The sequence below is a fragment of the Rhizobium sp. Root274 genome (assembly GCF_001429245.1).
Classification (GTDB): domain Bacteria; phylum Pseudomonadota; class Alphaproteobacteria; order Rhizobiales; family Rhizobiaceae; genus Allorhizobium.
In genome coordinates this window covers 162,799-606,244 of record NZ_LMJE01000001.1, presented here as the reverse complement: position 1 = coordinate 606,244, position 443,446 = coordinate 162,799, and the positions used below count along the sequence as shown (strand labels likewise).

Genomic DNA, 443,446 nt, shown 5'->3' with positions numbered 1-443,446 from the left:
CCCATGTCGCGATCCCGCTGCCAGGTGGCCAGGACTTCCGCAACCTGACGCCGGAAATCCTGAGCACCCTGCCGGACGCCACCCGCGCCCTCGTCGCCAATGCCTATTCCGACGCCTTCGTGCCGCTCTTCCTCACGGCCTCGGGCATGATGGTCATCGGCCTGATCGCAGCTTTGCTCCTGCCCAATATCCGCCTTCCGACGGCCGGCCAGCAAAAGGCCTGACAGGCCGGGCTTGAGACTGACGACGAAATGAAGAAGGCCCCGCTCATTCCGTGAGCGGGGCCTTCTGGCTTTTGAGAGAATTAAGGTGAAACGCTCAAGCCGCGCGGCGCGTCGCCATGCCTGCCTTGTGCACCTTGAAGCGCGAGATCAGTGCCTTCAGATGTGCGGTCTCGTCCGCCAGACGGTTGGTGCTGGCCGCAGCCTCTTCCACCATGGCGGCATTCTGCTGGGTCATCTGGTCCATCTGGTTCACCGCCGTGTTGATCTCGTGCAACCCGGTCGACTGTTCCTGGGCAGCCGTCGCAATCGAGGTGACCTGGCCGGCAATGCCGATGACCCGCGTCTGGATCTCGCGCAGTGCGTCGCCGGTCGTGGTGACGAGACGAACGCCGGTCTGCACTTCTTCGCCCGACTTGTTAATCAGCGCCTTGATGTCCTTGGCAGCCGTCGCCGAGCGCTGGGCCAGTTCGCGGACTTCCTGGGCCACGACCGCAAAGCCCTTGCCGGCTTCACCGGCACGCGCGGCTTCGACACCGGCATTGAGCGCCAGAAGGTTGGTCTGGAAGGCGATCTCGTCGATCACGTTGATGATCTGCGTGATCTCGTTCGAGGCCTGCTCGATTCGGCTCATGGCGGCGGTCGCGTCTTCCACCACGCCGGAGGAGCGCTCGGCGAACTGGCGGGCATCGGCCACCATGCGGCTCGATTCCTGTGCCCGTTCGGTCGAGGTCTTCACCGCAACCGTAATTTCCTCGAGAGCAGACGAGGTCTCTTCCAGCGAAGCGGCCTGGGTTTCGGTGCGCTTGGAGAGATCGTTCGAAGCGTCGCGGATTTCGTCTGCCCCGCCATTGATCGCATCCGACGACTGGCGCACTTCTTCCATCAGCCGGCGTAGGCTGGTCATGGTTTCGTTCACATTGCTCTGCAGCTCGGCAAACACGCCCTGATAATGACCTTCCATGCTTTCGGTCAGATCACCCTGCGACAGCGCCGAGATCACACGACCAGTTTCCGCAATGCCCTTGTCGACCGATTCCACCAGCGTGTTGACATTGGTCGCGAAGGCATCGAGGTCGGGATTATCGTAGCGCTTGGTGATCCGGCGCGAGAAATCGCCGGCGACAGCGGCATTGACCACGGTCGCGATGTTCGACTGCAGGTCGGCATTCTTTTCCTGCAGCGCCGCTTCCTGCGCCGCCAGCTGGCGGATCTTGATCGCATTCTGCTTGAAGATGTCGACCGCCTTCGCCATCAGGCCGATTTCGCTTCTATGGTCGAGGCCGGGAATTTCGGTGTCGAGCTTGTTGTCAGCAAGCGACCCCATGGCCTGGGTAATTGCGCCGATCGGACGGGTGATGCCACGGGCAATGACGAAGGCGATGGTAGCGGCGAGCAGAATGCCGATGGCACCCAGCGCCATGCCGGTGACCACGCCGCGTTCCATCGTCGACTGGATCTCCGGACCGAGCGTGTCCTGTGTCTTCTTGAACTCGCCCTTCATCTGTTCCAGCGTGCTGGACAGCGTTTCCCCGGTCGGGTTCATCGTGTTGTCGATCAAGTCGTTGCGGGCGAGAATGACGTCGTCGATTTTCTCGAGCCCGGCTTCATATTCGGTGTAGTCGCCCAGAACCTCCTCGATCGACTTGCGATCGCCATCGGTCTTTACCACCTGCATCGCCTGCTGCAGGCTGGCAACGGCGGCCTTGGCGGCCTCGATCGCCTTGTCATGCGAAGACTTGTCGTTCTTCAGCAGGAACTTGTTGGTGCCGAGGCGCATCGTTGCAATGGCATATTTTGCGTCCTCGATGATCGCAGCCGAAGCGAGATCGCCGTCATCCTCCAGGCGCTTGGCAATAACGCCGAGTTCGTCCGACATCTCCGGACCGAGAACGTTGAACACGTCGTCGACTATCGTGTCGCGCTGGCTCTGCAGCTCGACCACCTGCGCAAAGGCCTTGCCATAGGTATCCACCAGCGGCGGCAGGCTCGCGGTCTGCGTCTTCACGGCCGGATCTGTTGTCAGCGCTGTCAAGGCATCGATATTTGCCTTCGTCTGCTCCAGTCCTGTTACCACCGCTTCCTGCGCCTCAGGCTTCGGCTCGGCGCGATATTTGCGGAAGTTCAGGCGCGTCTGCAGCATGCTCGCCTGGACCGCGCTGGCGCCATTGGTCTGCTTGGCCGCACTGCGATAGTCGCCGAACATGGATTTGTTGGTAATATTGGCAAAAATGCCGCTCGCGGCGATGGCGCACAGGACCAGCAGCACCAGGCCGAAGCCCAGATAGATTTTCTGGCCGATCTTCATGTTGTTGAGCATGGAATGCAAAGCCCCCTAAGGTTGAATCAGTGAACCTATGTTTAAGGATGAGCTTTAACAAAGGCTGAAGCTATCCACTGGGCTTCCGCACATACGTGACTTTTTTTGTTCATCCTTGAGTTGAATGAGTGATTATTCATACGAGTTTTCGAAGAGCGGCAGCCGGATGCATACGCATGCACCGCGCCCGGAAGCGGCCTCCTGACCGTCCATCGCCGTCTGTTCGCAACGATTGACATCCCCGATCTCGATCGTCCCGCCTTGCGCTTCCGTCAGGGCTCTCACAATCGCGAGCCCAAGGCCGGCACCGCCCGTTTTGCGGGCCCGAGACGGCTCGCCGCGCGTGAAGGGTTCAAGCAGCAGGAGCCGGTCCTCAGGAGCAATCCCCGGACCCTCGTCGCTGACACAAATTACTGCCCATCGTCCGTCCCGGCCGAGCGAGACTTTGGCGCGCTCTCCGTATTTGACGCCATTGTCGACGAGATTGCCGACCATCCGCCGCAGCGCCAGCCTGTCGGCCAGAACAGGAACCTCTCCTGCGGGCAGGCTGTGCAGATCCACCGGCGTTCCGCTTCGCTTGAGATCGCCGATATCCGACTTGAGGAAGTCGACGAGGTCGATCAGTTCCTCATCAAGGCTTCCCTCGGAGCCGCGCGCACTGAGCAGCGCATCGTCCAGGAGCCGGATCATGTCCTCGATGTCCTTGACGGCGCGGCTGCGGTCGCGCTCGTCGGGGATTGCCTCCACCCGCAGCCTCAGCCGCGTCGCGAATGAGCGCACGTCGTGCTGCACGCCGGAGATCAGCGCCAGGCGGGTCTTCATCAGGGTCTGCAAGCGGTCCTGCAATCGCCCGAAGGCCTGGATCAGCCGGCGTACATCCGGATTTCGGCCGCTCGTCGGGGGCAGCGGTACCGGCGGTCCGCCGGGCTCCATACGGTCAGCAGCCCGCGCCAGCGTCACCAGAGGCTGGATCTCCCTCTGCACCAGAAGAAGCACAGCCAGTGCCAGCAGTGTGCCGAGAAGCCCGGCCCCGAGCCCGACCGGCAGCCCGTAAAGCGTGAGCCCCGGCGGCATGCGCGCCTCGGCGCTCAACACTGTGCCGTCCTCCAGACGGATCTCGAAGGCGAGCGGCAAGGGATTGCGCCGGAGAAACTGCAACAGCCTCGGACGATTGCCCTCGGGCTCGGAAACTTGGATCGAAAGCAGCGCCGGCCCGAGAGCCGCATGATAGGCAGAAAGATCAGGCCGCCCCGTCACGTCGCGTCCGACCCCCGTCAGTCCGCCGGCCTCGGGGGCCGCCTGCAGCGACAGCGCGAGTTGCGGCCCTTCCATCGCCGTGATCAGTCTGGCGCGTCCCGCTCCATCCGCCTGTGATAGAAGCTCGGTCAGCGCCGCAAGCCGCTCGGGCGTCGGGTTTGGCTCGATGTCCGCATTGCCGCGATAATAGCTTGCAAGCACCAGCAGCCACAGAACCAGAAGCGCGCTGAACGCAATCGCCATCAGCCGTGCCGAAAGTCCGAGCCTTTCCATCACGGCGCCTGCCGAACGGTCGCCGTCATCAGATAGCCGCCATTGCGCACGGTGGTGATGAGGCGGCTCTGCGGATCGAGCGTTTCCAGCTTTCGCCGCAGCCGCGACACCAGGATGTCCACCGTCCGGTCCAGCGGGTCGGATTGCCGGCCGTGGGCATAGTCGAGGATCTGGTCACGCGACAGAACGCGGCGCGGATGCTCGACGAAACAGGCGAGCAGGTCGAATTCCGCGCTGGTCAGCCCCGCCGGCTCGCCCTCGTGGGTGACGATGCGTGCGTCGAGGTCGAGGATGAAGCGGTCGAAGGCGAAGCGCCGAACCTTTGGCTGGCGCATCTGCTCGTTGAGCCTGGCCCGGCGGAGGAGCGCCCGCACCCGCGCCAGAAGTTCGCGTGGCCCGAACGGCTTGCTGAGATAGTCGTCGGCGCCGAGTTCCAGCCCCACCACGCGGTCGGTCTCGTCGCTCTTCGCCGTTAGCATCAGGATCGGCACGGTCGAGGTGGCGCGCAGTCGCCGGCAGATCGACAGTCCGTCTTCGCCCGGCAGCATGAGATCGAGCACGACGAGATCCGGCATTCCACGCGAAAGGGCCACATCCATGGCCGCGCCGCTTTCGGCCGGGATTACCGCAAAGCCTTCGCGCTCCAGCAGCGCCCCGACCAGTTCGCGGATATCGGGGTCGTCATCGACGAGCAGAATGGTCGGAGCAGGGTGTGACATGGGCAAAGCATGCTGGCGGGCCGGGCTGAAATCAAGCCACCGCGATGCGCTGATACAAATTGCTACATTCGGTTTATCTGCGGGCAAAATAGCGGCCGCATCCTCATCCTCGACGACGCGGCGCCTGTCCCCCACAGCCGGGCGCTCCCCGCACCCGCCGCGTCGTGCAACAGAAACGAGGACTGATCCGATGACCAAGACCGCCCTTCTGCTTTCCGCCCTGATGAGCCTCGCCTTCGTCTCCGAAGCCGCCGCCTGGAGCCGCAATCGCACCGTCACCAGCCCCTATGGCACGTCGCATTTGTCCGCTTCCGGCAGTTGCGCCTCCGGTGTCTGCACCCGCAGTGCCGTGCGAACGGGACCGCAGGGCAACTCGCTGAGCGCCAACACCACCGTCACCTGTGACGCCAGCCGCCAGAACTGCAGCCGCACCAAGGTCTACAGCGGTTCGAACGGTGGCTCTGCCACTGTCACGGGCAGCGTGTCCCGCTGAACGCTGCCCGAAGGCCGGACGGCACTCTCCCCAAGTTTGTCGTCCGGTCTTTCTTCCATTCAATCCTGGAGCCACCCATGTCCCGACAGTTTTTCGCCCTGTTCGCGCTCTTCTTGGCCTTTGCCGCCTCCGCCCAAGCCCAGCAGGGCCTCACCCTCACGCCGGAGGGCCGGGCAAAACTCATGGAGGCCGCGCGTCTCTGCCGGCCGGATATCGAGCGCTTCTGCGCCAATGTGAAGCGCGGCGAAGGCCGGATCTATCTCTGCCTCATCGACCACCGCGCCGAGTTGCAGCCGCAATGCCGCACGACGATCGAGGCGGCGCGGCAACCGTAAAACCCGCACGGGAGCAGCCCCGACATAAGCTTCGCGCCAGCCGCGCCTGAAAGGGTGCCGACAAAGATCTCAGTCTGAATCGGTGCCGCATGTCCAAGCTTTCCCGCTCTTCCTCCGCAAGGCCGCAGTCTTCGATCGCGCGGCGCGCGCTGGCGCTCGGTCTCGGCACGGCGCTGACGGCCTCCCTGTCCGGCTGTATCCTCGTCCAGGATACCAGCCGCATGAACATCGACGTCTTCCAGGATGAAGTCGCGCCCGTATGGTATGACCCGGCCCGCACGCCGCCTGCCGCCGACCAGACCGCCCCGCGCAAGCGCGATCTCTACCAGACCCAGTTCCACCAGACCTATGGCCTGCCGGTCTCCAATCCGCTGCACAAGGTCATGTATGGCGTGATGTCGGATGATGGCCACACGCTGCCGGCCATTCCGGTCGACCGGGTGGATTCGAGCCTGTTGCGCAACGAGGTCTCCTACGAGACGGCGGAAGCGCCCGGCACCATCGTCGTCGATACCAAGGCGCATTATCTCTATTTCGTCAAACCGGGGGGCAAGGCGATCCGTTACGGCGTCGGCCTTGGCAAGGATGGGTTTGCCTGGTCGGGCAGGGGCGTCATCCAGCGCAAGGCGAAATGGCCGCACTGGACACCCTCAGACGAGATGGTCGACCGCCAGCCAGGCCTGAAAATGGTCTCGGCCGAACGTGGCGGCCTCGTCGCCGGCCTCAACAATCCGCTCGGCGCCCGCGCGCTCTACATCTTCCAGAACGGCAAGGACACGCTTTACCGCGTCCACGGAACGCCGGACTGGCAGTCCGTCGGCAAGGCCACGTCCTCCGGCTGCGTGCGCATGTTCAATCAGGATGTCATCGATCTCTTCGACCGCGTGCCTGATCGCACGCCGATTGTTGTCATTTAGCGACACTCATTTGCGACGTACCCCTCTCTCCAAAACGTGAAGGGGCCAAGCGGTTGCGTTAACCGCTCCTTTCCTGTTTGCATCGCACCATCGCGGAACAAAGCGCCGCCTCCGGCGTCTTATTTCCGCCGCTTTGCCACAGGAAATCGTTGATCATATGTCCCCCGCACATCCACTGACGCGCCGCTCTCTGCTGTCTCTGACAGGACTCGGCGCCGCAAGCCTGCTTGCCAGTTGCTCCACCTCGCGGCCGTTGCCTCCGGGGCTTCGCCTCGACGGCCCGGTCCTGCCGGCCGCCCCTGCCGGCCGCACGCCCGAACTCGACGCCATGTATGGCGAGATCTATGACGGCGGCTTTGTCATCCCGGCCGTCCCCTATTGGAAGATTCCGTCGCGCTTCTATCGCCAGCAGGTCATGGACCCCACGGGCGAAGCCCCGGGCACGGTCGTCGTCGACACCCCCGGCCGCTTCCTCTATCTCGTCGAGCCCGGTGGTACAGCCATGCGCTACGGCGTCGGCATTGGCCGCGAAGGCTTTGCCTGGAGCGGCGCCGGCGTCATCCAGTGGCGCCAGAAATGGCCGAAATGGACCCCGCCGGACGAAATGATCGCCCGGCAGCCGGAACTGGAGCAGTATTCGTCGCGCAATGGTGGCATGCAGCCGGGCCTCATGAACCCGCTCGGCGCCCGTGCGCTCTACATCTTCAAGGATGGCCAGGACACGCTCTACCGCCTGCACGGCAATCCGGAATGGAACTCCATCGGCAAGGCCGTGTCATCGGGCTGCGTCCGCCTGCTCAACCACGATATCATCGATCTCTACGAGCGCGTGCCGACCAAGGCCAAGATCGTGGTCCGGCAGTAGTCGGAGCCGTTCCCGGCACGCGCCTGCTCAGTTGAACTTTTCGAGCACAAGACCCCGCCATCATTGGCGGGGTCTTGTCGTTTGCGGGGGAGGGCGACACGCATGCCCCGTGTCTCAGGTCGAACAAGGATTATCGCGCGGAAAACGCGGCGAAGTCTGCCAGGAAGCCGGACACGCTCTCCCGGTTTGCCGGTTCGCAAAGCTTGCGCTGAATGTCGTCGGGCGCCATTTTCATCAGAGGGAACCTGAGAAACAGCTCCTGGCAAAACCTTGCGCTGACCGTGGAAAGTACGATCCGCAGTTGATCGAGCATGTCGTCGCCGCGATGGGACGCATGCATCAAGGCGACCGGCTTGTTGATGATCTCGTCACGCGACACCAGCCAGTCGATCGCATTCTTCAAGCCGCCCGGGATCGACCTGACATATTCGGGGCTCGCGATAATGAGGCCGTCGTTTTCGGCGGATCATGTCGACAAACGCCAGAACCGGATCCGGAAGCCGCGCGGTTTCGAGATCGGACGAAAACACGGGGAGCGCTGCAAGACCGGAAAACACGGTCAGGTCATGCGCGGGCCGGGCGATCTCTGCCACAGCCTGAAGCATCGCAGTATTGGTCGAACTGCCGCGCGCACTGCCGGAGATGGCGAGAATTTTCATGTGCCACGACTACCCCACGCCCCGTGACGGAGCAAGGGCGAGTTGACCGTAAGGTGAGCCGCAGCCGGCAAGGCCGTCTGCTAGGCCGGTTCGACACGATTGCTCGACGGTGGAACGGGAGCAGCCGGATCGGCGTGGCGATCGGTGTCCGAGATCCGGCTGCGCGCCGCCTCGACCTGCGCGCGGATCTCGTCGCGATCCACCGGAATGCAGGCACAGGCTTCCCCTGCCTGGGCGAGTGCTTCGATCTGGGCAGAAAGGGCCGCCCGTTCAGCATCCAGCATGTCGGCGACGGCGAGATCAGCGAGCCGGATCGCCATACGCGCCAGGATCGCCGGATGGTCGGCCCCCGCCTGGCGGATCGGTCGAAAGCCGGCATCCATCAGCCGCCTGAGATCGGTTCGGCTGACGATCAGTCTCAGATCGTCGTCATCGTCGCGATATTCGGTCGGCTGCACCGCCCGGCCGATCTGGCCTTCGATGATGGCGCTGATCCGGTCGATGACGGCAAGCGCAGTGAACGGGTCGTTGATCCCCGGCGAAAGCGCGCGCACGGCAATTTCGGTGAGCTGCCGGATGCCGAATTCCAGATCCTGCGCCGGCGTGCGTTCGGAGCCGATGGTGAAGGCAGCCCGGATGGCTGAAAGCGTGTCGTCCTCCGGCGCTTCCGACGCAAAGACGGTCACGTGATCGCCCTTCGCCAGCAGATATTGCCCCGCCCGCACATGCACAGTCATGCGAATGTCCTCACGCACCGCCAGATCGAGCAGCAGGGCATAACCGACCACCTGCACATGCCCGACCGTCCCGATCGCCAGTGAATGGCGGGGGCCGGCAAAGCGGGCGCCCAGCGGTTCCCGCTTCGGCGTGTCCTTCGGCGGCAGGACGCTGTCCATCGTCGCCAGCATGTCCGAATAGAGCGCCTGCACCATATTGTCGGCGATGATCGAGCGGGCCACCTTGTGGATATAGAACAACAGCGCCAGCAGGCAGAGCACGGTGAGCGCGCTGCCGGTGGTGATCGCGAGATGGGGCACACCCTCTTCACCCAACTTGTCGGTGACGCTGCGCAGCACCAGGATCAGATAGAGGATGGTGCCGATGAACAGCCCGAGCACGGTCTGGATCTGCCGGTCCGCCATGAACCGCGAGATCAGCCGTGGCCCGAGCTGGTTGGCGGCGAGCGTCAGGATGACGAAAGTGACCGAGATGACCAGCGAAGTCATGGTCATCAGCCCGGAGAGAAGGCTGCTCAGCAATTGCCGCCCGGTTTCGGCATCCCCGCTATAGAGCCACCAGAGGTTCCCGTCGCCGGAGCTGACGAAGTGGTTGCCGTAAAGGATCAGAATGACCGCCACGATCGCCGATCCCAGCGTGAGGATTAGGGGCAACAGCCAGAGCTTGCCTTTGATCAGGGCGAGGAAATTGCGCGTCTTGTCCATTGTTCCACAACGCGCCAGTCTTCCATTCGATCCGGCAGCGGCTGGAGACGGGCGCGGCGGTCGTCGGCCCGTCAGGACCGGCAGCGGAACGGGCTGAACGAGCTTGCGGCCCCCGCATTCATCGTCGCGATCGTCAGTCCGTTGGCGATCTCCACATCCTTGTCCGTCTGCGGGCAGGCATCGACGGCGGCGAGGCAGCCGCTGTCGATGTATTCGCGATTGCGCTCCAGGAACGAGGCCGACACGCCGTCGCGCCCCACATGATCGAGGATCTCGGTCAGCGCCTGCCGGTAGACCTCGCACTTTTTGATCTGCCAGGCCGAACGCGTGCCCTCCGTTTCACCGGCCTCGTCTTCCGCACGCGCGTCGGCGAAAACGGCGGCGCTACAGACCAGCGCCAACAGAAGGCGCAGAGTTGTCTCCGCGCGCGCCGTTTTCCGGCTCATCGCACCACCTCGGCTGCAATCACCCGTCCGATCTCGGCAATGGCCGCATCGCGTGTGGCCATCGAAGCCTCCGTCTCCGTCACGTAGATCGCCGCCACCACCGGCAGGCGTCCGGGCGGCCACATCACCGCGACAATGCCGCGCGTCCCGTGTCCACCGGCGCCGGTGCGATCGGCGATCCGCCAATCCTTCGGCACGCCGGCGCGCAACAGCCCGTCCGCCACGGCATTGGCTTCCATCCAGGCTGTCAGCCGGCCTCGCGCATCGGCGCTCAGCGTGTCGCCCAGCAAAAGGTCACCGATCGTGGTGACCATCGCCTGCGCCGTCGTCGTGTCGCGCGGATCGCCCGGTTTTGCCTCGTTGAGTGTGGGCTCCGTACGGTCGAGACGCGTGACCATGTCCCCGGCAGAGCGCAGGAAGGCGGTCACCCGCTTCGGTCCGCCCAGCGCCTCCAGCACCAGATTGGCGGCGGTGTTGTCGCTGGTGGCAAGCGTGACGGCGCAGAGCTCGGCCGCCGTCATGGCCGTTCCCACCTTCTTGCCTGTTACCGGCGAATAGGTCTGCAGATCCTTCGCGTCGATCGTCATCGAGCGCCCCTGAACGGCCTCTCCGGCATCGAGCAGGGCGGCACAGGCCAGTGCCTTGAAGGTGCTGGCCATGGCAAAGCGCTCGTCGGCGCGGTAGGCCCAGTGCCGATCGGTTTGTGTGTCTACCACCATCAGCCCCAGACGCCCGCCGAGCTGACGTTCCATATGGCGCGCCGCAGCCGTGACAGGGTCGTCGGCGGAGGACGCTGCAGGCGGCCGTAGCAGCAGAGCCGGCAGAGCGATGGCAAGAGCAAGGGGCAGGGCAAGGTTCAGGCGAAGGGGCAGCTTCATCGGCAATCTCCACAGCAGTGACCTTCGCCTGTGCAGACCAAAGCCGACCGCGAGCGGGCAAGATTGTGGCTGTCCACAACCTCCTATGGCCGAGTACCGGAAATCAGGTGGCGTCTAGCACCTCGAGCTGCGTCTTCAGCCGCTTTAGGCTGTCGCGCAGGCTTTCGATTTCGGAGATATCGCAGCCGGTCTGGCCGCCGATGGCGCGGAGCACGCCGACGGCCCGCGCCTTCAGCGCCCGGCCTTCTGCGGTGAGCGTGATGAACACCTGCCGCTCGTCTGCCACATCTCGGCGGCGCGAGACATAGCCCACCTGCTCCAGGCGCTTCAGAAGCGGCGACAGCGTGCCCGAATCCAGCCCCACCTTTTCGCCCAGCCCTTTCACCGGAAGATCGTCCTCCTCCCACAGCGCCATCATCACGATATACTGCGGATAGGTGAGGCCGAGCGGCGAGAGCAGCGGCTTGTAGGCGCGCGTAAACGCATGCGCCGCCCCGTAAAGGGCAAAGCACAATTGCTTGTCGAGCGTCAGCTCTTTTTCCAGGTCGAGATCGCTGTTCATCTCACAGGAACCTCCAGAGGGGCATAATGGTTTCACCATGGCGAAAAGCCTTTCGAGATGCAATGTGCAAAAATCAATTGCGCGCAACTCAATTGTGCTCTATGTAAGATCCATCGAAACCCAGACAAGGAGAACACCCATGGCAATCCTCTACACCGCACATGCCCATGCAACCGGCGGCCGCTCCGGCCACGGAGTTACCGACAACGGCGTTCTCGATGTCACGCTGACCACCCCGAAGGAACTCGGCGGCGATGGCGCGACCGGCACCAATCCCGAGCAGCTCTTTGCCGTCGGCTATTCGGCCTGCTTCCTCGGCGCTCTGAAGTTCGTCGCCGGCAAGGAAAAAGTGAAGATCCCTGAGGACGCGAAGGTCCACGCCGATGTCGGCATCGGCCCGCGCGAAGACGGCGGCGGCTTTGGCATCGAAGTGAAGCTTACCGTCGAAGTTCCCGGCCTTGATCGCGAACTGGTCGAGCGCCTGGCCGCAGCCGCACACATCGTCTGCCCCTACAGCCACGCCATGCGCACCTCGACCGAAGTGCCTGTTTCGGTTCGCTGATCCGACCGTCGACAGAAGAGATGATCCACCGCGAAAGGCCGGCACTCAGCCGGCCTTTTTTGCGTGGGGCAGGGGACAGGGGCGGCGACACGGGCATCTGCTCCGGCGCCTCAATACATCGACGCCTGATAGTCCTGCTCCAGACCCTCGTCGAGCTTGCGCATCTCGTCCGCATCCTTGGGTGCGCTGTCAATGTCGTCCAGAATGAACTTCATCAGCGACGGCAACTCGCTGCGCTCCTGCCGAGCCGCCGGGTCCCACAATTGCGAGCGGCGAAACGCCTTGGCGCAATGCAGGAACACCTCGTCGATCTGAACCACGATCGCAAGCTTGGGCAGCTTTCCATTCACCGGCATGCGGTTGAGGAGGGCAGGATCGGTGCTGAGCCTTGCCCGGCCGTTCAGCCGAAGCGTATCGTCGAAGCCGGGAATGACGAAGAGCAGCCCGACCGCCGGATTGGCGATGATGTTGGACAATGTATCGAGCCGGTTGTTGCCCGGCCGGTCAGGAATGGCAATGGTCTGCGCATCGAGGATTTCGACGAAACCCGGAGGATCGCCGCGCGGGCTGACATCTGCCTTGCCCTTAGGAGTTTGCGTGCCGATGCACAGGAACGGCGAGCGCCGGATAAAGGCCTGCGCGTGAACACCGAGCCTGCTCTGACATTTCCTTAGGGCCAGATCATGCGTTGGCTCGAACAGAGCCCGAAGCTGCGTCTCGTCCCCGATCACGTGTTCCGGATGACACTGATAACCGTCTGACATTGAAAATTCCTCCCTCGTTCCCTGATTCTGAGGTACGTACCTCATAAGAGGTTGTACCATACCGGAGCTCTCGCTTCAACAGATCGGCACATCAAGGCTTGCAGCGGAGACGGGCTTGCATATAGTTGCATCGTGCAACGAAAGAGCCGCGTGATGACGATCCAGCCCATCCTGATCGACGATATCCGTGCGCAGTCGCGGAAACTCGTCCGCACCCTCGGTTTCATGGGCGGTGCCTTTGCCGGCACCGATCTGCCGCCATCATCCGTACACGCGCTGATCGAGGTCGGGCAGCAGCCGGGCATCACCGCCGCTGCGCTCTGTGATCTGCTCCGGCTCGACAAGTCCAGCGTCAGCCGGCTGTTGCGCAAGCTCGTGCTCTCAGGTGATCTGCGCGAGACGCCGGATGCCGCCGATCAGCGCGTCAAGCGGCTGACACTGACGCAAAAAGGCAGTGAGCGTGTTGCCGCCATCCACGCTTTTGCCCGCAGCCAGGTGGCGGGCGCGCTCGACCGGCTGCAGCCGGAGCGCCACCAGACCGTGCTCGATGGCCTGCAGCTCTATGCGCAGGCGCTGGCGCCGGAGACGGGCGCCGCCGCAGCCCCCGTCGAGATCGTGACCGGTTACCACTCGGGCCTGATCGCCGGGATCACGCAGATGCATATCGACTACTACGCCCGCACCGCCGGCTTCGGTCGAGCCTTCGAAGCGGTGGTGGCCGGCGGGCTGGCCGATTTCTGCAACCGTCTCAATCATCCGGGCAACCAGGTCTGGACCGTCACGCGCGCCGGCCGCATCCTCGGCTCGATTGCCATCGATGGCGAGGATCTCGGTCACGATCCGGACAAAAGTCGCACAGAGGGGAGGGGCCCCTCGATTGCCCATCTGCGCTGGTTCATCCTTGATGACAGCCTGCGCGGCGCAGGTCTCGGCCGCAGGCTGATGGCAAAGGCGCTCGCCTTCGTCGACGCGCAGGGTTTCGCGCGCACGGATCTCTGGACCTTCGACGGCCTCGCCGCCGCCCGCCACCTTTATGAGTCGCATGGCTTCGCCCTTGCCGAGCAGCGGCCGGGTGATCAATGGGGGATTGAAGTTCTGGAGCAGAGGTTCACGCGGCAGCGTCCCGAGCCTCTATCGACCGAACGGGCCTAACTTAGGCGCTTACAGGCTGACCTCGAGAAGCCCCGTTCGCAGCGCCTGCGGATCGCTCGTCAGGCCCGCTTCGATCTCGCCATGCACCCGCTTCCAGATCGGCACGGCGCCCGAAAGCGCCTGCGCCCCTTCGAGCGTCAGCCGCAGCAGCTTGCCGCGCCTGTCCTTCGGATCCGGCTCCACCGCCACCCAGCCGCGCGCCGAAAGCGGCTTCAGCGCTGCCGTCAACGTGGTGCGATCCATGGCCAGGAGCTTCGCAACAGGACCCATGCCCGGCGGCTCCGGCCGGTTCAGCGCCATCATCAGGGAGAATTGCTGGTTGGTCACCCCCGCCGGCTTCAGCGCCAGATCGAAACGACGCGCCAGCGCGCGCGCCGCACGCTGCGCATGCAGGCAAAGGCAGGTGTCCTTCACATGAAGGGTGGTGGAATAGGGAATCACAGGCAGGTTTGACATGGATTAAATATGTTGATATCAACGTAAATGTCAAGAGGAGGATCAGAACAATGGAATATGCTGTTAAAGCGCAGGCTCCATCCCGCATCGTCTCGCGCGAGGAGTGGCTGGAGGCTCGCAAGGCCTTGTTGCTGGCTGAAAAGGAACTAACCCGCCAGCGTGACCGGGTGAATGCCGCGCGCCTTGAGCTTCCCTGGGTCCGGGTGGAGAAGGACTACCGGTTCCAGACACCCTCGGGCGCAAAGACCTTGGCCGATCTCTTCGAGGGTCGCAGCCAGCTGATGATCAACCATTTCATGTTCGGTCCCGACTGGGATGCCGGCTGCCCTGGCTGCTCCTTCTTCGCCGATCACATCGACGGCATGCTGCCGCATCTCAACAATCACGACGTCACCTTCATGACCGTCTCGCGCGCGCCCCTCGACAAGATCGAGGCTTACAAGCGCCGCATGAGCTGGCACTTCCCCTGGGTGTCGTCCAACGGCAGCGATTTCAACTTCGACTTCCACGTTTCCTTCACCAAGGAGCAGCTGGCCTCCGGCTCGGTCACCTACAATTTCCGCCAGACGCCGAGCGAACAGGCGCATGACGAACTGCCCGGTCTCTCGGCCTTCTACAAGGATGAGCAGGGCCAGATCTTCCACACCTATTCGCAATATGCCCGCGGTGGCGAGGAAGCCTTGGGCACGCTGATGATCCTCGACCACGCCCCGTTCGGCCGAAACGAGACGGGCACGCTGAGCTTCGTCAAGCGCAAGGACGAGTATGTCGAGAAGCCGGCCGCGGCGGCCGGTTGTTGCCACTGAGGGGAGGGGGCACTCATGGAATTTCCAAAACCCACAGAGCATCACAAGGTGCTCGAACGCCTCGTCGGCGAATGGCTCTATGTCGCCTCGACCGGCCATGAAGACTACGATCCGGAAGATCCCCTCAAGCGATGGACCGAAAAGGTCCGCTCCGTCGGCGGCTTCTGGATCATTTCCGAAGGCGAAGGCAATATGGGCGACGGCGGGCAGTCCTCGATGATCATGACGCTCGGCTACGACCCGCGACTGGGCCATTACGTCGGCAGCTGGATCGGCTCGATGATGGACAAGCTCTGGATCTACAAGGGTTGGCTGGAGGACGACGGCCAGACCCTGGTGCTGGAGGCTGAAGGTCCGAGCTTCGACGATCCCTCTCGTACCGACATCTTCCGTGATGTCATCCATTTCATCGATGACGACACCAGGACCTTTTCCGGCAGCGTCCGCCAGCCGGACGGCAGCTTCAAGACCTTCATGACAAGCACATCCCGGCGCATCGCCTGACGCTGGCAATAAGATAGAGAGGGTAACCGCATGCATGGCACATTCATCTGGCACGAGCTGATCACCCCCGATCCGGCGGCAGCAAAGTCCTTCTACGGCCCGCTGTTCGGCTGGGAGCCGACCGATATCCACATGGGGGACTACACCTATACCACTCTCGCAATCCCGGGCTTCCCTTCCGGCGTTGCTGGCATGATGGCGCTGAGCGAGGAGATGAAGGGGCACGGCATGCCGCCTCACTGGACCGGCTATATCGCTGTCGATGACGTCGACCAAATGGCCGCCGATTCTGCCGCGAACGGCGGCACCATCTGCCGTCCTGCGGAAGACATTCCCGATGTCGGCCGTTTCGCCGTCGTCGCCGACCCGCAGGGCGCCGTCGTCTGCATCATGACGCCGAAAATGCCGGAGGGTGGAACCGGCAATTGGCCCACCCCCGGCAGCGCCGGAACGGTCGGCTGGAACGAGCTCATGGCCGGTGACTGGGAGAAGGTCTGGGATTTCTACGTCGCGAGATACGGCTGGGCAAAAGATATGGCCGTCGACATGGACGCGCTTGGCATCTACCAGACCTTCAAGCGCGGTGATCGTGCGATTGGCGGCATGATGACCAAGCGGCCTGAAATGCCCGTCCCTTACTGGGGCTACTACTTCATCGTGCCCGCCATCGACGCGGCGATCGACCAGGTCAAAGCACTCGGCGGCCAGCTGCTGATGGGCCCGCATCAGGTCCCCGGCGGCTCCTGGATTGCTGCCTGCCAGGATCCGCAAGGTGCCTATTTCAACCTGACGGCCGCCGCGCGGTGATCCGCATCATCAAGCCTTGCCGATCACGCAACCGTGGTCGGCAGCCTTGATCCACGGCATGTCCTGCGCACGTATCTGTTCGGTATAAATCAAACAACCGGGCAGGACGCCGACATGCTTTTGCGACGCCAGTTCCTCGCCATGTCCTCCGCCGCCGCCGCCGCCTTTGCAAGCCGGGCGGGCGCGGCCACTGATCCCTGGGCAGCATTCCGTCTCGGTCAGGCCCTGGTCCTTGTTCGCCACGCTTCGGCCCCGGGAATAGGTGATCCGCCGGGCTTCAGGTTGGGCGCCTGCGACACGCAACGAAACCTGTCCGATGCCGGCCGGGCGCAGGCGCGCCGGATGGGAGATCTCTTTCGTGCGAACGGTGTAACCGCGGCGCGGGTCTATTCCAGCCAGTGGTGCCGGTGTCTCGACACGGCGGAAGGACTGGCGCTCGGGCCGGTTGCCGAGCAGCCGCTCCTCAATTCTTTTTTCGGTACCCCGGAAGACGGGAGCGAACAGACGATGAAGCTCAGCGCCTGGCTGGCCGGTCTGTCCGGCCCGGTCCCCGTCATTCTCGTCACCCATCAGGTGAACATCACCGGTCTTGCCGATATCGTGCCGCAAAGCGGAGAGCTGGTCTTCGTCACGCTCGATCCGGCGGGCGCTGCAACGGTCCTCGGAAGACAACAGACGGCCTGAAAATCAGGCATAAACATGCACCAGAACGGCGGGAGCAAAAGCATCCGCCCGTCTGGTGATATCACGTACAAGGGGAGAGACGGGCGCGCCGGATGGCGTCGCGTCTTCGGGAAGATCGGCTCAGCCGCGCTTGACGGAGGCCTTCTTGACGGCGCGCTTCTTCGGCGCCGGTGCCTTTTCGGCTTCCAGCGCTTCGCGCTCGAGGCGCAGCGCCTTCAGCGTCTCGGTCTTTTTCTCGCGCGCCACGGCTTCGGCTTCGATCAGCGAGCGTGCGACGCTGTCGGTGGTCGCGGCCTTGTCCTGCGGCGAAACCTTTTCAGGCTTGAAAAACGTGTCTTTGGTGGCAGTCATGTCCGGTCCTTCCTGCAGCGATGTGCGTGTCGACCCAGAAGCGTCAATGGCTCGACGATGTGCCCCGACGGGACAGAGTGGGGACGGAATGCGGGGGTGGGCGATCCGCGCGCCCCAGGGGCGCACGGATAGATTGGGCAGTCTTTAGCGAGCAGCGCCGCCGCGGACGACAGCCTTCTTCGGCGCCGGCAGCAGGCCTTCGCGCTGCATCTTCTTGCGCGCCAGCTTGCGCTGACGGCGAACGGCTTCAGCCTTTTCGCGAACGCGCTTTTCCGACGGCTTTTCGAATGCGCTGCGCGCCTTCATTTCGCGGAACAGGCCTTCGCGCTGCATCTTCTTCTTCAGCACGCGGAGTGCCTGGTCGACATTGTTGTCACGAACGAGAACTTGCACGGTCGTTTCCTTTCCGGGCTTGGGGCCCGATGATCTCGAGTTTCGGATGAGGGGTGCGTCAGAGAAACGCGCCAAGCCCCGGCGAAGATCCCGATCGGATCGGGACGAATGGGCTGCCGTATAACCTGCGGGCAGGTAATCGACAAAACAAAAAAGGCCGGGCAACACCCGACCTTTCCTCGTCACTCTACCCGCAAGCCGACAAAACGACGAAGAGCGGGGCGAGCGACAAATTATTAAGCGGCGCGCAGGTTGTCGGCCGAGCTCTTGCCCGAACGCTTGTCCTGGACCAGATCGTAAGAGATCTTCTGGCCTTCGACGAGGTCGCGCATGCCGGCGCGCTGAACTGCGGATATGTGGACGAACACGTCGGCAGAGCCTTCATCCGGCTGGATGAAACCAAAACCCTTGGTGCTGTTGAACCACTTTACGGTACCTGTGTTCATAACGATTTCCTTTCAATCGTTGGGCTTGCCGGAGAGACATTCGACCGGCGGTATATCGACGTTGAAGGAAATCTGGCGTGCGCTTGAGGCGCGTAGACAAAGTCACTCGCAATCTTCGATGGCGACAATATAAGGGCTGAAGCCCTGCGTGACAAGCAAAAATCCGATTTTTCCGGTCGCAGCACCCGGCGCGCGGCCTCTGGAGACGCCCGAATGCCTGAGGCATAGGGCATTCCGCCGGACGGGTCGACAGAAATTCCCCTGTATGGGAGTGTCGTCCGGTCGCGCAGTCATCCGCGATTTCGTCTCTCCTTCGCGCCAAACGCGTGGATTATCAACCCTTCCCGGAGCAGAACGCCGTGTCATTCTGGCGCGAGTCTCTTCCAAAAAGAGTACAACGATTCTTCATCGACACCTGCTATGAAACCTGTCGCGCTGAAAGCAGACGGCCTTGGCCGCAGGCAATCCGTGCAGGACCATCTCTCACCAACGGACACATCCGATGAACAAGTTCCTTGCCACCGCGGCAATCCTCCTCCTCACCGCTGGTACCTCGCTCGCCGGCGCCTTCAACTTCCCTTCCGATGATCCGGTCGCGACCGTCGACATTCCGGAGAGCTGGAAGCCGAGCGAAACCGACTATGGTTACGAGGCCACCTCGCCGGATGGCGGCACCTATATCTCCTTCGATGCCGCCGGCGCCGAAGACACCGAAGAGGTGATCAAGGGCGTCTTCACATTCCTCGAGGAAAACGGCGTAACCGCCGATCCGGCCAGCCAGACCGAAAGCAAGGGCGACCAGAACGGCATGCCCTATCAGACGTTGTCCTGGAAGGGCACCGACAAGGACGGCCCGGTCACCATCGGCGTCGGCATTGTCGGCATTTCCGAAGACAGCCTCGCTATCGTCACCTATTGGGCATCGACGGAAACCGAGGAAAAGAACAACCCGGACGTCAACAAGATGCTCGAGTCGATTCGCGCCGCCGAGTGATCTGATCCGACTGTCGGTCGCGACAGGGTGCCGCAGCCACAGTTTTGTGTGCTGCGGCGCAACATCTTCGTTTTTGAGGATCGTGGGGCCTAAATTGACGTTCTCAGGCCAGTTATCTCGACGATTGTCACCAGATTTGCTTCGAACTGGTCACGAGAGGCTGTCCTTTGCCAGAATGGCGGCTTTTCCTTGGGGCTTACCGCCGGCCCCATTCAGCCGCGCCACCGCCGGCTGCAGAGTTCCGTGGCGACAAGCCCCGGCAGACCTGATAGGGGAACGCATCCGCCGGTGAACCGTTCGCCGTCGGACACTCTTGTCCATGATGAAAGCCACTCGACCATGACCATTGCTACGGGCCTCTCCTCGGGAAGCCCTATGCCCCTTGCCGAAGGCCAGGGCGCATCCGTTGCCCCCACCTCCAAGGCCATCGCAGCTTCGGAGGTCCGCTCATGAGCGCCGCCTTCGACTACTCCAAAGACCAGCCGCCGGAACCCGATGCTCCCGATGCCAAGATATGGCTGAAGATCGTCAATGCCTATCGCAAGCCTCGCCTTGCGCGCAGCACGTTCGAACTCGCCGTCACCGTGGTCCCCTTCGCCCTTCTGTGGGTCGGCGCGCTCGTCAGCTATCATTATGCCTTCTGGCCGGGCCTCGTGCTCGTCGTTCCCGCCGCAGGCTTCCTGCTGCGCCTCTTCATCATCCAGCACGATTGCGGCCACGGCGCCTTCTTCGCCCGTCGCAGCGTCGATGACTGGACCGGCCGCATCTTAGGCGTGCTCACCTTCACCCCTTACGATTACTGGCGCCGGGCGCATGCCGAGCACCACGCCACGGCCGGCAATCTCGAAGAACGCGGCGTCGGCGACATCACCACGCTGACGGTTGCTGAATACAAGGCGCTGACAGCCTGGGGTCGCTTCGGCTACCGCCTGTATCGTCACCCGATCATCCTCTTCGGCGTGGGCCCGGCCTGGGTCTTCCTCCTGAAGCAGCGCCTGCCGATCGGCATGATGAAGGACGGTGCTTTGCCCTGGATCTCGACCATGGCGACCAATCTCGGCATGGCGCTCTTCGCCGCCCTGATGATCTGGGCCGTCGGCCTCTGGCCCTTCCTCGTCGTGCATCTGCCGATCGTGCTTCTGGCCGGTGCTGCCGGCATCTGGCTCTTCTATGTCCAGCACCAGTTCGAAGACACCCATTGGTCTGCCCCGCCGGAATGGCAGTTCCAGCACGCAGCCCTGCACGGCGCCTCGCATTACGACCTGCCCTGGGGCCTGCGCTGGCTGACAGGCCATATCGGCGTGCACCATGTGCATCACCTGTCGAGCAAGATCCCCTTCTACCGTCTGCCGGAAGTCCTGCGCGACCACCCCGAATTGAAGACCATCAGCCGCATCACGCTGAAGGAAAGCCTCGCCTGCGTGAAGCTTGTCCTCTGGGACGAAAAGCTCGGCCGCCTCGTGTCGTTCCGGGAGGCAAACCGGCTGACGGTGGTTGCCTGAGGTGATAAGCCGGAATTGAAATGAAGCGAGGGGTGGGCGAGAGCCTGCCCCTTTTTAGATCTGCGATGAGCGCTGAAGCTTGGCTCTCGCCTCTGCGGCTTATCCAGCCTGCTTTGAACCGCGCTGCCGACCGATCTGCAACAAGGCGATGCTGGCCACAACGAGAACGATTGCAGAGATCTCAAGCAACCCGATAGTTTCTCCGGCGGCCCAGCCGATCAGAAGGGCGATATTTGGCGTAACATAGGTCGCGCCCGAAGCTGCGACCGCGCCCAGTTCCTGCAGCAGATGGTAATAGATCAGGAAGGCCATGCCTGTTCCAAGCACGCCCAGCCCCACGGCAACGCCTGCAAAGGCATGCCGGTTAAGCAAGATGTCGCCCATGCCGGTCCGATCGGTGACGGCGAGCAGCACTAGGAGGGCAAGTCCGGTCTGCCATGTCGCAAGCGCAAGCGGCGGGAGATTGTGGGGCGACAGGAAGCGGCGAACATAAACATAGGAGAGACCGAGGGTAGTGGTGGCGGCTAGCATCCAGAACACGCCTGTGATGTCGATCTCCCCATGCGCCCCCTCCCACGGACGCGCAATCAGCACTATGCCGGCAAAACCCACCAGCACGCCGGACAGCATCAGTGCATTGGGCCGCTCCGTGCGAAGGAACAGAAGCGTGGCGATAGTCGTGAAGAGCGAAATCGACCCACCGAGAACACCTGCGACGCCGGAGGGGAGCCGCGCCGTACCCTCTGCGATCGCCAGATAATAGAATGCCGTTGCCAGCACTGCCATCACGAGGAAATGCGGCAGATGCCGCAGCTGTTCGCGGTGGATCACCCGCTTTCGCCAAGCGGCGAATGCCAGCGGCAGGAAGCCGAAGAACACGCGCAGAAGCGTGATCAGCGCCGGGGTAATGAACTCCGCCGCCCATTTCATGTAAATGAAGTTCGATCCCCAAAAGAGGCCCAGCAGGGCGAAGGCCAGATAGGTCAGCCGCATGACGTTTCCTGTTTGATACTGTGAAGGCTCCACAGATCCATGCGGATCTGTTCTCGCCGATGTTTCAAGCCGGCGAGATGCTCTCGTGCTCGTCTTCTCTCGGCTTGATGACCGCTAGCATGATGCCGCCAGCGGCAATGATCGCCGATCCCACAATCACACCCAGGGTCGGTTGTTCGCCAAAAAACAAAAAGCCGATTAGCCCTGCAAAGATCAGCCAAGTGTAATCGACCGGGCCGACGATCGACAGCGATGCGAGGCGGTAGCCCTGGACGATGCAATATTGTGCCGTCACCGCGAGTGGTCCGAGAAGGACACATGAGAGCGCGGTTTCGAAAGACAGAGGGACCCATTGCAGGAAAGCGGGCACGCCCATCAGTAGCACGCCGAACGCGTTGACATGGAGAAGTACCGTCATCGCCCGATCAGAATGCGAGAGCATCTTGATCATCAGCCTCTCGACAGCCAGCAGCGCCGCCCCGAGAACTCCGATCCCTGCCGGAAAGAGGTAAGCCAGACGAAATTCGCTGAACGCGCCCCGCGAGGCCATGACGACCGCAGCGCCTGAGCAGCAGATGGCGACAGCGCCGATGTGCTGCGGGTAAAGCCGTTCCTTCAAGATCACCACCCCGAGCGGAATGACGAACACGACGTAGAGCAGGCCGATGGCGGTCGCGTCGACGATCGGCATATTGGCCGAGGCATAGATCAGCGCGCCGCCACCCGAAGCGCCGAAGACGGCCCGCGTGAAATGCGACAACGGCCTGGGGCTTCGATAGGCCGACAGCGTGTCCCGCCGGATCGCGACGACCATCAGCAGAGTGGCCAGTCCGCCGATATAGCGCAGGAACAGGATCTGCAGGGCGCTGGCGCTTCCGTCCGCGAATTTGGCCGAAGCGAAAATCAAGGAAAATAAGGCAGTCCCGATGGTGGCCCATGCAGTCGCTTTGACGTTCCTGTAAACTGTGTGTGCAGACATTGCTTCACCTTCAGAGGTTTCTGCCTTGCCTTGTGCGAAATCTTGCGGTTGGGTTCAAACGACAATAATTCGGGGAGCATGAGGAAAGCTAATGCAGACCAGAAGCCGTGTCTCATTGAACGCCATCCGGGTTTTCGGCACGGTCGCTCGCACCGGCAGCCTGATTGCGGCTGGAGACGAACTCGGTGTGACAGCAGGCGCAGTCAGCCATCAAATCAAGAAGCTGGAAGACGAGCTTGGCGTGCAGTTTTTCCGGCGCGGCCACAACTCCGTCTCCCTGACCGAGGTGGGGACGCGGTTTTACCAGGAAGTCGCTCCAGCGATTGCGCTCATCGAACGGTCCGCCGATGCCCTGCATCGGGATGAAAACGAAATCAGCGTGCTCGCCTCGATGTCATTTGCGCTGCGCTGGCTCATTCCGTCGCTGGACCGTTTTCGCGCAATCTGCCCCGATGCGCGCGTGCTGGTGGAGACCAGCGCCTACCAGACCTTTCCCGCCATTCCGGCGGCGGATGTCAGCATCCGCTATGTCCGCGCCGGAGAGGAGATTGACGGGTGGCAGCCCCTCTGTGGTGACGTGAGCCGGCCCGTCGTCTCTCCGACCCTCTTGGCAAAGCGCGGCGATGGCCGGCCGCTCGCCCTGTCGACGGTTCCCGCCCTTCGCTGTGCGGCACGCAATTGGGATTGGAAGCTCTGGTGTGAAACGACCGGAATCTCCATCGCCGACCTCACCTTCGTCCATGAGTTCGACACCGACGACGCGGCCCTGCATGCCTGCGTCGCCGGTCTCGGCATGGTCCTGGCGCCACCGATCCTTACGGCCAGGGAAACGCAGTCGGGCGCCCTGGTGGCCGTCCCCGGATGCCCGCCGGTCGAAATCGGAACCTACTGCTACCAGCGCCGGTCGGAAACGCGCATGGTCCGACAGTTCTGCGCCTGGATGGCAGCCGAGGTGCAAAATTACGGATAGCCGTCATCCCGCCGATGACGTCGCCACGCCCTCCTACGGACTCTGCCACCCCGCAATCCATTGCCGCCTGAGCGCATCGCCCTCGCCACGGAAACCCTGTCCCGTCGGCGCGCAGGTCAGCGTCCGGTCGATGCGGAAATTGCGGATCGCCTGGCGCAGTTCGCACCAGCCGACCATCACCGCCGCCTCCGAATAATAGATGAGCGCAATCGGCCGGATGGTTCTTTGGGTCACGCGCGCCTGCTCGTCGCGATAGTCGATCGCAAGCTTTTCCTCGTCGCGGATCGCCCGGCGCACAAGGCCGAGATCGACGGCGTCTGCCGAGGGGATCGCGCTTCCCCACGCATGCAGCGCGCGCGACGAGAGTGCCTCTCGCAAGGGGGCAGGCACGGCCGCCGCGATCTTGTCCAGCACGCGCGATGACGCTTCGCCGAGTTCCCTGTCACCGGTGCGCTTGTTGAGCGCCATGCCGAGCACGATCGCCTCGGTCTCTTCCGCTGAAAACATCAGCGGCGGCAAGTGGAAGCCGGGGCGCAGGATATAGCCGATGCCGCGTTCGCCCTCGATCGGCACCCGCATCGCCTGAAGTGCTGCAATGTCGCGGTAGATCGAGCGCTCGCTCACCTCCAGCCGCTCCGCCATCTGAAGCGCGGTTATCGGGTGGCCTGCAAGTCTCAGGATCTGGATGATTTCGAACAGCCGGGAGGCCTTGCGCATGGGGTACCCTCGTCACTCCTGACACAACTCTGTCAGTTGACACTCGATATAGCACGACCCAACACGCTGAAAAACCGGCGCGAACCTCGGTCACTGACCCACCGCACACGACAGGCAACTGACATGACCTATACCGAAAACCTCTGGCTCTTCACCCTGCTTCTGACCGGCATCATCGTCGTGCCCGGCATGGATATGCTCTTTGTGCTCGCCAATGCGCTGACCGGCGGCCGCCGCGCCGGCTTGGCCGCGACCTTTGGCATGATGGCCGGCGGTGCCTGCCACACGGTTTTCGGCACGGTCGCCGTGGCGGCGCTCTCGACGCTGATCCCGACCCTGACCCCCGTCATGCTGATCCTCGGCGCCGCCTATATGATCTGGATCGGCATCAGCCTTGCCCGCAGCAGCATCACCGTGGATCACGTGGAAGGCGAAGCGCGCCGCGCCACGATCAAGATCTTCGGCCAAGGACTCGTCACCTGCCTGCTCAACCCGAAAGCCTGGACCTTTATCCTCGCCGTCTATCCGCAATTCATGAAACCGGTCTATGGCCCGTTCTGGTCCCAGGCCCTCGTCATGGGCGCCCTTACCATGGCCATCCAACTAATCGTCTATGGCGGCCTGGCGCTCGCCGCCGCCCGTGGCCGCGAAGCACTGGTCTCAAATCCCGGCCTCACCATCGCCATCGGCCGTGCTGCTGGCTGGCTGCTGGTCGCGGTTGCCGCCTATATGCTGGTCAGGAGCTGGCAGGGCTGGTGATGGGGGAGGTTGTTCCTGCGGAGGCTCGACCTTTGCGCGAGCTCGGTCAATCGAAGCTGCCAGCTCGGAACACCTCGCGAAAGCGGCGAAATTCCTTCATTTCCAGTTCGGAGATTTCTGGATTGTCACTGACGGCTTCCCAGTCGGCGCGACTAAAGCCACGCCCCTCGCGAAAGCCATCCGCTGTGCCTCTCCGATTGCGCATCCACAATCCCCGGAAAGTTTTGCGAGTGAAGGCCACGCAGGCCTTCGCATCAGCCACCAGTTTACGGCAAATTCCGCAAGCCGGCATCCTGCCTTTTCAGGGCTTTCCAACGCTCACTCCCGGGCAGGCAACAGGATGACCGCCGCCCCGATCAGGCAGATCGCCGCGCCCGTGAGGTCGAATCTGTCAGGCCGCTGTCCCTCGACCAGCCACAGCCAAACCAGCGAGGCGGCGATATAGACCCCGCCATAGGCCGCATAGGCGCGGCCCGCAGTCTCGGATGGCACCAGCGTCAGAAGCCATGCAAAAAGGGCAAGCGACAAAATTCCCGGCGCCAGCCAGAACGGCGAACGGTCGAGCTTCAGCCAGGCCCAGAAGGCAAAACAGCCGGCGATTTCGGCAAGGGCGGCGAGGGGGTAGATCAACAGGGTCATTGCCCGATCCTGCCATGCTGGCGGCGCGGGCGAAAGGGTCAGCCTCAGGCCGAGCGGCCCTGCAGATTGAGGATCTGGCAGACGCGCGGCACCATCTCCGCCTCCTTGGGGAAGCAGACGAAGAAGCCCTGTACGCTGTCGAAGCCGAGCTGCACCGCCGTTTCCATCTGCGCCTCGCTTTCGACGCCGGCGGCGGTCACGATCAGGCCGAGATCATGGCCGAGCGAAATCACGTTTTTGACGATGGCCTTGTCGATCGGATTGGTGAGCGCACTGCGCATCAGGCCGTGATCGATCTTCAACCGCCGGAACGGATGCTGGCGAAGGGCGGCAAGCCCCGCATGGGTGGCGCCGAAATTGTCGAGCGCCAGCGAGAATCCGCAATAATGCAGCGCCTCGAGCGCAAGCCCCACCTGCTTGGCCTGTGGACCGTAAAAGGCCGGTTCCGGCACTTCGATTTCCAGCATGTCGGGCGTTAGGCGATGCGCATCCATCATCTCCGACAGCCACAGGGCAAAATCGCCGGAGCAAAGGTCGAAGGCGGTGGTATTGACGGCGATGCGCCCGAAGTCATGCCCCTCGGCACGCCACTGCGCCGCCTGCGACAGGGTCTTTTCCAGAACGAAGTCGCGGATCGACAGGGAGAGCGCCGGATCGCGGAAGATCGCCCGGAATTCCTGCGCCGCCGCCAACATGTTCGGCCGGGTGCGCCAGCGCAACAGCGTCTCCAGGCTGTCCACCTCGCGATGGTCCACCGAATAGACCGGCTGATAGATCAATTCGAAGTGGCCGCGATCCAGCGCCCGCTTCGCATTGTTCACCAGAACGAGTTGATCCAGACTGCTGTCCACGCTCCACCTCACCTGCACCGACGACAACCGGTGCAATTTCATCCACCGAGATTACCGCAAGAAGAGTTGCGCGGAGGTGAACAAAACTGAAAACATGAGGATGAGCTTTCATCTTTCACTTTTTGGCGCTTGGCCATCCGCTGTGCCGGGATGGCACAACTGCCTCCTGAACGCAGCCCTCAGCGCCTGAGGCTCCCCAAGATCCCGCGCACCAGCGCCCGTCCGACGGAGGTCGCGACCGAGCGTGCCGCACTCTTCATCGCCGCCTCGATCACCGTCTCGCGCTGATAGCCGCCGGCGCGTTTCGTCGGGCGGTCCCCGTCGCTCTCCTTCGCCTCGTCGCCGAAGCCCGGCAGCGTCCAGCGGCCGGCCGCACTATCATCGGCCTTGGCGCCCGTCTCGGCCTCACGCTTGGCAGCTTCCGCCTCCGCCGCCTTCTTCGCCCGCGCCGTCAGGATCTCATAGGCCGATTCCGCATCGAGATCGGCATCATAGTGTCCGGCAACCGGCGAAAGGTTCATCACCTTCTGCCGGGCGGCATCATCGATCGGCCCGACCTTGCCCGAAGGCGGGCGGATCAGCGTGCGCTCGACCATCGAGGGAATGCCCTTGGCTTCCAGCGTCGAGACCAGCGCCTCGCCGATGCCAAGCTGGGTGATGGCGGTTGCGCAATCAAAGGCCGGGTTCGGCCGGAACGTATCCGCTGCCGTCTTCACCGCCTTCTGTTCGCGCGGTGTGTAGGCCCTGAGCGCATGCTGCACGCGGTTGCCAAGCTGCGCCAGCACCGTTTCCGGTACATCGAGCGGGTTCTGCGTGACGAAATAGACGCCGACGCCCTTGGAGCGAATGAGCCGCACCACCTGCTCGACCCGCTCGATCAAGACCTTCGGCGCGTCGTTGAAGAGAAGGTGGGCCTCGTCGAAGAAGAAGACGAGCTTCGGCTTGTCGAGATCGCCCACCTCCGGCAGTTCCTCGAACAGCTCCGAGAGCAGCCAGAGCAGGAAGGTCGCGTAGAGACGCGGGTTCATCATCAGCCGGTCGGCAGCAAGAATAGAGATAGCCCCGCGCCCGTCATTGGTCGTGCGCATGATGTCGGTAACCTTCAGCGCCGGCTCGCCGAAGAAATTCTCCGCACCCTGCTGCTCAAGGATCAACAATCCGCGCTGCAGCGTGGCAATCGAGGCCTTGGAGATCAGGCCGAACTGGCTCGAAAGCTCGGTGGCATGATCCGCCATATAGGTCAAAAGCGCCTGCAGATCCTTCATGTCGAGAAGCGGCAAGCCGCCCTGGTCGGCAATCTTGAAGGCGATGTTAAGCGCGCCTTCCTGCGCCTCGGTCGCGTTCATCAGCCGTGAGAGCAGAAGCGGCCCCATCTCGGCAACCGTGGTGCGCACCCGGTGGCCCTTCTCGCCATAGAGATCCCAGAAAATGACAGGAAATTCCGAAGGCGCATAATCGGTGAAGCCGATCTGCTGGGCGCGTTGGGTGATCCAGTCCTTCGGCTCGCCCATGGCCGCAATGCCGGAAAGATCGCCCTTGATGTCGGAGGCAAAGACCGGCACGCCGGCCTCCGAAAAACTCTCCGCGAGCACCTGCAGCGTCACCGTCTTGCCGGTGCCGGTGGCGCCTGTGATGATGCCGTGGCGGTTGCCGTATTTCAGCGCCAGATATTCCGCCTTGTTCAGGCTGTCGTCCGGATTGCGGCTGGTGCCGAGATAAAGCGAACCTTCTTGCAGCATGCGAATGCGTCTCCCATCGCTCGTGCGGATATGTCATCGACACTTGAGCTTGCTCTTATAAGGATTGTGTGGAACATCGACAACGGTCAGGCGTCTCATTGCGAAACATGAGCAGGCTGGGCGAATGCAAGCGCGAGGTAGAAGACGGCGCCGCAGGTGACGAAGCAGAGGCGCGCGCGTCGTGGCCATCCGAAGCCAAGCCTGAAGCCGGTCCTGCCGCAGTTTCGCGCAGCGGTCTGGTGCTGGCAAACGGCCGATGCTGCATCTTGCCAATGGCGTAGAGGCGCATAGGGGCTGCGCCGGCCGCGAAGTGAATGGCGACCAGGCGAAAAGGGCAGGGTATGAACTCCCCGGCATTTTTCCACCGGGCCGTCGTGCAGCGCTTGAGTTCAACAGAAACTTCTATTACGTTGACGTTAACGTCAAATTTCCCGCAGGAGGATACCCCATGAGCGAACTCGTCACCCGCATCGCCGACAATGTCGGCATTTCCCCGGACAAGGCTGAAACGGCACTCGGCATGATGCTCGGCTTCCTGCAGCGCGAAGCAGCCGACGGCCCGGTCGCCCGCATGATCGAAGCCATCCCGGGTGCGGCCGAACTGGTTGCCAAGCACAATGGCGAAGGTGCAGGCGGCGGCGGTCTGCTCGGCGGCCTGATGAGCGCCATCGGCGGCGGCGGCATCATGGGCCTCGGCCAGCAGCTGATGTCTCAAGGCCTCGGCATGGGCGAAATCTCCACCCTCGCCAAGGAAACCATGGCGGTTGCCCGCGAATATGCCGGCGCCGACGTGGTGGATGAAGTCGTGGCCTCGGTTCCGGGGCTCAGCCAGTTCGTCTGATCGATCCGTCCAGTCGAGTTTCAAAGCCGTCGGGGCAACCCGGCGGCTTTTTGTTGGCCTCAGAGCCGGCCACAAGCTCAATGGCTGCCGTTCAATCTCTGGTCGGACCGCCGCCATTTCCGGCATGATCCGCCGCGACGACTACCCCTCACAGACCAAACCGGATCACGTAAGTCGTGCCGCCGTCCACCGTCCTCGTGATCTCGCCGCCCACCTGCTGCACGAAGGCGTCGACCAGGCCGGTACCGGAGCGGCGGGTGGTGGTCTGCGCCATGCCGACCCCGTCGTCCGAAACGGTGATTTCGCCCTCCTCCTCGCCGACAGCTTTCAGCGCGAGGCGGATGGTACCGCTGTCGCGATCGACAAAGGCATGTTTGACCGCATTGGTGACGAGCTCCAGCACGGCAAGCGCCAGCGGCGAGGCCCGGTCCGCCGGCACGAGAATGCCTTCCGGCAGCACATAATCGAAGCGGATGCCGCGCTCTTCCGGCAACAGCGTGCCCGGATCACAGGCCCGGCGCAGAAGTATGCCGAGGTCGATCCTCTCACCATGGCTCGATCGGTAGAGTAGGTCGTGCACCTCCGCCAGCGCCCGCACGCGCATCTGCAGGTCCTGCGCGTCCACTTTGCCCTTTTGCCGCTGATGCAGGTTGATCAGGCTGCTGACCATGGCGAGATTGTTCTTCACCCGATGGTTCATTTCGCGCACCAGTTCGGAGCGCTGCTGGGCCCGGGTTTCGGCCTCTGCCAGTCTGAGCGCCCGCACCTCCGCATCGATCTGCGCAAGAATGCTGCGCCGCGCCAAACCACTCGCCACCAGCGTGAAGGCGCTGATCGCCAGCATCAGCAGCCAGACGGGCAGGGAACTCATGGCCGTTGCCATGAAGATCCGCTCGGTCGGCACGCCGAAATTGGCCACCAGCGATAGGTTCTCCAGACGGCTGAAGGCATAAATGCGTTTCACGCCGTCCGACACAGCGAGAGCCTCATAGACACCTTCATTGGCATCCTTAATGTTCTCCAAGGCCGGCGAACCCTCCGGCAGCCACACCGGGTCGGACGGGATCTGCCGCACCAGAAGCTTGCCGTCCTCGCGCAGTAGCGAGGCCGCTTCCCCGTCGGAGGCGGCGATGGTGCGCAGGAAGGTCCGGCTGCTCTCTGCCGGCATGGAGGAGACGATCGCGCCGCGAAAGCCGGGAGTGATAAAGGCGCTCGCCACGATCACTGCATCCCGATCGCCTGGTTCCAGCTTGATCCGGTCGATGAACAGCCCGGCGCCGTCGCGCACTGCGTCGAGATAGTCTCGCTGGCCAAAGCGCACATTAACGGGGAAGCTGCGGCTCGAGGCGATCACCTCGCCGTCGAGCGCGATGACGGCGAGGCCGTAAGACAGGGCCCGGTCCGAATCCAGGGCCGTGAGAAAGCGGTGAAACGATTCAGACCGCAAAAACTCTGTGTTCTCGCCCTCGACGCGGCTCAGCGCCGCCCGGTGCTTGATCAGCTGCGTTTCGACGAGACGCTGCGAATATTGTCGCACCAGACCGACGGTACCGACCGCATGTTCGGTCGCCGCGTTCCACTGTTCTCTGAACGAGAGCGAGGTCCAGATCAGGCAGCCGATCAGGGGCAGCAGGACGCCGCCGATCTGGATTGCCCGGAACCAGCGCAAGACGAGGTTTGGACCCAAGGTCAATGACGTTTCTCTCCGAATGCCGACCCACCCTTACCTGCTTCGTTTTAGAGCATGCCGAAACACGTTGCGCAATAAGTCCATGCACCTGCCCACACTGATCTCCGCTGCGGGCGCAAGTGCCAGGCGGCGGAACGAAGCGGCCCTCCGCCTCGTTGACTGAACAAGACCATAAGCACCCAACGGAGGAAGACCCATGAGCAATCACGAGACGAGCGACAACGCGATGAACCATCGTGAAAACGGTGTGCGCAAGCTTCAGGATACGGCCGGCGAAAGCGGTCACGAAGCCGGCGCCGGCGAGGAAGGCTATCGCGAAGCCCATGCCAAGCGGCCCGACAGCAATGCCGATCTGCTTGGCGGGCAGGGCGACGAGAACCTCTCGGTGCTCGGGCAAGACCCTGAACGAGCCGAAGAGGGGCTGGATGCCCAGATCGACATGACCAATCATGATGCCGTACGTGAAGCCGCTCGCCTTGGCGGCACCGACACCTACCTCGTCGATGCCGATATGGAAGACATCGATCAGCGTCAGGGCGAAGACGGCGAAGACGGCCGCCCGTCGCCCATGGCGAATGCCGACAATCCGGAACGCTGAGCAATAATCATGGCCAGCCCCTCCCTGATGCCTACCTGGGGGAGGGGTTGGCTGCGCAACCTCACCTTGACCGATGAGCGAGCCGTGCGCACATCGTCCGCAACCGCGATGCGCCGGCATCGCTGATCGCCCCCCAAAGCCGCTAGAAAGCCCGGCGACGGGAGTGCGGCCACAGAAATATCCGCTGCTGTCGGCATCTCCTGGGGGTTGTAATTTAGGAAGCTTTAATCAAAGCATGGTGTGATGCCCCAAAGGTCTTTTCGGGGAAAAATCCATGCTTACCGACTATTTGCACGCCTCCCGCGTCGCCGACGACATGCGCGCGCTCTCCAATTCGCAAGCCATGATCTGGTTCAAGCCGGACGGCACAATCCTCGATGCCAACGAGAACTTCTGCAAGGCGCTCGGCTATGACCTTTCGGAGATCGTCGGCAAGCATCACCGCATCTTCTGCGAAGACGCGATCCGCAGCTCGCCGGATTATCAGCGCTTCTGGTCGGAGCTTGCCGCCGGTCGCTTTCAAAGCGGCCAATTCCGTCGCCAGAGCAAGGCAGGCGATGATGTCTGGATCGAGGCCACCTACAATCCGGTCTTCCAGGGTGGGCGGGTCGTGCGGATCCTGAAGATGGCCTCCGATATCACCGCGACCAAGATCGCCTCGCTGCACGAGGGCAATCGCCTGCGCGCCATCGATCAGTCTCAGGCCATCATCGAATTCGAAATCGACGGTACCATTGTTCAGGCAAACGACAATTTCCTGAATGCCATGGGCTATTCCAGCCAGGAGATCGTCGGCCAGCATCACCGCATGTTCTGCGAGCCGGCTTACGCAGCCACCAGTGAATATGCCCAGTTCTGGGAGCGCCTGCGCGGCGGCGAATTCATCTCGTCGAATTTCGTCCGCTACGGCAAGGGTGGCCGCGAGGTCTGGATCCAGGCGGCTTATACCCCGGTCTTCAATTCCCGCGGCAAGGTCTACAAGGTGATAAAGGTCGCAACCGACATCACCCCGCGCATGAAGGCAGTCAAGATCATCGGCGCCGCCATCAAGCGGCTGGCGGAAGGTGATCTGACCGTGCGCATCAACGAGGCGCTCGACGCCGTGCTCGAAAAGACCCGCCTCGACGTCAACACGGCCGCCCAGGCGCTTGACGAAACCGTAGCCGCGATCGTCCAGTCGGCCCAGTCCGTCGCCGACAATGCGGCCGTTATCCAGGACGTCTCCAACGGCATCGCGACCAATGGCGAGCGCCAGGCCGCGACCGTGGAAGAGACCGCCGCCGCCCTGGAACAGATCAACTCGACCGTCAAGGACACCAGCAACCGCACGGTCGCCACCACCCGGCTCGTCGGCGAAACCCGCTCCAATGCGGAAGCCTCCGGCACCGTGGTCAAGCAGGCAACGGCCGCCATGGACGACATCGCCAATGCGTCCAAGGAAATCGAGAACATTATCGGCGTGATCGATGAGATCGCCTTCCAGACCAACCTGCTCGCGCTCAACGCCGGCGTCGAAGCCGCCCGCGCCGGCGAAGCCGGCAAGGGCTTTGCCGTCGTTGCCCAGGAAGTCCGCGAACTGGCCCAGCGCTCGGCCAGCGCCGCCAAGGACATTAAGGGCCTGATTGCAAAGTCTGCCGAGGCGGTACGTCAGGGCGTCACCCTCGTCGACAAGACCGGCAACGCACTGGATTCGATCGTGGAACAGGTTCAGGAAATCGATGCCAATGTCGAGGCGATCTCGGTGTCCGCCCGCGAACAGGCAACGGGCATCGGTGAGATCAACGCTTCGATCAACATGCTGGACAAGGTGACCCAGCAAAGCGCCGCAACGGTCGAGGAAGCCAGCGCAGCCGCGACCTCGCTCGCCGAAGGCGCAGAGAAGCTTTATGGTCTCATCGCCCGCTTCAAGACCTCGCAGACGTCCGGCAAAAGTTCGGCACATTCCGTACATCGCGCTGCCTGATCAAAGTGTCGTGCCGGATGGGGCCTGATGGCTCCACCGGCCTTCCTTGCTACGGGGGCACCTTTTTCGCCCTCGCGCATTATCTCCTCGACCCCGCCGGCCAAAATTCCGCGCCGCGCGCAATCCGAGGAGATATCCCCGTGACCAGCCCCATTGACCTCTCCGGCATGTCCGAGACTGAACTGACAGACCTCATTGAGGCCGCAAACATGGAGCGCAACCGTCGCCGCGTCGAAAGCGCGCGCGAGCGCATGCCCGATGAAAATGGCAGCATGGGTCAGGACGTGAACGACCCCAACCATGGTGCGATCACCACGCCCACTCCACACGCCGTGCGCGATCATGCGCCCGATGACGATGCAGACCAGGGTTACCGCGACGGCGAACGTGCTGGTGAAAGCGTCGAAGACGCCGCACGCCGGGTCGTCTGATTAACGGCAGGCCCGCCTGCAATTGGGCGGGCCGCTCATCTCTTCTGTTGCTGCCGCTGCCATCCGTCTCGTCCCCGGCAATCTTTCGCACATGGTTGTGACCGACGGTCATCGAAACTATTTTGATGCAGTCGTCGTCGCTGTGATCGTGACAATCATACCAAAGCCGGATGCCACGAACCTATCGCATGGGTCCGTCTCTTCAGACTTTGGTGTAAGCCACGACATGGACCGCCGTGAGGACACCGAGATGAGCAAGGCCACCGCGTCAAGCTTTTTCCGCACCATTCCTGCCTTCGAGAAATTCGAAGGCGTGATCGATGACGGCAATTACCATCCGCTGCCCGATGGCTGGATGCTCGCCGTCGCCGATATCGTCGATTCCACCGGCGCCATTGCTGCCGGTCGCTACAAGTCGGTCAATCTCGCCGGCGTCGCCGTCATCTCCGCCATCCTCAATGCCACGGGTGAGCACGATCTGCCCTTCATCTTTGGCGGCGATGGCGCGCTGGTCGCCGTTCCCCCGGAAGATGGCGAGACCGCGCGCACCGCACTTGCCGCAGTGCGCCGCTGGGTGGAGGAGGAATATGACCTCGAGATGCGCACCGCTCTGGTCCCGGTCGCAGATATCCGCGCCCATGGCCAGGATGTCCGCCTGGCGCGCTTTGCCGTCAGCGAAGGCGTAACCTATGCCATGTTCTCCGGCGGCGGCAGTCATTGGGCCGAGGCGGAAATGAAGGCCGGCCGCTACCTGGTCGATCCGGCGCCGCCCGGAACCCAGCCCAATCTCTCCGGTCTCTCCTGCCGCTGGCAGCCGATCGCTGCCCGCAACGGCGCCATCGCCTCGATCATCGCCCAGCCGGCCGCGGCCGACCAGGACCGCGACTTCCGCCGCCTCGTCGCGGAGATCGTCACCATTGCCTCTGCCGATGCACAGATGGGCCATCCCGTGGCCGATGGAGGCCCGAGCCTTGGCCTGACGCTGGAAGCGCTCAACCTCGAAGCCCGCGCCACGGCACCTCCGGGCCGTCGCCTGCAGCGCAAGCTCTATATTCTCCTGCAATATTACCTGACGGCATTTCTCCACCGAACCCACCTCAAGTTCGGCCGGTTCGATGCCCATGACTATGTCCGCGACGTGCGCATGAACACCGATTTCCGCAAGTTCGACGACGGGCTGAAGATGACGGTCGACACCGACCCGGCACGACTCGCGCGCATCCGCAACTTGCTGGAGACGGCCGCTGCCGCCGGCATCTGCCGCTACGGCCTGCATCTCCAGGAATCGGCCCTGATGACCTGCTTCGTGCCGACGCCGCTGGAGCGGGGGCATATGCATTTCATTGATGGCGCTGCCGGCGGTTATGCTGTCGCCGCCAGCCAGTTGAAGCTGTCGGTGTCCGGCGATCCCTTGGACGCCGATCCGTCTCCTGCCAGGATGGCATAAAGCCCGAAAGGCGTCGGCGCCCCTTCCGTCACCTGTCCGTTTGCCCGCTCGCGACATTGCCACCGCCCACCGCGCAGGCTAGAGAGCCTGCGTGTTGATCGATCTCGCCAGCTATCTCGGCCTGTTTTCCGCAGCCTTCCTCGCCGCGACGCTTGTGCCGGCGCAGTCTGAGGCGCTGCTTGTTGGTCTGATCGCCACCAAGCGCCATCCGCTTTTCGCGCTTCTCTTGGTGGCGACGATCGGCAATGTGGCAGGCTCCCTCGTCAACTATATCCTCGGCCGTTTCATCGAACGCTTTCGCAGAAAAAGCTGGTTCCCTGTTTCGCCGGCCTCGCTCGACAAGGCTTCCGGCTGGTATCGTCGCTTCGGCCTGTGGTCACTGCTTTTATCTTGGATGCCCGTGATCGGCGATCCCATCACGCTCGTCGCCGGTGTGCTGCGCGCCCCGTTTTTGCCTTTCCTGGTGCTGGTGACGCTCGCTAAGTTCGGCCGCTATGCACTTCTCGCCGCCGTCACGCTGCGGGTCATCGGCTGAGCCGCAGCTGCCTCCATGACGCAATCAAAGAATCTGCTAAAATTCGAATGGATCTCTTGACGCGATGCTCACGCCTGCCTGCGACAGTTCCCCTAACGACGGCTTGACACCCGTGCCCATCTGATACGCCCGGAGGAACACCATGAAGACGCAGCGTCTCGCCATTCTGGCCACGCTTACTGTTGCCCTGTCGACGGCACCTGTCGTGCCCTTCGCCGGTGATGGCGGCATTGCTGTTCCCGCCGCATTCGCCAAGGGCGGCAATGGTGGTGGCAATGGTGGTGGAAATGGCGGCGGCAACGGTGGCGGCAATGGCGGAGGCAATGGTGGGGGCAATGGCGGTAGCAAGGATCGCGGATCCGAAACCCGTGAAGCCAAGAGCACCGACCGCGGTCAATCCGGCAGCAGCCAGGGCACGAGCCGCAAGAGCAATATCCTGACCGAAGCCCTGGATACGCTGACAGGCAAGAGCCAGAAGGCGGCCAAAAGCCAAAAGACGACGACCAAGACCCAGCTCTCCCAAACGCGCGGCAAGCGCCCGGCATCCGCCCCGCTCGTCGAGGAGCCGGTCGAAGCCGTGACCACGCTCGCCTCCGTTCCGCAAGTGAAACCCGAGCTTGGCCCCGCCAAGTCCGACCTCGCCGGCCTCAACTCGCTGAACCGCAACTACCACGCCTATATGAACTCGACCGATCCGCGCATGGCTGCCATCCGCGATTACGCCATGGCCTATGCCGCCTCTGAACTGGCCGGCGGCGTCGATACCGTGCCGACGGACGTCGCGCTCGACGACGAGGCCCTGCGCGCTGCCTTGCAGGCCGCCGCTAAGCCCGGAACCGTGATCGACGATGCAACGCTTGCCTGGGCCAAGGACCTGCTCGGTGTCGGTCCGGCGGTCGGCAAGATCGACCAGATCCGCGAAGAACTCGCCGCCGTCACTCCCTTCGATCCGACCGTCGACCCGGTCGACCCGGGAACGGACCCCGATACGGTTACCGACCCCGGCACAGTGACTGATCCGGGAACCGATGTCGGAACCGACACCGGCACCGATCCGGGCACGGATGGCGCCACGGACACGAGCACCGACGTGGTCATCGACCCGACCTTGCCGCCCGATGGCACGACCGATGGCACAACGGGCGACACCACTAACGAGGCCGCCCTTCTGCCGCCGGAGCAGCCCACCGAGACCACCCTGACCCCGTAAACTTCGGGCGGGAAAAGCCAGCCGCGAGCATCGGGTCCGGCCCCGGTCCTCGACGCCCCGTGGGCGGCTTGAGGCTACAGATCATGAGAAGCACCACCGCCGTCAGGCGGTGATCTTCACGCCTGCTTCCAGCGCAGCCGCGATCAGCGCCTTGCGGCCGTCTTCTTCCTTGGCCTTGCCCTGGGCAACGGCGCCCAGCACCAAGAGCGCCTTGTCCAGCGCCTCGCCATCCTCTTCCGGCCAGTCCTCGATCAGCGCCCAGGATGCCCCGAGCGAATTCTCGACCACGACGTCCTCGCCGTCTTCGCCGATCGCATGCAGGATCACGGGTTTGCTCCAGGTGGCGCGCATCGGTCGTCTCTCTCGTCTTTGCCGGCATCCGGCAGGGCAGGGGCATCGACACCCGAAACAGCGGGCGTCGGACCGGCAGGCGTGCGGCGGGCCATGTCTGGCCACCACCGGCACCTGCGCCGGGTTCGCCCCTCTATACGGCCTTGCAGGCCGCCCCGCCACTCCTGCAAAGCCGCCATCCGCAGGAGAAACGCCGTTCCCGCCACGCGCTTGACGAAACGACCCCTCTCAATCTAGATAAATCCCATCGCGAAAAGCGACCGCTTACCTTGATCCGCCAGTGATATGATCATGGCGCGAGTAAGCAGGTGGACGAATACACGTCCATGCGGTCAAGCACACGTCGAACCACGATCCGTGGTTCGATCAGCGACTCCCTGAAACCTGTCCCGAGACATCTCGGGCCTGAACGACGTTCTGACCGCACGCCTGCGCGTGGCCGTCTGACGTCCGGAGCCAACGCTATGACCAGACCTTTTATTCTTATCCTGATGACTGTCGTGCTCGATGCCCTCGGCATCGGACTGATCTTCCCGATCCTGCCTTCGCTGCTGAGAGACGTGACCCATGTCGGCGACGTCACCCCCTATATCGGCCTCATGATGGCGCTTTATGCCGCTATGCAGTTCCTCTTCGCACCCGTTCTGGGCGCGCTCAGCGATAGCCTCGGCCGTCGCCCGGTGCTGCTGATCTCGCTCGCCGGTTCCATGCTCAACTATCTGTTCCTGGCCTTTGCACCCAGCCTGTGGCTGCTCTTTCTTGGCCGGGCTCTGGCGGGTCTCACCAGCGCCAACACCTCCGTGGCCGCCGCTTACATCACCGACCTGACCGCGCAGGACGAGCGCGCCCGGCGCTTCGGCCTGATGAACGCCATGTTCGGCATCGGCTTCATCATCGGCCCCGTGCTCGGCGGACTGCTCGGCGATCACTGGGTCAGGCTTCCCTTCCTGGCCGCAGCCGTCCTGACGGGCGCCAACCTCCTGCTGTGCCTCTTTGTCCTGCCGGAGACCCGCAAGCCAGGCCACCAGGCCATCGATCCTGGCGCCCTCAACCCGCTCCGTCCCTTCCGCTGGCTCTTCGCCATGAAAGATGTGCTGCCACTGGTGCTGATCTTCTTTCTGTTCAGCGGTCTCGGCGAAGCCTATGGCACCTGCTGGGCGCTGTGGGGCAATGATGTCTTTCACTGGAACGGTCTATGGATCGGCCTATCCCTCGGGGCATACGGCACCTGCCAGACGCTCGCCCAGGCCTTTCTTCCCGGCCCCGCAACACAGCGCCTCGGCGAACGACCGGCGATCCTTGCCGGCATCGCAAGCGCCTGTGCGGCCCTTGGCCTTTTCGCCGTCGCATCGGAGGGCTGGGTCGTATTTGCTTCTATGCCCATTCTGGCCCTCGGCGGAATAGGCGTGCCGGCGCTGCAGTCGCTTGCCACCCGCCAGGTGAGCGAGGCAGGTCAAGGCAAGTTCCAGGGCCTGCTGCAATCGACTGTCAGCCTCGCCTCGGTCCTTGCCCCGCTCGGTTTCTCCAACCTCTATCTGCTGGCAAGACCGATCTGGCCCGGCGCCATCTGGCTCTCAGTTGCCATGCTCTACGGCCTCGGCGCGCTCCTGATCCTGCGTCTGCGGTTCAATAAGCCGCAGGAGCAGATGTGAACGTGTGACCCGACGCGCTTCCTTCGGCGTCACTGTCCCGGCGCCGAAGGGGCTTTTCCGTCCCGCCTCAGTCCCCCGTCTGCCGTCGCGCCTCCAGCCGGCGCCGGTCGCGCTCCACCGTGTCGGAACCGAGCTTGGTCAGCCGGAACTGCCGCTTCTGGAATTCGCCACGGATCTCGACGAAACCCTGTACCTCGGCCTCGTACAGCGTCTTCAGGCTGGTGCCCTTGGGCGGCGCCTGCCAGTCCCGGCCTTGCGCCGCATGCAAAAGGACCATGATCTTGATCACAAGATTTCTCCGGAATATTGCCGGGCAAGCCGGGAGTAAGACGATGATGCCGGTCTCTGCCATGTTTCGGCGCAAGGTGACAAGGGCGGGGCTGCAACCCTGCTTGACCTGTTTGGAAATGCGATTGCGACCGACCTCCCGAAAGCCTTCGGATCACACCAGCCCGGCCGTCTTCGCAGCCGCGGCAAGCCTCTGCAGCCGCTTGACTTTTCCGCCGATGAGGCACATCTATCAGCGTGAGGCGTGGCCCCAAAACCCGCCAGACAAGAGGACAGAAAGATGAACCCCGACAGTCGAAGTTCGACGTCACATATCCGGCCGATGGCCCGTCTCTAGTCCTTGGCGAATGCAAGGGCGGCGGCGGCCTGATCGGTCGCCGAAGGAGATGCCCATGCTGCGCTCGTTTTCCCGCGAAGCCGATCACCTCGTGCCCTTCGATCCGGCGCCCGTCGAGGCCCCTGTCGAATCCTCAGTCGTCGCCAGCGACGTGCCGTCGGATGTGCTCACTGTCGACGCCCCGGCCGTCAAGGCCAAGGCCCCCGTCTGGTTCGACCTCGTCAATCCGGAATATGGCGAGACGAGAAAGGTCGAGGCGAGCCTTGCCATCGCCGTCCCGACCCGTGACGAGATGGAGGAGATCGAGCTTTCCGCCCGGCTCTACCAGGAAGACGGTGCCGAATTCATGACCATGACGGCGCTGGCCGGTCTCGATGGCGATGACCCGGTCAAGACCCCGGTCACCTTCATCCTGAAGGGCGACACGCTGGTCACCGTGCGGTATGCCGATCCCAAACCCTTTGCCGCTTTCCTCGCCCGGGCAAAACGTGGCAACGGCCTCGTCTGCTCGACCGGCGAAACGGTCATGCTCGGCCTGCTCGAAGCCATCATCGACCGCATGGCAGATGTGCTGGAGCGCTGCGGCAACGAGATCGACGGCGTCTCCCGCGAAGTATTTCGCACCCGCAAGGCCAATGGCAAACCGGCGGAAAAACAGGCTGACAAGCAAAAGTCATCGCGTGACCTCGAAGGCCTGATCGAGCAGATCGGCCGCAAGGGCGATCTGTTGACCGCGACACGCGAAAGCCTCGTCTCGATCTCCCGCCTCGTTGCCTATCATGCCGCGCTCGAAGTGCCCGGCCGCAAGGCCGCCAAGGATACCCGTCAGCGCATCAAGCTCCTGCAGCGCGATGCGACCTCGCTCGGCGACCACGCGCAGTTCCTGCAGGGCAAGATCAACTTCCTGCTCGATGCGACGCTCGGCCTGATCAATCTGGAGCAGAACCAGATCATCAAGATCTTCACCGTCGCCTCGGTCGCCTTTCTGCCGCCAACGCTGGTCGCCTCGATCTACGGCATGAACTTTCAGTCCATGCCCGAACTCAGCTGGGAAATCGGCTACCCGATGGCACTCGCCTTCATGGTGCTCTCGGCGCTCCTGCCCTTCCTCTATTTCCGCCGGCGCGGCTGGCTGTAACCGCGGTTAGACAAAAGCGCCGCCGCGGTTCGGGCGGCGCTTCACCGTCAGGCCTCGACGATGACGAGGTCTGCCTGTCCCTCTACCTCCAGCCTGAGCCGCCCGCGCTCGGTGCTGCTCAGCCGGATCGGCCCGCCTTTTTCGGAAAGCCGGCGGCGCAAAAGGATCAGTCGTGTCTCCAGATTGTCCTTGATGTCAGGCAGCATCAGGCTGCCCTCGCGGCGGATTTCGCGGTTCAGGAATTCCCGTTTGCCGGTCTTCAGATATTCTTCCACCAGATGCTTCAGCAGCCTGCCCGGGACGCCGCGGATCAGGTAATCATCGTCGAGAAAGAGTGACCCGTCCCGCGGATAGAAGCGCAGCTGGAAGTGGGTCGCAACAGGCCTGCCAACGGGCACGGTGGCGGGCCTTGTTTCCCTTTGCTCCGGCCGTTCGCGCTCCTGTTCGGCCAGTAGCAGCGCCTGGGCCAGCTGCGTGGCGATCAGATCCAGTGCCTGCTCGTCTCGATGGCGAAAGGCGAAGCGTTCTTCGGATTCTGCAAAGAGAAGTCCCACCAGCCGCCCATGCACCACCATCGGCAGCGCAATCTGGCTGAAGGGCCGGTCAAGCGCCGGCAGCGGTATGCTGGCCACGCCCTCGAGACCGGCCATCGAGCGCACGGCGTCGACATAGCGCCGCCCGCGACTGAGATCGGTAATCCGCACGATCTGCCGGGTCGCTGCCGCGATCCCGATCACGCCGTCGCCGAAGTCGACTTCCGCACCGAAGCCGAAACTGTCATAGCCGGAACTGGCAATCGTGATCATCCGCCGGCCGCTGTCGTCGGGCACCAGCACCATGGCATGGCGAATGCTGAACATCCGGGCAAGTCCGTCGAGCGTGCTGTCGAGCAGGCTCTCCGTGTCGCTGGCTGCAGCCAGTATCCGCGAAAGCCGCGCCGTCGGCTCGATGAGGTCGGGTCGTTCGATGATGGGTGCTGCTTCGAGCGGGTAGGGCGTCGGCACCTCGCGGCAGTCCTTGACCCGGTAGATGTCGGCAGCCTTCAGTCGCATGATGCCCGCCATGCCGTGTTCGAGAATGGCGAGATGGGCGGCGAGACGGTCAAAGAGCGGGCCCTCAGTCTCCGAGCGCTCGAATTCCAGGTCGAGGATGTGTTGGGCGCCCGTCATCCCGTCGACCACCATGACGGTCGCAAGTCCGTTGGCCGCGACATTGGTCGTCGTCTTGGAAAAGAACTGGTTGGACAGTGCCACATGGCGGTCACCGACGATATGCACATGGCTCAGATAGGAGATGTTCGGCGTGCCCTCGGCATCTGTCGTCGCGATGACGGATGGGATCACCCCTTCAAAGCTGTCCCTAAGCGATGTGAGCGCGATCATGCGCCGCCCTCGGCCATTGGCTCCAGTCTGCGGCCGGCACCAGGACCCGGCGTCTGGTCAAAGATATCCGTCGGCCGGAAGGATATGTGCACGAGATCGCGGTCGCTGAGGGTGCTCGACAATTGCAGCCGCGTGACGCCGAGCCGGTTCATCAGCGAGAGCTGCTCCTGCACGTAATGCCGACCCCAGGCAGATGCCGCCTCGTCGGCAGGGCCGCTCTCGGTGATGATCCCCTTGATCTGGCAGGAGCGGTAGGTGTCCGGCTGCACGAAGGTGGTGGCGATCGCTCGCCCGTGCCTTGCCTCAGCCACCGTCCGTGGCCACTGGCTCTGCGACACCAACACATGGACAAGGCCCGTTGCACGGTCGTGTCGTGCGCCGGATCCGCGTCCGATCATTGGCCGATGGCTCTCATCCCGCGTTGCCACCAGGATCATCACCTGACCCTCGATCAATTGCGCCACCTCGGATGCAAGCAAGACCGCGTCTCCCTCAAAACCAGCGCAGGATATGATCTTAGGATAGTCTTAGCAATCACGCCTTTTGCTTAGGATGGATTTAGGAAGCCCCTCGTTCAGGCCTGGTTTATCCCGCTGCCATTCGCGCCGGGCAAGTGTTCGGCGGCCAACGAGAGGGGCATTTATCATGACGCATACGCATACTTCCATCACCGCAATACCGGACCTGAACGGTCGCTACGATCTCTACGGTGCCGTTCACAAGGGCCTGCGCAAGGCGGGGGCCGAGCTTTTGGTTCGCCTCGGCGCTACCGACTTCGATCAGGCCGACGATACCGAGGAAGTCCTCGCACTGCTGCGCACCTATCTGATGCTGGCTGCCTCCCATGTCAGCCATGAAGACGAGCATATCCACGGCCCGCTTGCCGCTCGCGGCGTGGCGACCGACACCGTCGATCACCAGCACGACGATCACCGCGAGGCCTTTGGCCAGTTGGAAGCGCTCGCCCGTGGGCTCGAAACCGCATGGCCGATGCATCGTCGCGCCACCGGCCGCAGGCTTTACCTGGCATTCGCCGCCTATCTGGCCGAGGATCTCGCTCATATGCACGAGGAAGAAACGGTAACGGCACCCGCTTTGTGGAACCGCTTCACCGACGACGAGCTCTCGGCGATCGAACTGAGGATCGTCTCCTCGCTCTCGCCGGAAAAGAATATGGCCTTCATGCGCATCATGATCCCGGCGATGAACCCGCTCGAGCGGGCGCTGATGCTCGGCGCCATGCAGAAGGGCGCGCCGCCGGAAATCTTCGATGCCGTGATCGAATTTGCCGTGCGCCCGTCCCTTAACCCAAAAGCCTTCGGCGATCTCGCCGGCCGGCTGAAACTCGCCGCCTAAGGAGAAACCCATGAATAGGCTCGCTCTTGCTTTTTTTCTCCTCGCCCCGGTGCCAACTGTTCTGGCCGCCCAGGACGCAACTGCGCCGACCGGGGTCTATGTCACGGATCCTGCCCATACCAGCCTCACGTGGAAGATCAGCCATTTTGGCCTCTCCCACTATACCGCCCGCTTCACCGGGATCGAGGCGCGGCTTGCCTGGAACGCCGAGGAGCCGGAGAGTTCGGTGCTGAAGGTCAGCATCGATCCAATGTCCGTGAAGACTGACTTTCCGTTCCCGGACGTCGAGGATTTCGACAGCAAGATCGGTAGCGGCGCAGATTTCCTCGCGGCGAAGCCGATTGCCTTCGAAACCCGCTCGATAACCGTAACGGGAGAGGGACAGGCGACCGTCACCGGTGACCTGACCTTCCGGGGCGAAACCCACCCGGCAAGCCTCGACGTCCATTTCAATGGCTCGGTCGCCGAACACCCGATGGACAAGCAGCCCCGCCTCGGCTTTTCCGCCACCGGCGTGGTTCACCGGACGGATTGGGGACTTGGATTTTCTGTCCCTGCACTGGGGGAAGATGTGGACATTCTGATCGAGGCAGAATTCGTGCCGCCGAAGCCTTGATCCGGCGCCCAGCCAACACTTCCTGCAGGGTTTACGATCCATCCTGCAGGAGTGTGTCTTATCCCTTGACCGCCACCACGAACAACCGTGGAAACGCCAGCAGCCGCCGTCCGTCCGCCATCGGCGGATAGGCGGCGTCGATGCGTTTGAGATAGGCGTCGCGAAAGGCCTCCCGCGCGTCGGGCGCAACCGCCGCCAGATAGGGCCGAAGCCCCGTGCCCTCGACCCAGTCGACGATCGCCTTCGCATCCGCCATCGGGTGATAGTAGATCGTGTGCCAGACATCGACGCGCGATGAGAGCCCTTGCAGCCTCTGCAGATAGTTGGCCGGGGCGGGCAGGCGTGCCCGACGGATGCGCCCGCCGGCAAAGGCCGGCGCCCAGGGGCCCTCCGCACCCGTCTGCTCCATCGCCAGATGGCTCGGTTCGCCCAGATTATCCGGCATCTGGACCGCGAGCACGCCGCCGGGCGACAGATGCTCCATCAGTGTCGCCAGGAGATCGAGATGATCGGGAAGCCACTGAAACACCGCATTGGCATAGAGAAGATCGACCGGCGCTTCCGGGCGCCACGTCGCAAGATCCGCCTTGATGAAGGGGATCTCCGGCAACCGTGCCCGCGCCTTCGCCAGCATGTCGTCGTCACTGTCGAGCCCGCGCACCGCCTTTGCCCCGAAGCGCTCCACCAGCAACTCCGTCGAATTGCCCGGCCCGCAGCCGAGATCGATGACGCAGGTCGCCTGGTCCAGCGGCACACGGGCGAGCAGATCCCGCGCCGGCCGCGTCCGCTCGTCCTCGAACTTGAGATATTGCTGTGCCGACCATGCAAGCTGCGTCATGCCAAAAGCCCTTGAAGCGTTGAAAACACGCCGTCCGGCGCAAGCTCCGGATATTCGTCAGGCGCGCCTGCGCGATTGATCCAGTGACAGGTGAAGCCAAAGGCTTTAGCCCCGGCAATATCCCATCGATTGGAGGATTGAAAGGCAATGTCCCGGGCCTCAAGCCCCAGCGATTGCGTCGCAAGGGCATAGGCCGCCGGTGCCGTCTTGTAGATCGCCAGCACATCGACGGAAAACACCGCGTCGATCAGCGCGCCGATGCCGGCCGCAGCCATCGCCTCGTCGAGCATGGCCGGCGTCCCGTTCGACAGGATCGCGATGCGCGCCCCTTGCTGCCTGAGCGTCGAAAGCACGGCCGGCACTTCGGCAAAACAATCCAGCCGCCGATAGGCATCGAGAAGATCGCCCTTGACGCTCCGATCGATCTTCGGAAACCGCGCAAAGCAGACATCGAGCGCCTCTTCCGTCAGCGCGGCAAAATCGCGGTAGCGCCCGGCAAGGCTCCTGACCCAGGTATATTCCAGCTGTTTGGCGCGCCAGAGATCGGAAAAGGCTTGGTGGTCGGGTCCGAGCGCCTGCTGATGACGCCGAACGGCGGAATGCACGTCGAACAGCGTGCCATAGGCGTCGAAGACATAGGCGGCATAACCTGCCCCGTGGCGGGCGTCTCGATCAGCGGCAGCAGTCATGGCGATCTCCTCTATAACCGAGGGTAGGGCGCACCAAACCTGCAATCAAGCCAGACGTCTTTTGCCGCTATTCGCCTCGGCAAAGGCCCGCCGTGCCGTCTCGATCTCGTCCCGGTATTTTTCCGCCCAGATCCACACCCCGCAAAAGGCTTCCGACAGGCTGTGTCCGATCGGGGTCAGCGTATAATCGACATGCGGCGGGATGACCGGATGCACGGTGCGCTTCACCAGCCCGTCCTCCTCCATCCGCCGCACCGTCTGGGTCAGCATCTTCTGGCTGATGCCGGAAACGATCCGCCCGATCTGGGTGAAGCGCAGCGTACCATGCTCCTCCAGCGCCTCCAGGATCAGCATGGTCCAGCGGTCCGCCACCTTGCCGATGATGTCCTGCACCAGCGCTTCCACCGCCGGATCGACGCTCTCAGACATCGCTCCTGCCGCATGTTCGGCTCTGTTTTCCCGCGCTGATCCCTTTGTCACCAGACACTCTCCTTCGGGTATGTATAAATCTTTTCGGTGCCTACTTCGTATTGGAGAGTATGGGGTCTATTGGAGGGATGCACAACAGCAAAGAGGATTTCCCCCATGCAGATGACAGGCAACACCATCCTCATCACCGGCGGCGGCTCGGGCATCGGCGCCGCACTCGCCCACCGTTTCCACGACCTCGGCAATACCGTCGTCATCGCCGGCCGTCGGCTTGAAAGCCTTGAAGCGACCATCGGCGAGCGGGCCAATATGCACGCGCTCGTCCTCGACATCGAGGATCCGGCCGCCATCACCGCCTTTGCCGAAACACTCGTCAGCCGCTTCCCCGACATCAACGTTCTCATCAACAATGCCGGCATCATGCGCTTCGAACCGCTCGACCGTGCCCGCGATCTGACCGACGCCGAAGCGACGATCACCACCAACCTGCTGGGGCCGATCCGCCTCACCAATGCCCTGATCGAGCATCTTCAGGCGCAACCGAACGCGGCCATCGTCAACGTCTCCTCGGGCCTGGCCTTCGTGCCGCTGGTCGCTACCCCCACCTATTCCGCCACCAAGGCCGCGATCCACAGCTATACGCAAAGCCTGCGCGATGCGCTTTCGGGCAAGGTCGAGGTCATCGAACTCGCCCCGCCGGCCGTCCAGACCGAACTCACTCCTGGCCAGTCGAACCGCGAGGGCTATCTGCCGCTTGAGGATTTCATCGAGGAGTTGATGACCTTGTTCGCAAAGGACCCGACGCCAGCCGAAATCCTCGTCCAGCGCGTCCGTTTCCAGCGCGACGCCGAAGCCGAAAACCGCTTCGACCAGACCTTTGCGGCGATCAACGAATTCGCCCGCAAGGCGCGTGAGGGGAAGTAGAAAACAGGAAGGCACGGCAGAAGGATGGGGCACTTGTCCCCATCACCCCTAGGCCTCGCTTCGGTAGACCGCCAACATGGCCGTTGCGACGAAAGCCACGGCAACGGCCGTGATCGAATGCGGGAAGCCGTAGCGCGCAATGCACACGATGGCGAAGAAACCGCCGATCCGCGCCGCCCCGATTACCAGGTCCCGTGGCGCATGCGATCCCTCCCAGTCGAAGATGGCACGCGCGGTGACCAGTCCGCCGCTCACCGGATAAAGCGTCCAGGGCAGGGTCAGCGCCAGATCTGCCTCCTCGTTCTTCAGCCAGCCGATGACGAGCGCCAGCCCCAGCGCGATCAGCACAAGCCGAACAAGGGCCAGGATGAAGTTCACTTGCGCCCCCCGGCCATCATCAGCGCCAGCGAGGCAACCCCGGACAACGCCAGCCACAACCCACCCAGGAAAAGCATCTTCAAGGCTGTCCACCCGTCCCAGACGATCCAAGTGACAATGCTGGTGACGAACAGCACGGTGGTCATGAGCAGCGTCACCATGGTCCAGATGAACCCGTTCGCGCCGGAAACTTGCTGCTTCAGGCCCTGATATTCCATGGCACCGGCAATGAGGTGAAGGGCCGCGACAACGGCCATGTAGATGTAAAGCAGGATCAAAGCTGGCTCCTGAAGGGCGAAGGATGCGTCGGGCGACGCAGAGGATGGAACATCGGGATAACGCTGGGCCTGTCGAGGATCAAGAGGGCGGTGGGGTCCCTATCCCTTCGTATTCGATCTCTCCTTCAGAGCCGCATGGATGCGAAACTGCCAGTCAGGTCACTATCCCCCCAGCACCATGTCGATCTCGCTCAGCGACCGGTCCACATGGCCCTCGAACACCAGCGTTTCCTCTTCCGTGATGATCAGGATGTCGGGGGCGCCGCGCACCCGCACATGCTGCGACTGCGCCAGTCCCTCGTCGAGCCCCCGGGTCAACAGGTCCATGAAGCGCGTGCCGGGCCCGGTGATGGCGATCGGCATCGTCTCCTCGGCCAGGCTCAGCATGCGCGACAGTCCCTGGCCAAGCGCCAGCCCGGCCTGGCGAAAGGCATATTCGGAGGCGCGGTGGCCCTGGCGGGCGCGGGTCGCAATCTTCTCCATCTCAGACAGCGGCACGAAGCTTGCGGGGATTGTGTCCGGCGGCACTTCGAAGGCGGTTCGCAGGATTCCGTAAAAACCGGCCGAGGCCTCGATACAGCCATAGGCGCCGCAGCGACAACGCTTGCCGTCGTCGGAATGCAGCATATGGCCGAAGTTCGGTGCCCGAACGTCCAGATGCCCCTGCGGGTCGCGCAGCGCCACCCCAAGCCCGATCGAATGGCCGAGCGACAGCGTGGCGAGCGACTGCACCGGCTGCTGGCGCGATTTTTCCAGCCTGAGCACCAGGGCATGGGTAACAAGCAGGCTCTCGTTGAAGAGGTGGATTCGGGCCGTGCCAAAATCCGAAAGCGCCTGTTCGAAATCGAGCGCCTCATAGCCGAAGATCGGCGACCACAGGAGTTTTGCCCCCTCGCGGTCGGCCAATCCCTTGCTGCTGATCGAGATGCTGGCGATATCGGAGATTGCGAGCCGCGATCGGTTGACCAGACGGTCGAGGGCGGCCCGGAAGGCGGCGAGAAAGGCGGCGGGAGACTGTGTCCCCTGGTCGCGCGCTTCCTCGAATCGGTCGATCATCGTGCCGCGATAGTCGGCGAGAGAATACTGTACGGCATGGGAAGAGATGCGCACCGCAATCACGTGAGCGGCTGCCCGACGCCTGGCAAACAGCACCCGGGGCCGACCGCGATGGCCAGCCGTCGGCAGTTCTCGACGCTCGATCAGGGTCTGCTTCTCAAGCTCGGCAGTGATTGCCGAGACGGTCGCCGAGGACAGGCCGGTAGCACTCGAAAGATCGGTATGGGCAAGCGGGCCTTCGCGCCTCAGCACCTGCAGCACAAGGCCGCTGTTTTGCTGACGCACAGCTTCGGTGCTGGCCCTCGGGCTCGCCCTTTGGCCGTCTTTCATGGGCACTGCGCCCGATTTCGTCTGGTCCACCGCATGCTCCTCCCAAAGCATTTGGTCACTGTGTTGGCAAGCCTCCTCCGGCCCGTGTTGACAGCGTGAGAATCTTCTGCCAGTTATTTTCTCGACTGTCGAGAAAAACCATTGGACGGGGGTCCATGGGGTAAGGGCAGTTTTTCAGCGGGTCGTTCGGTGGGGAGGTCTTCCGTCGGTCCGCTATCACCTCGGGAGGTTTAAAAATGAAATCCGTTTATAAGCTGATGGCAGCGACTGCCGTCATCGTGAGCCTGCATTCCGTCGCCAGCGCCGAAGGCCTGACGGTCGGCGTCTCCTGGTCGAACTTCCAGGAAGAGCGTTGGAAGACCGACGAAGCCGCGATCAAGGCAGCCCTTGAAGCCGCTGGCAACAAGTACATCTCGGCCGACGCCCAGACGTCTGCCGCCAAGCAGCTCACCGACATCGAAAGCCTGATCGCCCAGGGCGCAAACGCCCTGATCGTTCTGGCCCAGGATTCGGAAGCCATCGGCCCGGCCATCGAAAAGGCCACCGCTGAAGGTATCCCGGTCGTCGGTTACGACCGTCTGATCGAGAACCCGGATGCCTACTACATCACCTTCGACAACAAGGAAGTGGGCCGCATGCAGGCTCGCGAAGTGTTCAAGGTGAAGCCGGAAGGCAACTACGTCTTCATCAAGGGCGCCTCGACCGACCCGAACTCCGACTTCCTCTACTCCGGTCAGATGGAAGTGCTGAAGGAAGCCATCGACGGCGGCAAGATCAAGAACGTCGGTGAAGCCTACACGGACGGCTGGAAGCCGGAAGCTGCCCAGAAGAACATGGAGCAGTTCCTGACCGCCAACAACAACAAGGTCGATGCCGTCGTATCGTCCAACGACGGCATGGCCGGCGGTGTTGTGGCAGCGCTCGAAGCCCAGGGTCTCGCCGGTTCCGTTCCGGTCTCCGGCCAGGACGGCGACAAGGCTGCTCTGAACCGCGTGGCTCTCGGCACCCAGACCGTGTCTGTCTGGAAGGACAGCCGCGAACTCGGCAAGAAGGCCGGCGAAATCGCCAACGAACTGGCCGCTGGCAAGTCGATGGACGAAATCGAAGGCACCGTGAAGTTCTCCGGCGGCCCGAAGGGCGTCGAAATGAACTCCTACTTCATCGCTCCGCTGCCGATCACCAAGGAAAACCTGAACACCGTCATCGACGCTGGCTGGATCTCCAAGGAAGAAGCATGCCAGGGCGTTGCCGCTGGTTCGGTTGCTGCCTGCAACTGATCCAAACGTGACTGACCACAGAGCTTGAGCCGGGACGCCGCAGCCTTTGCGCTGCGGCGTTTCGACTGGTCGGGAGCATCGCGCGACGACGGGGACTGCAGCTTTAAGGGGCCGCCTTTCCCGCCGTATTTCGCCGAAGAACACAAGATGCCTCGATCCGCATGGCGGGCCTGACCGTCCGCTGCCACGACGCCGAAGCGTCCGGCAAAATCGCAAGCCGAAAAACGACTGGGGAGATACTTGTATGGCGGATCAAAGCCTTGCCACGCCTGCGCCCGCAGCCCGGGCATCCAATATGTCAGCGGTAAAACGCTTCTTTCAAGCCACCGAGATCGACACCCGCCTGCTCGGCATGGTGATCGCGCTCGCGATCATCTGGATCGGCTTCGACTTCCTGTCGAACGGCCTGTTCCTGACCTCGCGCAACCTGTGGAACCTCTCGGTCCAGGCGGCGTCCGTTTCGGTCATGGCAACCGGCATGGTGCTGGTCATCGTCACCCGCAATATCGACCTTTCGGTCGGCTCCATCCTGGGCTTTGTCGGCATGATCATGGGCGTCCTGCAGGCCCGCATCCTGCCGCCGATCATCGGTTTCGAACATCCGCTGATGTGGGTGATCGCGCTGGCCAGCGGTATCGCCGTCGGCACCGCCATCGGCGCCTTCCAGGGTGCCATCATCGCCTTCCTCGGCGTTCCTGCTTTCATCGTCACGCTCGGCGGCTTGCTCGTCTGGCGCGGCGCGGCGTGGATGGTCACCTCGGGCGCGACTGTCGCTCCCATGGACACCACCTACCGCCTGATGGGTGGTGGCGCGGATGGTTCGATCGGCGTCACCGCCAGCTGGATCGTCGGTGCGGTTGCCTGTGTCATGATCGTCTTGTCGATCCTCAACACCCGCAAGCAGCGTCGCCGCTTCGGCTTCCCGCTGCGCCCGCTTTGGGCTGAGTATTTCCTCGTCGCCTCGGGCTGCCTGGCCATTCTCGTCGCCGTCTGGGTCGCCAACAGCTATTACATGCCGGTCAACCTCGCCAAGAAATATGCCGCCGCCAACGGCATTGACTGGCCGGAAGGCGGCTTGCAGATCGGGCTCGGCATCGCCATCCCGGTTCTGATCGCCATCGGCATTGCCATGGTCATGGCCTTCATCACCAACCGCACGCGCTTCGGCCGCTACGTCTTCGCCATCGGCGGAAATCCGGAAGCGGCCGAACTCGCCGGCATCAAGGTGAAGTGGGTCACCGTCAAGATGTTCGCGCTGATGGGAGCCCTTTGCGCCATCGCCGCCGCCATCTCGACCGCCCGTCTCAATGCTGCGACCAATGCGCAGGGCACGCTCGACGAGCTCTACACCATCGCCGCAGCCGTCATCGGCGGCACCTCGCTTGCCGGTGGTGTTGGTACCATTGCCGGCGCCATGCTCGGCGCCGTCGTCATGCAATCTCTGAACTCGGGCATGGTCCTGCTCGGTCTCGACACGCCGCTGCAAAGCATCGTCATCGGCATCGTGCTCGTGATCGCGGTCTGGCTCGATACCGTCTACCGCGCCCGTGCGAAGTAAGGGGAGTTGAAACTCATGTCGGAAAACCGCACCCCACTCGTGGAAATGCGCAACATTTCCATTTCCTTCGGCGGCATCCATGCCGTGGACGATGCCTCGGTCGACCTCTTCCCCGGTGAAGTCGTCGCCCTGCTCGGCCACAATGGCGCCGGCAAGTCGACCCTGATCAAGATCCTGTCGGGCGCCTACAAGCGCGACAACGGCGATATCCTGATCAACGGCGACTTCGCCGATATCGGCAACCCGCGCGATGCCAAGAAATACGGCATCGAGACGATCTACCAGACGCTCGCCGTCGCCGACAATGTCGACGCCGCCGCCAACCTCTATCTCGGCCGCGAACTGCGCACCCCCTGGGGCACGCTGGACGACGTCGCGATGGAAGCCAAGGCCCGCGAAGTCATGGGTCGCCTGAACCCCAACTTCCAGCGCTTCAAGGAGCCGGTCAAAGCCCTCTCCGGCGGTCAGCGCCAGTCGGTGGCGATTGCCCGCGCCATCCTGTTCGACGCCCGCATCCTGATCATGGACGAGCCGACAGCAGCCTTGGGCCCGCAGGAAACCGCCCAGGTCGGCGACTTGATCGTCCAGCTGAAAAAGGAAGGCATCGGCATCTTCCTGATCAGTCACGACATCCACGACGTCTTCGACCTCGCGGATCGCGTCTTCGTCATGAAGAACGGCCGCGTCGTGGGCCATGCCCGCACGGAGGATGTCACCAAGGATGAAGTCTTGGGCATGATCATCCTCGGCAAGTGCCCTCCGGGCGCAGTGCCGGGACCAGGTGCCATGCAGACGGCGTGAGCCGAGAGGCCGTGAAATGAGACAGGCGAGGGGGCGGAAGCTCCCTCGTTTGCGTTTGGGGTGGCTCAGTAGCCGGCTTCCCGCTGATGCCAGGAGGCTAGAATGTAGACTAGGTCTGCTTCTGCTGCATAGCGATAAAGAGCGACATAACTCCTCTCGCCAAAGGGGATGACCAGTTCTCGCATGTGAGACCGGCCCTCAACGGGACGCCCGATCAACGGAGACGCCTCAAGTTTGAACAGGGACTGCTCCACAATACGACCGGCCCTCTCGGCTACCTCCGGCGAATGCCGATGGAGAAATACGCGGCACCGTTGGACACCACTCGCCGCCCGCTTCGTGATGATCAGTCGTGGCACTCCGGCGGTGCCTTCTCGTCCGGAGTTCCCCAGCTTCTGAGCTAGGCTCGCGCCTCTTCACCCGTCAGGTGGAGCCCCCCGGCCTGATAATCCTGCCACGACTCCTCGGCCTCGGCCAGAAACCCGGCGCGCCCATCCTCCCGCTCTAGATAGTCCCGCACCGCTTCCTGAAGCAGCTGATCTTCCGAGCGTTGCTTGCGGCTCGCCAGCGCGCTCAGCTGTGCCTGAAGGGCATCGTCAAGGAGGAAAGGGCGGTGCATTCGGGTCACCTATGGTCGTGGTGTCTCGGATTCAGTATACGGCAAGCTCATCACGCTGTCGACGCGCGGCACTGCGTTCAGCCCGTCACCCCCGTCATCTCCAGCGACGCCGCAATATCCGCCATCGGCCGCATCAGTCGGAACGGATCGTCGCGCGACGGCAGAAACCCGCGCCGCAGCCAGAACAAACGCGCCTCTTCATCGATGGCATTGACCATCAGCGCCCGCCCGCCGACGAGTGCTGCCCCCTACACGCAGCGGGTAAGGGCATGCTTCAACAGTCCCGTCCCGAGCCCAAACCCGGCATAGGCCTGATCGACCGCGAGCTGTCCGAGCAGCAGGCAGGGGACGGGATCTGGCGCCTGGCCGGTTCGGACGGATCGTGGCAGGACGGCAGGTATGACAGCGGTGGGTGCAAGCCCGTAATAGCCGACAACCCGGCTCTGATCATGCACGACGACAACGGCTGTAAAACCTTTCTGCTGATTACTCAGGGCTCGGTCTTTCAGCCAACGGTCGAGAAACGGCTTGCCACAGGAGAATGAAGAAATATCGCGGCCGGCATTGAGCGGCTCTGGAGCGGAGACCACCATCGATCACGGTCTCGGCTTGTATCCTGTCTCCCAGGGCGCGGGACGTTTGGACAGTTCCACGATCTCCGGCACGGCTTCGGCCGGCGCTGCAAGTATCTCCATGAAGTTCGCAAACCCGACTTCGCTCATCCGGATCAGGTGTTGCTCCATCACTGCGACCTCAGCGGCCCGCACGGCGGCCTCTCGCACGAAATCCGTCCGGGACCGGCCTTTCAGCGCCGCTGCGCGGTCGATCATCGCCACGTCGGCCTCCGGAAGGCGCATGGAAATCGGATAGTCTTTGCGGTCCTGGGCGCGGGACATCGGCAGTCTCCTTTACCGAATGATTATCGCAGATGTAGTGCGTTTGGCAATACAGAACCTTGGGCAAGTCGCCGCCCCACCAGAGCGGCTGCCTACTGCCCAGCCCAGCCTCCAATGGAACAATCCGCCCTTGGCGATGTTCGCCCTAAAGCCGCCAGCGGAGCGCACCCTTGTATGCCCCGCGCTTGCAGCCATCACCACGGAGCAGCCGCCATGTCCTACACCCGCTTTGCCGCGATGATCGCCACCTCCACCATCGTCATGTTCGCGCTGATGTATCTCAACACCTTCGCGCTCGACCACGTGACCTATAGCCAGACGCGAACGTGGATGGCGCTGCTGATGGGCGCGGTGATGGCGATGATCATGATGGGTTTCATGGCTTCGATGTACAAGAACCAGCGTCTCAACGCCGCCATCATCGCCGGCAGTGTCGTCGTCTTCGCCGGCGCGCTCTGGCTCGTGCGCAGCCAGGAAACGGTCTATGATGTGAGCTACATGAAGGCGATGATCCCGCACCATTCGATCGCCATCATGACCAGCGAGCGGGCCCATATCCGCGACCCGCGCGTGCGCAAGCTCGCCGATGGCATTATCGAGGCGCAGGTGCGGGAGATTGCGGAGATGAAGGCGCTGATCGCCGATCTCGAAGCCAATCCGCCAGCCGAGGATGCGCGGGATCTGCCGCCTCAGATCCCGGTCCAGTCCGCCGCCAATCGCTGATCACAGCCGAAATCACAAACCCTGACATGCAAGAGACCGGGGCAGACACGGCCCCGGTCTCTCTTGTTTGGTCGTTTGGTGGAAGGCTCAGAACTCTTCCCAGCTTTCGGCCACCTGAGCGCTGCCACCCATGCCGACGGCGCTGGCGACCTTGGCCATCATCCGGCGGGCAGGGGATGCGACCGGCTTCTGCTCAGCTCGCACTGCTTGAGGCCGGCTCGGCTGGGCAACGCTCACAGTGGTCGCCTGACCAAGCCGGAACCCGGCAATGATCTCGCGCATCCGCGTCACTTCGCTAGCCAGAGAAGCGCTGGCGGCCGTGGATTCCTCCACCATCGCGGCATTCTGCTGGGTCACCTGGTCCATCTGGTTGACGGCCGTGTTGACTTCCGCCAAGCCCACCGACTGCTCCTTTGCGGACGTGGCAATCGCATCCAATTGGGCGTTGATCGTCACAACCTGGGTCTCGATCACCTTCAGCGCCTCGCCGGTCTCCTGCACCAGCTTGACGCCGGTCGAAACCTCGTCGGTCGAGTTGCGGATCAGATCCTTGATCTCTTTTGCCGCCTGAGCGGAGCGCTGAGCCAGTTCGCGCACCTCCTGGGCAACGACGGCAAAACCCTTGCCCGCTTCACCCGCGCGCGCCGCTTCGACACCAGCGTTCAAGGCGAGCAGGTTGGTCTGGAAGGCGATTTCGTCGATGACCCCGATGATGTTGGAGATCTGGCTCGACGATTGCTCGATCCGCTGCATGGCGTTGACCGCATTCGACACCACTTCACCGGAGCGGCGGGCCGACTGGTTCGCCTGGATCGCCACATTGCGTGCCTCCTCCGTGCGCTTCGACGAGTTCGACACATTGGTGGTGATCTGGTCGAGGGCTGCGGCGGTTTCCTCGAGCGAGGCTGCCTGTTGTTCGGTGCGCTTGGAAAGGTCGGATGCGCTCTGGCTGATCTCGCGGGCGCCGTCGTCGATCGAGCCGGTCGCCTGCGAAACCGAGCGAAGGCTATCGCCGAGCTGCGTGACGGCGGCGTTGAAGTCGGCACGCAGGCTTTCGAAGTCGCTGGCAAATGGCTGGCTCAGCTGGAAGGTCAGATCGCCATGCGAGAGATGCTTCAGGCCTTCGGCAAGACCCGAGGTTGCCTGCGCCATCTGCTCGGCCCGGATCCGGTCGGCCTCGGCCGTGCGTGCGCGCTCGGCCTCGCTGGCGGAACGGTTGGCAATAGCCTCCTGCTCCAGCGCCCTGGTCTTCAGGCCATTGTCCTTGAAGATCTGCACGGCCTTGGCCATGCCGCCGATCTCGTCGCGCCGGTCGGTGCCGTCTACGGTTGCGGAAAGGTCGCCATTGGCAAGCACCGTCATCGTCTGCGACATTGCCTGGATCGGCCGGACCAGCCAGGCGCGCACGGCCAGGAAGCCGAGCACCAGCACCAGCAGCAGACCGCCTATGACAGCCGTGAGCGTGGTGGTGATTGTCGTGCTTACCATGCCCGAGAGGTCGTCGCTGACCTTGTCCGCACTGTCCATGATCTCGGAGGACGCCGCCACAAGCTTCGGCGACACCGCAACGATGGCGGGCTGGCAGCCTTTCAGGAAGATTTCTTGTGAGGCCAGGTTTTCCTGCGCGGTGGTTGAGGTGCGTGCGGCCTCGATGCTCGCGTTGCAGGCGGCGAATGCCGCCAAAGTTTCTGCCTTCAGGGGTTCCAAGGCCGAGCGACGCGCCGGAAGCGCGGTCGTGACCGTATCCATGAAGGACGCGAAATTGGTCTCGGCCTCCTTAATCGCCTTCTCCGCCTCCTGGTTGTCCTCAACGGACTGGGCCATCATCAGTTCGCCGATAGAGGCGCGTGCGGTCTGAAGGCTGCGGTTGGCCCGCGCCATATAGAGAGCGGCAGTCGATTCCTGCTCTAGCAAGGTGCTGTAACTGACATCTATTTTGGACATTGTCTGGCCGGAATAGATCGCCGTGCCGAGCGAGAATAGGCCGAAACCGGCCATGATGGTGAGAAATTTTCCTGTGATGGAGATGTGTTTCACGGGGGTGCCCCTGTCCGAAGAATGGTGAAGATGTGGAGGGAGGCCAAAGAGCAGCTCATCTGCCCGGGAGCGTCGTGTGCGGTCAGCGATAGAGACGATATCGCAACGTCGGCCCGCCACGCGTACATCCGTAGCGCGCGCCGGCGTCCCGGTTTCGTTCACCGGTTTCGCAACTGCAACTTAGGGGGCGCTACATAAAAGAGAGTTAATAAAGCTCGGCCAAAAATGCCCAATTTTAAAACAAGACATTGTCATATAAAGATAAATTTAGTTAACGCCAGCTCTCCCTTCTCCCCGTGACAGGCGATGGAGGCTGACCGCAAAATGCAACGAGGCCGCGAAAGCGGCCTCGTGAAATGGTTTACCGGGCAGGGCGCCCCTGGATGTCCGTTGACCGGCTGCCGGCAGCAATTATGCCGCCCGGCGCAGTGGCGGCGGGGTGCTCGTCGTCTGTCCGCCAATCTCGAAACGTCCGATCAGCTGGAACAGCGCCTCTGCCTCCTTGGCCAGCGAATGGCTGGCAGCGGTCGATTCCTCCACCATGGCGGCATTCTGCTGTGTGCCCTGGTCCATGATGGCCACGGCGGTGTTGATCTCCTTGAGTCCTGTCGACTGGTCGCCGGAGGCTTCCACGATGGCGGACACATTGACGCTTACCGCCTGCACCCGCGCCACGATGTCCTCCAGCGCCTGCCCGGTTGCCACCACCAGATCGACACCGTTCTTCACCTGGTCGCCGGATTTGCCGATCAGCGCGCGGATTTCCTTTGCCGCACTGCCGGAGCGCTGGGCGAGCTCGCGCACTTCCTGCGCCACGACGGCAAACCCCTTGCCGGCTTCGCCCGCACGGGCGGCCTCCACCCCGGCATTAAGCGCCAGGAGGTTCGTCTGGAAGGCGATCTCATCGATGACGCTGATAATCGTGGTGATCTCCTTCGACGAGCCCTCGATCTCCTGCATGGCGGACACGGCCCGCTCGACGATCGCGCCGGAGCGTTCGGCCGCCGCCCGCGTCTCGTGCACCTGCCGTCCGGCCTCCTGGGCACGATGGCTGGTTTCGCCGATGGTCGTGGTGATCTGTTCGAGTGCCGCCGCCGTCTCTTCCACCGAAGCCGCCTGACGTTCGGTTCGCTTGGACAGGTCGTCTGCAGCGGAATGGATTTGCCCGGAACCTGCGGCGATCGCCTGGGCGTTTTCCCCGACCCGTCGCATCGCCACCTCGAGTTTTTCCACTGCGGTGTTGAAGTCGATCCGGACGGGATCGAGCCTCGGCGCGAAGGCCTGCGCGATGCGGTGAGTCAGTTTGCCATCCGACAGGCGTCCCAGCGCGTCGCCGATGCTCTCGACGGCGAAGCGCACCTCGGCGGCCTCCTGCGCGGCAAGTGCCTCGCGCTCCAGCCGTTCGCATTCGGCGGTGGCGCGGTTTTTCTCTGCCTCCCGTTCCAGCCGTACCCGCTCGCGTGCATTGTCGCGGAACACGCCGACGGTGGAGGCCATGACCCCGATCTCGTCGCGCCGGCCTTCGCCGTAGATCGCCACGTCGAGCTCGCCATGGGCCAACTGGTCCATGGCCTTCGTGATTGAGCTGACGGGCCGGATGACGCCGGCGATCACCGTGAAGATCGAGAAGCCGGCCACACCGGCCGCCACGGTCGAAAGCCCGATCATCAGGCTCGTCATCAGGTTTTTCAGGGCATTGCCCGTTGCGAGATTTTCCTTGGCCACGCGAATCTGCAGATCGATCAGCCGGGAGATTTCAGTGCCCAGCGGATCGATGGTCGGGTAGAGCGTCGTTTCGACGAAGGTGGTCAGTGCCGCCATGTCGGATGCCGCGAGAATGGCCTGCAGGGTCTTCACGCCCACATCGGCCTGCTGTCGCGTCCGCGCGAATTCGCTGGCGATCCTGGCCTCCTCCTCGGTCAGTGTCGTCGCCATATAGGCCGCCCACTTGTCGTCGATGATCGTCAGAGCCTGCTTCACGCTCTCGCTGCCCTGGCCGAAGGTCAGGGCACCCGACCGCACCTTGTGGGCCGTATCGACGATGCTGACGGCGTAGGCGTCGGCGACGGATTTGAGCTGCTCCATGGGCAGAACGCGATCCGATACGATCGTGTTCGCCAGCAGCGACTGCTGGTGCATGGCATAGAAGGAGAAGGCGGAGATGATCACGATCGTTGCGGTGAGCAGCGAAATGCAGGCAAGAAGTTTGAGACGAATGGTCATGACGTCCTCGGACAGAGGTTAGCACTGCGGACCCGCACGTGCTGAACCATGGTCTTCCATCCGGGCCCGTCCGGCGACGGGAAAATCCGCTGGCATTCCACGCGATCCGCAGAGAGGCCTTTGGAAAAAAAAGTTAGTCAGTTCTCATTTAACAAGTGCTAAGATTCGGCGCCAAATGCCCGGAAATGGCAAAAAATTGCCCAGTTCCGCGACAAAAGTGTCGTCTTTCGTGCAGGCTGCCAAAGATATTGCCGATCGCCACAGCTCCTGTCGGCCTCCGCGCTCGCGCGCAGGCTCACAGCTTGATTAACGCCCCCACGGTGCCGCCGACCAGCAGCACGATCCCGATCAGAAAGGTCAGGGCCGCCCCCGGACCACGCTTCTTCGCATCGGCATAATATTCCGCCGCATAAAGCGCCCGCGCCGCCGTCCACCCGAGCCCCAGCAGTCCGGCGAACACGTCCGAAACGTAAAAGCCGAAGATCCACAGCGACGGCAAAAACAGCACCAGTTGCTCGACGGTATTCTGCTGCACGCGAAAGATCCGCTCGAAGTCTGCATTGCCCGTCGTCTTCGGTGCCTCGATCCCGAATTTCCCCCGTGCCTGGCCCACCTTTAGCAGGAACCAGCAATAGGTGGTGAGGGCGGCAAAGGTCGCAAGGATGGTGAAGCGCATGGATTTTTCTCGCGGGCGGGAGGAGGGGCAGGCGCGGGGCGTTAACGATGGATTGGTAGGCGGCGTGGGATCATAAGGCAAGCAAGCATGATTACCGTCGCCGGACGTTCGTGAACGCGGGCCACCTTGTCGCCCGAAGCCTTTTCCGCCATCATTCCAAAATATGCTTCGCCACCACCGGAAAGCACAGACGAGACACAGAGACGTTATGAACACCGAGAATTTCAAGTTTGGCCGCGCCTATGACCTGCATGAGCTGGTTGCCGACGGGATCATCCATGGCATCGGTGTCGTCTTCGCGCTGGTCGGCGCAACCGCGCTGATCTTCTACGCCACCGTCTATTCCGATTATGCCAATATTGCCGCGAGCTGGATCTATGGCCTCGGCCTGATCATCGCGCTCGGCGTCTCCTTCACCTACAATATGTGGCCGCATTCGAAGGTGAAGTGGTGGCTGCGCCGCTTCGACCATTCGGCGATCTTCATCTTGATCGCCTCCACCTACACGCCCTTTCTGGTTCAGGGCGCCGATCGCCCGCTGATCCTGGCGCTTCTTCTCGGCATCTGGGCCACCGCGATCACCGGCATCTGGCTGAAATTCCGTTATCCCGGCCGCTACGACAAGCTCGCGATCCTGCTTTATCTCGCCATGGGCTGGAGCGGCGCGCTCGCCATGGGCCCGCTGTCGGAAATCATCCCCGGCGTCACCCTGACGCTGATCATCATCGGCGGCTGCATCTATTCCGCCGGTGTCGTCTTCCATGTCTGGGAGCGCCTCCGCTTCCAGAACGCCATCTGGCACGCCTTTGTCGTCACCGCCGCCATCGTGCACTATTCGGCGGTGTTCACGGCGATCAGCCTAGGCTGAACCTCGTCAGGCCTTCTTCGCCTTGATTGCAGACTTAGAGCCGAGCCTCAGGAAGGCGGCGGTCCCGACCCAGTAGAGAAGGCCGATAAAAACGAGCATTCCGGCAAGCAGGCCGAAAAGCTCCGGCGAAAGATTGTTGGTCATCTCCTCCAGGCCGGCCCCCGGCAACAGCATGAAGCCGACGGTGAGAACGGCGGAGAGTGCAATCTGCAGCAAAGTCAAAACCGCGCCGATCCGGAAGCATTCGCGCCATTCCGCCGGCCGCCCCGTCTGCTTGGCGAAATAGGTGCCCGCCCACATTCCGGCCCCCATGACCACGATATGGCTGAGGCTTGAAGGCCGGTCATGCATGTATCCGTAGGTCGTGAGAACCATCACAGTCGCAGTCAGGCCGACCGTGATCGCCAGCGAGACGAGCAGATAGCGCGTCGCCATGGGGAAAAGAAAAGCAGGCATGGAAATATCTCCGAAGAACAACTGATGATGAAACAAGGCTGAGTGTAAAGCAGGTCCGCAAAAACTGCGAAACGGTTTTGCAGACGCAATTGCATGCGGTCAAGTTTTCGCGCATGGAAGGCGAAGCCGTTCTGGCCTGATCGGCACGAGCCAGCTTTCCCGCAAAGGAGAGCCGCCCGATAGCTTTCCCCACCCGAACATCCGGCGCCGCCGGCCCACATGCACGAGCCCCTATGACCGATTTCATCCTCCGCGACGCCACCGAAGACGACCTCCCGGCGCTGCTTGCCATCTACAATCACGCGGTGGCCGAGACGACGGCGATCTGGAACGAGACCCTCGTCGACCTCGCCAACCGCCGCGCCTGGTTCGAGCTGCGTCAATCGCGAGGCTTTCCGATCCTCGTTGCCGAAGCTGAAGGCCGGATCGCCGGCTACGCCTCCTATGGCGACTGGCGCCCGTTCGACGGCTTCCGCCAGTCGGTCGAACATTCTGTCTATGTCGAGAAGGATTTTTACGGCCGCGGCATCGGCAAAGCCCTGATGACAGCGCTTATAGAGCGGGCGAGGGCAGGGGACATCCACGTCATGGTCGCCGCCATCGAAGCCGGTAACACCGGCTCGATCGCCCTCCACAAAAGCCTCGGCTTCCGCCTCGTCGGCACCCACCATGAAGTCGGCAAGAAATTCGGCCGCTGGCTGGACCTGACGATGATGGAGCTGAAGCTGGGGGAGTGACGCTCCAACCTCCCCCTCGAGGCTCCCACCTCCCCCTTGAGGGGGAGGTCGCCGCAAAGCAGCGGGTGGGGGTGATCACGGCACCGGACGGGAGCGGCATCACCCCACCCGGCAGATGACGCTCCCCCTCAAGGGGAGGGTAGACAGCGACCGACCGCCCAAAATAACGAAAACCCTCTTTACAACCGTCCGTCCCTCGGGATTGATCCTGTTCATTGGCAGGAGAACCCCATGACCTTCGAAACCTGGATCGCCTTCGCCGCCGCCTCTGCGGTGCTTCTCGTCATCCCCGGCCCGACCATCCTTTTGGTCATGTCCTATGCGCTGGGACAGGGCTGGCGCAGCGCCTTGCCCGTCTCGATCGGCGTTGCGCTCGGTGATTTCACCGCCATGACGCTTTCGATGCTGGGCGTCGGCGCAATCCTTGCCGCCTCTGCCACGGTCTTCACGACGCTGAAACTTCTCGGCGCCGGTTATCTGATCTATCTCGGCATCAAGCTCTTCCGGGCCGGCGGCACGCTGGACGTCGCACCCCGCACGGATGCCGCAAGTGCGGCACGAATGATCGGCCACGCCTGGCTGGTGACCGCGCTCAACCCGAAGAGCATCACCTTCTTCGTCGCCTTCCTGCCGCAGTTCCTCAACAAACACGCCGATTTCTTCACCCAGATGGTGATCTTCGAAACGACCTTTCTGGTCCTTGCTTTCCTCAATGCGGTCGGCTACGCGCTTGTCGCCTCCAGGGCCCGCACGCTCGTGCGCAGCCCGCGCACCATCGGCCTGTTCAACAAGGCCGGTGGCACGCTGTTGATCGGCGCCGGCATTGCCACGGCCTCGATGCGATCCTCGACCTGAGGCGTCACGGCGCCAGACGTTCGCCCCAGTCCGGGTCTCGTTCGCCACAGTCCAAGCGGGACGGGCGGCGAGTGGCTAAAGAAGAGCGGAACTCTCCGCTTTATCCTCGCCCTGAAAGCCGCCATGTCCTTGCCCGTCTCCTCGACCCCGCATTCCCCAGCCGCTGTCGAAACAGCCGGTCAGGCGGCATCCCGCGGCATGGCCCGGCTCTATGCCGTGCTGGCCGGCCTTTACCTTGCCCAGGGCATCCCGACCTATCTGCTGCTTGTGGCGCTGCCGCCGCTGATGCGCGAAGCCGGCGCCTCGCGCACGGCAATCGGCCTCTTCTCGCTGTTGATGCTGCCGCTGGTGCTGAAATTCGCGGTGGCCCCCTTTGTCGATCGCCACAAGCTTCTGCCGAAGCTCGGCCATCGCCGCGGCTGGATCGTGCCCACCCAGGCGCTGGTCTCGCTCGCCATCGCTGCCATGGCCTTGTTCTCGCCGTCCGATGCCTTGCCGCTTTTCGGCCTCGGCCTCTTCATCACGCTTTTGTCCTCGCTGCAGGATATCGCGACAGACGGTTATGCCGTGCGTCATCTGAAGGGCGGCGCGCGCGCCGTCGGCAATGCCGTGCAGGCCGGCGCCGTGGCACTCGGCGTCATCATCGGCGGCACGCTGGTTCTGGTACTCGTCCAGCAGATCGGCTGGGTCCCGACCATTCTCATCGTTGCGGCTCTGTCGCTCCTGCCGCTCATCGCCACCCTCTACATGGCCGAAGACAATGAGGGGGCTGAAATCGATCTCACGCGGGCGAAGCCCAGCCTCGCCGCCTTCTTCCGCCGTCCCCAGGCCTGGCTCATCCTCGGCTTTGCGCTGAGCTACCGCGCCAGCGAAGGCCTGGTGCGCGGCATGGAGGGCGCCTATCTCGTCGATATCAAGGTGCCGACCGCCTGGATCGGCTATCTCTCCGGCACGGCTGCGGCAACCGCCGGGCTTGCGGGCGCCGTGCTCGCCGCTGTGGTCATCCGCCGGCTCGGCCTGTCATCGACGCTGCTCCTGCTCGGCGGTCTGCGCAGCCTTTGCTTCCTCGCCTTCTCGCTCAATGCCTTCGGCCTTGCCCCCGGCATGGCGGTGGCACTCGCCGCCTCCGGTTTCCAGACGCTGATCCGCTACATGGAGCTGGTGGCAATCTATTCCTTCTTCATGAAATCCGCCTCCGACGACCAGCCCGGCACCGATTTCACTTTGCTCGCCTGCGCCGAACTGGTGATCTATATTATCGGCACATCGCTTGCCGGCATCATCGCCGACCGCGTCGGCTATGCCTGGCTCTTCTCGCTGGCAACGGTGATTTCCATCTTCGGCATCGCGCTCTCGCTCACCATGCTACGGCGGCTCAGGCAGCCGGCCGAACCTGCCGCTTGAGGTCCGATGGCCGGATCTGGTAGCGGGTCCGGAACGACCGATTGAAATAGGAGAGGTCGTTGAAGCCGCATTGATAGGCGACTTCGGCAATCGACAGCCGCTCGCCAGAGGCCATCATGACAGCCTTTGCCCGCTCCAAGCGCCGTTCCAGCACATGCCGGGAAAAGGTCGTGCCCTCGCGCGAAAACAGCTTCTGGATGGCCCGCGGAGTAATCCCCTCGGCCTGCGCCACATCATTGATCGAAAAGCTGCCATCGGCCAATCGCTCCTCGATCAGGGCGCGTACCCGCGCCATGCGATCCTCCGGCGCCGGTTTGTGCACCGTCCCGCCGAGCGCCTGCGAAAGCAGCGGCAGGAAATCGTAGAAATGGCTGACCATCATGGCTGCGTCCTCGGCCGTCTGCTGCTCGCGTTGCAGGAGATAGCCGGCATAGCTGGTCAGCATGTGCAGGGGCAGGCAGGCGGCAGGCACGGTCTTCAGCATCAGAACGTCGAGTGAGGCCCGGTGCCGGTCAACGGCCTGTTCCGGCAGATGCGCGCAGTCGAGGCGCCCGCCTTCGGCAAGGGTGATGCGCAATCCGGTCTGCGCCGGAATAAAGACCACGTCGCCGCTCACCGCCTCGATCCGCGATCGCCCATGCTCCACGGTCATCGACTGGCCGACGGAACGCAACAGCACCACGCCCCGGTCGCCGCTGCCTTCGCAACTGACGGCAACCGGCGTCTTCGGGAAGTAGAGGGTCGCCAGCGACAGCGACGGATCGTGCCAGTAAAGCCCCGTCGACCCGCTGAAATCGCCACCCGCAAGCCCGACGCTGAGGCCACCCATCATGTCGATCAGAATGCTGCCGCACAGCGCCCGCGCCTCGGCATCGGAAAGGGCTGCGGACCCGAATTTCAAGGGGCGGATCAAGCTCATGCCAACTCAACTTTCCTCGGGGAACTTCGCGCTGGTCCAAGCCACGTTCGCCTCCATTCAAGCGGGTGCCACCGTTATGTTTTAAACATGACCGCATCAGTAATGTTTTACCTCGCTCCGCTCAAGCCTTGGGCGCAGCGAAATTGCGAGTGATGAGGGGATCTATGAAATTCTTTGGGCAGCAGGGGCATGGACTGGGCGGGACCTCAGCCATGGCACCCTCGACAATGGCACGCTCGACCGCGGCACTGACGGCGCTCACCGTTGCGGCATTTCTCGGGGCAGCCGATGCGGGCCTTGCCCAGGATGCAGCCGGTGATGATGCGGTAAAAGCCGCCGAAGCCTCCGGCGAAACCGTGCTCGGCGACATCGTCGTCACCGGCAGCCGCGCCCCGGAAAAGATCTCCGAGATCGCCCGTACCATCAAGGTGGTCAACGAAGCCGAGATCAAGGCCGCCGCCCTGCAGGGCAAGAACCTGCAGCAGATCCTTGCCGAAACCGTGCCGAGCTTTGATGCCGCAAGCGAAGGCGCCCGCACCACCTATGGCCAGAACCTGCGCGGCCGCACGGCCCTCGTGCTGATCGACGGCGTTTCGCTCAACTCCGCCCGTGGCCTCAGCCGCCAGTTTGATTCCATCGACCCGTTCAACATCGCCCGCGTCGAGGTGCTGTCAGGCGCCACCGCCCTCTATGGCGGCAATGCCACCGGCGGCATCATCAACATCATCACCAAGAACGGCAGGGACGCCGGCGACGGCCTTCATGCCGAAACCCAGGTCGGCGTGGGCGGCGGCTTCCAGGGCAGCCAGGATTTCGATCGCAACGCCGCCGGCGCCGTCACCTATAACAGCGGCAACTGGGACGCCCGTCTCTCCGTCTCCGGCAACCGCACCGGCGCTTATTACGATGGCTTCGGCGAGATGGTCACGCCCGACATCACCCAGTCCTCGACCGCCTTCAACGAGCGCATCGACGTGATGGGCTCGGTCGGTGTCCAGATCGACGAGGATCGCCGGCTTGATGCGACCATGCAGTATTTCGACAGCGCCCAGGACAGCGATTACGGCCTCTATTACGGGCCCTATCTGTCGGGCCTCTCCAATCCGAGCCTGTTCGAGGCCCGTTCCGGTTACGAGTCCGACGTCGAGCCGCAGACCCGCCGCAAGATGCTGACCATGAACTACACTGACGCCGATTTCCTCGGCCAGCAATTGCTGTTGCAGGGGGCGGTGCGCACGGAAGATGTCGTCTTCAATCCCTTCCCCTCGACGGGAACGCAAGCCGGCACCTATTTCGGCGCCAGCCAGCAGACGACCGATTATTACAGCTTCAAGGCCGCCATGGTCTCGGAACTGTCGGACACCGTGAAGCTGACCTATGGCGTGGATGCCGACCGCGACAGTTTCTCGGCCACTCAGTCGATCTTCGACCTCACCACGGTGGTCATGTCCGGTGGTCTGGATTTCGACACGATCGGCGTTACCGGCCTCTACCCCGACATTGATGTCTCGACGGTTGCCGGCTTTGCCGAAGCCGCCTGGGAGGCGACCGACCGGCTGACGGTGAGCGGCGGCCTGCGTTACCAGTATGCCAAGACGGAGGTCAGCGACTTCGTCGGTGCGGCCCAACAGGTGGCGATCCTCAACGGCGCCGCCACCTCGGCCGATGCCATCCCGGGCGGGGAGGTCGATTATGACGCGCTGCTGTTCAATGCCGGCGCCACCTACGACGTCACCCCGGACCAGCAGGTCTATGCGAACTTCTCGCAAGGCTTCGAATTGCCGGATCCCGCCAAATACTATGGTGTCGGCACCTATACCCTGACCAATGGCCATTATGTGCTGTCCAACAGCGTCAACGTCGAAAACTCGGCGCTGGAAGCGATCAAGACCGATAGTTTCGAAGTCGGCTTCCGCCATGACGACGGCACGTTCAATTTCTCAACCGCCGCCTATTACTCCACCTCCGACCGCTCGATCAGCCTCAATCGCACGACGCTGACGATCGAGATGAACGACGAGAAGCGTCGGGTCTACGGCATCGAGGCCGAGGCCGGTTACAAGTTCGACAACGGCTTCGATGTCGGCCTGCTCGGCCACTGGGTGAAGTCGGAAAAGAAGGGGGATGACGGCTGGTATCAGGAATCGGTCGGCACGGCGAGCACGTCGAAGGCCGGCGGTCACATCGGCTGGGGCAACGAGGCCTTTTCCGTCCGCCTCACCGGCGAACACATCTTCAGCCTGGAAGATGATGCCGGTTACGAGATCGAAGGCTACAATCTCTTCAATCTCGGCGGTCGCTACACCTTCGCCGAACAGGCAACGACCATCAATTTCGGCATCCAGAACCTGTTCGACACCGATTACACCACCGTCTGGGGCTCGCGCGCCAAGGCGCTCTATGGTGCCCTCGTCGACGAATCCGTCTTCGACTATCACGGCCGTGGCCGCACCTTCGCGGTCTCCGTCACCAAGGTGTTCTGATAACGAGAGACGGCGCGGGGAGCACCCGCGCCGTCATCACATGGAACCGCCCCATCAGAAGCGGTTTGCCTGAAGCACCTTACAGCAGCGCCAGCAAAGCCTTGGCCGCTGCTTCCGAAGAGGCCGGGTTCTGGCCGGTGACCAGCTTGCCGTCGGTCACGACATGCACGCCCCAGTCGGGACCCTTCTCGTAAAGCCCGCCATGGCCCTTCAGCATGTCTTCGACCAGGAAGGGCACGACCTCTGTCAGGCCAACAGCCTCTTCCTCGGAATTGGTGAAGCCGGTCACCTTGCGGCCGGCGACCAGCAGACGCCCCTCCGAATTCTTCACATGGCGCAACACGCCCGGCGCGTGGCAGACGGCGGCGACGGGTAGGCCCTTTTCGGCAAAGGTCTCGATCAGCCGGATGCTGTCGGCGTCCTCGGCGAGATCCCAGAGCGGACCATGGCCACCCGGATAGAAGACGGCATCGAAGCCTTCCAGGTCAATGTTGGCAAGCGGCGTGGTCGAGGCGAGCAGTTGCTGCGCCGTCTGGTCGGCCTTGAAGCGTTCGGTCGCTTCCGTCTGTGCATCCGGCTCGTCGCTCTTCGGATCGAGCGGTGGCTGGCCGCCCTTGGGCGAGGCAAGCGTGATCTCGGCACCGGCATCTTTCAGCACATAATAGGGGGCGGCGAATTCCTCCAGCCAGAAGCCGGTCTTCTTGCCGGTGTCGCCCAGCTGGTCGTGCGAGGTGAGAACCATGAGGATCTTCATGAGGTTGGCGTCCTTTCTTGAGAGTTCATAAATTGGTTGAATGTCAGGCGTCGGGGCCGACGCGGATCACCCGCTTGCCGAAGGCCTCGCCGCGCAGGAGGCCGATAAAGGCGCGTGGCGCTTCTTCGAGCCCGTCGATCATCTCCTCGCGATACTTGATCCGGCCGTCTTCGACCCAACCGCCCATCTCCTTGGCAAATTCCGGATAAAGATGGCCGAAGTCGTCAAAGACGATGAAACCACGCAGAGTGATGCGCTTCTTCAGGAACATGCCCATCAGCCAGCCGAGCCGGTCAGGCCCATCGGGAAGTGAGGTCGCGTTGTATTGCGAGATCAGGCCGCAGAGCGGTATGCGGGCTGCCGTGTTCAGCCGCGGGGCGACCGCATCAAACACCTTGCCGCCGACATTTTCGAAATAGATGTCGATGCCCTCGGGTGTGGCGAGCGCCAGCTGTCCGGCAAAACCGTCGGCCTTGTAGTCGACGCAGGCATCGAAGCCGAGCACGTCGACTGCATGGCTGCACTTCTCGACGCCGCCGGCAATGCCGACGACCCGAAGGCCGAGGATCTTGCCGATCTGCCCGACCGTCGCGCCCACAGGCCCCGTCGCCCCACCGACCACCAGCGTTTCGCCCGCCTTCGGCTTGCCGATCTGTGTCAGCCCCGCCCAGGCGGTCAGTCCCGGCATGCCCATGACACCGAGGGCCCAGGACGGGTGGGGCGGATTGGCGCCAAGCTTGGTCACGCCCTTTCCATCCGACAGCGCATAATCCTGCCAGCCGGAGAAACCGACCACCCAGTCGCCTTCGCTGAAGCCATCGAGCTTGGACGTGACGACCCGCGAAACCGTGCCGCCGACCATGGTCTGGCCAATCTCGACGGGAGCTGCATAGGACGGCGCATCGCTCATCCGCCCGCGCATATAAGGATCGAGCGACAGGAAGACCGTGCGAAGCAGCATCTGCCCGTTGCCCACGTCCGGCACTGCATCCGTCTCCAGCCGCAGCGTCCCCTCGGTCGGTTCCCCTTGAGGGCGCTCGGCAAGAACGAAACGGCGATTGGTCGAGGTCGATTGCGGCATGAATGTCTCCTGAGGTTTAAGGCTGATCCGGCCCGGCAAGCCCTTGATCGCAGAGGCTGACCGCTTGCACACGGCTGGCGCGCCATCTGCGGCGAATGCCGGATCATGACGAGCACGGGGGTGCCGGCACCCGACCGGCTCTCGCGACAACAACAGATCGCGGCGACAGAAGTTCCATCGGGTCATTGCCTTATCACGATGAAATCATCGTGACGCAGAGGTGCGGGAGGATGACATCGACAGCAGCCCCTCATCCGCCCTTCGTGCACTGTCTCCCACAAGCGGGAAGAAAGCCTCGACGTCGCCCCGCACTCCCCCTCTCCCCCGCCTGCGGGGAGAGGGCAGGGTGAGGGGCAAAACCACACCCCCCAGCGCCCCCCGTCACCTTATCGTCGCATGCACCATTTCGCCCCGGATCGTGATCGAAGGCTGAGCACCCGGCGTGTTGGCCAATGCGCTGTCGACATAGGAGGCCACCGCCTCGACGCCATAGGAGATCGCGGTCGGCACCAGGAAGCGGATGGAGGCATCGAGCATCTTGCCGGACACCAGCACCGCCTCGTTGCGCAACACCTTCTCGAAGGTCAGCCGTGCCCGAAGTGCCGCTCCTTCGACCGCGACCCGCGTGGCATGGCCGGCCAGCGCAAAGTCGCCGGCATCGCTGTCGACCTCGATGACGGAAAAATCCCCGTCGAGCCGCATGCGGGCCGCATTCTGCCGGATCGACACCATGGCTTCGGGCGCAAGCGTGGCGTTGAGCGTCAGGGTGCAGTCATCCCAGTCGTTCCAGCCGAAGAAGCCGCCGCGATCGCCCATGTCGACGCTGAGCGTATCGCCGTCCCGCGTCATCCGGGCCTGGCCGGCGCAATCGCCGGCAAACCAGCCGGACCGCCAGATCGCGCCCCAGCCGTGTCGCGTGCCGGAAAGCACCGCCTCGCGCGCGCCTTTTCCCTTTGTCGAGATCGAAATGTCGCTCGCCGCCCCCGTCACCGAAAGCCGGGTGACGCCGGTAAGGTCGACAGGACCGGAAATCGCGTCGCTCGCCCGGATCATCTGCACACTGCCGTCGATGATGGCGAGCCCGACGAGACCGCCGAGGATGGAAAGAATGATGGTTCTCTTGCGCATGGGAAGGCTCCTTTTGGCTGGGGCGCCGCCTGTCGGCAGACCCGTTTTCGATGCCTCCATCTGCTCGCGCCTCTCCCTCTGTTGCGACCTCGATCACGATCCGGGTCGACCGCGATCGCGCTTTCGGTCATGGTCGCGACAAGACCAATGACCCCGATACCGAAACAACCGCATGCTCTTCGTCCCGCTCTCTTTTCTTGTCGCCCTGTTCCTCGCCGTCTTCCTGGTGCGCCTGTTGCGCGAGGGGCGCGACGCCTGGGGCACGCAGGGACTCTTCCTCGCCCTGATCATCCTGCACATCGTCCAGAGCCTGCTGGTCGGTCTGCGTTGGGGCTATGGCATGGTGCAGGTCCTCGCCGTCCTGCCGGTCATGGCGAGCCTCATTCCGGCACTCTCCTATCTCGCTTTCCGTGATCTCGCGCGCGAACGTCAGGGCATTGCGCGAGGCGACTGGCCGCATCTTCTGCCGTCGCTCCTCGTCGCCGCAATCCTGGTCATGAGCCGCCTGCCGGCCGGTCTCGGCATTCCCCCTGCCTTGCGCATCCCCGTCGATCTCGTGCTCATCGCCAGCTTCTTCGGCTATGGTCTGGCACTGCTCTGGCTCGCCCGGCTCGGGCCCGATGGCCTCGTCGCCTCCCGCCTGGACGGCACGCTGCGCTCCTATCGCGCCCTGCAACTGACGGGCCTCGCGCTGATCACCTCGGCCCTCACCGACATCAGCATCAGCCTTGATATGCTCTGGTCCGGTGGTCGCTACTCGCCGATGGTCGTCTCGGCCGCAACGACGCTGATCCTGTTCCTGCTCGGCCTCGGCGCCGTCACAGCCGGCGAAGAGGAGGCGGGCGAGGGGGACACCGAGGAGGTAAGCGGCGAAACGAGAGGCGGCGCCGCTGAAGACCATGACGGAAGAGGAGAGGCAGGCGAACCAGCAGACGATGCGGCCGGGCGCACGAGGCTGGAGATGGCAACAGATAAGCTGACGACCCCCATGTCCGGTGCCAATCCCGCGCTGGGCGTTGCCAAACCGTCCAACGACGATCACCGCCGCATCGCCGCCGATCTCGACCGCCTGATGACCGAGCGACGCCTCTGGGCCAATCCGGATCTCAACCTGGCCCGTCTCGCTCGCCGCCTTGGCTTGCCCGCCCGCGCCGTGTCGGAAGCCGTCAACCGCGTCCAGAGGATCAGCGTCTCGCACTACGTCAACAATTTCCGCGTCGCCGAAGCCTGCCGGCTGCTCACGACAACGGAGATGCCGATTACCCGCATCCTCTTCGAGGCGGGCTTTCTCACCAAATCGAATTTCAACCGGGAATTCCTGCGTGTGACCGGCCTCAGCCCCACCGACTGGCGCCGGCGCGACCGAGCCGGGACGGCCGCTGCCTGAGCCGCCGGGCGAGATCCGTCAGACGGCCGGCATCTCGCGCCAGGCGACATCCGTCATGATGAAGCCCTCTTTCGGGCCCGTCGGCACGGTCAGCAGCGAGACCGAAAGGTCCTGCTCCGGCACGCTATAGCTGATGGTCCCCGCAAGCAGCCGCACGGCTTCCTTCATGATCTCCACCGTCGCCGTCTCGCCGGGGCAGCGATGCCCGCGGCTGGCAGATCCTGCCCCTTGCGGAATGAAGCTGTAATCCGTCTCGTGGTGCCTCAGACCCCGTGTCGGGCGAAAGGCATCCGGCTCGCGAAACACCGCCTCGTCATGACAATTGCCGTAGAGATCGAGCAGCAGCCATTGTCCGCGCCGGATTCTGTGCCCGTTCCAGGTAAAGGGTGCGCGGGCAACGGCCCCGACAAAGGGAAAGAAAGGCGAAATCCGCCGCACTTCCTCGACGAAACCGGACAGCCGCTCGGGATCCGGCTCCGCCAGGATCTCGCGCCACTGCGGATGCCGCTCCAGGCGCAGGGCGGCAAATACGATGTAACGCCCGATCGCCACGATCGGCCGAAGCAGGTTGATCAGCTCGACCGCCGCCACCCTGGGCGACAGCAATTCGCCATGCGCGTCGCGATAGCCGGCGAGCATGGCCAGCGGCGAATCCGGCATCGGCACCAGCCGTCCCCGCCTGATGTCGCGAAACTTCGCCCTCAGACGCCGTTCCAGTGACGAGCGGCGCACCAGCGTCGACAAGGTGCGTGGCCGCACATGCCCGGCATTCTCCACCATCTCGGCCATCAGCGCCGCATCGGCCTCCACCTCATCGGCGTCGAGCGGCGCCTGGGTCCAGGCAAGGGCGGTGCGAAAGAGAATGATGTCCATTTCCGAGCCCAGCTGCACTGCGCCCCAGCGCATCCAGTCCGGCACCCGCTCCAGAAAACAGCGGCGGAAGATCGCCACAAGCCGCTCCAGCCCGCCCTTGTCCTCCATCAGCATGCGCACGAACATCGCCTTGCGGTGCCGATGCGCCGGCCCGTCCAGCTGCTGTACGCTGCCCTTGTCCTGCAACAGGCGAAGCACCGTCTGCGGCATGGCGCCAACCCGGGTCAGCCGCGCATCGTCATAAACGAGCTTCGCCGCTGCCGGACCGGTCAGACAGATGACATCGCGCAGCATCAGCCGGGTGCGGAAAATCGAAGTATTGAGATCGGTAAAGCGGCGCGGCAGGAAACCGTAGCCCTCACGCAGCAGGGAGAGCGTTTCGTCAAACGTGGGGCTTCGTGGGATGGGCTTCGCAGCGGGTTTAAGGTCCAACGCTTGCGCTTCGCGCGGTCGTTCCCTCGTCTGCAAGTTCATCTGTCGCCCCTCCCGACGGTAAACCGTCGCACCCGTCCTCAACGCGACCCAAACGTCCGAAACGCGCATTTGTTCCGGGGCCAGCGGGGAAAACATCGGGCGAAGGCAGATGGCAATGCCACAGCCCCACGATTGATTAGGGGTACGGCTTTCGCTTCGATAGGATTGTAAGGGCGGCCGCTCGATGACAGCGAGTGTCGGCCTGTCCGGCGAGTTCTCTCGCCAATCCCCAAGCGCTCCGCGTTGAGGGGGGCGAAAAGCATTTCTCATAGGAAGTGAGGGGAGTTTACCGAGAATTGGCGAGGATCACCTCAAGGAACGCATCGCCATACCGCTCCAGCTTCGACTGCCCGATGCCGGAAATGCCGAGCATCTCGTCCTCGTCCATCGGCCGTTCGGTGGCAAGCGCAATCAGCGTCGTGTCGGGGAAGACGACGTAAGGCGGCACGCCCTGATCCCGGGCGATCTCCATGCGTTTGGCGCGCAGGGCCTCGAACAGCTCCTGATCCGCCTGATCGAGCCCCGCCTTGGCATGGGCGGTGCGCGATGCGCTGGCCCCCCGGGCCGCCTTGCCCGTCGTTGGCCGGTCTTTCCGGAAACGCACATCCACTTCACGCTTGAACACGGCCCGCGCCGTCTCTTCGAGCTTCAGAGCGCCAAAGGCCGTATGGTCGACCCGCACATAGCCTGCGGCAAGCAACTGGCGAAACACCGATTGCCAGGTCTTTGCAGCAATCTCCTTGCCCGCCCCGAAGATCGGCATGTCGGCATGCCCGAAGCGGACGGTCTTGTCGTTCTCGGTGCCCATTAGCACATCGATCAGATGGCCGGTGCCAAACCGCTCGCCGGTACGATAGACCGCGGCAAGCGCCTTGATCGCGGCTTCCGTGCCTTCCCAGGTCTCGACCGGTTTCAGGCAGGTATCGCAATTGCCGCAGTTGCCGGAATGCGCTTCGCCAAAATGCTTGAGGATCGCCTGCCGCCGGCAGCCCGGCGTCTCACAGATGGCGAGGAGCGCATTGAGCTTCGCCCGCTCGACCCTCTTGATCTCGTCGGCGGCCCCGCCTTCGTCGATCATCCGCCCGCGCTGGATGACATCGGCCATGCCATAGGCCATCCACACATCCGACGGCAGCCCGTCACGCCCCGCGCGTCCGGTCTCCTGGTAATAGGCCTCGACCGAACCCGGCAGATCGAGATGCGCGACATAACGCACATTCGGCTTGTCGATGCCCATGCCGAAGGCGACGGTGGCCACGAGGCAGAGTTCTTCTTCTTTCAGAAACGCATCCTGATTGGCATCCCGCACCGCCCGGTCCATGCCGGCATGATAGGCAAGCGCTCTAATCCCTTGCGTTTCCAGCCACTCGGCGGTCTCTTCCACCTTGGCGCGCGACAGGCAATAGACGATGCCGCTCGATCCCTTATGGCGCGAGAGAAAGCGCAAGAGCTGCTGGCGCGGCTGGTCGCGCTCTACGATCTCGTAGGCGATGTTTGGCCGGTCGAAGGAGGTGGTGAACACCTCCGCCTCGTGTAAGCCCAGCCGCTCGATGATGTCGTCCCGCGTATGCGGATCGGCGGTCGCCGTGAGCGCCATACGCGGCACGCCCGGATAGAGGTCGGTGAGCTTGCCGAGTTCGCGGTATTCCGGCCGGAAATCATGCCCCCATTGCGACACGCAATGCGCCTCGTCGATGGCAAAGAGCGCAATCTCCACGCCCTGCATCATCTCGCGAAACCCCGGCGTCACCGTACGCTCGGGCGTCACATAGAGAAAATCGAGTTCGCCGCGATCGAGCGCCCGGCGGATCTCGACATATTCGTCCTTCGACAGCGTCGAATTGAGCGCCGCCGCCCGCACGCCCAGACCTTTGAGCGCCTGCACCTGATCACGCATCAACGCGATCAGCGGCGAGACAACGACGCCAACCCCCGGCCGGCACAGCGCCGGCACCTGGAAACACAGCGACTTGCCGGCTCCGGTCGGAAACAGCACAACCGCATCACCACCCGACACGACATGGCTCACCACCTCCGCCTGGCGCCCGCGAAAGGCCGGATAGCCATAGATGCGTTTGAGCACGGAAAGCGGGCTCTCTTGGGCCTGCGCGGAGAAGAGCGGATCGGTAACGGGCTGAGTCGACATGGTCAGAGGTGTAGCCGATGGGGGAGGGGCTGGCCACAGGCGAGCTTGCCTCTTTCGACGATTTGGTTTAATATCGGATCAGTCGATCCAATATCGGATCAAATGACTTGCGCTGAAATCGGGTCGCCATGGCGAGGTTGCAACTCCAGAGCGCTCTTCGCAATCCCCTGAACGCTGTGTTCGGGGTGGATGCGAATGTCGTGGTACTGAGGGAGCTCGCCCGCCACGGCGGCGCCTTGGCCGCATCTGAGATCGTTGACCGCTCGGGCGCTTCCAAAAGCAGCATCCGCCTCGGTTTGCTGGCGCTGGAGCAGCTTGGGCTCGTGGTGTCCGAGGGCACACGGACGACCCGGCTGCACCGATTTAACCGCGATCACTATTTTGCGCCAACAATCGAAGCTTTGTTCGAAGCCGAGACGCAGCGTTTTCAAAATATTCTGGACGCCGTCCGGCAAGCTGCCGGATCCCTGCCAGAAGTCGCAAGTCTCTGCCTGTTTGGCAGTGCGGCCACCGGCGTGGATCGTGTCGAAAGCGACCTCGATATCCTGCTTGTCGTTGCCGGACCAGACGTTGGCAAACCGGCCGAAATGCTTCGCGAGAGGCTGAGACCGGCCGCCAGCTCTCTCGGCTTCAACCCGAGTGTCACCGGTCTCTCCATCGATGACGTCGGGAGACTGCAGCGTGACCATGATCCCTGGTGGCAGGAGGCAATCGGTCAGTTCGTCGTTCTGGCGGGAGATCACCCGGAGGTCCTGACCGGTAAAGCGAGGAGGCGGGCTGGTGGTTAGAACCGGACCCTCCAAAAAGAAGGATGCGGCCTATGTCTCGGCGCGAGTGAAGATCGCGAGGGGCTTCCTCAAGGAGGCACGCAACAGCGCTGCCTTGGCTGATCCGGGTGATTTCGGCAATGCGACCATGTCGACGATTATTCATTGTGCCATCGCCTATGCCGATTCACTGACGGCGAAGTTCAAGGGCGAGATCAATCAGGGAGATCATCAGAGCGTCATAAAGCTTCTGCGCGCGAGCTTGGGCAGGGAACTCCCGGACAAGCAGGAGGCAAACCTGCGCGGCCTTTTGGAGCAGAAGGACGAGGTGCAGTATGGCGCGCGGCTGATGTCCCGTGCCGAGGCCGATCGTTCGCTGGAGCGGCTGGAGCAGTTTGCCGCCTGGGCGGAAGAACTTCTCCTGCGCTGATCTCCAAACCCTGTGCACATCCCCGCCGAGGCACTCCGGCGGCCTTGCAACCCCGCCCGCCGACTGCTCCTGATCAGGCTCTCCCAAGCCTCCAAGGATCTCCACCGCATGTCCACGCCCCTCAAACTCTACCTCGCCGGCCCCGAAGTCTTTCTGCCCGATGCCCGCGCCATTCTCGATGCCAAGGCAGTCCTCACGCGCTCTTACGGCTATGAGCCCATCTGCCCTGGAGATCTCGCCATCCCGCCGGCTCCGACCAAGCACCAGTTCGGGTTGAACATCTCCGAAGTCGACGAGGGCTTCATGAATCGCGCCAATGGCGTCATCGCCAATCTCACCCCCTTCCGCGGCATCGCCGCCGATCCCGGCACGGTCTTCGAACTCGGCTATATGTGCGGCGCCGGCAAACTGGTCGCCTGCTACACCAATGTCACTGAGAGCCACTTCAAACGTACCGCCGACTTCTATTCCGGCGAAATCCACATGGCCGAAGACGGCCGCAAACGGGCGCCCGACGGCACCATGCTGGAGGATTTCGAGATGATCGAAAACCTCATGCTCCACGGCGGCGTCGAACGCCGTGGCGGTCCGGTCGCCGTGCATGCAGCCGCACCCGATGCGCTCTGGAGCGATTTGACGGGTTTCGAGGCCTGCCTGAAGGCGTTGGCAGCAAGAGGATGATGGCCGAGGGGCTGTGGAAAGCGCTGGCTGTCCCTAGAAGGTCCAGGGGTTGATCAGTTCGATCCCGCAGTCCTGGAAATCGGCGACATTGCGGGTGGCAAGCGCTGCGCCTTTGGTCCTCGCGATCGCCGCGATCATGCCGTCCGGCACGCTCATGCTCCGGCCACGACGCCGGGCGTCGCTCATGATCACGCCATAGATCAGGGCGGCCTCTTCATCGAAACCATGGATGCGGCCGGCAAATCGGTCTCGCCAGTCTTCAAGCGCTCGCTCCAGTCGCGGTGCGCGCTCATCGTCCCGGATCTTTGCAATTCCGTAGGCGATTTCTCCGATGACCACGCTCGACAGGGCCAATTCTGCATCGTGCCGGATCAGCCGAAATCACGGCTTCACTCGGCTGCTTTTTCAATGTCTCCGAAACAACACTGGTGTCGAGGAATATCAAAGCTCCGGGCCCTCATGCGCGCGGCGATCGGCACGAATGACGTCGTTCAGATCCAAATCGAGCCCGACCTCGGCGCCAATCCGCCGATAGAAATCGGCCGCCGGTTCCCGCCCGGTCCTCTGCGTCTCATAGGCTTCGAGCGCCCGCTCGACGATATCGGCAATCGACCGGTTCTCCCGCCGCGCCAGCCGATGCGCGAGATCACGCGCCCGGGCGCTGCGAACGGACAATTGCGGTTCTGCCATGGCACAAGCTCCTCTGAAGGGAGCATGCCACCTTTGAGCCACGCCATCAAAATGGCAGGAGATGGCCAGCCATCAATGGCGAAAAGTGAGGCGTGATGCTCTTGCCTCGCAGGCGAAGACATGCCGTCCAATCATCCGAACACTGATCCCGCCACCTTCACATTCTGCCTGAAGACACGCGCGAAACCCATCTGAAATCAGGGCTTTGTCCTGGGAAGCCGAGACGCCGCAGCAGGCATGCCGACGGCCTGTGCAGCCGGCGCAACACCCGCAATCGCCGGCGCGCCCCAGACGCTGATCGGCTGCCCGTCTTTGGTCAGCACTTGGCTGTCATAGACGGCAAGTGCCATGTCGAACTGGCGTGTATCGGTGCAGCGGTTGATCAGCCCGCCGATATAGGTGATGCAGTCGGCGGTCGATCCCTGCACGGACCCGGTTGCCCAGTCCTTGACGATGCCGTCGGGGCCGACGAGGAAATAGGAAAGCCGGTTGCGGGTCGAGACCGTCTGTCGCCCGGCCAGTCCGACGAAATCGCTCCCCGTTTCCGTCCGCGCCCCCGGCGCCATATGTCGATAAATCACCAGACCGTTCGCAAGCGGGGTTGAACCGATTACCGGACCAAAGCTCGCGCCCTCGCTGCCGGCAAGCTGTTCCAACGGCGATTGCCCGAGACCTGCCACCTGCTGATAGGGCTTGCCCAGCGCATAACTCGTATACGAACGATTGGCCGCGACCTCCGCCTTTTCGGCAACCGCTGTGCAACCGGCAAGGCCGACCAGCACCATCATGACAAAACCGGCCCGCATCCGCATAAGTCCGTCCCTTACTCGCCCATCGTTCAGAGACGATAGAAGCGTGAAATGGCCGGATGGGCAAGGGGAGGGGCGCTCCGTTATCCCACCCTTTGGCAATCCCCGCCCCATGAGAATCCGGGGCTTGCATCTTGCCGCCGGCGATGCTCCGTGGCGCCAGGAGAATCGCACATGCATCGAAACCACTCTGAAGGCGCCCTGGGGCACCGTTTTCACCGCCTGCTTCTCTCCAGCGGCCTTGCCAATCTCGCCGATGGCATCGGCGTCGTCGCCTGGCCCTGGCTCGCCTCGCTGATCACCCGCGATCCCCTGGCCATCGCGCTGGTCAGCATGGCGCAGAAGCTGCCCTGGTTCCTCTTTGCGCTGCCCTCGGGCGTCATCACCGATCGTTTTGATCGCCGCCGCCTGGTCATCGCAATGGATGCCCTGCGTTTCATCACCCTGATGGCGCTCTCGCTCGCCATGCTGGCCCCCGGCATGCTGCCGCAAACCCCGGTCCAGGAATTCCCTCTGGATCTGCTTTATGGCCTTCTGCTGCTCGGCGCCCTCATCGTCGGCTTCGCCGAAGTCCTGCGCGACAATTCCGCCGTCACCCTGCTGCCGTCGATCGTTCCCCATGACCGGCTGGAAAGCGCCAATGGCCGCATGGGCAGCCTGGAAACCGTGATGAACATGATGATCGGCCCGCCGCTCGCCGGTCTGATCATTGGCCTCGCACTGCCGCTCGCCTTCGGGCTTTACGGCCTCGCCTTCGCCTTTGCCGGCCTGCTGATCCTCTCCATCCCCGGCACGTTTCGCACCGAGTGCCCGGAACCGCGCCATTGGATCGCCGAGATCCGTGAGGGCGCGGCCTATCTCTTTGTTCGCCCGCTGCTGCGTGATCTCGCCCTCGGGCTCGGTGTGCTGAACGCCATCGACATCATGCTGCTGACGGGGCAGGTGCTATATGCCCAGGAGGTCATGGGCCTCAATTCGGCTGAATACGGCCTGCTGCTCACGGGTCTTGCCGTCGGTGGCCTGTCGGGCGGTCTCTTGGGCGAGCGCATCATCCGCCGCTTCGGCGCCTCCGCCTGCCTGCGCGCCACCATCGCCGGCTGCATCCTCTGGTCCCTGGTTGCCCTGCTCTTGCCGGTGCCGGCGCTCGTTTGGGCCGTCTTGATGCTGTCTAGCGTGATCGGCATGGTCTGGAACATCATCACGGTCTCGCTGCGCCAGCGCATGATCCCGCCGCATCTGCTCGGCCGGATCAACAGCGTCTACCGCTTCTTCGGGCTTGGCACCATGCCGCTCGGCGTGCTGATGGCAGGCCTGAGCGTCACGCTCGCCGAAGAGATCATGCCGCGCCACCAGGCCCTCGGCATGCCCTTCGCGCTCGGCGCCGTCCTCAGCGTTCTGCTCCTCATCGGCATCTGGACCCGCGTCTCGCCAAAGGCGCTGGCGGCATTTGACGGACGGTGAGAACCTCCCACCTCCCCCTTGAGGGGAGAGGTCGCCGCAAAGCGGCGGGTGGGGTTGCACCGGCATTGAATGCACCGCCGCATGTCACCCGACGCCAATCGGGCCGCCGCCCATCACCCCATCCCGTAGGTCCGCTCCGACCCTCCCCCTCAGGGGCAGGGTGGTCGCCTCACTTCTTCTTCGCCGGCTGCGCCGTCGGATCCTCGAACCTTATGCCGCAATTGTTCTTGAGCGAGGCCGTCTCGATCGCCTTCATCTCGCCTTTCAGCCGCGAGACTTCCGCCGCCGACGCCCCGTCGCCCTTGGCAAAGAACAGCGCCGGCCAGAAGATCACGAGCCCGACGCCGACGGCGACCGCGTCATTGTCCGCCTTCTTCTGCTGCACGCCGCTTGCGGCAATCGCCCGGGCCGAAACGGCGGTTGCCTCCTCGCGCAGCCGGTCGCAGGACAGGCTTTCATAGAGCGTCGACGACACGTAGGCCGCCTCGATATCCTTGGGCTTGCTGGCACAGGAAGAGAGCGCCGCGGCAAGCGCCACGGTGACTGCAATTGTCTTGTTCATGATGACCCCCAGTTGTGAACGCGTAAGGGGTGTCGCGTGTCTCGATCTGCGTCAAAGCCAAAGATTGCAGATTTCTGAAAAAGGGCAGGGTGTCCACAACCAAAAGTGGGCTGGTTTGGCGGCTTGCATCGCAAGCGCGCTCGAGGGCATGACGCGAGCCCCGACTGTCCACCTCCCCCTTGAGGGGGGAGGTCGCCGCGAAGCGGCGGGKGGGGGAAATCCTGCGCCGCCGCCCGTCGCCCCACCCCGGAGCTCCACTCCGACCCTCCCCCACAAAGGGGAGGGTGATGCCCTTACTCCATCGCCTCGAACACCATCGAATGCCCGTTGATGCAGTAGCGCAAGCCCGTAGGCTTCGGGCCGTCGGGAAACACATGGCCCAGATGCCCGCCGCAATTGGCGCAGCGGATTTCGGTGCGCACCATGCCGAACGCGGTGTCGCGGTGTTCGGTCACGGCGTCAGGCTTGACCGGTTCAAAATAGCTCGGCCAGCCGCAGCCGGCGTCGAACTTGGTGTCCGAGACGAAGAGCGGCTCGTCGCAGGCCGCGCAGCGATAGAGGCCTTTCTGGAAATTATCCCAATAGGGGCCGGTAAAGGGGCGCTCGGTGCCATGTTCGCGCAGGATGCGATATTGTTCCGGTGTCAGCTGCTCGCGCCATTCGGCATCGGACTTTGCAATCTTCGGGGCAGTTGTGGAAGCGGTCATGATGATCTCCTTGGGCGGCCGGGCGAAAGACAAGCACAGCCCGCCCGGCGTTGCACTATAGATAGGGTGCCCGATGTCGAGCGGCAATTGTCCCTTCCTGCCGTTTGTCGCCGGCGGGCCCGCGCCCTTTCACGATAAACTGAAATACATCGGCTGCTTTTCACTGAAACGTGGGTTGACGCGTCCGTGAAGGCGAAGTGTTCCGTTTTTGCTTGAGACGAAGGTTGGCATGTCCTAACACGGTCGCACCTTGTATCGACTGATGATCGAACACCGATCCGACGCCCACGGGGATGTGGAATGCCTGAGACGACGAGCGATCTGACCTGGATCGCGATGCTCTTGCCCTTCGCGGCAGCCCTTTTGGCGCCCTGGCTCACGGCGCGCCTCGGTGCCGCCGCTGCCTGGGTTCTCGCCGTGGCTCCCGCGCTCGCTTTCCTCCATTTCCTCGGCTTCCTGCCGGAGATCGCAGCGGGCGAGCGGGTGACCGGCGGATTTGCCTGGGTGCCCAGCCTCAATCTCTCCTTCTCCTGGCTGCTTGATGGTCTGTCGCTCACCTTCGCGCTTTTGATCACCGGCATCGGCGCGCTGATCGTGCTTTATGCCGGTGGCTATATGAAGGGCCATCCACAGCAGGGCCGCTTCTTCAGCTATATCCTGCTCTTCATGGGTGCCATGCTCGGGGTCGTCGTCTCCGACAGTTTCCTGATGCTCTTCGTCTTCTGGGAGCTGACCTCGATCACCTCCTTCCTGCTGATCGGCTTCGACCACACCCGGGAAGCCTCGCGCCGCGCCGCCCTCCAGGCGCTTGTGGTGACCGGCGGCGGCGGCCTTGTCCTGCTGGCGGGCCTCATCTTCGTCTGGAACATCACCGGCATCAGCCAGCTCTCGCTGCTCTTGTCGACCGGCGACATCCTGCGCGAAAGCCCCTTTTATATGGCGGCCCTTCTGCTCGTGCTCGGCGGCGCCTTCACCAAGTCGGCCCAGTTCCCCTTCCACTTCTGGCTACCCAATGCCATGGAAGCGCCGACCCCGGTCTCGGCCTATCTGCATTCCGCCACCATGGTGAAGGCCGGCGTCTATCTCCTGATGCGCCTCAACCCGGTCATGGGCGGCACGCCCGCCTGGGAGATCTTGCTTCCCTTCTTCGGTGGCATCACCCTGCTGGTCGGGTCTGTGCTCGCGGTGCGCCAGACCGATCTGAAGCTGATGCTCGCCTATACCACGGTCGCCTCGCTCGGCCTGCTGGTCATGCTCACCGGCTTCGATACCCCTTATGCGGTTGAAGCGGCGGTGCTTTATCTCGTCGCCCATTCGCTGTTCAAGGGCGGCCTCTTCATGGTCGCCGGCATCATCGATCATGAAACCGGCACCCGCGACATCCGCCTGCTCGGCGGGCTTCGCAAACTGATGCCGATCACCTTTGCCGCAGCCATCCTCGGCGGCATCTCCATGGCCGGCCTTCCGCCTCTCTTCGGCTTCCTCGCCAAAGAAGAGATCTATGCGGCGCTCGCCGGCGCTTCGCCCCGCGCCATTCTCTTCACGGCTGTCGCCGTCATCGGCAATGCGCTGATGTTCGTCATCGCCTTTGCCGTCGGCTTGAAACCCTTCGTCGGTGAAGAACGCAAGACGCCGAAACATGCCCATGAGGGGCCGATCTTCCTCTGGCTCGGTCCGCTCACGCTCGCCCTCCTGTCGCTCGCCGGCGCCATCCTCTCAAGCGTCGCCCACCGCTACATTACCTCGCCCATGGCAAGCGCCATCGATGGCGAGCCGCAGGCGGTGACCATCAGCCTCATCCCCCATATCGGCGTGCCGCTTGCGCTCTCGGTTCTGACGATTGTGCTGGGTGTCGTCCTCTATCTCGGCCTCGAGCGCCTGCGCGCCGCCGTCGACCGGCTGGTGGTCGGCCTCGGCTTCAGCCCCGACCGCGGCTTCGACCATTTCGTCGCCGGCCTTGTCGCGCTCTCGGTGCGGGTCACCCGCGTCATCCACAATGGCCGGCTGGAAGTCTATATCACCACCACCTTCATCCTGGTCGCGCTCGTTCTTCTGGTCACGCCTGTCGTCTATGGCGAACTGCCGGCGGTCCCCGCCTGGCCGTCCGATCTCGGCCTTGCCGAAGCCGCCTTCCTCGCCATCGCGGTGATCGGGGTTGCCGCCGTGCTGTCGGCCCGCGATCGCCTCACCGCCATCGTCTGCCTCGGCATCCAGGGCTTTGCGCTCGCCGTTCTCTTCCTGCTCTTCGGCGCGCCGGATCTCTCCTTCACCCAGTTCATGGTCGAGACGCTTTCCGTCGTCATCCTCGCCTTGGTCATGACGCGGCTCAGGCTCTCGCTCACCGATCACCGCCCGCTCATTGCCCGCCTGCTGGATGGTGCGGCCGCCATCGCCTGCGGCATCGGCTTTGCGCTCCTGTTGATCCGCGCCACATCCGCCCCCTTCGATGCCACCCTGACGGAATTCTTCGCCACCTATTCCAAGGCGATCGCCCACGGCGCCAATGTCGTCAACGTCATCATCGTCGATTTCCGCGGCGTGGATACGCTCGGCGAAATCTCTGTCGTCATGATCACCGGCCTCGCCATTTTGGCGCTCATCCGCATCCGCGTTGCCCCGGCGGTCCCAACCGCCTCCGTCGTCTCCCCACCGGCCGGCTCATTTGGTGCCGTGAAGGGCAAGAAGAAGGGGAGGGGCAAGTGATGGTGGCCTCTGTTCTTGTTCGGCCTTCAGCCCGCCGCTCCGCGTCGCTTCCTGCAGATCTCTGCTGGCCTCCGGCCCACCCCCCTCTGTCGGCTGCGCCGACATCTCCCCCACACGGGGGGAGAGTGGTGGCTGGCTTCCTGCCCGCCAATTTTGATGCGGCCGATGCTGCACGCCATCAGCGGAAATCGCCGACCCTGGCCGCCTTCCGCTCTCCCCCCATGTGGGGAAGATGCCCGGCAGGGCAGAGGGGGGTAAGCCTTGGCCGCAGCTTTACACCTGGGGAGGCCCCGCGATGAACACGCTCATCTTCCGCACCTTTGCGCCCTTCCTGACCGCGCTGATGCTGCTCTTCTCGATCTTCGTCCTCTTGCGCGGCCACAACGAGCCCGGCGGCGGTTTCATCGGCGGCCTGATCGGCGCCTCTGCCTTTGCCATCTACGGCATCGCTTTCGGCGTCCAGGCCGTGCGCCGCGCGCTCTGGTTCCACCCGATGTCGATCGCCGGCTGCGGCCTTCTGATCTCCACGCTCTCAGGCTTCATCTCGGCGCCTCTCGGGCTGCCTTTCATGACCGGTGTGTGGATCTACCCGACGCTCTTTGGCGTCGAAGTGCCGCTCGCCACCGTCGTCTCCTTCGATGTCGGCGTCTATCTCGTCGTCGTCGGCACCTTCACCTCGATCGCGTTGGCGCTGGAAGAAAGGGATGACGCCTGATGGAACCCGTCTTCGCCCTCGTCGTCGGCATCTTCTTCGCCGCCGCCTTTTATCTGATGATGTCCAAACACATCATCCGCGTCCTGCTCGGCATCGTGCTGCTCGGCAATGCCGTCAACATGCTGATCTTCACCGCCGGTCGCCTGACGCCATCAATCCCGCCGATCATCCCCGCCGGTGAGACGGTGCTGCCGGCCGGCACCGCGAACCCATTGCCCCAGGCGCTGATCCTGACCGCCATCGTCATTTCCTTCTCCTTCTTCTGCTTCCTCCTGGTCTTGACCTGGCGCGCCTATCAGGACCTCGGCACCGATGACACCGACGAGATGCGCGTCGCCGAACCCGTCAACGATCCTGCCCCGCCGATGGGGTATTGAGGATGGGGATGACCGAGATTTCCATGGCTGGCATTGCTCGCCAAAAGCCCCTCTGGCCTGCCGGCCATCTCCCCCACAAGGGGGGAGAAGCCTCGCGGCAAGCCGTCCGCGCAGCCTTGAGAGGGCGCCGCCGGGTTAAGCCCTCCCCCTCGTGGGGAGGGTTTGGGAGGGGCCTTGTTTTGCCTGCCGCCGCCACCCGCATTCCGCCCATCGCATTGCCTGGAGGTCCCGCCTGATGGCCAGCCCCGCCACCACCGCCGTCGACCTCACCGCCGCCCTCGTCGCCGCGCCGGTGGAGAGCGCCCAATGGCTGGCGATCCTGCCGATCGGTCTTTGCCTCGGCGTCGGCGCGCTATTGATGATGATCCGCCACCGGACCGATTGGCATGCGCCGGTGGCGCTTGCCGGTCTCGCCCTCCTGGTGCTGGTCGACATGCTGCTGCTCTCCAGGGTGCTGACCGACGGCCCGCTCACCATGATGATGGGCCGCTGGCGCCCGCCCTTCGGCATCGCCATCACGGTCGATCTGACCGGCGCGCTTCTCGCGCTCGCCGCCGCCATCGTTGCTTTTGCCTGCGCGCTTTACGCCAATGTCGATATCTCGACCAGCGGCCGACGTTACGGTTTCTATCCGCTCCTGATGGTGCTGATGGCCGGCGTCTCCGGCGCCTTCCTGACCGGCGACCTTTTCAACCTCTATGTCTGGTTCGAAGTCCTGCTGATCTCGTCCTTCGGGCTTCTGATCCTCGGCTCGGAACGTCCGCAGATCGACGGCGCCCTGAAATATGCGGTCCTGAACCTGATCGCCACGACCCTCTTCCTGATCGCCACCGCCTATCTCTATGCGATCTTCGGCACGCTCAACATGGCCGATATTGCCCGCAAGGCGCCGGCCCTGTCCGCGACTGCTCCCTTGATGACGCTTGCGGCACTCTTCGTTCTGGCTTTCTCGATGAAGGCCGCAGCCTTCCCGGTCAATTTCTGGCTGCCGGCCTCCTATCACACGCCGCGTGTCGTCGTGTCGGCCCTGTTTGCCGGACTGCTCACCAAGGTCGGCGTCTATGCGCTTCTCCGCGTCATGGTCATGCTGCTGCCGATCGAGCGCGAGGGCTTGAGCTTTGCCATTGCCGTCATGGCGGCACTCACCATGATCCTCGGCGCCATGGGCGCGCTTGCCCAGAATGACATCCGCCGCACCCTCGGCTTCATCGTCATCGCCGGCATCGGCAACATCATGGCCGGTATCGCGATCGGCGGCAGCGTCGCGGTGGGCGCTGCGATCTTCTACGCGCTCCATTCGATCCTGCTGATGACGGCCCTTTACCTCGTCTCCGGCGAAATAAGACGCCTCGGCGGCAGCTTCGGCCTCGACCGGCTGAGCGGCTTGTGGATTTCGGCGCCCGTCTTTGCCGCTGTGTGCCTCGCCCTGTTCTTTGCGGCAAGCGGCCTGCCACCCTTTTCCGGCTTCTGGCCGAAGGCAATCCTGGTCAAGGCCTCGCTCGATATCGGCGCCTGGTGGCTGGCGGCAAGCGTGCTCGTTTCCGGCTTCCTGATGACAATGGCTTTCGGCCGCGTCTTCCTCTTTGCCTTCTGGCGTCCGGCAGTCGAGACGGCAAGCAACGCGCCTGCGATGCTCGGTGGCCCGCCGCCGGTGTCCATGCCGTCGCTGTCGCTCGCCCGCACCGAAAACCGCTGGCGGCTTGCACCCATCGTGCTGCTCTCGGCCTTCGTCGTCGGCTTCGGCCTCTTCCCCGAACGCCTGATCATTGCCACCCAGCAGGCGGCCTCTGATCTTGCCGATCCCTCGGCCTATATCCGCTCCGTCTTCCCTGAAGGAGATGTCCGATGACCGCGACCGCAATCGCCATTCTGATGGCCGTCGTCTGGGCCATCGTCTCGGGCAGCTTCTCGCTGCACAATCTCATCTTCGGCTTCGTCCTGTCGCTGCTCACGCTCTCGCTGCTGCGCGGCCATCGCCCGGGATCGGGCGAGACCAGCCGCACGTTGCGCATCCTGTCGCTGCTCTGGCTCTTCCTGGTCGAACTCGCCAAATCCGCCTGGCGCGTCGCGGTCATGGCCACGCGGCCGAGGCTTGATCTCCATCCCGGCATTTTCGCTTATCCGCTGCGCGTTCAGGGCGATTTCCAGATCAGCCTGCTTGCCAATCTGATCACGCTGACACCAGGCACGCTTTCGGTCGACGTGTCGGCCGACCGCAGCACGCTCTACATCCACGCCGTCGATTGCACCGATGTCGAGGCCGCCCGCCGCGATATCGCCGATGGTTTCGAGGCGAAGATCATGGAGGCCTTCCCGCAATGACGCCGGAACTGATCGTCGAAACCGCCGGACGCTTCGCACTCGTCGTCCTCGTGCTTGCCACCCTGCTCACCGTCTGGCGCGCCGTGGTCGGCCCGACGCTGCCGGATCGGGTCGTCGCGCTCGACATGCTCGTCGGCATTGTCATCGGTTTCATCGCCGTAACTGCGCTCAGAACCGGCTATACGCTCTATGTCGACATCGCCATTGCGCTCGGCCTTGTCGGTTTCCTCGCCACCGTCGCCTTTGCCCGCTTCATCCTGGTCCGGGGCAATGTGAGCGAAGCCGCAGCACAAGGCGCATCCGCGACCGGCAAGGTCTCGGCGGAGGGAAAACCGGCGGGCAAGAAGCCGGCCAAGGCCGCCCGCGCATCGGCCGGCGCAAAGAAGGAGGGCAGGTGATGTCCGAACCGCTCCAGATCGTCCTCGCTCTCGCTATCGCCGCCTTGATCGTCATCGGCGCGCTCTTCTCGCTGGTCGCCGCCATCGGCCTCGTCCGCTTTCCGGACGTCTATACCCGCATGCACTCCGCCTCCAAGGCCGGCACCGTCGGCTCCGGCCTGCTTCTGCTCGCCGTCGGCATCCATTCGGGCGATCTCGCAACCTTCGGCCGCGCCATGGCCGGCATCGTCTTCTTCATCCTGACGGCGCCTGTCGCTGCCCATCTGCTCGCCCGTGCTGCCCACAAGGCCGGATACAAGTTGTCAGATGTATCGGTGCGTGATGATATGAGTAAATAGACATTCATCCGTGATCAGAAGTTACGTCAATTGACTTTTTACAATCGTGGCGCGGTGGCTGGCGAGAAATTGCAGCACAGAGCAATAAAGCTGCTTTGTACCCATGATATTTAGTAGAAATAACAGGTGGACATTTGTCGGCAGGGTGCTAATCCAGTGCTCAGTGAGCTGATCTGTTGTCTTTCTGGCTCCATTCACGCATTTTCGGCTTACCTATTGTAGGCGGTCAAGTATTGGCGACGATATGCTGATGGTGTTTCGAATCGGGATTGCACCGCAATTCTGGGGCTTGATCCGGTCATATGTGGGGGCTGAGAGTGTTCTGTACCTGTTCTGGTTGGGGCCGGTAGGTACAAAGTTGATATCTTTGACACGCGTATCGGCGGACGCGCGTGATCCTTGAACAGGAGAATGACATGAGTGAAGTAGAACAAGGCCCTGGATCGCAGCTTTTGGTCGAACTGACGGCGGACATCGTCTCGGCCTATGTCAGCAACCACGTGGTACCAGTTACCGACCTGACCAATCTGATTGCAGATGTGCACATGGCGCTGAGCAACACCTCCTCGCCGACGCCGGCGCCGGTGGTGGTCGAGAAGCCAAAGCCCCCGGTTCCGATCCGCAAGTCGATCGAGGACGACTATCTGATCTGCCTGGAAGACGGCCAGAAGTTCAAGTCGCTGAAGCGCCACTTGATGACCCATTACAACATGACTCCGGAAGAATACCGCGAGAAGTGGGGCCTGCCGGCCGATTATCCGATGGTCGCCCCTGCCTATGCCGAAGCGCGCTCGCGCCTCGCCAAGGAAATGGGCCTCGGCCAGCGCCGCAAGCGCGGCAAGTAAGATTTCCGCCTTTCGAGGTGGTGCATGGATCGGCCGGACCCTGGGGTTCGGCCTTTTTTGTGGACGAAGGGCGGAAAATATTCCTTTTTATCGACGGATGAGGCGAAGCTTTCTTCCATCCCTCAATTCATGGGGTTTATTTCGCCGAAATCTCTGCTAATTATATAGGAAGAAAATCCTATACGGAGATCGCTATGCCTATCGAGTCCCTGATCTCGCAGACCGTCAGCCTCCGGCCAGTAAACGGACACGACCTTGCGGCGGACGCCGAAGCCGCCGGAATAGAACCACATGATGCCAAGCCAAGACGCCTCTCTACACACACGGGCGAGGTCACACGCCCAAACGCGGATTTCGACGAAGTCGATGCCGCAGACGCCCTCACGGACCGTCCGCTCACGCCTGAGCGCCGCTTGCTCTGCATGATCGTCCGCCAGCTCACCCAGGAATTGCTGCAGGCCATCGGCCTCGACAGCGACAGCGGCGGGCGCCGCCGCAGTGCCGGCCATGTCCGCCAGGTCGCCATGTATGTCTGCCACGTCGCCTATTCCATGCCCATGGGCGAGGTGGCGCAAGCCTTCGGCCGCGACCGCTCCACCGTCGGCCATGCCTGCCGCATGGTCGAAGACCGCCGCGACGATGCCGCCTATGACGGTTTCGTCACCATTGTCGAGCGCATGGCAAGCGCCGTCTATCTGCTGGCAGGACGCCGCCCATGACCCGCAACCACGCAAACACCCCGAGCGACCATCTGAACAGCCAAGGAAACAGCAACGCGGGCCGTTCCGCGGTCGCAAGCCTGCCTGCCTCATCGCAAGGGCAGAAGCCGAAGCCGCTTGCCGCCCCACTCGCCAGCGCCGTCGACCGCCACCAGCAAAAGCGCATCCGCCTGTTCCTGCGCCGGGCGCTTGCAGGCCCGGTCCTGCTGCCCTCGCCATCTGAGGTGCAGGAGCAGCCGCAGCCGCAGTCACCCCCGCCCGTCGACGTCGACGCGCAACTGCTCGACCGCCTCGTCGCCGAGGGACTGCTGACCCGCGACGGCGATCAGCTCTGCGCCACATCGGAGACCGCTGCCTATCTCCGACGCGCGCTGTGCGACGAGACGGGCGACCCCTTCGCCGATCAGCACCGCACGCTGGAGCCGCAGGTGCTGGTCACGCCGGAAGGCCGCCAGCCGGCGCGCCGCAATCTGGCCGAGTCCCCGCTCTTCCCGCTGTTGCGGCTGAAGGAAAAGGATGGTCGGCCCTTCCTCAACCAGGAGGCCATGGCCGCTGGCGAAAGGCTTGCTGCCGATTTCGACCATGGCAACCTGCAGCCGCGTATCACGGCCAGCTGGCAGCCACGCCTGTCGACAAAGGTGAAAGGTGCGGCCCCCGCAGGCCCCGACTTGGCCGACAGCCGCATCGCCGCCCGCAACCGGGTCAACCGCGCCATCGAGGCCATGGGCCCTGAGCTCTCGGGCGTCGCCCTCGACATCTGCTGCTTCGGCAAGGGCTTGGAACTGGTCGAGCGCGAACGCCAATGGCCGGCCCGCTCGGCGAAGCTGATGCTGCGCACAGCCCTCTTGGCACTCGCCCGCCACTACGCCCCGCCGCCGCCAAAATCCCGCCCGCGCCACTGGGGCGACGAGGGCTTTCGCCCGGAGATGGGGTGAGGGGGAGGAAGGGATCAGAAAAGTCTGGTGTCGAGGTGAGCCGGTCACACCATCCGTCGCGCCGCCTCTTCGCGAATGCGCTGAATCATCGAGCGCAACCCGTTGGCGCGCTGGGCGGTCAGATGCTCGAGCAGTCCGATCTGCTTGAAGAGGTCAAGCGCATCGAAGGCAACGACCTCAGAGGCCTTCTTGCCGGAATAGGCTTCGAGCACGATGGCGACGAGCCCGCGCACGATGAACGCGTCGCTGTCGCCGCGAAAAGTCATGACCGGATCGGCGCCGTCGCCGGCGGTAACCGACAGCCACACCTGGCTCGCGCAACCCTGCACCTTGTTCTCCGCTGTCTTCTCGGCCTCGGGAAGATCGGGCAGCGCCTTGCCGAGCTCGATGACATAACGCATCCGGTCCTCCCAGTCGTCGAGAAAGCCGAAGTCGTCGATCATCGCTGCAAGTGTGGTCATTCGCGCACCCGTTTGTTCCGTCCGCCCCATATAGGCCAGCCCGGAGCGGAAATGAACCGTCTGGGTGTGGAAAGATCACCGGCGTGTCCGGTCGGTGTCAGGGTCATCGAGGCCCGGATCGGAATCAAGATCAGGCATCGGACCATGCATCCGTCCGTGGCGGATCGTCACGATGTCGATCCATGGATGCTCGTAAATATAGTCGAGGATGTAGTCACCGAAAACAAGGCTGCGCCCGCCCGCGTGTGTCAGGCCGTGCAGCCGGTTGCCCGCTTCCGGAAACGCGAGCAGCGTGACGCGGGCCTGTTTCACAGCATGGGCAAACTTCCGCGCAGCGGCAGGGTTGCGTTTGCGCAGATAGGCACTCTCCTGTCGGACATAAGCGGCTGCATCACGCGCTAGCCGGATGTGGATCATGCAACATTGCCGGCGATGATCTGGTCCATCTCGGCAATGACGTCGTCAAAATCCTCATATTCACCAGCAGCGATCTGCGCGCGCCCCTCGATCGCATTCAGTATATCGCCACCTTCTTGCAAGAGATAAGCGCGGACGGCCCTGACAATGATCTGGCTGCGGGAACGTTCTGTCGCCTCCGCAATGGTCTCGACCTGAGCAAGCACATCGGATGGCATATGAAGCGTGACGGATTCGGTTGGCTTGGTCGTCATGATCAGGCAACTCCAGATCGGGCTGAATGACAGTGTAAAACGTTGTCTTGCAGTCTGCAATGCGTCTGCGACCGCCCCTGCCCAACCGAAAAAAAGGCCGCGAGACGAAATCTCGCGGCCCGGCAAATGCCGATAGTTTTCAGTTCAGGGACAGGCAGACAGGCATCCCGGCCCGAAATCGGGAAAGGGATGCAAGGGGGAGGGGCGTTGGGCGCCCCGCAATTCGTCGGGTGGGAAACCGGGTCGTCTCCTCGGCGGGATCCGGTTTCGGCTCAAACTCAGGGCTTGGGCGGCGTATAGGGCTTCGGCAGGTGTTTTGGCCGGGCGTCGGGAACGACGGTTCCCGTCACGATGGCTTCCCGCACTGGGTCTTCCGTCTCGGCAACCGCATGGACGGGCGTTTCCACTTGAGGCTTAACGATCTCCACCACGCCCTTTTTCGGCAAAGGCATCTCCTCGGCCACCTTGGCCGAACCGTCATCGCTGAACTGCTTGTCGAGCAGCTGATAGGCAACAAGCGCCCCCTCGCGGGCCCGCTGGCCGAGCGCCTGGAAGGTCTGCTTGCCCTTTTCGCAGACATCCGGCTTCTCGACGCAGATCGAGGAGACATAGGCATAGGCGTCGGTCGCCGCCGCAAACGCGTCCCCGATCTGAAGCGTCGCGCCGCCCTGTCCTTCTTCCCGGGGCGGACTGCCGAGATAGGACAGCGCAACAAGCGCCACCGAGCAATAGAAAGTTCCCTTGATCAGAAACCACATGATCGTCACCGATATCCCTGTTGCCGGTCGTTGCCGGACTTTCGTCGGGTTGTCCCGAACTAATGGGCTGGACCCTAGCCCCCGATTCGCCAAAATCGCTTTTCGAAAACCCCGCGCTTTCGAGACGAATTTGATTAAAATGCGTTCGATCGCCGGTTGTTCGCCCTTTCCCGTCAAAGTTTATCGGCCGTCGTTAAGCATAAGTGTGGCGAGCGCCCGACAATCCACCGTTTCTTCGAGGGGTTCGCTGCCCCAAGCGTTAACGCTGTCGTGAAAAATTGAACGAAATCAGCGCTTACGCTCCATTAACCATAGAATGGAAAGGACCAGATCCCTGTCCCGTTTCGGGTCGGATCGGCCCGATCGGCGCCTTTCCGAGCCCCAGCCTTATCTATTCCTTAAGCGCGTGGCGCCTATTGTCCGGCAGTGAAATGAGATGAACCCATCGCGGATTTCTGGCGTGGTTGTATTGCGTAAAATGTCGGATGCTTGGACGATGGCGATGGACGCGCTGATGCTGCGCGTGCTTGCGCGCCATGCCGGAACGCGTGCGACCGACGCTGCCGAACTCCGCCTCCTGCGTCGCCTGACGGCAGGCTTTGCCGCAGCACTCATGCTCTTCCCCGCCGGCCTCACGCTTATCTTCGGCGCCGCCGCCGGCCTGCCGATCGGCGTGTCGCTGGCCTTCAGCCTCTATCTCATCTCTGCCGTCGCACTGGTGGCCGGCACCCGCTTCGGCGCTGGTCGTGCAGATGCCCGCGAGGCGGATGCCGAACCGATGATCGACCCCTGGGACTATTGCCCCGGGCTCTTCCTAACGCTCGATACCGCCGGTGTCGTGCGCGCCTCCGGTGGCCGTGACCGCGATCTCTTCCTGTCCTTCCTGCGCGAACCGCTCGCCCGGCCTTTCGTCGAGCAGGTCCATGTTTCCGACCGTTTGGCCTTTGCCCGTGCGCTGGATGACCTGCGCCTCGGCGCCGATATCGTCGTCATTGATCTCCGCCTCGATCGTCCGGTGCTTGGCCTCGATCAGGCCCAGTTCCTCAATGTCCGCCTCGACATGACCGCCGTGCGCGGGCCCGATGGCCAGCTCTCTGCAGTGCGCGCCCAGATGCTTGACATCGAAGGCGAAATGCAGATGCGCGATGCCGTGCGCGTCAAGGAACACGAAGCCCATGCCGCCCACGAGCTGAAGAGCCGCTTCCTCGCCGCCGTCAGCCACGAGATGCGCACGCCGCTCAACGCCATTCTCGGCTTTTCCGACATCCTCGCCGGCGAATATTTCGGCAAGCTCGAAAACGACCGCCAGCGCGAATATGTCCAGCTGATCCGCCAGTCGGGCGTCCATCTGCTCTCGGTGGTCAACACCATGCTCGACATGTCGAAGATCGAGGCCGGCCGCTACGAGCTGATGCTGGAAAGCTTCGACGTCGCCGAGACGCTGACGGAATGTGAGCGCATGCTCTCGCTGCAGGCCTCGGCCAAGGGCGTCAAGCTCTCAAGCCGCCTGCCGCGCGGTCTGGGCGACATCACCGCCGACAGCCGGGCGCTTCGCCAGATCGTCATCAACCTGATCGGCAATGCCATCAAGTTCACCCCCGCCGGCGGCGCCGTCACGCTGGATGCCATGCGCCGGGGTTCCGATTTCGTCGTCTCGATCAGCGACACCGGCTGCGGCATCGCGCCGGAAAAGATGGCGCTCCTCGGCCGTCCCTTCACCCAGATCCAGGACGACCTCAATCGCAATCACGAAGGCTCAGGCCTGGGGCTTTCGCTGGTCAAGGGCTTGACTGCGCTGCATGGCGGCACCTTTATGATCGAGAGCCATCGCGGCGAGGGCACGGTCGTGACCGTGACGCTGCCGGCCGACGGTTCCGGCACCGTAGCCGCCGACGACAACAACATGGTCGAATTCCCGCCGCGCCTGTCGCAGCCGGTTTTGACGAACGAGGAAAGCGGGAAAGCAGCGACGCATGACAAAGCGGAAGCGAAAATCGCCTGAGAAGAAAAAGCCGGCGCGTCACGCGCTGTCGCTGCTTCTCGCCGGCGGCACCGCGCTTGCGCGGCTCGCCGGGCGCTATCCGCGCTCGGTGGCTGGCGTCACCCTGTTTTCGCTCGTCTTCGGCACGGTCGCCGCCAATGCCCTCTGGTATCAGCCCGGCCAGCATCCGTCGCCCTTCCTGCGCACCCGCGACGCCGCCGATTTTACCGCTCTTGCCGGCATGCCCAAAAGCCCGCTGCTAAAAGCCCATGATCCGGCCAATGTCACCACCTTCAAGATCGAGCGGGAAGGGGAGGCGTCGACCGAAGAAACGGCCGAAGCCGCGCCTGCCGATGGCGCCACCCGCATGGCTGCCGATCCGCAGGCGACACCCGCAGCACTGCCTGCCGCCGCCAGCGAAACCGCCGATATCATCCGGAAGGTCCAGGCCGAACTCCTGCGCCGTGGCCTCTATCAGGGCGAACCCGACGGTGTGGTCGGCCCGCGCACCGAAACCGCCATCGCCGTCTTCCAGAAGACCGTCGGCATGGAGGCAAACGGGCTCGTCAGCCCGGAACTGCTCGCAGCCCTTGCGCTCGACCGCAATGTCACCGCCGCCGTGCCCGCCCAGCGTCCGGCGCCGGAGATCGCAAGCCCCGCCGAAGATCCCGTCGCCGCTGCCATCCGCTCGGCCGAAACCCGTGTCGTCACCGCCCCGCGCCGGCCCGTCACGGCTCCCGGCACGATGGCCGAACCCGCAAGACTTCCGGCAACGGCTCTCGTGCCGCCGCAGGATGTGAAGCCCGCCGCCGACCAGCCGCCGCCGATCCAGCAGGCGAGCTTCGATCCCGGCCTCGTCATGGAAATCCAGCGCGGCCTGTCGAACATGGCCTACAAGGACGTCACCATCGATGGCGTGCCCGGTGAACAGACCCGCGCCGCCATCCGCCGCTTCGAGCGCCATTACCAGCTGCCCGAAACCGGCGAGCCGAGTGCTGCCGTCCTGAAGAAGCTGAAGTCCATCGGCGCGCTCTGAGCCCCTTTTTCTGCATCTTTCGTCTAAGCGAAATGTAGGGGCTGCTGAAGCAAGGACTCGTTAAGCATGAGGCCCGCATACTTCGCCGATTGGAGGAGGAGCTGGCCATGCATGCTGCAATGAATGCTGCAACACCGATGACTGTCGATCCGAACCCGCAAGCCGGGCAAGGGACGGCCACGTCTGCGCCGCAAACCCCGTCGGACATTCCATCCGAACCCGCGTCGCATGCGGATGCCGCAGCCGACGCCGCTCGCCTGCGCGGCATCATCGAGCGTCTGGCCAATGAAGCCTCGACGCTCGGTGTCGATCTCGTTGATATCGCCGGCGCCATCCAGGATGTGGCCGGTGTATCCAAGCGCCATGCCGCCACCTTTGACCAGATCACCCGCACCGCGCTTTCGATCGCCGAAACCAATCGCGATGTCGCGACCTCGCTGCGCGAAACCGACCAGACAGCCGGTGAAGCCCGGCGCATGCTGAGCGACAGCGCAACGAGGCTGACAGGGGCCGTCGGCAAGATCGACACCATGGTCGAGGCTTCGGAAGAAATCGGCACCGAGATCGGCACATTCTCCCGCTCGCTTGCCGAAGTCGACAAGGTCGCCGAGGAGATCGGTACGATCGCCCGCCAGACCAATCTTTTGGCGCTCAATGCCGCGATCGAGGCGGCCCGTGCCGGCGAGGCCGGCAAGGGCTTTGCCGTCGTTGCAGCCGAAGTCCGGGCGCTGGCGCTCCAGACCTCCCAGGCGACGGGTGCGATCCAGCAGACGCTGGGCGAGCTCCGCCAGAAGATCATCCGCCTCACCGAAGCCGGTCGGGGAGCGACGGAAAGTGCGCGTGACGTGCGCCAAACCTCCCAGGCGATGCATGCCTCCTTCGGCGCCATGGAAGGGGTCATCACCCGCATTCTCGACGGCTCCTCCACCATGGCCGGCACCACCGACCGCGTCGACCGCCAGTGTTCGGAATTCGTCGCCACGCTCGACACCATGGCCGGCGAGGTGCGCCAGTCCGACCACCACTTGCAACAGACCGCGGGCCGCGTCGACAAGGTCGTGGCACTTTCCGAAACCCTGATCCAGCTGACCGCGAGCGCCGGCATCGAGACCGCCGACAGCCGCTGGATCGACACCGCCGTTTCCGTCGCCCGGCAGATCTCCGACACCTTCCAGCAGGCGGTCGACAGCGGCCGCATCCGCATGGCCGATCTCTTCGACCGCAACTATCGCCCGATCCCGGGCACCGACCCGGTGCAGATGATGACGGCCTTCACCGAGTTTACCGACCAGGTTCTGCCGGCCATCCAGGAACCGGTCACACAGATCTCCGATCGCATCGGCTTCTGCGCGGCCATTGATGAAAACGGCTATCTGCCGACCCACAACAAGAAGTTCGCCCAGGCCCAGCGCCCCGGCGACACCGTGTGGAACACCGCCAACTGCCGCAACCGCCGCATCTTCAACGATCGCGTCGGCCTGGCCGCCGGCCGCTCGAAGGCGCCCTTCCTCGTCCAGACCTACCGCCGCGACATGGGCGGCGGCCAGTTCGTGCTGATGAAGGACATCTCCGCCCCGATCTTCGTCGCCGGACGCCACTGGGGCGGCCTGCGCCTGGCAGTGAAAGTGTAGGAGGGGAGGGGCAGTCAGCCAGCGCTGCTGCCTCTCGTAAGCGACCGCGCACCCGCCTTCTTGCCGGCGCACGCGCCCCAAACTTCCCTCACTCCCGAATCAGTGATACCCGTTCGACCTCATACCCGCGCGGCGCGGCCGCCTTGTCCCGAGGTCCAGCAACCCTTGTTTCGTGTCCCCTTCCTCGTTGCGATCGCGCTTCTCACTGCCTTTGGCGGGGCGATCCTGTCGGCACAGTCGATGCTGACCGCCTCGGTCGGCTTCGGGGCGATCGAGGTCGGCGGCTGGCGGGCTTTCCCGGCGGCCCAGACGGTCGATGCCGACCCCTATGCCAAGGCGCATCGGGCAAAGGCCGGGCGGCTGCTCTATGGCTCGGCCGAGGGGCTGCAATTCACCGCCTTGCGCGATTCCAAGGGTCTGGCACTCACCGGCACCTGTTCCTACCGTCTCTCCGGACGAACGCCGGTGGCACGCCTCTGGACGCTTTACGCGGCCGACAGTGCCGGTGTGCCGCTCTCCGCCGGCGCCGATCTGCCGGTCGCGAAGAACTCCCAGCGCATCCTGCGCCAGCGCGACGGCACTTTCGAGATCGCCATTTCCCGCAGCGCCCAGCCCGGCAACTGGCTGGCGCTCCCCGATACCGGCGCCTTCCAGCTGGTGCTGACGCTTCTCGATACGCCGGCTGCCGCCTCGACGGGGCTGTCCGGCCTCGACATGCCGGTGGTCGAGCAGACGGGATGCGGCCAATGAAAAAGATCCTGTACGCACTGGTCACGGGCATGTTCGGCGCCGTCCTGCTGCACATCGTCATCATTCTCGGCGTACCGCATTTCACCGGCCAGGACGCCTATACGCGGGTGACCAAGGAGGGCGCGCCTTTCGTCTTCCACGCCCTTGGAGAACGTCCCGACAAGACCGGTCTTGCCAGCCTCGACCCCTATCTCAAGGTTGCCGTCTGTCATTTCGATATCACCCGCCAGCCGCTGTCCCTGGTGGCCGCCGGCGACGGCGTCGATTTCTGGTCCGTCGCGATCTTCGACGAGAATGGCAACGAGGTCTATTCGATGAATGACCGCACCTCGGTTGCCGGCGATCTCGACATGCTGGTCGCAACCCCGGTGCAGGTGGCGCAACTGCGCAAGACGCCGATTGCAGCGCTCGCCGAAACCATTTTGGTCGAACATCGCGGCACCGTCGGCTATGTCGTCTTGCGAGCGCTCGCCGCGCAGAAAAGTGCCGAACCGGAAGCCAAGGCCTTCCTGTCCGACGCCGAATGCCTGCCGTTTACCGGCCGCTGAGCGGACGGGTCATTCAGAGATATCGCTCCGGTGGCGGACTATAGCAAATTCGTGGGAAGCATGGGGACGTCGCGCTGTCATCGGCCGTGCGGACACGACCCCAATATCCGGCGCGGAGCCGGTAGGCCGGCCGTAAGAAGTTTTCGGCCGCAGTCTATCGGCACAGACTTTATCGTTCCGCCCTTCTCAACCGCGGTCTTGAGGCGGACCAGTCTAATGCCCGCTCAAAACGGCCGGCGATCGCCGCCGTTCGGTGCGGGAAGCGCCGGAAGCGTCGGCAGTTCGACGCGCGGCCAGATCGCCTGGGTGTCGAGCCGTTCGTGGCGGATGCCAGTGAAGAAGAGGATCTCCGCCTTGGTGCCGATGGCGGGGTGAGCGATCGGCGCTTGGCTGCGCCGCGCCGCGTCCTGCCGGTCCTTGATCCTGATGATGTCTGCCATGCTCGTCTCCTTTTCCATGAAAAAAGATCGAGAGGGATGAAGGAGTATCTCACCCTGCCCCTTTGAGGGGGCCGGCACATTCCCGTTCATGTCGCCTGGTTTTCGCCATGCACCGGGGTCATCTGCGCCTTTCTCCGACGCCTGTCCCGTATCGCGGATCCGCCCGCGAAACCGGGCCACGCATATGCCTAATATCGGAAACATCTAACGAATCGCCGTCCTTGACCATCCGTTAGGCCACAAGAAGCCATAGGTTAGTTAACAGCTTGCTAACGAAATCGTTCTAAAGTGACACGCATCTGTATTGCGTTGGAGTGCTTAGTCGTGAGCGAACAGTTCAGGGAGCTTGAGAGGCCGGCCGGCGCGCGGAACAAGGATGTCGTTCTGATGGCCACGGTCACGAGTTTCCAGGCGCTCTCCTTTCCCGGCAAGTCCGAACTCCGACAATTTGCCGAGCTTTTCCAGCCGCTCTATGCGCATTCCTCGATGGAAGCCCGGCGCGATGCCGTGGCCGCCCTGTCGCAGAGCCCCAACCTGCCGCTCTCCATCGCCGCCTTCATCGCCAGCCAGCCGATCGCCATTGCCGCCCCCTTTCTCGCCTCCTCGCCGGCTCTCACCGATGACATGCTGATCATGATCGCCCGCACCCAAGGCGCCGATCATGCCCGCGCCATCGTCAAGCGCGAGCGGCTGTCGCCGACGGTGATCGACGCCCTGGTCAGCCTGCGCCACGCGCTGCCGCCACGCCCCGAACGGGCGACAGGAAAGGCCGCGGGCCTTGAGGCACAGCCCGAAGCCGCTGCCGTTCAGACAGCGACCCGCAGCCCCTCCAGCTTCGAACAGACCATGGCCGATCTCGCCATGACGGATCTGCCCGGCGCCATCGCTGCCAACCAGACCGCCTCTGCCCGTGAGCCGGACGAGGCAGAGACCCGCAGCGCCCGCGAAGAACTCCTGCGCCAGACGATCAAGCGGCTCGCCTACCAGCAGAAACCGGCAGCCGACGACCGCCTCGGCCGCCGGCAGGTCGGGCCGGTCCAGACGGCGCTTCTCGTCCGCTTTGCCCGGATGCTCGACGGTGGCGCCTTCGCCACCACGCTGTCGGATCTTCTGACCTCCAGCCGCTGGCTCGCCGAACGCATCCTGCTCGACATCTCCGGCCGCCAGCTCGCAACGACCCTGGCGGGCGTCGCCATGGCCGAGGACGAGAGCATCTTTATCCTCGAACATATCTATCCCCATCTCGCCCGCAGCGAAGCCGGCGAAACCCGCGCCCGCGCGCTGCTCGCCTCGATCGACCCGGACCAGGCCGAAGCCCGCATCGACAGCTGGCTGCGCGCCGACCGCTACACCTTCGGCGAGACGGAACAGCCGGCGCCGGAGCGCGGGGCCGAAAGCCTGAACGCAGAAGATCTGGCCAGATCCGCCCGCACCGCCGCCACCCGCAAACCCGTCGGCGACGACCATGCCCGCCAGGTGCTGCGCGCCCGCAAGCGGTAGACCAAGCGATAGAGGGCGTGGCGGCAAGGCCTAATTTCAGGACGAAAGGCGCGGCCAGGTTAAGCCCCCCCTCCCCCCTTGTGGGGAGGGTTTTCGAGGGGCCTTTCAAGCGCCTCAAGCAGAGGCTGAAGGACTGACAATCTCCAGATAATCGCCGATCGCATCCTTCTCGATCTCGACCAGCCAGAGATCGCCATCGAATTTTTGCTCGCGCGCGATCAGCGCCTCAACGATCTCCGGCTCGACCCGAGACAGCCGCGCCTCGAACAACCGGTCGTCCCGGTCCTCAACCTCGATGAAAGCCTGCGGCGCCGGCCCATAAAGCGTCTCCAGCCCGTCGCGGAACCGCTGCCGCACAAAGATCGCGCCCGAAGCATCGGACCCCTTGATGACGACGGCAGCATAACCGCCATCGGCAAAGACGCGGCGGGTGAGGGCGGAAACGAAGATGTCGGAGCGAAGGCGCATGGGGGTGTTCTAGGAGATGCGGCGCTCAGGGGGAAGGGCTGTCTTCCCCGTAAGGCGTGTTACCGCAAAACCCCCGTCGCCAGCGCCCGCTGAATCCCGCGCACATCCGTGCCCTTCTTCAGCGTCTTGGTCACCGGATCATGCGATCCCGAGACCCAGATCTTCAGCTCGCTGTCGAGATCGAAGGTCCCGGCTGTCTCGACCGAAAACCGCGTGATCGCCCGGTAAGGCACGGAGGTATAATCGACCTTCGAGCCGGTAATGCCCTGCACGTCGATCAGGATCAGCCGCTTGTCGGTGAAAACGAAGACATCACGGATGACCTTGAAGGCAAGCCCGACCTGCTCGCCATCGATCAACACGCCATCCAGCCGCTTGGCGAGATCGCCCGGATCGACGCTCGATCCATGGCCCAGCAACGCATCGAACAGTCCCATGATCATCCTCCATCTGTATCGATGGGGAGATGGGAAGGAGCGGGGAAGGCGTCAAGCCGGCAGAGCATGATCCGGCATCAGGTCTTGCTTTCCAGCACCTGCACGCGGCGGCCCACGTCGCCGATGCTGGCTTCAATGCGGGACAGCGCGTTATCGATGGTGGTCTGCATATTGGCCAGCGACCCGCCAAGCTCCATCTTAATCATCAGCTCGATGTCGTCACGGAGCTCGGTTTCCCGGCGCTCGACGCGCCGGGTGAGATCATAAGTGCCGTTGAGAAGCCGCATCATGTCCGCCATCTCCTTGCGAAGCTGGCGCATCTCCTCGATCTGCAGCTTGGATTGCTGCGCAAGAAAATCGAGACTGATGTTATCCGTGCTCATCGTCATCCGGCTCCGGTCGGACCGATTTTAGCGCGTTGCGCGCAAAAGCACAATTCTGACGCAACCTTCAGGCTGCAAGCGTCACCCCACCCGCTCGTAAAACGCCTCGAGCGTCGCCACCTCCACGCCGAGCTTGGTCAGCGACGCATGCACGCTCATATGGCGCTCGTCATGCAGGATGAACCAGTCGTCAAAACCGAAGCGGGTCTTCGAGCCGTCGGCCGCGGGCACGTCGCGGGAATATTGCCAGCGGAAGGCCGAACCCGCCTGCTCGCCTTCGGCCACGCCGTCGATCAGCGTCTCGCGCCCCTCGTAGCGGTTTTCGCTGCGCTTGAGGATCGTCCAGGTGAGCGTATCGGAATGGCCGTCGTCGAAGAAATAATCTTCGGTGAGTGACAGCACATTGGCGGCTGGGTCGAAGCGGCCGCGCGCATCGATGGTGAAACGGTTCTGGAAACCGCCGAGCCGCCCGATGGTCACGCCAAAGCCGCGCAACGTGCCGGAAAAGAAGTTCTCCAGGATGAACCTGGGCTCTCTGTCTGCAAAGTCCTCGAGTTTCAAGGTGTCTCTCCTGGAGTTGATGTGCCGGGGGAAACACGGTGGCAGCCGCTCGGGTTCCAGAGGGGACACTGCCCCCATCTTCTCCCCATTCTCCCCCTTACCATCAGCCGCAGTCCGCGCTATCTGGTCATCCGACAACCCAATCTCTAGGAGGAAACCCATGGGCAAGCGCATCGTGTTCACCGGCGGCAGCGGCAAGGCGGGGCGCCACGTCGTGCCCTATCTTCTGGACAAGGGCCACAAGGTGCTGAATGTCGACCAGACCCTGCTCGATCATCCCGGCGTCCATACGCTGTTGACCGACGTCACCGATCCCGGCGAAGTCTTCAACGCGCTATCCTGCCACTTCGGCTATGAGGGATATGAGGAAGGCGGCGGCCCGAAGAAGGTCGATGCGGTCGTGCATTTCGCCGCCGTCCCGCGCATCCTGATGAAGCCCGACAACGCCACCTTCGCCGCCAACACGATCTCGACCTACAATGTCATCGAGGCCGCCGCCAAACTCGGCATCCGGAAGGTGATCATCGCGTCTTCGGAAACCACCTATGGCGTCTGCTTTGCCGAAGGCGACAAGGATTACCACGCGTTTCCGCTCACCGAAGACTACGACACCGACCCGATGGACTCATACGGCCTCTCCAAGGTCGTCAACGAAAAGACGGCGCGTGCCTTCGCCATGCGCTACGGCATCGACGTCTATGCGCTGCGGATCGGCAACGTCATCTCGCCGGAAGATTACGCCGCTTTCCCCGGCTATCTCGCCGATCCGCCGGTGCGCAAGCGCAATGCCTGGTCCTATATCGACGCCCGCGATCTCGGCCAGATCGTCGATCTCTGCGTCAAGAAGGATGGCCTCGGTTTCCAGGTCTTCAATGCGGTGAACGACACGATCACGGCGACGATCCCGACCCGTGAATTCCTGGCGAAATACGCGCCGAACACGCCGATCACCGGCGATCTCGATGGCTTCGAGGCTCCGTTGTCGAACAGGAAGATCCGCGAAGTCCTCGGCTTCAAGGAAGAGCACGACTGGCGCAAATATGTGAAGGTCTGATCCCGAAGAGCAGTCGCACTCCTTTCTCCCCCTCGTGGGGGAGATGGCCGGCAGGCCGGAGGAATGCTCATGGTAAGGGCGGCTTCTGGTCTGCGTCGCGGGCGAACCGCACCTCGTCAAGACCGGCAGCCGTGCATCTCGCTCCCTCTATCCACAGCGCATCACCCCCTGAGCCAGAAAAAGTCGACCGCCGCTCTTTTCTTCCATGCAGACATGAGCAAGAACGAAAGAAACCCCTGGATGTATACGGGGGTTTACACAAACCGACCGCCGCGCGCGGCCGGGGCTCACGAGCAAGCGAATTCCGGAGCGGCAGCATGGCGCAGCAAAAGCGCATTGATATCGCCAACCTCGCCGAGACCGCCATTCGCGGCCATCGCTTCGTGTCTTTCGATGTCGCGATGAACGGCCATGTCATCTCCACCATCGACGCGCCGCTCTTGAGCGGCCGCATCCTCTGGTCCCAGGCCGCCATCCACGGCTTCGGCGATTTCGACCTCACCGAACAGCATCTGATCGAAGACCAGGTGGGCAGCGCGATCATGCCTGAGCCATCGCGCCGCGGTCATTGAGCGTCAGAGTCCAGAGCCTCAGCTTCTCCAGTGCTGCAGGCCCCAGCCGGCCGCAAGCGCCACGCAGAGGGCAGCAATCAGCGCGATGGTGAAGGCAAACGCGAAAAGCCCCGTCGCTTTCCCCAGTCCGACACCGAGATCGAGCCTGAACCAGCGCACCTGCGCCTGTCCATACCACAGGAGCGCGCCGCCCAGCCCAGCCAGCCCCGCCGTCTGGCTGTCGCCACCGGGGACCAGCATCAGGTCGATCGCAAGGCCAAGCAGAAAGGCGAAGGGGGCGGCCACGTAACACTGGCTGAAAAAGGGAGGCCGCAGCGTGTTGCGGGTGATCCGGATACCCTTCGACACCAGAAGCGTCACCGCCATGGCAAGCGGGAAGATGCCGAAGATCACGCCCCGCGCCAACAGAAGATTGGTATCCGACTGCGTCAGGGCCGCTTCCGCCGCCGTCTCGGCTGCCCCTTTCGGCATCAGCGTCGACACTGCCTGCGCCAGCAACAGAGTAATCAGCAGGAAAAGCGGCGGGCTTATCACGTCGTCATACTGATCCTCCAGCCGGTCGGCGAGTTCGAGATCGGCGTACCGCATCATCGACAATGGCGAGGTCACAGCCCGCCACAGCGTCAGCGGGTAAAAAACCAGCCAGGAAACCAGCTCATAAAGCAACTCTTCCAGCGATTTCAGAACCTTCATAAAATCCAAGACCGGCTCCTTCTGGTCTGTTCAGCCCCGACGATGCCAGCGGCGAGATCGTCACGCAAGTCGCCCTTCCACCTCCCTCGCAAGGGGGGAGGTCGCGCGGCGCGCGCGGGTGGGGTGACATCCGGTGAGCTTATCCCAAAGGTCACACCACCCCGGAGCTGCGCTCCGAACCTTCCCCCTCAAGGGGAGGGTGGACGGCAGCCCTTGAGAATCGCGTCCCCTCCTGCCACTGTCCGGCCGCATCAAGAACTGCGGGGCGCCGATGACCGTCTTTTCCAAAACGCCGATCCTCGGCGCGCTTCTGGCCCAGGTCGTCGCCATGCCGCTGGTGGCGATCGCAACGGCGCTTGTCTCTGCCCGTGTCGACCACACTCTCCTGATCCTCGGCGCGGTCCTGCTTCAGGGGCTGCTTGCCGCCCTGATCTGCCGCTTGCTGGGCCTCGCGGTCTGGTGGCTGGTCATTGCCTTTCTCTTTCCGCTGGCGCTTTCCGGCGCACTTCTTGCCGGCAATCTGCCCGCCTGGCCCTTCGGTCTCGCCTTCCTCGTGCTGGCGCTGGTCTTTTCCAACACCGCGCGCGGCCGCGTGCCGCTCTATCTCACCAACAATGAAACCGCAGGCGTGCTGAAGGACCTGATGACGGAGCGTAAGGCGACCCGCTTCCTCGATCTCGGCTGCGGCCTCGGCGGCGTCGTGCGCGCGCTCGATGGCGACGGCCGCCAGGCCCGCGGCATCGAAAACGCCCCCGCCGTCTTCCTCGCCGCCCGCCTTCTGTCGCGCCTGTCGCGATCGGGCGACATCCGCCGCGGTGACCTCTGGCGCGCCGATGTCTCGAAGGAAGACGTGGTCTACGCCTTCCTCTCGCCTGAACCCATGGCCGCCCTCTGGCAAAAACTGTCGACGGAGATGAAACCCGGCAGCCTTTTCATCTCCAACAGCTTCCCCGTGCCCGACCGCGAGCCCGACGAAACCTGGACCCTCTCCGATGGGCGCAAGACGGTGCTTTATCTTTATGGAATGGGGCGGAAGGCGGAGGCCTGAGGTGGAGGTTGAGGTGGAGGCCCGAGATGGAACGGCCCCTCCCGAACAAACCCTCTGCCCATCATCCTATCCGATAGCACTGCCCCTCACCCCCCTGCCGGGACCTTCTCCCTGCATGCGGGGAGAAGATGCCCGAACGGCGGATGAGGGGCCCAAGCTGTTAGATTGAAATCGAGAAGGAGCAAGCCCCATGAAATGCCTGCGCATCTATGCCACGCCCGACGGTCACTCCCATTTCGACGAGGTCGAACTTCCGACGAGCAAACTTGCCGTCCACCCCGATGCCGTACCTTTCGACGTCACGGCAAGCTATCCCGCCTCGCGCGTCCGCTTCATCCATATTCCGGCCGGCATGCGTGAGGTCTCCTGGCATACGGTGCCCGAACCGGTTATGACCGTCAGGCTCGACGGCGCGGTCGATTACGAGACCAGCGACGGCGAGCGCCGCCATGTCGGACCCGGCAGTTTCGTGCTGGTCGAGGACACCCATGGCAAGGGCCATCTCTCGCGCCATTCGCCCGAGGCGCAGACGGTGCTCTGGATTTCCCTACCGCAGGGGCTCGTGCTTTAGGCCGACGAACGAGGGCGGCGCCTGATGGCGCCTTCTGCAAGGTGGCAGCCAATACCGGGCGCAGAACCTGAAAGGACACCTTGTCCTCCGTCTTTAATCCGTTGATCCTTACTTAAGGGTAGTCGAATAATCTTTTGTCAAATTGAGACAAAGGAAACGCGTTATGGCATCCATTCAGCGGAAAATGACGGTGACAAGCTTTGCGATCTTCCTGCTCGCGGGCGGCATAACCGGGGTTGGCATGTTGTCCACCCGGGTTCTGGTCGACAACGGCGCTGATCTGGGCCGGTCGTCGGAGATTTTGCGCAATCACATGCAGGCCGACATGATGCACGATGCCTTGCGGGCAGATGTACTGGCAGCGATCCTGTCGTCCGATCCGGCTGCCGGCGTGGCGCATGATGCCGTCATGGCCGATATGGAAGAGCACCGGAGCTCATTCCTCGAGGTCGTCAAGACGAACAAGACGCTGGTCAGCGATCCCACGACGAAAAAGGTGCTGGACGATCTGGATGCGCCGCTGAAAAGCTATATCGACGGCGCCGCCAGCATCGTCGAGATCGCTGGCCGCGATCAAGCTGCAGCGCTTGCGGCCCTGCCGGTCTTTCTCCAACAGTTCTCCGTCCTCGAAGGCGCGATGGAACAGGCGGGTGACCAGATCGCCACGGTGTCCAAGGCCGCTGTTGAGCGCAGCGTCACCCTCGAGGAGATCATCGACACCCTGCTCAAGGCCGTCTTCGTCATCGCCGCCGTGTTTTGCCTCGGTCTTGCCGTCCTCACCCGCAAGGCTGTCACCGGGCCCATCCTCGCCCTCTCCACCGACATGAAGCGGCTGGCCGCCGGCGATACCAGCTTTGACTGCACCGGCATAGGCCGCACCGATGAGATCGGCGCCATGGCGGCCTCGGTCGAGACCTTCCGCCAGGCGGCGATCGACAAGCAGGCCATGGAGCAGGGGGCGGACGCACAGCGCCGCCAGATGGAGCTCGACCGCATCTCCGCCCAGGAACGCGCCGAGGCCGATGCAGCAGAGCGGCTGAAAATCGCGACGGCCGGTCTCGCCGACGGCCTGCGGCGGCTCGCAGCCGGTGATCTCTCCTTCCAGCTCGACCAGCCCTTCGCGCCGGATTTCGAAGCCTTGCGACAGGATTTCAACCTCTCGGTCAAGCAGCTCGGCGACACGCTGAGCGCCATCTCCGCTGGCGTCGGCGCGATCGACGACGGCTCCCGCGAAATCGCCTCCGGCGCCGGCGATCTCGCCCGCCGCACGGAACAGCAGGCCGCAGCGCTTGAACAGACCGCGGCCGCCCTCGACGAAATCACCACCAATGTCGGCAATTCCAGCAAGCGCACGATCGAGGCGAGGGCGGTCGCGACGGAGACCAATCGCAGTGCCGCGCAATCGGCAGCCGTGGTCGCAGAGGCCGAGGAAGCCATGCAGCGCATCGAGACCTCGTCCCGGCAAATCTCCAACATCATCGGCGTCATCGATGAAATCGCCTTCCAGACCAATCTCCTCGCGCTCAATGCCGGCGTGGAAGCAGCCCGTGCCGGCGAGGCCGGAAAGGGGTTTGCGGTGGTTGCCCAGGAGGTGCGTGAACTGGCCCAGCGTTCGGCCCAGGCCGCCAAGGAAATCAAGGGCCTGATCCACACGTCGTCGACAGAGGTCGAGGGCGGGGTGCGGCTGGTGCGCGAAACCGGCACGGCGCTGAAGGGGATCGGTGAACGGATCGCGCTGATCAACGAACACATGGAAGCGATCGCCACCTCGGCGCGCGAACAGTCGACGGGTTTGTCGGAGGTCAATGTCGCGGTCAATTCCATGGATCAGACAACCCAGAAGAATGCCGCCATGGTCGAACAAACCACCGCCGCCTCGGCCGCCCTGTCCAGCGAAGCGAGCAAACTCCGCAACCTCGTCGGCCAGTTCAAGTTTCATGCCGTGAGCGAGGCCCGCACCCATGCCCAGCCTTCGGCAGGCCATGTGAAGCGGGTGGCGTGAGGCGGGCTACTTCCCTTCTCCCCGTTTGCGGGGAGAAGGTGCCCGAAGGGCGGATGAGGGGCAGACAGTCGTGGCAAATCCGGCCGCATCCCGCTCGCCCACGAAAGGGACGAGTGAGCGGGCGAAGCCCTTTCCTCACGCAGCCGTCCTGAATTTCCGCAGCAACCCCGCCACCGCCGAAAACACCACGATCAGCGCGCCGTAACCGAGCACGGTGGCTGTCAGCCCGAAGACGCCGACGGCGACGCCGGCCAGCAGCGTCGGCAGGCCGAAGGCGAGATAGGAGAGGGTGAAGAGCGCGGCAAACAATTCCCCCCGTTCGTCCGGTCGCACCACCGGCACGATCGAGCGCAGCACGCCGTAAAAACAGGTGCCGAAGCCAGTGCCGGCAATCGACAGCGCGATGAGATAGCCCGGCATCGACGGCCAGGCGATGGCGGCAAGCGACAGCGCCGTGCCGATCGCCAGCGCCGAGGTGCCGTAGAGCGTCACCCGGCGCGACGAAGAGGACCGTGCCAAATAACAGGCGAGGGCACCGAAACCGCAGAGCAGGAAGATGACGAAGGATTGGGAGAGGTGATCTTCCGCCCCGAAGACATGCCTGACCAGCGGCGCGCCGAGCGAAAGATAAAGGCCGCCGGTCGCCCAGCCGGCAATCACGGCCGGCGCACTGCGCCAGAAGGCCGGCGCTGCCGCCTTAGGCACGCCGATGCGTGGTTTGAGCGAGGCAAGCAGCCCCGCATGGCGCGGTGCCGTTTCCGGCACCAGCCAGATGGCAAGGGCCGAAAGCACATAGCCGGCAACCAGCGTGCCGAAGACCTCCGCCTTTGGCCCCTCCGTCAGATCCATCAGCAGGCCGGCGGCAAGCGCCCCGAAGGCAAGGCCCGCAAGCGGCACGACGGAATTCCAGATCGAGGCGCTGCCCGGCCGGCTCTTCGGCTCGAAATCGACGACCGCCGCCGAGAGCGACGACAAGAGCAGCCCCGCCGCCAGACCCTGCAGCACCCGCGCCAGCATCAGCGCTGACACCGTCTGCGCATGCCAGAACAACAACAGGCTTGCCGCCATCAGCGCAAAGCCCGCGGAAATCACCGGCCGCCGGCCAAGATGGTCCGAGAGCGAACCGAAGAACAACAGCGTCGCCAGAAGGGCGATCGTATAAACGGCGAAAATGCCGGTCAGCGTCGCCGAGGAAAACCCGATCTCCTGCTGCAACAGCGGATAAAACGGCGAAGGCGCGCTTGCGCCTGCCATCATCACGGCCATGGCGCCAAGCGTCAGGCGGAAGCCGAAGGGCCGGTCAGCAGGCAGGGAAGGGGCTTTGTCTGTCACAGAAAGTCCAATTGTTCGAAGAATTTCGAACAAAGATCTACTGGAGTTTTCTGGATGGTTCAACTATTTTCGAACCATGACACTCCCGAGCCCCGAGCTGCCCCATCCGGACCGACACGACCTGCGGCTGACAGACGTTCTCTTTGCCCTGAGCGACCCCGAACGCCTCGCCATCGTCCGCCAGCTCTCGGCCGGCCCCCTCGACATGGCGCAATGCCATCTCTCCGATCCCACGATCCCGAAATCGACGAAATCCCACCTGATGAAGGTCCTGCGCGAAGCCGGCGTCATCCGCAACGAACCCCTCGGCCGCGGCCGACGGCTGAGCCTCAGGGTCGAGGACCTGGAGGCGCGTTTCCCCGGCCTGCTGGCCTCGGTGCTGAAGGCGGCGGGGTGAGGGGGAGGAGCGAGCGCAGGCGACGGCAGGTTTGGCCCGATACCCGCCCTGACGCCTTTGCGTCAGGATGGGTACATTGGTGCCAAACCCGTCACCATCAGCATGAATCGCTGAGTGTTGGGGTCGGCAATTTACCCGGATCTTTACAATCTGGCCCGATCTCCTCAGATGCGAATGCTGATCTTGCCGCGCGCTCGACCGGAAGCCTGCCGTGCGAAGGCTTCACCGAAAGCTTCGAGAGAGAAGGTGCTGTCGATCAAAGGCGACATCCCCTTGGAGGCGATTTCCTTCATCACCGTAGAGAGCCGCTTGCCATCCGACGCATGGAAGACGAATGCCGCCTCCACGCCATGTGCCTTTGCCAAGGTCTCGTCCGGAGGGCTTACGATGGTAATGAGCTTGCCACCTCGGCGCAGGACGCCAAAGGACTTCTGCTGTGTGTCACCGCCGATGGTGTCCAGCACGACATCAGCATCGGAAACGGCTGATGCAAAATCTGCCGCACGGTAGTCTATGACCTGGTCGGCGCCAAGGCGGCGGGCGATCTCTATGCCATCGCCTGAAGCCGTGGCGACAACGCGTGCACCGGCGGCATGGGCGAACTGGATCGCAAAGCTGCCGACGCCACCTGCGCCAGCATGGATCAGCACGGTTTGACCTGCCGTCAGACCCGCGGTCTCGAACAGAGCCTGCCATGCGGTTGCCGCAGCCGTCGGCATGCCGGCCGCTTGGTCGAAGTCGATGCCTTCGGGGATGAGAACGAGCTGGTCTTCCGGAACGAGAGCGAACTCGGCAAAGGCGCCGCCCGCGGTGGGAGCCAGTCGCGCGACCACGCGGTCGCCGACCCGCCACCGGGACATCAGCGAGCCGGTCTTCTCGACGATGCCAGCCACATCTGTCCCCATCTTTGAAGGGAAGGTGAGCGGGAAGAAGCCATCCATGTAACCCGCCTGCAGCTTGTTATCCAGCGGGTTGAGGGAGGCAGCCACAACGCGGACGAGGACGTCGGTCGTGCCGGGTTCCGGCATTGCCACCTCAGTGAGGTATGGGGCCTCGCCATAGGCGGTCAAGACAATGCTCCTCATCGTCATTCTCCTGATGCAACCGGCTGCGCGCCGACCTGTGCGAACCAGCCCATCCAGTCCTCCATGTGGTAGGTCTTGGTCAGCATGCCGTTTTCGATCGTGTGAAACTCGTGAATGGCGAGGGAAAACGCGCGGCCGGTGGCCGGTACACCGAACCATTCCGCAACGTGACGTCCGGTGATGACGGCGCGGACGGCCGCGCGGTCTGGGCCACCGATGACCTCCAGAACCTCGACTGTCAGGTCGGCGAAGGCGGCGCCGAAACCTTCGATCAGAGGTTTCATGCCCTCGCGTCCAGGCGCCTGGCCCGGCGCCAGCGGAATATCCTGCCAGTCGGGTGTGACGCATTCGTCGAGGAGGTCGGGCTGACCGGCGAAAGCAGTATAGAAGCGCATCAGCGTCTGCAGGTCCTGCTCGGAAATGCCGCTGACTACGGGGCGGTTGTTGGTGCTCATTCGTTTGCTCCAGGTGAGTGAGACACCGTTTCTATACGTCGCCGATCCATCATTGAAATCGATACTCGATATGAGTAAACATCCACGCCATGGATTTACATGGAATAGACCTCAACCTTCTTGTCGCCTTTGACGCCCTCATGGCAGAGCGAAGCGTCACACGCGCTGGCGTTCGAATCGGAAGAACGCAGCCTGCCATGAGCGCGGCCCTGTCGCGGCTACGGAGCCTTCTGAACGACGAACTCTTCATCCGCGGCCCGGACGGCCTGCAGCCGACCCCGCGTGCGGTCGACCTGGCGGAGCCGATCGGACATGCGCTGTCGCAAATCCAAAAGACGCTTGAGTTCACCCAGACATTTGAGCCGTCGCAATCGACGGCAACCATCTCGATCGGACTGGCCGAGCATGCGGCATTTGTGTTGCTCCCCAGGCTGCTGGCCGCCTTGAGGCATGAAGCTCCAGGAATGGTCATGCATGTTCGCAATCTTGGGCACCGCGACGAGGCGGTCACGCTGCTGGATTCAGGTGAGGTCGACCTGACGGTTGGCGTTCCTCACACGCCGGCCGGCCGCATCCTGAGCGAACCTCTTTTCGAGGAGACCTTCGTGTGCATCGTCAGGAAGGACCATTTGCTCGCTTCGCAGGAACTGACGCTCGACGCCTTTCTGCAGATGTCCCACCTGCTCGTTTCGTTGGAAAGTGACAGGTTCGGAGTGGTGGACGCCGCGCTCGCAAAACGGGGGCTCCGTCGACGGCTGGCGCTCACTCTGCCTCACATGTACGCGGCCCCGAAACTGATCGCGTCTTCGGATCTCGTCGCGACTTTGATGCGGGGCGTCGTCGAGGCGTCCGACGCGACAGGAGACCTCGCGATATTTGAACCGCCACTTCCTCTGGGTTCCGTCCGGTTCGACATGTCCTGGCACCGGCGCAACGATGTTCATCCCGCGCAGCGCTGGTTCCGGGAGTTCCTGCGCAGGCAGAATGTGAAAAGCCCCGCTGCAATGTGAGGTCGCATGGCCGGTTCAGATCAACAGTCGAAACAGATCGTCATCGGCGTCGCGCCATTGACTGGCTTGAGCCAGAAGCGGACATTCCGGCCAACCGCGCATCACGCCGCCCGCTCATCGCGCCCTTCTGAGCGTTGCCGTGCCCGCGTAGTCCTTCCCGTCCAGCCCTAGCAATAGGCATCCTTCGGCAGGCTCTTCGCCAGGAAGTCGGTGAACCGCCGGACCTTGGAGGCGATGTTCTTGTTGGCGGGATAGACGGCATGAACGGGCACCGAGCCGATCTCCCACTGGTCGAGCACGCGCACCAGCCGCCCGTCCCGGATCTCCCGGCCGATTTCGAACATGGGCAACAGTGTGATGCCGGCCCCGGCCACAGCCACATCCCGCAGCGTAAGGCCGTCATTGGCGAGATAACGCGGCACGATCGGCACGCGCAGCGTCTGCCCGTCCTTGCTCATCACCCAGACATTGCCCCAGCGCAGGCCGGAGAAATGCAGCAAGGCATGGTTTGCAAGATCGATGGGCTCGGCCGGGGCGCCATGTCTTTCGAGATATTCGGGTGCGGCACAGATGACGAGCGGTGAATCGCCGAGAGGGCGGGTGATGAGATTGGGCTCCAGCACGATGGTCCCGCGAATGGCCAGATCATAGCCTTCCTCGATCAGGTTGACCGCCCGGTGTGAAAACGTGACGTCGATGGACACCGAAGGATTGCGCTTGAGGAATTCGGCGATGATCGGCGCCATGTGCATCTGCGCAAATTCAGGCGGCACGGTCATCTTCAGCCGGCCGACAACCTCCTCCTGATAGCTGAGTGCCGCCCGCTCCGCTTCGCGGATCTGCGGCAGGATGCCGGTCAGCGACTGGACATAGGCCGAGCCCGCCTCGGTCAAAACGACATTGCGGGTCGAGCGATGCAAAAGCCGCACGCCGAGCTTGCTCTCCAGCACCTGAACCTGGGCGCTGACGGTTGCCCGCGACATCCTCAACTCTTCCGCCGCGCGGGTGAAGCTCAGATGTTTGGCGACAGTCAGAAAGGCGGCAACGCCTTCCAGCGGATCCAGCGACTTCATGCTCATTCTTTCATACAATGATGCTCGATGATCGGTCTTATCATTTCCGGACCCTTTGATACATCGGGCGCATCAAAATTGGTTTCGGAGAAAATCGGTGAAGGCGTTTGTCCTCGTCTCAATCGCAAGATCGCACCCCCATGACGCCTGCCTGCGGCGTGTCGGCACCTTTGCCGATCATGCCGAAGGCACGGCCGCATCGACGGCGATCACCCCGCCAAGGGGGAAGGGGCGAGGGCGCGTTCATCACGGGTGGAAGAGGCACGGTCCTCGCCGCGACGACCCCGATTTTGGCTGAGAAAGACAACAGTCCCAACCTCGATCGCGCGCTTGTGCGCGCCATTTCACCCATGAAAGGAAATCTTATGACCGCGACCCCCGAAAACCTCTGGTTCATGACCGCCCAGCTCCTCGTCCACCTCAAGCAGGCGGACAATGCCGAAGGCCTGTCCATCATCGAACATCGAATGGCCAAGGACTTCGCCCCGCCGTTGCATGTGCATCATCAGGAAAGCGAAACCTTTTTCATCCTCGAAGGCCGCTTCCGCTTCCAGCGGGATGGCGAGGTCATCGAAGCGGGCGCAGGCGACACCATCCATCTGCCGAAGGATTGCATCCATGGTTTCCGCGTGCTGTCGGATTATGGTCGCTGCCTCACCATCACCAATGGTCCCTTCGAGAACATGGTCCGGGCGGCCGCTCGTCCCGCCACCGCAGACGGTCTGCCCGAGCAACTGCCGCCAACCCAGGAACAGCAGCAGGCTCTTGCCCGCATTTGCAGCGCCCACGCCATCGATCTGCTCGGCGCCCCCATTGCCTGATGCCCCAAGTCGACGCCGCTCCTCTGCCGCTCCTTTTTGCGGCTCCCCCATGCGGCGTCGACCGCGATCCCCATCGCCTGCGCCCGAGGCCATCTGCCCGCCCGAACGCCATGTCCTGACGCCAAGCCCGGCCGCCTCCCGCTCTCCCCCCGTGTGGTAGGGCTATTGCATATAGATTTAAGCGGCGCACGAAGCGGCCTCCCTCTTCTCCCCAGCGGGGAGAAGGTGGCCCGCAGGGCCGGATGAGGGGGGCGCGAAGCGCTAAGCTGTGCCGAGCAGACCCCTCATCGCCTCGCATACGCTCGGCACTTCTCCCAGAGGGGAGAAGAGGGAACCCGGAACCGCCACGGGTGTCCCATATGCGATAGCCCTGCATGTGTGGGGGAGATGCCCGGCAGGGCAGAGGGGGTATCACCCACCTCAATCGCAATCCAGTTCCACCCCGCACCCGCAGCCATATCCAATCCTCCCCACCGATCCCCGTTTCGCGCTAAGCTCCACCCAACTGCGATTCTCAAGGGAGGAAACGATGAGCCGCGCTGTCATTCTGGTCGATCCGCTGCCGAGAACGCTGGATCTCATCATGGAACCCGCCGTCCGGGCGCGGCTGGAGGCGCTGGGCGAGGTGATCGTCTGTGAAGACCGCCAAATGCCCGCAGATTTGGTCGAGTGCTATCTGCCCGACACGGTGCTGATCTTCGGCCAGACCGACATGCCGAAGGAACGGCTCGACCGGGCGCCGAAGCTGAAGGCCATCATCAATGTCGAATCCAATTTCCTGCCCAATATCGATTACCAGGCCTGCGTCGAGCGCGGCATCTGGGTGATCACGCCGGCCTCCGCCTTCGCCGCGCCGGTGGCGGAAGCAGCGCTCGCCATGGCGCTCGATCTCGCCCGCGGCATCACCGTCGCCGACCGCGCGTTTCGCGCCGGCACCGAAGCTTACGGCCTCGAAGGCAATACCGACACCTTCCGCTTCGCCGGCGCCCCGGTCGGCCTCATCGGCTTCGGCGATCTCGGCCAGGCGTTCCGCGATCTGATCCGCCCGTTCAAGAACACGGTCCGCGTCTTCGATCCCTGGCTGCCGGAGGAGATCATCACGCGAGAGGATTGCCAGCCCGCGACGCTGGACGAGGTCTTGGAGCGAAGCCAGGTCGTCTGCGTTTTCGCCAGCGTCACCAGCGAAAACGAGGGCTTCATCGGCGCGCGCGAGTTCGCCCTGATGAAACAGGGTGCTGCCTTCCTCCTGATGAGCCGCGCCGCCGTGGTCGATTTCCCCGCCATGATCGAGGCGGCGGCCTCCGGCCATATCAAGGTCGCAACCGACGTCTTCCCGGAAGAACCCGTCCCGGCTGACGACCCCGTCCGCAACGCCCCCAACATCCTCCTCTCCGCCCACCGCACCGGCGGCACCCGCGACGCCTTCTATGCACTGGGATCAATGGCGGTGGCCGATGCCGAACTGATCCTGAAAGGCCTGCCGCCCAGGCTCTGCCGGCGGGCGGATCCGGCAACCGCGATGCGGATGCGGTCGAAGCCGGTGGCGGTGTCGTGAGGGGCGGCTGACTGTTGCCGTTGGAAGTATTGTCTGCCACTAAGGACCAGACAAGCGCACCTCGCCGTAGAGTTGAGGGGTGAGTCCTGCGCTATCAGTGCACCATATTTTGGTGCATATAACTGTTTAAGACGTTATTTTGTTGAACCCATTTTCGGAACATCGTTGCATGCTTGGCATAATTTCCCAGCCTGAAGAACACAGCGTGCCGATGCTTGAAGGTATCGGTACCTATCTGTGGCGTGTCGCCGATGATGTGCTGGAGTGGTCTCCCGGACTTGTGGCGATTTACGGGCTCGAACGCCCACCCACTGGAGAGTTCGGTTTCTACGACCTGCTACATCCGGAGGATCGGCTGCGTGTCGAAGCTGAAACCAGCGCGTTCCTGGAGAATTCTCAACAGTATTCCCATGAATTTCGGATCATACGACCGGACGGGACCATTCGGCATATCCTCGACCGGGCAGCCATCGAACGGACGGCGGACGGCCAGATCATCGCTATCCGGGGCGTCAATGTGGACATCACCGACCATCGGTCTGGCGATACGGAAGTCGGGTTCCGCGCGCTGGCGAACAATATCGATCAGTTGGCGTGGGTCGCCAACCGAGAAGGATGGATCTACTGGTTCAATGCGCGTTGGCACGACTATACCGGCAAGACCTTGGACCAGATGGAGGGGTGGGGATGGCGCGATGTGCATCATCCCGATCACGTCGACCGGGTGGTCGAGCACATTGCCCATTGCTTCGCGACCGGCGAAGACTGGGAAGATATCTTTCCTCTCCGAAAAGCTGACGGCAGTTTCCGCTGGTTCCTTTCGCGCGCTCGTCCGATCCGTGACAGTCACGGAAACATCCACTCCTGGTTCGGAACGAATACAGACGTTACCGAGCAACGAGAGCTTGAAGAACTGAGTGTTCAGCTTCAGAGGCAGTTCGAGCAGTTGGCCGACGCGATGCCGCAGCTCGTCTGGACGGCGGATGCCGACGGGCGGGTCACCTATTACAACCGGCGGATTGCGGAATTCTGGCCGGCCCGCGATCCGGTTACAGGCCTGTTCGACTGGCATAATCTCGTCCACCCTGATGACTTGGAGCGGACGAACCATGACTGGAGCATCGCCGCTGCCGACGGCCGGGACTATGCTTGCGACCACCGGCTGAGGATGGCAGACGGGAGCTACCGGTGGCACCTGAGCCGTGCTGTCCTGCACAGGAATGTCTCTGATGCAAACTTCTGCTGGTTTGGCACTGCAACGGAGATCGAGGACCTGAAGCAGAGCGAGAATGACCGAAAGCTCCTGCTTCTGGAACTGAACCACCGGGTGAAGAATACACTGTCGTTGGTGCAGGCCATCGCCACGCTGACATTTCGCAGCCTGGAGGATCCGGCAACGGCGCTAGGCGCGTTTCACACCCGTCTGTCCTCTCTTGCAAGAACACATGATCTTCTTGTCCGGGATGACTGGCAGGAGCTCAGCCTCAAGGAACTCGTTCTGACCACCACAGGTGCCCTTGGGGTTGCATCCGACAGGATCGATGTATCTGGCGACGATGTCAGACTGTCAGGCCGTATCGGGGTCATGGTGGCCATGGCCATTCACGAGCTGGGCACCAATGCCGTCAAATACGGAGCTCTGTCGAACGAGAGCGGCGTGATCACGATCCGTTGGGAAACCCTCGCCGATGTCTCCAGCGGTTTCCAGATCGAGTGGAAGGAGGCCGGGGGCCCGCTTGTGCACCCTCCGTCGAAGCAGGGTTTCGGCTCGAAACTGATCCGGCAAGCTTTGGCATCGACGATCGAAGGTGAAGCGCGTTTCGACTTTGAACCCGATGGGCTCAAATGTATCATCTGGGGGCGTCAGATGTGACGACGGGGGCGCGCAGTCGGTGGCGCCGCCGCCCCCCTCACGCCGCAACCCTCTCGACCGCATCCCCCTCAAACACCCGCCAGCTGTTGCGCCCATCCCCCTTGGCCGCATAAAGCGCCCGGTCGGCGGCTTCCAGCAGGCGCTCGTAGTCGGCGGTGGTGCGCACGGGACCACAGGCAGCACCGATGCTGACGGTGACGTGGCGGTTGCGGTCTTTCGTGTGGTCGTGGCCGACGCCGAACTGATCATGAAGGGATTGCCGCCAAGGCTCTGCCGCAGGGCCGATCCGGCAACGGCGAGGAAGATGCGGTCGAAGCCGGTGGCGGTGTCATGAAGGGGGCTTTCCGTCATGTGTTGACGTCGGCGCAAAGGAACGGAACGCGGCGGCGATCACGCCCCTCCCGAATGCTACCGTTTGCTTGTGATTTTGCAGGCAATGGGCTCTCGCATCTGCGATCGCCGCAATTGTTTGATCAGGGACCGAACATGCCCGCGCCCTAGCGGACGCGGTTATCGATCCAGGCGCGCGTCTGCTCCAGAACCTCTTCCGCCAGTTGACGATCATCGACCGCTCTGGCCAGGATGACCGCCCCAACCATGGCTGCCCAGCTTCCGATCGCTGCGCGACGCGCCTCGTCCGCGTTTTGTTCAGGCAGCGCCTTCTCGATGCGTGCGATCTGCGTGCGCAGACCCTCTGTCATGGCGGCTTGCGCAGCAGGTGTCTGGTGGCGAATGGCGGCAGCGAGACCCGCAGTGGGGCAACCCTCGGCCGCGTTGTCGCAGTGGCGCGGAGCCAGGTAGGAGCGGACAAAAGTGCTGAAATCGCTGTTTCCGGCGCTGTCGGCGGCAAACGCGTGAGCCAGCGCCTGCGCCACGAGATCGTCTTTTGAGGTGAAATGTCCGTAAAAGCCGCCATGGGTCATGCCGGCTGCCTTCATGACTTCCGCAACGCTGACCGCGTCGAAGCCCTTGTCCTTGAACAACCGGCCTGCGACGTCCAGAATCCGGCGCCGATTTTCTACCATCTGTTCTCGGCTGACTTTCATTTTCAAAATTCTCCGCGACGGCTGTTGACATATTCATGATGATCATCATATTTAAGGTCATTCATGACAATGATCATGAATATAGGGCCACTCACAGAAAAGAGCAATCCAATGGTTCAAATTCCGGCAGTCCTGATCACCGGTGCCTCCACGGGCATTGGCGCAACCTATGCCGAGCGGTTCGCCCGGCGCGGACACGACCTCGTTCTGGTCGCCCGAGACGTGGTACGCTTGGAGGCGCTTGCAAGCCGTCTGCGCCAGGAAACCGGCGTGACGGTCGATATCCTCCCTGCCGATCTCACCCAGACCACGGATCTCGCCAAGGTCGAGACCAAGCTGCAGGACGATGCCCGCATCGGCATCCTCGTCAACAATGCCGGAACGGCGTTTGGCGGAAGCTTCATCGACCAGAGCAGCGACAACATGACCAAGCTCGTGGCGCTCAATGCGACAGCACTTGTACGGCTTTCCCACGCCATTGCGCCGCGTCTTGCCAAGGCTGGCGAAGGGGCGATCATCAATATCGGTTCGGTGGTTGGTCTGGCCCCGGAATTCGGTATGACTGTTTACGGCGCGACCAAGGCTTTCGTGCTGTTTCTGTCGCAGGGGCTTGCGCACGAACTCGGACCGCAGGGCGTCTACATCCAGGCAGTTCTTCCCGCCACGACCCGGACCGAGATCTGGGATCATGTCGGTGTCGACGTCAACACCATGAGCAATGTCATGGAAGTGGCTGACCTTGTCGATGCGGCCCTGGTTGGGTTTGACCGTCGCGAACCCGTGACCATTCCGCCGCTTCACGATGCCGGCCAGTGGGACGCGCTCGATGGCGCGCGCAAGGCAATGCTCGGCAACCTCGTCAATACGCTTCCTGGTGAACGGTATCGCACACTCGGCTGAGCGTTTCGCAACCGGCGAGGTATGCCATATCGCTTCAGCGGCCGCTTGCCGAAAACACCGGACGACCCGTGTTTCAGGATGCCTGCCAGTCGCGTGTCTGCGTCGAGCCCCCATCGCCCTAAGCCCGCCTTTGGGGGTGCGACCCGTCGAGCCAAACCGTTCAGTCGCGGCTCAGGCCTATCGAGCGAAGTCTGCAGCGAATGTAAATTTAGGTATCGCTAATACGATATCGTTATAAGCCCACAACCCTCAGGCCTTTGCAAACCAGCCCGGCCGAAACTGAGAAAAGCATCATGGCGACCTCTGCAGCCCATAACCAGAAGACCGCATTCGTGACCGGAGCATCCAGTGGCATTGGCAAGGCGGCCGCCCTGGCGCTTGCGCGCGCCGGCTATAGGGTCATCGGCACGAGCCGCAAGGCGGTGCCCGGCGAGGTGCGCGAGGGCATTCGCATGATCGCCTGCGACGTGACCTCGGATGCGTCCGTCGCCGCAGCCGTTGCGGTGATGCTAGCCGAGTTCGGCCACATCGATCTTCTGGTCAACAACGCGGGTTACGCCGTGTCCGGCGCGGCAGAGGAAAGTTCGGTGGAGCAGGTGCAAGCGCTGTTCGACACCAATTTCCTCGGTGTGGTCAGGGTAACAAACGCGGTTCTTCCGATCATGCGCCAGCAGGGGCACGGTCGGATCTTGAACATCGGTTCGGTCGTCGGGCTGATCCCGGGGCCTTTCGGTGCTTATTACACAGCCAGCAAACATGCGATTGAGGGCTATTCGGAATCGCTCGACCACGAGGTGCGCCCGTTCGGGATCCGGGTGGCGGTGATCGAGCCCTGGGCCACGAAAACCGCCATTGAGACCAATTCACCGCGCGGTGACCGCCCTGTTGCAGCCTATCGCAAGACCTTCGAAAGGTATCAGGCCGCTTTTGCGGCAGCTATGGCGGCCGGGGACACGGCGGATGATGTCGCAGGCACGATCGTGGCGGCAGCGGAGGCCAAGTCGCCGCGCCTGCGTTACCCCTCCGGCAACGCTGCCCGGCAGACCTCGTTTGCCCGGCGGTTCCTGCCGCGTGCGCTCTTCGATCGCATCTTGCGAAAGCAGTTCAACATCGCCTGAGATCGCTGGCCTGGTCGTAAGGGATGCCCTTAATCCTGGGTTTTCCAACCCAAGCGGCCTGAGGTGATCATCGTTTCACATTGGAGAAAACCCGTGAAGGCCTTCGTCGTCGAGAAATACAAAAAGAAGGGATTGCTGCGTCTGACGGATATGCCCGATCCCGAAATGGGTGCCAATGATGTTCTGGTGCGCATCCAGGCCACCGCGATCAACCTTTTCGATGCCAAAATCCGCGACGGCGAATTCAAGCTGCTGCTGCCCTATCGCCCGCCCTTCATTCTCGGCCACGATCTGGCAGGAACTGTCATTCGTGTCGGTGCCAAGGTTCGGCAGTTCAAGGCAGGTGATGAGGTCTATGGCCGCCCACGCGATCTGCGCATAGGCACCTTTGCAGAAATGATTGCAGTTGATGCCGCGGACCTCGCGCTCAAGCCCGAGAGCCTGACCATGGAGCAGGCGGCGTCGATCCCGCTCGTCGGCCTGACCGCCTGGCAAGCGCTCGTCGAGCTGGGCAAGGTCAAACCCGGCCATAAGGTGTTCATTCAAGCCGGCTCCGGCGGCTTCGGCACCTTCGCGATTCAGCTTGCCAAGCATCTTGGCGCCACCGTGGCGACCACCACCAGTGCGGCGAATGCCGAGCTGGTCAAACGCCTCGGAGCGGATGTGGTCATCGACTACAAGACACAGGACTTTGAACAGGTACTGTCCGGTTACGATCTTGTTCTGAACAGCCAGGATGCAAAGACGCTGGCAAAGTCGGTGGACGTGCTGAAACCAGGCGGAAAGCTGATCTCGATCTCAGGTCCGCCTGATGTTTCCTTTGCCCGGTCTCTGCGGCTGAACTACGTCCTCCGTCTGGTGATGCGGCTGTTGAGCCGGGGGATCGTGAAAAAGGCGACCAGCCGTGGTGTCGACTACTCCTTCCTGTTCATGCGCGCAGAAGGGCATCAGCTGGGCGAGATTGCCAAGTTGATCGATGCTGGCGTCATCCGTCCCGTCCTGGATAGGACGTTTCCCTTTGCCCAGACCCCTGATGCCCTGGCCTATGTCGAGACTGGGCGCGCCAAGGGAAAGGTTGTGGTGACACTGCCGTGATCCCACCCTATCGATAGGGGCTACGCAATTTCGAGGTAAATCGGCAACTTGCAGGGGCCGCTAGTGGCATACGGTCGCCCGACGCGGAACTAAGGCCCACCCTTACGCCACAACCCTTGCCGCCTCATCCCCCTCAAACACCCGCCAGCTGTTGCGCCCATCCCCCTTGGCCGCATAAAGCGCCCGGTCGGCGGCCTCCAGCAGCCGCTCGTAATCGGCAACTGAGCGCACCGCGCCGCAGGCGGCGCCGATGCTGACGGTGACGTGGCGGTTGCGGTCTTTCGTGTGGTCGTGGCCGATGCCGAGCTGGCGCACGGCGCGGCGCAGGCTTTCGGCAACGCTGGCTGCCGCCTCGGCGTCGCTGCCGCAGAGGATCGCCACGAATTCCTCGCCGCCATGGCGGGCAAAATGCGCCTCGATCGGCAGCGCCCGGCGCATGGCGCGGGCAACCCGCTTCAGGCATTCGTCGCCGGCGCCATGGCCATAGGCGTCGTTATAGGCCTTGAAGTTGTCGACATCGGCGACCAGGAGCACGACCTGCTCGGCCTCGGTTTGCGCCTCGGTCGTCAGCCGCAGCAGTTCCATCTCCGTGCCGCGCCGGTTCGACAGGCGGGTCAGCGGATCGGTGACGGAAAGCCGGGCCAGATCCTTGTTCTGGCGGGAGAGTTCGCGCTTCAGCACCTCGTTTTCCTGCTGCTGCAGATAGTTCGCCATGGCTTCCGCCTCGAGCTGGTAGGATACGAGAAGCGTCATCGCGACAGTCGGCAGATAGACCGACAGGTGCTGCACGGCATAAAGCGGGGTTGCGCCTTCGAGTAACCAGATGACCGAATAGGTGAGACAGAAACCGAAGACGCTGGCATGGAAACTCGGCCGGAAGGGCGAGGCGGCGGCAATCGTGATCGCCATCTGGAAGGTACAGGCCGCGTAATAATAACCAAGCACGGCCGGGTTATGGCTAGAGATCACGATGATCGACCAGGAAACCTGCGCCACCAGCGCCACCAGGATCGCCGCAGCCTCCTTGTGCTCAACCGGATGTTCGCCGCTCAGATAGAAGAGCAGCCCGCCCGACATCGGCACCATGACGCCGAAGCGCAAGACTGCCGACAGCACGGTCACGTCGGTCAAAACCCAGAGATCGAAGAAGAAGCAGCAGAGGTAGAAGCCGAGGACGCTGACCACCGCCGCTTGGAGCATGCGGTTGCGCAGGGCGGCGCGGGATTCGAGGAATTCCGTATATTGCACCGCAGTCATGCGGGGTTTTGCGGGAAGACCGAGCCATCTCTTCATGGATGCAATCACCGGATAAAATATCTGAACGTCGAAATCGGCCACAACCTACCGGCGACCCCCTTAATTTGGGGTGAAGGACCTGTCCCATCTCGGGAAATCGGGGATTTTCACGCAGCGCATGGTAAACAATGTCTTGTAATCTGCCGTGCCGCGCACGTTTGCGCATCACCTCTTGTGCCTTTGCGACACGCAGCGCGCGCAATCGCGCCGCCGGCGGCCCGAAGAGGGGGCGTCCGGTCACGAATCAGCGACAACAGCCGCGTCATCCAGCCCCGCGCGCGTCTCCGCCGACAAAACCTGCGATTGTCTTAATTCTGCGTCGAGCCGGTCGTTTCCGGCGTGATCACGGCCTGCGCGCTCGGGGAGGCGGGCAGGGTGAGCGGTGGCGCTGATCGCAGCCGCTGGCCAAGCTCGCGGATCAGCCGGGTCGATTGGCCAGACAGCGAGCGGGGGCGCACCATCGGCGGCAGCGCCGTGGCATCGGCGTCGGTGGCGCTCGCCACCTTCGGCTTCGCGTCCTTTTCCGGCATCGGCGCATCCACGCCCATGATCGGCTTCAGGTCGATGCCCTGATGGGCGTAATCCATCAGCTTCTTGAAGGTCATGGCGGGCAGCGAACCGCCGGTCATGTTGTTGGTCGAGGTATAGTCGTCGTTGCCGAACCAGACAGCAGCCGTATAGTTGCCGGTGTAACCAACGAACCAGGCGTCACGATAGGCCTGCGTCGTGCCGGTCTTGCCACCGGTCAAGATCCCGTCGACGGCGGCGCGGCGTGCCGTACCGATATAGGGGATCTTGGTCATCATCTGGTTCATATAGGCGGCGGCCTTTTCCGTCAGAATCCGCTCCGGCGGCGGCGTATCGCGCTCGAAATCATAGAGCACATCGCCATTGTAATTCATGATCTGCGCAACCCCGTGGCGGCGCGACTGATAGCCGCCGGCGGGCAAAACGGCATAGGCCGTCGCCTGGTCCATCACGGTCACTTCCGAGGTGCCGAGCGGGATGGTCACGTCCTTCCTGAGCGGCGTCTCGACGCCCATGGCTTTCGCCGTTGCCATGATCGCGTCAATGCCGAGCTTTTCCTTGGCAAGGCGCACGGGAATGGTGTTGATCGATTTCGCCAGCGCCGTTTCGAGCGTGATGCGGCCGGCATAACTGCGGCCGTAATTCTGCGGGCTCCAATTGCCCCAGGAGATCGGCCCATCGGTGACGACGCTTTGTGGCGTATAGCCGTTTTCCATGGCAAGCGCGTAGGTATACATCTTGAACGACGAGCCGGGCTGGCGGAGCGCCTTGGTCGAGCGGTTGAACTGGCTCTCGCCATAGTCCCGCCCGCCGACCATGGCGCGCACGGCCCCGCCATTCTCGATCATCACAAGCGCGCCCTGCTTGACGTTATAGCTCTCGCCATATTCGCGCAGCGAAGACGCGACAGCCTCGTCGGCCGCCTGCTGCAGGCCGAGATCGATGGTGGTGCGCACGACCAGCGTATGGTCCTTGAACTTGGCGGCGAGCCGCTGCACTTCCTCAAACGCCCAGTCGAGGAAGAAGTCAGGCGCTTCCTTCTCGTCACGGTCGATGACGGAAGCCGGGTTCCGCCTGGCCGCCACCACCTGGCCTTCGGTCATCAGCCCGCTCTGCACCATATTGGTCAAAACGTCATTGGCGCGCGCGCGTGCCGCCGGCAGGTTCACATGCGGCGCATATTTCGCCGGCGCCTTGAACAGACCCGCCAGCATCGCCGCTTCCGCCAGCGTGACTTCGGTGATGTTCTTGCCGAAATAGAATTGCGATGCGGCAGCCGCTCCAAATGTGCCGCCGCCCATATAGGCGCGGTCGAGATAAAGCGACAGGATCTCCTTTTTGGAGAGGTTCGCCTCCAGCCACAGCGACAGGAAGGCTTCCTTGATCTTGCGCTCGATGGAGCGTTCGTTGGTGAGGAACAGGTTCTTTGCCAGCTGCTGCGTCAGCGTCGAGCCGCCTTGAACGACCGAGCCCGCCTTGGCGTTTTCCGTCATGGCGCGGGCAAGGCCGAAGAAGTCGATGCCGAAATGGTCGAAGAAGCGCCGGTCTTCCGTCGCCAGCACCGCCTTCACCAGATGGTCGGGCAGCTCGTCGACGGGCACCGAGTTTTCATGAATGATGCCGCGATGGCCGATCGTATTGCCGTAGCGGTCGAGAAAGGTGACGGCGAAATTGTCGTGGTTGCGCCAGTCTTTCTTCGTCTCCTCGAAGGCCGGCTGGGCAAGCGCCAGAAGCACGACGAAACCGGCGGTGCCGAGCGTCATCGCTTCGCCGGCAATCTCGAAGCCGAGCTTCTTAAAGCCCCGCACGCGGAAGCGGCGGAAGAAGATGGTGATCTCCTCCCAGGTCTCGGCCAGATCATATCCGGCATTCCACAGCGTCGAATCGAGCCAGCTGTCGATGCGCAGGAAGATATGCCGCTTCAGCTTCGGCTTTTTCGCCGGCTTGCCTGCATTCGGCGCCTTCTGCGGCTCGTTGTTCGGCTGGTCGTCCCCGGACACCTTAGGCCTTCCCGATCCCTTTCGCCCGACCGCGTCGGCGCGAATCTTAAGTCCACTGGCTTGACGCGACCGCCCGAAGGCCTCAAGGACTGGCCAGGTCGGAAGGCGGCGTCGGTCTTGACTGAGTGATGGTCGATTTGCCGCCAAAGAACAAGTACAATCACGGCCCGGCTGCAGCGCCATCGGTGCTTCGGCACTGTTTTGGCAAAAGCGTGGCGCGGACGCCACCCGGCAGCGCGGCCGGCCAAAACCCGAACTTCACCGCTGCAACACCAACAACGCGCCGACGGTCTGGCCCCTGGATAAAGCATGCAAGACGATCCCTTCTGGAAAACCAAGACGCTCGCCGAAATGAGCAATGCTGAATGGGAAAGCCTGTGCGACGGCTGCGGGCTCTGTTGTCTCAACAAGCTGGAGGACTGGGAGACCGGTGAGATCGCCTTCACCTCGGTCGCCTGCAAGCTGCTCGACGGCGATACCTGTCGCTGCAAGGATTATGAGAACCGCCAGGAGACGGTGCCCGACTGTATCCAGCTGACGCTCGAGGGCCTGCGCGAAATCCAGTGGCTGCCACCCACCTGCGGCTACCGCCTGATCGACGAGGGCCGCGACCTCTACTGGTGGCATCCGCTCGTCTCGGGCGATCCGCGCACCGTGCATGAGGCCGGCGTCTCGGCGAAAGGCCGGACCATCTCGGAAGAAGGCCTCGATGTCGAGGATCTCGAGGATTATGTGGTCGACTGGCCGATGCGGCTGGGCGAGGGCAGGGGCTGAGCAGCATCCGCTGACGTTGGAGGCATTCTCCTCAGAGGCTTCGCCGAAAGACGAGCGGAGTGGTGCCTACGACGCTTCTGAAGACGCGGCTGAATTGGCTTGCGCCGCTGAATCCGCATGCGGTCGCGATCATCGCCACCGGTAGCCGCGTCTCGCCGAGCATCCGCTGTGCTCTTTCGATCCGCCGGACGGTGACAAACTGGATCGGCGTCTTGCCGAACGTCGTTTTGAACGCCCGGGAGAAGTGAAAGCGGCTCAAGCCGCAAAGGCTTGCCAGCTCGTCAAGACCGATGTCGTCAGCCAGATGCGCTTCGATATAGCCTGTGACCAGCGAGCGCTGGCCATTGGAGAGCTGACCTGCAACCTGTTCCCGTACGGGGGCGTCTTTCTCGGCATTCAGTCGCAGCATTTCGAGCGCAGCGGTCAGGCCCAGGGTTTCGGCATAAAGCCGTGAAGCCGGACCTTCACGGTCGCCCATCACGTGGCCGAGCTTTCGCATGGTCGCGCCGAGATGCTCGTCGCGGAAGTAGATGTCCGGTCGCCATTCGACCTGACGAAATGAGTCTTGGACCTCGTCTTCCATGGAGGACGTATCGAAGGTGACGACGGTAAATGCATTCATCCGGTCGGCCGGTTTCGCCCAGCCTTTGATTGCCCGGCCGGCGGGCACAAAAGTCATCCGGTCCCGCAAGTCTCCACCTGCGACGGCACGCTCACCCGTAACCTCCATTTCGCCGTCGACCAGGAGAAGATCGTGATGAGCAAGATAATGCCCTTCTCCCTGCCAGGCGAACTCGTAGCCGGCCGGCAGCTTCAGTCGCGAATACTGCACAGACACGCCACGCCAGCTGTGGGCGGCGTGGATCTCGGCCTGGCCGTTGGGGTCGTTGAACCTAAGTTGCAATTCGCTCGTGTGTCGCATTCGCAATCTCTAAAAAGAGAAGGTTGCGCCAAGGTTGCCGCAAAATTGACGAGGCTCATCAAAAAGTGTAGAAAAACAGCAAAATTTGTCTAATTTTGTTAAAATCTTCATCGTTTCTAAATTCCCGACGGCGAAAATGAGCCTCATGAATATTGAGGGTATGAGCGGTCTGATGCATCGGGCCCTTACTGAACCGGGTAGGAGAGACACATGCTGGGTTTTGGCGGTGCGGATGCGAAAGCCGTGCTGGAAGCGATGAGTAAATCGCAGGCGATCATCGAGTTCAAACTCGATGGAACGATCCTGTCGGCGAACGAAAATTTCTGTCAGGCGCTGGGCTACCAGTTGTCCGAGATCGTCGGGCAGCATCACCGGCTGTTCGTGGATCCGGCAGAAGCGGGATCGCAGGAATACCGAGACTTCTGGGCCAAGCTTGGCCGTGGAGAGTTCGACCAGCGCCAGTATAAGCGCATCGGTAAAGGTGGCAAGGAGATCTGGATCGAGGCCTCTTACAATCCGGTCTTCCGCGGCGGCAAGCCTTACAAGGTGGTGAAGTTCGCGACCGACATCACCGCAACCAAATTGAAAAGCGCGGAAGACGCCGGCAAGCTCGAGGCCCTCTCGCGCGCCCAGGCTGTCATCGAATTCACCCCGAAGGGCGAGATCATCACCGCCAACGAGAATTTCCTGACGACGCTCGGCTACCAGCTCTCGGAAATCGAGGGCAAGCACCACCAGATGTTCTGCGAACCGGGCTACATCAGCAGCGATGCCTACAAGCAGTTCTGGACCAAGCTCGCCGCGGGCGAATTCGTCGCCGACGAATTCATGCGCATCGGCAAAGGGGGGCGCAAGGTCCATATCCAGGCCTCCTACAATCCGATTTTCGACATGAACGGCCGCGTCTTCAAGGTGGTGAAATTCGCCACCGACGTGACCACCCGTGTCCAGAACGTCGACGCGCTGGCCGATGCGCTCAACGCCATGTCGGAAGGCGACATGACGCAGACGATCGACAAACCCTTCCTGCCGACGCTGGACAAGCTGCGCATCGATTTCAACGAGACGTCGTCGAAGCTGCGCAACACGCTGCAGTCGATCCTCGGCAATGCCGGCGAGATTGCTTCGGCCTCGCAGCAGATCCAGTCGGCCTCCAGCGAGCTTGCCAAGCGCACCGAACAGCAGGCGGCATCGGTGGAAGAGACGGCGGCAGCCTTGGAAGAGATCACCACGACGGTCAGCGACAGCAGCCACCGTGCCCAGGAGGCGGGCGAGCTTGTCCGCAAAACCAAGGACAATGCCGAACATTCCGGCAATGTCGTCGGCAATGCGGTCGAGGCTATGAGCCGGATCGAGAAATCCTCCTCGGAAATTTCCAACATCATCGGCGTCATCGACGAGATCGCCTTCCAGACCAACCTGCTCGCGCTGAACGCAGGGGTCGAGGCCGCCCGCGCCGGCGAAGCCGGCAAGGGTTTTGCCGTCGTCGCGCAGGAAGTCCGCGAGCTTGCTCAGCGCTCCGCCAAGGCCGCCAAGGAGATCAAGGAACTGATCAATGCCTCCAATGCCCATGTGAAGGAGGGCGTGGCGCTGGTCGGCACGACCGGCAAGGCGCTGCAGGAGATCGTGAGCCAGGTGATCGAGGTCGACGTCAATGTCGTTGCGATCGTCGAGGGATCGAAGGAGCAGTCAACAGGGCTGAAGGAAATCAACACGGCGGTCAACACCATCGACCAGGGCACCCAGCAGAATGCCGCCATGGTCGAAGAGACGACGGCCGCATCCCACAGCCTGGCCCGCGAGGCAGAAGAACTGTTCCGGTTGCTCGGTCAGTTCAACATCGGCGCCGCCGGTGCTCAGACCCGGACCGTCCCCGCTGCCGCCAGCCAACGCTCCCGCCCGCAGCCATCCCCGGCCCGTCAGATGACGGCGAAGGTCGCCCAGGCTTTCCACGGCAATGCCGCACTCAAAAGCGGTGGTAGCTGGGAAGAGTTCTGAGAAGGTCGTCGTAACGCGCCACGGATCTTGAAGGCAGAAGGCCGGTCACGATGTGATCGGCCTTTGGTCGTTAGAAGGCCCATGCTGGGAAAAGCCCGCTCACGCCCAGAGATCACGCACGCAGTCGCCGCGGGAGGGGAGGTCTTCGAAGGTGTCCAGGCCGTCGAAATGGTCGATCGGCAGGTCGGCGACGGCGTCTGGTGGGGCAAGCCGCAGGTTGACCGCGATCCGCCGCCGGCCGTCGTCGTCCGTGCGCAAGGCCCGCCAGGCGAGCACACAGGCGCAGGTCGGGCAGAACAAGATTTCGAGAAAGGACGTGTCCGGGCCGGCCCGTCTATAGGAGGAGGGCGCGCCGGTGATGGCAATGCGATCGTTCTCGTAGTCATAGGCCCAGAGCGCGCCATAGCGACGGCAGAGCGTGCAGTTGCAGGCGGTCGCCGGCCCGGGGTCGCCCGTGAGCGTAAAGCCCGATTTGCCGCAATGGCAGGTCCCGATGAGCATCGACAGTCCCCCTTGGTCTCGCGGGTTCGCAGGGGCAATCTGCGCCCGGTCCCTGATCTCGGCAAGGCCCGAGAGGCTGCTTGCAGGCCGCGGCGATTTTCATCGGCCTGCAGATTGGCACGAATGAACGACCTTCTGCTGCGTCACACCGTCTCGAATGAAACGGCGCCGTCAGCCCATGCCGAGAAACACTGCCAAGTTCCGGGTCACCGTCAGCATGATGTCGGCGCTCGCCCTGCCTGTCACCTTGCCGATACGCTCCCGCTTTACCGACATAGCCTTGTCGATCATGATGAAGGAGGCGTTCAAGAGCCCGTTCTCGGCATCAGGCGCAATTGGCACCCGCAGAAGCGGCGCTTCGATCACCGTGCTGGTGATGAGCAGAACCGTCAGTGTGCCCGTGTCCTGGAAACGATCGCTCTGGATGATGACCGCCGGGCGAGGTTTGCCGAAGTCGCCGCTGATTGCGACGGTGACGATGTCACCCCGCTTCACGCCTCGTCCTCGGACGTCTCCGGTGCGTCGAGGTCGGCAAGCGCGTCATCGAGGAAGTCTGAGAGTTCGGTGTCCTTGAGATCGGCTGCTGCTGTGAGCCGCGCCTGTCGTGCGCATTCCTCGGCAAATCCTGGGCTCCGTACATCGGGCAGCCAGATCTGGACCGGCCGCAACCCCTGCTGTCGCAACGCATCCCGACGTTTTTGTACCCGCCTTCCAATGGATGTTGCCATGTCGGTCTCCTCAGAACGTGTCTGTTACATGTAACGGATCGGAGGTTTTCTGGCAAGGCCGGGTCCGGTGGCATGGTGCCCGACGACGCATAGCAGGGAGCCGGTTCGACGGCGGGAAAAACGTATCCTATCTCCACCCAAAGCAAAGATAGATAAAGCCTGTAAGCACACCCCCAAGAAAATCGTCCCCCACCCCTTGACCCTCCCATGATGGGAAGGTCCATCTATTGTGGCGGAGGTGACCGCCATGAACATGCAGTCCCGGCCCGAAGCGGCCAAGAAAATATCTGAACCCATCCTCTTGCCCGTTGAGGGCATGACCTGCGCATCCTGTGTGCGACGGGTGGAAAAGGCCGCGGCAACGGTTCCCGGCGTCGAAGAGAGTGCGGTGAATTTCGCCACAGAGACGCTGTCGGTAAAGCCGGGCAAGGACTTTTCGGCCGCAGCGCTGCTCGTCGCGATCGACAAGGCCGGCTATCAGGCGAAGGCCGAGACGCTGCTGCTCGAGGTCGAGGACATGACCTGCGCCTCCTGTGTCTCGCGTGTCGAGAAGGCGCTGAAGACGGTGCCTTCCGTCGAGACGGCGAGCGTCAATCTGGCGACGGGCGAGGCGATCGTCACGGCGCTGGGTGGGGTATCGGCCTTGCCCTCGTTGACCGCCGCCGTCGCCAAGGCGGGTTATGCCGTGCGGCTTGCAGGCGAGTCTCGCATGCCAGCAGAGGCGGGCAATGCCGTAAGCGCGACTGCTACGGCGGATGTCGCACAGGCGGCGGTATCGGGCGCCGCACCCGGTGCCGCAAAGGCAACCGCCGCCACGGCAGGCGACAGTCGCGAGGCGCGGCGGGAGAAGGAGATTGCCGGTCTGCAGCGCGATTTCCTGGTGGCACTGGTGCTCACTCTGCCGCTGTTCATCCTGGAAATGGGCGGCCATATCTATCCGCCGCTGCATCATATGCTGATGGAAGTGTTTCCGGGCAACACGCTGTATCTGCTGCAGTTTGCGCTGGCGACCGCGGTGCTTGTCGGGCCTGGACGGCGCTTCTATATGAAAGGCGTGCCCTCGCTCCTGCGCCTGTCGCCCGACATGAATGCGCTGGTGGCGCTCGGCACGGGCGCGGCCTATCTCTATTCGCTGGTGACGACCTTTGCGCCTCAGCTTTTGCCTGTTGATGCCCGCCATGTCTATTACGAGGCGGCGACCGTCATCGTGTCGCTGATCCTGCTCGGGCGGCTGCTGGAAGCGCGTGCCAAGGGCCGCACCGGTGCGGCGATCCGCAAGCTCGCCGGTCTGCAGGCCAAGACCGCCCGGGTGGAACGCGACGGGACGACGCTCGACGTGCCGCTTTCCTCTGTTGTCGTCGGCGATGTCGTCGTGATCAGGCCGGGTGAGCGTATTCCGGTAGATGGCCGTGTGATCGATGGGGCGAGCGCCGTCGATGAGGCGATGATCTCGGGCGAGCCGATCCCGGTCGAGAAGGGCGTTGGCGCCACCGTCATCGGCGGCACGGTCAATGGCCAGGGCGCCTTCCGCTTCGAGGCAACGGGCGTCGGCGCCGACATGATGCTGTCGCGCATCATTCGGCTGGTGCAGGAGGCGCAGGGCGCCAAGCTGCCGATCCAGCGGCTGGTGGACGAGGTGACGGCCTGGTTCGTGCCGGCGGTGATTGGCATTGCCGTCGTTACCTTCCTGATCTGGCTGCTGCTCGGGCCTGAGCCTGCCTATACCCATGGCCTGGTCGCGGCGGTTGCCGTCCTGATCATCGCCTGCCCCTGCGCCATGGGGCTTGCCACGCCCACCTCGATCATGGTCGGCACGGGACGGGCGGCCGAACTCGGCGTGCTCTTCCGCAAGGGCGACGCATTACAAAGCCTCGCCGGCATCGATTGGGTGGTGATGGACAAGACCGGGACAATCACCGCCGGAAAGCCCGAACTGACCGAGATCGTCACGGCTGATGGTTTTGGCGAGGTCGACGTGCTGCGGCTGACGGCAAGCCTTGAGGCGCGCTCGGAACATCCGCTGGCGGACGCCATCGTGCGGGCGGCGGAAGAGCGGGCAATTGCGCTCTCTGCCGTCGATCAGGTCGAGGCTGTGGCCGGTTTCGGTGTGACCGGGATCGTCGAGGGGCGGCGGATTGCGGCGGGCGCGGATCGCTTCATGGTGAAGCTCGGGGTGATGGGTGAGGGCGAAAAGAGTGACTTGCGTGCCGCCGTCACCCGTCTTGCCGATGAAGGCGCAAGCCCGCTTTATGTGGCGCTCGACGGCAAGCTCGCAGCCGCGCTGGCGGTCGCCGATCCGATCAAGGAGACGAGCGCGACGGCGATTGCGGCGCTCAAGGCCCGCGGGCTGAAGCTGATGATGGTGACAGGTGACAATGCGCGCACGGCCCATGCGGTGGCGAAAAAGGCCGGCATCGATCAGGTGGTGGCCGAAGTGCTGCCCGAGGGCAAGGTAAGCGCGATCAAAGCCTTGCAGGAAAAGGGCGGCCGGGGCGCCTTTGTCGGCGACGGCATCAATGATGCCCCGGCGCTCGCCACGGCCGATGCCGGAATTGCCATCGGCACCGGCACGGATGTCGCGATCGAAAGCGCCGATGTGGTGCTCGTCGGCGGCGACCTGATGGGCGCGCTGCATGCCATCGAGCTTTCGGACGCGGTCATGGGCAATATCCGTCAGAACCTGTTCTGGGCCTTCGGCTATAACGTCGCCCTGATCCCGGTGGCGGCGGGTCTGCTCTATCCGCTCTTCGGCATCACGTTTTCGCCGATGCTGGGCGCGGCCGCCATGGGGTTGTCGAGCGTCTTCGTGTTGAGCAATGCGCTGCGGCTGAGGGCGGCGAAGGTGACGGAAACCATCTCCCCCCTTGCGGGGGAGAACGCAAAATCGAGGGCTTAGCCCGATCAGGGCTAAACCTCAGATTTTGCAAGAGGGGGGCTCGGTAAGGTCGGCACAGACGGAACCTTGCCCCCCACCAGGAAAAATCTGAAGTTTAGGCGGCTTTCGCGCGCCTAAATCTTCGATTTTCCGTCCTCCCCCGCAAGGGGGGAGGTCAGCAAACGGAGAACGACCATGACGATGAACATCGGTGAAGCCGCTGACGCTTCCGGGGTTTCGGCCAAGATGATCCGCTATTACGAGGAGATCGGGCTGATTGCGACGGCGGGGCGCACTGCGTCGAATTACCGGGTTTATGACGCTGACAGCGTCAACCGGCTGCGTTTCGTGCGCCGCTCGCGCAAGCTCGGCTTTTCGCTGGAGGAGACGGAGCGGCTGTTGAAGCTGTGGGACGACAAGGAACGGGCAAGCGCCGAGGTGAAGGCGTTAGCGCTCGCCCATGTGGAGGAACTGGAAACGAAGATCGCCGAGATGCAGGCGATGCGCGACACGCTTTTCCATCTGGCCGAGCGCTGCCACGGCGATAACAGGCCGAATTGCCCGATCCTCGCCGATCTCGAAGGCCGGCCACAGCGGCCAAAGACCATCCCGAAAACAAAGGGCGAAACATGTTGCAGGGATTGACCTTGCCCCTGTGGGAAGGTGCAGGATCCGATCGGAAACGGTGCCAAGGGCGCCAGAAAAGGAAGACACAAGCATGACCGGACACACGGTATTCAAGATCGACGACATGACCTGCGGGCACTGCGAAAAGACGGTCGCCAAGGCACTGGCTGAAGCCCTGCCGGGCAAGGCCATCACCATGGACCTCGCCGCCCGAAAGGCGGTAGTCGAAGGCGATGCGGCGCTTGCCGAAGCGGCAATCCGCGAGGCCGGCTATACGCCGGTGCGGGAAGGGTGAGGCTCGCGGAGGGGCGAGTGGCGAATAGGGAGTGGGGAGTAGGGAGTATAGGCGTCTCTGCCCGTGGATACGCTCGCATCTGTGCCCTTGTAAAAATGCGTAAATTACGTATTTTGGCATGGAGGGAGACTACGTTATGGCGCATCCTATAAAAGTTCCCGCGACCAAGTTCTCGCGCAACTTCGCCCATTATCAGGACGAGGCTCATTCCGCCGGTGTGATCGAAGTGACGTCGCATGACCGCGTGATTGGCGGATATCTCAGCGCGAAAGAGCTTGAGAATTATCAGCGTTTGAAGAGCAAGGAGCGGGAGGTGATTTCCTTTGCTGACTTTGACGATGAGATGCTGGCAGACCTAAAAGACACTCAATGGGGCGTGGTGTCTGAGTGAACCTGCCGGAACCAGTCCCGGGCCTTGTCGTTCGCTACAACTATCTTTGGCACAAGGATGAATTGGAGGGCTTTTCGGAAGGGGGAAAGGATCGGCCCTGCGCGATCATCCTGTCCTCCCGGAAGACGGGCAAGGTCACGCTGATCCCCATTACCCATTCACCGCCGGAGATTGGCGAAGAACACCTCTCGCTCGAAATTCCTCTTGAAATTTGCAAGGCCTGCGGGTTGGATGACGGGGGAAACTACATCAGGCTCGGAGAGGCCAATCGCTTTGTCTGGCCCGGATCCCATTTGCGTCCTCTCCCCTCAGATTCGACCAGAATGCATTACGGGCTTCTGCCCAAGGACTTCTTCGAGCTGGTTCTCTCCCGGGTGATTGCCTTGGTTGAGAAGGGCAGGGTTGACCTCGCAAATCGTCCGTAATCGCGGTGTTCCGCCACCCCGAACGATCGCCGAGATCGCATTGCCGCCCGCCCTGATCAGACCTGACAAAACGCAAGCTGCCGAGAATCGAAGCAACTAAATTAGAGAATTCTTTGTATGTCTGGCGCATCATTCGGGTGGGTCGCACGGTGCGCCCGCCAGAAGAGCCTGATGGCCGGCGACAGGAATGACAATGCGTGCAGAGGGACGGGCAAACGGGCGGCTGGATTGGCTGTTGCGGATGCCACCCGAGATCGAACGGGCTTACGAGCGGGATTTCGGCGAAGGCCGTGTGCGGCACATCTGCGCCACGCCATCATCGTCGGCCTGATCGTCTACAACATCTATAATTTGACCAGCCTCTATCTGATGGCCGACATCCAGCCCTTCACGGTGGCCATGCGGCTCTTCGTGCTGGTGCCGGGCTCGCTGGCGATCTTTTGGCTGGTGCCGCGCCTGCCGCCTGTCTTCCGCGAGATCCTGTTGCTGCAGGGCATGTTCGTCGCAAGCCTGCTGCCGCTGTTTCTTCTCTATTTGTCAGCCTCGCCCTATGCGAGCTATACGCTGGGCGAGCTGCCGCTGGTGCTGCTCTTCGGCAACATGCTGCTGGTCCTGCGCTTTCGCCTGGCGCTGATCTTCACCTTCGTCACCTGCCTGGCCGCCCTGTGGGTCATCCACACCAAGCCGGGCCTCGACCCGAACCTGATCTTTCCCCTGACCGTCCAGGCGATTACCGGCCTCTTCTTCACGCTTTACGGTAATTGGCATTTCGAGCGGCAGCGCTGCCTCTCCTATGTCGCGCAATATGATGCGCAGAACCGTGCGGACCAGGCGGAGCGGATCGGCGACGAACTGCGCGACCTCACCCGCACCGATGCGCTGACCGGCATTGCCAACCGAAGACATCTGGAAGAGGTGCTGTCCGGCTGGCGCACAGGCCACGACGCCATGCTGTTGCTGATGGTCGATGTCGACCACTTCAAGGCCTATAACGACCGGCTCGGCCATGTTGCGGGCGACGAGGCCTTGCGCCGGATTGCCGCCACCCTCAAGGCCTTTGCCGACCGGCATGACGGTTTCGTCGCCCGCTATGGCGGCGAGGAATTCACCCTCGTCTTTTCCGCCGACGTCGAAACCGGCGGGGCCTTCCTCGCCGACCGGCTGGTGCGCACCGTGCGCGAACTGGGCCTCCCCCATCCCGCCCGCCCGGACGGGCTGTTCGTGGTCACGGTCTCGGCCGGTTATGCCGGCGCAGGCGAGGCAGATAGGGGCAACCCGCTGGAACTGGTGACCCGGGCGGACGAGGCATTGTATGCGGCGAAGAGCGCGGGGCGGAACAGGTCTAAGGCGGGGTGAGGCGGCATTCTTCCCATCAATGTGGGAGATGTGTTGGCACAAACACAAAACCCCGCCAGAGGCGGGGTTTTGCTGACATCCCGGAAGGTTTGCGATCACCCGGCCGAGATGGCCACCCGTGGGTGGACTTAAATGCCGGTGCGACCGGCGACAGCAATCAATATGGGGGCTTGAGCCTGCGGTGTCAACGTTGCAGCCCGAGGCCATACCGAACACAGTCGCGCACTCTTTCAAGGGTCTCCGGATCGAGAACCCGAACATCATAAACTCGTTGTCCCTGATCGCGCCCGTTGAACAGGAGGCGTAGTCGATGAAAGGCGACCGTGAGTGCGATGTCGCCCTTTCCCCACATCACCGGACTTGAATAGGGGTGCGGCAACGGAGGGTCGAGTGTGATCTGCATATGGTGCGGCAAGACCGGGCGGGGAACTGTCGTACTCAGAGGAACGATCGTGCAGAGAAACGACCTACCCGGAATTGGAGGAGAGAGCACGATCGCAGGACGCCGCTTGACCATCTCTGGAGGCCTGAATCCCTCTGATAGATCGACACGCAGGATGGTCCCTGGCGCCGGGTGAGAAACGACTGTCATGATCTATACTCCCATTTCGCAGGATGACGCGAATGGGGAATTTTGCAAGCTATACGGGAGTGGATGCAAATTCGCGACAGTGAAGATGGATAGGAAAATAATCCTTGACACCGTGACGGTCGTTCGGTAGGTTTGTTGCATGATCGGAGAGCTGTGGCGGTGAGGCCCGCAAGGCTTTGGAGATGAGGGTGAGGGGTCCGCGCGAGCGGGCCTTTTTTGTTTCGGAGGGCGTGATGCTGGACGCGGAAGACGGGTTGGATGCGCTGCCGCCGGTGATCGAGGTGAAGGCTTTGGGCGCGGGGGCGGATCTTGAGGGTCTGCTTGCCGAATTCACCACCGAGATGCGGGCGCAGTTCGAGCTGTTCCGCCGGCTGCGGGAAAGTGCCGAGAGCCTGCTCGACGGCAGTGATGAGGGCACGGCCAAGCTGGCGCGTGCTGATCTGAAGGCCGCGACCGATGCGATTGCGCTGATCGTGCGCACGCTGGAAAAGATCGACACGCTGCTGCGCCAGCTGGAACGCGACCGGCTGGATGCCGAGGAGCGGCAGCTGGAGGCGCGCGATCCGGAGGTCTTGCGCGCCGAGGTCGAGGCGCTGATTGCAGCAAGGGTTGAGGCGGCGGTGGCGCGGCAGGTTGCCGAGGCTGCGGGTTCTGCCGGAGGGCAAGGGCCGTAGTGAGGCCTCTGACTGATGCCTTGATCTGTCCAGTTGGCAGTGCAGGGGGGCTATGGGGCGGTTCTTGGCCGGCGTTTTGCGGTTCGCGGCAGGTATTCCGTCCGAGGCCCGTCACCACCCGCCGCTTCGCGGCGACCTCCCCCTTGACGGGAGGTGGGGCGCGGACCCGCGCCTGCTCAGTCGGCATCACCCATGCGGGCGAGCAATGCGTCGAGCTGGAGGAATTGTTCGGGCATGGCGCCTTCCATGCCGATGCAGGCTTCGTCGAGGGCTTCCTTGGTTGCATAGGATTCGTGCAAGACCAGGCGGGTGCCGGCGGGGTCTTCGGAGAAATTGACCGTGGTGATGGTGGTTTCGCCGCTTTCGTCATTGGTCCAGGCGAGGCGCGAGGGGAAGGCGACGTCGACATAGGTGCCATAGAAGGTCATGGCTTCGGCGGGATCCTTGCCGAAGGTGACGCTGTAGCCGCCGCCGACCCGCACATCCATCTGACAGTCGAGGAGCGGCACGCCCATGGATTGCGGCGCCCACCAGAGCTTGAACAGGTCCGGCTTGGTCCAGGCGTCGAAAACGCGCTCGACGGGGGCTGCAAAGACACGGGTGACCACGAGGTCGCGGTCGGATATGCGCTCGACGGAGGTGGCACCGGCTGATTCAAGCTTGCTCATCTGTGGGCTCCTGGCGGGTGAAAGTCTCGAATACGCTGTCCAAGGCATTGAAGCGGTCATTCCACAGGGCGCGGCGCGCGGCGATCCACTCGGCGACGTCGCCCAGCCCCTTGGCATCGAGCCGGCAGATCCGGACGCGCCCCTGCTTTTCCGTCGTCACCAGGCCCGCGTCTTCGAGCAGCGCCACATGTTTCTTCATGCCGGTCGGCGTCATGTCGAAGCGGTCTGCCAGACGCGTGATCGAGGTCTCCGCGCGGCCGAGTTCTTCGAGCACGCCGCGGCGCGTGGCATCCGACAGCGCCGCAAAGGCGGCATCGAGGCGGGCATCCAATTGGTGAACCATTTGGTTCAGTGTGGCACGGGAGCGGCAATGAAGCAAGGGGCATGGCTCCTTGGCATCATTCCGAACGCCTGCCGGGGAGACTGCCGATGACGCCGAAATCTCTAAGGCGGCTGGCGCGGGATCGAACGGCGAAGGGGATGAAAGGGACATTTCGGATCGCTGCGGATCACGGAGCAGGGATGCGCGGCATTCAGGGCGAGCTTGAGGCGGTGGTGAAGCAGGGGACTGCCGCGGCTGGAATGTTCTCACATGAAACGTGGAGGATGGCCGGGGTTCAGGGGTGGGACGAACGTCATGCGCGTGAGACGCGGACGGATCAGCCGGTATGCGGACAGAGCGGCGGTTTCGATCTTGGCGGCCTCGACGCGGCCGATCTTGCCTTTCTCGCCCGCGACTGGCGGCTTCTGGCGCGGCCCGAGCAATTGCCGCCCTCCGGCATTTGGCGCAACTGGCTGATCCTGGGCGGGCGCGGATCGGGCAAGACCCGGGCGGGCGCCGAATGGGTGCAGGCCGAGGTGATGAAGGCCGGGCGTCGGACGGATCTGCGCATTGCGCTCGTGGCGGAAACGCTGGGCGATGCGCGCGAGGTGATGATCGACGGGGCCTCCGGGCTTTCGCGGATCGCAAGGCGGATGCGGCCCGAGGTGGAGATTTCGAGACGACGGCTGATCTGGCCGAACGGGGCGATCGCGCAGATCTTTTCCTCCGAAGATCCGGAAAGCCTGCGCGGGCCGCAGTTTCATCTCGCCTGGTGCGATGAACTCGCCAAATGGAAACATGCCGACGAGACCTTCGACATGCTGCAGTTTGCGCTGAGGCTCGGCGACGATCCGCGCCAGGTGGTGACGACGACGCCGCGGCCGGTGCCGCTGTTGAAGCGGCTGATGGCGGATGAGGCGACGGCGCTGACGAAGATGGCGACGTCGGCCAATGCGGCGCATCTGGCGCCGGGATTTTTGGGGGCGCTGGCATCGCGCTATGGCGGGACAAGGCTCGGCCGGCAGGAGCTGGATGGCGAACTGATCGAGGACCGGGTGGATGCGCTGTGGAAGCGGGCGCGGCTGGACGAGATCGTGGTAAAACTTGCAGAACCGCTGCAACGGATTGTCGTCGCGGTCGATCCGCCGGCAGGCGGGGCGTCGGCCTGTTGCGGCATCGTGGTGGCCGGACTGAAGGAGAATGGCCAGGCGGTGGTTCTGGCCGATTGCTCGGTGGAGGGGGCGGGGCCGGCAGGCTGGGCCCGGGCGGTGGTTTCCGCCTTCCGGCGCTTCGAGGCCGACCGCGTGGTGGCCGAGATCAACCAGGGCGGCGACATGGTGCGCGCGGTGCTCGAAGGCATCGAGGCGCGGCTGCCGGTGACGACGGTGCGCGCGACCCGCGGCAAGTTTCTGCGCGCCGAGCCGGTGGCCGCACTCTACGAGCAGGGCCGGGTGGTGCATGCGGCACGGTTTCCCGCTCTGGAAGATCAGATGTGTGATTTCGGCCCCGACGGCCTGTCGAGCGGGCGCTCGCCGGACCGGCTCGATGCGCTGGTATGGGCACTGACGGCGCTGATGCTGGAGGGTGGCGGAGAGCCGAGGATCAGAGGGGTGTAAGGATACCCTAAATTTCACATGGTTGATAAATGGTTAATTCATGCAATCCTGAGTTCTCGTGAATTTTTCTGGGGGCAGGGAAATGCGGAAGATGATTGTGCTCGCGCTGTGCGCGGGGATGAGTGGTTGTGTGAGCAATTACGAGGGAAAGTTTACCCCGATATCTATGGCCCAACTGATCGAAAAGGTGCGTTGCGAGTTGATAGAGAGCAGCAAGACTTCGACATTCCTCCAAAGAGGCGGTTCTATTTCAGCGGATTTGAAAGTTCAGACCAAAAATACTGGGGGGTTCTCGCCCAGTATCGAAAAAACCACAGCCTTTCTCACTCCCGGCGAAAGCCGGTCTTTGAATTTACCTTTGTCCATCGAGGGATCGTCTAGTAGGCTTTATCGGCAACTATTCACTGTCGAACTCCCCACAGCGCTCAAGCAAGATTGTGTATCGGTATCCGCTGTGCCGATTGTTGGAAAAATTGGTGTTGATCGGCTTGTGAAGGAGTACAGTTCTACTGTCGCTTATGTTGAGGAACGCAATAATAAATCGCCGGATGACAATGGTGGTGTCCGACTGGCAACCATTAAACTTGACGACAATGCGGTTTTCTCCGGTGAATCCGTCTTCTCCGCTAAACTTGCAGTCACGTCCGCAGGGATCACATGGGTTTTGACTGAGATCACAGGGGTATTGCCGCTTTCAGCGTCGAACGAGGTCACCGGGACGATAAAGTTGGCATTTATCGGCGTCGACGCTGAAAGTGATGCCTACAAAGAACGCCGCGCTAAGCACAGCTCCCCCTCCCGGCCGTTAGCGGGAGTGACCTTGTCGCCTAGCATTGTTACGCCCAATGCTGAAGGTTTTAACTTGCTGCGGTATAACAGCGGCGGCGAGGATGAGTAGGCCAGCCAGTTCCTGTGAAACCGAGTGTCAATTTATAAAAAAACCGGCGCCTCTGGGGCGCCGGTCTGATGATGGGGGCGGTGGATCGTGGATTACTTGCCGGACGGGCGGCTGGACGGCTGCCGGACCTGGCGCCATTCGTTTTCGAGCCGGGCCAGAACATCGGCCGGGATCGTCTGCGGGGCGGCGGTCTTGGGCGTCATGGAAGTATTGGTCTGCATGTCTTCCCTCCTCATGTTGGAAGTCCTGGCTCCCAAACGTGTCTGTGAGGCGAAAGTTCCACAGTGTTAAGGCTTTGTAAATGTGAACAGAAGGCGCTCTAAACGATTGAAATTTCTTCAATCGTTTTAAACGGCACAAATATTTTCGACAATTTGGTGAATGGCGGGCAGAGGCTTCGGGCCGGCCCTTGCCATGGACGCCAGGTGGCCGCCAACGGCCGGGCTGCCGGCCTCTTTGAGCGGCAGCGCCTTTCGCCTGTTCTCTCCGATTCTTACTCCTGACATCGAGGTTTCCCATGCGGATCGATCGCACGATCTTCTTCGCTGCTGTGCGCCATTCCGTCTTTGGCGGGCGCTTAAGCGAGGGACAGGTGGCCGGCATCGAGGCGCTTTTGACGCGCTTTCTCGCCCGCGGCTGGTCCGATCCGCGCTGGCTCGCCTATATGCTGGCAACCGCGCATCATGAAACCGGCGAGACGCTGCAGCCGGTGCGCGAGACCTTTGCCGCGACCAATGACGAGGCGGTGGCGCGGCTGGAGCGGGCATTCCGCGCCGGCAAACTGCCGACGGTGACGACGCCCTATTGGCGACCGGACGCTGTCGGCCGCAGCTATTACGGGCGTGGCCTGGTGCAGATTACCCACCGCGAGAATTATCAGACGATGAGCCGGATCACCGGGCTTGATCTGGTGGCGGAGCCGGACCTGGCGCTGAGGCTGGACGTCGCGGCGACGATCCTGGTGGTGGGCATGACCGAGGGGCTGTTTTCGGGCGCAAGGCTTGCCGACTTCTTTTGCGGCATGAAGGCCGACTGGACAGGCGCGCGCAAGATCGTCAACGGGCGCGACCGGGCAGCAAAGATTGCAGCGACCGCCCGGACCTTCGATGCGGCAATCCGAGCAGCGCTGGTGGTGTGAAGAGAAGAGGGGCATCGACTGTGAGGCCCATTGGCGGATTGAGCCATCGGCTGCGCGGTGCTATCGCCTTTCGCACCGCAATATTGTTTTTACAGGTGTCCCATGATCCGCCACATCGTCTTCTTCACCGTGAAGCCTGAGAATCTCGAGGCTGTCAGGGCGGGGCTGTCGATCCTGACGGAAATTCCGCATGCCGGCCTGCTGGAGATCGGCACCAATGTGAAGACCGACGGCTTTCACCAGGGGATCGACCTTGTCGTCTATGGCGAGTTCGAGGACGAGGCAGCGCTTGCCGCCTACAAGGCGCATCCGCTGTATGAGGAGAGCATTCGCCGGGTGAAGCCCCTGCGCGAGGAGCGGTTTGCGGCGGATTATCGGGTGGAGGATGCGGTGAGAGCGCGGGTGTGAGAGCTTAGCGGTGCTGAAGCTCGACCGGTAGTCAGGCGAGTGTCATGCGTTTGTCCAGCTCTCCGGCCAGGCCCGACGGATCGGCGTCGGTCACGATGAGCGCCTCGATGAGCAGTTTCAACATCTCCTGGTCTTCTGTGGTTAAGGTCAGGCGATAGCCGTTCGTGGCGATGAAATAGCGTCCCGCAAGCCAGGCCGTGCGCTTGTTGCCCTGCTCAAAGGCATGGGCCTTGCCGATCGCCTGAATGAGGCAACTGGCGAGCCAGGATACGGCAGAAATCTGGAGATAGTTGGCTTGGAAGCGCGGCCTGTGAAGAGCGCTTTCCAAAGCGGCACGGTCGCGTACGAAATGCTGTTCGGCCGTGTCCAGCAGAAGGCGCCGGTTGATGGCGATCACATCTTGCAATGCGATCCAAGCCGGCTCGCTCACTTGGCAAGATGGTCCAGGATTATTTTGTCGGTGACAAGCAGTTCGGCAACAAAGTCTTCGATTTCAGGTGGGCTGGACACCGGCTCCGCGGTCTTGGCGCGTTCGGACGGCGACAAAGACGTAGCATCGGCTTTTGCCGAGCCCAGATTTTTGTCGACTGTGTTGGTTTTCGAGCGTGCCGTCATTGGGAGAATTTAGCACAGAAACGGTTGTGCGGCCAGATGGAGCGCTCGACGCCTCTGATCTGGAACCGTCCGCTGCGGCGCGGACCCTGCGCCGCAGCGGACATTTTGGCGACTAGGCGGTCTTGAAATCCGCCCGGCCGACGTCTGGGGCATGGGCTTCAAGCGCGGCCATCGCCTCGGGCCAGCTGCTGCCGTCGATGTCGAGGGCGGTTCGCAGATAGGCGAGCGTCAGGCGCTGGGTGATCGCAAGGCGTTCGGGATCCTCGTCGTCGGTTTCCTTGGCATCATAGCCGGCAATGCCGCCGAGGCCGTGTTTGCCGCCGAAAAGGGTGAGCAGTGCTTCGGCGCCCGGCGCATGGCGATAGGGGTCGACATGCCATTCGGCGCCGCGCGTTGTCAGATGCGGGCTGTCGTCCGCGTCGCCGGCAACGACGAGGGTGCGGGTGGTGAGTGTCGAAAAGTCGGGGTTGAGCGTGGTGTAGTTTGCCCGCGCATAATCGCTGAGGCTGTCGCCGCCAAGGCCGGGGGCGGCAAGAAGCACGCCGGCCTTGATGCGCGGCTCTGGCTGGCGGACGCGGGTGACGGCGGGGTCTGCGGTATCGGTGAGGCCGGCGCCGAGCAGCATGCCGACGGTTTGCCCGCCGAGCGAATGGCCGACGGCCGCCACGCGGCTGGCATCGAGCCGACCGGCGAGCAGGGGGACGGCCTGTTCGATGGCCGAGAGGCTGTCGAGGATCAGCGTCATGTCATCAAGGCGTGATTGCCAGAAGAATGGATAGCCGGGTGTATCCTTGCCAAGACCGGCGACCTTGGAATTGGCATGGGTCGGCTGGATGACGACGAAGCCGTGAGCGGCGTAGAAATCGACGAGCGGGCCGTAGCCATCCTTGGACGGAATGTAGAGCGATGGGCCGTGGCCATGCGACAAAAGGATGATCGGCAGGTGATCTCCGCTGATCGGTGCGGTGATGCGCAGGTCGAGCGGGCGGCCGCGACCGGGCGCCGGCAGGGTCACCGGGTTGATCGTGAGGGTCGGTTGAGGGGCGGGCGTCGAGATGGCGCGGGCTTTGGTGACGAGATCGTTCATGGAGGGCCTCCGAGCTCTGGATTTTGGCGGGCGATGGGGTTAAGAGATTAATCGGAACGACGTTCCGAATGCATGTGTGATATACGGAACAGTGTTCCGTTTAGCAAGGCCGCTGCAGATTTTTTGTCGTGGCAGGAGAAGATGAATGGCGGCAGTGGTCGAACAGAGCGAAGATCCCGGCGTGGAAACAGGAGCGCCGCGCGTGCGCGCCGACGCCCGCCGCAACGAGGATTCCCTCCTGGAAGCGGCCAAGGCGATCTTTGCGGAAAGCGGCGTCGATGCGCCGACGCGCGAGATTGCGAGCCGCGCCGGTGTCGGCGTCGGCACGCTCTATCGGCGCTTCCCGACCCGTGCAGATCTGGTGATCGCTGTCTTCAAGCGCGAAGTCGATGCCTGCACGGCGGAGGCAGCCGAGCTTGCCGGGGAACATCCGCCAGAGAAGGCGATGGCGCTCTGGCTGCGACGATACACGCGCTTCATCGCGACCAAGCGGGGCCTCGCTCAGGCGCTCCATTCCGGGGATCCCGCCTTTCAGGCGCTGCCGGATTATTTTCGCCAGAATTTCGAGCCGGCTTTGGCGGGGCTTCTGAATGCCGCCGTCGCGGCCGGCGAGGTGCGGGCCGGCATCGAGCCTTACGAATTGCTGCGCGCGATCGGCAACCTTGCTTCGGTCAAGGGGAGTGAGCCGGAGGGCGAGACACCGGTGATGGTCGAGCTGCTGATCGACGGACTGCGGTTTCGCGCAGAGCCCGCCAAGGCCTGAGGTCGAGGCTGGGTTAGCTGATCTTGTGGGCGTCCCGGTCGAGTGCCTGCTCTGATGATATTTGAGGGTGAGGCTGAGCGGTGAACCCGCCGACCGCATCCTTCACTCCTGTCCTACACGAGGAAAATCCGATGAAATTCCCCTTCCGTTTGCCCTGGGCGCAAGCCCCGGATCGTGCCCGCGCGTCTGATGAAAAGGCGCTGTCTCCCCGCCCTGGAATGGCTCTGGCCTTGATTGCCGGCGAGGGCGAGGCGCGGTGGACGGGGCGAAGTTATGCGGCGCTGTCGCGCGAAGGGTTCATGAGGAACCCGGTGGCCCATCGCTGTGTGCGGCTGGTCTCGGAGGCCGCCGCCAGCATTGGTTCTCTCGCCTATCAGGGGCCGGTCGAGCGCGAGGATCATCCGGCGCTGTCGCTTCTTTCGCGGCCGAACGGGGCGATGACCGGGGCGGATTTTCTCGAAGCGCTCTATGGCCAGTTGCTGCTCTCGGGCAACGCCTTTGTCGAGGCGATTGCGGTTGGCGCGGGGGCCGGGGCGACGGCGGAGCTGCATCTTTTGCGGCCCGACCGGGTGAGCGTCGTCTCGGGGGCCGACGGCTGGCCGGCGGGCTATGATTATCGCGCCGGCACGGCCGCGCGGCGCATCGCGCTTGACGGGCTGCTGCATCTGAAGCTGTTTCATCCGCTTGACGATCACTTAGGCTTCGCGCCGCTGGCGGCAGCGCAAGTGGCGCTCGACCTGCACAATGCGGCAGGGCGCTGGAACAAGGCGCTCCTCGACAATTCGGCACGACCTTCGGGCGCGCTGGTCTATCAGCCGAAGGAGGGCGGCAATCTCACCTCCGATCAGTATCAGCGGCTGAAGGTGGAACTCGACGAGGGCTATTCCGGGCCTATGCGCGCCGGGCGGCCGCTGCTCTTGGAGGGCGGGCTCGACTGGAAGTCGATGGGGCTTTCGCCCAAGGATATGGATTTCGTCGAGGCGAAGAATGGTGCTGCCCGCGACATCGCGCTCGCTTTCGGCGTGCCGCCCATGCTGCTCGGCATTCCCGGCGACAACACCTATGCGAACTATCAGGAGGCGAACCGCGCCTTTTATCGCCTGACCGTGCTGCCGCTGGTGACGCGGACGGCGGCGGCGCTCTCACGCTTTCTCGGGGCGTTGACGGGCGAGGGGCTGAAGCTGGTGCCGGATCTCGACACGGTGGCGGGCTTGGCGGCGGAACGCGATGCGCTCTGGGGGAGAGTTGGGGCGGCCGGGTTCTTGACGGACGAGGAGAAGCGGGAGGCTGTCGGGTATTGAGATTTGGTTGTGCCAACGGAACCGATCCCCTCACCAACAAAATCTGAAGGTTAGGCGGCTTGCGCGCGCCTAACGCTTCGATTTTGTAACCTCTCCCACAAGGGGGAGAGGGTCGAATACGGCCGGCGGCGGTGTAACCTCTCCCAGAGAGGGGAGAGGTTCGGATGCGGCCGCGCCTCAGCCCTGCAGCTCGGCCTCTGCCGACGGTGCCGGCTGCGGCAGCGCGGGTGAAAATGACAGGCGGTTCGTGACGGCTTTGACGATGCTGGCGACGGTCTCGCGGCGCCAGCCATGCAGGCGGTGGCCGAAGGCGCTGAGTGCAGCATCGAGTTTGATGTCGCAGGACTGGACGCCCGGGCGGCCGTAGATGAGGTGGGCAAGGCCGATGGCGAGCATGGCCATCAGGCCGGATGCGATCAGCACGTCGGAGAGGAAATGCGCGCCGAAGGCGATGCGGTTGAGGGCGGTCAGCGCAGCATAGACGCAGAGCAGGACGAAGACTGAGCGGCGCCAGACCACGGGCACGAAGAAGGCGAGAGGGATGAGACAGGCGACGACGGCAGCCTCTCCCGAGACGAAGGAGCGGTCGTCGAAATAATGGCCGCCGAGGCCCCAGGCATGCACGAAGGCATCGGTACCGCCGAAATCCACGACATTGCGCGGGCGCGGGCGATCGAAGAGCGGCTTCAGGATGCCGTTTACCGTGAGCGCCGGGCCGAGCAGGAAGAGGCTGGAGAAATAGAGGGTGAAGCGCGGCGGAAAGAGCGACGGGCGCGAGGGGTAGATCAGTTTCAGGACGAGGCCGACGACGAGCGCGATGATGAGTGCCAGCGGGAAATATTGGCCAAAGGCGCGAAAAGTCTTGAGCGCCTCGATCTTGCCCGCCGGAAAGCCGAGGCCCTCGACATAGAAGAGCCGGCTGACGGCGAGATCGACGCCGGGCATGGCGACGAAGACGGCGGATAGCGTCAGTGTGATCAGCGTGGCAAACAGCAGCGGCTTTTCCGCAGCCGTGCCGCGTGGCGCACGTGCCGTGTCGATGACATAGACCATGTAAAAACCCCAGACTTTATACCCCGCCGCCACATGAGCAGGGCTTGATGAAAGGCGTGTGACGGGGCTTTGGGTTTGCGGGGCGGGTCGCAGCGATGGCGGGCGTGATCGCAAGCCTGATTGCCAGCGTGATCGCAATTCGGAGGACGCTTCATTGGGTCAGAAAGCGCATCCTTCGGCGGGCCTTTGGCATGGCTTGCGTGCGCTGTCAGCCCTTCGTGGCAGGAGGGCCGGAAGAAGCTTTGCGCCTTAGGCCCGAGCCGATGAACAGCCACAGGAACAGGAGCAGGGGAACGGCAAGGGCGAGTGCGGCGAAAAGCACGTCGCGACGGCTGAGCCCGGCGCCAAGGGCCGCCTGCAGGATCACTGTGCAGCCCGGCGCCATCAGGAACACGGCGCTGATGACGCCGGCGGTGTAGCGCCGAAGGACGAGGGTGGCTGCGAGATGCGGGACAAAGACATTGGCCAGCATGATCAGGGCGGACCCCGCCAAGAGCGGATCGGCGGCGGGCAGCTCAGCGAGTTTGATCGGGATCAGCGCCAGACCGGCAAGGGTGACGATCACCAGGGCGATGCGGAACCGGGTGAGGGGAAGGTCTAAGCCGAGTCCGGCGACGATGTCGGCGAGGCGGTTCGCAAAGATGTATTCCTCGCCATTATGGATGAGGAGCAGGCCGAAAAACAGCCAGAACCATAGGATGTCCATCGATCTCTCCCGAACCCGGTTGGAGGCATTGCGAGCCTATCATCGATCGGTTCCGGCCAGAAGTTGGCGCGGGTGCGCGGCGTCTTGACGGGGAGCGTGAACCTCTTCGCGCGGTGCATCAAGCAGCAGACTCTGTGTGTGAGCCTCACTCACCAAGGGATTCAGAATATTTGGAAAAAAGTCAAAGCCGTCCCGGTGATGGGATCGGCTTGTCGGGATTTTAAGGGAAGGTTTGCGCCGGCCGCAGCCTTTTGGGCGGGATCGTACCGGCCGGCGCGAGGCCAAGCTATCAGCGAAAGATGAACAAATGACTGACTTCAGCCATGACGGCGGCGTTTTGTCTGCCCGTCTGATCGGCGCTGTCGCAGGCTCTGCGATTTCGCTGGTCTATCTCCTGCCGCGCCATCGCCGCGAAGCGGCGGTGCGCTTCCTGACCGGGGTCGCCTGCGGGCTGATCTTCGGCGGGCCGACGGGGCTGTGGGGTGCGACCCAGCTCGGCATCGAGCCGGAATTGTCCTCCGCCGAGATCATGCTGGCCGGTGCCACGCTTGCGTCATTTACGGCCTGGTGGGGGCTGGGGGTTCTGGTGCGGCTGACGGGTCGGGCGGGGGAGAGGGTTTGAGGGGGCGCGCGACTGCCGCGCATCTTCTGACTGAAAAGCCCCTCATTCTCTTAGAGAGGAGCCCCTCATCCGCCCTTCGGGCACCTTCTCCCCGCAGGCGGGGAGAAGGCGAATACGGCCGGCGGCGTGCCCCCTTGTCCCCGTTCACGGGGAGAAGGTCCCGGCAGGGGAATGAGGGGCAGTTCCAAGCCCAACAGAAAAATCATCACGAGGAGAGACATTATGCAGCGCAGGGAGGGGCTGGGCGCCCCGAGCTTCAGATATACCGGGCTGACGCTGAAGGGTGTCGCCGGTGACGGGACGTTTTCGGGCTATGCCAGCCTGTTCGGCGAGGTCGATCTCGGCCGCGACGCGATCGAGCGCGGCGCCTTTGCCGCCTCGATCGACAAGCGCGGCGCGGGCGGCGTGCGCATGCTGTTCCAGCACGATCCAGCCGAGGTGATCGGCCGCTGGACGGTTTTGCGCGAGGACGAGCGGGGCCTCTATGTCGAGGGCAAGCTGGCAACCGACGTGGAGCGCGCCCGCGAGGTGCTGGCGCTGATGAAGGCCGGCGCCTTGGATGGGTTGTCGATCGGCTTTCGCGCGGTGAAGACCAGGGCCGACCGCAAGGCGGGGGTCAGGCGCATCCTGGAGGCGGATCTCTGGGAGATCTCGGTGGTGACCTTTCCCATGCTGCCGACCGCGCGCGTCTCCAATGTCAAGCATCGGCGGTTCTACCGCGACAGGGAAACCGAGCTCGTCCGGCTGATGCGCCGGGCGGCACGGGCGATGGCAAACAATCATTTCACCAGAGGATGACGAGATGGACCAGAGGAATGAGGCGAAAGGACAGAACATGATGACGGATGACAGGGCGGGGACAGCCGGAACGGGCAAAACGGATTCGCCGGCGCGCGCGGCACTCGAGGTGAAGGCCGCACCCGACACCGTGACGGCGGCCTTCGAGGAGCTGATGAGCGCTTTCGAGGCCTTCAAGGAGGGCAATGACCAGCGGCTGGCGGAAATCGAGGACAAGCTGACAAGCGATGTCGTCACCCGTGACAAGGTCGAGCGGATCAACAAGGCGATCGATGATCAGGGGCGGCTTCTCGACGAGCTGGTGCTGAAGAAGCTGAGGCCGCAGCTCTCGCGGCCGGGGCGTGACGATCCGATGTCTGCCGAACACAAGGCGGCTTTCGAAGCCTATGTTAGGCGCGGCGACGACCAGGCCTTGCGCGATCTCGACCAGAAGGCGCTATCGGCGGGTGTCTCCGGCGACGGCGGCTATCTCGTGCCGCCGCAGATGGATGGCGAGATTGGCCGGAGGCTCTCCGCCATTTCGCCGATCCGCTCGCTCGCGACCGTGCGGCAGGTGTCGGGGTCAGTGCTGAAGAAGCCGTTTGCTGCGGCGGGTTTTGCGAGCGGCTGGGTGGCCGAGACGGCGGCGCGGCCGCAGACCGGCACGCCGGAACTCTCCGAACTCGCCTTCCCGACCATGGAGCTTTATGCCATGCCGGCCGCGACGCAGGGGCTGCTCGACGATGCGGCGGTCGATATCGAGGCCTGGATTGCGGCCGAAGTCGACATCGCCTTTGCCGAGCAGGAAGGGCAGGCTTTCGTCTCGGGTGACGGCGTCAACCGTCCCAAGGGTTTCCTGAGCTACACGCAGGTGGCCGACGACGCCTGGGAATGGGGCAAGATCGGCACGATCGCGACGGGGGCTGCGGGCGCTTTTGCGGCAAGTGGTGCATCGGACGTGCTGATCAACGCGGTTTATGCGCTGAAGGCGGGGCATCGCCAGAACGGCAGCTTCGTCATGAGCCGCCGCACCCAAGGCGCGGTGCGCAAGCTGAAGGATGCCGACGGCAACTATCTCTGGGCGCCGCCGGCGCGCGCCGGCGATCCCGCCTCGCTGATGGGCTTCCCGGTCGCCGAATCCGAGGCCATGCCAGAGATTGCGGCGAATGCCACGGCGATCGCCTTCGGCGATTTCCGCGCCGGCTATCTGGTGGTCGACCGTGTCGGCGTGCGGGTCCTGCGTGATCCCTATTCGGCCAAGCCTTACGTGCTGTTTTACACGACGAAGCGCGTGGGCGGCGGCGTGCAGGATTTCGAGGCGATCAAGCTGGTGAAATTCGGGGTGTGATGGGGGCTGACCCTCCCCTTGATGGGGAGGGGCGGAGCGCAGCTCCGGGGTGGGGCGACCGCTCGCGTGACCGCCTCTCCCCTCGGGGAGAGGATCGCCGAGGGTAGCGGAGGCGAGGTGAGGGGGCCGTTCGGCAAAGCATCGAGCATTACGCCCAAGCTTCGCTCCCCCTCATCCGCCCCTTCGGGGCACCTTCTCCCCGCTGGGGAGAAGAGGCAGTCACCCGCTGCCGTCAGGATCTGCCCAGTTTAATGATTATTTTCAAAAGGATTTCCCATGACCATGATCGACCTTTCTCCGCCGCTGGCGGAGCCGCTGACGCTTGCCGAGGTGAGGGCGCATTTGCGGCTGGATACGGATGACGAGGACGACCTGCTCGGCTCGCTGATCACGGTCGCGCGCGAGCATCTGGAGCGGGAGACCGGGCTGGTGCTGGCGACCAGGGATTTTCGGCTTTGCCTTGATGCCTGGCCGGACGACGGGATCCTGACGATTGCGCGGGGGCCGGTGCGGCAGGTGACGGAGGTGACGGTCTATGACGGCGAGGGGATCGGTCAGGCCGTGGATCTCGACGGGCACCTGCTTGACGGCGAGGCGCGGCCGGCGCGGCTTTGGCTGCGCGATGTGCCAGCGCCGGGGCGGGTGCTGAATGGCATCGAGGTGGAGTTCGTGGCGGGCTGGGGCGAGAGCGGGGCTGACATGCCCGACACGCTGAAGCGGGCGATGCTGTTGCATATCGGCGCGATGTTTGCCTGCCGGGGCGTGGTGGCCGCGGATGCCCAGCCGGCGGTCGTGCCGCCTGGTTATGACCGGTTGATCGCGCCGTTTTGCCGTCGGGGGCTATGACCATGGCCGTTTTGGATGTCGATGCCGGCCGGCTGACGGCGCGGCTGGTGCTGGAGGAGCCTCAAGCCACAGATGACGGGCAGGGCGGGGCGGAGGTCGTCTTTGCCGAGCTGGGACGGGTTTGGGCGCTGGTCGAGCCGAAGACATTTGCCGAAGAGGTCAAGGGGCCGGGGCTGGTGTCGGAGGTGACGCATCAGGTGACCTTGCGGGCGCGGGGCGATCTTACGCCGGGGCAGCGGCTGCGCAAGGGCGCGCGGGTCTTTGAGATTATGGCGCTGCGCGATCTGGACGAGACGGGGCGGTTTGCGCTGGCACTTTGCCGTGAGGTGACGGGATGAGGCGCGCTGGCGGGCGGGGCCATGCGCCTGTGGCGCTGGAGGAGACCGGGTTGGTGCTGGGCGAGATGTTGCGGCGGGCGCTGGCGCAAAGGCTGGCGGCGCAGGCCGTCCGGCGGACGGACGCGCCGGAGCCGGAGGAGTGGCAGGCTATTGATGATGGGGGCGAGCGAGGACTCGTCCTTCGAAGCCCTGATGTGTCGGGCGCCTCAGGATGAGGGATGGACCTATTGCATGAGGGGCGGCGTGATGCGCTGTGGTGATGCGTGAGCGTGAGCGGGTGCAAGGAGATGGACAATGACGAATGCGGTCAATGCCTTGGCAATCGCGCTTCAACAGGCAGTGAAGGCGGATGCGGTGCTGGTGGCACAGCTTGGCACGGACGGGGTGACCGACCGCGCGCTGCGGCCGCAGCGTTTTCCAGCCCTTGTGCTGAGCACCGTCGAGGCGCGGGATTATTCGACCGGCGAGTCGGAGGGCACGGAGATCCTGCTGGTGCTGGAGGCCTGGAGCGCGAAGTCCAGGCGTGAGGCGGAAGAGCTTGTCGCGGATGTGCGCCGGGTGGCGGAGGGCTTGTCGGACGGGCTCTCCGGGTTTCGGCTCGTCAATTTCAGCCATCGGCGAACGATCAGCCGACGCGATGTGAAGGCCGGGCTGTTCGTGGCCGAGGCGCGTTTTCGGGCGGTGGTGGAGTGAGGCATTTGCCCACGGAACTTTGCCCCTCTCTTGGAAAATCTGAAGTTTAGGCCGCTTGCTCGGACCTCAAGCCTTCGATTTTCCGCTCTCCCCCGCAAGGGGGCAGATAGGCCTCGTGCGCCGCGCGATCATTGCCAGCCCCAGGATCGCGAAAAAGCCCGTCGCGGCGAAGGCAGTGGCGAGCACGAGGCCGGCATCGATGCCGGCGCGGTCGATGACAGCCGTCATCAGCACCGGGGCGGTTGCATTGGCGAGGTTTTGCGGCAATGCGAGGCGGGCCGACTGGCGGGCGAAGCGGCTGGCGGAGAAGAAGGACAGGGGCATGGTGGCGCGGGCAAGCGCACTGACGCCCGAGCCGAAGCCGTAAAGCGCTGTAAACAGGAGAAGGCTTGAGGGAGTGCCGGAGAAGACGATCAGGAGCAGCGTCGACGCCGTCAGCATGGCGGAGCCGGCAAGGCCGGTGGTGATCGGCGAGGTGCGTTTGCCAAGCACCAGATCGACGGCGCGGGCGGAGATGCCGAAGACAGCGCGCAGCGATCCGAGCTCAAGCGCAAGCGCCGGCGTGGCGCCGGAGAGTTCGAGGATATGCAGGAGCTGCGGCGACAGGCCGAAGGTCATCAGGCTGGAGAGCGAACTGGAGAGCGCAATCAGCAGGAAGGCGGCCACCGCCATACGGCGGGTCAGATCAAGCGGTTCGACGGCATCGGCCGCACGGTCCTCGTCCGAGCGCGTGATCGCGATGCGGCCGATGGCGAGATGCACGGGCATGACGACAAGGAGCTGCACGGCAGCGGCGGCAAGAAGCGCCCCGCGCCAGCCGAGCGCCTCGCCGGCGAGCGTGAGCAGCGGCCAGCAGACGGCGGAGGAGAGCCCGGTGAAGACCATGAGAATGCCGATGGCGCGGCGGGCATCACGGCCTTCCCGCTCGACGACGGCAGCAAAGGCCGGCACCGTCAGCGCAAAGGAACCGCCGACGCCGAGGATGAGCCAGGCGATCGCATAGAGGACGAGGCCGGTGGAGAGCGCAAGCACGGTGAGGCCAGCCGCCATTAGGACGGAGCCCGTGGCGAGGATTTTCGAAGCGCCGTGGCGGGCAATCTGCTGGCCGGTCCAGGGGCCGAGAAAGGCCATGACCAGCATCATTACGGTCAGCCCGGCAAAGGCTGTTTCGTTGGCAAGCCCGAGATCGGCGGCCATGGCTCGCCCGAAGACGGCCGGCATCTCATAGGTCGTGCCCCAGCCAAGGATCTGCGAAACCGTAAGCGCGGCGACGAGGGCAGTGCGGGGCATGTTCATGGGGGACTCAAAGGGAGAGTTTGCAATCGGCGGGAGTGCATCTTCTAGGCCGGTTGTGGCGTCGGCGATAGGGTGAAATCTTGACGGCTGCGGTGTTGCGGCGGGCTCGGCCCATCTCCCCCTTTGCGGGGGAGAAAGGGAAATTGAGGAATTGGCCCGATCAGGGCCAAGCCTTAGATTTCGCCAGTGGGGGGCTCGGCGATGGCTATGCCTGTGGAACTTCGCCCCTCTCTTGGAAAATCTGAAGCTTAGGCGCCTGGCCCCCCAGGGTGAGGGACGCTTGCGTGCGCGCATCCACCCTCCCCTTGAGGGGGGAGGGTCGGACCGCAGGTCCGGGGTGGGGTGATCCCGTGTGGTGTGCCGTCCGATGTCTGGCGAAGGTCACCCCCACCCGCCGCTTTGCGGCGACCTCCCCCCTCAAGGGGGAGGTGTGGAGCTGCACCGCGTTTCAACCAATCACACATCATCAAGGAGAGACGCCATGGGCGCGCAGAAGGGCAAGGATCTCTTGCTGAAGATCGAGGATGGGGCAGGGTTTGTGACGGTGGCGGGGCTGAGGGCCCGGCGGCTGTCGTTCAACGCCCAGTCTGTGGATATCACCGACAGCGAGAGCGCCGGGCGCTGGCGGGAACTTTTGGAAGGGGCGGGCGTGCGGCGTGCCGGGCTTTCCGGATCGGGTCTCTTCAAGGACCAGGCTTCGGACGCTTTGGTGCGGGCGGCCTTCTTTGGCGGAACGCTCCTGACATTCCAGGTGGTCATCCCCGATTTCGGCACGGTGACGGCGCCGTTTCAGGTGACGGCGCTGGATTATGCCGGCAATCACGATGGCGAAATGACTTTCGAGATCGCACTGGAATCGGCCGGTGCCGTATCCTTTGCGGCGCTGTGAGGTGGTCATGCGTGGCTATGGAGATCAAGGCCGGCACGAGCCGGTGACGGTGAACCGCGCCAACCGCCATCGCGGCGAGGTGGAGACGGTCATCGACGGCGAGCGGCGTATTCTGTGTTTGACGCTGGGGGCGCTTTCCGAACTGGAAACGGCGTTCGGGGCGGAAAGCCTGGGTGATCTCGCCGCGCGGTTTTCCACCGGGCGGCTGAAAAGTGCGGATCTGATCCGCATTCTCGCCTGCGGGTTGCGCGGCGGCGGCAACCGGGTGTCGGACGCCGATGCGGCGGAGATGGCGGTCGAGGGCGGCGTGGCCGGGGCGGCGGCTATCGTTGGCGAACTGCTGACGGTGACCTTTCAGACGGGCGGGGTCGCGGGTGTTGCCGCCGGTGCTTTGGCGCGGGAGGAGACGACGGCGTCCCCTTGACGGCCGCAGGCGGCGCAAGCCAGGGACCAAAACCGTTTCCCTGGGAAGCGGCGATGACGCTGGGTCTTGCCCGTCTGCGGCTGTTACCGGAGGTGTTCTGGCGACTGAGCCTGCCGGAATTTTGCGCCATGGCGGGCGGCTTTCAGCGGCCGGGCGCAATTTCGCGGGCCGAGGTGGAGCGGATGATGTTGAGGTTTCCGGATTGAGAGGGTGGCGGAAGCGATGCGCCGGTTCGTTATGCCCTATTTCTGATAGTGAAACCGGCACTGGATGATTTCGATCTGCTGCGTGCTGCCCTTGCCGGAGACGCGGTAGACCAGCCGATGTTCGCCCAGGATGCGCCGTGACCAGAAGCCGCTGAGATCGCCCTTGAGGGGCTCCGGTTTGCCAAGACCCTGGAAAGGGGATCTTTTCGTATCGCGGATCAGTTCGTTGATTTTTGTGACCATGGCCGGGTCGGACCCTTGCCAGTATTCGTACTCTTCCCAGGCATTGCGGGTCCAGAGCAGGTTCATGTCAGAGGGTCGGATCTTTCTCGATCAGCTCTTGCGCATGGAGCTGCGCAAGGCTTTCACGCAGCCGTTCAGCATTCGCCGGCGTGGACAGGAGATGCAAGGTTTCCTGCAGGCTCTCATATTCGCCCTCGGCCATGACGACCACGGCTTCCGATCCCTGGCGGGTGACGAGGAGGGGCGCGCGCGATGCGATCACCTCGTCGAAGTGGGTGGCAATATTCTGGCGGAACTCGGTGAGGCGAACATGGGCCATGATGGCACTCCTGGGTCGACTGTATGCAAATGTGTACGGATTGAGTTGGAGTGTCAATCGGTGCAGGGCCGGCCAAGGTTCGGGTTTGTCACCCTGCCTGATCCTGAAGCGTTCTTGAGCCAGCGTCAAAGATCACCTCAGAATGAGGGGCAGCCAAGGTCGGCGCGGCCGGAACGTTACGCGCGAAACGAAAGGAAATCTCGATGACCGATGACGACACATTGGCGCTTTCCGTCGATCTTGATGGCAGTGCGGCCTTGGCTGTGCTCGACGATCTTGAGGCACGGTCTGCCCGCTTCGGGCGGGCGCTGACCTCGGCTTTGGCGGGCGCTGTAACGGGTGGCAAGGGGCTGGAGGAGGTGTTGCGCACCGTCGGTGCGGCTTTCCGATATAGCGCTTTCGGCGGGCTTGAAGCCGCTTGAAAACCTGCTTGGCCAGGCGGTGGGCGGGGTGCTCGGCAGTCTCGGATCGGGTCTCGGGGCGAGTTTTGGGGCGGGTCTTGGCGCAGGCGTCAGCGCCTATGCCGAGGGTGGCGTGCCAGGACGGGTGATGCCCTTTGCCGATGGCGGCGTGGTCGCATCGCCCACCTATTTTTCGATGGGGGGCGGGACCGGTCTGATGGGCGAGGCGGGCGCCGAAGCCATTCTGCCGCTGAGGCGCGGCGCCGACGGGGCGCTCGGCGTGGCGACTGATGGTGCCGGCGGTGGAACGGTGATCCATTTTCAGGTGACGGCGACGGATGCGGCGAGTTTTGCCAAAAGCGAAGGGCAGACTACGGCGATGTTGGCGCGCTCGGTGACGCGCGGGCGGCGGGGGATGTGAGGCTGGGGCGGTGGCGAATAGCGAGTAGCGAATAGGCAGTAGGCAATAGGCAATAGGCGGGGAAGTTCGCGGGGATTATGCGCGGGCGCTTCTGGACGCGGCGCTGGGTTTGGTGGTGCTGTGAGGGTGCGGCCTCCCTTTGTCGGCTGCGTCGAGAGCTCCCCACACGGGGGCAGGGCAATCGCATATGGATCTTGAGCAGCGCACGTGGTGGGGTCCCTCTTCTCCCAAGCGGGGAGAAGGTCCCGGCAGGGGGATGAGGGGGCGCGCGAAGCGCTGATGCTGTGCCGGACAGCCCCCTCATCGCCTCGCATGCGCTCGGCACTTCTCCCTGAGGGGAGAAGAGGGAGCCCGAACCGCCACCGGTACCCCATATGCGATAGCCCTGCCGCATGGGGGAAGAGCGACCTGCAGAATAGCGTGGCTTGACCGTAAGTCTGCCGGCATCGAACGATGCTCGTCTAGGGACACGCTGGTGCCGGACCGGGGATCCGAGGGCGGTGCCGGGCCAGCGGTCTCAGGTTAGCGCCGGGCTCGTGGTCCAGGTTGGCGCCGGCCTCGTGGTCCCCTGCTGAGGAGCCATTCCAGGCGCTATCCTCAAGGCCTTGTTGGCACAAAACAATTTCACAGTTCTATCGAACGGAGGCATCTATGGCCTTTCATGAACAGCGGTTTCCGCTGCGCCTGTCGCTGACGTCAAGCGGTGGGCCGGGGCGGCAGACGGATATCGTGTCGCTGTCGAACGGCCGCGAGGCGCGCAATCGGCGCTGGCGGTTTTCCAGGCGCCGCTATGATGTCGGCTCGGCTTTGCGCTCGGTGGCCGATCTTTATGCGGTGCTTGAATTCTTCGAGGCGCGCGGCGGGCAGTTGCACGGGTTTCGTTTTCGCGACCCGGTGGATTTTTCGTCGGCAAGACCGGGCGAGGCGGTGTCGCCACTCGACCAGTGGATCGGGACGGGCGATGGGGTGACGGAGGCCTTTCCGCTGGTGAAAGCCTATGGTGACGGGGCGGGCGTGGAGCGGCGGCCGGTTTTAAAACCGGTCGGGGGCACGCTGCGCGTTGCGGTGGACGGGGTCGAGCAGGCGAGCGGCTTTGCAATGGATGCGACGACCGGGATCGTGACCTTCGAAGAAGGGCATGTGCCGGGCGCCGGGTCTGAGATCCGGGCGGGCTTCGAGTATGACGTGGCCGTCCGGTTCGACACCGACCGGATCGAGATCAATCTCGACGCCTTCCGGGCCGGACGTATTCCCTCCATTCCGCTGATCGAGGTGATCCCATGAGAGCCTTTGCCGAAGACCTGGCCGCGCATATGGCGACGGGCGAGACGACGCTCTGCCGCGCCTGGCGGGTGACGCGGGCAGATGGAGTGGTGCTCGGCTTTACCGAACACGACCAGGTCCTGGAGTTCTCTGGCACCCGCTTCGAGCCGGCAAGCGGTTTTGCGACGAGCGAGGCGAATGCGGCAAGTGGTCTGGCCGCACCGGCCGCTGAAATCAAGGGCGGGTTTTCGAGCGAGGCGATCACGGAAGGCGATCTCGCCGCCGGCCGTTATGACGGCGCGCGCGTCGAGCTGTTTCTGGTCAACTGGCAGCAGCCGGAGGCACAGCATGGCCTGCTTTCGGTGCAGGAAATCGGGGAAGTGCAAAGGGCTGGACCGGCGTTTTCGGCCGAGTTGCGCAGTATCGCGCACCGGCTGCAGCAGCCGCAGGGCCGGATCTACAACCGACGTTGCGATGCCGATCTGGGGGATCTCCGCTGCGGGGTCGATTTGGGCGCCGGCGGGCGGCGCCGGGCAGGGCAGATTGCCGACGTGGTGACGGCGGACCGGTTGCGGATCGACGGTCTGGACGGGATTGCCGAGGGGCATTTCCGGCTCGGTCATCTGCGTTTTGAGGGTGGGGCGCTTGGAGGGCGCCGGCTGGTGATCGAGGAGAGCGGGGCAGCGGTGGGTGGTCGTGTGGACGTGCGGCTCTGGCTGCCGCTCGAGGTTTCGCCGGCGCCGGGCGATCCGGTGACGCTCACGGTCGGCTGCGACAAGAGTTTTGCGACCTGCCGAACAAAATTCGCCAACCAGCGGAATTTCCAAGGCTTTCCGCATATGCCCGGCAGCGATTTTGCCTATTCCTATGTGAGTGGCGCAAGCACGCATGACGGTGGGGTGCTCTATGAGTGATGGGCTTGAGAGGCCCCTCATCGCCTGCCTTGCAGTATTTGGGGCCCCTCATCCGCCCTTCGGGCACCTTCTCCCCGCGTGCGGGGAGAAGGTCTCGGCAGGGGGATGAGGAGGGCAGCCCTCTGTTCCTTGTTGAGCAATCTCCGGTGAGGGACTTTCCTGTCTTGCCCCACCTCCGCCCTGTCCCTTTGCCTATCCCCCGCAGACAACACAGTGAAAGGTGATTGCCATGAAGATCATTTGCCCCGACGGAAACGGTTATTCCTATTATGTCCAGGCGGTCGATACGAGCCGCTATACCAGGGCGAGCGGCGTCGAGACCTTTCTGGTCAAGGCCGGGGACTACTGGAACGGACCGGAGGGCAGCGATGCCCTGAACTTTCGCGAGCGTTGCGAGGCGCGGGTGACGACGGAAGATGCTGTCGGCTCGACCCACACCTATGCTTTCCACCTGAAGATCCCGACCGACTATGCGGAATTCAGCCCGAAGCAGACGCTCGGCCAGTGGCATAACGGTGTCTATGACAGCGTCTACAACCGCTATGAGAACGGCGAGTTCTCGATTTGCCTCAACAATCACGACAGTGACAGTTTCATCGAATACCCGGTCACCATCACCAAAGGCGTGTGTAACACGTTCCTCTATACCTTTACCTGGCACGCGACGAACGGTGCCGTGACGGCTGCGGTCAACGGCAAGACGGTGGTGAGGGCCAGCGGACTGGCACTGGTGCCGGCAGATGCGGCTTCGGTCTATTTCAAATATGGCATCTATCGCAACATGACCAAGGGTCTGATCGGTCCGGACCAGCAGGCGAGCTATCGGTTGGTAAGCCGGGGGTGAGAGGGCGGGTTGTTGCCCCTCATCCGCCTGCCGGCACCTTCTCCCCGCAGGCGGGGAGAAGAACGAATGCGGCCGGCGGCGTGCCCCCTTCTCCCCGTTAACGGGGAGAAGGTCCCGGTAGGGGGATGAGGGCCTTTCCACATTCGTGAGGAATCTAACATGTCCGTCAATGCACGTGTGCTCGGCATTGCCGAGCGCTGGATCGGCACGCCCTATCGGCATCAGGGGGCGACGAAGGGGGTGGGGTGCGATTGTCTCGGGCTGATCCGGGGGATCTGGCGGGAACTGTATGGCGAGGAGCCGGAGGCGGTACCGGCCTATGCGCCTGATTGGGCGGAGCGGTCGGGGGAGGAGCGGTTGCTTCAGGCGGCGGGGCGGCATTTCCTACCTGTCGCGTGCTTCGAGGAGAGCCGGTCGGGCGATCTGGTCTTGTTTCGCTTTCGGCCGCATCTGGCCGCCAAACATGCGGGGATTTTGGCGCGGATGCCGGAGGCGGGGGACAAGGTCCCCGATGCCTTCATTCATGCCTATGAGCAATCGGCGGTGACGCGCTCGGCGCTGGTGCCGGGGTGGCAGCGCAAGATTGCCGGCATCTATCGATTTCCGGAAAGGGTTTTGTGATGGCGACGATCCTTTTGCAGGCGGCAGGCGCTGCCCTGGGTTCGGTCTTCGGGCCGGTCGGCGCCATTTTGGGGCGGGCGGCGGGGGCGGCGGTCGGGAGCATGATCGACCGCAGCCTGCTATCCAGCACCACGTCGCTCACCGGAGTGCGGCTGTCTTCCGCGCGGCTGGCGGGGGCGAGCGAGGGCACGGCGATCCCCAGGCTTTATGGCACGGCGAGGCTGGGCGGCACGCTGATCTGGGCAACGCGCTTCGAGGAGGAGGCGGTGACGGAGCGCAGCGGCGGCAAGTCGAGCGGCGGCACGCGCACCACGACCTATCAATATTATGCCAATCTGGCGTTCGGGCTCTGCGAGGGGGAGGTTGCCGGCGTGCGCCGCGTCTGGGCCGATGGGCGGGAACTTGACCTGACCGAAATCGAGATGCGGGTCTATCGCGGCACGCGGGACCAGCCGGTCGATCCGCTGATGGCGGCCAAGCAAGGGGCGGACAAGGTGCCGGCCTATCGCGGGTTGGCCTATGTCGTCTTCGAGCGGCTGCCGCTCGATGATTTCGGCAATCGCATTCCGCTCTTGCAGTTCGAGGTGATCCGGCCGGTCGGGCAGTTGGAAGATCAGATCCGGGCGGTGGCGGTCATTCCAGGCGCGACCGAACATGGTTATGCGGTGACGCGGGTGTCGGACAAGCCGAAATCGGGCGAGAAGCGCTGGCTGAACCGCAACACGCTGGTGGCCGCGAGCGACTGGCAGGCCTCGATCGACGAGCTGCAGGCGCTTTGCCCCAACTTGCAAGAGGTGGCGCTGGTGGTGGCCTGGTTCGGCACGGACCTCAGGGCCGCAGAATGCAAGGTGCTGCCGGGGGTGGAGGTGGCTTCGCGGCGGCAGGAGAGCCGGGCCTGGCGCGTGGCGGGGCTCGATCGAAGCGAGGCGCATCTGGTGAGCCGGCATGACGGCGGGCCGGCCTATGGCGGGTCGCCGGACGACCGAAGCGTGATTGAGGCGATCAGGGATCTGAAGGCGCGCCGGTTGAAGGTGACGCTCTATCCCTTTCTGCTGATGGATATCGCCGGCGGCAACGGACTGCCCGATCCTTATGGCGGGGCGGAGCAGGCGGCCTATCCCTGGCGCGGGCGGATTACCGCTTTTCCTCTGAGTGCCGACAAGACGGCTTCGGCGCGGGCGCAGGTTTCGGCCTTTGTGACCCGTGCGGACAGCTATCGGCGGTTTATCCGGCATTATGCCGACCTGGCCGATGAGGCGGGCGGCGTGGATGGCTTCCTGCTGGGCTCCGAGCTGAAGGGGCTGACGGTGCTGCGGGATGGGGCGAACGCTTTTCCCTTTGTCGAGGCGCTGGTGGCACTGGCGGGTGAGGTTCGGGGCATTCTGGGGCCGGCGACGGCGATATCCTATGGGGCGGACTGGAGCGAATATTTCGGCCATCAGCCGGCGGATGGGTCGGGTGATCTGTTCTTTCATCTCGATGCGCTCTGGGCGAGTCCGGATGTGGCGGGTGTCGGGATCGACAATTACATGCCGCTGGCCGACTGGCGCGACGAGGATCTGGAGGCGGTGAGCCCGGACGGGTTTTCCGGTGCCGATGATGCCTCGGCTTTTGCCCGGATGCTGACGGCGGGCGAGGGGTTCGACTGGTATTACACCAGCGAGGTCGACCGGCAGATGCGGGTCCGCACGCCGATCACCGATGGCGCCTATGGCAAGCCTTGGGTTTATCGCTTCAAGGATCTCGAAAGCTGGTGGGGCAACCGGCACTATAACCGGGTCGGCGGGGTGGAGCAGGTCGTGCCGACCGCCTGGACGCCCGGGATGAAACCTTTCTGGTTTACCGAGCTTGGCTGCGGGGCGGTGGATCGCGGGGCAAACCAGCCGAATGTTTTCGTCGATGCGAAGTCGACCGAGAGCGGACGGCCGCATTTTTCCAGCGGGGCGAGGGCCGACAGCCAGCAACGGCGCTTTCTCGAGGCGCATCTGGGCCACTGGGCGGATGGGGAGAGACCGGCGGGGCTGGTTGATCTGTCGAAGCTTTTTGTCTGGAGCTGGGATGCGCGGCCTTATCCGGGTTTTCCGCAGGAGACGGGGCTTTGGGCCGATGGGCGCAACTGGCGAACGGGACACTGGCTGAACGGGCGGCTGGGCACGGCAACGCTGGCCGATACGATCGCGGCGATCCTCACCGATCATGGGTTCGGCGATTTTGACGTGTCGCAGGTTGCGGGGGATCTTGGCGGTTACGTGAAGGGGGATTTGACCTCGGCGCGCGATTTGATCGAGCCGCTGGTGGAGCTGTTCCAGATCGATGTGGTGGAGGATGGTGGGACCTTGCGCTTCCGCACGCGGGGCAATGCCAGCCTGCCGGCGCGGGAGATTTCAGTGCTGGCGGATCTGCCGGATCAAGCTCTCTGGAGCGAGACGCGCGGGCATGACAGCGATTTCGCCTCGGAAGCTTTGGTGACCTTCTATGATCCGGCGGCCGATTATGCCGAGGCGAGTGTGCGCTCGCGCAAGGTGGAGGCGGCAACCGAGCGGCAATTGGCGCGCGACCTGCCGGCCGTGATTGCTGAGGAGACAGCACTTCTCGCCGCCGAAGGCTGGCTGCGCGACGTCAGGCTGGCGCGGCGTACGCTGCAGTTGGCCCTGGGGCCGGAGGAAATTGCCGTGCAGCCGGGTGACGTGTTGCGGCTGGCGGAGGGTCCGGCGGGGCGGTTTCTGGTGAGCGAGATCGACGAGGGGTTCGAGCGGCGGCTGACGCTTAGGGCCTTTGCCGGGAAGGTGTCTTCCGAAGTGGCGGCGGTGGAGCCGGGGCGGGCGGGCGACAATCCGGGGGCTGCGGGTTTTGATCCGACGGTGGTCTTTCTCGATCTGCCGCGTGTGGACGCGACCGCGATGAGCGGCGATGCGGCTGTGGCGGCCTATGGGAAGCCGTGGGTCAGGCTCGCGGTATCGAGTTCGCCTGAAATCGAGGGTTATCGGCTGCGCCTGACGCTCGATCGGCCGGCAACGCTGGGCGTACTGGTCGAGCCACTGGCGGCGGGTGTCTCCGGGCGGTTTGACCGGGCCAATGGTCTGGTTGTGGATCTGCTCTCGGGCGCCGTGTCTTCGGCGAGCCGGACGGCGGTGTTGTCCGGCACGAACAGGCTGGCGGTGCGCGCTGCCTCAGGGGGCTGGGAGGTGCTCGGTTTTACTGATGCCGAGGAGATTTCGGCCGGGCGCTTCCGGCTGACCGGCTTGCTGCGCGGGCTTGCCGGTACGGAGGACGCAATGGCGGCAGGCGCGGAGGCCGGGGCGGACGTCGTGCTGCTGGATGCGGCGGTGAAGTCGCTGGGGCTTGCGACCGCCGAACGCGGCGTGGAGCAGAACTGGATTTTGGAGCCGATGGGGCTCGTGACGGAGCTGTCCGGTCCCCATCTTTTTGCCGGTGGTTTGCGAGCGGAAACGCCACTGTCGCCGGTGCATCTGAAGGCGGTGAGGTCCGGTGTCGGGGATGTGGTGCTCTCCTGGATCCGGCGAGGGCGGACCGATGCCGACGGCTGGAGCGAGGGCGACATTCCGCTTGATGAGGAGACGGAGCGCTACCGCGTCGAGATCCTAGACGGGGCAGTGGTGCGCCGGACGATTGAGGTGACGGGGGCGGCCTGCACCTATGCGGCGGGTGACGAGATGGTCGATTTCGGTGCGGGTCAGACGAGCCTGTCTGTCCGCATTCGTCAGCTTGGCCGATTGGCGGCTGGCATTCCGGCCGAGGCGAGCATTGGCATTCAATGATTTCGATAAACTCTGAAGCCGAAGGAGAAAGTCATGCTGGAGATGAAACCCTGGTACCAGTCAAAGACCGTCTGGGGCGCGCTGATTGCGATCGGCGCGCCGCTCTTGCGGCAGGCCGGCTTTGACCTCGGCAGTGCCGAAGAGGCGCAGCTGGCGGATGCGTTGACGACGCTTGCGGGAACGCTGGGCGGGCTGCTCGCGCTCTACGGGCGGCTGTCGGCGACGAAGGGTGTTGGTGGGTGAGGAGATGGTACGGCGCAGGCCCCTCATCCGCCTGCCGGCACCTTCTCCCCGCAGGCGGGGAGAAGGGCGGATGCGGTCCTCGCTCTTGCTTAACCTTCGGCTCGGTGAAGCCGACACCGAAGGACGGTCGGTTCGAGCGACGCAGGTACCCGTGTGATGTCACCCTTTACCAAGTAAGGAATATCCATTACATTCCTCATCAGCCGAGGAGTTTGCCACGATGAATTCGATTTTGCGCAAGGTCAGCACCATCACGGACAAGGGACAGACGACGATCCCGAAATCGATCCGGGATGCACTTGGCGTCGGATATGGCGGGCGGATCGCGTTCAGTCTGGATGCGCAGAACCGGGTTTATGTCGAACGCGACGATGCGGATGGAGAGGATCCGGTACTGGACAGGTTTCTAGACCTTTTGGCGAGGCACATGGCAGCACGGCCGGGCCACGCCTTTGCCGAGATCCCGCCGGCCTTGCGGGCGCGGATGGCGGCGCTGACGGCGGGTGTCGAAGTGGATCCTGATGCGCCGATCGAGGGTGAGGTCGAGCTCTGAGCGATGGAGACGGTCAATGGCTGGATCATCCGGGCGCATCCGCTGTTTCTAGACCAGTTGGAGCGCCTGACCGTAGCCGTCGAGCGGGAAGCGCAGAAGAGACCCGAAACTTACCGGTCCGGTGCCAATGTCAAGCTGTTAGCTGCTTTGCAGAAGCTGGTCTTCGAGACCATTCCGACTGATCCGGCCTCCCCAATTTTCCGCGCGGGCGGAACGCTTGGGCCAGAACGCAGGCATTGGTTCCGGGCGAAGTTTGGCAATGGGCGGTTTCGGCTGTTCTTCCGATATAGCTCGACCGCCAAGATCATTGTTTTAGCCTGGGTGAACGAGGCCGAAACGCTGCGCAGTTATGGCGCAAAGACCGACGCCTATGCTGTGTTCCGATCCATGCTTGAGGATGGCAACCCACCCGAGGGCTGGACGCAATTGCTGGAGGCTGCGTCGAAAGAGGCGTCGCTCAAGCGCTTCGCCCGCGCATCGAAAGCTGGCAAGATGCGGGACGAAGATGACATCTGACCTCCACCTCCACCTCCACCCCCACCCCCACACCCCGATCGCAACCATGAAACCAGCATTCATTTGCCATTCAGAAGGCTTGGGGTACATAATTTGCGAAGCGTGGGCGTCCATACAGAAGAAGTGGCAATGGCATCTTTGATGAAAATCGGCGGAAGGAAGTTGAGCGGCCTGGCGCTGGCGCTGGGTGTGTTCGTCCTGCCGGTCCTAGACGGCGATGCCATGGCGGCGGATTGCCGGGCGGCGGCGGCAAGGGCCGTGGCCGAGCTTGGCGGCCAGTTGCTTTCGGTGCGCGAATCGGGCGGTGAATGCGTCATCGTCGTGCTGGTGCCGCGCAATGGCTCAGAGCGTCCCCGCAAGGTGACGATGCGCGTCGCCCAGTGATATCAAAACCGGCCGAATTGCCGTCTGCTTCAGCCTAGGGGAATTTCATGCGCATTCTCGTCGTCGAAGACGATGCCAATCTCAATCGCCAGCTGGTCGAGGCCCTGCAGGAAGCAGGTTATGTCGTCGACAAGGCATTCGACGGCGAAGAAGGCCATTTTCTCGGTGAGACCGAACCCTACGACGCTGTCATCCTGGATATCGGGCTTCCCGAGATGGACGGTATCACCGTGCTGGAGAAATGGCGGGCAGCACAACGGGTGATGCCCGTGCTGATCCTGACCGCGCGCGATCGCTGGTCGGACAAGGTGGCCGGTATCGATGCCGGTGCCGATGACTATGTGACCAAGCCTTTCCATGTCGAGGAAGTGCTCGCGCGTATCCGTGCCTTGATCCGCCGCGCAGCCGGACATGCTTCTTCCGAAATCGTCTGCGGCCCGGTGCGGCTCGACACCAAGAGTTCGAAGGCGCTGGTTGATGGCGTGGCGCTGAAGCTCACCTCGCATGAATACCGGTTGCTTTCCTATCTGATGCATCACATGGGCGAGGTGGTGTCGCGCACCGAACTGGTCGAGCACCTTTATGATCAGGATTTCGACCGCGATTCCAACACGATCGAGGTGTTTGTTGGTCGTTTGCGCAAGAAGATCGGCGTGGACATGATCGAGACCGTGCGCGGCCTCGGCTACCGCATCCAAGCGCCGTCGAAATGAAGCCCCGCTCGCTCACCGCGCGCGTCCTGCTGCTCGCCACCATCTGGTCGGCGCTCGGTCTGGTGACGATCGCGGTGGCGATATCAGCCCTCTATCGCCAGGGCGTCGAACGCGGCTTCAACAATCTGCTGAGAGCCCAGCTCTACAATGTCGTCAATTCGGTCTCGATCGGCGACGGCGACAGCCTGGCTGGTTCGCCGGCACTTGGCGATCTTCGCTTCTCGCAGCCAGAGACCGGCTGGTATTGGCTGGTCGAGCCGCTTGGCAATTTCGCGACGGCGCCTTTGGCATCCGCTTCGCTCGGTGTCGCCAATCTCCCCGTGCCGGACGTGGAAAAGACCCCCTTCGATGAGAATTATGAGCGCTATTACGAGATGACCGACGATGTCGGCAATCGCATCCGTGTCGCCGAGACGGAAGTCGTGCTCGACGACCAGGGGCGGGCGGCGCGCTTCCGCGTCTCCGGCAATCTGGCTGTGATCGAGGAGGAGATCTCCTTCTTCGCCAGCCGGCTCAACATCGCGCTCGCCGTCGTCGGGATCGGCGGCCTGATCGTCAACGGTCTGGCGATCGTCTATGGCCTGAAACCGGTCGACCGCGCGCGGCGCGGGCTGGAGCGGATCCGGCGCGGCGAGGCGGAGCGGATCGAGGGGGAGTTCCCCCGCGAGATCATGCCGCTCGCCAACGAGATCAATGCGCTGATCGACAGCAACCGCCGCATCGTCGAGCGCGCGCGCATGCAGGTCGGCAATCTCGCCCATTCGCTGAAGACCCCTATTGCCGTGCTGCTCAACGAGGCGCGCACGCTCGACAAGGGCCATGCCGAGGTCGTGGTGAGCCAGGCGGAAGCCATGCAGGCGCAGGTGACGTCCTATCTGAACCGCGCCCGGATTGCCGCCCAACGTGACAGCGTGCTGGCCCGCACCGAGGCGCAGCCGGTTCTCGAGCGGCTGGTGCGCGTGATGCGCAAACTGAACGATACGGTGGAGTTCGAACTCGAGGTGGCGCCGGATCTGACCTTTGCCATGGAGCAACAGGACGTCGAGGAAGTGGTTGGCAACCTCCTGGAAAACGCATCGCGATTCGCCCGCTCGCGGATCGTCACCCGTGCCGTGCCGGTGGTCCGTGCGGATGACACGGCGGCGGACGGGCGGCGCAGCTGGGTGGAGATCGTGGTGGAGGACGACGGACCGGGGCTGGCGCCCGACCAGATCGGCGAAGCCTTGAAACGCGGGCGCAGGCTCGACGAAAGCCGACCGGGAACGGGGCTTGGTCTCTCAATCGTCAAGGAGATATCGGGCGAATATCAGGGGACCTTCGGCCTGTCGCGGGCAAGCCTTGGCGGTCTTCGCGCACAGTTGATCCTACCGGCTGTGACGAAAGACACTGCGTGATTGATTTTCCTGTGGAATTACATAGTTGTATAAAACGACCTGCCGAAGCGGGGCCGACCGGGGACACTCCGGCGCCACCCGCCGCATCAGGTCGCATGAATCTGCGTCGGGACTTGGGCATCTCTGATGGGTAAAACGCGCTTTGGGACTTTGGCACTCGCCGCTCTGGGAGCGCTCGCGCTGGCGGGCTGCACCACGACGGGCGGCGGATCGGCCGGTTCGGTCAAGGCGGGTTCTGCCGTCTATATCAGTGCCTTGCAGGGTGGCATCGTGTCTCGCACGGGCGTGAAGCTGTCCAACAGCGAGACCCAGAGGGCGCTGGAAGCGGAATATCGCGCGCTGGAAGCCGCACCCGGCGGCCAGCCGGTAACCTGGGCCGGCGGCGACGTCCGTGGCGAAGTGATCGCTGCGGCTCCCTATCAGGTCGGCAAGCAGAATTGTCGTCAGTTCACCCACAAGGTGGTGAGCGGCAATCGCACGCTCGAGGCCCGCGGTGCGGCCTGCCGCAACGCCAACGGCACCTGGACGCCGCTCAGCTGACCAGCAGCGGTGCAAGGTTTGATGGACCCGGGCGGGATCCATGACATGGCAGCCGCCCCGACCCGGCAGACAACCTCCGGCACACTGTTCTCGCAAGACGGGCGTGCCGCACTGCCTCACCCACTTGACTTGGGTCAAGGATAGGCGTGGTTTGAGGGGCTAATCGGGTTTGCGGCCAAACGCCTCAACTTTGCGTCATGGCCCGTTTGCCAGTTGGAATGCACCCGCCCTTGCCGTAATTGAGTTTCATGTTGTTCTGGATCTTCTCCGCCCTGCTGACGGTCTTAGCTGCCGTCCTTTTGTTGTCTCCCCTGTTGCGGGCCTCGGCCCGCGCCACGCGTTATGACGAAGGGGAAGCCGCCGTCTATCGTGACCAGTTGCGCGAGCTTGAGCGCGACAAGGCGGGCGGGTTGATTTCGCCGGAAGAGGCGGATTATGCGCGCGCCGAAATCGGGCGGCGGCTGCTGGCCGTCGCTGGACGGACCTCCTCCGAGGACGGGGTGGACGAGGCCGGTTCGGGCGCGACGGGCGCCGCCGGCGAAAAGCCGCCCCGCAGGAGCGGCTATGGCCTGTCGCAGGCCTTCATTCTCCTCTGTCTTCCCTTAATCGGGCTTGCCGGCTACCTGGAAATCGGTAGCCCCGGCACGCCGGACGCGCCGCTCGCTGCGCGGATCGAAAATCCGGGCGACGACGTCAATCTGCTGATCGCCAAGGTCGAGCGCCATCTGGCTGATAATCCGGATGACGGCAATGGCTGGAACGTGCTGGCGCCGGTCTATTTCCGCGTTGGCAGGCTCGATGATGCCGAACTCGCGTTCCGCAACGCGGTCCGCCTTCTGGGTCCCGATCCGGAACGGCTGAACGGGCTTGGCGAGACGCTGGTGACGCGCAATGACGGCATCGTCACCGAAGATGCGGCCAAGGCCTTCGAGGCGGCGCGCAAGATGGAGCCGAACAATCCGCGCGCCGACTATTATCTGGCGCTGGCGCTGGAGCAGGGTGGCCGCAGGGCAGAAGCGCTTAAAGCCTTCCAGGAGATTGCGGCGGCATCGCCCGCCAATGCGCCCTGGATGGATCTCATCAACCGTCACATCGCCACCAACAGCGAAGGCGTGCCGCTTGCCAATGCGCCGGCGGTTCCCTTGGCACCGGCCAACCCGGCCAACCCTGCCGCACCCGGCAATCCGACGGCTGGCGATATTGCCGCATCACAGGACATGTCTGCGGCGGACCGAGACCAGATGATCCGCGGCATGGTCGAAAGCCTCGACCAGAGGCTGAAGGACGATCCCAACAATTTCGAAGGCTGGATGCGGCTGGTGCGCTCCTATGCCATGCTGAAGGACAAGGCCCGCGCCGAGGCGGCCCTCAAGGACGGATTGAAGGCTTTTCCGGCTGATGGTGCCGAGGGCCAGCAACTCGTGGCCATGGCGCGAGAACTCGGCCTTGATGTCGAGGAGGTGACACCATGACCCGCAAGCAGAAGCGTCTCGCCGTGATTGCCGGCGGCATGAGCTTTATTGTTGCTGCCGTGCTTCTGGTGATGTTCGCCTTCGGCCAGTCGATCGCCTACTTCTACGTGCCCGGCGACCTGCAGAAGACCGAGGTGAAGCCGGGGACCCGTATCAGGCTCGGCGGTCTGGTCGAGACCGGCACCGTCAAGCGCGGCGAGGGCTCGACGGTGACCTTCACCGTGACCGACACGATCGGCGAAGTGCCGGTGACCTATACCGGCATCCTGCCGGATCTGTTCCGCGAAGGGCAGGGCGTGGTGGCGGAGGGTGTGTTCCGTGAACGCGACCGGATCTTCGTTGCGGATACGGTGCTCGCCAAGCATGACGAAACCTACATGCCGAAGGACGTGGCCGATCGGCTGAAGGCGCAAGGGGTTCAACTCGGCGGCAAGGAAGTGGTCCAATGATCATTGAACTCGGGCATTATGCTTTGGTGCTGGCGCTGGCGACCAGCATCGTTGTCTCCATCCTGCCGGTGATCGGGGTCAGACGCGGCGATGCCGCGATGATGGGGGTCGCGACGACAGGCACCTATGCGATGTTCCTGCTCGTTGCGTTTTCGTTCGGCGTGCTCACCTGGGGTTATGTCGTTTCCGATTTCTCGGTGAAGAACGTCTTTGAGAATTCGCATTCGCTGAAGCCGATGATCTACAAGATCTCCGGCGTCTGGGGCAACCACGAGGGTTCGATGATGCTCTGGGTGCTGATCCTGACGCTGTTTTCGACCATGGTCGCATTGTTCGGCGCCAATCTGCCGGACCGGCTGAAGGCGAATGTGCTGGCGGTTCAGGCCTGGATCACCACGGCCTTCACGCTGTTCATCTTGCTGACATCGAACCCCTTCATCCGCCTGTCGCCAATCCCGGCAGAGGGCCAGGACCTGAACCCGGTTCTGCAGGATGTGGGCCTCGCGATCCATCCGCCGCTGCTTTATCTCGGTTATGTCGGCTTTTCCGTCTGTTTCTCCTTTGCCATTGCCGCTCTGATCGACGGGCGCATCGATGCGGCCTGGGCGCGCTGGGTGCGCCCCTGGACGCTGGCCGCCTGGGTGTTCCTGACGGCGGGCATCTCGATGGGCTCCTACTGGGCCTATTACGAACTTGGCTGGGGCGGCTGGTGGTTCTGGGACCCGGTCGAGAATGCCTCCTTCATGCCCTGGCTTGCGGGCACGGCGCTGCTGCATTCCGCACTCGTCATGGAAAAGCGCGATGCGCTGAAGATCTGGACGGTGTTGCTCGCCATCATCGCCTTTTCGCTGTCGCTGCTCGGCACCTTCCTGGTGCGCTCGGGCGTGTTGACCTCGGTGCATGCCTTTGCGACCGATCCGACACGCGGCATCTTCATTCTCGGCATCCTCGTGATCTTCATCGGCGGCGCGTTTACGCTGTTTGCTCTGCGGGCACCCAGCCTGAAATCGGGCGGGCTGTTCCAGCCGATTTCGCGCGAAGGCGCGCTGGTGCTGAACAACCTGATCCTCACCGTCTCCACCGCGACGGTGCTGATCGGCACGCTCTATCCGCTGCTTCTGGAAACGCTCACGGGTGAGAAGATCTCCGTTGGTCCACCCTTCTTCAACCTGACCTTCGGCCTGTTGATGGTGCCGCTGCTCTTGGCCGTGCCCTTCGGGCCGTTCCTCGCCTGGAAGCGCGGCGATCTTCTGGCCGCCCTGCAGCGGCTTTATGTGGCCGCAGCCCTCTCGCTCGTGCTGGGGCTTGGACTCTGGTATTCGCAGCATGGCGGGCCGGTCATGGCGGTCTTTGGTCTGGCGCTCGGCTTCTTCGTCATAGGCGGCGCGCTCGCCGATCTCTGGACGCGTGCGGGTTTCGGCAAACATCCTGCTGGCACGGCCTGGCGTCGTCTGAAAGGCCTGCCGCGCTCGGCCTTCGGCACCGCGCTTGCCCATTTCGGCCTTGGCGTCACCGTCATCGGCATTGTCGCGGTCTCGACCTTCCAGACGGAACATGTCGTGGAAATGAAGCCGGGAATGACGGCAGAAGCCGGCGGTTATGTGCTGACCTTCGACGGCATCCGACCGGCCAAGGGGCCGAATTACACCGAGGACCAGGGCCATTTCACCATCCGCAAGGGCGGTGTCGCGGTGGCCGATGTCTGGTCGTCGAAGCGGCTTTATCCGGCGCGGCGCATGCCGACGACGGAAGCCGGCATCGTCACCTTCGGGTTTAGCCAGCTCTATGTCTCGCTCGGTGACCCGATGGCCGATGGCGGGATCGTCGTGCGCATCTGGTGGAAACCGTGGATCCTCTGCATCTGGTACGGCACGCTGGTCATGATGGCGGGCGGCATCGTATCGCTCTCGGATCGCAGGCTTCGGGTTGGCGCGCCGAAACGAGCGAAGGCGGCGGTGAAGCCGGTGCTGGAGGCTGCGGAATGAGTGTGGGCAAGAACCCCTCCCCAACCCCTGCCCACAAGCGGGAAGGGCTTTGGCGCCGCGTGCTTCCTTCGACAGCAAGACGCGTGGCTTCCGCGGGTCTTCTCCCCCCTTGTGGGGGAGATGGCCGGCAGGCCAAAGGGGGTCTTAAGGCAGTGTTCCTTCTGCTCGCCCTGCTTCTCACCCCGATCCACGCCTTTGCCGTCAACCCGGACGAAGTGCTGGCCGACCCGGTGCTTGAACATCGGGCGCGGACAATCTCGGCGGAACTGCGCTGCATGGTCTGCCAGAACCAGTCGATCGACGATTCGAATGCCGAGCTGGCGCGCGACCTCAGGGTCGTGGTGCGCGAGCGGCTGGTGGGTGGCGATACGGATGAGCAGGTAATCGACTATGTCGTGTCGCGTTACGGCGAATTCGTGCTGCTAAAGCCGCGGCTGAGCCTGAAAACGCTGGCGCTCTGGGGCGCGCCGGCGGCGCTGGTGTTGGTCGGGCTGATCGTGGCCTTTGTTGCGGCGCGCAGGCGCGCGGTGCAGCCGTCGGTGAAGCTTTCGGCGGACGAGGAAGCGCGGCTCGGAAAGCTGCTCGACGGGGAGTGATCAGACGGGTTTCGAACCGGGGTCGCCGTCGACCGGCTGGGGGGAACGTGTGAGCCTATGTCCCTCCTGTGTTTCGAAGAGGATGGTGGCATAAGCTCCCGCCTCCGCGCGATTTCCCACTTGAAACCGCGCCTTGTGCCCTTCGGCAATGGCTTTCACGACCGTGAGTCCAAGGCCTGAGCCACCGAGGTCGCGGCCGTTCAGCGCTTCGCTTCGCCAGAACATATCGAACGAAGAATGGGCCACATCCGACGGCAATCCTGGGCCGTGGTCGGTGACGGAAATGAAGGACCGACCGGCGTCGTCCACCCCCGTGAGTACCTCGATGGGGCCGAAGTCTCCCGCATATCTGCGCGCGTTGTCCAGAAGAGCGAGAAGAGCCTGGCGGAAACGGGGAGGATCGATGTTGGCCGGCGCTGGTGACAGGTCCATTCGGCAATCGATTGTGCTGCCGACTGACGCCTGAAACAGGCTCAGCGTATCAGATACATGCAGCGCCAGATCGGTAGACGTGGTTGCCGTGATAAAATGGGCGGTGCCCGCCATCGACAGCGTGTTAAGCTGGTCTACGACCCCCGACATGCTCTGCGCTTGCAGGAGCAGTGCCCGCACGCGCTCCTCGCTCACCTCAAGCACCCCATCGGCCATCGCCTGCAGATTGCCCTGCAAGACGGTCAGCGGCGTGCGCAGTTCATGCGCGACCGCTCTGGAATTGAACTTCAAACGGGTTTCCAGCGCGAGCAGTTCGCTTGCCAGTCGATTGATGGTCGTTGCAAGCGCTTCGACTTCTTTCGTGGCGCCCGGCTCCACTTCCACCCGAAAATCACCCTGTCGGATCTGTTCTGCGGCTGCAGTCAGTCGGGTTAGAGGTGCGACAATCCTGTAGGCCAGCACCACCCCAATGACGCTCGTGAAAACGATCAGGGCAAAGCCAAACCCCAAGACGCCGACAACCGGGGCTCCCTCCGTCTGCGCTTCCAATTGCGGGTAGAGCGCGACCAGGGCCTTAAGCGCCTTCATCTCCGGAAGCTCGCCCTTGTTGAGGCTTGCCCATGCAGATCGGGCGTCTGCGGGAAGGGCCTCGATGGCGGAGAGTTCGGCGTGGTCAATGTACCAGTCAACCGAGATGAAAAGCAGCGCAATCGTGATGACTTGTGTGAAAGACACGAGCGCTGCGGCCAGAATGAAGAGGGACGGCCGTTTAGACATTCGTCGACCTCGCAAACCGGTAGCCTATGCCACGCACCGTGGTGATGTATCCACTCTGGCCGCACTCCGTGAGCTTTCGCCTCAGATTGGCAATATGCGTATCCACCGTGCGGTCTAGAGCCTCGCTTTCGGGCATGCAGGCGTCCAGCAGGAATGCTCGTTCAAAAGTCTTGAAGGGAGAACGGACAAAGCAGACCAGGAGTCGGAATTCGGTGGCCGTCAGGGACAGTTCGAACCGGCCGTCTTCACTTGATGTCATTGCGATGTGTGAATCCAGATGGACTTCGATCTGATCGTGCCGGATCACCTCACTGCCTGCGCTCCCTCTCGTGCGCTTGAGCACGGCACCCACACGCGCAACGACCTCCTGAGGGTTGAACGGTTTCGTGACATAGTCATCGGCACCAAGCTTGAGACCGAGCAGCTTGTCCGTGTCGTCATCCATCGCAGACACGAAGATGACCGGGACGGGCGAATCGCGCCTGATTTTGGCCAAGAGGTCGAACCCGTCGATATCCGGCAGACCGACATCGAGCAGCACAAGATCCGGTCGCAACATCTGCAGATGGGCAAGCGCGGTCTGCCCTGTCGATGCTCTCACAGTCCGGTAACCGGACCTCGCAAGGTATCTTTCCAACAGGAGTGCGATCTCAGGGTCATCCTCGACCACAAGCACGAGTGATGAAATCATGATCAGGCTCACGGCTGTCGACAGGCCCTTCTCCGGCTCTCCGCCAAATCTTGGCAATCCGGCGCGAAAACATGTTCCTCAATGAGGAACTTCTGATGCAACTTTCCAACGTAAACAACTTCGAAAAACCGGTTTTAAATGAGGCGGAAGAAAAGGCGCGAGATTTTCTTCCAACTGCGCTCATTCTCCTCGGCCTTGTCTCCATAGTCTTTGCGGCCGTGCCGGAACTTGATCTGATGACAAGCCGGTTCTTCTGGGATGAGCAGAATGGTTTCGATGCGGGGAAAAATACGGTCCTCATCGCATTTCGGGACATCAACCGGTTCTTGCCATGGATCCTCATCGGCACGGCGACAGCGCTGCTGGTCGCCAATGGCTTCATAGGACATCTGAAGCGCCTTGCTCCACCGCACAAGTTGCTTTTCGTCATCACATTCTTCGCCATCGGTCCAGGATTGGGCGTAGAGGCAATCAAGGCGGTGGTCGGGAGGGCCCGCCCGAGGGCGCTTGAGGGCTTTGGTGGCAATGCAGTCTTCACGCCGCCCTGGGATATTAGCGATCAATGCCTGCGCAACTGCTCATTCATTTCAGGCGAAGCGGCAAGCGCCTTTGCACTGCTGACACTGGTGGTCTTCATCGCGCCAAGACATGCAAAGATCTACCTCGCAGCCATGGGAGTGCTTGCCGCAGCCTTCTCCTTCAACCGGGTCGTCTTTGGCGCGCACTTCCTCTCGGACGTGGTCATCGGTTGGCATGTGATGTGGGTTTTGGCGCTCCTGCTCTGGCGGGTGTTCTCAAGGAGTGCATCGCAGATTGATGCCATTTTCTGCCGGAGATGATGCCGATACTGCGATAGTTTCGACGGTCCGCTGCTCTTCGGAGTGCAGGTCGCTTCCAACGTAGCACGCACGCGGATGAGCCGCCTCTGATGGCTCAGTTCGAGCACTCCCAAAGATTACCAACAATTCATGCTCCGTACAGTTCGCCGTAACGTGACGGGTTCTATATCTCTCCTCATCCACCGCTTCGAACCGCCGGACAGTCCGGCGGCTCCAGTCAGAAGAACAGATGAAGGTAGATCCCATGTCGCAGATCAAAGGCCGTTCTTTCTCCTCTATCCTGAAATCCTCCACCGCCGCCGGCCTTGCGGCCGTGACGCTCTTGACCGCTGCTCCCTTTGCCGTTCAGTCGGCGATCGCGGCACCCGTCGAGGTCAACGCACCGCAGGTCCCGAGCTTCGGTGACGTGGTCCAGGCCGTCCTGCCGGCCGTTGTCTCCGTCCGCGTTCAGTCGAACGTGCAGAACACGGCAGCCGACGAAAGCAATTTTTCCTTCAACTTCGGCGGTCGTGGCTTTGACGAACTGCCGGATGATCATCCGCTGAAGCGCTTCTTCCGTGAATTCGGTGGCCCCGGCGGCGAAGGTCCGCGCGGTCCCGAAGATGGCCCGCGCGCCGATCGTGGTCCGCATGGCGGCCATGGTGAGCGCGGTCCCGGCCGTCTGCGTCCGACCGCTCAGGGCTCCGGCTTCTTCATCTCCGAAGATGGCTACATCGTCACCAACAACCACGTAGTCGACGATGGTTCGGCATACACGGTCGTCTTGAACGACGGCAAGGAATATGACGCCAAGCTGGTCGGCAAGGACAGCCGTACCGATCTCGCGCTGCTGAAGGTCGATGAACCCAAAGTCAAGTTCACCTATGTGCAGTTTGCCGACGACAGCAAGGTTCGCGTCGGTGACTGGGTCGTGGCCGTCGGCAACCCCTTCGGTCTTGGTGGCACGGTAACCGCCGGCATCATCTCGGCCCGTGGCCGCAACATCGGCTCCGGCCCCTATGATGATTACCTGCAGATCGACGCCGCCGTGAACCGCGGCAATTCGGGTGGCCCCGGCTTCAACCTGAACGGAGAAGTGGTCGGCATCAACACCGCGATCTTCTCGCCCTCAGGTGGCAATGTCGGCATCGCTTTCGCCATCCCGGCCTCGGTTGCCAAGGATGTCATCGCCAAGCTTAAGGACACCGGTACTGTGTCGCGCGGCTGGCTCGGCGTGCAGATCCAGCCGGTCACCAAGGACATTGCCGATAGCCTCGGCCTTGCCGAAGACAGTGGTGCGCTGGTCGTTGCTCCGCAGGCCGGCTCTCCCGGCGAAAAGGCCGGCATCAAGCAGGGTGACGTCGTGACCGCCGTCAATGGCGACACGGTCAAGGATCCCCGCGATCTCGCCCGCCGGATTGCGGCCTTTGCCCCCGACACCACGGTCGACGTGACGCTGTGGCGTGACGGCAAGGCAACCGAAGTCAAGGTGAAGCTCGGCGAACTTCCGGCCGATCAGGCCGCGAGCGCCGACACTGAAAACGACGCTGCACCGGCGCCGGAAGCCGAACAGGAACTGTCGAGCCTCGGTCTCTCCGTTCGCCCCGCCGACGGTGGCAAGGGTCTTGCGATCGTCGACATCGATCCGGACAGCGATGCAGCCGACAAGGGCCTGAAGGCTGGCGAGACCATCACCTCGGTCAACAACCAGCAAGTTTCCTCGGTCGCCGACGTCCAGAAGGTGCTCGACCAGGCCAAGAAGGACGGCCGCACCCGGGCGCTCTTCCAGGTGGAATCTGAAGCTGGCAGCCGCTTCGTGGCCCTGCCGATCAACCAGGGTTGATGCTGACTTGAGAGGGGGCGCCGGCGGTCTTCGACCGGCGGCGCCCTTTTTCGTGTCCGGCGGTGCGGAGCCGCCACCATCAGGGAAAGGACGAAGCATGGGGATCGTGGAACAAGGACGGCCATCGGGCGGTGAAACCGGCTATACGGTGAGCAGCGCCGACGCTAAGGTCGCCCACATGAAGATACTTGTCATCGAAGACGACCTGGAAGCCGCAGCCTATATGACCAAGGCCTTTCGCGAGGCCGGCATTGTCGCCGATCATGCAAGCGACGGCGAGAGCGGTCTCTTCATGGGTTCGGAAAACACCTATGACGTGATGGTGGTCGACCGCATGCTGCCGCGCCGCGACGGCCTGTCCGTGATCAGCGAATTGCGCAAGCGCGGTGTCGAGACGCCGGTGCTGATCTTGTCGGCGCTCGGCCAAGTCGATGACCGGGTCACCGGGCTTCGCGCCGGCGGTGACGACTATCTGCCGAAGCCTTATGCTTTTTCCGAACTGCTAGCCCGTGTCGAGGTGCTCGGCCGCCGCAAGGGCAAGCCGGAACAGGACATGGTCTACCGCGTCGGCGATCTTGAGCTCGACCGGCTTTCCCACGACGTGAAGCGCGCAGGCAAAGAGATCCTGTTGCAGCCGCGCGAATTCCGCCTGCTGGAATATCTGATGAAGAATGCAGGGCAAGTGGTGACCCGAACCATGCTGCTCGAAAACGTCTGGGACTATCACTTCGACCCGCAGACCAATGTCATCGACGTACATGTCTCGCGGTTGCGCTCGAAGATCGAGAAGGATTTTGACCGGCCGCTTTTGAAGACCGTGCGTGGTGCGGGCTACATGATCAAGGACGAAGGCTGACATGGCGCGCAGGCCGGCAAGGTCGAGGCTGGGCGTCGTGCTGCGGTCGACGGCGGTGCGCCTGTCGGCGCTTTATATCGTGCTGTTTGCACTCTGCGCGGCATTCCTCGTCTTTTATGTGACGGGGCTTTCCGAGCGCATTCTCAACAATCAGACGCGCGAGGCGCTGAGCCAGGAGGTCCAGGAGATCCAGGGCGCCTATCAGCGCGGCGGCATCAACCAGTTGCTGCGCACCATGGAGCGCCGTGCCCGCCAGCCGGGCGCCAATCTCTATGTGATTGCCGGGCCGAACGGCGAAATCCTTGCCGGCAATGTCGCTTCCGTGCAGCCAGGCGTATTCGACGAGGAAGGCTGGACCGAATTCCCCTTCCGCTATGAGCGTTACAGCGACACGGGCAAGGTCAAGCGGCACCTGGCCACCGCCCATGTCTTCTTCCTCGACAACGGGTTTCGCCTGATGGTCGGCCGCGATCTCGGCGAGCCGACGCAATTGCGGCTTCTGGTGCGCCAGGCTTTGATGGTGGCGCTGCTGATCATGGGCATTGGTGCCGTGGTCATCTGGTTTGCCATTGGCCGCAACGCCTTGAAGCGCATCGACCGGGTCTCTGCGGCGAGCCAGAAGATCATGGCGGGCGACCTGTCTCAGCGTCTTCCCGTTTCCGGCTCCGGTGATGAGTTCGACCGGTTGTCGTCGTCGCTGAACGGCATGCTGGGGCGGATCGAGCAACTGAACGAAGGCTTGCGCCAGGTGTCCGATAATATCGCCCATGACCTGAAGACGCCGCTGACACGGCTGCGCAACAAGGCGGCCGATGCGCTGGAAGAGGATGATGGCGCAGCAAGGCGGGCAGCGCTCGAAACCATCATCGCCGAATCCGACCAGTTAATCCGCACCTTCAATGCGCTTTTGATGATCTCCCGCGTCGAGGCCGGCTCGATTGCCGCCGAACTCACCGACATCGACATCTCGGCGATTGCCGCCGACAGCGCCGAGCTTTACGAGCCAGTTGCCGAGGAGGCGGGCCAGACAATGATTTGCGACATCGCTCCGGGGCTCTCGGTTCGAGGCAACCGCGAACTGGTCGGCCAGGCGCTGACTAACCTTATCGACAATGCGATCAAGTATGGCAGCCAGGGGGAAGCCGGCTCGACGGTTCGTGTCCGCGTCTCCCGTTCTTCCGAAGGCGTCGAGATTGCGATTGCCGACGAGGGACCGGGCGTGCCTGCAGACAAGCGCGACGAAGTGGTGAAGCGCTTTGTGCGGCTGGACAAGAGCCGTTCCAAGCCGGGCACGGGGCTTGGCCTCTCCCTGGTCGAAGCCATCATGGCGCTGCATGGCGGCCGGCTCGTTCTCTCCGACACCCGCGACCATGCCGATTATCCCGGCCTCACGGCAACCATGGTCTTTCCCGGAATGAAGCCCTAACCTTGGGCCTCTGACAGATTCGCAAGAGATCTGCGGCGAAGAGGCAGGGAGGCACGGATGGCGGAGACGACAGCAAAGCATTTGGCCGACGTGCCCGAGGGCGTAATCAGGCCGCTCAACCAGACGGAGCTGAAATCGGCGACGGCGCTGCTCAAGGACCTGATCCGGCTGGAGCCTGATCTGGCCGGGCACCTGTCCGCAGACGGCCCGCTCCGCAGCTTCTTGCTGTCGGCCTTCACCCTCTCGCCTTATCTGCGCGAAGTGGCCAGCATCAGGCCCGCTTTGCTGGTCGAGGCGCTTGCGTCACCGCTGGAGCCGTTCCTCGAAGCCGCCGTGTTGGAAGCCCGCTCCGCGTGTCGGCCGGGGCCGGATGGCGCTCTGCCGACGGAAGCCGAGGTGATGGCGCGGCTGCGCCGGGCCAAGCGCAAAGTTGCCTTCGTCACGGCGCTCGCCGATCTCGCCCGCATCTTTTCAGCCCGCGACACCACGGCATGGCTGACGGCGATTGCCGATGCGGCGGTGGCCGCCGCCATCGACCACCTGCTTCTGGCCGGGCATGAAGCGGGCAAGCTTTCGCTGAAGAACCCGGATCAGCCGGCAGAGGGTAGCGGCCTGATCGTGCTCGGCATGGGCAAGCATGGCGCCCGCGAACTCAACTACTCATCCGACATCGACCTCGTTATCTTCTACGAGCCCGACGCCGACATCCTGAAGGACCCCGACGATGCGATGGAGACCTATGGCCGGATGATGCGCCGGCTGGTGCGCATCCTGCAGGAGCGCACGGCGGAAGGCTATGTCTTCCGCACGGATCTGCGCCTGCGACCTGATCCGGGCTCGACGCCGCTGGCCGTGCCCGTCGAGGCGGCGCTGATCTATTACGAGGGCAGGGGGCAGAACTGGGAGCGGGCAGCCTTCATCAAGGCGCGCCCGGTTGCGGGCGATATGAAAGCCGGCGAGAGTTTTCTGCGCGAACTCGTGCCCTTCGTCTTCCGCAAATATCTCGATTATGCGGCGATTGCCGATATTCATTCGATCAAGCGGCAGATCCATGTGCACAAGGGGCACGGGGCGATCGCGGTGAAGGGACACAACGTCAAGCTTGGGCGCGGCGGTATTCGCGAAATCGAGTTTTTTGCCCAGACCCAGCAGCTGATTGCCGGCGGGCGCATGCCGGATCTCCGCTGCCGCCCGACCGAGCAGGCGCTGAAGGCGCTCGCCGAGGCCCGCTGGATCGACGCGGGAACGGCAGATGAACTCACCGAGTGCTATTGGTTCCTGCGCGATGTCGAGCATCGCATTCAGATGGTGCATGACGAGCAGACCCATGTGCTGCCGGAGACAGAAGCGGAGCTGAAGCGCATCGCCTTCATGCTGGGCTTCATCGATACCACGGCCTTTTCGACGGCGCTTGAAAGCGTGCTGAAGACGGTGGAGAAGCGTTACGCCCGGCTGTTCGAGAAGGAGGAGGGCCTGTCGAGCGTGAGCGGCAATCTCGTCTTTACCGGCCAGAAGGACGATCCGGACACGCTGAAGACGCTGAAGGGCCTCGGCTTCGAACGGCCGGAGGATATTTCGCGGGTAATCCGCACCTGGCATTACGGGCGTTACCGCGCCACCCAATCGGTAGAGGCGCGCGAGCGGCTGACGGAGATGACGCCGGACCTCTTGCGGGCCTTTGGCGAAAGCCGGCGGGCCGACGAGGCGCTGCTGCGCTTCGACAATTTCCTCGGAGGGCTTCCGGCCGGCATCCAGCTCTTCTCGCTGCTCGGCAACAATCCGGCGCTCCTGGAGCTGATGGTCAACATCATGGCGGCAGCACCCAGGCTCGCCGAGATCATCGCCGAGCGGCCACATGTCTTCGACGGCATGCTTGATCCCGGCCTGCTGGTCGAACTTCCCACCCGCGACTATCTGGGCAAGCGCCTGAAGAGTTTTCTGTCGAGCGCCCGGCACTATGAGGAGATCCTCGACCGGCTGCGCATCTTTGCCGCCGAACAGCGCTTCCTGATCGGCATCCGGCTGCTGACCGGCGCAATCGGTGGCGCCCAGGCGGGTCGCGCTTTCACCGACCTGGCCGATCTCGTGATCGAGGCGGCATTGAAGGCCGTAATTGCGGAGATGGAGACGACCCATGGCCGGATCCCGGGTGGACGGGTGGCGCTGGTGGGCATGGGCAAGCTCGGCTCCTTCGAGTTGACCGCAGGATCGGACATCGACCTGATCCTGCTTTATGAGCACGACGACGAAGCGGTTGAATCGGATGGTGCCAAGCCGCTCGATCCGGTGCGCTACTTTACGCGCCTGACCCAGCGGCTGATCGCGGCCCTGTCGGCGCCGACGGCGGAAGGTGTGCTCTATGAGGTCGACATGCGGCTTCGCCCCTCAGGCAACAAGGGGCCGGTCGCGACGCGGCTCAGATCCTTTGCCCGCTATCAGCGCGAGGAGGCGTGGACCTGGGAGCATATGGCCCTGTCACGGGCACGGATGATTTCCGGCGATCGGAGCCTGATCGAAGAGGCCGAGCGCATCATCGAGGAGGTGCTGGCAGCATCGCGAGATCAGGCCAAGACCGTCAAGGATGTGGTCGAGATGCGCGGGTTGATCGAACAGGAGAAGCCGGCAAGAGACATCTGGGATCTGAAGCTCATTGCGGGCGGCCTGATCGACATCGAATTCATTGCCCAGTATCTGGCGCTGGTGGCACCGGCAAAGGGCCACCGCGTGCGGACGAACGAGCTTTCGACGGCGGATGCGCTGAAGGCGCTTGCTGCGCTCATCGATCCCAACGACCTGGAGACCTGCCTGACGGCACTCAAGCTCTACACCGATCTGTCTCAGGTCATCCGCCTGTGCATCGACGGTCCCTTCGATCCGGCGCATGTTCCGGCCGGCTTGGTCGACTGTGTCGCGCGGGCGGCCGAAAGCCCTGATGTGAAGACCGCAGAGGCCGAGGTGAAGCGCCTGTCCAAGGCGGTTCGTAAGACCTTTTCGCGGATTTTGGCTGCCAGTTGAGCGGCGTCAAATTGGCGCCAGAAAAATCCACGCAGGCCTAAAACAGTAATGTCTAATTAACCGACGCATTGGATAGTCCCGTTCACAGAGAAGTCGCGCGCGGGCTGGGCCGCGCTTGCACATGGTGAAGTGGGATGAAGAACATACCAATTGTCGGCAAGTTTATTGCCATCATGGCCGTCTTCGGGATTTTCTCGATCGGCGTCGCCTTCTATACGGGCTCGCAGCTGAAAAGCATCGACACGAGCTACAGCAATCTGCTGGAAGGCGAAACCAATGCGGCGCTCTATCTCGCCCGCTCCAACCGGTCGATGCAGAACATGCGTGCCGCCATCGGCGACTTGGTTCTGTCTCGTTCCGCCGACCTCAATGCCAGCGCAGAGAAGGAAATCCTGGTGGCGAAGGAGAGCTTCGTCAAGTTCATCGATAGCGCTGCGAAGGCTGTTCCCGGCAACACAGACATTGCGGGTTTGAAAACCGCCGTCTTGAAGATTGTCGATGAGGCTTGTGGGCCGACTTTGGCTGCCGCGAGGGCGGCCACAGAAGAGCAGGCGGTCGTCGCCAGCCAGAACATGTTCCTCAAGGACTGCCAGCCGCAGTTTGCAACTGTCGCGCCGAAGTTCACCGAAGTCACCACAAAGATGACAGAAGCGGCGTCCGCCTCCAGCGCGGCCCTGACCGATGAGTCTAACGCAACCGCACGCAATACGCTGATCGGCGTGCTCGCCGGTGTCCTCATTGTGCTCGGCATCGGTTTCGTCGCGATCCGCAGCTGGCTGGTCCGTCCGATCCGCTCGCTCTCCGACACCATGGGTGTGCTGGCCGGCGGTGACCTCTCGGTTGATGTCGAAGGGACAGAACGCCGCGACGAAGTTGGCCTGATGGCGCGCTCCGTTCAGATCTTCAAGGATACCGGCCTGAAGGCTCGCGAACTGGCAAACGAAGCGGAAGCTGCCCGCAGTCAGACCGAAGCCGAACGCCTGCGCGCCGAAGAAGCCGACCGCAAGCGGAATGCCGAAATGGCGGAGGCAACCAGCGGCCTCGCCGAGGGGCTGCAGCGCCTCTCCGATGGGGATCTGGGCTACCAGCTCATGAAGCCTTTCGCGCCTGACTTCGAAAATCTTCGCGCCGACTTCAACACGGCCGTCGACAAGCTCCGCCGCACGCTCGGGGCCGTTGCCCAGGCAACCGGCGCGATCGACAGCGGCTCACGTGAACTGAGCCAGAGCGCTTCGGATCTGTCCAAGCGCACGGAACAACAGGCGGCCTCGCTGGAAGAAACCGCAGCCGCCCTCGATCAGATCACAACGAACGTCCAGAACTCGTCCAAGCGCACCGAGGAAGCGCGCAGCGTTGCGATGAAGGCCACTGAATCGGCCAAGAAGTCGGGCGAGGTTGTCGCCAATGCGGTCGATGCCATGCAGCGGATCGAAAGCTCGTCGAGCCAGATCTCCAACATCATCGGCGTGATCGACGAAATCGCCTTCCAGACCAATCTGCTGGCGCTGAATGCCGGCGTCGAGGCAGCGCGTGCCGGTGAAGCCGGCAAGGGCTTTGCCGTTGTCGCCCAGGAAGTCCGCGAGCTCGCCCAGCGCTCCGCGCAGGCGGCCAAGGAGATCAAGGAGCTGATCGGCAAGTCGGCCCAGGAAGTCGAAAGCGGCGTGAAGCTGGTCACGGCGACCGGCGAGGCGCTGAAAGTGATCGGCGACCACGTGATTTCGATCAACGGCCAGCTCGACGCGATTGCGACCTCGGCCCGTGAACAGTCGGTCGGCCTGTCGGAGGTCAATACGGCAGTCAACCAGATGGACCAGACGACGCAGCAGAACGCCGCCATGGTGGAAGAGGCAACCGCTGCGTCGGCCTCGCTTGCGACCGAAGCCGACCGCCTGCGCCAGCTGATATCGCAATTCCAGCTCGGCAATGTCGGCCATGACAGCCCCCGTGCTCCGGTCACGGCGTCGGCAGAGCATCAGCCAGTCGCATCTCCGGCCCGCCGGATGATGAAGAAGGTAGCCGGCGCACTCGGCATGGGCGGTGGTGCCAAGCCGGCGGATAGCTGGGAAGAGTTCTGACCCCTGACCGGGGCCAATGACCCCTTTGATCCAATGCGAAAGGGCCGCCCGGGAGATCCGGGCGGCCCTTTCTGCTGCCTGAAACAAGCTTCGACGTTAAAAATACACCTTCCAGCCGGAGCGGAGCCAGACGTCGGGGTCGTCGCTATCGGTGGTGGCTTTGGGTCCTCAAAGGCCGCGGCTTGGGGGCGACGGCCTTTGGCTGGTGGCGGGAAGGTTGCGATCTCAGCCGCGCTTGCGGGCGGCCTCGGCGAGCATGGCTTCCGGGATGACGACCGACACCACCGTGCCCTTGCGTTCGCGCGAGAGGATCTTCAGGCGGCCGCCATGCATGGTGACCAGCGAGCGGGAGATGGCGAGACCGAGGCCCGAGCCGCCATTGCTCTTAGCATACTGGCTCTGCACCTGTTCAAAGGGATGGCCGATCTTTGAGAGCGCCGCTTTCGGAATGCCGATGCCGGTGTCGGCGATGGTGATGACGACGTTGTCCCCGACCTTGCGGGCACGAAGGGCGATCCGGCCGCCCGGTTCGGTGAACTTGACCGCATTCGACAGGATGTTGAGCAGGATCTGCTTCATCGAGCGGCGGTCGGCGATCATGGCAAGCCCTGGGGCGACGCACTGTTCGATACGGATGGCCTTTTCTTCCGCCGGGATGGCGGTGAGGCGCAGGCTCTCCTCGATCAGCGGCGACAGATCTATGCTCTCGCAGCGGATCTTCATCTGACCCGCTTCGATCTTCGACATGTCGAGGATGTCGTTGATGACGTTCAGCAGATGTTTGCCGCTTTCGTGGATGTCCTTGGCATATTCCTCGTATTTAGGAGAACCAATGGGGCCGAACATGCCGGCGAGCAGGATCTCGGAAAAGCCGAGGATGGCATTAAGCGGCGTGCGGAGTTCATGGCTCATATTGGCGAGGAATTCCGACTTTGCCTTGTTGGCCGCTTCGGCGCGCTGCTTTTCGGCGAGATATTTTTCGTTGGCGTCGGAGAGTTCGGTCTTCTGGCGCTCCAGGATCTTCTGCGAGGCGGAGAGGTCACCAATGGTGGCCATCAACCGGCGTTCCTGATCGCGCAGCCGTTCCTGGTGGCGCTTGAGAAGGGTGATGTCGGTGCCGACGGAGACGAGGCCGCCGTCGCGGGTCCGGCGCTCGTTGATCTGCAGCCAGGTCTCGTCGGCAAGCTGCACTTCCGAGGTGCGCGAATTGGTGCCGTCATCGGCGTCCGCGATACGGCGCTGGATGATCGGGCGGCCGGCGGCGGCGAGCACCAGCGAGCGCTCCTTGCCGGGCACCAACACGTCGTCCGGCAGGCCGTAGACCTTCTGGAAATGGCCGTTCCAGGCGACGAGCTTGTCGTTCTTGTCCCAGAGCACGAAGGCTTCCGAGGTGCATTCGATCGCGTCGGCCAGCCGCTGGTCGGCTTCGGCGTAACGCTGGGCAAGACGATGCTGCTCGGTCACGTCCATGGCGATGCCGATGACATGGAGATCGCCGGTATTGGTGCAGATGATCTGGGCGCGGGCGCGCATCCAGACATAGTGGCCAAGCGCGTGGCGCATGCGAAAAATCTGGTCGATATGGCGCGACTTGCCGCGACCGACCGAACGGGCAAGCGCATAGAGATTGCCGTCATCCGGATGCATCAGGCGGGCCGCATCGGCAAAGGCGAGCGGCTGGATGGACGGTTCGAGCCCGAGCATTTCATACATCGAGCGCGACCAGATCAGCTTGCGGCTATCCAAATCGAAATCCCAGAGACCGCAGCGCCCGCGGGCAAGGGCCGCCTCGACGCGCATATTGGATTCGAGGAAGATGTCATCGGCATCCCGAGCCCGTTTCACCTGGTGGTAATAGGCATAGAGGATGACCAGCAGGATCAGCGAAATGCCGGCGAAGAGGGTGACGTTGAGCGAAATCTCGCCGCGCCAGAAATCGTCGACCGCCTGCATCGAATGGGCGGTGAGAAGGAGCGCACCATCTGTTCCGATCGGGGCGACGATGGCGTAATGCGGCTGTCCGTTGAAGACGGTCTCGATGGCGCCGGCACCCTTGCGGCTCTCCGGGTTGATGGAGCGTCGGATGGTGGTGACCTCGGGCAGCACGGCCGAGAGCATGAGCCCGACCTGGGCTGCCGCATCCGGCGAGGCGCCGAAGATGCGCCCTGCCGGGTCGACGAGCAGCACGAAGGCGCCTTCGGCGAGATGCTCGTCATCGAGATAGGTCGACAGAATGGTCTCGGCGGCAGCGCGATTTCCGGTTTCGAAGAGGTCGGCTTTTCCGGCAAAGGCCGCTTCGGCCGTGGCGGCCATCAGCGAGGTCGATAGGCGGATGGAATCCACCATGCGTTGCTGTTCAGACAGAATGCCGACGGTGCGTGCCAGCGCAACCACCGTGAGGAAAGCGAGGATCAGCACCGGGATGGACCGTCGCAGGATGGTCTCCACCGGCTGCGATGTGCCGCTGGCCTGGGCCGTTGATGCCTGCCAGCGCGGTTCGCCTGCGCCAGACGGCGGCAGATTGAACTTGCGTCCCAAATTCCCCAGATATGTCCCTACATCGGGAAACTTAGTGCGCAACCGCTCATCGGCTGCGGTCACCCGCCGCGCGTCAGACATTATCCCTCGATCCCTCGTGTGATTCGTTAGCGCCGCTCGCCCGAATCTGACGTCAAGGAATCATGGCCGATTCGCCTTGTCCAGAGCTGCCGGATTAAGAAAACATTAACCCATTCAAGCGACTCCGCTTTTTTTATCGCGCCCGCAGCAAGCAGCTGAATCTGATGCAGGAATCGGCGAGGAGACGGTGTTCCGTCAGCCCCCCAAAAAAAAGACGCCGGTCTTACAACCGGCGTCTTCAGGACGGATCAAGAGGCCAGGATCAGCCTTTCAGGACGCGCTCGACAATGTCGCGCACGTCGGTCGAAAGCGCGTCAGAGGCCGCGATGCTCTCAAGGGCCTTGCGGGCCTGTTCGGCCCTGACGGGCTCGAGCAGACGCCAGGATCTGAGCGCGGTCAAAAGGCGAGCAGCGAGCTGCGGATTGCGCGGATCTATCGCGAGGATCTGCTCGGCATAAAAGGCGTAGCCTGCGCCATCGGCCCGGTTGAAACCGGTCGGATTGGAAAAGGCGAAGGTGCCGATCAGCGAGCGAACGCGGTTGGGATTGGTCGGCGCGAAGTTGGCGCTCTGCATCAGGGTTTTGACGCGCGTCAGCGCATTGGCGCCGGGGATGGTGGCCTGGATGGTGAACCACTTGTCGAGCACCAGCGGGTTTGCCGCAAAACGCGCTTCGAAGGCGGCAAGCGCTGCCTTGGTTTCATCCGCATCGGGGAAGCGGTGCGAAAGGATGGTGAGCGCCTGCGACAGGTCCGTCATGTTGTCGGCCTTGGCATAGGCGTCTGCCGCAAGGGCGGGGCTCTCCTCGGCGATCGACAGGAAGGACAGGGCGCTGTTCTTCAGCGCACGCTTGCCGGCGCCGGCGGCATCCGGGCTGAAGGCGCCGGTCGCGGCATGGGCGGCATAGAGTGTGCGGAAGACCTCGGTGCCGGCTTTCGCAATGGCGGATAGGACAGCCTGGCGGCCGGCATGGATGGCGTCCGGATCGTTGTTGCCGCCGAGTTCGCGGGCGACATCGGCTTCGCTCGGCAAAGACAGGGCCTGGGCGCGGAAGGCTGGTTCCAGCGCTTCATCGGCAGCGACCGAGAGCAGCGCATCGATGAAGGCGGGCTCGACTTCGACGGTGCCGCCGGCCTGGGCCGTCTTCGAGGCAGCCGTCAGGATCGGAAGCGCGATATCGGTGATCGCCTGCCAGCGGGCAAAGAGGTCGCTGTCGTGGCGGGCGATGTGGATCAGATCGTCGTTGCTCTGCGCAAAATGCAGCGTGACAGGCGCGGAGAAGCCGCGATTGAGCGACACAACCGGGCGACTGCCTATGCCGGCAAAGGTGAAGGTCTGGGCACGCTCCGTGAGGTGCAGAACGTCGCCGGTGACCGTGCCGCCGGACATGGCGGAGGCGGTGGCTTCGGAGCCGTTCTCCGAGATCAGAGCGAAGCGCAGCGGGATATGCATCGGCTCCTTGGTGCTCTGGCCGGGCGTCGCCGGGATCATCTGCTCAAGCGACAGCGAGAGCGTCTTGGCGGTGGCGTCATAGGTCGAGGAGACGGTGATCTGCGGGGTACCGGCCTGGTGATACCAGAGCGAGAACTGCTTCAAGTCGCGGCCGCTGGCATCCTCAAAACACTTGACGAAGTCCTCGACGGTCGAGGCGTCGCCGTCATGGCGTTCGAAATAGAGGTCCATGCCCTTCTTGAAGTCGTCGCGGCCGAGAATGGTCGCGATCATTCGGGTGACTTCCGAACCCTTCTCGTAGACGGTCGTCGTGTAGAAGTTGTTGATTTCGCGGTAGGTCGTCGGTCGGACCGGATGAGCGAGGGGGCCTGCATCTTCCGGAAACTGTTCCGATCGCAGATGGCGGACCTCGGCGATGCGCTTCACCGAGCGCGAGCGCATATCGGCCGAAAATTCGTGGTCGCGATAAACGGTCAGGCCTTCCTTCAGGCAAAGCTGGAACCAGTCGCGGCAGGTGATGCGGTTGCCGGTCCAGTTGTGGAAGTATTCATGGGCGATGATCGCCTCGATATTCGCGTAATCCTGATCGGTCGCGGTCTCGGGGTCGGCAAGCACATACTTGTCGTTGAAGATGTTGAGGCCCTTGTTCTCCATGGCCCCCATGTTGAAGTCGGAGACGGCGACGATCATAAAGATATCGAGATCGTATTCGCGACCAAAGACCTCTTCATCCCACTTCATCGAGCGCTTCAGCGCGTCCATGGCATAGGCCGCACGCGGCTCCTTGCCGTGCTCGACATAGATCTTCAACGCCACTTCGCGGCCGGACAGGGTGGTGAAGGTGTCCTCGACCACGCCGAGATCACCGGCGACCAGCGCGAAGAGATAGGACGGCTTGGGATGCGGATCGAACCAGGCGGCGAAATGCTTGTCCGGGCCGAAGCCGGCGCCACCGAGGAAGTTGCCGTTCGACAAGAGCAGCGGATTGGCAGCTTTGTCAGCGATGATGTTGATCGTATAGACGGCGAGCACATCCGGACGGTCGGGGAAATAGGTGATGCGGCGGAAGCCTTCGGCCTCGCACTGGGTGCAATAGATGCCGTTGGAACGGTAAAGGCCCATCAACTGGGTATTGGCCTCCGGGTTGATCATCGTGACGACGGTGATCTCGAAGGGTGTGGATTCCGGCAGGTCGCGGATCGTGAGGCTCTCGGGCGTCGCGGTGTAGCGCGCAGGATCGAGCTCGATCTGGTCGAAGAGCAGGCTCGTCATGGTGAGGTCGTCACCGTCGAGCACTAGCGGGGCCTTCGCATCCACGCCTTCGCGCCGGTGGAAGATCAGACGAGCTTCCACCTTGGTTTCAGTCGGGTCCAGTTCGAAGGTCAGATCAACCCGTTCCAGAACAAAGTCGGTGGGGCGGTAGTCTGCCAGATGAACGATCCGGCCCGTATCTGTGCGCATTGTATATCCTGGTCGCTTCGGGGTTGGCCGCGACGGCGCAAACGGATTGTCTCTGCACCGATAGGGGTCAAGTTGCCCCCGATGATTGCAGCAAAATCTGAACGATTGTTAAAACACACGATATTTTTCGGCGGCCTTTTTGGGGTTCGGCCAAGATCAGAGCTTGCATGATGGGGGTGTTAAGCCGGGACGGCGAAGAATAGCGGTCGGTTGATCTTTTTTGGTCGCAGTCGTTCCGCGCCAGGCAACGACTACTTCAGCTTCAATTGCGCCCGAATGATTTCGTCGCTGTCCGACTGCTGGACGATGACGGCCGACCAGCCAAGCCCGTCATAATCCTCGTAGCCGAGGGTCTTGGCGAAGGCGATGATCGCGCCATTGGCGTCGTGATAACTGCCGCGCGGAGCCTGCTGAGGATTGGACAGCGCGAAATGGGTATAGACCCGCTCCGGTCGGCTCGAGGCGATCACCATATTGGCGCCGTCGAGCAGCATCACCTCCGTGCGCTCCGCGACTGCGGGCGGCAGATTGGCTTCTTTCTCGACGATCGCCTGGCCCTGCGATTGCCAGTCGAAATAGACGCCGAGCGTGCCGACGAGCGGCGCATCCGAGCGGCCGCCGGCCCGAATGCCGGTGGCGTAGACCAGCACGTCCCGTTGATCGTACAGGGCTGAGCGGCGGACACTGTCGACGACATAGTCGTCGCCGCTGCGACAGCTGCGGGCGGCCTTGAACCACTCCTCCTGAGAGAGGTTCTTGTCCTTGAGATTGCGCTGGTAGCGCGGATTGGCAGACGCGATCACTTGCCCCCTGGCGTCGGTCATCACCAGATCGAGATAGACGGTGTAGAAGCGGTTGATGACGCCGAGGCGTTCGGCGGCATGGCTGGCCGCCTGAGGGGAGGGTTCTTCGAGCGCCGACCAGAGCGCGCTGTCGGTTGCCCACCAGCGCACGTCGGCGGTGCGCTCGAACAGGTTGCGCACGATGAACTGCACCAGGGTCTGGGCAAGGTCGATGAGGCGCACCCCTTCCATATCTTCAACCAGAGCGTCTGCCATGCTGCGGCTCAACCGGATACGATCAAGCACGTTTTCCTGGAAACGCTCGGAGATGTCGGCAGCGCCCTGCGCCAGCCGCTGGACTTCGTTTGCGACGACCGCAAAGCCCTTGCCTGTCTCGCCCGCCCGCGCCGCCTCAATGAGCGCGTTGATCGCAAGCAGCCTGATCTGTCGGACGATCAGGGAATTGTCGGCGCTATAGGTCTCCAGATCCCGGCCGATGCTCTCCGTGACCAGCCGCATCGAACGCGGCGTGGCGCGATGTTCGTCCCGTCTCGATTTTTCTGTCGATGGAGTCATGGCGATCGTCCGATGAAAAGGTTTTCGTGATGGCAAGAGGCATGAAAAATGGAACCAGTATCACGAGGAAACTTAGTTTACTCGCGTTGAAAGTATGGTTAACGCGCCATAGCGAGAAAACTTAAACCTTCGACCATTTTGGGGTGCTTTCGGCCTTGTTTCGGCCCGGGCAAGGTGCGAGTTTTAGCGAACCGCTGCGGTCTGCCGTTGATCTGGCGACAAATGCCTGCCAATCCGATCGGTCCCCCTTTTGCGAGGCGGGACGAAACTGCAAATGAAATCGTTGCCCGACATGGCCTTTGCCGATCCCAATCCGCTGCGCGGTATTCTGCTCAAAGTCTTCTCAGTCACCGTCTTTGTTGCGATGCAGACCTCGATCAAGCTGGCGGGCACGGGCATCGCGCCCGGCCAGATCAGCTTCTACCGCTCGGCTTTTGCGATCGTGCCGATCGTCATCTATCTGGGCTGGCGCGGCGAGTTGCGGCAGGCGATCCAGACCGACAATCCCTTCGGCCATGTCAAGCGTGGCTTTCTCGGCGTCTGCGCAATGGGCGCGGGCTTCTTCGGCCTCGTTCATCTGCCGCTGCCGGATGCCATCGCGATCGGGTATGCCATGCCGCTGATTGCAGTTGTTTTTGCGGCGGTCTTCCTGAAGGAAACCGTGCGGCTCTATCGCTGGACGGCTGTCTTTGTCGGTCTGATCGGCGTACTGATCATCTCGGTCCCGAAGCTCTCTCTCTTTGCCGACGAGGGGCTTGGATCAGAAGCGGCGATCGGGGCCGCTGCCGTGCTCGTCTCGGCAACACTTGGTGCGGCCGCCATGCTGCAGGTGCGCCAGCTGGTGCAGGTGGAAAAGACCGCCACCATCGTGCTTTTCTTCTCGGTGACGGCGTCGCTGCTCTCGGCCCTGACATGGTTCTTCGGCTGGCCGGATCTGTCCTGGCGGGCGCTCGGCCTCTTGGCGCTGGCCGGCTTTTTCGGCGGGCTCGGCCAGATCCTGCTCACCGAGAGCTATCGCTACGCCGATGTCTCGACGATTGCCCCCTTCGAATACATCTCCATCATCCTCGGCTCGATTGCGGCCTATATGCTGTTCGCCGATGTCCCGACATGGACGACGGTTCTGGGTGCCGCAATCGTCGTCGGCGCCGGCATTTTCATCATCTTCCGCGAGCACCAATTGGGGCTGGAGCGGCGTGCCGCGCGCAAGGCTGCAACGCCCTAAGCCGAGAAGGTCGGCTCAGTCCTCAGCGATCGAAATCGTTGAGCGGCGAGGCACCCTCTGTGCCCTGCATCGGGATCGCTACGGCCTGGAAATCGGTCTTGTCTGCGGCGGTGTCCGGACGGCGCGATATGCGCCAGGCGGCATAACCCGAATAAAGGGCGAAGGCGGTGGCGAGGAAGAGGATCAGGGCGTTCGGCCCGAACCACTGCATCAGCGAGCCGGCCATGATCGGTCCTGTCACGGTGCCCATGCCGTAGAGGATCATGATGGCACTGGAGAGCGTCACATATTCGTCCGGCTCGGCGAGATCGTTGGCATGGGCGACATTCAGGGAATAGACCGGATAAAGCACGGTGCCGACGAAGAAGCCGGCGACATAGATGGCGGTCGCGTTATCGGCATTGAACAGGGTCATGGCGATACAGGCGCAGACCCCGAACACTCCGCAGCCGATCATCACGAGACGGCGGTCGATCCGGTCTGAGAGGCGGCCGATCGGTACCTGCGAGAGGGCGCCACCGGCGAGGAAGGCGGCGAGCAGCGTCGCGCCTTGCGTCGTGTTCATCTGGATGGTCTGCGAATAGACGCCGCCCAGGCTGCCCCATGTGCCGGACAGGGCGCCAGACAGCAAGGAACCGAAAAAGGCGATCGGCGAGCGGCGATAAAGCCGCTTGAGATCAAAGCGGGCTTCGGCAATAGGGGCGGGGGACTTGGCGGTCGACAGGGCGACCGGGAACATCGCGAGCGAGAAGATCAGCGCGCAGATCATGAAGAGTTCCGGCCCGTTCACATTGCCGAGCGGCACGATGTACTGTCCGCCGATCGAACCGACCAGACACGTGACCATGTAGACGGAAAACAAAGCGCCGCGATTGTCGTTGGTGACCCGCTCATTGAGCCAGCTCTCGATCAGGAGATAGGCGCCGGCAATGGCAAAGCCTGACAGGCCACGGAAGATCATCCAGGCCCACCACTCGACGACCAGCGCACAGAGCAGGATCGACACGGTGAGCAGCGTGATCAGCGCACCGAAGACGCGCACATGCCCGACCCGGCGCACGAAGATCGGCGTCACCACACAAGATACAGTGAATCCAAAGGTATAGCCGGTCGCGATGACGGAAATGATGAAGGTCGACCAGCCCTCGTTGAGCGAGCGGATCGGCAGCATGTAACCCATCAGGCCGAAGCCCGCCATCATCAGCAGCGTGGACAGCATCAGGGTCGCGATCGAGGCGAGACTGGACAGCATGAGGACCCCTCGGCGCAGGAATTGGGCGATAGTGCCCGCAACGCAGCGTTTAAGGAATTTCGAAACCGACGTAAAGCGTCGCAAACCTTCGATGATACTGCAGCAATGTGCAGTCATGCCCTAATAATCTATTGAAATTACGCAACGAAATCGTTTACCTTGGCATTCGTCACTTAACGATGACGCATCAACATCGGCAGGTTCGCTAGAGTGGGGGCTCTGGGGCTGTCAGGCAAACAACCAGACGGGGTGCGAGGTCCGTGTTTTGCGGTTGCCGGGTGCTCGTCGGGTGAGGGGTCGGCGCGGCGTGACGCTGGGCGATTGAGGTACAACATGGCGTTTTCGTCTGAGGATATTGCCAACCATCCGAACTTTGTGGAGGCCCTGCGCGTCTTTGCGGGGTCGCTTCGAAAACAATTTGACGATAGTCCACGTCTGTCGCGCATGCTGGCCTCGCACCAGCGCTGGCTATTGAGCCAGGCGGCTTTTGCCCTGCAGCTGGAATATGACCCGACCCAGCCTGGCAGCGGCCTGACGACGACCAATCTGCGTGAGATCATCACCTCCAACAATGCGGCCAGCCGCAACACGGTGCTGAACTTTCTCGACCAGTTGCTGAGCTACAAATTCGTGCGCATCGTCGGAGATCCGACCCGCCGTCCTCGTCGCTATGAGGCGACGGAAATCTCCTATCACGCCATGTTCCAGTGGGTCCTGACCAATCTGATGCTGCTCGATCGGCTCGACGGCGGCGACCGGCTTGTGACCCTTCAGGGCAGGCCCGACTTGCTGCGGCTGGTTCAGCCACAGATCGCGCGGCGTGCCTGTCTTGAGCCGCGTTGGCTGGAGCCGCCGCCACGCGTTGCGCTGTTCCTGTGGACGGAAGCTGGCGGGCTGGTCATGGACGAACTCGTACGCCGGGCCATGGAACTGACCGACAGCGGCGACGCCTATGAGATCGGCCGGATCGATGCGCGCCAGATGGCCGAACACTTCATGATCTCGCGCACCCATCTGCAGCGCCTGTTCCGCCGCGCGGTGGATGCCGGCTGCCTGTCCTGGCCCGATGACAGTCGCAAGGCCTGTCTGCTCAGCCGCGATTTCCTGCGGGAATATTGCCATTGGCAAGCGATCAAATTCTCGATCGTCGATCAGGCCTATGAGAAGATCTGCGGGCCTGTCCGCCTGGAAAAGCCTGAGCCGCGCCTGGGCGCGGTGCGCGAAGCCTGACACATCGGTCTTGCCGCGATAGTCAGCCCGAAACGCAAACGGCTCGCCAGGGGCGAGCCGTTGGTGATGGTCTGGCGATGTGTGCGGTTTAGAAGCCGAGCGGCCGTGCGGCCGGGCGTTCGCCACGGGCAATCGCGGCCTGACGCTGATGGGCTGCCTGCGAGAACTCGGCCGACGCGCTGACCGCATGACCGATCTGGTGCACGGCCTGGCGCAGGGTGCGGACGGGATGAAAACGGATGCTCATGGACGTGTCCTCTGCTTCTTGCGCATGTCTCTTTTGCAGTCCCTATTAGTTCATCACTGAACCACTTGTGCAACGCACAATTCGACGGGGCTGATATGCGGTCAATGCAGGGCCGCGCGGATCAGGGCGCGTAAGGGCGATGTCAGGCGCGGAAATCGGAGAAGATGGTGGCGGGACGCGCGATGCGTCCGGCATGGCCGGCATAACGGGCGCTGATCTGCTCGGCAGCGACGGCAGGGCCGATCCGGTTGTAGGGGTTGTTTGTCCGACCCTGTTCGCCAGCGAGGCGCAGGGTCTCGAACTTGCAGTGGATAGGGCGGGTCCGAAGGCTCACGGCGGTCTTCCTTGTAAAGTGTCCCTCCCACTTTGCCCTTTGTATATCGCAGTGCAGCATTGAGTCGGCAAGGCCAATCCATGCGGCCCTGCTTTGCATGAATTGCATGGCTGGTTTCATAATTTGTTTACGATGGCGCTTATTTGGGCGTTTGCGCTGTCGGGAGCCGCTCGGAAAAGGCCATCAGGTCCACCCAGGCGAGCGCCTTGCTGGCCGGTGCGGTGAGCAATTCCTGCGGGTGTAGCGTTGCCATGGCCGGCAATGCCGCCCCGCCGCTGCCGATGTCCCGCCATTTGCCCCTCAGCGCATGGATTGTGCCCGTCTCGCCGAAGAAGAAACGGGCCGCGAAATTGCCGAGCACGAGGATCTGGCGCGGTTCGGCAAGCGCGATCTGCCGCTCGATGAAAGGCCGGCAGATGGCGGTTTCCGGCGCCGACGGCATGCGGTCACCGGGCGGCCGCCAGGGGATGATGGTGGTAATCAGCACGCTTTCGCGCGACTGGCCGATCGCGGACAGCATCCGGTCGAGCAGAAGTCCGGCCCGACCAGAGAAAGGTAGCCCCTCGCGATCGTCGTCAGCGCTCGGCATCGAGCCGATCACCATGATGCCGGATGTCGCCGTTCCGGCCGCGGTGATGGTCGAACGCGCGGAGGTTTTCAAATTGCAGCTGGCAAAGCCCTCGATGGCGGTCTTCAGCTCGGTGAGCGAGCGCGCGGATTCGGCCGCAAACCGTGCCTCGGCAACGGCATTCTCGTCCGGAATGGCCGGCAGCGCCGAGGACTGCGATGGCTGCGCACGCGTTTGCTGGCGCTGGTCCGCAGGGGCGGCACGTGATGCGAGACTGCGCCCGGCGACTGGTGCGGAGCCGCCGGTATTGCCGGCCGCGCTTGGCGCCGCCGCCGACCGACCACCCTGCCGCGCTGCCTTTTCCGCGGCAAAGGCCGCAATCCGATCAACCGGATCATCTTCCAGCAGCCATTCGACGCCCGCTTCCGCATGAAATGCGAGAAGGGCGGCAAGCTCTGCGGGCGTCATGTCGCGGGTTTGGATCATGGGGTTGTTCTAGAGCCATTGGGAGGGCGATGGCAAATGGAAAGGCTTGGGCATCGGTCGGCGTCTGCCCCTCATCCGGCTGCCGGCACCTTCTTCCCGCCTGCGGGGAGAGGGGCGGGACGGCCAGCGTTTGTGCCTCCCTCTCCCCGCTTGCGGGGAGGGGGTAGGGTGAGGGGCATCTTCCCGCTCCAAGGCCTTATAAGGGGTCCGCGTCAGTTGATGCCTTGTGATTCGGGACAGAGATCACCCCACCCCGGAGCTTCGCTTCCGACCCTTTCCCTCAAGGGAGACCTTCACGCCACCCACTGCTCAATATCGTCGCGCTCGCCGATCAGGGCGAGACCATGGGCGATCGACACCAGTTCGCCGCCGGTCTCGATCTTGTCTTCGGAAAAGCGGCGGTGGAAGATGTTGCGAACGGCCGGCACGAAGGAGGTGCCGCCGGTGAGGAAGACCTTGTCGATGCCGTCGGCGGATGTGTTCGTCGAGGTCAGCACCTGGTCGAGCGCCTCTTCCATGCGAGCGATGTCGTCGGCGATCCAGCTCTCGAAGGCGGCGCGGGTGACGGTCTTTTGACCCGCCTTGCCGAGGGGAGGAAAGCGGAACTCGGCTTCTTCGGCAGATGACAGCGCCATCTTGGTGGCCGAAACCGACTGATAGAGCGGATAGCCTTCGTCGTGGTCGATGAGGTCGATAAAGAGTTCGAGCTTTTCCGGCTCTTCCGCCTGGCGCACCAGCGACTTGAGGTCGGTGAATTCCTTCAATGTCTTGAACACCGAGAGCTGGTTCCAGCGTGAAAAGGCGAGGTAGTAGTTGCTGGGCACGTCGAGCAGTTTGCCAAAACTCTTGAACTGGCTGCCCTTGCCGATCTCGGGCGCGACCAGCTGGTCGATGATGCGGGCGTCGAACTGGTCACCGGCAATGCCGACACCGGACTGGCCGATCGGGCTCGCCTTCAGCTTGCCGCCTTCGGTCCCGAAGCGGATCAGCGAGAAGTCGGTGGTGCCGCCGCCGAAGTCGGCAACGAGCACGGTCGCATCGGCCTTCAGGTTCTGGGCGAAGTAGAAGGCGGCAGCGACGGGCTCGTAGACATAATGGATCTCGGGGAAGCCGAGCCGCGTCAGCGCTTCGTTGTAGCGGCTGGTGGCGAGCGCGGGATCGGGGTTGGCGCCGGCGAAATGGACGGGGCGACCTGCGACGAGGCGCTTGGCACCTGAAGGCCAGCCGTCGCCGGCATAGGCTTCCAGCCGCTTGAGGAAGACCTCCATCAGGTCTTCGAACTGGAAGCGGCGTGCATGCACCAGCGTGCCCTGGAAGAGGGCGGAGGCGGCAAAAGTCTTGATCGACTGCAGGAAGCGACATTCGCCGGGATTGTCGATGAAGGCGCGGATGGCGGCCTGGCCGGCCTCGACCTTGAGTGCGCCGGCGCCCAGCTGCCGGTCTTTCAGGAAGGACAGCGCCGTGCGCATGCTGTCGGAGGTGCCGGCCGGCGACGTATAGGCCACCGAATGGGTGTGCTCGCTGTCGTCAGCCACGGCAATCACGGTATTGGTCGTGCCGAAATCGAGCCCGAGCGCCTGTGCCATGGCCGTTGCTCCCTGTCTTGTGCAGATGTCAGTGAAGGCCGGGCATGCCCGGTCCTGCGCCGGTGACCGGCGCCGATGAGGAGGGCGCCAGATGCCACAGGGGCGGCGCGAGGGCAAGCGCTAAAGCGCGAGGATAAGCTCAGCCGCGACGGCGAAGGACATAGAGGCCGGCAAGCCCCGCCAGCGCCAGCAAGGCGCCATTGAGGATCCAGGGGCTCTGGTTGATCATGAAGCTCGAAGCCGGATAGGGGAAGATCCCGGTGCCCTGGGCCATCCAGATCACACCCATCAGGATGGCGAGCACGGCGACGACTTTCAGAATGAGGCGCAAGGCGGACATGGGGGCGTGCTCCGTTGGACACTGAAGCTTAGGCCGAACGGCGGGTCCGCGCCAGTCACTTCTCCCGGTCTACAGGCGGCGAATTGGCGCAAGGCGCCTTAGACCTCGAAATAGTGACGGGTCAGCCCCGGGCGCAGGTCCAGGCTGTCGGCCGCATCGGGATCTGCCAGATGCGGCAGAAGATGGCCGATGATCAGCCCCTGCGCGACGATTCGTCGTCGCGGCTCCGCGACCCTCGGCAGGTCTTCCACCTCCAGGTCGCAATCGTCTTCCTCCTCGCGCAGCGACAAAGTGTCGAGCAGCGTCCGGTCATCATGTCCGGCTTCGGTCATTTCGGGATCTCTCATCTCCCCGCAGCATCAGGCCATCAGCCTTACGCGCGAGAGATTGAGAGCCCGTTCATGCATAAGATCGAATTTTAGCGGATTACGATGAAGGGTGGCAATCCGTTCTTGTGAAGCTCAGTTCGATTTCGCCGCCCCGCCATCGACGCGCAACATGGTGCCGGTGATGTAGCTCGCCTGCGCCGAGCAGAGGAAGGCGCCGGCGGCGGCGAATTCGTCGACGGTGCCGAGCCTCTGCGCGGGGATCGATTTCACCGAGGCCGCCCGAACCTCGTCGAGCGACTTGCCCGACCTTTTGGCATTGGCGCCATCCAGTTCGTCGATCCGGTCGGTATGGATGCGGCCGGGCAAGAGCATGTTGGCGGTGACGCCATAGGAAGCGACTTCCGACGACAGCGTCTTGTTCCAGCCGACCAGCGCACCGCGCAGCGTGTTGGAAAGAGCGAGGTTCGGGATCGGCTCGAATACGCCGGAGGAAGCGATGGTCAGGATTCGGCCAAAACCTTGCGTCTTCATCAGCGGCAGGAAGGCATTGGTCAGCGTGATGACGCGCACCACCATGGTCTGGAAGAACATGTCGAGCGTGTCGCCATCCATGTCTTCCACTGTGCCCGGCGTCGGGCCGCCGGTATTGTTGACGAGAATGTCGATGCCGCCGAGGATGTCATGCACGGCATGGATCATCTGCTCGACGAAATGCCCGTCGGCGAGATCAGCCACCTCGAAATCGGCCTTGCCGCCGGCGGCCCTGATTTCCTCGACATTGGCCTTAAGCCTGTCTTCGCTGCGCCCGCAGATCAAGACATGCACGCCTTCCGCGGCAAGCGCCCTGGCAATGCCCAGGCCCAAGCCCCGCGAGGCTGCGAGCACGAGGGCGCGTTTTCCCGAAATGCCGAGATCCATGGTGATATCCTTCCCTGATGCGATGTGTTTGGCCGGACCCTAGCAAGGGGGCGGGGCAGGGGAAAGGGTGCAGAACCGCTTTCCCGTCTCCTTACACCGTCGCCCTCAAAGCTCCGCCGGAAAGCCGGGCGCGCGCAGATCCGTGCCGGTCGCATCCTCCAGGAGTTTGACCACCTGCGACGACCAGGCATCACTGCCATAAGCTGCGCGGGCGCGGATGAAGGTCTGCATCGCGTGCGAAGCGAGGTCGAGGGGGACGCCGAAGTCGCGGCCGAAGCCCAGCGCGAAGCCGAGATCCTTGACGGCAAGATCCATGGTGAAGTTGATGTTGTAGCTGCCGTTGAGGATCACCTGGCCCTCGGTTTCATGCACGAAACTGTTGCCGGAGGAGGCCTTGATGATGTTGAAGGCGTCAGTGAGGTCGATGCCGCCCTTCTTCGCCAGCATCAGCGCTTCGCCTGTCGCGATCAGGTGGATGAAGGCGAGCATGTTGGTGATTACCTTGATGACCGAAGCCTTGCCAAGCGGGCCGGCGCGAAAGATCTGTTTGCCCATGGCCTTGAGTGCCGGGAGATGCAGGTCGTAGAGATCCTCGTCGCCGCCGAGGATCACGGTGATCTCGCCGGAGGCGGCGAGATGTACGCCACCGGTGACGGGGGATTCCAGCATGCGCACGCCGGCGTCTGCTGCGATCTTGCCGAGGCGCAACACTTCCTGCTCGTCGAGTGTGCTCATCTCGATCCAGGTCGCGCCGGGTTTCAGACCCTTGAGAATACCGCGCTCGCCGGTCAGCACCCGCTCGCTGACTTTGGGCGAGGGCAGGCAGGTGACGACGGCATCGACGGCCTCGGCCACGGCCTGCGGATCAGCGGCGAAGCGGGCACCGGCTGCGACCAGCTCCTCGGCATTCTTGGGATCGAGGTCGTTGACGACGACGGAGAAGCCTGCCCTGACAAGGCTGCCGGCAAGATGGCGACCGAGATGGCCGAGCCCGATGAAACCATAAGTGAGTGCCATGTCGTCTTGTCCCCTGCTGGCGTTTTGCCAGAGACTGCGACAAAGCGGGCGGAGGTTCAAAGGCAGATTTTGACGTGCGACATCCGGTGACGCAGGAGGAACAGGCGGGCGCAACTTTTATGGTCGCCGCCGTTCATCAAAGGGGCGAGGGGAGCTTTAGAAGGGGACCTTGCCGGCATTGAACAGACCGTCCGGGTCGAGCAGCGCCTTGATTTGCCGCGCGAGGCTCTGTTTGAGAGCGGACACGTGATGGCCATAGGCATCCCGCTTTTCGAGGCCGACGCCGTGTTCGGCCGAAAAGCTGCCGCCGCGTGCCGTGACACCGCCATAGACCGCGTCTTCGACGGCGTGCTTGATGTCCTTCGGCAGCGGGCCGGGGGCGGCGAGCGCGATATGCAGATTGCCGTCGGCCACATGCCCGTAGACATAGGCTTCATAGCCGCTGCCGGTCCGGCGCAGGCCTTCCAGAAGGTCGGCCACATAGGCATCGAGTTCCGTTGGCGGGATCGAAATGTCGAAGGAGGGTGCCTCGGGGAAGCGGGCTAAGTAGAAACCGGAGTCTTCGCGCAAATCCCAGAACCGGCGTGACTGTTCGAAGGATTGTGCGATGATGCCACCCTTGAGGTCGGCCCGGTCCCAGAGGTCGGCGAGCGCCTCCTCCAGCTGTCCTGCCGCCTGTTCCTGCGTCTCGGCCGAGACGTCGACGAGCAGCATGGCGGCATCGTCTTCCAGCCAGCCAAGATCGAAGCCTTTCAAGGCCGCATGCTCTTTCACGTAACGCGGCCACATCATTTCCGCCGCTTCCAGGGTGACCGCGCTCAAGCCGCGCAGATGCGAGACCACGGTGAGGGCAGACGCGGCGTCCGCCACGCCGAGAAGGGCTGTCACCCGCTGCGGCCGCAATCGCTCGACCGTCATGACGATGCGCGTGACGAAGCCGAAGGCGCCTTCGCCGCCGATGAACAACTGCTTGAGGTCGGGCCCCGCGGACACTTTCACCACTCGTGTCAGGTCCGAAAAGATTTCGCCGGACGGCAGAACCGCCTCGAGGCCGAGGATCTGATGGCGCATGACGCCATTGCGGAAGGCAAGGATGCCGCCGGCATTGGTCGAGAGCATGCCGCCGATGGTGGCGCTGCCGCGCGAGCCGAGGTCGATGCCGGTGGTGAGGCCGTGCGGGAGAAGAGCGGCCTGCAGCGCTTCGAGCGTCACGCCGGCTTCTATCTCAACGGTGGATTCCTCCGGGCGGATGGCCAGGATGCGGTTGAGCCGCTGCGACGACAGGATCACCTCGCCGGCCCGGCTCACGCCCCCGCCGACCAGTCCGCTGGTTCCCCCCTGCGGCATGATTGTAATGTGATTTGCCCGGCACCAACCGATCAGCGCCGCCGCCGCTTCGGTGGTGGCGGGCAGTGCCATGACCCCGGCTGCGAGATTGTCCGGATGTTCGCCCGGATGTCGTCCCGCAAGCGCCTCGGGGCCGAGGACGCGCAGGTCAGGATGCAGGTCCTTCAGGGCGTCGGCGAGGCTGTTTGCGGTCCAGTGCGGCATGATCTTGCTATCCGGTCGAGTCTGGCTTTCTCTTGAAACGCTTAGCCGGCGACTGGCAAGGCCCTTTTGCATCAACGCGGCTCTGCGAGCGACCGGTTGTCGCCCGGCTGGCATTGTCCGCAAAGGCGGGAATGTCGCATTGACCCTTACGTGCACGTAAGATATTCTTCCGCCTCACACCGCCCTGCCGGAATTTGCGCCTCTGCGCGTCGCGCTTCGGCTCGACAATCCGGTTGGGTTTTGTCAAGGAGGATGGCGGAACGCACCGCCTGGCGAGGAATGACAATATGACCGAGATGGAACTGCCTGAACGCGAAAGCATGGAATTCGACGTGGTGATCGTCGGCGCCGGCCCTGCCGGCCTGTCTGCCGCCATTCGCCTCAAACAGGTCAATCCGGAATTGTCGGTCGTCGTGCTGGAAAAGGGCGCAGAAGTCGGCGCCCATATCCTCTCCGGTGCCGTAGTCGATCCAGTCGGCGTCGATAAGCTGATCCCCGGCTGGCGCGAGGAAGCTGACCATCCTTTCAAGACTGCGGTCACCGACGACCAGTTCCTGTTCTTGGGCCCCGCCGGTTCGATCCGTCTGCCGAACTTCCTGATGCCGCCGCTGATGAACAATCACGGCAATTATATCGTCTCGCTCGGCAATGTCTGTCGCTGGCTGGGCAGCCATGCCGAAGCACTGGGCGTTGAGATCTATCCGGGCTTCGCAGCCTCCGAAGTGCTCTACAATGACGAGGGCGCGGTGATCGGCGTTGCGACCGGCGACATGGGCATCGAAAAGAATGGCGAGCCAGGCCCGGCCTATACCCGCGGCATGGAGCTTCTCGGCAAATATGTGCTGATCTCGGAAGGCGTGCGCGGCTCGATTGCCAAGCAGCTGATCGCGAAATACGACCTGTCACGCGACAGCGACGTGCAGAAGTTCGGCATCGGGCTGAAGGAACTCTGGCAGGTCAAGCCCGAGCATCACAAGCCGGGTCTTGTGCAGCACTCCTTCGGCTGGCCGCTCGGCATGAAGACCGGTGGCGGCTCCTTCCTCTATCACCTCGAAGACAACATGGTCGCCGTCGGCTTCGTCGTGCACCTGAACTACAAGAACCCCTATCTCTATCCCTTCGAAGAATTCCAGCGCTTCAAGACGCATCCGGCGATCGCCAAGACCTTCGAGGGCGGCAAGCGCCTCTCCTATGGCGCTCGCGCCATCACCGAAGGCGGCTACCAGTCTGTGCCGAAACTCTCCTTCCCCGGTGGCGCGCTGATCGGCTGTTCCGCCGGCCTCGTCAACGTGCCGCGCATCAAGGGCTCTCACAACGCCGTGCTGTCGGGCATGCTGGCGGCAGAGAAGATCGCAGCTGCCATCGCGGCCGGCCGCGCCAATGACGAGCCGATCGAGATCGAGAACGAATGGCGTTCGACCGATATCGGCAAGGACCTGAAGCGGGTGCGCAACGTCAAGCCGCTCTGGTCCAAGCTCGGTACGGCACTTGGCGTTGGCCTCGGCGGCATCGACATGTGGATGAACCAGCTTCTCGGCTTCTCCTTCTTTGGCACGTTGAAGCATGGCAAGACCGATGCGGAATCGCTGGAGCCCGCCGCCAAGCACAAGCCGATTGCCTATCCGAAGCCGGACGGCGTCTTGACCTTTGACCGTCTGTCCTCGGTCTTTCTTTCCAACACCAACCACGAGGAAGACCAGCCGGTCCATCTCAAGGTGAGGGACATGGACCTGCAGAAGCGTTCGGAACTCGGCGTCTATGCCGGCCCGTCGACCCGCTACTGTCCGGCCGGCGTTTATGAATGGGTGGAAAAGGATGGCGAGGAAACCTTCGTCATCAACGCGCAGAACTGCGTCCACTGCAAGACCTGCGATATCAAGGACCCGAACCAGAACATCACCTGGGTGCCGCCGCAGGGCGGCGAGGGGCCGGTCTATCCGAACATGTAAGGATCGGATGGCCGGGCCGAACGGCTTTGCGTGGACGATGCCCGGGACGGGCAGCCGTGTCGAAACATGACTAAACGAAAAGGCTGTCGAGAGGCCGCCTTTTCGCATTCCATGGGGCATTCCAACAAGACGCTTCGTGATCGCGAAGTCGAGCCGGTGCGGTAGAGGGACATCGCGCCGGGTGGGAATACGCGTCCCAGCTACCTCAGCCTATTCGTCCGGGCACGGCCAACTGGGCGGAGCAGTCAAGCTCGGCGGCAGCTTGGTCGAAGGATCGCCGCAGGCAAGCGCAATCTGATCCTGCTTCAGGCCTTTCGCCTGCGTCAGATCCACGCCTTCGATGCGCGTCAGAAACAAGAAGGCATCGGTGAAGTCGACAGCGCCTTTGAAGCTTGCACTGTGAAACTGGGCGCGTGACAGGTTGGCCATGGAGAAATGGGTGTTTTCGAAGGTCGCTTCAACAAAGATTGCCCGGCCAAGCTCTGCCTTGGTGAAATCGGCAGTGCGAAGATCGGCGCCGGTGAAATCGGAGCGCTGAAGTTCGGCGGCAACGAAGCTCGCACCCGATGCCTTCACGCCTGGGAAGTCGCTGCGATACCCCTCGACCTTGTCGAAATCGGCCCCTGTCAGGTCGGATTGCGCAAGCGAGGTGCGCACCATATTCGCCTTGGTGACATTGGCGGCCTTCAGGCTACTGCCGGTAAGGTCGGTTCCGCTCAGGTCGGCATTGGCGAGGTTGGCACCGTCGAGAATGCTGCCGCCGAGCATCAGCATGCGCTTGGTGCATTCGCTCCAGTCCACCGAGGGTCCGGGAGCCTCGCGGCATTGGCCGGCTGCGAGGGTCGGCTGTGCGGGAACGACCACCAGAAGGCCGCTGGTTGCCGTAAGGGCCAGAGACAGAAAAGCCAAGCGGCTGCGGCATCTTGCCGACTGCATCTGCAACCGTCTGCCGAAAAAAGCTCTATTCACGCCAACCGCACCTTTCAGGTTCTCGCCGTCACGCCCTATCCACTTCGCCTGAAGACCTTATTGCATTTCGTCCACCCTGCACATCCACCGGATGTCACATATTCGGATGATCAGGTCTTCTTGCGCATATCTAAGCTGCCGAGGCCCCCTACGGTTCCCGGCCATTCCACTGGGGCTTGAGAGGGCGCGGCCAATGCCCTCGGTGCACGCGGTCGCCGGCATGAGCGAAAGCGCGACATGCTGTCGGGTGCAGGAGGCCTGCCACATCTTTGCCACCAAGGTTAAGAGCGAGCGTGCCGCTTAACCCTTGATTAACCATAAATTCCCTAGGCTTTCCGGCAACGAATCGTATGTCGAGGACGCCTCATCATGACCATTTCCCGCCGCGGTCTTCTGTTCGGCCTGCCGCTTTTCATCGCCGGTTGCCAGTCCATGCCGAACCAGCAGGCCCTGTATGGCGATCTGCCAGAAGAGCCGCATCCGCTGAAGGCGGTGCCGATCGAGAAGATCAAGCCGGAACTGCGCCGTCAGCAAGTGGCCTATGAGACCACCCATCCGGCAGGAACTGTTGTGGTCGATACGCCGGCGCGGCGGCTCTATTACGTGCTGGGCGATGGTCAGGCGATGCGCTACGGCATCGGCGTCGGCCGCAACGGCTATGCCCTGGCCGGCAATGCCTATATCGGTCGCAAGGCCGAATGGCCGACCTGGACGCCGACGCCGAACATGCTGCGCCGCGACCCGGAAAAGAACATGAAATATGCCGGCGGTCTGCCCGGCGGTCCGAACAATCCGCTCGGCGCACGCGCCATGTATCTCTATCGCGGCGGCAACGACACCATGTTCCGCCTTCACGGCACCAACCAGCCCTGGTCGATCGGCCAGGCCATGTCGTCGGGTTGCGTGCGCATGATGAACCACGATGTGATCGACCTCTACGAACGCGTGAAGGTCGGCACCAAGGTCGTGGTCCTGCAGGCCTGAGACGTCAGCGGCCTGAGACCTTCCTTTCGAGCGCGACCGAAATCAGGAAAATCATCAGGCCGAAGGCGGAGAGCACGGCGCCGACATAACCGGTCGCGCCATAACCATAGCCGGCGGCAATGACGAGGCCGCCGAGCCAGGCGCCGAGCGCATTGGCAAGATTGAAAGCCGAGTGGATGGTGGCCGCTGCCAGCGTTTTTGCCTCCGCCGCCACATCCATGATCCGGGTCTGTACGGCCGGGCAGGCGGCAAAGCCGCAGCCGGTCAGGAAGACGCAGATGCACAGCATGACCGGATTGTGCGCGGTCAGCGAAAAGACGCTCATCAGCCCGATGTTGAAGGCGAGCATGCCGCCGATCGTGCCGTTGAGCGAGCGGTCCGCCATCCGGCTGCCGACAATGTTGCCGACATTCATGCCGATCCCGAAGAGAGCCAAGACGACAGCGACCATGCTGGCCGGCAGACCTGCCGTGTCGGTCACGGTCTTGGCGATGTAGCTGAAGATCGCGAACATGCCGCCAAAGCCGACGGCGGCGACGGCCATGGACAGCCAGACCTGCAGTCGGCCAAAGGCGGAGAGTTCGCGCAGCATGCTGGCGCCCTCGACCACTCTGTCCTTCGGCAGATAGATCGCGATGAGTGCGACGGTCAGCGCACCGATGGCGGAGACCATCAGGAAGGCGGCGCGCCAGTCCATCAATTGGCCGAGGAAAGTGGCGATCGGCGTGCCCACGAGGGTGGCGATGGTCAGCCCCAGCATGACCCGCCCGACGGCGCGCACGCGGCGATGCGGCGGCGCCATGGACGAGGCAACGAGGGCTGCGACACCGAAATAGGCGCCGTGTGGCAGACCGGTGATGAAGCGAAGCGCGGTGAAGCTGAGGAAGCCGGGCGCCAGGGCGCTGGCAAAATTGCCGAGCGCGAAGATCCCCATCAGCATCAGGAGAAGCGTCTTGCGCGGCAGCTTGGCAGCGAGTGCTGCAATGATCGGCGCTCCCAAGACGACGCCTAGCGCATAGGCCGAGATGACGTGACCGGCCTGCGGCACACTCACGCCATAGGTGGTCGCGACTTCCGGCAGAAGCCCCATGATGACGAATTCGCCGGTACCGATGCCGAAACCGCCGGCGGCAAGTGCAATTTCGATGAGCAGGATGGCGGTGGCGCTCAAGCCAGTCTTATCGTTCGCGCGGGTTTGCAGGCTGTCGAGGGTGGAACAATCGGTCATGAAAACACCAGGGGCGCCGCAGAGACGGGCGCAAAAATGCTTCAGGGAAGCCTTGATGGGAGAGGGGTGCGACGCACGGGATGACAAATGAGATTGTTGTTTATCATGTCCATGTGCATCGCAGCAAAGGCTTTTGTTCGCCACTTCGACAATTGCTCGCCCTTGAATTTGCCCGTGCCACTCGCGATCTGAGGCAGAACCGAAACTTTTGCTCCGGCCGCACGTTGTGACCGCGTTGGCCGGGGGCTTTAAGGGATTTCATGAAGATCAAGGCGGTACTCAATCGCGACGGCGGCACCTTCAAGACCACCGACATGCAGGTCTATTGCGCGAGCGCAACGGAAGCCTTTGCCAAGCAGGGCCATGATCTCGACTGCGCCATTGTCGCCGGTGACGAAATCGTGGAGGCTTTGGAAAAGGCGGTCGCAGCGCCTGGCGTCGAAGCTGTCGTGGCCGGCGGCGGCGATGGCACGATTTCGGCGGCTGCCGGCATTGCCTGGAAGGCAGGTCTGCCGCTCGGCGTCGTGCCGGCCGGCACCATGAACCTCTTTGCCCGCTCGCTGAAGCTGCCGCTCGACATCTGGAAGGTGCTCGACGTTCTGGCAGAAGGCCGGGTGACCGCTGTCGACATCGCCACCGCGAATGGTCGCCCCTTCGTGCATCAGTTCTCCGCCGGTCTGCATGCCCGCATGGTGCGCATGCGCAACCAGATGAACTTTGCCTCGCGCATCGGCAAGATCCGGGCGAGCACCAGTGCCGCTTTCGGCGTGATGCTCGATCCGCCACGTTTCGAGGTCATCTTCGATATCGACGGCGACGGCAAAAGCGACGAGCGGCCGGTCTCGGCCATCTCGGTTTCGAACAACCCGCTCGGCAACAACTCGCTGTTCTTCGCCGACAGGGTCGATACCGGCATGCTGGGCGTTTATCTCGCTGAACCGCTGGAGCCGACCGGCGTCGGCAAGCTCGCGATCGACATCCTGCGGGGACGCTTCAAGGAGAATGAGGCGGTGACCGCTTCTACCGCGCGGAATGTCCACCTGCATTTCCCCCGCCACCGCAAGGGAGCGGCCTGCGTGCTCGATGGCGAGCTATTGCGCATGCCGGCGGATGTGGAACTCAAGATCCACCCCGCCGAGTTGAAGGTCCTTGTGCCGCCGCCCGTGGCCGCGGTCTGAAACTGAAAACGGCGCTTCCGATCGGATCGCCGTTTTCGTTTTCACTGCAGACGAGGCCTGTTCGTCAGTGGCTGAAGGCTGCCGCGATCAGGGCCTTGGTGTAGTCCTCTGCGGGATGATCAAAGATCGCTTCCGTGTCGCCTTGCTCGACGATCTTGCCGTTTTTCATCACCACCACATGGTCCGACATCGCCCGGATGACCGAGAGGTCGTGGCTGATGAAGACATAGGAAAGGCCGTAGCGGTCCTGCAGGTCGCGCAGGAGTTCGATCACCTGCCGCTGCACCGAGCGATCGAGCGCAGACGTCGGCTCGTCGAGGATGACGACCTTGGGCTTGAGGATGATCGAGCGGGCGATTGCGATGCGCTGCCGCTGGCCGCCGGAGAATTCGTGCGGATAGCGGTTGCGGGCGGCCGGATCGAGACCGACTTCCTTGAGGGCTGCAATGGCTCGCTGGTCACGCTCGGCGCGGCTGAGCTGCGGCTCGTGCACGTAAAGCCCTTCGGTGATAATCTCGCCCACGGTCTGGCGGGGCGAGAGCGAACCATAGGGGTCCTGGAAGACGAGCTGCATCTGCTTGCGGAAGGGCCGCATGCCGGCGCGGTCGAGACCGCTGATGTCGGTGGTGCCGAAGCGGAAGGCACCGTCCGCGTGAAGAAGCTTCAGAAGCGCGCGGCCAAGCGTCGACTTGCCCGAACCGCTCTCGCCGACGATGCCGATGGTCTGGCCCTGGCGAAGGCGGATGCTGACCTGATCGACCGCCCGGAAGGTGCGTGCCTTGCCAAACAACCCGCCACCGCCGATGTCGAAATCGACGATGACGTTGCGGCCTTCCAGCACCATGGGCGCATCGTCGGCCGGCGGCGCTTTCGTGCCGGTTGGTTCGGCGGCGAGCAGCATCTTCGTATAATCATGCTGGGCGCCGTTGAAGATCTCGTCGCGCGTGCCCTGTTCGACGATCTCGCCCTTGCGCATGACGGCGACCCGGTCAGCCACGTGTTTGACCACGCCGAGATCGTGGGTGATCAAGACGATCGCCATGCCGAACCGCTTCTGCAGGTCGGCGAGCAGCGTCAGGATCTGCGCCTGGATCGTGACGTCGAGTGCTGTTGTCGGCTCGTCCGCGATCAGCACGTCTGGCTCGTTGGCGAGTGCCATGGCGATCATCACGCGCTGTCGCTGACCGCCCGACATCTCGTGCGGATAGCTGTCGATGCGCCGTTCCGGGTCGGGAATGCCGACGAGTTTCAACAGCTCCAGCACGCGGGCGCGGGCAGCACTCTTGCTCATGCCACGATGATGGATCAGCGGTTCGGCGATCTGCCGGCCGATCCGGTAGAGTGGATCGAGCGAGGTCATCGGCTCCTGGAAGATCATGGTGATCTTCGAGCCGCGAACCTGATTGAGCGTCGAGAGCGGCTGGCCGACGAGATTGGTGCCGCCATACATGGCGGTACCCGTGACAGTACCGTTCTTGGCGAGAAGTCCCATGATGCCCATCATCGTCTGGCTCTTGCCCGAGCCGGACTCGCCGACGATCGCGAGCGTCTCGCCCTTCTTCACGTCGAAGCTGATGCCCTTGACGGCTTCGACGGTGCCGTCGGGGGTCTGGAAAGTGACCTTGAGGTCCGAGACGGTCAGGACCGGTGTCGTGGTGTCGTGTGTGTCCATGATCAGCGATCCTTCGGGTCGAGCGCGTCGCGCAGGCCGTCGCCGACAAAGTTGAGGGCAAACAGCGTGGCGACGAAGAAGATCGCCGGGAAGATCAGGAGCCATGGTGCGCTCTGCATGTTCTTCGTGCCTTCCGAGATCAGTGTTCCCCAGCTGGCGAGCGGCGCCTGGACGCCGAGGCCAAGGAAGGACAGGAAGCTCTCGGTCAGGATCACCTGCGGCACGACGACCGTGACGAAGACGATGACGGGGCCGATCGTGTTGGGGATGATGTGCCGGCGGATGATCTGCCAGTCGGTGAGGCCGAGCGCTTCGGCCGCGCCGACGAATTCCCGGCGTTTGAGGGACAGCGTCTGGCCGCGCACGATGCGGGCCATCTCCAGCCATTGCACCGCCCCGATGACGACGAAGATCAGCACCACCGATCGCCCGAAGAAGACGACGAGCACGACAACCAGGAAGACGAAGGGCAGCGAATAGAGGATTTCGACGAAACGCATCATCACATTGTCGATGCGGCCGCCGAGGTAACCCGATGTCGCGCCGTAGATGACGCCGATGCCGAGTGAGACGAGACTTGCGGCGAGGCCCACGGCAATCGAGATCTGCCCGCCGAGCATGACGCGCACCAAGAGGTCACGGCCATTGGTGTCGGTGCCGAAGGGGAAGGTGACCTGATCGACCTTGCCGGTGACGGTGACCGAGAGGCCGTCGGCACCCGTCTCCTGGATGGCGGTTTCCTTGAACTCGTTGGTGCGATCGAAATAGCGGATCGTGCGCGGATCGATCGGCTTTGCGGCGGTGAGTACGGAGGTAAAGGTGCCGTTCGACACGTCGAAGCTTTTCAGCTCCACGCGCGCCCGCTTGGCAATGCCTTCAGCGACCTGCTGCAGCGATTCCGGATCGGGACGCGGCTGAAGGCTCGGCGGCACGGTGACATAAGATGCGAAGACCTGGTCGTAGGTATGCGGCACGAAGAACGGGCCGGCAAACGAGAACAGCACGATGAGCACCAGCATGAAGCAGCCGCCCATGGCCGCCTTGTTGCGCTTGAAGCGCATCATGGCGAGCTGGGTGAGGCTGCGACCGGCCACTTCGGCGGGGGCCATGCCCTGGGTTACGGATGATTCAGTCATTGCGGACCCTCGGATCGAGCAGGCCATAGGCGATATCGACCAGCAGGTTGAAGAAGATCACGAACACGGCGACGAGAATGACGGTGCCCATGACGAGGGGATAATCGCGGTTGAGCGCGCCGAGCACGAAATAGCGGCCAACACCGGGGATGGTGAAGATGCTCTCGACGACGGCAGAACCGGTGAGCAGGGCCGCTGCACATGGCGCGAGATAGGAGACGACCGGCAGCATGGCGCCACGCAGCGCATGGGTGATGACCACGACGCGCGGCGGCAGGCCATAGGCCCGCGCGGTGCGGATATGGTCGCCGTTCAGCGCCTCGATCATCGAGCCGCGTGTCAGGCGCGCGAAGACGGCGAGCTGCGGAAGCGCCAGTGCCGTCATCGGCAGGATGAGGTTCTGGAAGCCGCCATTGCCCCAGCCGCCGGCCGGCAGCCAGGACAGCATCACAGCGAAGATCAGGGTCAGCACCGGGCCGACAACGAAGTTCGGCACGGTGACGCCGATGGTTGCAAAGGCCATCAGGCCGAAGTCCAGCGCACTGTTCTGCCGAAGGGCGGCGATCGTCCCGAGGATGACGCCGCCGATCAGCGCGATCAGGATCGCATAGAGGCCGAGTTCGACGGAATAGGGCAGGGCCTTGCCGATCAGTTCGGCAACCGTGTTGTCCTTGTAGATGAAGCTCGGGCCGAAATCGCCTCTGAAGGCATTGCCGAGATAGTTGAGGTATTGGCTCCAGAGCGGGTCGTTGAGCCTGTAGGTTTCCATGACATTGGCCATGGTCTGCGGCGGGAGCGGACGTTCGAGGCTGAACGGACCACCAGGCGCGAAGCGCATCAGGAAGAACGAGATCGTCACGACGACGAACACGGTGGGCACGGCGCTCATGAGCCGGCGCAGGACGAATGAGATCATGGTGATAAAAGCCGACGCGCGACAGCCATCATGCTGCCGCGCGCCGATCCCTTTTGTTCGTTATTCGGAAACGCTGAGGAACTTCGACAGATGCTCGTTGACAGCATTGTCTTCCCAGCCGGAGACTCGCGAGGACACGAGCCACAGGTTGGCGGAGTTCATGAAGGGGGCGATCGGCTGGTCGTTGTTCAGGACCTCTTCCGCCTTCTTCAGGATTTCCATGCGCTTGGCCGGATCCTGCTCATCATAGGACTGCTTCATCAGCGAGTCGTATTCTTCGCTCTTGTACTTGCCGTAGTTGAACGTCGTGTTGGTGCTGGTGTTGAGCGCCAGGAAGTTTTCCGGATCGCCGTAGTCGGCCGACCAGGCGGCGCGGGCGACGTTGAACTTGCCGCCTTCCTGCAGGTAGGCGTAGTGCGAGGCCACGTCGAGGTTCACCAGCGACACCTTGGCGCCGAACGTGTTCTTCCACATGTCGGCAACGGCGGTTGCGACGCGCTCGTGGTTGGCGTTGGTGTTGTAGCGGATCTCGATGTTGAGCGGCTTGCCGCCTTCACCGTAGCCTGCGGCCTTCATCAGCTCGACGGCCTTGTCTTCGCGGTCGATCTGCGACATCGAGGCGAAATCCGGAACCGGACCCTGGCCATAGCCCGGCATGCCCGGGGGAACGAGGTTGTAAGCCGGAAGCTGGGCGCCAGCGTAGATTTCCTGGGCGAGGAAGTCACGGTCGACGGCCATGGACAGCGCGCGACGAACGTTCACGTCGTTATAGGGCGGTTCGCGGTTGTCGAAGACGTAGTAATAGGTGGCGAGCGACGGGGTCACGTGGACCTGGTCGTTGTAGGTTTCGCGCAGGCGTTTGATCTGGTCTGCGGAGAAGTTGTAGACGAGGTCCATTTCCTTGGCTTCGAAGCGACGTACGGAAGCGGCATCGTCGTCGATCGGGTAGAAGATGACCTTGTCGAGCTTGACGTTGGCGGCATCCCAGTACTTGTCGTTCTTGACGACGGTCAGGGTGTCGTTCGGCACATGCGCTTCGAGCTTGAAGGCGCCGTTGGACACCATGTTGCCCGGCTTGACGAACTGATCGCCGAACTTTTCAAAGTTGGCCTTGCTGATTGGCAGCGCGGTGTAGTGGGCGAGAAGCTGCAGGAAGAACGGGGTCGGACGCTCGAGCGTGATTTCCACGGTCTTGGCATCGACGGCCTTGATGCCGAGTTGGTCGACCGGGACTTCGCCCTTGTTCACCTTCTCGGCGTTCTTGATCGGGTAGAGAATGCCGGCATATTCGGCAGCTGTCTTCGGATCTTCCAGGCGGCGCATCGAGAAGACGAAGTCTTCGGCGGTCACCGGCGTTCCGTCGGACCAGTTGGCATTGTCGCGGATCTTGAACGTGTAGGTCAGGCTATCGTCGGAAACGGTCCAGCTTTCGGCAGTCCCCGGAACCACTTCACCCTTGGCGTTGAATATGGTCAGGCCTTCGAACATGTCGCGGACGACGAAGCCTTCGATGTCGATCGAGATGTGGGCGTAGTCGAGGGTCTGCGGTTCGCCGGCATTGCCGCGATGCAGAACGGCTTCGGCGAGCGCCTGGCTCGCGCCGGTCAACAGTGAGCCGAGAAGAAGGGCTGTGCCAAGAAGTCGTCGGGTTTGGATTGTCATTTTTTTCCCCTTTTACGTTTACGGAAAGGGCAGAGAAGAGCATTCACTTGGCGCTGGCAAGTTGATTTGTAGTGAACTACCCCAAATTTAAGGGGCTTTTGTCACCCAAGCCTGTGACTTGGTTCAAAGATTTCGTGTGACGGGCTTATGACGAAATTTTATTAGCGCGTCATCTCGTAGTCAATATGCGACAGGCGGCGCTACTGCGCCGCCCGCATGGACACCTGGCGTTGAGGGATCAGATCCGCGGCAGATAGGTCTGGTAATCGAAGCTCGACACGGTGCGCAGATAGGCCATCGCCTCCTTGCGCTTCGTGTCGCCATAGATGCGCTGGTATTCGGCGCCGAAGATATCCTTGATGAAGGCCGAGTTCCGGAAGCGCTCGACCGCCGTCAGGAAATCATAGGTCAGCATGTCGGGGTTCTCCGGCGCGCTGTCCGGCGTGGTGACCGGGCCGGGATCGAGGTCTTCTTCGAGGCCAAGCAGGATACCACCGAGGATGGCGGCGAGCAGCAGATGCGGATTGGCGTCCGCACCAGCGACGCGGTGTTCGATGCGGGCGGCGGGGCCGTCCTTGTCCGGGATGCGGATCGCCGTGCCGCGATTGCCGAAACCCCAGTCGATCTTGTCGGGCGCAAAGGAGCCCGGCTGGAAGCGGCGATAGGAATTGGCAAAGGGCGCGAAGATCAACTGCGCATCCTGCATGCTCTTCAACATGCCTGCGGTGATCGACTTGAGCTTCACCGGATCGCCGCCCTTGGCATCCAGGATGTTCTTGCCGTCCTTGTCGATGATCGAGGCATGCACATGCAGGCCCGAGCCGGCATGGTCTCCGTAAGGCTTGGCCATGCAGGTGGCCTTGAAGCCATGGCGGCGGGCGGCAAAATCGACGACGCGCTTCAGATAGATGCAGTCATCGGCCGCCGCCATCGCGTCGGGCTTGTGCAGGAGGTTGACCTCGAACTGCCCCGGGCCGAATTCGGCCGTCGTTGCGTCCGCCGGCAGCCCCATATGGTCGCAATATTCGCGCACGGTGCCGAGGAAGTCCTCCATCGCGGCGGTCGCGCGCATGTCATAGAGCTGGTAGCCCTCGACCTCGCCGTTCATGACAAGCGCCTTTGGCGGCATCGGCACGCCGGTCTCCCGGAAATCCGGCTCCATGACGTAGAATTCGAGTTCGGTGGCAACGACCGGCGTCAGGCCTTTCGCCTCGAAGCGCTTCATGACGCTGGCGAGGATCGCGCGCGGGCAGACGTAGTGCGGCTCTCCATCAAGCGTGTGCATGGTGGCGAGCACCTGCTTGGAGCCCTCGGGACCCCAGGGCAGGGTCGTCAGCGAATTCCTGTCCGGCGTGCAGATGCCATCGGGGTCGCCGAGCGTCAGCGAGATCCTGGTGATGTCGTCATTGTCGTCGCCCCAGATGTCGAGCGACTGCGTCGAGGCCGGAAGGCGCACCGTATTCTTCCAGACCTTGTCCTCGGCTTTGAGCGGGATCATCTTGCCTCTGAGGTCGCCATTCATGCCGACGAGCAGCACCTCGATGCGTGCAGAAGGGTCGGCTGCGGTCTGATCGGCGGCCTCGGTCGATGCTGTCATGGGGAACTCTCGCTGGCTTTTAAGGGCGGATTTGGCCGGAGGAACGCGGCAATCGGTGCCTTGCCAAACGCGTTTTGGAAGGTCATGTTCGTAGCCGATAATGTTCCGCCTTTCAATGCGGGGCAAGCCGGCTCTGCGGACCATGTTTGGCCGAGTGGGCAGGTGTTTCCGCCCCGGTCAAGGATCCAGACCCATGAACAAGCCGCTCTCCGCCGTCTCCAACCTCGGTGCCATCGACGCTGCCCATCACCTTCATCCCTTCTCGGATATGAAGAAGCTGAACGCGGCCGGCACCAAGATCATCACCCGGGCGGAAGGCGTTCATATCTGGGACGCGACGGGTAAGCAGTATCTCGACGCCTTTGCCGGCCTCTGGTGCGTCAATGTCGGCTATGGCCGCAAGTCGATCGCCGATGTCGTGCATGCCCAGATGCTGGAACTGCCCTACTACAACACCTTCTTCGGCACCACGACGCCACCGACCACGCTGCTGGCCCAGAAGATCGCCGAAAAGACCGGCCCGAAGATCAACCGCGTCTTCTTCTCGAATTCCGGTTCCGAAGCCTCCGACACCTGGTTCCGCATGGCGCGCGTCTACTGGAAGGCACTGGGCCACGAGACGAAGACGCAGGTGATTGCCCGCAAAAACGCCTATCACGGCTCGACGGTCGCCGGCGCCTCGCTGGGCGGCATGAAGTGGATGCACGAGCAGGGGAACTTGCCGATCGAGGGCATCCACCACATCAACCAGCCCTATTGGTATGCCGAAGGCGGTGATCTCTCGCCCGAGGATTTCGGCCTGAAAGTCGCGCGGGAGCTTGAGGAAAAGATCCTCGAACTCGGCGAAGAGAATGTCGCAGCCTTCGTCGCCGAGCCGATCCAGGGGGCCGGCGGCGTCATCGTGCCGCCCTCGACCTATTGGCCGGAAATCAAGCGCATCTGCGCCAAGTACCAGATCCTGCTCGTCGCCGACGAAGTCATCTCCGGCTTCGGCCGCCTCGGCTCGTGGTTCGGCCACCAGCATTACGATTTCGAGCCGGATCTCGCGCCGATCGCAAAGGGCCTGTCGTCGGGTTACCTCCCGATCGGCGGCGTGCTGGTCTCGGATCGCGTGGCGGAAGTCATGGTCAACGAACTCGGCGATTTCTACCACGGCTACACCTATTCCGGTCACCCCGTGGCCGCTGCCGCCGCTCTCGAAAATATCCGCATCATCGAGGAAGAAGGCCTGGTCGAACGCGTCCGCGACGACACCGGTCCCTATCTCGCCCAGGCCCTTGCCTCGCTCACCGACCATGAACTAGTCGGCGAAGCCGTCAGCGTCGGCCTGATGGGTGCTGTGCAGATTGCCGCCGACAAGGCCACCCGCCGCCGCTTCAAGAAGCCCGACGACACCGGCACCGCGGTGCGCAACCAATGCGTCGATGCCGGCGTGGTCCTGCGCGCCACCGGCGACCGCATGCTCTTCTCGCCGCCGCTGATCATCTCGCGCGCCGAGATAGACCAGGCCGTCGATACGCTGCGCAATGGCCTGGACTGGCTGAAGGACAATCGCGGCGAGGGTTAATCACGCGAGTTCGTTGAGCCGGGCCTCGATAAAGCGGATTTCGTGCTGTTGCGAGGCAAGGGTGCGCGCCGTGATGTAGCTGCGTCGCGCGTCTTCTATCCGCTCCAGCCGTCTCTGCAGGTCGGCGGCAACGGTGTGGGTTGCGTGGTAGCGCTGCATAGCCGGATCGCTCAGCAGCCTCTCGACCTCAGTCAGCCCCGCCTGCGCGCCATGCACTTCCGCAAGCGCCACCGCACGATTGAGCGCGACCACGGGAGAGGGTGCTGCCTGTTGTAGCAGGTCGTAGAGGTGGAGGATGCGCGGCCAGTCGGTTTCGGCCATGGTTGCGGCCCGGGCGTGACACGCGGCGATCGCCGCCTGCAGACCATAGGTGCCGATTTCGCCGGCCTGCCTGATCCGCTCCAGCAAGGTCTCCGCCTCGCCGATCATCGCCCGGTCCCAGAGGCTGCGGTCCTGATCGGCAAGAAGTATGATCTGCCCATCGGGATCCAGGCGCGTCTTGCGGCGTGAATGCTGGATGAGGATCAGGGCCAGCAGTCCCAGACATTCGGGATCAGGCAGGAGATCGACCAGCAGGCGCGCGAGATGGAGCGCATCCTCGGAGAGCCGCACGGCGGCCCCCGCTCGGGCATGCCCCTCGTTGAACAGAAGATAGACGACCCCCAGCACCGCCTCCAGCCGTTTGGGAAGGTCCTGCCGGTCCGGCACGACATAGGCGATGCGCTGCGTACGAATTCTTGCTTTGGCACGGACGATCCTTTGCGCGATCGTCGGGGGCAATGTCAGGAAAGCGCGGGCGATTTCCTCGGTGGTCAGCCCGCAGACTTCGCGCAGCGCCATCGCAATGCGGGCTTCCATGGGAAGTGCCGGATGGCAGCAGGTGAAGACCAGCCTCAGCATGTCGTCTTCGATCGCCACAAACTCCTCCTCTTGTCCCTGCTCGATCTCTGCCAGATAGGCAAGATCGTCCCGCTGCCGGTCGATGAGGGCGCGCCGCCTGAGCCGGTCGATCGTGCGAAAGCGTCCGGCCGAGATCAGCCATGTTACCGGGTTGCGCGGGTAACCCTTTATCGGCCAGTCGACGGCTGCCTGCACGAAGGCGTCATGCAGGGCTTCTTCCGCCAGATCGAAACTGCCGAGCAGGCGGACCAGGGTCGCACGAATGCGCGGTGCCGATTGCCGGTACGTCGCCTCGATCGTTTCGGTAACCGGATCGCTCAAAGGTCTCCCTCATTCTCCATCGAGAACAAGTGTCCGCACCGGGCGGATTTCGACCGAACTGTGCTGCAGGGACGGGATGCCGGAGGCGATCCGGATTGCCTCGTCCAGAGAGCCGGCTTCAAGCAGGTAGAAGCCGCCGATATGCTCGCGCGCTTCGGCGAAGGGACCATCGCTCACCGTCGCGCCATTGGCCGAGCGCCGGATGGAGACCGAACGATGGGGATCTTCCAGCGCTTCCGAGGCGATGTGGTGCCCCGTCGCCGTGATCGCTTCGTCAAACGCGAAATGTTCAGCAACGATACGCCGGTGATTGTCATCCGAGATCGCGGCGATGTCCTGCGGGTCGGTGTGAATGAAGCAGACGAAGCGCATCAGCGCCGCTCCGGGGGAACAGCGGCTCCGCCAGATCGACCGACGCCTTCGTCAGCCTCTGGCCCGTCATGAACGGGAATGTCCGAAAGCGCCCGGACCTCGATGCTGCCATAGCGGGCGATCGGCACGCGGCCGACGATCTGCACCGCTTCCGAAAGGTCGCGCGTCTCGAGAAGCAGGAAGCCCCCGAGATGTTCACGCGTTTCGGCAAAGGGGCCGTCGGTGGTCGACAATTCGCCGTTTCGAACCCGGAGTGTCAGCCCCGTCTCCGGCGCTGCGAGCGGCGAGGCCAGCACGAGGTGTCCCCGCTCGGCGAGCTCTTTGTCGTAAGCCAGCGACTGCCGGTCAAGTTCGCGGCGCTCGGCCTCGCTCACAGCCTGCATCACGGTTTCATCGAGCCAAACCTGACATAGAAATTTCATCGTCTCCTCCATTCCGTCTGGCGATCCTAGCGCAGACATCGCCGCTAGTCGAAGCCGGGGCCGGCAAATCGACAGGCCTGCGGGACGGAGGAAAAATAAAATTCGACTGTCGAAAGACTGATGCCGTGTCCGACCAGGGGGGAAACACGCTGGAGGATACGACATGCACATTCTAGAGGCCGCCCTGATCCAGGCGCTGGTCGAAACCGCGCAGACACAGGCTGACAGGCGCACCCACCAAACGACGCAGCCGGACAGGGCGACAACAGCCAGACTGAACCCGATCGAAACGGGCAAGGCTCAAGTCGCTGTCAATAAACCGAGCGGCTGGCGTCGATGGTTCGAGCGCCAACGCTCCAGGGTCACGGCATAAACTGCCCGCCATTCACGTCGATCGTCTGCCCAGTAATGTAGCCCGACAGACTTTCCGACGCGAGGAAGAGATAGGCGCCGACGCAATCCTGCGGCGTGCCGGTGCGCTTCAAGGGCACGCTCCCAGCCACCTGATCGAGCTGGCCGGGAAGTGCATATTTGTCCTGGAAGGGCGTGGTGATGACGCCTGGGGCGACCGCGTTGACGCGGACATTGTATTTGCCGAATTCGAGCGCCATGCCCTTTGTAACGGCCCCGACAAAGGCCTTGGATGAGCCGTAGACGCCGGAACCCGCCGTGCCGCCGGTGCGTGCGGCGACCGAAGTCGTGTTGATGACGAAACCACCACGGATCTTCAGATGCGCAATCGCGGCCTGGGTGGTGGAGAGCACGGAGCGGGCGTTCACATCCATCACCTTGTCGTATTGCGCGTCCGTCATGTCCTCGTAGAGCACGCGCGCGATCATGCTGCCGGCATTGTTGATCACGCCATCGAGCCGCCCGAAGGTTTTCGCGACATGGGCGACGGCCTCGGGCATGGCCTCTGATGAAGCAGCGTCAGCCTTGACCAGCACGACGCTGCCGCCGGCTGCCTCAATGTCGTGGGCGATCGCATGCGCCGCTTCGCTGTTTGAATTGTAATGAAGCCCGACCAACGCACCCTGGGCAGCAAAGGCCCGAGCCAGCGCCTCGCCGATACCGCTGGAGGCCCCGGTGATGAGAACGGCCTTGCCGGCGAGATCGGGGATCGTGAGCGTGGTGGTCATGGTCAAACTCCTCCTGTTGTCGGACAAGCTTAGACCGGCCCTGCCGTCATTTGGCAAGGCCGGTCTGCTGTCTGTCGGTTCACCATCACCTAGAAAGGATCAGGCGGATGTCCAGTCGAAGGGAAGCGGTGCCTCCTTGAAGGCGAAGCGGTCGAGATGGCTCGACACCACTTCCTTCATTCGCTCCAGGACGTCTGCCGAGGCCGCCTCGATCTTGACCGTCAGGCCTTCAGCATTGGACGTCATCACCGCAGTGGCTTCGGCGAATTTCACCACACCCTTCTGCTCGGTCAGTTCCACCTCAAGCTTATGCGCCCAGTGTTTGCAGAGCTGCTGCAGGTATTTCCAGCCGCTCTCGGTCGGGATGACCGCGATTGTTTTTGCCATAATCAAAGCCTTTCGATTTTGCCGACTGCCTCGTCGAGAATGCGGGCGACCTCCAATTGTGTTTCGCGTGTCGTGCCGTCGCGCGACAGACAGTCATGCAGCGCCTGCTTGAGATTGCCCATGGCGCGGCGCACCGGGCCGGCATCGGTGCGTTCGCTGACTTGGGCAAGTGCCGTCAGGCGGCCGATGGCGACCGCGACCTCGTCGGCGCGTTCATCGAGATGGGCACGACCCGCCTCAGTGATGGCAAGCAGCTTGCGCGGGCCTTCGCTCGCCTGTTCTTCCGCAAGGCCCATGTCGAGGAGCAGCGTCATGGTCGGATAGACGACGCCGGGCGAAGGCGCATAGGCGCCGCCGGACAGCGTTTCGATTTCGCGGATCAGGTCATAACCGTGACGCGGCTGGTCGCCGATCAGCTTTAGGAGCACAAGCCGCAATTCGCCGCCGTCGAACATCCGGCGACGTTCGCCGCGTCCGCGCGGGCCACCGCCCATGGGGCCACCGAAGGGACCGCCACGCATGGCCATGGCCATCATGTCCCTGAAGCCGCGACCACGGCCGTCTTCGCAATTGTGATGTCTCATTTTCGAGTTCCTTAAATCTGTTTCAGTTGCTCTAAGATATATCTTAAATCGATCGATACAAGAGGCTGCCTGATTTTTCTTGGCGAAGGATCGGCTTGGACATCACAGGCCAGATGCCTATCATCGTGCCAAGGGACTCAAAAAGATATCTGCGGAGACTGGAATCTCAGAGCATCGCCACGAATACCGGCTCACCGTCACCTGGGAGGGCGACCGTGGCTCGGGCACCTCGGGCTACCGCGCCTATGGCCGCGACCACCGCATCGCCGCAGCCGGTAAGCCGGACATTGCGGGTTCCGCCGATCCGCATTTCCTCGGCGACCCGGCCCGGTGGAACCCGGAGGAATTGCTGCTCGCCTCGGTCTCTGCCTGTCACAAGCTGTGGTATTTGCATTTCTGTGCCGTCTCCGGCGTCATCGTCACCGCATATGAGGATCAGGCCGAGGGGACGATGCAGATGGACAGCGATGGCGGCGGCCGCTTCACCGAGATTGTGCTCAAACCCCGGGTGACGATCAAGGCCGGCACCTATCCGGAGCTTGCCCTGGAACTGCACGGCGATGCACACGAGAAGTGTTTCATCGCCAATTCGGTCAACTTTCCGGTGCGCTGCGAGGCGGTGATCATCGAGGCGTGAAGGTCACGCCCCTCGCTCTTCTGAAGGGTAGATCAACACGTAGTGAAAGTCCGGGGCGGGCGTCTGAGGGTGACCCGTGAAGGGCAGGCTCACAGTTTTCGTCTCCGCCGTGATGGTACCTTTATCCAGATTGTCCTCTGTCCATGCCTGCAGACGCGCGGGAATAGCCGTCTCTTCTCCACGCCACATCAGCGCGATCGGCCTCTCGCGGCTCCAGTCATAGGGTGCCGTGAGATTGGGAAACTGCAGGGTGACGACGGCGGAATTCGGCCACTGCATCTTCAGGTTTCCGGCGGCAAGCCAGTCGGGCGCGACGATCAGCGACAGCGTGATGCCCTCGCGCTCGGCGAAAGCCGCCTCAAACGCGGCATAGGGCTGGTGGTAGTGAGAGGGGCGCCCTTTATGGCCAGCGATCGTCATTGCGATCGGGATCAGGGCCATGGTGACCAGAGCGACGGGCAGCAGGCGGCGCAGCCCCGCTTCGGCGTCCACGCCCTGCGCTTCCAGCTTGAGCACGAGGTAGATCGGCAGCAGCTGGAGGAGGGGAAGCAGCCAGCGGTCCCGGAAGGTCGTGAAGGTGAGGACCAGGATCATCAGCGCGAGGATCAGCAGAATGGCTGCGAGCAGGGCGCCGACAAAGCGGCTTTCGCCGCTCCTTGCCCGCCATGAAGAAACCGCGCTGCGCCCGAAGGGAAGCCCGATGACGAGTATGGCCGGAGCGCAGAGCACGATTGTCATCTGGAGAAGCTCGCCAAGGCCGAGCAGGATCTGGTGAAGCCGATTGGTATCGCTCGCATCCTCAGCCATTCGGGCCGCGGTGACAGAGGACGCGACCCCCATATTGTCGAGGAACCAGAGCACATGCGGCAGAACGATCAGCCCTGCAACCACGATCGAAAGCAGGATCTTGGGATCGAGCAGCCGCCGCAGTCCGCCCGGTTGCAGAAGGCAAGCGAAGAGCAAGGCGGGTAGAACGAGCACGAAATTGTATTTCGTCAGCATGCCGAGCCCGGCGGCGCAGCCGAGCAGAAGATAGTTGCGCATCGTCGGAGACCGCAGAGTGACGATGGCCGCGATCACGACCAGATTGACCATCAGCATGGTGGCCGTGGTGTGGGTCAAATCCCGCTGCGCCTGCCAAAACGTCTGTGGAATGAAGAACAAGCCAAGGGTTGCCACGGTGGCGAGCGCCGGCTGCCGGACGAGCAGGCGCGCCAGAACCCAATAGCTCGCGATCACGGCCAGCAGCATCAGCGATTTCAGCGCTGCAAGTCCCACGAGATAGTCGCCGACAACGGCGAAGACAGCCTGCTGGAGCCAATTGTAGAGCGGCGGCTGCGCGTCGTAGCCCGCCGCAAACCATTGCGACAGAAGCACCTGCTGCGCTTCGTCGATGCGCAGACCATGCGGCAGCAACAGGCGGACCGCGAACTGAACGACATAATAGGCCGCAAAGACCCACAGGATCTCCGCAGGGTGGCGCGCCAGCCTGTCGATCAGCCGTTGTGCCTTATGCATCTTTGGCTAGAACCTCGCGCACGATGTAGTTCGGCTGCGCATCGTCGCGGTAATAGGTGCGCGCGATCATTTCGGCGAGAATACCAGTGGTGATCAGCTGGATTGACGACAGGAACAGCATGAAGCCGAGGATGAGCAGGGGGCGCCCGCCGATATCCTCGCCGAAAAAGACTTTCTGGATGAAGAGCCATGACAGGATGAGCGCGCTCAGGAACCCGGTGCCCAGACCGAGCGAGCCAAAGAAATGGCCCGGCCGCGCCTTGTAGCGCATGAAGAACATCACCGACAGCAGATCGAGGATGACGCGGAAGGTGCGCGAGATCCCGTATTTCGACGTGCCATGCTGGCGGGCATGGTGGGTGACGGCCATCTCGCCGATGCGCGAGCTCGGAACGACGCCGGCGACCCAGGCGGGGATGAAGCGGTGCATCTCGCCCATCAGCTTGACCTGCTTGATGATGGAGGCGCGGTAGATCTTCAGGCTGCAGCCATAGTCGTGCAGTCTGACGCCGGTGATCCGGCCGATCAGCTTGTTGGCGCACCAGGAGGGGATCTTGCGCAGCAACAATCCGTCCTGACGGTTCTTGCGCCAGCCGACGAGCAGATCGAGCTCCCGCTCCTCAAGTGCCGCCACCATGGCCGGGATGTCCTTAGGATCGTTCTGAAGATCGCCATCGAGCGTGGCGATCAACCGTCCCTGCGCGGTGTCGATCCCCGCCTGCATGGCCGCCGTCTGGCCGAAATTGCGCTGCAGGGCAACGATCTTCAGGTCCAAACCTTCGCGGTCGATATACTTTCGCGCATGGAGCAACGTCCGGTCCGCACTGCCATCGTCGACCAGCACCAGTTCCCAGTCGCCGGCAAAGAGCTCCATCGCCTCGCAGATCCGCTCGATGAGCGGGCCGACGCTTTCCTCTTCATTGAAGACCGGCACGACGAGCGACAGCTCTGGGCTCTGCTGGTTCAGCGCGGCGGCTTGCTCGAATAGCGATGGGCTCGTCAACGTCGTCTTCCTTCTGAAGTCTGGTCTGTAACACAAGCGATGCGATTGAGGGATCGGTTCTCGTGTTCGCTGGATCTGCGGTTCAATGTGAAAGCCTGGAATAGTAGAACATGTGCTTGGTTGCCGTGGGCGGACCATCCGGGATTTCGATGGCCTGAAGTGCAGCAGTCGCCGCGTCGGAGCGCAGGCCGGAGAGATCTGCCGATGCCTTATCCGAGGTGGCCACGAAGACGGCGGGAGCCGCAAGAGGCGCAAGCGGGCCGCTTTCTTGAGTAATGATCTCGGCAGTGGGGAATTGCAGCAGCAGATTGGCCGCGAGAGCGGGCTCACGCGTGACGATAACGGCCGGAGGACCGCCCAGCTCTGTTTCCAGCGCGGCGGCAAGGCCTGCATAGGGCATCTCAGCCTTGTCCGACCAGCCGAGTGCCGGAGCCACCAGATCCTTGCCGACCAACATCGCCGAGACGCCGAGGAAGAGCGTCCCGGATATGACCGCTGCCGGCCGGAGACGGGGCCGCACGTCGATGCCGGCCGCTGCGATCTTCAATGTCAGGTACAAGGGCAGGGCAACGAAATAGATTGCGAGCCACTTCTGGCGGACTTCCGTGGCCCCGATCGCAACGACCGTCAGATAGACGAGCACAAGACTGACAACGAACGTCCAGCCGACCAATTGCGTCGAAGGGTTGCTCGCCCTGACAATGGTTCTTGCGTTACGGGCAAAGAGCACGAAGAAGAAGCCAAGGACGGGCGAGGATGCTTTCAGAACGGCCGTTGCAAACGAGGCGGAGGTCGCCACAAATCCCCAGAACCGTCCCACATCTTCCTTGATCTCCATCTCATGCAGCGTCTGGGCGCTCGCCACGTCGAGGTTCTGCAAAAGCCAGAGCGCATGGGGCAGGGCGATCGCCGCTGCAACGGCCAGGGTTGCCACGATCCTCCAATCTAGGACACGGCTGCGAAACGCGTTCATGGCCACGAGCACAATCAGAGCTGCCGCCGGGATCACGACAAAATTGTACTTCGAGATGGCACCCAGACCGATGGCAACACCGACCAGCAGATATCGAGGAATCGTGGGGTTTCTGATCGCGCTGAACAGTGACCAGAAAAACAGGGCGACGCAGGCGATCGCGACGACCGTGTGGGTGAGATCGCGCTGCGACATCAGAAAAAATGTCGGCATGCTGAACAGGCTGAAGGCGCCCAGAAACCCTGCCGAACGCTCATCCGTGTGAAGGTTGACGGCTGCAGCAATGAGGACGGTGCTCAGGAAGAGCAGTCCGTATTTGAGTACGGCAAGTCCTGCCACGGAGGGACCAGTGATGCGGAAGACCGCGGCCTGCAGCCACTCGTAGAGCGGCGGCTGGGAGCCATAGCCCCATTCCAGCGACAAGTAATGCAACACCTGTTGCATCTCGTCAGTCTCGAGTGTTCCCGTGCGCAGAACTCTGGCAAGGGCGGCCAGCACGAAGAAGGCGGCGAGGATGAGGTAGAAAGATCGCGGATAGAGGCTGAAATCACCCCATGCCAACTTTCCGCGTCCCTCTGCTACTTCCATCATCGAACTCCCTGACCGCCGGTGGTGCAGGCTGGCCCATTCATGCTAGAGGGCGCGTTGAACACTGATCGGGCGCACGACTATATGAATTCAGACACGGATGCCAGCCGCCGACCTTGGATAATCCGCAACCGCGTAAGCCTTGTGACGGTCGCCGCGGTGGTGGCCTACGGGGCCTTTCTCCAATGGGCTTTCGGCTGGCCGGTTTTGGTGGCCCAGTTCCGCGATATCGGCGTGGGGCCGTTGAGCCTTGCGCTGGCCTTGCTCGTGGCAACATATGTGGTGCGTACCTGGCGTATCCGCGATTACTTTCCAGCGGAAACCAAGGGCGGCTTCCGGCGTCTCCTCCGCTTGACCCTCGTCCACAATCTCCTGAATATCATGCTACCGATGCGGACGGGCGAAGCGAGCTTTCCGCTTCTGATGCGCACCGAATTCGGCATGCCGCTGGCACGAGCGACGGCAGCGCTGCTGGTTATGCGGCTGCTCGATCTTCATGCCTTGCTGGCAGCCGCCGGGCTTGGACTGGTGATTGGGCCGGATCGGCCGGCCTGGGCCTGGCCCCTTTGGCTGCTATTCCTCCTCGCCCCGCTCCCGGCCTTCCGCCTCAAGGGACCGCTCTTCGCACTGGCGCGACAGCTACCAGAACGGCTTCGGCATCTGGTCGAAGAGCTGGAGCGGGGGATGCCGGTCAATAACCCGGCCTTCCTGCGCGCCTGGGCGGCAACCGTGCTCAACTGGGGCGTCAAGGTCGTCATCCTCGCCTGGGTGCTGACGCTGATGGGCGTGCACCCGATCTCGGCGAGCTTCGGCGGTGCGCTGGGGGGAGAGCTATCCTCGGTCCTGCCGGTCCATGCGCCAGGCGGCATCGGCACCTATCCCGCGGGCATTGTCGCCGGCGGCCTGAGCTTCGGCGCCGAACCATCCGCGCAGTTCCTCGCCGTGCTCGGCAAGGCCGCGGTCAACGCGCACCTGCTGATCCTGCTCTCCGCCTTCGTCGGAACGGGTCTCGCCGTTCTGATGGCGCCCGGTGCCGGAAGACGATAAGCCGACGACGTCTGCTTACTGGAACGCCGTCTCGAAGAAGCTTCTGAGCTTGCGCGAATGCAGCTTCTCGGTCGGCATGGCGCCGAGCTTTTCGAGCGCGCGAATGCCGATCTGCAGATGCTGGCTGACCTGCGTCTTGTAAAAGGCCGTTGCCATGCCCGGCAGCTTCAGCTCGCCATGCAGCGGCTTGTCGGAGACGCAGAGCAAGGTGCCGTAGGGCACACGGAAGCGGAAGCCGTTGGCGGCGATGGTAGCCGATTCCATGTCGAGCGCGATCGCGCGTGATTGCGACAGGCGTTTCACCGGGCCGCGCTGGTCGCGCAGTTCCCAGTTGCGGTTGTCGATGGTGGCGACCGTGCCTGTGCGCATGATGCGCTTCAGCTCGAAGCCTTCGTAGCCGGTGATTTCCTCGACCGCGTCTTCGAGCGCAAGCTGTACTTCGGCAAGCGCCGGGATCGGCACCCAGACGGGCAGGTCGTCGTCGAGCACATGGTCCTCGCGCACATAGGCATGCGCCAGCACATAGTCACCGAGGCGCTGGCTGTTGCGAAGGCCGGCGCAATGGCCGAGCATCAGCCAGGCGTGGGGCCTGAGTACGGCGACATGGTCGGTGATCGTCTTGGCGTTGGAGGGGCCGACGCCGATATTGATTACCGTGATGCCGGCATGACCCTTCTTCTTCAGGTGATAGGCCGGCATCTGCGGCAGGCGGCCGAGCGCAACACCTTCCATCGGCACCGACTGGCCGGCCGGCGTGATGATATTGCCGGGCTCGACGAAAGCCGTGTATTCGCTGCCGCCATCCGCCATCAGCTGCCGCGCATAGGCGCAGAACTCGTCGACATAGAACTGGTAGTTGGTGAACAGCACGAAGTTTTGGAAATGGTTGGCGCTGGTCGCGGTGTAATGCGATAGCCGCGCCAGGGAATAGTCGATGCGCTGCGCTGTAAACGGCGCCAGCGGATGCGGCTCGCCCGGCTTCGGCTCGTATTCGCCATTGGCGATCTCGTCGTCCGTTACGGTGAGGTCAGGCGTATCGAAGATGTCGCGCAGCTGCATGTCGGCAAGGCCACCGGCGGAAGCCTCGACATGGGCGCCTTCACCGAAAGCGAAATGCAGCGGGATCGGCGTCGTCGATTCCGACACGATGATCGGCACCTGATGATTGCGCATCAGAAGCGCCAGCTGTTCCTTCAGATAGTGGCGGAACAGCTTTGGCCGGGTGATGGTCGTGGTGTAGACGCCTGGCGACGTCACATGGCCATAGGAGAGGCGGCTGTCGACATGGCCGAAGCTCGTCGTCTCCATGCTGACCTGCGGGTAGAAGGCCCGATAACGCCCCTCGATCGGCCCGCCATTGGCAAGCGCCGAAAAGGCGTCATTGAGGAAACGGGTGTTGCGCTCGTAGAGCTCGGTCAGCGCATCCACGGCTTCGACCGCGTCGGTGAATACCCGCGGTTCATACGGTTCGGGACTGATGGAGTTCAGCGGCACGGGGGATGAGATTCGTGTGTTCATGCCGCATTATAGGAGAGGAACATTGACAAGCAAACGACGTCGAGAGGCTGGCCTCAAGATTTCCGCAGCGCTGCCGCTTGTCGGGGCAATGCTGGACCGCGATCAGAAGTTGGGCCGGCAGGAATTGAGGCCAACGGGTGCGCAACTGGCAACAAGTCCAGTGGAGGCGTGGCGGGTAGCAGGGTGGGTATTCACGACGATATGGCTGAAGATCATCGCAAAGACCGCCATTGTCAGGGTCATGATCGTCATGCGCCGTGCTACTCTTGCCATCGTCTAAGCCTCCACTTGTGTTGTAAGCCTTTATAAGCAATGCGGCCTGAATGCGGCCTGAGAGGCAAATTCATCTGGCGTTCAGCCGATGTCGGACGCTCGAGGGCTTTTCAAAGTGCCTCTCTTTGATTGATAAGGGTGTCGGTGGGCACCGTCCCGCCAAATCTTACTTCGAAGAGATACGCGTAGGTGGAGCACCGTCTCCGCTGCGCGGAGATCTTCGGCAACATGGTGACAACCATGCACAAGACAGACGACAAACCCATGCGGTTCGGCCGCGTGGCCGCGATGCTGCCGGTCCGCGATATGGCCCGGGCGACTGCCTTCTATATCGACGTTCTCGGTTTCCAGGCTGTTTTCCAGAACGGCGATCCTGTCGGCTTCATGATCCTTGAGCGGGAGGGGGCGGAAATCCACCTGACCCTGCAGCCAGGGCATAAGGCCGCCGATTTCAACGTCGCGCACATGATGGTGGAAAATGTCGATGCCCTGCATGACCTGATCCAGAAACAGGGGCGGCGGGTGATCAAGCGCTTGCAGGACAAGGACTATGGCCTGAGGGCCTTTGTCTTCGAGGATCCGGACGGCAACCGCATTGATGTCGGTGAGCCGGTTTGAAAACGGCCTTACACAAATGAGAGAGCGGCCGGGTCGCTCCGGCCGCCTACTTTAAAGCAGGTATGGCGCTCAGCTTAGAGGCGCGTCCAGGTCTGGCTCTTGCAAAGGACGGCGAGCACGCAGCCCTTCATCTTCAGCGAATTGCCAGAGACTGTGCCGGAGCCCGAATAGGTCTTGTCATTTTCCGGGTCGGTGATTTCGCCGGAATAGCTGTCGCCCGAGCCGTCCATCTTGCCGATCTGCTTGCCATTGTGCTTGCCGCTCCGAAGCGTCACGCAGAAGGCGCCGCCGCAGGGGGCGATTTCGGCGGTAGCGCCGCTGGCGGTCTTCCATTTGCCTTCGATGGGCTCTGCCGCCTGTGCTGAAAGGGCCGTAAGCGCCAGTGCTGCCGCGATGATGAATGTCCGCATGTTTGATCTCTCCTCCCAGGGATGATGGTTGCGCCGGCAATCGCTCCCGTCGTCCTCCTGGAGAGGCGATCACCGGTTAAAAAATATCTTACGCACACGTAAAGGTAAAATGCAATCCGCCTGTTTTCGGGGGCGGTGGACAAGCCAGAACGCAGCATTTCCAGCCTCTATTCGATTTTGCTTCGTGCAGCGTGGTGAACAATGGGTTGATTTTCAGAAATGAAGCTTTCGTAAATTTTGATCCGAAATCCCGCATTCCCAAGGCATGTAGTGCTTAACAAAAAACCAAGTTTACGAAGCATTTGTACTTTGTTTTCAGCAAATTAAGGATGCATTTTAAGCGAGTTTTGAATGCCGTGAGGCATAGTGGGTCCATCAAACGAGCAGGGACAAACCCGCCGCCCCGGACTGAAACGAGAATGACCGGACAACGAGCCGGCGCCGGATCAGACGGGACCCGAAAGGGAAAACAGGGACGTGAGTAACCACTAGGCAAACAGGGACAAAACCAATGGCACGCTTTGAAATGCACACTTCCGAAAATGCCACGATGGGTGGCGAAACCCGGGCCGACGTCTTCCGCGACATGGGCCTGATGTATGCGACCGGCCGCGGTTGCCCCGTTGACCTGGTCTCGGCGCACAAGTGGCTGAACATCGCAGCCATCAAGGGCTGCGATCGCGCTGCCGAGCTGCGCGCCGACCTCGCCCAGACCATGAGCAAGCTCCAGCTCGCCGAGGCGCTTCGTGCCGCCCGCGAATGGATGACCATGCACTGATCAATCTCCGCCGCGAGCTGCGGCGGCCGAAATCACAACAAGAACCCGAAAGGGGAACGTGGCGGGGGACCTTTGGACGGGGCCAGTGCCAACACTTTAAAGAACCGCGACCGGCAGGGACAAGGCCGGCGCGGTTTTTTCTATTCCGGCAGAGGTGTCAGCCAAGCGCCTTCAGGACCGCAGGAAGGGCCTGCTCGAACAGGTCGAGATCGGCGGGAAGGCCGGTGGAGACGCGGATGCAGCGGTTGAGCGGTGCCACGCCCGGCATGCGGATGAAAACGCCGTGGCTCATCAGCCCGTCGACGATGGCACGGGCATAAGTTCCGTCGCGCCCCGCATCGATCGCGACGAAGTTGGTGGCCGAGGGCAGGGGGACGAGCCCGTTATCCCGGGCAATGCCGGCAATCCGCTCGCGGGCCGACTTGATCCGCCCGACCACATCTCCAAGATAGGTCTGATCGGCAAGCGCCGCGAGCGCTGCTTCGGTCGAAAGCCTGGGCATGCCGAAGTGGTTGCGGATCTTGTCGAAGGCCGAGACGGTGCCGGGCGTCCCCATGCCATAACCCACGCGGGCACCCGCCAGGCCGTAGGCTTTCGAGAAAGTTCGGGTGCGAATGACGTTCGGCAGGTCGATCAGGGCATCGGCTGCCGGGATCGATCCCTCCGGTGCTGTCTCGCTATAGGCTTCGTCGAGGATCATCAGCGTCGTTGCGGGCAGCGCCCGGGCAAAGGCGATGATGCTGTCTGCGTCCCACCAACTGCCCATCGGATTATCAGGATTGGCGAAATAGACGAGGGGTGCGTCTTCCCGCTTCGCGAGGTCGAGCAAAGCACCCAGATCTTCACGGTCGTCGCGGTAAGGCGCCGTCACCAGCCGTCCGCCAAAGCCGTTCACATGAAAATTGAAGGTTGGATAGGCGCCGAGCGAGGTGACGACCGGCATGCCGGGTTCGATAACGAGCCGTACGATGAGCTCCAGCAGGTCGTCGATGCCTTCACCGATGACGAAGTTGTCGGATTTTAGCCTGAGATGCGCGGCGAGAGCGACCTTCAGCGCATGGTTTTCGGGGTCGTTGTATTTCCAGATCTCGCCGGCCTTTTCGCCGATCGTCCTGAGCACCGAAGGCGCAGGGCCAAACCCGCTCTCATTGGCCCCGATCCGCGCGCGCACGGACATGCCACGCTGGCGCTCGATGGCTTCCGGACCGACAAAGGGCACGGTGGCGGGAAGGGAGGTGGCAAGCGGCGTGAAACGGGAAAAGGCGGTCATGCGATGTCAGGCGTCCAGAAGGGTGATCGGGAAGCCCACAATAAGAAGTGGTTCCGGCGGCGCAAGGCCGGGCCATGCCTTAACATCCCATTGCCGCCTGCAACAAAAGGGATTAGCGGCCGAGCCGCGCGCCGTTACCGTTTTGGAAAGGTTTGACCGGCTTGTTGATCTCCTCGCCGAGCATGAAGTCGGCACGCACGATCCGGTGCAACATATGCTCGGAGATCGGGGCGATGAACTTGACGCCGACGCGGCTGCCATTGCGATAGACCTCGGCGCAGCCGATGCGGTCGGCAAGCCCGATGATCTGCAGATAATAATGCGAGGAAAGGCCGATGGCCGTTGTGAGTTCCAGCGCCGCGCCGCCCCTGGAGATATCCAGAACCTGACAGCTGCGGATGGTGATGCCGCTCAAGCCCGGGCTCACCGACATGACGCGGGCCGGCCGCTGGACATAGAAGCGTTCCCACTTGCGTTCGTACATTTCCGACGTGACCGTCGCCAGATGCGTGGCATTTTCCATGGGCATGTTCGAACGCTCCTCGTCTCGCTAATCTGCACTTTCTCCCCAATTATTTTCAGTAGGTTCAACAACTTCCATCAAGTTTTAACGATGGCTAAAATTTCGCGGTGATGGTTTTCCCAAAAAAGGGCGGGTCGTGCCGGCGGCATAAACGAAACCGGCCAGACCAATCTGTGATCCGGCCGGTTCGACATCGTGAAAGAAGAGGCGATCAGTGGCTGAGTTCGAAGGAGAGCCGCACGACGTGATGCAGGAATTCCGCATCGATCAGCATGTTGAAGCCGACGGTCAGCTTCTCCGCCTCACGTCGGATCACGGTGCAGCCGATTTCGTCATGGATGCCAAGAATTTCCAGGAAGAAATTGCTGGGCACTGCGACATGCGGGGACACTTCGAGATCGGCGCCATAAAGGGAAATGCTGCGGATCAGGCATCTTAGCGAGCTCTTGGTCGTCAGATGATGTCCGACAAAGATGATCTTGCCGGGCCGATCGATCTTGAAGCGCTCAAAGGCCTGATCTCTCGGCACGTTCGCTTTGGCGTCTGGAATGTGTTGCAAGGGCATTTCACCCTCCCCCGACCGTTTGTTTCAGTCCCAGATTAAACCAACTTCGTCGACAGAGTCTGAACGGGATCGGTAAATTCCATCGGGCGGATATAGCCATGATTGTCCCTGCCTCGCATACTCGCGGTATCCTCACCGCCCTTGACCGTCTCTGGTCGCAGAGCTAGGCCTTGTCTCCGAAGATTTGGGCCGCGCGCCGTTTCGCTGCGGGCCGTTATCGTGAAGAGGCGTGGCAGTGGCAGGCAGACTGGTAATCGTCGGGGCAGGGCAGGCGGGTTTCGCACTGGCTGCAAAACTGAGAGCGCTGAAGGACGAGCGTCCGATCACCCTCATCGGCTCCGAGCCCTGTCTGCCCTATCAGCGGCCGCCGCTATCAAAGAAATATCTGCTCGGAGAGATGGAGTTCGACCGGCTCCTCTTTCGGCCGGAGAGTTGGTTTGCCGAAAACAATGTCGAGATCCACCTTTCGACCCCGGTCGAGGCTGTCGATCGCGATCAGAAGATCGTCCGGCTCTTTGATGGCAGCGCCATTGATTACGACCATCTGGCTTTTGCGACCGGCGCGACACCCAGGCGTCTGCCGTCTGCCATCGGCGGCGATCTCACCGGTGTCTTTACCGTCCGCGACAAGGCGGATGCGGATGCGCTTGCCGGCGAGATGAAGGCGGGCCGCCGCCTGCTGATCATCGGCGGCGGTTATATCGGGCTTGAAGCCGCAGCCGTTGCCCGCAAGCTTGGCCTCGACGTCACCCTGATCGAGATGGCCGACCGGATCCTCGCCCGTGTCGCAGCACCAGCGACCGCCGAGGCCATGCGTGCCATTCATGCGGCCGAAGGTGTGGCGATCCGGGAAAAGACCGGGCTCAACCGGCTGATCGGACTGGACGGTCGCGTCAAGGGCGCCGAACTGTCCGATGGCACGGTACTCGACGTCGACATCGTCATCATCGGGATTGGCGTGCTGCCCAATGATCAACTCGCCTCCGAGGCCGGGATCGAGACCATGAACGGCATCATCGTCGACGCCCATGGCCGCACCTCCGATCCGCAAATCTTCGCCATGGGCGACTGTGCGGTCCAGGACTGGAACGGCAGCCGCGTCCGGCTCGAATCCGTGCAGAATGCAGTCGATCAGGCCGAAGCTGTCGCTGCCGTGATAGCGGGAGGGCAGGAGCCATACCGGCCGAAACCCTGGTTCTGGTCGGATCAGTATGAGGTGAAGCTGCAGATCGCCGGCTTCAATCTCGGTTACGACGAGACGCTCACGCGGCCGGGTGCCCGCGAGGGCAGTCTCTCGGTCTGGTATTTCAAGGAAGGCCAGTTCATCGCAGTCGATGCGATCAATGACGCAAAGGCCTATGTGACGGGAAAGAAGCTGCTCGACACCGGCCGCCAGCCGGAGCGCGCCGTGCTCCTCGATCCCTCGGCAGATCTGAAGCAGCTTCTAGGCTGAAGCCCGTCGCTGCGCTGCAGACGCCCAAGGAAAAGACAATATCCATAGACATATAAAGAGGCCCGGCTTGCGACCGGGCCTAATTGCATCATCCATTAAGGTAGTCAAATACAACAATTATCCAATCTTTTCAAAGTGATGGTAGCGCTGTCATATCACTTTCAAAAAAAAGACCGGCTCAGGAGGCGGCCCGTTCGAGGACTGGAATGCACATGTCGAGATCATGCGAGGCAAGGTGGGCGTAGCGCATGGTCATGGTCAGGGTCTGGTGTCCGAGCCACATCTGCACACGGCGGATATCGATGCCGCCCTGGACGAGACGCGAGGCGCAGGTATGGCGCAGCACGTGTGGGACCACGTCCTTGTCATCGGCAAAGCCGACCGCATCCTTGGCAATGTGCCAGGCAATGCGGAACCGTTGCTGGTCGATCTCGGCAAACGGGCCGGCCTGACGCCGGTCTGATGCCGCGATGGCCGCCGCAGCCCTTTGGGTGAGGGGCACAGAGCGCGACCGGCCGGATTTCGTCACCCAGAAGGTGACGCGATCCTTGTGCATGTCGCCCCAGCGCAGGTTCAGCCCTTCGCTCAGACGCGCTCCGGTATCAACGAGGAAAAGGCAGAAGCGGTAGTAGAGGTCGGAATGCGCCCGGATTTCGGAGAACAGCAGGTCCTCTTCCTCCCGGTCGAGAAAACGGATTCGTCCCGCTTTCTCCTTCTGTCGCTTGAATTCAGGCAGACTGTAAACGTCTCCCATTTTGAACGCCTTTCGCAGCAGTTTGCTTAAGGCCGCCATCTTTCGATTGATGGTGGCGTTGCTGTTACCGCGTTTGCGCAGTTTGCCAATCAATTGGTCGAGCATCTCATCCGAAAATGTCGAGAAGCTCGCAATATCCAGGAGGTCGTGAAGCTCCCCGATGAAATTGGTCACATTGTATTTGTGGCTGCCGTTCATCCACAGCAGGTCGCCATATTTGCTGAACAGTTCGCGAAGCGTGGTCTCGCGGACTTCGTGCAGGATATTGCCCTGGCTGTACTGATAATGGACGGAATAATTCGGCACCTCCGAGAAGGCGTCAAAATCCACTCCGACTGGCATTTCCACTGGCATAAACTCCCCCAAAATCCCTTTGGCAGGCACGCGAACGAGCCCACCGCCCGTCCCCACGGGCGCAGTTATTGGTTATGAAATATAAAAAGTATATGACATAACCGCGCAAACTTTCGTTATAAGCAGTTATCGGACTAAGATTTTATTTCTTCAGCGCCCCTCTCTTTCTCTAGGCTCGGTTTCAGCCAGTTCAGCATCATATTGTTGTAAAACGATTTTTAGCATGGTCTGGAATGGCATGCGGGTCCGGCTCGCAAGCAAGCCGGACCCGTGGCATTTCTTCTAATCCGCTGTGGATTAGAACGAACGCTGCAGACGGAAGAAGCCGCCAAAGCCTTCGCTGCCGTCCAGATCGTCGCTTTCATACTGAGCCGAGATCTTCGTGGTCAGGCCTTCTGCGATCTTGTAGTCGACCGTCAGACCAGCCTTCCAAGCATCGTCGCTGCCGGTGTAGTCGCCGGAAGCGTCAACGCCGCGGGTACCCCAGTACTGGAAGCCGGGGGTCAGAGACAGCTTGTCAGTGATCTTGGCAGCGTACGAAGCGGCAACAGCCCATTCCGAAGCGCTCCAATAGGCGCTCTGACCGGTCGAGTAGATGCCGGCAACCTGCAGCGTGCCCGGACCGATTTCGGCCGAGACGATTGCGCGGTAAGCGGACTCTTCAGCGCCGAAGTCGTAGGAGCCGACCACTTCGATCGAAGCTACGCCGAAGGTGGCGCCGACCTGGCCCGAGATGCCGACCGAGTCGTCATCGGTGTAAGAACCAGCAGCGGTATCGAGGTTTTCGACCATGGCCGAAACGTTGAACGCGTCGGTGGTATAGGTGTACTGGATCGCGTCGTTCAGGTTCGAACCGAGGTCGTCGGTCTCGCCGGCGATGCCCGTATCCCAGTAGTTATAGAAGTAACCGACCGTCAGGCCACCGACCTTAATGAGGGCCGTATCGAGGAAAGCGCCACCCTGGTCGTCAGAGCCGCGATCGTCACGCGAGTCGGCTTCGAGAGCGATGTAGCTTTCGATCTGGCCGAGTTCGGAATCGTTCTTGGCAGTGAACTCGAGGTAAGCGCGCGAGTTGCTGCGGAAACCGCTTTCGACGCCGTCGGTTTCGTAGTCGTCACCGCGGAAGTCGAGCTGGGTACGAACATAGCCGCTCAGCTTGAGGCAGGTTTCGGTGCCGGGGATGTAGAAGTAGCCAGTGAACGATGGCGTCGGCAGCCTGAGCGCCGGAAACTACAGCGAGAGCTGCAGCGGAGCCGAGAAGAAGGCTCTTGATGTTCATTATTGACCTCCAGTCAAGTTTCGTATGGGTCTGGGTAATTTGGCTGAAGGACAGCATTCCCTGCCCCATCCCCGTCGGTTTCAGAAGACGGACGATCCACCGCCTCGCTTCCGAGGTTGAAAATACAAAACGTGGCCCGTCATGCAATCACCAAAGAGGAGAATGGGGCGAATGCGGCCACCCTTCCCCCCGGCCTGTTGCTGAAAGGCCACAAAACCACCCCTGGACTGCCCCATTCTTTACCTTCTGTTAAGAAAGCCCTTTAGAAACCGCTGGTTAGACGGGCACTTCCGCCGACGGACGGCTGCCATCCATTTCAGCCAATCCCGTTTTGGCACAGGTTTGAGGGGCTTTTGACGCGGAGGGGCGCGATACAGTCCCCACTTTCTGCGGAGCCGTCACAGGAGAATGTGGCAGGCGACGCGCAGATTTTTGGGCTCTAGGCGGTGGGACGGGTGGAATCAGAGAAGAATCGCCGCTTCGATTCGAATCTCGCACGCTCCCGCAGCTGTTTGCGCCAGGCGGCACAAAGCGGCAGGCCGGCTGCGCTTAATATGTGCAAGGTGGAGAAAAGGCCTTGCATTCAGTGATTCAAGCAAATAATCAGGCGGCACCGGAGAGGTGGCCGAGTGGTCGAAGGCGCTCCCCTGCTAAGGGAGTATACGTCAAAAGCGTATCGTGGGTTCGAATCCCATCCTCTCCGCCATCACCGCAATGCGGCTGCCCCTTTCTTCCTTATCCATCGTATGCTTTTGCGCATCTTCCGGCACGGTTGATGCGTGGTTTTGTGCGCCCAAAATCATGCTGTCAGGCATGGCTAGACATCGCCCCTGTCATGAAACCGCCCCTACGCCAGCCGCGGTAATCCCCTAAGTGTCTGTGGGATATAAGATAATAACTTCAGACGCGGCCTTTCCGGTCTATAATTGACTGGAGGTCAATAATGAACATCAAGAGCCTTCTTCTCGGCTCCGCTGCAGCTCTCGCTGTAGTTTCCCATCGTTGCTGCCGAGCCCGAGCCCATGGAATACGTTCGCGTTTGCGACGCTTTCGGCACTGGCTACTTCTACATCCCCGGCACCGAAACCTGCCTCCAGATTGCTGGTTGGGTTCGTTTCCAGGTTGATTTCGGTGATGGCGCTCACTCGCTTTCTGGCGATGACTACGATGCACGCGCTGCCGCTTACCTGTCGGTTTCGGCTAAGTCCGACACTGAACTCGGCACTCTGCAGAGCTTCATCGGCCTCGAAAGCGACATCTCCATCGACGGCGACGCTCAGGGCTTCTACGCTGACGAAGCATTCCTCTCGCTCGGTGGCTTCAAGGCTGGTTGGTACTACAACTGGTGGGATACCGGTATCGCTGGCGAGACCGATGGTCTCGGCAACGTAACCGAGTTTGTTTCGGCTTCTTACACCTACACCTCTGACGCCTTCACGGCTGGTATCTCGATCGACGAAGTGAACGACGACTCTGCCTTCGATCACAACCTCGGCGTTTCGGGTACCATCGGCGGCACCTTCGGTATGGTTTCGGTGAACGTTGTTGGCGGTTATGACTTCAACGCTGAAGAAGGCGCAGTTCGCGCTATCGGTTCGGCAGACGTAGGTCCGGGCACCTTCTACCTGGCTGGCGTATATGCTTCGGGTGAAAGCGTCTACTTCGACGCTGCTGAGTGGAGCGTTGCAGCTTCGTACGCCCTCAAGGCTTCCGACAAGCTGACCGTCACCCCTGGCGTTCAGTACTGGTCTGACACCAACTTCGACGGCGCTGGCTCGCCGGACATGTGGAAGTACGGCATCACCGTCGACTACAAGCCGGTCGAAAACCTGCTGGCCCGCGTTTCGGTTCAGTACGACGACGTTTCGGAAGACGTTTCGGGCTATTTCCGCCTGCAGCGCGCATTCTAATTCGATCTCCAGATCGAATAAGGGAAAGCCCGGCTTCACGCCGGGCTTTTTCTGTTTTGGCGAATGCTGCGCGGCGCGATAACATTAGTCGCGCCAGCGAACACTTCGCGGACGAAGATCAGCCGAGAAAGCTGCCGATCTGCTCCGGCAGTGGACCGAGATGCAGCAGCGGCGCATGGCCCTGACCCTGCGCCTCGACAATCGCGAGATCCGGCTTGTGCGCGGCCATTTCCTTCACCGTTTCCCGGGACAACAGCCGCGAATGCTCGCCCCGCACCACCAACAGCGGTTTTTCCGCCAAGAGGTCGAACTGTGGCCAGAGCGCGGGTAGGGGTTGGCTGAGATCGGCCGTGCGGAACTGCCGCGCGATCTCCGGATCGTAGTCGGCGACGATTTTGCCGTCCGTCTTGCGGTAGAGCGCTCGCGCCATGCAGCGCCAATCCTCATCTGTGAGATCGGTGAATTCATGCCCATGCACCCGCTGAAGGATACGAGCAGCATCATCGAAATCGGTGGGGGTGGCCCGGCCGCCGAGATAGGCCTGGATCTGTCTCAGTCCCTCCAGTTCCAGCACCGGGCCAATGTCGTTCAGCACCGCGCGTTCGATCCGCGTCAGATGCGTCATCGCTAGCACATGGAGGATGAGCCCACCGCGCGAGGTGCCGATAAAGGCGGCGCGTTCAATGTTCATGTGATCCAGCACGGCGATCACATCCATCGCCTCGACCGGGATCGTATACCGGGAGGGATCGGGATCGCGGCCAGAAAGTCCGCGGCCACGCGAGGAGATCGAGATGACCCGCCGGTTCCATAGCGGCTTCGAAAGGATCAGCGCCAGATCCTCGAAGTCGAGCAGATTGCGGGTTAGGCCGGGCAGGCAGACGACGGGGATGCCCGGGTTCTCGCCGCCGTATTCGCGCACATGAAGAGACAAGCCATCCGGAACCTGGATGAAGTGGTCGCGGTAACAGGTCATGCGCGGATCTCCGGGACTTAGCGTCTGCCGCGAGCCTAACCAAGCTCGCGCGCAGCGTCACCCCTGAAACCCAATGAAAAATCCGCGGGCCCGCTGGCCCTTACCGCCCGAAGCGCAAGTCGTGCACGACGTCGGTCTCTTGCCCCAGCCGGCTCTTGTAGACCTGGTAATTCTCCATCACCCGCTGCACATAATTGCGCGTCTCGGGGAAGGGGATGCGCTCGATCCAGTCGACCACCTCGTCGATGGATTTGCCGCGCGGATCGCCATAGCGCGCGATCCATTCCGGCACTTTGCGCGGGCCGGCATTATAGGCAATGAAGGTCAAGATATAGGAGCCGCCGAAGGCGTCGATCTGCTCGCCGAGATAATGCGCGCCGAGTGTGGCGTTGAAACCGGGATCGCGGGTGAGTTTGTCCGGCTGATAGGCGATGCCGTGCCGCTGGGCCACGCCCTTGGCGGTAGACGGCAAAAGCTGCAGCAGGCCGCGGGCATTGGCGGGCGAGACGGCGGCCGGATTGAACGCGCTTTCCTGCCGGGCGATCGCGTAAGCCAGCGGCTTGCCGGAGCCGGAAATATTGGCGCTGTCGGGGATCACGCCGACGGGGAAGGCCAGCGCCGGCACATCGACACCGCGGGCATAGGCCGCCTTGCCGATCTGCAGCGACAGTTGATGCCCGCCATCGGACTTTTCCGCCCGGGCGCAGAGAAGCGCGAGCTCGCCGGGGCTGTCGATCTGGTCGGCCAGCGCCCGGTAAAGGCTCTGCGCCCGCCAGCCATGGCCGGCCGCTTCGTAGCGGGCGATCGCCTGCACCGATTCACGGCCGAGAAAATCCGCCCGCTCGGCCTCGGAAGGACGCGGGTAGGGGATCTGGATGCCCGGCTTGTCGATGCGAGCCGCCGCCAGCTGACCGTAAAACGTGCTGGAATGCCTTGCGGCCTTGGCAAAATACTCCGACGCCTTGCCGTCCTTCTGCGCTTCCGCCGCCCGGCCGAGCCAGTAATACGCGCGGCTCGCAGACAGCGGCCGGTTCGACACGTCGAGAATCCGGGCAAAATGACGGTTTGCCGCCTTCGCGTCGTTCAACCCGCGAAGCGCATACCAGCCGGCATGGAATTCCGCATCGGCCACATCGGTCGCATCCGATGCTACATGCTGGGCGACGATCCGGTAGGCGGCTTTATAATCGCCGAGATCGGCCAGCCCCCGCGCAATAATGCGCTGCTCGTTCCACCAGTCATGCGCGCTGACCAAAAGCTCGCGCTCCTTCGGCATCTTGATGAGCAGGGCGGCAGCCGCCTCATAATCCTGGGCGCGGCGCAGCTTTTCGATCTGGATGAACAGATAAGCCGGGTCCTTGCGCCATTTGGCGTCGACCGCCGCCAGGGCCGAATCGAGATTGCCTGAGCGCGCGATCAGCGCCGCCCAGGCTTTGTAGAGCGATTGCGCTTCGCCCAGCGTCGAGAAGCGCTTCGCCTGGGCCGACCGATCGCGGTAAAGCAGCATGTCCATGCGCGCCCGGTGGTCTTCTGCCCGCAGCAAGGGGCCGAATTCCGCGAGGATCTTGTCTTCGGTCGCGGTGTCCAGCGTCTCCGAGCGCCAGAGTTTTTTGATCCGGTTGGCCGACTTCGCCCGCTGACCCTCGGCCAGTTCCGCCCGTGCCAGCAGCATCGCGCCTTCCGTCGTCTCTGGTGCGGTGTCGCCAAAGGCAGCGAGCACATCCCGCGCGGGCGGATTTTCGCGGTAAAGCGCCTTTTCCGAATTGGCGCGGAAGGACTTGAGCCCCGGCCAGCCGGTGAGCTGTCGCTGCGCGGCTGCGATTTCGGCAGCCGGTACGTCGGGCAGGCCCGACATGGCGATCGACCAGGTCAGCATGTGCCGGTCGAGCCCATCGGCCATCCGGTTGCGGATCGCGATGGCGTCGGCTCCGTCCTTGTTCGACAGCGCGTCGAGCCCGGCCTTCAGCTGCGGATTGACGGCAGCCGCCGGGTTGCTGCCGCGCGGAATGGCGCCGGTCGTTTCAAAGGAAGGGGGCGTGGCTTTGGTCGGCGCAAAGCCGAGCGGCTTGACCGCCGGCACCGGCACGTCGGACGCAAACATGTCCCCTGCTGGCAGGAGAGCCGCCAGACACAGACCGAAGACGGAACCGAGGAGACGCGACTTTTGCATCCAAACACCAGAACCCAGGATGATATCCTTCACTATAAGCCGGCACCTTGGTTAACGAAACCTTGACGGTCCGATCACATTTGCCTGAGCGGGGCCTTCAAGTCGGCCCCGAACAGAGGCCTGAAAAGCGTCATAAAACCATCGCTTATGCGCTTGTGGGGCTTGAGGCTGCGCAGTAATGTGCCCCCGATTTAATCTGCGAATGCGGCCGAAGCGTGGATCTCGGCCATGAGGAGTTTGACTGCATGTTCCAGGGATCCATTCCCGCACTCGTCACGCCGTTCACCAATGAAGGCGCCGTTGACGAAGCAAGTTTTGCCGCCCATGTCGAATGGCAGATCGCGGAAGGGTCGACCGGGCTTGTGCCCGTCGGCACCACGGGCGAATCGCCGACGCTGTCCCACGCCGAACACAAGCGCGTGGTCGAACTCTGCGTCGAAGTCGCGAACAAGCGCGTGCCCGTCATTGCCGGCGCCGGCTCCAACAACACACTGGAAGCGATCGAGCTCGCCCAGCATGCAGAGGCCGTCGGCGCCGATGCGCTGCTCGTCGTCACGCCCTATTACAACAAGCCGACCCAGAAGGGCCTGATCGCCCATTACGAGGCAATCGCCAAGGCCACCTCGCTGCCGATCATCATCTACAACATCCCCGGCCGCTCGGTGATCGACATGTCTCCGGAGACGATGGGGGCGCTCGCCAAGGCTTACCGGAACATCGTCGGCGTCAAGGATGCGACCGGCAAGATCGAGCGCGTCTCCGAACAGCGCATCACCTGCGGTCCGGATTTCGTCCAGCTCTCGGGCGAGGATGCAACGGCCCTCGGCTTCAACGCCCATGGTGGCGTCGGCTGCATCTCCGTCACCGCCAATGTCGCCCCGCGCCTCTGTGCGGAATTCCAGTCCGCGACCTTGGCCGGTGACTATGCCAAGGCGCTCGCCTACCAGGACCGCCTGATGCCGCTGCACAAGGCAATCTTCATGGAGCCCGGCCTCTGCGGCGCGAAATATGCGCTGAACCGCACCCGCGGCATGAACCGCACCGTCCGCCTGCCGTTGTTGGGCACGCTGGAGGCTTCAACGGAAGCCGCGATCGACGCGGCGCTGAAGCATGCGGGACTGGTGAATTGAGGGGATGACATGAGGCCGGCGGAGACGCCGGCTTTTTTGCGTTTGGTGTGGGCGCAGCAACTCTGATTGTTCAAAAAGCGATCAAGCGCTCTGTGAATCCCTAAAAACCGGGGAGCGCACTGTGAGTGCCCTTGATGCGCCTCCGGGGAGTCAGGGAAGAATTGCCTTCTTCGCGGCAGCCCAGACCTCGTGCTTCTGAGCATCTGTCAGAGACTTAAAGAACTCGCTTTGTTTCAATCCTGTCATGCTAGAATAAACAGCGACTTCTCCCGTGAGAGGGTCTAGGATCCTTATCGCTCCCTTCTCGGAAAGAATTATGTACCGGTCGTTTGAATATGTGTGGTTCATCGACGATGATGCGGCAATCGCCTCCAGTCCGCTCAGGTTTCCCCGCGCTGAATTTTGAAGCGAAAACAATCGATCGAGTTTGCGTTCTAGAAGCGCAAACCGAGCGTCGTCCTTGCTTAGCTCCCCGCTTGGTAAATGAGCCGCTTTGGTCAGTTTCATCAACTTAACCAGCGAGAACACCTGCTCTTCGTCACCTGAGCCGTTGACTGTATCCTCGATCGCTTTAGTGATCTGTGCCCGAGCGCTCAGCGTGTTAGCGATCCTCAGCGTGTGATCGTACTCAATGTCGCGAAAGCCCGAGAGGTCGAAGATGCGCCGGGTCTTGTCATCCTTGATCAAAACTGTGGGCTTATCGAATGCCTGTCGGATGCCATATTCGAACATCACATTCGGATTGTTTGTCGATAGATCGCAGATGCAAAGATCTGCTGTAGCCACCTTTGTTACCACGTCCAACTGGATCATATGAGCCGCGCTGGTGGATGTGGCCAGTGTGCATTCATAGCCAGCCGCTGTGACAGCAGGCTCGATCAGCTGCTGGTAGACTTCACCGAAATGGCCCACCGGATATCCATCAACGTCGGATATCGGCATCATCACAAAGCATGTTTTCGTCGCGTTGTCTTCGTCCGGTGCTGGCTTTTGCTTGTTCATTCTGTGGTCCTGTATCGGCGTGTCCGGTTTCAATTTTACCGCGAATACCATAGGTTTCAAACGATATGATTCAGATGGGGTCCCGATGTTACGTTTCGTTGTGCCAGTGCTTTTGGCATCAACCGTTTCGGCTCATGCCAAAGAGCAACCCGACTGGTCTGGTTCCTACTATTGCAAGGTGACAGCCATGGCTGGGATAAGTCGCAATTCAACCACCAAGGAGTGGAATAGCGCTCGTTTCACCGTCGAGGATGAAGCCCAGATCGTCACCGTGAAAAAGACAAAGCTTCAGTACCCAGAGATCTTTGGAAAAGAGACCACCTACACCATCTCGGTCAAAGATTTCGGCGACACCAGTAAAGCTTATAACTGCCTTTACTTCTTCAGCGATAATGCTGATGCCGAGAATATACCAGTTCGCGAAAGCAGCGGGGCTAGCTGCAATTGGTTTGGTTCTACGTTCTTTTTCAACTTCAAGAACCTCAAAATGCAAACTATGTTTCGAGGTGGCTATATGGATGGATTAGATGAAAATACGGACACCCCTTACGTGGCTGTTGCCAAGTGCGATAAGGTGGGCTGATCTACAACATTGCCGTCGTGTAACGTGATTTGCAAAGATCGCCCCACAGATCGCATACACAGGGCAGTTGAAAGAGGGCAAGGCGATCAACACGCGCAGCCTTTGGTTTAGCAAGCATGGTGCCGGCGATGTTTGCATGCATTTGCTGAAATCTTTACCAACGCCCTCACCCACACCCCACCTTTATTTCCCCCCCATCCTCCATTACATACCTGCCATATCCGCCACGCCCCGCCCGCGTATGGCGAAGACCACGACAAAATCCCGGGCGAAACGGAAGATTAAACCATGGCCCCCAAAGGCTCGCAGCGCACCGTCAACAAGATCGTCGCGGAAAACCGCAAGGCGCGCTTCAATTACGAGATTGTTGATACCTATGAGGCGGGACTGGTTTTGACCGGCACGGAGGTCAAGTCGCTGCGCGAGGGCAAGGCCAATATCGCCGAATCCTATGCCTCGGATGAGGGCGAGGAGATCTGGCTGATCAATTCGCATCTGCCGGAATATCTGCAGGCGAACCGCTTCAATCACGAGCCGCGCCGCCGTCGCAAGCTCTTGTTGTCCAAGCGCGAGATCAACCGCCTGCGCTCCTCGATCAATCGCGAGGGCATGACGCTGGTGCCGCTCAAGATCTATTTCAACGAGAAGGGCAGGGCGAAGCTGGAGCTGGCGCTCGCCAAGGGCAAGAAGCTGCATGACAAGCGCGAGACCGAGAAGGAACGCGACTGGAACCGCCAGAAGCAGCGTTTGATGAAGACGGGTTGAGACTGATGGCGCTGGAGTTTCTGAGGGTCACCGTCGGTCCCTTCGTCTTCGAGGCCAGGCTTGAGCGCGAAAAGGCGCCGGAGACCTGCCGCATCTTTGAAAGCTTTCTGCCCTTCCGCAACCAGGCGATCCATTCGCGCTGGTCGGGCGAGGCGGTCTGGGTGCCCTTAGGCGATTTCCAGTTCGGCGCCGGCTTCGAAAACCACACGGCCCATCCCTCGCGCGGCGATATCCTGCTTTATCCCGGCGGTTTCAGCGAAACCGAACTGCTCTTCGCCTATGGCTCCTCGCAGTTTGCCAGCAAGATGGGTGTTCTGGCGGGCAATCACTTTTTGACGGTGGTGAAGGGGGCTGAGCAGTTGGAGGCCATGGGGAAAATGGTGCTCTGGCAGGGCGCGCAGGATATCGCTTTCGAGGCGATGTAATCCCCTCATTGCAGTCTGATGACGCGGCTGTTATCACACTGTCAGCTGGGCACGATGCGCGGCGTTGGAGATTTTATGTTCACGAATGCGGGGCACCGCTAGTCCCAGTTTCTGGGATTGCCGAGTTTGAATGAAGTTGATGCGCTTTCGCTTCAGCTCATGGCAAACCATATCTCGATTTCCCCAGACCTCAGTGCTTCCAATGAGAAGCACGCGCTGATGGCCCCCAAAGGTCAAAGAGGATCTGGCACGGCTGTTTGAAAGACAACCATGATGAACATAAGACCATTGAATGCTCATGATATTCCGGCCCTGCAGGTGGTGCTGAATGAAACGGGCCTGTTTCCTGCGGAACTGCTTCCCGAATTGGTCGGCGGTTTTCTATCGGACCAGCAAAGCGACGATATCTGGCTCACCTGCGAAGACAGTGGGCGCGCTATCGGCTTCTGCTATGCGGCGCCCGAGCCGCTGACCGAGGGGACATGGAATATGCGGGCGATCGCCGTCCTGCCCTCGCGGCAGCAGACAGGTGTCGGAGCCGCCCTCGTAAAAGCGCTCGAGGCCAAGCTCATTGCCCTTGGTCAGCGCATTCTCATTGTCGATACCTCAGGTGCGGTCGCATTTGACCGAACACGACAGTTCTATCGGAACAATCACTATGTTGAAGAAGCCCGAATCCGCGACTTCTGGGCGTCGGGCGACGACAAAGTGATTTTCTGGAAGGCCCTCTAATCGAACGTCCTGGCGCGGGCTTCGGCCTGCGCCAGTTTTCGCCCATGCTTCAAAAAGAGAAAGTCCTTAAACACACTGTTCCTGAGCGCCGATGCTCGCGCCCCAACCCCTCAATGCTCTTCTTCGTGGCTCGACACCGGCTCGGCCACGCGCGGGGTGCCGCGCTCCGAAGGGTCGCGGCCGATTTCGGCTTTGAGCGTCATCAGGTCGATGAAATGGTCCGACTGGCGGCGCAGATCATCGGCGATCATCGGCGGTTGCGTCGCCATGGTCGAAACGACGGAGACCTTGCGGCCCTTGCGCTGCAAGGCTTCGACGAGCGTGGTGAAATCGCCGTCGCCGGAGAAGAGAACGAGATGGTCGACGGTTTCCGACTGTTCCATCGCGTCGATGGCCAGCTCGATGTCCATGTTGCCCTTGACCTTGCGGCGGCCCATGCTGTCGGTGAATTCCTTCGCCGGTTTGGTCACGACCTTGTAGCCGTTATAGTCCAGCCAGTCGATCAGCGGGCGGATCGAGGAATATTCCTGATCCTCGATGAGGGCGGTGTAATAATAGGCGCGCAACAGGTAACCGCGCTTCTGGAAAGCCTTCAGGAGCTTGCGATAGTCGATATCGAAGCCGAGGCTTTTGGAGGCTGCGTAAAGATTGGCGCCATCGATGAACAGGGCGATTTTTTCGCGCGGGTCGAACATCTTCATTATCCTCAGGTGCAATATCAACTAACGCGGCAATCGGAAATCAAAACAATACCTTGCCCCTCCACATATGACCAAGGCATTAAATTATGATCTGATCATATATAAAGGTATTTAGGATAAGGGGCTGCATAATCCAAGCACCTCAGGGTTGCATGCGGCACCAAATCGCGGCTTTTGGGCCTGTCTTTTTTTGGGTTTCGAAGGCGCAGTCACGAAAAACTTGAATTTGCCCGCCATTGCCTGTATCGCACCCGTCAATCCCTCGCTTTCATGACCGCAAAGGACAGGCAATGGCCCGCGTCACCGTTGAAGATTGTATCGACAAAGTCGAAAACCGCTTCGAGCTCGTGCTGCTCGCAAGCCATCGTGCCCGCCAGATCTCGCAGGGCGCCCCGATCACCATCGATCGCGACAAGGACAAGAACCCGGTCGTGGCCCTTCGCGAAATCGCCGACGAGACGCTCTCGCCCGACGATCTGAAGGAAGACCTGATCCATTCGCTGCAGAAGCATGTCGAAGTCGACGAGCCGGAGCAGGATCCGAGCTCCATGCTGGCGAATGTCGGCACGGCTGGCAAGGGCGACGAAGAGGACGAACTGCCGGAAACCCTCACCTTCGACCAGATGTCGGAAGAGGAACTTCTGGCCGGTATCGAAGGTCTGGTGCCGCCTGAAAAGAGCGACGATTACTAATCGTCAATCAGTCGGAATTTAGTCTGTTTCTGACAGTTGGATAACGTGCGCCAGTCATGTCGGCTGGCGCGCTTTTTTTCGTTTTAGGAGACGCCTGAATGATGCGGCAGTATGAGCTCGTGGAGCGGGTACAGAAGTACAAGCCCGACGCCAACGAAGCTCTTCTCAACAAGGCCTATGTCTATGCCATGCAGAAACATGGCAAGCAGACGCGCGCCAGCGGAGATCCCTATATCTCCCACCCGCTCGAGGTCGCCGCCATTCTAACCGAAATGCGCTTGGACGAATCGACCATCGCAGTCGCGCTCCTGCACGATACGATCGAGGACACCTCGGCCACCCGCGCCGAAATCGACGAATTGTTCGGCGAGGATATCGGCCGTCTCGTCGAGGGCCTCACCAAGATCAAGAAGCTCGATCTCGTCACCAAGAAGGCCAAGCAGGCGGAAAACCTGCGCAAGCTCTTGCTCGCAATTTCCGATGACGTGCGCGTGCTCCTCGTCAAGCTCGCCGACCGCCTGCACAATATGCGCACGCTCGAACACATGCGCGATGACAAGCGGGCCCGCATTTCCGAAGAGACGATGGAAATCTATGCGCCGCTGGCCGGCCGCATGGGTATGCAGGACATGCGCGACGAGCTGGAGGATCTGTCCTTCCGCTACATGAACCCGGAGGCCTATGAGACGGTCACCAACCGTCTCTCGGAACTGTCGACCCGCAACGAAGGCCTGATCACCAAGATCGAGGACGAGCTCCGCGACCTGCTGGTGGCGAACGGCCTCTTGAACGCCGGCGTCAAGGGTCGCCAGAAGCGGCCTTATTCCGTCTTCCGCAAGATGCAGTCGAAGTCGCTCTCCTTCGAACAGCTCTCGGACGTCTATGGCTTCCGCATCCTGGTCGACGACATTCCCGGCTGCTACCGCGCGCTCGGCATCGTCCACACCCGCTGGCGCGTCGTGCCCGGTCGGTTCAAGGACTATATCTCGACGCCGAAGCAGAATGATTACCGCTCGATCCACACCACCATCGTCGGCCCGTCGCGCCAGCGCATCGAGCTGCAGATCCGCACGCGCCGCATGCATGAAATCGCCGAATACGGTATTGCCGCCCACAGTCTCTACAAGGATGGCGAAAATGGCGAGCAGAGCGAGCCGCTGTCACGCGAGAGCAACGCCTATTCCTGGCTGCGCCACACGATTGAAGCGCTGGCCGAAGGCGACAATCCGGAAGAATTCCTCGAGCACACCAAGCTCGAACTCTTCCAGGACCAGGTCTTCTGCTTCACGCCGAAGGGCAAGCTGATCGCGCTGCCGCGTGGCGCGACCCCGATCGATTTCGCCTATGCCGTCCACACCAATGTCGGCGACACCTGTGTCGGTGCCAAGATCAACGGCTCGATCATGCCGCTCGTCACGCGGCTGTCGAACGGCGACGAGGTCGAGATCATCCGCTCCGGCGTGCAGGTGCCGCCCGCCGCCTGGGAAGAGATCGTCGTCACCGGCAAGGCGCGCGCCGCCATCCGTCGCGCCACCCGCATGGCGATCCGCAAGCAATATGCCGGCCTCGGCCAGCGCATTCTGGAGCGCACGTTTGAGCGCGCCGGCAAGGTCTTCTCGCGCGATACGCTGCGGCCCGTGCTGCATCGTCTCGGCCAGCGCGATGTCGAGGATGCAATTGCCTCGGTCGGTCGCGGCGAATCCTCGTCGCTCGACGTGCTGCGCGCGGTCTATCCCGACTATCAGGACGAGCGCGTCACGGTAAAACCGTCGGAAGACGGCTGGTTCGCAATGAACAGCGCCAATGGCATGGTCTTCAAGATTCCCGGTGCTGCCCATCCGAAGGGCGATGTGCCGACGGCGGGCGACGGACCGGAGCCGCTTCCGATTCGGGGTCTGTCCGGCAATGCCGAGGTGCATTTCGGCCCGGCTGGCGCCGTTCCGGGCGACCGCATCGTCGGCATCATGGAAGACGACAAGGGCATCACCATCTATCCGATCCAGGCATCCACCCTGCAGAAGTTCGACGACCAGCCGGAGCGCTGGATCGACGTGCGCTGGGATCTTGACGAGGCCAACAAATCGCGCTTTGTCGCCCGCATCCTGATCAACGCGCTGAACGAACCGGGGACGCTGGCAACGGTTGCCCAATGCGTCGCGCGGCTGGATATCAACATCCGCGTCCTCAACATGATCCGCATCGCCACCGACTTCACCGAGATGGCAATCGACCTGGAAGTCTGGGACCTGCGCCAGCTCAGCCAGCTACTGGGCGAGTTGAAGGAGCTGGACTGCATTTCCACGGTGAAGCGCGTCTACGACTGACGTGGATGGGCTCTGATCAGAGGGAAGGGCGGGTTGCCGCCATTCCCCGTCTTTTCGCCCCATGCTGTGCCTCGCGCAGACGCCAACTGCTTATCTTTTGCCCATCTTCTGCCCAAAACGTAAACCTCCACCCTTTCGGTATGCGCCTTGCGCATATCTGGCGTCGCCAATGCGCGCTGGTAGTTTGTGCGGCGCAACATTATCTTCGGTTCAACAGATTAAGACAAAGAACCGAGGACAAAACGATGTTTACTCCGATCCGCAAACTGGCCCGTGCACTCCGCGTACCGAGCGCTGCTGAGCGCGAAATGAGCTACCTGAACGGCGCTCGCGATCTCGTCGACCTGGAATACCGCCAGCGCGAAATCGACCGTGGTGTTTTCCGTCGCGGCTTCTGATTGACCGGCGGCCAGCCTTGGCCGCAGCTGACGTGTGAGGAGGGGTTCACCTGAGCCTCTCCAGCAGATGAAAATCCGGCGGCGATCTTTCTCGGCGCCCTCTATTTCAGCCCTTCCGTCGACGGGTAGCCCTTGCGGGGAACGCAGCGGATAAACTACATGTTGTCCATGCTGTTCCGACGTCGCCAACCGCTTTCCTATTCGATGAGGCTGCGCGAGCTTTTGTGGCCGCGAAAAGGCTTCTCCCGCTCGTTTCAATACTTCGGCAAGCGCGTGCTGCGCCTGTCGGCGACGCCCCATGCGGTGGCTGCCGGACTGGTGGCCGGCGTGGTCTCGTCGCTGACGCCGTTTATCGGCTTCCACTTCCTCATTGCCTTTGCCATCGCCTATCTGATCTCCGGCAACATGCTGGCGGCGGCCCTTGGCACTGCGCTTGGCAATCCCTTGACCTTTCCGCTGATTTGGGCGGCGACCTGGGAAGTCGGGCACCGGATCCTCGGTGCCGGCGCACCGGTCGGCGATGCCGTCGATTTGCACCGGGCATGGCACCAGTCGGGCATCGCCCATATCTGGGAGCCGATCTTGAAGCCCATGCTCGTCGGAGCGATCCCGCTTGCGGCAATCAGCACCGTTGTCGTCTATGCAGTCACCTATGTCGCTGTTGATCGCTTTCAGCGCCGGCGCCGCGCGCGCCTGTCCGAACGGGCAAAGGCGCGTCTGGCCGATGCCCTCGAAGGAACGAGCGTCTGATATGATCATCGGCATTGGCAGCGATCTCATCGACATCAGGCGGATCGAGAAATCCATCCAACGTTTCGGCGACAAGTTCACCGCTCGCTGCTTCACGGACGAGGAGCAGGCGCGCTCGAATGGCCGCAAGGATTGCGCGGCCTCCTATGCGAAACGGTTCGCCGCCAAGGAGGCCATGGCAAAGGCGCTCGGAACAGGCATCGCTGAGGGCGTGTTCTGGAAAGAGATGGGCGTTGTCAACCTGCCCAACGGCAAGCCCGGCCTGGAACTGACCGGCGGCGCGAAGGCCTTTCTGGAACGCCTCGTGCCACATGGCCACCGTCCCGTCATTCATCTCACCATCACCGACGAATTCCCCTATGCCCAGGCATTCGTGATCGTCGAAGCCCTGCCGGTGAACGCCTGAGTTAACCGGTCGCGGCGGCTGTCGCGCCTGCGTGGTTGCCGCGCGGGCACGAACCGACTAGACAGTGCAGGATTTTCGCAAGAAGGAAACGATCCGCGTGAGCGAAGCCAAGAAGCAAAGTGCCCTTTGGGAAAACATCAAGGTCATCATCCAGGCCCTCCTGCTGGCCATGGTCATCCGCACCGTGCTGTTCCAGCCCTTCACCATTCCGTCGGGCTCCATGATGCCGACCCTGCTGGTCGGTGACTATATCTTCGTCAACAAGTTCTCCTACGGCTATTCCAAATACTCGCTGCCCTTCTCGCCCGACCTCTTCGAAGGCCGGATCTTTGCGAGCGAGCCGAAGCGTGGTGACATCGTGGTTTTCCGTTTTCCGCCGAACCCGAGCGTTGACTATATCAAGCGTCTTGTCGGCCTCCCGGGCGACCGCATCCAGGTCATCAACGGTGTCCTGAACATCAACGGCCAGCCGGTGCCGAAGCAGCCTGATGGTGTCTTTACCTCGGATTACCGCATGGATCCGGGCACAGATGTGCCGGTCTTCCGCGAAACCATGGACAATGGCGTGACCTATGACACGCTCGATCAGGCGCCCGACAGCCGTGGCGACAACACCCGCGAGTTCATCGTGCCGGAAGGGCATTACTTCATGATGGGCGACAACCGCGACAACTCGCTGGACAGCCGCTTCGACGTCGGCTTCGTGCCGGCGGAGAACCTGATCGGCAAAGCCTCGCTGATCTTCTTCTCGCTCGGTAACGACACCTCCTTCCGCGAAGTCTGGAAGTGGCCGTCGAACATGCGTTGGGATCGTCTGTTCAAGGTTGTCGGATGAACCGGAAAAAGGGCGCATCGGAGGAGCATTGGGAGCAGATCGAGACTCTGATCGGGCATCGCTTTGCCGATCGGGATCGTCTGTCCCGGGCACTCACCCATTCGAGCGTCCAGCCGTCGAAGGGGGAGGGCGATTATGAGCGCCTGGAATTCCTCGGCGACCGCGTGCTCGGCCTCTGTGTGGCCGAGCTCCTCTTCAGCACCTTCCGCAAGGCGGCGGAGGGAGAGCTCTCCGTCCGCTTCAACCAACTCGTCAGCGCCGAGACCTGTGCTGCCGTCGCCGACGAGATGGAGCTTCACCGCTTCATTCGCACCGGCGCCGACGTGAAGAAGATCACCGCGAAGAACATGCTGAATGTGCGCGCCGATGTGGTCGAAGCCCTGATCGCGGCCATTTATCTGGATGCAGGGCTCGAAGCTGCCCGCAGCTTCATCTTAAAATTCTGGACGGCGCGAGCCACCCGTGCCGATGGCGCGCGCCGCGACGCCAAGACCGAGCTGCAGGAATGGACGCATGCCAAGTTCGGCAAGCCGCCGACATACAAGGTTGCGGATCGGTCCGGACCGGATCATGATCCCCGCTTCACGGTGATCGTCGAGATCCCGGGCATCAAGCCGGAGATCGGCATCGACCGTTCCAAGCGCGCCGCCGAACAGGTGGCCGCCACGAAGATTCTCGAACGCGAAGGCGTCTGGGCCAAGGCCTCCGACGCGAACTGATTGGACACCATGAGCGAAACAGAAAACCATGACGGCGGCGAAGCCACCGTCAATACCCCGACCCGATCCGGCTTCGTCGCCCTGATCGGTCCGACGAATGCCGGCAAGTCGACCTTGGTCAACCGCTTCGTCGGCGCCAAGGTCTCCATCGTCAGCCACAAGGTGCAGACGACCCGCGCGGTCATGCGCGGCATTGCGATCCACAAGAACGCACAGATCGTCTTCATGGACACGCCCGGCATCTTCAAGCCGCGCCGCAAGCTCGACCGCGCCATGGTGACCTCAGCCTGGGGCGGCGCCAAGGATGCCGATATCATCCTGCTCCTGATCGACAGCGAACGGGGGCTGCGCGGCGACGCCGAGGCGATTCTTGAAGCTCTGAAAGATGTGCCGCAGCCGAAGATCCTCGTTCTGAACAAGATCGACCGCGTGCGCCATGAAGATTTGTTCCAGTTGGCGGCCAAGGCCAACGAGACCGTGAAGTTTGACCGCACCTTCATGATATCGGCGACGACCGGCTCCGGTTGTGACGACATCATGGACTATCTGGCGGAGACCTTCCCGGAGGGCCCCTGGTATTATCCGGAAGACCAGATCTCCGACCTGCCGATGCGCCAGTTGGCCGCTGAGATCACCCGTGAAAAACTGTTCCTGCGCCTGCACCAGGAGCTTCCTTATTCCTCGCATGTCGAGACGGAAAAGTGGGAAGAGCGCAAGGATGGTTCTGTTCGCATCGAGCAGGTGATCTACGTCGAGCGCGACAGCCAGAAGAAGATCGTGCTCGGCAAGAACGGCGACGCAATCAAGGCGATCTCAACGGCGTCCCGCAAGGAGATGTCGGAAATCCTCGAGCAGCCTGTGCACCTCTTCCTGTTCGTCAAGGTGCGCGAAAACTGGGGCAATGACCCTGAGCGCTTCCGCGAAATGGGCCTGGAATTCCCGCGCGACTGACGGTCTTTCGTCTGTCTCTCACCCTTTCGTCCCGGCGGGCTTGATCCGTCGGGCGACAAAACCTGCTATTTTCGGCCCGGCAATGATAATCAGGATCAGCCGCATCGTCTGCAGCGCCATGACGAACGACATGTCGACGGGCGTCGAGGCGGCGATGATGGCGATCGAATCGAGGCCGCCGGGGCTTGTCGCCAGATAGGCGGTGAGCGGGTCGATGCCCATGAACCGCCAGAGCAGGAACGCGAGCCCACCGCAAAACGCCATCAGCACAAGGATCGAACCGACAACCTGCGGCAAGGCGCTGGCCGCATGGCGCAGGATCCTGCGGGTGAAGGTAAGGCCGATTCGCCAGCCGATCACGCCATAGGCGAGCGCCAGCAGCCATTGCGGCAGATGCAGCGAGATGACACCTGCGACATGCAGGATCGTTGTCACGGCAAGCGGCAGCAGCATCGTGCCCGCCGGGATCTTGAGCCGCGCCCCGACAGAGGCGGCAGCGAGTGCTGCGGCAAGTGTCACACCGAGGTCGAGCCAGTCGGTCTGCGGAAACCAGACGACTTGCGGTGCCGCACCACCGCTGATCCGGAAGACAAATGCTGCCATGACCGAGGCACCGGTCGCGACGAACACCACCCGGAGATATTGCATGAAGGCGACGAGCCGCGCATCCGCGCCATGCGCCTCAGCCATGAGGACCATGGCGGATGCGGCTCCTGCGGATGTCCCCCAGACGGCCGTGGTGCCCGGCAGAATGTCCGCTTTCGCAATCAGGTAGCCGAGCAGGCTGCTCGCCGAGATGACCGCAACGACGATCGCCAGGAAGATCGGCCAGTCGAGCGCCACGGCCTTCAGCGTTTCGAGATCGAGCGAGCGGGCGATAATGCAGCCGAGCAGCGAGTGCGCGAAGATATAGGGATAGCGATGCACGGAAAGGCGAGCACCGTTGGTGGCGACCAGGATCGCTGCTGCCATCGGCCCGAGCAGGAGCGCGCCGGGAATGTGGGTGGCAAAGAGGATCGTCGACAGTGTGAGCGAGACCGCAAGGAGAATGGCCCAGCGCGCCGGGACGGGCAGGGGCGTGAGCATTCCTGGTGGCGGGGAAGGAGAAGTCTCCCCACCCGCTTTCACACCCGCTCCCGAACTAGGCAGCCTTGTCTCGTCACCCATGGGCCTCTCCCGGTCTCGCCCGCGCTCCCAGCGCCAAGCATGGGATAAGCACTGGACGAAAGCGCAAATTCGTAAAATAAATGAGGTTGACCTCACAAACGAGTTTTATGAGCATGCCCTCGCAAAAGTCAAGTTTGCCGATAGCATCCGATGTATCCCAGGCGGCGCAGGCCGCAGCAATCGCCGCGCCGTCCGCGCCGCCGAAGGCAACGGCTGCGCCCGTCGCCAAGGAGCCGAAGCGCCAGCGTGGCATCGCGCGCGTTGCCCGCTTGTTGGATGCCGGTGCCAGCGTCTTTGCCGAGCAGGGCTACAAGGCTGCGACCATGACGGAGATCGCGGCCCGTGCCGGCGCCCCGATCGGCTCGCTCTACCAGTTCTTTCCCAACAAGGACGTGCTGGCGGACGCCCTTGTCGCCCGTTACGGCGAACATGTGACGGCAGCGCTCGACAAGATCCGCGAGCAGGCGGCAGAGATGGATGGCGCGGGCCTTGCCGATCGGCTGCTGGATGTCTTCGTCGCTCATTCGGCTGAGCGGAGCCTGGCGCTCAGCCTGCTCGATGCGCGCTGGGAGCAGCCGGGCGTTCGCCCCGGCGTCCTGCGTGAAAGCCTGCGCCGCCACATTGCCGAATGCCTTGCCACCTGGCGCCCGAACCTGGGTGACGACGAGCGCCAGGCGATGGCCGTCGTCCTGCTGCAGGCAATGAAGTCTCTGGCGCAACTGCATGAAGAGAAACGGTATCCGGGCAAGACCGAAGCTTTGGCGCAGTGGCGCGGCTGGGTCCGCCGCTACCTTGGCGATTTCTGAAGTCGCGGGCCGAATCGGTTGTCCCTAGGGCTCAGGCTGCGCTAGACTGCACTTATGCAATGGACGGACGAAGCAATTCTGCTCGGTGTGCGCCGGCATGGCGAAACCAGCGTCATTGCCGAGATGATGACCCGTACCCGCGGCCGCCATCTGGGCATGGTCCGTTCAGGTCGATCGCGCAGCATGCAGCCGGTGCTGCAGCCGGGGAACCGGCTGGAGGTGACCTGGCGCGCACGGCTCGACGAACATCTCGGTGAGTACAAGGTGGAGCCACTGGCATTGCGCGCTGGGCGGCTGATGGAGAGTGCGACCGCCGTCTACGGCGTTCAGGCGCTCGGATCGCTCTTGCGCCTCCTGCCTGAGCGTGATCCGCATCCGCATCTCTTCGAAGCACTCGACGTGATCCTCGATCATCTGGAAGAGCCTGGGACGGCTGGAGAACTCTTCGTCCGCTTCGAACTGGCGCTCCTGAACGATCTGGGCTTCGGACTGGATCTCGAAGAATGCGCGGCGACTGGCCTGCGCGAGGATCTGGCTTTCGTCTCGCCGAAATCCGGCCGTGCCGTCAGCCGGGCGGCGGGCGCGCCCTGGGCCGACAAGATGCTGGCACTCCCGGATTTTCTTTCATCTGGAAGCAGGCGAGGGGCAGATCCCGAAAGCCTGGCCGCCGCCTTCCGGCTCACCGGATACTTCCTTGACCGCCATGTCTACGTGCCGCGCGGGCTGGAAGCGGGCGCGGCACGGGAGGGCTTTTGTCAGGCGGCGTTGAAGACCCTGCGGGCGCTGGAAGCCACCGGCGAATTGGCCGCACCGAGAAACACGGCCTGATCCTCCGGCGACGATTTCGCCATGTGCTGATGAATCGCGGCCTGCAGTTCGCTGATATTGCGATAGCTACCGCCGTCCAGATCGATGACCGGATATTTGACGGCGATGAACTTGACCCGATCTCCGTCGGGAATGGTGATTCCAACCGGAATCCCGGCATATTCGATGACTTGCTTCTTCATAACGAATGTCCCCGCTCGTGCACACGATGCACGGCGCTGTTTCAATAGTCGTTTGTGGTGATCAGTCTTTGCGCTGCGTCACATTCGACAGGAGCAGGCGTAATGGCGTTTCACCATCACGAGGCACGGGGTCGTCTGCCAGGATCGGATGGCATCAAGAAATACAACTTGCATTTCGCTGACCTCCTTCTTTGGCTGTGGCCTCCAAGCCGGAGGCCAGTCATGGTTCGTCGTCAGTGTCCGAACCAGCATCGACAAGGTAGGTGCTGGCCCTGAATCCGTCAACGGGCCAAGCGAGAAAAATAAAATAATTTTCTGTGACAGTGGTCACTAGGCGAAAACGCAGGAATTTTGATCCGGCATAGGTGGAATGCCGAAATATGATCTCACTTTGGGCAAAATTACGCCACGGCCATGGCGGGCCGGTCGACCGCTTTTTCGCGGATCGGCCAATGCACCACAGCCGCGAAGATGCCAAGCGCCACACCCAACCACCACACCTGATCATAGGTGCCGAAGTGGTCGTAGAGATAACCGCCCATCCACACGCCGAGGAAGGAACCGATCTGGTGCGACAGGAAGACCAGGCCGCCGAGCAGTCCGAGATGGCGCGTGCCGAACATGATCGCGACCAGCCCGTTCGTCGGCGGCACGGTCGAAAGCCACAGAAGGCCCATGACAGCGGCGAAGATCACCACGGACAGCGGCGTTTGCGGCAGGAGCAGGAAGAGCGTCACCGTGATCGAGCGGCCGATATAGATGAAGGCGAGGAAATAGGGTTTCGAATAGCGCTGCCCGATCCAGCCGGCGGCAAGCGAACCGATGATGTTGAAGAAGCCGATCAGCGCCATGGCGATGACCGCATAGCGCGCCTCGATGCCGATATCGCCGAGATAGGCCGGGAAATGCGCGGTGATGAAGGCGACCTGGAAGCCGCAGACAAAGAAGCCGGTGGTCAGCAGCAGATAGCTCTTATGCGCCAGTGCCTCTTTCAGTGCTTCCGCGACTGTCTGCTTGTATTGATTGCCGGACTGGCTGCCCGACTGCGCATTGCCCCGCAGGGGGAAGGCGAGGAGCGGCACGACCAGCATCATGACGGCGATGATGACGAGACTGTCCGACCAGCCGAAGGCGGAGATGAAACCCTGGCTAAGCGGCGCGAACAGGAACATGCCGGCAGACCCGGCCGCCGTCCCGATGCCAAACGCCATCGAGCGCTGTTCGGGCGTGACATTGCGGGCGAAGGCCGAGAGGATGACGCTGAACGAACCGGCGCCGATCGCCGTGCCGATCAACACGCCGCCGCCCATATAGAGCCAGATCGGCGCCGTCGCATGCGCCATCATCAAGAGGCCGGCGGCATAAAGCACGCCGGACATGACCAGCACGCGCCCGGTGCCATACTTGTCTGCCAGTGCTCCGAAGAAGGGCTGACTGACACCCCAGAACAGGTTCTGGAACGCCATGGCGAGGCCGAAAGTCGAGCGATCCCAACCACGATCGGCGAGCATGGGCAGCTGGAAGAAACCCATGGCGGAGCGCGGCCCGAAGGTCATCACCGCAATCAGCGATCCGGCAAGAATGATAAGCCAGGGCATCGGGTGGCGGCTGGTCACGGTCATGGGAATCCTCCTCTGTCGATCACACATTAGTGCAGTCATTCCATGACGAGAAACGCCTTTTGATGAATTGCTCATCAAGGGATTTGATGAAAGTCAGGTGCGATGATTGGGACCCGATCACTTAAGCTGGCTTGGATGCGGCCGTGACGGAGCATGCCCTACCTCTCCCCCTGTGGGAGAGGTTACAAAATCGAAGGCTTAGGCGTGCGTAAGCCGCCTAAACTTCAGATTTTGTTGGTGAGGGGACCGGTGCTGCGGGCACGACGACAGACCCCCTCTCTGGCGATTTCAGATGTTTAGGCGGCTTGCGCTCGCCTAATTCATCGAAATCGCTTTCTCCCCCGCAAGGGGGGAGAGGGGCCGTCGCATGCTCAGCCGACTCCGCAATCTCACCGCTGCTTGATCGCCCAGCCCTCGCGCATACCAAGCACCGTGACCGCGTCCCCAACCGACACTACGCCGTCGCCGCGCGGGACCGCGTTCCAGCCGAACAGCGGCCCTGGCACGCGTCGGTCGGCGGACATGCGGATGCGTCCCATGGCGGGCATCGGATTGGCGCCCTCGCGTGATCCGGTCCCTTGGTCCTGCGTGGTCATGATGCAGCGCGGGCAGGGTTTGACGAAGTCAAAATGGAGGCCGCCGATCTCAAGACCTGTCCAACGATCTTCCGCCCAAGGCTCGTCACAATCGAGCACGATGTTCGGCCTGAAGCGGTCCATGCCGACCGAGCCTTCGCCATGGGCACCCATGTCCGCGTTGAGCGCGCGCAGCGACCCGGTGGTGGTGACGAGGATCTGGTAGCCATCGGCAAAACCCATCGGCGCATTCTCGCCCGCCCATTCCGCACTTGCCATGCGGCGGCTCTCGCTATCGATAAAGACCAACTTCACCGGCCGTCCGAACCAGTCGGAGAGTTTGGCATTCACGCTCTCGTCGGCAACGGCAGCGCTGACGATCGATTTCCAGATCGCCACATCCATCCGCTGCTCGGGATGCGGCAGCGCGACCATGGCTTCCCGCCCGTCATCGAGCCGAAGCGTCAAGTATGAGGCGCCCGGAATGGCGGCCAGCCGGGCTAGCTCCGGCAGTTCACGCTGGGTGATGAAATGCCCTGACGGGTCGACCAGCATCATTCGCCGGTCGCCGGCAAGCCCCATGGCCTCGATCTGCGCTTGCGGCAACGTGATGCCCCGGGCGCTCTTAAACGGATAGATGAAAAGCCCGGTGACCTGCATGGAGTGACCTCAGATTTCGTCGCGAAAGAGGGTAAGGAACTGTTCGAGCCGCTGGTGGCGCTCCTGAGCGAGGACGCGACCCGTCGCGGTCTGGAACCCGTCGGAGAGTTTCAAGAGTTTGGCCGGAAAGTGATCGATCGCATAACGCCTGTCATCGAGCGGCCGATGCTCGGCGCCGGGATCGCCGGGATGGTAGAGGCCAGAGCCCAAACGCCCGGCAATGTAGAAGCAGCGCGCCACGCCGACCATGCCGATCGCGTCAAGCCTGTCGGCATCCTGCAGGATCTTGGCCTCGATCGTCTCGGGCGGGATATTGGCGGAAAAGCTGTGGGTCAGCACGGCATGTGCCACACGGGCGATCCGGTCCTCGGCCCAGCCAAGATCGGCCAGAATGCTCGACGCTTTCTCCGCCGCAAGCCGCGAGGCCTGCGATCTAAGCGGCGAATTCTTCTCGACGGCGACACAATCATGCAGCAGAACGGCCGCCGCCAGCACCTCGGCGTCCCCGCCTTCGCCGGCCTGGATGCGCATGGCATTGCGAAACACCCGGTGGATATGCGCAAGGTCATGCGAGCCGTCGTCGCCTTCGGTCGCATGCGCCAGAAGCTGCGCCGCAAGTGCCTGATGCGGGGCAAAGGCCTCGGCAGTGAGAAGTTCGGTCACGTCACAATATCCCGGTGATTCCTGGCAGGCGAGGCACCCATCTAGCCCGCCTCCCAGCCTCGCCGCAATCCGCGAAAGCTCAGATCCCCGTCGCCTCGTCCTCCCGCATGGCGTCTGCAACGTCAGCGGTCTTTGCCTTCGAACTCAGGATCTTCTGATAGAAGAGCCCGATGCCGATCAGCACGAAGCCCAGGCCGATGAAGGACAACGCCCTCAGAACGCCTTCGAGATTGGCCATGTCGATGAGGAAGACCTTGGCGACAGTCAGGATCACGAGAACGGCCGAGGCGATGCGCAGGCTCCTGGCGTCGAAGCGAGACCCGAGCGCCAGCAGCCCGACCCCGATCGCAAGCCAGGCCACTGAGTAGCTGTAGGTCTCCGCCTGCTCGAAACCTTTCCAATAGGCAATGAACTCGCCCTGCCAGAAGCGTCGAACACTCAGCGTCACCCAGGCAAACCCGAGCAGAGCGCCGGAGCCGGCAAGGAGGATGACATAGGGCAGGGGCCGCTTGTCGCGGGCGTAAACGGCGAGCCCGGCATAGCCGAGGCCCGGTAGCAGGTAGCCTATCAAAAGCAGGTTGACGAAGGGCCATGAGCCCGTGCCCTCGCCGCTGAAATAGGGGTTGAGCGCACCAAGATGCAGGCTCAGCACCTGCAGCATCGAGATGACGCCCGCGACCATCGAGCCATAACGGAAGACGGGGCTCGGCGATTTCAGATCAAGCGTCATCAGGATCCCGGAGAGGCCGATCACCAGCAGCGTATAAATCGACTGCTCGCCGAGTGTCGGGGTAGACGAATCCAGCACGCCGCCGTTCATCGCGTGGCGGACGAGGATGGCGATGGCGAGCAGGCCCATCAGGCTTGCCAGCCCCTGCAGCGCGTTCTTCACCCGCGCACCCGGCCAGTGGCGAAGCTCGTAGGCGGAGAGAAGGGCGAGCAGCGCTGGAATGCCGTAACCGGCGAGCAACTGGTTGAAGAAGGGCGTGCGGCTGAGGGCATCGGGGCCAACCAGTGTCGGATCCCAGGCGATGCGGAAGAGCACGCCGCAAAGGGCTGCCACCATCATCCAGGGCAGCCCGCTCCAGGGGCGCAGCCGTGTTGCCATCAGGTAGACGAAGCCGAGGACGGCGAGCAGCAGTGTCGTGACGAGGCCATCCGTCAGCGTATGGAGAGCGAGCGCAAAGGCGGCGAAGCTGCCGAAGAGCAGCAGATCACGCGCGCGGCGCAGGCGTCGGCCAAGACCCGCGCGTTCCAGCCATTCCGCTGAGGCCAACAGCACGGTACCGGTCGCGAGTGCGAAAAGTCCATGGTGCCAGTCACTCCCGTAAACGCCGTAGAAGACGAAGCTGATGGTTGCGAGCAGAACCGGCATCGCGGCGGCAAGTCCCGCCCAGAGGGTTGAGAAGACTGTGTCCACCGCACCCCGGCGGCGGATGAAGGAAAGCCCGAGCAGGGTGAACATGGCCCCCAAATAGAAGAGGAGCAGCACGATCACCCGGTCGAGGCCTGCAGCCGTCTCCGTGGTGACCCCGACGCCATCAAGCACGGTCTGCACCTGCGTCATCATATTGGTTTCGACGAGCGCGCCAAACACCGCGCCGACGGCGGCAATCACCATCGGCCAGAAGGCGCCCTGGCGCGCCGCACCGGCAGACGCGAGCACGGCGATCAACGCGGCAAAGCAAAATGTCGGAAAGATCGCGGTCGGCCCGGTGATTGCCAGCATGGCCAGCGCCGGTATGAGCACAGACAGCGCCATCGTAATGTCGACCCCGAGGCGGCCCGTTGCCATGCGGCGCCCCACGGCCTCCCACAACAGCGGCTCGTCCGAAAGATTGAGATCCGCTTCCGTATTGCCCGGCCAGATCATGACCCAGGCAGCGATCATCGCGATCAGAGAAAGGGTCACGGGTGTCTGATCGCCGAGATCGAAGAGGCCGATCAGGGCCCAGAGACCGAGGCCGACTTGTGCGAGTGCCGGGACGATCTGCCAGCCGCGCATCCGCGAAGCGATCGCAGTCGCAACTTGAGCAACGGTGAGGAAGATGAACAGCGTCCACGGATTGGGGCTGGTCGAGGACACCAAGAGCGGCGTCAGCATCGAGCCGGTAAGGCCAAGCCCTGCCAGCGCCTGGCCATGCAGCAGCGACAGCCCGAGTACGGCGAAGGCGGTGAGCGCCAGAAGCACGAAGGCCGTCGCCGGGCCGATGAAATCGTAGATCCCGTGGGCAGCGTAGATCGCACCGAAAAGGGCAACAGCACCGGCGGCCGTCAATATGCCGGGCACCATGGCATTGGCATAAAGGGCTGTCGCCTGCGGCAGCGCCTTGCGCCGAACCAGTTCGCCGGCGGCCATCAGTAGGAGCCCGAAGAGCGCAGCGAGTGACAACCGGACGCCGGGGCCGAGCAACCCGCTCTCGATCGAGTAACGCACGAGGAAGACGCCACCAAGCGCCAGTGCTAGACCGCCGGCCCAAACTGCCCAGCGAGCACCGAGGAGGTTTTCCAGGCTTTCGGCCGGTGCCTTTGGTACAACCGATTCTGCGGGTGATGAGGACACCGTCCCGTCCAAACCGGCCCTAGCAGCGATTGCGGGCGCGTCTTCGGACGCAGGTTCGCCGAGGCTATCAACAGGCATCGCCTCGGGAGCGGTGATGATCTCGGCAGATACATCCGCCGAGGCCGCGTCCTCGCCAGCGTCCACTGCTGCTTGAGGCTTCTCGGCCGGTAGCGCCGACATTTCGCCTTGTCCAAGCCGCAGCAATTGTTCGCGCACGGCGCCCAACTCCTGCTCCAGGCGGTCGATGCGCTTGGCCGAGCCGCGCATGCTGAAGAAGAGTATGCCGATCAGAATCAGCGGCAGGATTTCGAACATCGGACCCCCGGGTGTCGACGGAATGTTCCGAACTCTAATCGTTTTCGCGGCAAGGGGAAGCGTAGTGCGTCACGGCGCAACCGCACAAACCGAGCGAAGACCAATGACAAGGCGGCCTTGCAATCCGAACCGAAACTTTCTAAATCCTGTGCACCGGCACCTGCCGGTTTTCTTTGGCTCTTATTATGCTCAATATGAGCATAAATCGGGAGGAGGTTGCCATGGAACCGCAAATCGGGCGCAATGCCGGCCTTGTAACGCAGACAGCGGCGGATCGTTTTGGTATGTGGGAACGCCCCGACCTCAGTTACACGCCCGCCGTCGCCAGGGAGACAGCGCATCTTTACGAGCGCGTCCGCGACTTCATCCCGGAAATCGAATGGCCGGTCTTCGCGCCCTATATCCACGCCATCAACCGCGTGAAGAAGGAGCGCGGCGCCGTCATCCTGGCGCATAATTACCAGACGCCGGAAATCTTTCACTGCGTCGCCGATATCAAGGGCGATTCACTGCAGCTCGCCCGCGACGCGGTCAGCGTCGATGCCGAGATCATCGTGCAATGCGGCGTGCATTTCATGGCGGAGACCTCGAAGCTGCTCAATCCGGAAAAGACCGTGCTGATCCCCGATGGCCGCGCCGGTTGCTCCCTGTCGGAATCGATCACGGGTGCCGACGTCCGCCTGTTGCGCGAGCGTTATACCGGCGTGCCCGTGGTCACCTATGTCAACACCTCTGCCGACGTGAAGGCCGAGACCGACATCTGCTGCACCTCGGCCAATGCCGTCGACGTGGTCAACAGCTTCGACAGCGATACGGTACTCTGCATCCCCGACGAATATCTGGCGATGAACGTCGCCAACCAGACGACGAAAAAGATCCTGACCTGGAAGGGCCATTGCGAAGTGCATGAGCGCTTCACGGCGGATGAGCTCCTGGAATACAAGCGGGCCGATCCGCGCATTGAGATCGTCGCTCACCCCGAATGCCATCCGAGCGTGCTCGCCGTCTCCGATTATGCCGGCTCGACCAAGGGCATGATCGACTACGTCAAGACGAAGCGGCCCCAGCGCGTGCTGCTCGTCACCGAATGCTCCATGGCCTCCAACATCCAGGTCGAAGTCCCCGAGGTCGATTTCGTCAAGCCGTGCAATCTCTGTCCGCACATGAAGCGCATCACCTTGCCGAAGATCCTCGACAGCCTGCTGTTCATGACGGAGGAAGTGACGGTCGATCCCGCCATCGCAGGCCGTGCACGGCTTGCAGTGGAACGGATGATCCATCTGAAGAACTGAGGCAGTGCGATGGAAGGCATTCCAGATCCCAGTAAGTCTGCCAAAACAGTCAGTGCAATTTCGCTGACTGTTTTGGCCGACCTTGTTCCTGGCGGCAGCGCTTTTCGAGATTTGGTCGGTGCATATCAATCGAAGAAAATCGAAGAGTATCGGCAGCTACTGTTGACTGAAATTCATCAGCGGGGACTGAAGGCATTTGATGATCTCTCTGATACACAAATCGAGTTCATCATACCCGCCGCCTATCGCTTCTTTGAACAGGTTCGGCTCGGTGAGTACCGCCACAACCTGAAGATTTTGGCTCGTTTTTTAGCAAATGGATTGGTTGATCAGGTTTCGCTGCCGAAACCGGGAGATGTCGGTCGGCTCGCACGGCAGCTAGAATATCTGGATGAACTTGAGCTGCGAGTTCTGGCGGCTTCGATCGGATTCTCGGAGGCAAGCTTATCGAAAGCTAAAGTTGAGCAACCGTTCATCTCTGTCACAAGTTTGGGCAGGCTCTATCCAAAGTTACTCACACAAGATGATGGGCGTCTTCGCGCTGCGCTTGCTGTTTTGAGTGCGCGTGGGTTCCTTTATCCAGACGGAGCGGTGCTTTTCGATAAGTCGGAGGAGACTTATCACTTGACCGAAGACACAGTACGTCTCTCTGGACTTGTAAATGTGGGTGAGGCGTAGCAGAAATGCCGACCAATCTTGAATCCATGCGGCCGCAATCCTGGCAGGGCATCGACGATATCGTCATCGTCGGTGGCGGCCTCGCCGGCCTCTTCTGCGCGTTGAAGCTTGCACCGCGCCCCGTTACGGTGCTGGCCGCCGCCCCGATCGGGCAGGGCGCGTCCTCGGCCTGGGCGCAAGGCGGCATTGCCGCTGCGATGAGCCCAGGCGACAGTTTTGACAAGCATTTGGCCGATACGGTTGCGGCCGGTGCCGGTCTGGTCGAGGAGAAGATTGCCCGCCTGATGATTTCGGAAGGCCCGGATCGCATTCATGATCTGCTAGGTTATGGCGTGCCCTTCGATCGCGATCTCGAAGGCCATCTTCTGCTGTCGCGCGAGGCCGCCCATTCCGAACGCCGGATCGTGCGGGTCGCAGGCGATCGTGCAGGCGGTGCGATCATGGAAGCGCTGATCGCAGCCGTTCGCCGCACGCCCTCAATCCGGGTGATGGAAGGTTATGTCGTCGAGGAGCTGATCGCCGAGGGACGGTTCGTCTCGGGTGTCGTGGCGCGCCCCGATGCCGGCCAGTCGACGGCCCGCGTCGCCTTTCCGGCCCGGGCCGTAGTGCTCTGCTCCGGCGGCGTCGGCCATCTCTATGCCGTCACCACCAATCCGGCCGAGGCGCGGGGAACCGGCGTTGGCATGGCCGCCAAGGCCGGCGCCGTCATTGCCGATCCCGAATTCGTCCAGTTCCATCCGACAGCGATCGATATCGGTCATGACCCCGCACCGCTCGCGACAGAAGCCCTACGCGGCGATGGTGCTGTTCTCGTCAACCGCGCCGGCCATCGTTTCATGACGGATCTGCATCCGGACGCCGAACTCGCGCCCCGTGATATCGTCGCGCGCGGTGTCTTTGCAGAAGTGGCTGCCGGTCGCGGCGCCTTCCTTGATTGCACCAAGGCAGTGGGCAAGGATTTCGCCGCGCATTTTCCGACCGTCTACGCCTCCTGCACGGCAGCCGGCATCGACCCCGCAACGCAGGCCATCCCGGTCGTGCCCGCCGTGCATTACCACATGGGCGGCATTGCCGTGGATGCCGATGGCCGCACTTCGCTCGATGGCCTCTGGGCTGCCGGTGAAGTCACCTCAAGCGGTGTCCATGGTGCCAACCGGCTCGCCTCCAATTCGCTGCTCGAAGCCGTGGTCTTTGCCGGGCGCATTGCCGATAGCATCAAGGGCATGCTGCCAGAATCCTCGCTCTATGAATGGCCGAAGGCCGCCGGAGAAAACGACGATCTCGTCACGCTGGAGGACAGTGCCGAATTGAAGGAGCTGCGCCGCCTGATGAGCATGCATGCCGGCGTTATCCGCAGCGAAGAGGGGCTTAAGACCCTGATCCGCGAACTGGCCCGCCTGGAGCGGGAGCGGCCGCGCGTGCGCTTCTCCAACATCACCGCGACCGCGAGGCTGATTGCCGTCGGTGCCCTGCAGCGCGCAGAAAGCCGGGGTGCACAGATGCGCTCGGATCATCCGACGATGGATGAGGCTTTCCACCGTCGCACCTATTTGACGCTGCGCGAAGCCGATCGCATCGCGGCCGAAATCACCGGCTGACCGAAAGGGACAGGACCATGACAAAGACCGAGAGCTTCCGCCCACAATTGTCGCCGCTGATGGTCGAGGATCTCGTGCGGGCAGCCCTGCTCGAGGACCTTGGGCGTGCCGGCGATATCACAACCTATGCCACGATCGGCCCGGAGAAGACGGCGCGCATGACGATCAACGGTCGCGATCCGGGCGTGGTCGCCGGCCTCGTTCTGGCCGAGACCGCGTTTCGGCTCATTGATCCGGCCGTGCGCTTCGAAGCCCTGGTTGCGGATGGCGATCGCGTTTCGCCCGGCCAGCCGCTCGCGCGCGTCGGAGGCCCCGCCCGGGCGGTGCTGTCGGCGGAGCGTGTCGCGCTCAACTTTCTCATGCACCTTTCTGGCGTTGCGAGCTACACGGCCCGCTTCGCCGATGCGATAGCCCATACGAAGGCCCGGGTGACCTGTACCCGCAAGACGCTGCCGGGCTTGCGGGCGGTGGAGAAATACGCTGTCCGCCTCGGTGGCGGCTCGAACCACCGTTACGGCCTCGACGATGCGATCCTGATCAAGGACAACCACATCGCTGTCTGTGGCGGCGTGGCCGAGGCGATCCATGCGGCCCGCGCCTATGCCGGGCATTTGGTTAAGATTGAAGTGGAGGTGGACAGTCTTCCCCAGATGCGTGAGGCGCTTAAGGCCGGTCCCGACGTTATCCTGCTCGACAATATGACGCCGGATACACTGGTAGAGGCCGTGGAGATCAACCGGCAGCATCATGCCATGACGCCAGCGATTTACGCCTCCAGTCGCAATCGCACCATCTTGGAAGCATCGGGCAATGTCACGCTCCAAACAGTCGCTGCCATTGCGGAAACCGGGGTCGATTTCATCTCGACATCGAAGATCACCATGGCCGCCCCGACAATGGATATCGGATTAGACTCAGTCTTGGTCTGAGATTGTCAAAAACTTTGCTTGCATTGTGCCGACGCGCGGCTGCGTACGAAGTTTTGATTCAGAAGTTCGCGAAATTTTTCATAGGCTTGACGTATATAAGTCAAACCTTCGATAGTTATTACCCATGATTAATAGTTTTGACCACTTTTCGGGAATCTCTTACCTCGAAAACGTTCCCGGTGGAGTTGAGCGTACGGCGAATTTGGGCGTTTCAATTTTATCGTCGGGGGTTTCATGACGAGCATCATTTCTTCATCCGGAAGCAGTGCAGCGGGGCGCGTTTCGGTTTCGAGCCTGGACACCAATGGCGACGGCATCATTAGTGCCGAGGAGTTGGAAGCAGCGAAGTCCAACCGCACTCAGGATCCGACCGTTTCCAGTGACAATGCCGCAACCGGCACGCAGTCGCAGCTGCAGAGCAGCATGATCTCCATGCTTCTGCAATCGTCTTCCACACAGGCCGAAGGTGAAGCGCCGCGGGATGCGCGCGATCTGTTCAGTGCCATCGACGCAGATGGTGACGGCAAGATAACCCAGGATGAGTTCGTCTCTGCTCGCCCGAAAGAAATGAGCGAAGAAGAGGCAACGGCACGGTTCAGCGAGTTGGACAGCGAAGGCTCCGGCTTCCTCACCGAAGAAACCTTTGCAGCTGGCATGCCGCAGCCGCCGGAGGCGATCGATGCCGATGGCACGACGACGACCGACGACGAGACGGTCAGCATTTTCGACATTCTGTCGGAAATGCAGCGGGTCATCGACGCCTATCGTGAAAACGGTTCCGAGACGACTGAAGTCTGAAGTCTGAGGGCTCCGAAAGGTTCGGGCTTCGTTCGGGTCGAGGCAAGCTCGTGGCGGCGAGCGGCCTAGGGTCCTGGACGAGGTCCGTTCTCCCGATTTAACATCGGAGCCGTGCTGGCGGGCACGGTTTCTTTCGCATCGGCGTGATAGGTGACCTGCGGATAGGGGATGGAGATCCCCTTCTCATCAAAGGAGGTCTTCACCTTCTTGATCATCTCGCGGGATGTCGGCCAGAAATCCGATGCCTTGGTCCAGTACCACATCGTCAACACCACTGAACTGTCGCCCAATTGATCGACATGGGTGGCCACGGCGGGATCAGCAAGGACGCGCGGGTCAGCCTCAGCGTGATCGCGCATGATTTTTTCCGCAGCATCGATATCGTCCTCGTAGCCGATCCCGACCTTGAGTTCGAAGCGCCGCGTCTGATGACGGCTGAAATTGGTGATGGGCACGTTCCACAAGATGGAATTCGGGGCCAGCCGGTAAAGCCCGTCGGGTGTGCGAAGCTCAGTGGCAAAGAGGCCGATCTCGACAATCGTGCCGGAAATCGAACCTGTATCGATGTATTCTCCCACCCGGAATGGCCTGAGCACCAGAAGCATGATGCCGGCGGCAATGTTCTGCAGCGTCCCCTGCAGCGCAAGGCCGATGGCAAGGCCGGCAGCACCCAGCGCTGCAATGATCGAGGCCGTCTGCACCCCGAACTGGCCGAGCACCGTGACGAAGACGAGGATCAGCGACGCGTAGCGCACCACATTGGCGAAGAAGCGGGCAAGCGTTTCATCAATCCCGTGTAGCTGCAAAAGGCCCAGATGGGTCCACCGGCTCAAGAGCCGCGATACCCACCAGCCGAGCGCCAGAAGCAAAAGCGCGCCGAGGATGGAAAAGGAGTATTCCACCGCCAGCCGGCCCGCCTGGGCCAATGCCGCCTGTGATGCCAGGATAACTTCGCTTGCCTGCTGCTCCATGCCTTCTTTCCCGTGCCGTTGCTGTTACGGGCTAGATGGGGCAGATGCCGCAGCGGTCAACCGCCGGAACGGCCGCCGAGTTTCAGTCCGGGTGCAGGGCGCTCTTCAAGGATCTGGCGTCGGAAGCGGAAGAGGGCGGCCGGACGCCCGCCCGTCGCCGCCTCGGTTGCACCGGTTGCCTCGACCAGTTCGGCACCTTCCACCAGCCGGCGAAAATTCTGTTTGTGCAGGTGCCGACCGGAGATCGCCTCAACCGTCGCCTGGAGCGCGGTCAGGGTAAATTGCGGTGGCATCAGTTCGAAGACCACAGGTCTGTACTTGATCTTGCTGCGCAACCGGGCAAGTGCCGTGGCCGCTATGCGCCGGTGGTCGTGACGCATGGGGCGACCGAGCGGAACGGAGATGCGCCGGTCGATGACCCGTCCATCGGAAACCGCCTCGTCCAGAAGTCCCGCTTCGTAGAGAAGTTCATATCGCTCCAGAACCCGTTCCTCGTCGAACGGGAAATCGTCGAGCCCAAAGGCGAGTTTGAGCCGCGAGCGGCGGGAAATCGCGGGGCCGTCCGCCGTATTAGGCAGAGGCTCGTCTGCCCAGGCGCGCAAGGCCGGCAGTATGGTCTGGTCGATCAGCGCCGGTCGACCCTGTCGCCAGTCTTCCCATGGCAGGAAGCCATACCAGTCGCGCCACGCAGCGCCCGACGTTTCCAGTCTAGCGGCCCCCTCCGCCTCCAATCGCGTGAGCGCCAGATAACCGACCGAAACCACATGCGGACCGCTATCGCCAGGCATGCTGTGCCGGCCACGGTCACCGAAGGTGTAGAGCTGCTCGATATAGCCGAGCTGCAGCGCCGTTTGCGCCTCCACGGTCTGGCGCAGCGACATTTCCATGGTCCTGTGCCGGGTCGGGTGGAAAGGGCCGAAGGGCAGGGCATCGAGCGCCCCCGGTCCCGCAGGCACCACGAGCAGGCGCGGTTGCCCCTCGGCGATCGCAACTATCGCGGCATTGAGGCCGATCTCGATATCGGCCGCCGCGGTCATGGCGCGATCGTCTCACGCACTGGAAGCGGCAGAACAAAGGGCTGGTTGCCGTCGGTATCCGCCCCGCGTCCGAGCGCTTTCACGGCGCGGGCGAATCGTCCGCCCCGGCTGAGCATGTCGTCTCCGATTTCGACCAACCGCATGTTCGGCGTTGCATAGGGCGAAGCTTCCCGCAGCCGCCGGGCCAGCGCCTCGTCATCTTCGTCGGGATGAACGGCAAGGCTGGCGATCATCGCAGCTGCCGGCGAGCGCGAAACGCCCATCCAGCAATGGACGATGAGCGGTGCCGTCCGGTCCCAGCTGCGGGCAAATTCGATGATCTGGGCCACATGCATTTCCTGCGGTGCGATCAGATCGCCCGTGCCGGCAAAAGTAATATCGTTCATTCCGAGCTTCAGGTGACGCTCCGCCCGGATCACGGCGGGACGATGAAAATCCTGGTTGGCGGCGAGCAGGCTGATCATCTCGGTCGCCTTGTGCCGAACGGCCATTTCCGCGATGCGGGCGAGGGGGGCAACGACAATGACGCTCATCGCAGATCCCGTCTCGCCGATTGCCGTTCGCCTTCAATCGCCTCGAAGCGCTCCAGGAATTTCGCCTGCGCCTGATAGGCGGGCAAGGGCTCGATCAGGATCGTGTCGCGGGTAAAGCCCTTGGGCTGGCCGAAGAATTTCCGCGCTTCTGCTTCCGCAAATCCGGCAAGCACGGTGGCCTCGAAATAGGCGGAGATCATGTCCGCCTTCTTGATCTGGTCCTTCAGCGCCGTCTTGGGGTGGGCAGGCAGGCCAAAGCGCAAGTGGATCGCGGCCTCCAGCCGCTTCTCCACCACCTTGTAGCCGCCGCCGACAACAGCCTTGAAGGGCGAGATCATGTCGCCGATCACATATTCTGGCCCGTCATGCAGCAGCGCCACCAGGAGATCGTCGGGCGTTGCCTTGGGACAGGAGCGGCGAAAGATATCCTCGACGATCAGGCTGTGCTGGGCAACGGAGAAGGCATTGTCACCGGAGGTCTGCCCGTTCCAGCGGGCGACACGGGCAAGGCCGTGGGCGATGTCGGAGATTTCGACGTCGAGCGGCGAGGGGTCGAGCAGGTCGAGCCTGCGGCCGGACAACATGCGTTGCCAGGCGCGGCCGGAAATGCTGGTGGTTTCGTTCATCCTCAGGCGTCCTCTGCCGCATCCGAGGGGAAGGTGAGGCCGCTCCAGGCGGGCAGAGCGAGGCTGAGCGGAACCTCGCCGGCCAGAATGGCCGTGCCCCTGGCCATCGCCTCACCCGCCTTGTCGATCCGCAGGATGGCAAGCCCGCGTGAGCCCGCGACGGTGCCGAGCGTGCCGATCACCTTGTCCTCGATGGTGATCTCGGTACCCGGACCGGGAAGGGGACGATCGGCCGAGACGATCACTGCACGCCGCCTGGCGGTCGACCGATGCTGCATGCGCGACACCACCTCCTGCCCGACATAACAGCCCTTGCGGAAGGAGACGCCCCCGGATTTGTCGAACAGGATGTCATGCGGAAAAGCGTCCTGCAGCGCGTAGTCGGCACCCGATTCGACCACGCCGTTCAGGATGCGCAGGGCCGCATAGGCCGATGCCTCGCCGGGTTCGCCGACCTTGCCGACGGTCCGGCGGACCGGCGTTCCGGCGAGCGCGAAGCGGTGGTCGAGAATACCGCTTTCGTCCTCGCCGCCCCAGGTGACCGTGGCGCCGGTCTCGGAGCCGGCTGCGAGTGTCACGGCGGCGCGCAGCTTGTACATGGTCAGCCGCCGGGTAAGGGCCTCCTGCTGGTCCACCGTCGTATCCAGCACAAAGCCGTCGCTGCGCCGCCAGATCAGGAAATCGAACTGGATCTTGCCCTGCGGGGTCAAAAGTGCGCCAGGGCGTGCCTCTCCTTCGGCAAGGCTGCCGAGATCGGTGGTGATCAGGTTCTGCAGGAAGTGCTCTGCGTCAGGGCCGCCGACTTGGACGAAGGCACGATCAGGCAGGAAGGCTGAAGGCATTTGGGTCACCGTGATGTTGCGCTGACGGCAGACTTAGGAGACGCAAGTCTAGCCGACAAGCGCACCGCGTCACAGCCCACAGTTTGGCGAACGGCCTTGTTTGGTCTCAGTCGCCGACGGCGAAGAACTTCCACTTGCCATCAGGACTGATGCCGACGCGGAAAAAGTTGTAATTGCCCTGTTCCTGCATCTCGGCCACATCGCCGGCAGTGACGATGCGCAGCAGTTCAACCCTTTCACGCGGGGTGAGAAGGGCGAGCGACTTGCCGGCGAAGTACGGCCAGACATAGGCCTCGTCCGGCGTACCCTTGTCGAGTTGGACGAAACCGGTCGACAGGATGTCGAGCAGGATTGCCAGGATCTCCTGACCTTCATCATCGCCCGACAGACCCTTGAGCGCCGCGATCGGGTCCTGGTCGGATGTCTGCAGCGGCACCTGAGTCTGATTGGGACCGACGTCGATCAGAGGTTTCAACGCCTGGATATCACCGGAAGCGGCTGCATCCATGATCAACTGGCGCATCCGGCGAACAGGCTCCGGTGCTTTTTGGAGATCGTAGATCACCTCGGGCGCCGGCTCCTGGGGCGTCGCCGCGTCCGATTCGTCCGTATTTGACGGCTTGATCAGCGGGTCGGGATCGGGGATCACCGGAAAGGCCTCGTCCGACAAAACTTCGTCCTCGCCGGGCGCGGGTGCAGGCGTTGATGGCGGATCCTGCTCCGGCGGGGCGGGCGTGATGTCCTTGATGTCGGAAAGCGCAAGGGCCGGGCTCGGCCAGGAGAGGGGAAGGCTGGTGACCGATAGTGCCAGCGCGCCTGTCAAGCAGATGAGCCTGACCCGCGAAGAAATCGTCATTCTGTGCCTCTGCTGTCGTATCTACTGAATCCGGCGCTCCGGCGAGAATTCGCCCGCAAGGAGACGGGTCTTGAGCGCGTCGAGGATTGCTTCGGCACCGTGTTCGCCGTGAATGCGAATGGTTTCGCGCATTGCCAGCGCAAAGGCGGCGTCTGCAATGATTTCCGGCTCGATCCCGTCGGCCATGCCGTCGGCCCAGGCTTCGTTCTGGTATTCCAGCGCAGCCTGCATCTTCTCGTGAACGATCATGTCGTCGATCTCGTTGCGGCGCGGTTCCATTGGCATTCCTCGAAGCACTCTTACTCAGGTCTTAACGACCGTATCAGCCTTTTGCCAAAACGACACGGGGGGAGACCAAAAGAGGTCAATTAATCGTTAATTTCCATAACGGGCGGTAATTTCTGTGGCGAGTGTTGCCCCTTCGTTACGGTAATTCTCCTCTGCACGAACCGCGGCCGGTGTGCAAGAGGTATAGACCGCGGCAAAAGAGCGGTACCCCCGGTTGTAAGCGGCCGTCAGACGGGCCCTCCGCTTCGGCTCTTCTTTCGTCTCTGTGTCGAGCAGCGCCTGCAGGGATTGGCGCCATTCCGGCTCGCCTGCGACATTACACAGGTTGCGCAGGTAGTGGACCGCCCCGACGATCTCGGACAAGCGCCCGAGCCGGTCGTCATAGGGCGTAGGCTTTTCCGTATCGGTGGGCGGGGGCGGCACGGTGACCACGCTTTCACTCTGTGCCTTCGCGCCAAAGGAGGCGAGAACGGCGAGCACGAGCAAGATGCCTCGCTGCTTGGAAAAGAGGCCGGCCATCTCAGATGCTCCTCCCGGTGGCAGGGACGGCTGCGAGCTTCATGACGCAGTCGCGCACGCTTTGCGGTACGGGCAGGGTCTCGATTTCCTCCGGCAGAAACCAGCCTGCCTCGACCGCGTCGCTTCGCGCTTGCGCCACGCTCTCATCGGCCGCATCAACGCGGAAGACGGAGAGCAGATAGTGGCTGCCGGCAATGCCAGGCTCCGGCAGTAGTTCATAGGTCTCGAAGAGCCGCGGATTGGACCCGACCACACCTGTTTCCTCCTCCAGTTCGCGCAAGGCCGTCTCCGCCGGCGTTTCGCCGGGTTCGGCTCGTCCACCCGGAAAGGCATAGAGATCGGCCGCCGGTGGGTTTCCCCGGCGCACCAGGAGATAGCGCCCGGCCCGTTCGACAATGGCAGAGGAGGCGAGGCGGGGTTGGCTCATGATGCGGCAATGCTCCGGTCTGTGGTGCCGCTGTCAGGCGAAGCAGCGGCAGTCGTGAATATCGCGGCTTTCGCCCGAGCCCGCAAGCCGCCGCGACGCTTGACCCTCAGCTCCTCGACTGCCATCTAACCTCCATGTGTGGACGTTTCGCTTTGACCGCGAGCCCGGAAGAGGTGCGCGAAATCCTCGGCCTGATGGAGCTGGAAGCCTTTCCGGCGCGCTACAACATTGCCCCGACGCAGCCGATCCTGATTGTCGTGGCGGGGCCACGATCAGAACCGGGCAGCAATAGGCCTGACCGCATCGCCGCGCTCGTGCGCTGGGGGCTGATCCCCTCTTGGGTTAAGGATCCGGCGGAGTTCACGCTGCTGATCAACGCCCGCTCCGAGACGGCGATCGAAAAGGCCTCGTTCCGCGCGGCCATGCGCCATCGGCGCATCCTGGTGCCGACCTCGGGATTCTACGAATGGCATCGGCCATCCAAGGAAAGCGGAGAAAAGCCACAGGCCTACTGGATCAGACCGAAGCAGGGCGGCGTCGTTTGCTTTGGCGGACTGATGGAAACCTATATGTCGAAAGATGGAGCAGAGCTCGATACGGGCTGCATTCTAACCGTCGGCGCCAACCGGACAATCGGTACCATCCATGACCGCATGCCCGTGGTCATCGCCCCGGAGGACTATACGCGCTGGCTCGACTGCCGCAGCGGTGAACCACGTGACGTGGTCGATCTCATGAAGCCGGCCCAGGAGGATTTCTTCGAGGCAATCCCGGTCTCGGACCTGGTCAACAAGGTGGCCAATGTCGGCCCGGAACTTCAGACCCCCGTGACGCCACGCGCAACGATTTCCAAGCCCGCCCCGGCAAAGCCCGGCGACGGACAGATGAGTCTGTTCTGAGAGAGGCCCTTAGGTCTCAGGCGACCTTGGCGGCCGGCTTGCGCTTCAGCATCAGTGCCGCAGCGACCACGGCCTTGAGGGCGAGCGGACGGTAATTGGCGGCGAGATTCTGATTGGCCGGCTTCTGCTGTTCGGCTTCGGTTGTGTTCGACATTGTCATTATCCTCTGGATGATTCCTGACCCGGTATTTTGTTGTGCGGCTCTCTCTGTGGAGAACATGACAAAAGCGTGACCGAGTCTGTGACTCAAGTCAAATTTCAACAAAAGCGAAACAAATAGAGAGCCCCGCGCAAGCTTTGTGGCCTGGCGGGGCTGAATTTGTTTATACTTTATTAAGAAATGGGGGTTCAGACGCCTCGGTCGATTTCGGACAAACCCTTCTCGGCGGTCTCTTCGCCGATGGTCAAAGTGCCGTAGCGCTTGTGCCAGTTGCGGGCCCCGAGCGGCAGCGAGCCGAGATAAAGAACCACTGTCACCACAAGCACCTGCCAGGTGAAGCTCATCAGCAGGGCGACATAGAGCACGACGCCGAGGATCATCGGGAAGACAAGATCGCGGCGAATATGGCTGGTTTCCGACTTGCCGGACCAGACCGGCAGGCGGCTGACGAGCAGGTAGGCGATGACGATCGTATAGGCCGTGCTGAAATACGCGAAGGTCGAGGTCATCTGCACATCAAGGAAGCCGATATAGACCGGCAGCAGCACCAGCGCAGCCCCGGCCGGTGCCGGCACGCCGACGAAGAATTCGGACTGCCACGGCGCCTTGTTCTCGCGCTCCGCCATCACGTTGAAGCGGGCGAGGCGCAGGCCCGCCGCAATCGTGTAGATCAGGGCCGCGATCCAGCCCAGCGAACGGGCCTGGTCGAGCACATAGACATAGAGAACGAGGGCAGGGGCCACGCCGAAATTGATGATGTCCGCAAGCGAATCCATCTGCGCGCCGAACTTCGACGTCGCCTTCATCATCCGGGCCACCCGTCCATCAATGCCATCAAGAAAGGCGGCGAGCAGCACCATGGCAACGGCGAGTTCGTAGCGGTTTTCGAAGGCAAGCCGGATGCCGGTCAGGCCCGCACAGATGGCGAGTACGGTGATCAGGTTCGGGATGAGGAGCCGAAGCGGAATCTCCCTGAGGCGCGGTCCACGCGCATTCGGGTCCGATGCCGGTGGATGTCCGTTCTCTGGGGTGCTGTTCGGTGCGTCCATCTTGCCCTCCCTCAGGCGCGGCGGCTGATGACCGGCCCCTTGATCGAACCGAATTCGGCAATCACGGTTTCACCGGCAATCGCTGTCTGGCCGACCGAGACGCGCGGTTCGGCGCCCGCCGGAAGGAAAACGTCGAGGCGTGAGCCGAAACGGATCAGGCCGAAGCGTTCACCGGCATCCAGCGGATCGTTCGGGTTGGTCCAGCAAATGATGCGACGGGCAACGAGGCCGGCGATCTGCACGACACCGATGGCGCCATGGCGGGTTTCGATGACGAGACCGTTGCGCTCGTTGTCAGTGCTCGCCTTGTCCAGTTCGGCGTTCAGGAATTCGCCTTCCTTATAGGCGATCGTCGTCACGCGGCCGCGCATCGGTGCACGGTTCACATGGCAGTTGAAGACGTTCATGAAGACGGTGATGCGCAGCATCGGCTCGTGGCCGAGTTGCAGCTCTTCCGGCGGCACGATCATCTGCACCGAGGACACGCGGCCATCAGCGGGGCTGATCACCAGGTCTTCGTCCTGCGGGGTGACGCGTTCCGGATCACGGAAGAAATAGGCGCACCAGAGCGTCAGGATCAGGCCGATCCAGAACAACGGGTCCCAGAGCCAGCCGAGCACCAGCGACGCAACGAAAAAGGCCGCGATGAAGACATAGCCTTCCTTGTGCACGGGTACGATCGTCTTGCGTATGGTTTCCAGAAGATCCATGAGTTCCTCGATCCGTATGATTTTGTTTGCCCGTGACTACCGCGAAAGACTGACAGGGGCAATGCCAGCCTGAAAATCTCGTCGTCCAAAGGCTTCGCTGCACAATCCTATGCGCAGCACAAAAAAGATCCAATTGGAGCAAAGCTGGCGAGACTCTGTAAATAATTACCCCCTAAAAAAGGCGTGGCTACAGCATGCGGAGGCGGACCGTCTCCGGACAAGGAAATTCCACTTGCAACCCGCTCTCAAGTCTGACCGGTACGACGATGCTGCCCCTGCTGAGGGATTGTGCTGGTTTTCCGCATTCGGCAGACCCCAGCCCGTCATGCTGCATCCCTTGAATGCAACGGCTGTCGGCGACCCTGCACAGATCGGCGCCGGGGCCGTCTGTTTCGCCGCAGTCGAGGCGGGCTCCCTCGGGGTGGAACTCGTAAATCTGCGCGCTGTCCACCGCGAAACAATCTACGTCATCGCCGTCGTGTCCGAGGAGCTGGAACCGTCCCTGCAGGCCGCGCTCTTTGCAGCGGGAGCCGATGATGTGCTTGTCGGCAGTGACCTGCGCCAACTGGTCCCCTGCCTGATGCGTGCCAAGCGCCATCTCGAATTGCGGCGCCACAACGAAAGCTGGCAGCGCAGCATGCAGGAGAAGCTCGACATCTGGCAGGAGGGGCTCGACCATCTGCCGACCCCCATCTACGTGAAGGACGCGGACGGTCGCTATCTGGTCTGCAACGCGGCTTTCGGCCAGTTCCTCGGTGTCGGTCACGAGCAGATCCTTGGCCGCCGCCTGCAGGATTTTCTTCCCCCCGGATCGGCTGAGGCCTACCACGAATCAGACCTTCAGCTGCTACGCCAGGGCGGGGTGATGCGGTCGGAGACCGATGTCTGTCTGCCTGAGGCCGGAATACGCCATATCATGGTGCACAAGGCGCGCCTCGATTCCCGAAAAGGCGACGCCCGCGGCCTTGCCGGCGTGGTCATCGACATCACCGAGCGCAAGGAACTGGAGGCCCGGCTGACCGAGGCCGCCGAACGCGATCCTCTGACCAATGCCGCCAATCGCCGCAAGTTCTTCGAAGTGGCCTCGTCCGAGATAGCGCTTGCCAGCCCGGGGGATGTGCTGGCGGTTGCTGTCATCGACATCGACAATTTCAAATCCATCAATGACGAACTTGGGCACGCCGAAGGGGATATCACCCTTTGTTCGATCGTCGACACGCTGCGGACCCAGGAGGCCGGTGGCATGCTGGTCGCCCGTGCCGGCGGTGAGGAGTTCTTCGCTTTCTTCACGAAGGAAGTCGCTCCCGCTGCGTCCGACATGCTCGAACTGGCTCGGCAGGACATTGCCCGCTACTGCCAGGTCCACACCGGTGTCGGTGCCGCCGGTACGATCAGCATCGGCCTCGCCTTCTTCAAGCCCTTGGACGAGACCATTGACCAGGCCCTGCGCCGCGCCGATCTCGCGCTTTACCGGGCCAAGCGCGATGGCCGCAATCGGATCTGCCTCGCCGAATAAGCGCGCATCCTTCGCTCAGACGGCCGGAGGACGCCGTACCACGACACCCAGTTCATCGCTTTCACGGACCTGCCGCAGCCGTTCTTCGGCCTGTGTCGCCTCACGCTGGCGGTTCCACATGGAGGCATAGAGACCGTTCTGCTCAAGCAGGACCGAATGGCTGCCGCGCTCGGCGATCTCGCCGCCCTTCAAGACGATGATTTCGTCGGCATTGACCACCGTGGAGAGCCGGTGCGCGATGACCAGCGTCGTGCGGTTCTTCGAGACCACATCGAGCGCCGACTGGATTTCGTGTTCCGTCGTGGTGTCGAGCGCCGAGGTCGCCTCGTCGAGGATCAGGATCGGCGGGGCCTTCAGCACCGTGCGGGCAATCGCCACGCGCTGCTTCTCGCCACCGGACAGCTTCAACCCGCGCTCGCCGACTTTCGTGTTGTAGCCTTCAGGCAGTTCCTTGATGAAGCGGGCGATCTGCGCCACCTCGGTCGCCTGCTCGATCTCCGCGTCCGACGCGCTGGGGCGGCCATAGCGGATGTTGTAGGCAATGGTGTCGTTGAACAACACGGTATCCTGCGGCACCATGCCGATGCCGGCTCGCAGCGACTTCTGCGTCACGTCGCGCACATCCTGGCCGTCAATGGTGATCGATCCGTGCTGCACGTCGTAGAAACGGTAGAGCAGGCGTGAGATCGTCGACTTGCCAGCGCCCGACGGCCCTACAACTGCGACGGTCTTGCCGGCCGGCACTTCGAAGGAGACGCCTTTCAGGATCGGCCGATCGGGGTCGTAGTGGAAGTGCACGTCCTTGAAGGCAATGGCGCCCTTGTCGATCGACAGCGGCTTGGCCCCGGGACGGTCGACGACCTCAGCCTGAACCTCCAGCAGGTCGAACATCTGTTCGATATCGGTCAGGCCCTGGCGGATTTCGCGGTAGACGAAGCCGATGAAGTTGAGCGGTACGGAGAGCTGCATCAGGAGCGCATTGACGAAGACGAAGTCGCCGATCGTCTGGTCGCCCCGCTGGACGGCCATGGCCGACATGACCATGATGACCGCGGTGCCGATGCCGAAGATCACACCCTGACCGAAGTTCAGCCACCCGAGCGAGGTCCAGACCTGGGTCGCGGATTTCTCGTATCTCGCCATGGAGGCATCGAAGCGCTTGGCCTCCATTTCCTCATTGCCGAAATACTTGACCGTCTCGAAGTTCAAAAGCGAGTCGATGGCCTTGGTATTGGCATCCGTGTCGCTGTCGTTCATCGCGCGGCGAATGCCGATGCGCCAGTCCGACGCCCGGATGGTGAACCAGATATAGGCCCAGACGGTAAAGGCGGTGACGGCGAGATAGGAGAAGCCGTAGGTCCACCAGAAGATCGCGGCCGTCAGCAGGAATTCGATGAGCGTCGGGATCGAGTTGAGGATCGTGAAGCGCACGATCGTTTCGATCCCCTTGGTGCCGCGCTCGATGATGCGCGACAACCCGCCCGTCTTGCGCTCCAGATGGAAGCGCAGCGACAGCTGGTGCATGTGGACGAAGGTCTTGTAGGCGAGCTGGCGCACGGCATACTGGCCGACACTGGCAAACAGCGCGTCACGCAGCTGGTTGAGGCCCACCTGGGCGATGCGGGTGACATTGTAGAAGATGACGAGTGCCACGGCGCCGAGCAGGAAGGCGGGCAGAACGCCGACCATGTCAAGCTTGCCGTTCAACGCGTCTGTCGCCCATTTGAAGAAATAGGGGACGAGGATCAACACGAACTTGGAGACGATCAGGAAGACGGTGGCCCAGACCACGCGCATCTTCAGGTCCATGCGGTCGGCGGGCCACATATAGGGCCAGAGATTGACCAGCGTTTCCGTCGGATTGCCGCTGTCGGCCGATACGGTTTTCTTTTTCCTGTCCGTCATTCCGGCCCCCGTCAGCAAGCAAAGAAGTGTAAGCGCAGATAAAAAGCGGCGACCCTGTTGGGCCGCCGCTTTCGTCAATTAGGGTTTTGTCTGCCCCAATACAATGACCGGATCGTGAAAGCTCAGTTCACCGGCTCTCCCCGCAGACGTTTGCGGTGGATTTCCTCGGCATTCGGCAGAGCGTCCTTCGGCACCGTGAAGATCTGGCCCGGTTCGATCAGGTCCGGATTGCGGATCTGGTTCTCGTTAGCGAGGTAGATCGTGGTGTAGCGAACACCCTGACCATAAACGCGTCGCGAGATCTGCCAAAGCGTATCGCCCCGCCGGATGATCACGCTGTTTTCGCTCTTAGCGAGCGGCGCCTGCTGGATCGTCTTCGGTGCGGCAGCCGTGTCGGCGGCAGCTGTCTCGGCAGCGGGCGCCTGCGTCGCCGGGGCCGGGGTCGTTGCCGGAGCCGCTGGCGCCACCGCCGCCGCAGAGGGTGTCGGCTCGGACAAGAGGTCACGGATCAGCGCAACGAGTTTCGGCAAGGCGGCGCCCAGCCCGTCGACATCGCCGGTCTTCACCGACTGCAACAGGGCAAGCGCTTCCTTGGCCTTTGCACCATGGACGCCGACGCTCGCAACGAATTCAGGTGTCGCGGTCGCGCCCGGGCGGAAGCCGATGATCGACTGCAGGCCGAACTCGGTTGCCGAACGAGCAGCCGCGAGCTGTTCCAGCGCCGGCTTCTGGCCATTGGCGTAGAGGTTTTCAAGGATGGTCAGCGCCTTGGTGAGTGAGACGCGAAGACGTTCAAACTCGGCCAGCTCCGGATGGCCGGCGTCAGCCGCAGTCGCGTCGGCACTCTGCGCCACGACCGAGACCTGCTCGCCTTCGGGCCGCTCGAACGGAACGGAGGCGCGAACGACGACCTTGCCCGATGCATCCAGCATTTCGACTTCGATGATGTGGCTTCCGACGGAAAGCGTCATGGTGCCGTCGATGACGAAATTGCCGCTGGCATCGGTCTTGCTCTCGCCGATCGTGGCCTTGTCGGCAAAGCCGCGAACGATCGCGCCGACAGGAGCCTTGCCGGCGACGAAGATCCGGTCACCCTCGATTTCAACCGCAGTCACCTGGACTTCCGCCGCGCCTGTCGTGGCGGGTGCCGCCGGCGTCGTTGAGGCATCTGTGGCCGGCTGCGCGGCAGGTGCAGAAGCCGTGTCGGTGCCGGTTGCCGGAATGGTCGGAGCAGAGCCTGCAAGCTGGCTCGAGGCCGCCGGCAGTTCGGGCATGGAAACGGCAGGCGTTGCAGCGGTCGCGGCAGCGGCGGCTGGCTGCGCTGCAGGCGTTACCTCAGTCGATGCGGCAGCAGCAGGCGCCGCGGCCGGCGTGGCCTGGGCCGCATCGGCCGCGCCCGGCAGCGTGATCAGCCGGCTTGCTTTTCCGGGCTTAGACACCATGGCGAGCAACTCGCCCTTGCCGCCGTCGGGGACGGAGACGGTCGCAACTTCTTCCGAGGTGACGACTTTGCCATCCGCGGCGGTGGCGCGGATCTGCAAGGCGTGATCCCCCGGGGGCAATGGATTGTCGAGCACGGCAGCGAAGTCGCCGGTGCCGTCGACGGTCTGCGAGGAAATCACGGTGCCGTCATTGAGGATTTCGACCTTGGCGCCGGGTGCAGCATTGCCGGCAATGACCGTCGAGCCGTCGGGTTCGACGCGAAGTACGTCGAAGCGTGGCACATCGGCGCCAGCTGCTTCCGCCGGTGCGGCGGCAGTGTCGGCAGGCTTGCCGAGCAGGGCGTCCTTGATCGAGGCGATGAGGCCTGCAGCCTTCGCCGGATCGTCCGGCAGCTGCTCGATCAGCGCAAGAGCCCGGGCGGCATCCGCCTGCAGGGCCTTCATCGCGTCGGTCAGCTTGGCGTCAATGCCTTCAGGCATCTCGATCGACGTAAGAGCCTTCACAGCACCCTGTGCCAGCGTCTTGGCCGCGCTATAGGCTTCAACACCCGGTGTCCGGCCATCGGCGAAGAGGGCCGTGATACCATCAACGGCCTTCACTGCATCGGCTTTCAGGCGATCCATTTTTTCGGCAGCCGCATCGGCGAGGCCGGCGGTTGCGTTGTCCACGCTTGCTGCGGCCTGATCAGCGGCCGACTTGACCGCGTCAGACGTCGCACTGATGGCAGGCGCCGTGTCGCCGGTCGGATTGAGCCGCGGCATGATGACGAAAACCATCAGCAAGGTCACGATGGCAAGTACAAACAGGACCACCCAAAGGGCACGGTTCTTCATATCTCAAGTCTCCCGGCGGAACATCCGCCATATCCCCTGGAATTGCTAGCCTTAACTGCTTGTTTCGACAAGCGTCGCAAGCCAAATCCGCCGGGCTTGCCTGAGGTTTTCAGCCAATTTTGTTGACCTTGCTGCCGCCAGCCTGTTTTTTGGCCGGCATGAGTGAACAAAATACCCCGATTCGATCCGTCTGCGTCTATTGCGGCTCCCAGCCGGGACGCGATCCTGCCTTCATGGAGGCCGGCCGCGCCTTTGGCCGCTCATTGGCTGAAAACGGCCTGCGCCTCGTCTATGGCGGCGGCACCAAAGGCATCATGGGGGCGGTCGCTGCCGGCGTGCTCTCGGCAGGCGGTCATGTCACCGGCATCATCCCCGAATTCCTCGTCGACATGGAAGCGACGCGCCATTCGCTGGGCCAGCTCAATGAGCTGATCATCACCAAGGACATGCACGAGCGCAAGCATTCGATGTTTGAACGTTCTGACGCTTTCGTGACCTTGCCGGGCGGCATCGGCACGCTGGAAGAGATCGTCGAGATCATGACCTGGGGCCAGCTCGGCCGTCATGAAAAGCCGATGGTCTTTGCCAATATCAACGACTTCTGGAAGCCGATGCTGGAGCTTGTCGACCATATGTCGGCCTCTGGCTTCATCCACACGGCCCACCGTGTGCGCCCGATGGTGATCGACCGGATCGAGGACATCGTGCCGTCGATCCAGGCGCGCTGGACAGAAACCGAGACGCCGGAAGGCGACCCGGCGACCATCGCTAAACTCTGACCTGCGAGGAAGCGCCTCAGCGGCGCTTCAACATCGGCAATGTATAGATCACCAGCGCCAGCCAGATCAGCGGAAAGGCGACCGCCTTTGCCGTGCTGAACGGCTCATGGAAGACGAAGACGGCGGTGATGAAGATCATCGACGGCGCGATATACTGCATGATGCCGATGGTCGACAGCCGGAGCAGCTTGGCGCCGTTGGCATAGAGGATCAGCGGCACCGCCGTGACCAGTCCGGCAGAGGCGAGCAACACCGTATCGGTGACATTGCCCTTCAGGAAATGCCCCTCGCCGAAGAGGTTGAGATAGACGAGATAGCCAAGGGCGATCGGGGACAGCAGCAGCACTTCCAGCAGGAAACCCTGGTTTGGCCCGATCGGCAGCGTCTTGCGGAAGAAGGCGTAGAAGCCCCAGGAGAAGGTGAGCGCCAGCGCAACGACCGGCAGGCGGCCTGCCTCGACCGTCAGGATCACCACGGCGAGCACCACGAGCGCAAGCGCCGCGATCTGTGTCTTTTTCAGCTTTTCCTTGAGGATGACAGCGCCAAGCAGGATCGAGAAGAGCGGATTGATGAAATACCCGAGCGCGGTATCAAGCGCATGGCCGGCGCCGATTGCCCAAACATAGATGCCCCAGTTGACGCTGATAAGAGTGGCGGTGACAGCGGCCATGCCAAGCATGCGCGGGTTGCGGATCGCCTTTTTGAGATCATCGGTCTGCCGGATCACCAGCAGCAGCAGTCCTGCCACCGGCACGGACCAGAGAATGCGGTGCGCAATCACTTCGGCCGGCGAGATATGCGCCATGGCCTTCATATAGAGCGGCAGAAAACCCCACAGCAGATAGGCAGAAAGGGCAAAGAGAAAGCCGTTCAGGCTGTCCCTATTCTCTGCAGGAGCGGTGACGTCGGCCATAGTGTTTCCTGACTTTTGTTATGCTTTGGAAAACGGCCATACGCCCGCGGAGATGCGGGCGCAAATGCATTTCAGTGATGGATCCTTCATCTGGCGCGATTGGTGACGCCCAGCTCGGGCTACTCACCCGCGATCTTGCCTGCCAGATCCCGGTTCTTCATCAGCTTGTAGACGATACTGTCCATCAGCGCCTGGAAGGAGGCGTCAATGATATTCTCCGATACCCCGACCGTCCACCAGCGGGCCCCGGTGGCATCGGTGGATTCGATTAGAACGCGGGTGATCGCCTCCGTGCCGCCGTTGAGGATACGCACCTTGTAGTCCGCCAGTTCCAGATCGAGGATTTCCGACTGATACTTGCCGAGATCCTTGCGAAGCGCGATGTCGAGTGCGTTGACCGGCCCATCGCCTTCGGCAACCGACATCACGGTCTCGCCGTCCACGAGCACTTTGACCACGGCTTCGGAGACGGTTTTCAGCCGTCCATGGCTGTCGAAACGGCGTTCGACCATCACGCGGAAACTTTCGACCGCGAAGAAATCAGGCACGGTGCCGAGTGTCTTGAGCGCCAGAAGCTCGAAGCTCGCATCCGCGCCCTCATAGGCATAGCCTGAGGCTTCACGCTCCTTGACGACCGAGATCAGCGTGTCGAGCTTCGGATCGTCCTTGGCAACCGTGATGCCGCGACGTTTCAGCTCGTTGAGGAAGTTCGCCTTGCCGCCCTGGTCGGAGACCATGACCTTGCGGAAATTGCCGACACTCTCCGGCTCGACATGTTCATAGGTCTTCGGGTCCTTGAGCAGCGCCGAAGCATGGATACCGGCCTTGGTGGCGAAGGCCGAGCCGCCGACATAAGGCGACTGGTGGTTGGGCGAGCGGTTCAAGAGTTCGTCGAAGGCGCGCGACAGGCGCGTGAGGCCGACGAGTTTTTCCGTGTCGATCGCGGTCTCGAAGCGCGACGCATAGGTTTCCTTGAGACAGAGCGTCGGGATGATCGTGACGAGATCCGCATTGCCGCAGCGTTCGCCAATCCCGTTCAGCGTGCCCTGGATCTGTCGCACGCCTGCCTCGACGGCGGCGAGCGAATTGGCGACCGCCTGCCCCGTGTCGTTGTGGGCATGGATGCCGAGTGAGGATCCGGGGATGCCGGCTGCGATGACAGCCTGGACGATCTCGCGGATCTCCGGCGGCTGCGTGCCGCCATTGGTATCGCAGAGCACGACCCAGCGGGAGCCGGCATCATAGGCAGCCTTGGCGCAGGCCAAGGCATATTGCGGATTGGCCTTATAGCCGTCGAAGAAGTGCTCGCAATCGACCATCGCGATCTTGCCTGCAGCGACCACGGCCTCGACGCTCTCGCGGATGCTGTCGAGGTTTTCCTCGTTTGAGCAACCGAGCGCCACCTTCAGGTGATAATCCCAACTCTTGGCAACGAGGCAGACAGCGTCCGCCTTCGCCTGCAGGAGCTGCGTGAGGCCAGGGTCATTGGAGGCGGAAATGCCCGCGCGTTTGGTCATGCCGAAGGCGACGAAGCCGGCCTTCTGCGTGCGCTTCCTCGAAAAGAACGTCGTGTCGGTCGGGTTCGCCCCCGGATAACCGCCCTCCACATAGTCGATGCCGAACTCGTCCAGCATGGCCGCAATCGCAATCTTGTCCTCAACCGAAAAATCCACGCCCGGCGTCTGCTGGCCGTCGCGCAGTGTCGTGTCGAACAGGGTGATCTTTTCGCGTGTCATGCTGTTGTCCTTGGGCAAATACGTCATGTCGGCCCCTCATCCGGCTGCCGCCACCTTCTCCCCGCGAGCGGGGAGAAGGCCGAAACGGCGCCGACTTCACTCCCTCTCCCCGCCTGCGGGGAGAGGGTAGGGTGAGGGGCAAATCTCAAATATAATTCTTCCCCGTAAACCGATCCGTTGCCCGGATCAGCTGGTCGAGAATGCCGGGCTCGAGATAGGCGTGACCCGCCCCCTCGATCAGGTGGAAATCCGCCTTCGGCCAGGCCTTGTGCAGAGCCCAAGCATATTTCGCCGGGCAAGGCATGTCGTAACGGCCGTGGATGATGACGCCGGGGATATCCTTCAGCTTGTGGGCATCCCGCAGCAATTGACCTTCCTCCAGCCAGCCGGCATGGACGAAGAAGTGGTTTTCGATGCGCGCGAAGGCGAGCGCGAATTCTGCGTCGTAGAAATGGCCGGAATAGTCGGGGTTCGGCAGAAGCGTGATCGTCTCGCCTTCCCAGGAGCTCCATGCCACCGCGCAGCGCAGTTGCTCCTCGCGGTCGGTGCCCGTCAGCCGGCGACGATAGGCCGCCATCATCTCGTGGCGCTCGTTCTCCGGGATCGGTGCGCAGAAACGCTCCCACTTGTCCGGAAACATCTCGGAGACACCGAACTGGTAGTACCAGTCGAGTTCCGCCTTCGTCAGCATGTAGATACCGCGCAGGACCAGTTCGGACACATGCTCCGGATGCGTCTCGGCATAGGCGAGCGCCAGGGTTGAACCCCATGAGCCGCCGAAGACGAGCCACTGCTCGACGCCCATCATCTCGCGCAACCGCTCGATATCGGCGACCAGATGCCAAGTGGTGTTCGCCTCAAGCGAGGCATGCGGGGTCGACTTGCCGCAGCCACGCTGGTCGAACAGGATTACGTCGTAGAGAGCCGGATCGAACAACCGGCGCTGCAGGGGGCTGGACGTACCGCCCGGACCACCATGCAGGAACACGGCCGGTTTCGCGCCTCTGGTGCCCACGCGCTCCCAATAGACCATATGCCCATCGCCGACATCCAGCATGCCGGTCTCATAGGGTTCGATCTCGGGATAAAACCCGCGCAATTCCGTGGTCATGTCATGTCTCTTGTCAGTGGCCAGGCCACCGTATCGTGATCGGGATGCTGCCGCGAGGTGGCGGCGATCCCGGCATTGCCCGCCGGCAGGTCCGAACGGTCCGTCTGCTTCTCCGGCAGGCCGAAGAGCTTGTCGAAATAGCTCACCCGGCTTTCAACGCCATCCTGCGAGATCGGCTCGGCGAGTTCCGGCTTGTCGAGGCTGCCGATCGTGACGCTGATGTAAGGCGAACCCTTGGTGCGGAAGAAGAGCGGCGTGCCGCAGTCCTTGCAAAAGCCGCGCCCGCAAGGGTCCGAGGACTGAAACCAGCCTGGTTCGCCGCGCATCAGAAGGAAATCCTCCTGCCGGGAACCGGCAAGCGCCATGAAGAAATTGCCGCTCGCCTTCTGGCACATGCGACAATGGCAGATATGCGGATAGCCGAGGTCTCCGGCGATCTTGTAGCGGATGGCGCCACACTGGCAGCCGCCCGAATGCACTTGACGGGTCATTGCTCATCCTCCGGCGGCCATTGCGCCGTATCGTGGTCGGGATGCTGGAAGCTTTCGACCGACGCAAAGAATTCTTCCATGGCCGGGCTGCTATAGGCAGGCTTCTCGAACAGGTGATCGATCCAGGGCAGCCGCTGGTGATGGTTCACCTGGATCTGCGGTTCGAAACGCTCCGGATGGTCGAAGGCGCCGATGGCGAGTTCCACGCCGCTGGGGTGATGATAGGAGAGCGGCGTGCCACATTTGGCACAGAAGCCGCGCTTCACCTTCGCGGAGGAGCGGTAGAGCATCGGCTGCCCGCGCGTCCAGGTCAGATGCGCCTGATCGGCGGTGACGAAGGCACCGAAGAAGGAGCCGAACTGCTTCTGGCACATGCGGCAATGACAGATCGACGGCCGGCCAAGCTTCGACGCCTGGAACCGGATCGCCCCGCACTGACAGCCTCCGCTTTCGATTTCACTCATCGGTTTTTCCTCATTTGAGCGTCACGTAAAGGGTGACACCGATGATCACTGCAGCGATCAGGGCGCCCTTGGCGATCAGGCCGTAGAGCAGCCATTTCGGCATCTTGGTGTTGGGACTGGGCTGGGTCATCGATTTGGTCCTACCCAGTTTTCGACCTTGAGGCCCGGCACTCGACCGAACTCGCGGATGTTCGCCGTGACAAGTGTCACGTCCAGAGATCTCGCATGTGCGGCGATAAAGAGATCCGTTGAGCCGATCGGCGTACCGTTTCGCTCAAGGTCGAGCCGGATCTCAGCGAAATGGGAGGCTTCCTTGTCCTCGTAGGGCAGGATCGAGACGCGATCAAGAAGGTTCTCAACTAGGAATGTGAGCCGTTCGGAGTTGCGTTTCAAAATACCGAAGCGCAGTTCTGACGCAACGATCGAACTGATCGCCACTTGGGCATCGCCCACGCTCTCGATCATCGCAGCGGCAGATCCATGCGGGTTGCGGATGACATCCGAAACCACGTTCGTGTCCAGCATGTAGCGGGCCGTGTTCACAGGTCGACGTCCCGCGCTGGTGGTTCACGAAGGTCGAAGTCGAAGTCCTCTTCGATCGGCTCCTGGCGGCGGAGCCATTCGATCAGGCTTTCCTTCTTTGTCTGGACCGGTTCAAGAGTGATCTTGTCGCCCTCCTTGCGCATGATCGCCTCGTCACCGGGAAAGTCGAACTCCACAGGAATGCGGACGGCGCGGTTGCGACCGTTCTTGAAGATCCGGACATGTCTTTCCTGGTCCATTCGCGCCTCCTCTGTTGGCATATGCCAAGCATATGCCAAGTGCCTCCCTCAAGCAACTACCGCTTGACCTCCCAGCCCGTCACCCGCTCGCCGGTCTCCTTGTCCTTGCCGTCCCTGAGCTGAATGCCCTTCTCGCCAAGCTCGTCACGGATACGGTCGGCCTCGGCAAAGTTCTTTGCCTTCAGCATTTCTAGACGTAGGTCGACCAGCGCCTGGACGGCGGCGGAGAGGTCGTCGCTGACTTCGGTCTTCTTCGGGGCGACCCCGAGAAGAGCAGCCGAAGCGGCAAAGAGCGGCAGCTTGGACGGATCCGCGTTCGCTGCCTGAGCCAGTGCATGCAGAGCCTGGACGGCCGCAACCGTGTTCAGATCGTCTGAGAGCGCTTCGAGGACGGATACGTCCGGTGCCGTATCACCGGCTTCGCCCGTTGGCCATTTCGCCAGCAGACGCTCCGCCTCCTCCAACCGCTTCACCGAAAAATCGATCGGCTCGCGGTAATGCGTCATCAGCATGGCAAGCCGCAGAACCTCGCCCGGCCACTGGCGACCGCCGAACTTCTCCGTCGCCAGGAGCTCGTTGATCGTGACGAAATTGCCCTCGGACTTCGACATCTTGCGGCCTTCGACCTGCAGGAAGCCGTTATGCATCCACACGGTTGCCATCAGGTCGTTGTCGAAGGCGCAGCAGGACTGGGCGATCTCGTTTTCGTGGTGCGGGAAGATCAGGTCCAGCCCGCCGCCATGGATATCAAACTGGTGCGGCTTGGCCTTGGCCTTGGGCGACAGCCGGTCCTTGATCTCTTCCCAGAGATAGCGGTCCGACATGGCGGAGCATTCGATATGCCAGCCGGGGCGACCATAGATCGCATGGGTCTTGGCTTCAAAGGTGAAGTTCGCCGGCCAGCCCGGTTCTGTATCGGCGGATTGCTTCCACAGCACGAAATCGGCCGGGTTCATCTTGTGGTTTTCGACCGCGACGCGGGCGCCCGCCTGCTGATCCTCGAGCTTGCGCTTCGACAGCATGCCATAATCCGCCATGGAGGCGGTCGAAAACAGCACTTCGTGCCCCTCCGATCCCTTGGCGACATAGGCATGGCCCATGTCGAGCAGCCGCTGAATGATCTCGATCATCTGCGGAATGTTGTCGGTCGCACGTGGCTCGACGGTCGGCTTGAGGCAGCCCAGCGCCGCCACGTCCGCGTGGAACTGGCTCTCCGTCGGTCCGGTGACCGCCCGGATCGCTTCGTTGAGGCTCATCGAACCGCCGGCGATCTGGCTGCCGAAGTCGCGAAGCGCGCGTGCGTTGATCTTGTCGTCCACGTCGGTGATGTTACGAACGTAAGTGACCTTATCGGCGCCATAAGTGTGGCGCAGCAGCCGGAAGAGCACGTCGAAGACGATGACGGGCCGTGCATTGCCGATATGGGCAAAATCGTAGACGGTCGGGCCGCAGACATACAGGCGCACATTATCGGGGTCGATCGGTTCGAAATCGACCTTGTCTCGTGTGAGCGTGTTGTAAAGCTTGAGGCCGCCGGCCATGTGAAACTCCCAGAACGAATGGTACCCGGCTGGACCGGGGCGTTTGTCATCTGGGTCTATGCAGGAGACGAAAACGGCCAGGCCAGCGAAGCGCTAGCGAATAATGATCCCGCAAATGGTGCAGAGGCTCGTTTTCATGGGCGCTGTTATGGCGCGGGTCTTCGATTTGGTCAAGGGTTCCACAGGGGATGCTGTCAGCGATCAGCCTAACCTTTAATGTGGATACTCGCTTATCAAGTTAAGCCTTTTTCAAGGTCGATCCCGCAGGGTAGAAGGCCTTGCCCTTACCCGTCAGAGATGATTTCCGACATGGACACAAGCCTGCATCTGCCGACGATCATGGTCGTCCATGCCCTGATCACCACCATTTCGACGCTGGTGACGATCTACATGTGGAAGCGCAGTCGCTGTGGCCCGGTGATGCCTCTGTTGGTGGCCGCAGGCGTGGCCGCGTGCCTGACCATGGGACTGCATGCCGGACGCCACAGCCTGCCGCTGTTTCTGTCGTCCTGTATCGGTCTGGGTCTGGGCGTGCTTGCCGTCGGTCTCTATTGGCAGGCCGTCATGGCCTTCGAAGGCGAAAGGGTCTCTCTGCCGAAAGCCGCAGCTGGAATGGTTGCCTGGATGATGCTTTGGTTCACCCCGCTTTTCCAGCAGTCGATGGAGGTGAAGACCTCGGTGCTCGGCATTCTTGTTGCGACCTATTGCCTGCTGGCCGCCGGCAAGATGTTTGCCCGCGCCAAGAAGGAACCATTGCCATCACGCCATCTGGCGGCGATCACAAACGCCGTCCGGGGTATCGTCTGGCTGACATCGGTCCCGCTTTGCATCTTCGTGGCACCGGCTTATGCCGCCGACGGCAGCCCCGCGCCCTGGTTTGCCTATGTTGTTCTGGCGAATTCCATGATGATCGTTCTGTCGCTCGTCGCCCTGCTGATGCTGAGCAAGGAGCGGGACGAACTGCGATACCGCGTGGCCTCGGAGCGCGATCCGCTGACGAATCTGGCCAACCGCCGCACCTTCGTATCGGGAGCGAGCCGCATCCTGCTGCAGGAAGAGGGCGCAAGCCTGTTGCTGCTCGACATCGACCACTTCAAGCTGGTCAACGATACCCACGGACATGCGGCGGGCGATCAGGTGCTGGTGGCGTTTTCCCGCACCATTGAGCAGCGATTGCCGAAGGGGTGGCTCTTTGCGCGCATCGGCGGGGAGGAATTCGCCTGTCTCATGCCGCGCACCAACGCCCAGACGGCGGTTGCGCTGGCAGACAATCTGCGTCGGGCCGTGGCCGAGATCGTCATCGCCTCCCATCCTGGCTTGAAGGTGACAGTCAGCATCGGTGTGAGCGAGGCATCAGAGCGGGGTACCGCTTTGGATCCGCTGCTTGCCAGCGCCGATTCCGCCCTTTACCGGGCCAAGGCCGATGGACGCAATTGCGTGCGCCTCTTCGAGCCGGCCGCACTCTTGGCGGACACTGCCGGGAAGCTGGCGCTGATCGCCAACGAGCCGCCGCCAAAAGCCAACCGCAGGCGCCTCAGAAGCGCCTGATCAAACGACGCGACGCGGCGGCAGCCGGACAATCCCGAGCACCAGCGAACAGCCGGCGATGATGACCGCGCCACCGAACAGCTGCAGCAGGGTCAGGGGTTCATCAAGGATTAGCGCGCCGACAAGAACGGCCACGACCGTCACGGCAAATTCGACGCTGATAGCCGCCGTCGCCCCGATGCTTTTCACCAACCCGAAATAGAGCACGTATGTGAGCGCGCTCATCAATGCTGCAAGGGCGAAGAGATAGAGATAGTCGAGCGGCGCAGGCGTTCCGGGAACGGGCACAAACCAGAGCAGCGGAAAGGCGATGACGCCGCCTGAAATGAACGAACCGATCGTGACCTCCCAGGGGCCGGTCCCCGCCAGATGGCGGTTCGCATAATTGCTGCCGAAGGCGGCGGAAAAGGTCGATCCGATCATCGCCAGACAACCGATCAGAAAGGCCGCCGTCACCGGCACTGCCGGAAAGCCGACAAGCATGACGATGCCGATCGTTCCGAGAACAAGGCCGAGGACCCGTTGCGGCGTGATCCGCTCCAGACCCCAGAGCTGGGCAATCACCATGGAAAAGAGCGGAATGGCAGCCACGAAGATTGCCGCCATGGCCGTCCCGATGCGCGGCGTGGCGTAAGAGAGGCCAATGAGCTGGCCCGCCACCGTGGTGGCGCCAACCACCGCGAACGGTAGCCAGCCCGCGCTGAAGTCGAGCCTGCGGCGCATGACCCGGGCGATCAGATAGAGCAGGGCGCCTGCGATGAAGCACCGAAATGTCACCGCCCCAATCCAGCCGAAGGCGTCGACGACGTGCAGCAGAAGCAGAAAGGACAGCCCCCACGCCAGAGACAGGTAGAGGTAGGCGGCAAGATCTCTGGGGGCCATGTATCAGTCCTGAAACGAGGCAACTGCCTGGCGGCAGGCGCCTGGGCTGGAACCCGTTACTCCGGCATGCGGTAGTCGACGATCTTACCTTCGCGCACGACGAAGAGCTTGCCGGTTTCCGTCTGCTCCGGTCCGACCAGAGGCAAGAGCTTGGCGGCGACTTCGGACGGATGCGGCAGCGTGTCCGGGTCTTCGCCGGGCATGGCCTGGGCGCGCATGGCGGTGCGGGTGGCGCCCGGATCGACCGAGAGGATACGCAGCGGCAGGCGCTGGGTTTCGGCAGCCCAGGTGCGGGCGAGCGCCTCGACGGCGGCCTTGGAGGCCGAGTAGGGACCCCAGAAGGGCTTGCACTTGTGGGCGGCGCCGGAAGACAGGATCAGAACGCGGCCCTGGTCGGACTTGATAAGAAGCGGCTCCAGCGAGCGGATCAGCCGCCAGGTGGCGTTGACATTGATCGTCATGACCTTGTCGAAGACCTTTGCCTCGACATGGCCGATCGGCGAGATGACGCCGAGCACGCCCGCATTCAACACGGCGATATCAAGCTTGCCCCAGCGCTCGAAGATGTGACCGCCAAGCTGGTCGATCGCGGCCATGTCGGCAAGATCGAAGGGCACCAGCGTCGCCGAACCGCCGACGGCTTTGATAGCGTCGTCAAGATCTTCGAGACCGCCGACCGTGCGGGCACAGGCAATCACATGGGCGCCGGCCTTGGCGAGTTCGATCGCGGTGAAATAGCCGATGCCGCGCGAGGCGCCGGTGACGAGCGCAATCCGGCCCTTGAGGTCGATGGTCATGGAAATTCCTGTCGTATGCTCTTTGGTCGTGTGGCTCAGCCGTTGGCGGCGAGCATGGATTCCTTGCGGCCCGGCTTCTCGCTTTCCTTGTCGACGAGGCGGGTCGGATAGTCGCCGGTGAAATAGTGGTCGGTGAACTGCGGGTTGGCCGGGTCGCGTGGCTTGCCGCCGACCGCCTTGTAAAGGCCGTCGATCGACAGGAAGGCAAGCGAGTCCGCGCCGATATACTTCGCCATGGCCTCGTCGCCCGCATACTGGTTCGCAAGCAGCTTGTCGCGATCCGGCGTATCGATGCCGTAGAAGTCGGGATGATAGATCATCGGGCTTGCGACCCGGATATGCACTTCCTTGGCGCCGGCGTCGCGGATCATCTGCACGATCTTCAGCGAGGTGGTGCCGCGCACGATGGAATCGTCCACCAGCACCACGCGCTTGCCCTCGATCATCGCCCGGTTGGCGGAATGCTTGAGCTTGACGCCGAAGGCGCGGATCTGCTGGGTCGGCTCGATGAAGGTGCGGCCGACATAATGGTTGCGGATGATGCCGTATTCGAAGGGAATGCCGCTCTGCTGCGCGTAGCCGAGTGCCGCCGGCGTGCCGCCATCGGGAACCGGCACCACGACATCGGCGTCGACAGGCGCTTCGAGCGCGAGGTTCATGCCGGCATTCTTGCGGGTGGTGTAAACGTTGCGGCCGGCAACGACGGAATCCGGCCGGGCGAAATAGACATATTCGAACAGGCAGACGCGTTCCGGCTGCGGACGCGCCGGCATGCGGGATTCGATGGTGACCGAGCCATCGGCCTGTGTTTCGCAGATGATCACTTCGCCGTTTTTCACGTCGCGCACGAACTTGGCGCCGATAATGTCGAGCGCACAGGTCTCCGAACAGAAGATCGGCTTGCCGTCGAGATCACCCATGACCAGCGGCCGGATGCCGATCGGGTCGCGGGCGGCAATCAGCTTGGTGCGGGTGAGCGCGATCATCGCATAGCCGCCTTCCATCTGGCGGATGGCGTCGATGAAGCGGTCGGTGGTGGAGGCGTGACGCGAGCGGGCGATGAGATGCAGAACGACTTCGGTGTCGGAGGTCGACTGACAGATCGCGCCGGTTGCGATGATCTGGCGGCGCAGCGTCAGGCCATTGGTGAAGTTGCCGTTATGGGCAATGGCGATGCCGCCTTCTTCAAGTTCGGCAAACAGTGGCTGGACATTGCGGAGCGCCACTTCGCCGGTCGTCGAGTAGCGGGTGTGGCCGATCGCCTGAGGGCCGGGCAGCTTCGCCAGCGTCACCGGGTTGGTATAGTGGTCGCCGACCAGGCCCATGTGCTTCTCGGTGTAGAACTGACGCCCGTCGAAAGAGACGATACCGGCTGCTTCCTGGCCGCGATGCTGGAGCGCGTGAAGACCGAGCGCGGTCAGCGTTGCAGCGTCCGGATGCCCGAGGATCCCGAAGACCCCGCATTCCTCGTGATACTTGTCGTCATGGCTGCCATACACGACATAAGAAGGGCTGATCTGCTTCATGGCGAGGGCCTTTGCTCCGGGGACAGATGCAAGGATGCTGGGCTTCTAACGGCTAAGCCGCCGGTCTGTCCCGATCCGGCGGCGTTGATATGGGTGTCGGTTCGCGCGGCGCCAAGGCCGCGCGATGAACAGTGTGTTCTTAAGGTGTCGCCGGTTGTGCCGGGGTGTCGTCGGACGGCGTCTGGTCCGCCGGCGCCTGTTCTGCCGGTGCATTGTCGCCCGTGGTATCGGCCTGCGGCTCTTCACGGCCGAGAATGCGCTCGCGGATCTGCGGCTCGATATCATCGGGCAAGACCGCTTCGAGCTTCAGCACCAGCGAATCCAGGAACGGCTTGGACTTGGCATTGTTGACCCAGTCCGGACGCTGGCGAACGTCGATCAGCCAGTTCCAGAAGGCGACGGCGACGACCAGCAGCAAGAGGCCGCGCGCGGCACCGAAGAGGAAGCCGAGCGTCCGGTCAAGCGCGCCGATGCGGCTGTCGATGATGAAATCCGCGATGCGTGACGTGATGAAGGAGATCACGATCAGGGCGACGATGAAGATGATGCCGGCGGAGCCTGCGAGCGCAATGCGATCATCGCTGGTGTAGTTCTTCACGTAAGGCAGGAGCAGCGGGTAAAGGTAATAGGCCGCGGCAACGGAGCCGGCCCAACTCGCAATGGACAGCACTTCGCGCGAAAAGCCGCGCACCATCGCCAGCACCGCTGAAAACAGCACGACGCCGATGACGATACCGTCGAAAATCGTAATGGGCATAGACACCAACTCCAAGACTTAGCCGGACGGAACCGACCTGATTGTCACCGCGATACCGCCGCAACGCGTTAAGTCACGCGTCGGACCGGATCAACCATCCTCCTGATCCGTTGGCGCCTTCAGCCGGGAACCGGCGATGCGCGCCACAAGATCGGGAAGGCTGTCCACTTCCCTCCATTTGCCCTGCGAACCCTTGGGAAGGTCCGGCGAGGCAGCCGGCAAGACCGCAGCGGAGAAACCGAGCTTTTCCGCCTCTTTCAGCCTCTGGGCCGTATGCGACACCGGCCGCACCGCCCCTGACAGGCTGACTTCGCCGAAATAGACGCAATCGGCCGGAAGGGCAATACCGGCAAGCGATGAAACCAAAGCAGATGCGATGGCCATGTCCGCTGCAGGCTCGCTGATCCTGTAACCGCCTGCTACATTAAGGTAGACGTCATGCTGCCCCAGCCGCACCCCGCAATGCGCCTCCAAGACCGCCAATATCATGGCAAGCCGTGACGAATCCCAGCCGACCACCGCACGGCGGGGTGTTCCAAGCGATGTCGCAGCCACCAGCGCCTGCACTTCGACAAGCACGGGGCGGGTGCCTTCCATGCCGGCAAAGACGGCAGCACCGGGCGCCTTTTCATTGCGTTCGCCCAGAAAGAGTTCGGATGGATTGGCGACTTCGCGCAGGCCCTTGTCGGACATTTCGAAGACGCCGATCTCGTCGGTGGGGCCGAAGCGGTTCTTGACGGTGCGCAGGATCCGGTAGTGGTGGCCGCGATCCCCTTCGAAATAGAGGACGGCATCAACCATGTGCTCGACCACCCGAGGACCGGCAATCTGGCCTTCTTTGGTGACGTGGCCGACAAGAACCATGGTGGCACCCGTCTGCTTGGCGTAGCGGATCATCGCCTGGACGCCGGTGCGCACCTGGGTGACCGTACCCGGCGCACTGTCGGCGGTGTCGCTCCAGAGAGTCTGGATGGAATCGATGATGACGAGATCCGGCCGCTTGCCTTCGGAAATGGTGGCGAGGATGTCCTCGACATTGGTTTCGGCCGCGAGCAGCACGTCGGTATCGGCAGCCCCTAGCCGCTGTGCGCGAAGCCTGACCTGCGCGACGGCCTCTTCGCCCGAGACATAGATGATCCTGTGACCACGGCGCGCGAGCGCTGCTGCCGCCTGCATCAGAAGCGTCGACTTGCCGATCCCTGGATCGCCGCCGATCAGCACGGCTGAGCCGCGCACAAAGCCGCCACCGGTGGCACGGTCGAGTTCCCCCATGCCGGTCGGGATACGTGGCGCTTCCTCGATCTCACCAGACAGGGCGGTAAGGGCCACGGCGCGCCCCTTCTTCGGCACCTTGCCCGGACCCGACCCGATCCCGCCCATGGGATCTTCCTCGACGATGGTGTTCCACTCGCCGCAGCCATCGCATTTGCCCGCCCAGCGGGAGTGAACCGTGCCACAGTTCTGGCAGATGAATTGGGTCTTGGCTTTGGCCATGAATTATGGATCGCTTTCGGGGAAATCGTTGGGGGAGATGTCTTGGCGGCCGTGCATGACGCGCAGGACGATCAGAGATTGATCAGAGACCCTGACAAAGAAACGTCGGTCTCGATAGGTAAATACGCGAATGACATTGCCCAACCCGGGAGGTCGGCTGCCAGTGAGGCCGAGTGCGGCAAGAGTTTCGATTTTGCGATAAAGATCGAGTGTGAAAGTGTCTGCAGATGAAGGGTTGAACTGCGCAATGTGGCCGTAGATCCTTTGCATGTCATCGCGCGCAGCGCTGGACCAGATGACCTTACGGCTCGCGGGCATCTTCGAACATACGCTTCATGTCGGCCAAGAAGGCCTCCGCATTTTCATAGGTGTGAACGCGCCCCGCTTCAACATCATCGATGCCTTCCTGGATGAGCATGCGAAGGGTGGCTTCATCCCGCTCTCGCAGCAGCGCAAGACCGGCAGTGACCACCGCGTCAGCGCTCTCGTAGAGGCCAGAATTCATCTGTTCCTCGACAAATTCAGCGTCTTGTTGGCTCAACTGGATGCTCGGCACGGTGGACTCCGTACAGTGACTTAAATGGGATGCGCGGAACAATAGCAGAACAAATCCGTCCGCGCCAGTCCTCAGTCGTCGCCCTCAAGATAGAGCCGCTCATAGCGCAGCCCAAGGCTGGTCAGCATTTCGTAGCCGATTGTGCCGGCTGCTCGTGCCACATCGTCGAGCGGCATGGAGGGGCCGATCAGTTCGATATAGTCGCCGCCGCGCGCTGCATTCGGCGCCAGATCCGTCACGTCGAAGATCGTCTGATCCATGGTGACGCGGCCGACGACCGGCACTGGCTGCCCGCCGATCACGCCACGCGCGCCGGCAAGGCCGGTATGCCGGAGCGGGATGCCGGAGCCGGAGAGATTACGCAGATAGCCGTCGGCATACCCGACCGAGGCGATTGCCAGCCGGCTGTCGCGGGAAAGCCTATGGCTCGCGCCATAACTCACCGTTTCGCCGGCCTTGGCCTCGCGCACCTGCAGGATACGGGCTTCCGCCTTGATGACGGTGCGCATCGGGTTCTTCACCCCATTGACCGCCTCGCCGCCGTAAAGCGCGATGCCCGGACGGGTGAGGTCGAAGTGATAGTCCGCGCCGAGAAAGGTGCCGGCAGACGCTGCAAGGCTTGAATCAACACCTTCGAAAGCCGCGCTAACCTGCCGGAAAGACTCAAGCTGCTGCCGGTTCATCGGGGACGACGGATCGTCCGCGCAGGCAAGGTGGCTCATGACAAGCACCGGATCGAGGCTCGCTGGGCGGGAGACGTCGTCGGTAAGGGCAATGGCTTCCGCCATCGGGAGGCCGAGCCGGTTGAAGCCGGTATCAACATGAATAGCGCAAGGATAGGGTCCGCGCTCTGGGAGAAGCGCCATCCAGAAGGCGAGCTGCTCCTCGGAGGCGATGACAGGCACGAGGTCGTTCTCGAAGAACACCTCTTCCTGGCCCGGCCAGATGCCGGAGAGAACGAAGATCCGCGCCTCCGGGGCATAGGGCCTGAGGGTCGCGCCTTCGGCAGGCACGGCGACGAAGAAGTCCCTCGCACCCGCCCGGTAGAGCACTTGGCCGACATCTTCGATCCCCAAGCCGTATGCGTCCGCCTTGACCACGGCCGCCGTCCGCGCCTTTCCTGAGCGCTTTGCCATGTCGCGCCAGTTGTCGGCAATGGCGGAAAGATCCACCGTCAGGCGGAGGGGGGCTGCGAGGAAATCTTCCGGCGCATCGAGGATGTCAAATCTGTCGGTCATGAGGTCTTTGCGTCTGCAGGGCGGGATGATCAGACCCTAGCACTTTTCTTCAAGACGAAAATGTGGCCGCCGGATATTATGCTGCTATGCACAGTGTTTCGCAGCAGCAGGCCGCCGAAGCCAATCCGGTATCTCAAATCGAGCGAACGCGCTTCTGGCGCGACGACCGTTTTCGCGCGATGGAATGCCTGACGGCCTCCTTCATCACCCACGAATTCTCGCCGCATTCACACGACACCTTCTCGATCGGCGCGATCGAGAACGGCTGCCAGGTGGCGAGCATCCGGGGCACGAGGGAATTCACCGGACCGGGCGCGCTTTACCTGATCAATCCCGGCGAAGTGCATGACGGCCAGCCCGGCGAGCCGAATGGATACCGCTACCGGATGATCTATCCGGATACGGAACTCCTGGTCGAGATCATCGAGGACGTCACGGGCAAGGCCTTTCACGGCAGCCCCAGTTTTGGACGACAGTTGCTCACCGATCCGGAACTGGCCCGCGCGTTCAATCTTGCGCATCGACGTCTGGAAGAAGGGCAGGCAAGCGCTCTGGAGGGCGAAGAAAGCATGTACTGTGTGCTCGCCACCATGTTTGCCCGCCATGGCAGCGAGATCATCCGCGCCCCCGATCACGGTGAGCCGAAGGCCACGCGCCGGGTGCGTGATTATATCGCCGAACATTTTACTGGAGAGCTTGGGTTGGAAACACTGGCGAAGGTTGCTGGCCTCAGCCGCGCCCATATGATCCGCGCTTTCCGCAAGCACTATTTCATCACGCCGCACGCCTTCCAGACCGATCTGCGCATCCGCCATGCGCGCCATCTCCTGCGCTGTGGCGCCACGCCCTCCGACACGGCCCAGGCCTGCGGCTTCGCCGATCAGGCACATCTGACACGCCAGTTCAAGGCGCGCACCGGCCTGACGCCCGCTGTCTTCCGCGCTGGCTGACATCAGGCACTTTTCTTCAAGACGACGGACCTTCTAAGGAGATAGATGCTCCGCCAACAGGAGGTCCCATGAAAGACCATGCATTCCGACGCGAATCCATCGACGGTTTTCGCGCCATTCTTCCCTTAATCATCGCGGCAGCACCGATCGGCTTTGTCTTCGGCGCGGTCGCGACCGGCAACGGCTTGTCGCCGCTGGAGACCGTGTTGATGAGCGCGCTCGTCTTTGCCGGCGGCTCGCAATTCGTCGCCATGGATCTGTGGACGCATCCCGCCTCTTGGACGGCACTCGGTTTCGCAGCCCTTCTGGTCAATCTTCGCCATGTGCTGATGGGCGCCTCGCTGGAGCGGAGCCTTGGCCTCTTCCGGCCCTGGCAGAAGCTGCCGACGCTCTTTGTCATGGCCGACGAGAATTGGGCCCTGGCGGAAGCGCGAGCAAGGACCACGGCCTTGACGCCCGCCTACTATCTCGGGCTGGCGTTGCCCTTTTATCTCGGCTGGGTGGCGTCCTCCCTTGCCGGCGCGCTCTTCGGTGCGCTGATCGGCGACATCGCCGGCTATGGCCTGGATTTCGCCTTTCCCGCAGTCTTCATCGTGCTGCTGACAGGCTTCTGGAAGGGCAGGGAGACCGGGCTGGTGCTGGCCGCAAGCGGTGTGGCGGCGCTCACCGTCCACGCACTGGTGCCCGGTGCTTGGTATATCGCGGCGGGCGCGGTTGCCGGCCTTGGGGCTGCCTTCATCCCACTTGCACAGAAGGAGCAGGTGGCATGACACTTGATCCCACAACGCTGGCCACCATTCTCGCCATGATGGCAGCCACCGTCTTCACCCGCTTCTCCGGCGCGTTAATCATGCGTCGTATCAAACTCGGTGCCGGTGCCGAAAAGGCGCTGGCCACCGTGCCGCCCGCCGTGTTGATGGCAGTCGTCGCGCCGACTGCCTTCGCTACCGGCTGGCCGGAAACCATTGGCTGCATGGTGGTGGTCTTGGCGGCGCTGCGTATATCGCTGTTGCCAGCAGCCGCGCTCGGCGTCGTCTCTGTGGCGCTCCTGCGTGCTGCCGGTCTCTGACGCAGATACGATAAGGGCGCCTCGCGGCGCCCTTGATCTCACGGCTCTTCGTATTGAATGAAGCTCGGATCGGCCAAATCCGCGAAGCGGGTGAATTCCGACTGGAAGGCGAGCTTGACGGTGCCGGTTGGTCCGTGACGCTGCTTGGCGATGATCACGTCCGCCGTGCCCTTCACCTTGTCCATCAGCGCTTCCCATTCCGGATATTTCGGATCGGAGAGATCGCGGGGCTCGAGGTTCTTCACGTAATATTCCTCGCGGAACACGAAAAGCACGACGTCGGCGTCCTGCTCGATCGAGCCCGATTCGCGAAGGTCGGAGAGCTGCGGGCGCTTGTCTTCGCGGCTTTCCACCTGACGCGACAGCTGCGACAGTGCGATGATCGGCACGGCCAGTTCCTTGCCGAGCGATTTCAGGCCCGTGGTGATCTGGGTGATTTCCTGCACGCGGTTTTCACCCGCCTTGCCGGCACCCGTCATCAGCTGGATATAGTCCACCACCAGGCAGTCGAGGCCGCGCTGGCGCTTCAGGCGGCGCGCACGGGCCGAGAGCTGGGCAATCGAGATACCACCGGTCTGGTCGATGAACAGCGGCACCTTCTGCATGGTCTGGGAAAAACCGACCAGCTTTTCGAATTCGTGTTCGGTGATTTCACCGCGGCGGATTTTGGACGAGGAGACTTCCGTCTGCTCGGACATGATACGGGTGGCGAGCTGTTCGGACGACATTTCGAGCGAGTAGAAGCCGACGACGCCGCCGTTCTTCGCCTTGAAGGAACCATCGGGCAGGACTTCCGGCTCATAGGCCGCGGCGATATTCCAGGCGATGTTGGTGGCGAGCGAGGTCTTACCCATACCCGGGCGTCCGGCAAGCACGATCAAGTCGGAGCGCTGCAACCCGCCCATCTTCGAATCGAGCGAGCTGATGCCGGTTGAGATACCCGACAGGTTGCCGTCGCGCTCAAAGGCGGCACCCGCCATGTCGACGGCCTGGGCGACCGCATCGGAGAAGGATTGGAAACCGCCGTCATAGCGGCCGTTTTCGGCGAGCGCAAAGAGGCGCCGTTCGGTGTCTTCGATCTGCGCCTGGGGCGGCATGTCGAGCGGCGCGTCATACGCGATGTTGACGACATCTTCGCCGATCTGGATCAGCGAGCGACGCAGCGCGAGATCATAGATAGCGCGACCATAGTCCTCCGCATTGATGATCGTGACGGCTTCGGACGCGAGGCGCGCGAGATATTGCGCAACGGTCAGATCGCCGACCTTCTGGTCAGCCGGCAGGAAGGTCTTGATGGTGACGGGGTTTGCCGTCTTGCCCATACGGATGATTTCGGAGGCGACCTCAAAAATCTTCCGGTGCAGGGGTTCGTAGAGGTGTTCGGCTTTCAGGAAGTCCGAGACGCGGTAATAGGCGTCGTTATTGACCAACAGCGCGCCGAGCAGCGCCTGCTCGGCTTCGATATTGTTCGGCGCCTCCCGGTAAAGCGGTTCGGGGGCCTGAGGCGCCTGCGGGCGCGCAATGTTGCGAACGGCATCGATCATGGTGTTCCGGGCTTCTTTATCGTTGGGGGCGTGGGATCAGGGTTTGGCGACCCCTGCTGCCACAGTCAACACGCGTCTCCCCATCACTCGTCTTTTTCCGCTTGTCCCCAGTTATCAACAGGTGCTCTCGCGCATCGGCGGGAAATGCTTGACGGGGTAAAGGGCGAATCGCTGCGGTAGCCATGATTGTAAGGCATGGCAGCCATGGCTTCAAAAGGCTTGAAAAGCTCGAGCTAAGGATTAATTAGGCTCAACATAGATAGCAAGCTAATTATTGGGAATGCAGCGAATGTCACGCGCCACACAGAACGAACAGCTCTTTGACGAGATGTCCGCGTTCAATCGCAAGCTCAGAGCCTTCTTCGATGCCGCCGTGCGGGAGGAGGGGCTGACGCTCGCCCGCGCCCGCGCGCTCTTTGCCATCGCCCGGCGCGGACCGCTCACCCAGAAGGATCTGGCCGAAGAGCTGGAGATTGAGACGCCGACGCTGGTGCGGGTTCTGGACGGAATGGAAAAGCAGGACCTGATCCAGCGCAGCGAGGATGCGACGGATCGCAGGGCGAAGCGGATCGACATGACCCCGGCCGGGCGTGAGACGTTCAAACGGGTCCATGCGCTGGCAGGTGAATTGCGCGGCCAGATCGCCGAAGAGATTTCCGCAGAAGACATCGAGACCGCTCTGTCTGTCGTCCGCCGGCTGATGCGCAACATGCAGCAGTTGGACGCGGGGAAGGTGAAGTCATGAGCACTGCTGCCGAACCAAACGCCGAGAGCGTCTCCCCGACTGTCGAGCAGGCACCGGCCGCGCCACCCGCTCCGCCGCCGCCCAAGCCTCTCTGGCTCGCCGTGATCTACGTCGCATCCGGACTGCTGCTGTTCATCACGCAGGGCATGGGCATGAACATCGTCAATGCCAATCTCTATCAGCTGCAGGGCGAGTTCTCGGCGACGGTCGCCGAGGCAGCATGGCTGTCGGCGGCCTACATGGCACCCTATGCCACCCTGTCGATCGCCCTGTTCAAGGTGAGAGCGCAATATGGGCTGAGGCCCTTCGCCGAGTGGAGCATCCTTATCTTCGTTCTGGCCTCGCTGCTCAATCTCTTTGTCAGCGATCTGCATTCCGCACTCGTCGTCCGCTTCATCAGCGGCTGTGCGGCTGCACCCATTTCCTCGCTCGGCTTTCTCTACGTGCTGGAGGCCTTCCCGGCGCACAGGAAGCTTAGCCAGGGGCTGAACGTCGCCCTCATGGGCACGCTGCTTGCAGCCCCGCTCGCCCGCATGGTCTCGCCAGGTCTCTTAGAGATCGATGGCTGGCATGCCCTCTACACGCTGGAGCTCGGCCTCGCGCTGATTTCCATGGCCATTATTTACGCCCTGCCGCTCACCCCGCCGCCGCGCGCCAAGGTGATCGAGCGCATGGACATCGTCTCCTATCTGCTGATGGCGATCGGTATTGGCTGTCTCGCCGTCTTCCTCAGCTTGGGCCGGCTCTACTGGTGGTTCGAAACCTGGTGGCTCGGCGTGCTGCTGGCCTGCGCTATTGGCTTCATCACGGTGACGGCCCTGATCGAATCGCGACGCAGCAATCCCATGCTCGATTTCCGCTGGATCTTCTCGCGCGACAATCTGCATATGGCAGCGGTGCTCCTGGTCTTCCGCGCCGTCTCCTCAGAGCAGTCCTCGACTGCCGTCAGCTTCTTCCAGCAGATCGGCCTGCTGAATGACCAGCAATTCGTGCTCTGGTCGCTCGTCCTGCTCGCCTCCATTGGCGGCGCGCTCTTCTGCATGGTCCTGATGTCGTCGCGTTATGTCGAGACGGCCCATGTGATCGCACTCGCTTTGATTGCCGGCGGTGCCTATCTCGACAGCCAGGCGACCAACCTGACGCGGCCGGAACAGATGTATCTGAGCCAGAGCATGATCGCCTTCGGCGCAGCGATGTTTCTGCCGCCGGTCATGGCCAAGGGCTTCGGTGGCGCACTGCAGAAGGGCTTGCCCTATGTCGTCAACTTCATCGCCATTTTTCTGTTCACGCAGATCACCGGCTCGATGCTGATGACCTCGCTGCTCGGCAGCTTCGTTACCATCCGCGAGAAGTTTCACTCGAACGTGCTGGTCGAGAACATCCTCCTGACCCGGCCGGACGTGGCGCAGCGGGTAAGCCAGCTTGCGGCTGCCTATCGCAAGGTGATCACGGATCCCGCCATCCTCAATGCGGAAGGCCTGACCCTTTTGTCGCAGCAGGTGACCCGCGAGGCTTACGTGCTCGCCTACACCGATACCTTTCTCTTGATCTCAGTCGTCACGGCCGCGGCTCTTGCCGTGCTGCTCGTGCATCTCGCCTGGCGCTGGCTGCGCACCTCGCGCAGCGCCAAGGCCGAGCTTTCCCCCCAATCCTGACGTCGAAACGGACCCACCGCCATGTTGAAGAAGATTTTTACCCCCGCCACCATCCTGATCATTCTCGGCGCAGTTCTCGGCACCTCCCTGGTCCTCTACGCCTGGCGCCTGCCACCTTTCGCCAGCTCGGTGGAGATGACGGACAATGCCTATGTCCGCGGTTACGTCACCACCATGAGCCCGCAGGTAAGCGGTTACGTCGTCGAGGTGCCGGTGAAAGATTACGAGGCCGTGGAGAAGGGCCAGTTGCTCGCCCGGATCGATGACCGCATCTATCGCCAGAAACTGGCACAGGCAGAGGCCGCACTCGCCACGCAGAAGGCTTCGCTGGACAATTCCCGCCAGCAGGAGAATGCTGCCAAGGCGCGCATCGCCTCCAGCGAGGCCGCTGTTGATTCCGCCGATGCCGATCTTCAGCAGGCGCAGTCACAAGCCGACCGGCAGGATAGCCTGATCCGGAGCGGTGTCGTGACGACCAGCGCCCAGGAAGTGGCCCATGCTGCCCTTGACCGCGCTCGTGCGGCCATGGCGCAAGCCAAGGCAGCCGTTGAAGTCAGCCGTCAGGACCTGCAGACGATCATCGTCAACCGGGGCTCGCTGGAAGCGGCCGTCGCCAATGCAGAAGCTTCCGTTGAACTGGCGAAGATCGACCTCTCGAACACCGAGATCCGCGCGCCCCGTGAAGGCAAACTGGGTGAGGTCGGCGTGCGCGTCGGGCAGTATGTGGCCGCCGGGACCCAGTTAATGGCGGTCGTCCCCCCCGATGTCTGGATCATCGCCAACTTCAAGGAAACGCAACTCGCCGGAATGACTGTGGGACAACCGGTCGAGATCACCGTCGATGCGCTCGACCGCCACGTTCTGAAGGGTCGGGTGGAGCGCTTCTCGCCGGCCACCGGCTCCGAGTTTTCGGTGATCAAGGCGGACAATGCCAGCGGCAACTTCGTCAAGATCGCCCAGCGCGTCGGTGTGCGCATCGCCATCGAGCAGGGGCAGGACGCCGCAGCCAGTCTGACGCCGGGCATGTCGGTGGTCGTCAGGATCGACAAGAGCCTCGACCCAGCCTGAATACGGCACAGTTCGACGCAAAGAAAAAGCCCGGTCCTGCGAGAGCAGGGCCGGGCTTCTGTTTTCGCCGTTAAGGGCGAAAAGACTGGATCAGTCGTCGTCGCCGTCCATGTCGGCTTCCGGATCGAAGAAGTCTTCCGGACGCAGCGCATCTTCGTCAACGCCGTAGATGGCGTCGGCCGAGGTCAGGCTTTCGCCCTTCAGCTGGCGCTCGGCTTCTTCAGCCGAACGGGCAACGTTCAGCTCGACCGAGATTTCGACTTCGGCGTGGAGGTGGATGACAACCTTGTGCAGGCCGATGGCCTTGATCGGGGTGTTCAGCTCGACCTGGTTGCGGCCGATGTTGAAGCCTTCGGCAGACAGGATCTCGACGACGTCACGGGCAGCAACCGAACCGTAGAGCTGGCCGGTTTCGCCGGCCGAACGGACGACGATGAAGGACTTGCCGTCGAGAACATCGGCAACCTTCTGGGCTTCCGACTTGCGCTCGAGGTTACGAGCTTCGAGCGTGGCGCGCTCGGCTTCGAAACGGGTCTTGTTGGCAGCATTGGCGCGCAGCGCCTTGCCCTGCGGCAGCAGGAAGTTACGAGCGAAGCCGTCGCGAACCTTGACGGTTTCGCCCATCTGGCCAAGCTTGGCGATGCGTTCGAGCAGAATGACGTCCATGATTTAGTTCCTTTCAGTGGTCAATTCGGGTTGTCTGGTGTCTCGGCCTTGGCGGCCGGGGTGAGGGCAACGGTCCGGCGGGTATCCGACAGGCCGATGATGAGCGGAATGATCAACGGCAGCAGCATGACCGTTGACAGATAGGCGAGCACGAGGGCCGGCAGGCGCCAGTCCTTGCCGCGCGTGCGAAGATGCATGGAGGCAAAGCCCGCCATCAGGAAGCCGGCGCCGAAGGTGCCGCAGACGGTAGCCCCGATCATCGCCGGTACGCCGCCGACGAAGCAGCCGATGATGCCGGCTAGAAAGAGGAACACGGCATTGCGGTTCATGCGCAGCGAAGACGGGATGTCTTCGCGCGGACGCTTTGCCCGGCCGGAGGCGGAGACGATGCGCTGTGCCACGTAATACATCAGGAACAGCAGCATCACCCAGGTGCCGCCCTGAATGATCGGCAGCAGCACCAGCATGGTGCGCTTCAGCTGTTCAAGAGCGGCGGGATCCGGAAGCATCGACGGATCCTGGCTGCTCATCGCCTGCGTCATGGCCTCGACCAGCTGGTCGGTGAATTCAGGGCCGAAGCCGATGATCACGCCGAGTGCGACGACGGCAAAGGTGACGAAGGCACAGAGCTGCAGCAGAATGTCAGACAGGGGATACCAGGCGATCAGATGATCGGGGCCACCGATCTCGGAGGCCGGACGTGCGAGACTGGAGAGATGCGCGAGCCAGCCGGCCGGCGCCAGCGTGAAGATTGCCATGCCGAAGGCGAACATCGGCGACATGCTGATCGTGCCGAGGAAGGCAGCCGTCAGGATGGCGGTGATCGAGGCAGCGTTGCCCCAGCCGAGGCCGACGATCAGGACGGGGAGGGCAGACGCGGCATAAAGAATGGAGGCGAGCGTCGGCTGCGCCGCAGCACCCAGCACCAGCAGGGCGGCGGTAATACCGGCAAGCAGGCCGGTCATCAGCAATTTCGCATCCAGTTTGTTCAACGTCGCTGTCCTGCCGGTTGAAGCAGTTAGGGGAAGGTCTTCATGCCGTGTGGCAGGATTTCCCCAACATGGGTTTTCGCCTGAAGTCGCCAGCATCAAGGTCGGCGCCTGAAGGCAGTGGTTCCGATCCGCGCCCAACGCGGAAGGGATGAAGCCCGCCAGCAAATGCCGGCAGGCTTCGGATCAGATTACGCTACGACGTAAGGCAGCAGGCCGAGGAAGCGTGCGCGCTTGATGGCCTGGGCCAGTTCGCGCTGCTTCTTCTGGGAAACTGCAGTGATACGCGACGGTACGATCTTGCCGCGCTCGGAAATGTAGCGCTGCAGGAGGCGGACGTCCTTGTAGTCGATCTTCGGAGCATTGGCGCCCGAGAAGGGGCAGGTCTTGCGACGACGATGGAAGGGACGACGTGCCTGAGAAGAGGATGCATCAGCCATTGTAATTTCTCCTGTTCTACAGATTACGCGCGGTCTTCGCGCGGACGACGCTCGAAGCCACCTTCACGCGGGCCACGGTCCGGACGCGGACCACGGTCGCCGAAGCCGCCTTCGCGACGCGGGCCACGGTCATCGCCATCACGACGCGGACGGTCGTCACGGTCGCGCTTCTGCATCATGGCAGACGGGCCTTCTTCGTGGGCTTCAACAGCGATGGTCATGTAACGAAGGATGTCTTCGTTGATGCGCATCTGGCGTTCCATTTCGTGGATCGCTGCACCCGGAGCTTCGATGTCCATCAGGGCGTAGTGCGCCTTGCGGTTCTTCTTGATGCGGTAGGTCAGGGACTTGAGGCCCCAGTTTTCTACGCGCCCGACCTTGCCACCGTTAGCTTCGATGACACCCTTGTACTGTTCGACGAGGGCATCAACCTGCTGGGCGGACATATCCTGCCGGGCAAGGAATACATGTTCGTAAAGAGCCATGACAGCTTTGCCTTTCTTGCGGTTGTCGTCACCCGGATCCGGCGCTAAGCCTCACAGACTGCTCCTGTGCGGCATGAGCCGCGGCAAGAAAAGCTATGTGTTCGAGACGGTCGAGAGCGGAGACACGGGAGGCCGGAAACCCTATCGGTTCCTGCTGCACGCTTAGAAGCGGGCCAGCCCTCCGTTCAGCCACCAGCCAGAGGACCGGGTGTTGTGAACGGGGCGCTTATACGCGTGTTCGGGCGAAAAGCAAGGGCGGGGCGTGAGTTTTCCGCTTTTGGAGCAGGCGATCTAAATGCCTGCGGATGTTCAAGTTCATCTTTACTGGATGCTTACCGCGTTTGGTAGACCCGTTTTCCGCATTGCAACCGCTCATGTAAGCTTTTCTCAATGCGCGTATGTTAGCGTTATATGGAATTCTGCCCCCCTGTGTAGGGCCTCAAGGAATGCAGCCTATGACGGTGATCAACAGCTTCTACCGCAATCCGAATGCGCTGAGCTATGCAACGCAGCTCTTTTCTGCGTCGTCCTCTGTGCGGACGGAAGCCGCTGTCCCATCGTCATGGTCCCGGCAGGACGATCAGACGCCGTTTACCGAAAGCACAGGCCAGAAGGCGCTCGCCCGCATTGTCGAGATCCTTGCGCTGCGGGATGCCTCGGTTGAAGAGGGTGCTTCGGTTGACGAGACCCTCGGTTATATCACCGGCGCGAGCGGGACGGAGGGCGAGGACAAGCTGACCTTCGACGCCAGGGCCGTCTACAACATCGACACAGGTGCCGGCGACGACACGGTGACCGCGAAAGCCTCAGCGCTGGCGTCGATATCGACGGGTGCCGGCAATGACAGCCTGTCCGCCAGTGCCAGCTTCATCAGCGACCTCGAAACGGGCGAGGGCGATGATACCCTGAAGCTCTCCGGTGAGCTTGTGATGAACGTGTCAGGTGGTGACGGCAACGACACGCTCACGGTGGCAGGCGAGGCGCTGATCGGTATCGACGGCGGCGCCAGCGACGACACCATGACGCTGGAAGGCACCCGCATCTTCGCCTCCGGTGGCACGGGCAATGATACGATCAGCATCAAGCGCACCGATATGAATGCCGAGAACGCCGTTGCCGAATACGGTTTCGCTCGGGGTGACGGTCAGGACACGATCAACGTCAATGGCAGCCTGAAACTGCGTTTTGCCGGTTACGATGAAAAGGATGTCAGCATCAGTGTCGACGGCAATACGCTGACCGCGACCTTTGCCGGAACGTCTGACCGCATCACCGTGACGCTCGACCAGGTTGCCCTCTCGGGCCAGGGGCTGACCTATGGCTTCGCCTATGATCAGGGCCGCACGGTCCTGACCATCGGCTGATACAAATGAAAATGCCGGCCCCCTGAGGCGCCGGCACAATCGAATTCAATTAAAGACGCTGTCAGATCGGCATCGGGTACTCGCGGTGGATCTTGGCGATCTCCTTGAGGATCTCCTCCGACAGCGTCACATCCGCCGCATCGATATTCACCTTCAACTGCTCCATCGTGGTCGCGCCGATAATGGCCGAGGCCATGAACGGGCGCGTCAGGCAGAAGGAGACGGCAAAGGCTGAGGGGTCGATGCCGTACTTCTTGGCAAGCTCGACATAGGCGCGGGTCGGCGCTTCCTGCTGCGGCACGAGACGGCCACCAATGTCGCCATTGATTGAACCACGTGAGCCTGCCGGCTTCTGGCCGCCGAGATACTTACCCGAGAGAATGCCGCCGGCGAGCGGCGAATAGGCGAGCAGCCCGACATCTTCGTGATGGGAGAGTTCCGCGAGATCGAGATCATAATGCCGGTAGAGCAGGTTGTACTCGTTCTGGATCGAGGCGACGCGCGGCAGACCCTTCTGCTCGGCCAGCGTCAAAAAGGTTTGCGTTCCCCAGGTCGTCTCGTTGGATAGCCCGATCGCCCGGATCTTGCCGGCTTTGACGCAGTCACCAAGCGCATCGAGGATTTCGGCGATGTCGTGCTGCGCCTGCGCGCGATCCTGCTTGTAAGGATTGTAGCTCCAGGCGCCACGGAAGTGGAAATGCCCGCGATTCGGCCAGTGGATCTGGTAGAGATCGACATAGTCCGTCTTCAGCCGCTTGAGGCTGGCATCCAGCGCCTCGCGCAGCGACGGACCCGTGATCGGGCTGCCCTCGCGGATGTAGGGGCGACCAGGGCCGGCAACCTTGGTGGCAAGAACGATCTGGTCGCGCTTGCCGTTGGACTTCAACCAGTTGCCGATGATCTCTTCGGTGTTGCCATAGGTCTCCTTGGACAGAGGCGTCGTCGGATAGAGTTCGGCGGTGTCGAAGAAATTGACGCCACGCTCCAGCGCGTAGTCCATCTGTTGAAAGGCTTCGGCTTCCGAATTCTGCGAGCCCCAGGTCATGGTGCCCAGGCAGATTTCGGAAACATGGATATCGGTTCGGCCGAGCCGGTTCAACTTCATGGGGGAAATGCCTCAATTATGGAAATGGGCCCGGGAGGGGCTGGGGGAGATGCGGGAACAAAATAAGAGGATTCTACCGCACTGCAAGATGGATTGACGGTCAAACAGGCTGTGACTTCAGCCGCTACCGCAAGGGCCAGAGGGCCCGAAAGGCTTGACTCGCAGGATTGTATTGTGAATTGGAGGGTAAAAACCCAAGGGAGAAACGCCCAATGACAGTCGCATTCACCTTCCCCGGCCAGGGCAGCCAGGCCGTCGGCATGGGCAAGGATCTTGCCGACAATTTCACTGAAGCCCGCGCCGTCTTCCAGGAAGTCGATGATGCGCTCGGTCAGAAACTGTCCGACATCATGTGGAATGGGCCTGAGGAAACGCTGACGCTGACCGCCAATGCCCAGCCGGCTTTGATGGCCGTCTCCATGGCCGTCATTCGCGTTCTCGAAGCCAAGGGCCTGGATCTCAAGTCCAAGGTCTCCTTCGTCGCCGGCCATTCGCTGGGCGAATATTCGGCGCTTGCGGCCGCCGGCACCTTCTCGATTGCCGACACCGCGCGGCTCCTCCGCATCCGTGGCAATGCCATGCAGGCAGCCGTGCCGGTCGGTGCGGGCGCCATGGCCGCGATCATCGGCCTGGAGCATGGCGACGTACAGGCCATCTGCGAAGCGGCTATCGCTGAAGGTCCCTGCCAGATCGCCAATGACAATGGCGGCGGACAGCTGGTCATCTCCGGCGGCAAGGGCGCCGTCGAAAAGGCAGCAGCGCTCGCCACTGAAAAGGGCGCCAAGCGCGCCATCATGCTGCCGGTCTCCGCACCTTTCCATTCGGCCCTGATGGGCCCGGCTGCCGATGCCATGCGCGAGGCCCTGTCGACCGTCGAGAAGCGCGATCCCTCTGTCCCGCTCATCGCCAACGTGCTCGCCGCTCCGGTGACCTCGGCAAAGCAGATCGCCGATCTGCTCGTTCAGCAGGTGACAGGCCAGGTGCGCTGGCGCGAGACGGTGGAATGGTTCGGCGCCAATGGCGCCACCACGCTTTACGAAATCGGCGCCGGCAAAGTTCTGACGGGGCTCGCTCGCCGCATTGACAAAAACATCAGCGGCATTGCCGTCAATGGCCCGGCCGACATCGATGCGGCGCTTGCCGCGCTCAACGGCTGACGCCCCCAAACGATCAACAAGGAACGCGATCATGTTTGACCTGACCGGCCGCAAGGCCCTCGTCACCGGCGCAACCGGTGGCATCGGCGAAGAAATCGCCCGCATGCTGCATGCTCAAGGCGCGACCGTCGGCCTGCACGGCACCCGCGTCGAAAAGCTGGAAGCGCTGGCTGCCGAACTCGGCGACCGGGTCAAGATCTTCCCCGCCAACCTGTCGGATCGCGACGAGGTGAAGGCGCTCGGCGAAAAGGCCGAAGCCGAGCTCGAAGGTGTGGACATCCTGGTCAACAATGCCGGCATCACCAAGGACGGCCTGTTCGTGCGTATGTCCGATGCCGATTGGGACGCAGTGCTCGAAGTCAACCTGACGGCCGTCTTCCGCCTGACGCGGGAGCTCACCCATCCGATGATGCGCCGCCGTTATGGCCGGATCATCAACATCACCTCGATCGTCGGCGTGACCGGCAATCCCGGCCAGGCCAATTACTGCGCCTCCAAGGCTGGCATGATCGGCTTTTCGAAGTCGCTCGCTCAGGAAATCGCCACGCGTAACGTCACGGTCAACTGCGTGGCTCCAGGCTTTATCGAAAGCGCGATGACCGGCAAGTTGAACGACAAGCAGAAAGACGCCATCATGGGCGCCATTCCGATGAAGCGCATGGGCACCGGCGCGGAAGTCGCCTCCGCAGTGCTTTACCTGGCATCTTCGGAAGCGGCCTACATGACCGGCCAGACATTGCACGTCAACGGCGGCATGGCGATGATCTGAGCAGGAAGCCCGGTTCGCCCTTTCCGCCAAAGGCTGTTGACCAAGGTGAGGGGGCGAATTTCTGGCTTTGCGGCGCGCTGAAACCATGTTAAGCGGGCCATGACTGTGAGCAGTCGCTCCGTCTCATGAGCCGAAGTTTATGCTTTTATTTGCATAAACCGCTCTGGGTCAGGGCCGAACGGGTTTGCTGGTGACGCCATGCGCGCTTCACCAGTTGAAGACAGGGCAGGGTGGCCACTACGGCTCCCTCTGATATTAAGAAGGTCGAGGAAACCGACATGAGCGATATCGCAGAACGCGTGAAGAAAATTGTAATTGATCATCTCGGCGTTGACGCTGAAAAGGTTGTCGAAGGCGCCAGCTTCATCGACGATCTGGGCGCTGACTCGCTCGACACGGTCGAACTCGTCATGGCCTTCGAAGAAGAATTCGGCGTTGAAATTCCTGACGACGCAGCTGACTCGATCCTGACGGTCGGCGATGCCGTAAAGTTCATCGAAAAGGCTCAGGCCTGATCGATCACAAGACTGCGGAAGGCGGGCGTTCAAGCCCGATCTGTCCGCTTGGGCCCGCGTGAAGCGGGCCTTGTTGTATCTGGACCTTTGTTTACTCTGAACCTTTGTTGGCAATGACTTCGGTCGATGGATTGGGTGGGCTTCGCACGATGAGACGTGTCGTCATCACCGGTACCGGCATGGTATCGCCCCTGGGAGTTGGAACGGAACTGACCTGGAAGCGGCTTCTGGCCGGCCAGAGCGGTGCTCGCCGCGTGACGGAATTCGAGGTTGAGGATCTGCCGGCCAAGATCGCCTGCCGCATCCCGACCGAAGGCGAAGGCGCCTGGAATCCGGATGACTGGATGGAGCCTAAGGAACAGCGCAAGGTCGACCCCTTCATCATCTACGCGATGGCGGCCGCCGAAATGGCGCTGAACGATGCCGACTGGCATCCGAAGACCGATGACGATCAGTGTGCGACGGGCGTCCTGATCGGATCCGGCATCGGGGGGCTCGAAGGCATTGTCGAGGCGGGTCACATCCTGCGCGACAAGGGCCCGCGTCGTCTGTCGCCCTTCTTCATCCCCGGCCGCTTGATCAATCTCGCCTCCGGCCAGGTCTCGATCCGCCACAAACTGCGCGGCCCCAACCATTCCGTCGTCACGGCCTGCTCGACCGGTGCGCACGCCATCGGCGATGCAGCCCGCCTCGTGGCGCTCGGCGATGCGGATGTCATGGTGGCCGGCGGTACGGAATCGCCGATCAGCCGCATCTCGCTTGCCGGCTTTGCGGCCTGCAAGGCGCTGTCGACCGAGCGCAACGACGACCCGAAGGCGGCCTCGCGTCCCTATGACAAGGACCGTGACGGCTTCGTCATGGGCGAGGGCGCCGGTATCGTGGTACTCGAGGAGCTCGAACACGCCAAGGCGCGCGGCGCCAAGATCTATGCCGAAGTCGTCGGCTATGGCCTCTCCGGCGATGCCTTCCATATCACGGCTCCCTCGGAAGACGGCGACGGTGCCTTCCGCTGCATGACCATGGCGCTAAAGCGCGCCGGTCTGACGGCCGCCGATATCGACTACATCAACGCCCATGGCACCTCGACCATGGCCGACACGATCGAACTCGGCGCCGTCGAGCGCTTGGTCGGTGAACACGCGTCAAAGATCTCGATGTCCTCGACCAAATCGGCCATCGGTCATCTTCTCGGTGCAGCCGGTGCGGTCGAAGCGATTTTCTCGACGCTTGCCATCCGCGACAACATCGCGCCGCCGACGCTCAATCTCGACAATCCCGATGTCGAGACGAAAATCGACCTCGTGCCGCACAAGGCAAGAAAGCGCGAGATCAACGTCGCCTTGTCGAATTCCTTCGGCTTTGGCGGCACCAATGCGTCGCTGGTGCTGAGGCGCTACGAGGCCTGACGACATCTGCGCCGGGCCGTCTTGCACGGACCCGGTGCGCATCAGGTGGATGACGGCCCGGGCGCTCTTGCTCGTGACGCTGTTCTACGGATAGAAATCGTGGTGCACGACCGGCGCTTCGCGTCGGGCGCAGACCCCGATTTTTGCCGCATTGCTGGCTGAAACAGCCGCGACAGAAAACAAAGAAGGATTGCCGGTGACCGACAACAGCCAGAATGGCGGTAGCCAGAACAACGGTGTTCCCTTCGGTCGCGATGCCGACACGAATACGGCGAAGGGGCCGTTCATTCCGAAATCGCCGAACGATGCGCTGCGCCCCGAACGCGTGCCGCAGCCGCCGCGCCGGTCGCGCAAGGCGCGCAGTCAGCTGGTCATCTTCCTGAACTTCCTGATGACCATGGTCGTCTTCGTCTGTGTGGTCGCGGTGGCCGGCTTCTATTACGTGATGGATGCCTATCAGCGCCCAGGACCGCTTGCGGTGAATACCAATTTTGTCGTGCGCGGTGGCGCGGGCCTCGCCGAGATCGCCAACAACCTCGAGCGCAATGGCGTGGTTTCCGACGCCCGTATCTATCGCTATGTCACCGCCACTTATCTGGACAAAGGCGAGACGCTCAAGGCCGGCGAATACGAGATCAAGGCAGGCTCTTCGATGAAGGACGTGACCGAGCTGCTCGAATCCGGCAAGTCGATCCTCTATTCGGTCTCGATGCCGGAGGGCCTGACCGTCAAGCAGATGTTCCAGCGCCTCGCCGACGACACAGTTCTCGAAGGGGATCTGCCGGCTGAATTGCCGCCGGAAGGCTCGTTGCGTCCCGACACCTACAAATTCACCCGTGGCACCAAGCGCGCCGAGATCGTGACCCAGATGGCGGCCGCCCAGGAAAAGCTGATCGACCAGATCTGGGAGCGCCGCGATCCCGACCTGCCGGTGAAGACGCGCGAGGAATTCATCACGCTGGCCTCGATCGTCGAAAAGGAAACCGGCAAGGATGACGAACGCGCCCATGTTGCCTCCGTCTTCATCAACCGCCTGAAGAAGGGCATGCGCCTGCAGTCGGATCCGACGATCATCTACGGCCTTTTCGGTGGCGATGGAAAGCCGGCTGACCGGCCGATCTTCCAGTCCGACATCAAGAAGGAAACGCCCTACAATACCTATGTGATCAAGGGTCTGCCGCCGGGCCCGATTGCCAATCCGGGTCGCGCGGCACTGGAAGCGGTTGCCCATCCTTGGAAGACCGATGATCTCTATTTCGTCGCCGATGGCACGGGCGGTCATATCTTCGCGGCGACCCTTGCCGAACACAACGCCAATGTGAAGCGCTGGCGCAAGATGGAAGCCGAGCGCGCCCAGACGCCGCCCGCCACGCTCGACGTGGCGCCGGAAGTCGATCCGGGCACCGGCAATTGACAAAGGCCGAGGGGGCCGGACGATGACACTCCAATCCATGACGGGCTTTGCCCGCGTCGAAGGCACGTCGGGACGTTACCGATGGGCCTGGGAACTGCGATCGGTAAACGGCAAGGGGCTCGACATCCGCTCGCGCCTGCCGCAGGGCCAGGAATATCTCGAAACGGACCTCCGCCGTCTGGTTGGCGAGCGCCTGACAAGGGGTAATCTGCAGGTTGGCCTAGCGCTCAGCGTCAGCGAGAACCGGGTTGAAGCTGTACTCAACCGGGATGCGCTGAACGCCGTACTCGCATTGCGCGACCAGCTCGGCCCCGACGTGCTCGACCCGGCGCCGCTCAGGCTCGATACGCTCCTGTCGATCCGCGGCCTCGTCGACATGCGCGAGGCGGAAGACGACGAGGCGGCCGTGGCGAGCCGCGATGCCGATGTCCTCGCAGGTTTGGGCGAGGCCGTAAACGCGCTTGCCGCCATGCGCGAGACGGAAGGGGCAGCACTCCGCGCCATCCTCGAAGAGCAGATCACCCGCATCGAAGCGCTCGCGCTGCAGATCGAGGCCGATCCCTCCCGTTCGCCGGAAGAGATCGCACGCCGGCTGGAGGTACAGCTAGCAACCTTGATGGACACGACATCAGGCCTCGACCGCGACCGCCTGCACCAGGAGATCGCGCTGATCGCCACCAAGGCTGATCTCCGCGAGGAAATCGACCGCCTGAAGGCGCATGTGACGGCTGCTCGCGAATTGTTGGCCGTGGGTGGCCCGGTCGGCCGCAAACTCGATTTCCTGGCGCAGGAATTTAACCGCGAATCAAATACTATCTGTTCCAAATCCAATGCCGTCGCCGTCACGAGCGCCGGCATCGAATTGAAGGTCGTCATCGATCAGTTCCGCGAACAGGTTCAGAATCTGGAGTAGTCCATGTCCGCCGCCTCCACATCCGTCAAGATCGCAAGGCGCGGCTTGATGCTGGTCATTTCCTCCCCCTCAGGCGCCGGCAAATCGACCATCGCCCGCACACTGATGGACCGGGACCAGCAAATCAGCCTGTCGGTGAGCGTGACCACGCGCCCGCGCCGCCAGAGCGAGATCGAGGGTGTGCATTACCACTTCGTCTCGCAGCGTGAATTCGAACGGCTGCGCGACAGCGACAGTCTGCTCGAATGGGCGCAGGTGCACGGCAATTATTACGGAACGCCCCGCGAGGCGGTGGAAACCGCGATGGGTGAGGGTCGCGACATGCTCTTCGACATCGACTGGCAGGGCGCCCAGCAGCTGCAGGAAAAGATGTCGGCCGATGTCGTCTCGATCTTCATCCTGCCGCCGACCATGGCCGAGCTGCAATCGCGACTGCATCGCCGCGCCGAGGACACCGAGGAGGTCATCCAGACCCGCCTCAACAATTCCCGCTCCGAGATCAAGCACTGGCGCGAATATGACTATGTCATCGTCAACGACGACCTGAACTCAGCCTTCGATGCCGTGCAGTCGATCGTCAAGGCCGAGCGCCTGCGCCGCGACCGCCGGCACGGGTTGTTTGATTTCGTTGAGGGGCTGATTGCCTGATCGGCGCTCTCAGTTGGACAAGGAATAAGGGCGGCGCGATCACCTCGGCCGCCCTTCTTCATTTTACGCGATCACTCACCCCGTGGAAAACGCTGGCTCTCTTCCAGGATGTTGAGATCCATATGGTTGCGCATATAGCGTTCCGACGCCTTCTGCAGCGGCTGGTAATCCCAGGGGAAATAGGCGCCATTACGCAGGGCCTGATAGACCACGTGCCGCCGCGCCTGGCTTTCGCGTACGGCCGCATCGAACTTGGCGAGATCCCAGCGCGTCCGCGCCTCTTCGGCAAGCCGGTTGAACACTGTTTCGGCGGCAGGCTCGTCGACCAGGTTTTCAAGTTCGTACGGGTCTGCCTCCAGATCGACCAGGATCGGCGCGTCGGCCTGGCAGAGCGTCAGCTTGTAGCGGGCATCGCGCAAACCGACCATCGGGCTGACCGTGCCCTCGGCCGCATATTCCATCGGCACGAGCCCCCGACCGCCGGTACCCTTTGCAAGCGGCATCAGGTCTTCGCCGTCGGTCCAGGGAGCAAGGGTTGAGATATCGAGGCCGGCAAGGCCAGCAACCGTCGGCGTGACATCGAGTGTCGAGACAGGGGTTGTTACCAGCCGTCCCTCAAGGCCTGGGACCGAAATTATCAGCGGTACCCGGCCAGAACCCTCGAAGAAATTCATCTTGAACCACAGACCCCGCTCGCCCAGCATGTCACCATGGTCGGAGACGAAGAGGATGACCGTGTTGTCGGCCATCCGCGTCCGTTCCAGCACATCGAGGATCTCGCCGATTTTGTCATCGACATAGGAGATGTTGGCGAAATAACCGCGCCGTGCCCGGCGGATTTGTTCATCTGTGATGTCGAAGGCGGTGTGGTCACAGGCGTCCATCAGGCGCTGCGAGTGGCTGTCCTGCTCATCATAGGGAATGGCCGGCACCGTCGGATCGAGCGCCGGGCAGTCTTCATAGAGATCCCAGTATTTGCGCCGCGCCACATAAGGGTCATGCGGATGGGTGAAACTCACCGTCAGGCACCACGGCCGGTCGTCATGGCCCCGTGACAGGTCGTAGAGCCGACGGGTCGCATTGAAGGCCACCTCGTCGTCATACTCCATCTGATTGGTGATCTCGGCGACACCGGCCCCGGTGACCGAGCCCAGATTGTGATACCACCAGTCGATGCGCTCGCCGGGTTTGCGGTAGTCCGGCGTCCAGCCGAAATCTGCGGGGTAGATGTCGGTGGTCAGCCGCTCCTCGAAACCGTGCAACTGGTCCGGCCCGACGAAATGCATCTTGCCCGAAAGGCTGGTCTGATAGCCGGCGGCGCGCAAATGGTGGGCAAAGGTCGGGATATCAGAGGCGAATTCGGCGGCATTGTCGTAGACGCGCGTGCGGCTCGGCAACTGGCCAGACATGAAAGAGGCGCGGGCCGGCGCGCAAAGCGGGCTGGCGGTATAGGCATTGGCGAAGCGCACGGAGCGCTCGGCAAGCGCTTTCAGATGCGGCGCGTGCAGGAAATCCGCCGGCCCATCAGGGAAGAAGGTGCCATTGAACTGGTCCACCATCAGGATCAGGATATTGGGTCGCGCTGCCATGGATTTCCCTCTGGTCTGCTATTGTCTATGATGATTGAAGAACGACCGTTAGATGCTGTGTAGCCGGAGTTTTTTGATGTGTGCCATAAAAGAATTTGATGTCTGACGGCTCTGTCGATCTGGGCTGGATGCGGCTGCTCGTTGAGATCGCCAGACGCGGTTCGCTCTCTGCGGCGGCCGAGGGCCTGGGGCTGACCCAGCCAGCGGTCAGCTACCAGATGCGGCTGCTCGAACAGCGCTTAGGCGTGCCTCTCCTCACGCGTCTGCACAGGGGTGTCAGGCTGACGGAGGAGGGGCGGCGGCTGCTGGTGATCGCCGAGCGCACGGTCCAAGAGGTCGATGCCCTTCAGCGCGACATCCGACATGCCCGTCGCCGCCCCGTCATTCGTCTGGCGACAGACTACGCCTTTTCCAGCCTTTGGCTCATTCCACGCATGCCGGGTTTTCGAAGGCAGTATCCAGAGATCGACCTGCAGATCGTCGCCGCTCAGCGCCTGACGCAAAACTGGCGGGAGCAGGCGGATCTGGCCGTGGCCTTCGGCGCGCGGGCCGATGTCGGCGAAGAGGCTGTCCTGCTCATGCCTGAACGGGTCGTGCCGGTCTGTGCGCCCGCGCTGCGCGACCGTCTGGAGCGGTCTGACCTCGCCGACCTAGGCAGGGATGCGCCGCGCATTCACCTGGAAGCCGAAGCGGGCTCGCCCTGGCTGGACTGGCGATCCTATGCCGCAACCGCTGGCCTGCCGGCAGGAAGCGAACAGCCGACCGGGGACCTGCGCTTCAACACCTATGCCATGGTGGTTCAGGCTGCCCTCGGAGGACAGGGGATTGCACTCGGCTGGCTCGGCATTGTCGACCAGCTGTTGGAGGCCGGTCTGCTGGTCGTAAGCGGTGAAGCCGTAGATGTGCCGGACCGTGGCTATTGGTTGCTGGGCACAGCCGGGGACCGTGCGGCAGCGCAACTCGGCAGCTGGCTGCAGGATGAGGCGACGGTGATAACGACGGCCTCTGAACACGTCGCTGCAGAGCGGTGAAAGTCTCAGATAACTAAGTTCCGTACGTTATTTGAAGCTAATATTTAACTACTTCAGGTTCATCCTTGTTTGCCGTTAAAGTTGCGTGCCCTCTCGGCCCGCGTCGGATGATCTGGAGATCGAAATGCGCTTGACCGACATCTCGGTAACCTGGCGTCTTGCATTTGCCCTCGCCATTCCCCTGCTCGCACTCGCAGGTCTGGCCTATGTCGAGATCAACACCACCTATGTCGCCTACATCAATGCCCGCGAGCTCGGTGTCGTCAGCAGGGATCTCGGCATCATCGGTGACCTGGTTCATGTTCTGCAGTCCGAGCGTGCCGAGGCGGTGGGGCTTCTTGCTACGAAAGGGGTGCGGCATCGCACGGAACTGACAAGTGCCCGTGCCGCCGTTGATAGCAATCTGCAACTCGTTGCCCGCATCAGAGCGGACATAAGGGCAGAAGGCGATCCAACGTTGACGCGCCACGAGCAGACGCTTGAACAGGCGCTGGCCGATCTCACCACCGTCCGCTCCAAGATCGATGCGCTCGGGATCTCTCAGACCGAAGCCTTTACCTACTACACGGACCTTGTCCGAAATCTGATGAACATCTCGCAGGAATTCTCGCTGGATGCTGGCGCGCGGGGCGTCGTTGGCAAGATGATGGCGTACAGCCTGCTGATGAACGCCAAGGAAGTTGCCGGACAGGAGCGCAATCTGGGCCACAGCTTCATTGCCGAGGGCAAGTTCAACGAGGCGCACTACCTCGACTTCATCGGCATGTTCGGCTCTCAGATGTCGCTCATCAGCCAGTATCTGGATCTCGTTCCCGAGGATGACCGCGAGCGTTATGCGGCATCCCTTCATACACCGGATGCCGAAGCAGTCGAAAAGATCCGCGCGGCCATGATGAAGGCGGGACTGGCCGCGGATCTGACAGGCTTTGACGATCAGGAATGGCTTGAGCGTTCCGCCAAACGCATAGAGCGGCTGAAGGAACTGGAAAACGAGACGCTGGCAGCGATCATTGCCGACAGCCAGTCGATCGCCGATGGCGAGTACCACCATCTGCTGAAGGTGGGTGGCATCACCGGCAGTGTGTTGACGCTGGCCTTCTTCCTCGCTGTGTCCTTGTCGTTGACAGTGGTGCGCCCCCTTCGTCGTCTCACGGCCACCATGCACCGGCTGGCAGCCGGCGAGATCGAAGTGGATCTCATCCAGTCCGACAGCAAGGATGAGATTGGTCAGATGGGCTCCGCCGTGAGCCGCTATATCGCGCTGGCCAAGGAGCGCATGTTGAAGGAGATCGCGGAACAGGAGGAGGCCGAGCGGATCAAGCGTCAGGCGGAAAAGGCCGCGGAACAGGAGCGCGCCGCCCGGGCAGCCGAAATCGCCTTTGCCGTCGAGCAACTCGGCCAGGGGTTGGATGCGCTCTCGACCGGCGAGATCGGCTTCCGTCTCCAGTCGCCCTTTGCCGACACGCTGGATGCCCTGCGCACCAACTTCAACGGCTCCATGGACCGGCTCTGCGGGATCATGGCGACCATCCGCGAGAGCACGGGTCACCTCCATGGCGGCTCGCACGAACTACAGATCGCAACCGACGATCTCGCCCGCCGCACCGAGCGTCAGGCCGCAGCCCTTGAAGAAGCAGCAGCCTCGATCAACGAGATCACCTCAGCGCTGGGCAGCGCCGCCAAGCGTGCCGACGAAGCGGGCAGCCTTGTGAAGGAGGCAACCCATACGGCCCAACATTCCGGCTCGGTGGTTGGCGAAACCGTGACGGCCATGAACCATATCGAACAGTCATCCGGCCAGATCGGGCAGATCATCGGCGTGATCGATGAGATCGCGTTCCAGACCAATCTTCTGGCCCTCAATGCGGGTGTCGAAGCGGCCCGTGCCGGCGAAAGCGGCCGTGGCTTTGCCGTGGTCGCCCAGGAGGTCCGCGAGCTTGCGCAACGTTCGGCCACCGCCGCCCGTGAAATCAAGGCGCTGATTTCCCGCTCGACCCAGGAAGTAGCAGCAGGCGTTCGCCTCGTGCATGAGACAGGCGAAACCTTGCGGGGGATCGAAGACTTCGTCCAGAAGATCAACGAGCGGGTGACCGCCATCGTCTCCTCCGCGCATGAGCAGAAGGCGGCGCTGGAGGAGATCAGTCAGGCGGTGAGCCAGATGGATCAGGTGACGCAACAGAATGCGGCGATGGTGGAAGAGGCGAGTGCGGCGACCTCAAGCGTCGCGACGGAAGCTGATCGCCTGAATGCGCAGATTGCCATGTTCCGATTGCCGCATGAGAATGAAGCCCCATCATCCGGTCGGCACGCGGCATAGGGCTCTACTTAAAGAAGGTTGGCGAGCCGGCAGAATTCCTCCACGCTCAGCGTCTCAGCGCGGCGTTGCGGATCGATCTCCGCACGGGCAAGAAGAGCCTCGCCGCCAATGGACTTGACGCTCTGCCGCAGCATCTTGCGTCGCTGGCCGAAGGCTGCGGTCGTCACGCGTTCCAGCTTGGCGGGATCGCAGGGCAGGGGTGTCGGGCGCGGCTCCAGATGAACGACGGTAGAGGTCACCTTGGGCGGTGGGGTGAATGCCTGGGGCGGGATGTCGAACGCCATATGCGCTTGCGTGCGCCAACCGCAGAGCACACCGAGACGACCGTAATGATTGTCGTCCTCCCCGGCCACGATCCGCTGACCGACCTCCTTCTGGAACATCAGCGTCAGCGACGACCAGAAGGGCGGCCACTGGCGCGGCAAGAGCCAGTTGACAAGCAATTGGGTGCCGACATTGTAGGGGAGGTTGGCAATGATCTTGACAGGCTTGCCGTCTGCCAGCGCCTCGAAATCCGTCTTCAGCGCATCGCCTTCGATGACCTCAAGCCGACCGGGATAATGGGCCTGGATCTCCGCCAAGGCCGCGAGGCACCGCGCATCGCGCTCGACCGCGATCACCTTGGCCGCACCGAGCGCCAGGATCGCGCGCGTCAGGCCGCCGGGGCCAGGGCCGATCTCGAACACGGTTGCCCCTTCAAGTGAACCCGCAGTCCGAGCCACTTTCTGGGTCAGATTGAGGTCGAGGATAAAATTCTGACCAAGCGATTTCTTCGCATCAAGCCCATGGCGCGCAATCACGTCCCTGAGGGGCGGCAGTCCGTCGAGTGCGGCCATCAGGCGGTATCTTTCGAAGAATGGCTCATGGCATCTGCCATGCGGAGCGCCGCAACAAGGCTCTGCTCGCGCGCAAGCCCGGTACCAGCAAGCCCAAAAGCCGTGCCGTGGTCGGGCGAGGTGCGGATAAAGGGAAGGCCCAACGTGACATTCACGCTGTCGTCGAAGCCGAGTGCTTTCGCCGGGATCAGGGCCTGGTCATGATACATGCAGATCGCAACGTCATAGCGCCCGCGCGCTTCGTCGTGGAACATGGTGTCGGCTGGCAGTGGGCCAAAGGCATCAATGCCCTCGTCGCGCAGGCGGCGAATGGCAGGCAGGATGACATCCTGGTCTTCAAGCCCGATCGCCCCCTCTTCACCCGCATGCGGATTGAGCCCGGCAACGGCCAGACGCGGACTGGACAAGCCCAAGCGGCGGCTGAGATCGTTCGCCACGATCCGGCAGGTTTCGACGATGAGGTATTCCGTGAGGGCACCTGGCACATCCTTGATTGGAATGTGAATGGTGACCGGAACCGCGCGGAGCTTTGGCCCGGCCAGCATCATCACCGGCGTGACTGCCTGGCCGGTTGTCCGTTGAGCGAGATCTGCGAGAAACTCTGTGTGGCCCGGAAAGCCGAAGCCGGCTTCGTAAAGCACGGACTTGGCGATGGGATTGGTGACGACCGCACGTGTTCGCCCTGCAAGGGTCAGCGCAACGGCCGTCTCGATTGCAGAGATCGTGCCGCGCGCATTGGCGACATGGGGTTTGCCCGCAAGCACGTCTGTGCCGGTGGCAATGGGCAGGACCGGAAGCTTGGTCGCAAAGAGCGCTGCTGCGCCTTCTGCGTCTGTCTCCGCCATCGCGACGTCAAGGTCGAGCAGGCGTGCCCGGACTTTCAGCACCTCGGGATCGCCGATGTAGAGAAAAGCCGGCAGTCCCAACACCGTCCGCTGCGCGAAAGCCTGAAGGGCAATGTCGGGCCCGATACCCGCGGGATCGCCCTGGCTGAGCGCAAGCGGAAGAACGCCGTCGGTCATCTCTCGGCCTTCCGCCGTTATTGCATCACGATCTGCGCCTTGGAGCGGAGATCTTCCAGATACTTGGCGGCATTCGGGTTTTCGCCGTCCTTCTTTTCCTTGCCGATATCCTCGGCGCGGAACACGATTTCTGCGGCAACGTCGTCCGAGACCTGGCGCTGGTTGCAAATCGCGAGATATTCCACCCCACGCTCGGTGACGCGGGTCGCCGTCGTTCCGCCGTTCGCCTTTTCGATGAGCGGCTTCCATTCGGGCGGCAGTTCCGGCTCGAGCACCCGGCCCAGATTGCGGATCGACACGTCGAGATAATTCTTGGCAAACTGCATCGCCTGATCGCAGCCCGGGAAAGACGCGCGGGACTTTTCAGCCTCCGCCTTGCGCTTGCCGACAATGCCCTTCTTCGACGCGGGAACGACGAAGATCACCTGCTTCAGCATGTATTCGGTGGTGACAGGCTTCTGCTTGTTTTCGAGCAGGCGCGTGACGAGGTCCTGGTTCGAGAGCTTGCTGCCGGCGCCTGCTCCATAACGAGCATTCACCAGCCGTGGCCAGCTCATCGATACCGCGATGAAGGCTTTGAAATGCGCGGCGGTGACGCCTGCACGGTCAAGGATCGTGTTGAGCTGCTCGACCGACATCTTGTTGGATGCGGCAAAGCGGGCGAAGGACGCATCGACATCCGCCGTGCTTACCGACATGCCGACGCGGGCGATTTCATCGCGCTTCAGCACTTCGTCGACCAGTTCTTCCTTGGCGATCTTCTGCAGATTGCCGGTCTTGCGCTGCAGGCGCAGGAAGGCCACGCGATGGGCCAGGTCTCCACTCGTGATCGCGGTCTTGTTGACCACCGCGACAACCGAGGTCGCAGCCATGGCCTGGCTGCCAAGGGGCGCCGGGGAAACGCTGAGCGACAAGGCAATGACGCCGGCGACCAAAAGGCTGATGCCGTTTTTCGCTTGAGCCATCTCACATCCTTTCTCCGGACAAACAAGAATTTGCCGGACGTTCTTCATCATACGGATCTTAAACTGCCGCATGGTTTGTACAATCCATACGGCAAAACAATGACTCTGTGCGACCCGGGGAATCTCAGTTGGACGAGATGTCGCTGAGCTTCACTTCGCCGAGTGTGCGGAACACCAGCCTGCCGCCGATCGTCCAGTCGTTCGCAGTCTCGTCGTCCGGGTCGGTCTTGTCCGAGTAGAAGAGCGAGAGCGTCGTGCATTCGTCGGCATACGAGATCCCGACGCTGCGCCGGTTGAAGGCATTCGAGTCGATATCGTAGTTGACCGAACCGAAGACCGACCAAGACTGGTTCAGCTTGATCGTGGAGCTGGACGCGATCGTCTGGTTATTGTCGTCGAAGCTGTATTCGGGGCGCGCAGCAACCTGGGAGAAAGTAACGCTCGTCGAGAGACGGTCGTTCGCATAGGTCGCATTCAAGTCCGTCCGCCGAAGCGCCAGGGTCTTCTCGTCCAGCCGCACACCGGTGCTGAGCGACAGGCCCATCGGCAGCTCGATGCCCGCCGAAGCGACGAAGTCCGAGACGTCGGTTTCGAGGCCGGAGTCGGAGCCGACGGCCAGTAGGTCGTCGGTCCCATAGGAGTTCAGACCGGCCAGATGATAGGACTGACCCATGACGGCGCGAAGCCCGATGCCGTTGTCGAGGCTACCGGTATAACGCAAGCCGACATTGGCCCGCGTGCCACCTTCGACCCGGTCGAAGCCCGAAAACTTGTTGCGCGAGAACAGGTTACTCGCATCGAAGACGAGGCTCTGGGCATCTTCATTGGGAAGCTCGCCGGCCAGTTGCTCGTTATTGCGGGCATAGATCTGGGCGATCGGCTCGATGATGTGGGTGCTGTTGCCCATCGTCACCAGCCACGGATAGCGCAGCTCGACGCCAGCGGTCAGCATGTAACGGGTCGGAGCATCGTCCGAGGTGTAGCCCGAGTAATCACTCGGTGCGTCCATCGCGAGGCCGTAGACGTCGCCGCGCGCTGCCAGCAACGGCGTGATCTGCAGGCCGCCTGGGCCGTCGAAGGTCCGTTCCCACTCCAACTCGCCGGTCAGGCGATTCATGTTGCCCTTGAGGCCGCGATAGAGATCGTTTCCGGCGACCCCATCATTGTTGACAGCTTCCTCAGAGAAGCGTGACAGTGACGTGAAGTTCAGGGTCCCCGAAAGCTGACCCCCAGCCACGAGTTCCGGCGCATAATAGCTGTAGTCGATGACCGGCAGAACGGTCGCCTGCTTCTTCTCGGCCGTATCGTTGATGTCGGCGTCTTGCACGTCGAAATAATAGCCGCGCATGTCGAAGAAGTTCCGATCACCCTTGCCGGTCAGATAAACCGTATTGGTGTTCGTCGAGCTGTTCAGCCCTTCGATCGCATAGGTACGGGCAAAGTTGTTGTCCGACTGGAACATGACATCCCAGCCGAAGCTCCAGCGCGGGTTGATCTTGAAATCGCCCTTGGAAGCAATCAGTCCACGGACGTCCTGCGCAGAGTCACTGGTGTTTGCAGTGAAAGCTTCACTGTCCATCTGGCTGATGCCGGCGACGCGCAAGTTTGCTTCGCCCTTTTCGAACCGCTGGCGGATCTCACCTTCCAGCAGAAGACCCTGCTTTGTGAAGCCCGTGGCAGTCACCGTCGCATCACGATCGGGCGCAATGGCGATGTAGTAGGGCACAGCAATGCCGAAGCCGACATTTTCGCCCGACTTAAATTCCGGGAACAAAAAGCCGGACTTCCGCTTTACCGTATTGTCGGGAACTTCGATGAAAGGAAGCGTCGCGAGCGAATGACCGAAGAGCTCGAAGCGAGCCTTTTCCAGTCTGACCGTATGCTTCTTGCCGTCCTGGATAACCCGTTCAGCTTTCACCTGCCAAATTGGTGGGCGAGAGGGATTTTCCGCACAGGGCAGGCATGCCGTGTAGACGCCCTTGTGCAGGATCATCTGGGTGCCGCCGACGCGCTCCGCGCTTTCGGCGACAAGACGAGTATTGTCGTTCGTTTCCACACGCAACGACTTAAGGAAGCCGTCGGAGAAGTTGTCGGTGACGTCTAGCGATTCCGCATAGATGCGGTTGCCGGTCGGCTCCACCAGTTCGATGTTGCCGGCTGCCGTGACGCGGCCCGTCTTCTGGTCATAGACGACCTGACGGGCAACCATTTGGTAGCCGTTGTAATTGATCTGCACCGCACCGCTCGCCACGACGCGTTCGGCGTCACGGTCGTAAAGCAGTTCATTGGCTGCGAGGAGGAGTTTCGCGTCTTCAGGCATTGCTTCGGAACCGGCACCCGGCACCGACAGGCTTTGTGCATGCACGACGGGCGCAGGGAGCGACAAAGCGCACACAGCGACACCGGTCAGCAGGGCTACTGTGAGCCTCCTGATATTCGCGCGGTCTTTTACCGCCACTAACCATCCTCCTTGTGAAGCAGAATCGTTGCCCCCAATGCCATCGCTACGACAACTGGTACCCAGGCCGCAACATACGGCGGCATGACGCCGCTGCTTCCGAATGCCCTGACGAGCACTGTCACAACATAAAGCACGAAGCCTGACAATATTCCACCGAGAATCACCGACCTGGATTGGTTGATCCGGCTGAATTTGAGGGAAACGGTTGCGGCGATCAGTGTCATTGCAATCATCAGGAACGGCAATGACAAGAGCGAGTGAAACTGCGTTTCGAGCGCATCGGGCGACAGGCCGAATGACCGGGTCACCTCAATTTTTCGAAAAAGATCATAAAAAGCAACGCTGTCCGGTTGCACCAGCCGCTGTTGGACGAATTCGGCATTGAGGTTGGTGGGCACCCGCGCCTCGGCCAGCCTCTTCTGGATCTCGCCGGGACGGTTCTCCGTCACGTCGGTAAGGATCCAGTAACCATCTTTCAACGTTGCTGTGCGTGCATCCTGCCGGAGGACGATTCGGCCCTCCTTGTCGAAATGCAACAGCACGGCGTCCACGAGCAGCGTTCCGTCCTCCAGAACCGTGTTGGCACCGATGGCCACATCCACGTCGCCGCTGCTTTGGCGAAGCCACGGAATGGGGGCGGGCTTGCTTCGGTCCGCCGACTCGCGCCAGTCGGACTGGATCTGCGCACTCTGCCGCTGCCCCCAGGCCGCAAGCGGGTTGATGATCAGCGTCGTGGCAAGGCCGATCATCGCCGCCCCGATCAGGAACGGCGCCATGAACTGCCAGACCGAAATGCCGGCCGCTCGCGCCACGACAAGTTCGGATTTGCGGTTGAAGCTGATCAGCGTCGCCATGCCGACGAAAAGGCCGATGAAGGGAACCGTCTGCTGCAGGATGAGCGGCAGTCGAAGCGCCGTCAGGAACAGGACCCCGCCGAGCGAATATCCGGGCAGGCCGTCGAAACGCCCAGAGGTTTCGGTGAAGTCGATGAGGTAGGTGATGCCGATGACGCCGAGGAAGAACCACAGCGCCGTCATCATATAGCGGCGGAAGAAGTAAAGGCCGAGGGTGCGGATCATGCAGCACTCCCCGCATTGGAGCCCATGCGCTTGCGAGCGGACAAAACGGCGTTGCTTACCATCCGCGACACAGGGGACGGGAGAGCCGGCCGTTTATCGGCCATCAAGTAGAACAGGGCCGCACCACCGGCGACGAAGGGCACGGCATATTGCGTCATGACAAAACTTGCATCGCGCTCCGCGAGAGTTGTCGCGTAGTTGTGCATCCAGAACATCGTCAGCGCCATGATCAGAGCCGACACCATGGGATGCAGATGGGCTTCGCGATGAGAGCGCGCGTCGCCGCAGAACATTAGCGAAATCAGCGTCACGACGATCGGAAACAGAGCGGAACTGATGCGGCGATGATACTCGGCCCGGTAATCACCCGGTTTGCGCTTGAACTCCGGGTCCATGGGATCGGGATCGAAAAGTTCACCCAGTGACTTGTCCTTCGCGCCGTAGCGGGTCTGGCCGCGCTGTTCGGACAGTTCCGAGAGGTCGAAAGCATAGCGGTCGAAGCGGATGACGGTGACGTCGCCGGTCGGCGCCTTCCGCTGCACTTCACCGTCCTGCATGATCAGCGTCTTGCCGCTTTCGTCGACGGCGCCTTCGCGGGCGTAATAGATCATCTGCGAACTAGGGTCGCGGGAATCGGCAATCAGCAGCCCCTTCAACCCGCGGCCGGATTGTCGCTGGGTGATCTGTACATAGAGCCCGTCTTCGATCTTGCGGAAGGTCTTTTCCTCGATGACCGAGGACAGGAGGTCCGCATAAGCCGTGGATATCATCGTGCGGACATTCACCCGCATCGCCGGCTCCACATAGCTCACCATGAAGAACGAGAAGACTGTGAGCCCGATGCCGAGCAGGACCAACGGGCGCCGGATCGTCGAGCGCGAAGCGCCGGCTGCGTCGACCACTGCAAGTTCGGAATCGTTGTTCATCGTCGTCAGCGTCTGGGTGATCCCGATCACCAGCGCAAACGGCAGGACCGTCGAGACCAGCGTCGGCAGGATCATCGTCGCGAGCTTCATGAAAGAGCCGACCGACTGACCGCTGTCTGTAACGAGGTTGATACGCTGCAATACCTGCGTGGTCCAGATGATCGCCAGCACCGGCATAAGGGCCGTGAGGAACATCAGGACGACACGTCGCAGAATATATTGTTCGAGTATCTTCATGCGGTTCCCTGGCGCCCCTGCAAAAACGCGCGAGGGGCCGATGACGAGCCTTCTCTACGACGCTTGCGGCGATTTGGCGACGGACGAGCGAGATTTTCCCCCGCTTCGAGTTCCGTTTTTTTGGTCCACCGCGACAAAACGGACACGCTGTCGAAAATCGTCCGCCACTCGCGGCTCATCATGGGGAGCAGCAAAGCCCTGACGCTCCGCATTCGGGGGACTGCGACAACAAAGAACAGGTCCCGTCTTGCCATCGTGATCGAAAAGACCATGATCGGTCATTCAATTCCACAGACGCCAGGATTGATTTTTCATGTCGATAAAACTCGCCATCTCCTTCTCGAAGTCGCAGCCCGTGACCGAGGGGCTCGTCATTGCATTGAAGACGGCTGAGGCTGAAACCCCATCAGGAATGACAGATGCAGATCCGGGCGGCATCTACGCCAGGGCTGCGAAGGTCGCCAGCTTTTCGGGCAAGGCGTCCTCGGTGCTCGACATCGTCGCGCCACACGGCTCGGCTGCCGATCGCCTTGTTGTTCTGGGGCTGGGCAAGGCAGAGAATTTGACGGCCCATGACTGGCTAAAGGCTGGCGGCAGCGCCGCCGCCAACCTCAAGGGTGCCGAGACCGTCACCGTCTTTCTCGACGTTCCGGGAAGCGTGGTGACGCCCAAGGCGGCTGCTGATTTTGCTCTTGGCATGCTGCTGCGTGCCTACAAGTTCGACACCTACAAGACGAAGAAGAAAGGCGACGACGACGAGGCAAAGGCCGACAAGACGGTGAAGGTCACCATCGTCACCGCCGACGCATCTGGCGCCAAGAAGGCTTTTGCCGAAGCACGCGCCATTGCGGATGGTGTCGTGCTCGCCCGCGATCTGGTCAATGAACCGGCCAATGTGCTCGGGCCCCTCGAATTTGCCGCCAAGGCAAAAGACTTGGAAGCGCTTGGCGTCGAAATCGAGATCCTGACCGAAAAGGAGATGAAGAGGCTCGGCATGGGCGCTCTTCTTGGGGTCGCCCAGGGTTCGGTTCGCCCGCCGCGCCTGGTCGTCATGCAGTGGAAGGGCGGCAAGTCGAAGGACAAGCCAATCGCCTTTATCGGCAAGGGTGTCGTCTTCGACACCGGCGGCATCTCGATCAAGCCGGCCGGCGGCATGGAAGAGATGAAGGGAGACATGGGCGGGGCAGCCGCGGTCACCGGCCTCATGCATGTGCTCGCCGCTCGCAAAGCGAAAGCCAACGTAATCGGCATCATCGGCCTCGTCGAAAACATGCCCGACGGTAACGCCCAGCGCCCTGGCGACATCGTCACCTCCATGTCCGGCCAGACGATCGAGGTCATCAACACCGATGCCGAAGGCCGCCTCGTGCTCTGCGATGCGCTCTGGTATTGCAACGAGCGCTTCGCGCCGGCCTTCATGATCAATCTGGCAACGCTGACCGGCGCCATCCTTGTGGCACTCGGCAATCTGCATGCCGGCCTGTTTAGCAACAATGACGATCTGGCCGAAAAGCTGCTGGCGGCCGGCCTCAGCACCAACGAACGCCTATGGCGCATGCCGCTCGGCAAGGATTACGACAAGATGATCGATTCCAAGTTCGCCGACATGAAAAACACCGGTGGCCGCCACGCCGGCTCGATCACCGCCGCGCAGTTCCTCAAGCGCTTCGTCAAGGACACGCCCTGGGCCCATCTCGATATCGCCGGCACGGCGATGGGCTCGCCGAGCGACGAGATCAATCAGTCCTGGGCCTCCGGTTACGGTGTGCGCCTGCTCGACGAATTGGTGCGGGCGAACTACGAAGCCTGACCGGGGCCAAGGAAACACGTGTGGCAGAAGTCCTTTTCTACCATCTGACCGAATCGAAACTGGAAGACGCGCTCCCACCGCTCCTCGAAAAGAGCGTGGACCGCGGCTGGACAGTTGCGGTCCAGACCCGTGATCCCGAGCGGCGCGATGCCCTCGATGCCCATCTCTGGGTCTACCGGGACGACAGCTTCTTGCCGCATGGGACGGACGAGGGGGCAACGCCGGCGCGACAGCCGGTGCTCCTCACCGTTGAGCCGGAGAACCTGAACGCCGCGAGCGTTCGCTTTCTGGTCGATGGCGCAGAACCGCCGGAGACGCTTGACTACGAGCGCGTCGTTTTCGTTTTCGATGGCTACGATGTGATCCAGCTGGAAGCGGCGCGCGGGCAGTGGAAAAAGCTGAAGGCGGAAGGCCACAGCCTGACATACTGGCAGCAGACGCCGGAAGGGCGCTGGGAAAAGAAGGCGTAGCGGCTGCAATGCGGTGACAGTGAGCCGGCGGGCTGCACACTCGGTCAGGCGAGATCTGTGCGACGGAAATCCTTGCCCACATAGAGGAGGGCGGCACCGGATGCCTTGGCGCCTTGCATAGGAAAAGCAGTCGCCGAAACTGAGGCGGGCCGGATGGCGTCCCTTGCCGTAACGGGAGAACGCATCGAGCGCGGCAAGCGCTGTGTCGCGGCTGGCTGGCAGGATTTCGGCGTTTAGTCCGAGAAACATCAGACATCGCCCCACATTTCGTCGAGAAACGCCTTCTCGTCGAAATCGGGATCGACCGTCCCCAAGCCCTGGTAGCGCTGCTTGATGTTCTCCAGCCGTTCGGCGAGCGGTGGACGCTGTTCGTCCTCCTGCACCACGCGCTCCAGCGCCTGACGGAGGGTATCCGTCTTGGTCGGGGCCTTCAGGATCTTCTGCGCCTGTTCGGCGAGTTGGTTCACCTTTTCGTCGCCTACGTAAAGCGGCATGGCGTCACCTGTGAATATACGCCATCAGGATATTGTATATTCGGGGTTGCAACAAGAAAGGTGCCGATCAGCCGGCCATGCCCTCTTCATACTCGGTCGAGAGCTCCAGCCACTGTTCTTCCGCCGCCGACAACTTCGCCGCCGCTTCACCGCGCTGTTTGGCTTTTTCGGCCGCCTTGGCCGGAGCCTTCTCGTACAGAGCCGGATCGGCGAGCTCCTTGTCCAGCGTCTGAATCAAAGTCTCCAGCTTCTTTGTCAAAGCCTCGACTTCGTTGATCTTTTTCTTGAGCGGCGCCAGGCTCGCGCGGCGGTCGGCCGCTGCCTTGCGCTGCTCCGCCTTGTTCACCTGATCGCCGGCTGCCGTATCTGCCTTGTCCCTTTCGGCAGGCTTTTTGCCCGCCGCAATGATCAGGCTGCGATACTCTTCCATATCGCCGTCGAAGCTGGTGACGGTCCCGTTGTTGACCAGCCACAACCGGTCGACGGTCGCCTCGATCAGGTGGCGATCGTGGGAAATCAGGATGACGGCGCCTTCGTAGTCGTTCAGCGCTTCGATCAGCGCCTTGCGGCTGTCGATGTCGAGATGGTTCGTCGGTTCGTCGAGGATCAGGAGGTTCGGCGCATGGAAGGCCGCAAGCCCCATCAGCAGGCGCGCCTTTTCACCGCCGGAAAGATCCTTGGCCGCGGTGTCCATCTTCTCGGTCGCAAGCCCCATCTGAGCGACGCGGGCGCGCACCTTGGCTTCGCCCTCCTGCGGCATCAGTCGGCGCACATGGTCGACGGGGCTTTCGTTGGGAATGAGGTCATCCAGCTGGTGCTGGGCGAAAAAACCGATCTTCAGCGTCGAGGCCGTCTTCAGCTGCCCGCCCTGCGCTTCCAGCCGGCCGGAGATGAATTTGGCGAAGGTCGACTTGCCGTTGCCGTTCGAGCCGAGCAACGCGATGCGGTCATCATTGTCGATCCTCAGATTGAGGTTCTTCAGGATCGGCTTGCCCGGTTCGTAACCGACGACGCCGCTGGCGATGGCAACGATCGGAGAGGCGGGCTGTTTCTCCGGCTTCGGGAAGGTGATCGGATTGACATGGTCCTCGATCACGGCGGCGACAGTGCCCATCCGCTCCAGCGCCTTGATGCGGCTCTGCGCCTGCTTGGCCTTGGTCGCCTTGGCGCGGAAGCGATCGATGAAGCTCTGCAAATGCTTGCGCGCGGCGTCGTTCTTCGCCTTGGCCTTCATCTGCAGCTCGTCGTTTTCGGCCTTCTGCCGCTCGAAGCTGTCATAGCCGCCGCGATAGAAGGTCAGCTTCTTCTGGTCGAGGTGGATGATCGAATTGACGGCGGTGTTGAGGAGGTCGCGGTCGTGGCTGATGATGATGACCGTGTGCGGATAGCGGCGCACATAGTCTTCAAGCCAGAGCGTGCCTTCGAGATCGAGATAGTTCGTCGGTTCGTCGAGCAGCAGGAGATCCGGCTCGGCGAAGAGCACGGCTGCCAACGCGACACGCATGCGCCAGCCGCCGGAAAAGGACGAAGCTGGGCGCAGCTGCGCCTCGTGGTCGAAGCCGAGGCCGGAGAGAATGGTCGCAGCACGCGCTTCCGCCGAATGGGCACCGATATCGGCAAGCCGCGTCTGGATCTCCGCGATCCGATGCGGATCTGTCGCCGTCTCCGCTTCGAGGAGAAGGGCGGCGCGCTCCTTGTCGGCGGCAAGCACGATCGAGATCAGCGAGTCCTCGGTCCCCGGCGCCTCCTGCGCCACCTGTCCGATCCGGGCATTCTTCGGGATCGAGATATTGCCCGTTTCGGCCGAGAGGTCGCCGGTGATGATACGGAAAAGCGTCGACTTGCCAGCCCCGTTCTTGCCGACAAGGCCGGCCTTTGTGCCAGCCGGCAACGCGACGGTCGCATGGTCGATGAGCAGCCTTCCGGCGATGCGGGCGGAGATGTCGTTGATCGTGATCATGTCTGGCTTTTGGCCGATCTGTCGGTCAAAGGCAAGCAGACAGCGCGGCTCGCGAATTCGCTTGACCGGCCTTCACGCGACCTGACGCTGACCTGGCTTGTGGCCGATGATCGGCTGGCGAGGATTGTGCCGGGCGAGTTGGGTGGCGGTCTTGGCGAGCGATAGCCAGTGCAACGGGTCCGCCGCTTCCTGCGCCATCACATGGCCGAGCGCCAGCGGCAAGCCACCGAGTTCGGAACCGGTCTCGCTGGCGAAGACGCGATTGTTCTCCGCCGTGGTGAAAAGCCGCTCGGCGATGATGTGAGCGTCGCTGGCGTCGATGTCGTCGAAGACCAAGGCGAAAGTGTCCGCGTCGATGCGCGCGATGTAGTCGTGTTTCTTGATCGCCTTGCGGAAAATCCTGGCAAGTCCCTTCACCAGCTTGGCCGCCGCTTCATCGCCATACTGGTGATGCAGCTGTGCGAGATCGCAGATTTCGATCAGCACCAGCGCGCTGGTATGGGCAGCCGTGCTGCGCGCATGGGTCTCCTCGAGCTTTTGCAGGAAGGCTGCGCGGTTCGGCAGACCTGTCAGCCGGTCGCGGAGTGTCATGGCCTTGGCCGCCTGCATCGCCCGGTCGGCCGTCTCCAGTGTATCCAGCCCCTCTGCGACCTCATGGGCCAGCAGCGTCTCCGCCTGGACCATTTCGCGGGCGAGCGAGGCCAGGAGGTCGAGTTCGCCGAGCAGTTGTTCGATGCCGACATCGACTTCGGCGCGGATAGAGGTTGCAGCCGTCTCGACCGAGCGGGCGAAGCTGCGCTTCTGGCTCAGCCCCAATGCCAGCTTGGCCTTGATCGACGAAAGAGCGCTGAGTGCCTCCGTCTGCAGCCTCTCGGCGGTCGCCCCGCAATGGCCGGGCAGCCGATGCTTGAGACCAAGTTGATCGAGCGCATGCTGGCTGGGCTTTGCTCCGAGCGTCGCCAGTTCGTGGCTGAGATCCGGATTGCCGCCGCTCAAAGCCTCGTACACGAGTTCGAAGTTGCGGGGCAGGGCAGCGATTTCGTGCCGCAGCATCACAGCCATGATCTTCTGCAAGGCATCCGCGCCCGTTTTGCCGGCACGGTTCGGCCCGCCCGTGATGTTGTCCTGCATGATTCCCCTCTTGCCTGTCTGCCCCAGGTTCCAGGCGATCAAGGTCAGGCAGAACCTTTGGGAAATCGTTTATGCCGACGCGCAAGCGGGAAACGCAGTTAATCTTTCGTATTGCGGAACCCGGATGCGGTTCCGAAGCAGCTGTGAAACATTGCAGGAACCTGATGATCGTCATTCATAGGATATTAGTACATCCGAAAGCATGATGGAGCCGGTAAGCGCCTCCCTTCGTTGTTCTCCTGGAACTCACGCTTGGCAGGGCTGCTGAAACTGGAAAGCGAACGACAACAGATGCCTGCCGCCGGGGTCACCGTCTCTGCCTATTTTGTGTTTTCGCTTGTCCTTGTCGCTGCCGTGATTGCGCGCCCCTCGGGCCCGTTCATGCTGGTGGTGACGAGCCCGAACCAGAGCGCAGAAGGCAACATGGCGGTCATCGCGAAAGCTGGCGGTCGTTTCGTCTGGGCGGGGCGCGCACCTTGGATATCTGTGGCTCAATCTGACGAACCCGGCTTCGCCGAAAGGTTGTTCGATGCAGGAGCCTACCTTGTGCTGAACCATGACTTGGCAGTTGGCTGCCGTGAAGGAAAATGACATGAATGAATTGCAAAGCCTGCGTGCAAAGGCTTCGGTAGGCCTCCAGGCTCTTCTTTGGATCAACTTCGCGCTGATTGTTCTCGCGAACAGCCTGCGTGCTGCAGGCATGGATTGGTTTGCAATCGGTGCGACGCTGTTGATGTTGGCACCGGTGACGCTCGTGTGGCTGAGGGACCGAACAGGACAGACCACGCGGATCCTGACGTCGATGGCCCTTGCCATGACGGTCTCGATCCTTGTCTATGCGTTTTCCGGCAGCCCGCTGCAGATCGACATGCATATGTATTTCTTCGCAACGCTTGCCGTCTGTGCGGCCTGGGTTGATTGGCGGGCCATCGTTGCCTTCGCAGGCTTTGTGGCCGTGCATCACCTGGCGGTCTACTTCGTGATGCCGCTGGCGGTTTTCCCGGGCGAGTCCGATTTTTCCCGCGTCATTCTGCATGCGGTCGTGCTCGTTCTCCAGTCTGGTGTGCTGATCGCTCTGACCTTCGCCGTCGTCCGGGCATTTATGGCCTCCGACAAGGCCGTCGAGACGGCAAATGCCGCCCGACAGGAGGCGTCGGCTATGGCTGATCTCGCCAGACAGGCCGATGCGACGGCCGCTGACGAGCGGCTGCATCACGAAGCCGAAAAGGCCAAGGAGGCGGAAGCGGTGCAAATGGCCGTCTCCGAGCTGGGCGCGGTTCTGTCGCGTCTCGCGGGCGGCGACCTGTCCTGCCGTATTGCCAAGCCTTTCCCTGGCAAGCTTGATGAGCTGCGCAGCTCTTTCAACGCCTCGGTCGAAAATCTCGAAGCAGTCGTTGGTCAGGTTGGCGAAGTCGCCAATGTCATCCGGCAGGGCACGTCGCAGATCGCCGAGGCGAACCAGGACCTCTCCACGCGAAGCGAAAGACAGGCGGCGTCGATCGAGGAGACGGCGAGTGCACTGTCAGGTGTCGCAACGACCGTCAGGCAAACGGCTGAAGTAGCTGATTCCGTTGGCCGCATGGTCGATCAGGCACGCAGCGGTGCTGAGCGTTCGGGGTCGATCGTGACCGACGCCGTCTCTGCCATGAGCCGGATCGAAAACTCCTCCCGGGAAATCAGCCAGATCATTGGCGTGATCGACGAAATCGCCTTCCAGACCAATCTCCTGGCTTTGAATGCAGGCGTGGAAGCGGCCCGTGCGGGTGAGGCCGGCAAGGGCTTTGCCGTCGTCGCCCAGGAGGTGCGCGAACTGGCCCAGCGGTCGGCAAATGCAGCCAAGGAGATCAAGACGCTGATCAACGCATCTGGCGAGCAGGTCCGTCATGGTGTCTCCCTCGTCGATCAGGCGGGTGAAGCGCTCAGCACAATTGCCAAGGAAGTGAATTCGATCAGCGAGCAGGTCGGCAAGATCGTGGCCGCGACACGCGAGCAGTCCGCCGGCCTCTCCGAAATCGATGCCGCGATCGGCCACATCGACCGGAACACCCAGCAGAATGCAGCCATGGTCGAGGAATCCTCCGCGGCGATCCAGCAACTCGTTCATGAAACCGGTAATCTGGACGCTCTGATGGCGCGCTTCTCGCTCCAGCGCAGCGCGTCGACCGCACGACGCGCGGCATAACAATCGCTTGCCATTCAAACGGAAAGAGCCGCAGGGACCGTCCCTGCGGCTCTTTCCGTTTTTAAAGCCATGCCCGTCCGTCGCTCCGCAAGAAGTAGATCAGGTCAATGGCAAGGCTCGGCTTGCCCATGCCCGTCAAGCCCGCATGCACCTGGCCACGGTGATGGGTCTGATGGTTGAACATGTGGCTGAGGGCAGGGGAAAGCCGTTGCTGGATGCGTTCCGAGGAGGTGAGTGGCGTGTAGGAGATCTGGCCCTCCAGCTGCGCCGCTGTCAGGTTCTCCACATAGGCGATAATTCGCCCATCCTCCTCTGCCCGGGCCTCCCGTAACTCGGCAAAGCTGGCGCAGGGGCACTCGTTGAGGGCGGAGGGGCGGGGGCCTTGGCCGGTGAAGCGGTTCAACCAGATACGATCGGCGGTCAGGAGATGGCTGAGCGTGCCGAAGATCGAGCCGAAGAAGGCGCCGGTGTCGCAGTGCAACTCCTCCTCGGACAATGCGCCCGCCGCGTCATAAACCAGCCCGTTTGCCCAGCGGTTATAGGCCGCCATCATCTTCAGATTTTCCATTGAACGCTCCTGTCGTGAATTTTGCCCTGGCCAAGCCTTCGCCAATCTTAGCAGTCGCTTCCGCAAACAAGGGTGATGGATCCCATGAAATTTGCTGATTTGCTTCGACGGCTGGAATGGTCTTCTCTGCAGGAAATGAAACGAGGTCCTTCATGTCTCTGACGCTCTACTCTCTGTGTGGCACTGATCCGAACCGCCCCTTTTCGCCCCATTGCTGGAAGATCGTGATGGCACTCCATCACAAGGGATTGGCCTTCGAAGAGCGGCCGCTGCCCTTCACGGAAATTCCGAAGGCAGAAGATGGATTCTCGAAGACGGTGCCGATCGTCAGGGACGGGGATCAGCTGGTCTCCGACAGCTTCCGGATCGCGCTTTATCTCGAAGAGGCCTATCCAGAGCATCCGAGCCTGTTCGGCGGCGAGGGCGGAAAGGCGGCGGCCCGGCTGGTCGAAGGTTATGCCCAGAATATCGTCCATCCGGTGATTACCCGCATAGCCGTATTCGACATCCACCAGATGCTTGGCCCCACCGACCAGGACTACTTCCGCGCCTCCCGTGAAAAGTTTCTGGGCAGGCCCCTTGAAGAGGTTCATGCCGAGCGGGCGGCTGCCATTGCAGCGCTTCCCGGCCAGCTCCAGCCGCTGCGCCACATGCTCGGTTTCCAGCCCTTCATCGGGGGGCAGTCCCCGCTCTTTGCCGACTACATCCTGTTCGGCGCGCTGCAGTGGCTGCGCATCACCACCGGTTCCATCCATCTGCCCGATGGCGACCCGGTCTTGGGTTGGTTCGAGCGTTGCCTGGAACTGCATGAGGGTGTCGGCCGTCAGGTGGCCTGACGGCCGCAGCCTTTAACGCCCGTAGCGCACCGAGATGGAAGCCTTGGCCAGCGCATGGGCGTTGGTCATGAAACCGATCAACGCCCCGCTCGCTGTGGAATCGAGATCGAGCTTTGCCGTGTCGAGGGCGGTAACCGTGAACACATAAGTGTGGGTCTGCCCCTCGGGCGGGCAGGCACCCAGGAACCCGGAATAGCCGGCATCCGCACGGCTCTGGACCGCACCGGCGGGCGCTCCTGCCTCGGGCGAGATGCCGGCCTGAAGGGCTGTGACGTCTGCCGGAATGTTGAACATCACCCAGTGCCAGAAGCCGGAGCCGGTCGGCGCATCGGGATCATAGAGGGACACGGCGAAGCTTTTCGTGCCCTCTGGGGCATCGCTCCAGGTGAGGGCGGGTGAGATGTTCTGACCGCTGCAGCCGAAGCTATTGGCAACCTGCGCCCCGGCAAGAATGCCTCCGTTATGAAGATCGGGGCTGGAAAGGCTGAATTCCGCCGCCTGCGCCTGCGTGGCAAAAAAGGCGAGGCTCAGGATGGCGGCGGAAAAGGTCTGTCTGACCATGATGGGCTCCTTCGATAGTGAGAAGCCCAATCTAGCAGTTCCGCTATTCGGCTGCGGCTCCGATGCGATCATCTTCGGCTCCAATGCGCGCAATTTCCGCGGCCGGAATGCGGATGTCGCGCGGGGACAGCCCGAAGCGTTCGCGGAAACGCGCGGCAAACTTGGAGGCGGATTCGTAGCCGACCTCCAGCGCCACCCGGTTGATCGGCAACTCGGTCGCCTGGAGCAGGCCAACGGCACGCGTCATGCGCATGTCGGCGATAATTTCAGTGAGGTTGGTGCCGGCGGCGGCAAGCTTGCGGCGAAGCGTGGCCTCGCTCACCCCGAGCGACGAGGCGACGCGATCCGCGGTCCAGTCGCTCGCCAGGTCGCGGCCGATCAGGCCGCGAACGCGGTCGTGCAGGCTCTCGCGGCCACCGGCGCGCAGGCTGAGACCGAGCGCGTCCAGACGCAGGATGATCTCGCCGAGCATGTGACGGCGCAGCTGTTCGGCGTCGCCGGCCTTTGTCAGGCTATGAGCAGCCCGTTCGAGGGCCGTCTGGAACTCGGCATCCGGAAGAAATGTTGCGGCGTCCCGCAAGGCCGCAAGCTGGGCGTTCGCATAGGCATCGACGAGATCGGGCGAAAACATCAAGGCTTCGGCTTGATAATCGCCTCCAGCGGCAATCTCGTTGATCACGGTCCATTCCCCGTTGATCGGCAGGACGATGGCGGTGCCCGGTCCCGCCTCAAGATCGATCCTGTTTGAAGAAACGCGCTTTACGCCCCGGCGCACGATGATCAGGCCGGGCTGGTCGGCGCGCAGCCGTCGGAATATGCCGGAACTCGCCTGGATGATGTAGCAATGGGCGCCGATGTCGGGAGCTGCATGCGTGAAGCGCGCGATGCGGCCTGAAATGCTCTCGATCACTGCAACCTCTCCTCGGGGGCTTGAGCGCCGTGCCATCGGCGCTGTTGATTATGACGTGGGCGTGAAATTCGTCCATCCCCCTTGTCTTCGTGATTCGGGCCTTGTAGATACCGCCCACTTTCCCTTCAGACACCAACAAGGATGAGACAGATGGCGATTGAACGCACCTTCTCGATGATCAAGCCGGACGCAACCAAGCGCAACCTCACGGGCGCCATCACCAAGATGCTGGAAGACGCAGGCCTGCGCGTCGTCGCCTCCAAGCGCGTCTGGATGAGCAAGCGCGAAGCCGAAGGCTTCTACGCCGTTCACAAGGAACGCCCCTTCTTCGGCGAACTGGTTGAAGGCATGACCTCCGGCCCGACCGTCGTTCAGGTTCTCGAAGGCGAAAACGCCATCTTGAAGAACCGCGAAATCATGGGCGCCACCAACCCGGCCAACGCTGACGAAGGCACCATCCGCAAGACCCACGCTCTCTCCATCGGCGAGAACTCGGTTCACGGTTCGGACGCTCCGGAAACCGCTGCCCAGGAAATCAAGTACTGGTTCTCGGACACCGAAATCGTCGGCTGAATCAGACCCTGAGGTTTCGGCCTCAGTGCATTGATAAGACTTGCAGAACCGGGGCGGAAACGCTCCGGTTTTTTTGGCCTTCAATGCGGCAATGGCGGAATGCCTGCAGACTTTGGTCAGGCAAAAAGTCAGCGGCCTCGCCAGACTGCTGCCTCCAGTCCGCTAAACGAGGTCCTCCGTCTTGCTGTCCATCCGCGCCGTTTCCCGCCTTGCCCCGCTCATCTTCGTTGTCTCGTCCGGCACAGCCATGGCCGATTCGATCGGCCTCTCTACCCAGTTCACCGGACCGGATCAGCGACTTGAGATCGTCAATGGCGGCCCGTTCCAGGATCTTGCCATCATGACGGATGTGAACGAAGAATCCGTCGGTCAGGCCTGGCACGTGACCTCGCAAGGCCAGTGGGTGCGCATCCGCAATGAAGCCATGGGCGACACCATGTGCCTGGATGTCGTCAACGGGGGCGGTCCCGCCTATATGGTCCAGATGCGCCCATGCGGAAACTATTCGGGTCAGTTGTGGCAGATCTCTGCCTCGGGCGAATACATGCGCTTCACCACCCAGTTCCTCGGAAACCGCTACTGCCTCGATATCGCCAATGGCGGCATGCTCGATCGTTACGCCCAAATGAGGCTCTGCGGCGACTATTCCGGCCAGTTGTGGACACTGGTCAATTGACGGCGGCCTGATTTGCCGGAGCCAATGGACAGTCGGCGCCCTGGGCATAATCCCGGGTCCCGTCGGCCTTGAAGACCTCCGGATTGGGCGTGTAGATCGGCCCGACCACCAGCGGCTTGCTGGGCATGATCGTCTGGTCGAGCGTCGAGGTCAGCGTCGTGTCGATGGCCTGGAGGAGCTTATCCTGCTTGTCGACCACCCGGATCGAGATCGCGTAAGGTTTGCCCTTGACGATGCAATGGACGGGCGGGCTTTCCAGCGCCACCTTTTCCCAGAAGGGGAAGATCTTCGTCCGCGTCTCGATCGGCGCACCGCCGGCGGGATTTTCGAATTGCGTGACGACGAAACTCTCGTCCGGCAGCGGTCCGTTGCGGGCAAGCGTGACCACATAGGTCGCCTGCGCCACGCGGTAGTTGAAGATGAAGACCTTGCCGCTCACCTTCAAAGGCTCGTTCGCGTCTTCGCGCTGGCAGGCCGGCAGGACAGCAAGGACCGCACAGGCTGCAAGGCTCAGACGTTTCGTTCGCGCCATCATGGCAGTGGCTCCGTCTTCTTCCGTTTGTAGTGGCGGCTCGCTTTGACCCGGTTGCCGCAGACGGTCATGTCGCACCAGGTGCGGCTGCGGTTCTTGCTGCGGTCGAGAAACAGCCATCCGCAATGGCCGCAGATCTTCATCCGTTCGGGCTGGGGTTCACAGATAAGCCTGAGTGCAGATCGCGCCGTTGCCTGGTCGAGCGTTTGACCGACTGTCGCAGCCCTCAGCGTCGCTGCGATCCGCTCCAGCAATTCGGCCAATGCCAGCCTGTCCTCGCTCCCCAGCGTTCGAACACGAAAATAGCGGTCGATCGCCTCACGCAGTTGCAGAAACTCGCCGCGATGCTCCTCGGGGAGGGGGCGTAAGTCCGGAAAATCCTGCCGCTCGGCAGACAGTCGGACTGCGGCCTCCGGGAAGGCCTGAAACTGCTCAGCCACAGCAAACCGGTCGCGCCGCCCCTCGGCATCGTGCCGAAGGATGACGCTGTTGGCGACGTCAAGCGCCAGCGCGCCGCCGACGAAACGATGAGCAGTCCACGTGAAGGTCATGCTGACAATATAACTGGTAAAAACCATTTTACTAGTTATAAATGAAATCGGAGGATGGATGGCCTATTTGCTGCAGCAGATTCTGAACGCGGTGCCGGTGGCGAGTCTCTGTGCCTGCCTCGCCTTCGGTTATGCGCTCGCCTTCGGAGTGACCCGCCGCCCGGACATCACGTTTGGAGCGCTGGTCGCTCTTTCAGGCCAGATCTGTCTCCTCTTCGTCGATTACGGCTGGAATCGCCTCTACCTGATCCTGCCGGCATCCCTTCTGCTGGGCTTCATCGCCGGCTTCGCCTATGCGCTTCTCGCCGGCTGGACGAGTGCCCGTTACATCATGCTGCCGCTGCACCGACGTTCGGCCAACAGCGTGATCGTTGCCTCACTGGGCTTGGTCATCCTGCTCTCGGAGGGCGCGCGGCTGGCGCTCGATACCCGCAGCCTGTGGCTGCCACCGCTCGGACAGAGGCAAATCGTGCTGGCCGAAATCGACGGGTTCACCGTGGGGCTGACACCGGTTCAACTCGTCCATTCCGCGCTGATGGTTGGGCTGGTCCTGATGGGGCATCTCGTCCTGACACGCAGCCGCGCCGGTCGTCTCTGGCAGTCGGTCTGCCAGGATGCCTTCGCCGCTCGGCTGCTCGGGGTGGATGCCGACCGTGTCTTCGTGGTGGCACTCATGGCCTCCGCAGCTCTCGCCGCCATGGCAGGCCTTTCGGCCACGGTGCTTTACGGCACGATGGATTTCGGTGCGGGTCTGATGCTGGGGCTGAAGGTGGTTCTGATTGCGGCAGCAGGGGGATATTTCCGGCCGCTGCATTCCGCGATCGGTGCCGCTGGCATCGGTTTTGCCGAAACGCTCTGGAGCGCCTATGGCCCGATGATCTGGCGCGATGCGGTGATCATCGCCGCGCTCGTCTTCCTGCTGGTGCTGAGCCGGCGTGAGCGCGTTATTCCCTGATGCCGTCCTGCCAGCGCGCTTGCGCGGCATCATCTGCATCCGTGGCCGCGACCCAGTCCCTGGTTTGACCGTCCTTGCCATGCTCCTTCTTCCAGAAGGGGGCGGAGGTCTTGAGGAAATCCATGACGAAATTTGCCCCGTCGAAGGCCGCCTGACGATGCGGCGCAGCAGCGATGACAAGCACGATCTGCCCACCGGCTTCGATCCGGCCATGACGATGGATGGCGGTCAGACCGAGCAGTGAGAAGCGCTTGATGGCAAGCGAAGCGATCCTGGTCATCTCCGCCTCGGCCATGCCCGGATAATGCTCGAGTTCGAGCGCTGCCAGCGTGCCCGCCTCGTCGCGGCAGAGGCCGACGAACGATACCATCGCGCCGATATCGGCCCGCCCTGCGGTCAGCGATGCGCTTTCAATAGCAGCGTCGAAATCCTCGCGCTGGACTCGGATTGTGGGTTGGGGCATTGGCGGCATCCTCCGGCCGACAGAAGGAGAGGCGACATCAACCGCCGGTCATGGGCGGAAAAATGCCGATCTCACGGGCGCCGGCAATCAATTCGTCATGCTCGACATGTTCCTGGTTCACAGCAATCCGGATCGCCTTCGGAAAGCGCAGCGCCTCGGCATACTCGTCGCCAAGGGTCGCGAGATAGGCCACGAGCTCGCCCGCCGTCTTCACGCTGTCCGGCAGGGTGAGCTCTTCCTCACCTTTGCCGATCCGCTCGCGGACCCAGGCGAAATAGACGAGCTTGACCATCTCAATCCACCATGTGCTTGGCGCCGGCGCGGAAGTAGTCGTAGCCGGTATAGATGGTCAGGATCGCGGCGATCCAGAGCAGCGTAATGCCCATTTCCGTCGTGTAGGGCAGCACCTTGTCGCCGGCAGGTCCTGCGAGCAGGAAAGCAATCGCCACCATCTGCGCCGTCGTCTTCCATTTGGCGATCCGTGTCACGGGCACGCTGACCTTCAAAGCCGCCAGATATTCGCGCAGGCCCGAAACAAGAATTTCACGGCAGAGGATGGTGATCGCGGCCCACAACGACCAGCCTGCAATGGTCTGATCGGCTGCGAGAAGAAGAAGCACGGCGGCGATCAGCAGTTTATCCGCGATTGGATCCAGCATCTTCCCGATATTGGACGTCTGGTTCCAGATCCGCGCGAGATAGCCGTCGAAGTAATCGGTGATGGATGCGACGATGAAGATCGCAAGACCCGCCCAGCGGGCAAAGTCCGAGCTTTGCAGGCGGCCTTCAACGAAGAAGCAGAGCACGATCAGCGGCACGGCCAGAATGCGGGCGTAAGTCAGGAGATTGGGGATATTGTATGCGCGCGAAGCCATGATGCCCTGTCTTTGGATGGTATTGCGTCGACAGTTGAGGGCTTTCAACGAGAGCCGTCAACTCAAGATTTCTGAACGCCTTTTATCATGAAAGCGCCAGAGGGTACGTCGTTTCCGGTCAATCGCCGCCGCTTTCGTGAAAATGATTGTAGACAAGGCGCGCGACCGCTTCGGAAATGCCCTCGACCGCCATCAAGTCGCTGACGGCTGCCCGCGACACCGCTTTCGCCGTGCCAAAATGCTGCAGAAGCGCCCGTTTGCGCGTCGGGCCAATGCCGCCGATCTCGTCGAGCGGGTTCTTGACCATTTCCTTCTTGCGCCGCGCCCGGTGCGAGCCGATCGCAAAGCGATGCGCTTCGTCACGCATGCGCTGGATGAAATAGAGGACGGGGTCGCGCGGTGGCAGCGTAAAGTCCGGCTTGCCCCTGACGAAGAAGCGCTCGCGCCCCGCATCGCGGTCAACACCCTTGGCAACGCCGATGGCGATGACGCTCTCGGTGATGTCGAGATCCTCAAGGATCTTGCGCACCGCCGTCATCTGCCCTTGGCCACCGTCAATCAGGATAACGTCAGGCCAGGCGGGGAAGGGGGTGTCGGCACTGTCTTCAGGAGGCGTCGTTCGGTCCGGCTTGCCCTCTTCCTTGAGCAGCCGCGAGAAGCGCCGCGTCATCACTTCGCGCATCATGCCGAAATCGTCGCCGGGGGTGATGTCGGTCGACTTGATGTTGAAATTGCGATACTGGCCCTTCACGAAGCCTTCCGGCCCGGCGACGACCATGCCGCCGACGGCATTGGTGCCCATGATGTGGGAGTTGTCGTAGATCTCGATGCGGCGCGGCACGTAAGGCAGTTGGAAGGTCTCGGCAAAGCCCGCCAGCAGCCGCGACTGCGAGGCGGTTTCAGCGAGCTTGCGGCCATGCGCCTCGCGCGCATTGGCACTGACATGGTCGAGCAGGTCCTTCTTTTCGCCCCGCTGCGGAATTGAGATCGCCACCTTATGCCCCGCGCGCTCCGACAGGGCTGTGGCCAGCAGTTCCTGCTCGTCGATCTGCTCCGACAGAAGCACGAGACGCGGACAGGGGCGGTCGTCATAGAACTGCGCCAGAAAGGAATTGAGCACTTCGGCACTGGTGAGCTGCGGATCCGCCTTCGGGAAATAGGCCTGGTTGCCCCAGTTTTGGCCAGCGCGGAAGAAGAACACCTGGATGCAGGACAAGCCACCCTCGTGATGGATGGCAAAGATGTCGGCTTCCTCGACGCCGGCTGGATTGATGCCCTGGTGGCTCTGCACGTGGCTGAGGCCAGCAAGTCGATCACGGAACACGGCGGCGCGCTCGAAGTCGAGATCCTCGGCCGCCTCGTTCATTGCCCGCGCGATCGATTCCTTGACGTTCTGGCTGCGCCCCGAGAGGAAGTCTTTGGCCTGACGGACCAGTTCACCATAGCCCTCGTCGCTGATTTCATGCGTGCAGGGACCGGAGCAGCGCTTGATTTGATAAAGCAGGCAGGGGCGTGTCCGGCTCTCGAACACGCTGTCGGTACAGGTGCGCAAGAGGAAGGCGCGCTGCAGCGAATTGATTGTCCGCCCAACAGCACTCGCCGAGGCGAAGGGGCCGAAATAATCGCCTTTGCGCGCCCGGGCTCCGCGATGCTTGTAAAGAGCCGGTGCCCGCGTGTCGCCCGTGATCAGGATATAGGGGAAGCTCTTGTCGTCGCGCAAAAGTACGTTGAAGCGCGGCCGCAACCGCTTGATCAGATTGGCTTCGAGCAGCAGCGCCTCGACCTCGGTCCGGGTCGTAACGAATTCCATATGCACGGTCTCGCGCACCATGCGCGTCAACCGGTTGGAATGCAGGCGCCCTTGCGCATAATTGCTGACGCGCTTCTTCAGGCTGCGCGCCTTGCCGACATACATGACGTCGCCGTCCTTGTTCAGCATCCGGTAGACGCCGGGCGAATTGGGCAGGCGCTTGACGAATTCGCCGATCAGGTCGGCGCCGGTCAGGCCCGTCTCATCCAGGCCGTCGACATGCCAGTCGATCTCGATCCCGGCGCGCGCAGGTTCTGCCTCGACGACGATGCCTTCGTCCTCGTCTTCCGTTCCGTCATAGAGAACGCCGCCATCGGGCAGCTTTCCTCCATTCATTCATTGATCTCCGTACCGTGCCAAATCAGATGTTGGCCCCCATCCAGGGCGATCATTTGGCCGGTGATCGACGGCGTGTCAAAAAGAAAGCGGATGGTACGGCCGAATTCGGTGAGGGAAGGGCCGCGCTTTAGCGGCAGGCTGTCGACCTGCGCCTGGAAATCCTCCGGCCGTTGCCGCTCCGAAATCAGCGTCGGCCCGGGGCCGATCGCATTCACACGCACGCGCGGGGCATAGGCCTGTGCCATGGTCTGCGTCGCCGTCCAAAGTGTCGCCTTCGACAGCGTATAGGAAAAAAAGGTCGGCTTGAGTGCCAGCACGCGCTGGTCGATGATGTTGACGATCAGGCCTGACCGATCCTCGGGGAGGGCCTGAACCAGTGCGGCACTCAAAATGGCAGGCGCGCGCACGTGAAGGTCGAAGTGCCGGCTGAATGTCTCGGCATTGAAGTCGAGAGCCGTGTCATCCTCGAAGATCGAGGCATTGTTGACCAGCACGCCAATTGGCCCAAGTTCCGCTTCGGCCCGCGTGATCAGCGTGCTGCTCTCGGAAATGTTACCCAGATCCGCTTTCAGGGCGATCGCCTTTTTTCCCTCAGTGCGAAGGGCCGCCGCCACTGCCTCCGCCTCGGCCAGGGACCCGTTCGCATGCAACGCCACGGCAAAGCCTTGGGCCGCCAAGTCTTCCGCAATGGCCCTGCCAAGTCGTTTGGCCGATCCGGTGACGAGAGCGGTCCTGGGTATGCCGGTTTGCATGCGTTCTAACCTTGTTCAGCAGAGGTGACGCGCTGCATATATGGCGCCATCGCGATATTTAAACCGCCTCTTCTTGATTCAATGCCGGGTATCATTTTCAAGGCGGATAAGTAAAAACTGAAGGTAGACTCAATTATACTTGTGACTTTCGTGTAAACTATTTGTTATGGTTAACGAATCGTTTGTGTCATTCAAGCAACATCCTAATTATGCCGCCCAAGTGCCACAATAAATTCACATTTCGGCTCTTTCTATTCCTCAATTGACCGCCATTTGTACATTCGGAACGGGCAGGGAATACCCAATAACGTTCAGGCCGCCGTTGGTTCTGAGTGAAGCGCGGCCCGGAACTGTAAAGGAGACTAGTATGCGTAACCTCAAGATCATCCTTCTGGCATCTGCCACCACTTTCGCCGCTTTCCAGGCCGCCCAGGCCGCGGACGCGATCTACCAGGCTCCGGAAGCTCCGCCGATGGCAAACGACGTTGCGGCTCCCGGCGGCAACTGGGCTGGTGCCTATCTCGGTGGTGCAGCCACCTACGAATTCGGCAAGTTCACCGGCTCCAACGACGGCCGCGATGCAAACGGCCTCGGCGGCACGGTCTACGGCGGCTACAACATGCAGAGCGGCTCGATCGTTTACGGTGCAGAAGCCGACCTCAGCTACGCTGGTGAAGACGGCTCTGCCGGCTCGACCGGTGGCGGCGCCTCGCTGAAGGGCACCCAGGGCGTCAACGGCTCGGTTCGCGGCCGCGTCGGCTACGACCTGAACCCCTTCATGGTCTACGGCACCGCCGGTGTGGCTGTTGGCAATCATGAACTGAAGGGCGCTGGCGACAGCGACGAGAAGCTGGCTGCCGGTTACACGGTTGGCGCCGGTGTCGAAACCTTCGTCACCGACAACATCACCGCCCGCGTCGAATACCGCTACAGCGACTACCAGAAGCGCGACTTCGACATCAACGGTTCGACGATCTCGCGCGGCTTCGACGACCATTCGGTCAAGGTCGGTATGGGCGTGAAGTTCTGATCCACCGCTTAGTTGAAACAAGAAAAAGCCGGGTTCGCCCGGCTTTTTTTATTGTGCCGCTTTGAGGCGGTTGATCAGGCCTTGGGGCGCAGCGCCGGGTAGGGCTCGAACTGCTTGGCGAAAATGGCCGGCCATTCGGCGAGCGCCGCGCGGCCATTTTCCCATTCGCCAGGAAAGCGCAGCATCAGGTAGCCGAGTGTGGCCGCCAGCGCAAAATGACCGCCATGCAGCTTCTTGCCGGTCTTCGGCAGGGTCTTGTCCAGATAATCAAGGCTGCGATTGATCTTCGCCCATTGCCGGTCGATAACATCCTGGCTCACCAGTTCCGGCGGCCGGTAACGCCGTTCGTAGACGATGGCCAGCAGGCAGTCGCTGATCCCGTCGCAGAGCGCCTCCAGCACCTCCGCCTCCGTCCGCTTCGCCTTGTCCTTGGGATAGAGCCGCTTCTCGGCGGTCCGATGCAGAAAATGCATGATGGCGCGGCTGTCGAAGATCGCTTCGCCCTTGTCGGTAATCAGTGTCGGGATCTTGCCGAGCGGGTTCTTCTCGACAAGTTCCGATGGGTCGTCGGCCGTATTCACCCGGACGTCCTCAAGCGCGATGCCGAGATAGCGGGCGGCCATGCGGACTTTCGAGGAATAGGGCGAGGCGGGCGCGAAGAGCAGCTTCATCATGGTTTCCTGTGGCTCTCGTTGCGAGTTAGGGCTGAGGCGGGATGGTCAGATCGGATCGCTTGCACGATCGTTGGTCCACCTCCCGGCAGGCGCGGAAATTGAGCGACGTATCGAGGCAGATCCGCACCTCATCGACTCTCTGACTATCACAGGTGATTGCGACTGCCGAGGCGGTCAGTCCCGGATTGCTGCGGATAAATGCCTGCTCAAGTGCTGCCGGTGATGTCTGCAGCGGCTGGCGCACGGAGGAGAACTGCGGCGGTATCAGGATCTTGTCATGCGCTTTTCGAACGAGGGCGAAGTAATCTGCCATCGAAAGCCCCGAACAACTGCCATGCTTGCGCCATTGATGGCCGATCAGCCCCATGCCGGGCATGATGTCCATGATCCCGCGCGCGATGCTGTCCGGCACACGACTGCCGTCTGAGCTGTCGCAGTCCTGCGGATAACCGCGTTCGTTCTGCGGCCAGAGCCCATGCACCACCCAGCCGAAGCGCTTTCCGGTGCCGCACTGGACCCGGTTGCCTCGACCTGCCTCGCTGTCGCAGTAGGTCGGCGACCAGGAGAGTGAGAGGACATAGAAGTCGAACCCGCGACCTCCTTGAACCTCCGACGGTTCATTCGGAAATTGTGGCTTGTTGCCAGACTGCGATGGGGTCTGGTCGAGCTGAGGTGAGGTCGTTGTGACAGACGGACTTTCGACGCGCTTGCTCGGCAGAAAGCTGTAGAAAGCAGCTGCCACAAGCAGAAGGCCGAAGGCGAAAAAGCCGCTATAGCGTCCCATGGCTGCCCTCCGATCAATCTTCCCCGCGCAGCCAGAAGCAGCGATGCGATGCATAACGATCCTGCGCCATCAGCCGCTTGAGCTCCGGCAGCACCAGATGCATCTCGTCCTTCAGCGTGAAGGGCGGGTTGACGATCACGAGACCCGTGCCGGAAAGGCCAGTTTGGTCGCGGTCGCTTTTCACATGCAGTTCGGCACACAGCATCTTCGGAATTTCCAGCGCCTGCAGCGCCTCGTGGAATTCCTTGATCGGCGCACCCTTCTTGATCGGATACCAGAGGCAATAGACGCCATTGGCAAAGCGGCGATGCGCCTTGGCAAGGCCTTCCACCAGCCGCTCGTATTCGCCCTCTTTCTCGAAGGGCGGATCGACCAGCACGATGCCGCGCTTTTCCTTCGGCGGCAGATGCGCATTCAGCGTCAGCCAGCCATCGAGTTCGGTCACGCGCACCTGGAAATCGCCTTCAAACAGGCGCGCAAGGGCTCGCGAATCCTCCGGATGCAATTCCATCGCCGAAAGCCGGTCCTGCGGGCGAAAGAGATCGCGCGCGAGCTTCGGCGATCCCGGATATTTCTGCAGCGGACCGCCGGCCTCGCGCTCTGGGTTCAAGGCCTTCACCGCATTGAGATAGGGCGCCATGATCTCCGCCACCTTTTCCGGCAGCTCGGCATCAATGACCTTGCCGATGCCCTCAAGCCATTCGCCGGTCTTCTGCGCCTCCTCGGAGGACAGATCATAGAGCCCGATCCCGGCATGGGTATCGAGCACACGAAACGCCTTGTCCTTCTGCTGCAGGTAGACGATCAGCCGCGACAGCACGAGATGCTTCAGGACATCGGCAAAATTGCCCGCGTGATAGATGTGGCGATAATTCATGTGCGGTTCCGATGGCAGTGATGATTTGTTCGAATGGGGCTTTTGAGCGTTTCGGCCTTGGCCTATAACGGCCCCATGAACATCCAGAGCCCCATCCGAAACCGGTCGGTCGGTCATACGGCCTGTCCGCATGACTGTCCATCCACCTGCGCCCTCGACGTCGATATCACGGAGGACGGCCGCATCGGCCGCGTGCGTGGCGCGGCCGAAAACAGCTACACCGCCGGCGTCATCTGCGCCAAGGTCGCGCGCTATGCCGAGCGGCTCTACCATCCCGACCGCCTGATGAAGCCGGTCCGCCGGGCAGGGGGCAAGGGTTCGGGCCAGTGGCAGGATGTCACCTGGGAAGCCGCCCTCGACGAAATCGCCGACGCCTTCGTCAAGGCCGAGCAGCGCCACGGCTCCGAAGCCGTCTGGCCGTACTTCTATGCCGGCACCATGGGCCTCGTGCAGCGCGATTCCATCGAGCGCCTGCGCCACGCCAAGAAATACTCCGGCTTCTTCGGCACGATCTGCACCAACATGGCCTGGACCGGCTACGTCATGGGCACCGGCACGCTTCGCGGACCCGACCCGCGTGAGATGGCCGTCTCCGACTGCGTCGTCATCTGGGGCACCAATGCGGTCGCCACCCAGGTCAACGTGATGACCCACGCGATCAAGGCGCGGAAGGATCGCGGCGCGAAGATCGTGGTCATCGACGTCTATGACAATCCGACGATGAAACAGGCCGATATGGCCCTGATCCTGAAGCCCGGCACCGATGCGGCACTTGCATGTGCTGCCATGCACATCGCTTTCCGCGATGGTCATGCCGATCGCGCTTATATGGCGAAGTTTGCCGATGATCCGGTGGGGCTTGAAGCGCATCTCAAGAACAAGACACCGGAATGGGCGGCCGCCATCACCGGCCTCTCGGTCGAGGAGATCGAGGCCTTCGCGCGCCACGTCGGCACGACGCCGAAAACCTTCTTCCGCCTCGGCTACGGCTTCACCCGCAGCCGCAATGGCGCCGTTTCTATGCATGCTGCACTTTCGCTCGCAACCGTGCTTGGCTCCTGGCAATACGAGGGAGGCGGCGCGTTTCACTCGAACAGTGACATCTTCCAGCTAAACAAGGCGGAACTGATGGGCACCGCCATGGTCGACCCTGACATCCGCATGCTCGACCAGTCGCAGATCGGACGCGTGCTGACCGGAGACGCGGAAGCCTTGCGCCATCGCGGGCCGGTCACGGCCATGCTCATCCAGAACACCAATCCGGTGAATGTCGCGCCCGAACAGCGGCTGGTGAAACAGGGCTTCCTGCGCGACGACCTTTTCGTCGCAGTGCACGAGCAGTTCATGACAGAGACGGCGGAACTCGCAGACATCGTGCTCCCCGCCACCATGTTCGTCGAGCATGACGACATCTATCGCGGCGGCGGCCAGAGCCATATGCTGCTTGGTCCCAAGCTCGTCGACGCGCCGCCGCTGGTGCGCACCAATCTCTTCGTCATTGAGGAACTGGCCAAACGCCTCGGTGTCGCGGATCGACCCGGCTTCGGCAAGGCCGAGCGCGAACACATCGAGCGCATGCTCTATATCAGCGGCAAGCCGGATTTCGACACGCTGCTTGAGGACAAATGGCTCGACTGCCAGCCGGCCTTCGAGGACGCGCATTACCTGAATGGCTTTGCCCATCCAGACGGCAAGTTCCGCTTCAAGCCGGACTGGGAAAATACGCCAGCCCCGAACAAGCCGCCGGCAAAGCTCGGTTCGCTGGGGCCGGTGAAGCAGCTCCCGGTTTATCCCGATCAGGTCGATCTGATCGAAGTGGCCGATGCCGAACATCCCTTCCGGCTTGCCACTTCGCCGGCGCGCAACTTCCTGAATTCCACCTTTGCCGAGACAAAAACCTCGCGCGACAAGGAGGGCCGCCCCGAAGTCATGGTGAACCCCGCCGATGCCTTGCGCCTCAGCCTTGCCGATGGCGATGTCGTGCACCTTGGAAACAGGCGCGGTGACCTGCGCATCCACGCGAAAATCACCGAGGCCGTGAAGCCGGGCGTGCTGGTGGCCGAAGGTCTCTGGCCCAACAAGGCGCATCTCGACGGCGAAGGCATCAACGTCCTGACCGGTGGTGATCCGGCAGCGCCCCATGGCGGTGCTGCCTTCCACGACAACAAGGTCTGGATGAGAAAAGCATATTCATGAGCATTTTCGACAAGGCCCGGATCGCGATCCTGGAAGACAAGACGCTATGGAAGGGCTGGAGCCATCTGCGCGGCATCACCTTCGACTTCTTCCGCGAGGGCAGGGCGCCGCATCGGCTATCGTGGGAAGTGTTCGACCGCCGCAATGCCTCGGCTATTCTTCTGCACAATGTTGACCGCGATAGCGTGACCCTGGTTCGGCAGCTCCGCATCGCAGCCCATCTGAGCGGCGACCACGCCTACTTGCTCGAAGTGCCCGCAGGCTTCATTGACGACGGCGAAACCGCATTACAGGCGGCGCTGCGCGAAGCGCTCGAAGAGACCGGCTACAGGATCGCGAAAGCCACCGCTTGCTTCGCAGCCTATATGTCGCCGGGATCAGTGACTGAAAAGCTGCACGGCTTCTACGCCGCAGTCGCCGATGCCGACCGCGTCGCCGAGGGTGGCGGACTGGACGACGAGCATGAGGATATCGAAGTGGTCGAGCTCTCCTTTGCCGAGGCCACGGAGATGGTCGAAGCGGGCGAGCTCGTTGACGCCAAGACGATCATGCTCTTGCAATGGGCGGCTTTGAACAGACGGTGATAGGAGGGGTCAGGCGCTGATCAACCTGGCTTCTGCATCCGTTCCCGAAGCAAGCCGCTCGACGCTGCCGTCAGCGCGCATGGTGACGCCACCTGATGCGACCAGCCTGAGCGCAGCCGCATAGGTCTGATGCTCTACGGTGAGCACCCGTGCGGCCAGCGTCTCCGCGGTGTCGTCGATCAGCACAGGCACCACCGATTGCGCAATAACCGGACCTTCATCCATGCCTTCGGTGACGAAATGCACGGTGCAGCCGGCGACCTTCATACCGGCGTCGAGCGCGCGTTGGTGGGTGTGGAGACCTGCAAAGAGCGGCAGCAGGGAAGGATGAATGTTGAGGATCCGTCCCTCATACGCACGGATGAAATCGCCTGAGAGCAGGCGCATGTAACCGGCAAGGCAGATCAGATCCGGGCCGATCTCTGCGAGTGCGGCAAGGATTGCCGCCTCGTGTTCAGCTTTGGAAGCGAAAGCCTTGCGCTCGAACACGCGTGTGGGCATGCCGAGCGCTTCGGCTTTGGCAAGCCCACCGGCCTCCGGTTTGTCTGAGAAGACGGCAACGATTTCGGCCGGGAAATCCGCCGCTTCGCAGGCTTTCGCCAGCGCCAGCATGTTCGATCCGCCGCCGGAAATGAAGGCGACGACGCGTTTGCAGCCGCCGCTCATAGAGCGAGCACGCCCTTGTAGGTCACGCCATGCGCACCCTCTTCGCGGGCGATCATGCGGCCGAGGCGGGCAACGATTTCACCTTCGGCCTCCAGCACCTTGGTGACGTCGTCCACCTTGTCGGAGGAAACGACGACGATCATGCCGATGCCGCAGTTGAAGGTGCGCAGCATTTCGTTCTGCTCCACGCCGCCGGTCTTGGCGAGCCAGGAGAAGACGGCCGGAACCTTGAATGAGGCGAGGTCGATCTCGGCGGCAAGATGCTTCGGCAGCACGCGCGGGATGTTCTCGGGGAAGCCGCCACCGGTGATGTGAGCAAGGGCCTTCAGCGACTTGGTTTCCTTGATCGCCTTCAAAAGCTGCTTCACATAGATGCGGGTCGGGGTGAGCAGTGCTGCACCGAGTGACTTGCCCTCGGCAAAGGGCGCCGGTGCATCCCAGGCAAGGCCCGAGAGTTCAACGATCTTGCGCACCAGCGAAAAGCCGTTGGAATGCACGCCCGAAGACGAAAGGCCGAGGATCACGTCGCCTTCCGCGATGTCACCTGCGGGCAGTAGTTCGCCGCGCTCGGCAGCACCGACGGCAAAGCCTGCGAGGTCATAGTCGCCCTTGGAATACATGCCCGGCATTTCGGCCGTCTCGCCACCGATCAGTGCGCAGCCGGCTTCCAGGCAGCCAGCCGCAATACCTTGCACGATCGCAGCGCCCTGGTCTGGATCCAGCTTGCCGGTGGCGAAATAGTCGAGGAAGAGCAGGGGCTCGGCGCCCTGGACAACGAGGTCGTTGACGCACATGGCGACCAGATCGATGCCAACGGTGTCATGGAGATTGGCGTCGATGGCGATCTTCAGCTTGGTGCCGACGCCGTCGTTTGCGGCGACAAGGATGGGGTCCTTGAAGCCGGCGGCCTTCAGATCGAAGAGCCCGCCAAAACCGCCGATCTCGCCATCGGCGCCCGGACGGCGCGTCGACTTCACGGCCGGCTTGATCTTCTCGACCATCAGGTTGCCGGCATCGATGTCGACGCCCGCATCGCTATAGGTCAACCCGTTCTTGCCAGCCTGGCTCATGCCTGCCTCCGATCTGAAGAGAATTGGGCTGGCCATGGCATGAAGTGCCCAAGGATGCAAGCCGCGAGCCGGATAAGTGCACGATTTCCCGGCCCGATCCGCGCTTGAAAGCCGGTTGTCGGCACCACGCGCTTGCGAGTTCTTGACCAGGGGTTCCGCGCTGACCTATCTCCTTGAGACGAATTGCTGCTATGCCACAGAGAACGGGCTGGCAAGCCATCCGCAAGGAGTTGAGGACATGCATCGCAACATCAGCGCCATCGGCCTTCGCCGCCAGGCTTTTTTCTGGCTCGGCACGCTGGCCGTCTTCGTCGTCTTTCTGATGATGTTTTCGTCGATCCTCCTGCCGTTCATCGCCGGCATGGCGCTCGCCTATTTCCTCGATCCGGTGGCCGACCGTCTGGAGCGCATCGGCCTGAGCCGGCTGATGGCGACGGTGGTCATCCTCGTCTCCTTCATCGTCGTCTTCATCCTGTCGCTGATGATCATCATCCCTATCCTGGCCAGCCAGCTGAACGACTTTATCCAGCGCGTGCCGGAATATGTGTCGCAGCTGCAGAGCTTCATCGCCAGCTCGAACGCCGCCTGGCTGCCCGACTGGGTCGACGGCCAGATGGAGACGATCCGGCAGAATTTCTCCCGCTATCTGACAGAGGGCGTCGGCTTCATCGGCACCCTGGTGGGCCAGATCTGGAATTCCGGCAAGGCGCTGGTCGACATCGTTTCGCTGCTGGTGGTCACCCCGGTCGTCGCCTTCTACCTGCTGCTCGACTGGGACCGGATGATCGCCAAGGTGGATAGCTGGGTGCCGCGCAGCCAGCTGGCAACCGTGCGGCAACTGGCGCGTGAACTCGACAATACCATCGCCGGCTTTGTCCGTGGCCAGGGTTCGCTCTGCCTGATCCTCGGCATCTTCTATGCCGTCGGCCTGTCGCTGGCGGGCCTCAACTTCGGCCTGCTCATCGGCTTCTTCACAGGATTGATCAGCTTCATTCCCTATGTCGGCTCCACGGTGGGCCTGCTGTTGGCGCTCGGCGTGGCTCTCGTACAGTTCTGGCCCGATTTCATCTGGATCGGTGTCGTCGCCGGCATCTTCTTCCTCGGTCAGTTCATCGAGGGCAATATCCTGCAGCCGAAGCTGGTGGGCAAAAGCGTCGGCCTGCACCCGGTCTGGCTGATGTTTGCCCTGTTTGCCTTCGGCGCGCTCTTCGGCTTCGTCGGCGTCCTGGTCGCAGTACCCGCGGCCGCGGCCGTTGGCGTGCTTGTCCGCTTCGCGCTGTCGCGTTATCTTGAAAGCGATCTCTATTATGGTTCGGCGATCGATCTTTCGCTCACCGCATCACCAACCGTTGGCGAAATCGGCGGCGAGATCCAGCCCCAGGCCACAGAGAAGTGAATGACTGACGTCAAGAGGGTATCCGAGCGGCGCGGGCCCGGCGAACAGCTGCCGCTCGTCTTCGATCATGGCTCTGCCACCGGGCGCGACGACCTTCTGGTCTCGGAGCGTCTGGCGGCAGCCGTGTCGCTGGTCGATGCCTGGCCGGCTTGGCCATCGCCGGTGGTGATCCTGCAGGGGCCGGAAGGCTCGGGCAAATCCCACCTCGCGCAGATTTTCCGCGATGTGAGCGGCGCCGCCGATATCGATGCCAAGGTAGGGCAGGGCGCCTCCAGCCTCGCCGCTGCCGGTCCTGTCGTCCTGGAAGATGCCGATCGCAACGGCTTTGACGAGGTCGAGCTTTTCCATGTAATCAATGCGGTACGCCAGCACGGCACCTCGCTGTTGATCACCTCGCGCAGTTTCCCGCCGTCCTGGAACGTTGCCCTGCCGGACCTTGCCTCGCGGCTGAAGGCGGCCACCGTGGTCGAAATCGGCGCACCGGATGAAGAGCTTCTGGGCCAGCTGATCATGAAGCTGTTTGCCGATCGCCAGCTTTACATTGATGACAAGATCGTTGGGTATATCGTGAAGCGGATGGAACGATCCTTCACCGCTGCCCAGCAGGTGGTCGACCGGCTGGACAAGGTGGCGCTCGCCCGACGCACCCGGATCAGCCGCAACCTTGCCGCAGAAGTGCTGGAGACCCTGGAACAGCCGCAGAGCGGGGACTAGGCGTCACAGATCTGTCGTCATACTGTTATAGTGGCCCAAGGGGCAACAAAGGGACGAAGGCATGGACAGCGCGGTAAACGAGACGGTTGGCACAAATGGCGAGGACGCGGTCCAGACGGATGACATCCGCACCAGTCCCCTGCGCTTCATCAATCGGGAATTCTCCTGGCTGCAGTTCAACCGCCGCGTCCTAGAGGAAACGCTGAACACCGCCCACCCGCTTCTCGAGCGGGTCCGCTTCCTCTCGATCTCTGCGGCCAATCTCGACGAATTTTTCATGGTCCGCGTGGCCGGACTCGAAGGTCAGGTGCGCCAGAGCATCGTGGTGCGCAGTCCCGACGGCAAGACGCCCGCCGAACAGCTTGATGATATCCTGAAGGAAATCGACAACCTGCAGATGGAGCAGCAGGCCTCGCTTGCGGTCCTCCAGCAGTATCTCGCCAATGAGGAAATCCTTATCGTGCGCCCGGCCGCGCTATCGGACGACGATCGCCGCTGGCTGGAAAACACCTTCGAGGATTCGATTTTCCCGGTTCTGACGCCGCTCTCCATCGACCCGGCGCATCCCTTCCCTTTCATCCCCAATCTCGGCTTCTCCATGGGCCTGCAGCTCTGCTCGAGCCGGACCGGTGAGCCGATGACGGCGCTGCTGCGCCTGCCACCCACCCTTGATCGCTTCATCCGTCTGCAGGACATCGGCGCCACTATCAGGTACATCACCCTGGAGGATGTCGTCGGCCTGTTCATCAATCGGCTCTATCCGGGTTACGAGGTCAAGGGTTTCGGCACCTTCCGCATCATCCGAGACAGCGATATCGAAGTCGAGGAAGAGGCCGAAGATCTCGTGCGCTTCTTCGAGACGGCTTTGAAGCGCCGCCGCCGCGGATCGGTCATCCGCATCGAGGTCGATTCAGAAATGCCGGTGGCGCTGCGCCAGTTCGTCGTACATGAGCTGAACGTGCCGGATAACCGCGTCGCCGTCCTGCCGGGCCTGCTTGCCCTCAACACGATCTCGGAAATCTGCAAGGCCCCGCGCGACGACCTGCGTTTCGAGCCCTACAACGCCCGTTTCCCGGAGCGCGTTCGCGAACATGCCGGTGATTGCCTCGCGGCCATCCGCGAGAAGGACATGATCGTCCACCACCCCTATGAGAGCTTCGACGTCGTCGTGCAGTTCCTGCTGCAGGCCGCCCGCGATCCGGACGTGCTGGCGATCAAGCAGACTCTTTACCGCACGTCCAACGACAGCCCCATTGTGCGCGCATTGATCGACGCGGCCGAAGCCGGCAAGTCCGTCACGGCTCTCGTCGAGTTGAAGGCTCGCTTCGATGAAGAAGCCAACATCCGTTGGGCCCGCGACCTCGAGCGCGCGGGCGTGCAGGTCGTGTTCGGTTTCATCGAACTCAAGACCCACGCCAAGATGTCGATGGTCGTGCGCCGTGAAGACGGAAAGCTCAGAACCTACTGCCATCTCGGCACCGGCAACTATCACCCGGTCACGGCGAAGATCTACACCGACCTGTCCTTCTTCACCTGCAACCCGAAGATCGCGCATGACATGGCGAATGTCTTCAACTTCATCACCGGCTACGGCGAGCCGGAAGAGGGCATGAAGCTCGCGGTCTCGCCTTATACGTTGCGCCCGCGCATCCTGCGTCATATCAACGAGGAGATCGAGCACGCGAAAGCCGGTCGCCCCGCGCAGATCTGGATGAAGATGAACTCGCTGGTCGATCCCGAGATCATCGACGCCTTGTATGAGGCAAGCAGTGCCGGCGTCGAGATCGATCTCGTCATCCGCGGCATCTGCTGCCTGCGCCCGCGAGTAGCAGGCCTTTCGGACAATATCCGGGTCAAGTCGATCGTCGGTCGCTTCCTTGAGCACAGCCGCATCTTCTGCTTCGGCAACGGTCACCGTCTGCCCTCCGACAAGGCGCTGGTCTATATCGGCTCCGCCGATATGATGCCGCGCAATCTCGACCGTCGTGTCGAGACCCTGGTGCCGCTGATCAACCCGACAGTGCATGAGCAGGTGCTGTCACAGATCATGCTGGGCAACCTGATTGACAACCAGCAGAGCTACGAGATATTGGCCGACGGAACGTCTCGCCGCATTGAGGTTAGACAGGGTGAGGAACCTTTCAACGCCCAGCACTATTTCATGACCAATCCCAGCCTTTCGGGCCGGGGCGAAGCCTTGAAATCGAGTGCACCGAAACTGATCGCCGGTCTGATTTCCGGCAGGAAACGCTAACACTGGTACCTCATGACAAGATCTGAAGCGCAGGGGCGTCTTCCCGGGATTGCCCCTGTCTCCGTTGTTGACATCGGCTCGAACTCGATCCGCCTGGTGATCTATGAGGGGCTGTCGCGCGCTCCGACAGTCTTGTTCAACGAGAAGGTCCTGTGCGGACTGGGCAAGGGTGTCGCAACGACCGGGCGCATGGATGAGCAGGGCGTCGAGCGTGCGCTTTCCGCACTTCGGCGCTTCCGTGCCTTGTCCCGTCAAGCGCAGGCGACCCGGATGTATGTCCTCGCCACGGCTGCCGCCCGCGAAGCCTCCAACGGCCCGGACTTCATCGCGCGCGCCGAGGAGATTCTGGGACAGGAAATCCTGGTTCTGACCGGCGAGGAAGAGGCGAAGTATTCGGCCCTCGGCATCATCAGTGGCTTCCACGAGGCCGATGGGATCGCCGGCGATCTCGGCGGCGGCTCGCTCGAATTGATCGACATCAGCGGCAAGACCTTCGGCAAGGGCATCACCCTGCCGCTCGGTGGCCTGCGGCTTTCGGAAGCCGTCGACGGTTCGCTGCCCAAGGCCCGCGCTCTTGCCAAGAAGCTGCTCCTCGGCGCCAACTTTCTGTCGAAAGGCACGGGCCGAACCTTCTACGCAGTGGGTGGCACCTGGCGCAACATCGCCAAGCTGCACATGGAGATTCGCAAATATCCGCTGCATATGATGCAGGGTTATGAGCTGCCCTATGATGAGATCGCCTTCTTCCTCGACGAGATCATCTCCGGCGCCAATGCCCGCGATCCGGCCTGGTCGTCCATCTCCAAGAACCGCCGCAACCTGATCCCCTTCGGGGCAATTGCGCTGCGCGAGGTGATCGAGGTCATGCAGCCGCGCACGGTCTGCTTCTCGGCCCAGGGCGTGCGTGAAGGTTATCTCTATTCGCTGCTGCTCGAAGAGGAGCAGGCGCTTGACCCGCTCGTTGAAGCGGCCGACGAACTGGCCATCCTGCGCGCACGCTCGCCGGAACATGCACGCGAACTCGCCGACTGGACCGGTCGGATGATGCCTTTCTTCGATATTGAGGAAACCGAAGAAGAAAGCCGCTACCGCCAGGCCGCTTGCCTGCTCGCCGATATCAGCTGGCGCGCCCACCCCGACTACCGCGGCCTGCAGGCGCTGAACGTGATCGCCCACTCGTCCTTCGTCGGCATCACCCATCCGGGCCGCGCCTTCATCGCGCTCACCAACTATTACCGCTTCGAAGGCCTGCATGACGACGGCCAGACCGGTCCCTTGGCGGCCATCGCCACGGAACGCCTGCTCGACCGGGCAAAGCTGGTGGGCGGCATGCTGCGCGTCGTCTATCTCTTCTCGGCCTCGATGCCGGGCGTGGTGCACAACTTGACCTTCCGACGCTCGAGCAATCCCGAACTCGACCTCGAATTCGTCGTGCCGAAGGCCTACGAGGTCTTCGCGGGCGAACGGTTGGATGGCCGTCTGACGCAACTCTCCAAGCTGACCGGCAAGCGGCTGGCCTTTGTGTTCGAATAAGGTCTGACATCGGCAGGATAGAAACGAGAGCGGGCATGACCCGCTCTCGCTGTTTCAGGCTTACTTCGCCTTGAGGAAATCGTCCACTTCCAGCAGCACGAATTCGTTATCGTCGGCCTTGTCGATCGCCCGGCCCGCCGACAAGGGCAGGTTGTTGTCGTTGCCGACGATGACATGGGTCGGATCGACCACGTCGACATTCTCGATGGTGACGAAAGGCATGTCGTAAAAACCTTCGCCGCCACCCTGGCGCTTCTTGTTGTCGGGGTCCTCGATCTTCATCAGGTCGATATAGCCGATCTTGCGCACGGCCTTGCCGGCGTTTTCTTCCGTCATCTCGATCTTGTAGATCCGCTTGTGCTTGGCCGGAACGGCGAAGCAGTCGGGTGCCGGTGCCTTCGGATCGGCGCAGGCCTTGTCGGCTGTGCCCGCACCATTGTCGCGCTCGATGACCAGAGCCGTCGTCTCGTCGATCATGTTGAAATCGCCGATCGCCTCACCGCCTTCGGAAAGCGGATAGAGCCACGTTTTGCCCGTCCAGGTCTTGGAGGCGGCGTCGAGTTCGATAATGCGCAGTGCCGTCAGGCCATCGGCCTTTTCGACGGAGCCGTCTTCGAGATAAAGCGGGCCTTCCAGCAGACCATAGAGCTTGGTGCCGTCCTTCGACATGGCGAGGCCCTCATAACCGCCGGAGCGCTTGAGGTTGAAGACCGGCATCTTGGCAGCCGGATTGGCCGGAACGACGAGGGTCGGATTGTCGGGCGACTTGACGTCGACCTCGCCGGCTTTGGTGGCGATCACATCGGTCAGCACGCCCTCGGTCGAGAACTTCAGCACATAGGGGCCAAATTCTTCGCCGACCCAGAAGCCGTCGGCGACGGGTTGGATGGATTCGACGTCGAAGTCCGCGCCCGTCAGATAGCGCTTCTCCGAACCTTCCATGGTGATCGGGAAGGGGGCCTTCTTGTCGGGATCGGTCAGGAACAGGGTCTTTTCGACCTTCACTGTGCCGGCATCCCAGTCGAAGGTCAGGTGATGCAGCATTAGCATGGCGTCGGTCGAATTGCTCTTCGAGCCGAAGCCATTGTCGGACAGGCTCCAGAACGAACCGTCCGGCATGGCCTTGATGCCGGAGAAGCCCTGGAGCGGCTGCCCGTCGAAGGGCAGCGACAGGCCGGTTGGCCGCACGCCGTCCTTACCCGGCACGCTGCCAAGCTCTTCGGCGCGCTTGCGATCGGCGGTGGTGAACTTGCCGGAGGTCTTGAGATAGGCGGGCGCATCGGCCGGCGCGGCGATGATCGTGTTGGCCGGCAGGATGGCGTGGTTGACGAGCTTCGCAGCAAAGACAGTCTCGTCGGCAAGCGCAGACGAGGCGAAGATGAGGAAAAGGGATACGGAAGCGAGAAGGGATTTTTTCATCGACGTCACCTTGGTTGATGAGGCTAACGACGAGAGGGGTTAGGGCCTGTAGATATCAGGCAAATTACGGCCGCACGAAGCTTTGATGACGGCTCCTCGGCGATCGTCGAACATCACTCCGCAGCGCGCGCCGCAAGGCGAGGCGCGGCGGTGGTCGACAGGGGCTTCGTCTGGCGGGTCAAGGCGATGACGCCGATCGGCTGGCCACGACCGCGCAGCCCGTGCTCGCCCAGATAATCTGCATGGATGGTGGCTGGCATGGTCATGCGTTGCGCCAGATCCTGCGAGATCAACACGGGCCGCCCAAGCGTGCGGCACAGGCTCTCGAGGCGCGCCGTGGTGTTCACCGTGTCGCCGAAATAGGCGATCTTGTGATGGTCGACGCCGATCTCGGCGGTGATGATCTCGCCGCCATGCAGGGCGGCCCGCAGCCGCGGCATCTGGCCGAACTGGCTCATCCACCGGTCGGCATTCGCCTCGATCTGGTTGATGATATCGAATACGCAGCAGATGCATCGCGCATCTCTGATGCCACGTTCCAAAGGCCAGGTGATGATGACAGCATCGCCGATATAGTCGTCGATTGCGCCGCGATGGCGCCGGACCGGCTCGGCCAGCGCAGTGAAAAGGGCACCCAGAAACTCCTGCGTCCGCAGGTCGCCGTGTTTCTCGGCAAAAGAGGTTGACCCCACCAGGTCGATAAAGAGGAAGACGCGCTCCTCGCTGACAGGCTTGCGATAACGGCCGGTGAGCAGGCTGGTGAAGATGTCGCCGCCCAGAAGATCGCGGACGCGGAGCACGAAGACGATCGAGCCGGTGACCGCAAAAGTATAGAAGACGACATTGAGGGGCAGGATGAAGATCTGATGCCAACTCTCTTCAATGGCACCCGAAATCTTGAGCAGATATCCGCCAGTCACATAACCGGCCACCATCAGTCCGTAATAGGTGGCAAGCGAAAAGACGAGGAAGGATGGTGTAGCAAGCCCGTGCAGCCAATCCCGGTAGTGCGACAGAAAGAGACGCCGCTCGAAGGCGATGATCGGCATGGCGATGAAGACGGAAAATATCGCGCCGATGTGAGCCCGGCCGCCATAGACGAACAAGCTGTAAGCAACCCCACTTAAGGCAACGGCTGCCACCACCAGGCCCCAGAATAAAAAGCTCTGCCGTGTCATAAGCCGTCCACCATTCTCGTCTGCAGCAAAGACTGCAGCTCATGGCGATATAGTGGCTTGTTCCACCTTGTGCCAGACATGCGCTTGTCGGAATTCGAGGCAAGGGTGCGCCCAGAATTGATCGCTAGCCAACTGGCCAGGAACGGTGGCCTGGAGGCCGCGACCATCACGGCAACCAGACAGGCAGTCCCTCTGTGTCCACGCCTCGGACAGCCGCCTCGACGCAGGCGCCAAGCGAGCCGAAGCGCATTTGGCGACCGGACAGGCCCGGCCCGTAATGGGCATATTTGCCGGAATTGGTCATGATCACCTTGGCCGAAGGCGGGATCAGCGGCTCTGTGATCATGCACCAGCAGGTATCCGTGACGAAGGTGACGCCGAATGTCTCAAGCGGCTCGACATCGCCCGCGGCCCGAGCCTTCTCCAGAACATGCCGGCCGCAGGTGACGATCAGGGCCACATCCAAATGCTTGATCCGGCCGCGACAGAGGCGCGCAAGGGCTGCGATCTCGTCAACGGAGAAATGGGGGTTGCCGAGGGAGACCAGATCCACAGGGCCGGCCGGGGCGCCGTTCAGCTCCGCCCAGGCCTGGCGCATTTGAACCGGGGTCACTGTGATGATGGGCAGCTCGAGGAGAGCATAGCCGCCGTCTGTGATCGCCTCTGGCGTTACGCCGGCAATATGAAACATGGGCGCGGCAGACGTCGTGGCAAAGGCGGCGCCAAACGCCTTGAGGTCATCGATAGAGGGGACAGGATCGGCCAGTCCCTCAATAACAGGGATTTCATCCGGCGAAAGCGTGCCGATGAGGTAGCCGAGCAGGGGATAGAGGCTGTCGTCGATATCGCGGAGAGCCGGTAGCCGGATGCGCAGAGCGGGCAGGCGAGCGCTATCGAGGTGGCAGCCGGCCTTCGGCGCACGCCCGGTCAGCGCCACGCAAATGTCCAGATAGTCCGGATATTTCATTGTCCGCGCGCCAAGCACGCTGTTCGCGAAGACGACGGCATTGGATTCCGCCCAGACGATCTGTTCGTCGCGCTGAGGTTTGTCGTCGAGCAGATAGGGCGCGCAGGTGAAGGTCGGCTTGGCGCCCATCGCCACATAGGCGTCCGCCAGCCGGCTCGCCGGCTCGCCGAATTCGGGCGCAAGCCCTTGTGCGCGCCACTGGCGTTGGTCAACAGAAATGGCATTGAGTGTGGTTGGCACTTGCACGCGTCCGCCGAGATCTCTGAGTTTTTCCGCAAAGGCGAGGCCGCCGGCACCGGTATAGATACAGCCGTCGATATGGGCGCGGGTGATATCGATGAGGTCTTCGGCTCCTTCGATCTCCGCCATGCGCAGCACGATCCGCATGGCAACCGCTGCAGCCTCGCCCTTTGCGCCGGCCAGAATCCCCTGGTCTTCCGGGGACAGCCGAACGGTGGCAGGCCGCGCCTCACGATCCACTGCAGCGATGCGCACATCGCCTCTATCCCGAAGCGTGACGAAGGTTTTTTCGCCGACGCAGACGACGGGGATCGAGCGGCCGAACAACGCCTCGGCCACGATCACGCCGAGCGTAATGATGGCTTCCGGACGTTCGAGCAGGATCGCCGCCGGGCCCTGGTCGTTGAGCAACAATTCGAGCACCACGCCGCTGCCGGAGCAGGACCCACGGCTGGTCGGAATGGCGAGGACTCGGCCTCTGAGCGACTGCCCGCTTAACGGATGATGCCGGTCGATAACCTCGCCGGTCACGGCATCGACCCCGCCCCAGAAGCTGAGGCCTACATCGCTGAACAGGATCCTGCCTTCCGCAACACCGGGCACGAGAACCCGGCCGCTGATCGTCACGCTGTCATCGGTCATGCGGTACCTCGGTGAGCGCGAGAACGGCGAAGCTGGCGAGCCAGTGCTCGCCCATGTAATCGCCGGCCACATGGTCCAGCCCGGCTGCAAGGTGGTGGTCTGCGGCATCTCCCAGAATGGGACGCCTCCCATCGTCGGACGGCAGCGCTGCGCCAAGCGACCGGAAACACCAGGCACGACTGAGGTTGAGCCCGTCCAGATGGGCGATCTTGCTATCGGAGCGATCGGAGACCTGGGGCAGGCTGAAGAGCGTCGCCGGCTCTTTCGCTGAAACCTGCGGCAGGAAACGGTCGAACCAGGCTGTGAAGTCTTGCGGCGGCATCAGGCGACGCAGACACTCGGCCTCGATCAATGCCGGCGATAGAAAGTCGTCGCCAGAAGGCTCTCCCCAGGCCGGGCATGCTTCGTCAGCGCCATACCAGCGCAAGGCCGTGGCTTGCAGCAGATCGAGAAGACCATTGTCGGCCATCGTCTCCGCATAGTCGGCCGCGAGCCTCAGCGCAAAGGCCGTGTTGTAGTGCGTTCCCGTTCGCACGGGATAAGAAGCGACCGGCAGGAAGTCACGTAACTGCAGGACTATGCGGTCTGTCAGCGGTTGCAGGGTCATTCCCCAGGCGGCGTGCTCATGTCCGACAAGCTCCGCCGAAAGCTTCAACAGCCAGCCCCAGCCGTATGGCCTTTCATATCCGCGCGCCGAGGGGCGGTCGAAATAGGCGCATTCTCCAGCAACCTTGTCGTCAACGATCATCCAGTCGAAGAGGTTGCGGATCGCCTCGGCCTCCGGCAGGTTTGGGAACAGCCGCAGAAGCCGCGCCAGCATCCAGTAGCCGTGCACGCAGGAGTGCCAGTCATAACTGCCGAAGAACAGCGGATGCATTTCAGACGGTGTGCCGACGTCTTGAGGCCCGTCCAGTCCGTGCAGGATGTGGTTCGGATATTCCCGCGTCACATGGGAAAGCGCAATCCGGGCGAAGCGGGAGGCGAGTTCGGCTGTGAGCGTGGTATCTGTCATCCCTGGACCTCCTCCTGCAGCAGGTCGCCCCAATCGGCGCGCCGCAGCGCCTTGAACGCCTCGCCGTCGCGCTTGCTGAGTGTGAGTTCTTGAGCCGTCCCATCGCCACGACAGAGCTTGACCCGTCCCACACCGCCATTGACGCGTGGCGGAACAAGAATGCGCGAGCCTGTCCGCTCTACCGGTTCGCGTGAGGCGGCGATGAAGATGTATTTCTCGTCCTCCCACGGCACCTCGGCACCCTTGGCGAGACGATGCACGCGCGACCGCGCCACCCGGCGTGAGAAATGGCACCAGTCGGGTGCCACGATCGGACAGTCCTCAGAATGCGGGCAGGGGGCGACGAGATGGGCGCCTGCCGAGCGCAAGACATCGCGAGCCGTCAGAATGCGCTGCCACCCGGCCGGCGTACCCGGCTCAATGATCACAAGCATGCCCTTGGTCAGCGACCAGAGTTTCTGGGTCACGTTGGCAATGGTTGCAGGCGGCAATTCGTCGAGCACATAGGCAAGGGTGATGAGATCGGCGGGGGCAAGCGAGGGCATCTTCGCGGTCACATCCCCTGCCTGCCAGCGGCTCGCAACCTGCGCGCTGCGGGAGAGTTTTTCGCCGACACCGCGGATAGCGCCTGAGGCCTCGATCATCTCGGCAGAGGCGAGTGAGGGCCAGGTGTCCGCGGCAGCCCAAAGCGCGGTGCCGGGTCCACAGCCGAGGTCGATCAGCGAGGTCGGCGCGAAATCCGGCGCGACCTCCTCGACCATGCCGAACGCCGCCCGCACGGCCGCGAAGGTGGCCGGCAGCCGGGTTGCGAGATAGGCCTTGGCGGCGAGCGCATCGTCGATGTGAAAGCGACCGTCACGCACCTCGCGGCGATAGCGGTCGGAGAGAACGGCGCTAGACTTGACAAGCTTCTCCAGCGGCTCGCCCGAAAGCATCTGGTCGACAGCGGAGCGCAGGGCGGCGGGCAGTTCCATGGATGGCTCCTCAGCCGCGGCGCGATGCCCATTCCGGGCGGAGTAGGGACATGATGAAGAAATCGCTGCGCCGGCCGCCCGGAAGAAGGGCTGCCTCGCGCAGCACACCCTCCTCAATGAAGCCGGTCTTCAGGTAGACCGTTTTTGCGCGGGTATTTTCGCGCACGACGTCGAGCCACAGACGATGAGTGGGGTATTCGAGAAATGATACATCCACTGCCTTAGCCAGCAACTGTGAACCAACGCCCTTTTCGGGAGACGCCACCGCGATGCGTTTGACACAGGCATTGCCGTCTCGCCGATCGAGATCCATCAGGATGACGAAGCCGAGCGACTCGCCGGCTGCGTCGTCCCCGATCAAATAGGCAAATCCGGGGTTCGTCAGCTGGGCCTTATGCTCTTCAAGGCTATAGCGGCCGATGAACTCATCATAACCCGGCAGACGCTCCGTCTCCATGATGAACGGAATGTCGGCCTCCGTTGCCCGGCGCAGGGTAAGCGCCGGCATGGCTCAGAACTCCACGGCTTCGACGCGCTTGTCGACGAAGCGCAGCCCGACGCCGCCGGAGATCAGCTTCAGCGCCAGATCGCCGAAGAGTTCCTTGCGCCAGCCCTGCAGGGCGGCGACGTCCGCTTTTTCGCCTTCGGCAGCGATCTTTTCCAGATCGTCACTGTTGGCGATGACCTTGGAGGCAACGCCGTGCTTTTCCGAGGTCAGCCGCAGAAGCACCTTGAGAAGCTCGACGGCCGACTGCGTGCCCTCTGGCGCATGGGTGTGTCGCTGCAGATGCGGCATTTCCGATTTCGGCAGCGCAAGCGCGATGTTCACCTGTTCGATGATGGCTGCCCCTGAGGTCGAACGCTCCCAGCCCTTGGGGATGGTGCGGAGCCGCCCGAGCGCTTCCACGTCCTTCGGCTGCTGCTGGGCGATTTCATAGATCGCATCGTCCTTCAAGACGCGCGAGCGCGGCACGTTGCGCGAGCGCGCCTCGCGTTCGCGCCAGGCGGTGACATATTGCATCACGGCAAGTTCGGTCGGCTTGCGCAGCCGCATCTTCAGCCGCTGCCAGGCCTGGTCGGGATGCAGGTCATAAGTATCGCGCGATTCCAGGATCGCCATTTCCTCGGTCAGCCATTCGGCGCGTCCTTCCGCCTCCAGCTGGCTTTTCAGCTTCAGATAGACATCGCGCAGATGGGTGACGTCGGCCAGCGCATAATCGAGCTGCTTTTCCGACAGCGGACGGCGGCTCCAGTCGGTAAAGCGCGAGGTCTTGTCGATATGGACGTTCTTCACCTTCTGCACGAGCTGGTCGTAGGAGACCGAATCGCCGAAGCCGCAGACCATCGCCGCGACCTGTGTGTCGAAGATCGGATGCGGGATCAGATTGCCGAGGTGGAAGATGATTTCGATATCCTGGCGCGCAGCATGGAAGACCTTGACCACCGCCGTATTCGCCATCAGTTCGAAGAAGGGCGCAAGATCGAGGCCCTTGGCCATCGGGTCAACGATATACTCGTGGTCGGGGCTCGCCATCTGGATCAGGCAGAGTTCGGGCCAGAAGGTCGTTTCGCGGAGGAATTCCGTGTCGATCGTGATGAAATCGGATTGGGCAAGAAGGCGGCAGGCCTCCTCGAGCGCGGCAGTGGTATCGATCATTTCGGCTCGGTCATGGAAAACTAAAGGATCAACCTTAGTTTCCCTTCTGGCCCTGGATGTCAATATGAACGGATGGCAAAGGGCCGTGAACAGCCCGTTTGCGCGCGTCGTCCAGCACTATTCGTCGGCAGGCGCGCCGCGCAGCACGGCAATATTCTGCCGGTGCACCTCTTCATACGCCGCGAAATAGAGCGCCGAGCCATTGGCGATTTCAGGCGCGAGGAAGGTTTCCAGGCTCTCGGTATCAAGCGCGGGATCATCGATCCGGGCCGTGAGGCGCGTGAGATAGTCGCGGTTGGACGCAATCAGCGACGGCGGGTAGCCACCGGCGGCGATCACCTCTTCTGCGCCGTGATTGGGCAGAATGCGGCGGATCGGCAGCGTTGCCAGCCGGTCGAGTTCAACGATGTGGCGAGCCACATTGTCCGGCTCGGAGATATAGGTGACGCTGTCTTCCAGCGTATCGCCGGCAAACAGCAGGCCAAGCGAGGGCAGGAAGAGCACGGTGCCATCGGCGCTGTGGATGTCGAACTGCATCAACCGCACCTCGATCTCGCCGACATGAAGAACCGTCTCGCCCTCGAAGGTTTCCGTCGGCATCACAACTGGATTGATCGGCGGGTTCTTGGCCGCAAGAACCTTGCGTTTCTCGATGAGGGTGTCTTTCGTTAGCCGGTTAGACAGGATCGGACAATCGAGGAAGCCGGCATTTCCGGCGACGTGGTCGGTGTGCCAGTGGCTCATGACCACTTGAATGGCAGTCACGCCGAGCGATTTGAGATGGGCCCGGATCGCGGCGGCATGATCGAATGAAATGTGCGTGTCGTAAACCAGAGCCTGCGCGCCGGAAACGATGGCGAAGCTCGCGACGCCGAGGCTGTAGGCTCCGTCATCCAGCCAGTTCGGCTCTGGCGAATGCAGTCGTTTGCCGGTAATGCGTCCGTCGTAATAGGCGAAGATGCCCGGATAGGGCTCGTGGATACGCATCGTCTCAGCGAGGCTCATTGTCATGTCACCCTGAAATAGCCGGTCATGCCGGTCTTTTGATGTTCGATGATGTGGCAGTGAAAGACCCAGTCGCCGGGATTGTCGGCAACCAGTGCCAACTGGACCTTCTCGTCCGGTAGCACGAGATAGGTATCCGAAACCTGCTGCTGAACAACCTGCTTGTTCGAATCAACCGCCTTGAAATTCATGCCATGCAGATGGATCGGATGGGCATGCGGCGTGACGTTCTCGACATTGAGAATATAGCTCTGGCCAAGCTTCAGCTCTGCGATCGGGGCCGTCGGATCGGCCGTGTCGCCGGGATAGGGCACCTTGTTGATCGCCCAGAAGGAATAGCCGAGCGTGCCGCAGATCGAATCTTTTGCCGCGTTTTCCGCCGTCGCGCTCAAAAGCAGCGGCACTTGCGTCGCGTTCTTCAGATCGACCTCGACACCGGCGTTTTCGGCAAGCGGTCCGAGATCGCCGAGATGGCGTTTGAGCGAGGCGCCGACCGCCCGGAACTGCGTTACCACCTTCGGCGTCGAGGGACGGATGTCTTCAAGCGAAACGAGCGCGCCCTCGCTATCGGGAACCCGAAGCGCCAGATCCAGCCGCTGACCGGGTGCGACGACCGCCATGTCCAGCACGAAACGCGCGGGCACGGGATGGCCGTCGACAGCGATGATCATCGCCTCGGCGCCCTCGAGCTTCAGATTGTAGATGCGGGTGACGTCGGACGCGAGGATCCGCAGTCGCACCAGCCCGCCGGCCGGCACGTCATAGACCGGCTGCGGCTGCCAGTTTGCCGTGCGAACGGTGCCGAAGGTCCCGGTTTTCGCCGCATCGCGCGGCTTGAACTGGGCGATGAATTGGCTGTCGCTGCCGAGCCGGAAGTCGCGCAGATTGAGCGTCACTTCGCCATCGAAGACGGGATCGCTATCGTCCTCGACCACGAGCATGCCGGTCAGCCCCCGGCCCATCTGGGTGAGCGTGTTGCAATGGGGATGATACCAGAAGGTCCCGGCATCCGGTGGCGTGAACGCATAGTCGAAGCGGTCGCCCGGATAGACGTAAGGCTGAGTGACAAAGGGCACGCCATCCTGGGCATTCGGGATACGCAAGCCGTGCCAGTGGATGGTGGTCGGCTCGTCGAGCGTGTTGGTGAGCGTTGCGGCAAACGGCTTTCCGCGCTGCATGCGCAGGACCGGCGGCGAGGGATCGGCGGATGGTGCGCCCGTCAGCCCGTAGCTCATCACTTTGTGTGTTGCCGCCTGGCCATCAAGGGTGGCGTCAATCATCCGTGCTTCGATGTCCAGCTGCGAGGGGGCGGCGAAGGCCTGTGACAGGCGCGGCAGCACGGCGACGCCGGCTCCATAGGCTCCGGCAACAGCGGCTGATTTCAGGAGAGTGCGACGGGACAGCTGAAACACGACAAGGGCTCCATTCGATCCCCAGTTCTTAAAGTTGATGCTGGCGTTCAGCAATAGCTCCGGCCCGTCCATGCTGTCGCAGGAGAGGTCGGCGCCGGCCTCAGCCGCCGTCCTTTTCCGAGGGCGGTGTGGCGAGTTTGCTGAAGAAGGTGGAGGTGCGCAGCAGGCTGCGGAACCGCATGCGCCGCCGCTCCGTCGGCACGGCTTCGCGGGCGAAAATACGCGCAACCGTATAGGCGACGAAGAAGGTCAGCACGACGATCATGTAGAGAAACAGCGCATGCGGGCCGAAGGCGTCGATCAGGAAGGAGGCGAAGAGTGGCCCGATGACGGCGCCGACCGACCAGAAGAAGAGGGTGCCGGCCGAGATCAGCGCGTGTTGGCCAGGCGCCGCATGATCATTGGCATGCGCCGAACACAAGGAGTAGAGCGGCATGGCGAAGGCGCCGAAAGCGAAGATGCCGACAAAATTGGCAAGCTCGCTGTCGCCCGCAAAGAAGGCGAGATAGGCGCAGGCGACGAGAGCGCCCAGCGCCGAGATGAGGATGATCACGCGCCGGTCGAGCTTGTCCGAGTAATGCCCGAGCGGATATTGCAGGACGATGCCGGCAAAGATGCCGACGCTCATGAAGGTGGCGATCGCAGTCACCGACATGCCGATACCATCCGCATAGATTGGCCCCAGCGAACGGAAGCTGGAATTGGTGAGCCCGATGACGATGCAGCCGACGGTCGCAAGTGGCGAGACCGACCACAGCACCTTGATGTCGAATTTGACGTCTTCCGGCGGGGCGGGGCTGGTGCGGTCGGCAAAGGAGATCGGCACCAGCGACAGCGTCAATGCCATGGAAATGATGGCGAAGAGATCAAAGCCGCTGACGCCGAAAAGCGGGATCAGATACTGCGCCGCCGTCACCGAGCCGAGATCGACGAAGCGATAGACGGACAGCGTGCGTGCGCGCGTCGCATTGGTGACCCGGGCATTCAACCAGCTTTCGACCACGGCGAACAGGCCGGCGAAACAGATGCCCTGGATGAGGCGCATCAGGAACCACGAGACTGGATCGATGACCAGAACCATGACGATCGAGGCGGCAGACGCGATGGCGGCCAGCGCCGAGAAGGCGCGGATATGGCCGATCGCCCGCATGATCTTGGTGACATAGACGCAGCCGATGACGAAGCCGATGAAATAGCCGGTGCCGATCATGCCGACGACGGAGGCGCTAAACCCTTCGTTGAGGGCACGCAGCGAAATGAAGGTGCCCTGCAGACCGTTGCCGCCGATCAGGATGCCGGCGGTCACGAGAAGAGGGATCAGCGGTCGAATGTCATTCATCGGGGAAACCTGCCCGCCGCAACGGAGGGGGACGAGTCGATGGTGCGGCAGGGCAGAATACCTAGCGCCGATTGTCCGGGAACGACAGGCTTAAAATGACGACACGTGTCGTCTTGTGACACGTGCCGAGGATGCGTACGTCAGATGACCGGCGTTAAAGAAACGGCACGGCCCTCACAGCCTGCACGAAGGTGGCGGCGACCACGGCGATGGAGGCAACGGCGCCGGCGGCAATGCCGAGCCTCGCCTGTCCGGGCAGGAAGCGATCGAGCACGAAGCCGAGGATCGGCAGCGCCTGCATGATATGGGTGGCGAAGAAATGCGGCACGCGCAGATCGCCCCCGGTCCGCGACCAGCCGAACAGTGGCAGGCCGCCGACATCGGTCCTGATACCACCGACCCAGTGGCCGGGTCCGCCGATCTGGCCGCTGCCGAGCGCGAAGGCGGTGATCAGCGTCAGGATTGCACCGAGGATCAGCCCCCAACCGCCGCCAAGCCGCAGGCCCGCGGGGGCGAGTGGGGAAGGGCGCGTGAGAATATAGACCCCGATCACCAGGGCCGAGAGCACCAGCAGCGCGGCCGCTATGCCCATGATGCTGTACATCGTGGCTTCGATCGGCGTGGAATCGTTGAAATGCGAGGCCCGTCCGCGCGCCGCCTGCAGGGTGATATAGGCGATTTCGCCCATGGCGGTCATCGCAGCCGTGAAGGCGGCAAGCCACAGGCCGCGACTGGCGAGAGCCCGCTCATCAATCAGCGGCAGGAGCCAGAGCAGCGTCGCCATCATCACGGCGAGCGACAGCTGGAATTTCAGCGGTTTGATCCAGACGCTGATGCCGTTGAGCAGGCGGTCGTCGATGCCGAGCGCAATCAGCGAGGGCACGGCAAGGGCGATCTGGAAACCGAGCGCGAGCAGCAAGAGGCGGTGCGCGGAAGCCGCACGGTAGAGCGATGCCGGCGATAAGTCGGTAAGCGGCGTGGTCTGGTCGAAGATCAGCGTCATGGCTTATGCCTTTGCCGTTGCGAGGGCGGATTGGCTCGCCCGCATGATGAAGAACAGGAGAAGGCCGATCGGCCCGAACATAAAGGTGACGACCAGGACCGGCGCCTGAACCACCCGGTTCCAGCCGAGCCTGTCGGCTTCTGAGGCGATCCAGCAGCCTACGAAGAGGTCGAAGGCAAGGTAATGGATCCAGCCGGCGACGAGCACGCCGTCATTCAGGAAGAGCGTGCGGACCTCGGCAATCGAGCCAAAGCCGCCGCCGTCGACGCGGAAGAAATAGACGAAGATCAGGACCGCGTAAGTCAGCGACAGGGCGCCGACCAGTCCCAGGCGAAGGGCCTGAATGACGAAGGGCCGACGCGGGGCGAGGATCAGCACCAGCCATCCCAGCATGGCCGCAGAGCTTACGACCGAAAACACCTGCGCGAAATCCATCTCGTTCTCCTGATCTAGGCACCGACAAGATAGAGATGTCGCATAAACTTGTCACTGTCAAGATTACTTTGACAGAGACCTGCAGGCGGGGTTAGACATGGGGCATGGCACGGCAAAAATCCTATCACCACGGCGACCTGCGCCAGGCTTTGATCGATACGGGGCTCACCATGCTGGAGGAGCACGGACTGGAAGGCCTGACGCTGCGCAAGCTCGCCGCCCGCGTCGGGGTCTCCCATGCGGCGCCCGAACATCACTTTCCGACCCTGCGCCACCTGATGACGGCCTTTGCGATCGAAGGTTTTCGCCTTTTCGCCGCCTCGATGCGTAGCGCGATGGCGGAAGCCGCCGATGATCCGGCCGAACAGCTACGCGCCGCCGCCCGAGGCTACCTCGCCTTTGCCACGACCCACCCGCATCTGTTTCGCTTGATGTTCACCGCCAACCGCCTCGACTGGGACGACCCGGCCATGGCCCAGCCCGCCAACGCGGCACGTGCGGTGCTGGAGGAAATATCGAGGCCGGTCGCAAAGCGCATGAAGCTGGACACGCAGGAGGGCAGAGCCGCCGTCGAGCAGCTCGTATGGTCGCAGATCCACGGTCACGCCCATCTGATGATCGACGGCAAGCTGCAGCGGGAGGATGGCACGGGTTGTGAACCGTTTGCGCCGCCGCTGGATCTGGCGAGTGTGCTTTTGCCGGAGTGAGGGGGCTACCCCTTCATCTCTGCTGCGACTAAGCACCGCGACCGATAAGAGTACCTTGTTCGAAGTGACCGCCGAACCGGTCATTCCCGTGAATCAACTCGCGTCGATATCGTCCTTCAGTGTGGCGAAAAGGTTCTGCAGCACTGCGAGGGCAGCGCCATCGTCCATCAGCAACCTCCTGACGGCGCTCTCGTACTGCGACCTCCCTTGGAAGCCTAAGCTCGTCGCAATTCGATCCAGGGCAGGCGTCTCCCGGACAGGGTAACGGGCAATCACGGCGGTGAGATCAGCGGCCTTGCAGGCTTCCGTCAATCGCGAGACCTCCGCAGCGACGACAGCGGGAACATCAATGGTTACATTAAGTGGTTGCGCGTGAGCGATGTCAGCCCGCTTCGGGAGCTTGCTCATGAGATCTTGCCGGATGGACGCTTCGACCACCCGTTCGCTTAGACGTTTAATATGCGGAAGGATCGCATCGATAGCTGAAGATTTAGCCAGCTCCAAAGATTGAACGGCGTCGGCACCGGTTAGCGTTTGCTGCCGTGCCGCCAGACGCTGCAGCACGTCGTCGTGGTAGTATAGAGACTCGACTGCGTAGACAGGAACAGCATATACGCCCTTGTCTTTCAGTTCATTGATATTTGCTTCTGTTCGCCGATCATTGTCCACGATACCGAAGGCATGAAGCCGGTGAAGGCTTTGGGCATCACGGATGCTAGAGACCGAATGCTCGACGTCACGACAACTCGCTTTCGGAATTACGGATACCTGCGGAAACAGCAAACTGTAGAGCGGCTTATCTAGGCTCTGTTCCGTCCCCTCGACGAATAGGAGCTTCCGGCGACTACCAAGAATATCTTGTTTCAACTGCTCGTCTATTTCTGTGTCAGTTGTTACGAGATCGGCGTCCCAGTCCACTACTTGAGAGTGCTGATATGTGCATCCCCTTACCAGCAGGGTCCGGGCGTCAGGATTGTCGAGCGGGAGCATGACGTCGTGGGTAGATACGACGAACGCACAGTCGTCACGTCGTGAAAACAAGATGGTCAAAAGAGGTGAGATGATGGACCGGTGGAGGTGTCTCTCAGGCTCATCGATAAACAGGATTGTCTCCGGTTTCGCAGTAAGGACATTGGCAGCGATGAGGAGGGCATTCCGCTCGCCATCGGACAGCTCTGCGATGCTGTACTGTGGTCCACCATTTCTGCTGGCCATTACCTGCTCGGACTCTCTAACACTAATTTCGATAGGAATGTTGGATAATTTCAGGAGCTCATTGATTACTTTTATGGGAGCGTCATGCTTTGACAATTGACGCGCTAGGTCGATGTTGTTGGCATCAACTGCATCCGCAATGCCTCTAGCGCGCACATTTTCGGCGTCGATCAGATCGTAGATGGCGACACTTGCACGCTGAGCCGAATAATTGTCCATCCAGCGGGATTGAGGGGTGGTGTCTACGCTTGAGATGCTGTTTTCTGTACTCTTCTTATCATGGGCAGACATGGTCATTGCGTTTGATTGAAACCAAGTTTGCCGGTGCGCAGAAATACGTCGTGCTCTTCCATGATTGGCAGCATAGAAACGTTGCAAGAGACTTGACTTGCCGGTCCCATTCGCCCCCAAGACAAATACTACCTCTCCCAGTGCTACAGTGAAGTTCAGGGACTCTCCAACAGAGAGCGGAACAGTAAGCGAAAATGACATCAGCAGGCCTCCGACAACTGGTGACTCTTAATTCAGGGTTGTAAACCTTGTTATACTAATGCAAATTGATGCAAAAGAGGGCGTCCATGACACGCCTATAAGCGCAAGCCATTTTGACGAGAGTGCATCGGTTATCTCCGTCGGGCTGAACTCGGGTAACCGCGCCTGATGCCTGGATGTCGGCTTTCGCGTTCGGCACCCCAACATCGGACGGTTCACGTCCGACCCGACCGCCGCCAAACTGCTCCTACCAGCTCCCGCCAAATTCACCCGACGCCAGGCCCCACGCCACGCAGCCTTGACAAATCAGCCACACCATGCGCTTTTCCGCCCGATTTTCTATCGGTCGCGCGCCTCCCATGATGGTGCCTTGACGACCGTCACATTCGGGAAACTTGACCATGCATCCTTACCGCAGCCACACCTGTGCCGCCCTTCGCAAGTCCGATGTCGGGCAGACCGTCCGTCTTTCCGGCTGGGTCCACCGTGTCCGCGACCATGGCGGCGTGCTTTTCATCGACCTGCGCGACCATTACGGCATTACCCAGGTCGTGGCCGATCCGGATAGCCCGGCCTTCAAGCTGGCCGAAACCGTGCGCGGCGAATGGGTCATCCGCATCGATGGCCTCGTCAAGGCCCGTTCGGAAGAGACCACCAACAAGGCGATGGCCACCGGCGAGATCGAGCTTTACGCCCAGGAAATCGAGGTTCTCTCGGCCGCTAAGGAACTGCCGCTGCCGGTCTTCGGCGAGCCCGATTATCCGGAAGACGTGCGCCTGAAGTATCGCTTCCTGGATCTCCGTCGCGAGACGCTGCACAAGAACATCGTCAAGCGCACCCAGATCGTCTCGGCCATGCGCGCTGGCATGGGCGCTGCCGGTTTTGCCGAATTCACCACGCCGATCCTGACGGCCTCCTCGCCGGAAGGCGCACGCGACTTCCTCGTTCCCTCGCGTATTCACGAAGGCAAGTTCTTCGCGCTGCCGCAGGCGCCGCAGCAGTACAAGCAGCTCCTGATGGTCGCCGGTTTCGACCGCTATTTCCAGATCGCGCCCTGCTTCCGCGATGAAGACCCGCGCGCCGACCGTCTGCCGGGCGAATTCTACCAGCTCGACGTCGAAATGAGCTTCGTCACCCAGGAAGAGATCTGGGAAACGATGGAGCCTATGATGACCTCGGTCTTCGAACAGTTCGCCGAAGGCAAGCCGGTCACCAAGAAATGGCCGCGCATTCCCTATGATGTCGCGATCCGCAAGTATGGCTCCGACAAGCCGGACCTGCGCAACCCGATCGAGATGCAGGCCGTCACCGACCATTTCCGCGACTCGGGCTTCAAGGTCTTCGCCGGCATGATCGCCTCGAACCCGAAGGTCGAGATCTGGGCGATCCCGGCCAAGACCGGCGGCTCACGCGCATTCTGCGACCGCATGAACGCCTGGGCGCAAGGCCAGGGCCAGCCGGGACTCGGCTATATCTTTTGGAAGGAAGAAGACGGCAAGATCGCCGGCTCCGGACCGCTCGCCAAGAACATCGGCGAAGAGCGCACGGAAGCGATCCGCACCCAGCTCGGCCTTGAAGCCGGCGACGCCGCCTTCTTCGTCGCCGGTGATCCGGCCAAGTTCTACAAGTTTGCCGGCGAAGCCCGCACCCGCGCCGGCGAGGAGCTGAATCTCGTCGACCGCGACCGTTTCGAAATGTGCTGGATCGTCGACTTCCCCTTCTACGAATGGAGCGAGGAAGAAAAGAAGATCGATTTCGCCCACAACCCCTTCTCGATGCCGCAGGGCGGCTTGGAAGCGCTCGAAAGCCAGGATCCGCTGGATCTCAAGGCCTACCAGTATGACGCCGTCTGCAACGGCTTCGAGATCGCCTCGGGCTCGATCCGTAACCAGTCGCCGGAGCTGATGGTCAAGGCGTTTGAGAAGGTGGGCCTCAGCCAGGCAGACGTGGAAGAGCGTTTCGGCGGCCTCTACCGTGCCTTCCAGTACGGCGCACCTCCGCATGGCGGCTGCGCCTTCGGCATCGACCGCGTGGTCATGCTCCTGGTCGGCGCAAAGAACCTGCGCGAAATTTCGATCTTCCCGATGAACCAGCAGGCCCAGGACCTGCTGATGAATGCCCCGTCGCCGGCAACCCCGACGCAGCTGCGCGAACTGGCGCTCCGCGTCGTGCCGCAGCCGAAGAAGGACTGATCGGTTCTGACGATCTGAATGGACAAGGCCGGGAGCGATCCCGGCCTTTTCTTTTGCCCCGATGATGTAAAAAAGGCCCGGCCGCTTTCGCGGGCGGGCCTCCTTCATTCCAAACCCGGCTGGATCAATCGTTTGCCGTCACCTTGACGCCGATCAGGGTCGGGATGGTTTCCGGCGCACCCATGGCGGCACCCATGATCATTGGGAAGGCGACCGGGTTGGTCGGTGCGGCAACGATCGTCAGTGCTTTCGGATCGTCGATATAGGTGTTGACCGCGGCAGAGACTTCGTTCTGCAACGCGCCGAGCTTGGCCTGGGCGAGCAGCATCGGCACCATGGCCTTCACCATCTGGCCCATCTGGGCGCCGTCGGTGCCCTGGCTCTTGCCGGCATAGTCGAGGCCGCGCTTGGTAATTCCGGCATCATCGAAGCGGATCTTGGCGTTGATCAGCGACAGCTGCTGCACGAGGCCGAGCATGGCAAGGCCGGCGGCCTGCTGCGCCTGCTGGTTCTCCGGCTGCGCCTGCATGGTGCGCGCCTGCTCCTGCATCTGCTTGACGAGGTCGAGCGTGTAGCCGGAAATGCCGAAGGACATGGAGAGCTTGCCGACATTGGCGAAGTCGATCGAATAGTCCTCGACATCGATCGTGCCGGTTTCCACTTCCCAGCTGCCCGACATGTTCAGATTGCCATTCAGCGTCTGCAGGCCGAGCGCGTCGATCATTTCCTTGCTCTTGGCGTCTTCGACGCTGGTGAGGTCGGCATTGACGCCGGTCGCCGAACCTTCGAAGGAGATAGTCGTCTCGTCGTCGGAAAGGCTCATCGTACCGGTGGCTTCGCTCATCGAGAAGACCGGCTTGCCGTCAACCGTCACCTTGACCGGGCCGCTATGGGCTTCTTCGTAGAACATCAGCGAATCGATGCCTTCGGCCTTGGTGTCGCCCGGCACGTAGATGCCCGCGAGGTAGAGATCGCTGACGGAGAAGGTCGATTTCTCTTCCGTCATGTTCACTTCGGGAAAGTCGACGCGCTCGATGTAGTAGGCGCCGCCGTCTTCTTCGGTCACACCCTGCAGTGTGAGCTCGTCGAGCTTCAATGGCGTCTCAGCGCCTTTGTCCGGGCCGAACTTCACGCCCTTCAGCACCACGTCTTCGCCGTTGACCTCGATCGTGTCGGCCGTGATTACGGTGCCACCGGCGGCATAGGAAGCATTGATCTTCTTCAGCAAATCGGCGCCATCGAGCGCAAAGGCCTGGGCGGAGAGGCCGCAGACGGCAGCCCCTGCAAGAAGGATGCGGGTGGAATGGTGCAAGCTCATGAGACGTCGTCCTCTGTGGCTGATCCGCGCCGCCAGGCGCAGGTCTTAGAATGGCAGCTACATATAAGTGGGTTTGAAATCTGCTTCCACCGATTTTCGACGCCGAAACGCGCTTGCCTCTTCCTCGGTGATGACGGTCACAACAGCATAATCCACAGGCAGAGCCCCCGGATTCCTTGCCGTTCAGGCCCATCTCCGCTAGGTGAGACCCATGGGGAAAAATCAGCTTCCGCCCGATGAGGGTGGCGACAACATTCAGCCGGTCGATCTGAAGGCGGCGCTCGAAGAGCGCTATCTCGCCTATGCGCTCTCGACCATCATGCATCGCGCGCTGCCGGACGTTCGCGACGGGTTGAAACCCGTGCATCGCCGCATCATCCACGCGATGAGCGAAATGGGCATTCGGCCGAACTCGGCCTTCAAGAAATGCGCCCGTATCGTCGGTGACGTCATCGGTAAGTTTCACCCGCATGGCGACCAGTCGGTCTATGATGCCTTGGTGCGTCTCGCGCAGGATTTCTCCCAGCGTTATCCGATCGTCGACGGGCAGGGCAACTTCGGCAATATCGACGGCGACAGTGCGGCGGCCTATCGTTACACCGAAGCCCGCATGACCGATGTCGCGGCACTTCTGCTCGAAGGGATCGATCAGGACGCGGTGGATTTCCGCCCGACCTATAACGAGGAAGACGACGAACCCGTCGTCATGCCCGGCGCCTTCCCGAACCTGCTCGCCAACGGCTCCTCCGGCATCGCGGTCGGCATGGCAACCTCCATCCCGCCGCACAATGCCCATGAACTCTGCGATGCAGCGCTTTACCTGATCAAGAACCCCGGCGCCTCCGTCGAAGAGCTGTTTGCCGATCCGGCCCATCCGGAGCGCGGCGGCATCGAGGGGCCCGACTTCCCGACTGGCGGTATCATCGTCGAGAGCCGCGCGTCGATGCTCGAAACCTACCGCACCGGTCGCGGCGGTTTTCGCGTGCGCGCCAAGTGGGAGATCGAGGATCTCGGTCGCGGCGGGTACCAGATCGTCATCACCCAGATCCCCTTCCAGGTGCAGAAGTCGCGCCTGATCGAGAAGATCGCTGAACTGCTGATCGCCCGCCGCTTGCCGCTCCTGGAAGACATCCGCGACGAGAGCGCCGAAGACGTGCGCGTCGTCATCGTGCCGAAGAGCCGCACGGTGGACGCGACCCTGTTGATGGAATCGCTGTTCAAGCTCACCGAGCTTGAAAGCCGCATTCCGCTCAATATGAACGTCTTGTCCCAGGGCAAGGTGCCGAAGGTCATGGCCCTCAATGAGGTGCTGACCGAGTGGCTGGAGCACCGCAAGGACGTGCTCGTTCGCCGGTCGAAGTTCCGCCTGGCTGCCATCGACCGCCGCCTGGAAATCCTGGGCGGCCTTCTGATCGCTTATCTCAACCTCGACGAGGTGATCCGCATCATCCGCGAGGAGGACGAGCCGAAGCCGGTGATGATCGCCAAATGGGATCTGACCGACGTTCAGGCCGAAGCCATCCTCAACATGCGGCTGAGAAACCTGCGCAAGCTAGAGGAATTCGAGATCCGCAAGGAGCATGATGAGCTCTCGGCCGAGAAGGCCGAGATCGAATCGCTGCTCGCCTCAACCGACAAGCAGTGGCAGACCGTCGCCTGGGAAATCGGCGAGGTGAAGAAGAAATACGCCAAGGCAACCGAGCTTGGCCGCCGCCGCACGCTGTTTGCCGATGCGCCGGACGCCGATGTCGAAGCAATCCAGCAAGCAATGATCGAGAAGGAACCGATCACCGTCGTCATCTCGGAAAAGGGCTGGATCCGTGCACTCAAGGGCCACATCTCCGATACCTCGTCGCTAACCTTCAAGGAAGGCGACGGGCTGAAGGTAGCGTTCCCGGCCCAGACGACCGACAAGATCCTGCTCGTGACAACGGGCGGCAAAGTCTACACGCTCGGCGGCGACAAGCTGCCGGGTGGCCGTGGCCATGGCGAACCCTTGCGCATTATCGTCGACATGGAAAACGACCAAGACGTGCTGACCGCCTTCGTCCATGACGCGACCCGCAAGCTGCTCTTCGTCTCGACCGCCGGCAACGGCTTCGTCGTGCCGGAAGGGGAGGTGGTCGCCAACACCCGCAAGGGCAAGCAGGTGATGAATGTCGGCATGCCGGATGAGGCGAAACTCGTGGTGCCCGTCAGTGGCGACCATGTCGCCGTCGTCGGCGAGAACCGCAAGATGCTGGCTTTCCCGCTCGCCCAGATCCCGGAAATGACCCGTGGCAAGGGCGTCCGCCTGCAGCGCTACAAGGACGGCGGCATTTCCGACGTGAAGTGCTTCGCGATTGCCGACGGCCTGACCTGGGCGGATTCGGCAGGGCGCACCTTCACAAAAACCAAGGACGAACTGATCGAGTGGCTGGGTGACCGCGCCACCGCCGGCCGCTCTGTGCCGAAGGGTTTCCCGCGCAGCGGCAAGTTCGCCGGCTGAGCCGGACCTGAGATGTCGAGAAAGAAAGCCGGTCGCGAAAGCGGGCGGCTTCTTTCGTCTCTGGCTCAACCACCTTCCCAGATCGCCCAGATGCCCATCAGGGTCGCGGCATTGCCGAGGATGAAATGCGAGACGACAGGGCCGGCCAGATTGCGATAGGCGAGGAAGAGCCAGCCCCACACGATCCCCGTCACCAGCGCGACCACGGCGAGGGACGACGAGTAGTGCAGGTGGAGCGTCGAGAACACCAGGGATGAGATTAGCACGGCCGCAGCCGGGCGGGTTCGGCCCGGCATCAGCTTGGCAATCGAGGTCAGAAACACACCGCGACAGATCCACTCCTGCAAGGCAGCGATCAGGATATAGGTATAGACACTGAAGCTGATCAGCGCCGGATCGATGAGCGGTGTGCCTGAAAGCTGCGGATAGAGCCGCGTGCGGAAATAGGCCATGGCGGCGAGGGCCGGCAGGCTGATGAGGACGCCGACGAGGATGGAGCGCCCGAGATTGGCTCGTCTTATGCCCATGTCATGACGGGTGAGGCCACAGCGCACGGTCAGCCCCCAGAGAATGAAGCCACCCCAGAGTTCCATCGCCCTTGATGTCCAGAAGATCATCGCGTCGTGATGGGTCGCCCGCAGGCTTCCGAGAAGCAGGGCATTCACCAGAGCATAGGCATTCACCATCAGAACGATGGTGACAAACATGAAGGCGAGGGCGTGATAGCGGCGGTCAGCCTCTTCCAGCGCCACGAATTGCTCCTTCAGCTTGCCATAGCTGGCCGAGAGCTGAGCATAGATCTTGCGGAAGAACAGGGTGGCCAGTTCAGGCCGGTCGCTGAGAAATTCGCGGTAATCGGTCCGGTCGATCACCCAGCCCCGCACGGAGGTCCGCGCCCGGGCAGACGCACTGCGCGGATCACCGCTGATCATGCCGAGTTCTCCGATGAGGGCCCCTTCGCCGGCAACCGCCAGCGTGTCGCCGCTATCAGGCGCAAACACTTCGATTTCGCCTTGGGCGATCAGGATCGCGAAGCTGCTGTCATCGCCCTTGCTGAAAATGGCCTCGCCGGCCTCGTAGCGCACTGGATCGACACGCTGGCGGAAGCCTTCGAGATAGCTTTCGCTGACGCGGATATCGGTGTGTTTGAGAAGCTTTTCGGAAAACTCCTGGGCTCCCCGCAGGATGTCGGTTTGCGCGATGGTCATGATCAAGGCCCCGAACAGGTATGGACGTGTCCATATACCGGCTTCGGTGCTCAAGATCGCGCCGACGGATCGGCCAAGTTTGGGAGCAGTTCAGGCGACGGGCAGTTTCACAGGCTGACGACGGTAGCAAGCCGCGGCACGGCCTTGATCCGTACCTCCTCGATCGGCACGGGCCGACCGAGATAATAACCCTGGCCGAGTTCGATCCCGAGCTCGTGCATCAGGTCCACGTGATCGGCTGTTTCCAGACCCTCGATCAGGATCTTCAGGCCGCGATTGCGAATGAGCCGGATGATGTCCTCCAGCATGGCGCGACCGGCGGGACGGCGGGCGTCCTGAAGGAAGGAGCGGTCGATCTTCACCGTATCGAACGGGAAGAGGCGCAGCCACGAGAGGCCGGCAAAGCCGGTGCCGAAATCGTCGAGCCAGATGCGGATGCCGAGTGCCTGCAGATCGGTGATGCAGCGGATGACGTCCGACTGGCCTTCCATGTCGATGCCCTCGGTGATCTCGAAGGCAAGCTGCGAGCCCGACACGCCGGTTTCTTCGAGGATCGTCGAGACGGCGAGGGCGAACCCGCGCGACTTGAGCTGGATCGCTGACACATTGACGCTGGCCAGCGGCACAAGACCCGGCGCCAGCACTTCGGTGCAGGCGCGGCGGATCGCCCATAGGCCGAGTTCAAGAATGGCACCGGTGCGCTCTGCCACGGGAATGAACTGCCCCGGCGACAGTGGCGTGCCATCGATCATCTTCAGGCGCATCAGCGATTCTACGCCCTCGACCCGGCCTGTTCGCATGTTCTGGATCGGCTGGTAGACGAGATGCACGAGATCGTTGCGGATCGCCATGCGCAGGGTGGCAGCGATGTTTTCGTTGTCGTCGCTGCTGAGCGGATCGTTGGGATCGAACAGGCGCACGCAGTTGCGACCGTTGGCCTTGGCGGAATAAAGCGCGCGGTCGGCTTCGTTGATGATGCGCTCGAGCTTCGGCCCGGTCTGTGCCCGGGTGTAGGCGGCACCCACGCTGACCGTGACCACGGCCTGACCGTCTCGACGCTGGTCATGCACGAGCGCCAGATCTTCAACGGTGGCGCGAATGACTTCGGCAAGGGCCGTGACCTGTTCGCGACCCGTTACGCGCGACAGCACGATGAACTCTTCGCCGCCGTAGCGTCCGACAGTCGCATTGAGCGGCTTCAGCATGTCGCTGAGCGCAGACGCCACCATCACAAGGCAGCGGTCGCCGGCCTGATGACCATAGAAGTCGTTATACTTCTTGAAGAAGTCGACATCGACGAGCATGACCGCAAAGCTCGTCCCCTCGTTCTGCCAATTGCTCCAGTGGTCCCGCAACCGCTTGTCGACAGCGCGACGATTGTCCACGCCGGTCAGGTAGTCCGTGTTGGACAGGCGCTCGAGGGCTGCCCCTCGCTTCTCCGATTCCTCATGCTGCTGGGCTGCTTCCCGCGCATTGAGAAAGACGTTGTAGCGTTCCCTGTTCAGCTTCCAGTTCACGTAAGATGTGAAGGTGAAGCAGGAAAAATAGAAGAGCACATGCACCATCAGCTGGTCAGAACCAATGGTGGGTGCGTAGGCGAGGCTTGTAAAGAAGATCAGCATAATGGCGGCAGAGGTCGCCACGGACAACCGGAAGAACAGGTTGAAGAACAGGTTGGCACTCATCATGAAGATGGTGCCAAAATACATGTAGAAGCGGAAAGTCTCTAGGACTTCCGTCTTCATTGCTGGAAGGAGCCAGGCCAGATAGGCTGCAACGACAGTCACTGCGCAGGTAAGGTCAGACCATTTGGACGAGGCGTTCGCTGCGACAACGACTTCCATAGCTATAAGAGACGTAATGGCGACGGAAAAGCGCGCCGTAATCGTCCCTACGGCGACGTCGGGAATCAGCATCGCGTCTGCAATGCCGAAAAGCAGGTACACGACGAGTGCTAGCCAAAGTCCGTGTCGGGTCTCGCGAATTTGCGCCGTCCCGCGGTAGCGCATGTACAGGCGCTTCAATGCGGCAGGGGACAAGGTTTCAGTGAGCAGGGTTCCTTGCTCGACCGTCAGCCCATGATTGCCCGCAGGAGGCGCGCCTATGCCGCGTGACGAAGAAGGCACATTTGATTCCGCCAGATCTGGCTCATCGTTGCCCCGGTCCATCATGTGCTCCCGTTTCCACGCTGCACACTTGCAGACGCGCTGCATGGAGTTAACTGGCACAAGCGTTAACTACGTTTTAAGATCTTGGCAGAATGGGGCTGTACGTAATCCAAATCCCAAATATGGTGTACAAAAGGTTTAAATAGAATTTTACTAAAATGGAGCGAACGATGAGCGAATTGAAAATGGCAATCGATGGTCAAAGCCTGATCACCCCGGCCTCCATTGCGTCGCAGGTCTTCTCATCTACAGACGCCATCAGGGACAGCGAACTGGACGAGGCACGGGCCGAACTCGCGCTTCATCTTCGGGTCGCCGAACAGCAATTCCTGCAGGACGGCGCCATCGGCCAGATCATGCTGCGCCTGTTCACAGCCATGAACGCCGTGCGCAATCGTTACTCTCCCAAGATCTGGGAACAGCTGATCCCGATTGCCCAGAACCACCCGGTCGCGCGCTACTGCCATGAAGATCCCTTCACCCGTTGGTCCTTTGAAAAGCCGCGGGGCTATTCCGGGGACGCCGGTCTCCTGGATTTCATTTATGCGCACCCATCGGTTCAGCCTCTGCTGGACGCGGCAAGTCCCCTCGGTAAGGCGGTTCATTCCTTCGTCAGTCAGGCTCCAGCCTGCGTGGCCGTGCGCGAGCGACGCGATCTACTTGCTCAACTGGTTGACGATGTCGCATCCTCTCGCGGTGGCGAAGCAGAGATCCTGACCATCGCATCAGGCCATCTGCGGGAAGCCGCCATGTCGCAGGCCCTCAAAGACAAGACAGTCAAGCGCTGGGTCGCTCTCGATCAGGACCCGCTGAGCGTGGGGGCCGTGGCAAGCGAATATGCCGGGACTGTGGTTGAGGCCGTGAACGGCTCCGTCGGCACCATTCTAAAGCGCTCGCAGACGCTCGGCACCTTCGACTTCATCTACGCTGCCGGCCTCTACGACTATCTGGCCGACGAAGTGGCCATCAAGCTGTCGCAGCGCTGCCTGCAGATGCTGAAGCCGCACGGCACCTTCCTCTTCGCCAACTTCGCCGACGAGATCCCGGATGACGGCTACATGGAAACCTTCATGAACTGGGCGCTGCTGCTCCGTTCGGAAGAGGACATGTGGCGGATCATGCGCGCCACGACCGAAGGCCTCGATGTCGAATGCAGCATCCGCTACGGCGCCAACAAGAACATCGTCTACGGCATCATCCGCAAGCTGTCCTGAGACGAAAATGCATCTCCCCGCTTGCCTTCGGAAGCGGGGAGATCACGTTGGCCTTAATGTCCATATTTGAGGCGCAACGCGGGGCCAGCGTCATTCTTCCATGTCAGACGAAAACCGAGTCCAGCCCTGGTTCATCAGGTGCTCCTGCGGCTGAAAGCGGGTCTTATAGCCCATCTTTTGCGATCCCCGCACCCAATAGCCAAGATAGACATGCGGCAGGCCCAGCGTCTGGGCGCGACGGATGTGGTCGAGCACCATCATCGTGCCGAGGGACCGCTTCTCCATTTCCGGATTGTAAAACGAATAGACCATCGACAGCCCGTCGCTCATCAGGTCGGAGAGGGCAACCGCGACGAGTTCGCCGCGCGGCTGCGCCGAAACACCGTCGCCTGGGCTGCGCAGCCGGTATTCGATGATCCTTGTCTGCACATGGCTGTCCTCGACCATGATCGCATAATCGAGCGCAGACATGTCCGACATGCCGCCCTGCTGGTGGCGGGCATCGAGATAGCGGCGGAAGAGGGAAAACTGTTCGGTGGAAGGCTGCGCTGGAAAAACCGTGGAGACGAGGTCGCGATTGGTCGCTTCCACGCGCCGGAACGCCCGGCTTGCCTCAAATTCCTTGACCAGCACCCGCACAGAGACGCAAGCACGACAGGCCTCGCAGGCAGGGCGGTAAGCGATGTTCTGCGACCGGCGAAAGCCGCCCTGGGTGAGGAGATCGTTCATTTCGGTGGCCCGGGGGCCGACCATATGCGTGAAGACCTTCCGCTCCAATTCGTCCGGCAGATAGGGGCACGGCGCGGCGGCCGTGAGATAAAACTGCGGGGAGGGGGAGGTCTGGGTATTCATCTGTCGCCGAAGAGAATCCTCTGTCACGTCATCTCTGAGACTAGGATGGCGCAAGAATGCAAAACGTCAACACTCCGGGTTGATCCCGGAGTGTTTTCTTAAAGACGCTGGACGAGGAAAAGTTTCAGTAGGTGCGGACGGTTGCCGTCCCGACGAGCAGATCGTGCACCAGGCGCGAGCGCTCGATGAAGAGACCCGCCAGCAGGATAAGGGGCGTCAGCACCGAGTTCAGGATCCAGAACAGCGCCAGATGTGCGATGGCGGTGATGAAGTCGAGCTTGCGTCCATCCAGGCGGACCATGGCAATACCCATCATCCGCATGCCGGGCGTGGCTTGCGAGGGACCCGCGAGCGACATGCCAAAATAGAGACCGGCCACGACGAAAAACAGGATCGGATAGAGAAACCAGCCCAGCCCCAGCGTCAGGATGCCGAGGAAGAACACGACCACGGCTGCCGGGATCCACAGGAGACCGATGAACAGGTAGTCGACGATAAAGGCGAACACCCTGCGCGACAGCACGCCGCTATAGGCGCGCCAGTCTTCGGGGGCGGCATAGGACGAATTACTGTCGAGGCTCATGGGCGGAACTCCTTTGGTTGTTCCCCAGATATGGGAATTCCCGGGACGAATACAATAATCCGTCAGGCGTCATCCCTTGCGTGCGAGGTGACGGGCCACCTCGACGGCGAAATAGGTAAGGATGCCGTCACAGCCGGCCCGCTTGAAGCAGAGCAGCGTTTCCAGCATGGCCCGCTCGCCATCGATCCAGCCATTGGCGGCGGCCGCCTTGATCTGGCTGTACTCACCCGACACCTGATAGGCAAAGACCGGAAGCCCGAAGGCTTCCTTCATGCGCCAGCAGATATCGAGATAAGGAAGGCCTGGCTTGACCATCAACATGTCGGCGCCTTCCTCGACATCGAGCGCGGCATCCCGGATCGCTTCCGTGCCGTTGGCGGGGTCGATGTAATAGGTCTTCTTGTCGCCCTTCAGCAGGCCGCTGGTCGAAATCGCTTCTCGGTACGGGCCATAATAGCAGGAGGCAAACTTCGTGGCATAGGACATGATGCCGACCGCCTGGTGCCCGGCAGCATCGAGCCCGCGGCGGATCGCACCGATGCGCCCGTCCATCATGTCCGAGGGCGCAATGACGTCGGAGCCGGCATCGGCCTGGGCCACGGCTGCCCGCACCAGCTGGTCGACCGTCTCGTCATTGACGATCTCGCCTTCACGCAAAATCCCGTCATGCCCATGGCTGGTGAAGGGGTCGAGCGCCACGTCGGTGATGATGCCGATATTGGGCACGGCCTTCTTGATCGCAGCCGTGGTCTGGTTGATCAGGTTGTCGGCAACGAGGATATGCGAACCGGTTTCGTCCCGCAGACCCATCTCGACATTCGGGAAGGTGGCGATCGCAGGAATGCCGAGATCAGCCGCTTCCTTCGCCGCCTCCACCGCCTTGTCGACGCTCATCCTGAAAACTCCGGGCATAGCGGCAATCGGGTCCATGATGCCGCTGCCGGGCACGACGAAGATCGGCCAGATCAGATCGTCGACGGTCAGCCGGTTCTCCTGCACCATGCGCCGCTGCCAGTCTGCCTTGCGCAGGCGCCGCATGCGCCGATGGCCGGTCACGTCATCCACGGAATGGGTCTTGTCCGTCATCGTCTCGTCCTTGATCTGGTCTTCGTCTTTTGCCGTCTTTGGTTGCTGCTGATAACATGCCGCCCGCCGCTTGCAAAACGACCGTGTGTCGCAAGCGCAAGCGCAAGGAAAGTGCGGTCTGCTGCTGCTGGCGGTCGTCAGGGGGAGGCCCTATCTTGGACGCCATGGAAGCTGATTCGCCGACCACGTCTCTCCGCAGCCTGACGGAGTTCATCTATATTCTGTTCCTGCGGCTCGTGGCGCTCGCCTGCCTTTGGTTCGGCCTGCAATATTGGGGCATGCTCGTCGGCTATAGCCATGGCGGGCTCGGACGCTTTGATCTCTTGTCTCTGCCCTGGCGCGTCGCAGCGGCTGGGCTTGCCGTCGTCTTCCCGGTCGCCGCCCTCGGTCTGTGGCTCACCGGCTCGTGGGGGCCGGTGATGTGGCTGATTGCAGCGGGCGGCCAGGTCCTGATGTTTTCCGTCTGGCCCGATATCTTCGGCAGCAATATGTTGGCCATCGTGATGCATGTTTCCGTGGCGGTACTTTACCTGGCCTTCCGCCTGGCGTTGTGGCTCGAAAGCAGACACAAGCGGGAGACGCTAACCGTTGATTTACCCTGATCCCAGGACGGGCTTTGGTAAGCCTCTGTTAAGCCTGCGTTTTAAATAGAATTTTATGCGCATTGGATACTGTCCTCATCAAGGCGGGAGAAAAAACCAACACCGCCAAACAAAACAGTGAGGCAGATCGATATGAACACGAAGCTCAAGCCGCAGGCCGCCCCCCTTGATCCGCAGGAAGAAGCAATCCGCTCGCTCTACCTGGAATCCCTGCACCTGGTGGAACGTCTCCACCGCCGCCTTCTCGATGTCATCAAGGACGAGTTCGACCGCAAGGGTCGCTCCGACGTCAACGCCATCCAGGCGCTGCTCCTCTTCAACATCGGCAATGCCGAACTGACCGCCGGTGAACTGCGCTCGCGCGGCTACTACCTCGGCTCGAACGTTTCCTACAACGTCAAGAAGCTCGTCGACCTCGGCTTCATCAACCACCAGCGCTCGCGTGTCGATCGTCGCTCGGTCCGCATCAGCCTGACGGATGCCGGCCAGGAAGTCGCCGAAACCGTTGCCAAGCTCTATGAGCGCCACATCGGCTCGATCCAGAAGGTCGGCGGCATCGGCACCGACGAGTTCACCCAGATGAACAAGCTCCTGCAACGCCTCGACCGCTTCTGGAACGACCAGATTTTGTACCGCCTCTGAGCTTTCCGCTCGCCGACCTCCAGACCGCGATCCACCGCACCAAACCGGACGCTTCCTCGTGAAGCGGCCGGTTTTGTCGTTTGTCGGTCACAAGGTTTTGGTCCTTGGACACGCTCTCGTGACACAACCTCTTGGTGACACGAATTGGCCATATTGATATGGGACCGCCGGGCGAGCGGAGTGTGCGGCCTTGTCGCCTCCCAAACACCCAACAACGAGCTGGCACGTCCTTTTGGCGGCGCTTTGTTAACCATGAAGCGGTATGCGTCTGGTTCTGGTTCAGGATGAAACGGTAGGGAATATGTCGAAGAAAACGGGAATCGTTGATCTTTCACGGCGGTCGTTGCTGCGCGGTGCTGCTGCAATGGGTGTCGCGGCTATCGCCGGTCAGGCCGCTGCACAGACGGCGGTGGACGAATTGATCAATGCTCCGCGCCGCGGCAACTGGGACGATCAGTTCGATGCGCAGGCGTCGCGCACGACCGCGACGGTTGTGTCCAACACCGCGATGCTCAGCCCCACCAGCCTGATGAACATTCAGCAGGCCATCGGCCAGTACCAGATGATCGTCTCGAACGGCGGCTGGCCCCAGGTCAATCCTTCGGTCAAGCTGCAGCTTGGCGTCACCGATCCGTCGGTCCAGGCCCTGCGCCAGCGCCTGATGGTCGCCGGCGACCTGCCGCAGGAAGCCGGCATGTCGAATTCCTTCGACAGCTATGTCGACGGGGCCGTCAAGCGCTTCCAGGCCCGTCACGGTCTGCCGGAAGATGGTGTGATCGGTGAATTCACGCTGAAGGCGCTCAATATTCCAGCCGACATGCGGCTCAACCAGCTGAACGTCAACTTCCAGCGCCTGCAGGACACGCTCGCAAAGCCGCTGGAGAACCGCTACATCGTCGTCAACATTCCGGCGGCCTATGTGGAAGCCGTCGAAAGTGACCAGGTCGCTCTGCGCAACACGGCGATCGTCGGCCGCATCAGCCGCCCGTCGCCGCTCGTCAGCTCCAAGGTCTCCGACATCATCCTCAATCCCTACTGGACAGCACCGCGCTCGATCGTCGAGAAGGACATCGTGCCGCTGATGCAGAAGGATCCGACCTATCTGACGCGCAACGCCATCCGCCTGATCGACGGCAACGGCAACGAAGTAGCGCCTGAAAGCGTGGACTGGTTCGCGCCTAAGGCCCCGAACCTGACCTTCCGCCAGGACCCCGGCAAGATCAACGCGATGTCGTCGACGAAGATCAACTTCCCGAGCCCTGATGGCGTCTACATGCACGACACGCCCACCCAAGGCCTGTTCAACAAGCTGATGCGCTTCGAATCCTCGGGCTGCGTGCGTATCCAGAACGTCCGCGACGTCGTCGTCTGGGTTCTCAAGAATACGCCCGGCTGGAACCGCCAGCAGATCGAACGTGTCATTGCAAGCCGCGTCAACACCCCCATCAAGGTGGCAGACGAGATCGGCGTGCACTGGGTCTATCTCACCGCCTGGTCGCCCAAGCAGGGAGTCGTCCAGTTCCGCGACGATATCTACCAGCTGGATGGCGACGCGCAGCTGGCGCTGCAGACCAATATCGGCCAGGAGCAGGCAAGCGGCTCCATTGATGATGACATTCTGCCGCAATAAGCAGGCCGGTTGATGCCCGAATGATGATTGACATCGCAAGCCGCGTCCTCCGGGCGCGGCTTTGTCTATTTGTCGCAGGCCACAGCCCAATGGGCGCGCCAATTGATCCGCAAATGTCGTTCTCCGTATTGCTCTCGTGACTGCGGAAGTTTAAGACCCCACAGCATCAAACGCTTTTGAGGAGCCAGCGATCATGTCGAACAACGATGCCTTCTTTTCTCGTTCTCTCGCCGATACCGATCCGGAGATTTTCGGTGCGATCGAGAAAGAACTCGGTCGTCAACGCCACGAGATCGAACTGATCGCTTCTGAAAACATCGTCTCGCGCGCCGTGCTCGAAGCCCAGGGCTCGATCATGACGAACAAGTATGCCGAGGGATATCCGGGCAAGCGCTATTACGGCGGCTGCCAGTTCGTCGACATCGCCGAAGAACTCGCGATCGAACGCGCCAAGAAGCTCTTCGGCGTCAACTTCGCCAACGTCCAGCCGAACTCCGGTAGCCAAATGAACCAGGCCGTCTTCCTGGCGCTCCTGCAGCCAGGCGACACCTTCATGGGCCTCGACCTGAACTCGGGCGGTCACCTGACCCATGGTTCGCCGGTCAACATGTCCGGCAAGTGGTTCAACGTCGTCTCCTACGGCGTGCGTGAAGACGACCACCAGCTCGACATGGAAGATGTGGCCAAGAAGGCCGAGCAGCACAAGCCGAAGCTGATCATCGCCGGCGGCACCGCCTATTCCCGCACCTGGGACTGGAAGCGTTTCCGCGAGATCGCCGATTCGGTCGGCGCTTACCTCATGGTCGACATGGCTCACATCGCCGGCCTCGTAGCCGGTGGCCAGCATCCGTCGCCGTTCCCGCATTGCCACGTCGCGACCTCCACGACCCACAAGTCGCTGCGCGGCCCGCGCGGCGGCATGATCCTGACGAACGACGAGGATCTGGCAAAGAAGTTCAACTCGGCCGTTTTTCCGGGCCTCCAGGGCGGTCCGCTGATGCATGTCATCGCGGCAAAAGCCGTTGCTTTTGGTGAAGCGCTGAAGCCGGAATTCAAGGATTACGCCGCTCAGGTCGTCAAGAACGCCAAGACGCTGGCTGAAACTCTCATCAGCCACAATCTCGATATCGTCTCCGGCGGTACCGACAACCACCTGATGCTGGTCGACCTTCGCAAGAAGAATGCAACAGGCAAGCGTGCGGAAGCCGGCCTCGGCCGCGCCTACATCACCTGCAACAAGAACGGCATCCCCTTCGACCCGGAAAAGCCCTTCGTCACCTCGGGCATCCGTCTCGGCACGCCGGCCGGCACGACCCGCGGCTTCAAGGAAGCCGAGTTCAAGGAAATCGGCAACCTGATCGTTGAAGTGCTCGACGGTCTGAAGGTTGCCAATTCCGACGAAGGCAATGCTTCGGTTGAAGCGGCCGTGCGTGACAAGGTTGTGGCCCTGACGGACCGCTTCCCCATGTACCCTTACATGTAAGGCAAAGGCTGATGCGCTGCCCTTTTTGTGGCTCGGACGAGACCCAGGTGAAGGATTCGCGGCCGGCGGAGGATAACACCTCCATTCGCCGGCGGCGGATCTGCCCCGATTGCGGCGGTCGCTTCACCACATTCGAACGGGTGCAGCTGCGTGAGCTGATGGTCCTCAAGAAGACCGGCCGCAAGGCCCCCTTTGCCCGCGACAAGCTGGTGCGGTCTTTCCAGATCGCGCTGCGCAAACGGCCTGTTGACAACGAGCGCATCGAGCGGGCCGTGTCCGGCATCGTCCGTCGCCTCGAAAGTTCAGGTGAGACGGAAATTTCCTCGGAAGAAATCGGCCTCCAGGTGCTCGAAGCCCTGAAGACACTCGATGACGTCGCCTTCGTGCGCTACGCCTCGGTCTATCGCGATTTCTCCCATGCTGAGGATTTCGAGAACGTGATTGCCGAGATCAATGCAAAGATCTCGCGCGACAGCGTTGCGGACTAGGCCGTGTCGATCACGGCGACCGACGAAGCCTTCATGCGCGAGGCAATCGCGCTCTCTCTACAGCATGTCGGCCAGACCGGCTCCAATCCATCCGTCGGTTGCCTGATCGTCAAGGATGGTAAGGTTGTTGGTCGCGGTGTTACGGCGCCGGGTGGCCGCCCCCATGCAGAGCCCCAGGCACTCGCCGAAGCCGGCGACGAAGCGCGCGGTGCGACGGCCTATGTCACCCTCGAACCCTGTTCCCACCACGGCAAAACGCCCCCTTGTGCAAACGCGATCGTCGCTGCCGGCATTGCGCGGGTAGTAGTCGCCGTGGCTGACCCGGATCCGCGCGTCTCCGGTCAGGGCCTGAAGATCCTCGCCGATGCCGACATCGAGGTCACGATCGGAATTCTCCAGAAGGAAGCGCGTCGCGCCATGGGCGGCTACCTGACGCGTCAGACGAAGGGACGTCCGCAAGTGACTCTGAAACTTGCTGTATCCTCCGATGGCATGTTGGGCAGACTGGGGGCGGGACAGATCGCCATCACGGGCGCTCAATCCAAGGAAGAGGTGCACCGGCTGCGGGCGGCGAGCGATGCCATTCTTGTTGGTATCGGTACCGCATTGGCCGACGATCCGGAGCTGACGGTGCGGTTGCCCGGCCTGGAAGGAGCCTCTCCGATCAGGATCGTGCTTGACCGCCGCGCCGAACTTCCGCCGTCATCCAAGATGGCCAAAACAGCAAGAGACGTGCCGGTGCTGCTGGCGGTCGCACCTTCGGCCATCGGCAACCGTAAGGCGCTGGAAGGTCTGGGGGTGGAGATCGTGGAGACCACGGGGCTCGAACACCTTCTGCATATCCTCGCGGAACGGGGGATATCCTCATTGATGGTGGAAGGTGGAGCGCGTGTTGCGGGCGATCTGCTGGCGCAAGGCCTGGTCGATCGCATCCATCTTTATACGGGAGACGCCGTCGTCGGGGAGGGGGGCATCGCGTCCCCCATCACCCGAGAATTTCGCCCGGCAGGCTTCGTGCTTCTGGAAGAGCAAAGCTTCGGCCGGGATAGCCGGCAGATCCTGGAGCGGCTGCCGGTTTCTGCCTGGCTTTAGCGCCAGAACAGCATGATCAGAATGATGATCGGGATCGGCACGCCGACCAGCCACATAAGAATACCACGACCCATGGGAGCCTCCTTTATCCGGTGAGTGAAAGAGCGCCTGGGCCTCTTTCGTAGATCGGAAACACGAAAGGTCGTGGAATTGTTCCGCCCTCGCTTCAGCGGCCAGACCCCGCGCCGGCTGCACGGGGTCCGCAGACAGGTGAGGTTCTGGATCAGCGGAGATAGAAGGTGACGCTTCCGTCTGCCGCGGTTTCGGCCCCGACGATATTGTCGAGTTCGACATTCTGGGCCTGCAGCTTGCGCGACAGCGCCGGATTGGCAATGACCGAGGCCTGGACGAGGCGTGCCTCATGCGATTGCGGCGTGACATGAGCGAATGGTGGTTCGCTATGATCATCCCGGATCGAGTCGATCAGGACCACGTTATACGCGCTGGGAGAAAGCCTGGTGATCGTGGTTTCGATTTGCTGCTCGGACGCAGTGCCCGGGTGCGGCATGGCAGCATAGCTGTCTGCACCGAAGGCGATCGTCGAGAGAGCGGAGGCACTGAAAAGGGTTGCAAAGCGGTTCATGGTCTTCATCCTTTCGAGCATGGAGCGATGGCGGGGGATTCCGTCGCGCGCTTGCAGAAAAGAAACTGGTATTAAACCATGTCCGTTTCCAGATCTTAAGCTACTGAATTCCATTAAACTTTCTTCATGATACACGCCCGATTTCTGCCTGCATTAGAGAGGCTGGAACAACAGCTGCGGCGCAAGTGGACCTTCTGCCGGCAAAGCCGTGCGTGTCAGGCGCAGCTGTCGTGATGGAAAAATGCTTGCCTTCCACCGGACGGCATGGTTTGACCGCGTTTCTGGCGGCCACAGCGCCGCAATCACATTCAGGATCAGGATCTGACCATGGTAAACAAGACGGCTTCGCCGCATTTGCTGATCGTCGAGGCGCGCTTCTATGACGACATGTCGGACGCTCTGCTGGACGGTGCAAAATATGCTCTGGAAGAGGCCGGCGCGACCTACGACGTCATCACCGTGCCGGGCGCGCTGGAAATCCCGCCGGCCATCGCCATGGCGCTCGATGCGGCCGATGATGAGGGCACGCAGTATGACGGCTTTGTCGCACTCGGCATGGTCATTCGCGGCGAGACCTACCATTTCGACATCGTCGCCAGCGAATCCTCGCGTGCGCTGATGGATCTGGCGGTTTCGGAATCGCTGGCGATCGGCAATGGCATCATGACCGTCGAGAACGACGATCAGGCCTGGGCACGGGTCCGTCGTTCCGATAAGGACAAGGGCGGCTTTGCTGCACGCGCGGCCCTCTCGATGATCGCCTTGAAGAAGAAGCTGGGTGGCTGAGTGATGTCGGACGAAGACAAGCATCCGGTAAAACCGGCAAACCAGCGCGGTGCAGCGCGCCTCGCTGCCGTCCAGGCCCTCTACCAGATGGACATTGCCGGTTCGGGTGTTCTCGAAGTGGTGGCCGAATATGAAATCCACAGGCTCGGCCAAGAAGTCGACGGCGAAACCTATCTGAAGGCGGATGCCTCCTGGTTCCGGTCGATCGTCGCCGGGGTTGTGCGGGATCAGACCAAGATCGATCCGCTGATCCGTCAGTCCCTGCAGGACGACTGGTCGCTGTCGCGCATGGACAGCACGGTCCGCGCTATTCTGCGCGCCGGCGCCTTCGAACTGATCGAGCGCAAGGATGTCCCGATCGCGGTCATCGTGACGGAATATGTCGAGATCGCGCAGGCCTTCTTCCCGGACGACGAGCCGAGACTGGTCAACGCCGTTCTCGACCGCATTGCAAAGCAGGTTCGCGCCCCGGCGCAGAAATAAGGTGAGTGACATGAGCGGAGCGACTATGGCCGGGCTGGATGGGCAATTGTCGACAGCCAGGCGAAATGTCGGTCTGCTCGCCGTCGCCCAGGCGATCCTCGGCTCTGCCCCGCCACTTGCCTTTTCGGTCGGCGGTCTCGCCGGCTTCCAGATGCTGGGCGCCGACAAGTCGCTGGCAACAGCACCGCTCACCGGCTTCAACATCGGCGTAGCCGCCGGCGCCATTGCCGTGGCGACCGCCTCGCGCTTCCTCGGGCGCCGCGAAAGCTTCATGGTCGGCGCTCTTGCGGGCGCGCTGGGCAGTGCACTTGCCGCCTTCGCGCTGATCCGCTCGGATTTCTGGCTCTTTGCCTTTTCTCTCGTGTTGATGGGGCTTTCGGGCGGCTTCACCCAAAAGATCCGCTTTGCCGCCGCCGATGCATCGCCGAGCTTTTACAAGGGCAAGGCGATTTCCTGGATCCTGGCGGCCGGCATCGTCTCCGCAATTGTCGGGCCGCAGATCGCCATCTGGCTCAAGGATGCGCTTGCACCCGTCACATTCGCCGGCGCCTTTCTCGGCCTCGTGCCGCTCTTGCTCTGCGCGATCGCCGTGTTGTTCTTCCTCAAGCTGCCACCGCTTGTCAGCAAGGCGGGGACCGCAAGCGAGCCAACCCGTCCGCTGCGCGAAATCGTCATGACGCGCCGCTTCATGACCGGCATGGTCTGCGGCATCGGCACCTATGCCCTGATGACCTTCATGATGACCGGCGCGCCGCTCGCCATGGTCGTCGGCTGTGGCTTCTCGTCCGATCTCGCCACCCTCGGCATCCAGTGGCACGTCATTGCAATGTTCGCCCCGAGCTTCTTCACCGGTGTGCTGATCAGCCGTTTCGGACCGGAAAAGATAGTGGCCGTGGGGCTCCTGATCCTGATGGCTTGCGCCGTCGTCGCCCATTGGGGCATCGCGCTGTGGAACTTCTGGGGCGCTCTGGTGCTGCTCGGGATTGGCTGGAATTTCGGCTTCATCGGTGCAACCGCAATCGTTGCCTCCAGTTACCGTCCGTCCGAGGCGGACAAGGTGCAGGGCTTCCACGACATCATCCTCTTCTCGACAGTGGCGCTCTCGTCCTTCTCCTCTGGCAAGGTCTTCACCGCCTATGGCTGGTCGGTGATGAATCTTCTGGTCTGGCCCGTCACGCTCCTGTGCCTCGTACTCATTCTGCTACAGCTGCGTGCAGTCTCCCGCCGCCCTGCCTAAGTTCCCTCTGCGACGCAAAATTTGCGCTCTTGACGCAACGAGAACCGCGACGCAATCTCGCCTCGCGTCGACGGGTCTCGGAGGAGGGGGCCCGAGTCTGCGTGACACCGCCCGCGATGAGTGAGGCGCGGGCAATACGGGAGGGTATTGCGAATGACGGTTCTTCTAGGCGTAATTTTATGCGGGCTTCTGTCCGTGATCTACGCGGGCTGGGCGACACGCTCGGTTCTGGCGTCAGATCAGGGCAATGCCCGAATGCAGGAAATTGCAGGCTATATTCGCGAGGGTGCTCAGGCTTACCTCACTCGGCAATACCTGAACATTGCGATCGTCGGCGCCGTCGTTTTCGTCGGCACATGGTTTCTCCTGTCCGGATCGGCCGCCATTGGCTTCCTGATCGGTGCAGTTCTGTCCGGTGCAGCCGGCTTCATCGGCATGCACGTCTCCGTTCGCGCCAATGTCCGCACAGCCCAGGCCGCATCCCACAGCCTGTCAGCGGGTCTCGACATCGCGTTCAAGTCGGGCGCGATCACCGGCATGCTGGTCGCGGGGCTCGCACTTCTGGGCGTCTCCATCTATTTCTACGTGCTCACGGCCATTCTCGGGCATGAAAGCGGTTCGCGCGAAGTCATCGATGCGCTGGTCGCGCTCGGCTTCGGCGCGTCGCTGATCTCGATCTTCGCCCGTCTCGGCGGCGGTATCTTCACCAAGGGTGCCGATGTCGGCGGGGACCTCGTCGGCAAGGTCGAAGCGGGCATTCCGGAAGACGATCCGCGCAACCCGGCCACCATTGCAGACAACGTTGGCGACAATGTCGGCGACTGCGCCGGCATGGCGGCCGACCTATTCGAGACCTACGCCGTCTCGGTCGTTGCAACCATGGTGCTGGCTGCGATCTTCTTTGCCGGCTCTGCGGCTCTCGACATCACGATGGTTTATCCGCTTGCGATCTGCGGCGCCTGCATCATCACCTCGATCATCGGCACCTTCTTCGTCAAGCTCGGCACCAACGGCTCGATCATGGGCGCGCTCTACAAGGGCCTGATCGTCACCGGCCTACTGTCGATTGCGGGCCTGGCCTTCGCCACGTCCCTGACCGTCGGCTGGGGCACCATCGGCACCGTCGCCGGCACCGAGATCACCGGCCTCAACCTGTTCTTCTGCGGGATTCTCGGTCTGGTCGTCACAGCGCTGATCGTCGTGATTACGGAGTACTACACCGGCACCAACAAGCGCCCGGTCAATTCGATTGCCCAGGCATCGGTGACGGGCCACGGCACCAACGTCATTCAGGGCCTCGCGGTCTCGCTGGAATCGACGGCGCTGCCTGCCATCGTCATCGTCGGCGGCATCATCTCGACCTACCAGCTTGCCGGCCTTTTCGGCACGGCAATCGCCGTCACCACCATGCTTGGCCTCGCCGGCATGATCGTGGCACTCGATGCCTTCGGCCCTGTCACCGACAATGCCGGCGGCATTGCGGAAATGGCCCATCTGCCTCCGGAAGTGCGCAAGTCCACCGATGCGCTCGATGCCGTCGGCAACACCACGAAGGCTGTCACAAAGGGCTATGCGATCGGTTCTGCCGGCCTCGGCGCCCTGGTTCTCTTCGCCGCCTATTCGAACGACCTTGCCTACTTTGCGGCCAATAGCGCGCAGTATCCTTACTTCGCCGATATGGGGGCGATTTCCTTCGATCTCTCCAATCCTTACGTTGTCGCCGGTCTGATCTTCGGCGGTCTCATCCCATATCTCTTCGGCGGGATCGCCATGACCGCCGTCGGCCGTGCGGCCGGCTCGATCGTGGAAGAGGTTCGCCAGCAGTTCCGCAACAAGCCCGGCATCATGCAGGGCACGGAAAAGCCTGACTATGGCCGGGCCGTCGACATCCTGACACGCGCCGCGATCAAGGAAATGGTTATTCCCTCGCTGCTGCCGGTTCTTGCCCCGCTCGTCGTCTATTTCGGCGTGCTCTTGATCTCGGGCTCCAAGGCCTCGGCCTTTGCGGCACTCGGTGCCTCGCTGCTCGGCGTCATCGTCAACGGGCTTTTCGTCGCCATTTCCATGACGTCTGGAGGCGGTGCCTGGGACAATGCGAAGAAGAGCTTCGAAGACGGCTTCATCGACAAGGATGGGGTGAAGCATCTGAAGGGCTCGGACGCCCACAAGGCCTCCGTGACCGGCGACACCGTCGGTGACCCCTACAAGGATACAGCAGGTCCGGCCGTGAACCCGGCGATCAAGATCACCAACATTGTGGCACTTCTGCTTCTCGCTGTCCTTGCACACTGAAGCTTGATTGTTTGGAGACAAAAAGAAACCGCGGAAGGCAACTTCCGCGGTTTCTTCGTATTTGGATCTCTGCTGCTGGCTTAGTTGCCGAAGCCGCCCCCACCAAGAACGTTCTTGACGCTGTTGGCAGCCCCGCCGCCGCCCGAGAGCAGCTGCTGCAGGAAGGTGAGGTCGCGCCCGCCGGTGGGCGTCGTCCGCGATATCGTGTCGAAGACCTTGCCGTCCTGAAGCGTGTAGTTCGCCTCCTGGGTGACGATGCCGTCCTTGTCGAAGTAGATCGCCAGGATCTGCTGTTCGACCAGCTTCTGCTTCATGAAGGCGACGGAGCGAACGCGCTTCTGCGAGATGTAGTAGAACACCTCGCCATCGAACGTGGCTGTTGTCGAGGGAGTGCCGAGCGACAGCAAGACCTGTTCGCGGCTGGAGCCGACCGGGACCAGATCGAGCGCTGCCTGATCCACCACATAGCCGTTGTGAAACACTTCGGAGGTCGTGCAGCCGGAAAGCCCGGCAAGGGCAAGAGCGAGAGCCACGGCCGTGGTGTTCATCAGCTTCCTGTCCGCTTTAAAAATCCGAATGTTCACGCACGAGTCTCCCATGACTGTCGACGGCAACCGGAAGGATGCCGGGTCGCTTCTGCGCATAGCATTGTGGCCTTTCCGGGGAAGGGCCGCTCAATTGCCTGCGCTGCCTTCTTTCCCGCCACTTTGCCGATGGAAGCGGCAGGGTGAGGGGAGAACGGCATTGCAATTCACGTCTGCTTCGGTAAACCAGCTTTCGCAATCATGCAACATGAGCACGACCGGGCCCGGGCCATCGGCCGTCTCTTTTTGGTGGAATTGAATGGTATTCGGTTTCTTCCGTCAGAAAAGAAACAATCAGGCGATCGTCGAGCGGCAATACGCCGCCCTGACGTCGGCCGCGCGCACACCTGCCTTCTACCTCGACATGAATGCACCCGACACCGTCATGGGTCGGTTCGAAATGCTGACGATCATGCTGATTCTCTATTTTCGCCGGACCGCCCGGTCGGATCGGAGCGGACAGGAGATCGCGCAGAACATCATCGACGCCTTTTTCGAGGATGTCGATCATTCGATCCGCGAACTCGGTGTCGGCGATCCAGGCGTGCCCAAACGCATGAAGAAGCTCGCCAGCATGTATTACGGCCGGCTTGAATCCTATGCCGGAGCCCTCGACAAGGGTGACCACGAGGCGCTGGCAGCGGCACTGGCCCGCAATCTTCATCCCGAAGTCACCCCCGCCCCCGATATGAAGGCACTGGCGGACTGGATGTTTACCGCAGAACAGGCGCTCTCCCTGGTGGAAGAGCCGGAGATCGAGACGGGCATGGCGCGGATCGCCGTTCCTGCGAGCTAAGACCTCCGCAGGTGGTGCCAGCGCGTGACTGCCGCAGGCTGCCTGCAACGGACAGAGGAATATCCGATGAGCAACAGACAATCCGACGAGCCCGCCGAATTCACCTACCGCGTCAAGGTCGGCCATGTTTCGGCAAATCCTGTGCAGGTTCGCGTTGAAGCCGATGCCCGTGAGCGCGCCGGTCTGGCAGAACTTTGGGAAGTGGAGGCGGTGAACCGCCTGGCGGCCGAATTGCAGATCGCACGCTGGAAAAAGGATGGTGTCCGCATCAAGGGTCACGTCTCCGGCGAGATCGTTCAATCCTGTGTGGTGACGCTTGAGCCGGTCGTATCAAGCATCGAACAGGAGATCGATCAGATCTTCGTGCCGGAAGGGTCGAAGCTCGCCCGCATCGTACTGGATGGTGCCGGCGAAATGGTGCTCGACCCCGACGGACCGGATCTGCCTGAGACCTTTGTTGGTGATACCATCGATGCCGGAGCGCTGATCGCCGAATTCGCCGCCCTCGGCATCGATCCCTATCCCAAAAAGCCCGGCGTCCAGTTCGCCGGCCATATCGAGAGCGAGCCGGAAGAAGACAAGAAACCGTCTCCCTTTGCCGTTCTCAAGGACTGGAAAAAGGATTGATGATCCCCCATCTGCGCCCGTGGGTGGGTTGTGCCGTCATTGAAAAGCGGTATTTTGACCGAAATTTCGCTGGCCAGCGATCAACAAGGGTCAGGTATAAGTGATCAGAATTTCTCTCGACGTCATGGGCGGCGACTTTGGTCCCGAAGTCACGATACCCGGAGCGGCCAAGGCGCTGGAACGTCACCCGGAGGTCACCTTCCTCCTTTTCGGCCAGCAGGAGCGCTGCTTGCCGATTTTGGCGCAATTCCCCAAGCTCAAGGACAAGTCGGTCTTCCATCACTGCGAAGTCTCCGTGGGAATGGACGAGAAGCCGAGCCAGGCGCTGCGCCGTGGCCGCTATGTCTCCAGCATGTGGCGCTCGATCGAGGCGGTGAAAACCGGCCAGGCCGACGTCGCGGTCTCCGCCGGCAATACCGGCGCGCTGATGGCCATGGCCAAGTTCTGCCTGCGCACCATGGCAACGATCGAACGCCCGGCGATTGCCGCCATCTGGCCGACGCTGTCGGGCGAAAGCATCGTGCTTGACGTCGGTGCCGGCATCGGCGCCGATGCGCAGCAATTGCTGGATTTTGCCGTCATGGGCGGTGCGATGGCCCGTGCACTGTTCGAGCTTGAGAAACCGCTCGTCGGTCTGCTCAATGTCGGCGTCGAGGAGATCAAGGGCCAGGAAGAGGTCAAGGAGGCGGGCCGCCTGATCCGCGAGGCTGGCCTCGATACCATCGACTATTACGGCTTCGTCGAAGGGGACGACCTCGGCAAGGGCACGGTCGACGTCGTCGTCACCGAAGGCTTCACCGGCAATATCGCGCTGAAGACGGCGGAAGGCACAGCCAAGCAGATCGCCGAATATCTGCGCGCGGCCATGTCGCGCACCTGGATGGCCAAACTTGGCTACATCCTTGCCAAGGGTGCCTTCGACCGCGTTCGCGAGAAGCTGGATCCGCGCAAGGTCAATGGCGGGGTCTTCCTCGGCCTGAACGGCATCGTCATCAAGAGCCATGGCGGCACCGATGCCGAAGGTTTTGCCGCAGCCGTCGATGTCGGCTATGACATGGCCCGCAACGGCCTGACGCAGAAGATCGAAAACGACTTGAAGAAATATCACGCGCGGCAGCCGGCTCCGGCAAGCCCTGAAAATGTGTGACGACAAGGCAGGAAACACGATGATCCGTTCAGTAGTTCGCGGGTTCGGAGCTTCGCTCCCGAAGCGGGTGGTCACCAATCGCGACCTCGAAGACATGGTCGAGACGTCGGACGAGTGGATCGTCCAGCGCACCGGCATCCGCCAGCGTTATATTGCAGGCGAGGGGGAAACCACCGCATCTCTGGGAGCCGCGGCCGCCGAGCAGGCGCTGCAGAGGGCGGGCCTCACCGCTGATGACATCGACCTGATCATCTGTGCGACCTCGACACCGGACAACACCTTTCCGGCAACGGCCGTCAACATCCAGAACCGTTTGGGCATGACCCACGGCTTTGCCTTTGACGTCCAGGCTGTATGTTCCGGTTTCGTCTATGCCATGGCAACGGCCGATCTCTACATCAAGGGCGGCATGGCAAAGCGCGTGCTGGTCATCGGTGCCGAAACCTTCTCCCGCATCCTCGACTGGACCGACCGCACCACCTGCGTGCTCTTCGGGGACGGTGCTGGTGCGCTCGTGCTGGAAGGCCAGGAGGGCGACGGCACACTTGCCGACCGCGGCATCCTGACATCCAACCTGCGATCCGATGGCACCCATCGCGAAAAGCTCTATGTCGATGGCGGTCCCTCCACGACCGGCACTGTCGGCCATCTGCGCATGGAAGGCCGCGAAGTCTTCAAGCATGCGGTCGGCATGATCACCGACGTCATCGAGGCTGCCTTCGATGCCACCGGCACGACGGCTGCCGATATCGACTGGCTGGTCCCGCATCAGGCCAACAAGCGCATCATCGACGGCTCGGCAAAGAAGCTGGGTATCCCGGACGAGAAGGTCGTGATCACCGTCGACCAGCATGGAAACACCTCTGCCGCCTCCATCCCGCTTGCTCTCGCGGTCGCGGCCGGCGATGGCCGGATCAAGGCCGGCGACCTCGTGATGCTGGAAGCCATGGGCGGCGGTTTCACCTGGGGCGCGGTCCTGCTGCGCTGGTAGTCCCAAAAAGAGTAAATATTGCGCACCAACAAGAGCTTGACCGTCGCCGTTAAGGACAATAGGTTCTTCCGAATTCAACAAGATCATTGATTTAGGCGGGCGAGAACTATGGCCGGGAAGACAGTGACACGTGCGGATCTGGCAGAATCAGTCTTTCGCAAAGTCGGTCTTTCGCGAACGGAGTCTGCGGAGCTGGTCGAAACGGTGATCGATGAGATTTGCAACGCCATCGTGCGTGGCGAATCCGTCAAGCTGTCGTCCTTCGCAACCTTCCAGGTGCGCAGCAAGAACGAGCGCATCGGTCGCAACCCGAAGACCGGCGAGGAAGTGCCGATCTCGCCGCGCCGGGTGATGACCTTCAAGGCCTCCAACGTCCTGAAGCAGCGCATTCTGCGCGCCCACATCGCGCGCAAGGCCAAGCAGAAGCCGGCCAATCCCGCAGCTTGATCCGACCAAAAACGGTGGAGTGTCGCTCCATCCGTTACGGATCGCTTGAAAAATCCGTCCCAAACCGTTGAAATGACGGGCGAGTCGCGCAGGCCCTTGCGCATCGCACGTGGAGCATGGTCATGCAGTTGGACAAGAGCCCGGATGCTTTCCGCACCATCAGCGAAGTCGCTGATGATCTTGACCTGCCGCAACACGTCCTGCGTTTCTGGGAAACCCGCTTTCCCCAGATAAAGCCGCTGAAGCGCGGCGGCGGCCGGCGCTACTATCGGCCTGATGATGTCGAATTGCTGAAGGGCATTCGCCATCTGCTCTACGATCAGGGCTACACGATCAAGGGCGTCCAGAAGCTGCTGAAGACCAACGGCAACAAGTTCGTGATGGCGGTTGCCACCGGCGATGTCGCGACCATGGAAGCGCTGGTGGCCGCGAGCTCTGCCAAGACGGAAGATCCGCGTGTGGCCCTCGACGACGATCAGGTCGTCGGCCGTCCGAAAGTGCGCGCGAGCGGCCGCTTCTTCGGCTTCGGCGGGTCCTCCGATGACGCGTCCGAGATTTCACTCGGCAAGGGCTCGATCGCCAAGGAGGATCGCGCCTTGCTGCAGGAAGCCTTGTTCGACCTTCTGGAATGCAAGCGCCTGCTCGATCAGGTGCGGTGATCTCCGTCCGCAGCCCGGCGATGCAGATGCGCCTGAAGTTCACCAAGGGAACCGAGACAGCCGAAAGACGTTGAGGGAACATCACGAACCGTGAGAGGTCCCATGAAACGCTTCTTCGCCGCCGCCCTTCTCGTCGCCACGCCTGCACTTGCCCAGACACCGTCTCCGGCACCCCGCGCCTCGGAAACCGCAACCCGTCCGCAGACGGTGGAGGATGCCTGCATCTTCGTGGCAAAAAGCGTGCTGATGGTGAAGGATCTCAAGGTTGGCGTTGTCCAAGCCTTCCCAGATCTGAAGCCGCCGGGCGCGCGCCTGACTTACTCCACCCGAATGGACGCAGGCGAGGGCGACATCACCGACGAGATCGAATGCCAGTTCGATACAGGCACCAATCCCACACAGGTGACGCGCTTCTGCATGGACTCGACCTGCTATGCGTCCGACAGCGAAGATCCGGAGGATCGCCGCCGCTTCGAAGAGGTACAGGCGCTCATGCAGCGGCTGAAGTAAGCTTGAGGAAATTTTCAGCGCCCGCGACTTTCCCCTTGCACCAGCAGGCTTCACTGTCTAAAGGGAACGTGCCGTTTAGGCAGGTCGGGGCGTAGCGCAGCCCGGTAGCGCACTTGACTGGGGGTCAAGGGGTCGTGGGTTCGAATCCCGCCGCCCCGACCAATCTCTTCCTTGATATCCCAGCAAATTTCTCTTCATATCTTACCGGAAAGACCGGTTTGTCATTCGGATGTCCTAGTAATGCTGCACCGCAGCATTACATTCGATCTTCACGCCAGTCGAAAGAGATCGCACACCATGCGCTTCAAGAGCCCCCTGTCTCCGCTCTCAGCCCTTCTGAAAGGCCAGCGTCGTTGGCGCAGGCTGGTAAAGGACGCCTTTCCGACGATTGGATTGGTGACGCCCCCGAAGGCCGCGCCGAAAGCGAAGGCGCGTGCGGCAGCCTCCCGTGCAGCGCTGGTCGAAGTCCACGCTTTTGGCAGCAATCCAGGACGCCTGCGGATGTTCGAGTTCGTACCGGCTCTGAGGCGCGACCCGCCGACATTGGTGGTGGTCCTCCACGGCTGTCTGCAGACGGCGCAACAATTCGACAAGGGCAGCGGCTGGAGCCGCATGGCCCGCGACAAAGGTTTTGTCCTGCTCTATCCGGAGCAGACCAGAGAGAACAACCAGAACCTCTGCTTCAACTGGTTCAGGCCGAGTTCGGTGGCGCGTGACCGCGGCGAGTTGATGTCGATCCGCCAGATGATCGACCATTGCGCCCGTCGCCACAACATCCCCGCCGATCGCATTTTCATTCAGGGGCTTTCCGCAGGCGGTGCCATGGCGGGCGCGCTCCTCGCGAGTTATCCAGACCTCTTTGCCGCAGCACAAATCGTCGGAGGCCTACCTTATGGGGCAGCTCGCGATGCGATGTCGGCCCTGCATGTGATGAAGTCAGGGGCTCGCCGCGGGCCTAAGGAATGGGGCGATCTCGTCCGCGCCGCGCGAGAGGAAAGCGCGATCGGACGCCCAGCCGTATCCATCTGGCACGGTCGTGCCGACAGTGTTGTCGCGATTGCCAATGCCGAGGCGACGCTTGCCCAATGGCTCGATGTTTATGGTCTTCAGCGCGAGGCGGGGACGGAGTTGCCCGTTGCCGACGGAAGCTGGATCGTCTGGAAGGATGAGACGGGCAAGGTGCTGGTTGAATACCGGATCATCGACGATCTCGACCACGGTTTGCCGGTTCCGCTCAAGCGTGGAACGGCCGGGCGGCAACCTTACATGCTTGAGGGCGCCAACAGCGCCCCCAAGCAATTCTATGAAAGCTTCATACGCCGCGCCTGACGCGGTCGCATAGTCAGTTCTGCTCGACCGAAACGCCGTTCTCGCCGATGCGAAGCTCGACGCCATCCGGCTTACGCTCCTCCTGATAGACGTAGATGCCCAGTCCGATGACGGCGACGATGAGGGCACCGATGATCAAGTAGAGGCCATTGTTCCGGCTCATGAAATTCTCCTGTCTGATTCTATCAGGCAGGTAAGTTTCCAACCGGGATATTGTTCCACCAGCTTATGAGAAATAGTCAATCATTGTTGGTGGAGTTGAGTTCTTCCGGGCGCATGCCTTCCTGGTGCTCAGTGGCCGCGAGCCTTAAACCAGCGCCGCCGGGACCGGCCTCTCCGGAGGAAAGAAACAAGACGCCGAGCCGCTCCAGGGCCTGTCTGAGGGCGACGTGATCGGCCGGGGTCGCTTCATAACCATTGCCGGATTCGATCTGCAGGATCAGCAAGGCCGAAATCCCACTCTCTTGGGAAAGGCGTTCGATCGTCAGGTCGAGCATCGCGCGGGCAGCGCGTATCTGGGCTGGTGTGATCATAATTTGAATATGGCGCAGCCGGCTGCAGGTTCAAGTCTTGCAGGGGTGCGCCTGGCTAGACGGCTTAACGCTGGCCGTTTGCTCGAGACGGCATCGCTCCGTCCGCGCGGCGGCGCACGATCTGCTTCTGATAGCGGTGTTCGAGTGCGCAACAGCCCCAGACGATGCCGAGCACGAGATAGAAGTGTCGCCAGTGGTCGGTGTCGATGACATTTCCAATCAACATGTGCCCGACAAGAACGATCCAGGCGATCATCAAATAGGGTTGCCACGGACGATCGCGCAACAGGTAGCGAAAGCCCATAGAGAACGTCCAGGCAATCAGCGAGATGTAGGAAACGAAGCCGACCCAGCCATAGGTCATCAGCGATTTCAGCCAGATATTGTGTTCGTCCTCGGGAAAGATCTTGCCGAACATCATCGGCCCGATACCGAGCGGACGCTCCATCGCCATCTGGAAACCGAGCCGGTGACGTTCGAAGCGACCGAGATGGCCGCCGTCATAGTCCTGCACCAGCTGGGTGCGCGCCAGAAACAGGTCTCGCACTTTCTCGAACTGCAATGCCACGACCAGCGCCATTACCATGATGCCGACGGCTGCGACCGACAGCATCAGGATTTTCAGGCGGAAGGCATTGCTCCGTTCCTTCAGCAGCATGATGAAAATCAGTGCCATGGCGGAAAACAGGAAGAGCCCCCAGGCCGCGCGAGAGAACGACAGGAAGACGGCAAAGGCGATGATCAAGATGCCGATCAGACGCAGCGGCGATTCAGACAGCTTTCCCTTCAGCAGGCCATAAAGCAGATAGAGCATCGGTGCGACAAGGAAGGGACCGAAGACGTTCGGGTCCTGAAAGGCGCCCATTGCCCGGTCATAGCGGGTAAAGACTTCCGCGCCTGGAAAGGCATGGAAGTAGCCGAGGATACCAAGCATGCCGGTCAGAATGGCGGCGGCCACCCAGGCGCGGAAGATCAGCACCAGCCGCTGGTGGCGATCCTCGATCACGGCGGCGTAGAAGACCGCTGTCAGCGCCAGAAAGATCGAGACGAAAACATAGAGGAACTGCTCCGTCAGGATGTCCTGCATCACCGTCAGTGCCAGCATGCCGCCGATGTTGAAGGTCAGGAGTAGGGCGAGCAGCGGGGCAACGGTCCGCGAAATGCGAAGCCCGAACAGGAACCAGAGCGCCACCTGTCCGACCATCAGCAGCTCATAAGGCGCCGGCTCAGAAATGACGAAGCCTGACAGGAAGACGCCGAAGCCCAGCACCCAGGACACGACCATCTGCAGGGCCGCGACCTGCATCCGGGGAAGGGCAGGGCTCTGGTGGGCGACCGCGCTCAATAGGCATTTTCCGTATTGAGAAGCTTGATCGGGGTGAGGAACAGGATCTTCAGGTCGAATAGCAGCGACCAGTTCTCGATGTAATAGAGGTCGAAGGCCGTGCGGAACTTGATCTTCTCGTCTGTATCGATCTCGCCGCGCCAGCCATTGATCTGCGCCCAGCCGGTGACGCCGGGCTTCACTCGGTGACGGGCGAAATAACCCTCGACGATCTCGCCATAGGTCTTGTCGCGCGTCTGGCCGAGCACGGCATGCGGACGCGGACCGACCAGCGAGAGGTCGCCACGGAGAACGTTGAAGATCTGCGGCAACTCGTCGATCGAGGTCTTGCGGATGAAGCGGCCGACCTTCGTTACACGCGGGTCGCCTCGGGTGACGGCATTCCTCGCGGTCGGATCGCTCATCTCGGTATACATCGAGCGAAACTTCAAAACGTTGATAACCTCGTTGTTGAAGCCATGCCGTTTCTGGACAAAAAAGACCGGCCCCTTGGATGTCGTCTTGACGGCGATCGCCGTGGCGATGAAGACCGGCCACAGAAGCACAAGAGCAAGCAGGCTGAAGACGATGTCGAAGGCGCGTTTGGCAACCGAGTCCCAGTCGCGGATCGGCTTGTCGAGAATGTCGAGCAGTGGAACCGCGCCGACATGGGAATAGGAGCGCGGGCGGAAGCGCAGGTTGTTGGAATGGGCGGCCAGCCGCACATCGACCGGCAGCACCCACAGCATGCGCAGGAGCTCCATGATGCGCGCTTCGGCGCTGAGCGGCAGCGAGATGATCAGCATGTCGATATGCGCGAGCCGGGCGAATTCGACGAGCTCTGCCACCGTGCCGAGCTTCGGATAGCCGGCGACGACGTCGGGCGAGCGCTGTGAATTACGGTCGTCGAAGATACCGCAAATGCGGATATCGTTTTCCGGCTGCTGTTCCAGCGCGCGTATCAGGTCCTTGGCCGGCTTGCCGCCACCGACAATCACGGCCCGCCGTTCCATCACGCCGTTACGGCCCCACCGACGGATGGCAAAACCGATCAGGTTGCGTTCGATGACGAGGAAGGCGCCACCGACGACGAACCAGACGGTAAGGGTGCTCGGGTATTTCACGTCGAAATCGCCGAACAGCAGAGTGGCGAGCGAGGTGAGCGCGACAGCCACGGTCCAGCTGATGAGAACGCGCGCGATCGAGCGCATCGGCGTGCGTAGAATCGAGACATGGTAGCAATCGCTGGCCTGCATCAGCGTAAGCGCAAGCAAGGCACCGCCAAAGCCGCTGATGGCGCTCAGGACGAAATGGGCGCCGGGTTCGAGGGCCATGAAGTAATTGGCGGCAAGCGCGATCGCAAATAGGCTGAGGAATTCTAGAAAACGCAGCTGGCCGATGATGATCGACGGCGAATAATTGGCCACGGCATATTGCGAGGCAATCTGGCGCGCCAATGCGCTCACCTCGGCCTTGGGCTCGCTGCCAGGGCCCGGCGCCGTGCCGTCGGCATTCATTGCCGGCTTGCGGCGGAGCGCCTCGAGATCGAAAGCGTCCGGTTTGTCGACCTTGTTCATCGGGATCCCTCGCACACCTCGCACATGGGTGCGCACAAGGATTAGCGCTAAGGTCCTAAGAAACGCTTTAGCCCATCTCAGATCGAGGTGAAACATGTGCCGCGACGGCACATCTGCGTGGCTGTCAGGCTTTCTGGAGATGGCGCTGATAGAGGTCTTCGACCTGTGCAGCCATGACGGAGGCGGAAAAGCGCCCGCGGAAGCGCTCGCGCTCAGGCATGGTCCGCCGCGACCAGTCCGCCGAGGTGAGGGCTGTTGCCATCACCGCGGCCAGCGCTCCGGGGTTGCCGGGCTCCACCAGGGCCTCACTGTCGCTGCCGAGGACTTCCGGAATGCCGCCGACCCGTGACGCAATAACCGTCTTCTCCGCCGCGAGCGCTTCCAGCACGATATAGGGCATGGCTTCGGCACGCGAGGGAATGACGACGATGTCGGCCATCGCGAAGGCGTCTCTGACAGGCATGGCAGGAGCCATCGCTACGCGGTCCGCCAAACCTCTTTCGTTCAGCATGCGTCTGTATTTCTGTTCGTCCGGACCGTCGCCGATAATCCGGGCGGTGAGGGGCCTGCCCAGTCGCCGTTCCACCTGATCGAAGGCTTCGATGAAGACATCCGGTCCCTTCATGTCGCGCAACATGCCGATATAGACGAAGTCCGCGCCATTGACCGACCGGGGCACTGCGCCGAAATCACGGTCGCTGATCCCGTTATAGATGCGGACCGCGTCGCAATGAGGCTTGCCGATCTTCGCCTCATAGGTGGCGCGCTCGTAGTCGCAGACGAAGGAGATCGCCTCCGTGCCGTGCTCCAGAATGCGCTCGGCCATGAACACAGCTTCACCCGAAAGCGTGCGGGAGCGAAAATGCAGGCTTCCGCCATGTGGGGAATAGAGGCGGGCAACGCTATACCTTTGAACCCGCAGGAGTGAGCCGATGACCCGCGCGACCACGCCGCCCTTGGCGCCGTGTCCGTGCAGAATGTCAGGCCGCAATTCCTTGATATGATTGTAGCAGTTCTTTAAAGCCGCCAGATCGCTGAGACTGACGGAGCGCTGGATCGGCAGGCGCTCCAGCCCGAGCGCCAGATAGGGCATGATCTGCGCGAAAAGCTTGTCTTCGTGCTCGCTGCCGGTGGAGCTGTCGCAGACGATGCCGACGTGATGACCGGCCTGACTGTGATGTTCGGCGAGATCGCGGACATGACGAAAGATGCCGCCCACCGGAGATCGAAAACAATGGACGATGCGCAGCGGCCGCTTGTCTGACATCGATCAGAAAAGCCGTTCGCGTACGTAGACGGTGTCGCCTGCAAGGATGGGATCGGTGATCGGCACGCGGCCGGTGATGATCTGACCGTTGATCTTGCGCGTTACGTCCACGTCACGCTGGTTCGAACGGCCTGTAAAGCCGCCGGACACGGCGATGGCGTTGAGGATGGTCATGCCTGGGACATACGCATATTGACCCGGTTGACCGACCTCCCCCATCACGAAGATCGAGCGATAGCGGTCGATCTCGATGGTGACATCAGGGTCGCGCAGATAACCCTGCTTCAGCTTCTGGGCGAGCACGCCTTCGAGCTGGGTCAGTGTCGCGCCGCGCGCCGCAACCTGCCCGACCAGCGGGAAGGCAATGTAGCCGGCCTGGTCGACGGTGTAGGTATTCGTCAGGCTCGGCTGTTCGAAGACGGTGACCCGCAGCCGATCGCCGCTGTCGAGGCGATAGGGCTGGATGGTCGCTTCATGAAAGACCTTCGGCGCAGGGCGATAACCGGCGCAACCAGCCAGGCTGGCGGACAGAAGTGCGCCTGCGACCAGAAGTATCGCGTGTTTCCCCACCATGGCCATGCGCAGTCGCGCCCCCGATTGAACCCGTTTCGTTGTCTCGTTATCGAACGGTTAGGGTTAATGCCCGGTAAACGGCTGACCCCGCATTTCACCCTACGGCGGGAGGAGGGAAGGCGTCAGGTTGCACCCCCTGCAATTAACCCTTGAGTTACCATGATCCTTTACGGTTGCGCGGATAAAGCCCCGGGAGTGTGTGATGCCGAGTTTGGACCGTGATCAGCAGGACGTCGATATCGACCTGGCGCAGTTTTTCCGTGCCGTGTGGCAGCGGAAAGGGATCATCCTGACCACGACGGCACTGGTCGGCGTGCTGGCTTTCGTCGGCGCGCACGCGATCGCGCCCACCTACAAAAGCAATGCCATGCTGCTGATCGAGCCGCGCGAGCCGAGTTTTTCAGCATCCGGCCCGAACGCATCGACGGTCGAACCGATGCCGGACGAACTGAATGTCGTCAGCCAGGTTCAGTTGCTGCAGTCGGTCGACCTGATCAAGCAGGTGGCCCGGGACCTCAATCTGCATGAGCGGCCGGAATTCGATCCCGAATCCAGCCCCTCTGCCATCACCGATTTTCTCGTCCTGTTCGGTCTTACAAAGAATCCCCTAGACCTTCCGCCGGAAGAGCGGGTCCTGAAGGCTTTCAAGGAAAAACTGTCCGTTTATCAGGTCGAAAAATCCCGGGTGATCGGGATCGAATTCGCGTCCAAGGATCCACAACTGGCCGCCGACGTGCCCAATGCGATCACGGACGTCTATCGCTCGTTGCAGAGCGGCGCCAAGCTCGACAGCAATTCCGAAGCCGTCCGCTGGCTGGAAACCGAAATTGCCAATTTGCGGGAGAAGGTCCGAGAGGCTGAGCAGAAGGTGGCGGAGTATCGCTCCAATGCCGGCTTGATGTCGCTCGGCTCCGACCAGTCCTTCAGCAGCAAGCAGCTCTCGGACATATCCACCGAACTTGCTCGCGTGCGCGGCGAACGGGCCAATGCCGAAGCGACCGCCGAGAACCTCAAGGCCGCCATCAAGGCAGGGAAGTCGACGGATACCATCGATGCCGTCAGTCGCTCGGAATCGATCCAGCGCCTGCGCACAGCCGAATCGCAGATTCAGGCGCAAATATCCGATCTGTCGACGCGATTGCTCGACGGGCACCCGCAGATGAAGTCTCTGCGTGCTCAGCTGGCCGGCCTGCGTGAACAGATCCGTGCCGAAGCCTTGAAGGTTGCTGCTGGCCTCGAGAACGAAGCAGCTGTTGCCCGCGAGCGCGAGACGCAGCTGATTGCCCAGATGAACAGCGTCAAAGCCGACACCGCGCGCGCCGGTGAGGATGAAGTCGGGCTCAAATCCCTTGAGCGCGAAGCGGCCGCCCAGCGTCAGCTGCTGGAAACCTATCTGGCGCGCTACCGCGAAGCCTCATCACGCCTCGACAAGGATTCAAGCCCCGCCGACGCCCGCGTCATCTCGCGCGCCGTCCCGCCGCAGGAAGCGAGCTTCCCCAAGATCCTGCCGATGACGATCGTCTCGGCGCTTGCCACCTTCATCCTGTCCTGCGTGATCGTCATGCTGATGGAGCTGTTCAGCGGCCGCGCCTTGCGCCCCGCTGCCGGGTCTTACGCGCGCGACCATGAACGCGACGTGGAATTTGAGGACGAGGATATGCACGCCGCCGCCGAGGCGGATCTCGCTGATGACGTCGCACCGGCCGCGGTCCTCGCGCCTGCAACTTCACCCGCCGTTGCACCAGCCCCGGCAAAGCCGGCAAGCCTGCTGGATCTGACCGAAGAGACGGATGAGGCTGCTGTCGACGGGCAAGAAACGGATGAGGACGAGGCCGATCCGGTTGACGCCGGCGAAACGGCTGATCAAGGCGAAGACGAATTTTCTGCGGCTTCCGTTGCCGATTACCTGCTGGAGCAGGGTACCCGCGCGGCTTTCGCGATCTCTCCCTCGGGCGATGACGGATCCGCTGGCACGGTGACGTTGGCGCGCGAAGTGGCGGGCCGCGGGCGGCGCGTTGTCTTGATCGACATGACGGGCTCTGCCTGGCCGAGCCAGATGATGACCGCCTGGGCCGATTTGCCCGGCATTACCGATCTCTTGACCGGCGAAGCGGCCTTTGCCGATTGTATCCATCCCGACCGGAGCTCAACGGCCGACATCATTCCGCAGGGCAATGCGGACGTGCGCCAGGCCATGCGGGGTGCCGACCGGCTCTCGATGATCGTGGACGCTCTGGCCGATGCCTATGATCTCGTTCTGGTCGAATGCGGTCCGGCGGAAGCCAATGGTCTGGCCCGGCTCAGCCGCAACGGCAAACACGAGATCATCCTCTCGGCACCTGAACCGGATGCCCGGGAACTCGCGGATATCATGCGCGCCTTCCAGGAGGTCGGTTATGACGATCTGGTCTTGATGTCGGTCCGTCCGAAGGTCAATGGCCCGCGCCGTAGGGCGGCCTGATCGGCGCAAGCGCTCACGGCTCGTCGCTGACAGGGGCGACGGGCACGGGGCTTTTCGAGCCAAGAGCCCGGATGCGCTGAAGGGTGGAGTAAAGCGTGGCATTGTTCTTGATCCCGGCTTTCGCACGGGTCATTCCCTTGAGCAGCCATTCCGCCAGCCGACCAAGCGGCGTGATGGCTATCATCAGGTCGTGATGCTCCGTCGGGTTTCGGCACCAGCGCCGCTTGTAGTCCTGGTCACCGATGCCGAAATCAAAGACGGCAGCACCGGTAAGCGCGGCCCGCTCGATCATCAGCCAGAACAGCAACTCGCCCGGGCTCGCCTCGGGCATGAGTGTGTCATCGATCGAGCCGAACTGGCAGATCACATGATCGCCCTTGCGCGAGAGACCTGCGATCGCAGCGATCTTGCCGGCATGCTCACCCTTGAGCCGCAGCGCGTGCAATTCAAGCGGCACGTCGTTCCCGCCTCGATCGATCTCAAGCGCCATATGGAAGAAGGCTTGCGTCTCGGCAGCCTGGAAGACATTTGGCAACCCTTGAGCCGCGAAACGGGCTGCCTTTTGCCGGAAGAAGGTGTCGAGAAGCGCGGTCTTGTCGCTCGTACTGGTGGCCCGCACATGTTCGAACCCGCCCACGGCGTCCAGCTTTCGAACTTGGGAGCGAAATTTTTTGCGCCGTGCCTTGGCGTTGAGGGGCGCGATCGTCGCTTCCATGTCCGGCCCGAGCCGAACCTGGAAGGCGGAATTCGGGTTTTTGACAGAACTCAGGTCGCTGAACGGATGTCGCTCGCCACGCCAGTCGAGCGGCACATGGGTGAGCCTGACAATGTCGGCTCGTCCGTTAAGGGCTAGCGCCAGCTGATGGCTGAGGATCGACAGCGGCAGGTGTGCGGCCCGGCGGCGAAAATCGGCGGTGAAGAGTCCGCTATTGTAATTGGTGAAGGCGCTGCCGATGAACTGCGCCGTGCGCACCATGGTATGGCTCTCGATTTCGAGCGGCAGGATGAAGGCGAGAACGCCGTCGATCTTGCCCTCAACAATCGCGACCGGGTTGTCATGTGTCTGGACCCAGGCATAGCACCAGTCGAAAGCCTGATGCATCGAGTTCCAGGTGTCGGCCTCCAGCTGGCGCCAGACACGCTCCACCGCCTTCATGTCGTTGTGGACGGCGATGGAAAGGCGCGGGTCGCCACTGGTGCTTGTAGGCACATCGGTGGGACGGCTCGGCACGACAGAGGTCGGACTGGCCATCTGCCCTGCAAAGACAGTCATGGTCTTCGATGTCAGTTCCCGCATGCGGGTCTCCCGTCCGTTTGCCTGCGCCCGAGCCGAAGCTAGCGCCGGGTTCTGCAAGAAACGGTTATCGGAAGGCCATTTCCGGTCGATCGAACCGGAACGCGGTAAACAGCTGGTAAAGGTGACCTACTTGCGCGCCGGTCCCGCCATCCATTTGATGATCAGCATGGCTGGCACGATCCACAGGACGCCGGACAGGACGAAGTAGAGGAGGTGACCCCACCACGGAGCCTCAGCCAGCGTGGCCGACGCAATCGTCGTCGCCAGCAGCGCATAGAGCAAAACGATGACGATGATGGCGATCGTTCCGATGAAGGAGCGCAAGGATGGCCGCATTGGCACGCCTCTCTTTTAGGACTGGCCCGTCATCTTTTGACGCGACCGCTTGCCGCAAACCGGCGGGCTTGTTTTGCACACCGGAGTGATGCAAATCAACGGGCGAAAAGAGGATTGACGAATGACAGCTGCGACGATCGGAACCGAAACCCAAATCCGCACCCAGATTGCCAAGGTGGATAGCGACCGTCGCGCCATCCGCATCTGGCTCGGCCTCGTCGTCTTCACGCTGTTCTGTCTCGTTTTGGTGGGCGGCGCGACGCGCCTCACCGACTCGGGCCTGTCGATCACCCAGTGGAAGCCGATCCACGGCGTCATTCCGCCGCTGACCGTCGAGGAATGGGAAGAGGAATTGCAGCTCTACCGCCAGATCCCGCAATATCAGCAGATCAACAAGGGCATGAGCCTCGACGAGTTCAAGTTCATCTTCTGGTGGGAATGGGCGCATAGGCTGCTCGCCCGCATGATCGGCATGATTTTCGCGCTGCCGCTTCTCTATTTCTGGGTGAAAGGCCGCATCGAACCAGGGCTTCGGCTACCGCTGGTCGGCGTGTTGGCGCTCGGTGGCTTGCAGGGCTTCATCGGCTGGTGGATGGTGTCGTCCGGCCTCAGCGAACGCGTCGATGTCAGCCAGTATCGTCTGGCGACGCATCTGATGATGGCCTGTTTCATTTTTGCGAGCTGCGTCTGGATCATGCGAAGCCTCGCTCCTCACAGTGAGGATGCCTCGCCGACGCCGAAAGCCCGCTTGGTGGCAGGCGTCCTGCTCGCCATGACCTTCTTCCAGATCTATCTCGGCGCGCTCGTCGCCGGCCTCGACGCCGGCTTCAGCTACAACACTTGGCCGCTGATGGATGGCGCGATCGTGCCCCAGGGCCTGTTCGTCCAGGCGCCCGCCTGGATCAACCTCTTCGAGAACCCGAAGACGGTGCAGTTCGTCCACCGCGTTGGCGCCTATGTGCTCTTTGCCATCGCGCTGTTCCACATGATCCAGTGTCTGCGGGCAGCCCCCCAGTCCACCCATGCCCGCCGTAGTGTGCTGATGTTCGCCCTGGTCTGTCTGCAGGCGACGATTGGTATCGTGACGCTCTTGAGCCAGGTACAGCTGCATGCGGGCTTGACGCATCAGGGCATGGCGCTGAGCGTGCTCGCCTTCGCCGTAGCCCATCTGCGCGGCTTCTATGGCGAGCGACCGCGCCCGATCGCCATGGAAGTGCGCGACTAAGTCAACCGAACCGGAAGCCCGAATAGGGCTTGCCGAGGAAATGTCCCTGAAAAACCTGCCGTCCGGCGTCAGCGCCGGCGGCGCCGGCCGCGACGAACAGCGGCACCAGATGGTCATGATCCGGCACATGGCAGGCCAGCGCATCCGGGTTTTGGTCCCACGTCGCCAGACGCGAAACCCGTTCATCCGGGCTTTCATTTTCCACGGCCTCTTTCAGCCAGGCATCAAAACGGATTGCTTCCTGCACATGGCCGGGGTCAGCCTGCCGGAACTGCCGCATGTTGTGGTAGCTCATGCCGGAGGCGATGATCAGCACGTCCTCGTCGCGCAGCGGCTCCAGCGCCCGGCCGATCGCCACATGGCTTTCCAAGTCCAGCGTATTTTTGAGCGACATCACGGTGACCGGGACATCGGCATCCGGATAGGCGAGCATAAGCGGAATAAAGACGCCATGGTCATAGCCGCGCTCGGCATTCTCCGCGCTGTCGATCCCGGCAGCGGCAAGCAGGGCGCGGGCTCGGGCCGCAAGGGCGGGAGAGCCGGGCGCGGGGTAAGACAGCTCGTAGGTATGCGGCGGGAAGTTGTAATAGTCGTAGAGCATGCCCGGCTGTTCGGCGCTGCTCAGCGTCGGCACGGGCTCCGTTTCCCAGTGACCAGACACAACCAGGATCGCCTTCGGCCTGCGTCCCACCTCGTCTGCCAAACTACGCAGAAAGTGGCCGAGGTCGTCCCACGGCCTGCGGCCCTGTTCGTCCTTTGCAAATTCCATGAACGGCCACGGGCCACCACCATGGGGGATGAAGTAAACGGGAAAACGCTGTTGCTCTGTCATGGCACCTCTCTTTGGGCGCACTATAACCGTGTCTGGAAGAGCAGACGATATCACGTCTGCCTGACGAAGCGTTCAGCAGCTGGCAACAGTCATCCTTAGGCTCAGACAGGCTTGTGACAGACGGCTTCCACGTTGTGACCGTCGGGATCGAGCACGAAGGCGCCATAGTAATTCGGATGGTAATGGGCGCGGATGCCGGGAGGACCATTGTCCGTTGCACCCGCCGCCATTGCAGCCGCGTAGAACGCGTCCACCGCCGCCCGGCTCTCCGCGACGAAAGCGACATGCATCGACCCTCGAGTGCGACCACCCGTGCCGATCCAGAGGCTTGGCTTTCCGTGGACCCCGTAGCCGGCGCCCTCATAGGTCCCGCCGGTCTCTTCCGCCGTCACCACCATGCAGCAGGTAGCGCCGATGGTCGGCATCACCGCGTCGTAGAATGCCTTGGACTTCGGATAGTCGGCCACGGACAGACCGATATGATCGAGCATGACATCCTCCCAGATCAGGCTGCCTCAGGCCGACAGCATCAGGTCCATGTTCTGCACGGCAGCCCCTGAGGCTCCCTTCCCGAGATTGTCGAGTGTCGCGACAAGGTTGACGTGAGCTCCGCCTTCGGTGCCGAAGACATAGAGCTTCATCGTGTCCTGCCCAACCAGTTCTTCGGCATCGACCCGTGGCAGCTTGGCGCTCTCGGCGAGCGGTACAACGGTGACGATGTCCTGACCCGCGTAATGTGCCACGAGGGCTGCGTGAATGCTCTCAATCGTCGTCCCCGACGCGAGGTCGTCAAGGAACAGAGGCACCTGCACGATCATGCCTTGGGCAAATCGGCCGACGGAGGGGGCGAAGAGGGGGGCTCGGTCAAGCCGGCCATGGATTTTCATTTCCGGCACATGCTTGTGCTTGAGCGGCAGGCCGTAGAGAAAATTGTTGGCGGCCAGATGCTCCGGATGAGCGGAGTCTTCCATCTGGGCGATCAGCTGCTTGCCGCCGCCGGTATAGCCGGAGACCGCATTGACGCTGACCGGATAGCCGTCGGGCAGGATGCCGGCGTCGCGGAGCGGACGGATGAGGCCGATGGCCCCCGTCGGATAGCAACCGGGATTGGCGACTTTACGGGCGGCCTTGATCTTCGCGCCCTGTGCCTTGTCCATCTCGGCAAAACCATAGGCCCAGTCTTCCGCCACACGAAAGGCGGTCGAGGTATCGATGATCCGAACCATGTTGTTGCCCGAGAGCATGGCGACGGCCTCTTTCGAGGCGTCGTCCGGGAGGCAAAGGATAGCAATGTCGGCGCTGTTGAGCAGGTCTTCCCGCATCGCGGAATTGCGCCGTTCCGCTTCCGGGATCGACAGGAGCTCGACGTCGCGGCGGCCGGCCATGCGGGTGCGGATCTGCAGTCCCGTGGTTCCGTGTTCGCCATCGATGAAGATTTTCGCGCTCATGTCTTTGTCCACAAAATCAGGAAGTTGGAAGGTCCGGCGGAATCACTTTATCCGCCATATGATTCAGTTTGTTAACGGGAGGCGGCCAGCCGCTCGGCCCGGAGACCAAGCATATACATCGCGACCGTTGCACCGGCAATGGCGGTGATATCGGCATGATCATAGGCTGGCGCCACTTCGACGATGTCAGAACCGCGGATATCGAGGGGTCCGAGCTTGCGCAGCACCGACAGCATCTTGGCCGAAGACGGGCCGCCCGCGACCGGTGTGCCGGTGCCCGGCGCAAAGGCCGGATCGAGGCAGTCGATGTCGAAGGTGAGGTAACAGGGTCTGTTGCCGACATGGGCGAGGATCTGGTCTGCGATGGCCTGCGCGCTCAGATCCTCGACCTCGTAACCCGGAATGATCCGGATGCCGAAATCCTCCGGCGCCTCAGTGCGGATGCCGATCTGGATCGAGGCCTTGGGATCGATGACGCCTTCGCGGACAGCGCGGCAGACGAAGGAACCATGGTCGATGCGCTGGCCGTCATCATCCCAGGTGTCCTGATGCGCATCGAAATGCACAAGCGCCAGCGGACCATGCTTGGCGGCATGCGCTTTGAGAAGCGGCCATGTAACGAAATGGTCGCCGCCGAGCCCAAGCACATAGGCGCCGGACGCCAGAATTTCGGCCGCCTGCGTTCCGATCCGCGCCGGTGTCTCCTGATGATTGCCGTAGTCGAGCAGAACGTCGCCATAGTCGATGACAGCCATCTGCTCGAAGAGATCGCGGGCAAAGGGATATTGCGGATCATTGTCGAAGATGGCGGAGGCGCGTCGGATCGCCTGCGGCCCGAAGCGCGCGCCGGGGCGGTTCGAAACGGCGGCATCGAAGGGAATGCCGAGGACGACGGCATCGACGTCATCGAGAACTTTCGAATATTTGCGCCGCATGAAGGAGAGCACGCCGGCATAGGTCGGATCGGTCGCCGCACCACGAAGCGCTGTGGCGGTAAAGGCGTTGTCGATCGATTTGCTGGCCATGATCGTCTCCGGTCTGATTTGATCAAATTATAACGTGCGATACCTTGGTCAAGCAGTCGCCAGGCGCGGGAAACAAAAAAGGCGGAGCCGAAGCCCCGCCTTGATTTCCGTTTCCGGTAATCCAGCGATTAACGCTTGGAGAACTGGAACGAACGACGGGCCTTGGCCTTGCCGTACTTCTTACGCTCGACAACGCGGCTGTCGCGGGTCAGGAAGCCACCCTTCTTCAGGACCGAGCGCAGGCCCGGTTCGAAGTAGGTGAGGGCCTTCGAGAGACCGTGGCGAACTGCACCGGCCTGGCCGGAAAGACCGCCGCCGTGAACGGTCGCGATGATGTCGAACTGGCCATCACGGGCAGCTGCGACGATCGGCTGCTGCAGGATCATCTGCAGGACCGGACGGGCGAAGTAGGTGCGGAATTCGCGGCCGTTGATCGTGATCTTGCCGGTGCCCGGCTTGACCCAGACGCGGGCAACAGCGTTCTTGCGCTTGCCGGTGGCGTAGGAGCGACCCAGCGAGTCGACCTTGCGGACGTGAGCCGGAGCTGCGTCCTGTGCCGGGGCAAGGTCCTTCAGGGAAGAAAGATCGGCCATACTTAGGCGCTCCTTGTGTTCTTGCTGTTCAGCTTGGCAACGTCGAGAACTACGGGCTGCTGAGCTTCATGCGGATGGTTCGAGCCGGCATAGACGCGCAGGTTCTTCATCTGGCGACGGCCGAGCGGGCCGCGCGGGATCATGCGCTCGACAGCCTTCTCGAGAACGCGCTCCGGGAAGCGGCCTTCGATGATCTGGCGGGCAGTACGTTCCTTGATGCCACCCGGATAACCGGTGTGCCAGTAGTAGGTCTTGTCCGAATACTTCTTGCCGGTCAGGACAACCTTCTCGGCGTTGATCACGATGACATTGTCGCCATCATCAACGTGAGGGGTGTAGGTGGCCTTGTGCTTGCCGCGAAGATACGTGGCGATGATGGTGGCGAGGCGGCCGACAACGAGCCCTTCGGCATCGATGACGATCCACTTCTTCTCCACCTCTGCAGGCTTCTGAACGAAGGTAGACATTGAGGTCTCTTTCCGTGTGATCCTGAGAGATCCGAGACTGGATCCGCAGGCGTTTTTTGTTGCTTGTTTCGCACCGTGACCGGCACAAAAAAGAAAGCGGTCCCGAGGGGCTGCGTTCTTGTGGGCTGTATAATCGGAGGTCCTGGAACGGTCAAGGTGAGGCGGGCTGAATGGTGTGCAGCAAAGCCAATATAAATCAACGACTTAGATGTGGGGTACTATTTTACCCCACATTTTCGGCGCGCCGCTTACTGCAATTGCCACAAAATGCGCCTGTTGCGGCCTGTCCATACTTCGCGAAAAGGGCAGGTTATCCGATATATTGACTACGAAGGGAAGGATTGCAGTCAAAACATGAGCGCAACTCATGATGCTAATATGTGCATGAACATAATGAAAACATAAACCGAACGTATCGGCAGGCGCCCAAGATGGAGGTAATTCATGTCCCTGGAGCGTCGCATTTCTTTGATCACGCTGGGCGTTGCGGATGTCGCCCGCAGCACCGATTTCTATCAGCGGCTCGGCTGGACCAAATCTTCCGCTTCCAATGACGATGTGACGTTCATACAGCTCAAGGGAATAGTCCTTGGGTTGTTTTCCCGTGAACACCTGGCCAAGGATGCGCGCGTCGAAAACACGCCTCCTGGCTTCTCCGGCGTCACCCTTGCCTACAACGTCCCGAGCGAAATTGGCGTGGATGCGGTGGTGAAATTCGTCGTCTCCTGTGGAGCAACTCTGGTCAAGGCGCCGGAAAAGGTCTTCTGGGGAGGCTATTCGGGTTATGTTGCGGATCCCGATGGCCACCTCTGGGAAATCGCCCACAATCCCTTCTTCCCGCTGGACGAGCACGGTCATGTGGTCCTGCCGGACTGATGGGAAGCATTTTAGCAGGTGAGCATAATGCTCGTTAACCGGTGGATGATATAAGGAGATCGGGGAATAAAGGACGGTTTGCTCAACGGCCCGAAAGGGCAGGAGAAAGTCCATGAACCACGACACCTATCTGAACAGCTATCTCGCAGAGATCCTCAAAGGTGCGCGCACGGTCGCGGTGGTCGGCGCCTCCACCAATGACCATCGACCAAGCCACTGGATCTCCGGTTTTCTGCTTGGCAAAGGCTACCGCGTCTTTCCGGTAAACCCGCTGCATGCGGGCTCCACGATCCTTGGCCAGCCCGTTTATGCCTCGCTTGCCGACATCAAAGAGCCGATCGATCTGGTCGACGTGTTCCGCCAGTCGGACCATCTCGACGCGATCGTCGATGAAGTCCTGGCCATGGAGCCCAGGCCGAAAGCCATCTGGTGCCAGCTTGGCGTCCGCAACGACCGGGCCGCCGCAAAGGCTGAAGCCGCAGGGGTCAAGGTCGTGATGAACCGCGCACTCGTCTCAGAATATCCGCTGGTCTATGAGCTGACCCATGCGCATGGACCGGCGCACGCGGCCTGACCGGCGATCAAAAGCGGATGACCGGCTTGAAGAACTGATCCGGCAAGGGACTGACGGGCTCACAGCTCAGCACCGGGCAACGTGGCTCATCCTGGGTCGGAACATAGGCGCGTTCGGCATATTCGTTGTCGTCGCACTGTGCGTTGCGCGTGACGTAACGGTCATAGAGCGTCATACCCGGGACCCGCTTTGACGGGTAGCGCAGGATGACGGCGCCCTCATTGATCACCCGCTGGCGGGCGTCGGCGCAGGTCAGGCTTTGTGAGTTGTAGCGTGAGATGGCGGCGGCAGGCGATGCCGCGCCAATGGCTGCCACCAGAATGATCATATGGTTCAGACGCATGATGGTCCTCCTTGAATGCGGTTCAACGCTTGGCTCAGTCAGCGGGTTCCGGTTTGAGCGATAAGCCTTTCACCTGACGAAACATAGTGCAGTCGGTCTTGTTGTCGACGCGCTCTATCCCATCTAGTGCTGCGATGTGAAGCACGTGGCAATGGAGGTCGGGATGGCGGAACATACCCATTATTCGAACGACTACCTCAGGGAGATCTTGGGCAACGTCAAGACCATCGCGCTGCTCGGCGCCTCGCCGAAGCCGGATCGCCCGAGTTTCGGCGTCATGCGTTTCCTGATGTCGAAAGGCTACCGGGTTTTCCCCGTCAATCCCGGCCAAGCCGGCAAGGAAATTCTCGGTCAAACAGTCTATGCAACCATGGCCGATATTCCGGAAGCGATCGACATGATCGACGTGTTTCGCGCACCGGAACATCTGGGTGAGGTCGTATCAGAGACGCTCGCTCTTCCAAGCCGGCCCAAGGTCATCTGGGGCCAGCTGACAGTGCGCGACGACGAAGCCGTGAAGCCGGCGGAAGCGGCCGGCATCAAGGTCGTGATGAACCGCTGCCCGGCCATCGAAATGCCGCGTCTCGGGCTGTAAGCGGCTAGCGCTCCATCAAAAGATCCGGACTGGCGCGAAGAGCGTTCAGGCTCTCTGCATTGTTGCAATAGTCGACGAAGGTCTTGCCGATCGTGCCGGCCTGCAGGTCGTGCCGACACTGATCCTTGGACTGGCAGTTCGAACAGGCGATTTGCATGTCTCGAAACAGCTTGCGCATCTGGTAGTCGACTTCGTCCGGATCGATGTTGAGGGCCCGCATGACCTGCGGCATCTCGTCGGCGGCATGCGGCCCGGCCTTCACCAGCGCGACCAATTGGTGCGGGCTGAGGCCACAATCTTCCGCCAGGGCCTCGATCTGGGCCTGATCGAGATTGGCCAGCACATCGGCCTCTGTCGAGGCTTCGAAGCCCTGTGCGAACCAGGACAGGATCTGTTGCATTGTATGGCGTACCGGGTCTGCGATGTTCAGGGTCATAGGCGCTCTCCGTCAATAAGGAAGAGCATGCCACGCCGCGCGCCACCTGCATTGACCTCGATCAAGGATGTTTATGCTCACGCCGCGGTTGAGATTGGAATATTGCAGGCTGACAACTGCCCCCGACTGACTATGATCCGCCGCAGTCCAGCTTAAGGGAGGATCCATAACATGTCGGACACCAATCCGGGTTTTGCCACGCTTGCCGTTCACGCCGGCGCCCAGCCTGATCCCACGACCGGCGCGCGCATCACGCCGATTTACCAAACGACAGCCTTCGTCTTTAATGATTCAGACCATGCGGCCGCCCTCTTCGGGCTGAAGCAGTTCGGCAATATCTACACCCGCATCATGAACCCGACGCAGGCCGTTCTCGAAGAGCGCGTTGCAGCGCTTGAAGGCGGCACGGCAGCGCTCGCCGTCGCCTCCGGCCATGCCGCGCAGCTCCTCGTCTTCCACACGCTGATGCAGCCGGGCGACAATTTCGTCGCGGCTAAGAAGCTCTATGGCGGCTCGATCAACCAGTTCGGCCATGCCTTCAAGAATTTCGACTGGCACGTTCGCTGGGCCGATCCCGCCGACGTCGCAAGCTTCGAGGCGCAGATCGATGATCGCACCAAGGCTGTTTACATTGAAAGCCTCGCCAATCCCGGCGGCACCTTCGTCGATATCGAAGCAATTGCCGAGATTGCCCATCGCCACGGCCTGCCGCTGATCGTCGATAACACGATGGCAAGCCCCTACCTGATCCGCCCGCTGCAGCACGGCGCCGACATCATCGTGCACTCCGCCACCAAGTTCCTCGGCGGCCACGGCAATTCCATGGGCGGCGTCATCGTCGATGGTGGTACCTTCGACTGGTCGGCCAAGCCGGGCAAGTATCCAATGCTCTCCACCCCGCGCCCGGAATATTCCGGCGTTGTCCTGCACCAGACCTTCGGCAATTTTGCCTTTGCCATCGCCTGCCGCGTGCTGGGCTTGCGTGACCTCGGTCCGGCCATTGCCCCGATGAATGCCTTCCTGCTCCTGACCGGCATCGAGACCCTGCCGCTGCGCATGCAGCGCCACTGCGACAATGCGCTGAAGGTGGCGACCTGGCTGAAGAACCACCCGAAGATCGCCTGGGTCAACTATGCGGGCCTTCCCGGCGATCCGAACAACGCGCTGCAGAAGCGCTACTCGCCGAAGGGCGCAGGCTCGGTCTTCACCTTCGGCATCAAGGGTGGGCTGGAAGCCGGCAAGGCTTTGGTCGGGGGGCTGCAGCTCTTCTCGCATCTGGCGAATATCGGCGATACCCGCTCGCTGATCATCCATCCCGCCTCGACCACCCATGCCCAGCTGTCCGAAGAGCAGCAGATCGCAGCCGGTGCTGGGCCGGATGTCGTGCGCCTGTCGATCGGGATCGAGGATCCGGAAGACATCATCGCCGACCTTGAGCAGTCGCTGGCCAAGGCTTGATGAATTGAAACGAGCGGCGGTGTCGGTACACCGCCGCTTGCCATTCGGAGATCACGATGACCCTGTCCCTGCCTTTCGATCCCACCGCCGTCACGCCGGAGGAGGGGGCTCCTGCCCCGGACCGCCTGATTTCCGGCGATCCGCGCTTCACCACCTGGAATATCGAAGAGGCGGAGGGCGGCATCTATGCCGGCATCTGGCAGTCGACGCCTGGCAAGTGGCGGATCTCCTATGATGAGTGGGAATACTTCCACATTCTCGAAGGCCACTCTGTCGTCACCGAGGATGGCGGAGACCCAGTTGACCTGAAAGCAGGCGACCGCCTGATCCTCAGACCCGGCTTCAAGGGAACCTGGGAAGTTCTTGAAACGACTCGTAAGGACTATGTCATCAGGCTCTAGCTCGCAGCCTTCATCCGGGCCGCTGCAGCCTCGTGCTCGGCCGCCATGGTGATGTCCTCCGCCGAGACCTTCTGGATGCTCTCGCGGCTGTTGATCCGCTCCATGTAAGCCTGGAAGGCGGGGCGGGCCTCGACGAGACCGAACATTGTGGTCCAGTGCAGCGCAATCCCCCACAGGAGGTCCGCTGCCGTGAAGCGGTCACCGAGAAGGTATGGGCCTTTCTTCAAGGCGCCCTCCAGCATGTCGATCAGCAGGTCATAACTGGCATAGGGGGTCTCGTTGAAAGAAGCCGGCTCCCGCTTCATGTATCGGTCCACCACCGCGGGTTCGAAGCAGCTGCCATAGATGAACAGCCAGCGGACATAGGCGCCGCGGTCCGGATCGGTCAGTGCTGGGGCAAGACCCGCCTCAGGAAAGAGATCGGCGAGATAGAGGTAGATCGCACCCTGTTCGGTGACGAGCGTGCGGTCGACCTCGACCGCCGGTACCTTGCCGAGCGGGTTGATCGCGAGATAGGCCGGCTGGCGCTGTTCGCCCACCTTCATGTTGAGCACACGGAGCGTGTAGGGAACGCCAAGCTCTTCCAGTAGCACGCGCGCACCGGTGGCCCGCGTCTGAGGCGAGTAGAAGAGGGTGATCTGTTGGTCATTGTGCATTGAAAGTCTCCCTTTCGAAAAGATGCCGCCATAGGGCGATGAAGAGAGACTATGCGACCATACCTGTCAGATTGTGTCAGGTTGGTCTAGGTTACTGCACCTGACGAGGATTTTCTTATGCGCGCTAGCCGGCTGATCAACATCCTGACGACACTGCAGGCGAAGGGACTGGTGACGGCGGAAGCGCTGGCTGCCGAAAATGACGTTTCGGTCCGCACTATTTATCGAGACATCGACGCCCTCTCTCTGTCCGGCGTTCCCGTCTACAGCGAGCGCGGTTCGGATGGCGGTTACAGGCTTCTCGACGGCTACCGTGTCCGCCTAAACGGACTGTCTTCCGCGGAAGCGGAGGCGATGTTTTTGTCCGGTATTCCCGGTGCCGCTGCCGATCTCGGTCTTGGGTCGCTGATGGCCGGCGCGCAGAAAAAACTGACCGCGGCCTTGCCCGAGGACCTGAGGGAGAGTGCGAGGCGCATGCAGTCGAAGTTCCACCTCGATGCACCGACCTGGCTCGCCGAGGGCGAACAGCCGGTCTACCTTCAAGCCATTGCCGATGCCGTCTGGAACTCCAAGCGGATCCGCATGCGCTACCGTTCGTGGAAGGCGGAGAAGAACAGGGTGGCGGAACCGCTCGGTATCGTCATTAAGGGTGGCGCCTGGTATCTCGTCGCCCGTGTCGACGACACACCGCGCACCTATCGCATTTCGCGTGTCCTCGATCTGATCGTCACCGATGAACACTTTGACTGGCCGAAAACCTTCGACCTTGCGGCATACTGGGACGACAACACTCGACGGCTCGAACGCGAACTCTACCCCAATTGGGCAGTTGTCCGGCTCTCCGGCTGGGGGCTGAAGGAGGTAGAACACATGTCCCCTCCTTACGTGCGCACCAATCTCGAGTTCATCGGTGAACCTAACGAACAGGGCTGGCGCACTGTCCGCCTGCCGGTGGCGCAGGAACGCATGGCCGTCTCCGAGATGCTGAAGCTTGGAACGGAGGTCGAGGTCATCGATCCGCCGGAATTGCGCGCCGCCATGCATCGGGCGGTTAAAAGCCTGATCGCCCGTTACAGTGAGGCGTCCGACCTCACCAGGTGAGGTCGAGCCGCTCAAGCCCGTGGAAGTGATAGACGTCTTTGACTGTGGGTATCTGCGCGATCTTCAGTCCCGGCAGCCGCTTGAACAACAGCGGCAGAACGATGTTGAGTTCAAGCCTTGCCAGCGGCGCCCCGATGCAGAAATGGATGCCGGCACCGAAAGAGAGGTTCGCCCCTTCATCGCGGGCCGGCTTGAACGTCAGCGGATCCGGGAACTTCTGCGGATCGAGATTGGCGGCTGCCAGAATGAGGCTCACCTTGTCGCCACGCTTGAAGGAGACACCGTCGATCTCGCAAGGCTCCAGGCACCAGCGCTGGAAGATATGCACGGGCGCGCAGATGCGGAGCGTCTCCTCGACCGTGCGTTCGATGGTCTTTTCGTCAGTGAACAGCGTCGCCGGATCGATCCCGCTGTCGAGGATGACCCGAACCGAATTGCCGATCTGGTGAACGGTCGCCTCGTGGCCGGCATTCAGGAGTACGATGGTCGTGGAGATCAGCTCGTCCTCAGTCAGGAACTGTCCCTTATGCTCGGTGTGGATCATGTGGCTCAACAGATCGTCGCGCGGCTCTGCCCGCCGCTCGGCGATCACCTGACGCACGTAATCCGCAAATTCCTTGGCTGAGCGGTCGGCCGCCTCCTCGTCGGCGCGGGTCCGCTTGAACATGTACATGCCGACATAGTCATGGCTCCATTTCAGAAGCTGTGGCCCCATCTCTTCGGGAATGCCGATCATGCGGGCGATCATCGTGACCGGGATGATGTCGGCGAAGGTCGACAGAAGCTCTGTCTTCCCATCCTTTTCGAAGCCATCGATCAGCCGGTTCGCGAGGTCCTCGATCTCCGGCGTCATCTTCTCGACATGGCGGGAGACGAAGGCCCGGTTGACCAGTGTCCGCAACCGCGTGTGCTCCGGCGGCTCGATCTCCAGCAGCGAATGCTCCTCTGCCTTGTCGAAGTGGCGGGTATGCGCTGCCGGCTCCGGCATCGCGAGTTCTTCGCGCGTTGCGATGTGCAGGATCTGCCGGCCGAAGCGACGATCGCGCAAAAGCGCGTTTACATGGTCATAACCGGTGAAGAACCACTGCTTCTGTTCCTCCCAGTAGAAGGTCGGACAGTTCGCGTGCAAAGCCGCATAGGCCCGGTTCGGATCGCCGTAGAAAGCGGGATCACGGGCGTCGAGCGAGACGCGACGGGTGGCTGGATCAATGGTGAGGAAGGAAAGCTCGGTCATGATAACCTGTTTATGCGATGGTGACTGTTGCGCCAATGCCTTGGCGATGGTCAGCTGTCCAGTAAGGTTGCGACGGCGGCAATCCTTTTCAGGATCGCAACCTGGCGGTCCACCTGCTCATCGACCACGACGCCCGTCTCCGAACGCGCCGTCGGAACGGTCACGATACGCGCGCCGGCCTTCACCGATGTCCGGTTCCGGCCCTCACTCTTCGAAACATAAAGCGCGCTGTCGGCGTCAGACATCAGCTGTTCCAGCTTTGCACCGGCAAGAGGGCTGACCGCAATGCCGATGCTGGTTGTAATGCTGAGGGGCTTGAGTTCTGTCGATATGGCTTTTTCGGCGAGCGCCATCCTCACCGTCTCGGCAAAGAGAGCCGCATCCCGGGGTTCGGAAATCGCCAGGACGGCGGCAAACTCTTCGCCGCCGGTGCGTCCGAACGCAGCCCGCTGCGGTAGAAGCGATCGGCAAAGAGCTGAGAATTCCAGCAGGACCTGATCGCCCGCCTGATGCCCGTGTTCATCGTTCACCTGCTTGAAGTGGTCCAGATCGAAGACCAGCAGCGCCAGAGCCGGCGAGGGGGCTGCGTCCTGAATGCGCTGATAGGCTTCGCAGAAGCCGCGGCGATTAAGGACGCCCGTCAAGGGATCGGTTCGCACCAGCGACTGCAGGCGCTCTTCAGACCGGTCCATCAGCATCTTTGCGAGGATGACGATCGCCGTGATGAAGCCGACAAGGGCGACTGTTCCCATCCACAGTCCAAGCGTGTTGTCCTGGAAGCCTTCAGGTTGGTGGAAGATGACAAAGATCCCGAAGGTGAGGCTCGACATCGCCTGCGCGGTCCAGATTGCCGACAGCATGATGCGGTAGCGGCGTGAACTGAAGCTTGCCTTCGTGATCAGAACCGCAAGGGATAAAAAGCCGGTGGCCGCGGCGAGGTTATAGGTCGATACCCGCAGAGCGAAGGTTTCACGGATATGGGGCAAGAGATTGCCGGCAATCCAGATCAGGGGTGGCAGCCATGCGGCAACCGGCGCGCGCCGTCGATCCAGCGCCGAGACGGCTGCAGCCCATGCGCTGAACGCGAGAAGCGAGGTGATGTTGGCAACGTAAATAGACACGAAATCGGGAATGTTGCCACGCGCACCGACGAGGCCGAGTCCCGTAGCGTGCACGGCAAAACCGATGCCGAACCAGAGGAAATGCCGCTGATCCCGCCCGTGCAGCCAAATGGCAATAAGCAGAATCGCAAGCGTGCCCGCCTGGATCACCCAAAGCAGAAACGCCGTCTTCACGTCGATCACGATCAATATCCCAAATAATGGAGCCTGGGCCCACGGGCTCCACAATGGCGCAGCCGGGTTAAGCACTTCCTACGGTGACCTTGTGGATTGCAGCAAGTCCAGGTCTTCGTGACCGCGAGGAAAAAGAGAATTTTCACCATGTTAGAGGTTTCTTGTGCATCGTCGACAAGTCTAAGCAGCACGAGCCGCGCGGCTCGGGCAAAACAGCCGGAGCAGGGCCGTTCGGTCGCTGGCAGGCGTTAAGGATATCCCTTGCTCGTGTCTTGAATGTCAGGGTGCGGACACTCTATGTAGGGGTTGACAGATTTTACGTGATTCCCGGTGCTGACGTGCCGGGGTGAGGCTGGAAAAGGACCGATATGAGAAATCCCGTTGATACCGCCCTGGCTCTGGTGCCGATGGTCGTGGAGCAGACCAATCGCGGCGAGCGCTCCTACGATATCTTCTCCCGCCTGCTGAAGGAGCGGATCATCTTCCTGACGGGCCCGGTCGAGGACACAATGGCCTCGCTTGTCTGCGCTCAGCTTCTTTTCCTCGAAGCCGAGAACCCGAAAAAGGAAATCGCCCTTTACATCAATTCGCCGGGCGGCGTCGTAACCTCCGGAATGGCGATCTACGACACGATGCAGTTCATTCGCCCGGCCGTGTCGACGCTGTGCATCGGCCAGGCAGCCTCCATGGGCTCGCTGCTGCTCGCCGCTGGCGAGAAGGGCATGCGTTTCGCCACCCCGAACGCTCGCATCATGGTGCATCAGCCCTCGGGCGGCTTCCAGGGTCAGGCTTCCGACATCGAACGCCATGCTCGTGACATTATTAAGATGAAGCGTCGCTTGAACGAGGTTTACGTCAAGCACACCGGCCGCAGTTATGACGAGGTCGAGAACACGCTGGATCGCGACCACTTCATGGAATCGAGCGAAGCCAAGGAATGGGGTCTGATCGACCGTATTTTGACCTCGCGCGTCGAGATGGAAGGCGTTGCACCGTCAGCTTGACGCCATCCCGCGATGCGGCGCCTTTGCTGGCGCCGCAGGAAGTGAAGGCGCCGGGGGTTTAAAGTCGCCGGGAAAGCGCTAATAGTATGGATTAAGGCTATGTTGAACGTTTGTGACATAGTCTGCCGAGACTGGGAGTTTTCGTTGCCGCCGATCCGTTCTGTGTGGATCGGCTAGTAGCTCCGGATCGGAAGAGGTTTCAGCCCAAGGCGGCGGCTGGAACCGGACAGTGAGAGTGACCGCCCTGCCGCAACCAGGCGGTAGCGCGGCGTGCTGGAAGGATAAAGACATGAGCAAGGTCAGCGGAAGCAACGGCGGTGACTCCAAGAATACCCTTTATTGTTCCTTCTGCGGCAAGAGCCAGCACGAGGTCCGGAAGCTGATTGCCGGACCGACGGTGTTCATCTGCGATGAATGCGTCGAACTCTGCATGGATATCATCCGCGAAGAGAACAAGTCTTCGATGGTCAAGTCCCGTGACGGCGTTCCCACGCCGCAGGACATCATCAAGATCCTCGACGAATACGTGATCGGCCAGAAACAGGCCAAGAAGATCCTCTCGGTCGCGGTGCACAACCATTACAAGCGCCTGTCGCATGCCTCGAAGGGTGGCGACGTTGAGCTTGCGAAGTCGAACATCATGCTCGTCGGCCCGACCGGTTGCGGCAAGACCTATCTTGCCCAGACGCTCGCCCGCATCATCGATGTACCCTTCACCATGGCCGATGCAACGACCCTGACCGAAGCCGGTTATGTCGGTGAAGACGTCGAAAACATCATCCTGAAGCTGCTTCAGTCGGCGGATTACAATGTCGAGCGCGCCCAGCGCGGCATCGTCTATATCGACGAAGTCGACAAGATCTCCCGCAAGTCGGACAACCCGTCCATCACGCGCGACGTGTCGGGCGAGGGCGTACAGCAGGCGCTTCTGAAGATCATGGAAGGCACGGTTGCTTCCGTTCCGCCGCAGGGTGGCCGCAAGCATCCGCAGCAGGAATTCCTGCAGGTCGACACCACGAACATCCTGTTCATCTGCGGTGGTGCCTTTGCCGGCCTCGACAAGATCATCTCTGCCCGCGGCGAAAAGACCTCGATCGGTTTTGGCGCAACGGTGAAGGCGGAAGACGATCGCCGCGTTGGCGAAGTGCTGCGTGAACTGGAGCCGGAAGATCTGGTCAAGTTCGGCCTCATTCCGGAATTCATTGGCCGTCTGCCGGTTCTGGCAACGCTCGAGGATCTCGATGAGGACGCCCTGATCCAGATCCTGTCCGAGCCGAAGAACGCGCTGGTCAAGCAGTATCAGCGCCTGTTCGAGATGGAAGACGTGGAACTGACCTTCCACGAGGACGCTCTGCGCGAGATTGCCCGCAAGGCGATTACCCGCAAGACCGGCGCCCGCGGCCTTCGCTCGATCATGGAAAAGATCCTGCTCGATACGATGTTCGAACTGCCGGAACTCGACGGCGTTCGCGAAGTCGTCATCTCCGACGATGTCGTCAACGGCAATTCCCGCCCGCTTTACATTTACGCGGATCGTCAGGAAGAAAAAGCCAACGCCTCGGCGTGAGATCATCGGCCAAGACAAAGTCAGTTGGAGCCCGCCTTTGGCGGGCTCTTTCGTTTTAGAGTGATCTTTTCTGAATTTACCGTGTCTGCTGTTGTCTCTGTGGACGGTTGGAGTAGAACAGATCGGGTGACATGCCGCCTGGATTCTGTTGCGTATCGGTATTTGCGTATCCGTTCTTCCCTTCATGCGATGGCCGGGGCGACCATTTTTGCGGTCGCAGACCACACACGCCTCGCTTCAGGTCCGCGTTCTAGGATGTGGGTCGAGGGAAAGCGTCATCATCCCGTCACAGATTTGCGACGGACCAGCCAGGCAGGCTTGAATTGACGGTTTCGCGACTCCACTTGTTGGAGGAGCAAGAACATGACCGATGCCTTTGGGTCGGTCATCAGGTCCCGGTTCCCCGGGATGTTTGAAAGGAATTGAAATGACGAATACGTCATCGACAAACGAGGCGAACACCTATCCGGTGCTTCCGCTGCGCGACATCGTTGTGTTTCCGCACATGATCGTCCCCTTGTTTGTGGGCCGTGAGAAATCCATTCGCGCTCTGGAAGAGGTGATGGGTTCGGACAAGCAGATCATGCTGGCCACGCAGATCAATGCGAGCGACGATGATCCGGCGGCGACAGCCATTTATGAAGTTGGCACCGTTGCCAACGTCCTGCAGCTCCTGAAGCTGCCCGACGGCACCGTGAAGGTCCTCATCGAAGGCCGCGCCCGTGCCCGGATCGACAGCTACACCGGCCGCGAAGATTATTATGAAGCCAAGGCTCGCATCCTGGCCGAACCCGATGAAGATGCCGTCGAGATCGAGGCTCTGTCGCGCTCGGTGGTTTCCGAGTTCGAAAACTACGTTAAGCTCAACAAGAAGATCTCCCCCGAGGTCGTCGGCGCCGCAAGCCAGATCGAGGACTACTCGAAGCTGGCCGACACGGTTGCCTCGCACCTGTCCATCAAGATCACCGAGAAGCAGGAGATGCTGGAAACGGTGAGCGTGAAGACACGTCTGGAAAAGGCGCTCGGCTTCATGGAAGGCGAAATCTCCGTTCTTCAGGTCGAGAAGCGCATCCGCTCGCGCGTCAAGCGCCAGATGGAGAAGACGCAGCGCGAATACTACCTGAACGAACAGATGAAGGCGATCCAGAAGGAACTCGGCGACGGCGAAGACGGCCGTGACGAGATGGCCGAACTGGAAGAGCGCATCGCCAAGACCAAGCTTTCGAAGGAAGCCAAGGAAAAGGCCGATGCCGAGCTGAAGAAGCTGCGCCACATGAGCCCGATGTCGGCGGAAGCCACCGTCGTGCGCAACTATCTTGATTGGCTGCTCGGCCTGCCCTGGAACAAGAAGTCAAAGGTTAAGATCGACCTCAACGCTGCCGAGAAGATTCTCGATGAGGACCACTTCGGCCTCGACAAGGTCAAGGAGCGCATTGTCGAATATCTCGCCGTTCAGGCGCGAGCGACGAAGATCAAGGGCCCAATCCTCTGCCTCGTTGGTCCTCCGGGCGTAGGCAAGACCTCGCTCGCAAAGTCGATCGCCAAGGCGACCGGCCGCGAATATGTGCGCATGGCGTTGGGTGGCGTTCGTGACGAAGCGGAAATCCGCGGTCACCGCCGCACCTATATCGGCTCGATGCCCGGCAAGATCGTCCAGTCGATGAAGAAGGCCAAGAAGTCCAACCCGCTCTTCCTGCTCGACGAGATTGACAAGATGGGCATGGACTTCCGTGGTGATCCGTCATCGGCTCTGCTCGAGGTGCTGGATCCGGAACAGAACTCGACCTTCATGGACCACTATCTCGAAGTGGAATATGACCTGTCGAACGTTATGTTCGTGACGACCGCCAACACGCTGAACATCCCGGGTCCGCTGATGGACCGCATGGAGATCATCCGCATCGCCGGTTACACGGAAGATGAAAAACTGGAGATCGCCAAGCGTCACCTGCTGCCGAAGTCGATCAAGGAACATGCCCTGCGTCCGGAAGAGTTTTCCGTGACGGATGGTGCGATCCTGGCGATCATTCAGCAGTATACCCGCGAAGCCGGCGTTCGCTCCTTCGAGCGCGAATTGATGAAGCTCGCCCGCAAGGCGGTGACCGAGATCATCAAGGGCAAGGTCAAGTCGGTGGCGGTCACGGCCGAGAACATCAACGAATATCTGGGCGTTCCCCGCTTCCGCCACGGCGAAGCCGAGGGCGAGGACCAGGTCGGCGTTGTCACGGGTCTCGCATGGACCGAAGTCGGCGGCGAACTGCTGACGATCGAAGGCGTCATGATGCCCGGCAAGGGCCGTATGACGGTCACGGGCAACCTGAAGGAAGTGATGAAGGAATCGATTTCGGCGGCGGCATCCTATGTCCGCTCGCGCGCTGTCGATTTCGGCGTCGAACCCCCGCGTTTCGACAAGTCGGACATTCACGTCCACGTGCCGGAAGGCGCAACACCGAAGGACGGCCCGTCCGCCGGTATCGCCATGGCAACCGCCATCGTGTCCATCATGACCGGCATCCCGGTCTCGAAGGATATCGCGATGACCGGGGAAGTGACCCTGCGCGGTCGCGTGCTTCCCATCGGTGGCCTGAAGGAAAAGCTGCTCGCAGCGCTTCGTGGCGGTATCAAGAAGGTTCTCATCCCGGAAGAGAATGCCAAGGATCTGGCTGACATTCCGGACAATGTGAAGAACAACATGGAGATCGTTCCGGTCTCGCGTATGGGCGAGGTCATTAGACACGCGCTGATCCGTGTGCCCGAGCCGATCGAGTGGGACGGCACCGTCGAAACACCGGCAATCGGGACGGTGGACACCACCGACGAAACCGGGGCAACCATCGCGCATTGATGCGATTTTGCCATGGTTGAGCCATAAAGCTCCAAATCCGCAAAAAAGGCTGGCAAATATGCCAGCCTTTTTTGTGAAAACACGCTTAAACGGCTTGTTTTCCGGGCCTTTCAGGTGCTTTTGAGTTGCGAAGGGCAGAAGCATTCGTATTCTCCGCCCGACTTAATCATTTGAGTCGTTTCATACCAATCAGAAAGGGTGGAAACATGAACAAGAACGAACTCGTATCCGCGGTCGCCGAGAAGGCTGGCCTGACCAAGGCTGACGCCGCCTCTGCCGTTGATGCCGTTTTTGAAACGGTCCAGGCCGAGCTGAAGAACGGCGGCGACATTCGTCTCGCTGGCTTCGGCGCCTTCACCGTCGCCCGTCGCGAAGCCTCCAAGGGCCGTAACCCGTCCACCGGCGCTGAAGTCGATATCCCGGCTCGCAACGTTCCGAAGTTCACGGCCGGCAAGGGCCTGAAGGACGCTGTCAACAGCTGATCCGTCGTGACCGTCGCCACCCTTCGGTGCCGATGGTCAGCTGACATCTCTGAAGCCCGGCCTCGTGCCGGGCTTTTTTGTTATCTTGCGCTGCAGCAAACTCTGTCTTATCTCTGTCATGCCGGGTCTTCCGGCAATTCGTTCTCAGGGCGGGGTGCAATTCCCCACCGGCGGTAAGGGGGAAGGCCCCAAGCCCGCGAGCGCCTGTCATTCTTGCCGGAAACGGAGGAGGTTGGGGTCAGCAGATCCGGTGTGAATCCGGAGCCGACGGTATAGTCCGGATGAAAGAGAACGAGGTCAGGTGGCGATGCTTCAACCGGAGCTCCGGTCGGCGTCACTGCTGCGTGTGGCTTAACCCCATCCGGGGAAGGGCCTCGTCGTCCTCGTCTGTCCTGATTTGTGTTGGTCCTTTTGGAAAAAGGAAAAGAGACATGAATCAGAGTTCCGCAACGCTTCTGCGTTCCCGCGCCGTGATCGGCGCCGGTTATATGGTTCTCGCCGGCATCGCGTTTGCCGCCCTGAACGTCGTGACCCAGTGGCTGGCCATGACGCTCCACTTCCCACCCGCCTCAACAGCTTTCTGGCAATACGGCTTTGCACTGATCCTCTCGCTGCCTCTGCTCGTTCGCCTCGGCCTGCGCGCCATGAAGACGGCTTATCCCGTCCGCCACATCCTGCGCGTCCTGCTCGCCGCCTTCGGCGTTCAGGCCTGGGTGACGGGGCTTGCGACCGTACCGATCTGGCAGGCGATTGCTCTGGTCATGACCTCACCCTTCTTCATCATCATCGGGGCACGCCTGTTTCTCGGCGAGACCGTCGGTCGCGACCGCTGGCTGGCGACGCTGGCCGGTTTCACCGGCGCCATGATCATCCTCCAGCCCTGGTCGGACACATTCACGCTGGCAGCCCTCCTGCCGGTCCTCTCGGCGCTGCTCTGGGGCGGCTCCTCGCTCATCATGAAGAACCTCACGCATTAC

Annotated in this window: 449 protein-coding genes, 2 tRNA genes, 7 pseudogenes and 1 riboswitch (2 of these 459 running past the window's edge); of the genes and pseudogenes, 222 read left to right on the top strand and 236 right to left on the bottom strand. The window is 62.2% G+C overall.

The window, feature by feature from the left end; translation table 11 throughout:
• Positions 1-224: the 3' end of an MDR family MFS transporter gene (locus ASE36_RS03160; RefSeq protein ID WP_082510786.1), read on the top strand. The gene continues 1,417 nt to the left of window position 1, outside the view; the window shows 224 of its 1,641 coding nt (coding positions 1,418-1,641); the start codon falls outside the window, past its left edge; it ends in the stop codon at positions 222-224.
• A 94-nt stretch (positions 225-318) separates the two neighbouring features.
• On the opposite strand, the gene ASE36_RS03155 is transcribed toward ASE36_RS03160, so the two are convergent.
• The 3 genes from ASE36_RS03155 to ASE36_RS03145 form a co-directional block, all read right to left on the bottom strand.
• Positions 319-2,541, bottom strand: a complete 2,223-nt coding sequence (locus ASE36_RS03155) for a methyl-accepting chemotaxis protein (RefSeq protein WP_062275504.1) — start codon at positions 2,539-2,541, stop codon at positions 319-321.
• Between the two features lie 132 nt (positions 2,542-2,673).
• A complete protein-coding gene (locus ASE36_RS03150; protein ID WP_082510784.1) occupies positions 2,674-4,071 on the bottom strand; it encodes a sensor histidine kinase in 1,398 nt (465 codons plus the stop codon).
• Positions 4,071-4,790, bottom strand: a complete 720-nt coding sequence (locus tag ASE36_RS03145; RefSeq protein ID WP_062275503.1) for a response regulator — start codon at positions 4,788-4,790, stop codon at positions 4,071-4,073. The genes ASE36_RS03150 and ASE36_RS03145 overlap by 1 nt, the downstream gene beginning before the upstream one ends.
• Positions 4,791-4,980: 190 nt before the next feature.
• Between ASE36_RS03145 and ASE36_RS03140 the strand changes: the two genes are divergently transcribed.
• From ASE36_RS03140 to ASE36_RS03125, 4 genes are all read left to right on the top strand, one after another.
• Entirely contained in the window at positions 4,981-5,283 is a 303-nt protein-coding gene (locus ASE36_RS03140; RefSeq protein WP_062275502.1) for a hypothetical protein, read from the top strand.
• A 77-nt stretch (positions 5,284-5,360) separates the two neighbouring features.
• Positions 5,361-5,618, top strand: a complete 258-nt coding sequence (locus ASE36_RS03135) for a cysteine rich repeat-containing protein (protein WP_062275501.1) — start codon at positions 5,361-5,363, stop codon at positions 5,616-5,618.
• 89 nt (positions 5,619-5,707) lie between these two features.
• A complete protein-coding gene (locus tag ASE36_RS03130) occupies positions 5,708-6,535 on the top strand; it encodes a L,D-transpeptidase (protein ID WP_082510782.1) in 828 nt (275 codons plus the stop codon).
• A 157-nt stretch (positions 6,536-6,692) separates the two neighbouring features.
• Positions 6,693-7,400, top strand: a complete 708-nt coding sequence (locus ASE36_RS03125; protein ID WP_062275500.1) for a L,D-transpeptidase — start codon at positions 6,693-6,695, stop codon at positions 7,398-7,400.
• 130 nt (positions 7,401-7,530) lie between these two features.
• Here ASE36_RS03125 and ASE36_RS03120 read toward each other — a convergent pair.
• From ASE36_RS03120 to ASE36_RS03100, 5 genes and pseudogenes are all read right to left on the bottom strand, one after another.
• A pseudogene (locus ASE36_RS03120) lies at positions 7,531-8,059 on the bottom strand (NADPH-dependent FMN reductase).
• An 80-nt stretch (positions 8,060-8,139) separates the two neighbouring features.
• Positions 8,140-9,501 (bottom strand): DUF2254 domain-containing protein, encoded by a 1,362-nt coding sequence (locus ASE36_RS03115; RefSeq protein WP_062275499.1) that lies wholly within the window; start codon positions 9,499-9,501, stop codon positions 8,140-8,142.
• A gap of 71 nt (positions 9,502-9,572) precedes the next feature.
• Positions 9,573-9,947 carry a hypothetical protein gene (locus ASE36_RS03110; RefSeq protein WP_062275498.1) on the bottom strand — a complete coding sequence of 125 codons (375 nt, stop codon included), beginning with the start codon at positions 9,945-9,947 and terminating at the stop codon, positions 9,573-9,575.
• Positions 9,944-10,825: a class A beta-lactamase gene (bla, locus tag ASE36_RS03105; RefSeq protein ID WP_062275497.1), complete on the bottom strand. Its 882-nt coding sequence runs from the start codon at positions 10,823-10,825 to the stop codon at positions 9,944-9,946. Before bla ends, ASE36_RS03110 begins: the two co-directional genes overlap by 4 nt.
• Positions 10,826-10,928: 103 nt before the next feature.
• Positions 10,929-11,387, bottom strand: a complete 459-nt coding sequence (locus tag ASE36_RS03100) for a MarR family winged helix-turn-helix transcriptional regulator (RefSeq protein ID WP_062275496.1) — start codon at positions 11,385-11,387, stop codon at positions 10,929-10,931.
• 139 nt (positions 11,388-11,526) lie between these two features.
• On the opposite strand from ASE36_RS03100, the gene ASE36_RS03095 reads away from it, so the two are divergent.
• Positions 11,527-11,949 (top strand): organic hydroperoxide resistance protein, encoded by a 423-nt coding sequence (locus ASE36_RS03095; protein ID WP_062275495.1) that lies wholly within the window; start codon positions 11,527-11,529, stop codon positions 11,947-11,949.
• A gap of 110 nt (positions 11,950-12,059) precedes the next feature.
• On the opposite strand, the gene ASE36_RS03090 is transcribed toward ASE36_RS03095, so the two are convergent.
• Positions 12,060-12,713: a pyridoxamine 5'-phosphate oxidase family protein gene (locus ASE36_RS03090; protein ID WP_062275494.1), complete on the bottom strand. Its 654-nt coding sequence runs from the start codon at positions 12,711-12,713 to the stop codon at positions 12,060-12,062.
• A 153-nt stretch (positions 12,714-12,866) separates the two neighbouring features.
• Here ASE36_RS03090 and ASE36_RS03085 point away from each other — a divergent pair, with 153 nt between their 5' ends.
• A complete protein-coding gene (locus tag ASE36_RS03085) occupies positions 12,867-13,865 on the top strand; it encodes a helix-turn-helix domain-containing GNAT family N-acetyltransferase (protein ID WP_062275492.1) in 999 nt (332 codons plus the stop codon).
• A 9-nt stretch (positions 13,866-13,874) separates the two neighbouring features.
• On the opposite strand, the gene ASE36_RS03080 is transcribed toward ASE36_RS03085, so the two are convergent.
• Entirely contained in the window at positions 13,875-14,321 is a 447-nt protein-coding gene (locus ASE36_RS03080; RefSeq protein ID WP_062275490.1) for a MarR family winged helix-turn-helix transcriptional regulator, read from the bottom strand.
• A gap of 50 nt (positions 14,322-14,371) precedes the next feature.
• Between ASE36_RS03080 and ASE36_RS03075 the strand changes: the two genes are divergently transcribed.
• The 4 genes from ASE36_RS03075 (at position 14,372) to ASE36_RS03060 (ending at position 17,122) form a co-directional block, all read left to right on the top strand.
• On the top strand, positions 14,372-15,127 hold the full coding sequence (locus tag ASE36_RS03075) for a DUF899 domain-containing protein (RefSeq protein ID WP_062275488.1): 756 nt from the start codon (positions 14,372-14,374) through the stop codon (positions 15,125-15,127).
• A gap of 15 nt (positions 15,128-15,142) precedes the next feature.
• Positions 15,143-15,631 (top strand): DUF1579 domain-containing protein, encoded by a 489-nt coding sequence (locus ASE36_RS03070; protein ID WP_062275486.1) that lies wholly within the window; start codon positions 15,143-15,145, stop codon positions 15,629-15,631.
• Between the two features lie 30 nt (positions 15,632-15,661).
• Positions 15,662-16,438 (top strand): VOC family protein, encoded by a 777-nt coding sequence (locus tag ASE36_RS03065; protein ID WP_062275484.1) that lies wholly within the window; start codon positions 15,662-15,664, stop codon positions 16,436-16,438.
• A gap of 114 nt (positions 16,439-16,552) precedes the next feature.
• Positions 16,553-17,122 (top strand): histidine phosphatase family protein, encoded by a 570-nt coding sequence (locus ASE36_RS03060; protein ID WP_082510778.1) that lies wholly within the window; start codon positions 16,553-16,555, stop codon positions 17,120-17,122.
• A 120-nt stretch (positions 17,123-17,242) separates the two neighbouring features.
• Here the strand turns inward: ASE36_RS03060 and ASE36_RS03055 are convergent, their stop codons facing one another.
• From ASE36_RS03055 to ASE36_RS03045, 3 genes are all read right to left on the bottom strand, one after another.
• The gene (locus tag ASE36_RS03055) at positions 17,243-17,473 is read right to left on the bottom strand and encodes a hypothetical protein (RefSeq protein ID WP_062275482.1); all 231 of its coding nucleotides are present in this window, start codon (positions 17,471-17,473) and stop codon (positions 17,243-17,245) included.
• Between the two features lie 144 nt (positions 17,474-17,617).
• Positions 17,618-17,866 carry a 30S ribosomal protein S21 gene (rpsU, locus tag ASE36_RS03050; RefSeq protein WP_062275480.1) on the bottom strand — a complete coding sequence of 83 codons (249 nt, stop codon included), beginning with the start codon at positions 17,864-17,866 and terminating at the stop codon, positions 17,618-17,620.
• A gap of 236 nt (positions 17,867-18,102) precedes the next feature.
• Positions 18,103-18,312, bottom strand: a complete 210-nt coding sequence (locus ASE36_RS03045) for a cold-shock protein (RefSeq protein ID WP_062275478.1) — start codon at positions 18,310-18,312, stop codon at positions 18,103-18,105.
• A gap of 502 nt (positions 18,313-18,814) precedes the next feature.
• On the opposite strand from ASE36_RS03045, the gene ASE36_RS03040 reads away from it, so the two are divergent.
• Together ASE36_RS03040 and ASE36_RS03035 are read left to right on the top strand one after the other, a co-directional pair.
• Positions 18,815-19,306, top strand: a complete 492-nt coding sequence (locus ASE36_RS03040) for a hypothetical protein (RefSeq protein ID WP_062275476.1) — start codon at positions 18,815-18,817, stop codon at positions 19,304-19,306.
• A gap of 449 nt (positions 19,307-19,755) precedes the next feature.
• Positions 19,756-20,808 (top strand): fatty acid desaturase, encoded by a 1,053-nt coding sequence (locus ASE36_RS03035; protein WP_062275474.1) that lies wholly within the window; start codon positions 19,756-19,758, stop codon positions 20,806-20,808.
• Positions 20,809-20,907: 99 nt separating this feature from the next.
• Here ASE36_RS03035 and ASE36_RS03030 read toward each other — a convergent pair whose 3' ends face one another.
• Both ASE36_RS03030 and ASE36_RS03025 read right to left on the bottom strand, forming a co-directional pair.
• A complete protein-coding gene (locus ASE36_RS03030) occupies positions 20,908-21,801 on the bottom strand; it encodes a DMT family transporter (RefSeq protein WP_062275473.1) in 894 nt (297 codons plus the stop codon).
• 64 nt (positions 21,802-21,865) lie between these two features.
• Complete coding sequence (locus ASE36_RS03025; protein WP_062275471.1) at positions 21,866-22,780, bottom strand: DMT family transporter; 915 nt, start codon at positions 22,778-22,780, stop codon at positions 21,866-21,868.
• A gap of 91 nt (positions 22,781-22,871) precedes the next feature.
• Here ASE36_RS03025 and ASE36_RS03020 point away from each other — a divergent pair, with 91 nt between their 5' ends.
• Positions 22,872-23,750 (top strand): LysR family transcriptional regulator, encoded by an 879-nt coding sequence (locus ASE36_RS03020; protein ID WP_062275469.1) that lies wholly within the window; start codon positions 22,872-22,874, stop codon positions 23,748-23,750.
• A 33-nt stretch (positions 23,751-23,783) separates the two neighbouring features.
• Here ASE36_RS03020 and ASE36_RS03015 read toward each other — a convergent pair whose 3' ends face one another.
• Positions 23,784-24,467, bottom strand: a complete 684-nt coding sequence (locus tag ASE36_RS03015; protein WP_062275467.1) for a helix-turn-helix transcriptional regulator — start codon at positions 24,465-24,467, stop codon at positions 23,784-23,786.
• 123 nt (positions 24,468-24,590) lie between these two features.
• On the opposite strand from ASE36_RS03015, the gene ASE36_RS03010 reads away from it, so the two are divergent.
• Positions 24,591-25,226: a LysE family translocator gene (locus ASE36_RS03010; protein ID WP_062275465.1), complete on the top strand. Its 636-nt coding sequence runs from the start codon at positions 24,591-24,593 to the stop codon at positions 25,224-25,226.
• Between the two features lie 46 nt (positions 25,227-25,272).
• Here ASE36_RS03010 and ASE36_RS22835 read toward each other — a convergent pair whose 3' ends face one another.
• The 4 genes from ASE36_RS22835 to ASE36_RS02995 all read right to left on the bottom strand — a co-directional run bounded on the left by ASE36_RS22835 (position 25,273) and on the right by ASE36_RS02995 (position 28,455).
• Complete coding sequence (locus ASE36_RS22835) at positions 25,273-25,431, bottom strand: hypothetical protein (protein ID WP_200945148.1); 159 nt, start codon at positions 25,429-25,431, stop codon at positions 25,273-25,275.
• A 113-nt stretch (positions 25,432-25,544) separates the two neighbouring features.
• Positions 25,545-25,865: a YnfA family protein gene (locus ASE36_RS03005; RefSeq protein WP_062275463.1), complete on the bottom strand. Its 321-nt coding sequence runs from the start codon at positions 25,863-25,865 to the stop codon at positions 25,545-25,547.
• 44 nt (positions 25,866-25,909) lie between these two features.
• Positions 25,910-26,716: an EAL domain-containing protein gene (locus tag ASE36_RS03000; protein WP_244474645.1), complete on the bottom strand. Its 807-nt coding sequence runs from the start codon at positions 26,714-26,716 to the stop codon at positions 25,910-25,912.
• A gap of 179 nt (positions 26,717-26,895) precedes the next feature.
• Entirely contained in the window at positions 26,896-28,455 is a 1,560-nt protein-coding gene (locus ASE36_RS02995; protein WP_062275459.1) for a helicase HerA-like C-terminal domain-containing protein, read from the bottom strand.
• 448 nt (positions 28,456-28,903) lie between these two features.
• Here ASE36_RS02995 and ASE36_RS02990 point away from each other — a divergent pair, with 448 nt between their 5' ends.
• Positions 28,904-29,296, top strand: coding sequence for a DUF937 domain-containing protein (locus ASE36_RS02990; protein ID WP_062275456.1), 393 nt, complete (start codon positions 28,904-28,906; stop codon positions 29,294-29,296).
• A 148-nt stretch (positions 29,297-29,444) separates the two neighbouring features.
• Here ASE36_RS02990 and ASE36_RS02985 read toward each other — a convergent pair whose 3' ends face one another.
• A complete protein-coding gene (locus tag ASE36_RS02985; protein WP_062275455.1) occupies positions 29,445-30,989 on the bottom strand; it encodes a sensor histidine kinase in 1,545 nt (514 codons plus the stop codon).
• Positions 30,990-31,182: 193 nt separating this feature from the next.
• On the opposite strand from ASE36_RS02985, the gene ASE36_RS02980 reads away from it, so the two are divergent.
• From ASE36_RS02980 to ASE36_RS22500, 6 genes are all read left to right on the top strand, one after another.
• Positions 31,183-31,584, top strand: coding sequence for a hypothetical protein (locus ASE36_RS02980; protein ID WP_062275453.1), 402 nt, complete (start codon positions 31,183-31,185; stop codon positions 31,582-31,584).
• 274 nt (positions 31,585-31,858) lie between these two features.
• Entirely contained in the window at positions 31,859-33,547 is a 1,689-nt protein-coding gene (locus ASE36_RS02975; RefSeq protein WP_062275451.1) for a methyl-accepting chemotaxis protein, read from the top strand.
• A 140-nt stretch (positions 33,548-33,687) separates the two neighbouring features.
• Positions 33,688-33,978 carry a hypothetical protein gene (locus ASE36_RS02970; RefSeq protein ID WP_200945147.1) on the top strand — a complete coding sequence of 97 codons (291 nt, stop codon included), beginning with the start codon at positions 33,688-33,690 and terminating at the stop codon, positions 33,976-33,978.
• A gap of 250 nt (positions 33,979-34,228) precedes the next feature.
• On the top strand, positions 34,229-35,425 hold the full coding sequence (locus ASE36_RS02965) for a DUF3095 domain-containing protein (protein ID WP_062277924.1): 1,197 nt from the start codon (positions 34,229-34,231) through the stop codon (positions 35,423-35,425).
• 94 nt (positions 35,426-35,519) lie between these two features.
• A complete protein-coding gene (locus tag ASE36_RS02960) occupies positions 35,520-35,960 on the top strand; it encodes a YqaA family protein (protein ID WP_062277921.1) in 441 nt (146 codons plus the stop codon).
• Between the two features lie 142 nt (positions 35,961-36,102).
• Positions 36,103-37,170: a hypothetical protein gene (locus ASE36_RS22500; protein WP_062275449.1), complete on the top strand. Its 1,068-nt coding sequence runs from the start codon at positions 36,103-36,105 to the stop codon at positions 37,168-37,170.
• A 102-nt stretch (positions 37,171-37,272) separates the two neighbouring features.
• Here ASE36_RS22500 and ASE36_RS02950 read toward each other — a convergent pair whose 3' ends face one another.
• Positions 37,273-37,521: a DUF982 domain-containing protein gene (locus ASE36_RS02950; protein ID WP_062275446.1), complete on the bottom strand. Its 249-nt coding sequence runs from the start codon at positions 37,519-37,521 to the stop codon at positions 37,273-37,275.
• Between the two features lie 464 nt (positions 37,522-37,985).
• Here ASE36_RS02950 and ASE36_RS02945 point away from each other — a divergent pair, with 464 nt between their 5' ends.
• On the top strand, positions 37,986-39,173 hold the full coding sequence (locus ASE36_RS02945) for a TCR/Tet family MFS transporter (RefSeq protein ID WP_062275444.1): 1,188 nt from the start codon (positions 37,986-37,988) through the stop codon (positions 39,171-39,173).
• Between the two features lie 67 nt (positions 39,174-39,240).
• On the opposite strand, the gene ASE36_RS02940 is transcribed toward ASE36_RS02945, so the two are convergent.
• Positions 39,241-39,450 (bottom strand): hypothetical protein, encoded by a 210-nt coding sequence (locus ASE36_RS02940; RefSeq protein WP_062277918.1) that lies wholly within the window; start codon positions 39,448-39,450, stop codon positions 39,241-39,243.
• A 403-nt stretch (positions 39,451-39,853) separates the two neighbouring features.
• Between ASE36_RS02940 and ASE36_RS02935 the strand changes: the two genes are divergently transcribed.
• Positions 39,854-40,936 (top strand): magnesium transporter CorA family protein, encoded by a 1,083-nt coding sequence (locus ASE36_RS02935; RefSeq protein WP_082510770.1) that lies wholly within the window; start codon positions 39,854-39,856, stop codon positions 40,934-40,936.
• Between the two features lie 47 nt (positions 40,937-40,983).
• Here ASE36_RS02935 and ASE36_RS02930 read toward each other — a convergent pair whose 3' ends face one another.
• Positions 40,984-42,318 carry a GAF domain-containing protein gene (locus tag ASE36_RS02930; RefSeq protein WP_062275442.1) on the bottom strand — a complete coding sequence of 445 codons (1,335 nt, stop codon included), beginning with the start codon at positions 42,316-42,318 and terminating at the stop codon, positions 40,984-40,986.
• Positions 42,315-42,797 (bottom strand): hypothetical protein, encoded by a 483-nt coding sequence (locus tag ASE36_RS02925; RefSeq protein ID WP_062275441.1) that lies wholly within the window; start codon positions 42,795-42,797, stop codon positions 42,315-42,317. The genes ASE36_RS02930 and ASE36_RS02925 overlap by 4 nt, the downstream gene beginning before the upstream one ends.
• Positions 42,798-42,963: 166 nt before the next feature.
• On the opposite strand from ASE36_RS02925, the gene ASE36_RS02920 reads away from it, so the two are divergent.
• Both ASE36_RS02920 and ASE36_RS02915 read left to right on the top strand, forming a co-directional pair.
• Positions 42,964-43,674 carry a hemerythrin domain-containing protein gene (locus ASE36_RS02920; protein ID WP_062275439.1) on the top strand — a complete coding sequence of 237 codons (711 nt, stop codon included), beginning with the start codon at positions 42,964-42,966 and terminating at the stop codon, positions 43,672-43,674.
• 10 nt (positions 43,675-43,684) lie between these two features.
• Entirely contained in the window at positions 43,685-44,290 is a 606-nt protein-coding gene (locus tag ASE36_RS02915; protein ID WP_062275437.1) for a YceI family protein, read from the top strand.
• 58 nt (positions 44,291-44,348) lie between these two features.
• Here ASE36_RS02915 and tam read toward each other — a convergent pair whose 3' ends face one another.
• The 3 genes from tam to ASE36_RS02900 are packed head-to-tail and all read right to left on the bottom strand — an operon-like array spanning position 44,349 to position 46,246.
• A complete protein-coding gene (gene tam, locus ASE36_RS02910; protein ID WP_062275435.1) occupies positions 44,349-45,128 on the bottom strand; it encodes a trans-aconitate 2-methyltransferase in 780 nt (259 codons plus the stop codon).
• The gene (locus ASE36_RS02905) at positions 45,125-45,817 is read right to left on the bottom strand and encodes a haloacid dehalogenase type II (RefSeq protein ID WP_062275433.1); all 693 of its coding nucleotides are present in this window, start codon (positions 45,815-45,817) and stop codon (positions 45,125-45,127) included. Before ASE36_RS02905 ends, tam begins: the two co-directional genes overlap by 4 nt.
• Positions 45,818-45,862: 45 nt before the next feature.
• Complete coding sequence (locus tag ASE36_RS02900) at positions 45,863-46,246, bottom strand: winged helix-turn-helix transcriptional regulator (RefSeq protein WP_062275431.1); 384 nt, start codon at positions 46,244-46,246, stop codon at positions 45,863-45,865.
• A gap of 156 nt (positions 46,247-46,402) precedes the next feature.
• Here ASE36_RS02900 and ASE36_RS02895 point away from each other — a divergent pair, with 156 nt between their 5' ends.
• On the top strand, positions 46,403-47,170 hold the full coding sequence (locus ASE36_RS02895; protein WP_062275429.1) for an SDR family oxidoreductase: 768 nt from the start codon (positions 46,403-46,405) through the stop codon (positions 47,168-47,170).
• A gap of 48 nt (positions 47,171-47,218) precedes the next feature.
• On the opposite strand, the gene ASE36_RS02890 is transcribed toward ASE36_RS02895, so the two are convergent.
• The 3 genes from ASE36_RS02890 to ASE36_RS02880 all read right to left on the bottom strand — a co-directional run bounded on the left by ASE36_RS02890 (position 47,219) and on the right by ASE36_RS02880 (position 49,212).
• Positions 47,219-47,548, bottom strand: coding sequence for a hypothetical protein (locus ASE36_RS02890; RefSeq protein ID WP_062275427.1), 330 nt, complete (start codon positions 47,546-47,548; stop codon positions 47,219-47,221).
• Positions 47,545-47,826: a hypothetical protein gene (locus tag ASE36_RS02885; protein WP_062275425.1), complete on the bottom strand. Its 282-nt coding sequence runs from the start codon at positions 47,824-47,826 to the stop codon at positions 47,545-47,547. Before ASE36_RS02885 ends, ASE36_RS02890 begins: the two co-directional genes overlap by 4 nt.
• A gap of 162 nt (positions 47,827-47,988) precedes the next feature.
• The gene (locus tag ASE36_RS02880) at positions 47,989-49,212 is read right to left on the bottom strand and encodes an ROK family transcriptional regulator (RefSeq protein ID WP_062277912.1); all 1,224 of its coding nucleotides are present in this window, start codon (positions 49,210-49,212) and stop codon (positions 47,989-47,991) included.
• Positions 49,213-49,448: 236 nt separating this feature from the next.
• On the opposite strand from ASE36_RS02880, the gene xylF reads away from it, so the two are divergent.
• From xylF to ASE36_RS02865, 3 genes are all read left to right on the top strand, one after another.
• On the top strand, positions 49,449-50,489 hold the full coding sequence (gene xylF, locus ASE36_RS02875) for a D-xylose ABC transporter substrate-binding protein (RefSeq protein ID WP_062275423.1): 1,041 nt from the start codon (positions 49,449-49,451) through the stop codon (positions 50,487-50,489).
• A 244-nt stretch (positions 50,490-50,733) separates the two neighbouring features.
• Complete coding sequence (locus tag ASE36_RS02870) at positions 50,734-52,047, top strand: sugar ABC transporter permease (RefSeq protein ID WP_062275421.1); 1,314 nt, start codon at positions 50,734-50,736, stop codon at positions 52,045-52,047.
• A 15-nt stretch (positions 52,048-52,062) separates the two neighbouring features.
• Positions 52,063-52,848 carry an ATP-binding cassette domain-containing protein gene (locus ASE36_RS02865; protein ID WP_062275419.1) on the top strand — a complete coding sequence of 262 codons (786 nt, stop codon included), beginning with the start codon at positions 52,063-52,065 and terminating at the stop codon, positions 52,846-52,848.
• Positions 52,849-52,913: 65 nt separating this feature from the next.
• Here ASE36_RS02865 and ASE36_RS22110 read toward each other — a convergent pair whose 3' ends face one another.
• The 4 genes and pseudogenes from ASE36_RS22110 to ASE36_RS02850 form a co-directional block, all read right to left on the bottom strand.
• Complete coding sequence (locus ASE36_RS22110; protein WP_082510766.1) at positions 52,914-53,207, bottom strand: type II toxin-antitoxin system RelE/ParE family toxin; 294 nt, start codon at positions 53,205-53,207, stop codon at positions 52,914-52,916.
• A gap of 41 nt (positions 53,208-53,248) precedes the next feature.
• Positions 53,249-53,467, bottom strand: a complete 219-nt coding sequence (locus tag ASE36_RS02860) for a CopG family ribbon-helix-helix protein (protein WP_062275417.1) — start codon at positions 53,465-53,467, stop codon at positions 53,249-53,251.
• 77 nt (positions 53,468-53,544) lie between these two features.
• A pseudogene (locus tag ASE36_RS02855) lies at positions 53,545-54,060 on the bottom strand (GNAT family N-acetyltransferase).
• A 3-nt stretch (positions 54,061-54,063) separates the two neighbouring features.
• On the bottom strand, positions 54,064-54,363 hold the full coding sequence (locus ASE36_RS02850; RefSeq protein ID WP_062275415.1) for a DUF1778 domain-containing protein: 300 nt from the start codon (positions 54,361-54,363) through the stop codon (positions 54,064-54,066).
• Positions 54,364-54,576: 213 nt separating this feature from the next.
• On the opposite strand from ASE36_RS02850, the gene ASE36_RS02845 reads away from it, so the two are divergent.
• The gene (locus ASE36_RS02845) at positions 54,577-55,086 is read left to right on the top strand and encodes a DUF305 domain-containing protein (protein WP_062275413.1); all 510 of its coding nucleotides are present in this window, start codon (positions 54,577-54,579) and stop codon (positions 55,084-55,086) included.
• Positions 55,087-55,173: 87 nt separating this feature from the next.
• Here ASE36_RS02845 and ASE36_RS02840 read toward each other — a convergent pair whose 3' ends face one another.
• The 3 genes from ASE36_RS02840 to ASE36_RS02830 form a co-directional block, all read right to left on the bottom strand.
• Positions 55,174-57,123, bottom strand: coding sequence for a methyl-accepting chemotaxis protein (locus ASE36_RS02840; RefSeq protein WP_062275411.1), 1,950 nt, complete (start codon positions 57,121-57,123; stop codon positions 55,174-55,176).
• Positions 57,124-57,534: 411 nt separating this feature from the next.
• Positions 57,535-59,346, bottom strand: coding sequence for a methyl-accepting chemotaxis protein (locus ASE36_RS02835; RefSeq protein ID WP_062275409.1), 1,812 nt, complete (start codon positions 59,344-59,346; stop codon positions 57,535-57,537).
• 295 nt (positions 59,347-59,641) lie between these two features.
• Positions 59,642-60,022, bottom strand: a complete 381-nt coding sequence (locus tag ASE36_RS02830) for an MAPEG family protein (RefSeq protein ID WP_062275407.1) — start codon at positions 60,020-60,022, stop codon at positions 59,642-59,644.
• Positions 60,023-60,230: 208 nt separating this feature from the next.
• Here ASE36_RS02830 and trhA point away from each other — a divergent pair, with 208 nt between their 5' ends.
• Positions 60,231-60,890, top strand: coding sequence for a PAQR family membrane homeostasis protein TrhA (trhA, locus tag ASE36_RS02825; RefSeq protein ID WP_062275406.1), 660 nt, complete (start codon positions 60,231-60,233; stop codon positions 60,888-60,890).
• A gap of 6 nt (positions 60,891-60,896) precedes the next feature.
• Here trhA and ASE36_RS02820 read toward each other — a convergent pair whose 3' ends face one another.
• Complete coding sequence (locus ASE36_RS02820; protein ID WP_062275404.1) at positions 60,897-61,346, bottom strand: ABZJ_00895 family protein; 450 nt, start codon at positions 61,344-61,346, stop codon at positions 60,897-60,899.
• A gap of 233 nt (positions 61,347-61,579) precedes the next feature.
• Between ASE36_RS02820 and ASE36_RS02815 the strand changes: the two genes are divergently transcribed.
• From ASE36_RS02815 to ASE36_RS02805, 3 genes are all read left to right on the top strand, one after another.
• Positions 61,580-62,083 (top strand): GNAT family N-acetyltransferase, encoded by a 504-nt coding sequence (locus tag ASE36_RS02815; protein WP_062275403.1) that lies wholly within the window; start codon positions 61,580-61,582, stop codon positions 62,081-62,083.
• Between the two features lie 231 nt (positions 62,084-62,314).
• Positions 62,315-62,938 carry a LysE family translocator gene (locus ASE36_RS02810; RefSeq protein ID WP_062275401.1) on the top strand — a complete coding sequence of 208 codons (624 nt, stop codon included), beginning with the start codon at positions 62,315-62,317 and terminating at the stop codon, positions 62,936-62,938.
• Positions 62,939-63,136: 198 nt separating this feature from the next.
• Positions 63,137-64,342, top strand: coding sequence for a RhtX/FptX family siderophore transporter (locus tag ASE36_RS02805; RefSeq protein ID WP_244474693.1), 1,206 nt, complete (start codon positions 63,137-63,139; stop codon positions 64,340-64,342).
• On the opposite strand, the gene ASE36_RS02800 is transcribed toward ASE36_RS02805, so the two are convergent.
• Positions 64,314-65,261 (bottom strand): helix-turn-helix transcriptional regulator, encoded by a 948-nt coding sequence (locus tag ASE36_RS02800; RefSeq protein ID WP_062275398.1) that lies wholly within the window; start codon positions 65,259-65,261, stop codon positions 64,314-64,316. The genes ASE36_RS02805 and ASE36_RS02800 overlap by 29 nt on opposite strands.
• A 212-nt stretch (positions 65,262-65,473) precedes the next feature.
• Here ASE36_RS02800 and ASE36_RS02795 point away from each other — a divergent pair, with 212 nt between their 5' ends.
• Positions 65,474-67,744, top strand: coding sequence for a TonB-dependent receptor (locus tag ASE36_RS02795; protein ID WP_244474644.1), 2,271 nt, complete (start codon positions 65,474-65,476; stop codon positions 67,742-67,744).
• A 79-nt stretch (positions 67,745-67,823) separates the two neighbouring features.
• Here the strand turns inward: ASE36_RS02795 and ASE36_RS02790 are convergent, their stop codons facing one another.
• The 3 genes from ASE36_RS02790 to ASE36_RS02780 form a co-directional block, all read right to left on the bottom strand.
• Positions 67,824-68,498, bottom strand: coding sequence for a type 1 glutamine amidotransferase domain-containing protein (locus ASE36_RS02790; RefSeq protein WP_062275397.1), 675 nt, complete (start codon positions 68,496-68,498; stop codon positions 67,824-67,826).
• Positions 68,499-68,541: 43 nt separating this feature from the next.
• Positions 68,542-69,579, bottom strand: a complete 1,038-nt coding sequence (locus ASE36_RS02785) for an NADP-dependent oxidoreductase (protein ID WP_062275396.1) — start codon at positions 69,577-69,579, stop codon at positions 68,542-68,544.
• Positions 69,580-69,960: 381 nt separating this feature from the next.
• On the bottom strand, positions 69,961-70,707 hold the full coding sequence (locus tag ASE36_RS02780; RefSeq protein ID WP_062275395.1) for a hypothetical protein: 747 nt from the start codon (positions 70,705-70,707) through the stop codon (positions 69,961-69,963).
• Between the two features lie 172 nt (positions 70,708-70,879).
• On the opposite strand from ASE36_RS02780, the gene ASE36_RS02775 reads away from it, so the two are divergent.
• On the top strand, positions 70,880-72,094 hold the full coding sequence (locus ASE36_RS02775) for a helix-turn-helix domain-containing protein (protein ID WP_062275393.1): 1,215 nt from the start codon (positions 70,880-70,882) through the stop codon (positions 72,092-72,094).
• Between the two features lie 18 nt (positions 72,095-72,112).
• On the opposite strand, the gene ASE36_RS02770 is transcribed toward ASE36_RS02775, so the two are convergent.
• Both ASE36_RS02770 and recQ read right to left on the bottom strand, forming a co-directional pair.
• Positions 72,113-73,441 carry a cytochrome P450 gene (locus tag ASE36_RS02770; protein WP_062275391.1) on the bottom strand — a complete coding sequence of 443 codons (1,329 nt, stop codon included), beginning with the start codon at positions 73,439-73,441 and terminating at the stop codon, positions 72,113-72,115.
• 286 nt (positions 73,442-73,727) lie between these two features.
• On the bottom strand, positions 73,728-75,587 hold the full coding sequence (recQ, locus tag ASE36_RS02765; RefSeq protein ID WP_062275389.1) for a DNA helicase RecQ: 1,860 nt from the start codon (positions 75,585-75,587) through the stop codon (positions 73,728-73,730).
• A gap of 128 nt (positions 75,588-75,715) precedes the next feature.
• Here recQ and ASE36_RS22105 point away from each other — a divergent pair, with 128 nt between their 5' ends.
• The 3 genes from ASE36_RS22105 (at position 75,716) to ASE36_RS02750 (ending at position 77,465) form a co-directional block, all read left to right on the top strand.
• Positions 75,716-76,375 (top strand): helix-turn-helix domain-containing protein, encoded by a 660-nt coding sequence (locus ASE36_RS22105; protein ID WP_062275387.1) that lies wholly within the window; start codon positions 75,716-75,718, stop codon positions 76,373-76,375.
• Complete coding sequence (locus ASE36_RS02755; protein ID WP_062275385.1) at positions 76,368-76,784, top strand: hypothetical protein; 417 nt, start codon at positions 76,368-76,370, stop codon at positions 76,782-76,784. Before ASE36_RS22105 ends, ASE36_RS02755 begins: the two co-directional genes overlap by 8 nt.
• A 108-nt stretch (positions 76,785-76,892) precedes the next feature.
• On the top strand, positions 76,893-77,465 hold the full coding sequence (locus ASE36_RS02750) for a nucleoside 2-deoxyribosyltransferase (protein ID WP_062275384.1): 573 nt from the start codon (positions 76,893-76,895) through the stop codon (positions 77,463-77,465).
• 33 nt (positions 77,466-77,498) lie between these two features.
• Here ASE36_RS02750 and ASE36_RS02745 read toward each other — a convergent pair.
• The 3 genes and pseudogenes from ASE36_RS02745 to ASE36_RS02735 all read right to left on the bottom strand — a co-directional run bounded on the left by ASE36_RS02745 (position 77,499) and on the right by ASE36_RS02735 (position 78,961).
• Positions 77,499-77,910: pseudogene (locus tag ASE36_RS02745) on the bottom strand (type II toxin-antitoxin system VapC family toxin).
• The gene (locus ASE36_RS02740) at positions 77,907-78,155 is read right to left on the bottom strand and encodes a hypothetical protein (RefSeq protein WP_062275382.1); all 249 of its coding nucleotides are present in this window, start codon (positions 78,153-78,155) and stop codon (positions 77,907-77,909) included. Before ASE36_RS02740 ends, ASE36_RS02745 begins: the two are co-directional and overlap by 4 nt.
• Before the next feature lie 197 nt (positions 78,156-78,352).
• Positions 78,353-78,961: a hypothetical protein gene (locus tag ASE36_RS02735; protein ID WP_244474643.1), complete on the bottom strand. Its 609-nt coding sequence runs from the start codon at positions 78,959-78,961 to the stop codon at positions 78,353-78,355.
• A 177-nt stretch (positions 78,962-79,138) separates the two neighbouring features.
• On the opposite strand from ASE36_RS02735, the gene ASE36_RS02730 reads away from it, so the two are divergent.
• Entirely contained in the window at positions 79,139-80,425 is a 1,287-nt protein-coding gene (locus tag ASE36_RS02730) for an MFS transporter (protein WP_062275378.1), read from the top strand.
• Positions 80,426-80,594: 169 nt separating this feature from the next.
• Here the strand turns inward: ASE36_RS02730 and ASE36_RS02725 are convergent, their stop codons facing one another.
• The gene (locus ASE36_RS02725) at positions 80,595-80,987 is read right to left on the bottom strand and encodes a hypothetical protein (protein WP_062275376.1); all 393 of its coding nucleotides are present in this window, start codon (positions 80,985-80,987) and stop codon (positions 80,595-80,597) included.
• A gap of 293 nt (positions 80,988-81,280) precedes the next feature.
• A complete protein-coding gene (gene msrB / locus ASE36_RS02720; RefSeq protein ID WP_062277906.1) occupies positions 81,281-81,694 on the bottom strand; it encodes a peptide-methionine (R)-S-oxide reductase MsrB in 414 nt (137 codons plus the stop codon).
• Positions 81,695-81,994: 300 nt separating this feature from the next.
• Between msrB and ASE36_RS02715 the strand changes: the two genes are divergently transcribed.
• From ASE36_RS02715 to ASE36_RS02670, 10 genes are all read left to right on the top strand, one after another.
• Positions 81,995-84,397 carry a putative monovalent cation/H+ antiporter subunit A gene (locus tag ASE36_RS02715; RefSeq protein ID WP_062275374.1) on the top strand — a complete coding sequence of 801 codons (2,403 nt, stop codon included), beginning with the start codon at positions 81,995-81,997 and terminating at the stop codon, positions 84,395-84,397.
• 295 nt (positions 84,398-84,692) lie between these two features.
• Positions 84,693-85,112, top strand: coding sequence for a Na+/H+ antiporter subunit B (locus ASE36_RS02710; RefSeq protein WP_062275372.1), 420 nt, complete (start codon positions 84,693-84,695; stop codon positions 85,110-85,112).
• Positions 85,112-85,489: a Na+/H+ antiporter subunit C gene (locus ASE36_RS02705; protein ID WP_062275370.1), complete on the top strand. Its 378-nt coding sequence runs from the start codon at positions 85,112-85,114 to the stop codon at positions 85,487-85,489. The genes ASE36_RS02710 and ASE36_RS02705 overlap by 1 nt, the downstream gene beginning before the upstream one ends.
• 235 nt (positions 85,490-85,724) lie before the next feature.
• Positions 85,725-87,338 (top strand): Na+/H+ antiporter subunit D, encoded by a 1,614-nt coding sequence (locus ASE36_RS02700; protein ID WP_062275368.1) that lies wholly within the window; start codon positions 85,725-85,727, stop codon positions 87,336-87,338.
• Entirely contained in the window at positions 87,335-87,811 is a 477-nt protein-coding gene (locus ASE36_RS02695; protein WP_062275366.1) for a Na+/H+ antiporter subunit E, read from the top strand. Before ASE36_RS02700 ends, ASE36_RS02695 begins: the two co-directional genes overlap by 4 nt.
• A complete protein-coding gene (locus ASE36_RS02690; RefSeq protein ID WP_062275364.1) occupies positions 87,808-88,209 on the top strand; it encodes a cation:proton antiporter in 402 nt (133 codons plus the stop codon). Before ASE36_RS02695 ends, ASE36_RS02690 begins: the two co-directional genes overlap by 4 nt.
• Positions 88,209-88,547, top strand: a complete 339-nt coding sequence (gene mnhG, locus ASE36_RS02685) for a monovalent cation/H(+) antiporter subunit G (protein WP_062275362.1) — start codon at positions 88,209-88,211, stop codon at positions 88,545-88,547. Before ASE36_RS02690 ends, mnhG begins: the two co-directional genes overlap by 1 nt.
• 416 nt (positions 88,548-88,963) lie before the next feature.
• Complete coding sequence (locus ASE36_RS02680; protein ID WP_062275360.1) at positions 88,964-89,392, top strand: MucR family transcriptional regulator; 429 nt, start codon at positions 88,964-88,966, stop codon at positions 89,390-89,392.
• 194 nt (positions 89,393-89,586) lie between these two features.
• Positions 89,587-90,111 carry a helix-turn-helix domain-containing protein gene (locus ASE36_RS02675; protein WP_244474642.1) on the top strand — a complete coding sequence of 175 codons (525 nt, stop codon included), beginning with the start codon at positions 89,587-89,589 and terminating at the stop codon, positions 90,109-90,111.
• A complete protein-coding gene (locus ASE36_RS02670) occupies positions 90,108-91,046 on the top strand; it encodes a DUF6456 domain-containing protein (protein ID WP_244474641.1) in 939 nt (312 codons plus the stop codon). The genes ASE36_RS02675 and ASE36_RS02670 overlap by 4 nt, the downstream gene beginning before the upstream one ends.
• Before the next feature lie 44 nt (positions 91,047-91,090).
• Here ASE36_RS02670 and ASE36_RS02665 read toward each other — a convergent pair whose 3' ends face one another.
• The 4 genes from ASE36_RS02665 to ASE36_RS02650 form a co-directional block, all read right to left on the bottom strand.
• Entirely contained in the window at positions 91,091-91,507 is a 417-nt protein-coding gene (locus ASE36_RS02665; protein WP_062275358.1) for a SufE family protein, read from the bottom strand.
• Positions 91,508-91,582: 75 nt separating this feature from the next.
• Complete coding sequence (locus ASE36_RS02660; protein WP_062275356.1) at positions 91,583-91,924, bottom strand: type II toxin-antitoxin system RelE/ParE family toxin; 342 nt, start codon at positions 91,922-91,924, stop codon at positions 91,583-91,585.
• Positions 91,921-92,178, bottom strand: coding sequence for a ribbon-helix-helix domain-containing protein (locus ASE36_RS02655; protein ID WP_062275354.1), 258 nt, complete (start codon positions 92,176-92,178; stop codon positions 91,921-91,923). Before ASE36_RS02655 ends, ASE36_RS02660 begins: the two co-directional genes overlap by 4 nt.
• 278 nt (positions 92,179-92,456) lie before the next feature.
• Positions 92,457-92,936, bottom strand: coding sequence for a DUF5330 domain-containing protein (locus tag ASE36_RS02650; RefSeq protein ID WP_062275352.1), 480 nt, complete (start codon positions 92,934-92,936; stop codon positions 92,457-92,459).
• A gap of 502 nt (positions 92,937-93,438) precedes the next feature.
• Between ASE36_RS02650 and ASE36_RS02645 the strand changes: the two genes are divergently transcribed.
• The 5 genes from ASE36_RS02645 to ASE36_RS02625 all read left to right on the top strand — a co-directional run bounded on the left by ASE36_RS02645 (position 93,439) and on the right by ASE36_RS02625 (position 98,882).
• On the top strand, positions 93,439-94,938 hold the full coding sequence (locus ASE36_RS02645) for a sensor histidine kinase (RefSeq protein ID WP_156378597.1): 1,500 nt from the start codon (positions 93,439-93,441) through the stop codon (positions 94,936-94,938).
• Positions 94,910-95,953, top strand: a complete 1,044-nt coding sequence (locus ASE36_RS02640; RefSeq protein ID WP_062275347.1) for a peptidoglycan-binding protein — start codon at positions 94,910-94,912, stop codon at positions 95,951-95,953. Before ASE36_RS02645 ends, ASE36_RS02640 begins: the two co-directional genes overlap by 29 nt.
• A 107-nt stretch (positions 95,954-96,060) precedes the next feature.
• Entirely contained in the window at positions 96,061-97,584 is a 1,524-nt protein-coding gene (locus ASE36_RS02635; RefSeq protein ID WP_244474639.1) for a methyl-accepting chemotaxis protein, read from the top strand.
• Positions 97,585-97,749: 165 nt separating this feature from the next.
• Complete coding sequence (locus ASE36_RS02630; RefSeq protein WP_062275345.1) at positions 97,750-98,334, top strand: DUF1214 domain-containing protein; 585 nt, start codon at positions 97,750-97,752, stop codon at positions 98,332-98,334.
• Positions 98,331-98,882 (top strand): hypothetical protein, encoded by a 552-nt coding sequence (locus ASE36_RS02625; RefSeq protein ID WP_062275343.1) that lies wholly within the window; start codon positions 98,331-98,333, stop codon positions 98,880-98,882. Before ASE36_RS02630 ends, ASE36_RS02625 begins: the two co-directional genes overlap by 4 nt.
• Positions 98,883-99,106: 224 nt before the next feature.
• Here ASE36_RS02625 and ASE36_RS02620 read toward each other — a convergent pair whose 3' ends face one another.
• A complete protein-coding gene (locus tag ASE36_RS02620) occupies positions 99,107-99,322 on the bottom strand; it encodes a hypothetical protein (protein WP_062611239.1) in 216 nt (71 codons plus the stop codon).
• Between the two features lie 387 nt (positions 99,323-99,709).
• Between ASE36_RS02620 and ASE36_RS02615 the strand changes: the two genes are divergently transcribed.
• Positions 99,710-100,822, top strand: a complete 1,113-nt coding sequence (locus tag ASE36_RS02615) for a DUF2336 domain-containing protein (RefSeq protein ID WP_062277899.1) — start codon at positions 99,710-99,712, stop codon at positions 100,820-100,822.
• A gap of 114 nt (positions 100,823-100,936) precedes the next feature.
• On the opposite strand, the gene ASE36_RS02610 is transcribed toward ASE36_RS02615, so the two are convergent.
• The 4 genes from ASE36_RS02610 to ASE36_RS02595 form a co-directional block, all read right to left on the bottom strand.
• Entirely contained in the window at positions 100,937-101,290 is a 354-nt protein-coding gene (locus ASE36_RS02610) for a DUF1491 family protein (RefSeq protein WP_062275341.1), read from the bottom strand.
• Between the two features lie 59 nt (positions 101,291-101,349).
• The gene (locus tag ASE36_RS02605) at positions 101,350-101,727 is read right to left on the bottom strand and encodes a PH domain-containing protein (RefSeq protein ID WP_062275338.1); all 378 of its coding nucleotides are present in this window, start codon (positions 101,725-101,727) and stop codon (positions 101,350-101,352) included.
• Positions 101,728-101,804: 77 nt separating this feature from the next.
• A complete protein-coding gene (locus ASE36_RS02600; protein WP_062275336.1) occupies positions 101,805-102,116 on the bottom strand; it encodes a hypothetical protein in 312 nt (103 codons plus the stop codon).
• A gap of 75 nt (positions 102,117-102,191) precedes the next feature.
• Positions 102,192-102,671: a DUF3833 family protein gene (locus ASE36_RS02595; protein WP_062275334.1), complete on the bottom strand. Its 480-nt coding sequence runs from the start codon at positions 102,669-102,671 to the stop codon at positions 102,192-102,194.
• Positions 102,672-102,831: 160 nt separating this feature from the next.
• Here ASE36_RS02595 and ASE36_RS02590 point away from each other — a divergent pair, with 160 nt between their 5' ends.
• Together ASE36_RS02590 and ASE36_RS02585 are read left to right on the top strand one after the other, a co-directional pair.
• Complete coding sequence (locus tag ASE36_RS02590) at positions 102,832-103,725, top strand: NAD-dependent epimerase/dehydratase family protein (RefSeq protein WP_062275332.1); 894 nt, start codon at positions 102,832-102,834, stop codon at positions 103,723-103,725.
• A gap of 317 nt (positions 103,726-104,042) precedes the next feature.
• Positions 104,043-104,297: a hypothetical protein gene (locus ASE36_RS02585; protein WP_062275330.1), complete on the top strand. Its 255-nt coding sequence runs from the start codon at positions 104,043-104,045 to the stop codon at positions 104,295-104,297.
• 18 nt (positions 104,298-104,315) lie between these two features.
• Here ASE36_RS02585 and ASE36_RS02580 read toward each other — a convergent pair whose 3' ends face one another.
• A complete protein-coding gene (locus tag ASE36_RS02580; RefSeq protein ID WP_156378596.1) occupies positions 104,316-104,990 on the bottom strand; it encodes a permease in 675 nt (224 codons plus the stop codon).
• A gap of 271 nt (positions 104,991-105,261) precedes the next feature.
• Between ASE36_RS02580 and ASE36_RS02575 the strand changes: the two genes are divergently transcribed.
• From ASE36_RS02575 to ASE36_RS02565, 3 genes are all read left to right on the top strand, one after another.
• Complete coding sequence (locus ASE36_RS02575) at positions 105,262-106,038, top strand: hypothetical protein (RefSeq protein WP_062275327.1); 777 nt, start codon at positions 105,262-105,264, stop codon at positions 106,036-106,038.
• 190 nt (positions 106,039-106,228) lie between these two features.
• Entirely contained in the window at positions 106,229-106,609 is a 381-nt protein-coding gene (locus ASE36_RS02570) for a hypothetical protein (protein ID WP_062275326.1), read from the top strand.
• 163 nt (positions 106,610-106,772) lie between these two features.
• Positions 106,773-108,611, top strand: coding sequence for a methyl-accepting chemotaxis protein (locus ASE36_RS02565; RefSeq protein WP_062275325.1), 1,839 nt, complete (start codon positions 106,773-106,775; stop codon positions 108,609-108,611).
• A gap of 135 nt (positions 108,612-108,746) precedes the next feature.
• Here ASE36_RS02565 and ASE36_RS02560 read toward each other — a convergent pair whose 3' ends face one another.
• A complete protein-coding gene (locus ASE36_RS02560) occupies positions 108,747-109,943 on the bottom strand; it encodes an MFS transporter (RefSeq protein ID WP_062275324.1) in 1,197 nt (398 codons plus the stop codon).
• A gap of 76 nt (positions 109,944-110,019) precedes the next feature.
• On the opposite strand from ASE36_RS02560, the gene ASE36_RS02555 reads away from it, so the two are divergent.
• A complete protein-coding gene (locus tag ASE36_RS02555; RefSeq protein WP_062275322.1) occupies positions 110,020-110,340 on the top strand; it encodes an ArsR/SmtB family transcription factor in 321 nt (106 codons plus the stop codon).
• A gap of 164 nt (positions 110,341-110,504) precedes the next feature.
• Here ASE36_RS02555 and ASE36_RS02550 read toward each other — a convergent pair whose 3' ends face one another.
• Both ASE36_RS02550 and ASE36_RS02545 read right to left on the bottom strand, forming a co-directional pair.
• Positions 110,505-111,425 carry an NADP-dependent oxidoreductase gene (locus ASE36_RS02550; RefSeq protein ID WP_062275320.1) on the bottom strand — a complete coding sequence of 307 codons (921 nt, stop codon included), beginning with the start codon at positions 111,423-111,425 and terminating at the stop codon, positions 110,505-110,507.
• Positions 111,426-111,427: 2 nt separating this feature from the next.
• The gene (locus ASE36_RS02545) at positions 111,428-111,880 is read right to left on the bottom strand and encodes an ester cyclase (protein ID WP_062275317.1); all 453 of its coding nucleotides are present in this window, start codon (positions 111,878-111,880) and stop codon (positions 111,428-111,430) included.
• 89 nt (positions 111,881-111,969) lie between these two features.
• Between ASE36_RS02545 and ASE36_RS02540 the strand changes: the two genes are divergently transcribed.
• A complete protein-coding gene (locus ASE36_RS02540) occupies positions 111,970-112,890 on the top strand; it encodes a LysR family transcriptional regulator (protein WP_062275315.1) in 921 nt (306 codons plus the stop codon).
• 167 nt (positions 112,891-113,057) lie between these two features.
• On the opposite strand, the gene ASE36_RS02535 is transcribed toward ASE36_RS02540, so the two are convergent.
• On the bottom strand, positions 113,058-113,963 hold the full coding sequence (locus tag ASE36_RS02535) for a LysR family transcriptional regulator (protein WP_062275313.1): 906 nt from the start codon (positions 113,961-113,963) through the stop codon (positions 113,058-113,060).
• Positions 113,964-114,328: 365 nt separating this feature from the next.
• Here ASE36_RS02535 and ASE36_RS02530 point away from each other — a divergent pair, with 365 nt between their 5' ends.
• The 3 genes from ASE36_RS02530 (at position 114,329) to ASE36_RS02520 (ending at position 118,212) form a co-directional block, all read left to right on the top strand.
• Positions 114,329-114,784 (top strand): cupin domain-containing protein, encoded by a 456-nt coding sequence (locus ASE36_RS02530; RefSeq protein WP_062275311.1) that lies wholly within the window; start codon positions 114,329-114,331, stop codon positions 114,782-114,784.
• Between the two features lie 529 nt (positions 114,785-115,313).
• The gene (locus ASE36_RS02525) at positions 115,314-116,339 is read left to right on the top strand and encodes a hydroxyacid dehydrogenase (protein WP_062275310.1); all 1,026 of its coding nucleotides are present in this window, start codon (positions 115,314-115,316) and stop codon (positions 116,337-116,339) included.
• 211 nt (positions 116,340-116,550) lie between these two features.
• Positions 116,551-118,212, top strand: a complete 1,662-nt coding sequence (locus ASE36_RS02520) for a sensor histidine kinase (protein WP_062611237.1) — start codon at positions 116,551-116,553, stop codon at positions 118,210-118,212.
• Positions 118,213-118,249: 37 nt separating this feature from the next.
• On the opposite strand, the gene ASE36_RS22990 is transcribed toward ASE36_RS02520, so the two are convergent.
• Together ASE36_RS22990 and ASE36_RS02510 are read right to left on the bottom strand one after the other, a co-directional pair.
• Positions 118,250-118,378: a hypothetical protein gene (locus ASE36_RS22990; RefSeq protein WP_244474637.1), complete on the bottom strand. Its 129-nt coding sequence runs from the start codon at positions 118,376-118,378 to the stop codon at positions 118,250-118,252.
• A 331-nt stretch (positions 118,379-118,709) separates the two neighbouring features.
• Entirely contained in the window at positions 118,710-119,258 is a 549-nt protein-coding gene (locus tag ASE36_RS02510) for a TetR/AcrR family transcriptional regulator (protein ID WP_062275305.1), read from the bottom strand.
• Between the two features lie 111 nt (positions 119,259-119,369).
• Here ASE36_RS02510 and ASE36_RS02505 point away from each other — a divergent pair, with 111 nt between their 5' ends.
• The 3 genes from ASE36_RS02505 to ASE36_RS02495 all read left to right on the top strand — a co-directional run bounded on the left by ASE36_RS02505 (position 119,370) and on the right by ASE36_RS02495 (position 122,371).
• Positions 119,370-120,158 carry an SDR family NAD(P)-dependent oxidoreductase gene (locus ASE36_RS02505; RefSeq protein ID WP_156378551.1) on the top strand — a complete coding sequence of 263 codons (789 nt, stop codon included), beginning with the start codon at positions 119,370-119,372 and terminating at the stop codon, positions 120,156-120,158.
• 293 nt (positions 120,159-120,451) lie between these two features.
• Positions 120,452-121,276 (top strand): oxidoreductase, encoded by an 825-nt coding sequence (locus ASE36_RS02500; RefSeq protein WP_062275301.1) that lies wholly within the window; start codon positions 120,452-120,454, stop codon positions 121,274-121,276.
• Positions 121,277-121,369: 93 nt separating this feature from the next.
• Entirely contained in the window at positions 121,370-122,371 is a 1,002-nt protein-coding gene (locus ASE36_RS02495; protein ID WP_062275300.1) for an NADP-dependent oxidoreductase, read from the top strand.
• Positions 122,372-122,473: 102 nt separating this feature from the next.
• On the opposite strand, the gene ASE36_RS02490 is transcribed toward ASE36_RS02495, so the two are convergent.
• Together ASE36_RS02490 and ASE36_RS02485 are read right to left on the bottom strand one after the other, a co-directional pair.
• The gene (locus tag ASE36_RS02490) at positions 122,474-123,664 is read right to left on the bottom strand and encodes a GGDEF domain-containing protein (RefSeq protein ID WP_244474636.1); all 1,191 of its coding nucleotides are present in this window, start codon (positions 123,662-123,664) and stop codon (positions 122,474-122,476) included.
• A 311-nt stretch (positions 123,665-123,975) separates the two neighbouring features.
• Positions 123,976-126,195: a transglycosylase domain-containing protein gene (locus ASE36_RS02485; RefSeq protein WP_062275299.1), complete on the bottom strand. Its 2,220-nt coding sequence runs from the start codon at positions 126,193-126,195 to the stop codon at positions 123,976-123,978.
• 309 nt (positions 126,196-126,504) lie between these two features.
• Between ASE36_RS02485 and ASE36_RS02480 the strand changes: the two genes are divergently transcribed.
• Positions 126,505-126,969, top strand: coding sequence for a YcgN family cysteine cluster protein (locus ASE36_RS02480; protein WP_062275297.1), 465 nt, complete (start codon positions 126,505-126,507; stop codon positions 126,967-126,969).
• 31 nt (positions 126,970-127,000) lie between these two features.
• Here ASE36_RS02480 and ASE36_RS02475 read toward each other — a convergent pair whose 3' ends face one another.
• Positions 127,001-127,891 carry a helix-turn-helix domain-containing protein gene (locus ASE36_RS02475; protein WP_062275295.1) on the bottom strand — a complete coding sequence of 297 codons (891 nt, stop codon included), beginning with the start codon at positions 127,889-127,891 and terminating at the stop codon, positions 127,001-127,003.
• Positions 127,892-128,101: 210 nt separating this feature from the next.
• Here ASE36_RS02475 and ASE36_RS02470 point away from each other — a divergent pair, with 210 nt between their 5' ends.
• Positions 128,102-129,889 (top strand): methyl-accepting chemotaxis protein, encoded by a 1,788-nt coding sequence (locus ASE36_RS02470; RefSeq protein WP_062275293.1) that lies wholly within the window; start codon positions 128,102-128,104, stop codon positions 129,887-129,889.
• 99 nt (positions 129,890-129,988) lie between these two features.
• Here ASE36_RS02470 and ASE36_RS02465 read toward each other — a convergent pair whose 3' ends face one another.
• From ASE36_RS02465 to ASE36_RS02455, 3 genes are all read right to left on the bottom strand, one after another.
• Complete coding sequence (locus ASE36_RS02465; RefSeq protein ID WP_062275291.1) at positions 129,989-130,390, bottom strand: GFA family protein; 402 nt, start codon at positions 130,388-130,390, stop codon at positions 129,989-129,991.
• Between the two features lie 171 nt (positions 130,391-130,561).
• On the bottom strand, positions 130,562-130,885 hold the full coding sequence (locus tag ASE36_RS02460; protein WP_062275288.1) for a type II toxin-antitoxin system PemK/MazF family toxin: 324 nt from the start codon (positions 130,883-130,885) through the stop codon (positions 130,562-130,564).
• On the bottom strand, positions 130,882-131,118 hold the full coding sequence (locus ASE36_RS02455; protein ID WP_062275286.1) for an antitoxin MazE family protein: 237 nt from the start codon (positions 131,116-131,118) through the stop codon (positions 130,882-130,884). Before ASE36_RS02455 ends, ASE36_RS02460 begins: the two co-directional genes overlap by 4 nt.
• A gap of 247 nt (positions 131,119-131,365) precedes the next feature.
• Between ASE36_RS02455 and ASE36_RS02450 the strand changes: the two genes are divergently transcribed.
• The 6 genes from ASE36_RS02450 (at position 131,366) to ASE36_RS02425 (ending at position 137,087) form a co-directional block, all read left to right on the top strand.
• Complete coding sequence (locus ASE36_RS02450) at positions 131,366-134,014, top strand: heavy metal translocating P-type ATPase (RefSeq protein WP_082510755.1); 2,649 nt, start codon at positions 131,366-131,368, stop codon at positions 134,012-134,014.
• 180 nt (positions 134,015-134,194) lie between these two features.
• Positions 134,195-134,638, top strand: a complete 444-nt coding sequence (cueR, locus tag ASE36_RS02445) for a Cu(I)-responsive transcriptional regulator (RefSeq protein WP_062277887.1) — start codon at positions 134,195-134,197, stop codon at positions 134,636-134,638.
• 73 nt (positions 134,639-134,711) lie between these two features.
• The gene (locus ASE36_RS02440) at positions 134,712-134,915 is read left to right on the top strand and encodes a heavy-metal-associated domain-containing protein (protein WP_062275284.1); all 204 of its coding nucleotides are present in this window, start codon (positions 134,712-134,714) and stop codon (positions 134,913-134,915) included.
• A gap of 136 nt (positions 134,916-135,051) precedes the next feature.
• Entirely contained in the window at positions 135,052-135,306 is a 255-nt protein-coding gene (locus ASE36_RS02435) for a hypothetical protein (protein WP_062275282.1), read from the top strand.
• Positions 135,303-135,731 (top strand): hypothetical protein, encoded by a 429-nt coding sequence (locus ASE36_RS02430; RefSeq protein ID WP_244474635.1) that lies wholly within the window; start codon positions 135,303-135,305, stop codon positions 135,729-135,731. The genes ASE36_RS02435 and ASE36_RS02430 overlap by 4 nt, the downstream gene beginning before the upstream one ends.
• A 171-nt stretch (positions 135,732-135,902) precedes the next feature.
• Entirely contained in the window at positions 135,903-137,087 is a 1,185-nt protein-coding gene (locus ASE36_RS02425; RefSeq protein ID WP_244474634.1) for a sensor domain-containing diguanylate cyclase, read from the top strand.
• Positions 137,088-137,271: 184 nt separating this feature from the next.
• Here ASE36_RS02425 and ASE36_RS23245 read toward each other — a convergent pair whose 3' ends face one another.
• Positions 137,272-137,679: a type II toxin-antitoxin system PemK/MazF family toxin gene (locus ASE36_RS23245; protein ID WP_082510753.1), complete on the bottom strand. Its 408-nt coding sequence runs from the start codon at positions 137,677-137,679 to the stop codon at positions 137,272-137,274.
• Positions 137,680-137,912: 233 nt separating this feature from the next.
• Between ASE36_RS23245 and ASE36_RS02420 the strand changes: the two genes are divergently transcribed.
• Entirely contained in the window at positions 137,913-138,353 is a 441-nt protein-coding gene (locus ASE36_RS02420) for a hypothetical protein (RefSeq protein WP_062277882.1), read from the top strand.
• 176 nt (positions 138,354-138,529) lie between these two features.
• Here the strand turns inward: ASE36_RS02420 and ASE36_RS02415 are convergent, their stop codons facing one another.
• Together ASE36_RS02415 and ASE36_RS02410 are read right to left on the bottom strand one after the other, a co-directional pair.
• A complete protein-coding gene (locus tag ASE36_RS02415) occupies positions 138,530-139,021 on the bottom strand; it encodes an SRPBCC domain-containing protein (RefSeq protein WP_062275277.1) in 492 nt (163 codons plus the stop codon).
• Positions 139,008-139,364 (bottom strand): ArsR/SmtB family transcription factor, encoded by a 357-nt coding sequence (locus ASE36_RS02410; protein WP_062275275.1) that lies wholly within the window; start codon positions 139,362-139,364, stop codon positions 139,008-139,010. Before ASE36_RS02410 ends, ASE36_RS02415 begins: the two co-directional genes overlap by 14 nt.
• Before the next feature lie 263 nt (positions 139,365-139,627).
• Here ASE36_RS02410 and ASE36_RS02405 point away from each other — a divergent pair, with 263 nt between their 5' ends.
• Entirely contained in the window at positions 139,628-140,959 is a 1,332-nt protein-coding gene (locus tag ASE36_RS02405; RefSeq protein WP_156378594.1) for a terminase large subunit domain-containing protein, read from the top strand.
• A 91-nt stretch (positions 140,960-141,050) separates the two neighbouring features.
• Positions 141,051-141,857 carry a hypothetical protein gene (locus ASE36_RS02400; RefSeq protein ID WP_062275273.1) on the top strand — a complete coding sequence of 269 codons (807 nt, stop codon included), beginning with the start codon at positions 141,051-141,053 and terminating at the stop codon, positions 141,855-141,857.
• A 92-nt stretch (positions 141,858-141,949) separates the two neighbouring features.
• On the opposite strand, the gene ASE36_RS23140 is transcribed toward ASE36_RS02400, so the two are convergent.
• Positions 141,950-142,078 (bottom strand): hypothetical protein, encoded by a 129-nt coding sequence (locus tag ASE36_RS23140; protein WP_274533373.1) that lies wholly within the window; start codon positions 142,076-142,078, stop codon positions 141,950-141,952.
• 296 nt (positions 142,079-142,374) lie between these two features.
• Here ASE36_RS23140 and ASE36_RS02395 point away from each other — a divergent pair, with 296 nt between their 5' ends.
• Positions 142,375-142,995: a glycoside hydrolase family 19 protein gene (locus ASE36_RS02395; protein WP_062275271.1), complete on the top strand. Its 621-nt coding sequence runs from the start codon at positions 142,375-142,377 to the stop codon at positions 142,993-142,995.
• Between the two features lie 102 nt (positions 142,996-143,097).
• A complete protein-coding gene (locus ASE36_RS02390) occupies positions 143,098-143,403 on the top strand; it encodes a Dabb family protein (protein WP_062275269.1) in 306 nt (101 codons plus the stop codon).
• Between the two features lie 31 nt (positions 143,404-143,434).
• Here ASE36_RS02390 and ASE36_RS02385 read toward each other — a convergent pair whose 3' ends face one another.
• From ASE36_RS02385 to ASE36_RS02375, 3 genes are all read right to left on the bottom strand, one after another.
• Positions 143,435-143,833 carry a type II toxin-antitoxin system death-on-curing family toxin gene (locus ASE36_RS02385; RefSeq protein WP_062275267.1) on the bottom strand — a complete coding sequence of 133 codons (399 nt, stop codon included), beginning with the start codon at positions 143,831-143,833 and terminating at the stop codon, positions 143,435-143,437.
• On the bottom strand, positions 143,830-144,018 hold the full coding sequence (locus ASE36_RS02380; RefSeq protein WP_062275265.1) for a hypothetical protein: 189 nt from the start codon (positions 144,016-144,018) through the stop codon (positions 143,830-143,832). Before ASE36_RS02380 ends, ASE36_RS02385 begins: the two co-directional genes overlap by 4 nt.
• Before the next feature lie 112 nt (positions 144,019-144,130).
• Positions 144,131-145,105: an alpha/beta hydrolase family protein gene (locus ASE36_RS02375; protein ID WP_062275263.1), complete on the bottom strand. Its 975-nt coding sequence runs from the start codon at positions 145,103-145,105 to the stop codon at positions 144,131-144,133.
• Between the two features lie 145 nt (positions 145,106-145,250).
• Between ASE36_RS02375 and ASE36_RS02370 the strand changes: the two genes are divergently transcribed.
• On the top strand, positions 145,251-145,868 hold the full coding sequence (locus tag ASE36_RS02370) for a TetR/AcrR family transcriptional regulator (RefSeq protein ID WP_062275261.1): 618 nt from the start codon (positions 145,251-145,253) through the stop codon (positions 145,866-145,868).
• Positions 145,869-145,999: 131 nt separating this feature from the next.
• On the top strand, positions 146,000-147,169 hold the full coding sequence (locus tag ASE36_RS02365) for a phage portal protein (RefSeq protein WP_062275260.1): 1,170 nt from the start codon (positions 146,000-146,002) through the stop codon (positions 147,167-147,169).
• 177 nt (positions 147,170-147,346) lie between these two features.
• Here ASE36_RS02365 and ASE36_RS02360 read toward each other — a convergent pair whose 3' ends face one another.
• Together ASE36_RS02360 and ASE36_RS02355 are read right to left on the bottom strand one after the other, a co-directional pair.
• On the bottom strand, positions 147,347-148,222 hold the full coding sequence (locus ASE36_RS02360) for a phosphatase PAP2 family protein (RefSeq protein ID WP_062275258.1): 876 nt from the start codon (positions 148,220-148,222) through the stop codon (positions 147,347-147,349).
• A 208-nt stretch (positions 148,223-148,430) separates the two neighbouring features.
• Positions 148,431-148,928, bottom strand: a complete 498-nt coding sequence (locus ASE36_RS02355) for an HXXEE domain-containing protein (RefSeq protein ID WP_062275255.1) — start codon at positions 148,926-148,928, stop codon at positions 148,431-148,433.
• Positions 148,929-149,235: 307 nt separating this feature from the next.
• On the opposite strand from ASE36_RS02355, the gene ASE36_RS02350 reads away from it, so the two are divergent.
• The 6 genes from ASE36_RS02350 (at position 149,236) to ASE36_RS02320 (ending at position 153,552) form a co-directional block, all read left to right on the top strand.
• The gene (locus ASE36_RS02350) at positions 149,236-149,550 is read left to right on the top strand and encodes a DUF6107 family protein (RefSeq protein WP_062275253.1); all 315 of its coding nucleotides are present in this window, start codon (positions 149,236-149,238) and stop codon (positions 149,548-149,550) included.
• A 222-nt stretch (positions 149,551-149,772) separates the two neighbouring features.
• A complete protein-coding gene (locus ASE36_RS02345; protein ID WP_062275251.1) occupies positions 149,773-150,348 on the top strand; it encodes an HK97 family phage prohead protease in 576 nt (191 codons plus the stop codon).
• 40 nt (positions 150,349-150,388) lie between these two features.
• A complete protein-coding gene (locus ASE36_RS02340) occupies positions 150,389-151,675 on the top strand; it encodes a phage major capsid protein (protein WP_062277877.1) in 1,287 nt (428 codons plus the stop codon).
• Between the two features lie 276 nt (positions 151,676-151,951).
• Positions 151,952-152,521 carry a head-tail connector protein gene (locus ASE36_RS02335; RefSeq protein ID WP_062275250.1) on the top strand — a complete coding sequence of 190 codons (570 nt, stop codon included), beginning with the start codon at positions 151,952-151,954 and terminating at the stop codon, positions 152,519-152,521.
• Between the two features lie 2 nt (positions 152,522-152,523).
• A complete protein-coding gene (locus ASE36_RS02330; protein WP_062277873.1) occupies positions 152,524-152,859 on the top strand; it encodes a phage head closure protein in 336 nt (111 codons plus the stop codon).
• A gap of 294 nt (positions 152,860-153,153) precedes the next feature.
• The gene (locus tag ASE36_RS02320) at positions 153,154-153,552 is read left to right on the top strand and encodes a DUF3168 domain-containing protein (RefSeq protein ID WP_062275246.1); all 399 of its coding nucleotides are present in this window, start codon (positions 153,154-153,156) and stop codon (positions 153,550-153,552) included.
• Positions 153,553-153,618: 66 nt separating this feature from the next.
• On the opposite strand, the gene ASE36_RS02315 is transcribed toward ASE36_RS02320, so the two are convergent.
• Positions 153,619-154,848: an MFS transporter gene (locus tag ASE36_RS02315; RefSeq protein ID WP_062275244.1), complete on the bottom strand. Its 1,230-nt coding sequence runs from the start codon at positions 154,846-154,848 to the stop codon at positions 153,619-153,621.
• A gap of 481 nt (positions 154,849-155,329) precedes the next feature.
• Between ASE36_RS02315 and ASE36_RS02310 the strand changes: the two genes are divergently transcribed.
• Genes ASE36_RS02310 through ASE36_RS02300 form a run of 3 tightly spaced genes read left to right on the top strand, consistent with a single transcriptional unit; the run spans position 155,330 to position 156,367 of the window.
• Entirely contained in the window at positions 155,330-155,737 is a 408-nt protein-coding gene (locus ASE36_RS02310) for a phage major tail protein, TP901-1 family (protein ID WP_062275242.1), read from the top strand.
• Between the two features lie 7 nt (positions 155,738-155,744).
• Positions 155,745-156,161 (top strand): gene transfer agent family protein, encoded by a 417-nt coding sequence (locus tag ASE36_RS02305; RefSeq protein WP_062275240.1) that lies wholly within the window; start codon positions 155,745-155,747, stop codon positions 156,159-156,161.
• Positions 156,158-156,367 (top strand): phage tail assembly chaperone, encoded by a 210-nt coding sequence (locus tag ASE36_RS02300; RefSeq protein ID WP_062611235.1) that lies wholly within the window; start codon positions 156,158-156,160, stop codon positions 156,365-156,367. Before ASE36_RS02305 ends, ASE36_RS02300 begins: the two co-directional genes overlap by 4 nt.
• 36 nt (positions 156,368-156,403) lie before the next feature.
• Here ASE36_RS02300 and ASE36_RS02295 read toward each other — a convergent pair whose 3' ends face one another.
• Together ASE36_RS02295 and ASE36_RS02290 are read right to left on the bottom strand one after the other, a co-directional pair.
• Positions 156,404-156,676, bottom strand: a complete 273-nt coding sequence (locus ASE36_RS02295; RefSeq protein ID WP_062275238.1) for a Txe/YoeB family addiction module toxin — start codon at positions 156,674-156,676, stop codon at positions 156,404-156,406.
• Between the two features lies 1 nt (position 156,677).
• The gene (locus ASE36_RS02290) at positions 156,678-156,929 is read right to left on the bottom strand and encodes a type II toxin-antitoxin system Phd/YefM family antitoxin (protein ID WP_062275236.1); all 252 of its coding nucleotides are present in this window, start codon (positions 156,927-156,929) and stop codon (positions 156,678-156,680) included.
• Between the two features lie 203 nt (positions 156,930-157,132).
• Between ASE36_RS02290 and ASE36_RS23240 the strand changes: the two are divergent.
• The 17 genes and pseudogenes from ASE36_RS23240 (at position 157,133) to ASE36_RS02205 (ending at position 174,017) form a co-directional block, all read left to right on the top strand.
• Positions 157,133-157,751: pseudogene (locus tag ASE36_RS23240) on the top strand (phage tail tape measure protein).
• Between the two features lie 651 nt (positions 157,752-158,402).
• A complete protein-coding gene (locus ASE36_RS02280) occupies positions 158,403-159,035 on the top strand; it encodes a DUF2460 domain-containing protein (protein ID WP_062275234.1) in 633 nt (210 codons plus the stop codon).
• On the top strand, positions 159,032-159,928 hold the full coding sequence (locus tag ASE36_RS02275; protein ID WP_062275232.1) for a DUF2163 domain-containing protein: 897 nt from the start codon (positions 159,032-159,034) through the stop codon (positions 159,926-159,928). The genes ASE36_RS02280 and ASE36_RS02275 overlap by 4 nt, the downstream gene beginning before the upstream one ends.
• A 229-nt stretch (positions 159,929-160,157) precedes the next feature.
• Positions 160,158-160,772, top strand: coding sequence for a heparin lyase I family protein (locus ASE36_RS02270; protein WP_062275230.1), 615 nt, complete (start codon positions 160,158-160,160; stop codon positions 160,770-160,772).
• A gap of 159 nt (positions 160,773-160,931) precedes the next feature.
• Entirely contained in the window at positions 160,932-161,393 is a 462-nt protein-coding gene (locus ASE36_RS02265; RefSeq protein WP_062275228.1) for an NlpC/P60 family protein, read from the top strand.
• Complete coding sequence (locus tag ASE36_RS02260; RefSeq protein ID WP_062275226.1) at positions 161,393-165,172, top strand: glycoside hydrolase/phage tail family protein; 3,780 nt, start codon at positions 161,393-161,395, stop codon at positions 165,170-165,172. The genes ASE36_RS02265 and ASE36_RS02260 overlap by 1 nt, the downstream gene beginning before the upstream one ends.
• Before the next feature lie 33 nt (positions 165,173-165,205).
• Complete coding sequence (locus tag ASE36_RS02255) at positions 165,206-165,415, top strand: hypothetical protein (protein ID WP_062275224.1); 210 nt, start codon at positions 165,206-165,208, stop codon at positions 165,413-165,415.
• A gap of 220 nt (positions 165,416-165,635) precedes the next feature.
• Entirely contained in the window at positions 165,636-165,968 is a 333-nt protein-coding gene (locus tag ASE36_RS02250; protein WP_062275223.1) for a type II toxin-antitoxin system PrlF family antitoxin, read from the top strand.
• Positions 165,969-165,971: 3 nt separating this feature from the next.
• Positions 165,972-166,484: a type II toxin-antitoxin system YhaV family toxin gene (locus tag ASE36_RS02245; protein ID WP_062275221.1), complete on the top strand. Its 513-nt coding sequence runs from the start codon at positions 165,972-165,974 to the stop codon at positions 166,482-166,484.
• Positions 166,485-166,613: 129 nt separating this feature from the next.
• The gene (locus ASE36_RS02240; RefSeq protein ID WP_156378549.1) at positions 166,614-166,868 is read left to right on the top strand and encodes a hypothetical protein; all 255 of its coding nucleotides are present in this window, start codon (positions 166,614-166,616) and stop codon (positions 166,866-166,868) included.
• A gap of 47 nt (positions 166,869-166,915) precedes the next feature.
• A complete protein-coding gene (locus ASE36_RS02235; RefSeq protein WP_062275219.1) occupies positions 166,916-167,581 on the top strand; it encodes a response regulator transcription factor in 666 nt (221 codons plus the stop codon).
• Positions 167,578-168,975 (top strand): ATP-binding protein, encoded by a 1,398-nt coding sequence (locus tag ASE36_RS02230; RefSeq protein ID WP_062275217.1) that lies wholly within the window; start codon positions 167,578-167,580, stop codon positions 168,973-168,975. Before ASE36_RS02235 ends, ASE36_RS02230 begins: the two co-directional genes overlap by 4 nt.
• 126 nt (positions 168,976-169,101) lie before the next feature.
• Entirely contained in the window at positions 169,102-169,515 is a 414-nt protein-coding gene (locus tag ASE36_RS02225; protein ID WP_062275215.1) for a hypothetical protein, read from the top strand.
• 248 nt (positions 169,516-169,763) lie between these two features.
• Complete coding sequence (gene ccmI / locus ASE36_RS02220; protein ID WP_062275213.1) at positions 169,764-170,987, top strand: c-type cytochrome biogenesis protein CcmI; 1,224 nt, start codon at positions 169,764-169,766, stop codon at positions 170,985-170,987.
• Positions 170,984-171,436: a cytochrome c maturation protein CcmE gene (ccmE, locus tag ASE36_RS02215; RefSeq protein ID WP_062275212.1), complete on the top strand. Its 453-nt coding sequence runs from the start codon at positions 170,984-170,986 to the stop codon at positions 171,434-171,436. The genes ccmI and ccmE overlap by 4 nt, the downstream gene beginning before the upstream one ends.
• On the top strand, positions 171,433-173,421 hold the full coding sequence (locus ASE36_RS02210; protein WP_062275210.1) for a heme lyase CcmF/NrfE family subunit: 1,989 nt from the start codon (positions 171,433-171,435) through the stop codon (positions 173,419-173,421). Before ccmE ends, ASE36_RS02210 begins: the two co-directional genes overlap by 4 nt.
• A gap of 161 nt (positions 173,422-173,582) precedes the next feature.
• Complete coding sequence (locus tag ASE36_RS02205) at positions 173,583-174,017, top strand: cytochrome c-type biogenesis protein (RefSeq protein ID WP_244474691.1); 435 nt, start codon at positions 173,583-173,585, stop codon at positions 174,015-174,017.
• Here ASE36_RS02205 and ASE36_RS02200 read toward each other — a convergent pair whose 3' ends face one another.
• On the bottom strand, positions 174,018-175,226 hold the full coding sequence (locus ASE36_RS02200; protein ID WP_062275206.1) for a sensor histidine kinase: 1,209 nt from the start codon (positions 175,224-175,226) through the stop codon (positions 174,018-174,020).
• Positions 175,219-175,917 (bottom strand): response regulator transcription factor, encoded by a 699-nt coding sequence (locus tag ASE36_RS02195; protein ID WP_062277865.1) that lies wholly within the window; start codon positions 175,915-175,917, stop codon positions 175,219-175,221. The genes ASE36_RS02200 and ASE36_RS02195 overlap by 8 nt, the downstream gene beginning before the upstream one ends.
• Positions 175,918-175,988: 71 nt before the next feature.
• Here ASE36_RS02195 and ASE36_RS02190 point away from each other — a divergent pair, with 71 nt between their 5' ends.
• The 6 genes from ASE36_RS02190 to ASE36_RS02165 all read left to right on the top strand — a co-directional run bounded on the left by ASE36_RS02190 (position 175,989) and on the right by ASE36_RS02165 (position 185,950).
• On the top strand, positions 175,989-176,756 hold the full coding sequence (locus tag ASE36_RS02190; protein ID WP_062275204.1) for a phosphatase PAP2 family protein: 768 nt from the start codon (positions 175,989-175,991) through the stop codon (positions 176,754-176,756).
• Positions 176,757-176,985: 229 nt separating this feature from the next.
• On the top strand, positions 176,986-178,578 hold the full coding sequence (locus tag ASE36_RS02185; RefSeq protein WP_413813639.1) for a Do family serine endopeptidase: 1,593 nt from the start codon (positions 176,986-176,988) through the stop codon (positions 178,576-178,578).
• A gap of 97 nt (positions 178,579-178,675) precedes the next feature.
• Positions 178,676-179,434, top strand: coding sequence for a response regulator transcription factor (locus ASE36_RS02180; protein WP_274533372.1), 759 nt, complete (start codon positions 178,676-178,678; stop codon positions 179,432-179,434).
• 1 nt (position 179,435) lies between these two features.
• Positions 179,436-180,860, top strand: a complete 1,425-nt coding sequence (locus tag ASE36_RS02175) for a sensor histidine kinase (RefSeq protein WP_062275200.1) — start codon at positions 179,436-179,438, stop codon at positions 180,858-180,860.
• 57 nt (positions 180,861-180,917) lie between these two features.
• Positions 180,918-183,875, top strand: coding sequence for a bifunctional [glutamine synthetase] adenylyltransferase/[glutamine synthetase]-adenylyl-L-tyrosine phosphorylase (locus ASE36_RS02170; protein ID WP_062275198.1), 2,958 nt, complete (start codon positions 180,918-180,920; stop codon positions 183,873-183,875).
• 134 nt (positions 183,876-184,009) lie between these two features.
• Positions 184,010-185,950, top strand: coding sequence for a methyl-accepting chemotaxis protein (locus tag ASE36_RS02165; protein ID WP_062275196.1), 1,941 nt, complete (start codon positions 184,010-184,012; stop codon positions 185,948-185,950).
• Positions 185,951-186,175: 225 nt separating this feature from the next.
• On the opposite strand, the gene ASE36_RS02160 is transcribed toward ASE36_RS02165, so the two are convergent.
• The 3 genes from ASE36_RS02160 to ASE36_RS02150 form a co-directional block, all read right to left on the bottom strand.
• A complete protein-coding gene (locus ASE36_RS02160; RefSeq protein ID WP_062275188.1) occupies positions 186,176-188,569 on the bottom strand; it encodes a PAS domain-containing sensor histidine kinase in 2,394 nt (797 codons plus the stop codon).
• A gap of 262 nt (positions 188,570-188,831) precedes the next feature.
• The gene (gene pepN / locus ASE36_RS02155; protein WP_062275187.1) at positions 188,832-191,480 is read right to left on the bottom strand and encodes an aminopeptidase N; all 2,649 of its coding nucleotides are present in this window, start codon (positions 191,478-191,480) and stop codon (positions 188,832-188,834) included.
• A 251-nt stretch (positions 191,481-191,731) separates the two neighbouring features.
• Positions 191,732-192,838, bottom strand: a complete 1,107-nt coding sequence (locus ASE36_RS02150; RefSeq protein WP_062275185.1) for a methyl-accepting chemotaxis protein — start codon at positions 192,836-192,838, stop codon at positions 191,732-191,734.
• A gap of 292 nt (positions 192,839-193,130) precedes the next feature.
• On the opposite strand from ASE36_RS02150, the gene ASE36_RS02145 reads away from it, so the two are divergent.
• Positions 193,131-194,063: a DMT family transporter gene (locus tag ASE36_RS02145; protein WP_062277860.1), complete on the top strand. Its 933-nt coding sequence runs from the start codon at positions 193,131-193,133 to the stop codon at positions 194,061-194,063.
• A 22-nt stretch (positions 194,064-194,085) separates the two neighbouring features.
• On the opposite strand, the gene ASE36_RS02140 is transcribed toward ASE36_RS02145, so the two are convergent.
• Positions 194,086-195,315 carry an MFS transporter gene (locus ASE36_RS02140; RefSeq protein ID WP_062275183.1) on the bottom strand — a complete coding sequence of 410 codons (1,230 nt, stop codon included), beginning with the start codon at positions 195,313-195,315 and terminating at the stop codon, positions 194,086-194,088.
• Positions 195,316-195,648: 333 nt separating this feature from the next.
• Between ASE36_RS02140 and ASE36_RS02135 the strand changes: the two genes are divergently transcribed.
• On the top strand, positions 195,649-196,545 hold the full coding sequence (locus ASE36_RS02135; RefSeq protein WP_062275181.1) for a hypothetical protein: 897 nt from the start codon (positions 195,649-195,651) through the stop codon (positions 196,543-196,545).
• A gap of 88 nt (positions 196,546-196,633) precedes the next feature.
• On the opposite strand, the gene ASE36_RS22495 is transcribed toward ASE36_RS02135, so the two are convergent.
• The 9 genes from ASE36_RS22495 to ASE36_RS02095 all read right to left on the bottom strand — a co-directional run bounded on the left by ASE36_RS22495 (position 196,634) and on the right by ASE36_RS02095 (position 203,921).
• Positions 196,634-196,792 carry a hypothetical protein gene (locus ASE36_RS22495; protein ID WP_156378548.1) on the bottom strand — a complete coding sequence of 53 codons (159 nt, stop codon included), beginning with the start codon at positions 196,790-196,792 and terminating at the stop codon, positions 196,634-196,636.
• A 142-nt stretch (positions 196,793-196,934) separates the two neighbouring features.
• Positions 196,935-197,126 (bottom strand): hypothetical protein, encoded by a 192-nt coding sequence (locus ASE36_RS02130; RefSeq protein ID WP_062275179.1) that lies wholly within the window; start codon positions 197,124-197,126, stop codon positions 196,935-196,937.
• A 139-nt stretch (positions 197,127-197,265) separates the two neighbouring features.
• Complete coding sequence (locus tag ASE36_RS02125; RefSeq protein WP_062275177.1) at positions 197,266-198,180, bottom strand: uracil-DNA glycosylase; 915 nt, start codon at positions 198,178-198,180, stop codon at positions 197,266-197,268.
• A 293-nt stretch (positions 198,181-198,473) separates the two neighbouring features.
• On the bottom strand, positions 198,474-199,766 hold the full coding sequence (locus ASE36_RS02120) for an Hsp70 family protein (RefSeq protein WP_062275175.1): 1,293 nt from the start codon (positions 199,764-199,766) through the stop codon (positions 198,474-198,476).
• Positions 199,767-199,905: 139 nt separating this feature from the next.
• Positions 199,906-200,106, bottom strand: coding sequence for a hypothetical protein (locus tag ASE36_RS02115; protein WP_062275173.1), 201 nt, complete (start codon positions 200,104-200,106; stop codon positions 199,906-199,908).
• Positions 200,107-200,204: 98 nt separating this feature from the next.
• Positions 200,205-200,438 carry a hypothetical protein gene (locus ASE36_RS02110; RefSeq protein ID WP_062275171.1) on the bottom strand — a complete coding sequence of 78 codons (234 nt, stop codon included), beginning with the start codon at positions 200,436-200,438 and terminating at the stop codon, positions 200,205-200,207.
• 129 nt (positions 200,439-200,567) lie between these two features.
• The gene (locus ASE36_RS02105; protein WP_062275168.1) at positions 200,568-201,353 is read right to left on the bottom strand and encodes an SDR family oxidoreductase; all 786 of its coding nucleotides are present in this window, start codon (positions 201,351-201,353) and stop codon (positions 200,568-200,570) included.
• Positions 201,354-201,458: 105 nt separating this feature from the next.
• Entirely contained in the window at positions 201,459-202,370 is a 912-nt protein-coding gene (locus ASE36_RS02100; protein WP_062275166.1) for an NAD(P)-dependent oxidoreductase, read from the bottom strand.
• A 156-nt stretch (positions 202,371-202,526) separates the two neighbouring features.
• Positions 202,527-203,921: an FAD-binding oxidoreductase gene (locus tag ASE36_RS02095; RefSeq protein WP_062275164.1), complete on the bottom strand. Its 1,395-nt coding sequence runs from the start codon at positions 203,919-203,921 to the stop codon at positions 202,527-202,529.
• Between the two features lie 287 nt (positions 203,922-204,208).
• Between ASE36_RS02095 and ASE36_RS02090 the strand changes: the two genes are divergently transcribed.
• A complete protein-coding gene (locus tag ASE36_RS02090; protein WP_062275162.1) occupies positions 204,209-205,870 on the top strand; it encodes an electron transfer flavoprotein-ubiquinone oxidoreductase in 1,662 nt (553 codons plus the stop codon).
• Between the two features lie 210 nt (positions 205,871-206,080).
• On the opposite strand, the gene ASE36_RS02085 is transcribed toward ASE36_RS02090, so the two are convergent.
• On the bottom strand, positions 206,081-206,806 hold the full coding sequence (locus ASE36_RS02085) for a pentapeptide repeat-containing protein (RefSeq protein ID WP_062275160.1): 726 nt from the start codon (positions 206,804-206,806) through the stop codon (positions 206,081-206,083).
• Positions 206,807-207,208: 402 nt separating this feature from the next.
• Between ASE36_RS02085 and ASE36_RS02080 the strand changes: the two genes are divergently transcribed.
• Entirely contained in the window at positions 207,209-207,823 is a 615-nt protein-coding gene (locus tag ASE36_RS02080; RefSeq protein WP_062275158.1) for a L,D-transpeptidase, read from the top strand.
• Between the two features lie 4 nt (positions 207,824-207,827).
• Here ASE36_RS02080 and ASE36_RS02075 read toward each other — a convergent pair whose 3' ends face one another.
• Complete coding sequence (locus ASE36_RS02075; protein ID WP_062277857.1) at positions 207,828-209,051, bottom strand: MFS transporter; 1,224 nt, start codon at positions 209,049-209,051, stop codon at positions 207,828-207,830.
• A 260-nt stretch (positions 209,052-209,311) separates the two neighbouring features.
• Between ASE36_RS02075 and ASE36_RS02070 the strand changes: the two genes are divergently transcribed.
• Entirely contained in the window at positions 209,312-210,229 is a 918-nt protein-coding gene (locus ASE36_RS02070) for a diacylglycerol/lipid kinase family protein (protein WP_062275156.1), read from the top strand.
• Positions 210,230-210,293: 64 nt separating this feature from the next.
• Here the strand turns inward: ASE36_RS02070 and ASE36_RS02065 are convergent, their stop codons facing one another.
• The 5 genes from ASE36_RS02065 to ASE36_RS02045 all read right to left on the bottom strand — a co-directional run bounded on the left by ASE36_RS02065 (position 210,294) and on the right by ASE36_RS02045 (position 217,212).
• Entirely contained in the window at positions 210,294-211,901 is a 1,608-nt protein-coding gene (locus tag ASE36_RS02065) for an ABC transporter ATP-binding protein (RefSeq protein WP_062275154.1), read from the bottom strand.
• A gap of 2 nt (positions 211,902-211,903) precedes the next feature.
• Positions 211,904-213,037, bottom strand: coding sequence for an ABC transporter permease (locus ASE36_RS02060; RefSeq protein ID WP_062275152.1), 1,134 nt, complete (start codon positions 213,035-213,037; stop codon positions 211,904-211,906).
• Positions 213,030-213,953 carry an oligopeptide ABC transporter permease OppB gene (oppB, locus tag ASE36_RS02055; RefSeq protein ID WP_062275151.1) on the bottom strand — a complete coding sequence of 308 codons (924 nt, stop codon included), beginning with the start codon at positions 213,951-213,953 and terminating at the stop codon, positions 213,030-213,032. Before oppB ends, ASE36_RS02060 begins: the two co-directional genes overlap by 8 nt.
• Positions 213,954-214,013: 60 nt before the next feature.
• On the bottom strand, positions 214,014-215,615 hold the full coding sequence (locus ASE36_RS02050; protein ID WP_062275148.1) for a peptide ABC transporter substrate-binding protein: 1,602 nt from the start codon (positions 215,613-215,615) through the stop codon (positions 214,014-214,016).
• A gap of 238 nt (positions 215,616-215,853) precedes the next feature.
• A complete protein-coding gene (locus ASE36_RS02045; protein WP_062275146.1) occupies positions 215,854-217,212 on the bottom strand; it encodes a glutamine synthetase family protein in 1,359 nt (452 codons plus the stop codon).
• A 193-nt stretch (positions 217,213-217,405) separates the two neighbouring features.
• Between ASE36_RS02045 and ASE36_RS02040 the strand changes: the two genes are divergently transcribed.
• Positions 217,406-218,779, top strand: coding sequence for an aspartate aminotransferase family protein (locus tag ASE36_RS02040; protein ID WP_062275144.1), 1,374 nt, complete (start codon positions 217,406-217,408; stop codon positions 218,777-218,779).
• Here ASE36_RS02040 and ASE36_RS02035 read toward each other — a convergent pair whose 3' ends face one another.
• Genes ASE36_RS02035 through ASE36_RS02025 form a run of 3 tightly spaced genes read right to left on the bottom strand, consistent with a single transcriptional unit; the run spans position 218,780 to position 220,794 of the window.
• Positions 218,780-220,000, bottom strand: coding sequence for an RNA polymerase sigma factor (locus tag ASE36_RS02035; protein ID WP_062275142.1), 1,221 nt, complete (start codon positions 219,998-220,000; stop codon positions 218,780-218,782).
• Between the two features lie 9 nt (positions 220,001-220,009).
• Positions 220,010-220,372, bottom strand: a complete 363-nt coding sequence (locus ASE36_RS02030; RefSeq protein WP_062275140.1) for a YciI family protein — start codon at positions 220,370-220,372, stop codon at positions 220,010-220,012.
• The gene (locus ASE36_RS02025) at positions 220,372-220,794 is read right to left on the bottom strand and encodes a YciI family protein (protein WP_062277854.1); all 423 of its coding nucleotides are present in this window, start codon (positions 220,792-220,794) and stop codon (positions 220,372-220,374) included. Before ASE36_RS02025 ends, ASE36_RS02030 begins: the two co-directional genes overlap by 1 nt.
• A 163-nt stretch (positions 220,795-220,957) precedes the next feature.
• Between ASE36_RS02025 and ASE36_RS02020 the strand changes: the two genes are divergently transcribed.
• The gene (locus ASE36_RS02020; RefSeq protein ID WP_062275138.1) at positions 220,958-221,167 is read left to right on the top strand and encodes a hypothetical protein; all 210 of its coding nucleotides are present in this window, start codon (positions 220,958-220,960) and stop codon (positions 221,165-221,167) included.
• On the opposite strand, the gene ASE36_RS02015 is transcribed toward ASE36_RS02020, so the two are convergent.
• The 3 genes from ASE36_RS02015 to ASE36_RS02005 all read right to left on the bottom strand — a co-directional run bounded on the left by ASE36_RS02015 (position 221,157) and on the right by ASE36_RS02005 (position 222,904).
• A complete protein-coding gene (locus tag ASE36_RS02015; RefSeq protein WP_062275136.1) occupies positions 221,157-221,933 on the bottom strand; it encodes an SDR family NAD(P)-dependent oxidoreductase in 777 nt (258 codons plus the stop codon). The two genes, ASE36_RS02020 and ASE36_RS02015, sit on opposite strands and share 11 nt — an antisense overlap.
• Before the next feature lie 99 nt (positions 221,934-222,032).
• On the bottom strand, positions 222,033-222,320 hold the full coding sequence (locus tag ASE36_RS02010) for a DUF2218 domain-containing protein (RefSeq protein WP_062275134.1): 288 nt from the start codon (positions 222,318-222,320) through the stop codon (positions 222,033-222,035).
• A 2-nt stretch (positions 222,321-222,322) separates the two neighbouring features.
• Positions 222,323-222,904 (bottom strand): PadR family transcriptional regulator, encoded by a 582-nt coding sequence (locus ASE36_RS02005; RefSeq protein ID WP_062275132.1) that lies wholly within the window; start codon positions 222,902-222,904, stop codon positions 222,323-222,325.
• A gap of 163 nt (positions 222,905-223,067) precedes the next feature.
• Here ASE36_RS02005 and ASE36_RS02000 point away from each other — a divergent pair, with 163 nt between their 5' ends.
• On the top strand, positions 223,068-223,541 hold the full coding sequence (locus ASE36_RS02000) for an OsmC family protein (RefSeq protein WP_062277851.1): 474 nt from the start codon (positions 223,068-223,070) through the stop codon (positions 223,539-223,541).
• A gap of 3 nt (positions 223,542-223,544) precedes the next feature.
• On the opposite strand, the gene ASE36_RS01995 is transcribed toward ASE36_RS02000, so the two are convergent.
• From ASE36_RS01995 to ASE36_RS01985, 3 genes are all read right to left on the bottom strand, one after another.
• Positions 223,545-225,059: a glycosyltransferase family 39 protein gene (locus ASE36_RS01995; protein ID WP_062275130.1), complete on the bottom strand. Its 1,515-nt coding sequence runs from the start codon at positions 225,057-225,059 to the stop codon at positions 223,545-223,547.
• Entirely contained in the window at positions 225,052-226,062 is a 1,011-nt protein-coding gene (locus ASE36_RS01990) for a glycosyltransferase family 2 protein (RefSeq protein WP_062275128.1), read from the bottom strand. Before ASE36_RS01990 ends, ASE36_RS01995 begins: the two co-directional genes overlap by 8 nt.
• An 82-nt stretch (positions 226,063-226,144) precedes the next feature.
• On the bottom strand, positions 226,145-227,626 hold the full coding sequence (locus ASE36_RS01985; RefSeq protein WP_082510747.1) for an ArnT family glycosyltransferase: 1,482 nt from the start codon (positions 227,624-227,626) through the stop codon (positions 226,145-226,147).
• Between the two features lie 81 nt (positions 227,627-227,707).
• Here ASE36_RS01985 and ASE36_RS01980 point away from each other — a divergent pair, with 81 nt between their 5' ends.
• Positions 227,708-228,670, top strand: coding sequence for a lysylphosphatidylglycerol synthase domain-containing protein (locus tag ASE36_RS01980; RefSeq protein WP_062275124.1), 963 nt, complete (start codon positions 227,708-227,710; stop codon positions 228,668-228,670).
• A 15-nt stretch (positions 228,671-228,685) separates the two neighbouring features.
• Here the strand turns inward: ASE36_RS01980 and ASE36_RS01975 are convergent, their stop codons facing one another.
• Positions 228,686-230,188 carry an AMP nucleosidase gene (locus ASE36_RS01975; RefSeq protein ID WP_062275122.1) on the bottom strand — a complete coding sequence of 501 codons (1,503 nt, stop codon included), beginning with the start codon at positions 230,186-230,188 and terminating at the stop codon, positions 228,686-228,688.
• A 102-nt stretch (positions 230,189-230,290) separates the two neighbouring features.
• On the bottom strand, positions 230,291-230,461 hold the full coding sequence (locus ASE36_RS22490; RefSeq protein WP_156378547.1) for a hypothetical protein: 171 nt from the start codon (positions 230,459-230,461) through the stop codon (positions 230,291-230,293).
• Positions 230,462-230,701: 240 nt separating this feature from the next.
• Here ASE36_RS22490 and ASE36_RS01965 point away from each other — a divergent pair, with 240 nt between their 5' ends.
• Positions 230,702-231,079, top strand: coding sequence for a glyoxalase superfamily protein (locus ASE36_RS01965; protein WP_062277848.1), 378 nt, complete (start codon positions 230,702-230,704; stop codon positions 231,077-231,079).
• 74 nt (positions 231,080-231,153) lie between these two features.
• Here ASE36_RS01965 and ASE36_RS01960 read toward each other — a convergent pair whose 3' ends face one another.
• Positions 231,154-231,489 (bottom strand): DUF2147 domain-containing protein, encoded by a 336-nt coding sequence (locus tag ASE36_RS01960; RefSeq protein ID WP_062275118.1) that lies wholly within the window; start codon positions 231,487-231,489, stop codon positions 231,154-231,156.
• 511 nt (positions 231,490-232,000) lie between these two features.
• Between ASE36_RS01960 and ASE36_RS01955 the strand changes: the two genes are divergently transcribed.
• Complete coding sequence (locus ASE36_RS01955) at positions 232,001-232,267, top strand: sel1 repeat family protein (RefSeq protein WP_062275116.1); 267 nt, start codon at positions 232,001-232,003, stop codon at positions 232,265-232,267.
• Positions 232,268-232,424: 157 nt separating this feature from the next.
• On the opposite strand, the gene ASE36_RS01950 is transcribed toward ASE36_RS01955, so the two are convergent.
• From ASE36_RS01950 to ASE36_RS01940, 3 genes are all read right to left on the bottom strand, one after another.
• Positions 232,425-233,537: a pyridoxal phosphate-dependent aminotransferase gene (locus ASE36_RS01950; RefSeq protein WP_062275114.1), complete on the bottom strand. Its 1,113-nt coding sequence runs from the start codon at positions 233,535-233,537 to the stop codon at positions 232,425-232,427.
• A 112-nt stretch (positions 233,538-233,649) separates the two neighbouring features.
• On the bottom strand, positions 233,650-234,066 hold the full coding sequence (locus ASE36_RS01945; protein WP_062275112.1) for a PilZ domain-containing protein: 417 nt from the start codon (positions 234,064-234,066) through the stop codon (positions 233,650-233,652).
• A gap of 205 nt (positions 234,067-234,271) precedes the next feature.
• A complete protein-coding gene (locus ASE36_RS01940) occupies positions 234,272-234,625 on the bottom strand; it encodes a hypothetical protein (RefSeq protein WP_062275110.1) in 354 nt (117 codons plus the stop codon).
• Between the two features lie 235 nt (positions 234,626-234,860).
• Between ASE36_RS01940 and ASE36_RS01935 the strand changes: the two genes are divergently transcribed.
• Positions 234,861-236,078 carry an NAD(P)/FAD-dependent oxidoreductase gene (locus tag ASE36_RS01935; protein ID WP_062275108.1) on the top strand — a complete coding sequence of 406 codons (1,218 nt, stop codon included), beginning with the start codon at positions 234,861-234,863 and terminating at the stop codon, positions 236,076-236,078.
• 178 nt (positions 236,079-236,256) lie between these two features.
• Here ASE36_RS01935 and ASE36_RS01930 read toward each other — a convergent pair whose 3' ends face one another.
• Both ASE36_RS01930 and ASE36_RS01925 read right to left on the bottom strand, forming a co-directional pair.
• A complete protein-coding gene (locus ASE36_RS01930) occupies positions 236,257-237,186 on the bottom strand; it encodes a tyrosine-type recombinase/integrase (RefSeq protein WP_062275106.1) in 930 nt (309 codons plus the stop codon).
• Between the two features lie 297 nt (positions 237,187-237,483).
• Positions 237,484-238,465 (bottom strand): annotated as a pseudogene (locus ASE36_RS01925) (porin).
• A gap of 615 nt (positions 238,466-239,080) precedes the next feature.
• On the opposite strand from ASE36_RS01925, the gene ASE36_RS01920 reads away from it, so the two are divergent.
• Positions 239,081-239,171: transfer RNA gene (locus tag ASE36_RS01920), tRNA-Ser, on the top strand.
• Here the strand turns inward: ASE36_RS01920 and ASE36_RS22485 are convergent.
• Positions 239,131-239,280, bottom strand: a complete 150-nt coding sequence (locus ASE36_RS22485) for a hypothetical protein (protein ID WP_156378546.1) — start codon at positions 239,278-239,280, stop codon at positions 239,131-239,133. The genes ASE36_RS01920 and ASE36_RS22485 overlap by 41 nt on opposite strands.
• 128 nt (positions 239,281-239,408) lie before the next feature.
• Here ASE36_RS22485 and ASE36_RS01915 point away from each other — a divergent pair.
• Positions 239,409-240,375 (top strand): annotated as a pseudogene (locus tag ASE36_RS01915) (porin).
• 118 nt (positions 240,376-240,493) lie between these two features.
• Here ASE36_RS01915 and ASE36_RS01910 read toward each other — a convergent pair.
• Both ASE36_RS01910 and ASE36_RS01905 read right to left on the bottom strand, forming a co-directional pair.
• Positions 240,494-241,351, bottom strand: coding sequence for an alpha/beta fold hydrolase (locus tag ASE36_RS01910; protein ID WP_062275101.1), 858 nt, complete (start codon positions 241,349-241,351; stop codon positions 240,494-240,496).
• Positions 241,352-241,451: 100 nt separating this feature from the next.
• The gene (locus ASE36_RS01905; protein WP_062275099.1) at positions 241,452-243,521 is read right to left on the bottom strand and encodes a lytic transglycosylase domain-containing protein; all 2,070 of its coding nucleotides are present in this window, start codon (positions 243,519-243,521) and stop codon (positions 241,452-241,454) included.
• A 245-nt stretch (positions 243,522-243,766) separates the two neighbouring features.
• On the opposite strand from ASE36_RS01905, the gene dapA reads away from it, so the two are divergent.
• Positions 243,767-244,651: a 4-hydroxy-tetrahydrodipicolinate synthase gene (dapA, locus tag ASE36_RS01900; protein ID WP_062275097.1), complete on the top strand. Its 885-nt coding sequence runs from the start codon at positions 243,767-243,769 to the stop codon at positions 244,649-244,651.
• Between the two features lie 150 nt (positions 244,652-244,801).
• Here dapA and ASE36_RS01895 read toward each other — a convergent pair whose 3' ends face one another.
• On the bottom strand, positions 244,802-245,653 hold the full coding sequence (locus tag ASE36_RS01895; protein ID WP_062611231.1) for a hypothetical protein: 852 nt from the start codon (positions 245,651-245,653) through the stop codon (positions 244,802-244,804).
• A gap of 85 nt (positions 245,654-245,738) precedes the next feature.
• On the opposite strand from ASE36_RS01895, the gene ASE36_RS01890 reads away from it, so the two are divergent.
• The 4 genes from ASE36_RS01890 to ASE36_RS01875 all read left to right on the top strand — a co-directional run bounded on the left by ASE36_RS01890 (position 245,739) and on the right by ASE36_RS01875 (position 248,158).
• Positions 245,739-246,236, top strand: coding sequence for a hypothetical protein (locus ASE36_RS01890; RefSeq protein ID WP_156378545.1), 498 nt, complete (start codon positions 245,739-245,741; stop codon positions 246,234-246,236).
• A 288-nt stretch (positions 246,237-246,524) separates the two neighbouring features.
• Positions 246,525-247,001: an SsrA-binding protein SmpB gene (gene smpB, locus ASE36_RS01885; RefSeq protein WP_062275092.1), complete on the top strand. Its 477-nt coding sequence runs from the start codon at positions 246,525-246,527 to the stop codon at positions 246,999-247,001.
• A 5-nt stretch (positions 247,002-247,006) separates the two neighbouring features.
• On the top strand, positions 247,007-247,426 hold the full coding sequence (locus ASE36_RS01880; protein ID WP_062275090.1) for a DUF3830 family protein: 420 nt from the start codon (positions 247,007-247,009) through the stop codon (positions 247,424-247,426).
• 318 nt (positions 247,427-247,744) lie between these two features.
• Positions 247,745-248,158, top strand: coding sequence for a GNAT family N-acetyltransferase (locus tag ASE36_RS01875; protein ID WP_200945146.1), 414 nt, complete (start codon positions 247,745-247,747; stop codon positions 248,156-248,158).
• 110 nt (positions 248,159-248,268) lie between these two features.
• On the opposite strand, the gene ASE36_RS01870 is transcribed toward ASE36_RS01875, so the two are convergent.
• Entirely contained in the window at positions 248,269-248,853 is a 585-nt protein-coding gene (locus ASE36_RS01870; protein WP_062275088.1) for an NYN domain-containing protein, read from the bottom strand.
• A gap of 296 nt (positions 248,854-249,149) precedes the next feature.
• Here ASE36_RS01870 and rpoZ point away from each other — a divergent pair, with 296 nt between their 5' ends.
• From rpoZ to era, 8 genes are all read left to right on the top strand, one after another.
• Complete coding sequence (gene rpoZ / locus ASE36_RS01865) at positions 249,150-249,551, top strand: DNA-directed RNA polymerase subunit omega (RefSeq protein WP_062275086.1); 402 nt, start codon at positions 249,150-249,152, stop codon at positions 249,549-249,551.
• A gap of 98 nt (positions 249,552-249,649) precedes the next feature.
• On the top strand, positions 249,650-251,875 hold the full coding sequence (locus tag ASE36_RS01860) for a RelA/SpoT family protein (protein ID WP_062275084.1): 2,226 nt from the start codon (positions 249,650-249,652) through the stop codon (positions 251,873-251,875).
• A 245-nt stretch (positions 251,876-252,120) separates the two neighbouring features.
• On the top strand, positions 252,121-252,273 hold the full coding sequence (locus ASE36_RS22090) for a DUF3563 family protein (protein ID WP_082510745.1): 153 nt from the start codon (positions 252,121-252,123) through the stop codon (positions 252,271-252,273).
• A 168-nt stretch (positions 252,274-252,441) separates the two neighbouring features.
• Positions 252,442-253,023, top strand: a complete 582-nt coding sequence (locus tag ASE36_RS01855) for a DUF2062 domain-containing protein (RefSeq protein WP_062277843.1) — start codon at positions 252,442-252,444, stop codon at positions 253,021-253,023.
• A gap of 1 nt (position 253,024) precedes the next feature.
• Positions 253,025-253,429, top strand: coding sequence for a holo-ACP synthase (gene acpS / locus ASE36_RS01850; RefSeq protein ID WP_062275083.1), 405 nt, complete (start codon positions 253,025-253,027; stop codon positions 253,427-253,429).
• 97 nt (positions 253,430-253,526) lie between these two features.
• A complete protein-coding gene (lepB, locus tag ASE36_RS01845) occupies positions 253,527-254,264 on the top strand; it encodes a signal peptidase I (RefSeq protein ID WP_062277840.1) in 738 nt (245 codons plus the stop codon).
• Positions 254,261-254,983 carry a ribonuclease III gene (gene rnc / locus ASE36_RS01840; protein WP_062275081.1) on the top strand — a complete coding sequence of 241 codons (723 nt, stop codon included), beginning with the start codon at positions 254,261-254,263 and terminating at the stop codon, positions 254,981-254,983. Before lepB ends, rnc begins: the two co-directional genes overlap by 4 nt.
• 9 nt (positions 254,984-254,992) lie before the next feature.
• Positions 254,993-255,934: a GTPase Era gene (gene era / locus ASE36_RS01835; protein ID WP_062275079.1), complete on the top strand. Its 942-nt coding sequence runs from the start codon at positions 254,993-254,995 to the stop codon at positions 255,932-255,934.
• Between the two features lie 18 nt (positions 255,935-255,952).
• Here era and ASE36_RS01830 read toward each other — a convergent pair whose 3' ends face one another.
• The gene (locus tag ASE36_RS01830) at positions 255,953-257,101 is read right to left on the bottom strand and encodes an AbrB family transcriptional regulator (protein ID WP_156378544.1); all 1,149 of its coding nucleotides are present in this window, start codon (positions 257,099-257,101) and stop codon (positions 255,953-255,955) included.
• A gap of 179 nt (positions 257,102-257,280) precedes the next feature.
• Between ASE36_RS01830 and ASE36_RS01825 the strand changes: the two genes are divergently transcribed.
• Together ASE36_RS01825 and recO are read left to right on the top strand one after the other, a co-directional pair.
• Positions 257,281-257,907 carry a TetR/AcrR family transcriptional regulator gene (locus ASE36_RS01825; RefSeq protein WP_413813642.1) on the top strand — a complete coding sequence of 209 codons (627 nt, stop codon included), beginning with the start codon at positions 257,281-257,283 and terminating at the stop codon, positions 257,905-257,907.
• Between the two features lie 54 nt (positions 257,908-257,961).
• The gene (gene recO, locus ASE36_RS01820) at positions 257,962-258,735 is read left to right on the top strand and encodes a DNA repair protein RecO (protein WP_062275075.1); all 774 of its coding nucleotides are present in this window, start codon (positions 257,962-257,964) and stop codon (positions 258,733-258,735) included.
• A gap of 2 nt (positions 258,736-258,737) precedes the next feature.
• Here the strand turns inward: recO and ASE36_RS01815 are convergent.
• The 5 genes and pseudogenes from ASE36_RS01815 to ASE36_RS01795 all read right to left on the bottom strand — a co-directional run.
• A pseudogene (locus ASE36_RS01815) lies at positions 258,738-258,917 on the bottom strand (hypothetical protein); the annotation flags it as partial.
• A gap of 401 nt (positions 258,918-259,318) precedes the next feature.
• A complete protein-coding gene (locus ASE36_RS01810; RefSeq protein ID WP_062275069.1) occupies positions 259,319-260,539 on the bottom strand; it encodes an MFS transporter in 1,221 nt (406 codons plus the stop codon).
• 389 nt (positions 260,540-260,928) lie between these two features.
• Positions 260,929-261,774 (bottom strand): MOSC domain-containing protein, encoded by an 846-nt coding sequence (locus ASE36_RS01805; protein ID WP_062275067.1) that lies wholly within the window; start codon positions 261,772-261,774, stop codon positions 260,929-260,931.
• 9 nt (positions 261,775-261,783) lie between these two features.
• The gene (locus tag ASE36_RS01800; RefSeq protein ID WP_062275065.1) at positions 261,784-262,437 is read right to left on the bottom strand and encodes an HD domain-containing protein; all 654 of its coding nucleotides are present in this window, start codon (positions 262,435-262,437) and stop codon (positions 261,784-261,786) included.
• A 79-nt stretch (positions 262,438-262,516) separates the two neighbouring features.
• Positions 262,517-265,315, bottom strand: coding sequence for a DUF2339 domain-containing protein (locus tag ASE36_RS01795; RefSeq protein ID WP_062275063.1), 2,799 nt, complete (start codon positions 265,313-265,315; stop codon positions 262,517-262,519).
• A gap of 221 nt (positions 265,316-265,536) precedes the next feature.
• Here ASE36_RS01795 and nadA point away from each other — a divergent pair, with 221 nt between their 5' ends.
• The 5 genes from nadA to ASE36_RS01770 all read left to right on the top strand — a co-directional run bounded on the left by nadA (position 265,537) and on the right by ASE36_RS01770 (position 270,610).
• Complete coding sequence (gene nadA, locus ASE36_RS01790) at positions 265,537-266,607, top strand: quinolinate synthase NadA (RefSeq protein ID WP_062275061.1); 1,071 nt, start codon at positions 265,537-265,539, stop codon at positions 266,605-266,607.
• Between the two features lie 9 nt (positions 266,608-266,616).
• A complete protein-coding gene (locus ASE36_RS01785) occupies positions 266,617-267,285 on the top strand; it encodes a hypothetical protein (RefSeq protein ID WP_062275059.1) in 669 nt (222 codons plus the stop codon).
• A 5-nt stretch (positions 267,286-267,290) separates the two neighbouring features.
• On the top strand, positions 267,291-268,883 hold the full coding sequence (locus tag ASE36_RS01780) for an L-aspartate oxidase (RefSeq protein WP_062275057.1): 1,593 nt from the start codon (positions 267,291-267,293) through the stop codon (positions 268,881-268,883).
• Between the two features lie 17 nt (positions 268,884-268,900).
• Positions 268,901-269,812, top strand: a complete 912-nt coding sequence (gene nadC / locus ASE36_RS01775) for a carboxylating nicotinate-nucleotide diphosphorylase (protein ID WP_062275055.1) — start codon at positions 268,901-268,903, stop codon at positions 269,810-269,812.
• A 234-nt stretch (positions 269,813-270,046) separates the two neighbouring features.
• On the top strand, positions 270,047-270,610 hold the full coding sequence (locus ASE36_RS01770; RefSeq protein ID WP_062275053.1) for an EF-hand domain-containing protein: 564 nt from the start codon (positions 270,047-270,049) through the stop codon (positions 270,608-270,610).
• Between the two features lie 65 nt (positions 270,611-270,675).
• On the opposite strand, the gene ASE36_RS01765 is transcribed toward ASE36_RS01770, so the two are convergent.
• The 9 genes from ASE36_RS01765 to ASE36_RS01725 all read right to left on the bottom strand — a co-directional run bounded on the left by ASE36_RS01765 (position 270,676) and on the right by ASE36_RS01725 (position 276,709).
• Positions 270,676-271,581, bottom strand: a complete 906-nt coding sequence (locus ASE36_RS01765) for a mechanosensitive ion channel family protein (protein ID WP_062275051.1) — start codon at positions 271,579-271,581, stop codon at positions 270,676-270,678.
• A 56-nt stretch (positions 271,582-271,637) separates the two neighbouring features.
• On the bottom strand, positions 271,638-272,618 hold the full coding sequence (locus ASE36_RS01760; RefSeq protein WP_062275049.1) for an NUDIX hydrolase: 981 nt from the start codon (positions 272,616-272,618) through the stop codon (positions 271,638-271,640).
• A complete protein-coding gene (locus tag ASE36_RS01755) occupies positions 272,615-273,151 on the bottom strand; it encodes a tyrosine phosphatase family protein (protein WP_062275047.1) in 537 nt (178 codons plus the stop codon). Before ASE36_RS01755 ends, ASE36_RS01760 begins: the two co-directional genes overlap by 4 nt.
• A complete protein-coding gene (locus tag ASE36_RS01750) occupies positions 273,148-273,777 on the bottom strand; it encodes an HD family hydrolase (RefSeq protein WP_062275045.1) in 630 nt (209 codons plus the stop codon). The genes ASE36_RS01755 and ASE36_RS01750 overlap by 4 nt, the downstream gene beginning before the upstream one ends.
• Before the next feature lie 2 nt (positions 273,778-273,779).
• On the bottom strand, positions 273,780-274,619 hold the full coding sequence (locus ASE36_RS01745) for a YgfZ/GcvT domain-containing protein (RefSeq protein ID WP_062275044.1): 840 nt from the start codon (positions 274,617-274,619) through the stop codon (positions 273,780-273,782).
• A 106-nt stretch (positions 274,620-274,725) separates the two neighbouring features.
• Entirely contained in the window at positions 274,726-275,475 is a 750-nt protein-coding gene (locus ASE36_RS01740) for a hypothetical protein (protein WP_062275042.1), read from the bottom strand.
• Between the two features lie 21 nt (positions 275,476-275,496).
• Positions 275,497-275,754, bottom strand: coding sequence for a hypothetical protein (locus tag ASE36_RS01735; protein WP_062275040.1), 258 nt, complete (start codon positions 275,752-275,754; stop codon positions 275,497-275,499).
• Between the two features lie 96 nt (positions 275,755-275,850).
• Positions 275,851-276,282, bottom strand: coding sequence for a TIGR02301 family protein (locus ASE36_RS01730; RefSeq protein ID WP_062275038.1), 432 nt, complete (start codon positions 276,280-276,282; stop codon positions 275,851-275,853).
• 1 nt (position 276,283) lies between these two features.
• On the bottom strand, positions 276,284-276,709 hold the full coding sequence (locus ASE36_RS01725; RefSeq protein ID WP_062275036.1) for an NUDIX hydrolase: 426 nt from the start codon (positions 276,707-276,709) through the stop codon (positions 276,284-276,286).
• A gap of 134 nt (positions 276,710-276,843) precedes the next feature.
• Here ASE36_RS01725 and ASE36_RS01720 point away from each other — a divergent pair, with 134 nt between their 5' ends.
• Positions 276,844-277,608 carry an SOS response-associated peptidase gene (locus ASE36_RS01720; RefSeq protein ID WP_062275033.1) on the top strand — a complete coding sequence of 255 codons (765 nt, stop codon included), beginning with the start codon at positions 276,844-276,846 and terminating at the stop codon, positions 277,606-277,608.
• Positions 277,609-277,624: 16 nt separating this feature from the next.
• Here the strand turns inward: ASE36_RS01720 and ASE36_RS22830 are convergent, their stop codons facing one another.
• The 3 genes from ASE36_RS22830 to ASE36_RS01710 all read right to left on the bottom strand — a co-directional run bounded on the left by ASE36_RS22830 (position 277,625) and on the right by ASE36_RS01710 (position 279,527).
• Complete coding sequence (locus tag ASE36_RS22830) at positions 277,625-277,762, bottom strand: hypothetical protein (protein WP_200945167.1); 138 nt, start codon at positions 277,760-277,762, stop codon at positions 277,625-277,627.
• Between the two features lie 194 nt (positions 277,763-277,956).
• Positions 277,957-278,817: a CDP-diacylglycerol--serine O-phosphatidyltransferase gene (gene pssA / locus ASE36_RS01715; RefSeq protein ID WP_062275031.1), complete on the bottom strand. Its 861-nt coding sequence runs from the start codon at positions 278,815-278,817 to the stop codon at positions 277,957-277,959.
• An 11-nt stretch (positions 278,818-278,828) separates the two neighbouring features.
• Entirely contained in the window at positions 278,829-279,527 is a 699-nt protein-coding gene (locus tag ASE36_RS01710) for a phosphatidylserine decarboxylase (RefSeq protein WP_062275029.1), read from the bottom strand.
• A gap of 232 nt (positions 279,528-279,759) precedes the next feature.
• Here ASE36_RS01710 and ASE36_RS01705 point away from each other — a divergent pair, with 232 nt between their 5' ends.
• Positions 279,760-281,043, top strand: a complete 1,284-nt coding sequence (locus ASE36_RS01705; protein WP_162244199.1) for a GGDEF domain-containing protein — start codon at positions 279,760-279,762, stop codon at positions 281,041-281,043.
• Between the two features lie 15 nt (positions 281,044-281,058).
• Here ASE36_RS01705 and ASE36_RS01700 read toward each other — a convergent pair whose 3' ends face one another.
• A complete protein-coding gene (locus tag ASE36_RS01700) occupies positions 281,059-282,948 on the bottom strand; it encodes an ABCB family ABC transporter ATP-binding protein/permease (protein WP_062275025.1) in 1,890 nt (629 codons plus the stop codon).
• A 122-nt stretch (positions 282,949-283,070) separates the two neighbouring features.
• The gene (locus ASE36_RS01695) at positions 283,071-285,224 is read right to left on the bottom strand and encodes a LysM peptidoglycan-binding domain-containing protein (protein WP_062275023.1); all 2,154 of its coding nucleotides are present in this window, start codon (positions 285,222-285,224) and stop codon (positions 283,071-283,073) included.
• Positions 285,225-285,382: 158 nt separating this feature from the next.
• Between ASE36_RS01695 and ASE36_RS01690 the strand changes: the two genes are divergently transcribed.
• Entirely contained in the window at positions 285,383-286,003 is a 621-nt protein-coding gene (locus ASE36_RS01690) for a TIGR00730 family Rossman fold protein (RefSeq protein WP_062277835.1), read from the top strand.
• A gap of 16 nt (positions 286,004-286,019) precedes the next feature.
• Here the strand turns inward: ASE36_RS01690 and rarD are convergent, their stop codons facing one another.
• The 8 genes from rarD to cysS all read right to left on the bottom strand — a co-directional run bounded on the left by rarD (position 286,020) and on the right by cysS (position 293,041).
• Positions 286,020-286,916: an EamA family transporter RarD gene (rarD, locus tag ASE36_RS01685; protein ID WP_062275021.1), complete on the bottom strand. Its 897-nt coding sequence runs from the start codon at positions 286,914-286,916 to the stop codon at positions 286,020-286,022.
• Between the two features lie 119 nt (positions 286,917-287,035).
• Positions 287,036-288,652, bottom strand: coding sequence for a citramalate synthase (cimA, locus tag ASE36_RS01680; protein ID WP_062277831.1), 1,617 nt, complete (start codon positions 288,650-288,652; stop codon positions 287,036-287,038).
• 145 nt (positions 288,653-288,797) lie between these two features.
• Entirely contained in the window at positions 288,798-289,763 is a 966-nt protein-coding gene (gene pip, locus ASE36_RS01675; protein WP_062275019.1) for a prolyl aminopeptidase, read from the bottom strand.
• Positions 289,760-290,254 (bottom strand): GFA family protein, encoded by a 495-nt coding sequence (locus ASE36_RS01670; protein WP_062275017.1) that lies wholly within the window; start codon positions 290,252-290,254, stop codon positions 289,760-289,762. The genes pip and ASE36_RS01670 overlap by 4 nt, the downstream gene beginning before the upstream one ends.
• A complete protein-coding gene (locus ASE36_RS01665; protein ID WP_062275015.1) occupies positions 290,251-290,718 on the bottom strand; it encodes a GFA family protein in 468 nt (155 codons plus the stop codon). Before ASE36_RS01665 ends, ASE36_RS01670 begins: the two co-directional genes overlap by 4 nt.
• Before the next feature lie 126 nt (positions 290,719-290,844).
• On the bottom strand, positions 290,845-291,243 hold the full coding sequence (locus ASE36_RS01660; RefSeq protein WP_062277828.1) for a type II toxin-antitoxin system VapC family toxin: 399 nt from the start codon (positions 291,241-291,243) through the stop codon (positions 290,845-290,847).
• Positions 291,244-291,257: 14 nt separating this feature from the next.
• On the bottom strand, positions 291,258-291,500 hold the full coding sequence (locus tag ASE36_RS01655; protein WP_062275013.1) for an antitoxin: 243 nt from the start codon (positions 291,498-291,500) through the stop codon (positions 291,258-291,260).
• A gap of 56 nt (positions 291,501-291,556) precedes the next feature.
• The gene (gene cysS, locus ASE36_RS01650) at positions 291,557-293,041 is read right to left on the bottom strand and encodes a cysteine--tRNA ligase (RefSeq protein WP_062275011.1); all 1,485 of its coding nucleotides are present in this window, start codon (positions 293,039-293,041) and stop codon (positions 291,557-291,559) included.
• Positions 293,042-293,350: 309 nt separating this feature from the next.
• Between cysS and ASE36_RS01645 the strand changes: the two genes are divergently transcribed.
• Positions 293,351-294,589, top strand: coding sequence for a sensor domain-containing diguanylate cyclase (locus tag ASE36_RS01645; protein ID WP_062611230.1), 1,239 nt, complete (start codon positions 293,351-293,353; stop codon positions 294,587-294,589).
• Here the strand turns inward: ASE36_RS01645 and ASE36_RS01640 are convergent, their stop codons facing one another.
• The 8 genes from ASE36_RS01640 to alr all read right to left on the bottom strand — a co-directional run bounded on the left by ASE36_RS01640 (position 294,590) and on the right by alr (position 301,839).
• Positions 294,590-295,471 carry a DMT family transporter gene (locus tag ASE36_RS01640; protein ID WP_062275005.1) on the bottom strand — a complete coding sequence of 294 codons (882 nt, stop codon included), beginning with the start codon at positions 295,469-295,471 and terminating at the stop codon, positions 294,590-294,592.
• 56 nt (positions 295,472-295,527) lie between these two features.
• Complete coding sequence (locus ASE36_RS01635; protein ID WP_062275002.1) at positions 295,528-296,268, bottom strand: SDR family NAD(P)-dependent oxidoreductase; 741 nt, start codon at positions 296,266-296,268, stop codon at positions 295,528-295,530.
• A 35-nt stretch (positions 296,269-296,303) separates the two neighbouring features.
• Complete coding sequence (purF, locus tag ASE36_RS01630) at positions 296,304-297,794, bottom strand: amidophosphoribosyltransferase (RefSeq protein ID WP_062275000.1); 1,491 nt, start codon at positions 297,792-297,794, stop codon at positions 296,304-296,306.
• A gap of 139 nt (positions 297,795-297,933) precedes the next feature.
• Complete coding sequence (locus ASE36_RS01625) at positions 297,934-298,551, bottom strand: CvpA family protein (RefSeq protein ID WP_062274998.1); 618 nt, start codon at positions 298,549-298,551, stop codon at positions 297,934-297,936.
• 90 nt (positions 298,552-298,641) lie between these two features.
• A complete protein-coding gene (radA, locus tag ASE36_RS01620; RefSeq protein ID WP_062274995.1) occupies positions 298,642-300,045 on the bottom strand; it encodes a DNA repair protein RadA in 1,404 nt (467 codons plus the stop codon).
• A 3-nt stretch (positions 300,046-300,048) separates the two neighbouring features.
• A complete protein-coding gene (locus ASE36_RS01615) occupies positions 300,049-300,363 on the bottom strand; it encodes a type II toxin-antitoxin system RelE/ParE family toxin (RefSeq protein ID WP_062274994.1) in 315 nt (104 codons plus the stop codon).
• Positions 300,347-300,601, bottom strand: coding sequence for a type II toxin-antitoxin system ParD family antitoxin (locus ASE36_RS01610; protein WP_062274992.1), 255 nt, complete (start codon positions 300,599-300,601; stop codon positions 300,347-300,349). The genes ASE36_RS01615 and ASE36_RS01610 overlap by 17 nt, the downstream gene beginning before the upstream one ends.
• A 71-nt stretch (positions 300,602-300,672) precedes the next feature.
• Positions 300,673-301,839, bottom strand: coding sequence for an alanine racemase (gene alr, locus ASE36_RS01605; RefSeq protein WP_062274990.1), 1,167 nt, complete (start codon positions 301,837-301,839; stop codon positions 300,673-300,675).
• 86 nt (positions 301,840-301,925) lie between these two features.
• Here alr and ASE36_RS01600 point away from each other — a divergent pair, with 86 nt between their 5' ends.
• The 3 genes from ASE36_RS01600 (at position 301,926) to ASE36_RS01590 (ending at position 303,858) form a co-directional block, all read left to right on the top strand.
• On the top strand, positions 301,926-302,789 hold the full coding sequence (locus ASE36_RS01600; RefSeq protein WP_062274988.1) for an AraC family transcriptional regulator: 864 nt from the start codon (positions 301,926-301,928) through the stop codon (positions 302,787-302,789).
• 68 nt (positions 302,790-302,857) lie between these two features.
• Positions 302,858-303,559, top strand: coding sequence for an AzlC family ABC transporter permease (locus ASE36_RS01595; protein ID WP_062274986.1), 702 nt, complete (start codon positions 302,858-302,860; stop codon positions 303,557-303,559).
• The gene (locus ASE36_RS01590; RefSeq protein ID WP_062274984.1) at positions 303,556-303,858 is read left to right on the top strand and encodes an AzlD family protein; all 303 of its coding nucleotides are present in this window, start codon (positions 303,556-303,558) and stop codon (positions 303,856-303,858) included. Before ASE36_RS01595 ends, ASE36_RS01590 begins: the two co-directional genes overlap by 4 nt.
• 38 nt (positions 303,859-303,896) lie before the next feature.
• Here the strand turns inward: ASE36_RS01590 and ASE36_RS01585 are convergent, their stop codons facing one another.
• Entirely contained in the window at positions 303,897-305,402 is a 1,506-nt protein-coding gene (locus ASE36_RS01585; RefSeq protein ID WP_062274982.1) for a replicative DNA helicase, read from the bottom strand.
• Positions 305,403-305,691: 289 nt separating this feature from the next.
• On the opposite strand from ASE36_RS01585, the gene ASE36_RS01580 reads away from it, so the two are divergent.
• From ASE36_RS01580 to ASE36_RS01570, 3 genes are read left to right on the top strand one after another with little or no spacing between them, the layout of a single operon-like run.
• The gene (locus ASE36_RS01580; RefSeq protein WP_062274980.1) at positions 305,692-306,147 is read left to right on the top strand and encodes a MarR family winged helix-turn-helix transcriptional regulator; all 456 of its coding nucleotides are present in this window, start codon (positions 305,692-305,694) and stop codon (positions 306,145-306,147) included.
• Positions 306,144-307,802: an MFS transporter gene (locus tag ASE36_RS01575; RefSeq protein WP_062274978.1), complete on the top strand. Its 1,659-nt coding sequence runs from the start codon at positions 306,144-306,146 to the stop codon at positions 307,800-307,802. The genes ASE36_RS01580 and ASE36_RS01575 overlap by 4 nt, the downstream gene beginning before the upstream one ends.
• A gap of 21 nt (positions 307,803-307,823) precedes the next feature.
• Complete coding sequence (locus ASE36_RS01570) at positions 307,824-308,870, top strand: HlyD family secretion protein (RefSeq protein ID WP_062274976.1); 1,047 nt, start codon at positions 307,824-307,826, stop codon at positions 308,868-308,870.
• Positions 308,871-308,960: 90 nt separating this feature from the next.
• On the opposite strand, the gene rplI is transcribed toward ASE36_RS01570, so the two are convergent.
• The 4 genes from rplI to rpsF form a co-directional block, all read right to left on the bottom strand.
• On the bottom strand, positions 308,961-309,536 hold the full coding sequence (gene rplI / locus ASE36_RS01565) for a 50S ribosomal protein L9 (protein WP_062274974.1): 576 nt from the start codon (positions 309,534-309,536) through the stop codon (positions 308,961-308,963).
• A 20-nt stretch (positions 309,537-309,556) separates the two neighbouring features.
• Positions 309,557-310,528, bottom strand: coding sequence for a DUF2232 domain-containing protein (locus ASE36_RS01560; protein WP_062274972.1), 972 nt, complete (start codon positions 310,526-310,528; stop codon positions 309,557-309,559).
• A 188-nt stretch (positions 310,529-310,716) separates the two neighbouring features.
• Positions 310,717-310,965 carry a 30S ribosomal protein S18 gene (gene rpsR / locus ASE36_RS01555; protein ID WP_003502063.1) on the bottom strand — a complete coding sequence of 83 codons (249 nt, stop codon included), beginning with the start codon at positions 310,963-310,965 and terminating at the stop codon, positions 310,717-310,719.
• A 23-nt stretch (positions 310,966-310,988) separates the two neighbouring features.
• The gene (gene rpsF, locus ASE36_RS01550; RefSeq protein ID WP_062274970.1) at positions 310,989-311,450 is read right to left on the bottom strand and encodes a 30S ribosomal protein S6; all 462 of its coding nucleotides are present in this window, start codon (positions 311,448-311,450) and stop codon (positions 310,989-310,991) included.
• A 455-nt stretch (positions 311,451-311,905) separates the two neighbouring features.
• Here rpsF and ASE36_RS01545 point away from each other — a divergent pair, with 455 nt between their 5' ends.
• A complete protein-coding gene (locus tag ASE36_RS01545; RefSeq protein ID WP_244474629.1) occupies positions 311,906-312,814 on the top strand; it encodes an RTX toxin in 909 nt (302 codons plus the stop codon).
• A gap of 61 nt (positions 312,815-312,875) precedes the next feature.
• Here the strand turns inward: ASE36_RS01545 and ASE36_RS01540 are convergent, their stop codons facing one another.
• The gene (locus ASE36_RS01540; protein ID WP_062274965.1) at positions 312,876-313,919 is read right to left on the bottom strand and encodes an aldo/keto reductase; all 1,044 of its coding nucleotides are present in this window, start codon (positions 313,917-313,919) and stop codon (positions 312,876-312,878) included.
• Positions 313,920-314,131: 212 nt separating this feature from the next.
• Between ASE36_RS01540 and fabD the strand changes: the two genes are divergently transcribed.
• The 7 genes from fabD (at position 314,132) to gmk (ending at position 320,741) form a co-directional block, all read left to right on the top strand.
• A complete protein-coding gene (gene fabD / locus ASE36_RS01535; RefSeq protein ID WP_062274963.1) occupies positions 314,132-315,076 on the top strand; it encodes an ACP S-malonyltransferase in 945 nt (314 codons plus the stop codon).
• 31 nt (positions 315,077-315,107) lie between these two features.
• The gene (fabG, locus tag ASE36_RS01530) at positions 315,108-315,845 is read left to right on the top strand and encodes a 3-oxoacyl-[acyl-carrier-protein] reductase (RefSeq protein ID WP_062274961.1); all 738 of its coding nucleotides are present in this window, start codon (positions 315,108-315,110) and stop codon (positions 315,843-315,845) included.
• A 278-nt stretch (positions 315,846-316,123) separates the two neighbouring features.
• Entirely contained in the window at positions 316,124-316,360 is a 237-nt protein-coding gene (locus ASE36_RS01525; protein ID WP_027507378.1) for an acyl carrier protein, read from the top strand.
• A 149-nt stretch (positions 316,361-316,509) separates the two neighbouring features.
• The gene (gene fabF, locus ASE36_RS01520; RefSeq protein ID WP_062277825.1) at positions 316,510-317,766 is read left to right on the top strand and encodes a beta-ketoacyl-ACP synthase II; all 1,257 of its coding nucleotides are present in this window, start codon (positions 316,510-316,512) and stop codon (positions 317,764-317,766) included.
• Between the two features lie 190 nt (positions 317,767-317,956).
• Entirely contained in the window at positions 317,957-319,180 is a 1,224-nt protein-coding gene (gene mltG, locus ASE36_RS01515; RefSeq protein WP_062277822.1) for an endolytic transglycosylase MltG, read from the top strand.
• 22 nt (positions 319,181-319,202) lie between these two features.
• Positions 319,203-320,093 carry a YicC/YloC family endoribonuclease gene (locus ASE36_RS01510; RefSeq protein ID WP_062274960.1) on the top strand — a complete coding sequence of 297 codons (891 nt, stop codon included), beginning with the start codon at positions 319,203-319,205 and terminating at the stop codon, positions 320,091-320,093.
• Positions 320,094-320,096: 3 nt separating this feature from the next.
• On the top strand, positions 320,097-320,741 hold the full coding sequence (gene gmk, locus ASE36_RS01505) for a guanylate kinase (protein ID WP_062274958.1): 645 nt from the start codon (positions 320,097-320,099) through the stop codon (positions 320,739-320,741).
• Between the two features lie 71 nt (positions 320,742-320,812).
• On the opposite strand, the gene betC is transcribed toward gmk, so the two are convergent.
• Positions 320,813-322,330 carry a choline-sulfatase gene (betC, locus tag ASE36_RS01500; RefSeq protein ID WP_062274956.1) on the bottom strand — a complete coding sequence of 506 codons (1,518 nt, stop codon included), beginning with the start codon at positions 322,328-322,330 and terminating at the stop codon, positions 320,813-320,815.
• A 98-nt stretch (positions 322,331-322,428) separates the two neighbouring features.
• On the opposite strand from betC, the gene ASE36_RS01495 reads away from it, so the two are divergent.
• Together ASE36_RS01495 and ASE36_RS01490 are read left to right on the top strand one after the other, a co-directional pair.
• The gene (locus ASE36_RS01495) at positions 322,429-323,361 is read left to right on the top strand and encodes a choline sulfate utilization transcriptional regulator (protein WP_062274954.1); all 933 of its coding nucleotides are present in this window, start codon (positions 322,429-322,431) and stop codon (positions 323,359-323,361) included.
• Positions 323,362-323,485: 124 nt separating this feature from the next.
• Positions 323,486-325,678 (top strand): methyl-accepting chemotaxis protein, encoded by a 2,193-nt coding sequence (locus ASE36_RS01490; RefSeq protein WP_062274953.1) that lies wholly within the window; start codon positions 323,486-323,488, stop codon positions 325,676-325,678.
• 8 nt (positions 325,679-325,686) lie between these two features.
• Here ASE36_RS01490 and rsmA read toward each other — a convergent pair whose 3' ends face one another.
• The 6 genes from rsmA to lptF form a co-directional block, all read right to left on the bottom strand.
• Positions 325,687-326,514, bottom strand: coding sequence for a 16S rRNA (adenine(1518)-N(6)/adenine(1519)-N(6))-dimethyltransferase RsmA (gene rsmA, locus ASE36_RS01485; RefSeq protein WP_062274951.1), 828 nt, complete (start codon positions 326,512-326,514; stop codon positions 325,687-325,689).
• Positions 326,514-327,536 (bottom strand): 4-hydroxythreonine-4-phosphate dehydrogenase PdxA, encoded by a 1,023-nt coding sequence (pdxA, locus tag ASE36_RS01480; RefSeq protein ID WP_062274949.1) that lies wholly within the window; start codon positions 327,534-327,536, stop codon positions 326,514-326,516. Before pdxA ends, rsmA begins: the two co-directional genes overlap by 1 nt.
• 17 nt (positions 327,537-327,553) lie before the next feature.
• The gene (locus tag ASE36_RS01475; RefSeq protein WP_062274946.1) at positions 327,554-328,501 is read right to left on the bottom strand and encodes a peptidylprolyl isomerase; all 948 of its coding nucleotides are present in this window, start codon (positions 328,499-328,501) and stop codon (positions 327,554-327,556) included.
• Positions 328,502-328,625: 124 nt separating this feature from the next.
• Positions 328,626-330,959: an LPS-assembly protein LptD gene (locus tag ASE36_RS01470; protein ID WP_062274944.1), complete on the bottom strand. Its 2,334-nt coding sequence runs from the start codon at positions 330,957-330,959 to the stop codon at positions 328,626-328,628.
• Complete coding sequence (gene lptG, locus ASE36_RS01465; protein WP_062274942.1) at positions 330,959-332,041, bottom strand: LPS export ABC transporter permease LptG; 1,083 nt, start codon at positions 332,039-332,041, stop codon at positions 330,959-330,961. The genes ASE36_RS01470 and lptG overlap by 1 nt, the downstream gene beginning before the upstream one ends.
• The gene (lptF, locus tag ASE36_RS01460; RefSeq protein ID WP_062274941.1) at positions 332,038-333,204 is read right to left on the bottom strand and encodes an LPS export ABC transporter permease LptF; all 1,167 of its coding nucleotides are present in this window, start codon (positions 333,202-333,204) and stop codon (positions 332,038-332,040) included. The genes lptG and lptF overlap by 4 nt, the downstream gene beginning before the upstream one ends.
• A gap of 313 nt (positions 333,205-333,517) precedes the next feature.
• Here lptF and ASE36_RS01455 point away from each other — a divergent pair, with 313 nt between their 5' ends.
• On the top strand, positions 333,518-335,014 hold the full coding sequence (locus ASE36_RS01455) for a leucyl aminopeptidase (RefSeq protein WP_062274939.1): 1,497 nt from the start codon (positions 333,518-333,520) through the stop codon (positions 335,012-335,014).
• 20 nt (positions 335,015-335,034) lie between these two features.
• Entirely contained in the window at positions 335,035-335,484 is a 450-nt protein-coding gene (locus tag ASE36_RS01450) for a DNA polymerase III subunit chi (RefSeq protein ID WP_062274937.1), read from the top strand.
• A 248-nt stretch (positions 335,485-335,732) separates the two neighbouring features.
• Here the strand turns inward: ASE36_RS01450 and ASE36_RS01445 are convergent, their stop codons facing one another.
• From ASE36_RS01445 to ASE36_RS01435, 3 genes are all read right to left on the bottom strand, one after another.
• Complete coding sequence (locus tag ASE36_RS01445; RefSeq protein WP_062274934.1) at positions 335,733-335,978, bottom strand: type II toxin-antitoxin system VapB family antitoxin; 246 nt, start codon at positions 335,976-335,978, stop codon at positions 335,733-335,735.
• Positions 335,979-336,045: 67 nt separating this feature from the next.
• Complete coding sequence (locus tag ASE36_RS01440; protein ID WP_062274932.1) at positions 336,046-337,938, bottom strand: ABC-F family ATP-binding cassette domain-containing protein; 1,893 nt, start codon at positions 337,936-337,938, stop codon at positions 336,046-336,048.
• 72 nt (positions 337,939-338,010) lie between these two features.
• Positions 338,011-339,069 carry a GGDEF domain-containing protein gene (locus ASE36_RS01435; RefSeq protein ID WP_062274930.1) on the bottom strand — a complete coding sequence of 353 codons (1,059 nt, stop codon included), beginning with the start codon at positions 339,067-339,069 and terminating at the stop codon, positions 338,011-338,013.
• Between the two features lie 252 nt (positions 339,070-339,321).
• Between ASE36_RS01435 and ASE36_RS01430 the strand changes: the two genes are divergently transcribed.
• Together ASE36_RS01430 and ASE36_RS01425 are read left to right on the top strand one after the other, a co-directional pair.
• Positions 339,322-339,660, top strand: a complete 339-nt coding sequence (locus ASE36_RS01430) for a hypothetical protein (protein WP_062274928.1) — start codon at positions 339,322-339,324, stop codon at positions 339,658-339,660.
• Between the two features lies 1 nt (position 339,661).
• Positions 339,662-341,251: a methyl-accepting chemotaxis protein gene (locus ASE36_RS01425; protein WP_062274926.1), complete on the top strand. Its 1,590-nt coding sequence runs from the start codon at positions 339,662-339,664 to the stop codon at positions 341,249-341,251.
• 61 nt (positions 341,252-341,312) lie between these two features.
• On the opposite strand, the gene ASE36_RS01420 is transcribed toward ASE36_RS01425, so the two are convergent.
• Together ASE36_RS01420 and ASE36_RS22480 are read right to left on the bottom strand one after the other, a co-directional pair.
• Positions 341,313-341,819 (bottom strand): DinB family protein, encoded by a 507-nt coding sequence (locus tag ASE36_RS01420; RefSeq protein ID WP_062274924.1) that lies wholly within the window; start codon positions 341,817-341,819, stop codon positions 341,313-341,315.
• Positions 341,788-341,973 (bottom strand): hypothetical protein, encoded by a 186-nt coding sequence (locus ASE36_RS22480; RefSeq protein WP_156378541.1) that lies wholly within the window; start codon positions 341,971-341,973, stop codon positions 341,788-341,790. Before ASE36_RS22480 ends, ASE36_RS01420 begins: the two co-directional genes overlap by 32 nt.
• Here ASE36_RS22480 and ASE36_RS01415 point away from each other — a divergent pair.
• Positions 341,972-342,655, top strand: coding sequence for a glutathione S-transferase family protein (locus ASE36_RS01415; protein ID WP_062277817.1), 684 nt, complete (start codon positions 341,972-341,974; stop codon positions 342,653-342,655). The two genes, ASE36_RS22480 and ASE36_RS01415, sit on opposite strands and share 2 nt — an antisense overlap.
• Positions 342,656-342,667: 12 nt before the next feature.
• Here the strand turns inward: ASE36_RS01415 and ASE36_RS01410 are convergent, their stop codons facing one another.
• The gene (locus ASE36_RS01410; RefSeq protein WP_062274921.1) at positions 342,668-343,216 is read right to left on the bottom strand and encodes a YbhB/YbcL family Raf kinase inhibitor-like protein; all 549 of its coding nucleotides are present in this window, start codon (positions 343,214-343,216) and stop codon (positions 342,668-342,670) included.
• Between the two features lie 43 nt (positions 343,217-343,259).
• Positions 343,260-344,126 carry a helix-turn-helix transcriptional regulator gene (locus tag ASE36_RS01405; RefSeq protein ID WP_062274918.1) on the bottom strand — a complete coding sequence of 289 codons (867 nt, stop codon included), beginning with the start codon at positions 344,124-344,126 and terminating at the stop codon, positions 343,260-343,262.
• 150 nt (positions 344,127-344,276) lie between these two features.
• Here ASE36_RS01405 and ndk point away from each other — a divergent pair, with 150 nt between their 5' ends.
• Together ndk and ASE36_RS01395 are read left to right on the top strand one after the other, a co-directional pair.
• Positions 344,277-344,699, top strand: a complete 423-nt coding sequence (gene ndk, locus ASE36_RS01400; protein ID WP_062274915.1) for a nucleoside-diphosphate kinase — start codon at positions 344,277-344,279, stop codon at positions 344,697-344,699.
• A 181-nt stretch (positions 344,700-344,880) separates the two neighbouring features.
• Complete coding sequence (locus tag ASE36_RS01395) at positions 344,881-345,375, top strand: RICIN domain-containing protein (RefSeq protein WP_062274911.1); 495 nt, start codon at positions 344,881-344,883, stop codon at positions 345,373-345,375.
• Here ASE36_RS01395 and ASE36_RS01390 read toward each other — a convergent pair.
• Positions 345,368-345,910 carry a hypothetical protein gene (locus ASE36_RS01390; RefSeq protein WP_244474628.1) on the bottom strand — a complete coding sequence of 181 codons (543 nt, stop codon included), beginning with the start codon at positions 345,908-345,910 and terminating at the stop codon, positions 345,368-345,370. The genes ASE36_RS01395 and ASE36_RS01390 overlap by 8 nt on opposite strands.
• Positions 345,907-346,458 (bottom strand): CGNR zinc finger domain-containing protein, encoded by a 552-nt coding sequence (locus tag ASE36_RS01385; protein ID WP_062277810.1) that lies wholly within the window; start codon positions 346,456-346,458, stop codon positions 345,907-345,909. Before ASE36_RS01385 ends, ASE36_RS01390 begins: the two co-directional genes overlap by 4 nt.
• Positions 346,459-346,516: 58 nt before the next feature.
• Between ASE36_RS01385 and ASE36_RS01380 the strand changes: the two genes are divergently transcribed.
• Positions 346,517-347,413 (top strand): branched-chain amino acid ABC transporter permease, encoded by an 897-nt coding sequence (locus ASE36_RS01380; protein WP_062274908.1) that lies wholly within the window; start codon positions 346,517-346,519, stop codon positions 347,411-347,413.
• Here ASE36_RS01380 and ASE36_RS01375 read toward each other — a convergent pair.
• The 5 genes from ASE36_RS01375 to ASE36_RS01355 all read right to left on the bottom strand — a co-directional run bounded on the left by ASE36_RS01375 (position 347,403) and on the right by ASE36_RS01355 (position 351,652).
• Positions 347,403-347,876 carry a molybdenum cofactor biosynthesis protein MoaE gene (locus ASE36_RS01375; RefSeq protein ID WP_062274893.1) on the bottom strand — a complete coding sequence of 158 codons (474 nt, stop codon included), beginning with the start codon at positions 347,874-347,876 and terminating at the stop codon, positions 347,403-347,405. The genes ASE36_RS01380 and ASE36_RS01375 overlap by 11 nt on opposite strands.
• Positions 347,877-347,913: 37 nt before the next feature.
• A complete protein-coding gene (gene moaD / locus ASE36_RS01370) occupies positions 347,914-348,168 on the bottom strand; it encodes a molybdopterin converting factor subunit 1 (RefSeq protein WP_062274891.1) in 255 nt (84 codons plus the stop codon).
• Position 348,169: 1 nt separating this feature from the next.
• Positions 348,170-348,751 (bottom strand): CDP-diacylglycerol--glycerol-3-phosphate 3-phosphatidyltransferase, encoded by a 582-nt coding sequence (gene pgsA / locus ASE36_RS01365; RefSeq protein WP_062274888.1) that lies wholly within the window; start codon positions 348,749-348,751, stop codon positions 348,170-348,172.
• A gap of 118 nt (positions 348,752-348,869) precedes the next feature.
• Entirely contained in the window at positions 348,870-350,897 is a 2,028-nt protein-coding gene (gene uvrC / locus ASE36_RS01360; RefSeq protein ID WP_062274885.1) for an excinuclease ABC subunit UvrC, read from the bottom strand.
• Positions 350,894-351,652 (bottom strand): SDR family oxidoreductase, encoded by a 759-nt coding sequence (locus ASE36_RS01355; RefSeq protein ID WP_062274880.1) that lies wholly within the window; start codon positions 351,650-351,652, stop codon positions 350,894-350,896. The genes uvrC and ASE36_RS01355 overlap by 4 nt, the downstream gene beginning before the upstream one ends.
• Positions 351,653-352,019: 367 nt before the next feature.
• On the opposite strand from ASE36_RS01355, the gene ASE36_RS01350 reads away from it, so the two are divergent.
• Positions 352,020-352,682, top strand: a complete 663-nt coding sequence (locus ASE36_RS01350; RefSeq protein WP_062274877.1) for an outer membrane protein — start codon at positions 352,020-352,022, stop codon at positions 352,680-352,682.
• A gap of 74 nt (positions 352,683-352,756) precedes the next feature.
• On the opposite strand, the gene ASE36_RS01345 is transcribed toward ASE36_RS01350, so the two are convergent.
• Genes ASE36_RS01345 through ASE36_RS01335 form a run of 3 tightly spaced genes read right to left on the bottom strand, consistent with a single transcriptional unit; the run spans position 352,757 to position 355,017 of the window.
• Positions 352,757-353,353 carry a glutathione S-transferase gene (locus ASE36_RS01345; RefSeq protein ID WP_062274874.1) on the bottom strand — a complete coding sequence of 199 codons (597 nt, stop codon included), beginning with the start codon at positions 353,351-353,353 and terminating at the stop codon, positions 352,757-352,759.
• A 28-nt stretch (positions 353,354-353,381) separates the two neighbouring features.
• A complete protein-coding gene (locus ASE36_RS01340; RefSeq protein WP_062274869.1) occupies positions 353,382-354,140 on the bottom strand; it encodes a ribonuclease T2 family protein in 759 nt (252 codons plus the stop codon).
• Between the two features lie 13 nt (positions 354,141-354,153).
• Positions 354,154-355,017 carry a 23S rRNA (adenine(2030)-N(6))-methyltransferase RlmJ gene (locus ASE36_RS01335; protein ID WP_062274867.1) on the bottom strand — a complete coding sequence of 288 codons (864 nt, stop codon included), beginning with the start codon at positions 355,015-355,017 and terminating at the stop codon, positions 354,154-354,156.
• A gap of 33 nt (positions 355,018-355,050) precedes the next feature.
• On the opposite strand from ASE36_RS01335, the gene ASE36_RS01330 reads away from it, so the two are divergent.
• Complete coding sequence (locus ASE36_RS01330; protein WP_062274864.1) at positions 355,051-357,213, top strand: molybdopterin-dependent oxidoreductase; 2,163 nt, start codon at positions 355,051-355,053, stop codon at positions 357,211-357,213.
• Positions 357,210-357,797: an NUDIX domain-containing protein gene (locus ASE36_RS01325; RefSeq protein WP_062274861.1), complete on the top strand. Its 588-nt coding sequence runs from the start codon at positions 357,210-357,212 to the stop codon at positions 357,795-357,797. Before ASE36_RS01330 ends, ASE36_RS01325 begins: the two co-directional genes overlap by 4 nt.
• Before the next feature lie 9 nt (positions 357,798-357,806).
• Here the strand turns inward: ASE36_RS01325 and purN are convergent, their stop codons facing one another.
• Together purN and purM are read right to left on the bottom strand one after the other, a co-directional pair.
• On the bottom strand, positions 357,807-358,463 hold the full coding sequence (gene purN / locus ASE36_RS01320; protein WP_062274858.1) for a phosphoribosylglycinamide formyltransferase: 657 nt from the start codon (positions 358,461-358,463) through the stop codon (positions 357,807-357,809).
• Positions 358,460-359,533 carry a phosphoribosylformylglycinamidine cyclo-ligase gene (gene purM, locus ASE36_RS01315; protein ID WP_062274855.1) on the bottom strand — a complete coding sequence of 358 codons (1,074 nt, stop codon included), beginning with the start codon at positions 359,531-359,533 and terminating at the stop codon, positions 358,460-358,462. Before purM ends, purN begins: the two co-directional genes overlap by 4 nt.
• Before the next feature lie 238 nt (positions 359,534-359,771).
• Here purM and ASE36_RS01310 point away from each other — a divergent pair, with 238 nt between their 5' ends.
• The 4 genes from ASE36_RS01310 to ppx all read left to right on the top strand — a co-directional run bounded on the left by ASE36_RS01310 (position 359,772) and on the right by ppx (position 365,430).
• A complete protein-coding gene (locus tag ASE36_RS01310) occupies positions 359,772-360,929 on the top strand; it encodes an AI-2E family transporter (RefSeq protein ID WP_062274853.1) in 1,158 nt (385 codons plus the stop codon).
• Entirely contained in the window at positions 360,930-361,643 is a 714-nt protein-coding gene (gene hdaA, locus ASE36_RS01305; protein WP_062274851.1) for a DnaA regulatory inactivator HdaA, read from the top strand. It abuts the gene before it with no gap.
• Positions 361,644-361,704: 61 nt separating this feature from the next.
• Positions 361,705-363,897: an RNA degradosome polyphosphate kinase gene (locus tag ASE36_RS01300; protein WP_062274844.1), complete on the top strand. Its 2,193-nt coding sequence runs from the start codon at positions 361,705-361,707 to the stop codon at positions 363,895-363,897.
• A 12-nt stretch (positions 363,898-363,909) separates the two neighbouring features.
• A complete protein-coding gene (gene ppx, locus ASE36_RS01295) occupies positions 363,910-365,430 on the top strand; it encodes an exopolyphosphatase (RefSeq protein WP_062274842.1) in 1,521 nt (506 codons plus the stop codon).
• A 60-nt stretch (positions 365,431-365,490) separates the two neighbouring features.
• Here ppx and ASE36_RS01290 read toward each other — a convergent pair whose 3' ends face one another.
• The 12 genes from ASE36_RS01290 to ASE36_RS01235 form a co-directional block, all read right to left on the bottom strand.
• Complete coding sequence (locus tag ASE36_RS01290) at positions 365,491-366,849, bottom strand: esterase-like activity of phytase family protein (protein WP_062274839.1); 1,359 nt, start codon at positions 366,847-366,849, stop codon at positions 365,491-365,493.
• Positions 366,850-366,962: 113 nt separating this feature from the next.
• Complete coding sequence (locus ASE36_RS01285) at positions 366,963-368,027, bottom strand: adenylate/guanylate cyclase domain-containing protein (protein ID WP_062274836.1); 1,065 nt, start codon at positions 368,025-368,027, stop codon at positions 366,963-366,965.
• 166 nt (positions 368,028-368,193) lie between these two features.
• Positions 368,194-369,876, bottom strand: a complete 1,683-nt coding sequence (locus tag ASE36_RS01280) for an aconitase X (protein WP_062274833.1) — start codon at positions 369,874-369,876, stop codon at positions 368,194-368,196.
• A complete protein-coding gene (locus ASE36_RS01275; protein WP_062274830.1) occupies positions 369,866-370,888 on the bottom strand; it encodes a DUF2891 domain-containing protein in 1,023 nt (340 codons plus the stop codon). The genes ASE36_RS01280 and ASE36_RS01275 overlap by 11 nt, the downstream gene beginning before the upstream one ends.
• A complete protein-coding gene (locus tag ASE36_RS01270; protein WP_062274828.1) occupies positions 370,885-371,862 on the bottom strand; it encodes a small ribosomal subunit Rsm22 family protein in 978 nt (325 codons plus the stop codon). The genes ASE36_RS01275 and ASE36_RS01270 overlap by 4 nt, the downstream gene beginning before the upstream one ends.
• A 10-nt stretch (positions 371,863-371,872) precedes the next feature.
• Positions 371,873-372,370 carry a GNAT family N-acetyltransferase gene (locus tag ASE36_RS01265; RefSeq protein ID WP_062274824.1) on the bottom strand — a complete coding sequence of 166 codons (498 nt, stop codon included), beginning with the start codon at positions 372,368-372,370 and terminating at the stop codon, positions 371,873-371,875.
• Between the two features lie 3 nt (positions 372,371-372,373).
• Positions 372,374-373,519 carry a ribonuclease D gene (gene rnd / locus ASE36_RS01260; protein ID WP_062274819.1) on the bottom strand — a complete coding sequence of 382 codons (1,146 nt, stop codon included), beginning with the start codon at positions 373,517-373,519 and terminating at the stop codon, positions 372,374-372,376.
• 117 nt (positions 373,520-373,636) lie between these two features.
• A complete protein-coding gene (locus ASE36_RS01255; protein WP_082510735.1) occupies positions 373,637-374,524 on the bottom strand; it encodes an MBL fold metallo-hydrolase in 888 nt (295 codons plus the stop codon).
• Positions 374,525-374,526: 2 nt separating this feature from the next.
• The gene (locus ASE36_RS01250) at positions 374,527-375,936 is read right to left on the bottom strand and encodes a multicopper oxidase family protein (RefSeq protein WP_062277807.1); all 1,410 of its coding nucleotides are present in this window, start codon (positions 375,934-375,936) and stop codon (positions 374,527-374,529) included.
• Between the two features lie 100 nt (positions 375,937-376,036).
• Complete coding sequence (locus ASE36_RS01245) at positions 376,037-377,275, bottom strand: MFS transporter (protein ID WP_062274813.1); 1,239 nt, start codon at positions 377,273-377,275, stop codon at positions 376,037-376,039.
• Between the two features lie 154 nt (positions 377,276-377,429).
• Positions 377,430-378,278, bottom strand: coding sequence for a hypothetical protein (locus ASE36_RS01240; protein ID WP_062274811.1), 849 nt, complete (start codon positions 378,276-378,278; stop codon positions 377,430-377,432).
• Between the two features lie 3 nt (positions 378,279-378,281).
• Complete coding sequence (locus ASE36_RS01235) at positions 378,282-378,713, bottom strand: ABA4-like family protein (RefSeq protein ID WP_062274808.1); 432 nt, start codon at positions 378,711-378,713, stop codon at positions 378,282-378,284.
• A gap of 104 nt (positions 378,714-378,817) precedes the next feature.
• On the opposite strand from ASE36_RS01235, the gene ASE36_RS01230 reads away from it, so the two are divergent.
• Positions 378,818-379,420 (top strand): TetR/AcrR family transcriptional regulator, encoded by a 603-nt coding sequence (locus tag ASE36_RS01230; protein ID WP_062274805.1) that lies wholly within the window; start codon positions 378,818-378,820, stop codon positions 379,418-379,420.
• 93 nt (positions 379,421-379,513) lie between these two features.
• On the opposite strand, the gene ASE36_RS01225 is transcribed toward ASE36_RS01230, so the two are convergent.
• Complete coding sequence (locus ASE36_RS01225; RefSeq protein WP_082510731.1) at positions 379,514-381,127, bottom strand: AAA family ATPase; 1,614 nt, start codon at positions 381,125-381,127, stop codon at positions 379,514-379,516.
• Between the two features lie 401 nt (positions 381,128-381,528).
• Between ASE36_RS01225 and aspS the strand changes: the two genes are divergently transcribed.
• Positions 381,529-383,319, top strand: a complete 1,791-nt coding sequence (aspS, locus tag ASE36_RS01220; RefSeq protein ID WP_062274799.1) for an aspartate--tRNA ligase — start codon at positions 381,529-381,531, stop codon at positions 383,317-383,319.
• 124 nt (positions 383,320-383,443) lie between these two features.
• Here aspS and ASE36_RS01215 read toward each other — a convergent pair whose 3' ends face one another.
• Positions 383,444-384,637 carry a hypothetical protein gene (locus ASE36_RS01215; RefSeq protein WP_062274796.1) on the bottom strand — a complete coding sequence of 398 codons (1,194 nt, stop codon included), beginning with the start codon at positions 384,635-384,637 and terminating at the stop codon, positions 383,444-383,446.
• A 211-nt stretch (positions 384,638-384,848) separates the two neighbouring features.
• On the opposite strand from ASE36_RS01215, the gene parC reads away from it, so the two are divergent.
• Positions 384,849-387,125: a DNA topoisomerase IV subunit A gene (parC, locus tag ASE36_RS01210; protein WP_062274793.1), complete on the top strand. Its 2,277-nt coding sequence runs from the start codon at positions 384,849-384,851 to the stop codon at positions 387,123-387,125.
• 65 nt (positions 387,126-387,190) lie between these two features.
• On the opposite strand, the gene ASE36_RS01205 is transcribed toward parC, so the two are convergent.
• Positions 387,191-388,333: a cyclic nucleotide-binding domain-containing protein gene (locus tag ASE36_RS01205; protein ID WP_062611226.1), complete on the bottom strand. Its 1,143-nt coding sequence runs from the start codon at positions 388,331-388,333 to the stop codon at positions 387,191-387,193.
• Between the two features lie 107 nt (positions 388,334-388,440).
• Positions 388,441-390,504: a putative bifunctional diguanylate cyclase/phosphodiesterase gene (locus ASE36_RS01200; protein ID WP_244484371.1), complete on the bottom strand. Its 2,064-nt coding sequence runs from the start codon at positions 390,502-390,504 to the stop codon at positions 388,441-388,443.
• 167 nt (positions 390,505-390,671) lie between these two features.
• Here ASE36_RS01200 and ASE36_RS01195 point away from each other — a divergent pair, with 167 nt between their 5' ends.
• Entirely contained in the window at positions 390,672-391,715 is a 1,044-nt protein-coding gene (locus tag ASE36_RS01195) for a class I SAM-dependent methyltransferase (protein ID WP_062274787.1), read from the top strand.
• 90 nt (positions 391,716-391,805) lie between these two features.
• Here the strand turns inward: ASE36_RS01195 and ASE36_RS01190 are convergent, their stop codons facing one another.
• From ASE36_RS01190 to hemB, 3 genes are all read right to left on the bottom strand, one after another.
• Positions 391,806-392,567 (bottom strand): arginyltransferase, encoded by a 762-nt coding sequence (locus ASE36_RS01190; protein WP_062274785.1) that lies wholly within the window; start codon positions 392,565-392,567, stop codon positions 391,806-391,808.
• A gap of 124 nt (positions 392,568-392,691) precedes the next feature.
• Positions 392,692-393,150, bottom strand: a complete 459-nt coding sequence (locus ASE36_RS01185; protein WP_062274782.1) for an RDD family protein — start codon at positions 393,148-393,150, stop codon at positions 392,692-392,694.
• A gap of 69 nt (positions 393,151-393,219) precedes the next feature.
• Positions 393,220-394,236 (bottom strand): porphobilinogen synthase, encoded by a 1,017-nt coding sequence (gene hemB, locus ASE36_RS01180; protein WP_062274779.1) that lies wholly within the window; start codon positions 394,234-394,236, stop codon positions 393,220-393,222.
• Positions 394,237-394,400: 164 nt separating this feature from the next.
• Between hemB and ASE36_RS01175 the strand changes: the two genes are divergently transcribed.
• From ASE36_RS01175 to ribD, 6 genes are all read left to right on the top strand, one after another.
• On the top strand, positions 394,401-394,838 hold the full coding sequence (locus ASE36_RS01175) for a DUF6163 family protein (protein ID WP_062274777.1): 438 nt from the start codon (positions 394,401-394,403) through the stop codon (positions 394,836-394,838).
• Between the two features lie 132 nt (positions 394,839-394,970).
• Positions 394,971-395,480 (top strand): transcriptional regulator LdtR, encoded by a 510-nt coding sequence (gene ldtR / locus ASE36_RS01170; RefSeq protein ID WP_062274774.1) that lies wholly within the window; start codon positions 394,971-394,973, stop codon positions 395,478-395,480.
• 301 nt (positions 395,481-395,781) lie between these two features.
• Positions 395,782-397,110, top strand: coding sequence for a L,D-transpeptidase family protein (locus tag ASE36_RS01165; protein WP_062277800.1), 1,329 nt, complete (start codon positions 395,782-395,784; stop codon positions 397,108-397,110).
• A gap of 193 nt (positions 397,111-397,303) precedes the next feature.
• A complete protein-coding gene (gene glyA, locus ASE36_RS01160) occupies positions 397,304-398,593 on the top strand; it encodes a serine hydroxymethyltransferase (protein ID WP_062274771.1) in 1,290 nt (429 codons plus the stop codon).
• 11 nt (positions 398,594-398,604) lie between these two features.
• A complete protein-coding gene (gene nrdR, locus ASE36_RS01155) occupies positions 398,605-399,081 on the top strand; it encodes a transcriptional regulator NrdR (protein WP_062274768.1) in 477 nt (158 codons plus the stop codon).
• A 3-nt stretch (positions 399,082-399,084) separates the two neighbouring features.
• Positions 399,085-400,173, top strand: a complete 1,089-nt coding sequence (gene ribD, locus ASE36_RS01150; RefSeq protein WP_062274766.1) for a bifunctional diaminohydroxyphosphoribosylaminopyrimidine deaminase/5-amino-6-(5-phosphoribosylamino)uracil reductase RibD — start codon at positions 399,085-399,087, stop codon at positions 400,171-400,173.
• 223 nt (positions 400,174-400,396) lie between these two features.
• On the opposite strand, the gene ASE36_RS01145 is transcribed toward ribD, so the two are convergent.
• A complete protein-coding gene (locus ASE36_RS01145; RefSeq protein WP_062277797.1) occupies positions 400,397-400,756 on the bottom strand; it encodes a hypothetical protein in 360 nt (119 codons plus the stop codon).
• Positions 400,757-401,083: 327 nt separating this feature from the next.
• Between ASE36_RS01145 and ribH the strand changes: the two genes are divergently transcribed.
• From ribH to ASE36_RS01125, 4 genes are all read left to right on the top strand, one after another.
• The gene (gene ribH / locus ASE36_RS01140; protein ID WP_062274763.1) at positions 401,084-401,542 is read left to right on the top strand and encodes a 6,7-dimethyl-8-ribityllumazine synthase; all 459 of its coding nucleotides are present in this window, start codon (positions 401,084-401,086) and stop codon (positions 401,540-401,542) included.
• Between the two features lie 3 nt (positions 401,543-401,545).
• Positions 401,546-402,025: a transcription antitermination factor NusB gene (gene nusB / locus ASE36_RS01135; RefSeq protein WP_062274760.1), complete on the top strand. Its 480-nt coding sequence runs from the start codon at positions 401,546-401,548 to the stop codon at positions 402,023-402,025.
• 10 nt (positions 402,026-402,035) lie between these two features.
• Positions 402,036-403,262, top strand: coding sequence for an MFS transporter (locus ASE36_RS01130; protein WP_062274757.1), 1,227 nt, complete (start codon positions 402,036-402,038; stop codon positions 403,260-403,262).
• Positions 403,263-403,415: 153 nt separating this feature from the next.
• Positions 403,416-405,554, top strand: coding sequence for a sodium-translocating pyrophosphatase (locus tag ASE36_RS01125; RefSeq protein WP_062274753.1), 2,139 nt, complete (start codon positions 403,416-403,418; stop codon positions 405,552-405,554).
• 80 nt (positions 405,555-405,634) lie between these two features.
• Here the strand turns inward: ASE36_RS01125 and ASE36_RS01120 are convergent, their stop codons facing one another.
• Entirely contained in the window at positions 405,635-406,153 is a 519-nt protein-coding gene (locus ASE36_RS01120) for an outer membrane protein assembly factor BamE (RefSeq protein WP_062277794.1), read from the bottom strand.
• 244 nt (positions 406,154-406,397) lie between these two features.
• Here ASE36_RS01120 and ASE36_RS01115 point away from each other — a divergent pair, with 244 nt between their 5' ends.
• From ASE36_RS01115 to ASE36_RS01075, 9 genes are all read left to right on the top strand, one after another.
• Positions 406,398-406,934: a ubiquinol-cytochrome C chaperone family protein gene (locus tag ASE36_RS01115; protein WP_062274750.1), complete on the top strand. Its 537-nt coding sequence runs from the start codon at positions 406,398-406,400 to the stop codon at positions 406,932-406,934.
• Positions 406,935-407,000: 66 nt separating this feature from the next.
• Entirely contained in the window at positions 407,001-407,561 is a 561-nt protein-coding gene (locus ASE36_RS01110) for a YceD family protein (RefSeq protein ID WP_062274746.1), read from the top strand.
• Between the two features lie 100 nt (positions 407,562-407,661).
• Positions 407,662-408,708 carry a phosphate acyltransferase PlsX gene (gene plsX / locus ASE36_RS01105; RefSeq protein WP_062274743.1) on the top strand — a complete coding sequence of 349 codons (1,047 nt, stop codon included), beginning with the start codon at positions 407,662-407,664 and terminating at the stop codon, positions 408,706-408,708.
• Positions 408,709-408,727: 19 nt separating this feature from the next.
• The gene (locus tag ASE36_RS01100) at positions 408,728-409,699 is read left to right on the top strand and encodes a beta-ketoacyl-ACP synthase III (RefSeq protein WP_062274740.1); all 972 of its coding nucleotides are present in this window, start codon (positions 408,728-408,730) and stop codon (positions 409,697-409,699) included.
• Between the two features lie 108 nt (positions 409,700-409,807).
• Positions 409,808-410,146: an integration host factor subunit alpha gene (locus ASE36_RS01095; RefSeq protein ID WP_006727522.1), complete on the top strand. Its 339-nt coding sequence runs from the start codon at positions 409,808-409,810 to the stop codon at positions 410,144-410,146.
• Positions 410,147-410,274: 128 nt separating this feature from the next.
• Positions 410,275-410,805 carry a MerR family transcriptional regulator gene (locus tag ASE36_RS01090; RefSeq protein ID WP_062277792.1) on the top strand — a complete coding sequence of 177 codons (531 nt, stop codon included), beginning with the start codon at positions 410,275-410,277 and terminating at the stop codon, positions 410,803-410,805.
• Between the two features lie 102 nt (positions 410,806-410,907).
• Positions 410,908-411,315 carry a hypothetical protein gene (locus ASE36_RS01085; RefSeq protein WP_062274736.1) on the top strand — a complete coding sequence of 136 codons (408 nt, stop codon included), beginning with the start codon at positions 410,908-410,910 and terminating at the stop codon, positions 411,313-411,315.
• A gap of 85 nt (positions 411,316-411,400) precedes the next feature.
• Positions 411,401-411,477, top strand: a tRNA-Pro gene (locus tag ASE36_RS01080).
• A 135-nt stretch (positions 411,478-411,612) separates the two neighbouring features.
• Positions 411,613-412,644, top strand: a complete 1,032-nt coding sequence (locus ASE36_RS01075; RefSeq protein WP_062274734.1) for an alpha/beta hydrolase family esterase — start codon at positions 411,613-411,615, stop codon at positions 412,642-412,644.
• A 13-nt stretch (positions 412,645-412,657) separates the two neighbouring features.
• Here ASE36_RS01075 and ASE36_RS22825 read toward each other — a convergent pair whose 3' ends face one another.
• The 6 genes from ASE36_RS22825 to ASE36_RS01050 form a co-directional block, all read right to left on the bottom strand.
• Positions 412,658-412,807: a hypothetical protein gene (locus tag ASE36_RS22825; protein ID WP_167507693.1), complete on the bottom strand. Its 150-nt coding sequence runs from the start codon at positions 412,805-412,807 to the stop codon at positions 412,658-412,660.
• Positions 412,808-412,883: 76 nt separating this feature from the next.
• Entirely contained in the window at positions 412,884-413,141 is a 258-nt protein-coding gene (locus ASE36_RS01070; protein WP_244474626.1) for a hypothetical protein, read from the bottom strand.
• 100 nt (positions 413,142-413,241) lie between these two features.
• Positions 413,242-414,522, bottom strand: a complete 1,281-nt coding sequence (locus ASE36_RS01065; RefSeq protein ID WP_082510729.1) for an O-antigen ligase family protein — start codon at positions 414,520-414,522, stop codon at positions 413,242-413,244.
• A complete protein-coding gene (locus ASE36_RS01060) occupies positions 414,519-416,078 on the bottom strand; it encodes an undecaprenyl-phosphate glucose phosphotransferase (protein WP_062274725.1) in 1,560 nt (519 codons plus the stop codon). The genes ASE36_RS01065 and ASE36_RS01060 overlap by 4 nt, the downstream gene beginning before the upstream one ends.
• Positions 416,079-416,202: 124 nt before the next feature.
• Positions 416,203-417,345 (bottom strand): glycosyltransferase family 4 protein, encoded by a 1,143-nt coding sequence (locus ASE36_RS01055; protein WP_062274722.1) that lies wholly within the window; start codon positions 417,343-417,345, stop codon positions 416,203-416,205.
• 3 nt (positions 417,346-417,348) lie between these two features.
• Entirely contained in the window at positions 417,349-417,924 is a 576-nt protein-coding gene (locus ASE36_RS01050; protein ID WP_062274719.1) for a polysaccharide biosynthesis/export family protein, read from the bottom strand.
• Between the two features lie 196 nt (positions 417,925-418,120).
• Here ASE36_RS01050 and ASE36_RS01045 point away from each other — a divergent pair, with 196 nt between their 5' ends.
• Positions 418,121-420,379, top strand: a complete 2,259-nt coding sequence (locus ASE36_RS01045; protein ID WP_062274718.1) for an exopolysaccharide transport family protein — start codon at positions 418,121-418,123, stop codon at positions 420,377-420,379.
• A gap of 13 nt (positions 420,380-420,392) precedes the next feature.
• On the opposite strand, the gene ASE36_RS01040 is transcribed toward ASE36_RS01045, so the two are convergent.
• Both ASE36_RS01040 and ASE36_RS01035 read right to left on the bottom strand, forming a co-directional pair.
• Complete coding sequence (locus ASE36_RS01040) at positions 420,393-421,676, bottom strand: GNAT family N-acetyltransferase (protein ID WP_244474625.1); 1,284 nt, start codon at positions 421,674-421,676, stop codon at positions 420,393-420,395.
• Between the two features lie 126 nt (positions 421,677-421,802).
• Complete coding sequence (locus ASE36_RS01035) at positions 421,803-422,012, bottom strand: DUF2842 domain-containing protein (protein WP_413813638.1); 210 nt, start codon at positions 422,010-422,012, stop codon at positions 421,803-421,805.
• Positions 422,013-422,133: 121 nt separating this feature from the next.
• Here ASE36_RS01035 and ASE36_RS01030 point away from each other — a divergent pair, with 121 nt between their 5' ends.
• On the top strand, positions 422,134-423,237 hold the full coding sequence (locus ASE36_RS01030) for a COX15/CtaA family protein (RefSeq protein WP_062274712.1): 1,104 nt from the start codon (positions 422,134-422,136) through the stop codon (positions 423,235-423,237).
• Position 423,238: 1 nt separating this feature from the next.
• Here ASE36_RS01030 and ASE36_RS01025 read toward each other — a convergent pair whose 3' ends face one another.
• The 6 genes from ASE36_RS01025 to rplM all read right to left on the bottom strand — a co-directional run bounded on the left by ASE36_RS01025 (position 423,239) and on the right by rplM (position 427,602).
• Positions 423,239-424,069, bottom strand: coding sequence for a DODA-type extradiol aromatic ring-opening family dioxygenase (locus tag ASE36_RS01025; RefSeq protein WP_062274709.1), 831 nt, complete (start codon positions 424,067-424,069; stop codon positions 423,239-423,241).
• Positions 424,070-424,170: 101 nt separating this feature from the next.
• The gene (locus ASE36_RS01020; RefSeq protein WP_062274706.1) at positions 424,171-424,560 is read right to left on the bottom strand and encodes a VOC family protein; all 390 of its coding nucleotides are present in this window, start codon (positions 424,558-424,560) and stop codon (positions 424,171-424,173) included.
• 24 nt (positions 424,561-424,584) lie between these two features.
• On the bottom strand, positions 424,585-425,517 hold the full coding sequence (argC, locus tag ASE36_RS01015; RefSeq protein ID WP_062274703.1) for an N-acetyl-gamma-glutamyl-phosphate reductase: 933 nt from the start codon (positions 425,515-425,517) through the stop codon (positions 424,585-424,587).
• 71 nt (positions 425,518-425,588) lie between these two features.
• Positions 425,589-426,542 (bottom strand): agmatinase, encoded by a 954-nt coding sequence (speB, locus tag ASE36_RS01010; RefSeq protein WP_062274700.1) that lies wholly within the window; start codon positions 426,540-426,542, stop codon positions 425,589-425,591.
• A 128-nt stretch (positions 426,543-426,670) separates the two neighbouring features.
• The gene (rpsI, locus tag ASE36_RS01005; RefSeq protein WP_062274696.1) at positions 426,671-427,135 is read right to left on the bottom strand and encodes a 30S ribosomal protein S9; all 465 of its coding nucleotides are present in this window, start codon (positions 427,133-427,135) and stop codon (positions 426,671-426,673) included.
• 2 nt (positions 427,136-427,137) lie between these two features.
• Entirely contained in the window at positions 427,138-427,602 is a 465-nt protein-coding gene (gene rplM, locus ASE36_RS01000) for a 50S ribosomal protein L13 (RefSeq protein WP_062274693.1), read from the bottom strand.
• A 444-nt stretch (positions 427,603-428,046) separates the two neighbouring features.
• On the opposite strand from rplM, the gene ASE36_RS00995 reads away from it, so the two are divergent.
• Both ASE36_RS00995 and ASE36_RS00990 read left to right on the top strand, forming a co-directional pair.
• On the top strand, positions 428,047-428,478 hold the full coding sequence (locus ASE36_RS00995) for a VOC family protein (RefSeq protein ID WP_062274690.1): 432 nt from the start codon (positions 428,047-428,049) through the stop codon (positions 428,476-428,478).
• A 112-nt stretch (positions 428,479-428,590) separates the two neighbouring features.
• On the top strand, positions 428,591-429,052 hold the full coding sequence (locus ASE36_RS00990; protein ID WP_062274687.1) for a CoA-binding protein: 462 nt from the start codon (positions 428,591-428,593) through the stop codon (positions 429,050-429,052).
• A 7-nt stretch (positions 429,053-429,059) separates the two neighbouring features.
• On the opposite strand, the gene ASE36_RS00985 is transcribed toward ASE36_RS00990, so the two are convergent.
• Positions 429,060-429,395 (bottom strand): hypothetical protein, encoded by a 336-nt coding sequence (locus ASE36_RS00985; protein ID WP_062274684.1) that lies wholly within the window; start codon positions 429,393-429,395, stop codon positions 429,060-429,062.
• A gap of 163 nt (positions 429,396-429,558) precedes the next feature.
• Here ASE36_RS00985 and ASE36_RS00980 point away from each other — a divergent pair, with 163 nt between their 5' ends.
• The gene (locus ASE36_RS00980; protein WP_062274682.1) at positions 429,559-429,990 is read left to right on the top strand and encodes a CoA-binding protein; all 432 of its coding nucleotides are present in this window, start codon (positions 429,559-429,561) and stop codon (positions 429,988-429,990) included.
• 4 nt (positions 429,991-429,994) lie between these two features.
• On the opposite strand, the gene ASE36_RS00975 is transcribed toward ASE36_RS00980, so the two are convergent.
• A complete protein-coding gene (locus tag ASE36_RS00975) occupies positions 429,995-430,426 on the bottom strand; it encodes a DUF6455 family protein (RefSeq protein ID WP_062274678.1) in 432 nt (143 codons plus the stop codon).
• A 171-nt stretch (positions 430,427-430,597) separates the two neighbouring features.
• Between ASE36_RS00975 and ASE36_RS00970 the strand changes: the two genes are divergently transcribed.
• Positions 430,598-431,884: an O-acetylhomoserine aminocarboxypropyltransferase gene (locus ASE36_RS00970; RefSeq protein ID WP_062274676.1), complete on the top strand. Its 1,287-nt coding sequence runs from the start codon at positions 430,598-430,600 to the stop codon at positions 431,882-431,884.
• 56 nt (positions 431,885-431,940) lie between these two features.
• Positions 431,941-432,285: a cupin domain-containing protein gene (locus tag ASE36_RS00965; RefSeq protein WP_062274673.1), complete on the top strand. Its 345-nt coding sequence runs from the start codon at positions 431,941-431,943 to the stop codon at positions 432,283-432,285.
• Here the strand turns inward: ASE36_RS00965 and ASE36_RS00960 are convergent.
• Positions 432,282-432,941, bottom strand: coding sequence for a glutathione S-transferase family protein (locus tag ASE36_RS00960; RefSeq protein WP_062274670.1), 660 nt, complete (start codon positions 432,939-432,941; stop codon positions 432,282-432,284). The two genes, ASE36_RS00965 and ASE36_RS00960, sit on opposite strands and share 4 nt — an antisense overlap.
• A gap of 117 nt (positions 432,942-433,058) precedes the next feature.
• Here ASE36_RS00960 and ASE36_RS00955 point away from each other — a divergent pair, with 117 nt between their 5' ends.
• A complete protein-coding gene (locus tag ASE36_RS00955; protein WP_062274667.1) occupies positions 433,059-434,042 on the top strand; it encodes a helix-turn-helix transcriptional regulator in 984 nt (327 codons plus the stop codon).
• On the opposite strand, the gene ASE36_RS00950 is transcribed toward ASE36_RS00955, so the two are convergent.
• Together ASE36_RS00950 and ASE36_RS00945 are read right to left on the bottom strand one after the other, a co-directional pair.
• Entirely contained in the window at positions 434,032-435,276 is a 1,245-nt protein-coding gene (locus tag ASE36_RS00950; RefSeq protein WP_062274664.1) for a cytochrome P450, read from the bottom strand. The two genes, ASE36_RS00955 and ASE36_RS00950, sit on opposite strands and share 11 nt — an antisense overlap.
• A gap of 50 nt (positions 435,277-435,326) precedes the next feature.
• Positions 435,327-436,580: a GGDEF domain-containing protein gene (locus ASE36_RS00945; RefSeq protein WP_062277788.1), complete on the bottom strand. Its 1,254-nt coding sequence runs from the start codon at positions 436,578-436,580 to the stop codon at positions 435,327-435,329.
• Between the two features lie 359 nt (positions 436,581-436,939).
• Between ASE36_RS00945 and clpP the strand changes: the two genes are divergently transcribed.
• The 5 genes from clpP to ASE36_RS00920 form a co-directional block, all read left to right on the top strand.
• Entirely contained in the window at positions 436,940-437,575 is a 636-nt protein-coding gene (clpP, locus tag ASE36_RS00940) for an ATP-dependent Clp endopeptidase proteolytic subunit ClpP (RefSeq protein WP_062274661.1), read from the top strand.
• Between the two features lie 289 nt (positions 437,576-437,864).
• Positions 437,865-439,142 carry an ATP-dependent Clp protease ATP-binding subunit ClpX gene (clpX, locus tag ASE36_RS00935; protein ID WP_062274658.1) on the top strand — a complete coding sequence of 426 codons (1,278 nt, stop codon included), beginning with the start codon at positions 437,865-437,867 and terminating at the stop codon, positions 439,140-439,142.
• A gap of 427 nt (positions 439,143-439,569) precedes the next feature.
• Positions 439,570-441,987 (top strand): endopeptidase La, encoded by a 2,418-nt coding sequence (gene lon, locus ASE36_RS00930; RefSeq protein ID WP_062274655.1) that lies wholly within the window; start codon positions 439,570-439,572, stop codon positions 441,985-441,987.
• Positions 441,988-442,193: 206 nt separating this feature from the next.
• The gene (gene hupB / locus ASE36_RS00925) at positions 442,194-442,469 is read left to right on the top strand and encodes a DNA-binding protein HupB (RefSeq protein ID WP_006727558.1); all 276 of its coding nucleotides are present in this window, start codon (positions 442,194-442,196) and stop codon (positions 442,467-442,469) included.
• Between the two features lie 136 nt (positions 442,470-442,605).
• Positions 442,606-442,766, top strand: a riboswitch (FMN riboswitch).
• A 134-nt stretch (positions 442,767-442,900) separates the two neighbouring features.
• Positions 442,901-443,446: the 5' portion of a DMT family transporter gene (locus tag ASE36_RS00920; RefSeq protein ID WP_062274653.1), read on the top strand. The gene runs 354 nt beyond the window's last position; only the first 546 of its 900 coding nucleotides appear in the window; its start codon is at positions 442,901-442,903; its stop codon lies off the right edge, out of view.

Bases quoted from the DNA above. Each gene is read 5' to 3' on its own strand.
- ASE36_RS03155 (WP_062275504.1), bottom strand. From the start codon at position 2,541: ATGCTCAACAACATGAAGATCGGCCAGAAAATCTATCTGGGCTTCGGC.
- ASE36_RS03150 (WP_082510784.1), bottom strand. From the start codon at position 4,071: ATGGAAAGGCTCGGACTTTCGGCACGGCTGATGGCGATTGCGTTCAGC.
- ASE36_RS03145 (WP_062275503.1), bottom strand. From the start codon at position 4,790: ATGTCACACCCTGCTCCGACCATTCTGCTCGTCGATGACGACCCCGAT.
- ASE36_RS03140 (WP_062275502.1), top strand. From the start codon at position 4,981: ATGACCAAGACCGCCCTTCTGCTTTCCGCCCTGATGAGCCTCGCCTTC.
- ASE36_RS03135 (WP_062275501.1), top strand. From the start codon at position 5,361: ATGTCCCGACAGTTTTTCGCCCTGTTCGCGCTCTTCTTGGCCTTTGCC.
- ASE36_RS03130 (WP_082510782.1), top strand. From the start codon at position 5,708: ATGTCCAAGCTTTCCCGCTCTTCCTCCGCAAGGCCGCAGTCTTCGATC.
- ASE36_RS03125 (WP_062275500.1), top strand. From the start codon at position 6,693: ATGTCCCCCGCACATCCACTGACGCGCCGCTCTCTGCTGTCTCTGACA.
- ASE36_RS03115 (WP_062275499.1), bottom strand. From the start codon at position 9,501: ATGGACAAGACGCGCAATTTCCTCGCCCTGATCAAAGGCAAGCTCTGG.
- ASE36_RS03110 (WP_062275498.1), bottom strand. From the start codon at position 9,947: ATGAGCCGGAAAACGGCGCGCGCGGAGACAACTCTGCGCCTTCTGTTG.
- bla (WP_062275497.1), bottom strand. From the start codon at position 10,825: ATGAAGCTGCCCCTTCGCCTGAACCTTGCCCTGCCCCTTGCTCTTGCC.
- ASE36_RS03100 (WP_062275496.1), bottom strand. From the start codon at position 11,387: ATGAACAGCGATCTCGACCTGGAAAAAGAGCTGACGCTCGACAAGCAA.
- ASE36_RS03095 (WP_062275495.1), top strand. From the start codon at position 11,527: ATGGCAATCCTCTACACCGCACATGCCCATGCAACCGGCGGCCGCTCC.
- ASE36_RS03090 (WP_062275494.1), bottom strand. From the start codon at position 12,713: ATGTCAGACGGTTATCAGTGTCATCCGGAACACGTGATCGGGGACGAG.
- ASE36_RS03085 (WP_062275492.1), top strand. From the start codon at position 12,867: ATGACGATCCAGCCCATCCTGATCGACGATATCCGTGCGCAGTCGCGG.
- ASE36_RS03080 (WP_062275490.1), bottom strand. From the start codon at position 14,321: ATGTCAAACCTGCCTGTGATTCCCTATTCCACCACCCTTCATGTGAAG.
- ASE36_RS03075 (WP_062275488.1), top strand. From the start codon at position 14,372: ATGGAATATGCTGTTAAAGCGCAGGCTCCATCCCGCATCGTCTCGCGC.
- ASE36_RS03070 (WP_062275486.1), top strand. From the start codon at position 15,143: ATGGAATTTCCAAAACCCACAGAGCATCACAAGGTGCTCGAACGCCTC.
- ASE36_RS03065 (WP_062275484.1), top strand. From the start codon at position 15,662: ATGCATGGCACATTCATCTGGCACGAGCTGATCACCCCCGATCCGGCG.
- ASE36_RS03060 (WP_082510778.1), top strand. From the start codon at position 16,553: ATGCTTTTGCGACGCCAGTTCCTCGCCATGTCCTCCGCCGCCGCCGCC.
- ASE36_RS03055 (WP_062275482.1), bottom strand. From the start codon at position 17,473: ATGACTGCCACCAAAGACACGTTTTTCAAGCCTGAAAAGGTTTCGCCG.
- ASE36_RS03045 (WP_062275478.1), bottom strand. From the start codon at position 18,312: ATGAACACAGGTACCGTAAAGTGGTTCAACAGCACCAAGGGTTTTGGT.
- ASE36_RS03040 (WP_062275476.1), top strand. From the start codon at position 18,815: ATGAACAAGTTCCTTGCCACCGCGGCAATCCTCCTCCTCACCGCTGGT.
- ASE36_RS03035 (WP_062275474.1), top strand. From the start codon at position 19,756: ATGAGCGCCGCCTTCGACTACTCCAAAGACCAGCCGCCGGAACCCGAT.
- ASE36_RS03030 (WP_062275473.1), bottom strand. From the start codon at position 21,801: ATGCGGCTGACCTATCTGGCCTTCGCCCTGCTGGGCCTCTTTTGGGGA.
- ASE36_RS03025 (WP_062275471.1), bottom strand. From the start codon at position 22,780: ATGTCTGCACACACAGTTTACAGGAACGTCAAAGCGACTGCATGGGCC.
- ASE36_RS03020 (WP_062275469.1), top strand. From the start codon at position 22,872: ATGCAGACCAGAAGCCGTGTCTCATTGAACGCCATCCGGGTTTTCGGC.
- ASE36_RS03015 (WP_062275467.1), bottom strand. From the start codon at position 24,467: ATGCGCAAGGCCTCCCGGCTGTTCGAAATCATCCAGATCCTGAGACTT.
- ASE36_RS03010 (WP_062275465.1), top strand. From the start codon at position 24,591: ATGACCTATACCGAAAACCTCTGGCTCTTCACCCTGCTTCTGACCGGC.
- ASE36_RS22835 (WP_200945148.1), bottom strand. From the start codon at position 25,431: ATGCGCAATCGGAGAGGCACAGCGGATGGCTTTCGCGAGGGGCGTGGC.
- ASE36_RS03005 (WP_062275463.1), bottom strand. From the start codon at position 25,865: ATGACCCTGTTGATCTACCCCCTCGCCGCCCTTGCCGAAATCGCCGGC.
- ASE36_RS02995 (WP_062275459.1), bottom strand. From the start codon at position 28,455: ATGCTGCAAGAAGGTTCGCTTTATCTCGGCACCAGCCGCAATCCGGAC.
- ASE36_RS02990 (WP_062275456.1), top strand. From the start codon at position 28,904: ATGAGCGAACTCGTCACCCGCATCGCCGACAATGTCGGCATTTCCCCG.
- ASE36_RS02980 (WP_062275453.1), top strand. From the start codon at position 31,183: ATGAGCAATCACGAGACGAGCGACAACGCGATGAACCATCGTGAAAAC.
- ASE36_RS02975 (WP_062275451.1), top strand. From the start codon at position 31,859: ATGCTTACCGACTATTTGCACGCCTCCCGCGTCGCCGACGACATGCGC.
- ASE36_RS02965 (WP_062277924.1), top strand. From the start codon at position 34,229: ATGAGCAAGGCCACCGCGTCAAGCTTTTTCCGCACCATTCCTGCCTTC.
- ASE36_RS22500 (WP_062275449.1), top strand. From the start codon at position 36,103: ATGAAGACGCAGCGTCTCGCCATTCTGGCCACGCTTACTGTTGCCCTG.
- ASE36_RS02950 (WP_062275446.1), bottom strand. From the start codon at position 37,521: ATGCGCGCCACCTGGAGCAAACCCGTGATCCTGCATGCGATCGGCGAA.
- ASE36_RS02945 (WP_062275444.1), top strand. From the start codon at position 37,986: ATGACCAGACCTTTTATTCTTATCCTGATGACTGTCGTGCTCGATGCC.
- ASE36_RS02940 (WP_062277918.1), bottom strand. From the start codon at position 39,450: ATGGTCCTTTTGCATGCGGCGCAAGGCCGGGACTGGCAGGCGCCGCCC.
- ASE36_RS02935 (WP_082510770.1), top strand. From the start codon at position 39,854: ATGCTGCGCTCGTTTTCCCGCGAAGCCGATCACCTCGTGCCCTTCGAT.
- ASE36_RS02930 (WP_062275442.1), bottom strand. From the start codon at position 42,318: ATGATCGCGCTCACATCGCTTAGGGACAGCTTTGAAGGGGTGATCCCA.
- ASE36_RS02920 (WP_062275439.1), top strand. From the start codon at position 42,964: ATGACGCATACGCATACTTCCATCACCGCAATACCGGACCTGAACGGT.
- ASE36_RS02915 (WP_062275437.1), top strand. From the start codon at position 43,685: ATGAATAGGCTCGCTCTTGCTTTTTTTCTCCTCGCCCCGGTGCCAACT.
- tam (WP_062275435.1), bottom strand. From the start codon at position 45,128: ATGACGCAGCTTGCATGGTCGGCACAGCAATATCTCAAGTTCGAGGAC.
- ASE36_RS02905 (WP_062275433.1), bottom strand. From the start codon at position 45,817: ATGACTGCTGCCGCTGATCGAGACGCCCGCCACGGGGCAGGTTATGCC.
- ASE36_RS02900 (WP_062275431.1), bottom strand. From the start codon at position 46,246: ATGTCTGAGAGCGTCGATCCGGCGGTGGAAGCGCTGGTGCAGGACATC.
- ASE36_RS02895 (WP_062275429.1), top strand. From the start codon at position 46,403: ATGCAGATGACAGGCAACACCATCCTCATCACCGGCGGCGGCTCGGGC.
- ASE36_RS02880 (WP_062277912.1), bottom strand. From the start codon at position 49,212: ATGAAAGACGGCCAAAGGGCGAGCCCGAGGGCCAGCACCGAAGCTGTG.
- xylF (WP_062275423.1), top strand. From the start codon at position 49,449: ATGAAATCCGTTTATAAGCTGATGGCAGCGACTGCCGTCATCGTGAGC.
- ASE36_RS02870 (WP_062275421.1), top strand. From the start codon at position 50,734: ATGGCGGATCAAAGCCTTGCCACGCCTGCGCCCGCAGCCCGGGCATCC.
- ASE36_RS02865 (WP_062275419.1), top strand. From the start codon at position 52,063: ATGTCGGAAAACCGCACCCCACTCGTGGAAATGCGCAACATTTCCATT.
- ASE36_RS02860 (WP_062275417.1), bottom strand. From the start codon at position 53,467: ATGCACCGCCCTTTCCTCCTTGACGATGCCCTTCAGGCACAGCTGAGC.
- ASE36_RS02850 (WP_062275415.1), bottom strand. From the start codon at position 54,363: ATGTCCCGCGCCCAGGACCGCAAAGACTATCCGATTTCCATGCGCCTT.
- ASE36_RS02845 (WP_062275413.1), top strand. From the start codon at position 54,577: ATGTCCTACACCCGCTTTGCCGCGATGATCGCCACCTCCACCATCGTC.
- ASE36_RS02835 (WP_062275409.1), bottom strand. From the start codon at position 59,346: ATGACCATTCGTCTCAAACTTCTTGCCTGCATTTCGCTGCTCACCGCA.
- ASE36_RS02830 (WP_062275407.1), bottom strand. From the start codon at position 60,022: ATGCGCTTCACCATCCTTGCGACCTTTGCCGCCCTCACCACCTATTGC.
- trhA (WP_062275406.1), top strand. From the start codon at position 60,231: ATGAACACCGAGAATTTCAAGTTTGGCCGCGCCTATGACCTGCATGAG.
- ASE36_RS02820 (WP_062275404.1), bottom strand. From the start codon at position 61,346: ATGCCTGCTTTTCTTTTCCCCATGGCGACGCGCTATCTGCTCGTCTCG.
- ASE36_RS02815 (WP_062275403.1), top strand. From the start codon at position 61,580: ATGACCGATTTCATCCTCCGCGACGCCACCGAAGACGACCTCCCGGCG.
- ASE36_RS02810 (WP_062275401.1), top strand. From the start codon at position 62,315: ATGACCTTCGAAACCTGGATCGCCTTCGCCGCCGCCTCTGCGGTGCTT.
- ASE36_RS02805 (WP_244474693.1), top strand. From the start codon at position 63,137: ATGGCCCGGCTCTATGCCGTGCTGGCCGGCCTTTACCTTGCCCAGGGC.
- ASE36_RS02800 (WP_062275398.1), bottom strand. From the start codon at position 65,261: ATGAGCTTGATCCGCCCCTTGAAATTCGGGTCCGCAGCCCTTTCCGAT.
- ASE36_RS02795 (WP_244474644.1), top strand. From the start codon at position 65,474: ATGGCACCCTCGACAATGGCACGCTCGACCGCGGCACTGACGGCGCTC.
- ASE36_RS02790 (WP_062275397.1), bottom strand. From the start codon at position 68,498: ATGAAGATCCTCATGGTTCTCACCTCGCACGACCAGCTGGGCGACACC.
- ASE36_RS02785 (WP_062275396.1), bottom strand. From the start codon at position 69,579: ATGCCGCAATCGACCTCGACCAATCGCCGTTTCGTTCTTGCCGAGCGC.
- ASE36_RS02780 (WP_062275395.1), bottom strand. From the start codon at position 70,707: ATGCGCAAGAGAACCATCATTCTTTCCATCCTCGGCGGTCTCGTCGGG.
- ASE36_RS02775 (WP_062275393.1), top strand. From the start codon at position 70,880: ATGCTCTTCGTCCCGCTCTCTTTTCTTGTCGCCCTGTTCCTCGCCGTC.
- ASE36_RS02770 (WP_062275391.1), bottom strand. From the start codon at position 73,441: ATGAACTTGCAGACGAGGGAACGACCGCGCGAAGCGCAAGCGTTGGAC.
- recQ (WP_062275389.1), bottom strand. From the start codon at position 75,587: ATGTCGACTCAGCCCGTTACCGATCCGCTCTTCTCCGCGCAGGCCCAA.
- ASE36_RS22105 (WP_062275387.1), top strand. From the start codon at position 75,716: ATGGCGAGGTTGCAACTCCAGAGCGCTCTTCGCAATCCCCTGAACGCT.
- ASE36_RS02750 (WP_062275384.1), top strand. From the start codon at position 76,893: ATGTCCACGCCCCTCAAACTCTACCTCGCCGGCCCCGAAGTCTTTCTG.
- ASE36_RS02740 (WP_062275382.1), bottom strand. From the start codon at position 78,155: ATGGCAGAACCGCAATTGTCCGTTCGCAGCGCCCGGGCGCGTGATCTC.
- ASE36_RS02735 (WP_244474643.1), bottom strand. From the start codon at position 78,961: ATGCGGGCCGGTTTTGTCATGATGGTGCTGGTCGGCCTTGCCGGTTGC.
- ASE36_RS02730 (WP_062275378.1), top strand. From the start codon at position 79,139: ATGCATCGAAACCACTCTGAAGGCGCCCTGGGGCACCGTTTTCACCGC.
- ASE36_RS02725 (WP_062275376.1), bottom strand. From the start codon at position 80,987: ATGAACAAGACAATTGCAGTCACCGTGGCGCTTGCCGCGGCGCTCTCT.
- msrB (WP_062277906.1), bottom strand. From the start codon at position 81,694: ATGACCGCTTCCACAACTGCCCCGAAGATTGCAAAGTCCGATGCCGAA.
- ASE36_RS02715 (WP_062275374.1), top strand. From the start codon at position 81,995: ATGCCTGAGACGACGAGCGATCTGACCTGGATCGCGATGCTCTTGCCC.
- ASE36_RS02710 (WP_062275372.1), top strand. From the start codon at position 84,693: ATGAACACGCTCATCTTCCGCACCTTTGCGCCCTTCCTGACCGCGCTG.
- ASE36_RS02705 (WP_062275370.1), top strand. From the start codon at position 85,112: ATGGAACCCGTCTTCGCCCTCGTCGTCGGCATCTTCTTCGCCGCCGCC.
- ASE36_RS02700 (WP_062275368.1), top strand. From the start codon at position 85,725: ATGGCCAGCCCCGCCACCACCGCCGTCGACCTCACCGCCGCCCTCGTC.
- ASE36_RS02695 (WP_062275366.1), top strand. From the start codon at position 87,335: ATGACCGCGACCGCAATCGCCATTCTGATGGCCGTCGTCTGGGCCATC.
- ASE36_RS02690 (WP_062275364.1), top strand. From the start codon at position 87,808: ATGACGCCGGAACTGATCGTCGAAACCGCCGGACGCTTCGCACTCGTC.
- mnhG (WP_062275362.1), top strand. From the start codon at position 88,209: ATGTCCGAACCGCTCCAGATCGTCCTCGCTCTCGCTATCGCCGCCTTG.
- ASE36_RS02680 (WP_062275360.1), top strand. From the start codon at position 88,964: ATGAGTGAAGTAGAACAAGGCCCTGGATCGCAGCTTTTGGTCGAACTG.
- ASE36_RS02675 (WP_244474642.1), top strand. From the start codon at position 89,587: ATGCCTATCGAGTCCCTGATCTCGCAGACCGTCAGCCTCCGGCCAGTA.
- ASE36_RS02670 (WP_244474641.1), top strand. From the start codon at position 90,108: ATGACCCGCAACCACGCAAACACCCCGAGCGACCATCTGAACAGCCAA.
- ASE36_RS02665 (WP_062275358.1), bottom strand. From the start codon at position 91,507: ATGACCACACTTGCAGCGATGATCGACGACTTCGGCTTTCTCGACGAC.
- ASE36_RS02660 (WP_062275356.1), bottom strand. From the start codon at position 91,924: ATGATCCACATCCGGCTAGCGCGTGATGCAGCCGCTTATGTCCGACAG.
- ASE36_RS02655 (WP_062275354.1), bottom strand. From the start codon at position 92,178: ATGACGACCAAGCCAACCGAATCCGTCACGCTTCATATGCCATCCGAT.
- ASE36_RS02650 (WP_062275352.1), bottom strand. From the start codon at position 92,936: ATGTGGTTTCTGATCAAGGGAACTTTCTATTGCTCGGTGGCGCTTGTT.
- ASE36_RS02645 (WP_156378597.1), top strand. From the start codon at position 93,439: ATGGACGCGCTGATGCTGCGCGTGCTTGCGCGCCATGCCGGAACGCGT.
- ASE36_RS02640 (WP_062275347.1), top strand. From the start codon at position 94,910: ATGACAAAGCGGAAGCGAAAATCGCCTGAGAAGAAAAAGCCGGCGCGT.
- ASE36_RS02635 (WP_244474639.1), top strand. From the start codon at position 96,061: ATGCATGCTGCAATGAATGCTGCAACACCGATGACTGTCGATCCGAAC.
- ASE36_RS02625 (WP_062275343.1), top strand. From the start codon at position 98,331: ATGAAAAAGATCCTGTACGCACTGGTCACGGGCATGTTCGGCGCCGTC.
- ASE36_RS02620 (WP_062611239.1), bottom strand. From the start codon at position 99,322: ATGGCAGACATCATCAGGATCAAGGACCGGCAGGACGCGGCGCGGCGC.
- ASE36_RS02615 (WP_062277899.1), top strand. From the start codon at position 99,710: ATGGCCACGGTCACGAGTTTCCAGGCGCTCTCCTTTCCCGGCAAGTCC.
- ASE36_RS02610 (WP_062275341.1), bottom strand. From the start codon at position 101,290: ATGCGCCTTCGCTCCGACATCTTCGTTTCCGCCCTCACCCGCCGCGTC.
- ASE36_RS02605 (WP_062275338.1), bottom strand. From the start codon at position 101,727: ATGGGACTGTTCGATGCGTTGCTGGGCCATGGATCGAGCGTCGATCCG.
- ASE36_RS02600 (WP_062275336.1), bottom strand. From the start codon at position 102,116: ATGACGATGAGCACGGATAACATCAGTCTCGATTTTCTTGCGCAGCAA.
- ASE36_RS02590 (WP_062275332.1), top strand. From the start codon at position 102,832: ATGGGCAAGCGCATCGTGTTCACCGGCGGCAGCGGCAAGGCGGGGCGC.
- ASE36_RS02585 (WP_062275330.1), top strand. From the start codon at position 104,043: ATGGCGCAGCAAAAGCGCATTGATATCGCCAACCTCGCCGAGACCGCC.
- ASE36_RS02580 (WP_156378596.1), bottom strand. From the start codon at position 104,990: ATGAAGGTTCTGAAATCGCTGGAAGAGTTGCTTTATGAGCTGGTTTCC.
- ASE36_RS02575 (WP_062275327.1), top strand. From the start codon at position 105,262: ATGACCGTCTTTTCCAAAACGCCGATCCTCGGCGCGCTTCTGGCCCAG.
- ASE36_RS02570 (WP_062275326.1), top strand. From the start codon at position 106,229: ATGAAATGCCTGCGCATCTATGCCACGCCCGACGGTCACTCCCATTTC.
- ASE36_RS02565 (WP_062275325.1), top strand. From the start codon at position 106,773: ATGGCATCCATTCAGCGGAAAATGACGGTGACAAGCTTTGCGATCTTC.
- ASE36_RS02555 (WP_062275322.1), top strand. From the start codon at position 110,020: ATGACACTCCCGAGCCCCGAGCTGCCCCATCCGGACCGACACGACCTG.
- ASE36_RS02550 (WP_062275320.1), bottom strand. From the start codon at position 111,425: ATGAGGAGCATTGTCTTGACCGCCTATGGCGAGGCCCCATACCTCACT.
- ASE36_RS02545 (WP_062275317.1), bottom strand. From the start codon at position 111,880: ATGAGCACCAACAACCGCCCCGTAGTCAGCGGCATTTCCGAGCAGGAC.
- ASE36_RS02540 (WP_062275315.1), top strand. From the start codon at position 111,970: ATGGATTTACATGGAATAGACCTCAACCTTCTTGTCGCCTTTGACGCC.
- ASE36_RS02535 (WP_062275313.1), bottom strand. From the start codon at position 113,963: ATGAAGTCGCTGGATCCGCTGGAAGGCGTTGCCGCCTTTCTGACTGTC.
- ASE36_RS02530 (WP_062275311.1), top strand. From the start codon at position 114,329: ATGACCGCGACCCCCGAAAACCTCTGGTTCATGACCGCCCAGCTCCTC.
- ASE36_RS02525 (WP_062275310.1), top strand. From the start codon at position 115,314: ATGAGCCGCGCTGTCATTCTGGTCGATCCGCTGCCGAGAACGCTGGAT.
- ASE36_RS02520 (WP_062611237.1), top strand. From the start codon at position 116,551: ATGCTTGAAGGTATCGGTACCTATCTGTGGCGTGTCGCCGATGATGTG.
- ASE36_RS02510 (WP_062275305.1), bottom strand. From the start codon at position 119,258: ATGAAAGTCAGCCGAGAACAGATGGTAGAAAATCGGCGCCGGATTCTG.
- ASE36_RS02505 (WP_156378551.1), top strand. From the start codon at position 119,370: ATGGTTCAAATTCCGGCAGTCCTGATCACCGGTGCCTCCACGGGCATT.
- ASE36_RS02500 (WP_062275301.1), top strand. From the start codon at position 120,452: ATGGCGACCTCTGCAGCCCATAACCAGAAGACCGCATTCGTGACCGGA.
- ASE36_RS02490 (WP_244474636.1), bottom strand. From the start codon at position 123,664: ATGAAGAGATGGCTCGGTCTTCCCGCAAAACCCCGCATGACTGCGGTG.
- ASE36_RS02480 (WP_062275297.1), top strand. From the start codon at position 126,505: ATGCAAGACGATCCCTTCTGGAAAACCAAGACGCTCGCCGAAATGAGC.
- ASE36_RS02475 (WP_062275295.1), bottom strand. From the start codon at position 127,891: ATGCGACACACGAGCGAATTGCAACTTAGGTTCAACGACCCCAACGGC.
- ASE36_RS02470 (WP_062275293.1), top strand. From the start codon at position 128,102: ATGCTGGGTTTTGGCGGTGCGGATGCGAAAGCCGTGCTGGAAGCGATG.
- ASE36_RS02465 (WP_062275291.1), bottom strand. From the start codon at position 130,390: ATGCTCATCGGGACCTGCCATTGCGGCAAATCGGGCTTTACGCTCACG.
- ASE36_RS02455 (WP_062275286.1), bottom strand. From the start codon at position 131,118: ATGGCAACATCCATTGGAAGGCGGGTACAAAAACGTCGGGATGCGTTG.
- ASE36_RS02450 (WP_082510755.1), top strand. From the start codon at position 131,366: ATGAACATGCAGTCCCGGCCCGAAGCGGCCAAGAAAATATCTGAACCC.
- cueR (WP_062277887.1), top strand. From the start codon at position 134,195: ATGAACATCGGTGAAGCCGCTGACGCTTCCGGGGTTTCGGCCAAGATG.
- ASE36_RS02440 (WP_062275284.1), top strand. From the start codon at position 134,712: ATGACCGGACACACGGTATTCAAGATCGACGACATGACCTGCGGGCAC.
- ASE36_RS02435 (WP_062275282.1), top strand. From the start codon at position 135,052: ATGGCGCATCCTATAAAAGTTCCCGCGACCAAGTTCTCGCGCAACTTC.
- ASE36_RS02425 (WP_244474634.1), top strand. From the start codon at position 135,903: ATGGCCGGCGACAGGAATGACAATGCGTGCAGAGGGACGGGCAAACGG.
- ASE36_RS23245 (WP_082510753.1), bottom strand. From the start codon at position 137,679: ATGACAGTCGTTTCTCACCCGGCGCCAGGGACCATCCTGCGTGTCGAT.
- ASE36_RS02420 (WP_062277882.1), top strand. From the start codon at position 137,913: ATGCTGGACGCGGAAGACGGGTTGGATGCGCTGCCGCCGGTGATCGAG.
- ASE36_RS02415 (WP_062275277.1), bottom strand. From the start codon at position 139,021: ATGAGCAAGCTTGAATCAGCCGGTGCCACCTCCGTCGAGCGCATATCC.
- ASE36_RS02410 (WP_062275275.1), bottom strand. From the start codon at position 139,364: ATGGTTCACCAATTGGATGCCCGCCTCGATGCCGCCTTTGCGGCGCTG.
- ASE36_RS02405 (WP_156378594.1), top strand. From the start codon at position 139,628: ATGGCCGGGGTTCAGGGGTGGGACGAACGTCATGCGCGTGAGACGCGG.
- ASE36_RS02400 (WP_062275273.1), top strand. From the start codon at position 141,051: ATGATTGTGCTCGCGCTGTGCGCGGGGATGAGTGGTTGTGTGAGCAAT.
- ASE36_RS23140 (WP_274533373.1), bottom strand. From the start codon at position 142,078: ATGCAGACCAATACTTCCATGACGCCCAAGACCGCCGCCCCGCAGACG.
- ASE36_RS02395 (WP_062275271.1), top strand. From the start codon at position 142,375: ATGCGGATCGATCGCACGATCTTCTTCGCTGCTGTGCGCCATTCCGTC.
- ASE36_RS02390 (WP_062275269.1), top strand. From the start codon at position 143,098: ATGATCCGCCACATCGTCTTCTTCACCGTGAAGCCTGAGAATCTCGAG.
- ASE36_RS02380 (WP_062275265.1), bottom strand. From the start codon at position 144,018: ATGACGGCACGCTCGAAAACCAACACAGTCGACAAAAATCTGGGCTCG.
- ASE36_RS02375 (WP_062275263.1), bottom strand. From the start codon at position 145,105: ATGAACGATCTCGTCACCAAAGCCCGCGCCATCTCGACGCCCGCCCCT.
- ASE36_RS02370 (WP_062275261.1), top strand. From the start codon at position 145,251: ATGGCGGCAGTGGTCGAACAGAGCGAAGATCCCGGCGTGGAAACAGGA.
- ASE36_RS02365 (WP_062275260.1), top strand. From the start codon at position 146,000: ATGAAATTCCCCTTCCGTTTGCCCTGGGCGCAAGCCCCGGATCGTGCC.
- ASE36_RS02360 (WP_062275258.1), bottom strand. From the start codon at position 148,222: ATGGTCTATGTCATCGACACGGCACGTGCGCCACGCGGCACGGCTGCG.
- ASE36_RS02355 (WP_062275255.1), bottom strand. From the start codon at position 148,928: ATGGACATCCTATGGTTCTGGCTGTTTTTCGGCCTGCTCCTCATCCAT.
- ASE36_RS02350 (WP_062275253.1), top strand. From the start codon at position 149,236: ATGACTGACTTCAGCCATGACGGCGGCGTTTTGTCTGCCCGTCTGATC.
- ASE36_RS02345 (WP_062275251.1), top strand. From the start codon at position 149,773: ATGCAGCGCAGGGAGGGGCTGGGCGCCCCGAGCTTCAGATATACCGGG.
- ASE36_RS02340 (WP_062277877.1), top strand. From the start codon at position 150,389: ATGACGGATGACAGGGCGGGGACAGCCGGAACGGGCAAAACGGATTCG.
- ASE36_RS02335 (WP_062275250.1), top strand. From the start codon at position 151,952: ATGACCATGATCGACCTTTCTCCGCCGCTGGCGGAGCCGCTGACGCTT.
- ASE36_RS02330 (WP_062277873.1), top strand. From the start codon at position 152,524: ATGGCCGTTTTGGATGTCGATGCCGGCCGGCTGACGGCGCGGCTGGTG.
- ASE36_RS02320 (WP_062275246.1), top strand. From the start codon at position 153,154: ATGACGAATGCGGTCAATGCCTTGGCAATCGCGCTTCAACAGGCAGTG.
- ASE36_RS02315 (WP_062275244.1), bottom strand. From the start codon at position 154,848: ATGAACATGCCCCGCACTGCCCTCGTCGCCGCGCTTACGGTTTCGCAG.
- ASE36_RS02310 (WP_062275242.1), top strand. From the start codon at position 155,330: ATGGGCGCGCAGAAGGGCAAGGATCTCTTGCTGAAGATCGAGGATGGG.
- ASE36_RS02305 (WP_062275240.1), top strand. From the start codon at position 155,745: ATGCGTGGCTATGGAGATCAAGGCCGGCACGAGCCGGTGACGGTGAAC.
- ASE36_RS02295 (WP_062275238.1), bottom strand. From the start codon at position 156,676: ATGAACCTGCTCTGGACCCGCAATGCCTGGGAAGAGTACGAATACTGG.
- ASE36_RS02290 (WP_062275236.1), bottom strand. From the start codon at position 156,929: ATGGCCCATGTTCGCCTCACCGAGTTCCGCCAGAATATTGCCACCCAC.
- ASE36_RS02280 (WP_062275234.1), top strand. From the start codon at position 158,403: ATGGCCTTTCATGAACAGCGGTTTCCGCTGCGCCTGTCGCTGACGTCA.
- ASE36_RS02275 (WP_062275232.1), top strand. From the start codon at position 159,032: ATGAGAGCCTTTGCCGAAGACCTGGCCGCGCATATGGCGACGGGCGAG.
- ASE36_RS02270 (WP_062275230.1), top strand. From the start codon at position 160,158: ATGAAGATCATTTGCCCCGACGGAAACGGTTATTCCTATTATGTCCAG.
- ASE36_RS02265 (WP_062275228.1), top strand. From the start codon at position 160,932: ATGTCCGTCAATGCACGTGTGCTCGGCATTGCCGAGCGCTGGATCGGC.
- ASE36_RS02260 (WP_062275226.1), top strand. From the start codon at position 161,393: ATGGCGACGATCCTTTTGCAGGCGGCAGGCGCTGCCCTGGGTTCGGTC.
- ASE36_RS02255 (WP_062275224.1), top strand. From the start codon at position 165,206: ATGCTGGAGATGAAACCCTGGTACCAGTCAAAGACCGTCTGGGGCGCG.
- ASE36_RS02250 (WP_062275223.1), top strand. From the start codon at position 165,636: ATGAATTCGATTTTGCGCAAGGTCAGCACCATCACGGACAAGGGACAG.
- ASE36_RS02245 (WP_062275221.1), top strand. From the start codon at position 165,972: ATGGAGACGGTCAATGGCTGGATCATCCGGGCGCATCCGCTGTTTCTA.
- ASE36_RS02240 (WP_156378549.1), top strand. From the start codon at position 166,614: ATGGCATCTTTGATGAAAATCGGCGGAAGGAAGTTGAGCGGCCTGGCG.
- ASE36_RS02235 (WP_062275219.1), top strand. From the start codon at position 166,916: ATGCGCATTCTCGTCGTCGAAGACGATGCCAATCTCAATCGCCAGCTG.
- ASE36_RS02230 (WP_062275217.1), top strand. From the start codon at position 167,578: ATGAAGCCCCGCTCGCTCACCGCGCGCGTCCTGCTGCTCGCCACCATC.
- ASE36_RS02225 (WP_062275215.1), top strand. From the start codon at position 169,102: ATGGGTAAAACGCGCTTTGGGACTTTGGCACTCGCCGCTCTGGGAGCG.
- ccmI (WP_062275213.1), top strand. From the start codon at position 169,764: ATGTTGTTCTGGATCTTCTCCGCCCTGCTGACGGTCTTAGCTGCCGTC.
- ccmE (WP_062275212.1), top strand. From the start codon at position 170,984: ATGACCCGCAAGCAGAAGCGTCTCGCCGTGATTGCCGGCGGCATGAGC.
- ASE36_RS02210 (WP_062275210.1), top strand. From the start codon at position 171,433: ATGATCATTGAACTCGGGCATTATGCTTTGGTGCTGGCGCTGGCGACC.
- ASE36_RS02200 (WP_062275206.1), bottom strand. From the start codon at position 175,226: ATGTCTAAACGGCCGTCCCTCTTCATTCTGGCCGCAGCGCTCGTGTCT.
- ASE36_RS02195 (WP_062277865.1), bottom strand. From the start codon at position 175,917: ATGATTTCATCACTCGTGCTTGTGGTCGAGGATGACCCTGAGATCGCA.
- ASE36_RS02190 (WP_062275204.1), top strand. From the start codon at position 175,989: ATGTTCCTCAATGAGGAACTTCTGATGCAACTTTCCAACGTAAACAAC.
- ASE36_RS02185 (WP_413813639.1), top strand. From the start codon at position 176,986: ATGAAGGTAGATCCCATGTCGCAGATCAAAGGCCGTTCTTTCTCCTCT.
- ASE36_RS02180 (WP_274533372.1), top strand. From the start codon at position 178,676: ATGGGGATCGTGGAACAAGGACGGCCATCGGGCGGTGAAACCGGCTAT.
- ASE36_RS02175 (WP_062275200.1), top strand. From the start codon at position 179,436: ATGGCGCGCAGGCCGGCAAGGTCGAGGCTGGGCGTCGTGCTGCGGTCG.
- ASE36_RS02170 (WP_062275198.1), top strand. From the start codon at position 180,918: ATGGCGGAGACGACAGCAAAGCATTTGGCCGACGTGCCCGAGGGCGTA.
- ASE36_RS02165 (WP_062275196.1), top strand. From the start codon at position 184,010: ATGAAGAACATACCAATTGTCGGCAAGTTTATTGCCATCATGGCCGTC.
- ASE36_RS02160 (WP_062275188.1), bottom strand. From the start codon at position 188,569: ATGTCTGACGCGCGGCGGGTGACCGCAGCCGATGAGCGGTTGCGCACT.
- pepN (WP_062275187.1), bottom strand. From the start codon at position 191,480: ATGCGCACAGATACGGGCCGGATCGTTCATCTGGCAGACTACCGCCCC.
- ASE36_RS02150 (WP_062275185.1), bottom strand. From the start codon at position 192,838: ATGACTCCATCGACAGAAAAATCGAGACGGGACGAACATCGCGCCACG.
- ASE36_RS02145 (WP_062277860.1), top strand. From the start codon at position 193,131: ATGGCCTTTGCCGATCCCAATCCGCTGCGCGGTATTCTGCTCAAAGTC.
- ASE36_RS02140 (WP_062275183.1), bottom strand. From the start codon at position 195,315: ATGCTGTCCAGTCTCGCCTCGATCGCGACCCTGATGCTGTCCACGCTG.
- ASE36_RS02135 (WP_062275181.1), top strand. From the start codon at position 195,649: ATGGCGTTTTCGTCTGAGGATATTGCCAACCATCCGAACTTTGTGGAG.
- ASE36_RS22495 (WP_156378548.1), bottom strand. From the start codon at position 196,792: ATGAGCATCCGTTTTCATCCCGTCCGCACCCTGCGCCAGGCCGTGCAC.
- ASE36_RS02125 (WP_062275177.1), bottom strand. From the start codon at position 198,180: ATGATCCAAACCCGCGACATGACGCCCGCAGAGCTTGCCGCCCTTCTC.
- ASE36_RS02120 (WP_062275175.1), bottom strand. From the start codon at position 199,766: ATGGCACAGGCGCTCGGGCTCGATTTCGGCACGACCAATACCGTGATT.
- ASE36_RS02115 (WP_062275173.1), bottom strand. From the start codon at position 200,106: ATGTCCGCCTTGCGCCTCATTCTGAAAGTCGTCGCCGTGCTCGCCATC.
- ASE36_RS02110 (WP_062275171.1), bottom strand. From the start codon at position 200,438: ATGACCGAAGCCGGACATGATGACCGGACGCTGCTCGACACTTTGTCG.
- ASE36_RS02105 (WP_062275168.1), bottom strand. From the start codon at position 201,353: ATGGATCTCGGCATTTCGGGAAAACGCGCCCTCGTGCTCGCAGCCTCG.
- ASE36_RS02100 (WP_062275166.1), bottom strand. From the start codon at position 202,370: ATGGCACTCACTTATGGTTTCATCGGGCTCGGCCATCTCGGTCGCCAT.
- ASE36_RS02095 (WP_062275164.1), bottom strand. From the start codon at position 203,921: ATGCCGCACTGGACCGCAAACAGCCTCGCCGACGCCCTGAAGGACCTG.
- ASE36_RS02090 (WP_062275162.1), top strand. From the start codon at position 204,209: ATGACCGAGATGGAACTGCCTGAACGCGAAAGCATGGAATTCGACGTG.
- ASE36_RS02085 (WP_062275160.1), bottom strand. From the start codon at position 206,806: ATGCAGTCGGCAAGATGCCGCAGCCGCTTGGCTTTTCTGTCTCTGGCC.
- ASE36_RS02080 (WP_062275158.1), top strand. From the start codon at position 207,209: ATGACCATTTCCCGCCGCGGTCTTCTGTTCGGCCTGCCGCTTTTCATC.
- ASE36_RS02075 (WP_062277857.1), bottom strand. From the start codon at position 209,051: ATGACCGATTGTTCCACCCTCGACAGCCTGCAAACCCGCGCGAACGAT.
- ASE36_RS02070 (WP_062275156.1), top strand. From the start codon at position 209,312: ATGAAGATCAAGGCGGTACTCAATCGCGACGGCGGCACCTTCAAGACC.
- ASE36_RS02065 (WP_062275154.1), bottom strand. From the start codon at position 211,901: ATGGACACACACGACACCACGACACCGGTCCTGACCGTCTCGGACCTC.
- ASE36_RS02060 (WP_062275152.1), bottom strand. From the start codon at position 213,037: ATGACTGAATCATCCGTAACCCAGGGCATGGCCCCCGCCGAAGTGGCC.
- oppB (WP_062275151.1), bottom strand. From the start codon at position 213,953: ATGATCTCATTCGTCCTGCGCCGGCTCATGAGCGCCGTGCCCACCGTG.
- ASE36_RS02050 (WP_062275148.1), bottom strand. From the start codon at position 215,615: ATGACAATCCAAACCCGACGACTTCTTGGCACAGCCCTTCTTCTCGGC.
- ASE36_RS02045 (WP_062275146.1), bottom strand. From the start codon at position 217,212: ATGACAGCATCGACCGAGGCCGCCGATCAGACCGCAGCCGACCCTTCT.
- ASE36_RS02040 (WP_062275144.1), top strand. From the start codon at position 217,406: ATGAACAAGCCGCTCTCCGCCGTCTCCAACCTCGGTGCCATCGACGCT.
- ASE36_RS02030 (WP_062275140.1), bottom strand. From the start codon at position 220,372: ATGCGCTTCGTCTGCTTCATTCACACCGACCCGCAGGACATCGCCGCG.
- ASE36_RS02025 (WP_062277854.1), bottom strand. From the start codon at position 220,794: ATGAAATTTCTATGTCAGGTTTGGCTCGATGAAACCGTGATGCAGGCT.
- ASE36_RS02020 (WP_062275138.1), top strand. From the start codon at position 220,958: ATGCACATTCTAGAGGCCGCCCTGATCCAGGCGCTGGTCGAAACCGCG.
- ASE36_RS02015 (WP_062275136.1), bottom strand. From the start codon at position 221,933: ATGACCACCACGCTCACGATCCCCGATCTCGCCGGCAAGGCCGTTCTC.
- ASE36_RS02010 (WP_062275134.1), bottom strand. From the start codon at position 222,320: ATGGCAAAAACAATCGCGGTCATCCCGACCGAGAGCGGCTGGAAATAC.
- ASE36_RS02005 (WP_062275132.1), bottom strand. From the start codon at position 222,904: ATGAGACATCACAATTGCGAAGACGGCCGTGGTCGCGGCTTCAGGGAC.
- ASE36_RS01995 (WP_062275130.1), bottom strand. From the start codon at position 225,059: ATGCATAAGGCACAACGGCTGATCGACAGGCTGGCGCGCCACCCTGCG.
- ASE36_RS01985 (WP_082510747.1), bottom strand. From the start codon at position 227,626: ATGATGGAAGTAGCAGAGGGACGCGGAAAGTTGGCATGGGGTGATTTC.
- ASE36_RS01980 (WP_062275124.1), top strand. From the start codon at position 227,708: ATGAATTCAGACACGGATGCCAGCCGCCGACCTTGGATAATCCGCAAC.
- ASE36_RS01975 (WP_062275122.1), bottom strand. From the start codon at position 230,188: ATGAACACACGAATCTCATCCCCCGTGCCGCTGAACTCCATCAGTCCC.
- ASE36_RS22490 (WP_156378547.1), bottom strand. From the start codon at position 230,461: ATGGCAAGAGTAGCACGGCGCATGACGATCATGACCCTGACAATGGCG.
- ASE36_RS01965 (WP_062277848.1), top strand. From the start codon at position 230,702: ATGCACAAGACAGACGACAAACCCATGCGGTTCGGCCGCGTGGCCGCG.
- ASE36_RS01960 (WP_062275118.1), bottom strand. From the start codon at position 231,489: ATGCGGACATTCATCATCGCGGCAGCACTGGCGCTTACGGCCCTTTCA.
- ASE36_RS01955 (WP_062275116.1), top strand. From the start codon at position 232,001: ATGGCACGCTTTGAAATGCACACTTCCGAAAATGCCACGATGGGTGGC.
- ASE36_RS01950 (WP_062275114.1), bottom strand. From the start codon at position 233,537: ATGACCGCCTTTTCCCGTTTCACGCCGCTTGCCACCTCCCTTCCCGCC.
- ASE36_RS01945 (WP_062275112.1), bottom strand. From the start codon at position 234,066: ATGCCCATGGAAAATGCCACGCATCTGGCGACGGTCACGTCGGAAATG.
- ASE36_RS01940 (WP_062275110.1), bottom strand. From the start codon at position 234,625: ATGCCCTTGCAACACATTCCAGACGCCAAAGCGAACGTGCCGAGAGAT.
- ASE36_RS01930 (WP_062275106.1), bottom strand. From the start codon at position 237,186: ATGCCAGTGGAAATGCCAGTCGGAGTGGATTTTGACGCCTTCTCGGAG.
- ASE36_RS22485 (WP_156378546.1), bottom strand. From the start codon at position 239,280: ATGCCTGACAGCATGATTTTGGGCGCACAAAACCACGCATCAACCGTG.
- ASE36_RS01910 (WP_062275101.1), bottom strand. From the start codon at position 241,351: ATGACCTGTTACCGCGACCACTTCATCCAGGTTCCGGATGGCTTGTCT.
- ASE36_RS01905 (WP_062275099.1), bottom strand. From the start codon at position 243,521: ATGCAAAAGTCGCGTCTCCTCGGTTCCGTCTTCGGTCTGTGTCTGGCG.
- dapA (WP_062275097.1), top strand. From the start codon at position 243,767: ATGTTCCAGGGATCCATTCCCGCACTCGTCACGCCGTTCACCAATGAA.
- ASE36_RS01895 (WP_062611231.1), bottom strand. From the start codon at position 245,653: ATGAACAAGCAAAAGCCAGCACCGGACGAAGACAACGCGACGAAAACA.
- ASE36_RS01890 (WP_156378545.1), top strand. From the start codon at position 245,739: ATGTTACGTTTCGTTGTGCCAGTGCTTTTGGCATCAACCGTTTCGGCT.
- smpB (WP_062275092.1), top strand. From the start codon at position 246,525: ATGGCCCCCAAAGGCTCGCAGCGCACCGTCAACAAGATCGTCGCGGAA.
- ASE36_RS01880 (WP_062275090.1), top strand. From the start codon at position 247,007: ATGGCGCTGGAGTTTCTGAGGGTCACCGTCGGTCCCTTCGTCTTCGAG.
- ASE36_RS01870 (WP_062275088.1), bottom strand. From the start codon at position 248,853: ATGTTCGACCCGCGCGAAAAAATCGCCCTGTTCATCGATGGCGCCAAT.
- rpoZ (WP_062275086.1), top strand. From the start codon at position 249,150: ATGGCCCGCGTCACCGTTGAAGATTGTATCGACAAAGTCGAAAACCGC.
- ASE36_RS01860 (WP_062275084.1), top strand. From the start codon at position 249,650: ATGATGCGGCAGTATGAGCTCGTGGAGCGGGTACAGAAGTACAAGCCC.
- ASE36_RS22090 (WP_082510745.1), top strand. From the start codon at position 252,121: ATGTTTACTCCGATCCGCAAACTGGCCCGTGCACTCCGCGTACCGAGC.
- ASE36_RS01855 (WP_062277843.1), top strand. From the start codon at position 252,442: ATGCTGTTCCGACGTCGCCAACCGCTTTCCTATTCGATGAGGCTGCGC.
- acpS (WP_062275083.1), top strand. From the start codon at position 253,025: ATGATCATCGGCATTGGCAGCGATCTCATCGACATCAGGCGGATCGAG.
- rnc (WP_062275081.1), top strand. From the start codon at position 254,261: ATGAACCGGAAAAAGGGCGCATCGGAGGAGCATTGGGAGCAGATCGAG.
- era (WP_062275079.1), top strand. From the start codon at position 254,993: ATGAGCGAAACAGAAAACCATGACGGCGGCGAAGCCACCGTCAATACC.
- ASE36_RS01830 (WP_156378544.1), bottom strand. From the start codon at position 257,101: ATGGGTGACGAGACAAGGCTGCCTAGTTCGGGAGCGGGTGTGAAAGCG.
- recO (WP_062275075.1), top strand. From the start codon at position 257,962: ATGCAATGGACGGACGAAGCAATTCTGCTCGGTGTGCGCCGGCATGGC.
- ASE36_RS01810 (WP_062275069.1), bottom strand. From the start codon at position 260,539: ATGACCGTGACCAGCCGCCACCCGATGCCCTGGCTTATCATTCTTGCC.
- ASE36_RS01805 (WP_062275067.1), bottom strand. From the start codon at position 261,774: ATGCAGGTCACCGGGCTTTTCATCTATCCGTTTAAGAGCGCCCGGGGC.
- ASE36_RS01795 (WP_062275063.1), bottom strand. From the start codon at position 265,315: ATGTTCGAAATCCTGCCGCTGATTCTGATCGGCATACTCTTCTTCAGC.
- nadA (WP_062275061.1), top strand. From the start codon at position 265,537: ATGGAACCGCAAATCGGGCGCAATGCCGGCCTTGTAACGCAGACAGCG.
- ASE36_RS01785 (WP_062275059.1), top strand. From the start codon at position 266,617: ATGGAAGGCATTCCAGATCCCAGTAAGTCTGCCAAAACAGTCAGTGCA.
- ASE36_RS01780 (WP_062275057.1), top strand. From the start codon at position 267,291: ATGCCGACCAATCTTGAATCCATGCGGCCGCAATCCTGGCAGGGCATC.
- nadC (WP_062275055.1), top strand. From the start codon at position 268,901: ATGACAAAGACCGAGAGCTTCCGCCCACAATTGTCGCCGCTGATGGTC.
- ASE36_RS01770 (WP_062275053.1), top strand. From the start codon at position 270,047: ATGACGAGCATCATTTCTTCATCCGGAAGCAGTGCAGCGGGGCGCGTT.
- ASE36_RS01765 (WP_062275051.1), bottom strand. From the start codon at position 271,581: ATGGAGCAGCAGGCAAGCGAAGTTATCCTGGCATCACAGGCGGCATTG.
- ASE36_RS01760 (WP_062275049.1), bottom strand. From the start codon at position 272,618: ATGACCGCGGCGGCCGATATCGAGATCGGCCTCAATGCCGCGATAGTT.
- ASE36_RS01755 (WP_062275047.1), bottom strand. From the start codon at position 273,151: ATGAGCGTCATTGTCGTTGCCCCCCTCGCCCGCATCGCGGAAATGGCC.
- ASE36_RS01750 (WP_062275045.1), bottom strand. From the start codon at position 273,777: ATGAACGAAACCACCAGCATTTCCGGCCGCGCCTGGCAACGCATGTTG.
- ASE36_RS01745 (WP_062275044.1), bottom strand. From the start codon at position 274,619: ATGCCTTCAGCCTTCCTGCCTGATCGTGCCTTCGTCCAAGTCGGCGGC.
- ASE36_RS01740 (WP_062275042.1), bottom strand. From the start codon at position 275,475: ATGACGATTTCTTCGCGGGTCAGGCTCATCTGCTTGACAGGCGCGCTG.
- ASE36_RS01735 (WP_062275040.1), bottom strand. From the start codon at position 275,754: ATGGAACCGCGCCGCAACGAGATCGACGACATGATCGTTCACGAGAAG.
- ASE36_RS01730 (WP_062275038.1), bottom strand. From the start codon at position 276,282: ATGGCCGGCCTCTTTTCCAAGCAGCGAGGCATCTTGCTCGTGCTCGCC.
- ASE36_RS01725 (WP_062275036.1), bottom strand. From the start codon at position 276,709: ATGAGCCAACCCCGCCTCGCCTCCTCTGCCATTGTCGAACGGGCCGGG.
- ASE36_RS01720 (WP_062275033.1), top strand. From the start codon at position 276,844: ATGTGTGGACGTTTCGCTTTGACCGCGAGCCCGGAAGAGGTGCGCGAA.
- ASE36_RS22830 (WP_200945167.1), bottom strand. From the start codon at position 277,762: ATGTCGAACACAACCGAAGCCGAACAGCAGAAGCCGGCCAATCAGAAT.
- pssA (WP_062275031.1), bottom strand. From the start codon at position 278,817: ATGGACGCACCGAACAGCACCCCAGAGAACGGACATCCACCGGCATCG.
- ASE36_RS01710 (WP_062275029.1), bottom strand. From the start codon at position 279,527: ATGGATCTTCTGGAAACCATACGCAAGACGATCGTACCCGTGCACAAG.
- ASE36_RS01700 (WP_062275025.1), bottom strand. From the start codon at position 282,948: ATGACGGACAGGAAAAAGAAAACCGTATCGGCCGACAGCGGCAATCCG.
- ASE36_RS01695 (WP_062275023.1), bottom strand. From the start codon at position 285,224: ATGAAGAACCGTGCCCTTTGGGTGGTCCTGTTTGTACTTGCCATCGTG.
- ASE36_RS01690 (WP_062277835.1), top strand. From the start codon at position 285,383: ATGAGTGAACAAAATACCCCGATTCGATCCGTCTGCGTCTATTGCGGC.
- rarD (WP_062275021.1), bottom strand. From the start codon at position 286,916: ATGGCCGACGTCACCGCTCCTGCAGAGAATAGGGACAGCCTGAACGGC.
- cimA (WP_062277831.1), bottom strand. From the start codon at position 288,652: ATGACACGCGAAAAGATCACCCTGTTCGACACGACACTGCGCGACGGC.
- pip (WP_062275019.1), bottom strand. From the start codon at position 289,763: ATGACCACGGAATTGCGCGGGTTTTATCCCGAGATCGAACCCTATGAG.
- ASE36_RS01670 (WP_062275017.1), bottom strand. From the start codon at position 290,254: ATGACCCGTCAAGTGCATTCGGGCGGCTGCCAGTGTGGCGCCATCCGC.
- ASE36_RS01665 (WP_062275015.1), bottom strand. From the start codon at position 290,718: ATGAGTGAAATCGAAAGCGGAGGCTGTCAGTGCGGGGCGATCCGGTTC.
- ASE36_RS01660 (WP_062277828.1), bottom strand. From the start codon at position 291,243: ATGCTGGACACGAACGTGGTTTCGGATGTCATCCGCAACCCGCATGGA.
- ASE36_RS01655 (WP_062275013.1), bottom strand. From the start codon at position 291,500: ATGGACCAGGAAAGACATGTCCGGATCTTCAAGAACGGTCGCAACCGC.
- cysS (WP_062275011.1), bottom strand. From the start codon at position 293,041: ATGGCCGGCGGCCTCAAGCTTTACAACACGCTCACACGAGACAAGGTC.
- ASE36_RS01645 (WP_062611230.1), top strand. From the start codon at position 293,351: ATGGACACAAGCCTGCATCTGCCGACGATCATGGTCGTCCATGCCCTG.
- ASE36_RS01640 (WP_062275005.1), bottom strand. From the start codon at position 295,471: ATGGCCCCCAGAGATCTTGCCGCCTACCTCTACCTGTCTCTGGCGTGG.
- ASE36_RS01635 (WP_062275002.1), bottom strand. From the start codon at position 296,268: ATGACCATCGACCTCAAGGGCCGGATTGCGCTCGTCACCGGCGCCTCG.
- purF (WP_062275000.1), bottom strand. From the start codon at position 297,794: ATGAAGCAGATCAGCCCTTCTTATGTCGTGTATGGCAGCCATGACGAC.
- ASE36_RS01625 (WP_062274998.1), bottom strand. From the start codon at position 298,551: ATGCCCATTACGATTTTCGACGGTATCGTCATCGGCGTCGTGCTGTTT.
- radA (WP_062274995.1), bottom strand. From the start codon at position 300,045: ATGGCCAAAGCCAAGACCCAATTCATCTGCCAGAACTGTGGCACGGTT.
- ASE36_RS01615 (WP_062274994.1), bottom strand. From the start codon at position 300,363: ATGCCCGCGAGCCGTAAGGTCATCTGGTCCAGCGCTGCGCGCGATGAC.
- alr (WP_062274990.1), bottom strand. From the start codon at position 301,839: ATGACCGACAGATTTGACATCCTCGATGCGCCGGAAGATTTCCTCGCA.
- ASE36_RS01600 (WP_062274988.1), top strand. From the start codon at position 301,926: ATGCACAGTGTTTCGCAGCAGCAGGCCGCCGAAGCCAATCCGGTATCT.
- ASE36_RS01595 (WP_062274986.1), top strand. From the start codon at position 302,858: ATGAAAGACCATGCATTCCGACGCGAATCCATCGACGGTTTTCGCGCC.
- ASE36_RS01590 (WP_062274984.1), top strand. From the start codon at position 303,556: ATGACACTTGATCCCACAACGCTGGCCACCATTCTCGCCATGATGGCA.
- ASE36_RS01585 (WP_062274982.1), bottom strand. From the start codon at position 305,402: ATGATCGATGCCGTTCGCAACATTGCGCGCCCGCAGGCGCCTCAGGCC.
- ASE36_RS01580 (WP_062274980.1), top strand. From the start codon at position 305,692: ATGTCACGCGCCACACAGAACGAACAGCTCTTTGACGAGATGTCCGCG.
- ASE36_RS01575 (WP_062274978.1), top strand. From the start codon at position 306,144: ATGAGCACTGCTGCCGAACCAAACGCCGAGAGCGTCTCCCCGACTGTC.
- ASE36_RS01570 (WP_062274976.1), top strand. From the start codon at position 307,824: ATGTTGAAGAAGATTTTTACCCCCGCCACCATCCTGATCATTCTCGGC.
- rplI (WP_062274974.1), bottom strand. From the start codon at position 309,536: ATGGACGTCATTCTGCTCGAACGCATCGCCAAGCTTGGCCAGATGGGC.
- rpsR (WP_003502063.1), bottom strand. From the start codon at position 310,965: ATGGCTGATGCATCCTCTTCTCAGGCACGTCGTCCCTTCCATCGTCGT.
- rpsF (WP_062274970.1), bottom strand. From the start codon at position 311,450: ATGGCTCTTTACGAACATGTATTCCTTGCCCGGCAGGATATGTCCGCC.
- ASE36_RS01545 (WP_244474629.1), top strand. From the start codon at position 311,906: ATGACGGTGATCAACAGCTTCTACCGCAATCCGAATGCGCTGAGCTAT.
- ASE36_RS01540 (WP_062274965.1), bottom strand. From the start codon at position 313,919: ATGAAGTTGAACCGGCTCGGCCGAACCGATATCCATGTTTCCGAAATC.
- fabD (WP_062274963.1), top strand. From the start codon at position 314,132: ATGACAGTCGCATTCACCTTCCCCGGCCAGGGCAGCCAGGCCGTCGGC.
- fabG (WP_062274961.1), top strand. From the start codon at position 315,108: ATGTTTGACCTGACCGGCCGCAAGGCCCTCGTCACCGGCGCAACCGGT.
- ASE36_RS01525 (WP_027507378.1), top strand. From the start codon at position 316,124: ATGAGCGATATCGCAGAACGCGTGAAGAAAATTGTAATTGATCATCTC.
- fabF (WP_062277825.1), top strand. From the start codon at position 316,510: ATGAGACGTGTCGTCATCACCGGTACCGGCATGGTATCGCCCCTGGGA.
- ASE36_RS01510 (WP_062274960.1), top strand. From the start codon at position 319,203: ATGACACTCCAATCCATGACGGGCTTTGCCCGCGTCGAAGGCACGTCG.
- gmk (WP_062274958.1), top strand. From the start codon at position 320,097: ATGTCCGCCGCCTCCACATCCGTCAAGATCGCAAGGCGCGGCTTGATG.
- betC (WP_062274956.1), bottom strand. From the start codon at position 322,330: ATGGCAGCGCGACCCAATATCCTGATCCTGATGGTGGACCAGTTCAAT.
- ASE36_RS01495 (WP_062274954.1), top strand. From the start codon at position 322,429: ATGTCTGACGGCTCTGTCGATCTGGGCTGGATGCGGCTGCTCGTTGAG.
- ASE36_RS01490 (WP_062274953.1), top strand. From the start codon at position 323,486: ATGCGCTTGACCGACATCTCGGTAACCTGGCGTCTTGCATTTGCCCTC.
- rsmA (WP_062274951.1), bottom strand. From the start codon at position 326,514: ATGGCCGCACTCGACGGACTGCCGCCCCTCAGGGACGTGATTGCGCGC.
- pdxA (WP_062274949.1), bottom strand. From the start codon at position 327,536: ATGACCGACGGCGTTCTTCCGCTTGCGCTCAGCCAGGGCGATCCCGCG.
- ASE36_RS01475 (WP_062274946.1), bottom strand. From the start codon at position 328,501: ATGGCTCAAGCGAAAAACGGCATCAGCCTTTTGGTCGCCGGCGTCATT.
- lptG (WP_062274942.1), bottom strand. From the start codon at position 332,041: ATGATCCGCACCCTCGGCCTTTACTTCTTCCGCCGCTATATGATGACG.
- lptF (WP_062274941.1), bottom strand. From the start codon at position 333,204: ATGAAGATACTCGAACAATATATTCTGCGACGTGTCGTCCTGATGTTC.
- ASE36_RS01455 (WP_062274939.1), top strand. From the start codon at position 333,518: ATGTCGATAAAACTCGCCATCTCCTTCTCGAAGTCGCAGCCCGTGACC.
- ASE36_RS01445 (WP_062274934.1), bottom strand. From the start codon at position 335,978: ATGCCGCTTTACGTAGGCGACGAAAAGGTGAACCAACTCGCCGAACAG.
- ASE36_RS01440 (WP_062274932.1), bottom strand. From the start codon at position 337,938: ATGATCACGATCAACGACATCTCCGCCCGCATCGCCGGAAGGCTGCTC.
- ASE36_RS01435 (WP_062274930.1), bottom strand. From the start codon at position 339,069: ATGCAGGACAACATCACGGGCGGGCCGAACCGTGCCGGCAAAACGGGC.
- ASE36_RS01425 (WP_062274926.1), top strand. From the start codon at position 339,662: ATGAATGAATTGCAAAGCCTGCGTGCAAAGGCTTCGGTAGGCCTCCAG.
- ASE36_RS01420 (WP_062274924.1), bottom strand. From the start codon at position 341,819: ATGGAAAATCTGAAGATGATGGCGGCCTATAACCGCTGGGCAAACGGG.
- ASE36_RS01415 (WP_062277817.1), top strand. From the start codon at position 341,972: ATGTCTCTGACGCTCTACTCTCTGTGTGGCACTGATCCGAACCGCCCC.
- ASE36_RS22480 (WP_156378541.1), bottom strand. From the start codon at position 341,973: ATGAAGGACCTCGTTTCATTTCCTGCAGAGAAGACCATTCCAGCCGTC.
- ASE36_RS01410 (WP_062274921.1), bottom strand. From the start codon at position 343,216: ATGGTCAGACAGACCTTTTCCGCCGCCATCCTGAGCCTCGCCTTTTTT.
- ndk (WP_062274915.1), top strand. From the start codon at position 344,277: ATGGCGATTGAACGCACCTTCTCGATGATCAAGCCGGACGCAACCAAG.
- ASE36_RS01390 (WP_244474628.1), bottom strand. From the start codon at position 345,910: ATGATGGCGCGAACGAAACGTCTGAGCCTTGCAGCCTGTGCGGTCCTT.
- ASE36_RS01385 (WP_062277810.1), bottom strand. From the start codon at position 346,458: ATGACCTTCACGTGGACTGCTCATCGTTTCGTCGGCGGCGCGCTGGCG.
- ASE36_RS01380 (WP_062274908.1), top strand. From the start codon at position 346,517: ATGGCCTATTTGCTGCAGCAGATTCTGAACGCGGTGCCGGTGGCGAGT.
- ASE36_RS01375 (WP_062274893.1), bottom strand. From the start codon at position 347,876: ATGCCCCAACCCACAATCCGAGTCCAGCGCGAGGATTTCGACGCTGCT.
- moaD (WP_062274891.1), bottom strand. From the start codon at position 348,168: ATGGTCAAGCTCGTCTATTTCGCCTGGGTCCGCGAGCGGATCGGCAAA.
- pgsA (WP_062274888.1), bottom strand. From the start codon at position 348,751: ATGGCTTCGCGCGCATACAATATCCCCAATCTCCTGACTTACGCCCGC.
- uvrC (WP_062274885.1), bottom strand. From the start codon at position 350,897: ATGAATGGAGGAAAGCTGCCCGATGGCGGCGTTCTCTATGACGGAACG.
- ASE36_RS01355 (WP_062274880.1), bottom strand. From the start codon at position 351,652: ATGCAAACCGGCATACCCAGGACCGCTCTCGTCACCGGATCGGCCAAA.
- ASE36_RS01350 (WP_062274877.1), top strand. From the start codon at position 352,020: ATGCGTAACCTCAAGATCATCCTTCTGGCATCTGCCACCACTTTCGCC.
- ASE36_RS01345 (WP_062274874.1), bottom strand. From the start codon at position 353,353: ATGAAGCTGCTCTTCGCGCCCGCCTCGCCCTATTCCTCGAAAGTCCGC.
- ASE36_RS01340 (WP_062274869.1), bottom strand. From the start codon at position 354,140: ATGGGACGCTATAGCGGCTTTTTCGCCTTCGGCCTTCTGCTTGTGGCA.
- ASE36_RS01335 (WP_062274867.1), bottom strand. From the start codon at position 355,017: ATGAATTATCGCCACATCTATCACGCGGGCAATTTTGCCGATGTCCTG.
- ASE36_RS01330 (WP_062274864.1), top strand. From the start codon at position 355,051: ATGGGGCTTTTGAGCGTTTCGGCCTTGGCCTATAACGGCCCCATGAAC.
- ASE36_RS01325 (WP_062274861.1), top strand. From the start codon at position 357,210: ATGAGCATTTTCGACAAGGCCCGGATCGCGATCCTGGAAGACAAGACG.
- purN (WP_062274858.1), bottom strand. From the start codon at position 358,463: ATGAGCGGCGGCTGCAAACGCGTCGTCGCCTTCATTTCCGGCGGCGGA.
- purM (WP_062274855.1), bottom strand. From the start codon at position 359,533: ATGAGCCAGGCTGGCAAGAACGGGTTGACCTATAGCGATGCGGGCGTC.
- ASE36_RS01310 (WP_062274853.1), top strand. From the start codon at position 359,772: ATGCATCGCAACATCAGCGCCATCGGCCTTCGCCGCCAGGCTTTTTTC.
- hdaA (WP_062274851.1), top strand. From the start codon at position 360,930: ATGACTGACGTCAAGAGGGTATCCGAGCGGCGCGGGCCCGGCGAACAG.
- ASE36_RS01300 (WP_062274844.1), top strand. From the start codon at position 361,705: ATGGACAGCGCGGTAAACGAGACGGTTGGCACAAATGGCGAGGACGCG.
- ppx (WP_062274842.1), top strand. From the start codon at position 363,910: ATGACAAGATCTGAAGCGCAGGGGCGTCTTCCCGGGATTGCCCCTGTC.
- ASE36_RS01290 (WP_062274839.1), bottom strand. From the start codon at position 366,849: ATGAAAAAATCCCTTCTCGCTTCCGTATCCCTTTTCCTCATCTTCGCC.
- ASE36_RS01285 (WP_062274836.1), bottom strand. From the start codon at position 368,027: ATGACACGGCAGAGCTTTTTATTCTGGGGCCTGGTGGTGGCAGCCGTT.
- ASE36_RS01280 (WP_062274833.1), bottom strand. From the start codon at position 369,876: ATGACCGATGACAGCGTGACGATCAGCGGCCGGGTTCTCGTGCCCGGT.
- ASE36_RS01275 (WP_062274830.1), bottom strand. From the start codon at position 370,888: ATGACAGATACCACGCTCACAGCCGAACTCGCCTCCCGCTTCGCCCGG.
- ASE36_RS01270 (WP_062274828.1), bottom strand. From the start codon at position 371,862: ATGGAACTGCCCGCCGCCCTGCGCTCCGCTGTCGACCAGATGCTTTCG.
- ASE36_RS01265 (WP_062274824.1), bottom strand. From the start codon at position 372,370: ATGCCGGCGCTTACCCTGCGCCGGGCAACGGAGGCCGACATTCCGTTC.
- rnd (WP_062274819.1), bottom strand. From the start codon at position 373,519: ATGATCGATACCACTGCCGCGCTCGAGGAGGCCTGCCGCCTTCTTGCC.
- ASE36_RS01255 (WP_082510735.1), bottom strand. From the start codon at position 374,524: ATGAGCCTCGCTGAGACGATGCGTATCCACGAGCCCTATCCGGGCATC.
- ASE36_RS01245 (WP_062274813.1), bottom strand. From the start codon at position 377,275: ATGAATGACATTCGACCGCTGATCCCTCTTCTCGTGACCGCCGGCATC.
- ASE36_RS01240 (WP_062274811.1), bottom strand. From the start codon at position 378,278: ATGACGCTGATCTTCGACCAGACCACGCCGCTTACCGACTTATCGCCG.
- ASE36_RS01235 (WP_062274808.1), bottom strand. From the start codon at position 378,713: ATGGATTTCGCGCAGGTGTTTTCGGTCGTAAGCTCTGCGGCCATGCTG.
- ASE36_RS01230 (WP_062274805.1), top strand. From the start codon at position 378,818: ATGGCACGGCAAAAATCCTATCACCACGGCGACCTGCGCCAGGCTTTG.
- ASE36_RS01225 (WP_082510731.1), bottom strand. From the start codon at position 381,127: ATGTCATTTTCGCTTACTGTTCCGCTCTCTGTTGGAGAGTCCCTGAAC.
- aspS (WP_062274799.1), top strand. From the start codon at position 381,529: ATGCATCCTTACCGCAGCCACACCTGTGCCGCCCTTCGCAAGTCCGAT.
- ASE36_RS01215 (WP_062274796.1), bottom strand. From the start codon at position 384,637: ATGAGCTTGCACCATTCCACCCGCATCCTTCTTGCAGGGGCTGCCGTC.
- parC (WP_062274793.1), top strand. From the start codon at position 384,849: ATGGGGAAAAATCAGCTTCCGCCCGATGAGGGTGGCGACAACATTCAG.
- ASE36_RS01205 (WP_062611226.1), bottom strand. From the start codon at position 388,333: ATGACCATCGCGCAAACCGACATCCTGCGGGGAGCCCAGGAGTTTTCC.
- ASE36_RS01200 (WP_244484371.1), bottom strand. From the start codon at position 390,504: ATGATGGACCGGGGCAACGATGAGCCAGATCTGGCGGAATCAAATGTG.
- ASE36_RS01195 (WP_062274787.1), top strand. From the start codon at position 390,672: ATGAGCGAATTGAAAATGGCAATCGATGGTCAAAGCCTGATCACCCCG.
- ASE36_RS01190 (WP_062274785.1), bottom strand. From the start codon at position 392,567: ATGAATACCCAGACCTCCCCCTCCCCGCAGTTTTATCTCACGGCCGCC.
- ASE36_RS01185 (WP_062274782.1), bottom strand. From the start codon at position 393,150: ATGAGCCTCGACAGTAATTCGTCCTATGCCGCCCCCGAAGACTGGCGC.
- hemB (WP_062274779.1), bottom strand. From the start codon at position 394,236: ATGACGGACAAGACCCATTCCGTGGATGACGTGACCGGCCATCGGCGC.
- ASE36_RS01175 (WP_062274777.1), top strand. From the start codon at position 394,401: ATGGAAGCTGATTCGCCGACCACGTCTCTCCGCAGCCTGACGGAGTTC.
- ldtR (WP_062274774.1), top strand. From the start codon at position 394,971: ATGAACACGAAGCTCAAGCCGCAGGCCGCCCCCCTTGATCCGCAGGAA.
- ASE36_RS01165 (WP_062277800.1), top strand. From the start codon at position 395,782: ATGTCGAAGAAAACGGGAATCGTTGATCTTTCACGGCGGTCGTTGCTG.
- glyA (WP_062274771.1), top strand. From the start codon at position 397,304: ATGTCGAACAACGATGCCTTCTTTTCTCGTTCTCTCGCCGATACCGAT.
- nrdR (WP_062274768.1), top strand. From the start codon at position 398,605: ATGCGCTGCCCTTTTTGTGGCTCGGACGAGACCCAGGTGAAGGATTCG.
- ASE36_RS01145 (WP_062277797.1), bottom strand. From the start codon at position 400,756: ATGAACCGCTTTGCAACCCTTTTCAGTGCCTCCGCTCTCTCGACGATC.
- ribH (WP_062274763.1), top strand. From the start codon at position 401,084: ATGGTAAACAAGACGGCTTCGCCGCATTTGCTGATCGTCGAGGCGCGC.
- nusB (WP_062274760.1), top strand. From the start codon at position 401,546: ATGTCGGACGAAGACAAGCATCCGGTAAAACCGGCAAACCAGCGCGGT.
- ASE36_RS01130 (WP_062274757.1), top strand. From the start codon at position 402,036: ATGAGCGGAGCGACTATGGCCGGGCTGGATGGGCAATTGTCGACAGCC.
- ASE36_RS01125 (WP_062274753.1), top strand. From the start codon at position 403,416: ATGACGGTTCTTCTAGGCGTAATTTTATGCGGGCTTCTGTCCGTGATC.
- ASE36_RS01120 (WP_062277794.1), bottom strand. From the start codon at position 406,153: ATGGGAGACTCGTGCGTGAACATTCGGATTTTTAAAGCGGACAGGAAG.
- ASE36_RS01115 (WP_062274750.1), top strand. From the start codon at position 406,398: ATGGTATTCGGTTTCTTCCGTCAGAAAAGAAACAATCAGGCGATCGTC.
- ASE36_RS01110 (WP_062274746.1), top strand. From the start codon at position 407,001: ATGAGCAACAGACAATCCGACGAGCCCGCCGAATTCACCTACCGCGTC.
- ASE36_RS01100 (WP_062274740.1), top strand. From the start codon at position 408,728: ATGATCCGTTCAGTAGTTCGCGGGTTCGGAGCTTCGCTCCCGAAGCGG.
- ASE36_RS01095 (WP_006727522.1), top strand. From the start codon at position 409,808: ATGGCCGGGAAGACAGTGACACGTGCGGATCTGGCAGAATCAGTCTTT.
- ASE36_RS01085 (WP_062274736.1), top strand. From the start codon at position 410,908: ATGAAACGCTTCTTCGCCGCCGCCCTTCTCGTCGCCACGCCTGCACTT.
- ASE36_RS01075 (WP_062274734.1), top strand. From the start codon at position 411,613: ATGCGCTTCAAGAGCCCCCTGTCTCCGCTCTCAGCCCTTCTGAAAGGC.
- ASE36_RS22825 (WP_167507693.1), bottom strand. From the start codon at position 412,807: ATGAGCCGGAACAATGGCCTCTACTTGATCATCGGTGCCCTCATCGTC.
- ASE36_RS01070 (WP_244474626.1), bottom strand. From the start codon at position 413,141: ATGCTCGACCTGACGATCGAACGCCTTTCCCAAGAGAGTGGGATTTCG.
- ASE36_RS01060 (WP_062274725.1), bottom strand. From the start codon at position 416,078: ATGAACAAGGTCGACAAACCGGACGCTTTCGATCTCGAGGCGCTCCGC.
- ASE36_RS01055 (WP_062274722.1), bottom strand. From the start codon at position 417,345: ATGTCAGACAAGCGGCCGCTGCGCATCGTCCATTGTTTTCGATCTCCG.
- ASE36_RS01050 (WP_062274719.1), bottom strand. From the start codon at position 417,924: ATGGCCATGGTGGGGAAACACGCGATACTTCTGGTCGCAGGCGCACTT.
- ASE36_RS01045 (WP_062274718.1), top strand. From the start codon at position 418,121: ATGCCGAGTTTGGACCGTGATCAGCAGGACGTCGATATCGACCTGGCG.
- ASE36_RS01040 (WP_244474625.1), bottom strand. From the start codon at position 421,676: ATGCGGGAACTGACATCGAAGACCATGACTGTCTTTGCAGGGCAGATG.
- ASE36_RS01035 (WP_413813638.1), bottom strand. From the start codon at position 422,012: ATGCGGCCATCCTTGCGCTCCTTCATCGGAACGATCGCCATCATCGTC.
- ASE36_RS01030 (WP_062274712.1), top strand. From the start codon at position 422,134: ATGACAGCTGCGACGATCGGAACCGAAACCCAAATCCGCACCCAGATT.
- ASE36_RS01025 (WP_062274709.1), bottom strand. From the start codon at position 424,069: ATGACAGAGCAACAGCGTTTTCCCGTTTACTTCATCCCCCATGGTGGT.
- ASE36_RS01020 (WP_062274706.1), bottom strand. From the start codon at position 424,560: ATGCTCGATCATATCGGTCTGTCCGTGGCCGACTATCCGAAGTCCAAG.
- argC (WP_062274703.1), bottom strand. From the start codon at position 425,517: ATGAGCGCGAAAATCTTCATCGATGGCGAACACGGAACCACGGGACTG.
- speB (WP_062274700.1), bottom strand. From the start codon at position 426,542: ATGGCCAGCAAATCGATCGACAACGCCTTTACCGCCACAGCGCTTCGT.
- rpsI (WP_062274696.1), bottom strand. From the start codon at position 427,135: ATGGCCGATCTTTCTTCCCTGAAGGACCTTGCCCCGGCACAGGACGCA.
- rplM (WP_062274693.1), bottom strand. From the start codon at position 427,602: ATGTCTACCTTCGTTCAGAAGCCTGCAGAGGTGGAGAAGAAGTGGATC.
- ASE36_RS00995 (WP_062274690.1), top strand. From the start codon at position 428,047: ATGTCCCTGGAGCGTCGCATTTCTTTGATCACGCTGGGCGTTGCGGAT.
- ASE36_RS00990 (WP_062274687.1), top strand. From the start codon at position 428,591: ATGAACCACGACACCTATCTGAACAGCTATCTCGCAGAGATCCTCAAA.
- ASE36_RS00985 (WP_062274684.1), bottom strand. From the start codon at position 429,395: ATGCGTCTGAACCATATGATCATTCTGGTGGCAGCCATTGGCGCGGCA.
- ASE36_RS00980 (WP_062274682.1), top strand. From the start codon at position 429,559: ATGGCGGAACATACCCATTATTCGAACGACTACCTCAGGGAGATCTTG.
- ASE36_RS00975 (WP_062274678.1), bottom strand. From the start codon at position 430,426: ATGACCCTGAACATCGCAGACCCGGTACGCCATACAATGCAACAGATC.
- ASE36_RS00970 (WP_062274676.1), top strand. From the start codon at position 430,598: ATGTCGGACACCAATCCGGGTTTTGCCACGCTTGCCGTTCACGCCGGC.
- ASE36_RS00965 (WP_062274673.1), top strand. From the start codon at position 431,941: ATGACCCTGTCCCTGCCTTTCGATCCCACCGCCGTCACGCCGGAGGAG.
- ASE36_RS00960 (WP_062274670.1), bottom strand. From the start codon at position 432,941: ATGCACAATGACCAACAGATCACCCTCTTCTACTCGCCTCAGACGCGG.
- ASE36_RS00955 (WP_062274667.1), top strand. From the start codon at position 433,059: ATGCGCGCTAGCCGGCTGATCAACATCCTGACGACACTGCAGGCGAAG.
- ASE36_RS00950 (WP_062274664.1), bottom strand. From the start codon at position 435,276: ATGACCGAGCTTTCCTTCCTCACCATTGATCCAGCCACCCGTCGCGTC.
- clpP (WP_062274661.1), top strand. From the start codon at position 436,940: ATGAGAAATCCCGTTGATACCGCCCTGGCTCTGGTGCCGATGGTCGTG.
- clpX (WP_062274658.1), top strand. From the start codon at position 437,865: ATGAGCAAGGTCAGCGGAAGCAACGGCGGTGACTCCAAGAATACCCTT.
- lon (WP_062274655.1), top strand. From the start codon at position 439,570: ATGACGAATACGTCATCGACAAACGAGGCGAACACCTATCCGGTGCTT.
- hupB (WP_006727558.1), top strand. From the start codon at position 442,194: ATGAACAAGAACGAACTCGTATCCGCGGTCGCCGAGAAGGCTGGCCTG.